Here is a 461,373-nt window from a genome sequence, read left to right as displayed (position 1 = left end):
ATACTTTCCACAAACGCGACGGCGTCAATGCGCCCGGCGCTGTTGCCAAGCCAGGTGCGCACGCGGCCCGGGCCTGCGTTATACGCCGCCGAGGAGAAGATGCGGTTATTGCCGAACTGCTGATAAACATACTGCAGGTAGCTGGTACCGATGTTGATGTTGGTCTCCGGATCCAGCAGCTGTGACGGGCTGCTGTATCCCGGGATGTTAAACATCTTCACCGTGTGCGTCGCGGTTCCCGGCATCACCTGCATCAGGCCGCTGGCCCCGACCGGGGAACGGACTTTCGGGTTCCACGCACTCTCTTGGCGGGCAATGGCCATGGCGTAGCTTTGTGGAATGTCTTTACCGCTGGTGTAGCGCTCGAACAGATCTTTATAGGCCAGCGGGAAACGCTCTTCGAGATGATCCCACAGCTTGCCGGCGATCGTTGCCTGCACGCTCAGATCCCACCAGTGGTTATCAAAGGCATAGCGTGCAAGCTGTGCCTTCTCATCGGTCGTACGGCTGGTCACCAGATTCGCCCATTCGCTACGGGCGGTATTGTCCATGTTCCAGTACATCAGCTCGCGAACGCGCGCCATTTCTGGTCCCTGAGTCAACGTCGGGCTGGCGTTAGCAGGGGCTTTATCAATGCGGAACGTGTACTCCTCACCCAGACGCTGTGCGGCCGCCATCGGGTAGAACCCACGCTGCTGCATCAGCGCATGGAGGATCTCTTTGGCTTCATCGTCACGCCCGCGCTCCATCAGCAGATCCGCCTGCCAGTAACGCCATTCGTCTTTCTCTTTGGCATCCATTGGCAGACGCGCAAGCCAGGTATTCAGCCCCCGGCGATCGCCCGTCCCCAGCGCCATACGCACGCGGCGCTCCACCAGCGATGTGGAGTTCGAACGCATAATCGCATCGTCTCGCCAGCGCGCCTGCTCGTCGGTTACATCGGTGCTCATCAGTCGCCACGCCACAATGTCGCGCAGCTCCTGAGTTTGATCTTCATTGAGCAGCTGCGCCTGCACCAGCTGCGGGATCATCAGCCGCGCATTTTCCACGTCGTCACGCGCCACGCTGGCAAAAGCCACTGCGGCCATCTGGCGGGTAAAATCGGTCGCGCCGGTGCTGCGGGCAAAGGTCAGTACGCTGTTCGGATCGTTCGCCAGGGCGATGACGGCGGTTGAGATCGTCTGATAATCAGACGGCATTTGTCCCGCAAGCGTGGTAACCAGCCGCGTGTTTCCGGCTTTCATCGCCAGGCGAATACGTTCAAGGTACGCCAGCGGATCCTGCTTACCTGACGCACGCCATGCGCCAAAGAGGGAATCACAGGCATTTGGCTGGCTTTTTCCGGTCAACCACAGATCTTTCGCGCCCGCCCAGGCCTCTTCCTGCTGTCCGGTAACCCACTTCGCATAGTAATAGTTACACTGGGCTTCGGTGGTGTTCGGTTTTTCCGGGCTAAACGCCAGCAGCCCACGCCAGTCTTCACGACGTGCCAGTTCGTTCACAAAACGAGACTGCAGCGTCCGCGCGGGCGGCAGCGTCGGGTTCGCCTGAATAAAGTTATTCACGGTGACCGTGGGTTGATTCATGAGATCGTCAGTGATCTGCCGATACTCCAGATACGGATAGAGAGGATACGCTTTTAAGGTCGGCATCAGCGCCTGCACGGTATCCATCTGCTTATTGTCCCACGCCTGTTTAATCTGGGCGTAGCGATTACGTTGTTCATCCAGTGAATCGGCATGCACCGCCTGGCTTGCCGCCATCACGCATACGCTGGCAGCCAGCAGACGCCAGACCACCTGTTTGGCTTTTCCCACAAGCTCTTCCTCATTGTTTTTTCGTCAATTGCAGCGTCTTGCCACGTCAAAGTCTAATTAACTTATGCTAACCAGGCATCCTGCAACGCGCCACGTCGCGGACACTTTTTTACCTTTCTTGCGCGTTTTAACACTCCCGACGTTCCTGGCTGGGATTAGGACGGGAAAAAGGCTACACTTCGAGGCTGATATTCTTTCTCATCACGATAAAAGAGGCGAAGTCCAACGTGGCTCAATTCGTTTATACCATGCATCGTGTCGGCAAAGTTGTCCCGCCGAAACGTCATATTCTTAAAAATATCTCGCTGAGCTTCTTCCCGGGCGCAAAAATCGGTGTTCTGGGTCTCAACGGTGCCGGTAAGTCCACCCTGCTGCGCATCATGGCCGGCATCGATACAGACATCGAAGGTGAAGCCCGTCCGCAGCCTGGCATCAAAATTGGCTACCTGCCGCAGGAGCCTCAGCTCAATCCGGAACACACCGTTCGTGAATCCGTTGAAGAGGCGGTTTCTGACGTCGTTAACGCACTGAAAGGTCTGGATGAAGTGTATGCCAAATACGCTGAACCGGATGCGGACTTCGATAAACTGGCCGCTCAGCAAGGCAAGTTTGAAGAGATTATCCAGGCGCATGACGGCCACAACCTGAACGTGCAGCTCGAGCGCGCCGCTGACGCCCTGCGTCTGCCAGACTGGGATGCGAAAATCGCGAACCTCTCCGGGGGTGAACGCCGCCGCGTGGCGCTGTGCCGTCTGCTGCTGGAAAAGCCAGACATGCTGCTGCTCGACGAACCGACCAACCACCTGGATGCGGAATCCGTGGCATGGCTGGAGCGTTTCCTGCACGATTTCGAAGGCACCGTTGTGGCGATCACCCACGACCGTTACTTCCTCGACAACGTTGCAGGCTGGATCCTGGAGCTTGACCGTGGTGAAGGCATTCCATGGGAAGGCAACTACTCCTCCTGGCTGGAGCAGAAAGACCAGCGTCTGGCGCAGGAAGCCTCTCAGGAAGCCGCGCGTCGTAAGTCTATCGAGAAAGAGCTGGAGTGGGTTCGTCAGGGCGCTAAAGGCCGTCAGTCTAAGGGCAAAGCCCGTCTGGCACGCTTTGAAGAGCTGAACAACACCGAATACCAGAAACGTAACGAGACCAACGAACTGTTTATTCCGCCTGGCGCACGTCTGGGGGATAAAGTGGTTGAAGTCACCAATCTGCGTAAGTCTTATGGCGATCGCCTGCTGATTGACGACCTGACCTTCTCCGTACCGAAAGGTGCCATCGTGGGGATCATCGGTCCGAACGGCGCGGGTAAATCCACCCTGTTCCGCATGATGTCCGGTCAGGAACAGCCAGACAGTGGTTCAATCACTCTGGGTGAAACCGTGAAACTGGCTTCCGTTGACCAGTTCCGTGACGCCATGGATAACAGCAAAACCGTGTGGGAAGAAGTCTCCGGCGGCCTGGATATCATGCGTATCGGTAACACCGAAATGCCAAGCCGCGCTTACGTTGGCCGCTTTAACTTCAAAGGCACCGACCAGGGTAAACGCGTGGGCGAGCTCTCCGGTGGTGAACGTGGTCGTCTGCACCTGGCCAAACTGCTGCAGGTTGGCGGTAACGTGCTGCTGCTCGATGAACCGACCAACGACCTGGACATTGAAACCCTGCGCGCACTGGAAAACGCCCTGCTGGAGTTCCCGGGCTGTGCAATGGTTATCTCGCACGACCGTTGGTTCCTTGACCGTATCGCAACCCACATCCTGGACTACCAGGACGAAGGGAAAGTGGAGTTCTTCGAAGGTAACTTCACCGAATACGAAGAGTACAAGAAACGTACGCTGGGCGCAGATGCGCTGGAGCCGAAACGTATTAAGTACAAACGTATTGCGAAATAAATGTAAAACGGCAACGTCAGTTGCCGTTTTTTTTTGTTTGTTCCTACACCCTGTGAGTGACGCACCGTTCACCCACCCACGTAAAACCGCTTCACCTCATCACACTGCATCGCAAAGTCGATATAACGCATCAGCGCCGGCGAGTTCAGCTTGCGGCTCGGGTAAGCCAGCCACAGATCGTTCCCCTCGACGTTCCACTCCGGCAGCACCTTCACCAGCGCGCCCTTTTCAACCTTATCCTCAAGCAAAAAAGCGGGAAGCAGCGTGATCCCGGCGCCGGCGATGGCACATTCGCGCGCATACACCAGATTATCCGTCAGATGGGCGTTATCCGGCAGATAACGGTAATCCTCACTTTCGCTTTGCAACAGCCACTCAGACCACGCCTTGTGGGTAATACAGCGGTGCTCCACCAGCTGCCGGGGATGCGTCAGCGGCTCCCGGCGCGCCAGGTAAGCCGGTGAAGCCAGCATATAACGCGGGCAATGACCGATCAAACGGCCAATCAGGGAGGAGTCCTGCGGCTTACCGGTACGCAGCGCCACGTCAAAACCTGACTCGACCAGGTCGAGCACGTCGTCAGAAATGGACACGTCAAGCGAAACGTCCGGATAGCGGAGCTGGAACTCCGCATTCAAATGCGCCAGCAGCGTCGCGCCGATCCCGGCCGGGCAGGTGATGCGCAGCCGACCGCTGGGGTTTTCACGCAGCCGCTGAATGGCGTACTCCGCCCGTTCACTTGCCGCCAGCATCTCACGGCAGTGAACCAGATAGTGCTCGCCGGCGAACGTCAGGTTCAGCCTGCGCGTAGTACGATTGAGCAAGCGGATCCCCACCTGCTGCTCAAGCTGGCTGATTCGCTGGCTGACGCTGGATTTCGGCAGCTCAGCTTTCTGCGCCGCCGCGGTAAAGCTGCCCAACTCTGCCACCAGCGCAAACAGCGCCATATCCTGAAGTTGTTTAAACATGATTGTTCATCCTGTACGAACACTTCGTTCTTAATTGTCCATCTTATCACGCGACTGAGCACTTAATAGACTAGTCTCAAAAACACGCTTTCCATAAAGGAGCTCACCATGTCAGTTAAAGCCATTGCCGTTAATCCAGACAGTCCTGCTGATTTCATTGAAATTACCCAACCGATGCCGCAGCCCGGCGAGCACGATCTGCTGGTTGAGGTAAAAGCCGTTTCCATCAACCCGGTCGATACCAAAGTTCACGCGGGCATCGTCAGAAGCGGCCTGACGGAACCACGCGTTCTCGGCTGGGACGCCAGCGGCATTGTGAAAGCCGTGGGTGCAGGCGTTAGCGGTTTTAAACCGGGGGATGAAGTGTGGTACGCGGGCGATATTACCCGCCCGGGCAGCAATACCACCCATCAGCTGATCGATGCGCGCATTGTCGGGCATAAGCCGGTAAGCCTCGGCTGGGCAGCCGCAGCCGCCTTGCCGTTAACCGCCCTCACCGCCTGGGAAGGATTGTTTGAACGGCTGAATATCCAGGATGCCGGCCCGGACAAAACGCTGCTCATTATTGGCGGCGCGGGCGGCGTAGGATCGCTGGCGATCCCGTTTGCGAAACATCGCAGCAACGTGAAGATCGTCGCGACCGCCTCGCGGGAAGATTCTGCTCAGTGGTGTCGCGATCGCGGTGCCGATCACGTGGTGAATTACCGGGACCTGAAAGGTGAACTGGCTAAACAGGGCCTGACGTTTGTGGATTACATTTTCATTCTCAATGATACCGACGGCCACTGGGATGCCGTCAGTGAACTGATCGCACCGCAGGGGCATATCTGCTCCATCGTTGAGAACGCACATCCGTTGAACCAGGATAAGCTGAAATCCAAATCCGCCGCGCTGCACTGGGAGTTTATGTACACCCGCAGCATGTACCAGACCGCCGACATGGCGCGTCAGGGCGAGATCTTAAACGAGGTTGCGAAGCTGGTGGATAACGGCGTGGTGGAAAGCTCACTGAGCGAAACGCTACACGGGCTGAGCGTCGAAAGCATCACCGAAGCGCACCGAAAAGTGCTGGACGGGCATATGCGTGGCAAAGTTGTGGTTGAGTATTGAGGGGGGTGTTCCCCCTCACACCGGCCCTCTCCCTCAGGAGAGGGTTAGGATGGGGGGAATTACCCCTGCTCCCCCATCATCTCTTTCACCAGCTCTACGCAGCGCAGGAAACGGCTGTCGTAATCTGACTCCTCCACATGCACAAACTCCACGTTATTTTCGTGCAGCATGTCGATGAGCATGCTCTGGAACTCTTTTCTGTCGACGGAACTGCCGAGGCTGCGGATCCCGTCAGCAACCCATGGGGTGTTGTTTTCGAGCAAAATCACCAGGTCAAAGCGGTATTCGTCTATCAGCGCCTGCACAAACGGATGCTCGCGTCCCTCGTATTTTTTGCAGAACGCCTGGGTGGTAACGAAATCGGTATCAATGAAGGCCACTTTATTGGCGTATTTCACCGCGAAATCAATGTACTGCGCATGACCCAGCGCGATTTTATCGTAGTCGGAGTACTGCAACGCCATCTCGTCACCGCCCAGATGAGAGAAGACGTAATCACGCCCGTACTCCCACGCACTGGTAGTGTTAAAGATGTTGGCCAGCTTGTTGACCAGCGTCGATTTCCCGCTCGACTCGCCGCCCAGAATCGCAACGGTGCGCACAAAGAACGGTTTTACCTCGGTTGGGATGTAATCCCAGTAGCGGAACGGGTTTTCGCGGATCAGCGCCCCGCTGATGTTCATAAAGGTACGCTTTGGATCGATCAGCACGGTTTCAATGCCCAGATGCTCGCGGAACTGCGGCGCATCGGACTCTTCAGAGGTGTAGATCCAGTTCGGGGTGATCCCCTTTTCGTCCATGAACGCTTTGACGCCATTGCTCCACACATCCCAGCCGTGCGGATACGGCTCCATGCCCTCTTCATTAAAAGCATGAATACGAATGTTTTTCTGGTACTTAAAGGTCTGCAGCAGCCAGCGCAGGCGATCCGGCACGGTTGGCTGCTGCGACATGGCGCTGTCCTCGAACAGCTGACGGTCGCGGGTTTCATCGTAACCCATGATGATATGCAGCTCGTCCACCTGGCTACAGGCACGCTGGATAAGATAGATGTGCCCGGTATGCAGCGGGTAAAACTTGCCAAATACCACGCCGACGTTCTTTTGCATACGCGGGAATTCAAGCCCCAGAAAGCGGTGCAACGCTTCCAGCTTTTGTGCGCTGGGGCTTTTGATTTTGGCGTTCAGCAGTTGGCTCAGGTAGCCTTTGGTCATGCCGCTGGCATCCGCCACCTGCTGCAGCGTGCAGCCTTTCTGGCGGATTGCGGTCTTGATGTAGTCAAATGATGACATAAATTACGGTGCCTCCTGCAAAATCGAATACGTAATTATAAGTCGTCAAAGACATTTAACGCATCTGCGAGTTTCTTCACGCCAAAGACCTGCATCCCTTCCGGGATTTTTTTCGGCACGTTGGCGGCGGGCACAATGGCGCGGCGAAAGCCGTGCTTCGCCGCCTCGGAGATGCGCTCCTGGCCGCTAGGCACCGGGCGTATCTCCCCGGCCAGACCCACTTCACCAAACACCACCAGGTCCTGCGGCAACGGTCTGTCACGCAGGCTGGAGACCATTGCCAGCAGCAGCGCCAGATCCGCACTGGTCTCAGTGACTTTGACCCCGCCGACCACGTTGACGAACACGTCCTGATCCGCCATCTGCAGGCCGCCGTGGCGGTGCAGTACGGCCAACAGGATCGCCAGGCGGTTTTGTTCCAGGCCAACGGCCACACGCCGTGGGTTACCCATCATTGAGTGATCCACCAGCGCCTGAATTTCCACGAGCAGCGGACGCGTCCCTTCCCAGAGCACCATCACCGAGCTACCGGAGGTCACTTCATCGCCCCGGCTGAGGAAGATGGCAGACGGGTTGCTGACTTCACGCAGCCCCTGCTCGGTCATGGCAAACACGCCCAACTCGTTCACCGCACCAAAACGGTTTTTGTGGCTGCGCAACGTACGGAAACGGGAATCGGCATCGCCGTCGAGCATGACGGAGCAGTCGATACAGTGCTCCAGCACTTTCGGCCCCGCCAGCGAGCCATCTTTCGTGACGTGGCCGACCATCACAATCGCCACACCGCGCGTTTTGGCAAAGCGCGTGAGATAGGCGGCGGTTTCACGCACCTGCGCCACGCTCCCCGGTGAAGACTGGATATCCGCCATGTGCATCACCTGAATGGAGTCGATAACCATCAGCTTCGGCTGCTCTTCTTCGGCAATCATGCAGATTTGCTCGATGCTGGTTTCCGAAAGCATGTTGAGGTTGCCGGTTGGCAGGCCCAGACGGTGCGCACGCATCGCCACCTGCTGCAGGGACTCTTCACCGGTGACGTACAGGGTTTTCATCTGTTCGGCGAGCTTGCAGAGCGTTTGCAGCAGCAGTGTTGATTTACCCGCTCCCGGGTTACCACCGATCAGGATCGCACTGCCCGGCACTACTCCCCCGCCGAGCACACGGTCAAACTCTTTGAATCCGGTCGAGAAACGCGGCAGCTCTTCGAGGCTGATATCCGAGAGCTTTTGCACTTTCGCGACACCGGCGTTGCCGGCATAACCGCTCAGGCGTTCATTGCGGGCCACGCTCGGCGAAGCCGCCACACCACGCACTTCGGTGATGGTGTTCCAGGCATGACAGGCGCTACATTGCCCCTGCCAGCGCGGATAATCCGCACCACATTCATTACAGACAAATGCGCGTTTTGGAGCTTTCGCCACGGTTTACCTCGTTATTTCTGATTCACGCTGCCGGAGAGAATGCAGAACACCCCCATCAGGTCAGCATGACGGATGGTGACTTCCGTCTTTTCATTCACTTTAGGCTTGGCATGGTAGGCAATGCCAAGGCCTGCCGCTTTGATCATCGGCAGGTCGTTCGCGCCATCACCGATGGCAACGGTCTGGACGACAGGAATTTCATATTTTTCCGCCAGACGGGTCAGGGTATTGGCTTTGTACTGGGCATCCACGATATCGCCGATCACCTGGCCGGTCAGCTTGCCGTCCATGATTTCCAGCTCATTCGCCACCACGGTGGTCAGGCGCAACGTGTCGCGAAGGTAGTCGGCGAAGAAGGTGAACCCGCCCGAGGCGATAGCCACTTTCCAGCCCAGCGTTTCTAACTTCAGCACCAGCTGCGTCAGCCCCGGCATTAACGGCAGCTCATCACGCACCTGGCGCAGGATGTTCGCGTCCGCCCCTTTCAGGGTCGCCACGCGCTGTCTCAGACTGGCGGTGAAATCCAGCTCGCCGCGCATTGCCCGTTCGGTCACATCGGCCACCAGCTCGCCGCTGCCGGCAAGCCTGGCGATCTCGTCGATGCACTCGATCTGGATGGCGGTGGAATCCATGTCCATCACCAGCAGACCCGGCGTTTTCAGGTGTGGAATTTTGCCGAGAGGCGCCACGTCCAGGCCGGCATCATGCGCCAGGCGGGTCGCGCGCTGCGTCAGGGAACCTGCCAGGCGGATGACCTGATAATCCTCTACGCACCAGGCCGCCACGATGACCATCGCTGCACCCAGTTTGGTTTGATATTGGGTCAGGCGTTGCTTGTCCAGGCCGCGTCCGTACAGCAGCCAGCCGCTACGGCCAGCGTGGTAATCCAGAGGCATCACCTCATCACCACTTAAAGAGAGCGGCAATCCTGGCCATAAAGAGACATCCGTAGGCAGGTCGCACCAGGTAATGTTCGGCATTGAAGCTCCTGTGAATTCGTTCGCGCCGGAAGGTTCCAGAGGGAAAATAACGCATGAGGCTACCTTGTAACCATCACTTCTGGCAACATTAAGCCGTAAATTTTCAGCAGGTGGAATATGGCTCGCGCAAAACTGAAATTCCGACTTCATCGTGCCGTGATTGTCCTGATATGTCTCGCACTCTTGGTCGCGCTGATGCAAGGGGCATCGTGGTTCAGCCAGAATCACCAGCGGCAACGTAACCCGCAGTTTGAGGAACTGGCGCGTACTCTGGCGCGTCAGGTCACGCTCAACATCGCTCCGGCGATGCGCACCGAAACGCCGGACGAGAAGCGCATAGGTCAGATATTACGCCAGTTAACCGAAAACAGCCGCATTCTTGATGCCGGTGTCTACGACGAACAGGGCGACTTGATCGCCCGTGCCGGTGAGCACGTTGACGTCCGTGACAGGCTGGCGCTGGACGGCAAAAAAGCCGGCGGCTATTTCAATCAGCAGATCGTCGAACCCGTGCAGGGGAAAAATGGTCCGCTCGGGTATTTGCGCCTGACGCTCGACACCCACACCCTGCCCACCGAAGCAAAACAGGTGGACAACACCACCAATATTTTGCGCCTGATGCTGCTGCTCTCGTTGGCCATCGGTGTGGTGCTGGCACGCACGCTGCTGCAGGGTAAACGCACCCGCTGGCAGCAATCGCCTTTCCTCCTGACCGCCAGTAAATCGGTGCCCGAAGAGGACGAGGGCGATAAGAAAGAATAGTGATAAAGTAGGCTTACGATTCGGAAAAGGAACTTTGCCATGACGACGTTACGCCTGCTTATCTCTGACTCTCACGATCCCTGGTTCAATCTCGCGGTAGAAGAGTGCATCTTCCGTCAGATGCCAGCCACTCAACGGGTGTTATTTTTATGGCGCAACGCCGATACGGTGGTGATTGGCCGTGCGCAGAATCCCTGGAAAGAGTGTAATACCCGGCGTATGGAAGAGGATAACGTCCGCCTGGCGCGACGCAGCAGCGGCGGCGGCGCGGTATTTCACGACCTCGGCAATACCTGCTTTACCTTTATGGCGGGCAAACCTGAATACGATAAAACCATTTCTACCGCGATTGTGCTTAACGCCCTGACATCGCTGGGCGTGACTGCCGAAGCGTCAGGCCGCAACGATCTGGTCGTCAAAACCCCCGACGGGGATCGCAAAGTCTCCGGCTCCGCCTACCGTGAAACCCAGGACCGGGGATTCCATCACGGTACATTGTTGCTGAACGCCGACCTCAGCCGTCTTGCTAATTACCTTAATCCCGATAAGAAAAAGCTGCAGGCCAAAGGTATCACCTCCGTGCGTGGCCGCGTCGCCAACCTGATCGAATTACTGCCGGGCATCACCCACGAACAGATTTGCGATGCCATCCGCGAAGCGTTTTTCGATCACTACGGCGAGCGGGTCGAAGCCGAAGTGATCTCCCCGGATAACACCCCTGACCTGCCAAACTTTGCGGAAACCTTTGCCCGTCAGAGCAGCTGGGAGTGGAACTTTGGTCAGGCGCCAGCCTTCTCGCACCTGCTGGACGAGCGCTTCACCTGGGGCGGCGTGGAGCTTCATTTTGACGTGGAAAAAGGCCACATTACCCGGGCGCAGGTCTTTACGGACAGCCTGAACCCTGCGCCGCTGGAGGCGCTGGCCAGCCGCTTACAGGGCTGCCTGTATCGTGCCGACACGGTGCAGCTGACATGTGAGGCGTTACGTGGCGAGTTCCCCGATCAGGCAATCGAGCTGGGCGAGCTTTCTGCCTGGCTTTCGCAGGCCGTACGCTAAACCATGTTGCCCGGCGTGCTTCGCCGGGCGAGTGATGTAACCTGTTTACGCGATAACGTCTTATTCTTATTTTTTAAGCAGGCTTCAGGGATCCAGCCTGCCCCATCTTGTTAAAAAATATTATATTATCGTCGGGAAGGGCATTGAATGTTTCCCGGACTTACGAAAACCGCTAATAACTTTCAATAATAAATTGAACAATAAAAGCGGCAATGCGCCCGTAAAATGCGTGAAAATATTCACGCCACCTATGCTTTTATATTTTCATTACAGCCCATTTAGAAATTCTAAATACACCATTCAGAGCAGCCACAATATACTACTGCCCGTGGTTACCCCCATATATAAAACCTATTGATTACATTAATAGTCGACAGCTCTATAATTTCTCTTCGTTAAGGAACAACAATGAAAAAAATTCTTCTTGTCGCGGCCATCGCTGCGGCAACGTCCATGACCGCAGCCCATGCGGCTAACACCGCCGTCATGAAAGTGCAAGGCAAACTGACCAACGCGTCATGTACTCCTACAATGAGCAACGGCGGTGCAGTAGATTATGGCAAAATATCAATGGGCTCACTGAGCGCGACTGAGGATAACCAACTCGGCCAGCGTGATATCACCATGACAATTACCTGTAATTCTGCGACCAAAGTCGGCTGGACAATTTACGATAACCGCAAAGACAGTCTGGCTGACGGGCCGTATATTGAAGTCTATGATTCTGCCGTTGATGGCAGCTCGACATTCAGCCACCAGTACACAAGCGGTTTAGGTTTTACCAAAGAGGGTCAGAAGATTGGCGGATGGGCAGTGTATACCGACCTGCCATATGTCACGGTAGACGGCGCACCTGCTGATGCGATTACCGCGGGAGGCACTAATCTGACTAAATGGGATAAAAATACGACGGGTCGTCTTGTTCTGGATGACTACGAAACCATGTCCGTCGCCAAACCGGGTGAACTCGTGCCGATGGCCTTTACCCAGGCCGTATTCCCAATGAAAGTCTCCATGGCAATCAGAAAAACCGACAGACTGAGCATTACCGAAGATACCGAACTGGATGGTCAGGCGACCATTACGCTGAAATACCTCTAATTAAATTATCGCTCAGGCGATAACGTATCTCTGACGGCGAATTTAATTCGCCGTTTTTTATTCCTTTATTCATACTGCATCCATCATATTATTCACAAGACGTAAATACATACATGATTGTATTTACAGCCCTTAATTAAACTCACAACCGAGTGTAGAATTTCTCATTTCACAAATAACTCTGACCATTAATAGAATTCCCACGCTTGTGAATCAATACGTTAATTACACGCACACAAGAAAATATCCACTTTTTGGTTAAGGAATAACAGTGAAAAAACTTCTTCTCGCCACTCTGATTGCCGTGGCTTCGCACGCTGCGCTCGCCGACTCTACCGTTGTGATGAAGGTGAAAGGCAAAATGAATAATGCGTCCTGTACGCCTGAATTAAGCAATGGCGGTTCTATCGATTTTGGCACCATCGCCCTGGATCAACTTTCTCCTACCCAGACGAATCAGATGGGTCAAAAGGACATGTCGTTAACCATTAACTGCCCTTCAGCGACCAAAGTGGCCTGGAGCATCGCGGACAATAAAGAAGATACCAATGCGGCAAATGACCTGACGTCCAGCCAGTTCTACATCCGCGATGCGGCGGATAACGGAGGTGATGCCTGGGGCGCTGGCACGACCTATGGCGTTGGCACCACGGCTGCGGGCGAAAAGATTGGGGCGTATGCCATCGCAACGCGCGTGAATGAAGTTACCGCCAATGGTCTTCCGGCTCAGGCCATTTATGCCCCGGCGTACGTCAACAGCAATGGCGAATACATGTGGCGTAACCTGAGTACCGGTATTATTGCCAACGGTAACGCAGAAATTATGACGGCGACCACCCCAGGCAAATCTTCTCCGCTGGCGATTACCAACGTCGTCTTCCCGTTTAAAGTCTCGATGGCCATTGTGAATACCGATCGCCTGACCACAACCGATGAAGCTCAACTGAGCGGCGAAACCACCATTACGCTGGTTTATCTCTGATACGTTAAGGTCATATTTTCTTTTCTCCGGCGGGATATCCCGCCGTTTTAAAGCAGAATATAAATCCATTCATATCTGATTGTAATGACTTAATAAAATCTCAATGTGCTCGTTAGAAAATCTAATTATTGCATTCTGTGAATCATTAATAGAATCAGCGGCGCTTGTTATTTAACACATGTATTCATGCAAGCACTTTGCGGACTAAAAATATCTTTTTTAGTCACTCTCTTTCAGGTTAAGGAATAACAATGAAAAAGCTTCTTCTTGCCACCGTGCTATCCATGGCGGCAACAGCCGTTTGCGCAGAACCGACCGCCATGCTCAAAGTACAGGGCTCACTGACCAGCGCAGGCTGCGTGCCGGAAATCAGCAACGGGGGTCTGGCCAACTTCGGTGAAATCGGTCTGGACTCCCTCTCCTCCAGCGTGCCATATCAGGCAGGCCATAAAGATGTCACCCTGACCATCAAGTGCCAGTCCGCCACACGCGTGGGCTGGACGCTTCACGACGATCGCGCGGACTCCAACGCCGGTGCCAGCCTGCCAGCTAACCAGTTCCACGTGGATAACGCTACCGCAAACGGTGGCCAGGCATCTGGCTCCAGCCAACTGAACGGCGTAGGTAAAACCAGCGCCGGCGAGAACATCGGTGCGTATGCCATTTCTACCTACCTGACCTCCGTTACCGCAGACGGCGCGGCGGTACAGCCTATCGCGGCTACCCTGTATACCGGCGGCACGATCAGCAGCAGAAGCTGGATGAACATGTGGACCAGCGGCATCCTCTCCAACGATGGCACCGACGTCATGACCGTTTCCAAAAGCGGCCAGCGTGCACCTTTAGCCTTCATGAGCGCGGCATTCCCGCTGAAGATTGCGCTGGCCGTAGCCCCAAGCGACAAGCTGACCCTGACCGACAAAACCGAGCTTGAAGGCCAGTCAACGATCACCCTGGTTTACCTCTAATCCAGCCCCCTGACGCAAAACTCTCCAGTTACATGGGGAGTTTTTTTCCTGACCAGCGAATGAAACCCACTATGTCTACGATCCACACATCAACACGTTTGATCTGCTCACTGTGCCTCGCCCTTCCGGCTTCGCTTTTTGCCGCCGGAATGGTGCCTGAAACCACCCTGCTGCTGATTGACGAAGCGAACCACGGCGGCGTCATGAGCGTGAAAAACACCGACAGCATTCCCACCCTGCTTTACACCTCCATCCGGGATATCGGGGGCGACCAGGGGGTAAAACTCAACGTCACCCAGCCGGTGGTGCGCCTCGAGCCAGGCCAGGAGCAACAGGTTCGCTTTATTCTTGAAACCGACAAACCGCTTAGCGTTGAACAGTACAAACGCGTGGTGTTCGAAGGTATTCCCCCCAAAAGCATGGATAAAAACGTGAAGGTCGGGATCAACCTGCGTCAGGATTTACCGGTCCTGATCCATCCCAAAGATCTGCCGGTGGTCACCGACGCCTGGAAATTACTGACCTGGTCAGTCACCGGGAAAGAGATCAAGGTGCAAAATCCGTCCGCCTACGTGGTCCGTTTCTCCACCTCTGTCACCTTACTGCCTTCGCATACGGAAGGTCTGGTCAACAAGACGTTTATCCTGCCGGGAGAGACCATGACGGTGCAAACCGACACCCCGGTTAATGGCACCGATAACGCCATTGAGTTCAATCCGGCCAGCCGCTACGGGATTGAAGTTGAGAGCTTTACCGCTTCCCTGACGCGCCAGTAAGACAGGGATGTTTTGGTGATTGAGTTCTCTTTGCGTAATCAGACGCTTCGCGCCGCCATACTGGGGGCTTTGACGTTGCCCGCCCAGTCGGTATCGGCGGCCGGTATGGATTTTAATACCGATATTCTGGCGACCCGCGGTATCAGCACCAACCTCGCCCACTACTTCTCCCAGGCCCAGCGATACCTGCCGGGGCCGCATGCCGTGCAGGTAAAAATTAACGGCGTCGATAAAGGCACGCTTGCGATCCGCGTGGGAGAGGAAGGGCAACTGTGTCTGGATGATGACTTTACCCGTGCGGCAGGTCTTCTTCCGCTGAATATCAATGCAAAAGAGCCCTGCCATAATCTTCTGCAAGATTACCCGACGGCCACCGTCACGCTGCTGCCCAACGCGGAGTCGCTTGAGATTTATGTTCCCGCAGAGGCGATGGACAATGGTTTTTATGCCGCGAAATACTACGCGCACGGCGGTGCGGCGGGCCTTATCAATTACAGTGCGTTCAGCAACTACAACGAGTACGGCAGCGGCGGAAACAGTACCTTTTCCCAGGGCAATATTGGCGCCGGTCTCAACGTGGCGAACTGGACGCTGCGCAGCAACTTTATCCTGACCGACGATAACGGAACCCGCAGCACAGAGAATCTCTATACCTACGCGGAACACGTCTTCGAAGAACGGAAACTTCGCATTCAGGCGGGGCAGATTAACGTCAACTCGGCGCTGTTCAGTGGCGCACAAATTAATGGCGTTCAGTTCCTGCCGGAAACGGGCCTGCAACCGAATATTCCGGCGACGACCATTTCCGGCATCGCCCGCACCAACCAGGCGCGCGTTGACGTTCGTCAGTCCGGGCAGGTTATCTACTCTTCGCTGGTGAATGCCGGTCCGTTTACTCTGACCGATGTCCCGGTGGTGCGTGGCAACGTGGATCTGGACATCAGCGTGGTCGAAACCGACGGTTCCACCACGACGTTTACGGTTCCCTCCTCCTCACTGAACGTGAGCGGGATGACGCGCACCGAAGGGCTCAGCGTCTCGTTGGGTAAAGTTCGCGATACCGGGGATGAACAAGGGTCGCCCTGGGTATTTAATTTTTCTGACGGAACCCGGTTTACGCCCCAGCTCACCGGCGTCACGGCGGGCGTGCTGGCAGAGCAGTATCAGGCCCTCGGGGCGATGCTGGAATGGTCGCCAGCCGAGTACTGGCTGCTTTCTCCCAGCGTTCAGATGAGCCGCGCGCAGTTCTACGATCAACAAAATGGCCGCAAGATAGAATTGCAAAGTCACCTTTCCCTGCCCGAGCAACTCACGCTTGGGGTCAGCGCATCAACCTACAGCACCGGCTACCGGGAGTTAAACGAGGCGATGGACGCTGAATCCCAGCGCTATCAAAGCGCCTGGAATACCAGCCTCAACTGGAACAATGCATGGGTTGGCTCGCTTTCTTTCCAGTACAGCGAGAATGCCGGCGATGAAGAGAGCAGTAGCTCCCGCTACCTGATGGTCTCCTGGGGCAAGAGTCTGGGGCACACGTCGCTCTCAGTGAACTGGCAGCACGCCCTCAGCAGCAGTGAGACGGAGAAGGGCGGCACAAGTGATGGCGACCTGCTCTATCTTAATCTGGTCATTCCGTTTGGCACTGAGCGCATCAGTACCTATATGCGCAGCCAGGGTGAAAAACAGAACCTCGGTATTCAGGACAGCGGATCGTGGGGTCAAAACACCAATTACAACCTCTCGGTCGATCGCGACAATCAGGACAAGACCCAGTCGTTTAACGGCAATGTCAGCACCAACCTGCACTACGCACAGCTGGGCATGGCCGCAGGGCTGAACGACGGGAACCAGCATAATTACAGCACCTCCCTCAGTGGCGGCATCGCCCTGCATGGTCATGGCATTACGTTTGCACCCTACCCGATTAAAGACACCTTTGGCATTGCGCGATTAAGCGAACCGGAAAGCGGTATTCAAATCACCACGCCCGATGGAACCGTCTGGACCGATGCGTGGGGACAAGCCGTGGTGCCGGGTCTGCGCGAGTGGCAAACCTCTCAGATTGTCATTGATGCCAGCTCCCTGCCACAGGGAATGGATTTATCGAACGGGATACAGACCGTTTCCGCAGCTTACGGCTCATTCGCGCAGGTGGATTTCCACGTGCTGAACACGCGTCGTCTAATGCTGGCCGTGAAACGCCCTGACGGGTCATGGCTCGCCAGAGGGCTTAGCGTGGTGGATAAAGACAGCCGTTATATCGTCAGCGTAATGGATAACGGCAGCGTGTTTATTCCCGACGCCACGGATGCGCCCGCCCTGTATGTGGTGGACGACAACATGGCAAAAATTTGCCACATCACGTATTCGCTCAGCGAAGACAAAAATACCGAGTCCTATTACGAAAAAGCAGAAGGAATGTGCCAGTGAAAACCTGTTATTCCCTTTTATTCGCGGCGTTTGCCAGCATGATTTTGCTCTTCTCCGCACGCGCGTCCAGTGAAGAATGTCAGGTTACGTTTTCGCAGCCTGTTGTCTCGTTTGGAAAACTCAAACCGTCGGATATTGCCGCCTCGCAGAAGAACTGGAACCGAATGCCGGCCAAAGAAATTACGGCCAACGTCTTCTGCCCCGAGCCGAGAGTGATGGCCTTGTTTCTGCAGTCCACTGCCGGCGTCAACGGGGGGGTTCTCTTTGGTCAGGACGGGCGACTGGCCATTATTGCCGACAATATGGTGGTTGACGGGCATGCCTGCACGCTGGCGAAAACGACGGACCGTATCGGTTTTACGCCTTCCTCCAGCCCGACGCAACGCGCGTTTATCAAAAATAATGAAGGTCTCGTTGCCCGGCAAAATGCCGCGCCGGTGCGGGGTAAACACATGAGCTTCACCCTTAAGATTGTTCCCGTCATTAATAACAGCCAGCTTCGTCATGTTGCTGACAATACCCTTCTTGAGAGCAATATGGCCTGGGAATTATTAACACAGGAATAACCCCATTCACGCGTCAGGTACCTGCCTGCGTGAAGCGTAGAAAAGCACTACCGTTACCAATACTGGCGGGTTAATACCCCGCAATGTCATGCTTTTTATTTATGTTAAGGATTAACAATGAAAAAATGTTTACTCGTTGTCGCGCTGGCCCTGGCGGCCACATCCGCACACGCGGGCGATACCGCCGTGCTGAAAGTCAAAGCCTCGCTTGCCGGTGCCTCGTGTGTACCGGAGCTGAGCAATAATGGCGTGATCGATTTTGGCAGGATTCATATTGGCGATTTGTCGCAAACCCAGGCTACGCAGCTGGGCGAAAAAGGGGTGATGCTGACGATCAACTGCCCCACGCCAACAAAGGTGGGCTGGAGCATTGCGGATAACCGTACCGATTCCAACGCCAGCACGGGCAGCAGTAACCTGAAGGTGAAAAACGCCAATGCTAACGGCGGTGAACTTCGCGGTGCGATGAGCACCTTTGGGCTGGGCAAAACGCACGATGGTAAAAACATCGGCGCGTACTCCATCTACACCACGCCAGGCGATGTGACGGCGAACGGCAATAACGCTGAGCCTATCCGTACGGCCGTGACCGCGGGAGCGGGCGTGAGCCGCTGGCGGAAGGCCAACGGTGGTACCATCGCCAATAAAGATTTGGGTCTGATGAGCGTTGCACCGGCGGGCAAAAACGACCCAATGGCGGTCACCAGCGTCTCTTTCCCGCTGAACGTGTCGCTGGCGGTCGAGAATCTGAAGAATCTGTCTTTAACGGAAGATACGGAGTTTGACGGTCAGGCGACCATCAGCGTGGTGTATTTGTAACCGGGAAGAGCATGCCGGGCAGCGGACGCCGCCCGGCAGTACAACATTACTCTTTGTCGCCCAGCAGAACGGATTCCAGCGCGATTTTGATCATGTCGTTGAAGGTGGTCTGACGCTCAGCAGCGGTCGTCTGCTCGTGCGTACGGATATGGTCAGACACGGTGCAGATGGTCAGTGCTTTCGCGCCAAACTCAGCCGCGACACCGTAGATTCCTGCCGCTTCCATTTCCACACCCAGGATGCCGTACTTTTCCATCACGTCGAACATCTCGCCGCCGTCTGGTGCATAGAACAGGTCAGCAGAGAACAGGTTACCCACGCGTGCGTCTACGCCCAGCGCTTTTGCGGCATCAACCGCGTTACGCACCATGCCGAAGTCAGCGATGGCGGCAAAGTCATGGTCTTTGAAACGCATACGGTTAACTTTAGAGTCCGTGCACGCGCCCATGCCGATAACCACATCACGCAGCTTAACGTCCATACGTACTGCACCACAGGAGCCTACGCGAATGATTTTCTTCACGCCGAAATCGGTGATCAGCTCTTTGGTGTAGATGGAGCAGGATGGGATACCCATACCGTGACCCATCACGGAGATTTTGCGGCCTTTGTACGTACCGGTGAAGCCCAGCATGCCGCGAACGTTGTTCACTTCACGCACGTCTTCGAGGAAAGTTTCTGCAATGTGCTTCGCGCGCAGCGGGTCGCCCGGCATCAATACGACGTCAGCGAAATCACCCATTTCGGCATTAATGTGAGGAGTTGCCATCTTCAGTTCCTTTTATCGTGTTTTTGCCGGGTGGCGGCGGCGCCTGCCCGGCCTGCATGGTGTTCTCCCTCTCCCGAAGGGAGAGGGGATACGCCCGGATGTGTTTAGAACATGGCCTTGCCATATTCCATGTCGGACGTACCAAAGTATTTCGCAATAGTCTGACCGATATCGGCGAAGGTTTCACGGTGGCCCAGTGAGCCAGGTTTCACTTTCGGGCCGTACACCAGCACAGGAATATGCTCGCGCGTGTGGTCGGTACCGGTCCAGGTTGGGTCGCAGCCGTGGTCGGCGGTCAGGATCAGAATGTCATCTTCACCCACCAGCTCCATCAGCTCCGGCAGACGGCGGTCAAACAGTTCCAGGCCCGCGGCATAACCGGCCACGTCACGACGGTGGCCCCAGGAGGAGTCGAAGTCCACGAAGTTAGTGAAGACGATAGTCTTGTCACCCGCTTCTTTCATCTCTTTGATGGTGGCGTCAAACAGCGCATCCAGACCGGTGGCTTTGACTTTTTTGGTGATACCGCAGTTGGCATAGATGTCTGCAATTTTCCCCACGGACACCACGTGGCCGTCTTTCTCGTCAACCAGCTTCTGCAGTACGGTCGGTGCCGGTGGCTCAACGGCCAGGTCATGACGGTTACCGGTGCGCTGGAAGTTACCCGCTTTATCACCGATAAACGGACGTGCAATCACGCGACCGATGTTATAGCCGCCTTCTGTCAGCTCTTCACGTGCGATTTCGCACAGCTCGTAAAGCTTATCCAGGCCAAAGGTCTCTTCGTGGCAGGCAATCTGGAATACGGAGTCGGCAGAGGTGTAGAAAATCGGCTTACCGGTTTTCATGTGCTCTTCACCGAGTTCGTCCAGAATCACGGTACCGGAAGAGTGACAGTTACCGAGGTAGCCCGGCAGATTGGCACGCTTAACCAGCTTGTCCAGCAGCTCCTGCGGGAAGCTGTTCTCGTGATCGGAGAAGTAACCCCAGTCGAAGAGAACCGGCACGCCGGCGATTTCCCAGTGGCCAGACGGGGTATCTTTACCGGAAGAGAGCTCGTGCGCCCAGGCGTACGCGCCTACCACTTCCGCATTGCCGTCCATACCGGCTGCAATTTTACCGGTAGAACCTTCATGGGCTTTCACCAGACCCAGACGGGTCAGGTTTGGCAGAGTCAGAGGGCCTTTACGACCATTGTCCGCTTCGCCTTTCGCACAGGCTTCAGCGATGTGACCCATGGTATCGGAACCCACGTCACCAAAACGTTCTGCATCTTCGGTTGCGCCGATGCCGAATGAGTCCAGCACCATAATAAATGCACGTTTCATAATTGTTCTCCGTACGTAGTGCTTCAAAAATTATCGATCAGATCAGTATACCGCTATTCGGTGATACGGCGATAGACAGTCGGTGTGCTTTGCGGTGCTTTATCATCAAGCGTAATGGCCGCTTTCACCGCCTTTGCCGCTTCCTGCCAGCTGGCTTCATCTTTCGCGTGGATCACGGCCAGCGGACGTTGACCATCGACGCTGTCACCCAGACGCGCCATATCGGTAAAGCCGACGCTGTAATCAATGGTGTCCGAGGCCTGACGACGACCGCCGCCCATCGACACGACCGCCATGCCGAGCGCGCGCGTATCCATCGCCGAGACAAAGCCTTCGGTATCGGCGTAGACCGCTTTGCTGAGCGTCGCCGTTGGCAGGTATTTCGCGTAGTGTTCCACGAAGTCGGTCGGGCCTTTCTGCGCCGCTACCATGCGGCCGAAGATCTCTGCCGCTTTGCCGTTATCCAGCACTGCCTGAAGTTTGGCGCGTGCATCGGCATCATCGCTGGCGAGCTTGCCGGAGATCAGCATCTCCACGCACAGGGCCATGGTGACATCGAGCAGACGCGGGTTCCGGTATTCACCGGTGAGGAACTGCACGGCTTCACGCACTTCCACGGCGTTGCCTGCGCTGGACGCCAGCACCTGGTTCATGTCCGTCAGCAGGGCGGTAGTACGCACGCCCGCACCGTTGGAGACGCCCACAATGGCTTCTGCCAGCGCCGCGGAAAGCTCATAGGTCGGCATAAAGGCGCCGCTGCCCACTTTCACATCCATGACCAGCGCATCCAGGCCTTCCGCCAGTTTCTTGGCGAGGATAGAGGCGGTAATCAGGGGAATAGAGTCGACGGTCGCGGTGATATCGCGGGTCGCGTAGAAGCGCTTGTCTGCAGGAGCAAGAGAGCTGGTCTGGCCGATAATCGCCACACCAACGTCTTTAATAATGTCGCGGAAGCGATGGTCATCCGGGAAGATATCGAAGCCCGGGATGGCTTCCAGTTTGTCGAGCGTACCGCCGGTATGTCCCAGGCCACGCCCGGAGATCATGGGGATATAACCACCACAGGCCGCCACCATTGGGCCCAGCATCAGCGACGTCACGTCACCAACACCGCCGGTTGAGTGTTTATCCACAATCGGGCCGTTGAGGTTCAGGCTTTTCCAGTCCAGAACGGTTCCTGAATCTCGCATCGCCATGGTCAGCGATACACGCTCAGGCATCGACATATCGTGGAAGAAAATGGTCATCGCCAGAGCAGCAATCTGCCCTTCAGAGATGGTGTTATCACGAATGCCATTGATAAAGAAGCGGATCTCTTCGTCGCTTAATGCATGACCATCACGTTTTTTACGAATAATTTCTTGTGCGAGAAACACGGTAACCCCCGAGAAAACAGGTTAAATGCGGCGGATGGCCCGCCGCAGGATAAAAATTAGTAGCTGCTTGCGCTCTTACCGTCGCCGTGACCCAGCGCTTTCAGCAGGCTCGCCAGCAGGCTGGATGCACCAAAGCGATAGTGACGGGAATCCGCCCACGCCGGACCAAACAGTTCGTCGGCAATCGCCAGGAACTGCTGCGCATCTTCAGCCGTGCGCACGCCGCCCGCAGGTTTGAAGCCTACGGTTTTTTCCACGCCCATATCACGGATCACTTCCATCATGATGCGCGCGCTTTCCGGCGTTGCGTTCACCGGCACTTTACCGGTAGAGGTTTTGATGAAATCTGCACCCGCGTTGATGGAGATTTCAGACGCTTTACGGATCAGCGCTTCTTCTTTCAGCTCACCGGTTTCGATGATCACTTTCAGCAGCACGTTTGCCGCAGCACAAGCGTCTTTACACGCTTTCACCAGGTCAAAACCAACCTGCTCGTTACCGGCGATCAGCGCACGGTACGGGAATACCACGTCCACTTCGTCAGCACCGTACGCGATGGCCGCGCGGGTTTCAGCCAGCGCAATCTCGATGTCGTCATTGCCGTGCGGGAAGTTAGTCACGGTTGCAATGCGTACATCCGGCGTGCCCTGCTCTTTCAGCGTCTTACGGGCAATGGGGATAAAGCGCGGGTAGATACAGACGGCTGCAGTGTTCCCGACGGGCGTTTTCGCCTGATGGCACAGGGCGATGACTTTCTCATTGGTGTCGTCATCATTCAGGGTGGTCAGGTCCATCAGTTTCAACGCGCGCAGGCTGCTTGCAGTTAAATCGGTCATAACATTCTCCAACGGCATCGCCGTATAAATTTCACCTTGCGGTCTGTGACTATTCTAACATCCAGCCGCACTTACACTTCGACATTCATCACAGTTAATGAAAACTGCGTACAAATTTGCATTACTGTAATGAGATGAACTTCAAATTTTACTGCTATCGCTGCTGATTAAAGCAGCGATACCCGGTGTGGGATCAAAAGTCCCCCCGGGATGACTTCCTACAATTCGGTCATCATCCGCAGAACCATAAAGGAAGCGAATATGTCCCACGCCAGCCCTCACGCACTGCAACAACGTTGCCAGCAAATTGTGACAAGCCCGGTATTGACCCCCGAGCAAAAACGTCATTTTCTGGCGCTGGAAGCGGAGAATCACCTTCCCTACCCCGCGCTGCCTCAGGCCGCTCGCACCGCGCTGGAAGAGGGATTTATCTGCGACATGTTCGAAGGCCATGCGCCTTATAAACCGCGCTATGTTCTGCCTGATTACGCCAGATTCCTCGCCAACGGCTCGGCATGGCTGGAACTGGAAGGGGCAAAGGATCTGGATGACGCGCTCTCACTGCTGACCATCCTGTACCACCATGTTCCTTCTGTCACATCGATGCCGGTCTTCCTCGGCCATCTTGATGCATTACTGCAACCGTATGTTAGTATTCTAACACAAGAAGAAATCGATAGCCGAATAAAACGTTTCTGGCGCTATCTCGACAGAACGCTTCCGGATGCGTTTATGCATGCCAATATTGGCCCGGCGGACACGCCCGTTACCCGCGCGATTTTACGCGCTGATGCAGAACTGAAGCAGGTCGCACCGAATCTGACCTTTATTTATGATCCCGATATTACGCCAGATTCGCTGCTGCTCAGGGTGGCCGAAAACCTCTGTGAATGCAGCAAACCCCATATTTCTAACGGCCCGGTGAATGATAAAATTTTCACAAAAGGCCGTTATGGTATCGTGAGTTGTTACAACTCCCTGCCGCTGGCAGGCGGTGGCAGCACGCTGGTGCGCCTGAACCTGAAGGCCATTGCCGAACACAGCGACTCGCCCGAAGACTTTTTTACCCGTACGTTGCCCCACTACTGCCAGCAGCAACTGGCCGTCATCAATGCCCGCTGCGAGTTCCTGTATCAAAAATCCGGCTTCTTTGAGAATAGCTTCCTCGTCAAAGAGGGGCTGATTGATCCCGACCGCTTTGTGCCGATGTTCGGCATGTACGGCCTGGCCGAAGCGGTGAACGTGCTGTGCGAGAAAGCGGGGTCACCGGGCCGTTACGGTAAAGACGACCAGGCCAACGCGCTGGGATATCGCATCAGCGAGCAGCTCGCGGCGTTTGTTGAAAACACACCGGTGAAATACGGCTGGAAACAGCGTGCGATGCTGCATGCCCAGTCCGGAATAAGCTCTGATATCGGTACGACGCCGGGCGCGCGGTTGCCTTACGGGGAGGAGTCGGACCCGATTAGCCACCTGCTGAGCGTGGCGCCACACCACAAGCACTATCACGCCGGGATTAGCGACATCCTGACGCTGGACGAGACGGTAAAACGCAACCCGCAGGCCGTGGTACAACTGTGTCTGGGTGCGTTCAACGCGGGAATGCGGGAGTTCACCGCCAACGTGGCCGGTAACGATCTGGTACGCGTGACCGGATATATGGTGCGGTTGTCCGACCTGGAGAAATACCGTGAAACAGGGTCACGCACTAACACCACCTGGCTTGGAGAAGAAGCCGCCCGACACACCCGCATCCTGGAGCGCCAGCCACGCGTGATAAGCCATGAACAGCAGATGCGCTTTAGTTAGTCAGGTGATCCCCTTCTCCTGCGTGGACGGGCCGGGCAGCCGCCTGGCTCTGTTTCTCCAGGGGTGCAACCTGCGCTGCAAAACCTGCCACAATCCGTGGACCATCGGACGCTGCAACGACTGTGGCGACTGCGTACCGCATTGCCCACACGATGCGCTGAACATACAGGCCGGGCGGGTCTGGTGGCAGGAGAGTCAGTGTCAGCAGTGTGATACCTGCCTGCAGTTGTGCCAGCAGCAGGCAACGCCAATGGCACACCGTTTTAGCGTTGACGAGATCCTCACTCAGCTCTCTAAATCCGCACCCTTTATTGAAGGCATTACCGTGAGCGGCGGTGAAGCGACAACGCAGCTACCGTTCCTGGTGGCGCTCTTCACGGCGATCAAAGCCAATCCCGCCCTGCAACACCTGACGTGCCTGGTGGACAGCAACGGTCTGTTAGGGGAAACCGGCTGGCAAAAACTGCTGCCGGTATTCGACGGGGCAATGGTGGATTTGAAGGCCTGGGGGAACGAACACCATCGCTTCCTGACCGGACGCGAAAATCCGCAGATTAAGCACAGTATCCGCTGGCTGGCACACCATCAGCGGCTGGCGGAACTGCGGTTACTGGTGATCCCGGAGCAATGTGATTATCTGGAGCATCTCAAAGCGCTGACGGCGTTTATCCACGCGCTGGGCAATGTCCCGGTACGCATTAACGCCTTTCATGCTCACGGCGTTTACGGTGAGGCGGCGTCCTGGCGCAGCGCCACGCCAGAAGATATTGAGCCGCTGGCGCGGGCGCTGGAACAACAGCAAATCGTGGTGATCCGACCGGCGCTTTATCTATAACGTAATACCAAATACCGCGCGGGTATTCTCCAGCAGGGCATGCGCAATCACCTCTTCCGGCTCCTCGCGCAGCTCACAGAGCGTGTCAAAGACCCGAGCGGCCTGCTCCGGGCGATTTGGCTGCCCCTGAAAACCGTTGAGCGGCATATCCGGTGCGTCGGTTTCCAGTAATAATGCTTCGAGCGGCAGCAGCGCCATCACATCGCGGGTTTTACTGGCGCGTGGATAGGTGATGGTACCCCCGACGCCAATTTTATAGCCCAGCGCAATAAAGCGCTGCGCCTGCTGCAGGCTCCCTGAAAAGCCGTGCACAACGCCCCTTCGCGGAAGATCGATACGCTTCAGATGCATTGCCAGTTTGTCATGGGTTCGTCGGGAGTGAAGGATCACCGGCAGATCGTAGCGCTTCGCCAGCCGCAGCTGCGCATCAAGGATCGTCTGCTGGCGCGCAAACTGCGGATCGTCGCGATAGAGATCGAGGCCGATCTCACCGATGGCGACAAGTTTGTCGCCAGCCGTCTGCACAATGGCGTCCAGCGCGTCGATATGCTCATCAAGATGGTGTTCAATCACAATGGGATGCAGGCCGAGCGCGGCATACAGCGCCTGGTGCCGCCTTGAGAGATCCAGTACCCGCTCAAAGTATGCCGCTTCAACCGCCGGCACAATTATCGCCTCTACGCCGGCTTGTGCAGCTCGCGTGATGCTTTGCTCTTCATCCCCCGTAAACGGTGGAAAATCAAAATGACAGTGGGTATCGATAAACCGGTACGTCACGCCAGATCCTCATTATCTAACAATGCGTCATTCGCCTGCGGAGCATCCACCAGCGGCATCGCCAGCGCATCATTCGCCACCACTGCCGGTGGGGTAATAATGGCTTTATGACGATGTATAGGCGGTTGTTCAGCCAGCAGTTTGCCTATTGTCGCCAGGAAGTAACGCCCGCACAGACGCCCCGTTTTGTAATCGGTACGCAGCGCAGGAACGCGGCTGCCCAGCGCCATGCTGACCAGCGGTTTAGGCGGATAAATTTCAAATATACGCAGCTTACCCGGCGGTTTTTCAATAAAGCGCTGCATGGCGCCGTAGGTCGTTTCATGCTGCTTCGCGATATTGACCAGATGTTGCAGGCTGCTGTCGCCTAACCAGCGCTCCATGCGTTTAAACCATTGCGGGGTATAGTACATTTGCGACGGGACGGTGCGGATCACCACAATGGTGTTTGCCCCGCGTCGCGCAGCTTCCTGTACCGGCACCGCGTCACTGATGCCGCCGTCCAGATAGCTGATGCCGTCCAGCAGCGCGCCGGAACGATAGAAACCGGGAATGGCGCTGGAGGCGCGAATGATATCCAGCCAGTTCTCTTTTTGAGGAGAGAAATACCCCGGCGTGTAGTCATCACCACGGCTGGCGCACATCCAGAACTCTTTTCCGCTGTCGAACAGGCGCGCCGCCGTATCCATTGCCAGCGGCATCTGGCTTGAGGTCGAATCCAGCAGCCAGTCGAGGTCAATCAGGTTCCCGCCGCGCACAAAGCGCACCGGGTTGAAAAATTCCTTCGCCGTGGTGTAGCGCATGATCACTTTTCGCGCGTAGCCGGGCTGGTTACAGACATAAGCAGAGAGGTTTTGCGCCCCGGCAGAGGTCCCGAAGTACAGGTCAAACGGGTTGAATTGCGCGCGCATAAACTCGTCCAGCACACCGGCCGTAAAAATGCCGCGCTGTCCGCCACCTTCACACACCAGCGCAAGCGGGCCTGCGCGAAACGGCTTTAACGCCAGCGGCGCAATATTGCCGAGCGTAACGGGAATTCGTTGCCCCACCTCTGCTTTCCTGTTTTCATTTTTCTGTTATGACACAGTAGCGCACCCGACCAGCGACTGAAACAAGAAAAAGCCAGTCACGAGGACTGGCTTTTTTTTGTTGAAGGAATATTGCGTTTGCTACGGACGTCGACGACCCGTAAACAGGCTGACCAGGAACAGAATAATACCCACGACGAAGACAATTTTTGCTGCCCATGCCGCTGTACCTGCCAGACCACCAAAGCCCAATGCGGCGGCAATTAACGCGATAACCAGAAATATAATGCCCCAACGAAACATAAGCTTCTCCTTTACCATAGTTAATGTCGGCCGCTAAATGTGAGCGCGCTCAGATCACTCACCGGCGATTTTCCAGAGTCATTTTTATTTCGCCCGCTGACGTTAGCCAGACGGGCGAATGGTGCAGATTTACTTCGTTTTCAGATCGTTTTTAACGCTTTTAACACCATCGATCGCTTTCGCGATGGACTCGGCGCGCTCACTTTGCGCCTGAGAATCGACCGTACCGGAAAGCTGAACCACGCCATCGGTGGTTTCCACTTTCACTTTACGAGATGGCACGATGTCATCTGCTAAAAGTTTAGCTTTGATTTCGCTGGTGGTGGCTGCATCTCCGGCATACCCTTTCACCGACGCGTTTTTGCTGTCCCGAACGTGCAGTTTGTCGCTCACGGACGCTACACCTTCAACACCCTTCGCCACTTTTACCGCCTGTTCGGCCTGGGCCTGGCTTTCTACAAAACCACTCAGGGTGACAACTTTCTTGTCAGTTTTAACGGAAATATCGGTGCTCTTGATAGCTTCATCATCCACCAGTGCGGCTTTCACTTTTGCTGTGATTGAGCTGTCATCCATGAAATTACCGACTTTATTCATAGAGCTATCGATTTTTTGCCCTGCGGTATCGGCGGTGGACTGGGCTTTATCCATAGTGCTGGTTTCAGCCAGAGCAGAACCACTTACCAGGATGCTACCCAGTGTCACAGCCAGCAGAGTTTTAGAAATCTTCAGTCTTGTCATATTCATCGATGTATTCCTGTGTATACCCGTCATTCGGGCGACATACTTCCCTAATTGCTAGTTTTATATATTGCGAATGAACACACGGGCAAAATGGAGAACCCAAAGTCATGCATTGAACAGTTAATTCATCCACGCCCGGTGTTAAACACTGAGTTAAATATAGATCACTCTCACAGTGCCGCTTTCAGATTTGGGTAAAAAACGAGCAAAAGACGCGAAATAATGTTGAATTAAGAACATTCCGCAAGAGATTAATAAGACAGGAAATAAAGAAGAGCACGGCGATTGCCGTGCTCTGAGAGGGGATCAGTGTTCGCGCGTTTTGCGGAACTGGACATCAGGATAACGTTCCTGAGTCAGGTTCAGGTTGACCATGGTTGGAGCGATATACGTCAGGTTATCACCGCCATCCAGCGCCAGCTGCACTTCGTTCTTACGTTTAAATTCTTCGAATTTCTTCACGTCAGAACACTCTACCCAGCGCGCGGTCGCCACGTTAACCGATTCATAGATCGCTTCCACGTTGTACTCACTCTTCAGACGCGCAACGACCACGTCGAACTGCAGCACACCGACAGCGCCCACGATCAGATCGTTGTTAGCGATAGGGCGGAACACCTGGACAGCGCCCTCTTCGGAAAGCTGAACCAGCCCTTTCAGCAGCTGTTTCTGCTTCAGCGGATCGCGCAGGCGAATACGACGGAACAGTTCCGGTGCGAAGTTCGGAATACCGGTGAACTTCATCATTTCACCCTGGGTGAAGGTATCGCCGATCTGAATCGTACCGTGGTTGTGCAGACCGATGATGTCGCCCGGATAGGCTTCTTCAACGTGCGAACGGTCGCCCGCCATAAAGGTCAGCGCGTCGGAGATCACCACATCTTTACCGATACGTACCTGACGCAGCTTCATGCCCTTTTCATACTTACCGGACACCACGCGCATAAAGGCGACGCGGTCACGGTGTTTCGGGTCCATGTTAGCCTGAATTTTAAAGACGAAACCGGTGAACTTCTCTTCTTTCGCTTCCACTTCACGGGTGTCAGTTTTACGTGACATCGGTTGTGGCGCCCACTCCACCAGGCCATCAAGCATATGGTCAACGCCGAAGTTACCCAGCGCGGTACCAAAGAAGACCGGGGTGATTTCACCGCTCAGGAACAGCTCTCTGTCGAATTCGTGAGATGCACCTTGAACCAGCTCCAGCTCGTCACGCAGCTGCGCGGCCAGCTCTTCACCCACAGCCGCATCCAGCTCCGGGTTATCCAGACCTTTTACGATACGGACTTCCTGAATGGTATGGCCTTTACCGGTCTGGTAGAGATAGGTTTCGTCTTTATAAAGGTGGTAGACACCCTTGAACAGCTTGCCGCAGCCAATGGGCCAGGTGATAGGCGCACAGGCAATTTTCAGCTCGTTTTCCACTTCATCCATCAGCTCCATCGGGTCGCGGATGTCACGGTCGAGTTTGTTCATAAAGGTGAGGATCGGCGTATCGCGCAGACGGGTAACTTCCATCAGCTTACGGGTACGATCTTCTACCCCTTTCGCGGCGTCGATGACCATCAGACAGCAGTCCACCGCCGTCAGCGTACGGTAGGTATCTTCCGAGAAGTCTTCGTGCCCTGGGGTATCCAGCAGGTTGACCAGGCAATCATGATACGGGAACTGCATCACGGAGGTGGTAATGGAAATACCACGCTGCTTTTCCATCTCCATCCAGTCAGATTTTGCATGCTGGTTGGAACCACGGCCTTTTACGGTACCCGCAGTCTGAATCGCCTGTCCGAACAGCAACACCTTCTCGGTGATGGTCGTTTTACCGGCATCCGGGTGAGAGATAATGGCAAAAGTACGGCGCCTGGCCACCTCTTGCAGATAAGGAGACAACGTCATAATGAAATCTTCTATATAAGCGCGGCGTCAGGCCGCGCATCATGGGATACGAAAAATGCGGCTATTTTACCCATCAATGGGGGGCAGGCAATCATTGTTTACACAGGAGCTGCTCCAGTTCGTTCAATGACGTGACGGTCCAGGTCGGCTGGATACCTTCCGGCAACGTGCGACCGTGTGCATTCAGCCAGACGGTCGACAGGCCGGCGTTCATCCCGCCACGAATATCCGACTCCGCGGTGTCCCCGACCATCAGCACTCGTTCACGATCGGGATTGCCCGCTTGTTCCAGCGCATAATCAAAAATACGCGGATCCGGCTTAGGTACGCCCACCTCTTCAGAGATCACCAGCGCGTCAAAATGATCGCGCAGGCCCGTACGCTCAAGGCGGATCTGCTGCAGGGCGGTAAACCCGTTGGTAATAATGCCCAGCTTCGCCTTACCCTTCAGGGCGTCCAGCAGGGAAACCGCGCCCGGCAACGGCGCGCAGATATCCGCCATGGCATTAAGGAAGGCATCGTTAAGCGCACCCGGGCTGACGTTTAACCGCTCGGCCCAGACATCAAAGCGCTGGTGCTGCAGCTGTAACGCGGTGATGGCACCGTTCTGGTAATCCACCCACAGCGGTTTGTTTACCGCCTGATAGTCCTGAAAGTCTTCAGCGGTGAAGGTAACGCTATAATCGAGAAACATCCGCTGTAGGCCGCCAAACGAGTCAAACGTAAACAGCGTTTCGTCGGCATCAAAGAAAATCCAGTCCCATTTCATCGTTAGAACCTTATTTTAGTTATCCAAGCGGCAGAGCCATTATGATGGCGTCTTCACGTCCCTCTGCGGTGGGGTAGTAGTTACGGCGGATAGTCGCCTCGTTAAAGCCTAAGCTTTCATAGAGTGCGATGGCGGCGACATTCGACGCGCGCACCTCCAGCCACAGGGTGAAAACGTCACGGGTTTCGAGCTCGCGAATGAGATGCTCAAGCAGTTCTCTTCCCAGCCCCCGGCGCTGATACGCGGGGTCAACCGCGATATTAAACAGCGTCGCTTCGTCCAAAACGACCTGCGTGATGGCAAAAGCGGCCATCGTGCCGTCGACGTCCAGACGGTAATTCAGATACCGCTCGCCCTGATTGCTGGCGAGGGTTTTTTCGCTCCATGGAAAAGCATGGGCGCGCGTTTCAATCGCGTACGCCGCGGTCAGGTCAGGCGTCGTGAGGGAAGAAATCGTGTTCATATTCGCAGATTTGTTGCCATAGCGCGCTGCGCGCTTTTGGGTTGGCTTTCAGTTCGTCCAGCGCTGGCGAGCAGATCTGGCTCCCTTCCAGGGAGACCCCATCGATGTCTCCCATACGCCAGCTGTTGCAGCGGCTGTCGGATGGCAGCATGGTGACCCTGTCTGGCGTAAGCTGTAAAACCTGTTCAGTGGTCAGCTTCAGGCTACGAAGGACATCACCAATAAGGGGTTCATTCAGGGCAGGCAGTTCCTCCGCCACCATCACCAGCCGGACGTGCGCAGGGATGGAGATGGCGATTTCGCCCTTCAACGCCGTCGGGCGACGCAAGGCCCACTGGGTGATGCCCAGTTGCTGCAACTGCCAGTCTCGTCGGGATGTCATAGGGAAAACTCCTGTCTCTCAGGCGCGCAAATATAGCAAATGTGTCGAAACTGCGCCATCTACCTACTATAATCCCCGCCTGAGTTAATTGAGGAACAATTCATGTCTGCATTTACCCCGGCAAGTGAAGTCTTGCTGCGTCACAGTGATGATTTCGAAGAAAGCCGTATTCTGTTTGCCGGAGATATGCAGGATGACCTGCCCGCACGTTTCGACTGTGCTGAAAGCCGTGCCCACACCCAATACTACCACCACTGGCAGGTACTGAGCCGCCAGATGGACGACCGCGCGCGCTTTAGCCTGGTCGCTGAACAGAGCGACATCGCCGACTGCGACACGCTCATCTACTACTGGCCGAAGAACAAGCCAGAAGCCCAGTTCCAGCTGATGAACCTGCTTTCTCTGCTGCCCGTTGGCTGCGATATTTTTGTGGTCGGTGAGAACCGCAGCGGCGTTCGTAGCGCAGAACAGATGCTGGAAGGCTATGCGCAGCTGAATAAAATCGACAGCGCCCGTCGCTGTGGCCTGTATCACGGCCGTCTGGAAAAACAGGCGACCTTTGATGCTGAGAAATTCTGGGATGAGTATCAGCTTGACGGTCTGACCATTAAAACTCTGCCAGGCGTCTTCAGCCGCGACGGTCTGGACGTGGGCAGCCAGCTGCTGCTCTCCACCCTGACGCCACATACGAAAGGCAAAGTGCTGGATGTCGGCTGTGGCGCGGGTGTACTGGCGACCGTACTGGCGAGCCATTCGCCAAAAGTGCGCTTAACCCTGTGCGATGTGAGCGCCCCGGCGGTTGAAGCAAGCCGCGCAACGCTTGCTGCAAACGGCCTGGAAGGCGACGTGTTTGCCAGCAACGTCTTCTCTGACGTGAATGGCCGTTTCGACATGATCATCTCCAACCCGCCATTCCACGATGGTATGGAAACCAGCCTTGAAGCGGCGCAAACGCTGATCCGTGGTGCAGTACGTCATCTGAACAGCGGGGGTGAACTGCGTATTGTGGCTAACGCCTTCTTGCCGTACCCGAAAGTGCTGGATGAAACCTTTGGCTTCCATGAAGTCATCGCCCAGACGGGTCGCTTTAAGGTTTACCGCACCGTGATGACGCGTCAGGCTAAGAAGTAATCCCCTTATCTGGCAGGCCGGATACGCGTAACCGCTATCCGGCAAAACCGGGCGCCACCATCGGCCATTTTTGCAGCAATCAAAACAGCGTGCGCATTTTTCTGTTGACGTAAAGCTGAAAACATCTAGAATGCGCCTCCGTGGTTACGATACTTTTACAGTGTCGATGGTATGCGAAGGTGGCGGAATTGGTAGACGCGCTAGCTTCAGGTGTTAGTGTCCTTACGGACGTGGGGGTTCAAGTCCCCCCCTCGCACCATAAATCACGTTGATATTGCTCGCACTGGGCGAAGGTGGCGGAATTGGTAGACGCGCTAGCTTCAGGTGTTAGTGTTCTTACGGACGTGGGGGTTCAAGTCCCCCCCTCGCACCAACGAGGCGATATCAAAAAAGTAAGATGACTGTGCGAAGGTGGCGGAATTGGTAGACGCGCTAGCTTCAGGTGTTAGTGTCCTTACGGACGTGGGGGTTCAAGTCCCCCCCCTCGCACCAATTATCTTACATCCTTTCTGACGTTCTTCTCGCTTTCCGCTTATTTCAAACTCATCAGTATCACCAGAATTCCACTGACCAGTGCTACGCATGACGGCAGTAACACAAAGTGGCGCAGCTGTTTATGCCAGATCATCCCTGACGTCACTAACAGTCCTGACACAATGAGCGCTTTCCAGACATCAATGGAGAGATCGGCAAACATCAGACCGCCAAGAATCGCCCCCGGCAGTAACACTCCCCAACCACTTCCCAGCGCCCTGTTCAACATGGTTCGACCTTTCACATTGATAATGATAACCAATATCATATGATATCAATTATCATTTGTCAGCACGATTAATCAAAAACTCTCCCCCTTTACCTTTCCTGTAATGACAGGAAATGCCTAAGGTGATAAATTGCTCACCTGTTAACTAGACCTAAAGTTTTTCTGATAATTACTCTTTGAGTTTTTTGCATCTTTCATTGCGAAACAACACCTATTTACCTGTTTTAATTAAATATTAATAAAAACGCACTACTATGACATCACAATCCTGGCGGTCTTTGGTCCACAGTAAATATCAATTATCGTTACGTTTATTTTTATTTTTGAACGCGACCTCAGCTGTGTTCTCGGTAACAAACCCGCTCTATTCTATTCGCCTGTTATCAGTCCCCCTGATTTCTATTTTTGTTATCAGCACCGGGCTGCTCGTCTGGCACTGGAAAAAGAGAACCCGCAAGGTAAATATTCCTGCCGTTTCAGCGATCTTCGGTATTTTATGGGCGTGGCAGGTGGCCTCGAAATTTTCGTTAATTACCCACGATCAGGCGACCTATTTGATCATGGCATTATTAACGGTACTGTTTATTGGTACGCTGGCCTTCGCCAGTAATATCAAAGCATTTACGCTGCACTCCTTCCCCACCTTTATTGTCTGCCTGTGGTTAAGTAATCATGATATATGGCTGAGAATGACCTATTCTTTCGCACTTCCTGTGGTAGCAATTGCGATTCATAACATTTTGCAAAGACGTAACGATCGCTTCGCGCAGGAACTGCTTTCCCGTTTGCTGGAGGAGCGTGAGACCCTCACCGATCTGAGCATGATGGACCCGCTTACCGGCCTTTATAACCGTCGCGGACTGCAAAGCCGGCTGGAGAATCTTCCGGCAGTGGAGAACGGCGAGCACTTTGTCCTGCTGATGGATATCGACCACTTTAAGGCCTACAACGACCACTACGGCCATATGATGGGCGACCAGGCGCTGATCCGGGTCTCTGCTGCCATCCGTGATGCCGTGCGTTCACGCGATATTGTGGCGCGCTTCGGCGGGGAAGAATTTATGGTTCTGCTGACCAATATTTCTCTCGAGCATGCCCGCCAGACGGCAGAGCGGATCCGCCAGAAAGTCTACGATTTAAAAATCCCGCATATGTTCAATGAAAGCGTGGCGACAAACGTCACCATCAGCATTGGAATTGCCATTTTTGAGGATGAAGACGCCGAAGGTGCACTGGAGAAAGCGGACAAAGCCCTCTACGAAGCAAAGCATATGGGGCGCAATAACATCCTGCTGAGCGAAGAGCTTCAGACCGCGTAAGCGCGGCGTCATATAACGAGGACAAAAGTCTTGCCATCGGTATGAGCAATAGTTAGGATTGGCAATCATTATCATTTAGATTTGTATCTATACTATGGCCACTCATACCGCACAAATCGTTGAACCACTTCTCTGGAGAGCCCGCCTCCCCACCGGGAATGTTTCGCTTGCGGATGCCATCAGGGATAAGATCGCTAAAACCCGCGCCCACCTGCTGGACTTTATCAGGCTGGATGAAGCGCACCCGCACCACGCCATGACGCTGGAAGAGTGGCGACAGCCGTCGACACTGCAGTCGTTGCTGGCAACCTATTCCGACCATATCTATCGCAATCAACCGACCCTTACGCGGGAAAACAAACCCCTGCTCTCCCTCTGGGCGCAGTGGTATATCGGGCTGATGGTGCCCCCACTCATGCTGGCGCTGCTCACTCAAGAGGGCATGCTGGAACTCTCCCCGGAATATTTTCATGTCGAGTTCCACGAGACCGGCCGTGCGGCCTGTTTCTGGATTGATCTCCACGAAGACCAGAACGCGGAGCACCTCTCTGCTCAGGAACGTATGGAGCAGCTCATAACTCGCGCCCTGATCCCGGTGGTGGATGCGCTGGAAGAGACGGGGGAAATCAACGGGAAGCTTATCTGGAGCAATACCGGGTATTTAATCCACTGGTATTTGACGGAAATGAAACCTCTGCTCGGTGATGAGAAGGTCGAGGCCCTGCGCCAGTCCTGTTTCTTTGCAAAACAGCTTTCCGATGGTCGCGATAACCCGTTATTCCGCACCGTGGTCCTTCGTGACGGGCTTCTGGTTCGTCGCACCTGCTGCCAGCGTTATCGCCTGCCGGACGTTCAGCAGTGCGGAGATTGTACGCTCAAGTAAGGTCAGGTGTTGCCGGGCCGCATTAACGCTGACCCGGCATCCGTTTCTCACGCTACCTGCTGATTTTCCTCTTCCGCATTACGTTGCGCTTCTTCCGCTTCCTGCTCCAGCAGTTGCTTCTCGTACACTTTAAAGAACGGGAAGTAGATGATGGCCGATACGCACGCCAGGACCACCACCAGAATGGCTGCACGGAAATCCCAGCCCAGCGCCCATGCGGCACCTACCGGTGCAGGTGCCGTCCACGGCACAACGGAGATCACGCGGCCAATCAGATCGAACTTCATCGCCGACCAGGCCAGCACGGCGTTAACCATGGGTGCCAGCAGGAACGGAATAAAGAACACCGGGTTCATGACAATCGGCGTACCGAAAATAACGGGTTCGTTGATGTTAAAGAGGCTTGGCACCACGCTCAGGCGGCCGATAGAACGCAGATGAGCGGAGCGGCTGCGCAGGTAGCAGAACACCAGCCCCATCGTGGCACCTGACCCCCCGATGACGATAAAGAACGTCCAGAACGCTTCCATAAAAATATGCGGCAGCGGCTGGCTGGCGGCCAGCGCGGTCTGGTTAGCGCCCAGGTTGGTCAGCCAGAACATCTGCAACATCCCGGAGACAATCGCGGCACCGTGGATCCCGGCGAACCACAGCAAATGCCCAATCAACACCGCCAGCAGGATTGCCGGCAGGGAGTCTGCGGCGGAAACCAGCGGTTTGAAGACAGACATAATCGCCTGCGGGATCAGCATGCCAAACTCAGACTGAATCACCAGACTCAACGGGTAAAGCGTCAACACCACCACCAGCACCGGGATCAACAGATCAAAGGAGTTTTTGATCATCGGCGGAACCTGGTCCGGCAGACGGATCCCGATGTTATGCGCTTTGAGAAAACGCATCATCTCAACGCAGTAGATAGCCACCAGAATCGCGGTAAAAATACCTGTCCCGCCGAGGCTGTCGACCGGAAGCGTGCCTTTGGTTTTCGGCGCCGCGACCAGCAGAAACGCCATCAGCGACAGCATGGCGCACATAAACGGGTCTAACTGATGCGATTTGACATAGTGTTTGCCAAGGTTATAGGCAATGGCCGCGCAGATATACAGGGACATAACGCCCATCGTCATATCAAACGGCGTGAGGATCTGACCTTCAAATTGCTTCGCCATGTCCAGCCAGGCGCGCGCGAAACCCCAGGTGGTATCAGGCGAAAACGGTGGATACGCGAAGACGAGTAAAAATGAACCCACAATCATGAACGGCATCGCGGAGATAAAGCCATCACGAATAGCCATAACATGACGCTGGGAGGAGATCCGCCCGGCAATCGGGCTGACGTAATTTTCTACAAAACGAAATATCAGATTAAACGCAGCATGGTTGGCAGACATAGCAGATCTCCTTTCAGACGTTTATGACGGGCGCATTCACGCCATACGTTGGTCCATACATCACCTTCACAACCTTGCCGGCGCGTTTACCAGCGGTACTGCTCAGACGGAATGGTTTCATATTTAGCTCTTATTATTGGATACAGGGGACGTTACACAGTCAGTATTAATCTCTCACTCACGGTCTGCAACCGGTTACTGTAACCGGTTTCCGTGAATGTGAAGGCGATCCAGAAATCGACCGTGTGGGATATTTGTTACTGAAGAGATATTTACAGAGCATAAATTCTTATGACAGATTACGCGGGATATTTGTCAGGAGGAAACAATGAGTTTGCAGTCTGTACAGCAGTTTTTTGCCGACAACGCTCCGGATATAGAGGTTATTGAACTTAGCCAGAGTACCGCAACCGTTGCGTTGGCTGCTGCCGCCCATCGTGTTGAGCCGGGACAAATCGCCAAGACGCTGTCGTTGAAGGTTAAAAATGACATCATTCTGGTGGTCGCGAAAGGTGATGCGCGTCTGGATAATAAAAAACTGAAAGACACGTTTGGCGCAAAAGCACGCATGCTCAGTTGTGATGAAGTGGTGACCATCACGGGTCATCCTGTTGGCGGCGTGTGCCCGTTTGGGCTGGAAAATCCGCTCGCGGTTTATTGCGATATTTCACTGAAACAGTATGCTGAAGTGCTGCCGGCCGCGGGTGCAATTCACAGTGCCGTGCGTATTTCACCAGACAGAATGGCAGAACTGACGTCCGCAAAATGGGTAGATGTTTGCATCTGAATGAGGCGCCAGAGCCTGTCTGGCGCACAGATATCAGCTTATAAAAATGTCGGCTGGCTTAATACTGATGTTCGAGGATCCCGGGCCGGAAGATGAGTCAGAATATCTGCCGCATCAAGCAGTCCCACGTCAGAATTGACCCCAAGCTTCACCATCGCATTAAACTTGTGCGCCCGGATGGTCTTAATATTGCGCTCAAGCTGCGCGGCGATTTCAGGAATAGAAAACCCGCAGGACATATACCGCAAAATCGCCCGCTCCGTTGGGCTTAACATCCTGTTTTGACTCTTGTACCAGTGGTTGAGCATATTGTCATTGATGTGCAGCGTTTCACTCAGCAACACCAGCAGTTCCTCCTGCAGGCGGTCGAGCGACACCGATTTACTGACGACACCGTGAAGGCGTGAAGGGGAAAGATGGCTGATTAACCGCGCTTCCATTTCATCTGCCGCCAGGATGATGCGCTGAATATGATTATGCGTAAATGCGAGATCCCGCAGGGATGCCAGGCAGTTTCGACGCTCTTCTCGCGCATCAGAAAGTGAATAGATCAGCGAGAAAAAAGAGACATGAGGAAGAGCCTTCTTAAAGCAGTCAAACTCACTGAACATGTGCAGTTGATAATGGCTGAGCGTGGGCAGCGCAAACAGGTGCTCCAGCCCGACGGCACTCATCGCGCAATTTTCGATGACGGCAATATGTCTTGTTGAACCGGTTTTATCCATTCCTCGAACTCTCCATAGGCTGACATTAAACTCAGCTCTCTCAATCCCTGAGTACTGTTGATCCAGGCGTACAGATCGGCATTACTCCGTAATGACAACCGTCGCATCGCACTGTTTTTCTGTGCACTGATCGTTTTATTGCTCTTCTTGAGCAAAGTGGCAATTTGGTTAATCCCCCAGCCCTTGCCTAACAGACGCAATACCTTGCGTTCAGAGTGGGTGAGCGCAATGACGCGGTCGTCTTCATCATCGTTACAGGCAGGCTCGGGCGTTAATAACGTCTGGCTTATCCGCTCTGCCCGTTCACTGCCTGCACGGATGGCGTTAATTACGCCTTCTATCGGCTCCATATCAGAAAGCAACGTGCTTTCCGGACGCATCAGCAGCTCAACGGCAATAGGATAAAGCGGCCGGGAGACTAAAAAAATCCAGTGAATATCCCGATATTGATTTAATAAACCGTAAAATTCTTCGAGCGTGCCCCGGGGATTCCTGTATTCACCTGAAATATCAGCGATAATGACGTCTGCACGCCGTAACTGCAGCAGAGTTAATTCCTGCAGCGAACGGCAAAACGTTAAATCAAAATCGGCAAAATGGCGTGTCATCACGCCCCCTAACCCGTTTTGCATTACGGGTATTCTGCTAATGACGACGCCATGTTTACCATTCAATGACGACATAGACCCTCCGTGTCCATTTTCATATGATGAGTAACGTTAAAACGCATCAAGGTATAAGTGTATTCGTCCCTGAGTGTAAAACTGATTAATACAAGCAGAAGATGAGATGTGTGCTTCATTTAAGAAATGCCTAAAACAGCGGTAATATCTCACAAAGCACAGATAAATTTAATTATAAAGGCCTTAAAATAATTAAAATATAAACTTAGTAAAACTAAATATAAATATCTTATATTTCCCAATTAATAATTCATCATATTTATGACCCAAAACCGCATCCCGCCGCCAGACAGCCCGCAACTGTTTGCATAAAGCTTGATCTGACCCACAGCTAGAGGCACTGCAGTTTGTGCTAAAAGTAAGCATGACGGGCCAACAGGCAAGCTATTCACCTTCTCTTCAGGACATGACATGCAGGCAGATAGATCAACGCAGCGTGCCATCACGCGGCTCTGTATTCAGTGCGGTCTTTTTCTGCTCCAGCACGGGGCGGAAAGCGCGCTGGTCGAGGAACTCTCCACCCGGTTGGGGCTGGCGCTGGGTATGGATAGCGTTGAGAGCGCCATTTCATCCAATGCTATCGTGTTGACCACCATAAAAGACGGTCAGTGCCTGACCTCCACCCGCAAAAACCACGACCGCGGCATCAATATGCACGTTGTAACCGAGGTCCAGCATATTGTCATTCTTGCTGAGCATAAGCTTCTCGACCTGCACGACATTGAAAAACGGTTCAACCAGATTAAGCCCTTACGTTATCCCCGCTGGCTGGTGGTATTAATGGTCGGGCTGTCCTGCGCCTGTTTTTGTAAGCTCAACAAAGGCGGCTGGGACGGCGCGGTCATCACCTTTTTCGCCAGCAGCATCGCCATGTACGTGCGCCAGCTCCTGACGCACCGCCAACTCCACCCGCAAATTAATTTCTGCCTTACCGCTTTTGTCGCCACCACGGTTTCTGGCCTGCTGCTTCGTCTGCCGCAGTTTGCCAACACGCCGACGATTGCCATGGCGGCCAGCGTGCTTCTGCTGGTGCCCGGCTTCCCGTTGATTAATGCCGTAGCCGATATGTTTAAGGGGCACATCAATACCGGTCTGGCACGCTGGGCGATTGCCAGCCTGCTGACGCTTGCAACCTGCATTGGTGTGGTAATGGCCATGACACTCTGGGGGTTACGCGGATGGGCGTGATCGATTTTCTGCTGGCGCTGGCGCAGGATATGCTGCTGGCCGCGATCCCTGCCGTCGGTTTTGCGATGGTCTTTAACGTTCCGCAACGCGCGTTACCGTGGTGCGCGCTGTTGGGTGCTATTGGTCATGGCTCGCGAATGGTGATGATGACGGCGGGATTAAACATTGAATGGTCAACATTTATGGCCTCAATGCTGGTCGGTAGCATCGGAATTCAGTGGTCGCGCTGGTATCTGGCGCATCCCAAGGTGTTCACCGTCGCCGCCGTTATCCCGATGTTCCCCGGCATATCTGCCTATACGGCCATGATTTCCGCGGTAAAAATCAGCCATTTCGGCTACACCGAACCGCAAATGATCCTCCTTCTGAGCAACTTTCTTAAGGCTTCGTCCATTGTCGGTGCGCTCTCTATCGGACTGTCGATCCCCGGACTGTGGCTGTACCGCAAACGTCCACGGGTTTGAGATTTGTGTTATTACGCTGCCGTGAGGATAATCACTCCCATCCGTTTGGTGACGATAAGGAAAGGATGTGGCTAACCCAGGCAGCGAACTCCCCGAGCACAATGAAGAATCCAGCCTGAAAGAGAAAATCTTTCAGAGCGCTATCACGCTGTTTGCCGAATACGGGTTGAACGGTGCCCGCATGGAACAAATTGCGGAGAAAGCCGGCACCACCAAACGCATGGTTGTTTACCACTTCAAAAACAAAGAGAACCTGTATCTTCTCGTGCTGGAGTATGTTTACACCCAGATCCGTGCCAGTGAACAGGCGCTCAGCCTGGCGGGAATGCCCCCTGTCGAAGCGTTGGTTCATCTGGTTGAAGCCACCTTTGACTACCATGCCGACCACCCTGATTACATCCGCATTATCTGCATGGAAAACATGCAGCGCGGCCGTTTTATGCAGCAGTCCAGCTACCTCCGCCAGGTCAACCGCAGCGCGCTTGATCTGCTGGAAGCGATCCTCCGTCGCGGGAAAGAAAAGCAGTTGTTCAATCAGACGGTTGAAGCCCGCGATCTGCATCGTTTGATCAGCAGTTTCAGCTTCCACTACGTTGCCAACAGCTACACCTTCACCCTGCTGTTTGAAGAGGGTGCGGACGAACAGGCACAGCGCCAGCACTACCGCAAAATGGCCGTTCAGGTGGCGCTCCGCTATACCTGCCCATAAAATAGCTTGCAATTAAATCGCGCACTATCTATATTCATCTCATGAACGCGAAAACGAACGACACGACCGCTGCGCTCCTGCTGGATAACCAGCTCTGCTTTGCTCTCTATTCAGCAAATCTGGCGCTGAACAAGTTGTACCGGCAACTGCTGGCACCGCTGAACCTGACTTACCCGCAATACCTGGTGATGCTGGTGCTGTGGGAGCAGGATGACATTACGGTGTCGGACATCGGTGAACGGTTGTTCCTTGACTCTGCCACGCTGACGCCGCTGTTGAAGCGTCTGGAAAGCGCGGGGCTGATAAACCGCCACCGCTCACGTAAAGACGAGCGTCAGGTCGCCGTCACCCTGAGCGATGCGGGACGTCATCTCCAGCAGCAGGCTTCCGGGATCCCCCATGCAGTGGGATGCGCCGCCCAGTGTGATACTGAGACCATGCTGTCACTTAAGCAGCAGCTGGAACGTTTGCGACAACAGATCCAACGCGCGTAAGGCTATACTTTACGCGTATTTATTTACCCATATATATCGCACGCTATTTAATAGCGCACATTAATGTAAGATGAGGAATCTGCCATGTCTTTAGAAAAAGTTGTCTACACTGCCAAAGCAAAAGCAACCGGGGGCCGTGATGGCCGTGCAACCTCTTCCGACGGCGTACTGGACGTTAAACTCGGCGTGCCAAAAGAGATGGGCGGCATGGGCGGTGACGTCACCAACCCTGAGCAGCTGTTTGCTGCCGGCTACTCTGCCTGCTTCCTGGGTGCCATGAAGTTTGTAGCCGCGCGCGACAAATTTACCCTGCCGAAAGAGGCCTTTATTGAAGGCGAAGTGGGGATTGGGCCGCTGCCAACCGGTTTTGGTATCGAAGCAAAACTGAACATCCACGTTGAAGGTATGGATCCTGCAGAAGCCAAAAAACTGGTCGATGCAGCACACATTGTGTGTCCGTACTCTAACGCGACCCGCGGTAACATCGACGTAACGCTGAACATTATCGCCTGATAACTGCCTGATGGCGTTACGCTTATCAGGCCAGCTGTTGTCGCCCCGGCAGGCATCGCGCCGCCGGGGAAAACCCCTCCTTCCCTTCCCGCTCTCTGTGCTACCATAAGCCCATATCACGCCCGTAGTTATCAGTAGAGTAAGCGTTATGTCCTCCAGAATTCTGACCACCAGCATTGCTGGTATTGATGCCTTTATGCGCGATCCCCGCGGTGTGCTGACCCACGCCGAAGGCGGCACGGTTGCGGTATTTGCTGACAACGCTCCGGCGTTTTATGCCATCACACCGGAACGTCTGGCACAGCTTCTGGAGATTGAAGCGCAGTTGTCCCGTCCGGCGAGCGACGTAACCCTCGATAACCAGTTCTTTGACGAGCCGGTTAACGTCCCCATGGCCGTTCCCATGGGAAAATTTGCCCTGTATGCGGGCTGGCAACCTGATGCTGATTTTCAACGGCAGGCGGCATTGTGGGGCATAGCGTTAACGCAACCGGCTACCCCCGAAGAGCTGGCCGCGTTTACCGCGTGGTGGCAGGCGGAAGGCAAAGTATTCACCCATATTCAGTGGCAACAGAAGCTCGCGCGTCATCTGCAAATTAATCGCGCCAGCAATAACGGCCAGCCAAAACGTGATATCAACGCGTTTTCCGAACCGGATAAACAGATCCCAAATGGATTCCGAGGTGCGAAATGAAGAACGTCGGCGACCTGATGAAACGTCTGCAAAAGATGATGCCAGCCAACGTGAAGCCCGCCTTCACGACGGGTGAAGAACTCCTGGCGTGGCAAAAAGAGCAGGGTAAGATCCGCGCCGCCGCGCTGGCCCGCGAAAACCGGGCGATGAAAATGCAGCGCACCTTTAACCGTTCCGGTATTCGCCCCCTGCACCAGAACTGCTCGTTTGATAACTATAAAATTGAGACCAACGGGCAGATGAATGCACTCGCTGCCGCGCGTCAGTACGTGGATGAATTCGACGGCAATATCGCCAGCTTCATTTTTAGCGGCAAGCCTGGCACGGGGAAAAACCACCTGGCGGCCGCTATCTGTAACGAACTGCTGCTGCGCGGGAAATCGGTGCTGATCATCACCGTGGCCGATATCATGTCCGCCATGAAAGACACCTTCAGCAACCGCGAAACCAGCGAAGAGCAACTGCTTAACGACCTGAGTAATGTCGATTTACTGGTTATTGATGAGATTGGCGTCCAGACCGAATCCCGCTATGAAAAAGTGATCATTAACCAGATTGTCGATCGCCGCTCTTCCTCCAAACGCCCCACCGGCATGCTGACTAACCACAACATCGACGAAATGACCCGCTTGCTGGGCGAACGCGTCATGGATCGCATGAAGCTCGGGAACAGTCTGTATGTCATCTTCGACTGGGAAAGTTACCGCAGCCGTGTCACCGGTAAAGAGTATTAAGATATTTCCAGGAAAGACCGGTGGCCCGGAGGTATATACTGACTCCACTTTCGCCCCAAAACGGACCTTTTTTGAGTAAGCCATTATGAAAAAACAGTTTCTTTTCAGCACCGTATTAGGCGCCCTGCTGGTTACCGGCGCGGCACAGGCCGCATCCTGGCAGGATTCGCTGTCCAGCGCAGCGAGCGAACTGACCAAAGAGAGCAGCAGCACCCAGGGCGGGCTGTCAGCCTCTTCCCTTACCGGCCTGCTGGGTAACAGCACCCAGAGCCTGAGCGCAGGTACAATGAACAACGCCGCGGGAATTCTGGAATATTGCGCGAAGCAAAAACTGGCCTCCGTGACCGACGCGCAAAACGTGAAAAATCAGGTGCTGGGCAAACTCGGTCTGGATACACAGGAGCAGAAACAGGACACCAACTATATGGATGGTATTCAGGGCCTGCTGAATGCGCAAAACGGTCAACAGCTCAACCTGAGCACCATCGGCAACTCCTCGCTGGCGAAACAGGTGAAAACCAAAGCCTGCGATCTGGTGCTGAAACAAGGCGTTAATTTCATCTCCTGATCCCCGCCTGTATTGCCATTACACGCCGCGTTTAAGACGTTATTCTTTTAACGCGGCGTTAAAGCCGTCTTTTTCCTGCCTGCCACCGTCTGAGCGTCCGTATGTCAGGATGCGACCCCCTTCAAAAAAACGATTTTCTAAACCAAATCCTAACAACAGCACACTTTCGTGACACTAAAATTGCAGCTACACGACAACGCAATTACATTGTATAACCCAAAAAATAATCAGTTAGCCAGCTAAGCGCCTGGCGTCATGAGGATAGACTGTTGTCAGAGTTAATGTCCCTTGTCCTTTTTCTGGCCTCTGTCGGCGTTTACGCCTGCAAAGCGGGCCGTAACACCTGGTGGTTTATCGCCACGCTGGTGGTGCTCGGCATTTTTATTATTTTAAACATTACCTTATACGCCAGCGATTACTTTACCGGTGACGGCATTAACGATGCGGTGCTCTACACGCTGACGAATAGCCTGACGGGCGCGGGCGTGGGTAAATACATTCTTCCCGGGCTTGGGCTGATTGCGGCGCTGGTGATTATTTTTGGTGCCCTGGCCTGGGTGCTGCGCCGCCGTCGACATCTTCCGCATCATGGCGGCTACAGCCTGCTGGCACTCTGTCTGGCGCTGGCGTCCGTGGATGCCAGCCCGGCGTTTCATCAGATAACCGAGCTGGTAAAGTCACAGTCGCGCGACGGCGACCCGGATTTCATGGCCTGGTATAAAGAGCCGTCCAAAAAAATAGCCAACCCGAAGCTTAACCTGGTGTATATCTACGGCGAGAGTCTGGAACGCACCTGGTTTGATAACAATGCTTTTCCGAACCTGACGCCGGAGCTGGGCGCGCTGAAAAACGAAAGCCTTGATTTCAGCCACACCGCGCAGCTGCCCGGTACGGATTACACCATCGCCGGGATGGTTGCTTCGCAGTGCGGTATCCCGCTCTTCGCCCCCTTTGAGGGTAATGCCTCGGCCTCAATGTCGAGCTTCTTCCCGCAGAACGTTTGCCTCGGCGATATCCTGAAAAACTCCGGCTACGAAAACTACTTCGTACAGGGGGCCAACCTGCGCTTTGCCGGAAAAGACGTGTTCCTGAAATCCCACGGTTTTGACCATCTGTATGGCTCAGAAGAGTTAAAAACGACCGTTGCCGACCCGCATTACCGCAACGACTGGGGCTTTTACGACGACACGGTACTGGACGAAACCTGGAAAAAGTTCGAGGAACTGTCCCGCGCCGGCAAGCGTTTCTCCCTCTTTGCCCTGACGGTAGATACCCACCATCCGGACGGGTTTGTCTCGCGCACCTGTAAGCGCAAACGCTATGAGATTGACGGCAAAAACAACACGTCGTTCAGCGCGGTAACCTGCAGCCAGGAGCATATCGCCGCTCTGGTCGAGAAAATCAAAGCCTCGCCGTATTTTAAAAACACGGTCATCGTCGTCTCATCTGACCATCTGGCGATGAAAAACAGCGCCTGGGATCAGCTCAGCAAACAGGATCGCAGCAATCTGTTCTTCATTCTGCGCGGCGACCAGCCGCAACAGGATGTGATCGCCACCAAACGCAACTCCATGGATAACGGCGCAACCGTGCTGGACATTCTGGGCGGGGATAACTTTATTGGCCTTGGCCGCAGTACGCTCTCGGGGCAGTCGCTGTCGGAAGTGTTCCTCAACATGAAGGAGAAAATCCTTGCGTGGAAGCCGGACATCATCCGCCTGTGGAACTTCCCGAAAGAGATGAAAGACTTCACCATCGATCAGGATAAAAACACGATTGCCTTCTCCGGCAGCCATTTCCGTCTGCCGCTGCTGCTGCGCGTGTCGGATACGCGCGTCGAACCGCTGCCGGAAAGCGAATACTCTGCGCCGCTGCGTTTCCAGCTGGCCGACTTCGCCCCTCGCGATAATTTTGTCTGGGTCGACAGGTGCTACAAAATGGGCCAGCTCTGGTCCCAGCCACTGGCTCTCTCAACCGACTGGTGCGTTTCTCAGGGACAGCTTGGCGGGGAGCAAACCGTGCAGCATGTCGATAAAGCGCAGTGGAAAGGCAAAACCGCATTCAACGATACGGTCATCGATACCGCGCGCTATCAGCGAAATGTCGACATGCTGAAGATCGTGGATAACGATATTCGCTATAAAGCAGACAGCTTTATCTTCAACGTGGCCGGGGCACCGGAAGAGGTCAAACAGTTCAGCGGCATCTCGCGTCCAGAATCCTGGGGGCGCTGGTCTAATGCGCAGCTGGGCAGTGAAGTGAAGATTGAGTACGCGCATCCTCTGCCTGAAAAATTCGACCTGGTGATCACCGCCCGGGCCTATGGTCCAAACGCGAACCGTCCCATCCCGGTTCGCGTGGGCGATAAAGAGCAAACGCTGACGCTGGGAAATGACGTCACCACCACCACGCTGCATTTTGATAATCCTTCCCGCAGCAATACGCTGGTGATTGTTCCGCCGGACCCGCAGCCGACGAATGAGGGAAATATTCTTGGCCATTCACCGCGCGAGCTCGGCATCGGGATGGTAGAGATTAAAATTGTCAGTAAAGAGAGCTGATCCCTTCTGCGCCCGGCGTTCTGTCGGGCGCTTTATGTAAATATATAATCCTATAAAACCATTAAAAATAAGACATAGACACCATATATCTCTCATTTCTATTTATAAATTCACCAGAAAGAAATCATATCTCAGAATGTGTAACTCCTTACACCCTGAGAGAGTTACCCACTTTTTATCATGCTAACCGGCCATACGTTCGAATCCACCCTGGCACAGCGCAGCGGAGTACGACCAGCGCTACCAGGGGAAAAAACCCTGATGCCGCAGACACTGAATGCCGACTATAAGGTCATCGTTTTAAGCGGCAATGCCTTCTTGTGGCTGGGCCTGAAGACGTTCATCTCGCAGAGTGTGGACCCCTGCCCTGAAATTTTCTGGATTAACGACGTGAGCCCTGAGGGGATCCTGCCCCTGCGGCAACTGATGTTGAATATCCGCGTCAAAAAAGGGTGGCTGGTATTCACCGATGCGTCCCGCGTCAACGATATTAAAATCATTCTGGGGGGTGAGCGTGTCCACGTGGTGGCGGGAAACCTGTCACTCGCGCAACTCAGCCGCTGTTTTCAGAACACGCCGTTCGCAAGCGTAAAAAACGCCACGCTCACCTGCCAGGAGCTTCGGGTTTGCATGCTGTTCCGCAACGGGTTCAGCCCGGTTCGCATCGCGCAGATCCTGAATAAATCCCCGAAAACGATCTATACCCACAAGCGTAACGCGATGAACAAATTTCACTGCCAGAACCTGGCGGAATTCCATCGCAAACTCTTCCTGCTCGACTACCCGGCATCGTGTTTGTCACTGCACGGCTAATCACGTCGGGAAATAAGATCATGCGGCGTCATCTTCCCTGTCTCATTCTCTGGCTGTTGATGCTGGCGCTGCTGTCTCGCTATGCCCTTCCCGCCACGTTGGGATGACGTGGTAATCCGACTGCACGAGTAAATTGCCTTAAATCTTGTCTGGATCAATGTTATCGGTAACAATGGCGCTAAAATAGCCAGCGTGTTATGTCCGACAAGGCACAGCCTTATCTTCTTTTTTGTTATTTTTTCTGTATTACAATAACTTATGAAATACCTGCTTGCTGACGCCATCGTCTATAACGACGAAGACGGTTCTGTTTCTCTTATCAATGCACCCGATCTGGACAGACAAATCCTCACCTGTACCGCCAACGCCATCATGAAGCTGCTGGTTCAGCATCACGGCAACGTCGTCGAACGTGACACCTTTCTGAGTGATGTCTGGGATCAACGTGGGCTCCAGGGGTCCAACAATTCGTTAAATCAATACATCAGTATTGTGCGCAAAATGCTGTCGAGCCTGCTGCCCGACACCCTGTTTATCGTCACCGTACCGAAAACGGGCTTTATGCTCAGTGCTGATATCGCGGTAACGCCCCTGGAGGACGATTTTCCCGTCGTGGAGTCGCTCCCGGCCTCACGACGCATTCAGCCAGAATGGCTATTCTGCGGTGTACTTACGCTGATGGTCGTGGCGCTGTGCATCGGCGCCTGTTTGACGAAACAGGCGCACCAGTACAGTGACACTCATCTGCTCACCCACATTGGCACCTGTCCGGTCTACACCTTCGCCCCGCTGGCAGATGTGTTTCACACTAAGGCCATGGCGCTGGCGCAGACGCTTCAGCGCGAAGGTAATCTGCCCTGCCTGAAAAACTCTATTTTCTATATGCACATCCAGAGAACACTTTTCTATGGCCACGAAGGGCGGCTGGTCCTTTCCCAGTGTTCTCTCACGGACGGTAAAGCCAGCGCCTGCCGAACGCTTTACTTTTACGAGTGGTGATATGAAACAAAAAAAAGTGTGGCTTATTCTGGCGCTCAATCTGTTGCTGATTGGCGTGACGCTGGCGTGGTACGTCTACACGCCTCCGCTGTCCGGAACCTGTGCAGGAAACCTGACATTTTCAGCCCGACATGACGATCATGATTTCTCCTTTGAAGGGGAGGTTACGCTGCGCTTTCAGCCCGACAACACAGGGTACCTTACGCTTAACGGCGACGTGGTTAACGAGCCACATCACTGGGATGTTTCCCGCCAGGAGATGTTCACGTGGCGGCACGTTGAGGGTTCACTCTATGAAATATTCATACAAAGCGTGGCGCGCTTTAGCCATGACACCCTGCCACCGGGGGTCTTTGAAAAGTACGTCGCCGGCCTGACGCCGGGGAACAAAAGACTTCTGAAGATTGAACGCACGCCGGAAGACGCGCTGGTGATCAGCAATTTCTATGCGCCGGTCCTGATTTGTTCAGAATAGGCGCGGCTGGTCGGGGTATACTTTCCGCCATGAACATTCTCTTTCGACCGACGACGCCCAAAGATGTTGCTGCCCTGCCCGCCATCGAGCGCGCGGCAGGCGAGCGTTTTCGGGACGTCCCCGAACTGGCCTGGCTTGCAGACGGCGACGTCATTTGCGCGGAACATCATCTTGATTACGCGAAACGCGGGTTAAGCTGGCTGGCGCTGGCAAACGACCTGCCCGTCGGGTTTATCCTTGCAGAAGCCCATCCGTCATCGCTGTTTATTGTCGAACTCTCGGTTCATCGGGAGTGGCAGGGAAGAGGAATAGGTCGGCGACTTATCGCCTGCGCCGCAGACCATGCCCGCACGCTGGGGCTGACATCGCTGACGCTGACCACCTTTTGCGAGGTGCCGTGGAATGCGCCGTTTTATGCGCGACTCGGGTTTGAAACGGTGACGATGCTAACGCCTGAACTGCGTCAGAAAAGAGAGGAAGAAGCGGCGCACGGTTTCGCGTATGACTCCCGCTGTGCCATGCGCCTGCCTCTGTGATATCGGCCTGCAAAACGCCCCATTACAGGCCGGGTCAGGCGTAGCCGCCCCCCGGCACTGTGGCAGGATTAAAACGTTTCCCAGTTTTCGCCCGCATCGGTGGTCGCGGCTTTACGCGCCATCATAGGGGCTGCAGCGGTTTTCGCTGAGGCCTGCTCGCGGGCTTTCATCTGCTCCTGCTGAATGCGGAACACGGCCACGGCCTGAGTCAGACGGCTCGCCTGCTCTTCCAGTGCCGCTGCCGCCGCGGCAGACTCTTCCACCAGCGAGGCGTTCTGCTGGGTCACGCGATCCATCTCAGCCACCGCCAGACCCACCTGATCGATACCACGGCTCTGCTCATCAGACGCAGAGGCGATTTCGCCCATGATGTCCGTCACGCGGGTTACCGCATTAACGATTTCACCCATGGTTTCGCCGGCGCTTTCTACCAGGGTAGACCCGACTTCCACGCGGCCAACAGAGTCTTCAATCAGGCTCTTGATCTCACGTGCTGCCTGGGCGCTGCGCTGTGCCAGGTTACGGACTTCACCCGCAACAACGGCAAATCCGCGGCCCTGCTCGCCCGCACGTGCCGCTTCTACTGCAGCGTTCAGTGCCAGGATGTTGGTCTGGAACGCGATGCCGTCGATCACGCTGATAATGTCGGCAATTTTCTGCGAACTGCCCGCGATGTCACGCATGGTTTGCACCACGTTATCCACCACTTTACCGCCCTTCTGCGCGGTTTCAGACGCGCTCAGCGCCAGGTTGCTCGCCTGACGGGCGTTCTCGGCGTTCTGCTTAACGGTCGCCGTCAGCTGCTCCATGCTGGCAGCGGTCTCTTCCAGGGATGCGGCCTGCTGTTCCGTACGGGAAGAGAGATCGTTGTTACCCATCGCGATTTCGCTCGCGCCGCTGTAGATGGCATTAGCACCGTTACGCACATCGCCAACGGTACGGACCAGCTCGCCCTGCATATGACGCAGCGAGTCGGCCAGTTCACCCATCTCGTTAGCGCCCTGCACCTCGATGCGCTTCACCAGATCGCCGCTGGCGATATGACGAATGTTGTCGATAAGACGGGTAAGTGGCGAAATCAGCGCCTGCTTGATACCCAGCCACACGGCCACGATCACCACCAGCACCGCAATCAGTACGCTAATCAGCACCCAGATTGCCTGGCTGTAAGAGCTATTGCTGTTTTCCACCGCCATCTGATACAGCTTGTCGTTCTGCTGCAGATAGTTCACGTACTGCTTCTCAAAACCATCCTGATAGCTCTGGGTAGGTTGATCGAAGAAGGCGTTGATTTTGCCCGCGCCCAGCAGCTGGATCAGCTCCGCCAGTGCACCGTGGTAGATATCGTAGTTACGTTTGATCTCCGTCGCGTCGGCGTCGTTTTGACGCGGATCGCGTGGCAGGGCTTCGTATTCAGCCCAGTTTTTTTCTGCCTGTTTCAGAGAAGCCGCCGCAATTTGCATCAGATCGTTCACGGTCGCGCCGCTGCCGATATTGCTCTGATCCATCATGTAGCGAATACCCGCACGGTTCAGGGTATTACGGGTTTGCAGCAGGGCAACCCAGCTGGCGTTCAGCGTGGACTGTTGCTGGCGAATGGTTTGCAGGACGGTGAAATTCTCTTTGTCATGCTTGAGGGCATTGAAGAAAAGACCACCGGATGTGAGTTGTAAAAGGCCAAATATCGCTAATACCAGCATTAAGCTGGTGACAATCTTGATACGGTTTAACATGTTTTCGCTTTCCATCAGACAGATAACAGGATTTTCGGCCTGGAAAGGGAAAACTTTACGAAAATCATCCTTAAATTTGTGGTTTTTACTCTTCTTCGCGCGCTGTGATATGCCGGTTCCCCAGTTCAATAAACTCTTCCAGCAGCGCTGTCAGCTGTTGCATCTTCGCCGGCGTATATTCGGCCTCGATTTGCTGATACGCCTCTTCCACCTGCGCCTGGGCACGCTCGTATAGCCTGTTCCCCTCTTTGGTCAGCGACACGTACAGCTTGCGCTGATCGTTTACGGGCTTAAGGCGCAGCACCAGACCGTCACGCTCCATGCGCGTCAGAATGCCCGTCAGGCTGGGACGCAAGATACAGGTGCGAAACGCCAGATCGTGAAAATCCATCGACGGATGTTCGGCCAGTACGCGCACGATGCGCCACTGCTGCTCGGTCAGGTTATGCCGTTTCACAATCGGGCGGAAGTAAGACATCGCCGCTTCCCGCGCCTGTAACAGGGCGATAGTTAATGAATCATGCATAGCCTCTCCCGGTAATCATTAACACATGAACAATTCAGTTCTGCTGGTTTTACACACAACGCGTTTTACGACAAAAAGTCTAACAGAAACAAGCCTGATTTTTTAACGCAATGATAAATATAGCCTTTAATCTCTTTATGTAAATTTATTGTTATTCATATCACAAATTATTCACTTCTGGTTGCGAAATAAACAGCAAAGGCATACAACCAGATCATTAACATATTAATGAAATCACAGGCCGGACGTCCGGCCTGAGGAGTAAGTGAATGAAAGGTACTGTTTTTGCCGTAGCGCTGAACCACCAGAGCCAGCGCGATGCCTGGCGCGACGCGTTTGAAAAAGCCCCCTACAACACGCCACCAAAAACCGCCGTGTGGTTTATCAAACCGCATAACACCGTGATCCGCACGGGCGACCCCATTCCCTTCCCGCAGGGAGAAACCGTGTTAAGCGGTGCCACGGTTGCGCTGGTTGTGGGCAAAACGGCGCGTAACGTTCCCGTGGACGAGGCGGCGGAGTACATCGCCGGTTACGCGCTTGCCAACGAGGTGAGCCTGCCGGAAGAGAGTTTTTATCGCCCTGCCATCAAGGCCAAATGCCGCGACGGCTTTTGTCCGCTGGGAGAGCTGGCCGCCGTCGACCACGTTGATAACCTGACCATCGTCACCGAAATTAACGGCCGGGAAGCGGACCACTGGAACACCGCTGACCTGCAGCGCAATGCCGCCGAACTGCTGAGCGCCCTGAGCGAATTCGCCACCCTCAGTCCGGGCGATGCCATTCTGCTCGGCACCCCACACTCGCGCGTCCCGCTGCAGCCGGGCGATCGCGTACGCATTCTGGCGAAAGGCTTCCCGTCCCTGGAAAACCCGGTGGTTGATGAACGCGAGGTCGCCCATGCGCAAGGCCCACATCCGCACGCCACGCTGTTCGCGCTTGGTCTGAACTACGCCGATCACGCCAGCGAGCTGGCATTTACGCCGCCAACGGAACCGCTGGTGTTTATCAAAGCCCCCAACACCGTGACCGGCGATAACCAGACCTCGGTCCGCCCGAACAACATTGAGTACATGCACTACGAGGCGGAGCTGGTGGTGGTCATCGGCAAAACGGCGCACAAGGTCAGTGAGCGCGAGGCGATGGACTATGTCGCGGGCTATACCGTCTGCAACGATTACGCCATCCGTGACTACCTGGAAAACTACTACCGCCCGAACCTGCGGGTGAAAAGCCGCGACGGGTTGACCCCCCTCAGCCCGCATATCGTGCCGAAAGAGGCCATTCCCGACCCGCATAACTTAACCCTGCGCACCTTCGTGAACGGTGAATTGCGCCAGCAAGGGACCACTGCCGATCTGATCTTCAGCATCCCGTTCCTGATTGCCTATCTCAGCGAGTTTATGACCCTGCAGCCCGGCGACATGATTGCCACCGGCACGCCAAAGGGTCTGTCTGACGTACAGCCAGGCGACGAAGTGGTCGTGGAAGTGGAGGGCGTGGGCCGCCTGGTGAACCGCATTGTCAGTGAGGAGACTGCAAAATGAAAAAAATAAACCATTGGATTAACGGTAAAAACGTCGCAGGAAGTGATTACTTCCACACCACTAACCCGGCCACCGGAGAGGTGCTGGCGGAGGTCGCGTCCGGCGGTGAAGCTGAAATTCATCAGGCCGTGGCGGCGGCCAAAGAGGCATTCCCGACGTGGGCTAACCTGCCGATGAAAGAGCGCGCACGCCTGATGCGTCGCCTCGGGGATCTTATCGATCAACACGTTCCGGAGATTGCGGCCCTCGAGACCGCCGACACCGGCCTGCCGATCCACCAGACCAAAAACGTGCTTATACCACGCGCGTCGCACAACTTCGCGTTCTTCGCCGAAGTGTGCCAGCAGATGAACGGTAAAACCTACCCGGTCGACGACAAGATGCTCAACTACACCCTGGTGCAGCCGGTGGGGGTCTGCGCGCTGGTGTCGCCGTGGAACGTGCCGTTTATGACCGCCACCTGGAAGGTTGCGCCGTGCCTGGCGCTGGGCAACACCGCGGTGCTGAAGATGTCTGAGCTCTCCCCGCTGACCGCCGACCGTCTGGGCGAGCTGGCGCTGGAGGCCGGTATTCCGGCGGGCGTGCTGAACGTGGTGCAGGGCTATGGCGCAACGGCGGGCGATGCGCTGGTACGTCACCACGACGTGCGCGCCGTCTCCTTTACCGGCGGCACCGCCACCGGGCGCAACATCATGAAAAACGCCGGACTGAAGAAATACTCCATGGAGCTGGGAGGGAAATCTCCGGTGCTGATTTTTGAAGATGCGGATATCGAACGCGCGCTGGATGCCGCCCTGTTCACCATCTTCTCCATCAACGGCGAGCGTTGCACCGCTGGCTCACGCATTTTCATTCAGCAGAGCATCTACCCGGAATTCGTCAGGCGCTTTGCCGAGCGCGCGAACCGTCTGCGCGTGGGTGACCCGACCGATCCGAACACTCAGGTTGGCGCGCTGATCAGCCAGCAGCACTGGGAAAAAGTCTCCGGCTATATCCGTCTTGGCATTGAAGAGGGTGCGACCCTGCTGGCGGGCGGCCCTGACAAACCCACCGATCTCCCTGCTCACCTGAAAAACGGCAACTTCCTGCGCCCGACCGTGCTGGCAGACGTCGACAACCGGATGCGCGTGGCCCAGGAAGAGATCTTCGGGCCGGTTGCCTGCCTGCTGCCGTTTAAGGACGAAGCCGAAGGGTTGCGTCTGGCTAACGACGTGGAGTACGGCCTGGCGTCATACATCTGGACCCAGGACGTCAGCAAAGTGCTGCGCCTGGCGCGCAATATCGAAGCCGGAATGGTGTTTGTAAACACCCAGAACGTGCGCGACCTGCGTCAGCCGTTTGGCGGCGTGAAGGCTTCCGGTACCGGGCGCGAAGGGGGCGAATACAGCTTCGAGGTGTTCGCTGAAATGAAAAACGTCTGCATCTCCATGGGCGACCATCCGATTCCAAAATGGGGGATCTGAGTATGGGCAAGTTAGCGTTAGCGGCAAAAATTACCCACGTTCCATCAATGTACCTCTCTGAGTTACCGGGAAAAAACCACGGCTGCCGCCAGTCCGCCATCGACGGACATAAAGAAATCAGCAAGCGCTGTCGGGAGCTGGGCGTCGACACCATTATTGTGTTCGATACCCACTGGCTGGTGAACAGCGCCTACCACATCAACTGTGCGGATCATTTCTCCGGCATCTACACCAGCAACGAGCTGCCGCATTTTATCCGCGACATGACCTACGACTACGACGGTAACCCGGCGCTCGGCCAGCTTATCGCCGACGAAGCGGTGAAACTCGGTGTACGTGCCAAAGCGCACAACATCCCGAGCCTCAAGCTGGAGTACGGCACGCTGGTACCGATGCGCTACATGAACAGCGATAAGCACTTCAAAGTGATCTCTATCGCCGCGTTCTGCACCGTCCACGACTTCGCCGACAGCCGCAGGCTGGGCGAGGCCATCGTCAGCGCGATTCAGAAATATGACGGCACCGTGGCGGTGCTCGCCAGCGGTTCGCTGTCGCACCGTTTTATCGACGACCAGCGTGCCGAAGAGGGAATGAACAGCTACACCCGCGAGTTCGACCGTCAGATGGACGAACGCGTGGTGAAGCTGTGGCGTGAAGGCAAGTTCAGGGAGTTCTGCAGCATGTTGCCGGAGTATGCCCACTACTGCTACGGCGAGGGCAACATGCACGACACGGTGATGCTGCTGGGGATGCTCGGCTGGGACACATACGACGGCAAGGTGGAGTTCCTCACCGAGCTGTTCCCCAGCTCCGGCACCGGCCAGGTTAACGCCGTTTTCCCCCTGCCCGCGTCCGCGTAAGGAGCCACCATGCCGCACTTTATTGCTGAATGCACTGACAACATCCGCGAGCAGGCGGACCTGCCAGCACTGTTCGCCAAAGTGAACGACGCGCTTGCCGCCACGGGAATCTTCCCACTCGGCGGTATCCGTAGCCGCGCGCACTGGCTGGACACCTGGCAGATGGCCGACGGTAAGCATGATTACGCCTTTGTGCATATGACGCTGAAGATTGGCGCCGGGCGCAGTCTGGAGAGCCGGGAGGCGGTGGGAAAGGCACTGTTTGAGCTGATTAAAACCCACTTCGCCGACCTGATGGCATCGCGCTATCTGGCGCTCTCTTTTGAAATAGACGAGCTGCACCCGACGCTCAATTACAAGCAGAACAACGTGCACGCTTTGTTTAAGTAGCGCCCTTACCGGGCCGACAACGGCTTTGAACGCAAGCCGGGTGAGCAGCACGCCACCCGGCAACAACAGGAAATCGCCATGCTCGATAAACACACCCATACCCTGATCGCCCATCGTCTGCATCAGGCGGAGCAGTCCCGGGAGCAGATCCGCCAGATCTCGCTCGACTACCCGACGATCACCCTTGACGACGCCTACGCCGTACAGCGCGAATGGGTGAGCCTGAAAATCGCCGAAGGTCGCGTGCTGAAAGGCCACAAGATTGGCCTCACCTCCAAAGCGATGCAGGCCAGCTCGCAGATTAGCGAGCCGGACTACGGCGCTCTGCTCGACGACATGTTCTTCCACGACGGCGGCGATATCCCTGCCGACCGCTTTATCGTCCCGCGCATCGAAGTGGAGCTGGCCTTCGTGCTGGCAAAACCCCTGCGCGGCCCAAACTGCACCCTGTTCGATGTCTACAACGCCACGGATTACGTCATCCCCGCGCTGGAGCTGATCGACGCCCGCTGCCACAACATCGATCCCGAGACCCAGCGTCCGCGCAAGGTGTTCGACACCATCTCCGATAACGCCGCCAACGCAGGTGTGATCCTTGGCGGTCGCCCGATTAAGCCCGACGAGCTGGATCTGCGTTGGATCTCCGCGCTGCTCTACCGCAACGGCGTCATTGAAGAGACCGGGGTCGCCGCGGGCGTGCTCAACCACCCGGCCAACGGTGTGGCATGGCTTGCCAATAAACTCGCGCCGTACGACGTTCAGCTGGAGCCTGGCCAAATCATCCTCGGCGGTTCGTTTACCCGCCCGGTGCCGGCCAGCAAGGGCGATACCTTCCACGTGGACTACGGCAAGATGGGCTCCATCAGCTGCCGTTTTGTTTAGGAGACCACCATGGAAAACAGATTCAAAGCGGCGCTCAGCGCCGGAAAACCGCAAATCGGCCTCTGGCTGGGGCTGACCAGCAGTTACAGCGCCGAGCTGCTGGCCGGTGCGGGTTTCGACTGGCTGCTGATCGACGCAGAGCACGCGCCCAATAACGTGCAAACCGTCCTGACCCAGCTGCAGGCGATCGCGCCTTACGCCAGCCAGCCGGTGGTACGCCCGTCGTGGAACGATCCGGTCCAGATCAAACAGCTGCTGGACGTCGGGGCGCAAACCCTGCTGGTGCCGATGGTACAAAACGCCGATGAAGCCCGGCTGGCGGTGCGCGCCACGCGTTATCCACCGGCGGGGATCCGCGGCGTGGGCAGCGCGCTGGCTCGCGCCTCGCGCTGGAACCGCACGCCTGATTACCTGCAGCGCGCTAACGATGCCATGTGCGTGCTGGTGCAGATTGAAACGCGCGAGGCGCTGAAAAATCTGCCGCACATCCTCGACGTGGAAGGCGTGGACGGGGTGTTTATTGGCCCGGCGGATCTGAGCGCCGACATGGGCTTTGCCGGAAATCCGCAGCACCCGGAAGTCCAGGCCGCCATCGAGAAGGCCATTGCGCAGATCCGTGCGGCAGGCAAAGCGCCCGGCATCCTGATGGCTAACGAGCCGCTGGCAAAACGCTACCTCGAGCTTGGCGCGCTGTTTGTCGCCGTCGGGGTCGACACCACCCTGCTTGCACGCAGCGCCGAGGCGCTGGCGGCACGTTTTATCGATATCCCGGTTACGTCAGTAAATAACAATAAATCCGTCTACTAAACGTACGATGTGGAGCGCAACATGACGACCTCTACCCTGCAAACCCATGATAATAAAGCTGTAGAACACCGCGTTATTCAGAAGCTGTTTCGTCGTTTGATCGTGTTTCTCTTTATCCTGTTTGTCTTCTCGTTTCTTGACCGCATTAACATCGGCTTTGCCGGGCTGACGATGGGCAAAGATCTGGGCCTCACCTCGACCATGTTTGGCCTGGCCGCCACCCTGTTTTACGTCACCTACGTGATATGTGGGATCCCCAGCAACATCATGCTGGCGAAGGTCGGCGCCCGGCGCTGGATCGCCGGGATCATGGTGGTGTGGGGCATCGCTTCCACCTGCACCATGTTCGCCACCAGCCCGCACACGCTCTATGTGCTGCGCATGCTGGTGGGCATTGCCGAAGCCGGATTCCTGCCGGGGATCCTCGTCTATCTCACCTGGTGGTTCCCTGCCTACCACCGCGCCCGCGCCAATGCGTTGTTTATGATCGCCATGCCGGTGACCATGATGCTCGGCTCGATCCTCTCCGGTTATATTCTGGCCATGGACGGGCTGTGGAACCTGAAAGGCTGGCAGTGGCTGTTCCTGCTGGAGGGGCTACCGTCCGTGGTGCTCGGCGTAGTGACGTGGTTCTACCTGAACGACACGCCGGATCAGGCCAGCTGGCTGGATGACGACGAAAAGCAGGCGCTTAAAACAATGATCGCCCGCGAGCAGGAGTCGGCCATCGCCCGCCCCGTCACGCCGCGTTCGACGTTGCGCGAAGTGTTTACCCCGGCCGTGCTGCTCTATACCCTGGCCTATTTCTGCCTCACGAACACCCTGAGCGCGATAAATATCTGGACGCCGCAGATCCTGCAGAGCTTCAACACCGGCAGCAGCAACATTGTGATTGGCCTGCTGGCGGCGATCCCGCAGTTTTGCACCATCCTCGGGATGATCTGGTGGAGCCGCCGCTCCGACAGGCTGAAAGAGCGAAAAAAGCACACCATTCTGCCGTACCTCTTTGCGGCGGCAGGATGGTTACTGGCCTCGGCGACCCACCACAGCCTGATCCAGCTGCTTGGCATCATCATGGCCTCAACCGGATCGTTTACCGCCATGGCGATCTTCTGGACCACGCCGGATCGGGTTATTAGCCTGCAGTCGCGGGCGGTCGCACTGGCGGTGATCAATGCCATCGGTAACGTCGGATCCGCCGTCAGCCCGCTGTTGATCGGCATTCTGCGTGACAGCACCGGCAGCTTCAGCTCCGGGTTGTGGTTTGTTGCCGGCTTGCTGGTGGTCGGCGCGCTGGTGCTGACACGTATCCCGATGACGCAGCGGGAGAGCCTTGAGCACGAGCCGGGTATGGCGGCGCAGAAAATCCCGTAAGGAGCGGCTATGTGCCAGAACCCGATCGCGAATATCGACATCAGCAAAGAGTACGACGAAAGTCTGGGAACGGATGATGTTCACTATCAGTCGTTCGCCCGCATGGCGGCCTTTTTTGGCCGCGACATGCAGGCTCACCGTCACGACCAGTATTTTCAGATGCACTTTCTGGATACCGGACAGATCGAACTGCAGCTCGACGATCACCGCTACTCGGTACAGGCTCCGCTGTTTGTGCTCACCCCCCCGTCGGTACCGCACGCGTTTATTACCGAATCCGACAGCGACGGGCACGTTCTGACGGTGCGCGAGGATCTGATCTGGCCGCTGCTGGAAGTGCTCTACCCCGGCACGCGGGAAGCCTTTGGCCTGCCGGGGATCTGCCTGTCGCTGGCCGATAAGCCGGACGAACTGGCGGCGCTGAAGCACTACTGGCCGCTGATTGCCCGGGAATCGACGGCGCAACTGCCCGGGCGCGAACACACGCTGGTTCTGTTAGCCCAGGCGGTGTTCACCCTGCTGCTGCGCAACGCGAAGCTCGACGATCACGCCGCCAGCGGCATGCGCGGCGAGCTGAAACTGTTCCAGCGCTTTACCCAGTTAATTGACGTCCATTTTCATGAGCACTGGACGGTGCCGGAATATGCCAGCGAACTGCACCTGACCGAATCGCGTCTGACCGATATCTGCCGGCGCTTCGCCAACCGCCCGCCGAAGCGGCTGATTTTTGACCGTCAGCTGCGTGAAGCGAGGCGGATGCTGCTCTTCTCCGACAGCGCGGTCAGCGAAATCGCCTGGCAGCTGGGGTTTAAAGACCCGGCATATTTTGCCCGGTTTTTTAATCGGTTAGTGGGGTGTTCGCCGAGCGCGTATCGGGCACAAAAAGTACCGGTGTCGTCTGTCACCCCACCCCAGCCCTGACCCTCCCCCGGGTTCAGGGTGAGGGAAATCACACTCTGCGATCATATGCGAAAAGTACCAGCCGTTGTCCCAATCGTCCCTTCACGTTCACCCCCGCTCAGGCTTCAATTAAACAACAAAAACAAAACATAAATTTAACATCACTGTTCCGATACGAGGTCCCTATGAAGCCTGAAGATTTCCGCGCTGATGCCAAACGTCCGTTAACCGGTGAAGAGTATTTAAAAAGCCTGCAGGATGGCCGTGAGATTTATATCTACGGCGAGCGCGTCAAAGACGTGACCACTCATCCGGCGTTTCGCAATGCGGCAGCCTCCATCGCACAGATGTACGATGCGCTGCACAAGCCTGACATGCAGGACACGCTGTGCTGGGGTACCGATACCGGCAGCGGCGGCTACACCCATAAGTTTTTCCGCGTGGCGAAAAGCGCCGACGACCTGCGTCAACAGCGTGACGCCATCGCCGAGTGGTCGCGCCTGAGCTACGGCTGGATGGGCCGCACCCCGGACTACAAGGCGGCGTTTGGCTGCGCGCTCGGTGCCAATCCGGCGTTCTACGGCCAGTTCGAACAGAACGCCCGCAACTGGTATACCCGTATTCAGGAAACCGGGCTTTACTTCAACCACGCCATCGTTAATCCCCCCATCGACCGTCACAAACCGGCGGACGAAGTAAAAGACGTCTACATCAAGCTGGAAAAAGAGACCGACGCCGGGATCATCGTTAGCGGCGCAAAAGTGGTGGCAACCAACTCGGCGCTGACTCACTACAACATGATCGGTTTTGGCTCCGCGCAGGTGATGGGCGAAAACCCGGACTTCGCGCTGATGTTCGTTGCGCCAATGGACGCCGAAGGCGTGAAGCTGATCTCTCGCGCCTCTTACGAAATGGTGGCAGGTGCGACCGGCTCTCCATACGACTACCCGCTCTCCAGCCGTTTCGACGAAAACGACGCGATCCTGGTGATGGATCATGTGTTGATCCCCTGGGAAAACGTGCTGATCTACCGCGATTTCGATCGCTGCCGTCGCTGGACCATGGAAGGCGGTTTTGCCCGCATGTACCCGCTGCAGGCCTGCGTACGTCTGGCGGTGAAGCTCGATTTCATTACCGCGCTGCTGAAGAAATCGCTGGAGTGTACCGGCACCCTGGAGTTCCGCGGCGTGCAGGCGGATCTCGGGGAAGTGGTGGCCTGGCGCAACATGTTCTGGGCGCTGAGCGACTCCATGTGTTCTGAAGCCACGCCGTGGGTGAATGGCGCGTACCTGCCGGATCACGCGGCGCTGCAGACCTACCGCGTCATGGCCCCGATGGCCTATGCGAAGATCAAGAACATCATCGAGCGTAACGTCACCAGCGGCCTGATCTATCTGCCGTCCAGCGCACGAGACCTGAACAATCCGCAGATCGACCAGTATCTGGCGAAATACGTGCGCGGCTCCAACGGCATGGATCACGTGGAACGCATTAAGATTTTGAAACTGATGTGGGATGCCATCGGCAGCGAGTTTGGTGGTCGTCACGAGCTGTATGAGATCAACTACTCCGGCAGCCAGGACGAAATCCGTCTGCAGTGTCTGCGTCAGGCACAGAGCTCTGGCAACATGGACAAAATGATGGCAATGGTCGACCGCTGCATGTCCGAGTACGACCAGCATGGCTGGACGGTGCCGCACCTGCACAATAATTCCGATATCAACATGCTGGATAAGCTGCTGAAATAACGCAGCGGGAGGTTTCAATGCATACAGAACAACGCCTGCGTTTTCGCGATGCGATGGCCAGCCTGTCGGCGGCGGTTAACGTTGTCACCACCGAGGGCGATGCAGGACGCTGCGGTATCACCGCCACCGCCGTCTGTTCAGTCACGGACACCCCGCCATCGCTGATGGTCTGCATCAATGCCAACAGCGCCATGAACCCGGTTTTCCAGGGTAACGGTAAGCTGTGCGTCAACGTGCTGAACCATGAGCAGGAGATCATGGCCCGCCACTTCGCCGGGATGACCGGCATGGCAATGGACGATCGCTTTGCCCTCTCCTGCTGGCAGAAAGGTCCGCAGGGGCAACCGGTGCTGAAGGGCGCGCTGGCAAGCCTTGAAGGCGAGATTAGCCAGGTGCAAACCATCGGCACCCATCTGGTTTATCTCGTTGAAATTAAAAACATCATTCTGAGCGAAGCGGGACACGGCCTGATCTATTTTAAACGCCGTTTCCACCCCGTCATGATGGAGGCTGAAGCCGCAGTGTGACCCCCTCCTGCGCTGGCCGTTTCCCGGCCAGCGCCAATTTCCACAAAAATTCCTAAGGTTTCCGCTTAATCACGCCGTTATATAGCCATAAGAGAAATTTTCTGTGTCTGAATACTGACAATACATGTCAGTGCGACCCGCATCATTCAGCGCATACCCTAATATACAGGAAGACCTTATGGCTAAATCGACGCGGAGCCGCTCGGCTGAACGTCTGGTCGATATTCTGGTTGAGTTACATTTAAATGGTGTGGTAAACCGCAGTGCGCTCATGGAAAAATTTAAAATTACCGAGCGCACCGTCTACCGGGATTTAAATGCGCTTTCACCTATTGTGGAACATACCGGTAACGGGCTGTATCGTCTGATCCACTCCGCACAATCTCCCGGTGGACAAGGATTACATCACACGATTGCTAACTTCCTGAATGCCGATAGCTTTTTCCCGGAAAGAAATACGGAATTCTGGCAGAAACTTGAAACACGCGTTGACGAAAATCATATTCTTATTCTTGGCAACGACGCAGAGCACACGGTAGAACGTGATATTCGTCGCTATTTATCGAAAATCGAGAAATCGATTAAGAATCGTAATGTATGCCAGATCGTTTATAAGGGTAAAACCCGCCTGATTAATCCCTATAAACTCATTAACAATAAAAATATATGGTATTTACAAGCCACCGAGAATAGCCGGCTAAAATCCTTCTCGTTGAGTCAGATTAGCTGGTTTGATATTCAACAAAAAACCTTCACGCCGGAAGAAAATGCGCTCGGACTGCTGGAAAAAAGCCTTGATCCGTGGGTGTCGGAAGACACTTTCGAAGTGAAAATATTCATTAAAGATACTATTTCACATTACTTTATGCGCCGCGACCTGCTGCCGGAACAAGAGCTTGTCGGTGAGCAGCACAACGGCGTCACGCTGCGCTGTCAGGCGGCACACGAGAACCAGATCCTGCCGCTGCTGTTCTACTGGCTGCCGAACATTCAAATCCTGGAGCCCAACTGGCTAAAAGAGAAGCTGCTTAAAACGCTGGAAAATTATCTGGCGGTAGAGCGCACAGCAGATAACCACGTGATCTCAATCACATAATTTCTCCCGGCGGCGGCGAGACGGAACCACTCGCCGCCCTCTTTGACCGCTCACCTGGCCCTTTCAACCGCTCATTCATTTACCTGTCTTTACACGCGCGTGGTTCTGGCACGATCGCTCCAGCATTAATCAATACCTCCTCATAACGAACCCTGACCCTTTTTCATTACATAAAAAACCAGGTCTTACTATGGATACGAAAAAACTACTGAAGCACGTGCCCTGGGCGTTACTCGGGATCCTCGGCGCTTTTTGTCTGGCGGTTGTCGCACTACGCCGGGGCGAACACGTAAGCGCCCTGTGGATCGTCGTTGCGTCTGTCTCCGTCTATCTTGTTGCTTATCGCTACTACAGCTTATACATCGCGCAGAAGGTCATGAAACTCGACCCGACGCGTGCCACTCCGGCGGTCATTAATAATGACGGCCTCAACTACGTGCCCACCAACCGCTACGTGTTGTTTGGTCACCACTTTGCCGCTATCGCCGGTGCGGGTCCGCTGGTCGGCCCGGTTCTGGCCGCGCAGATGGGCTACCTGCCTGGTACCCTGTGGCTGCTCGCGGGCGTAGTGCTGGCCGGGGCGGTGCAGGACTTTATGGTGCTGTTTATCTCTTCTCGCCGTAACGGCGCCTCTCTGGGTGAGATGGTCAAAGAGGAGATGGGCCGCGTGCCGGGGACCATCGCACTGTTCGGCTGCTTCCTGATTATGATCATCATCCTCGCGGTGCTGGCGTTAATCGTGGTGAAAGCGCTGGCCGAAAGTCCGTGGGGGGTCTTCACCGTCTGCTCTACCGTGCCGATTGCGCTGTTCATGGGTATCTACATGCGCTTTATCCGCCCGGGTCGCGTGGGTGAAGTGTCGGTGATTGGTATTGTGCTGCTGGTTGCATCCATCTACTTCGGTGGCGTGATTGCGCACGACCCGTACTGGGGCCCGGCGCTGACCTTCAAGGACACCACCATCACCTTCGCGCTGATTGGGTATGCGTTTGTCTCCGCTCTGCTGCCGGTCTGGCTGATCCTGGCACCGCGTGACTACCTGGCGACCTTCCTGAAAATCGGCGTTATCGTCGGTCTGGCGATCGGCATCCTGGTAATTAACCCGGATCTGAAAATGCCGGCAGTGACCCAGTACATCGACGGTACCGGTCCTCTGTGGAAAGGTGCGCTGTTCCCGTTCCTGTTTATCACCATCGCCTGCGGTGCGGTCTCTGGCTTCCACGCCCTGATTGCTTCCGGTACCACACCGAAGCTGCTGGCTAACGAAAAAGACGCGCGTCTGATTGGTTACGGCGCAATGCTGATGGAGTCTTTCGTGGCGATCATGGCGCTGGTTGCCGCGTCCATCATCGAACCGGGTCTCTACTTCGCGATGAACACCCCTCCGGCAGGCCTGGGCATTACCATGCCAAACCTGCATGAGATGGGCGGTGATAACGCGGCGCTGATCATGGCGCAGCTGAAAGATGCGAGCGCACATGCTGCCGCAACCGTCAGCTCCTGGGGCTTCGTGATTTCGCCTGAGCAGATCATGCAGACTGCGAAAGACATTGGCGAACCGTCAGTCCTGAACCGCGCCGGTGGCGCACCGACGCTGGCAGTGGGTATCGCACACGTGTTCCACAAAGTGCTGCCGTGGGCGGACATGGGCTTCTGGTACCACTTCGGTATTCTCTTTGAAGCGCTGTTCATCCTCACCGCGCTGGACGCCGGTACCCGTGCGGGACGCTTTATGCTGCAGGACCTGCTGGGTAACTTCGTGCCGTTCCTGAAGAAAACCGACTCTCTGGTGGCGGGTATTCTGGGAACCGCGGGCTGCGTGGGTCTGTGGGGTTACCTGCTGTATCAGGGCGTTGTCGACCCGCTGGGTGGCGTGAAGAGCCTGTGGCCGCTGTTCGGTATCTCTAACCAGATGCTGGCCGCTGTCGCCCTGGTTCTTGGCACCGTTGTACTGGTGAAGATGAAACGCACCAAATACATCTGGGTCACCGTGATCCCTGCGCTGTGGCTGCTGCTCTGCACCACCTGGGCGCTTGGTCTGAAACTGTTCAGCGCCAACCCGCAGCTGGAAGGCTTCTTCTTCATGGCTAACCAGTACAAAGAGAAAATTGCCGCAGGCGGCGCGGACCTCACTGCCCAGCAGATTGCCAACATGAACCACATCGTGGTGAACAACTACACCAACGCAGGTTTGAGCATTCTGTTCCTGGTGGTGGTGTACAGCATCATCTTCTACGGCATCAAAACCTGGCTGAACGTGCGTAACGCCGAGGGTCGTACGGATAAAGAAACCCCGTATGTCCCGGTACCGGAAGGCGGCGTGAAGACCTCTTCACACCACTAATCCGCCCTCGCATCCCTCTCCCTGCGGGAGAGGGTTAGGGTGAAGGGAAACAACGCCCGGCAGCCCCTGCCGGGCTTTTTCTATCTGGAAGGCACAATGTTTGGTAACTTAGGCGAAGCGAAAAAATACCTCGGTCAGGCGGCGAAAATGCTGATTGGCATTCCGGACTATGACAACTACGTTGAGCATATGAAGACCAACCATCCGGATAAACCGTACATGACCTATACCGAATTCTTCCGCGAGCGTCAGGAAGCGCGCTACGGCGGGAGTGGAGAAGGCGGCGTACGCTGCTGCTAAAGGAGAGACCATGACCCCGATTGCCGTCACCCTGCTGACCGGTTTCCTTGGCGCCGGTAAGACCACCCTGCTGCGCCACATTCTGAACGCGCAGCACGGCTTCAAAATCGCCGTGATCGAAAACGAATTCGGCGAAGTCTCGGTCGACGATCAGCTGATTGGCGATCGCGCCACGCAGATCAAAACCCTGACTAACGGCTGCATCTGCTGCACCCGCTCGAATGAATTAGAAGACGCCCTGCTGGATCTGCTCGACAGCCGCGATCGCGGTGAAATCGATTTTGACCGCCTGGTGATTGAATGCACCGGTATGGCCGACCCCGGCCCGATTATTCAGACCTTTTTCGCCCATGAGATCCTCTGCCAGCGCTACCTGCTGGACGGCGTCATTGCGCTGGTCGACGCGGTTCATGCCGACGAACAGATGAACCAGTTCACCCTCGCCCAGTCGCAGGTGGGCTACGCCGATCGCATCCTGCTGACCAAAACCGACGTGGCGGGCGACAGCGAAAAACTGCGCGAGCGCCTGACGCGTATCAACTCGCGGGCGCCGATTTACATCGCGACGCACGGTGATATCGAACTCTCGCAGCTGTTCAACACCAACGGCTTTATGCTGGAAGAGCATGTCACCTCAACGCCGCGCTTCCACTTTATGGCAGATAAGCAAAACGACGTCTCGTCGATTGTGGTCGAGCTGGATTACCCGATGGATATCAGCGATGTCTCCCGCGTCATGGAAAACCTGTTGCTCTCTTTTGCCGACAGGCTGTTGCGCTACAAAGGGATGCTGTGGATTGATGGCGAACCGAACCGCCTGCTGTTCCAGGGCGTACAGCGGCTGTACAGCGCGGACTGGGACAGACCGTGGGGAGATGAAACGCCGCGAAGCGTCATGGTGTTTATTGGGCTACAGCTGCCGGAAGATGAGATCCGGACAGCGTTTGCAGCACTGCGCAAATAACCGTACGAACGCAGCCCTCTCCGCAGTTGAGGAGAGGGCTGGGAGATTATTTCAGCGCGTCGGGCAGCGTCACAATCCACAGTTCGCTTTCTGACGCCGGCTTCGCCAGCGGCTTCACGGCGAGGGTGGTCGCAACCGGTTTATCATCAATCGTGAGCGCACCTTGCGAATTCACCCGATAATCCTTGAGCTTCTTGCCCTCGACCGGATTTTCCATCGCCACCTTCACGCCAAAGTCGTTATCGTTCGCGACCGCCAGCGTGTTGTTGTCAATCAGCGCTAACCCTTCGGCCTTTTCCTGCTGCCAGCCAAGCGCGCGCAAATCCACGACCTGGGTTTTAGCCGCCAGCGAAATACCGCGCTGGGCCAGCGTGTTCTCGTCATCAAACTCCGGGTATTCGCCCGGCTTATCGAAGCGTGTCAGATCGCTCGCCTTGCTGAGGTCCACCTTGTAGATGAGGTTGCGCATGCCATCGTTTTTATCGCTGCCCTGCTCAATCAGCAGCAGCTGCTGGTTATCAAGCGCCACAATGTCACCGATTTTGGCGTCATTGTTTTTGCTGTAGGCTTCGCTGTCGATGGGATAACCGTACATCGCGGTTTTCCCGGTCGCCGGGTCGAAGCTCACCAGGCGGGTAAACAGCGCCTGTTTTTTGCTTTTGCCGTCGATATCCAGCGTGCTTTGCACCGCGGCAATGATACGCCCGTCCGGCATACGGGTCAGGCCTTCAAAGCCCCGGTTTGGTTGACGCCATTTAATAATATTCGGCAAGCCGCCCGCGATGGATTTCTCGCCTTCCGCCGCCTGCGGACCGTGAATCGCCAGGATCTTGCCTTTGCTGTCGACGTTAATCAGGAACGGACCGTATTCGTCACACAGCCAGTAACCGCCTTTACCGTCCGGCGTGATACCTTCCGTATCCAGCCCGCGATTGTCGCCCTTCAGCACCTTTAATGTGTCACTGAACGCCACTTCATTGGTCGAGCCAATCACGCCGCTTTGCAGCGGCAGACCGTTGATCTCGCCTTTATCGTCATGCAGAGGGCGTGCATCGACGGCCTCCGCTTTGCCATTTTGTACGCGAATCGTCATCAGCAGCGGAGCGAAATCGGGCGTGACAAAGATTTTGGCTTCATCTTTCCCCACTTTCGGCGAATCCGCATTCGGACCGCGATCGGTCACGGTCGCAAACGTCAGGGTATCGCCCTGTTTACCGGTAAACAGCAGGCCAGAGCCAATCCCGACCGGGAGCCCCTTCGGGAACGCACCGGCAAACGCGCCGCTGTAGCTCACGCGCGTGCCTTCGGGGAAGCTGACAACATAGTGTTCGGCCGTGGGCTGCGCCGCCAGGCCAGAGAAAGAGAGCGCACAACCGATAAGCACAGGAATAATTTTTCTTTTCATATTGTTAGTATCCAGAAAGTGAAGCCAACAACGTAAAGAACAAACGTGTCAGGAAAATGACACCGCAGAGATACGCGGGCAGGCAATTGCAGGCGCGTGAACCGCCAGAAATGTAAAACTAAACCACGAAGTGTAAAATTTGAAATGTTTCTGGAAATTATTAGAAAGCCAATTAATTCATCTCAAACGGTTATCCTCTGTCTCGTTCAGTGTCTATTTAGTCAAAAAACTAAACCTGTCCTAAACGTCCAGGCAATACATATTGACCCGGCGATAACTAAACATGAAAGCAACATTTCAAAAGCCAGCCATTAACAAAAACAGCATAAAAACACGACCTTAATCACATTTGCAGTCATAAACATCGCTTGTTAAGGTGGCCTCAGATGAAATTAATGACGAGGCATAAAACATGAAAAAATTGAATGTTCTTCTTCTTTCTGCTCTGACCGTCCTGTCGGGTTCCGCACTGGCTATGGGCGGCACGATTGAGCAAGGTAAAAACTTTACTAACCTTAATCTGGAAATGGGTAAATCCTCATCCGGTGTGTACCTTGAAAGCAACTGGCTCAAAAACACCGACGACGGCACGCAAACAGGTGGTGTTGGCGCCGGTTACAACCTGGAAGTGGGCCCGGTGATGCTGAATGCCGGTGCTAAAGCAATCTACCTTGGCCCGAAAAAAGGCGATAACGGTGTGGCATTCCCCATCGGTGGCGGTATTAACGTTGCGCTGACGGACAGCATCCACGTGTTTGGCGAAGGGTATGCCGCACCAGAAGGTCTGAACAACAGCGTGAAAAACTACGTGGAAGCCAACGGCGGTGTGAGCTGGACGCCAATCACGCCTGTGACGCTGAAAGTGGGTTATCGTCACGTAAGCGTTGACGGCAAAGACGGTCGCCCTGGCCACACGCTGATCGACGGCGCATATGTAGGCGGTGGAGTCACCTTCTGATGAAACACCGCATTACCGCGCTTTGCGTTCTGAGCATCACGCTTCTGCTCACCGGTTGCGTCCAGTATAAATGGGTGAAACCGGGAGTCAGTGACGCTGAGATGAATAAAAGGCTCACGGAATGCGAAGCACAGGCCCTGATTGATCTGCCCCCGGACAATGTTGTGACCGGTTCGAGCTCGGAAAAAATGGACAAATCGAAAAAGAAAAAGGATATTTCCACGAGCTACACGGTTGAAGACGCGAATGAATATCGCCGGGATACCTTAGTCGACAGCTGCATGTTCAAAAGCGGCTGGGACAAGATTGAAGTGCAATAACCCCAAAAAAAAACCTGCCGAATGGCAGGTTTTTTATTCGCGGAGTTACTTACGCACCACCACCAGCTTCTGGTTCACAAACTCTTTGATCCCCAGGTCCGACAGTTCGCGTCCGTAACCGGATCGCTTCACGCCGCCAAACGGCAGCTCTGGCGCGGTATCGGTGAGCCAGTTGATATACACCATGCCGGTCTCAATACGCGACGCCATTTTCTTCGCCCGCTCGATATCCTTGCTGAACACCGCGCCGCCCAGACCATAGTGGGAATCGTTCGCCAGTGCGACCGCTTCGTCATCATTTTTCACCACATAGATCTGCGCCACCGGGCCGAAGAACTCCTCAAAGTAGGCCGGGTTGTCGCGCGAGATATGCGTCAGGATGGTCGGCTCAAAGAAGCACCCGTCACGCTGCACCGGTTTGCCACCGTAATGCAGCGTCGCGCCGTTTTTCACCGCCTCGTTGACCTGTGTGGTCAACGTTTTCAGCGCATCCTGAGAGGACAGCGGCCCCAGGGTGGTGCTCTCGTCCAGCGGATCGCCAATCTTCACCTGCTTAAACGCCTCGGTGAATTTCGCGAGGAAGGCATCCGCAATCTTCTCATGCAGGATGAAACGCTTCGCCGCCGTACAGACCTGGCCGGCGTTATTGAGTCGGGCATTCACGCCCGTCTTCACGGCCTTCTCCAGATCGGCATCATCCAGCACCACAAAGACGTCATTACCGCCCAGCTCCAGGGTCGATTTTTTGATGTGCTTCGCCGCCTGCGCCGCGACCACGCTACCCGCTTTTTCGGAACCGGTCAGCGCGGCACCCTGTACACGATCGTCGGCGATGATGTTCGCCACCTGATCCGACGAAATAAACAGGTTGGTCCACGCCCCTTCCGGTGCACCGGCCTCGCGCACCAGATGTGCAAACGTCTCTGCACAGTGCGGCACGATGCTGGCGTGTTTGGCGATCACCGGGTTACCGGCCGCCAGGTTCGGGGCGAGGACACGCATCAGCTGGTAATAAGGGAAGTTCCACGGCTCAACGGCCATCAGCACGCCAATAGGGTGGTGCTCGACCCACGCTTCCCCGAGTTCGGAGTCGTACTTCACCGGGGCGAGGAACCGTTGGGCATTATCCGCGTAGTAGCGGGCGATTTGCGCGCACAGTTTCACTTCACCGCGGCTCTGCTCAATGAGCTTACCCATCTCCTTGCTGGCAATTCTGGCCAGATCCTCCGTACGTTCGTCGATGAGGTCCGCAAGTTTACGCAGTACCGGCAGGCGCTGGTTAATGTCGCCTTTTGCCCACTCCGAATGGTAAAGCGCATCGGCCGCCTTCAGCGCCGCTTCAACATCCGCGTCGGTATGGGAGGGATATTCTTTGATGAGCTGGTTTGTGGCAGGATTTACTGTCTGGTAAGCCATGTCGAATCTCCTTGTTTTACCGCTTAGGGTATTAAGGGTAGACAATATGACTGGCGATGGACGTAAAGTTGGGTATATCCGGAAGGTTCTTAGCGTGGTACTGCAACATGTCGCGCGGGCATGGTATAAAAAACGTTCCTGACAGGAGTCCCCCATGACCGAGACCCGACACATCCGCCAGACCTTTCATCGCGCCTGCGGCCACGAGCTGCGCAGCACGTGGCAGAGCACCCAGGCGTATAAACGTCATTGTCATCCACAGCTCTCCATTGGCGCAATCATGGAAGGCCAGACGTGCTGCACAGTCCATGACAGGGAGTATATCCTGACCCCTGGCGACATCATCGTCATCCCGGCACATGCTCCCCACAGCTGCAACCCGGTGGCGGGGCAGCCACGCAGCTACCATATGCTGTATATCGACACTGACCTTTCGCTGGCACTGCAGGTCATTCGCGACCAAGCGCTGTTTAATCATTATCTTGACGTGGTTGAGAACATGACCGCGGCCTCCCTGAACGCACTGCTTTGCGCCCTTCCCCCCTCTACAGGCCGTACAGATAAGCCCCATTCATTGAGTCAGCAGGTGCAAGAGGCGTTTCTGTCGAACCTCACCGCTCCGCCTTCCCTTGACGACCTTGCCCGGCGATTTTCACTGCGCAAAGAGACATTAATCCGCACCTTTAAACAGGACACCGGCCTGACGCCAGGACGCTTTCTCAGCATCTCTCGCGTGGAATACGCCAAAGCGCGACTGCGTGCGGGGGATGATCTCGCCGATGTCGGTTACCAGAGCGGGTTTGCCGACCAGAGCCATTTCCATAAAACCTTTGTCAGCTACACGGCCGCCACGCCTCGCCAGTACGCGACGGGCCGATCAATATCAGACAATAATCAGGATACGTAACGCCGTAAGGTGATCTCCGTTTTTGCTCTGGAGGTCACGATGGAACTGTTCTTCCCTTCCGCTTTTCTCGCCCTGGCGCTGGCGCATTTTGTAGCCCTGTTAAGCCCCGGTCCGGATTTCTTTTTGCTGGTCGGTTACGCCGCGCGTTACCGGCTGCGCGGCAGTGCCGGGTTGTGCCTCGGTATCGCCGCGGGTAACGCGCTCTATATTGTGCTGGTGATTATCGGCTGGAGCGCCCTGCGCACGTTTTCGTGGCTGTTCACCCTTATCGAATTATCCGGCGCGCTCTACCTGCTCTGGATTGGATCGCGGCTGGCGCGCAGCCGCCCGCAGACGCTTGCGCTCAATGAGACTCATCAGCGGTGCCCCTCATTGCGTAAGCAAATCCTGCTGGGGCTCGGTTCGGCACTGTTAAACCCGAAGAATGCACTTTTTTATCTGGCACTCATGACGGCGCTGTTAGGGCCGGATGTCACGCTGCTTCAGCAATCAACCTGCGGTGTCTGGATGGTAATGGTGGTGCTGGTCTGGGATTTAGCGCTGGTGTCGCTGATGGGCTTGCCCATGGTTCAGCGGACGCTCAGCCGTTCACTCTGGCTGATTGAGCGAACCGCTGGCGTGGTGCTGATGGCGTTTGGTGGGTGGGTCGTGTGGCGTTTTTTGCATTTTCTTCCCGCCTCCCTCTATTCTTAAGCCATGGAAAAAATAGCTGAACTTAAACGCGCCAAGCTGCTGGCGCTGTCGCTGCTGCTGATTGCCGCCGCGGCGTTTATCACCACCCTGTTCCTGCCGCAAACCTTCTGGGTGCGCGGCGTAAAGGCCATTGCCGAGGCGGCGATGGTCGGCGCGCTGGCGGACTGGTTTGCCGTCGTCGCGCTGTTTCGCCGGGTGCCTATCCCGTTTATCTCACGCCATACGGCGATCATTCCGCGCAACAAAGACCGCATTGGCGACAATCTGGGTCAGTTCGTGCAGGAAAAGTTTCTCGATACCCAGTCGCTGGTGGCATTGATCCGCCGCTATGAACCGGCACAGATGATTGGTACCTGGTTCAGCCAGCCCGACAACGCCCGGCGCGTCGGGCTGCATCTGATTCAGGTAATGAGCGGTTTTCTTGAACTGACCGACGACGGACGCATTCAGCGGCTGCTCAAACGGGCGGTGCACAAGGCCATCGACAAGGTCGATTTCACCGAAACCAGCGCGGTGATGCTGGAGAGCATGACCCGGAACAATCGCCATCAGGTGCTGCTGGACGCCATCATCAACCGCCTGATCGCGCTTATCCAGCGTGACAGCACGCGGGACTTTATCGCCGACCAGATTGTGCACTGGCTTAAGACCGAGCATCCGCGCAAGGCCATGGTGCTGCCTACCGAGTGGCTCGGCGATCAGAGTGCGGAGATGGTGTCGAATGCGGTGAATACGCTGCTGGATGATATCAGCCACGACCGCACGCACCAGATCCGCCAGGCGTTTGACCGCGCCACGCTGAAGTTTATCGACAACCTGAAAAACGATCCGGAAATGGCCGCCAAAGCCGATAACATCAAGCACTATCTGAAGAACGACGAGGCGTTTAACCGTTATCTGGGCGAGATGTGGGCCGACCTGCGTCAGTGGCTGAAAGCGGATATGCAAAGCGAGGACTCGCGCGTCAGGCAGCGCATCGCCAACGCCGGACTGTGGTTTGGTGAAACGCTGTCGAACGATGCCAGCCTGCAGGCATCGCTGAACGAGCATCTGGAGCAGGCGGCGCACCGCGTAGCACCGGATTTTGCCGCGTTCCTCACGCGGCATATCAGCGACACGGTCAAGAGCTGGGATGCCAAAGACATGTCGCGCCAGATTGAGCTTAACATCGGCAAAGACCTGCAGTTCATCCGTGTGAACGGCACGCTGGTGGGCGGGACCATTGGCCTGATCCTGTTTTTACTCTCGCAATTGCCTGCCGTGCTCGCGCATTAATTCGCCTCAGGCGGCGCGATCACATAGCGCGTAGGGGCAAAGCGATTGAGGATCATATGCACCAGGAAGACCATTGTCAGGGTCGCCACCAGCGCAAAGGTCACCGAGGTTATGCGATAGAGATCGCTGAACACCAGGTCGCTGTCCGGGTGCATGTTCTGCCCGAACATAATGCCGATGGTGGTGATGCTGGAAAACCCGACCCCGGCGCCGACCTTCTCCATCACGTGCAGCCGCGCGCCAAATGCCAGCCCAAGGCCGATAAGCGGCATCATCAGCAGCATATGGCTGCTGTGATCGTAAAGGATAAGCTGGACGACCAGAATGTAGAGGCAGCCCAGCACCACGCCGACCACGCGCCAGAGGGAACTCATCACCGCGCCGCGATAGTGCATGGGAAACAGAATCAATACCCCGGCCATCAGCGCGGAAAGTGAGTCGCTCAGGTCGCTTATCTGGAAGATGACGAAAATCAGGGTGGCAACGGTCCCGGAAAGCAGCGACTCGTGGCGCACGCGGGCGTCATCTTTTTCAATCAGCGGCGGCGGCTTGCGCGGCTCCACGTCCGGCAGCAGGTAATTCATCAGCGCGCTCAGGCACACCGCCATAACGCTCGCTTCGATATTGGAAAACAGCAACGTATGCCAGTCGGTGGTGGGATAGCTCATAAAGTTGAGCATCACGCTCTGGCAGACCACGCCCATCGAACCAAACAGAAACAGCGGTCCCTTACTCATAAAGCGAAAACGCATGACGTACAGGGCGAACACGACTAACGTCATGATCACCGGCCATTGCGACAGATAGCCGATGATAATGACCATTTCTACGCAGTTAAGCGAGGCGCTAAAGATAAATTGCTTCGCCACGTGACGATTAAAGACCGGTACCAGCGACAGCAGCATGATGGGGTAGACCACGAAAAACACGCCGTAGTGAGTGTTGTAAAAACTCGAAATGCTCAGCGCAATCATGCCGGCAAAGACAATGCGCAGGGTCTGGCGAAAGTCGTTTGCCGTATAGACGATGTTGCCGTGCGGGGTAAACACCCGCGCCAGAGTGTTAATAGACATAGTGCAGCAGGCTCACCAGGTGGATCTGCATCCCGGAGAAGAAGCGCGCAAACGGCCCTTCGCTGTTATAGAGCTGCACGGTGGCACGCGCACCGGTCGGAAGCTGCTTCGGCAGCGCCTCGTCCAGCGCCACGTGGATACGCATACGCTGGGCATCACGAACCCACCGGTTGGAGGTTTCTGGCTCGGACAGCTCGCCGTTCACCGCCTCCTGTCCGGCGAGGATCCCCGCATCGCTGCTGGTCACATGCGCACGGAAGACGTGTCCCGGGAAGGCGTCAAACACCACGGCAGCATCGGTTCCCTGATGGGTATGACGCAGGCTCTTCTCGCGGAAGTCGGCCACGATATCGGCCTGATTATTCACCAGCGCCAGCGCGGCCGAGCCGGAGGAGGCGTAATAGCCCGGGCTGAGCTGCAGGTTACTGACCGTGCCGTCCGCCTGGGCGTAAACCTTCGTCCAGCCAAGATTCAGTTCCGCTTCATCCAGCGCGTTGCGGTATTTTTGCAGGGTGACGTTGCGGTGTTCTTCCCGCTCACCGCGCTGAATGCGCAGGTTACGGATGTTCGCCTGCAGCGAACTGACGGACTGCTCGCTGCTCTGCCAGGTGGTCCGGACTTTATCCAGATCCGCCTGCGACACGTTCTGCAGCGTGCTGAGTTTCTGATAACGATCGTAGGTCACCTTGTCGTTACGCGCGGTCAGCACGGCGGTTTTCAGGCTGGCCTGTGCGGCCGCGATCTGCGCATCCAGCTGTTCGTTAGAAAGTCGCGCCTGCTCCAGCGCGATTTGCGCTGCTTCCACTTTATTGCGAAACGGCGTGTCATCCAGCTCAAACAGCAGGTCGCCTCGCTTCACCTGGCTGTTGTTGTGTACATGGACAGCCGCCACGTAGCCGGAGACGCGCGGAGAAACCGGTGTCACCACGCGCATGACGGTGGAGTCCGGCGTCAGCGGGATCCAGATGTCCGCGACGACAAAGTAGACAAACATCAGCAGGAAAGAGGCAATACTTACCCTTACCCAGCGGGCAAACTTTTGTTCAGGAGTCATTATTTTTCGGTCTTGTTATCTTCTTCGCGGATTTTCCGCAAATTGCAGGCGATTTGATTCAATGTGGCGCTGAAAATATCGAGATGCTCCGGCGCGATGTTTTGCGATACGCGCGCCTGAAATGTCTCGATCACCCGGGAGAGCGTCCTGAGTACGGCGTTCCCCTCCGGCGTCAGCGTGAGTAGCCGGATACGCTTGTCATAAGGCGATACAGTGCGTAACAGGTAACCCTGTTTTTCCAGCTGTGTCAGCGTGCGCATCAGCGGCGGCAGTTCAATACCCTGCACCTCCGCCAGTTCACTCACCGAGACGTTATCCCCAAGCTGTTGAAGCTGCATCATCACCGTCCAGCTCGACTGGGTTAACCCGGTCTCGAGAATGGCGTCGTCAATCACGGCGCGCCACTGACGCACGATCATGGCCATCCGCATCCCCATCGGTCTGCGGCTAAACAGTTCTTCTTCACGCATGGGATATCCTCTCGTAACACGCGGTCAAGATAATAGTTACCAGGGTAAGTATCAAGAAACGAGAGACAAAAGAGCAGGAATTGCGAAAGACGAATGCCCTCTCCCGGTGGGAAAGGGCATCAGACCGCGGAGAATTTAGCGGCTAAAACGTTTTTTAATGGCAACGTTTCCCGACGCGGTGACCACCACGTCCCGATATCCCGCCACCCGCTGGATCCAGCCGTTGCTGTCCAGGTACGCGAGGAGCGCCGCGCCCGCCTCGCCCCCGAGGTGAAACCGCCGCTCGCTCCAGTCAAGACAGGCACAGCAGGCCTTACGGCGCGGATTGGCGCTTAATGAAATACCGAGCGTCAGGAACTGTTCGCGTCCATACACGGTCAGGGCTGACCCGTCCGTCTCCAGCCAGCCCTGCGCCTGCATAAAATCATAGATTTGAACGGCCACCGTCCCTGCCAGATGGTCGTAACAGGTGCGGGCTTCACGCAGGGCTTTCGGGGCGGTGGTTTCCGGCGGGGTGATGCGGCTCCACGACAGCCCCATCATCTGCTCGACCAGTTCCGCCACGTCGTGTCCTGCCAGGCGGTAATAGCGATGCCGCCCCTGTGACAGGCAGGTAATCAGCTTTCCGTCCAGCAGACGGGTCAGGTGCCCGCTGGCAGTGGAGGGGGCGACATCTGCCGCCGCGCTCAGCTCGGTGGCGGTCCATGCCCTGCCATCCATCAGCGCACAGAGCATTTTCACACGCGACGGATCCGCCATGGCGGCGGCCACTGCCGCCATGGCCTGCTCCAGCAGCGCGCTGTTGTCAGGGGGTAAACGGGTCTTAAGCATGGACTGCCCATGGTCTGGTGATCTCTGCCGCCAGCTTATCATTATCCGTCAGCAGAATGAGGTGATTCGCATGGTCGCTGTACTGGGTCAGTACAGACACACCGTGAGCCGCTAACGCCGCGGCAATCTCGCCCAGCTCACCGGGGCGCGCCTGCTGCAGTTTTCTGATCAGCGGTTTACGGACTGATCGGACGTTAAACCCGCCCTCAAGCAGCACGCGACGGGCTTTTTCGCCCTCTTCCACCAGGAAATGGGCCTCGGTACCAAACACGCCGCCGCCCTCCAGCCCCACACCATTACACCCCAGCAGCTGGCCGAATCGCGCCAGTTCCCCTGGCGTAGCGTCGAAAATCACATGAACGTCATACATCCGCATGCCCTCCGGTTTCTGAGGCGTATTCCCGCACCACCTGCGCCACCCGAATGCGGTAGTAGGTAAAGATGGCCTCCCGCCCCTCCCTCTGCGCCGCCTGATGAAAGACGTTCTGCTTCCAGCGGCGGACCGCGTCTTCATCCCGCCACCAGGAGAGGGAGAGAATTTTGCCGTCGGTGGTCAGGCTCTGAAAACGCTCGATATCAATAAACCCGTCGATATCCGCCAGCAGGGGCTTGAGTTCGGCGGCGAGCTGCAGGTAACGCGCCTGGTGGGCAGGCGCGGCCTGGGCTTCAAAAAGGACTGCAATCATGGTTGTCTCTCCGTTGTGAGGGTGCGAAGAGCATGCAGGAAAGAAAATGCGGATGCTTCGGTGAAGGGCGAAGTATTGTCGCCCTCTTCCCGGGAGGGCGACAAACGGTTATCCCAGAATCGACTTCGGCTCCATAAACGCGCGGATCCCCCACTCGCCCATCTCACGCCCCACGCCGGAGTGCCTGAACCCGCCAAACGGCGCTTTAGGCTCATGGGCCAGCGTGTTCACCAGCACGCGGCCCGCGACAATCTGCTGCGCCACGCGACGCGCACGTTCGACACCCCTGCCCAGCACCATCGCACTCAGGCCATACTCGGTGTCGTTGGCAATGGCGACGGCTTCGGCCTCGTCCTGATAAGCGATCACACACAGTACCGGGCCGAAGATCTCTTCCCGGGCAATCGCCATCTGGTTAGTGACGTCAGCAAACAGCGTCGGGCGCACAAACCAGCCGTCCTGCGTGCCTTCCGGACGCCCTTCGCCCCCCACCAGCAGGTTTGCCCCCTCGTCGAGACCTTTACGGATATAGCCCTGCACCCGCAGCCACTGTTTTTCGCTGACCATCGGGCCAATTTCTGTCGCGTTATCCCGCGGATCGCCGGATTTCACGGCCGCGACGGCCTGCGCCAGAGCAGTTTCGATTTCCGCCTTACGCGACTGCGGTACCAGAATGCGCGTTCCGGCCACGCACGCCTGCCCGCTGTTCATAAACCCGGCCTGCACCACCAGCGGGATAGCCTGCGCCAAATCGACATCATCGAGCAGGATCGTCGGCGATTTACCGCCTAACTCCAGCGTCACCCGCTTAACACTCTCCGCCGCGTTGCGCAGTATCGCTTTGCCGGTAACGGTCGAACCGGTAAACGAAATTTTCACCACGTCCGGATGGCGGCTGATGGTCTCACCGACCGTATCGCCCCGTCCGGTGACAATGTTAAACACGCCCGGCGGTAACCCGGCATCGCGCAGCGCCTCGGTGACAATGCGGGTTTGCAGCGCGCTCATCTCGCTCGGTTTAATCACCGCCGTGCAGCCCGCCGCGAGCGCAGCCGCCAGTTTGCCGCAGATAAACCCCGCGTCGCTGTTCCACGGGGTAATAAGCCCGGCGACACCAAGCGGCGTCATCTGCACCGTTGCCGCCCCCGCCGTGGTCACAAACTCAAAGGCTTCCAGCGCCTCGATGGCCTGGGCAATGACATCTGCCGGGTAGCGGGCCATCCACGCCGAGCGCGAGGCTGGCGCGCCGTACTCTTCAATCACCGCGTCCAGCAGCGCGTCATGACGGGCGGCCACGGCGGCATGCATGCGTTTCAGCGCGGCAATACGTTCCTGTCGGGGGGTTTGCGACCACGCCGGAAATGCCGCTTTCGCGGCCGCGATGGCATGCTCAGCGTCTACCTCATCGGCCAGGCGAACCTGGCCAATCACCCGCGCCGTCGCCGGATTGTATAAATCAAAACGTTCAGTGCCGTGCGGGGTAACAAATTCGCCGTTGATAAAGATCTGTTCGATGTTGTGCATATAAACCTCCTCAGGCTGTATGGACACAGTCTGGCACGGCTTCTCCGTTGCGATAATCCACGCTATGCTGCAAGGGTTGTTTCGATTTTCAGGATAATCTATGCATCGTTCGGGTCTGACAGAGCTGGAAGTGGTCATGGCGGTGGTGCGGCGCGGCAGTTTTCGCGGTGCGGCACAGGAGCTGGGCATGTCCGCCACGGCGGTAAGTAACGCTATCGCCGGGCTGGAGAGCCGCCTGGAGACGCGCCTGTTTAACCGCACCACCCGCAGCGTGGCGCTTACCGACGCCGGGCAGCGCTACGTGGCGCGTATTGGCCCGGCCCTGCAGGCGATACGCCAGGCCAGCGAAGAGATCCACAGTGATACCGGCGAACCTGCCGGTACCCTGCGCTTAAACGTACCGAACCATATCGGTGCGCTCTTTCTGGATCAATTGCTGATCGACTTTATGATCCGCTACCCGAAAATGCGCGTCGAGACGCTAAGCGAAGCACGGATGATCGACATCGTCGCAGAAGGTTACGACGCCGGGATCCGTCTTGAAGAATCCGTGCCGCAGGACATGATCGCCGTGCCGCTGACCGGTGAGATCCGCCAGCTTGTCACCGCCACGCCGGATTACTTTGCCCGCCACGGCACGCCGCACACGCCGGAGGATCTGCTCTTACATCAGGGGATCGGTATGCGCATGGCGCACGGTGGGATCTACCGCTGGGAGCTGGCGCGTCGCGGGGAACAGTACGCCCTGGCGGTACCGCCGCGCTTTGCCACGTCCGATCTTTTCGCCTCGATCCGGGCCGTGAAGGCGGGATTAGGGATAGGGTTTTTACCGGAACTGTATATCCGGGAAGAGCTTGAAAGCGGGGAACTGGTGAGCGTGTTAAACGACTGGACGCAGCCGTTTGCCGGGCTGCGTTTGTACTATCCGGGGCATCGCCACGTCCCGCCGGGGTTACGGGCGCTGGTGGCGATGATCCGTGAGCGCGGGGTTATTCGAGGTTAGCTTTGTTCAGCCCGTAAGCCGCGTCCAGCGAGCCCGGCGCCATGCGGGACGTGATCCCCAGACGGTTCCAGGCGTTGATCGCCACAATGGCAAAGTTCAGCTCTGAAATCTCCACGTCCGAGAAGTGCTCCGCCACGCTGCGGTAGAGCGCATCGCTCACGCCATGCACGCTAATTTGCGTCAGCGCTTCGGCGAAGGCCAGCGCCGCTTTCTCACGGGCGCTGAACAGCGGGGACTCGCGCCATGCCGCCAGATGGTACAGGCGCAGCTCGCGTTCTCCGGCGATTTTGGCCTCTTTCGAGTGCATATCCAGGCAGAAGGTACAGCCGTTCAGCTGTGAGACACGAATGTCGATCAGGTGCTTCAGCGCCGGGTCGAGAGAGGTTTTCGCCACTTCCATGCTCAGGTTGGACAGCGCGTTGGCGAGGGCAGGTGTGATCTTATGGTGGTTTACGCGGGTGCTCATTGTCTTTCCTCTTTTTTGTGCGGCATATGTCATGCGATGAGGACAATCTACGCGGATAATGACATAGTAAAAAGATACAAAAACCGTCAAACGAGGTAGGACATGAAACCGGGCTATCACGCTATTTATACCCGCTATCGCGACAACATCACGCGTGGCGTGCTAAAGCCTGGCGACAAAGTCCCCGCCATTCGCGTGCTGGCGGAAGAGCTGAAGGTGGCGCGCAAAACCGTTGAAACCGCTTACGCCATCCTGACGGGCGAAGGGTATCTGGTAAGCCAGGGGGCACGCGGCACGCGGGTCAATCCGGACCTGTTACTGCCCGCGCAGCACGCCCCTGCGGAGCAGACCACCGGCACACTTCCGGCCTCGCTGATCGGCCAGCGCGAACGGGCAGGTTTTCTGCGCCCCGGCATTCCCTCCCTCGACAGCTTTCCCTATAAAAAATGGCTGCTGCTTTCAGGCCAGGCGACGCGCGCCATGCGCCAGGAAGAGATGCTGAATCCGCCCGTGCTGGGCTGGTATCCGCTGCGCCAGGCGATTGCCAGCTACCTTAATATTTCACGCGGGCTCGCCTGCACCGCCGAGCAGGTGCTGATCACCAGCGGCTACAGCGGTAGCCTGCGCCTGATCCTCGATACGCTGGCCAGCCGCAGCGACAAGGTGGTGTTTGAAGATCCGGGCTACTTTATGGGCCAGCAGTTGCTCAAGCGGATCGTGCCGCGCCTGCACACCGTGCCGGTCGATCGCGCCGGGATCGATACGGAATACCTGCTGCGCCACCATCGCGATGCCCGCTTCGCCATCGTCACCCCGTCGCACCAGAGCCCGCTGGCGGTCACCCTCTCTCTGCCGCGTAAACAACAGCTTCTCGACTGGGCGAGTCAGAACGAGGCCTGGATTATTGAGGATGACTACGACGGGGAATTTCACTACACCCGCAAGGTGCTGCCGTCGCTAAAAAGCCTCGACCGGCACGACCGGGTCATTTTTATGGGCACCTTCAGCAAAACCATTATGCCGTCGCTGCGCATGGGCTACGTGGTGATGCCCGCCAGCACCCTCGGGGCGTTTACCGACTGCGCGGACATCGTCACCAGCGGCCAGCCGGTGCTGACGCAAAAGATCCTCACCGCCTTTCTCAACGAAGGCCATTTTTTCCGACATCTTAAGAAGATGCGGGCCCTGTATCAGACCCGGCGGGAGTGGATGATTAAGGCTTTACAGGAGGTGTATGGCGACCTGTTTTTCACCGAGCAAAACGACGGTGGAATGCACATCGTGACATTCCTTTCGAAGGGGAGTTGTGACCGGGAAATCGCGCACTGCTGGCAAGCGCAGCAGCTGCAGGTTAACGCGCTCTCGGAGTGGTATCGCGGCTCCGGCAAGCGTTACGGACTGGTGATGGGCTATAACAACGTGCGCACGTATCAGGAGGCGGTGGCACTCCTTGAAAGGCCAAAACAAGAAACGCTGGAATTACTACTCTGAAATCAGATAGCTATCCACGCCATAAAAGAACGTGATAAAGATACAATCTTGAGCCTTTTTTATATTTCTAAGGAAAAGAAAATGAAAGCCATTCTGGGATTTGACTACTTATTAACGCCACGCGTGCTGGTCTTCTTCTACTGGATCGTCATGCTGGTGATTTTGATTGCCGGCGTGTATTCCATGTTTACCGACCATCTGATCACCGGATTTATCGGGATGATTTTCAGCCTGATCGGCTGTCGCGTGACGTTCGAACTGATCATGGTTGCGTTTAAGAATAACGAATATCTGCGCCGCATCGCTGAAAACACCGCGGTGAAATCAGTCGAATAATCTCTCCGTTGCGCCGGGTAGGGGTTTCTCCTTACCCGGCCAGCGCCGACCCTGCCCGCTTACACATCATAGCGCGACAACCCGACATCCTTGAGCTGCTCGTCACTCATCTTGCTCAGGATGCGACGGGTGCGGTGAATACGGTACCAGTTGCGTAGCGTTTTGCCGATCCAGACAAAAACAATAAACGGACGTTTTGAACGGTTCTCGTAAAATTCCATGATGCTCTCCTCACTGTGCCAGTAGCGTTATCATCGTGGAATTCAGGGCGTACAATACAGATTCAAAAACATCTTTTGTTTAACATACAGATCCGCTAAAACTGTATCTGCATGCCGTTTTTTGCGGCAATCTGTACTGGTTTTACAATCTGTATGGTGAAAACAAAGGATACAGCATGACGCGCTACCAACATCTCGCCAACCTTCTGGCGGAACGCATTCAACAAGGGCTGTATCGCAGCGGTGAACGTCTGCCGTCGGTGCGCGCGCTGAGCCAGGAGCATGGCGTTAGCATCAGCACCATACAGCAGGCCTACCAGATCCTCGAAAATCTGCAGCTGATCACGCCTCAGCCACGCTCCGGCTATTTTGTCTCGCAACGTAAGGCCATGCCGCCCGTACCGGCAATGACGCGTCCGGTGCAGCGTCCGGTAGACGTCACCCAGTGGGATGAAGTGATGATGCTGCTGGATGCCCGTGCCGACAAAGAGATGATCTCCTTTGGCGGCGGCTCGCCGGACGTCAATCAACCGAGCCTGAAACCGCTATGGCGTGAAATGAGCCGCATCGCGCAGCACAACCCGGGCGAGATGCTGAGCTATGACGTGCTCGACGGTCGGCTCGAGCTGCGCGAGCAGATCGCACGGCTGATGCTGGACGGCGGCTCTACCGTGGCCGCGAATGAGATTGTCATCACCAATGGCTGCCACGGCGCGCTGTCGATTGCCCTGCTCTCGATATGCAAACCGGGCGATATTGTGGCCGTGGAATCCCCGTCGTTTCACGGCACCATGCAGATGCTGCGCGGGTTCAACATCAAAGCCATCGAAATTCCCACCGATCCCGAAACCGGGATCAGCATTGAAGCGTTAGAGCTGGCGCTGGAGCAGTGGCCCATTAAAGCGGTGATCCTGGTGCCCAACTGCAATAACCCGCTGGGTTTTATCATGCCGGAAGCGCGGAAGAAGCAGGTGCTGGCTCTCGCCCAGCGGCACGATATCGTGATCGTGGAGGATGATATTTACGGCGAGCTGGCGGCGGAATACCCGCGCCCGCGCACCATTCACTCCATGGACATTGATGGCCGCGTACTCCTGTGCAGCTCGTTTACCAAGACCGTGGCACCGGGCCTGCGCGTCGGCTGGATTGTGCCGGGGCGCTATTACGACCGGGTGATGCACATGAAATACGCTGCAGGCGGCTTTAACGTGCCGGGAACGCAGATGGCGGTGGCGGCGTTTATTCGCGACGGCCATTATCATCGTCACGTTCGCCGTATGCGCCAGATTTATCAGCAGAATATGGAAACCTATACCTGCTGGGTGCGGCAGTATTTCCCGGCGGAGATCTGCGTGACGCGCCCGCAGGGCAGTTTTTTACTGTGGGTGGAGTTACCGGAAAACGTCGACATGGTGTGCGTCAGCAAGCAGCTGTGCCGGCTGAAGATCCAGGCGGCAGCCGGGTCGCTGTTCTCTGCGTCCGGCAAGTACCGCAACTGCCTGCGGATCAACGTTGCGTTACCGCCAACGGAGAAGCATCGCGAGGCGCTGAAGAAGATGGGTGAGGCAATTGTGATTGCGATGGAGGAGTAGTGCGGCCTGATGCCCTCCTCCACCAGGCCGGGCAAGGCGTCACCGCCGCCCGGCACTGTCACCGACTCAAAACGTCCATGAAACGCTGCCAACGATACTGCGTTCCGCGCCGAAATAGCAGTAGGAGAGCGAGTTACACGCCGCCACATAGCGTTTATCGGTCAGATTATTGACGTTCAGCTGCGCGCTCATGCCCGTGAGCCCCACCTTCGACAGGTCATACCCCACCACCATATCCACCAGCGTATACGACGGCAGCGTATGGGTGTTCTGGCGATCGCTGGTAATGCCGTTGACGTAACGAACGCCGGAGCCGACGGTCAGGCCGTCCAGCGGGCCCGTTTTCACGTCGTAGCTGAGCCAGGCACTGGCCATATTCCGCGGCGCATAGACGGCGCGCTTGCCCTCCTCTTCCGGGCTGCTCTTCTTGTAGCGAATGTCGGTATAGGTGTACGCCGCCTGCATGCGCAGGCTGTCGGTCAGTTGACCCACCGCTTCCAGCTCAACGCCCTCGGACTCGATTTCACCGATGGAACGGTACGGATCGGTCGGCTCCTCTTTGGTGGCGATATTCTTCTGGTTGATGCGGAACACCGAGGCGCTGAACTGGCTGTTCATCCCCTCGGGTTCATACTTCACGCCCGCTTCCCACTGCTTGCCTTTCATCGGGTCCAGAATGTTGCCCTGCTCATCGGCGAAGCTGGTCGGCGTAAAGGCCGTGGAGTAGCTGACGTACGGCGCGACACCGTTATCAAACAGATACAGCAACGCCGCGCGGCTGCTGACGTTGTTCTTATCCAGGTCGCTGCGGGTATGGTTAACGTTATCAACGTTCGACACGCTTACCTGGTCATAACGCCCGCCCAGCGTCAGGCGCCAGCGGTCAATGGACATCTGATCCTGCAGGTAGTACCCGGTCTGGCGCAGCTTATGTTTTTCCTTGCTGTACTGGGTGATGTAATCCGGTTTCGCACCGTAAACCGGGTGGAACGCGTCGATGGGCGGGAAACCGCCGTAGTAGCCGGTCACGTTATTGGTACGGTCCTGATAATCCAGGCCGATCAGCACGCGGTGGTTAACTGCCCCGGTATCGAAACTGCCGTCGACCTGGTTATCCAGCGTGATGGCATTCATCTTCTCGTCAGAACCGGAATAGCCGCGGTTGAGTTCGGTATCGTTCAGCCAGCCCGCGGCATATACCTGATTCAGCTCCACTTTGGTGTGCAGATAGCGCAGCTTCTGGCGCACCGTCCAGCCGCTGTCGAACATGTGCTCAATGTTGTAGCCCACCATGTTTTCCCGACGATCGTACTTGTCGTAATCATCCTCACCTTCAAAGAAGGTGTTGGTGATTTTCTTACCGTTATGCGGCACCACGGTGCCGTCATAAGGCAGGCCGGAGTGGCTCCCCCCTTCCGGATCGCGGTGCAGATAGGCCATCAGATCCAGACGCGTGTTATCAGTGATGCGCCAGGTCAGGCTCGGCATCAGCGCGTAGCGCTCTTCCTTCAGCGGATCAAACTGGGAATCGGCATAGCGGGTCATCCCGCTGAGGCGCACCGCCACGCGGTCGTTATCATCAACCGGGCCGGTGACGTCGAACATCGCCCCGCGCTGGTTATTGTTCCCGGCAAATAGCTTAATCTCCCCACCCGGATCGAACGACGGCTTGCGGGAGGTCAGCGCCACGATACCGCCCGGCGATGAACGGCCGTACAGCACGGAGGCCGGGCCACGCACCACCTCGATATTGTCGAGGAACCAGGGATCCACCACCAGCGAGCTGTGAGAGTTGGTGTCTCCCATCATCTTCAGGCCGTCGAGGTAGACGTTATCCAGACTGCCGTCGGAGAAACCGCGCAGCACCATGTAGTCGAAGCGGTTTGACGCGCCAATCTGGTTGCTGTAAACCCCCGGCGTGTAACTCACCGCCTGGCGCACGCTGGTCGCGCCCTGCTCTTCAAACTGCTCACGGGTAACGATAGAGACCGACTGCGGAGTCTCTATATCCGGCGTTTCAAGCTTGGTGGCAGCAGATTGCATCTGCGACGTGACCACAACGGTGTCCGTTTTTTGGGCATCCTGCGCCAGTAAAGGAAAAGCGACGCTACCGGTAACCCATCCCACCAGCAGTGCCAGACGTGACTTAGCAAACATAACCCTCTCCAAAGGTATTTCTTATTGTTAATAAGAATTATTACCTTTTTGAGAGGGCAAACAGCTATGCGCGCCGCCAGGATACGTATGCGCGGTGCTAAACCGCACGGGTTGCGTTCGCGTGAAGAGAAAAAGTAGGTTAGCGGCGTTTGCGCACGTCGCCCGGTGCAATACCGTAATGGCGACGAAACGCGGTAGCGAAATTGGTGGCGTGCTGATAGCCACACATCCACGCCGCCTGCTGCACGCTGTAGCCTTCAAGCAGATAGCGACGCGCCTGCGCGAGCCGACATTCGCGCAGGTAATCGAAAAGGGTACAGCCGTAGCGTTGACGAAACTTGCTGCGCAGGCTGCTCGGGCTCATGGCGGCGAGGGCGGCCAGCTGCGCAAGAGTATGATCCTGCTCCGGAGACTGTTCCAGCCTGCTGCGCACGCGTTCAAGACGCGCATGCTCAGGCCGGCACGGGAAGGATTGCTGGCGCTGCGCCAAACCCTGGCCCAGAAGCTGATACATCAGCCCTTCCAGCAACAGCTGACGGGATAACGCGCTTAGACCCTGCTGCTGAGCATGCTGGATCCCCGCAAGGACAAACTCAGGAACGTGCCAGACCAGAGTGGGCGCATTCAGGCTTTGCCATTCCTGGAGCAGTGACTCAAGCAGGGCCTCACGCCTGGCATCGTGTGGGAATAGACCAAACGAGAGCGTTTTCAGCGTGCTGTCGGCATCGTGACGCGCGCACATTATCTGCTCTTCACTCAGGCGGGAGCTGAAGGCCATGCCGGATCGTACGACATATTCAACGCCATTAAGCGCGATCGTGACGCCCCCTTCCAGCACCACCAGCATATAGAGTGGGCTGCTATGGCGAGAGGTGGTTTCGTAAGGTTGTAAAACGCGAACGTTGGAGTGGGTCAGTGAAATTCCGGATGAAAGCGTCATCTCTTCCACATTCCCCTGCAGCACAGCGCGGTTGTTGACCTGCGCATCTTTTAACTGCGGGAACCGGTAGTCGATGCCGTAGCGCTCACCGAATATCTGAAAATCCTCAACAAAAAACAGGCGTTTCGCTGATCTATTTTCACGCTGGAGCATATGACGGTGCCTGCATCGGGGAAAGGACAAACGAAACAGTACCATTCATTGGTGGTGGCAGCAATCACTGGGCATAAAACGTATTACGCTCCGGTCTGAGCCGGAGCGAAGAAATATATTTCAGTTAAAGAGATATATTTATGCTTGCTGCCACTCAGCAAAAACCTCTTTATGGTTTTTGGTCAGGACAACTTTATTATCATCCACTTTGTCCACCCAGCCGAGCGGTATAAAGTGGTGCTTACCACAGGATTCCGGATCGCTTTTCGCAAGCTTTATACGCTCGCCATCCAGATGGTCCACAACACCGACGTGTGTTCCGCAGCTGGCGACAACCTGAGCGTGATCCATAATTGCGTTTTTATCTACCATAATAATTCTCCCGTTTTGGTTATTTGGCCGTTGCACGGAATTAACTGTAGCGCATAAATTTGGCTTACGGGCGCTTATTAGCATTTTGAAACATCATTGACACAACAGGATATTATGACTACCGCGAGGCATAGCGAAGCATAATGAAAAAATAAGAATAAGATGAATTATTCTCGATGTTTATTTTTTATTTCATAATTACATTATCGCAACCAACGAGGAGGCATTAATGACGATTCATAATATTCGTAATAATCGTACAGAAATTTCACTGGCTCTTGGTGAAGCGGTTTTAGACATTGTGCAAAAAGGCCACGAGCTGTCGCGTGAAAATCTGGCGCAGGCGATGAAAACAAAAGCAGAGAAGGAGCGCGACGATGAGCGGCTCCTGAATTACTGGAAAGCCTGTAATATGCTGGTCTGAACGAGGCGGCGTTTAGCCTGGCTAAACGCCGCCAGCCATTACTCGTCGAAGAACCAGTAGCCCTGGTTAATCAGTCCGGTCAGTTCGTCAATAAACGCCGGATTGTTCAGCGCCTCGCCCAGCTCCGCCTGGCCGAGTTCCGTGTAGCGACACAGCACGTCCGCAGCCTTCGCATCTACCGTTTCCAGCAGTTCGCTGTTGATGAAGACGCTGCCGTTGATATTCAACACGCGCAGACCGCTCAGGCGAGACAGCGTTTCGCCACCCTGCAATGCATCACGCACTTCTTCTGCCGTGTACGGCGGTTCTGCGGTGGCAATATCCAGCTCATGGCGCGGCGTTGAGACAAAGCTACCGAACCATTTCGTGAAATCATCAGGCTTGCTGATCATGTCGATCATCATCTGGCGAATACGATCCAGCTCGTACTGTTCCACGCGTCCTGGATGTTCGCGGCAGGTCAGATCCGGATCGCTGTAGTGCTCGCCGCCCAGATCGTTTTCCAGCGCGTAATCGGCAAAGCTGCTGATCAGATCGCGACCGTTCGGCCCACGGAAACCGACGGAGTAGTTGAGCGCCGTTTCGTGGGTAAAGCCGTCGTGCGGGAAGCCAGGTGGAATGTAGAGGATATCGCCCGGGGCCAGATCTTCGTCGATGATCGGCTCAAACGGATCAACGTGCAGCAGCGCCGGATGCGGGCAGAACTGGCGCATTGGCAGTTTGTCACCCACGCGCCAGCGGCGGCTTCCCATCCCCTGAATGATAAACACATCGTACTGATCGATATGCGGGCCCACGCCGCCGCCAGGGACAGAGAAGGAGATCATCAGGTCATCCAGACGCCAGTCTGGCAAGACGCGGAACGGGCGCACCAGCTCCGCTGCAGGCATGTGCCAGTGGTTCACCGCCTGCGCCAGCAGCGACCAGCCGGTTTCACCCAGGCCATCGAAGTGCTCAAACGGACCATTGCTGGCCTGCCATTTACCGTTGGAATGGCTGACCAGACGGCTATCGACTTCAGGCTCCATGGCCAGCCCTGCCAGTTCGTCCGGGGTAATCGGGTCGACAAAATCAGGGAAGGCATTTTTCAGCACTACGGGTTGTTTCTGCCAGTATTTTTCAAGAAATTCCGGCCAGTTCAGGTTCAGTTGATACGCCATGGGTAGCACCAGTGAGAGGGTAAACAGGCGCGATTATAGGGGAGACGGTCAAGGGGGAACTTGTCATGGGTCAAACGAGAGGAGAAGGCCGGCGCAAACGTCCGGCCCTGAGGGATCAATCCAGCTTCAGATCGTCATAATGCGTAATCAGTTTACCCACAATGCCGTAGTCCAGCGCTTCTGCCGGAGACATCCAGAAGTTGCGGTCGGTGTCTTTTTTCACTTTTTCCAGCGGCTGGCCGGTGGCGTCAGCGATCAGCTTGTTCACGCGATCCAGCATGCGGATGATCTCACGCGCTTCAATCTCAATATCCGTCGCCTGACCACGCACGCCACCCAGCGGCTGGTGGATCATAAAGCGGGTGTTGGGCAGAGAGTAGCGATGTTCTTTTTTCGCCGCCAGGAAGATGGTGATCCCGGCGCTCGCCACCCAGCCGGTGCCGATGATGTGTACGTCCGGACGGATGAACTTGATGAAGTCATGGATGGTATCACCCGCTTCCACGTGGCCACCCTGGCTGTTGATGTACAGCTTGATCGGATCGTTGCTCACGCTTTGCAGCAGGATCAGTTGGGTAATGACTTTTTGCGCCAGTTCCTGGTTGATCTCACCGGAGATAACAATCGAGCGGGACTCGAGCAGTTTTTGCTGCAGCGCGCCCGCGCCGTTTGACCCTTCCGCTTTATCCTTATCGCCTTCTTTCAGTGTGTAGTGCATTGTTATGTCCTCAGCATTTAGCGCTCAAAATCAGAGTGTAGCCTGTTTTACCGGTCAAAGTCCTCAGGCGCACACAATGCGAACATCCTGCGCCGCAAACGCGTCGATAACGTCCTGTTTAATATTCGCGTCCACCACCAGCACATCAATGTCCCGGCTCTTTGCCACGACAAAGCGCGCCACGCCGGGAAGCTTGTCAGCAGTCAACGCCACGATGGTCTGGTTGCTCTGGGCGATCACCGCTTTTTTGAACGCACAGTCGGCAAAATCAAAGCCGGTCAGCCCCATCTCAGGATCCATCGCACAGCCACCGATAAAGGCCTGATCAAAGATAATCCCCTCAAGCTGGCTCGCAGCCGTGGCATCCACCGTCGCGCCGGACGCCCGCTGGATCTGCCCGCCGGTGATGATCACCTCGCACAGCGGATGTTGCAGCAGCGCGGTCGCGATGGCCGGGGAGTTGGTCACCACCGTCACGCTGAGTTCGGCAGGAAGGGCTTTCGCCAGCGCCAGGTTGGTGGTGCCCGTATCCATAAAGATACAGCCACCTGCTTTGATCAGCGTTGCCGCTTTCTGCGCGATTGTGGCTTTTTGTGCACTGTTTTCCTGCTCGCGGCGGCTAAATGTCCCCGCATCCGGCAGCTGAAGTACCGCGCCACCGTAGACCTTTTTACAGAAGCCCTCTTTGCTAAGCTCATGTAAATCACGGCGAATGGTGTGCTCGGAGACCTTCATTTGTGTCGCCAGTTCGGTGCACACCACCCTTCCGCTCTCCTGAAGGATCTGACGGATCAGCGCTTGTCGTTGCTCCGGAAAAGCAGCATAATCGAGCATTGTAAGTCCTTTAAAATAACAAAACCGAGCATCAAAGCGCATAATGTTGCACTGCGCGTGCTCTGTCAATCAGCACTCACCGCGAGGATAACAATGAACATTGCCCATGTTGCACTCTGGACCCGACACCTTGATGCACAGGTACAGTTCTGGGAAACGGTTTTTGGCGGACGCCGTAATGAACGCTATCACAGTAAAAATCGCCCGGGCTTTGCGTCACATTTTATTACCCTGGATGGCGGGCCAACCCTTGAACTGATGACGGTGCCGGACCTGCCCGACGCCCCGGCTCATCCGGAGTTTATTGGCTGGGCACATATCGCCATTCACGTCGGCAGCCAGGCTGAGGTGGACCGTATGGCGGCGCAGGCGCAGTCAAACGGCACCCTGCTCAGCGCCCCCCGCATGACCGGGGATGGGTTTTATGAGGCGGTGATTGCGGACCCGGACGGCAACCGGATTGAGCTCACAGGAGAGTAAAAGACATAACGCCTGCCATGCAGGCGTTAATGTTTAATTCACCGTGGCCGGGCGCGCCAGATTTTCCTCGCCCTCACGTTGCTGCGCTTTCTCGTGCTGACGTTCCGCCAGCAACCGGCAAATCTCCGCATGCTTCTCCTCGGTAAAGGTAAAGCGCGACATAAACCCAAGCCGGATCAGCGAGCCGATGGCGGGCAGCAGACAGATACCAAAGAACAGCCCCGACAGCACGCCGTCACTCTGGGTTTGTGCCTGCGGGACATAGCCGATCATCGTCAGAAATACGCCGATTAACCCACCGCCGACCGCCACCGACATCTTGCCGGTAAAGGTCTGTCCGGAGAAGGTGATCGCCGCACAGCGCTTGTGGGTGTGGTACTCCGCATACTCGATGGTGTCGGCAATCATCGACGAGGTGAGAATGTTGGACATCATCACAAACAGCGTACTCAGGCCAAGCAGGATAAACAGCATCGCCGTCTGTTGATAGCCCACAAACCACATCACCACGCGTACCGCGACATCCAGTCCGCAGAGGATCATAAACAGCTTCCGCTTCTGCATCCTGCGCGTCAGCATCGGGGCGACGAGACACACCACCGCCGCCATAATCCCCATCACGCCGATCGCCATCTGCAGGCTGCCGTCACCCATATTGTTGATAAAGAAGTAGATGTAGAGACCGCCGGCCACGTTATGGAACACGCAGAAGAAGAACGACAGCAGAACGATAAACAGCGGCTTGTTCTGGCGCAGGTTATGGAAAGTGTCACGTATCGTCACCTTTTCCGGACTCGGCGGCACACGCTCCTTAATCTGCATAAAGCCGTTGAGCATCAGCGGCAGGCCGACCAGCATCATCACCAGCGCCGCCATAAAATAGCCTTTGTCGTTGCTGTACTGGGCGAAGAACGCCGCCAGTTTCGGGAAGAAAATGTTGGCGCAGGCGATCCCGGCGTTAACCCCCAGCATGGCCGCCGTCACCGCGCGGGTGCGCTGCCCGGAGTCATTAGTCATCACCGACGACATCGACCAGAACGGGATATCAGAGATGGCGTACAGCGTTCCCCACAGAATGTACGTCACCCCGGCGTAGAGAATTTTGGTGGTCATGTCCGCTTCGATTTTATAGAACGACAGCAGCGTGACGCCGGTAATGAGTAACGGGGCGATCAGCAAAAAGTGGCGAAACTTGCCGAACCGGGTGTTAATGGTGTCCATTATGCTGGCAAATAGCGGGTCGTGAACCGCATCCCACGCGCGGGCAATCAGGAAGATGGTACTCGCCGCCAGCGCCGAAATCCCCAGCACGTCGGTGTAAAAATAGTTAATAAACGAACCCACTAAACCAAAGCTAAAACACTGACCTAATCCATAACCAAAATAAGACCACAACTCGCGAGACGGTATTTTCATTGTCATTGCCATAGTGCGTACCTGGTTGCCCGGCGGCAGACCGCCGGGTCGATATTATTAGCCCTGCGCTTTCGGGGCGATCTTACGGAGCTTCTTCATTAAGGCCATTTCACTGCGCGAGAACGGGATACCGTTCTCCTCAAAGACGTCGTGGAACCAGAGGCGGCAGTAGTCCGTAGACTCCTTCATCACCACCGGCCACGGCAGCCACGTCTGGGTTTTACCGCGCACCAGCCCCCACTGATACGGCGCGACCTTCGCCGTGTACATCAGCGGAAGCTGCTCCTCGAGGGTGCTGCCCACGTGGCGGGCCAGCCATTCGGTGCAGAAGATTGGCCGCCCAAGCGCCTGCAGCTGCTGGATAATCGCGGTCATACGTCCGGTGTTGGTGTAAGCGTGGAAGCTCACCACGTCGGATAGTGCCAGCGCGGTTTGATCCAGCGGATGCTGATAAAACGTCTCGCCCTCCTCTTCCACCGGCAGACGCCACGCGCAGACGGTGAGCGGCTGAGTGGGATCCTCTTCACGCACCCACCGAAACGCCAGCTTCATCAGCTCATGCGCGCAGGTCTCCAGCTTCGCGTCGTATTGCACCTCCTGCGTACCGGTCGCAAAAATGCCGCGGTTGCCCGGCTCGTTATACAGATCCCACAGCAGTACGCGCTCATCGTCGCGGAACTGGCGGATAACGTCGCGGATATAGCGCTCAATCTGCGGCCAGCAGTCGGGATCGCAGACTTTATCGCGCCCCGGGCTCGCTGCCGCCTGGCTGTTGTGCTTGCCCGGCACCGGCGGTTTTTGCGGCCCCAGATACGGTTCATCGCCGGAGAAACCGCAATCGTCCATCAGGGTCAGCATGGTGCTGAACCCGTGGCTGTCGGCCATCGCCAGAAACGCGTCGATGCGCGCCATCAGGCCGTCGCGGTCGTGTTCCCAGACAATAAACGGCAGGTTGATGCGCAGGGTGTTGTAGCCCGCCTCCGCCGCCCAGCCCAGTTCACGATCGATGGTATCGGCATCGAAGGTCTCTTCCTGCCAGATATCGGTCCAGTTCACCGCCGTTGACGGTAAATAGTTAAACCCACACAGCCAGCCTTTTTGCTGATACCACGCCTGTGCCTGCTCCCTGCTCCACTGCTCTTTCATTACGCGTCCTCTTACTGATAATATTTAGCTAATAAATATTAGCTGCGGGATAAATGCGCAATTCATGACGCTCCGAAAAGCGACAGCCTTCACAAAGTTCATGCAGGCGCGAATAAGAAACGTGATCGACGGCGCGTAAGCGAATAGTTAGGGTATGATGCGGTGTCGCGAGAGGGAGAGGACGGATGAAGCGAAAAACAAAAGTCACGATGAACGATATTGCGCGGGCGGCGGGGGTGTCGCAGGCGACGGTATCGCTGGTGCTCAACCAGTCCCGTAACATCAAGCTCAGTGACGAGACCCGCCAGCGGGTGATCGGCGTGGCGACCGAGCTCGGCTACGACCGCCTGCCTGCCATTCACGCCCCGCGCAACCAGGAGGAAATCGCCCTGCTGGTCAGTTCCCTGCAAAGCTTTGATCCGTTTATCGATGCCATCAGCCAGGCGCGGGAAGCCGCATGGCGCAACGAAGCGCTGCTGACGGTGTACGACTACGGTGATGACGTAGAGCTGGCGCTGAACATTATCCGCCAGCTGGAGAAGCGTAACTGCGTGGGGATTATCCTCGCCTCCCCCGTTACCACGCTTGTCGACATGACCGCTTTTCAGGACTGCACCCGCATTCCACTGGTGCTGCTCAATCAGCGCGACCCCGGCTCGCCGCTGCTGCCGTCGTTTATTCCGGACGACTACGCCAACGCCTTCCAGGTGACCAAACACCTGATCGCCTGCGGTGCAACGCGTATCGCTCACATCACCGGAGAGAGCTGGATGGAGGCCTCCCGCCAGCGGCTGGCCGGCTATCAGGCCGCCTTACAGCAGGCCGGTTTAGCCTGTGACGAGAGTCTGGTGCGCCAGACCAACTGGCAGTTCAGCGAATCCTTTACCGCCACCACCTCTCTGCTGGCGCTGGACGAACGCCCGGACGCCATCTTCTGCGCCAGCGACTGGCTGGCGATCGGCTGCTATCAGGCGCTGGCGGTAAACGGCGTGCGCATCCCGCAAGATATGCTGCTGGCAGGCTATGACGACCAGAAGATCTCCGAGCAACTCACCCCACCGCTGACCAGTATCCAGCTCCCCTACAGCGAACTCGGACGGATGGCGGTGGAGTACCTGTGCAATCAGGAAGATGCCGCCACCCATGTGACGCTGGCGGGCAGGCTGAAGGTACGGACATCAAGCCTCGTCTGAGGTGAAGACCATTCCGGCATAGGGTTTCTCCCGGCACGCCGCCAGCCGCGCGGCGAGGCTGCCCACGTGCAGTTCCAGCTTGTGCCCGTCCGGGTCGAGAAAATAGAACGATGCCCCCTCGCTTTTGTTTTGCTTCCAGACGGTAACGCCCGCCTGCTCCAGCTTGTGCGAGAACGGCTCAAAATCTTCCGCCGCAACGGTAAACGCGTAATGGGTATAGTCGCTCTCCTGCGGCGGCACGTAACCGCGCGCCTCGTCATAGGACAGGCAGACCCACAGATCGCCGCAGGTAAGATAGGCCCCGGTATTCCAGCGGGCGTGCAGCGTCAGCCCCAGCAACTCGTGCCAGAAGGTAACGCTTTTTTGCAGGTCGCTGACCGCGAGGGTCAGATGGTTGAGTGATTGCAGCATGACGTGCCCTTTTGTTTTTTGCGCCAGACGTGGTACGGTAACTTCATGAACATAAACCACGCCGTGCTCACCGTAAACCGCTGGTGGCTGCCTTCTTAAAGGCGGCACGGAGTAGTTTTCCCCATTTTCAGATAGCCGCCGAAAGGCGGCTTTCACATTTCTAAGACCCCTTTCGGCACTTGCACATTAAGGAGTCTTTATGAACGTTCAAACCATCCTCACCGGCGACCGCCCAACCGGCCCGCTGCACCTGGGCCATTTCGTCGGTTCGCTGCGCCAGCGCGTGGCGCTTCAGCAGACGCATAACCAGTATGTCTTGATTGCCGATCTGCAGGGGCTGACCGACAACGGCAGCAACCCGCAAAAAATCCGCGACAACATCCCTGAAGTGCTCGCCGACTACCTCGCCGCCGGCATCGACCCGAACCTGACGACACTCTGCCTGCAGTCCGCCCTGCCCGCTCTCGCCGAGCTGACAATGTTGTATATGAACATCGTCACCGTCGCCCGCGTCGAGCGTAACCCGACGGTGAAAAACGAGATTGCGCAGAAAGGCTTTGCCCGCTCGCTGCCGGTCGGTTTTATGGCCTACCCCATCAGCCAGGCGGCGGACATCACTGCGTTCAAAGCCGAGTGCGTCCCCGTCGGCGACGACCAGTTGCCGATGATTGAACAGACCAATGAGATTGTACACAAGATGAACAGCCTGTTGCCTGCCCCGGTGCTGCGCCACTGCAAAGCGATGCTCAGCGACACCGGCCGCCTGCCCGGCATCGACGGCAGCGCCAAGATGTCAAAATCACTGGGCAACACCCTGCACCTTTCTGCCAGTGAAGAGACGATTCACCGTGCGGTCAGCGCCATGTACACCGACCCGAACCACCTGAAGGTGAGCGACCCGGGGCAGATTGAGGGAAACGTGGTGTTTACCTACCTCGACGCGTTTCATCCGGACAAAGCGAAAGTGGCAGCGATGAAGGCGCATTATCAGGCGGGCGGACTGGGTGACCGGGCATGCAAGAACGAGCTGGAGGCGTGCCTGCAGGAGCTGATTGCACCGATGCGGGAACGGAGGGCGATGTACATGCAGGATAAAGGGGAGTTGATGGCGATGCTGAAGCGCGGGACCGAACGGGCGCAAGCGGTGACGCAGGGGACGCTGAAGGAGGTGAAGGTTGGGCTGGGGGTGCCGGTGTTTTGAACTCGCGATTACAGTAGCCTTCTCCTCAGTCGACGCCTGCATCTGTGGCCTTCACAACCAGAACCACCGCACTCTCGCAGCAGTGGCGGCGGTAGTAAGTCTGGAGGGATAGCGTCAGGGGATATCTCTACCGATGCGGCTAGCCGCCCTGCTCAATGGTCTGGACGGCGCTGATATCCAGGATGAGAACTAAAACATGTTCTCACCCTGTTTAGCCCTTTTTCACCTCGTAATCCGGTAGCGAGAATCGAGTGATAAAGGTATTGAGCGCGTTGGTATCAGGTAGCGCGGTCAGCGCCCCTTTGCGCGTTGTCGCGAGGGCACCGCAGGCGCTGGCCTGAGCCATGGACTGGTGGAGTTGTTCAACATTCTGCGGCATCCCGCGATGTGCAATCCAGGCCAGTAACCCTGCGACAAACGCGTCGCCAGCCCCGGTTGTATCAATACTGTTGACGGTATAACCGTCGAAATGAATAACGCTGTCGCGCCACAGCACCATGGCACCTTGCTCACCGTAGGTCACGACTTTGAGTTGCGCGGGCAGAGCATTGAGAGCATTAAGCGCATGGGAAAAATCGTGAGAGCCTGTCATCCAGTGCCATTCTTCTTCCGAGAGTTTAAGAATGTCGGCCTGCGCGGCGAAATGACGCACCGTCTCGAGCATTTCATGCTTATCGGGCCACATTTGCTCTCGTAAATTCACGTCGAAACTCAGTAATCCCCCACGCTGTTTTACATGGTTAATGGCAGTGACGAGCGTATGACGACACGTTTCGGCGACCAGGGCCAGAGAGCAGAAGTGCAGAATATCGTCGCTAAAACCGGGCAGCGCATCGGGTGTTAAAAATTGATCCGCGGAAGGGTTGGTTAAAAAGGTAAATCCACGCTCGCCAGCGCGGCCCAGAGAGACCAATACCGTGCTGGTTCTGTGCTGGTTATCCAACTGCAGACTTTCGGTTGAAACGCCTGCGTCAGACAGCGTTTTCTTCAGAAAATAACCAAAGTCATCCTCACCGACCCGGCCAATAAAACCACTCTGGCAGCCCAGACGCGCAGCGCCAATTGCCACATTGAACGGGGCACCTCCTGCGCAGGCCTGATATTGCATGTCTGAAAGCGGTAGAAGATCCACCACTGCATCGCCAAGAGTCCAGATATTCATGACATTTCCTCAATAATAATTAACTTTTTAAATGCGACCTGCGGGAAGGTCAGTTTTTTAATAGCGCTTAAGCATGAACAGGTACCATGGATTATCCAGGCATACGGGTTAAAAGTTATAATCCAGCATCAGCTTATATTCGGTGGTAACAGCCTCACCGTGGATCACCCAGCTTCCGTCCTGTTTTATCAACGAGCCAGTAACTTCTCCTGACACGGTAAAACGAGAGGTTAACGGATAATTTGCCGATACCTTCAGGAAGCGGTTGCGGGTATTCTGGAAGACTTCGCCATCTTCAGGCTGCGCATTGTATTTCTTATAATGGCCATACCCGCCGCTGAGCGTTGTGGATAATTTCCCCCAGTTGCGCCAGACGCCGACAGACGTGGTCCAGCTTTTTTCGTCAATATCGCCCCACTGCGCCCTGTCTAAAATGGCAGAGGCAAATTGCTGGCGGAACCAGACGCCGGTGGTGTTATTAATAATATATTGCACGCCAGGCTCAATCTGAAATGAACGCACGTCGCGGTCATTTTGCGATCCACCGCTGCGGCGGTGATCGATCTGCTGATACAAATAGTTAAAGAATGAGAAATTGTCCGTAACCCGAAGATCGGTAAAGAACTTAACGCGGCCTTGCCAGCGGTCCTCGATTGAGGCGCTTCCACCCATGACATCCCAGCCATAGCGCAGACGTTTGTAAAAATATTCATGGCCGATGATCAACTGAGTCCACTGGTTTTGGCTGAGGTAAGACTGATCCTCCCACGTCCCGTTATAGTGGGTGGCTCTGCCCTCAGAAAAAGCCAGATACCAACCGGGTAACGCATCGTGTCGCATCACGCCTTGTACAAACGTCAGTGAATCATTCCCGTTGTGGAAATGGCTGTTACGCCAGTTATTGTCTTCAATGGCATATTTCATCTTCAGTTGGCCATGAATGCGGCCACCGGCAGGATTGGAGGAGCGGGCTGAGGTCCACATAACCTCTTCATCCAGATAGGACCACGGGTCCACAGCAACAACCTTTCCCGAGGGGTCCTTCATGATGCTCATGCTCGCATTCGCCAGCGCGGGAAACAGAAGAGCAAAAATAACAGACAGGGCATGATAGTTTTTCATAATAATATCCCGTTAAATCATTTCTTTTATTTTCAACGTCGCGTGAAAATGGTCGTTTTGAGGCAGGCTAATACTCCACGGCTTTTCTTGCATGGAATACATCCGGGTACTGAATGCCGCTTTATTGTTTATATAAAAAACAGCAATTGAGTTTTGAATGAGAACGCGTAACTCAATTTTTTCCCCGATCGGAACATCCACCCAGGATTCCGCGTTAGCCTGATGAATCGACGCGAGCGGCGCGTTGAAAAAATAGACTTTTCCTTTGCTCTTATTGAACACAACGTTCAGCATCGCATCACTGACTCTGTCGTCGGTCAGACCAAAGCTCATCACCATTCCGGCAGAAGGAACATCAATGGTTGCGCTCAACTCACCACGTTCAGGCAAGGCCGGGTACAGCGCCGACTGTAAGGGGCCGAACGACGTGGCCGTTTTAAGCGTTTTAGTGCTCGTTAAGGTGGTCACCGGACCAGGATTCTCACTGATGACCTTCTGAAGCTCCTGGGGCAGGATGCTGTTGAGCTGGCCCTGGTCATCTGCGGTGAGCTCATGAGCAACCAGATTCCCTGCCCAGTCAATATTGCCGCTGTCACGGTTACCGGCTTTCGTCGGGATCCAGCCGAAAACAAACAGGCGATCGTTTTTGAGTACCAGTTTACCCGCGTAAAAACCCGAGCCGTCGACCACATAATTGCCCAGTTTCCGCCACGGCCCCTCCGGATTATCCGCTACCCGGTATTGTGTCAGGCGTAACGGCCATTGGTCGCTAAAGCTGAGATACCAGCGTCCGTTGAAGTAAACCAGTGTCGGGCATTCGAGGTTGGCATTGCTGGTGATGGTGTCGTTATCAAAAAATACGCCGCGATCTTCCCAGTGCGTTAAATCCGTTGAACTGTACCGGGCAATAACCCCACGACCGTTACTGCGCGTAGTAATTAACATCCAGTATTCTTTCTTTTCCTCAACCCAAACGACGTGAGGGTCCCGGAAATCATTACCCCGATAGTTACCGCCGGGTAAAATGGTGTCCTGCGGGTGTTTCACCCAGTGAAGGCGGTCCTTACTGGTCGCGTGCATAATAGACTCAACCGGGAACACATTTTCATTGTGTGCGGTGTACCAGGCATGCCAGGTATCACCGACTTTAATAATCGAACCGGTTCCTAATAACAGTTCAGGATCGTCAACGTCGTTAACGTAGGGGATCACTTCGGAATGGTTCTGATAATCATACAAGTTGGCACTCGACAAGAGATGAAAAGCATGTACCCCCAGATCGCTGCCGCCGCGGACATCATTAAGATAATAAATATCAAATTTGCCATCGTTAAAAACGGGCATGGGGTCGCCCACGAATGAACCGTCAACCCGCGGGAAAAAGCCATTAATATGGGTGATACTTTTATTCTGTAATGTTTCTTTCGAAGGCTGCGACCAGGCAGGGTTATTGCCGAGCGAAAGCGCAAGCAGCGCAAGCAGCGCGACAGATGCCGCAACTATTAATTTTTTCATGCTACACCTGAATGTCAGAAGTTATAATTCACGCCAACCACGGTAAACGGGTTCCATGAGTGACCGGTCGATGTCCAAAGCCCGGTTTCTTTCGTAAATTGTGCTTTGAATTCACCGTATAATCGCACTTCACCAAATACCGGATAACTCAGCGTGCCACCGATAAACTTATACCGACCGTCATAGAAAACTTCGCTGGCATTGCTGGCGTTATCTATTTTGTCCTGGCCAAATCCAACATACAGGGAGGTTAATAATGGATACCAGTTTCGCCAGAGCCCGGCCGTGACTTTCCATTCTTCTTCGACAATATCGCCCCAGCTCTGACGCTCCTGGCGGTTATGATAATAATAGGGTCGCAAATAGAGTCCGAGATCAGGATTCACGCGGTATTGAATGGCTGGCTCAATTTCGAAAATGTACTGCTCCAGATCGCCATTCCCCGGTTCGTTCCCCTGAGGCTGATATTCGCCATACGCATATCCGGCCAGGCTCCATTTGCTGGACAGTCGCAGGTCCTGCCAGACCTTGAACCGGTTTTTCCAGCGTTTCGTTGCCGTTTCGGAGCCGACCATAACTTCCGTACCGATATTCCCTCGCCAGGTTTCGAAAATATGGCCCACAAAAAATTCATTGATGGTATTGGTGCCTTGATAGTCCTGATTACTGAACTGTCCTTTATAACTGTCTTCTCTGGCATTCCAGAAACCGAAATACCAGTTAGGCAATTCATCATGCCTTAAAAAAGCCTGAATGGTGGCGAGCTTAAACTTGCCGCTGTTTTTCTTATTATTGCTCCAGCGAACATCGTCAATTTCTATCTGAGACCCGATGTTTCCATGCAGGCCACCCACTTCCATATTACGACCGATACTGTTCCAGTAAACCGGCGGGTCTTCCTGCCTTAAACGCAACAAACTGACGTCTTCGGGGTTATCCCCTTTAGGACGCTTTTTCACTTCCGCTTTTTTATTCTCCGTTGGTGCCGATAACGTCACGGGCTTTAACGAGGGCATGAGTTCAGGTTTTTGACCTGCAGCAACCGGAGAAGACGAAGCACGAAGGGACGATTGTTCATTGCCGTTATTGGCTGATGATACACTCGTACCGTTGGTGTCTGATTCATCCTGAAAATAGCTTTGATAGTTTCCTGTAACGTCTTCAGCAATGGCAGGAAATGCCGCTAATGTCACCATTAATGCCAGCGTCTGTTTTCCTGGAACAAATATGTTTTTATCTTTCGCGGTAATGCAATTTTGAGGTATTACGCTTTCATCCATTTTGCTCTCTCATTATTCCAGACAATAACATGCCAGCCAAAGACTGGCAGAAATAAAAACTCACCCTGCAAGAAACAGGTCGGAACGGAGAATTATTTATCTAAAGACCAGTATCCCGCATCGTATAATGAGGCCACACCCTGATTTGCAAACAATGAAATATCGCGCTCGCCCGGCTGCGGATAAATACGACTGCTTAAGCAAGCGTCACCATCGTTAACAAAAACTTCCACCGATGAGCGGTCAATAAAAATTCGCAGTGACAGAACGCTGTCCGCTGGTAGCGGAATACTGCGCGTGCCTTCCAGCGAATATTCCGGATAGCGGCGCTCCACCACCAGACGCCCGGCCTGATCGTCGACGTAAATTCTCAGCCCGTCGCCCAACGCGATACCAAACTGTTCAGCCGTCGATGCGCTCAAATCCCATGCCAGCTGAACTTCGACCGCGTCGGCATCTGCCGCGACAAGGACGTTCTGATTGTTCAGGCAGCGGACGGGCGTGGGATAATAGCTGCCACGCAGCGCGGTCACTTCGGCAGCCGGTTTCATTCTCACACGGCCATCGACAAGGCTTAATTCGCGCGGAAGCGAGAGCATTCCGGCCCAGCCATCCTGCTGTTCGGGCATCGGTGATTCCCACATATCCAGCCACCCGATGACAATGCGTCGGCCATCCGGGGTCACGAAACTCTGCGGGGCATAAAAGTCGTGGCCGTGGTCCAGCTCAGTAAATTGTCCGCTGTGGGTGAACGGTTGACCTGGCTGCCAGTCCCCAAGTAAATAGCCACTCTGGAACAGGTTGCGATAGTGATACCCTTCCGCCGCCATGCCCTGCGGCGAGAACATCAGGACACGCTTCTCTCCCAGGGTGAAGAAATCCGGGCATTCCCACATAAAGCCCTTGCCTTCATCAGCCTCGGCGAAAATACCTTCGTCATGCCATTCGCGGAGATCGGTGGAACGGTACAGGCGCACCTGGCCGGTATTTTCCACGCGGGAGCCGACAACCATGTACCAGAACTCACCTTCGCGCCACAACTTCGGATCGCGAAAGTGATGCAGTCCGGGCGGTGTATCAATCACCCTGCCGTGCCGTTCAAAATGGATGCCGTCACGACTGGTCGCCAGACACTGCACCTGGTAGAGGTTGTCGTCTGTGTCCGACGGGCCGTGAAATTTATGTCCGGTGTAGATGAGCGCCAGTGTATCGCCGTCCACCACGGCGGAGCCAGAGAAACAGCCGTCTTTGTCCGCCGGGCCTTCCGGCGCTAGCGCGACGGGCAGATGTTCCCAATGCACCAGATCTTTGCTTCGGGCGTGCCCCCAGTGCATCGGACCCCATTTCGGGGAATAGGGATGGTGTTGATAAAAGGCGTGATACCAGCCGTCAAACCATACCAGGCCATTAGGATCATTCATCCAGCCTGCGCGAGGGGCGAGGTGATAGCGCGGATACCAGCGCGGATTAATCCCGGATTGTGCTTTTTCAAGCACCTGTTCAGCCTGTTCTAATAAGGATGTCATCGTCTTTACTCTCAGTACATTACACAGCGTTTTGCTGCAGAAAAGATGGCTCAGATGAGGATTTAGTTGAGCGCAAAAGGAAAATGGAAATAAACGTGGTGCTGAACACCATGATGCCCATGATCAGATAGGATTGGGCGAAGCCAAATCTCTCATAGCTAAAGCCTGCCAGCGGGGACAAGACGGTGCCAATGATGGAGCTGGTGCAGGCAAATCCCACCAGATAAATGGTGGAGGAGAGACGTTTGTCGAAATTCAGGCTGTTGTATTTAAATATGGCGACTAACAATATTGGCAGTTCGACCGCGTGAAGCAGTTTGGTAATGGAGATAAGCAAGGGGCCTTCCACCAGTCCGGAAGCAATCATGCGCAGCGCCATCACCATTCCTGCGAATATCAGACCATTTTTAGCGCCAATGCGATTAACCAGCCACGGCGCACAAAACATACCCGCGGCCTCGAGAAAGACCTGGAAAGAGTTTAAATAGCCAAACATCTCGTTCCCTTCTCGTAATGTCGGGAACTGTGACGAGAAATAGACCGGGAATTGCTGATCGTATACGCCGTAAATGCAGGTTCCGACCACGAAGAATATCAGCGCCCAGAAGCGCGGCAGAGTCAGCAGACGCAGGGCGTCCTCCAGAGAAACTTTTTTAGCGCCAATTTCGAGTTTCTCCATGCTTGCCGGCGCGGCCACCTTTAAGCGGGCCAGCAGACAGAAGAAGATTAACCCTGAGCATGACGCCACCAGGAAGTTAAGGTCAGGGTTGATATTAAACAGTAACCCGGCAAAAAACGTGGCAACCGCCCAGCCCAGAGACCCCCACATGCGTGCCCGCCCAAACTCAAACGTACTCTGACGCGCAACGCGCTCGGTATAGGACTCCAGAACGCCGATACCGCCATTAAACGTCAGCCCAATAAATAAGCCCCCGAATACGCTGCCCAGCAGAATATTAACGCTCAGCAAGTAGCTAAAAAGCAGATAAGCCGGGCCGGAGAGGATCAACAACGCGGTGATAAACCATAACAAATGTTTGCGCAGACCAAGTCGGTCCTGGATAAAGCCATAACAGACCTGTGCGAAGAGCGCTGAGACGGATAACACGGAAAAAATAATGCCGGTTTCCGATGCCTTTAGCCCCACTTCCTGGTGAAGCCAGATTGAGAGAAGTGAACTTGATGAGGACCAGGTCACAAAGAAAAAGAACAGCAGAGCGCTGAGCAGCATGTAACTTCGAGTAGGCCGTTTTTTCATCTACGTAATCTCGCAAGAAGGATATGCCAAGATGGTAACGTTAACATTTCAGGCGTACACTCGGTTTTGATGTGATACTCGATGTTAATCACAAAAGTTAACGTTAACATTAATGCGTTGAGATCGCGCTCAAACTTTTGAGCGTGACTTGCGTAACCCTGGGTGTCGGTGCCTAGAATAGGACATTCGCATTGGCTCACAACACCTTACCGGGTCGAATGCATTCAGATAATGGAAAGCTATGGCGTCTTTAAAAGATGTGGCCAAACTGGCCAATGTATCGCTCATGACGGTTTCCCGGGTGCTCAATGACCCGAAACGCGTAAAGCCTGAAACCCTGGCCCGGGTGCAGGAGGCGATCCTGCAGTTAAATTACGTGCCTGACCTCTCAGCCCGGCAGGTTCGTCGTGTCGGCTCCCGGAACAAAACCATCGGCGTGCTGGCGCTGGATACCGTCACCACCCCTTTTTCGGTAGAAATCACGCTGTCTATCGAAGAAACCGCACGGGCGTATGGCTGGAACAGCTTCGTGGTGAATATGTTTACCGATGATAACCCTGACGATATTGTCGACCTGCTGCTCGCCCACCGGCCCGGGGGGATCATTTTCACCACCATGGGGCTGCGTGAAGTGAGCATCCCGCCCCGGCTACTGGAGCACCCTTGCGTTCTGGCCAACTGCGAGAACACGGGAGAACCGGTTGCCAGCTATATACCTGACGATGAACAAGGCCAGTATACGGCCGTACAGGCCTTGCTGGCGGCGGGATACAGCCGCCCTCTCTGCCTGCATTTACCTGTCAACCATCTGGCGACGCGTCGCCGCCGTCGGGGGCTGGATCGCGCCTGCCGTGAAGCCGGTATCGATCCTGATACGCTCGAGCACTGCTATATGCAATTCGGCGATGAGCACTACCGGGATATTCCGGAGATGCTGCTGGCGCATATCGTTCAGGGGAAACCGCAATTTGATTCAGTCATCTGTGGTAACGACCGTATTGCCTTCATGGTGTATCAGACGCTATTAACTCAGGGTATCCGAATCCCACAGGATATTGCCGTTCTTGGCTACGATAATCTTGTCGGCATCGGAAATTTGTTTTTACCCCCGCTATCCACGGTCCAGCTGCCGCATTATGAGATTGGGCGCTTAAGTACACTGCACATTATCAATGGCGACACCCACCGGGATAAAGTGCTGGTCGAGAGCCCCTGGCTCAGGCGCGAATCCTGTTGAGCAAGGGAGGCCGCATACCGACGACCTTTTGACAGTCACTAGGGGACATTATGCAAAACGAATTTTACTGGATAAACGAACCTGCCGAATGGCATAGCGAGAACAACACGTTATCGGTCGTGACCGACGACCACACCGATTTCTGGCGCCATACGTGGTACGGATTCGAGCGTTTCTCGGGCCACATCTACGCGACAGACGCGGCAGGTGATTTCACGTTTCAGACAAACATCCGCGCTGATTTCAGCACGCTCTATGACCAGGCGGGGATCATGCTGATGTCGGACGAGCAACACTGGCTCAAGGCCGGGATTGAATACAATGATGGGGCGCCGGCCATTGGCAGCGTACTGACGTTACAGGCCTCCGACTGGGCAACCGGTATCTTCCCGGGTAACCCCCGGGAGTTCTGGCTTCGCCTGACCCGCAAGGGAGACGCGTTGCGGTTACAGTACTCAGCAGACGGGCTGTCGTGGCCTTTGTTGCGTTTATGCCATTTTCCGTTGGGGCCAGTGAAAGTCGGTGTCATGTGCTGCACGCCCGAACGCAGCGGCTTAGCCGTCGAGTTTAGTGATTTCAGTCTCGCTCCGGCCATGGATAAAGCGCTGCACGATCTCAGCTGATTTACATCGCGCCATCCGGTTCTACGATCCGTTGATGGCGCTGCCTGAGCTTCCACCTGGATCACACTTTTCCCACCCGACCATTCCCTTAAAATAAACAGGTGATATTATTCACCCCGTAAATACCTCTCAACTCAACCCGAGGCTTTGATGCTGGAGAATGTCATCATCCGATAATCAGCTCCCCGACCTTTCAGGCCGGACTGATTATCAATGCGCCGAAATCGAATGCGGACACCGCTGTGTGTTTGCACATTTTGCACATGATGATTAAACAGGTTCTTCAGTATGAATTTATCCCGTCAGGAACAACGTACCTTACACGTTCTCGCCAAAGGTGGACGTATTGCGCACGTCCGCGATAGCTCAGGCCGCGTCACCGCCGTTGAATGCTACAGCCGCGAAGGGCTGTTGCTCGCCGACTGCACGCTCGCCGTCTTCAAAAAACTCAAAACCAAAAAGCTGATCAAGTCCGTCAACGGTCAGCCCTACCGCATTAACACGACCGGGCTGAACAGCGTCCGTGCCCAGCCAGATAATCGTTAAGGAGAGGATGATGGATATCCCACGTATTTTTACCGTCAGCGAAAGCGAACACCGCATTCATAACCCGTTCACCCCGGAAAAGTACGCCACGCTGGGCCGCGTGTTACGCATGAAGCCAGGCACGCGCATTCTCGATCTCGGCAGCGGCTCGGGGGAGATGCTCTGCACCTGGGCGCGCGATCACGGCATTACCGGCACCGGCATCGACATGAGCCGACTTTTCACCGAACAAGCAACGCGCCGTGCTGACGAACTCGGCGTCAGCGAGCGCGTGCGCTTTATTCATGACGACGCGGCCGGATACGTCGCAGATGAAAAATGTGATGTGGCGGCCTGCGTTGGCGCCACCTGGATTGCCGGCGGCGTCGCCGGGACAATGGCGCTGCTGGCAAAAAGCCTCCGGCCTGGCGGGATGATACTCATCGGTGAACCCTACTGGCGTCAGGTTCCTGCGAGCGATGAGATCGCCCAGGCCTGCGGCGTCTCGTCCATCGCAGACTTTCTCACCCTGCCCGACCTGGTCGCCTCGTTCGACGCGCAGGGCTATGACCTGGTGGAAATGGTCCTGGCAGATCAGGAAGGCTGGGACAGATACGAAGCGGCGAAATGGATGACCCTGCGTCGCTGGCTGGCGGAAAACCCTGACGATGACTTTGCACAAGAAGTTCGGGCGGAGCTGACAATTGCGCCCAAACGCCACGTCACCTACACACGAGAGTACTTTGGCTGGGGGGTGTTTGCGTTGATTGCCCGATAGCCTGAAACAGGCGGTATAGCCTTAACGACTATACCGCCTTCACGCATCAGGTATTAAGGCGGCTCAGGATAATATGAACGCGGATTCTGTCACGTTTACCCGCGCTTAATCACCGGGATATCGCCCGTATCATTTAACGCCCCTGGAAATGTTTTTAACCACTGAGCAACTTTTTGTTTATTGATATTCACCACACTCATCCCCTCCAGGCATCCCCACAATTCTCTTGTATGCTGCGGCGTGATCACAATACAGTCTTTCATCACCCGGATTTTAACCGGCATACCGCTGATAAACCCTGCCCGGGTTAACCAGTCTCCCCCCAGCGGAAGATATTTATTATCTATCCGGGCATAGAGTTCGCAGCAGGCGGAACTTGCTTCCGGCGTTTCTGCGCGGGGGTGAACAGGCGCGGCACTGGTCTGGTTACCGTGAAGTCGGCGGGTGCTGTTTTTGCGTACCAGCTCGCGGTTTTCAATCATGCCGGTGAAAGCATCTGATTCTGTTTTGCAAACCGTAAACTCTGGCATAAAATTCGGCGCAGCCATTTTCAACTCCTTTTCAGTTGCTTGTGGTTAGCGGTATGGGGGTGTTGCAGCACCTTCATATCGCGTCTCGTTGTAAATAATTCCTGTGAAACTCACTCTGCCGTTCGGCGTTATTTCTGATGCGTATTATACCAGGCTGAATATAAATACAGCGGTTTGGCGTGGGGTAAATTTGGAATTTGCGAGGGGGCTTCAGGAAATAACGGTAGGTATTTTTTAAGTCGAGAAACGACATCGCGTTAACCTGAAATCACCTCAACTCACCTCTTCAATATATTTGTTCATTCGCAAACCTTGCGCTAATGCCGCATCGGTTGCCTCCACACCTTTCTCACATATCTCTCATAAATTCATCAAACCTATAGATTAACGATTTACATCACCCTGATTTTGTTATGTGATCCTGTTACAGGCTTTAGTAACGCCCTGCCCAGCCAACCGTAACAGGACTTCATCGATGGAATTTTATCAGGCCGATCCGACGCTTGAGAACTACTGGCGTGGTGTGATCCTCTTTGGAAGGAACGTCGCATCTTACAAATTTGCGCTGGCGTCAGCGTTGTATGAAGTGGATAAGACGGGCAGCGATTTGATTACGCTCGACCAGCTTGCCGTGCCGTTCAGCCGCTATCTTTGCGAACACCTGAAGCATGCGCCAAAACAGATCACCTCCCGCAGCAGTCAATTTCTGGAAACCTGTCTGAGGTTCAACCGAGGTGAAATCACCCACGCCCAGCTCATTGAAGCGACGGTACGCCTGGGCTTTAATAACGTGATTGATGCCTTTCATTACGTGAACCAGGGCGAGATCGATAAACGTTTTTTCCTTAATGAGCGCAAAACCAACAACGGGATCCGCCTGACGGATAACTTCTTTTTACTGGGAGAACGCCTGCAGTATAAAAACCTCGCCTTTGAAACCAATGCCCGGTGGAACCTGGTGGAACAGGCATGGTCGATGGGGATTTCACGTAATATTGTGGGCGTGGAGTTCGACGAAGATAATCAGCTGTTGTTCACGAAGGTGAACGCGCGGCGCGTAGACATCACCAGCTGTCGCGACAGCCTGAATGGTTACCAGAAAGGACGATGTTTTTACTGCTCTAAACCCATCAGTCTGGTACCGGGAGACGCAGAACTGGCGGACGTCGACCACTTTATTCCCTGGGCTGCCCGCCATGAAGTGAGCAATATTAACGGGGTATGGAACTTAGTGCTGGCCTGTCGGTGCTGTAACCGTGGCGCCGAAGGCAAGTCTGCACGCATTCCCGAGCTCAGGCTCCTACAACGGTTACACACCCGCAATGAGTATTTTATTCAGAGCAAACTGCCGTTACATGAGACGATTGTTCTTCAGACAGGGCAACGCCCTGAAGTACGGAGAAGCTTTCTTCAGCGTAACTGGCAGGCCGCGCTGGACAAACTTATCCATACCTGGAAACCCAACGCGGAAGGCGAGGCTACGTTTTAATGACACTTCACTACTATCAGAACCACGCGCAGGATTTCTTCGATGGCACGGTCAATGTCGATATGACTCCGCTATACGAAGCCTTTACCCAACATCTGGCTCACGGTGCCCGGGTTCTGGATGCGGGCTGCGGTTCAGGCCGGGACGCAAAAGCCTTTCATGAGATGGGTTATCAAGTGGATGCTTTTGATGCCTCTTCCGCGATGGTGGAGCTGGCAAAGCAACATACCGGGTTACCCGTGCAGTTGATGACATTTTCAGAAATCGACGGTAAAGCGCAGTACGATGGGATCTGGTGTTGTGCCTCTTTGTTGCATGTCCCCTCTTCTGAGTTACCTGCGGTGATGCAGAAGCTTGCGGATGCGCTTAAGCCTGGCGGCGTCTGGTACGTGTCCTTTAAGTATGGCAACGGTGAGCGCGTGCAGGGTGAAAGACGGTTTACGGACCTGGATGAAGAGGGATTGCGGAAGTTACTGAGGGCGGTACCGGGAATAGGGATAGCTTCGCTGTGGGCGACTCAGGATAACCGCCCGGACAGGGATGAGACATGGCTGAATGGGGTATTACGAAAAAACGCCTCTTGAACATCAGGCGATGCTAATCGACACGGAGTAAGTTAACTCAGTAATTCATCACTTTGGTCAGCTCAACTTCACCCGTAGCGGCATTGAAGTACAGATAAAAAAATATCCCCTTTTACCTGATCGGGTTTTGACCAGATTTCCTTCTCCCCCAGGCGACGCTTCTCCTTTGTGTATCCCAGCGTTTCGAGATACGTGCGCAACGGTGCAGCTCCGGTAGCCCCTTTAAAGAAGATGCTATTTGAAGGGGCATAGCCATCGCCGGGATGCGCCTCGAAATAGTAGTCGTCCGTGATACGTGGGGCGCTTTCAATATCCTTGTTAGTCAGCGTATGGTAGTGGAAAAATTGAACTGTCCAGAGCATCATAGCTCTGGACATACAATGGGGAAAAATTATCGTAGCTTTTGATAAAAATTATTGCGAACAGTGCGACTAATGTAACTGTTAAGCCCCTGACCAGCCCTTGCAAGCATTTTCATTTGGTCAACCATAACTTGACCTGGGCGAATTGAGTTGTATAAGTACAAAGAGTTATCATGAAATTGTACAGTGATTGAGTCATCCCCCGTCTCAAAACCCACAACTCCTGAATCGCCACCACGATTTTGATACCTTTCCATTTCATATCCTTGTCAAATAGTAGCTTATTGCACTTCAACATTAACCACACAACTTAAATGGTTATGTGACAGATATCTCTAAAAGTAATATGGCGTTAGAAATTTAGTGGCACTCCTGTAGAACCCAAATAATGGGTGAGAGCAAAAAAAATTTTTACTTTCAACCTGTACTCATTGTTTTGCAACAAACAAGAATTCGATTAACTGACAGTTCTCCATCAACGCTGGGGGCTTAACTCTGAAATCTGGCTACAACTTGATACCAGATAAAACTTGGTTAAAATTCATCACGTAGCCTAAATGACAAGCGATGTCACAGCAAAGGAAAAGTCACGATGACTCTTTTAGATAGTGTCGAAGCAGGCAAGCTGACGATCAGTGAATTGATTGATGCGCTGGCGAAAGATAAAAATTACTCAGCTTCCAAGTGGGATCAGCGATACCGTGAATTTACGACCTTGCTACAACAAACCTCAACTTTTTCTGAGCCTGAAACGGATGATTTAGTCAAGAGGCTCTGGTATGAACGTGATAACGGTATTGCCAGTATTCGTCAGGGCGTTCCATCATTAGCAGAATATCAGCAAAGCCTCCCATTGCTTAGAGAACTCACTGAACGTGTTCGTCAGCAACCGAATGAAGCTACCTACCAATATGTAGGCAGTGCGCTGCAGCAGGCCAAAGAGACCGGACAGCTTAAGCGCATGTATTGGAGTTTAAGAAATCGTGTCTTTGCCGCGTTCTCCCCAGAAAACTACACCAGTACTGTGGATGAGAATGCTTTCAATAAAGCAGCAGAATTCCTAAATCAACACTTCCATCTCGATTTGGTACTGACCGGAAATTGGTTACAGAAAAACTATGAATTGAAACAAGCTATACACGCCCAATCTCCTAACACAGATCCTTATTACGTGAATATGGCCATCTGGCATCTCTATGAATTGCTCCGTGAACGCGATAATGAACAAAAGCAGGAGAAAGTAGCTAGCACAACACCCTCAACCTGCAGTGAGCCCATCGGGAACAAGACCATTCCACATTCACCAACTAACGTAATCTTCTTTGGCCCCCCAGGCACAGGCAAGACCTTCACGTTGCAGCAAAAAATGAAAGAGTACACTTCTCATGCTGTTCCTGCTGATCGTGATGCCTGGCTGGATTCTCGCCTTGAATCGTTGAACTGGATGCAGGTTATAACGCTGGTGCTGCTCGATCTTGGGAAACGAGCCAAAGTTCGCCAAATGACGGAACACGAGTGGTTCCAACGCAAAGCGCTGCTAAATGGCCGTAGTAGCAACTTTTCTCAAACTGCCTGGGCGACGTTACAATCCTTCACCATTCCAGGATCAACTACTGTTGCGTACAAAGGTCGTCGTGAACCTGCGATCTTCGACAAAACTGCCGATAGTGAATGGTTTTTGGTCGAATCACAGTTAGAGCAAGTGGATGAGCTACTTACTCTTTACGCAGAATTAAAACAAGGCCCAAAATCTACCGAAGCCATACAGCGTTTTGCAGTGGTTACGTTCCACCAATCTTACGGCTATGAAGAATTTATTGAGGGTATCCGCGCTCGCTCTGACGAGAGTGGCAATATATCTTATCCCATTGAGCCGGGTATTTTTATGCGCCTTTGCCAACGTGCTAATGCCGATCCAGCACATCGCTACGCCATTTTCATTGATGAGATCAATCGCGGAAACATATCCAAGATCTTTGGTGAACTAATCTCACTCATTGAAGTAGACAAGCGTGCGGATATGTCCAATGCAATGAGCCTGCAACTGTCTTATAGCGGTGATCACTTTAGCGTACCCGCCAATGTCGACATCATCGGAGCCATGAATACAGCGGACCGTTCTTTAGCTCTGATGGACACGGCTTTGCGCCGTCGTTTTGACTTTGTCGAGATGATGCCAGATCTCTCTTTACTGAGTGGAGCTAAGGTGAAAGGCATAGAGCTTGAGTCGTTGTTAGAAAAACTCAATAGCCGCATCGAAGCGCTTTACGATCGTGAGCATACACTGGGACATGCATTCTTTATGCCGGTAAAAAATGCACTCGATACCGGTGATGAAGAAGCTGCGTTTAAACAATTGAAGATCGTATTCCAGAAAAAGATCATTCCCCTGTTGCAGGAATACTTTTTCGATGACTGGAACAAGATCAGGCTAGTGCTGGCAGATAACCAGAAACAAGACGACAGCCTGCAATTCGTGATTGAGAAAACCGACGATCTCGATACGCTTTTTGGTAACAACCATGGTTTACGACGCCATGATCAGCAATCGACAGCTTACGAGCTCGAAGCATTTGATCAAGAGGTCTGGAATATGCCACAGGCTTATCGTTCAATTTATCAGCCACAGCAGACCACTCCTGATGAGCAGGCCGTAAACCATGGGTGAAGTTATCTCAGTTTTTGAATATGACCTGCTGGGGAGTGGAAAAGCGGCTTCAGTTGGCGCAAAGCTGGTGCCTCAACAGGTCTTTGATTATTTAGAAACACTTAGCCTAACAAGTGATCAAGGAAGCCAGTTTCTCAAACTCACCTCTCGTTCAGGTTTCAAATTACTGCAGGTGCAAAACTACGCGGGGATGCTTTCTACGCCTCACGGTATCCAACTTGAGATACTGCCCAAGATTGGTAAAAACCTCACGGCTGCGAGTGCGCGAGAAACATTCATTACGATGCTAAGTCACCTGCCTGGGTTTCGACATATTCAAACCCAGCAGACCACTCTTCAGGCACAACGCATGCCTTTGCTCGAGATTTTTATCAGCCAATTTTTACAAAGCGTCAGCCAATTGCTTAAACAAGGTTTACGCTCCGACTATGTGAGCGAGCAAGGTAATCTGGCTTTTATGAAGGGCAAGCTGATGCTCTCCGCACAGCTACGACATAACGCGGTAAATCGCCATAAGTTTTGTGTCGATTATGATGAGTATATGCCTGATTGTGCTGCCAATCGGCTCTTACACTCCACACTGGATAAGTTACTTAGTCTGCAGCTGTCAACAGAGAATCAACGCTGGCTTTACGAACTTCGCTTTGCGTTTGACGGTATTCCGCTTAGCCGGGATATTGAAAGTGATATAAACAGCTTACGCCTCAAGCGCGGTATGGCTCATTACAACGAGCCAATGGCGTGGGCGCAATTGATCCTGAGAGGAATGAGCCCAAGTGCATTGCAGGGAAACACCAAAGCGATATCACTTTTGTTTCCTATGGAAGCGGTATTTGAATCCTTTGTGGCACAGACCCTACCCTACGAATTACCTTCTCACCTAAAAGTTTTTCCTCAAACAGCAACTTATTCTTTGGTAAAGCATGGACTTAAAGATTGCTTTAAGCTTCGCCCAGACTTGCTGATTCAATCTCAGCAACCGATTCAAACCAAAATGGTGATGGATACAAAATGGAAGCAGGTGAATAGCAGCCAGCAAAAAAAATCACTTTATGGACTAACGCAATCCGACTTCTATCAAATGTTTGCCTACGGCCAAAAATACCTTGGCGGAACAGGCGAAATGTACCTGATTTACCCTGCGCATGATGACTTTAGCCAACCCATACAGCAACATTTTGCTTTTTCAGAGACCCTAAAACTATGGGTTGTGCCATACCAGATAACGGCAAAGCGTGGCGAGAGAATGATGTGGGCGAGTGATATGTTAATTACATAGTGACTAAGCCATTTCGAATGGGCCAGTCCAAAACATCGACGCTGTCTCAGACAAAGTGGTTGTGTTGATAGGAATGGGGACAGTAGTCCCTCATTAACCCCGACTCGAAGGCCCTGCCGCTAGCAAGAAGCTCTTATCAAAAGTACAATCAAAACCCTAAAATAGCCCTTTTCGAAAAAGAATTGCTTTTAACAGGACTTATAGTGAATAAACAACAGCTTGCGGCAAAAATCTGGGAATCAGCCAACCAGATGCGTTCTAAAATTGAAGCCAACGAATACAAAGATTACATACTCGGTTTCATCTTCTACAAGTACCTAAGCGACCAGCTAGTGCAGTTTGTCACCAGGAAGGGTATGACGCCCGAAGACATCAAAGCCCTCAATGAAGAAGACGCCGACGCTGTTAAATACGTGCAAGACAATCTGGGCTACTTTATAGCCTACGATAATCTGTTTTCTACATGGATTGATCCAACATCCGAATTTGATGAATCTAACGTGCGTGATGCGCTCTCCGCCTTTAGCCGTTTGATTTCGCCAACATACAAAAAACTTTTTGATGGTATCTTTACCACCTTAGAAACAGGTTTAAGCAAACTGGGTGAAAGCGCTGGCAAACGTACCAAAGCCATCAGCGACTTACTTCATCTGATTAAAAGCATCCCCATGAATGGCAATCAAGGGTATGACGTACTGGGTTATATTTACGAATACCTGATTGAAAAATTTGCTGCCAATGCCGGTAAAAAAGCCGGTGAGTTTTACACACCTCATGAAGTTTCTGTATTGATGTCGAACATCATCGCCCATGAGTTAAAACATAAAGATACCATCAAAATTTATGATCCTACTTCTGGCTCTGGTTCGTTACTAATCAATATCGGTGAGGCATTCGAGAAATACGCGAAAAATAAAGACAGCATCACCTATTACGCTCAAGAGTTAAAAGCCAATACCTACAACCTAACCCGTATGAACCTCATCATGCGCGGTATTAAAGCCAGCAACATTAAAACCCGTAATGGTGACACCCTAGAAGAAGATTGGCCGTATTTTGATGACAGCGATCCTCAAGGCTCATACTACGCCTTGCATGTCGATGCCGTGGTGTCTAACCCGCCTTACTCACAAAACTGGGACCCCAGCTTTAAAGACAGCGATCCGCGCTATTCACGTTTTGGCTTAGCGCCTAAAACCAAAGCAGATTTTGCTTTTTTACTGCACGACCTCTATCACCTAAAGCCCGATGGGATTATGGCTATCGTACTACCTCATGGTGTTCTGTTCCGTGGCGGTGAAGAAGGTGAAATTCGCAAGCAGCTTATTGAACAGAATCATATTGATGCCATTATTGGTTTACCGGCCAATATCTTTTTTGGCACCGGCATTCCTACGGTGATTTTGATACTCAAGCAAAAACGCAAAAATACCGATGTATTGGTGGTCGATGCCTCCAAACACTTTATGAAAGAAGGCAAAAACAACAAACTGCAAGCCAGTGATATCAAGCGCATTACTGATGCGGTGATTAACCGCGAAAATATCGACAAGTTCTCGCAACTGGTGAGCAAACAAACCCTGCGTGACAACGGTTACAACCTCAACATACCGCGCTATGTGGATTCTTCAGCGGCGGCAGAAAGCTGGGATTTACACGCCACCATGCTCGGCGGCATTCCCAACAGCGAAATTGCCGAGCTACATAATTTTTGGCAAGCTTTCCCGCTATTGCGCGGTACTCTGTTTACGCCAAAATCCGCCGCTTACAGTGAGCTGGCCATTGACAAACAAGACGTCAACGCCAGCATCAGTGAGCACCCGCAAGTGTCAGCGTTTATTAGCGCCTACAGCCAGGCCTTCAATGGCTATGATGAGCAGCTAAACACCCAGTTAATACAAAACTGGCAAAACGTACAGCGTAACCAACAAGAAACGGTATTAAGTGCCGAGCTATTTGCTCGTTTAGCGCCCATAGCCTTAATCGACAAATACCTGGCTTACCAGTTTCTGAACAACCAGTGGCAAATCATCAGCGCCGATTTAGAAATGATGCAAACCGAAGGCTTTGCCGCCACCAGACAAGTTGACCCTAATATCGTCATCAAGAAGAAAGACGGTAAAGACACCGAAGTACAAGACGGATGGAAAGGCCACATACTGCCCTTTGATTTAGTGCAACAAACTTACTTAAGTGATGACTTACAGGCTCTGGCAGCTAAAGAAACCCGCCTGGCGGAAATCGGCAGTACGCTTGAAGAAATTTTAGAATCCTTGAGCGAAGAAGAAAAAGAACAAGATACGGTCAAAGAAAGCAAAGACGGCTTTGCCAATGCCGAATTAAGCAAAGCCGCCAAGGCCTTCCTGAAAGAACAAAAAGACAGCAAAGTTAAATTCGCCGAAGACAGCTATGAAGCCAAAATCATTCGCGCGAACAAATTAACCAATGATGAAAAAGCCCTTAAAAAAGCGGTTAAAGACGCCGCCACGGCCCTGCACTTAAAAACCAAAAAAACCATCGAAGAATTAACTGATGAACAAGTGAACAACTTGCTGCACCTTAAATGGATTGCGCCATTAAGCACCGAACTCGCTACTATGCCTAGCACCGTGATTACCCAGCTCACCAACCAAGTACAAGCCCTTGCCGATAAATACGCCGTCACCTATTCGCAAGTGGCCAATGAGATCAAAACCACAGAGCAAGAACTGTCGGAGATGATGGGTGAACTTACAGGTAATGAGTTTGATATGCAGGGTTTGGCTGTACTCACCAGCTTATTGAAGGGTGAATAAGATGAATATGGATAGTAAGGTGCCAGAAATTCGGTTTAACGGGTTTAATGGGGAGTGGGTGTATAAAAAACTGCAAGACCTAGCTGACAAAGGGTTCAGCAATGGTGTATTCAATGATCCTCAAAAAGTAGGAAAAGGGTATCGCCTAATTAATGTTAAAGATATGTACACAGGAGATTCAATTAATATTAACAACCTTTCTCTTGTAGATATTGACGAAAAAGAATTCAAGAATAACAAAGTTGAATATGGCGATATTTTCTTCACAAGATCTTCTTTAGTCAGAGAGGGGATTGCATATTCAAATGTAAACCTGAGTGTTCGAAATGACATCACATTTGATGGTCATTTGATTAGAATGCAGCCCTGCAAGGCTACTACTGATCCTGTTTTTTTGGCTTATTTATTTAAAACATCTTCTGCACGCAAACAGTTTATTCTCGGTGGTAAAACTACAACTATGACCACGATAGGTCAGAGTGATATTGCTGTAGTCGAATTAGCACAGCCAGATAAACCAGAACAAACCCAAATCGGCAGTTACTTCCAAAAGCTAGACGCGCTGCTCAACCAACACCAACAAAAGCATGACAAACTCAGCAGCATTAAAAAAGCCATGCTTGAAAAAGTGTTCCCCAAATCAGGCGAAACCATACCAGAAATCCGCTTTAAAGGGTTTTGCGGGGAGTGGGAGAAGAAGCCATTTGGATCTTGCTTTGTCAACGTACCGAACAATACTCTTTCTAGAGCAGACTTAAACTACAAAACTGGATTGGCCAAAAATATTCACTATGGCGATGTATTAATTAAATTCGGTGAAGTTCTGGATGCAACTAATGAGCTTTTGCCTTTTATTACAAATAATGACGTAGCCAATAAGCTAAAACATGCTGCCTTGCGCGATGGTGATATCATCATTGCAGATGCTGCTGAAGATAACATGGTTGGAAAATGCACCGAACTATTTAATATAAATGAGCAATTGATTCTTTCTGGATTGCACACGATTGCGGTTAGGCCTACGTTGCCTTTTGCTTCTAAATATCTTGGATACTACTTAAATTCATCTTCATTTCATGATCAGCTTTTGTCATTGATGCAAGGTACAAAAGTATTATCAATATCAAAGACTGCAATACAGAACACAAATGTTGGATTTCCAAAGAGTGTGGAAGAACAAGCCGCAATAGGCAACTACTTCCAAAAACTCGACAATTTGATCAACCGACACCAACAACAAATCACCAAACTCAATAACATCAAGCAGGCCTGCTTAAGTAAAATGTTTGTCTAACAGGGAGCTCCACTATGACCACCTTTAAAACCGAAACGCAATTTGAGCAGGCCTTTATTGAGGTACTCACCAACAAAGGTTGGGAGCCGGAGATACTCAAAAACAAAACCGAAGCCGATTTACTGCAAAACTGGGCAAACATTTTGTTTGAAAACAACCGCCAGCGGGATCGCTTAAACGATTTTCCGCTTACCGCGACTGAAATGCAGCAAATTATTGAGCAAATCAAAGAGCTTAAAACCCCGCTCAAGCTCAACGGTTTAATTAACGGAAAAACCGTGGCGATTAAACGCGATAACCCTGCCGATACCTTGCATATGGGCAAAGAAGTCAGCTTAAAAATATACGACCGCCAGGAAATCGCTGCAGGCCAAAGCCGTTACCAAATTGTGCAGCAACCCAAATTTGAACGCAGCAGCCCTTTGCGTAACGACCGACGTGGTGATGTGCTATTACTGATTAACGGGATGCCGGTAATCCATGTAGAGCTAAAGCGCAGCGGCATTCCAGTTAGCCAGGCCGTAAACCAAATTGAAAAATACAGCAAAGAAGGCGTATTTAGCGGCCTGTTTTCGCTCATCCAGGTGTTTGTAGCCATGGAGCCCAACGAGGCCAAATACTTTGCCAACCCAGGGCTAGACGGCAAGTTTAACCCAGACTATCAGTTTAACTGGGCCGATTTTAATAACGAGCCCATGAACCACTGGAAAGACATTGCCTCTACCTTACTTTCCATCCCTATGGCGCACCAATTGATTGGCTTTTATACCGTCGCCGACGATACCGACGGCGTGCTTAAGGTCATGCGCAGTTATCAGTATTACGCCGCCAATGCGATATCTGACAAAGTGGCCAAAACCAACTGGCAACAACTGGGTAGCGCGGCCAATAATCCCGATCGCCTCGGTGGTTATGTGTGGCATACCACGGGTTCGGGTAAAACCATGACTAGCTTTAAATCGGCGCAGTTAATTGCACAATCGAAAGATGCCGATAAAGTGATTTTTTTAATGGACAGGATTGAGCTGGGTACCCAATCTCTGACGGAATATCGCAATTTTGCTAGCGATGGTGAAACCGTTCAAGCTACAGAGAATACTCATGTACTCATTACCAAATTAAAAAGCAGTGCAACTTCCGATACGTTAATTGTTAGCTCCATTCAAAAAATGAGTAATATTTTTGAAGAAGCTGATGATGAGGGAACAGCAAAAAATTCAGCTGATATAGAAAAAATCCGTGCTAAGCGCCTGGTATTTATTATTGATGAAGCACATCGCTCAACGATGAGTGGAGGCAAAGAAAATAAACTAGGCATGCTGGTAAGCATTAAAAAAACATTCCCTAAGGCACTTTTTTTTGGTTTTACCGGCACGCCAATTCATGATGAAAATAAAATCAATAGCAATACTACTGCTGATGTATTTGGTAACGAGTTGCATCGCTATAGCATAGCCGATGGTATACGTGATGGTAACGTTTTGGGCTTTGATCCTTACAAAGTACCTACTTTTAGAGATAGTGATCTTAGGAAAGAAGTTGCATTAGAACAAGCTAAGGCTAATTCGGTTTCTGATGCGATGGCGGATCCCGCTAAAAAGAAAAAGTTTAATCACTTTTTAAATGACGTACCGATGGCTGGCTATAAAGATGCCACAGGCAAATACCATAAAGGCATTGAAGACTATGTACCTAAAAGCCAATATTTAACGGCTACCCACCAGGAAAAAGTCGTCAGTGACATTTTAGATAAATGGGATGTACTCAGCCAAGGCAATAAATTTCACGCAATTTTAGCCACAAATAGCATCGCTGAAGCGATTGACTATTACCGGCGTTTAAAAGCGGCCAAACCTGAGCTAAAAATCTCAGCCTTGTTTGATCCAAATATTGATAACGACGGTAGCGATGACCGAGGCCCAACGTTTAAAGGCGATGGGCTGGATGAAATTATGAGTGACTACAATAAGCGTTATGGCCACGATTTTGATTTTGCCCGCCACGCCGCTTTTAAAAAAGATTTAGCGGCACGCCTTGCTCATAAAAAACCTTACGAACGCATACATACCGAGCCTTCAAAGCAATTAGATTTATTGATTGTCGTGGATCAAATGCTCACTGGTTTTGATTCTAAATGGCTTAATACTTTGTATTTAGACAAGGTAATAAAATATCAAAATATAATTCAAGCGTTCTCACGCACCAATCGCTTGTTTGGTCCCGACAAACCCCACGGCATCATCCGTTATTACCGCTACCCACATACAATGGAGCAGCACATTAATGCTGCGGTAAAACTCTATTCCGGCGATAAGCCTATCGGCTTGTTTGTTGACAAGTTAGAAAGCAATCTTAAAGCCATAAATGAATTAGTAGCTGACATTACCGAGCTGTTTGTTACCGCTGGTGTGGAGAATTTTGAAAAACTGCCAGACGATATAGAAGCCTGTGCCCAATTTGCCAAGTTGTTTAATACCTTTAACCAGCACCTGGAAGCGGCTAAAGTACAAGGCTTCCATTGGGAACAGTCGATCTATTCCTTTACTGAAAATAATGCAGAACATGAAGTAACGCTGGCTATAGACGAACAAACTTACCTGAGTCTGGTCCTGCGCTATAAAGAATTAACAGCCAAAGGTGAGCACGATGGTGCAGGTGGTGGCGATGTGCCTTTTGATATCAGTGGTTATTTAACTGAAATAGATACCGGCAAAATCGATGCCGACTATATGAATAGCCGATTCGATAAATATTTAAAAGAGCTGAACAAACCCCAGGACCCTGCAAGCATTGAATCCACATTAAATGAACTGCACAAGTCGTTTGCAACACTCACCCAAATTGAGCAGAAATACGCCAAACTCTTCTTGCACGACTTGCAGCGCGGCGATGCTCAGCTCGTTGAAGACCATACTTTCAGAGACTACATCAACATCTACAAAAATAACGCTGAAAATGCGCAAATAAACGCAGTTATTAGCGCTCTTGGTGTAGATAAAGAACTACTCATAGCATTAATGGTTGATAGTGTTAATGAGAAAAATCTAAACGATTTTGGTCGCTTCGATGCATTAAAAGAATCGGTAGACAAGGCAAAAGCAAAAATCTATTTTGAAAAACAAGATGGCATAACCATACCTCTATTTAAGCTTAATATACGCATTGAACAGTTTTTAAAACAGTTTATTTTTGCACAAAAAAATGATTTTTTAAGTGACACAGATGTTGTTGGTGATGTGAAGTGATGGACGTCCCTCAGCATGAGGCCCTATCATACTTATGCTGAGGGATCTTTTTCAGAGATTCTGCACATGAACTCGATAAAAGTGAATAGTCCGGTTATACGGAATACTTACAGTAATCTCACCACGCATGAGTTGCGTAAGGGTTATGCAGATAATTGTTTTTTGCCGCATAGACAATAGTATAAATAAAGTCGTCAATGTCTTTCGGAAAATATAATTTAGTTTTTTCATGCGTAATCCACCTCCTAATCAGCCTAAGGGAGCCGTAGCCATTACGTTAATTTTATTATAAAACAAAGATGAAAGTTTCTTAGCCTTCACAGATTGCTCAAGCGATTTACAGCATTGCCCGAGCTGATTTATGAGTCTGTAAATAATAAATTAGCAAACACAATAAGGCATGCCCAACGCATGCCTTATAGAAACTCTTTTTAATCAGCTCGCATTTAATTTAGCAAAATCAAACGGGCTAATCCCTTTCTCGCGATTTGCATCCAGAAAATCCGCCCACCACTGTAGCATCAACTTGCGTTCATCCAGATGCTCTGCTTTATGAATGTAAGCCGCACGTACTAAGTTACGTTCCATATGGCTCATTTGTCGCTCTACAGCATCCCTTGACCACAGCCCTGACTCAATCAGCGAGCTACATGCCATAGTCCTGAAGCCATGCCCACAAACCTCCACCTTAGTGTCATACCCCATAACACGCAGCGCCTTATTCACCGTGTTTTCACTCATCGGTTTACGAGGGTTATGATCGCCAACGAAAACAAAATCACGCTCGCCACTAAACTTGTGAACCTGTTTCAGAATTTCTAATGCCTGGCGAGACAGCGGTACTAAGTGAGGTGTACGCATTTTAGAACCACGTTGCGAATGCTTAACACCTTCTATAGCTTCTCGTTCTGCCGGGATTGTCCACATTGCCCTTTCAAAATCGATCTCTGACCAACGGGCAAAGCGCAACTCACTGGAACGAATAAAAATTAATAACGTTAGCTCAACAGCCAGACGGGTTAAAGGCCGTCCGGTGTAGCTATCAATTCGGTGGAGTAGTTCAGGTAAGCGTTTCAGTTCAAGTGCTGGTCGATGGACACGATTACTGGAAGCAACTGCCCCAGCCATCTCCTGAGCAGGATTGTAATCGATCAAACCGCTTTGCACTGCATAACGCATAATCGCATTGGTACGCTGCTGAAGACGCGAAGCCACTTCAAGACGCCCTGTAGCCTCAACTACTTTGATAGGCACAAGGAGATCGCGCGTACTAAAACTATCAATACTGCGCTTCCCAATTGTTGGGAACAAATTATCTTCCAGGCTCTTCAGCACCCGTCGGCTATGCTCTTCTGACCATTTTTTATTTGCTGCGTGCCACTCTCTGGCAACTGACTCAAAAGTAATAGCTTCTTTCGCCTGTTCTTCTTTCACAGCTCGTTTGTGCTCGCGAGGATCGATTCCAGCAGCAACAAGCCTTCTGGCCTCTTCCCTCTTTTGACGAGCATCAGCCAAGGATGTTTCAGGATAAACCCCAAACGCCATCAGGTGCTGCTTACCACCAAAGCGAAAGCGGAACCGCCAGTATCTAGAGCCGTTGGGGTGAACCAACAAAAACATGCCATCCCCATCGACTAGGGTGTACTCCTTTTCCTGCGGTTTCGCAGAACGCACTTTGATATCTGTCAGAGCCATAAAAGTTATCCTTCCATGTGCCGCTGTGAGTATACAACCATTATCGAACCAGCATATATACTCGGTTCTATACTCACAAGCGACTTGATGTGGGTTGACTCAGATTGACTTCTGTTGAAAGGAAAATCGCGGAAAGCCTTGAGTGGCGCGGATTTCAGGCACAAAAAAAGACGTCCGTTGACGTCTATTGATGTTCCGATGGTGCCGAAGGCCGGACTCGAACCGGCACGTATTTCTACGGTTGATTTTGAATCAACTGCGTCTACCGATTTCGCCACTTCGGCACTGAAGGGGATGCGGAAACGTTGTGGATTATACCTGTCGCGCGCCGCCATGCAAGCGGCGACGCGCTAAACCTACGCTAAGTGCCCAAAAAACCAGCGCCCTGTCATTCTACCTCGGAAACCGCCAGCCGAATCACGCCTGCCGCCTTCTGCTCTGGCAGCGCCAGCACCTTCGCCCACATCTCCTGCACCATGTCGCAGGAGAGCTTCTCTTTGCCCACCGCCTTCTCCGGCATCTGCAGCAGCTGGATGTCCTCGCCGTACTTGTCGGCCAGCGTTTTCATAATCGGGCGGACATCCGTCACCGCGGCTTCGCGTTCTTCCGGGGTCACGGTGTGGCGATTTTTGCCGTAGGCCGCGCGCATCATGTCGGCGTCGGCCTGCATGCGCCGCGTCATCAGGTCTTTATCCAGCATGCGCATCGGGTTGACGCCCCCTTTTACCGCCGGGTAGAGGAAGCGGAAACAGGCGTCGTCGCTCACCTTCTGGATGGCGGCGGTCTGCTCCATGTTGATCGTCATATAGTTCACCACGTTAGCGTCCGGCGCGTTTTGCAGGCGCGACATCTGCAGATGCAGGATCTGCGGCTGGATGGTGTCGATAATCTTCTGCTCCGGCTCGCCGGCTTTTTGCAGGGCCGCCATCTGGTCAAGAATGCGCTGATGAAGCACAGGCTCTTGCTCTTTAATCACCTGCCAGGCGGGCATTGCGTTGAGGGTGGTATCAAGCTGCTGTTCGGGGGTGTGCTGGCGTTGTTTATCGAAGTAGACCCAGAACGCCACGACGGCGGCCAGGAGAGTCACCACGACTATACGGATCCACGTTTTATTCATCTCGCATCCTTTTCTTTTCGCTATGCCGGTTTACACCGGCACGCCGCTGTGAAAGCGAAACTCATTGTCCGGTGTCAAGATAAGTGTGGCTTCAATTTCGCCAAAAAGCTGTATGCGCGGTGAGATATCGTCGTCGCTCACCTGTTGGGCAAGCGTCAGGTAGTCCTGATAGTGGCGCGCTTCCGAGCGCAGCAGCGAGAGATAGAATTTCTGCAGGTCGTCGTCGAGGAACGGGGCCAGCGCGGCGAAACGCTCGCAGGAGCGGGCTTCGATGTAGGCACCGCAGATGAGCTTGTCGATAAGCGTCAGCGGTTCGTGCGTGCGCACCGCTTTCAGCATCCCTTTGGCGTAGCGGCTGGCGGTGATTTTGACGTACGGAATGTCGCGCGCCAGCATCGCCTCGCGCACCTGCCAGAAGTGGTGCAACTCTTCTTTGATCAGCAGCACCATGCTGTCGATAAGCGCCTGGCCCCACGGGTCGTCGGTTTTGGGCATGACGCTTTTGCCAATCTGCTTGTGCAGGGCCACAAAATCCGGTTCCGGGCCTTCGCGGAAGGTGAACGCTTCGTAGGGTTTGAGCCAGTCGAGCAGCGCGTCGGCACCGCTTTCGTCGGCGACGTATTTGCGCACCAGCAGCAGCGCGGTCTGGGCGGCCTTGAGCTCGCACACCATGTGGTCGGTGAGCAGCAGCGGCAGGTTCGCTGGGTCGCGGGCGTGATCAATCCATGCTGGCGGGGTCGGGCACTGGAGGAAGTTAAGAACGGGGGCGAGTATCTGCGGGTAATCCATGGTTCTGCCTTGAAAAAGCGGTGGCACGCGCCACCGCCTGAAACGCTTAGTGACGCACGCCGTCGTCGTCTTCGTCGATGAAATCTTCGTCGTCGCCTTCTTCGCCGTCTTCACCGTTCGGATCTTCGAAGTAGGTTCCCCAGCCGTCGTATTCCACTTCAAACTTCTCGGCCAGGTTCATCAGCTGTTCGACCTGAGCGTCGATCAGCTCTGCTTTCAGCGCGCCTTCGCTCAGAATATCGCAGCAGATGACGGTGTCGCCCTCTTCCACTTCCAGCTCTTCCGGCTCGGTCACTTCGTAACCCAGTTTGAAAGCTTCTACCGCCAGTTTTTCCAGCGCGTCGAAATCGTCAGCAGAGAAATGGTGCTCGATGGTGTACAGCGCGTCCGGATCGCTACCGTCTTCCAGCAGTTCTTCGATAATCAGGCGCGTCTCTTCGCGTTGCTCTTCCAGGTGTTCCGGGTTTGCCATGGCTCATTCCTCTTTAAAGTGCGGCAGATACTTCTATTTTCACACACGGACGGGTTTGCCTCCACCTTTGTTGGAAAGATTTGTGAAACGGGGTTGCAAATGAATAATTAGACATATAAAGTGAATTTTAATTCAATAAGTGGCGTTTGCCATGTGAGGATAAAATGTCTGATCTGTACAAGAAACACTTTCTGAAATTGCTCGATTTTACCCCTGCACAGCTCAATTCCCTGCTGACCCTTGCCGCTCAGCTTAAAGCCGATAAAAAAAAGGGTAAGGAAGTACAAAAGCTTACTGGCAAAAACATCGCGCTCATCTTCGAAAAAGACTCAACCCGTACACGATGCTCTTTCGAAGTTGCCGCATTTGACCAGGGCGCGCGCGTCACGTATTTAGGGCCGAGCGGCAGCCAGATTGGGCATAAAGAATCAATTAAGGACACCGCGCGAGTACTCGGGCGGATGTACGATGGCATTCAGTATCGCGGTCACGGCCAGGACGTGGTCGAAACGCTGGCGCAGTATGCGGGCGTGCCGGTGTGGAACGGGCTGACCAACGAGTTCCACCCGACGCAATTGCTGGCGGACCTGCTGACCATGCAGGAGCACCTGCCTGGCAAAGCGTTTAACGAGATGACGCTGGTTTATGCGGGCGATGCGCGTAACAACATGGGTAACTCGATGCTGGAAGCGGCAGCGTTAACCGGGCTGGATCTGCGTCTGGTGGCACCGAAAGCCTGCTGGCCGGAAGAGCGCCTGGTGGCGGAGTGCAGCGCGCTGGCGGAGAAGAATGGCGGGAAGATCACCCTGACGGAAGAGGTCGCGGCCGGCGTGAAAGGGGCGGACTTCATCTATACCGATGTGTGGGTGTCGATGGGCGAGGCCAAAGAGAAGTGGGCCGAGCGGATTGCCCTGCTGCGCGGGTATCAGGTGAACGCGCAGATGATGGCGCTGACCGGTAACCCGGACGTGAAGTTCCTGCACTGTCTGCCGGCGTTCCATGACGACCAGACCACGCTGGGTAAGCAGATGGCGAAAGAGTTCGATCTGCACGGCGGAATGGAAGTGACGGACGAGGTGTTTGAATCGGCGGCGAGCATTGTGTTTGACCAGGCGGAAAACCGGATGCATACCATTAAGGCGGTGATGGTGGCGACGCTTGGGGAGTGATCCTCTGCGGTCTGGTGCCCTCACCCCGGCCCTCTTCCACCGGGAGAGGGCGTAAACCGGCGCCGCTTCATTGATTTTTCCGCCTGAAAAAGGTACGTTTTCGCCTTAATTCCTGCGTGGACATACCAGCATTATGCCGATTATTCAGTCTGTTGAACGTGCGTTGCAGATCCTCGACCTGTTTAACGAGCAGGCCACCGAGCTTAAGATCACCGACATCAGCAAACTGATGGGGCTGAGCAAAAGTACCCTCCACTCGCTGCTGAAAACCCTGCAGCTTCACGGCTATATCGATCAGAACCCGGAAAACGGTAAATATCGCCTCGGCATGAAGCTGGTGGAGCGCGGTCATTTTGTGGTGGGCTCAATCGATATTCGCCAGAAGGCGAAAGGCTGGCTGACGGAGCTGTCGCAGCGTACCGGGCAGACCACCCATCTGGGGATCCTGGACGGTCGTGAAGGCGTTTATATCGAGAAGATTGAAGGCAAGCTGGCGGCTATCGCCTATTCGCGCATTGGTCGTCGGCTGCCGGTTCACGCCACCGCCATCGGCAAGGTGTTGATTGCCTGGCTTGGCGAGGCCGAGCTGAACACCCTGCTTGAGGGCTATCAGTACATCACCTATACCCCTTCCACCCTTGCCTCCCGCGACGCGTTGCTGGAGGCCCTCGCAAAGACCCGCGAGCAGGGTTACGCCTTCGACCGCGAAGAGAACGAGCAGGGCGTGCGCTGCGTGGCGGTACCGGTGTGGAACCATGAATCCCGCGTGATTGCCGCCCTGAGTCTGTCGACGCTGACGTCGCGGGTGGATGACGCCGAACTGGCCAGCTTCCGCGAGCAGCTTCAGCAGGCCGGGCTCCAGCTCTCACGCGCGCTGGGTTACCCGGCCTGAGCCGCTATTTCGCGGCCGGTTCGTAGGTGAAGTAGTCAAAGTCTGCGTGGCAGCCGTCACCGCTGATGTCTTCGCAGTGCAGGCCGACAAACGCGCCGGTAAAGAAGCCGCGCCCGCCGATGTAGTCATCCGACAGTTTCCACGCTTCATACGTCACCGGCACGGTGTACCACGTGTCACCGTCAAACGAGTAGCTGTAGCGGTAAACCAGGGTGTCGACGTCAACCCGTAACCAGATGCTCTCTGCGCTGTCCGGTACCGGAATCGGCTGTTCATGCAGCGGCCACGACGGCACGTTGTGGTCAAGCTGGATCACTTTGATCGTTCTGCCCTGCTCCTCTTCGTAGTCCACAAAGCAGTAGCTCCAGTTTTTACTGTTGTAGTAGCAGGTCAGCCCGGCGCTCTGCTGGAAGTGAACCGGCGAGAACTGCATGCGCGTCTCTGCCCGGAAGGCGAAGTGTTGCCAGCGGCGTGCCACGGTCGACTGGGTAAAGGTCGAGTTGAGCGAGTCGTTGCCGTATAGCCGCAAATACCCCGGGCGCACGCTCAGCGAGCCGAGGGTGTCGTCGAACGGAATGCGCAGGGTCTGCAGCTCCGGGTCAAGCGTGCTGCCGTCGAAATTCTCCCGCCAGCTGTCCCGGGAGGCGGCGGGCTGCTCCGCTATCTGCGGGCCGGGGACGGTCAGCTGCGCGTGTTTACCGCCGTCAACGTACGGCCAGCCGTCGCGCCATTCGATGCGCGCAATGCCGGTCTCGCGTCCCAGCGGGCAGTAGCCGCGCCCGCCCGAGGCCAGCAGCGGTATGCCCGGCAGGCGCAGCGGTCGGCTGGTGAGGTAGGCCATATACCACTCCCCGGTGTGGGTCTGCAGCAGCGAGCCGTGGCCGCTCTTCTGCAGCGGGTTCTCCGGCAGATGCCAGCTGGTCATCATCGTCACGTCCGGATGCAGCTCGTACGGCCCGTCGAGCGTTTTTGAGCGCAGCACCACTACCGCGTGTTCATAGCTGGTGCCACCTTCGGCGACCATCAGGTAGTACCAGCCCTCTTTACGATAAAGGTGCGCCCCTTCGGTGTAGCAGAGCGGCGTGCCGGTAAACAGGGTTTTGCGCTCGGGCGAAAGGGTACCGGTCTGCGGGTCAAACTCCTGCATCACGATGGTGTTATGCGGGTTACTGTGATGGCGCGGCCCCCACGGCCGGTAGAGGTAGTATTTGCGGCCATCGTCGTCGTGGAACAGCGACGGGTCAAACCCTCCGTTGCCCATCGGGATCGGTTCGCTCCACGGCCCCTCGATGGAGGGCGCAGTGACGAGGAAGTTACGGCCATTTTTCCACGGCGAATCGACAATTTTCACGTCGGTGTACAGTAGCCAGAATTGGCCATCGGCGTAGCTCAGGCACGGTGCCCAGATGCCGCCGGAGTCCGGGTTGCCCTTCATGTCCAGCATCGACACCCTGTCCAGCGGCGTGCTGACCAGCGACCAGTTCTTCATGTCGCGGGAGTGGTAGATGCGCACGCCCGGAAACCATTCAAACGTCGAGGTGGCGATGTAGTAATCCTCCCCCTGACGGCACAGGGACGGGTCCGGGTTAAAGCCGGTGAGGATCGGGTTTGTTATCGTTGTCATGTTGCCTCCTGTTAATGGGATGCGGCTGTCGCAGCGTCGGGCACGGCGTCACCCTGCGTTGCACGGTGCTTAATCAGCTGCTGGCTGATGGCCGCCACGCGGGCGTCGGTGAGTTTGTAAAACGACAGCATGATGAACATGCCCACGTAGAGCACCACCGGCACCACGCAGAACAGAATTTTAATGGTGGTCAGCACTTCGACCGGCTGCACGCTGCTGCTGGCGGAGTAGTTCACATACGCCAGGATCCAGCCCACCACCGCGCCGCCAATCGCCAGACCGATCTTCAGGCTGAACAGGTAGGTGGAGAACACCAGCCCGTCGAGGCGGCGACCGCTGCGGCTCTCCTCGTAATCCACCACGTCAGAGGCCATCAGCCACTGCAGAGGCGTGGTGGTGTTAAAGACGAACAGGAACAGAATGTTAAGGGCGAAAATCAGGGCGATATGTTCGGCCGGGATGAAGAAAATCAGCAGGCTGATCAGGGAGTAGGCCACGATAATCCACTTGAAGGCGGTCACCCGGTCAAAGCGCCCCAGCAGGCGGGATGAGCAAAGCGAACCAAACATGGTGGCGAGGCTGCCGTAAAGCAGAAACTGCGTCGCCATCTCCGGGTGATCCATGACGTACTTCACGAAGTAGAGCGTCGCCCCGCCGCGGACCACGTTGGAGCAGGTCGCCATCATTTTGAACGCACACATAATGCGCCACTGGGTATTGCCGAACAGAAGCTTGAGGTCTTTCGACACCGACGACCCCGGCTGCACCTCAAAGGTGTAGCGCTCTTTGGTGGTGAAGAAGCAGACGTAGAGCAGCACCACGCCACTCAACCCCAGCACGCACATGGCGCCGAAATAGCCGACCTGCTCATCGCCTTGACCAATGATGCTCACCAGCGGCAGCGCAATACCACTGATGGCCAGCGATCCCGCCGCCGCGAGGAAAAAGCGCCAGGACTGCAGCGCGTGGCGCTCTTTCGGGTCAGCGGTGATGACGCCCGGCATGGCGCAGTAAGGGACGTTAACGAAGGTGTAAACCAGGGTCAGCAGAATGTAGGTTATGCAGGCGTAGATGATTTTACCCTGCGCGGAGAAGTCCGGCGTGTAGAAGGTCAGCACGCAGACAATCCCAAACGGGATCGCGCCCCACAGCAGGAACGGGCGGAACTGGCCGTGACGCGTGCGGGTGCGGTCAACCAGCAGCCCCATCAGCGGATCGGTGACGGCATCCAGCACGCGGGAAACTAAAAACAGCGTCCCCATAATGCCCGCCGACAGGCCAAACACGTCGGTATAGAAATAGGCCAGCAGGAACATGGTGGCCTGCCAGACAAAGCCGCAGGCGGTGTCACCCAGCCCGTAGCCAATTTTATCTTTCATGGTTAATTGCATCATTACCCCCAACGGCAGTACGTGGAACAGTGCAAACGCCAGGGTCCTGATTCAGGCAAATAAATGCCCGGTGCATCATCAGGAATACACCCTTATTTCGTGTGCTGAATTCACAACATCGTGTTAATAGAGTGTAATTAGGTGTTCAATTAACCGACAATGGTCATATCTTATTTCTGAATTATGATATTTTGCTTTTGTGACGCCACTCGACATCCTGATATCATTTAAAGACCTTGCTTTTCATGCAATTAGATTATTTACGCAATAATAAAAAACAGACATGCAAAAGCCGTCCACGGAATATTTTCCGTAGACGACAAGAGCCAGAAATATAATTAAAGACCGAGCGCTTTTTTACCGGCGTTAATTACCTCGATGATTTTATCGGTGTCATAAATACACCCTTTCCAGGTGCCGCCGCTCACCGACTGCAGAGCCGCCCACAGGCGGGTATCGTCCGGCAAAAATGCGTGGGCGTGCAGGTCAGGATGCACCGGACGCGACGCCAGCACGCGCGCCCCCTCTTCCGGCGTCAGCGGCTGTTCCGCCGTGCCGATAAAGTTAACGCTGCCCGTTAAGGACAGGCGGTCGACGCTGATCTCAATGATATCGTTGTCGCGCAGCTTGCCGATGGGGCCACCTGCCAGCGCTTCCGGCGACACATGGCCGAAGCACGCCCCGGTTGATACCCCCGAGAAGCGCGCATCGGTGATCAGCGAGACCGTCTTGCCCCACGAGATATGTTTCAGTGCGGAGGTCAGCTGGTAGGTCTCTTCCATGCCGGTGCCGGACGGGCCTCCGCCAATCACCACCATAATATCGCCCTGCTGGATAGCCTCCTGCTTAATGGCCTTGATGGCCTGCGCTTCAGAGACAAACACCCGCACCCGGCCGGTATGGCGGTAAACGCCATCGTCATCCACAACAGACGGGTCGATGGCCGTGGCTTTGATCACCGACCCTTCGGGCGCGATATTGCCGGTCGGGAAGCAGACCGTCGAGGTCAGGCCTTTCGCATGGGCGCGCTCAGGCGGCAGGATCACGTCATCCGGATCGACGCCATCCTGCTCGCGCAGGCACTGACGAAAACGCGCCCGACGCGCTGAGTTTTCCCACCAGTCGAGGTTCTCCCCGACCGTCTGGCCGGTAACGGTCATGGCATCTTCATGCAGCAGCCCCAGCTTGCGCAGATGGAGCATAACCTCCGGCACGCCGCCCGCCAGGAAAGCACGCACCGTCGGGTGGTAGTCCGGGCCGTTTGGCAGCACGCTCACCAGACGCGGAACCTTACGGTTGATGCGTGTCCAGTGCGCCACATCCGGAATGGTGCAGCCCGCCGCATGGGCAATCGCCGGGATGTGCAGCAGCAGGTTGGTGGAGCCGCCAAACGCCGCGTGAAGCACCATGGCGTTTTCAATGGCTTTGTCGGTCAGGATATCGCGGGTCGTGATCCCCCGGTTATCCAGCTCGCTCACCGCCCGCGCAGACTGACGGGCAATCTCCAGCCACACGGCCTGCCCGGACGGGGCGAGCGCGGAGTGCGGCAACGCCAGACCCAGCGCTTCGGCCACCACCTGTGACGTTCCCGCGGTGCCGAGAAACTGACAGCCGCCGCCGGGTGATGCGCAGGCGCGGCACCCCAGCTCGGCGGCTTCCTGCAGCGACAGCTCATGGTTAGCGAAACGCGCACCAATGGTCTGCACTTTTCCGGCATCTTCCCCCACGGTCGGCGGCAGCGTCGCCCCACCCGGCACCAGAATGGTCGGCAGATCATGCATGGAGGCCAGCGCAATCATGGTCGCGGGCAGCCCTTTATCGCAGGTTGCCACGCCGATCACCGCGCGCCGCGTCGGCAGGGAGCGGATCAGACGACGAAACACGATCGCCGCGTCATTACGGTACGGCAGGGAGTCGAACATGCCGTGGGTGCCCTGAGAACGTCCGTCGCACGGATCGCTGACGAAGGCCGCAAACGGGATCCCACCATTACGGGTGATCTCCTTCGCCGCCGCCTGCATCTGCATGCCAATCTCCCAGTGCCCGGTGTGGTAGCCCAGTGCAACAGGTCGCCCGTCCCCGGCGCGAATGCCGCCCTGCGTACCGATAATCAGCACCTCTTTGCCGGTCAGCTTGTTGGCGTCCCAGCCCATACCGGCGTTTTGCGTCATACCAAACAGATTACCGCTGGGGGATTCCATCAGCATTTGCGGCGTCAGCGGCAGCGCCCCCTGCGGCCCTGCCGCATGGGTGATGACGGCATAAAACGCATCGTCCTGGGGGGTAAAAATTTTCTCAATGGTCATCGTCGTCTTCCGGCTCAGCAGAGCTTGAGCTGTTGCAACAGGGTTTTCAGCTGCGCCTTACGCGGTTCATCCAGTGGCGACGCGGGCGGCAGCACGTATGTGGAGATCGGGCGGCCGCACAGCACAATCGCCTCTTTAATGACGTTCACAAACGGCGTATCGAGCTGATACATCTGCGGTATTTGCAGCAGGATCTGGTGGTATTCGGCCGCCTTCGCCACCTCCTGGTCACGCCAGGCCTTCAGCAGATTCACCGACACCTGCGGAGCAAAGTTACCGCTGGCCGAGATCGCGCCATCTCCCCCCAGCAGCAGGGTATTAAACAGATGATCGTCATAGCCGCAGAGCACCGTGAAGTGCGGATGGGCAGATTTGACGGTGTGGATCATGCTGCGCAGATGGGCGACGGAATCGATCGTGTCTTTGATGCCGACAATATTGCTCCGCGAGTCGGCCAGGGTTTTGACCAGCGCCGGAGTCAGATCCTGCCCGGTCAGCGCCGGGAAGTTATACAGCATTACCGGCAGCGTGACGCTGTCTGCCACCTGTTCGAAATAGCGGATCAGATTCGCTTCGGACACTTTCCAGTAGTACGGGTTGATCACCACGATCCCGTCGGCGCCGGCCTGCTGCGCATGCTGGCTCAGTTCAAGGGTTTCCCGGGCGTTGGTGCCACCGGTGCCAATCAGCACCGGCACCCGGCGATCGACATGATCGATAGCAAACCGGGCAATGGTTTTACGCTCTTCGGCGTTTAGCTGGGAGAACTCGCCGCCGCTGCCCAAAAAGAACAGGCCATCGACGCCTGCGGCGATCAGGTCGTCGATCAACGCGGCGGTGCCGTGTTTATCAAGCTGTCCATCGGCGGTAAAGAGGGTGGAGACAGGGGGAATGATTCCCGTGAACAACGCGGTCTGCGGCATGAGATCTCCTTGCTGAATTATTTTGTTCTACATTATAGAACAGCGTTCATTAATTTAACGATCATACTATGACGCAGAAAAAGCGCAGGTAAATGGGAGGCGATGAGGGAGTGCGGAAAATATAAGCTGGATCACATAATGACGGGCTGCGGCCTGATGCTTTCACCCTCTCCCACCGGAAGAGGGAATGTTTCACCCTTCGCTTACGCTAACAGGGCTTACCCCACCAGCATTTTCACCACCACTTTACGCACCTTTGCAGGCGCGCCCACCGCGCAAAGCGGCTTGTGCACTTCGCCTGGATAGAACACCACAAAATCACCTTCACTTAACACCACCGTTTTCTCCTGCCCGCCCTCGGGCAAAAACGCGATGTCTTTATCCGCCAACCAGTCGGTGTCCGGCGTGCCGTGCGGCAGGGTACTGAAGGTCATCCCCTCCTGGCCTTTCATGATTATCTGAATATCCAGATAGCGGGCGTGATACTCAGCGCGGCGCTCGGCAAACGGCTGGGTCATATCTTCAGACACCAGATAAAACAGGCTGTTGCCGTCGATGTCGTGTTTGCCGCAGGGGGTAGCATCGGTAACGTGCGCCTTGACGTACTCGATAGCCTGACGCAGTTCTTCAGGTAGCCAGGACTGCAGATGATGGATGTTGCCAGCGATCATAAATAAACCCTCAATATAAAACAGCGTTTCATTTTAATCTTTTATACGAGAATTCAGACTGTCCTACCACCGCTTTTTCGATGAGTTTTGCGCGAGCGCATGTTTATCGGGAAATGTGTTACTCCACTGTTAATCGCTCACAGGCATTTATGCAGTCTTTATGCATAACCTCAGCCCTCCGCTTTCAGGCCGTGATGCTAACTTACTGATCGTATACGCTTCATAGCAAAACTCTCTGTGACTTCACACTTTATCATTTTGGTAATTTGCTATTAAATCCCATAATTATTTATTGATTTTTCTTAAGTCAAAAATAGTTAATGGATAATAGTGCATAGTCATTCTGCGCGCCGTTTAATTATCATTAAAATCAATACCATAACTAAATATGTCAAAACATTAAATTCTACAAAATAATAACAACTCCAAATAATGCCAACGGATCCTGCTTAGCTATTCACCCGCAAATATAATCAAATTAATCATTATCTGATACGAATCATGCAAATGAAAACAAACTCCTTAATAGCTATTCTCACGTGAGCGACGTCACAATATTCATTATTTAAGCGCCTACTATAAATCTCGAAATCAATTGAGCTTAGCCGCCATGTAAATAAAGACATCACATGGCGCATGCCCTTTTTATTCTGAAAAACAGTTAAAGGAATAATTATGGAAAAGCATTACGTCGGTTCTGAAATTGGTCAATTGCGTAGCGTTATGCTGCACCGCCCAAATTTAAGTCTGAAACGTTTAACGCCATCGAACTGCCAGGAGCTGCTATTCGATGATGTGCTCTCGGTTGAGCGGGCGGGTGAAGAGCATGACATCTTCGCTAACACCCTGCGTGAACAGGGTGTGGAAGTCCTGCTGTTGACCGACCTTCTCACGCAAACGCTTGATATTGCGGAGGCCAAAACCTGGCTGCTGGAGACGCAAATCTCTGACTATCGCCTCGGGCCAACCTTTGCCGGCGACGTGCGCGGCTGGCTGGCAGATATGCCACACCGCGAACTGGCACGCAGATTAAGCGGCGGATTAACCTACGGTGAAATTCCGGCGGCCTTTAAAAATATGGTGGTGGATACCCACACGGCAAATGATTTTATTATGAAGCCACTGCCTAACCATTTATTTACCCGCGATACCTCGTGCTGGATTTATAACGGCGTGTCAATTAACCCGATGGCCAAAGCGGCCCGCCAGCGTGAAACCAATAATCTCCGGGCCATATATCGCTGGCACCCTGCGTTTGCCGATGGCGATTTTATTAAGTATTTCGGCGATGAAAACATTAATTACGACCACGCCACGTTAGAGGGCGGTGACGTATTAGTCATTGGCCGCGGCGCAGTGTTAATCGGCATGTCTGAACGCACCACGCCGCAGGGCGTTGAGTTCCTCGCCAATAGCCTGTTCAAACACCGCCAGGCCGAGCGCGTCATCGCTGTGGAACTGCCAAAACACCGCTCCTGCATGCACCTCGATACCGTCATGACCCACATCGACGTGGACACCTTCTCCGTCTACCCGGAAGTGGTGCGCAAAGACGCTCAGTGCTGGACGCTCACCCCGGACGGCCGCGGTGGCCTGCTGCGCACCCAGGAAACGGATCTGCTGCACGCCATTGAAAAAGCACTCGGCATTAATCAGGTACGCCTGATCACCACCGGCGGCGACGCCTTTGAAGCCGAACGCGAACAGTGGAATGACGCGAATAACGTGCTGACCATCCGCCCGGGCGTGGTGATTGGCTACGAGCGTAATGTCTGGACCAACGAGAAATATGACAAAGCGGGTATCACCGTGCTGCCTATCCCGGGTGACGAACTGGGACGCGGCCGCGGCGGCGCGCGCTGCATGAGCTGCCCACTGGAACGCGACGGAATTTAAAGGAGCCATCATGGAACGAAAACCCACTCTGGTTGTGGCGCTTGGCGGTAACGCATTGCTGAAACGCGGCGAGCCGCTGGAAGCGGAGATCCAGCGCCAGAACATCGAGCTAGCGGCCCGCACCATCGCCGGGCTGACGGAACAGTGGCGCGTGGTACTGGTTCACGGCAACGGGCCGCAGGTTGGGCTGCTGGCGCTGCAAAACAGCGCGTACGACAAAGTCACGCCCTACCCGCTGGACATCCTCGGCGCTGAAAGTCAGGGAATGATCGGCTACATGCTCCAGCAGGCGCTGAAAAACAACCTGCCCCAGCGTGAGGTGAGCGTCCTGCTCACCCAGGTGGAAGTGGACGCCGCCGATCCGGCATTTACTAACCCGACCAAATACATCGGCCCAGTCTACAGCGAAGCCCAGGCAAAAACGCTGCAGGCGGAGAAAGGCTGGGTGTTCAAGGCCGACGGCAGCTATTTCCGCCGGGTGGTTCCCTCTCCACAGCCGAAACGCATCGTTGAGAGCGACGCCATCACGGCACTGATACAGCGCGATCACCTGGTGATCTGCAACGGCGGCGGCGGCGTGCCGGTGGTGGAAAACGCCAATGGGTATCACGGCATTGAAGCAGTGATCGACAAAGACCTCTCTGCCGCCCTGCTGGCGCGCCAGATTGAAGCCGATGCCCTGCTGATCCTGACCGATGCCGACGCGGTGTACCTCGACTGGGGCAAACCAACCCAGCGTCCACTGGCACAGGTCACGCCGGAACTGCTCAGGGGCATGCAGTTTGACGCCGGTTCGATGGGGCCAAAAGTGGCCGCCTGCCGCGAGTTTGTCGAGGCCTGCAACGGCATCGCCGGGATCGGCGCGCTGGCCGACGGGGCAGACATTCTGGCGGGCGAGAAAGGCACGTTGATTCGCCACTGAACCGTATTTTTCCCTCACCTTCCCTCTCTCCCTGTGGGCGAGGGTCGGGGTAAGGGCACCAGACAACACCATTTTAAAAGGGACGACCCAATGACCATCAATCTGAAAAACCGTAACTTCCTCAAACTGCTGGACTACACCCCAGCAGAAATCCAGTACCTGATCGACCTGGCCATCGAGCTCAAAGCCGCCAAAAAAGCCGGACGTGAAAAACAAACCCTGGTCGGGAAAAACATCGCCCTGATTTTTGAAAAAACGTCCACGCGCACCCGCTGTGCCTTTGAAGTCGGTGCTTTTGACCAGGGCGCACAGGTGACCTACCTCGGCCCAAGCGGCTCGCAGATTGGCCACAAGGAGTCGATGAAAGACACCGCCCGCGTGCTGGGGCGGATGTACGACGGCATCGAGTATCGCGGCTACGGCCAGGCCATCGTGGAAGAGCTGGGCGAGTATGCGGGCGTGCCGGTGTGGAACGGCCTGACCGACGAGTTTCACCCCACGCAGATCCTCGCCGACCTGATGACCATGCTGGAGCATGCTCCGGGCAAAACTCTGCCGGATCTGAGCTTTGCCTATCTTGGCGACGCGCGGAACAACATGGGCAACTCCCTGATGGTCGGTGCCGCCAAAATGGGGATGGATATCCGCCTCATCGCACCGAAATCGTTCTGGCCGGAAGCCGGGCTGGTTGAGCAGTGCCGCGCCATCGCCAAAGAGACCGGCGCACGCATCACGCTCACCGACGACGTGGAGGAAGGCGTACACGGTGCCGATTTCCTCTACACCGACGTGTGGGTCTCGATGGGCGAGCCGAAAGAGGCCTGGGCCGAGCGCGTCAGCCTGATGAAGCCTTACCAGATTAACGCCCAGGTGATGAAAGCCACCGGCAACCCGAACGTCAAGTTCATGCACTGCCTGCCGGCGTTCCACAACGAACACACCAAAGTCGGCCGTGAAATCGAGATGGCCTACGGCCTGAAAGGGCTGGAGGTGACGGAAGAGGTCTTCGAATCACCGAACTCAATCGTCTTTGACGAAGCAGAGAACCGCATGCACACCATTAAAGCGGTCATGGTGGCGACACTCGGCGACTAATCACCGCCCGGCGCGCCACGGGGTGCGCCGGGTACAGGAGAACATCATGGGCAAGTTCAAGTTTCCCTCCGCTTACACCATTCTCTTTTTTCTGATTGCCGTTGTGGCGGCACTGAGCTGGGTCGTGCCTGCCGGTCAGTATCAGATGGCAATGAATGAAACCCTCGGTAAAGAAGTGCCGATTGCCGGAACGTACGCGCACGTGGCGGCGCATCCGCAGGGGCTGGTTTCCGTACTGATGGCCCCCATTGCCGGGCTGTACGATCCCGTTTCCGGCCAGGCCGGGGCGATCGACGTCGCGCTGTTTATCCTGATCATCGGGGGATTTCTCGGGATCGTCACCAAAACCGGGGCGATCGACGCCGGGATCGAACGCGTAACCACCCGCCTTCGCGGACGTGAAGAGTGGATGATCCCGATCCTGATGGCGTTGTTCGCGGCTGGCGGCACCATTTACGGCATGGCCGAAGAGTCCCTGCCCTTTTATACCCTGCTGGTCCCGGTAATGCTGGCCGCCCGTTTCGATCCGGTTGTCGCCGCATCCACCGTGCTGCTCGGGGCGGGGATCGGCACGCTCGGCTCCACCATCAACCCGTTTGCCACGGTGATTGCCGCTAACGCCGCCGGGATCCCGTTCACCAACGGTATCGCCCTGCGCGTGGCGCTGCTGGTGATCGGCTGGATCATTTGCGTGGCATGGGTGATGCGCTATGCCCGTAAAGTGCGGCTGGATCCGTCATGCTCCATCGTCGCAGACAAGCAGGAAGAGAACCTCGCCCACTTCCTCGGCAATAAAGGCGAGCAGTCGCTGGAATTTACCCCGGTGCGCAAAATCATTCTGCTGATCTTCGCCCTCGCCTTCGCGGTGATGATCTACGGCGTAGCGGTGCTGGGCTGGTGGATGGCGGAGATCTCGGCGGTATTTTTGGCCAGCGCCATTATCGTCGGGCTGATTGCCCGCATGAGCGAAGAGGAGCTGACCTCGACGTTTATCAACGGCGCGCGAGATTTGCTGGGCGTCGCGCTGATTATCGGCATTGCGCGCGGTATCGTAGTCATTATGGATAAGGGCATGATTACCCACACCATTTTGCACAGCGCGGAAGGGCTGGTCAGCGGGTTGTCCACGGTGGCGTTTATCAACGTGATGTACTGGCTTGAGGTCGTGCTGTCATTTCTTGTGCCTTCTTCGTCCGGCCTGGCCGTTCTGACGATGCCGATCATGGCACCCCTTGCTGATTTCGCTAACGTCAACCGCGACCTGGTGGTTACGGCTTACCAGTCGGCCTCCGGCATCGTTAACCTGGTCACGCCGACCTCAGCGGTTGTGATGGGCGGTCTGGCGATTGCCCGTGTGCCTTACGTGCGTTACCTGAAATGGGTTGCGCCGCTGCTGGCGATCCTGACGGTGGTGATTATGGTGGCGTTAAGCCTGGGTGCCTTGTTGTAATTTGCCGGCTGGCACTGCGCCTGTCCGGCCTACGGACCGGTGCGGTGCCACCGGTTATGTCGGGAACTGATATGGGAAATATGATGGATTACGAAGACTGCTCTCCCAGAGAACAACTGCAGCTAACGGTGTGCCAGCAGCTGATCGCCGAAAAGAGTTATCTCTCCCAGGAAGAAATCCGCCGCGATTTGCAGGAGAGAGGGTTTGACAGCATCAGCCAGTCGACCGTTTCGCGTCTGCTGAAATTGCTCGGTGTCATAAAAATTCGAAATGCCAAAGGGCTAAAGATTTATTCGTTGAATCCTCAGTTGCGCCCTGCCCCCGATGCCGCGCGTACCGTTTCCGAAATGGTGGTGAGCGTGGAGCATAATAGCGAATTTATCCTTGTTCATACCGTGGCCGGATATGGCCGTGCGGTGGCGCGAATTCTGGATTATCACCAGTTACCGGAAATTTTAGGTGTGGTTGCCGGAAGCAGTATCGTCTGGGTCGCTCCCCGGGTGGTGAAGCGTACTGCGCTGGTGCATAAACAAATTAATTATTTACTCAGAACGAATTAATATTCATAAAGAACCGTTTGCATTGAGTAAAGTGTGCATTAAACCCCTTGATCCGAAAATCGAGCTGCGTATAATGCCCGACAATTTGCCGGGAGGAAGCATGGTCAAGCGTGTACGACATAACGTCTTACCGCGTCTGAAATCAGACGCTGGCCTGCCGTTTTTCTTCCCGTTGCACAATCTATTCCCAGAGCCCCTCATTTGAGGGGCTTTTTTTTGCCCGGCGTCAGGAGATAAACATGAATCCGCTTTATCAAAAACACATCATTTCCATAAACGACCTCAGCCGCGAAGAGCTGGAACTGGTTCTGGAAACCGCGGCAAAACTGAAGGCAAATCCGCAACCGGAACTGCTGAAGCACAAGGTGATTGCGAGCTGCTTCTTCGAAGCGTCGACCCGCACTCGCCTCTCCTTCGAAACCTCCATGCACCGCCTCGGCGCGAGCGTGGTGGGTTTTTCAGACAGCAGCAACACCTCGCTGGGTAAAAAAGGCGAAACGCTGGCGGATACCATTTCAGTTATCAGTACCTACGTTGACGCGATTGTGATGCGCCACCCGCAGGAAGGCGCGGCGCGTCTGGCGACCGAATTTTCCGGCGGTATTCCGGTGCTGAACGCCGGAGACGGGGCCAACCAGCATCCGACGCAGACCCTGCTAGATCTGTTCACCATTCAGGAAACGCAGGGCCGTCTGGAAAACCTGAACATCGCCATGGTGGGTGACCTGAAATATGGCCGCACCGTTCATTCGCTGACCCAGGCGCTGGCGAAATTTAACGGCAACCACTTCTTCTTCATCGCGCCGGACGCGCTGGCAATGCCGCAGTACATCCTCGACATGCTGGACGAAAAAGGGATCCCGTGGAGTCTGCATGCCAGCATCGAAGAGGTGATGGGCAACGTCGATATTCTGTATATGACCCGCGTGCAAAAAGAGCGTCTGGATCCGTCTGAATACGCCAACGTGAAAGCACAGTTTGTGCTGCGCGCCAGCGACCTCGACGGCGCACGCGAGAATATGAAGGTGCTGCACCCGCTGCCACGTATCGATGAGATCACCACCGATGTGGATAAAACGCCGCACGCCTGGTACTTCCAGCAGGCCGGAAACGGCATCTTCGCCCGCCAGGCGTTACTGGCACTGGTTCTGAATCGCGAATTGGCTCTGTAAGGGGAAACGACAATGACACACGATAACAAACTCCAGGTTGAAGCCATCAAACGTGGCACCGTGATTGACCACATCCCTGCCCAGATCGGCTTTAAGCTGCTGACGCTGTTCAAGCTGACCGAAACCGACCAGCGCATCACCATCGGCCTGAACCTGCCGTCAGGTGAAATGGGCCGCAAAGACCTGATCAAGATTGAAAACACCTTCCTGACCGACGAGCAGGTTAACCAGCTCTCTCTGTACGCGCCGGATGCCACCGTGAACCGCATCGACGAGTACGAAGTGGTCGGTAAATCCCGTCCCAATCTGCCGGATCGCATTGAAAATGTGCTGGTCTGCCCGAACAGCAACTGCATCAGTCATGCTGAGCCGGTTTCGTCCAGTTTTGCAGTGAAAAAACGTGCCGATGACATCGCACTCAAATGCAAATACTGCGAAAAAGAGTTTTCTCATTATGTGGTGCTGGCCAACTAATTGAGGTTGGTAAAGGATCCCGGCCTCCCTATAATGGCCGGGAACATTTAATCAGCTGTTATTCTGGAGAAATCATGACCAAAGTACTCGCGACGGAAAATGCACCAGCGGCTATCGGCCCATACGTTCAGGGCGTTGATCTGGGTAGCATGATTATTACCTCTGGCCAGATCCCGGTGAACCCAAAAACGGGTGAAGTGCCAGAAGACGTGGCGGCGCAGGCGCGTCAGTCGCTGGAAAACGTACAGGCTATCGTGGAGTCTGCGGGTCTGAAAGTGGGCGACATCGTGAAAACCACTGTATTCGTGAAAGATCTGAACGATTTCGCGACCGTTAACGCCACGTACGAAGCGTTCTTCACTGAGCACAACGCCACTTTCCCTGCACGCTCCTGTGTGGAAGTTGCGCGTCTGCCTAAAGACGTGAAAATTGAAATCGAAGCGATCGCCGTACGTCGCTAAGTTTCAGTCAGGGGCAGCCGACGCTGCCTTTGTGCCCGGCAGGCAACGCGCTACCGGGCGTTTTGCTACTGATTCCGCGTCGCCCGTAGCAGCGTCTCCAGCGGATACACCGCCGCAATCACCACTTCATCCTGTATTTTCGCCGCGTTATCCAGCTCGCCCTGAATAGAGGCAATCTCGTTGTCATCCAGCGTCCCCTGACGCGCCACCAGATCCGTCAGCCGCAGGCCAATCGAGGCCAGCTTATCCACCTCCTGAATAACCGGTTTAATCGCCTTCAGTGCGTAGCTGTTTTCACTTAATGCCAGCGCATCGCTGGTGTTGCTTTGCCAGCGGTTGAAGACGTGGCGCAGCGCATCGGCGCTTTCCGTGTCTTCCGCGTCGCTGACCAGGCGGTCAGCCCATTTGTTCATCTGGCGCACCGTGGCACTTTCGGCGTTGAGCGCATCAGCAAACCGGTTAAGCGGTTCGAACTGATGGTAATTTCCGGCCTGGAACTTAAGGTGCTGACGGGTGTAATACTGCGCCGGCTCGATTGCCTGCGCGAGGATTTGCAGCGGAAGGGTATCGGCGTTATTCGCCAGACGCGTGAACTGTACCTGCTGCTGAGTATGCTGTTGCAGCCCGACCGAGACCGTCGACCAGCTGTCCATCGCCTGCAGGCGGGTGTACATATTGTCGACATCGTTAACGTCCTGCGCGGACCATAACCGCTCCGCCACCGCAAAGGTGCGCGGCCACAGGCGGATATCCAGCACCGGTGCGACCACGTTTTCCGCCCACAGCGCGGCTTCCCCGCCGAGCAGGTTGACCTGATGAGCGGCGTCCGGTACCACCGGCGGGATGCCTTTGGGGATATCGACCAGCCGCTTGCCGCTAATGGGATAGCGGGCATTGCCCACCAGGAAATAGCCGCTCAGCTTATCGTTGTCCACCGACACCACCGGGCGCGTTTCGCCCATCCAGGTATCGACGGTAAACGTCACCTGATTGTCGTCGCGCCACGCAATATCCTGTACCGCACGACGGGATTTCCCGGCGAAATCAATAAATCCACGCCAGCCGGAATCCCCTTTCACCAGGGTGAAGCTCCCCTCCACCGGCTTGCCTTTCAGACGCGGCATGGTGAATGTCCAGCTCTGGGCGCTGTCGGTGTCGCCAATCACATCCTCGCCGTTTAACCCCTGCGGCACAATTTCATTGCGGTAGTGATAGGCGGTGGACTGGGGCTGATCGAGGTAAAAGCCGGTCGAGAGAATGCCTTTATAGCCCTTCTGCGCCACCTGCCCCAGCGCGTCCTGGCCCTGCCAGGACTGGATCAAGATGCTTTTTGGCAGATCAGGATGAGCAATCTCATCCCAGCCCACCATCTGCCGGTGGTGTTTTTCGAGGATATTTTCCAGCTTGCGGTTGAAATAGGCCTGCAGGGCATGGCTGTCTGCCAGTGTGTTGTCGCGCATAAACTGCTGAATGGCGGCGTTCGCTTTCCACTGGGTGTCATCCACTTCATCGCCGCCGATATGCAGATACGGATCGGGGAAGATCGCCGCCAGTTCACTGACCATCGCCTCCGCAAACTGATAGGTCGCCGCTTTTGTCGGATCCAGGACCGGTTTCAGCACGCCCCAGTGGCGTTCCATCACATACGGTCCCGGGCCGCTCATCAGTTCCGGGTAGGCCACGGCAATCGCCGAGGCGTGGCCCGGCATGTCGATCTCCGGCACCACGCGGATGCCGCGTTCGGTGGCATAGCGCACAACGTCGCGCATCTGTTCCGGCGTGTAAAACAGCCCGTCGCTGGCGAGCTGCGTGAGCTTTGGATAGCGTGTCGAGCTGAAGCGCCAGCCCTGATCGTCGGTCAAGTGCCAGTGCAGCACGTTGAGTTTTGCCGCCGCCATACCGTCAATCTGCCGTTTGATATCCGGCAGCGGGATAAAGTGTCGTGCCGAGTCAAGCAGCAGCCCACGCCACGGGAAGCGGGGGGAATCCTCAATAGTGACCCACGGCAGAGAGGTGTTTTCCGCCCCGTTTTGTATCAGCTGCAGCAGGGTTTCCATGGCGCGCAGCGCGCCAAAACGGGTGTTGGCGGTGATATCCACGCCACTGGCATCGACCGTGAGCGTATAGCGCTCATCGCTGTCCGGCAGCGGCTGCGGCTTCACTTTTTTGGTAATGGCAATGCGGATAGTGGGCTTGTCCGGTTTAACGGCCTGCGGCTGTAGCGTCCAGCCGGTTTGCAGGGCGATGCGCTGGCGCAGACGGTTGACCGCGTCGCCGAGGTCGTCTCCGGTAACGCTGACGGAAAGGGTGTTGCTGAGTACCAGTGCGCCCTGCGTCGCGGGACGTTCAACCTTCGCAGGCCAGGGCATCAGGGGAAGGTCGCCTGCCGGAGCGGCAAACGCTGACGCGCCGAGCATCAGCCCGGCGGTTAAGAGACTGTACCGTAACATGAATGTTCCTTATCTGACGGGCCAAATAAAGGCAAAACATTCAGTTAACATGCGCTCATTTTGTCGTCAAGCGAATGCGCTGACGGAGATCACAGGTTGTTGAATTTGGGAGGAAACGTACCCCTCTCCCGTGCCGGGAGAGGGGGGAAATCACTGCCACCCATACCGACGGCTATAGAAGCCTTTGACCATTTGCGTCAGCACCATGTAGCCCGCGAGGATCGCCACCAGCCACGGGAAGTAGCTCAGCGGCAGCGCCTGCAGCTGGAGGTAGCTGGCCAGCGGCGAGAACGGCAGTGCAATGCCGAGCGCCATCACGATACCGGTCATGACAATCAGCGGCCACGCGGCCCGGCTCTGGATGAACGGGATGCGACGCGTACGGATCATATGCACAATCAGCGTTTGCGACAGCAGCCCTACCACGAACCAGCCGGACTGGAACAGCGTCTGGTGTTCCGGCGTGTTGGCATGGAACACAAACCACATCAGGCAGAAGGTCAGAATGTCGAAGATGGAGCTGATCGGGCCAAAGAACAGCATAAAGCGCCCCAGATCGGACGGATTCCAGCGCTGCGGCTTCTGGATCTGCTCGTCGTCCACGTTATCAAACGGGATGGCGACCTGAGAGACATCGTACATCAGGTTCTGGATCAGCAGGTGCAGCGGCAGCATCGGCAGGAACGGCAGAAACGCACTCGCCACCAGCACGCTGAAAACGTTACCGAAGTTGGAACTGGCGGTCATCTTGATGTACTTCAGCATGTTGGCGAAGGTACGACGTCCCTCGATAACGCCCTCCTCCAGCACCATCAGGCTCTTTTCCAGCAGAATGATATCCGCCGCTTCACGGGCAATGTCCACCGCACCGTCTACGGAGATACCAATATCCGCCGCACGCAGGGCGGGCGCATCGTTAATGCCGTCGCCCATAAAGCCCACCACATGCCCTTCGCGACGCAGCAGGGTGACAATGCGCTCCTTGTGCATGGGTGTCAGCCGGGCGAACAGCGTGGTGCGCTGCGCAAGCGTCGCCAGCGCATCATCGGAGAGGTGCTCAATATCACTTCCCACAACGACGTCACCCGCATCCAGCCCCACTTCATGACACACTTTGGCGGCCACCAGCTCGCTGTCGCCGGTAAGGATTTTCACGGTGATGCCGCTGGCCTTTAACGCTTTCAGCGCAGGCGCGGTGGTCTCTTTCGGCGGATCGAGGAATGCGATATAACCCTCGAGGATCAGATCGGATTCGTCGATACGCTGATAGTCCCCTTCGCGTGCAGGCAGGAATTTACTCGCCACCGCCACCACGCGCAGCCCCTGACGGTTCAGGTTATCGGTGACGCGCTTGATACGGCGCAGCATGGTTTCATCCAGCGGCACAATGTCGCCGTTATAGCGCACCTGGGTTGAGACATTGAGGATCTCCTGCAATGCGCCTTTGCAGATCAGCTGATGCACGTCCGGATGCTCGCTCACCACCACCGACATGCGGCGGCGCTCGAAGTCGAACGGGATCTCATCCACTTTCTGCCAGCGCCCGGAAAGCGTGCGGGCAGATTCTTCATCCACGCCTTCGAGCACGGCGACGTCGAGCAGGTTTTTCAGCCCGGTCTGGTAGTGGCTGTTCAGCCAGGCGCTGTGCAGCACGCGATCGCTGGTTTTACCGGCGATATCGGTGTGGTTCTCCAGCACAATTTTGTCCTGGGTCAGCGTGCCGGTTTTATCGGTGCAGAGAATGTCCATCGCGCCAAAGTTTTGAATGGCATCCAGGTGTTTGACGATCACTTTCTGTTTTGACAGTTTGACCGCCCCGCGCGCCAGCGTGGAGGTGACAATCATCGGCAGCATTTCAGGCGTTAACCCCACGGCGACGGAGAGCGCAAACAGCGCCGCTTCCCACCAGTCGCCCTTGGTATAGCCGTTGATCAGCAGCACGATCGGCGTCATCACCATCATAAAGCGGATCAGCAGCATGCTGACGCGGCCAATCCCCTTCTGGAAGGCATTCGGTTCGCTCTCCTGCTCGCTCACGCGCCCGGCCAGCTGTCCAAACCAGGTGTTGCCGCCGGTAGCGATGACCATTGCCTGCGCCGTGCCGCTGACCACCGTAGTGCCCATAAAGCAGAGGGTGTCACACTCGAGCGGGTTCATCTGCTGCGGGTCGCGGGTGCGCGCCACTTTTTCCACCGGCAGAGATTCACCGGTCAGCGAGGCCTGCGCCACGAACAGATCCCGCGCCTGAAGAATACGTAAATCCGCGGGGATCATGTCGCCAGCCGCCAGCTTCACCAGATCGCCCGGCACCAGCTGGTCGATGGGCAGCTCAACCCAGGCGTTCTCCCCGAGATCGTTAATGACGCGCGAGACGGTTGCGGTGTTGCTTACCATCGCTTTCAGGGCGTCTGCCGCGCGGGTAGAACGGGCCTCCTGAATAAAGTTCAGCAGCGTGGAGATCCCCACCATCAGGGCGATAACCCCGGCGGCAAACAGATCTTCGGTGGCATAGGAGATAATGCCAAGCACGGTCAGCAGCAGGTTGAACGGGTTACGGTAGCAGGTCCACAGATGCACCCACCACGGCGCCGGTTTTTGCGCCGGAATTTGGTTATCGCCATGCACGGCACGGATTTTTTCCACTTCCGCCGCGTTCAGCCCCTCCGGATGCCCGCCAAAGGCACGCCAGACTTCGTTTTCATCCATCGCCGCCACGTTCAGGCAGCGTTGGCTCAGGGAAGCAGGGATCGCTGCAGAGGCCATATTTTTGGCATTTGGCAGCGGGTCGCGCTGAACAAGACGATGTGGCAGGTGGCGGCTCAGCATCGCCTGCAGCTGCCGGGTGATATTTTTAAACATAGTCATTCCCCCGCGCCCGCAAACGCGGACACAGTATTTCCTGCAGGCGTGGCAAGGCCGTACCTGACAGGCACTTAATGTTTTAAGCAGGAACGTGCAGGACGTTGCTGCCTCACATACCGGTGAGACAGCACAAAGGCTGGCTTACCGGAAAGAAAGAACGCTCCCGTTCAGGAGAAGCGTGGGATCGGGATCCATGTCACCTCCGGTAAGTAAAAAAGTAGGGTACCGCCGCGCAGTATAAGGATTTAACCGTACCGTTTGCGGTGATTCGGGCGGTATTATACTCCCCCGCAAATAAACCGAACGTAAACCAGACTTTGCCCATAGCGAAAACACGCTATAGCATTAGGCTCTACTGACCACGTTGTCATTGTTACAGGGAATACAGCATGCAGAACCGCCTTACGATAAAAGACATCGCGCGTTTAAGCGGCGTGGGGAAATCCACCGTATCGCGCGTGCTCAACAATGAGAGCGGTGTCAGCGAACGCACCCGCGAGCGCGTCGAGGCGGTAATGAATCAACACGGTTTTTCCCCTTCCCGTTCTGCGCGCGCCATGCGCGGGCAAAGTGACAAAGTGGTTGCCATTATCGTCTCGCGACTGGATTCCCTGTCCGAAAACCTCGCCGTTCAGACCATGCTGCCCGCCTTTTATGAGCAGGGCTACGACCCAATCATGATGGAGAGCCAGTTCTCCACGCAGCTGGTTGAAGAGCATCTGGGTATGCTCCAGCGGCGCAACATTGACGGCGTGGTGCTGTTCGGTTTTACCGGCATCAAAGAGGAGATGCTGAAGCCCTGGCAGGCGTCGATGGTGATGCTGGCGCGCGATGCCCACGGTTTTGCCTCCGTCTGTTACGACGATGAGGGGGCGATTATTACCCTGATGCAGCGTCTGTACGATAAAGGCCATCGCCATATCAGCTACCTCGGCGTACCGCATGCGGACGTTACCACCGGCAAGCGGCGTCACGAGGCCTACCTGACCTTCTGTAAACAGCACAACCTTTCCGCCGTCGCATCTCTGCCGGGTCTGGGAATGAAACAGGGCTACGAGCAGGTCGCCAGCGTGCTGACCCCGCAGACCACGGCGCTGGTGTGCGCCACCGATACCCTGGCGCTGGGCGCGAGTAAATATCTTCAGGAGCAACGCATAGAAGGGCTGCAGATCGCGAGCGTAGGCAGTACGCCGCTGATGAAGTTTCTGCACCCGGAGATTATCACCGTCGATCCAGGCTACGCCGAGTCAGGCAGGCAGGCCGCTGCACAGCTGATCGAGCAAATTAACGGACGTGCTGAGCCGCGTCAGATCGTAATTCCTGCCCACCTTTCATAACCCTCGTTTATCCGTTTATTGTGATCTTCGCCTGATTTCGGGAACGTTCCCATTTTCGTCGTCACGCTGAAGGAGTAGGCTTGCGCTCAGGTCATTACCCCCCTCACCATCGGTCATGAGGTTTCATGATGAGTAAAGTCAAACAAGAAGATATCGACCAGTTGATTGTCCTGGTAGGCGGCCGTGAAAACATCGCGACCGTCAGCCATTGCATTACCCGCCTGCGCTTCGTGCTGAACGATCCGGCCAAAGCCGATCCGAAAGCCATTGAAGCGCTTTCCATGGTCAAAGGCTGCTTTACCAACGCCGGTCAGTTCCAGGTCGTCATCGGTACCGAAGTGGGCGATTACTATCAGGCTCTGCTGGCGACAACCGGGCACAGTTCAGCCGATAAAGAGCAAGCCAAGAAAGCTGCACGCCAGAATATGAAATGGCACGAGCAGTTAATTTCCCACTTCGCGGAGATTTTCTTCCCACTGCTCCCGGCGCTGATCAGCGGCGGTCTGATTCTGGGCTTCCGCAACGTTATCGGTGATGTGCCGATGAGCGACGGCAAAACCCTGGCGCAGATGTACCCGGCGCTGAAAACCGTTTACGACTTCCTGTGGCTGATTGGCGAAGCGATCTTCTTCTATCTGCCGGTCGGGATTTGCTGGTCAGCGGTGCGCAAAATGGGCGGTACGCCGATTCTGGGTATCGTGCTGGGCGTCACACTGGTCTCTCCACAGTTAATGAACGCTTACTTACTTGGTCAGCAGGTGCCTGAGGTGTGGAACTTCGGTCTGTTCACCATTGCGAAAGTGGGCTATCAGGCACAGGTGATCCCAGCCTTGCTGGCCGGTCTGACGCTGGGCTTTATTGAAACGCGCCTGAAACGCATCGTACCGGATTACCTCTATCTGGTGGTGGTGCCGGTCTGCTCCCTTATTCTGGCCGTCTTCCTCGCCCATGCGTTTATCGGTCCGTTTGGCCGCATGATTGGCGACGGCGTTGCCTTCGCGGTACGTCACCTGATGACCGGCAGCTTCGCGCCGATTGGTGCCATGCTGTTTGGCTTCCTGTACGCCCCGCTGGTGATCACCGGCGTGCACCAGACCACGCTGGCGATTGATATGCAGATGATTCAGAGCCTGGGCGGTACGCCGGTCTGGCCTATCATCGCGCTGTCTAACATTGCGCAGGCCTCGGCGGTCACGGGCATTATCCTGGTCAGCCGCAAGCATAACGAGCGTGAGATTTCTGTTCCGGCCGCCATCTCCGCCTACCTCGGCGTCACCGAACCGGCGATGTACGGTATCAACCTGAAATACCGCTTCCCGATGCTGTGCGCGATGATCGGCTCCGGTCTGGCAGGCCTGGTATGCGGTCTGTACGGTGTGATGGCGAACGGGATCGGTGTCGGCGGTCTGCCTGGTATTCTCTCCATCCAGCCCGCTTTCTGGCAGGTGTTTTCCCTGGCGATGGTCATCGCGATTGTCGTTCCAATGGCTCTCACCACCGTGGTTTACCAGCGTAAGTACCGTCAGGGCGCGCTGCAGATTGTTTAACTTCATCTTTCGGGGCGCAGTTGCGCCCCTTCGCATTTGCAGGAACGCATTATGAATACCCTTCCTCACTGGTGGCAGAACGGCGTTATCTACCAGATCTATCCAAAGAGTTTTCAGGACACGACGGGCTGCGGTACCGGCGATTTACGCGGCGTCACGCAGCGGCTGGACTACCTGCAAACCCTCGGCATCGACGCCATCTGGCTGACGCCGTTTTATATTTCCCCGCAGGTAGATAACGGGTACGACGTGGCGAATTACACCGCCATCGACCCGGCCTACGGCACGCTGGATGATTTTGACGAGCTGGTCGCGCAGGCCCATCAACGCGGCATTCGTATCGTGCTGGATATGGTGTTCAATCACACCTCAACGCAGCACGCCTGGTTCCGGGAATCGCTGAATAAAGAGAGCCCGTATCGCCAGTTCTACATCTGGCGCGACGGTACGCCGGAACAACTGCCCAATAACTGGCGCTCCAAATTTGGCGGCAACGCCTGGCGCTGGCACGCCGAGAGCGAGCAGTACTATCTGCACCTGTTCGCCCCCGAGCAGGCGGACCTCAACTGGGAAAACCCGCAGGTGCGCGCCGAACTGAAAAAGGTATGCGAGTTCTGGGCCGACCGTGGCGTGGACGGTTTACGCCTCGATGTGATTAACCTGATTTCTAAAGACCAGGATTTCCCGGATGACGCCGTGGGCGATGGCCGTCGCTTCTATACCGACGGACCGCGCATTCATGAGTATCTTCAGGAGATGAGCCGCGACGTCTTTACTCCGCGAAACCTGATGACGGTAGGCGAGATGTCGTCGACCTCGCTGGAAAACTGTCAGCAATACGCCTCTCTCGACGGGCGCGAGCTGTCGATGACCTTCAACTTCCACCACCTGAAAGTGGATTACCCCGGCGGCGAAAAGTGGACCCTGGCCAGGCCGGACTTCGTGGCGCTGAAAACCCTCTTCCGCCACTGGCAGCAGGGCATGCACAACAAAGCCTGGAACGCGCTGTTCTGGTGTAACCACGATCAGCCGCGCATTGTGTCGCGCTTTGGCGATGAAGGGGAGTACCGTCCCCACGCCGCGAAAATGCTCGGTATGGTGCTGCACGGAATGCAGGGCACCCCGTATATTTATCAGGGCGAAGAGCTGGGTATGACCAACCCGCACTTCAGCCGTATAACCGATTACCGCGACGTTGAAAGCCTTAATATGTTCGCTGAACTGCGGGTCAACGGTCGCGCCCCTGAAGAATTGCTGGCTATTCTGGCGAGTAAATCCCGCGATAATGGCCGCACGCCAATGCAGTGGGATGCCACACACAATGCGGGCTTTACCGAGGGTGAGCCGTGGATTGGCGTTTGCGACAACTACGAGACGGTCAATGCCCGTGCGGCGCTGGACGATACTGATTCGGTGTTTTACACCTACCAGACGCTGATTCGCCTGCGCAAAACCCTGCCGGTGCTGACGTGGGGCGATTATGAAGACCTGCTGCCTGACCACCCTTCCCTGTGGTGCTATCGCCGGCGGTCGCAGGGCCAGACGCTGATGGTGGTGGCAAACCTGAGCCGTGAGCGCCAGCAATGGGTTCCCGCGTCAGTACAGGGAGCCTGGCGGGTCGCACTGAGCAACTATGCGGATGCTCCCCCTCAGCCCGACAACCTGCTGTTGCGCCCGTTTGAAGCCATCTGGTGGATACAGGAATAACCCTCAAGAGATACAGCCAGCTGTATCTCTTTTTTTATGTTTAGCGATACGCTAAATGTACGACGATAACTTTTACTTCACGGTGTGCCAAAATAAGAATAGCCCTGCCATTTAAATAACCTCGGCAGGACATTATGAAAAAGACAATTATTAAAGCAACATGTATTAGCGCATTATTATTAAGTACCCAGGGATGGTGCGGAAATACCTCCGTCGATCTTCGCTTTGGTCATAATACGCGCTCAGACGTAAATGATTCACGTATTAAAGTGATGCATCAGGCTGATAACGGTTTTTACTTCTCCGTCGAAGCGGCGCAAAACCATAACGATACGTTCTTTGGTGATACCGACCGATATAATCCGGACGAAAAAGGGTTAACGGAGGCAGCACAGGAAATCGAAACGCGCTGGCGTTTTGATCTGGGAAATGGGTTCGCCATCGCGCCAGGGATGGTGACCGTCTTTACCGCCAGCAATACGCATTACCGGCCCTTCATCCAGGGTTGGAAAGCATTCGATAACGGCCTGAACCTGTCTGCCCGCTACCGCTATAACACCGTTAACGACGCGCACAGCGACAAACGCCTGGACGGCAGCGGCTACACCCGCCGCGAGTCGCACCAGTTCGACCTGTGGTTCGCGTACAACATCGGGAAATTCGGCATGTCCTATAACCCGCGCTTCCGCTGGCAGGATAATGTCGATCAGGGAACCGGGGATGATACCTACTGGGAGCACACCGTAGCGTTCAACTACAAGCTCGACGACGGCTGGACGCCTTACGTCGAACTGGTGTCGCTGGATAAAACCTACCTCACTCAGGATGGCAATCATGAAAATGATTACGCCATTCGTCTGGGTATCGTGAAACAGCTCTGACGGCCTGCCTACTCCGTATCGTGCTGCAGAAGCCTGCAGCCGATACGATCGACGGCGCTTAACAGGTCCAGCTGCCCCTCTCGCTGGTATAACGAGACGGCATTCATATCAATCGACAACGGCCAGCACAGCGTAGAAAGCCCGGCCAGCGTCGAACCCTGACGGGTAATCGCAATAATCTTTAGCCCTTTACGCAGCGCGTTACGCGCCATTTCAATCAGCGACTGCGTCTCCCCGGATTTACTGATCAACACCAGCGTGCCCTTCGACACCCGGGTCAACTGGTGCATATCATTCAGAATCAGGTGCGGCAGGCTCGCCAGTGACAAAAAACGCGACAGGTAGTTGAGGCTGGTGAGAGACGCCCCGCGTGCATATAAATAGATATGGCTGGAATGGGTCAGTAACCGGGACACGTCCACCACGATATCGTCTGCCTGCGGCCCCATCGCAGGCTCGGCAGGGACAGACGTAAAATGGTCGCGTAAAAACCGATAGCGAAGCTCGGTATAACTTTTATAGCCCATTTTCTTACAGACACGATTAACCGAGGTGGTTGTCGTAAAAGTATCACGCGCAATCTCTTTTGCCGATATATCAGAAATATTGCGTGCGTGGTGCTGAATGTATTCAAATATCAACCGTTCACTTCCCTGAAATGAATTCATTTATTACGTCCTGTTAAAACCTAACAGGATATTAGCAGAATAGCGAAATAGTCTCTGGAAGGCGCTTCACATATTGCAACATAGCGTATGACGATACGTAATTAGTATTAGCAAACCTTAAACACTGTTTTAAGTTCTCTTTATACTTTCGCTATTTTCACACCCAGGGAATTATTACAATGATGAATCAAAAAATTATCGCTGTAACGGCTTGTCCTACAGGGATCGCGCACACGTTTATGGCGGCAAGTAAAATTATTGCATGGGCAAAAGAGCATAATATTGAGGTCAAGGTCGAAACGCAGGGCAGCGACGGCGTAAAAAACAGATTAACGAAACAGGATATTGCCTCCGCCACGGCCATTATTCTTGCAACCGACGTTCCCATTCAGGATGCAGAACGTTTTGAACACGTTCCTCACCTTCAGACCCGCACGCAAGAGCTGATTAAAAATACCGACCGCTACCTGCGTCAGGCGCTGGCCATGCAGAAAAACGTCACCACTGTGGCGGACGAAGACGCCATTCAGCGTTCGGCTTACCAGATTTTTATCGGCCATATCATGGCAGCCATCAGCTATATGTTACCGGTCGTGGTAATGGGCGGCCTGATGATGGCGACGGCCAAAATTACCGGGCAGTTTATTAACATTGAGCATTCGCCATTCAGCGTGCTGGATAAAATGGGCTTTATGACCATCAAGTTCATGTACCCGGTCTTTGCGATGTATCTGGCCTTTTCCATTGCCGGTAAACCGGCGCTGATCCCCGGACTGATCGGCGGCATCATGTCAGATGAGGTCTACAAACGCTTCTTTGATATTGAAGGCTTTATGCCCTCCGGCTTTTTCGGTGCAATTGGCATCGGCTTTTTTGTCGGCTATCTGGTGCGCTGGCTGAATGATGCCATTCACGTCCGACAGCAGCTTACCACCCTTAAAACCATGCTGGTCGTTCCGCTGATCACCGGTATTACGCTGGTGATGGTAATGGAATATCTGATCAACCCGATTTTTGGTTCGCTTAACCAGCTGATGGTGGTCTTTTTTACCTCGGCGGGTGATACCGGACGCGGCTTCTATTCGGCCATGATCGCCGCGGGTACCGCGTTCGATCTCGGCGGCCCGGTCAACAAGGCGGCAGGATCGGTCGCGCTCGGCCTGAACGGCATGAGCGAGACATTTGATTTAACCGCCCGCGAGCTCTCCATCGTGATTCCTTCTATTGGGGTAGGCCTCGCCGCGTTCCTCAATGGGCGTTTTGGCCTGCCGGACGTGTTCAGCCGTGAAGAGAAAACCGTTGGCAGCACTTCGTTATTGCTGGGCTTTATCGGTATTTCAGAAGGCGCTATCCCGTTCATCCTGAAAAACCCACGCCTGATCCCCGTGTTCATGACAGGAGCCGTCGCGGGTGCGCTGGTGGCGATTGCCCTCGGCGTGAAGCAGACGTTGCCCCTGCCGGCTATCTGGGGCTGGCCGCTGGCGACCAATGTGGTCGGGTACCTGGCAAGCGTCTTTATTGGCTCACTGATTTGCGCCCTGGGCGTGCTTTATCTCAGCCCAAAGAACGCCAGATAAGGGGAGCGCAATGAGCCAGATCCACGTTATAGCCCATACCCACTGGGATCAAGAGTGGTATTTCACCCGCCAGGACAGCATGGTGCTGGCGTCGTATAACTTTGCGGAGGTCATCGAGACGCTGGAGCAGGACACGGCCTGGCAGTGCTATCACCTTGACGGGCAGATGGCGGTGGTGGATGACTTTCTCGCCATCAATCCCGATTACCGGCCCCGGCTGGAAAAACTGGTCAGGGAGAAAAGCGTGTTTGTCGGGCCGTGGTTCACCCAGACGGATACCTACAACGTTCACGGCGAATCGATTATCCGCAACCTCAAATACGGCATCTTCGCCGCTCGGGCGCTGGGGCATGCCATGCAGGTCGGTTATCTGCCGGATACCTTTGGGCATAACGCGCAGATGCCCACGATTTTGCAGGGCTGCAATATCGATAATATCGTTTTCTGGCGCGGTGTCGACCACGACACTCAGGCCAAAAACAGCCAGTTTCTCTGGCGCGCGCCGTCAGGTGCAACCATCATCGCCTGTGCAATGGCGCTGGGGTATGGTGCGGCCAAGAACATGCGCGCGGAGGCCAGCCATCTGCACGGCAAGATCTACCCGATGGTGGATCTGCTGCGTTCACGGTCGCAGATTGACGACCTGCTCCTGCCCTGCGGCGGCGATCAGGTCAGCATCGACCCGGCGCTGCCGCATATCCTGCAGGCTGCCAGCGCGCACTCTCCCACGCAGGACCGTTACGTCCTCAGCTCGCTGGAGCAGTACGTCGCACTGCTGCGCACAAAACGGGAACAACTGGCGTTATGGGAAGGTGAGCTGAAATCGCCGCGCTACACCCGCATTCACAAAACGATCGGGTCTGTGCGTTACGATATCAAAAAGAAAAATGCCGACATCGAGCAGTTCATCCTGCGACAGCTGGAGCCCACCATCGCCATGGCGCGTCATCAGGGCATTCCGGTCACGCTCCCGGTCGTGGACACCCTCTGGAAGAAGCTTCTGCGAAGCCATGCCCACGACTCCATGGGTGGCTGCAACAGCGATGCCACAAACCGCGACATTCTTCATCGGCTCGAGCAGACAGAGCAGCTTTGTCACAGCCTGTGGAATCTGGTGGTGAAGTCACTGGCCGCCGCATGCTGTCAGGAGGGTGACCTGCTCATTTTCAACCCGCTGGCCACCCCGACCCGCTGCGTGATCCACACCACCCTGTACAGTCAGGCCGACAATATCACCCTGACGTATCAGGGCCAGCCGCTGCCCTTCGACGTTCTGAAACGCGAGACGTTACCCGGAGGAACGGCCATCTCCCTCACCTGCGAGGGCGAACGCGAAACGCACCTTCCGCCTTATTTCCGCTGGCATGTTGTTCTGCAGACGCCTCTCCTGCCGCCGGTGGGCTATATCACCGTCAACGTAACAGACACGCCGGCTCCGTTTGCCAGGACCTACGCCGCGAAAGGAGAGGCGATAGAGAATACGGTTTATCGACTGACGCTGGAGGCCGGTACGCTGGTGCTTGAAGACAAGCGCAACGCCAGGCGCATCACGTCGTTATTCAGTCTTGAAGACTGCGCGGATGCCGGAGACAACTATGATTTCTCGCCGCTCCCGGGCGATGAACCGACGCGCTGCGCGCATTTCACGCTGATCGACTGCAGCAAAACCCCTCTTTGCCAAACGATGGTGCTTGAGGCGGTCATGTCGCTGCCGCCGGATCTCGCTGGACGCCGGGAAAATATCCGCACGCCGTTATCAATGCGCATAGTGTGCGAATTACGTCACGACGATCCGAACCTGCATGTTGATAGCTCGCTGGTAAACAACCACTGCGATCACCGGCTGCGTTTACTGATCAACAGCGATATTTGCACCCGTCACTCCCTCGCCTCGCAGCCGTTCTCGATAATCGAGCGTAAAACGGGGTACGACGATACTCACTGGCAGGAGCGCTATCGCGAGAAGCCCGTGGATATTGAAACCAGCGAGGGCATCATCGCTATCGCGCAAGCGGGCAAAGCGCTGGTCGTGAATAGCCGCGGCATGAAAGAGTTTCAGGTTATTGGACGCGATCCGGCAGTCATTGCCCTGACCTTATTCAAATCAACCGGCGTACTGGGGCGCAGCGATCTTGACTGGCGACCCGGCCGGGCGTCTGGCATTAACAATACGGTGGTCGACACGCCCGATGCGCAGCTGCTCAAACCGCTGCACTTTTCCTTCACCGTGGCGCTGGCCGATAACGCAGACCATCTGACGCTGCGCCAGCTGGAGAATCAGGCGACGGGTCACCCCTTCACCTATCAACGGCAAACGCTGCATACCCTCGATAACCGGCTTGAGCGTTTTTCGCTGCGCCTGCCCGAACGCACGCTGCCGGCAGAATTTTCGTTATTCGCCTTACCGGAACCGCTCGTTCTTTCTGCCCTGCCTCATGCGCAACGATCGCCTGGCACGATCGCCCGCGTGTTCAACGCCGGGACGCAGCCTGTCCCTGTTCCGGCTGGCCTGGCAGAGCGTCCCCAGCTCAATTATCTGGAAGAACACGTGCCATCGGTGACGACGATCCCCCCTTCTGCGACCTGTGATTTTTTGATTGAGGCTTAACATGAACTTGCTTGAACTCACGCACCCCGAACTGGTGTTTATTAACCCACCCTGCCGCACGCCTGAAGCGCTGATCCGCTGGCTCTCCGAACCGCTTGTCGGGCGAAACGTCATCACCGATAAAGACGCCTTTATCCAGAGCGTCTTACACCGCGAAAGTGAAGGTCCCACCGCGCTGGGCGAAGCGCTGGCCGTTCCGCACGGTAAATCAGACGCGGTGCAGCAGGCGGCGTTTTGCCTGGCGCTTTTTGATGAGCCGGTTATCTGGCCGGGGCTGGAAGGCGATGAAGCGGTCAGGATGGTTTTTCTGCTCGCCATCCCACACGGCGAGGCCGGCAGTACGCATATGCAGCTGCTGACGACGCTGACCAGTTCGCTGGCGGAAGAGCGGGTTCGTAACGCGCTTCTGGCGGCGCGCACCGGCGAAGAAGCGCTGTCCGCGTTGCGCAGAGAAACGCCACAAAACGCGGACGCCGAACCCGAGCGCTCACTTGTTATCCCGCTGATACTGGGGGGTATTGCGGCGGCAGCCTTTCTCCAGGCCGGACTGAACTGGGCATGCGGGGTGAGTTAACCGACTGGCGCTCGGCACATGCTGCTGAGCGCTTGTTTTTGTTGAATAATTAATCAGAATTTTCCCTCTCGTCTTTACAAACGCTGGAGTGCCCGTCGTTTGTACTCTCGTCTTTTTACTTTGTTCTGAATCAAATAAATCGCAAACATGTTTGATGCAAATCACTATATGTAGCACTTAAAATGCACGCCGACCCAACATATTGTATTTATCGTCTACTATTCCAACAACAAGACGGCGACTCAGCTCTCCGGAATTGTGGATAACACGCGTTGGGAACGTGGGAAGTCTCTGGCCTGGCTGACAATACGCCCGGTGAACACTTCTCCACCTCTGTGGATAACCTGTTTTTAAAAATGGAGTGATCATGACACCGCATGTGATGAAACGTGATGGCTGTAAAGTGCCGTTTAAATCAGAGCGCATCCAGGAAGCCATTCTGCGTGCAGCTAAAGCAGCGGGTGTCGATGACGCAGATTACTGCGCCACCGTCGCAGAAGTCGTTAGCAGCCAGATGAACGAACGCAGCCAGGTCGATATCAATGAGATCCAGACCGCGGTTGAAAACCAGCTGATGGCGGGTCCCTACAAGCAGTTAGCCCGCGCCTATATCGAATACCGCCACGATCGGGACGTTCAGCGTGAGAAACGCGGTCGTCTTAATCAGGAGATTCGTGGCCTGGTGGAGCAGACCAACTCCGCCCTGCTGAATGAAAATGCCAACAAAGACAGCAAAGTAATCCCCACCCAGCGCGACCTGCTGGCCGGTATTGTTGCCAAACACTATGCCCGTCAGCACCTGCTGCCGCGCGACGTGGTCTCGGCGCATGAGCGCGGTGAGATCCACTATCACGATCTCGATTACTCGCCCTTCTTCCCGATGTTCAACTGCATGCTCATCGACCTGAAAGGCATGCTGACCCACGGTTTTAAAATGGGTAATGCCGAGATTGAGCCGCCAAAATCGATCTCCACGGCCACTGCGGTCACGGCGCAGATTATCGCTCAGGTCGCCAGCCATATTTACGGCGGCACCACCATTAACCGCATTGATGAAGTACTGGCACCGTTCGTCACGGCAAGCTTCAATAAACACCGTCAAACCGCTGAAGAGTGGCAAATCCCGGACGCCGAGGGCTACGCGCACTCCCGTACCGAAAAAGAGTGCTACGACGCGTTCCAGTCGCTGGAATACGAGGTGAACACCCTGCATACCGCCAACGGTCAGACGCCGTTTGTGACCTTCGGTTTTGGTCTGGGTACCAGCTGGGAATCACGCCTGATTCAGCAATCGATCCTGCGAAACCGTATCTCCGGGCTTGGTAAAAACCGTAAGACAGCGGTGTTCCCGAAACTGGTGTTCGCTATCCGCGACGGCCTGAACCACAAGTTTGGCGATCCTAACTACGACATCAAACAGCTGGCGCTGGAGTGTGCGAGCAAGCGCATGTACCCGGACATCCTGAACTACGACCAGGTGGTCAAAGTGACCGGCTCGTTTAAAACGCCAATGGGCTGCCGCAGCTTCCTCGGCGTGTATGAAGACGAAAACGGCGAACAGGTTCACGACGGCCGTAACAACCTGGGTGTGATCAGCCTCAACCTGCCGCGTATCGCCCTCGAAGCCAAAGGCGACGAAGCGGCCTTCTGGGCGCTGCTGGACGAACGTCTGCAGCTCGCACGTAAGGCCCTCATGACCCGTATCGCGCGTCTGGAAGGGGTGAAAGCCCGCGTTGCGCCCATCCTGTATATGGAAGGGGCCTGCGGCGTGCGCCTGAAGGCGGACGATGACGTGTCGGAGATCTTCAAAAATGGTCGCGCGTCAATTTCTCTGGGCTACATCGGTATTCACGAAACGATCAACGCGCTGTTCGGCAACCAGCACATGTATGACAGCGACGCCCTGCGTGAAAAAGGTGTCGCCATTGTTCAGCGCCTGCGCGATGCGGTTGACCAGTGGAAAGACGAAACCGGCTACGGCTTCAGCCTGTACAGCACCCCGAGTGAAAACCTGTGTGACCGTTTCTGCCGCCTGGATACCGCTGAATTTGGCATTGTCGAAGGGGTAACCGACAAAGGGTACTACACCAACAGCTTCCACCTCGACGTGGAGAAGAAGGTGAACCCTTACGACAAGATCGACTTTGAAGCCGCGTATCCGCCCGTCGCGAACGGTGGCTTCATCTGCTACGGCGAGTATCCGAACATTCAGCACAACCTGAAGGCGCTGGAAGATGTCTGGGATTACAGCTATCAGCACGTGCCGTATTACGGGACCAACACCCCGATTGACGAGTGCTACGAGTGTGGCTTTACCGGTGAGTTTGAGTGCACCAGCAAAGGCTTCACCTGCCCGAAATGCGGTAACCACGATGCGGCTCGCGTCTCGGTGACCCGCCGCGTATGTGGCTATCTCGGGAGTCCCGATGCGCGTCCGTTTAACGCCGGTAAGCAGGAAGAGGTTAAGCGACGCGTGAAGCATTTGGGGAATGGGCAGATCGGTTAAGGCGTCGGGGGTTTCCCCTCACCCTACCCCTCTCCCACCGGGAGAGGGAACCGAACGCGCACCTACGTTTTCCCCCTCTCCCTGTGGGAGAGGGCTGGGGTGAGGGCACCCGCGCACACACACTCTGGACATCTTCTTATGCGATATCATCAATACTACCCCGTCGACATCGTCAACGGCCCCGGCACCCGCTGCACTCTGTTTGTCTCAGGCTGCGTCCATGAATGCCCCGGCTGTTACAACAAAAGCACCTGGCGCCTGAATTCAGGCCTGCCGTTCACCGCAGAGATGGAAGAGCGGATCATCCACGATCTCAACGACACGCGCATTCATCGCCAGGGGATTTCACTCTCCGGTGGCGACCCGCTTCACCCGCAAAACGTGCCGGACATTCTGAAGCTGATAAAACGCATTCGCCGCGAATGTGCAGGCAAGGATATCTGGGTCTGGACGGGTTATAAGCTTGAAGAACTGAATGCTGAACAGAGGGAAGTGGTGGATTTGATTAACGTGCTGGTTGACGGCAAGTTTGTGCAGGATTTAAAAGACCCTGCGCTGATCTGGCGCGGCAGCAGCAACCAGGTTGTGCATCATTTGCGTTGATCGCTAAAGCCGTTTGTTTACGTCATGATAAGCGGCTGATTTCTCTCTCTTACCGATAGCAATAACACATACCGTCACATCGTTGTCATGAACCTGATAGACCAAACGATAACCCTGGGATCTGAGTTTTATCTTGTCGCAATCAGGCAGGCCATGCAGGCGAGCCGATTCAACCCTGGGGTTCACCAACACGTTCGCAAGCTTCTTCTTAAACTGATTTTTTACGGTATCACCCAGCCTGGCCCACTCCTTGAACGCCCTCGGATCAAATACGAGTTCATAAGTCATCCAGCCTAACCTTAATTCCTTTTTGCGGATTAGCCAGCCGCTCCCGGACTGTCTGTATGAGTTCATCTTCACTGTCGCTAACAGTGACCGTTTTCACCGGCATACGCCCCGTCTCCGCAACGTACTGAAACAGTAACCGAACGGCTTCCGTTGGCGTGATATTGAGTTTTTCAAGCACGGCATAAGCCTCGTTTTTGAGTTTGTCATCCAGACGGACGTTCAGCGTGGCCATTATGCCTCCAGTGAAATCGAATGCGTAATGCATTTTAGCATTACATTTGCATTACATCGAATTCTGGATAACGTCTCTCAAAACCGGCTCACACTCTCCATCGCCACCGCTTTAAACCCGGCGAAATCATTGCAACTGCACAGCCGTGACATGGCGCGCTCACGCAGGAAAGTCACGAAAATATCGTAAATCGCCATCGCCTCTTCGTACTCGCGCTTGCTGATGGCGAGCAGGAAAATCACGTGGGCAGTTTCATCCCCCCAGGCAATACCCTGCGGTGCCAGCACGGTGTAAACCACCGTTTTTTGTGCCAGTAGCCCGAGGGAGTGCGGTAGCGCAATGCCGTCGCCCAGCATGGTGCTGACGATGGCCTCTCGCTCCACGACCGAATCCAGAAACTCCGCGCCAACAAACCCCTCTTCTTCGAGCTGCTCGCACAGCTCCCGGAACAGCGTTTGCTGGTCAATCGGCCTGTCGATAATGCGGAAATGGGCGGCATCGAAGTATTTATCCAGCATCCACGGGCGGGTTCGGTCCACCAGCACCAGCTTACCTATCTGCTCAAGCTGGTAGTCCGTCGGGAACGGGGCGATCATCACCACCGGTTTAGACTTTTCGCTCACCCGGGCGGTCGAGATAACAAAGTCTTCGCCGATCGGTTCCGCCAGCTCATACTCGCGCAGCGTGAGCGTGCGGGTCACCTCAATCTGCGGATATTTGCGCTGCAGCACCGCTTCAATCATCCGGACCATCGCATTCCCGGCATCGCAAACTAACAGCACCCGCGGCTGGCGCTGGTAGCCGATGTTGTAGTGGCGCTCCAGCCCGACACCGATATGCAGCACCAGGAAACCGATCTCGTTTTCGCTGATTACATACGGCGTGTATTTCCCCCAGCTCGACACTGCCGCGAGGGTCATATCCCACGCCATCGGGTAGTGCTGCTTGATGTTATCCAGAAGCGGATTCGGGATCATGATTTGATAGCGCACGCGGGTGATCATGGTTTTGATGTGGGTGAGCAGATCCGCATGCAGTTGCTCGTCGCTGAGCAGGTTGTAGTTATAGTGGGTATTGATGTAGCGCAGGATGTAATTGACCAGCGCTTCGTCGTCATCGGCATTGATGGCACTGGGGGCAATCTCCTGGATCTGACGTGCCGCGATGTGAACGCAGAGCCAGCTCTCTTCTGAAGGCGAAAGCGCTTTATCCGCCAGCTGTTGAATGGTCACAGCGATGTCTTTCGCCGCCTCACGAACATTCTCGGCCACATCTTCTGCGTGAAATTCCGGCAGCGGATAGCCCTCGCTGATGCGACGCACCGACACCGCACAGTACAGGCGCAGGAACAGCTCGCCCTCGTCAGTCAGACGAATGTGATGCCGCGTCAGCGCATCGTGCAGCACGGGAACCATCTGCTCCGCCACCCCCGCATTGAGCGCAACGTCGGTCACCAGCGGGTTCAGGCTATCCTGCTGTGCCAGCTCCCAGAGCAGATCGGTGAGACAGGCGCGGGTCGCCATCTCGCTGCCAAACAGCTTCATGCCGTGGCGCGGTCGAGTTTCCAGCGTCAGGTTGTAACGGTGTAACCACTCGCGCACTTCCACCATGTCACTTTGCAGCGTCGCACGGCTGACAAACCACTCATCTGCCAGATCCTCCAGCTTGAGCGAAAACGCGGAGGTAAGAAAACGGACCACCAGATAGTGCACGCGCTCCGGCCCGGTGCGGGGAATGCGCAGCGCGCGCGGGTGTGAGGACTGAAGCTGCTGATAGCGTTCTGCATCGTCAATTTTGAGCTGATAGCCATTGCCGCGGCTGAGAATAAACTGCGCACCGTGGCTCGCCAGCAGCGCGTTCAGGGCGGTGATATCAGCGCGGACGGTTCGCGTGGAGACCGACAGCCGCTGCGCCAGTTCGTCCTGCGGCAGCGTCTCGTTTTGCAACAGATCGAAAAGTTGCGCTAAACGTTGGTTCGGAAATCGCACGGGGTTGTCCTCTTACGGCTTAGGGTGAAATGACCATCTGGGATGGGCTGCCGACCGGGGTATAGTCCGGCTCGGCGCTGAGTTTGCCGTCCTGCGCCACGCGAAAACGGGTAATGTTGTCGCTGCGCTGATTCATGACGTACAGCCAGCGCCCCTGTTTGTCGAGCGTCAGGGTGCGCGGGTAATCACCACGCGTCCACACATCATCCTGATGCGTCAGCGTGCCATCCGCTGTTACGGTAAAGTGCCCGATGCTGTTATGCAAACGGTTAGCCACATACAGCTGTTTGCCATCGGCACTGAGCGCCAGCCCGGCGGCAAAACTGGTGCCTTTATAGCCGTGTGGCAGGGCGGAGAGGGTTTTCCCCTCCTGCAGCCTGCCTCGCGCATCCAGCGTATAGTGCGTGAGCGTGGATGCCTCTTCGTTAATCAGCCATAACGCATCGCCTTTCGGCGTAAAGACGAAATGCCGCGGACCGGCCCCTTTCGAGGAGGCACTGATAAACGGCGGATCGTTCGGGGTCAGCTTGCCTGTTTGATCGTCAAAACGGTACTGGTAGATACGATCCAGGCCCAGATCGGTAGAAAAAACGTATTTCCCGCGCGGATCGGCGGCGATCATGTGCGCATGGGGGCCATTGTGATCGCTAATGGCAAAACTGCCTTCCACCGCCGCCGCCGGTTTCGCCGCGCCCGGCTCTCCCCGATCCTGATGCGTGTCCGTGGCCTCCCCCAGACTGCCGTCTGCATTAACGGGCAGAACAGCAATCGAGCCGCTGACGTAGTTCGCCACCAGCAGGTGGTGACCCTTTGGCGTCAGGGAGAGATAGACCGGCCCCGCCCCGCCGGACGCCACCTGATTAAGCTCGCTCAGTTCACCGTTATCGCCCACGCGCAGCGCCTGCACCACGCCCTGCTCCACTTCGCTCGCCAGATAGAGCGTCTTACCATCCTGCGAGACGGTGAGCTGCGCGGCGTTTGGCAACGTGCTGACCAGCGTTTTATTCGCGAGCGCACCGGTTTGCGGGTCGAGGGTAAAGCGGTACAGCCCCTCGCCGTTGGGGTTGTACGTCCCGACCCAGGCGTACTGCGTCTGGGCGATGGCGGTGGTAGCGAGTAACGAGAGTGAAGCGACGAGCAGATTGCGGGTGTGCATGGTGGCTCCTTTGGTTTTGTGCGGTTTGTGCCCCTCACCCTAACCCTCTCCCCTTTGGGGAGAGGGGACGATTACACCCTCTCCCCAAAGGGGAGAGGGCCGGGGTGAGGGGTAAAGACTACTTAGCCAGCTTCTTCGTCATCTCCAGCAGCGTACGCACATCTTCCGGACGCGTGTCGCCGCTGGCTTTGTCGATAATCGAGCTGTAGATATGCGGAATGATTTTACTCACGCCCGCATCAAGGGCGATCTGCAGGATCGCTTCATAGTTCTCCAGATCGATCCCACCGGTCGGCTCCAGCCAGAAATCGTGACGGGCGCAGGCTTCCGCAACTGCCTGGTATTCGTCCCGACACGCCAGGCCTCCCATCGGGAAGTATTTGATGGAGCTGCCGCCAAAATCTTTCAGCAGGGCAATCGCGGTTTCAACCGGCACAATGCCGTCCGGCGCCGTGCTGCTCAGCGGACCGGTGGAGATTTTCACCTTGCCAACGGTGCCGGTCGGAGAGACCAGACCGTTGACCACGGATTCACTCTGCCCCAGCAACGCACGGCTGGTTGCCACGCCGGTGAACACCTGGTTAACGTGCTGCGGCTGCACCTGACGGGCGATCTCACTGACCATCGCGGACTGGTTCGGATCGCCTGCGCCGAGGCCCACAGAGAGCGCATTATCGATAAGCTGAGCGTAGTCGCGCATATCGGCAACCGCACTGGCGACATCCGGGTAATTTTTGGAGAGCACGCCCACCAGCACGTGGCCTTCCGCCGCCTCGTAAATGGCGCTGGCGTTGGCTTTCGATCCTGCCAGCACGTTCAGGCAGACGCGGTCACGGTAAAAGTTGGGGGTCAGTTTCATGCCTTTTTCTCCTGTCCTAATACTTCACTCATGCGGCGATAAACAATGTTCAGCTGATCGGCATTCACGCTGCGCACGTCCGCTTCGATAATCCCTTCGTTGGCCTTGTAGCCACGGAAATAAATGGCGTACTCGCCCTGCTTCAGCGCGGTCACCAGGTCGCCGGTGCCAACACCGGTGGTAGCCTCATCAAACTTAATCTCGGTACGGGCGATATCGCGACCGGCACTGTCCCAGACCACGCGTGCCGTCACGCCGTTAAGGGTATTAAGCGCGTCAATAAAGGGCGTCATCTTCGCCACCATCTCTTCGCCGCTCTCTTTGGTCGCCGTCAGGTAGTGTTCGATGGCACAGGTAAGGCCGAGGATCCCCTCTTTACCCACTTTCATTGCGCGGCCAATCCCCGCCGTCTGGCGTTTCACCCACTCAACATACTGCGTTTTGCCGATCACCAGCCCGCTGGTTGGCCCTTCAATCGCTTTCGCACCGCTGTAGATAACCAGATCGGCACCGGAGCGGTAGTAAACGTGAAGATCTTCTTCCGCGGCCGCATCCACGATCAGCGGCAGATCGTGCTTACGCGCCACCACCGCCGCCTGCTCTACGCTGAGCATGCTTTTCTGCACGCAGTGGTGAGACTTGATGTAAAGGATGGCCGCGGTACGCGGCGTGATGGCCGCCGCCAGCTGATCGGCGGAGCATTCGTTCGCGTAGCCCGCTTCCACCAGCTTGCCGCCGCCCAGTGCCACCATGGTGCCTACCGGTGCGCCAAAGTTAACGTTATGGCCTTTCGGCAGCACGATTTCGTTGTTCTCAATCGGAGTGACGTGCAGGTTCTCCAGCAGCCAGTCGCTGTCTTTGACCAGCACCGCCGCCACGGACTGGGCGATGCCCGCTGACGCGCAGGAGACCACCGTCGCCCCTTCCACATCCAGCAGCTTCGCGATGTATTCGCCGGTTTTGTTGACCAGATCCTTCATCTCGAAATAGTGATTCATGCCATCCATCGCCGCCTGCACCACGTCCGGGCGCGGCGTGGAGACACCCAGCGCCGTCATACGGCCTGAGGTGTTGATGACTTGCTTTAAGTGATACTTCTCATAAATCGAAGGCATGTTCCGTGCTCCCTTGTTCGGTCATGTAGCCCTTGCCTGCGCGGATGGCGGCAAGCGGCACCAGAATGTGTTCAGCCTGCAGGCTGTCATTTTCAGCATCCACCAGCAGCGTTGGCTGGCGTTTTATCGCGAACAGCGTCAGGTCGGCATCGAGGCCTGGCTGAATACGGCCTTTGTGCGTCAGACGCAGCCCGTCGGCGGCGTTCGCGGTGACGCACTCAATCACCTGCGGCAGCGACATGCCGATGGCGAGAAACTTCGACATCACGCTTGCCAGCGACCCTACCGGGCCGTTAATGCGGTTGCGGCAGTAAATATCCGAGCTGATGGTGTGTGGCAAAATGCCCATCGCAATGGCGCGTCTCGCCACCTCAAAGCTAAAGCTCGCCGTACCGTGTCCGACGTCCAGGCGCACACCGCGTTTCAGGGCGGAGGTGATGGACGCACGCAGTTCACCGGATGGCGTCAGAATGCGGTTCGGCTTGCCGTTGTAGCAGTGGGTGATGATGTCGCCTGAGCTGAGCAGGTCGGCAATTTCATCGAGGTTGGGCGGGTTGTTGCCGATGTGCACCATCAGCGGCAGGTCGCCGTTCTCTGCCTGGATGGCTTTCGCGCGCTCAAGCGGCGTTATGCCGTTTTCGCCGACCACGCTGCTGCTCATGCGCGCTTTCAGGCCAACGATAAAATCCGGGTAGCGCGTAACGGCCTGCTTCACGGCCTTCGCATCAATGTTAGCCATATTGGCCAGTTCGTTCTGGGCAATCAGCCCCACGCGGGAGATGTTCAGTAAGGCATAAACGTCGGTTGAGGCTTTACGGGTGATTTCATAAAAATCGTCCACGTCATCCGCGCCGGTACTGCCGGCATCCACCACCGAGGTCACGCCGGTGGCGATGCCCACGCTGTCCGGTTCGTCGTGATAAATAGGGGAGTTCGGGTAGCAGTGAACGTGGGAGTCAATCCAGCCTGCGCTGACGAACACTTCACCGTTCAACTCAACCGTTTTGCTGGCGGCCGCGGTAATGTCGCCCACCGCCGCGATTTTTCCGTCCTGAATGGCGATATCGGTCAGGGTATCGTCGGTGAGGCGCGCACGGCGCAGGAGTAAATCAAACATGAGGATCTCCTGATAAGGCGGGCGCCGGGGCGCCCGCGGGCATTAAAGGGCGACCGGGAACAGCCAGCCCAGAATCATTGCACCGAGAATGGCGCCACCGGTAATCGGCTTCTGCCAGATATAGAACAACAGCGCACCTACCAGAGAGCCAACGCCAATAGGAATGGAGGCAGTCATGGCGCTGAGGATAATCAACGGCCCGAGGAAACGACCGGAGGCGTTACCGGCCCCCATCATCACGTCCGCCCCGTAGGTGGAGTTGCTCTGATTGATGGTGAACTTACGCGCCAGGATGATGACGTAGCCAATTGCCAGGCCAATCACCAGGCCGGTGATCAGCGCGGCGATAAAGTTGGTCACCGGGAACATGATGCCCGCGCCCAGCAGCAGCGCCGGAACCCCGAGACCCACCCCGGTCTGGATCGCCCCGCCGATATCAAGGATACCGACCAGCGACCCTTCGATAATACGGGCGAACAGGAAGCTCGCACCGAACGCCGCCACCGCGCCGTAAACGCCGGTATCCATCCCCGCTTTCAGCATCGCCACGAAGGCCACTTCGTTGAACGCGCCGATGCCGTAGAGGTAGTACATATGCGTCCCGGCAAAAACACCGGAAGAGAGCAGGCCAACGAAGATCGGGAACGACCAGTCGGCATACCAAAAACCTTTATTCTGTTCCATGTCGAGGCTCCTGTTATTTACCGCTGAGCGCGTTGTGGATCATGTCGAGCCAGTTCGGCACGGTCAGATGGAAGGATTCGATCATCTTCATGTCGAAGCCACGGAAGAAACCGCTCAGCACGAACAGCGCCACGATGGCCGCCATCATCACTTTGGTGACGTGGTTCCATCCGCTCTCTTCAACGCCCTTACCAATCAGGATACCCAGCACCAGACCCGGTACAGCGTTACCCATGATCAGCTGCGCCGCGCCGCCAAAAATGGTGGCCCAGAAGCCCGATTTTTTACCCGCATCGATGGCGGCCAGCCAGAAGATCACCGGCATCACGGTGTTGACCAGCAGGTTTGCCGCAGGCACCAGCACCTTCACGGCGGTTACCTGAAGCGCAGCCGGAACAGAAGAGGCGGTGAGGTTAAGGAAGGTGACGACAATCATGCCGATCACGCCGCAGGCAATCGCCATTTTGCGCGGATCGTGCAGCGTTTCGCCGACGTTACGGTTTTTAATCATCAGTGCTGCAGCACCCCAGTTCGGGATGATGCGGTGGTCAACGTCCTGTGTGAATGCCCCTGCGGCCACGGAAGAGGCCCAGGCGTTAAAGAAGAAGCCTAACCCAAAGGAGAAGTGAGAAGCCGGATCCCCTTCACAGGAGTTCAGTTCCCCCAACGTACGAAACGCGCCCATACCCTGAGTGGTAGGCGCATGAAACATGCGTGCAGCCCCGGCCCCCACACCGACGCCAACCAGGCCGCCAATGATGAGCGATTTTATTAATATAATTAAGAACATCAGTCTGCCCTTTTATGAATAATCAGCGTTGCGTGACGAAATCCACCTGGTCGAGATTGATGGCAGTCACGTTGACGGTCACATCCAGCTCCACGCTGTAGGTGCGTCTTTCCCGGCGCAAAAAGAAGAACAGAAAAGCTTCTTTACGCACCGCTTCTTGCGCCTGAACGACCTGCACATCCTGTGGCTCAATACGCAGTAAGATATGCGGTGAGGCTTTCATCACCGCGGCCTGAACGTGGTTGAGCGCATCAGCAAAGGCGCGCGCTTTAGCGTCGCCTTTTCCCTTCACTCTCACCGTGGTTGTGAACTGTTCTTTCATGCTTATGCGCCGTGTTTCTTCTGCCACGCCTGAACCAGACGCTCGCCCAGCTCTTCTTTATCCATAAAGCCAAAGCCCAGCACATTGCAGCCTTCATTGATGGCGGTGACGCCTTCATCCACTGAACGCATGCCGTATTTGGCTTTGTAGCCATATTTGGTTTGTGCGGTGATGGCACCCGCGCCGCCGCTGCCGCAGAAGGAGATGCCGAAGGTGGCATTTTCCGCTTTCATCACGTCACCGAGCTTCATGTCTGCCGCCACACCCGGCACGACAACCGCACGTCCACCGGCTTTTTCAACGCCTGCCGCCACTTTCTGACCTTTACCCAGGCGATCGCCAATCACGACTGTAATCTGTTCCATGTGTTGCTCCTTAAAGGTTGTCTTTCGCGACTTCGAAGTGAACGGAGAGCAGCCAGGCCTCTTCATCAGGAAGGTTGCCAAACTGCGCGACCACTTCACGGGCAAGCCGCATTGAATCGGGAGAAATTTCGTCGAACAGCTCGGCTTCAACCTCCGGCAGCGGCTCGCCGGTCACGGACCGGTGCGCCATCGCGCGAACGTGGGAGGTGAGCATCTGTTCCTGTACTGCGTTGGGGATGATGTTGTGCCGGGCCAGCAGGGCATACACCTGCGCCAGCATGGTGTTAGCGAGCTGCTCTGTTTGCACCGCCTGATCTCCAACGTCGTTCATTACCGCTCCGTTAATCACTCGTCTTACCCCGTTAATGGCTCTGGAATAAAACTAACGTTGGGGGGGAATTGTTTGTAGCGAGTTGTTTTCCACTTCGAAGTGGAAAGGCGAGCACCGGCAGTGATCTGTGCCACATAAATATGCTGAATATAGATAAATCACTGTATTTACGTGATGAATATCACGTTATCTGACGGCAATTAAGGGGGCGTGGGAGCGAAAAAGATTATGGGCAGGCGTGCAAATATGTGAGGTGGATAAGGTTTTCTTATGCCCGGAAAGCAAACATGCGGGGGCGATTAACCGCCCCCGCACGGGGAAAGCGCGTACCGAGAATTAACGATACTTTTTGTGATAGGTATTACGCGTGGTCACAAACTGGTCGGCTGCCGCCTGGGCTTCCTTCACTTTGCCTTCGTTGGCAAGCTTCAGTGCACCGTCAATCTGACCGACCAGCACGTCAAAGCCGTGGCGGTAGTCTTTCATCTCAGCGCTGTCTGCCGCTTTATTTTCCAGCTTTGGCGGCGTGGATTTCTGCGCGTCCAGTGCCGCTTCACGCATTTTGGTCAATGCGCCTTTCATTTCCGCCGCATTGTCCGTTTTCTGCACCACCTTCAGGTTTTCACTGAGGATGCCCATGTCGTCTTCAAGATCGGCAGCAAACGCAGAAGAACCAAGAACCAGCGTTGACGCTGCGACGATCGCTAACAGGTGTTTACGCATTGCTCACTTCCTTTTTTATTATTAAAACGCCTTTACGGGTATTACTGCCCGGCGATTTTCATCTCCGGTAAGAGGACTGAACCACACTGTATATTGCTACGTGTTTCAATATCGTTACCGACAGTAACAATATTGCGCCACATGTCTTTCAGGTTGCCGGCGATGGTAATTTCGCTTACCGGATACTGAATTTCACCGTTCTCAACCCAGAAGCCCGCTGCGCCCCGCGAATAATCGCCGGTAATGCCGCTTACGCCCTGGCCCATTAACTCGGTGACGACCAGACCGGTGCCCATCTCTTTAAGCATCTGCTCAAAGCTCAGGCCCTGACCCGCGATTCGCCAGTTGTGAATGCCGCCCGCGTGACCGGTGCTTTTCAGCCCCAGCTTGCGCGCGGAGTAGTTGGTCAGCAGCCACTGCGTCAGAATGCCGTCTTTGATGATATCGCGGCGCTCGGTGCGCACACCTTCGCTGTCGAACGGCGTCGAGGCCAGCCCTTTCAGCAGGTGCGGATGCTCTTCAATGGTCAACCATTCCGGCAGGATCTGCTTGCCCAGCGAGTCGAGCAGGAACGTCGATTTACGGTAAACGGAGCCCCCGGCAATCGCCCCCACCAGGTGGCCAAACAGGCCGGTCGCCACTTCATTGGCAAAAATGACCGGGGCTTTCATGGTGGAGAGTTTACGTGGCGACAGACGGGACAGCGTGCGCTGCGCGCATTCTGCGCCAACCCACTCAGGAGACTGCAAATCGCCCAGCGCGCGACCGATGGTGTAGGCGTAATCACGCTCCATATCACCGTTCTCTTCAGCGATAACGCAGCTGGAGAGCGAATGGCGCGTTGAGCAGTAGCCCTGCAGCATCCCGTGGCTGTTACCAAACACTTTGATACCGTAGTGGCTGTTAAAACTTCCGCCTTCGGTATTGGTGATGCGTTTATCGGCCTTCAGAGACGCCTGCTCGGCACGGGCAGCCAGTTCGATCGCTTCGTCCGGCGTCACTTCCGCCGGGTGGAAAAGATCGAGATCCGGGGCATCGAATGCCAGCAGCTCTTTGTCGGCAACGCCGGCGTAAGGATCGGGCGAGGTGTAACGCGCAATATCCAGCGCAGCCTGCACCGTACGGGCAATGGCATCCGGGCTGAGATCGGTCGATGACGCGCTGCCTTTGCGATTCTGGTGATAAACCGTGATCCCCAGGGCGCCATCGCTGTTGAATTCTACATTTTCCACTTCGCCGTAGCGGGTGCTGACGCTGATGCCGGTGGTTTTGCTTACCGCCACTTCGGCGCCATCTGATTTACCTGAAGCGAGCGTCAGCGCGGTGGAGACAGCTTCTTCCAGAATCTTACGCTGCGCTTCAACTTGTGAGGTTACTTTCATCGCAAATGCCATACTGTAAGAGAGAGTTAATTGAAGTCTAACAGAGAACCGTTTTTCAGTGCGCGTCTTAACTGGTAACATTAGCCTCTTTTTTTAAGGAGCCTGACATGACTAAGCAGCCCGAAGACTGGCTCGACGACGTTCCCGGTGATGACATCGAAGACGAAGATGATGAGATCATCTGGGTCAGTAAAAGTGAAATTAAACGTGACGCCGAAGAGTTAAAACAGCTTGGCGCGGAAATGGTAGAACTGGGTAAAAACGCGCTGGATAAACTCCCGCTCGACCAGGATCTGCGCGATGCCATTGAACTGGCACAGAAAATCAAGAAAGAAGGCCGTCGCCGTCAGCTTCAGCTTATCGGTAAAATGCTGCGTCAGCGTGACGTTGAACCGATCCGCCAGGCGCTGGACAAACTGAAAAACCGCCACAACCAGCAGGTTGCGCTGTTCCATAAGCTTGAGCAGATCCGCGATCGTCTGATTGAACAAGGTGATGATGCGGTACCGGAAGTACTGAACCTGTGGCCGGATGCCGATCGCCAGCAGCTGCGTTCGTTGATCCGCAATGCCCAGAAAGAGAAAGAAGCGAACAAGCCGCCGAAGTCTGCACGCCTGATTTTCCAGTATCTGCGTGAGCTGTCTGAAAACGAAGAGTAAGCACAGCATCGCTGAGTGCCCTCAACCCCGCCCCTCTCCCTGTGGGCGAGGGAGAAAAAGCCCGGTAAGCGTGAGCGCTACCGGGCTTTTTTTTACTCTACGACCGCCTGCGCTTTCTTCGCCAGACCGTCCAGCAGCTTCTGATGGATCCCACCAAAACCGCCGTTGCTCATCACCAGAATGTGATCGCCAGGCTGTGCGGCTTTCACCACCATATCCGCCAGCGCATCCACATCCGCACTCCAGTGCGCAGGCTGAATGCAGGCATCGGCCACTTCGGCCACCTGCCACGGAATATGCTGCGGCTGCAGCAGGAAGACTTCATCGGCACGCCCTAAGGATGGCGCAAGATCGTCTTTGCAGATGCCCATTTTCATGGTGTTCGAACGAGGTTCCAGCACGGCCAGAATGCGGGCGGTCCCGCCGACTTTGCCGCGTAAGGCCGCAAGCGTCGCCAGAATGGCGGTCGGGTGATGCGCAAAGTCGTCATACACCGTGACGCCGTGGGCTTCACCGCGCAGCTCCAGACGACGGCGGGCGTTAATGAACGAGCCTAACGCATCCGCCGCATCCGCAGGCTGAACGCCCACATGACGTGCCGCGGCAATCGCCATCAGGCCGTTGTGCATGTTGTGCTCGCCCACCAGGCCCCACTTCACCTCACCCACTTTCTCACCGTCGAGCAGCACTTCCCACTCGGAGGCATCCGCGTTGAGTTTTTTCGCCTGCCAGTGTCCCTGCTCGCCCACCAGCTCCTGCTCGCTCCAGCATCCCATCGCCAGGGTTTGCTTCAGGTTGATGTCGTTTTCCGGCAGGATGATGCGGCCCTGACCGGGAACGATGCGCACCAGATGGTGGAACTGTTTCTGAATCGCTTTCAGATCGTCAAAAATATCGGCGTGATCGAACTCAAGGTTGTTGAGGATCAGCGTCCGCGGGCAGTAGTGCACGAACTTGGAGCGCTTGTCGAAGAACGCGCAGTCATACTCGTCGGCTTCGATCACGAAGAACGGGCTGTCACCCAGACGCGCAGAAACATCGAAATTACCCGGCACACCCCCGATCACAAAACCTGGCTTATAACCACAGGCTTCGAGGATCCAGGTCGCCATTCCGGCGGTCGTGGTTTTGCCATGCGTTCCGGCTACGGCAACGACCCAACGGTCGCGCAGCACGAAATCATGCAGCCACTGCGGGCCAGACATGAACGGAATGTTGCGTTCCAGAACCGCCTCAACGCACGGATTACCGCGGGTCATGGCGTTGCCAATGATCACCAGATCCGGCTCAGGATCCAGCTGGCTGGCATCGTATCCCTGAATCAGAGAGATGCCCTGTTTCTCCAGAAGCGTGCTCATCGGCGGATACACATTGGCGTCCGAACCTGTCACTTCATGGCCCAGAGAGCGCGCCAGCATTGCCAGTCCGCCCATGAAAGTGCCACAAATCCCCAATATATGAATGCGCATACGTCACTATCCTTCTTCAATGTGGCGCACATTTTACTCACATGTCTGCGACAGCGAAACGCATTTCAGGTAAATCCGTATATTGCTGGCGCGATTCACCTCTGCGCTAATATTTGAATGTTTGTTAAGATTGTTGGGCTTTAGTCGTTTTAGTGAACATACAATCGCTCTACTCACAAAGATGCAGGGAAAGTGTTATGAAAACGTTAGGTGAATTTATTGTCGAAAAGCAGCACGAGTTTTCTCATGCTACGGGTGAACTCACTGCTTTGCTGTCGGCAATAAAGCTGGGCGCTAAGATCATCCACCGTGATATCAACAAGGCCGGTCTGGTCGATATCCTGGGTGCCAGCGGTGCCGAGAACGTTCAGGGCGAGGTTCAACAGAAACTCGATCTGTTCGCAAATGAAAAACTGAAAGCTGCACTGCGCGCGCGCGACATCGTGGCGGGTATCGCCTCCGAAGAAGAAGATGAAATTGTCGTTTTCGAAGGGTGTGAACACGCTAAATACGTTGTGCTGATGGATCCGCTGGACGGTTCCTCTAACATCGACGTTAACGTTTCTGTCGGTACCATTTTCTCCATCTACCGCCGCGTCACGCCTGTTGGCACGCCGGTGACAGAGGAAGATTTCCTGCAGCCGGGCAGTAACCAGGTGGCGGCCGGTTACGTCGTTTATGGCTCCTCCACCATGCTGGTGTACACCACGGGCTGCGGCGTTCACGCCTTTACTTACGATCCCTCGCTGGGCGTTTTCTGCCTGAGCCAGGAACGTATGCGCTTCCCGGAGAAGGGCAATACCTACTCCATCAACGAAGGCAACTACATCCGATTCCCGAACGGCGTGAAGAAATACATCAAGTTCTGCCAGGAAGAAGATAAAGCCACTCAGCGCCCGTACACGTCCCGCTATATCGGCTCGCTGGTTGCTGACTTCCACCGCAACCTGCTGAAAGGCGGTATCTACCTCTACCCAAGCACGGCAAGCCACCCTGACGGCAAGCTGCGTCTGCTGTATGAATGCAACCCAATGGCGTTCCTGGCCGAACAGGCTGGCGGCAAGGCGAGCGACGGTAAAGAGCGTATTCTGGACATCGTGCCGGAAAGCCTGCACCAGCGTCGTTCGTTCTTTGTCGGCAACACCCATATGGTTGATGACGTTGAACGTTTTATCCGTGAGTATCCGGACGCATAACCCATAACACGGGGAGCCCTTCAGGCTCCCCGCTTCATTTATATATTTTACCGTATAAGTATTTATAAAAAACACGCTTTAATATTCGGTTTTGCTCCTGCATTATTTCCATAACAGTTTGACAAATATTTCCTGGAGCCTAATCGTCATGAAAAATTATTCCCGTGCTAATACCGGCATTGATTTAAATCTTATCCCTGTTTTTATTGAAGTGGTCCGCTGCGGCAGTATGGCAAAAGCCTCTGTACGTCTGGAGATGTCGCGCCCCGCGGTGAGTCTGGCATTAAAACGCTTTAATCAGCTGTTTGACGAGCCGCTATTTTTCCGCAAAGGGTTATATCTTGAGCCGACTGAAAATGCATTAGCATTAACCCAGTCTCTGGAAATATTAATGGGCGATATTCACGATAATATTGGCGCATTAAATTCAGCGACACATAAAACCCCGACACAGAATGCGCCGGGGCGGGAAAATATTATGCCGCTGTCTGAGCCGTCAGTTTAAATGATGCCATGGCGTCCATCAGCTGACGCGATTGCTCTTCCAGCGAGCGCGTCGCGGCAGAAGATTGCTGGACCAGCTCCGCATTCTGCTGCGCGGTTTCGTCCATCTGATTCACGGCAATATTCACCTGCTCAATGCCGCGACTCTGCTCCTGGGACGCGGTCGCAATCTCGCGCATCAGTTTGGTCATGCGCAGTACTTCTGTTGCGATCTCATCCATCGTTTCGCCAGCCTGCTGCGCCAGCTCGCTGCCTTCGTTTACGTGGGTCTGAGAATCACTGATAAGCGAACGGATCTCTTTTGCTGCGTCAGCGCTGCGGCTGGCGAGGTTTCGCACTTCACCGGCGACAACGGCAAACCCGCGCCCCTGCTCACCCGCGCGCGCCGCTTCCACCGAGGCGTTCAGCGCCAGAATATTGGTCTGGAAGGCAATGCCATCAATGACGCTCAGAATATCGGCGATGCGTGCCGAACTGCCGGCGATATCACGCATTTTTTCAATGACGTAGCAGACCATTTCGCTGCCGTGATCGGCGGTGTCAGACACGGATTTCGCCAACTGGTGCGCCTGCTCGGCGTTGTCTGCATTGAGTTTCACCGTGGCGGTGATCTCTTCCATGCTGGCGGCCGTCTGCTCAAGCGATGTCGCGGTGGATTCCGTGCGCTGGGCAAGATCCATGTTCCCCGCCGTCAGTTCGCGGCTGCCGGTATCAATTTGCGAGCTGGCATCACGTACCCGTAAAACCGAGTTCATCAAAGACTGCCGCATCCCCTCAATGGCCGCGTTCAGGCGGTTAAACTCCTGGCTCGCCGGGTCATTCAGCGTATGGGTTAAATCGCCCGCCGCCACGTTCTCCAGCTGAGCAATGGACGCCGAAAGCGGTTTGAGCAGCATGTGACGCAGTACCAGCCACGCCAGCACAATAATGCCAGCCGTCAGCAGCGCGGCCACCACGATCAGGATCAGTACCCGGTTTTTGCTCGACTGCACGGCCTTCACTTCCGCTTTCCCGCGCGCTTCGCTCCATTTCTGAAAGACCTGCATATCATTATCAAACTGCGCCGCCACCGGGATCAGCGTGTTCTCCAGCAGATCGTAATAGCTGTCTGCGCTCTGATCGTTCAGGGCTTTCAGCATCGGGTCGATCCCCTGCTGGTTATAGGTCGCCAGGCTCGCGGCCACCTTATCCAGCAGTTTTTGTCCCTGCTCATCCGCCACCCCGCCGTCGATCACGCCTTTCAGCGTTTTACGGGCCTGGGCAATCTCCTGATTGATGTTTTTCACCGATTTGGCCGCATCATCCAGCATGCCGATTTCCATCATCCGGACCGCCTGACCCGCTTCATTACGCGCGCGCAGGATCAGGGTATAGCCAGAATTAAGCTGCACCATCTGCTCACCCTGAAGGTGGTTGATGCGCTGGAGTGAAGAAGAACTCTGTGTGAGGGCATAAATGCCAATGCCGCTGACAATCAGCAGCAGAAGGGTCATAACGGCCAGTAAAGAGAGCAAGCCGGTACGAATCGATAGCGTTTTAAGCATGATATTATTTCCGGTAGCGAGATATTTCTGGGCATAAAAAAAGAGTATCGGCCGCTACCGGAAAATGTTTAGACTTTAAGCAAATTCAGCGTGTTATGGCTCTGTTACTGAAGTGTTTACACGGGTAACAGGCGAGCTTTGTCGGTTCTCCCAGAGCACCGTCAGGCCGCGCTGCAGAGCGATAAAAATAAACAACAGAATGCCAATGGCGATCTTGGTCCACCACGAACTGAGCGTGCCGTCAAAGTTGATATAGGTCTGTATCAGCCCCTGGATCGCCACGCCGAACAGCGTCCCCAGCACCGTGCCAACGCCGCCGCTGAGCAACGTGCCGCCAATCACCACCGAGGCGATGGCATCAAGTTCCACCCCGACGCCTGCCAGAGCATAACCCGCCTGGGTATAAATCGAGAAGACGATCCCCGCCAGCGTCGCCAGTCCGGTCGAGAGCATATAGATGCGGATTGTGGTGCTGCGGGTGGAGATCCCCATCAGGTTTGCCGAGGTGGCACTGCCGCCAATGGCATAGACCTGATTACCAAACCGGGTACGGTGGGCAAGGAAGATCCCCACCACCACCACGCCCAGCATCAGCAACCCCATCGCGCTCAGACGACCGCCGCCGGGGATTTTCCACGCCAGGCTGGAGAGCGTGTCGTAGACAGGATGGTTAATCGGAATCGATTCTTCCGAGACCAGGTAGCTCACGCCGCGCAGGAAGAACATGCCGGCAAGGGTGATAATAAAAGCCGGAATTTTCAGCGCGTCGATCAAAAGCCCCATAAAGGCGCCAAACGCGCAGCCCATCACCAGCACCAGCGGGAAGGCCAGCAGCGGTGAGATCCCCCAGAAACCGATCGCTTTTGCGAGGAATACGCCCGTGAAAGCGATCACCGACCCAACCGAGAGATCGATCCCACCGGAGAGGATCACAAAGGTCATGCCAACGGCGATAATGCCTAAAAAGGCGTTATCCGTCAGAATGTTGCAAATCACCCGGGTAGAGGCAAAGCCCGGGAATTGCGTCAGGCAGTAGAGATAACCCAGCACAAACACGCCCAGGGTGATCATTAACGGTAAATTACGTTTTATCATGGCCACGGATCCCTTTAATGATGCTGACAAAGCGCGGCGACTGGACGATCAGCACGCAGAGCACGACCACCGCTTTCACCACCTGGTTGAGTTCCGGCTGAAAACCGGAGAGCAGGATCCCGGTATTCATACCCTGAATAATCAGCGCACCAATCACCGAGAGCAGCAGATTAAACCGCCCGCCCATCAGCGATCCGCCACCGATAACCACCGCCAGGATCGCATCCAGCTCCAGCCATAACCCGGCGTTGTTGGCATCCGCACCACGGATGTCCGCCGCGACGATCACCCCGGCAATGGCGGCGCAAATGCCGCTCAGCACGTAGGTCAGCATAACCATCAGCCGTGTATTAACTCCGGCGTTTCGCGCCGCACGGATGTTAATCCCGACCGCTTCAATGAACATGCCCAGCGCCGTTTTACGGGTAAAGAGCCAGAACACGACTAATGTGACCAGCGCAATAACGATCGGCGTCGGGAAGAAGAACAGCTTACCGCTGCCAAGCCATGCCAGGCCGGGGGAGTTGAAGGTCACAATCTGACCCGAGGTGATAAGCTGTGCCACACCGCGTCCGGCCACCATCAGGATGAGAGTGGCAACAAACGGCTGAATTTTCAGGACCGCCACCAGAATGCCGTTCCATAATCCGGCCAGCACCCCAGTACCTAATGCAGCCAGCAACACCACCGGCAGACTGTGCCCGGCGACGGTCATGGACGCTGCCGTGGCGCCGGCGATGGCCATCACCGCACCGACGGAGAGGTCAATCCCGCCGGTGGCGATCACCAGCGTCATACCAATGGCCAGAAGCGCCACCGGGGCGGCGCGGTTTAAAATGTCTATCGGACTGCCAAACAGCCGGCCATCCTGCACGATAATCTGAAAGAAATGCGGGGCGACCAGGCTATCGATCAGCAGCACCAGCAGCAACGCGATAATTTGCGGCGTGCCGGTAGGCCAGGTGAAGCGGCGCCTGGTTGCACCGGTTTGCGGAAGCGAACGGGGCATCACGATTAACTCCTTACGCCGCGATGGCATTCATGATTGCCGGAACGGACAGTTTATCCAGCGGGATCTCTGCCACCTGCTTACGATCGCGCATGATGATGACGCGATCGGCATACCCCACCAGCTCTTCCAGCTCGGATGAAATAACCAGCAGCGCCAGACCGTCTGCACACAGCGTTTCGATAAGCCGGATAATTTCGGCATGCGCCCCGACGTCGATACCGCGCGTCGGTTCATCGAGGATTAGGAACTGGGGTTTAGTCAGCAGCCAGCGTGACAGCAATACCTTCTGCTGGTTGCCACCGGAGAGAAATTCAATGGGCTGTTCAGCGCTCGGCGTACGTATACCGAGCTGACGGATAAATCGCTCGGCAATGGCGTTTTGTTCTTTCCGCGGGATGGGGCGTAGCCATCCGCGCTGCGCCTGCAGAGCCAGAATGATATTTTCCCGCACCGAGGCGGCGGCAATTATGCCATCGGTTTTCCTGTCTTCCGGGCAGAAGCCCACGCCCAGGCAGGAGGCCTGATGCGGCGATCGCAGGGTCTGCGGTTTACCTTTGATCAGCGCGCTGCCGCTGTCCGCAGGTTTGATCCCGAAGATCACCTCGGCGGTTTCGGTGCGCCCGGAACCCAGCAGGCCCGCCAGCCCGACAATTTCACCGGGCCGTACGTCCAGATTAAAGGGCGAGATCACCCCTTTTTTGCCAAAATCGCTGAAGGCCGCGACCGGTTTATCGCTGAGCAGCGTGCGGCCTGCACGCTGAAGCGCGTTGGTTTCCAGCTCGCGGCCCAGCATCATTTTGACCAGTTCTATCTGCGGCAGCTCGCGGGTTTCGCGGCAGCCGACAAAGCTGCCGTTGCGCAGCACCGTGATGCGATCGCTGACCTCATACACCTGATCGAGGAAGTGGGTGACGAAGATCAGGCTTACCCCCTGATCGCGCAGCTGGCGCATCAGGGTAAAGAGCATTTCGACTTCCTGGGTATCAAGGCTCGCGGTGGGCTCATCGAGGATCAGCACTTTCGCGGAGAGATCGATCGCCCGGCAAATCGCGACAATTTGCTGCATCGCGACGGAAAAACGGTTCAGCGGTTCGCGAACGTCCAGGGAGAAGCCATAGGATTCCATCAGCCTGGTGGCCCGCGCTTCCATCTCTTTGCGTCGCAGCAGGCCGAAGCGTCTTGGCTCACGGCCGATAAACAGGTTATCCGCCACCGACATATTCGGCAGCAGGTTCACTTCCTGGTAAACCGTCCCAATCCCCAGCTGTTGTGCATGGGCGGTGTTTTTTGGCGAAATGGCGTTGCCTTCTAGCCAGATTGTGCCGCGATCGGCATGGTAAACGCCGGTAAGTGCCTTAATCAGCGTCGATTTTCCCGCACCGTTCTCTCCCAGCAGCGCCATAATCTCACCGCGTCGCAGGCTAAAATCAACGTTATCCAGCGCTTTTACACCGGGGAAAAACTTGCTTAAGCCCTCTGTGCGGAGGATTTCCTGGTGTTGTGTGTCGGTCATGTTTCCCCCTCACCCTCGCCCTCTCCCGGTTGGGGAGAGGGAAATGTTCATGCCAGTCTACCCGCCCTTGTACACCCTCTCCCCTCAGGGGAGAGGAGTGGGGTAAGGGGCGAGGGAAAAGGCCTTAGTAGCCCATATTTTTCTTCTTCTCTAACTCTTCTTTCGCGGTGTCAGGCAGGTAGAGCGTCGATTTGGTGATCGTCACTTTTTCAGGCAGGGTGCCGTCTTTCTTGAATTTCTCCAGCGCATCGAATGCCGGGCCGGCCATGTTTGGCGTCAGCTCCACGCTGGCGTTCGCTTCGCCGTCCATCATCGCTTTATAGATATCCGGCACGCCATCGATAGAGCCGGTGAGGATATCTTTGCCCGGCTTCAGCCCCGCTTCTTTGATGGCCTGGATAGCCCCGATCACCATGTCATCGTTGTGGGCGTAAACCATACAAATGTTCTTGCCGTTGTTTTCAGCCTTGATAAAGCTCTCCATGACCTCTTTACCTTTACTGCGGGTAAAGTCGCCGGACTGAGAACGGATAATCTTAATGTTTGGCGCTTTGGCGATGGCTTCCGCGAAGCCTTTCTTACGATCGATGGCCACGCTCGCCCCGACGGTCCCCTGCAACTCAACGACGTTACACGGCTTGCCATCCACCTGTTTCACCAGCCAGTCACCAATTAATTGGCCCTCGAGAACGTTGTTGGCGGTGACGGTGGTCATATAGAGAGATTTGTCTTTTACATCAATGGAACGATCGAGCAAAACAACCGGGATCTCAGCGTCTTTCGCTTCCTTCAGGACCGGCTCCCAGCCAGTGGCCACAACCGGCGCAATAAAGATGGCATCAACGCCCTGGGCGATAAATGACCGCACGGCTTTGATCTGGTTTTCCTGTTTTTGCTGCGCATCGGCGATTTTCAGGGTGATACCGCGTTTCTGGGCCTCGCTTTTCGCAACGTTGGTTTCTGCCGCTCGCCAGCCGGATTCAGAGCCGACCTGGGAAAAACCTACGGTTAAAGGGGCGGCCATCGCCATAGACGACATGGCTGCCGAAACTGCTGTGACAAGAAGTAAGCGCTTCCACATATGAACGTCCTCGTAGGGGTGTTTATTGTTGGTTAAAAGATGTTCTGCGAAATGACTATAGCCAATGAAATATGTAACGAATTGCGTTACATCACACTTCAGAAAAGTGAATAAAACGTTAATCACAAGTTTGTAATCGCTTTCATTTCACCATTAAAAAAGCGGCTGAGTTTATGGATTTTCCTGTCATGGAATCGGTCTGAAAAGTGGGGAGAACGTGGAGAGAAGACGAAAACAGGCGGAGACATTCAGCGCCAGTTGGCTATAATACCTGCCACTTGTTTACCATCCATTTTAAAGGACACAGACATGAGCTTACTCAACGTCCCTGCGGGTAAAGAACTGCCAGAAGACATCTACGTAGTTATCGAAATCCCGGCTAACGCAGATCCTATCAAATACGAAGTGGACAAAGAGAGCGGTGCGCTGTTTGTAGACCGTTTCATGTCTACCGCCATGTTCTACCCATGCAACTACGGTTACATCAACCACACCCTGTCTCTGGACGGTGACCCGGTTGACGTACTGGTCCCAACGCCATACCCACTGCAGCCAGGCGCAGTCATTCGCTGCCGTCCTGTTGGCGTGCTGAAAATGACCGACGAATCTGGTGAAGATGCGAAACTGGTTGCTGTTCCGCACACCAAACTGAGCAAAGAGTACGATCACATCAAAGATGTGAACGACCTGCCAGAACTGCTGAAAGCGCAGATCACTCACTTCTTCGAGCACTACAAAGACCTCGAAAAAGGCAAGTGGGTTAAAGTTGACGGCTGGGAAAACGCAGAAGCAGCGAAAGCGGAAATCATCTCCTCTTTCGAACGCGCTGCGAAGAAGTAATTCTTACCGCTGAATAATAAGGCCCCGCGAGTCGGGGCTTTTTTGTGCCTTGCGTCTGACGCGACACTGGCACGCTAAATACGGCATAGCGGCTACCATTTCAAGGAACCAGCAGAATATATGAGCTTGTGACCCCAGGTTTTGTCCCCGGCAGAGCCGACCTGTTTGAAGAGCTTGCAGGGTATTATGAGAGTGATGGCCTGATATTTACCGATAGAGGTCTTTGATATTATCTAACGCTATTAATAGCCTGCTTTTGCCCTACTCGCTGCGTTAAAACAATTACCGACGAATATGCCCGTTTCGTGTCTGCTTCAGGGCTTTATGAAGACAGGTGTGTCTACCCTTTTTGTTGCAATGCACAGCGGGTAGAGTAAACGGCATACCCTGAGCTCAGGTGCTACTAATATCACCCATAGCTATTTTTTAATTGAGTTGCTGGTCAGCACACTCCTGACCGTCGCGATTGTGGGCGTTTTACATGCTACGTTTCTTTCTTCACAGCATAAAGATGGGCTACATAAAGGCGTTTGACTGTTACGGCAAAGACAGCAAATGGCAGTATCTCTGCATCATGACATTCCAGCTCGCCTGGTTTTTGTTTTATTTATGGATCCCCTACCGCAGCGATTATGCCATTTTGCTGTTTTTACTGTTTTTTATTCCCGTCATTTCAAGCAATACGCGGTGCATCAACTACTACGGCTTTTCACGCGCCCTGTGTCTGATATGGCTGGTTGCTCCGTACATCATGCTTTTTGTTCCGCTGTTTTTGACCCGACGCCGAAGCACAGAAGAGAGCTAACCCCATAAAAAACAACGCCACCTGACGGTGGCGTTGTTTTTTTCAGTACTGGTCTCTGTCTAACCAGTTACCGCTTACAATCCGCTTTAACCCCTCGACCGGACGCTGGTAGACGTACATCCACGCACTTCCATACGGCGTCTGGATCAACTGGCGAGCGTATTCACCGCCCCTGGTGCGCAAGGCATCAAGTTCGGCAAGAGTAGCATTATCAATACGATAAACTTCACCCTGTACTGTTCCTTCCCCAGGAACCGCGCCTGGATAGTGGCCCAGGCTATACAACTGGTAGTTCTCGATATTGTAATTCCCCAGCAGCAGGGCATTGGTCATCCAGTGACTGTTGCCTTGCTTGGTTCGTAAACTGCCGTAGACAAATATTCGCATTGCTAAAACTCAAACTGATAGAGCAGATCAAGTGCCTGGTCTACGCCGGACACTGCTTCCAGATATAGCTTAGGCATAAGGCGATAGCGTAACGTGAGTGTTGCCAGTGAGTCAAAGATCCCCACGCCATATTTTACCTGCAGACCCGGCAGTACATAGCCACTGACCACCACTTGCGAGGAGTCACCCACGCCCTGGGTGTCCAGTGCCAGATTGCTTACGCCGAACGTCTCGCCGATTTTACCCACAACCTGCCCACTTTGTGCAACCCCCAGACCCACTAACATCGAGGTCATCGCCGCACTGTCGCTCTGGCCGCTCTCCAGTCCTTGCCCACGCAGCAGGTAAGACAGGGCTTCCTGTTGCGACATTGCCGGGTCGGAGAAGATCTCCGCCTTCGGCTCATCAGCAGAGCCGGTAACGCGAACACCCGCAATAACGTCGTTTTCGGTGGCTTCCGGGTTACGAATCGCTTCGATATTGAGCAGTGGCTGATCCGGCGGGCCGGAGAACAGCAGCTCACCTTTACGCACAATCAGATCCTGACCATAGGCATGGAAGCGCCCTTCAGGAATATTGATCTGACCGTTCAGACCCAGACCCTGCTTGTCCTGCGCGACTTTCAGATCCCCTGTCAGTCTCGCCTTCAGCCCAAACGCATCCAGACGCACGTTATTGCCGACGTGAACGGTGAGGTTACTGTTGATCGGAATACCGGCGCTCTTCTGCTCAACGGGTTTGAGATTTTCATTGAGCATGACTTCGTCACTGGAGACGCCCACCGCGCTCTCAGGCACCTCGTGCACCACGATGCGTGCCCACGGTACGTCCACGTTGCCGTCCAGCGTGAAGAGGCTTGGGGTGGCTTCAAAGACAATATCCGGGGATACGTCCAGACGTACCATCGGCGGTACGGTGATCCGCACCTTGCTGCCTTTGGCCGCGACACGGGCCCGCCAGTTATCAAGCTGGCTCCAGTCGGCGTCGCCGCTGAGGTTGATTTGCCCCTGCTGGGTACGCACCACCCCGGCGAGGGTCGAGCTCATGCCGTTGAAGTTCATCGCAATCTGGCTTGGCTGCATATCAAACGGCATAAAGTTGCCGTCGATATCCACGCCGTTAAGCTGCATCTGGCCAAACAGCTGCGGGCTTTGCGCATTGCCCGCCAGGCGCAGGTTCGCGCTGAGCATCCCCTCCGCTTTTTCTCCGCGTGAGAAAATCGGGTTGGCCATCGCCAGGTTGAAGTTGCGGATATTAACGTTACCGGCGAGATTACGGCGTCCTTGCGGATCGGTAATCTGCACCTGCCCGTCAAACTGACCGTTATTGGTCAGACGGATAAGCCACCCCAGCTCCGCGCGGTTGTTATGCAGATCGGCACTCAGGTTGAGGGTATCAAACGCCACCGGCAGCGGTGCGTCGTTCACCTCCTGTATCACCTTCACGTTACGACCAGAGAGCGTCACGCTACCCTGCGGCAGCCCCTCTTTGGTCGTGTCCCACGCGACATCGGCTTTCCCGCTAAAGACGCCGCTGGCCTGAGTCGTCTCCGGCATAAACGGTTTTAGCATCGCCAGGTCGAAGCGATTAAGGTTGATCTGCGCACGCCCTTCCGCCCCCGCATCAATGGTCTGCGGCACGCACAGTTCCGCATTCGGGTTGGTCCAGCAGTGCGGTCCGATACTGATCTTTTGTTCAGCGTTGCGGTAGTCCAGCGCGATAGAGCGGGACAGCGCCAGCGGCCCTACCGGGGTGTTGAAGCGGGTATTGTCCAGCGTCCCTTTCCAGCGCGCCTGTTTGCGATCAAAGCTTCCGGTCAGATGAAGCTGACCGGATACCGGCTCGCCCTGCACCTTAAGCTGGAGATCGTGCTGTTTTTCGTTACCTTTGGCATCCAGAGTGACCAGATTAATGTTCACGTCGGGCTGAGAAATGCGCTCCACGCGCAGGTTCAGGTTACCGCCAATCTGATCGGTGGATTTCACATCCCCTTCGACGCGAACCCGCGCAACGGTCAGCGCCTGCCAGCGCAGGTTGCTGGCGGTGATATCGGCCAGCAGCTGCGGAGCCTCTACCGTGCCGCGCACCTTAACTAACCCTTTCGCCGTACCGCCCAACCCTGGCAGGGCGTTATCCAGATTTGGCGCATCAATGGTGGCATCGAGATTAAGATCTTTCACCCCCAGCTCGCCTTTGATATCCGCCGTGTTACGGCCCAGCGCCACGTGCAGACCCGGGATCACCCACTGCAGATAGCTGTTGCCCTTCAGCGAGCCTTCAACGTTGACCTTATTCTGCTTCACGTTACCGGTAAGCTTGATTTCCGGCACGTCCATCTGCCACGTACCGCCATACAGGCTGCCGCGGGTTTTGATCAGGCCGTCCAGTTTTGATGGCCAGTCCGGCACCTCTTTGGCCGTGTTGATCCCCGTCAGCTTCAGCTCGCCGCGCCAGCTGATCGCCTGCTGCCAGTCGAGCAGCGCGGTGAGTTCAGTTTTGCCTTCCAGCGCCGCAACGGTCAGTTTGTCGAGATTCACCTGCTGCTCGTTGCCTTTAGCATCCAGCGTAATCGTCGCAGGCGGAACACCTTGCCCCTTCACCGCCGTGCGGAACGACAGGGTGTAATCGGTCATTTTGCCGCTCAGCTTGAGCTTCAGATCATCGGCCTGGAACTGTTTTTCGCCGGTGAACGGCCAGTAGAGCTGCTTACTGACAACTTCTAGGTTGAGCGGCAGCCCCGCTTCCGCCAGCTGCGTTTGCGCGCGCAGATCCATATCCACCGGGCCGGAGAGGTTAACGCCGACATCCAGTTTATCGCGCAGCGCCCCGCCCACTTTGACTTTCACTTTTTCGCCTTTCAGCGGGTCGATGTTGAGCGAACTGTTCAGGGTGATATCCACCGGCCAGTTGTCGCGCAGCAGGGCATTCCCTGACGCGTTAACCGAGCCCTGGTTGGTGTCGATATCCAGCGCGTCGAGTTTCATGTTGCCGTCGATGCTGCTGACTTTAAGCAGCATGTTGAAGACTGTCAGATCGGTATCGCCGGTGAGACGCAGCTGCTCGCCTTTAAACGCTTCGATATTCAGGTTCAGCGGCAGATGAACGTCCGTCATCTCCGGCAGCACAGGTTTAGAGAAGAGATCTTTCAGCGTTTCGCCCAGCGGTTTCTCTTCCGGCTGTGGGTTCTGGATCTTCGGCTCGACAATTTCTTCCTGCGCCACGTCCGCCACTTTCGGCAGCGCAATCAGCAGCCCCTGAAGGGAGGTTGGCGTCAGAGTGAGGTTTTTCTCCTGCCAGCGCAGGCCGGAGGTGAAATCCATGACGGAGACGGTGGTGTCGTCGATTTTGACATTGACGTTATCCAGCGCCACCCGATAGAGGGCAATCGGATACGGTGTGGAGAGATTCAGCGGGCCGCTATCCTCTTCCTCAACGGGTGCCGATTTCGGCATTTTCTTCGAATCTATCGCCACGTTCACGTCTTTCAGAGACAGATCGTTAACGCACAGCTTGCTGTCCCGCAGGCAGCCCAGCTTCACCGCGAGATGAAATTCCCCCGCGTTTACCGCCACGCCAGGCTGCTCGTAGCGGATGTTTTTCAGACGCAGATCGCGCCAGCCGCCTGTCACCTGGCCAATTTCCAGCCCGGGAACCCAGCGGTTAGCCGCGTTAAACAGCAGATGCAGGCCAGACGTCGTTCCGACCAGAAACGCCACCGTACCGAGCAGCAGTACGATAAAAATCAGCACCCCGAGGCTTATCTTCTTCCATAAACTCATAATTCAGGCCCCAGACCGATGTAAAACTGTAAACCGTGTTCTTCTTTATCACCCACCGGCACGGCGAAATCGAGCTTGATTGGCCCGACGGGAGACTGCCAGCGTACGCCCACGCCCGCGCCGGTTTTAAAGTCGCTGCGGCGGATATCGCTTACCGCTTCGCCGCCGTCGACAAACATCGCGCCCCACCATTTTCCGCTGACGTTGTACTGGTACTCCAGCGAGCCGGTAGCCAGCTTGGAGGCACCAATCAGCTTGCCGTCATCATCTTTCGGCGCGATGGATTTGTATTTGTAACCGCGAATACTGCGGTCGCCACCGGCGAAGAAGCGCAGATCCGGCGGAACTTTGTCGAAGTCGCCGGTTTCAATCCAGCCGAGGTTGCCGCGCATCACGAAGCGGTGTTTGTCATACAGCGTGCGGATCCAGACGTTTTGCGCCTGAATTACCGAGAAATCCACATCGGAACCCCACATGGTGTTGGAGTAATCGATGGAGTAACGCTGGGAATCGCCCCAGGTTGGCATCAGGCCGCCACGCGAGCGGGTACGGCTGATCATCACCCCCGGGTAGAGCAGCATGGTGGTGTTGGTGACATTGGCCTGGGTAAAGTGGTCCAGACTCCAGCGCAGGTTAATGGCGCGCTGCCAGCCGCTGGAGAGGTCCCAGTATCGCGATACCGCAAGCGTGGTGGAATCTGCCTCGGTATCATTCAGGTCGGTACGCTTAAAACCGCCCTGAACAAGGTAATACTGTTCAAGCGGGTTTTTCAGCAGCGGCATTTTGTAGCTGAAATCGAGCTGCTGTTCCGGCGCCGAGATACTGGCGCTGGTGGTCAGGCTGTGGCCGTATGAGTTCATCCACGGCTTTTTCCACGTGGCTTTCACGCGCGGACCGACGTCGGTCGAATAACCAACACCGGTCTCAATGGTGTTCTCGGTGCGCGGCGAAACAACGCCATGCAGCGGCAACACCTTGGTTTTGCGCGATTTATCAAACTCCGGCGCGACAACCACCGAGTTAAACCACCCGGTGGCGGAGAGGCGGCGGTTCAGCTCCGCCAGATCACGCGACTGGTAGTAATCGCCCTTTTTGAAAGGCACGAGGTTTTGCAGATACTCTTCACGAATTTGTGAGCCTTCGAAGGTCACATCGCCGAAACGATAACGTTCGCCGCTGTCATAATCGATATCCCAGAAGGCCTGGTGCCTGTCGAGCGCAATGCCCAGCTGGCTTTTGTCGAACTGGCTGTCAAAGTATCCCTTACGCAGGGAGACGCTCGTCAGCTCTTTTTTGAAATGGTCGTAGTCACCGTGGTTCAGCACGGTACCGTTTTTCGGCCGCGTGCTGAGCAGATCCAGGTAATCCCGGTCCGTACGCGCGCCGCCGCGCAGAATGACGTTAGTGCCGCCGATCAACACCGGCTCACCCGGTGAAACGCGGGCAATAAGCACCTGTCGCCCCTTCTTTGGTGGCGGACGGAGATCGAAATCAATGGTGGGTTCGTAATAACCCAGCGCTTTCAGCCCTTCGCGGATCGCATCATCCACGCGCGCGCGAAAACGCCGGTCCGGCGTCACTTCGTCGCTCTCGATGGTCGACAGCTGCGCACGCACGTTTTTTTCCAGCGCCCCGGATAACCCCTCAACCTGCAAACGGACATTCGCCGCGCTGGCAACCCCGCTTGTCAGCAATAAACTGACCAAACATAACTGGCGGATTTTTGTCACGTTTTCTCCTGAATATCCCTTTTTCCACCCTGGAAGCAAATGAAGTGCCGCTCCGCGGCAAAATACGGCCTGTTAGCCAAAAACCCACATCACGGGTTGAAAACGGGTGTAACACCCAAATATTTCTTATGATTAAATCTAGACTCATTCAGCGCATTTATTGTGTTCAATTAAACGCTTCGTGACAACCTTAACCGAAACATCGCAGCCCGGGAGGCCCCCATCGTGAGTTTATTCGACAAAAAGCATCTTGTTTCACAAGCTGATGCATTACCGGGACGCAACACCCCTATGCCTGTGGCGACCTTACACGCCGTGAATGGCCATTCAATGACAAACGTTCCTGATGGAATGGAAATCGCCCTGTTCGCCATGGGCTGCTTCTGGGGCGTAGAACGCCTCTTCTGGCAACTCCCCGGCGTTTACAGCACCGCGGCGGGCTACACGGGGGGGTATACGCCAAACCCAACCTACCGCGAAGTGTGCTCTGGCGAGACCGGTCATGCCGAAGCCGTACGCGTGGTGTATGACCCTGCCGTCATTAGCTATGAGCAACTTCTGCAGGTGTTCTGGGAAAACCACGACCCGGCCCAGGGCATGCGTCAGGGTAACGACCACGGCACCCAGTACCGTTCGGCTATCTACCCTCTCACTCCTGAGCAGGAGACGGCCGCCCGCGCAAGCCTTGAGCGCTTCCAGAAAGCGATGCACGATGCCGGTGACAACCGCGAGGTCACCACGGAAATCGCCTCTGCCAAACCGTTCTACTATGCGGAAGACGACCACCAGCAGTACCTGCATAAAAACCCGTACGGCTACTGCGGTATCGGGGGTATCGGCGTCTGCCTGCCGCCACAGCTGGCCTGATTACTGGTCTAGCGCCACGCGAGCCGCGTGGCGCGTGGCATTACTGACCGACCCATAATTCATGACTTTTCCCTGCAACAGCAGGTTAAAAACCGGTGCCTGCGGCCTGTTAAGGCGGGTCTGCAGCAGGTGCACGGCCTCAATCCCCAGTTCGCGGCAGGGCACCGTGACCCCCGTGACCGGTTTTTCCAGCCGGTGCGCTAAATTCCAGGCAAAATCGGTGGTAATCAGAGAGATGTCTTCCGGGACGCGCAGCCCGTGGCGGGTTAATGCCCTCACCACACCTTCGGTCATGCTGGTGCTGTTCGGGAAAATCACCTCTGGCCACTGCGCTCTGTCATGACTCAGCAGCCACTCATCCAGCGCCCGCTCGGCTTCGTCTGCGGTAAACCACTCCGTCACGAGTAAATCACGCTGCGGCTCAAAGGCGACGTGAAAATGGCGATACGCCTCTTTAATGCCATCCAGACGAGCGTAAAGCGTATCTCGCCGAAGGCAGGTCAGCGTCAGGACCCGCCGGTGCCCCTGTTCAAAGAGATACTGCATGGCGGTGAAGCCGATCGCCCGGTGATCGGGTGATACCGAATCCAGTACCCGCTCCCGGTCCACGGAATTAATTAAGACGCAGGGTTTATTGAGCGTGCTGGCCAGTTTAAATATGGTGGCATCATCAGTACCAATAATAATTATCGCGTTGATGTTCTTCTGGCTGGCCTTTTCCATAAATAATTTTACATCGGCGTGCTGTTCTTCTAATCCGCAACAGCTGACCCACACATTGTGTGGCGAGCAGGCCTCAGCAATCCCTTTGGTCACCTCAAGATAAAAAATATCGCCGCGCCCCTGAAAGGTTCTTTCCGGAGCAAAAACGGCAATACCGTTAATCAACAGCCGTCCACTGGCCATGGACTCCAGCACGCCCAGCTCTCGTGCGGTGCGAACGATTGCATCCCGGGCTTTATCGCTGGTATATGACTTGCCGCTTAATACCCTCGACACCGTGCTAACGGAATATCCCGTGAGGGCCGCGATCTCCTCCATTTTTAACCTGCCCGGCATAGTGTGACCTCGCTCTCAATCAGTTTTTGCAAATATTTGCAGAAACAGCCTTTTGATTTTAAAACCAAATTTCAGAAAGCCTGGAGATTACTTATTCACCTTGCGAGTATTCTCACAAAAACACATTGTCGCTACGCCTCGCCTTTCCTATTTTCCGGTCATCACTTCTTTTCAACTGAAATTAAGGTGTGACATGGAGAAGGTACGTTTTGGCATTATTGGTATAGGTAATATCGGTACGGTCCACGCACGTTATTTACTCACGGGTACGGTCAATGACGCCTGCCTGACGGCAGTTTGTGACAATGCACCGGAAAAACACCCGGCCATCCGCCAGCTGGTGGGGGCCATTCCCCTGTTCAGTGATGCCCAGGAGATGATCCAGAGCGGGCTTATCGACGCGGTGATTGTCGCCACGCCCCATTACGAACATCCGCGCCTGTCGATGCTGGCGATGCGTAACGGCATTCATACCCTGTGTGAAAAACCGGCAGGCGTTTATACGGCGCAGGTCCAGGAGATGAACGCCTGCGCGCGCGAGTGCGATGTGGTGTTTGGCATCATGTACAACCAGCGACCAAACCCGCTCTACCGGAAGGTTAAAGATCTTATCGACAGCGGCGAGCTGGGCGAGATCCGCCGCTCTAACTGGATAATCACCAACTGGTACCGCTCGCAGAGCTACTACAACTCCGGCGGCTGGCGCGCGACCTGGAAAGGAGAAGGCGGCGGCGTCTTGCTCAACCAGGATCCGCATCAGCTCGATCTCTGGCAGTGGCTGGTGGGCATGCCGGTCCGCCTGCGCGCGTTTTGCCAGTTCGGCAAACATCGTGACATTGAAGTGGAAGACGAGGTCACCGCCTATGCCGAGTATGCCAATGGGGCTACAGGTGTATTTATCACTACCGTGGCAGAAACGCCGGGGACAAATCGCCTGGAGATCGTCGGGGATCGCGGCAAAGTGGTCGTCGAAGAGGGGCGGCTTCGCTACTGGCGGCTACGTGAGTCCGAAACCGACTTTAACGCCCGCTGGCAAAACGGTTTTGGGGAGCCTGAATGCTGGGAGGTCGACATTCCTGTCGCCGCCGAATGCAGCGAACATCATGTCATTACCGCAAACTTCTGCGCCGCCATCCTGCGCGGTGAACCGCTGATTGCGCCGGGCCTGGACGGGATCCACGGCCTGACGCTCTCCAATGCCATGCATTTTTCCACCTGGACTGACGACTGGGTCGAACTGCCGATCAACGAGAAACACTACTTGCGCCTGCTCCAGCAACGCATCAGCACCTCTGTTGCTAAAGAGGCCATAAACGTGACGCTTGATGCCTCAGGCACCTGGTAACTCCGGAGACGACACGATGCTAAATATCGCCATTGTAGGTACAGGTAATATCTCACATAACCATATTCAGGGTTATTTGCAGTTTGGTCAGCGCTGCCGGATTGTCGCGCTGGTGGATATCTACCCGGAAAAAGCGCACGAGAAAAAAACGCGCTATGGCCTGACGCAGGCCCGCGTGTATGAGAGCCATCAGCAGATGCTGGCATCCGAGCCAGATGTCGATATCGTCGATGTCTGCACCCCACCGTATGTCCACGCACAGATCAGCATTGATGCACTGGAGGCCGGGTGCCATGTGCTGTGTGAAAAGCCGATGGCCGCCTCGCTTGAGGAGTGCGACGCAATGATTGCGGCTCAGCAGGCCAGCGGCAAAACGCTCTCCATCATTGCGCAAAATCGCTTTACCGATGCCTTCTGGCGCTTAAAAGCAGCGCTGGATTCCGGCCTTGCGGGCAAAATCTGCCATGCGCAGGTGGATTCGTTCTGGTGGCGCGGCCACTGCTATTACGATCTGTGGTGGCGTGGCACCTGGGAAAAAGAGGGGGGCGGCTGCACGCTCAATCACGCGGTACACCATATCGACGCTATTCAGTGGATGCTCGGGTTTCCATCCGAGGTGGTGGCGATGATGACCAACGTGGCGCATGACAATGCCGAAGTGGAAGACCTCAGCGCCGCAATATTCAAATATCCCAATGGCGCACTTACGCAGCTTACCGCCTCGGTGGTGCATCACGGCGAAGATCAGACGATCGTCATCCAGGGCGATCGCGCGCGCATCTCTGCCCCCTGGCAAGCCTGTGCCAGCGTGAGTGCCGATAACGGTTTTCCTCAGGAAACTCACGATCAGCAGCGGGAAGCACAGCTCAACGCTGTTTTTGCGCAGACGCCGGCACTCGCGTGGACGCTGCATACCGGGCAGATAAACGACCTGCTGCTGAGTATTGAACGCGGCACGGCTCCGCTGGTGGATGGATTACAGGGAAAACGCTCGCTGGAGTTGATTACCGCAATTTATAAATCTGCCATCACCCGCACCGTGGTCTCGCTCCCCATTCCACGTGACGATCCGTTTTACCGTACCGGCGGGATTAACACCCTCGCCCCCCGTTTTCATGAGAAATCCGCAAGCGTGGCCAACTTCAGCGAAGTGGGCGCTATCCCCCTGGGTAAAGATCTGGATCGAGGAATCTGAAGATGAATAAACATGACGGAATGAACTACGCGCCAGTCGGCAAACCTCAGCCCGTTGTCCGGGAAGGTGAATTTGTCTTTGCCGCTGCCGCGCTTGACCACGGGCATATTTATGGAATGTGTAACGGGCTGATTGAAGCCGGCGCCACGCTGAAATGGGTTTACGATCCCGATCCGTCCAGAGTGGATAAATTTATCCAGCAGTATCCGCAGGCCAGAGTGGCAGATTCGCTGGAGGCGATCCTCGCCGATAACGAGGTACGTCTGGTGGCAGGCGCCGCCATCCCCTCTGAACGCTGTGCGCTGGGGCTGAAATCGATGGCTGCGGGGAAGGATTACTTTACCGACAAAGCGCCGCTCACCACCCTTGAACAGCTGGCAGATGCCAAAGCGATGGTTGAAAAAACCGGTAAGAAATACGCGGTTTACTACAGCGAACGTCTGCATGTTGAGAGTGCTGTCTTTGCCGGTCAACTGGTAAAGCAAGGTGCCATCGGCGACGTGGTACAAACGCTGGGGACAGGCCCACACCGTGAAGGCGAAGGAAGGCCAGACTGGTTTTACGATCGGCGATACTTCGGCGGCATCCTGTGTGACATCGGCAGCCATCAGATTGAGCAGTTCCTTTTTTACACCGGCAACCGCGATGCCACCGTGATGGCAAGCCAGGTCCGGAACGTTAAACACCCGCAGCACCCCGCCTTTGAAGATTTTGGTGACGCACTGCTCAAAGGCGAAAACGGCGCCAGCGGCTACTTCCGCTGCGACTGGTTTACCCCGGACGGGCTATCCACATGGGGCGACGGGCGACTGACGCTGCTCGGCACCGAGGGCTACATCGAAATCCGCAAATACGTCGATTTAACCCGCGGCGAGCAGGATGTGGTTTATCTCGTCAATAAAGAGGGGGAGTTCCGTTATCCGGTAGCAGGCCAGGTCGGATTCCCGTTCTTTGGCGAACTGATCCTCGACTGTCTCCATCGGACTGAAAATGCCATGACGCAGGCGCACGCTTTCAAGGCTGCGGAGCTGTGCGTGAAGGCTCAAATGCTCGCCAACGCGGCGGGTTAAGGGGAGCCGGAGATGACTATCCTGAATACCGCTATCATCGGCGGCGGGGCGATTCATGGCTGCCATGTCAATGCCCTGCGCCAGATGCCCAACGTCGCGCTGCGTGCGCTGGTCGACATCGACAGCGTTAAAGGACTGGCGCTGGCGAAAGACTATCAATGCCGTTTTTATCAGGATTACCGGGAAATGCTGCTAGATGATGCCATCGACATGGTACACATCTGTACGCCCCATTTCGAGCATAAAGAGATGATTCTGGCGGCACTCGCCGCCGGGAAGCATGTTTTTTGCGAAAAACCGGTGGGCATGAACACCCGTGAACTCATTGATATCACCCGTGCCGCCGATCGGGCTCAGAGCCTGCTCGGCGTGTGCTATCAGAACCGGCTCAACCCCACCAGCCAGCGTATTCGGCAGGAGTTAGGCCATGGACAGCTGGGGAAAATGCTCAGCATCAGGGCAGTACTCACATGGTCACGCGCGGGCGCTTACTACACGCAAAGCCCCTGGCGCGGCCGGCTGGCGACAGAAGGCGGGAGTCTGCTGATCAACCAGGCAATCCATACGCTCGACCTGATGCAGTGGTTCGGTGAAGGCGTGACGCGAGTGAAAGGCGTGGTGGATAGCGGTGAGCTGGCAGACGTGACCGAAGGCGAAGACAGTGCAATGGCCACGCTACACTTCGCCAACGGCGCCCGCGGCCTGTTTTATGCCAGCAATTGCCACACCACGGACGCCCCTCTCCTGCTGGAGATCCACTGTGAACGCGGCTCGCTGCTGCTCAATAACAACACTCTCTGGCGCGTCACGCCGGGTGAGCGGTTAAAACTGGCAAGCGATGATTCCCCCGACGGCACGGTAAAAAGCTACTGGGGGCTGGGACATCAGCAGGCGATCCACCGGTTTTATACTGCCGTTCATCATCCGGAAAACAGAGACTATATCGATATCCGTACCGCCGGAAAATCACTCACCCTTGTGGAGGCTATTTATCGGTCATCTCAAACAAGACAATGGATAAATATCAACAACCAGAACGTAATTTGAATTCCAGACGTTAATAAAAATACGCCCCGTAAAACGGGCTAATCATTACCCTACACTGGATATTATTATGGTCAAACCAACTGAACGTAGAGTTGGTTATGGCGTGGCGCTTGGCTACGGCATAACCGATCTGTTTGGCGGAGGCGCTTTCGCCATTATCGGCACCTGGCTGTTATTTTTTTACACGACCTATTGCGGGCTGTCTGTTATTGAAGCGGGCTCTATATTTGCTATCGCCCGCGTCATTGATGCGCTGTTAAGCCCGATCATGGGTTATATCACTGATAATTTTGCGGGTACCTGGCTCGGCCGTAAATTTGGCCGTCGCCGTTTCTTTTTATTACTGAGTTCCCCGTTAATGTTTTTGTATGCCCTGCTGTGGCTGACGGATATGGGATACTGGTATTACCTGGGAACCTATCTCTCTATTGAACTGCTGTCGGCGATGGTTCTGGTGCCGTGGGAGACGCTGGCCGCAGAAATGACGAACCGCTACGAAGAGCGCAGCCGACTTTCAGGGGTGCGCATGATCTGCTCTCAGCTTGGGGGGTTTCTTGCCGTTTCCGTCCCCGGCGTCATTATGCAGTTCACCGGGAAAGACAATCCGTTTACCTATACGCTCACCGGACTGATATTTTCCTGCGTTTTTTGCCTTGCGGTGTTTATTACGTGGTACACCACATGGGAAGCGAAAGATGTGCATCAGGAGTCCGATTTTAAGATAGATAACCAGCGCAGCAGCGGGGTAGCCAATCATCTGAAATATCTGGTACTGGACCTCTTTTCGTCCTTTCGCATCCGCGCATTCCGCCTGCATATCATTATTTATATCTTCTCGTTTACTGCGATGGACGTCTTCGGCTCGGTCTTTACCTATTATGTCGTTTATTGTCTGAGCCAGGATGCGGCGGCCGTGTCGGGCTGGCTGAGCATTGCCGCCTTTGCCTCGGTACCAGGCACGTACGGATTTATGCTACTTTTGAACCGGCTGAATATCACGCCGTCCGCGGCGCTGCGCCTCTCTTATGGCTGTATCTTCGCCGTGCTGGTATTCCTGTTTACGGTCTACCTCACCAAAACGCAGGTGCCAACGCTGCTGTTCTCGGGGGTCTTTATCCTGCTCGGTGCCGCCCGCTCTGGTCTTTATTACATCCCGTGGAATATCTACAGTTTCATCCCTGATATCGATGAGATTGTGACGCAGCAGCGCCGCGAAGGGATTTTTGCCGGGGTGATGGTATTGACCCGCAAAAGCACCGTGGCGATTGCCATTATGATCATCGGTCTGGTGCTGCAGGAGTCAGGGTTTGTGAAGGGCAGCGGCGCACAGCCTGAAAGCGCGCTGGGAGCCATTATCGGCCTGCTGATTTTCGCGACGGCGGCCCTTCTGGCCGTGAGCTTCTTCACGACCTACAAATTTAAACTGACCCGCGAGACGCACAAGCTGCTGCTGAAGGAGATTGCGCGCCGCAAGCTGGGCGGAGATTATCGCGACTGCGACGCCAACACCCGGGTGGTGATCAAACAGCTCACCGGCTATGAGTATGACCAGGTGTGGGGAGGGGATGCCACGCGCCGGGCGGCAGGAAACGCCAGTTTATCCGCAGTAAAATAGCCGTACGTACCGGGCAGCGCTTCGCTGTCCGGCCGGTTTTATGCCAAAATGTGACCTCTGGCAGATTTACACGCCTTTACGCTATACTACCCGCTGAAATAATCAGCTCAACGCTACGAGCTGACGTTCTATGTGTCTTCACACAAATGTAATTAACTTCCCTTCCGAGGATCTGGCTGAAGCCGGATAAACTATGTTAAACAGTATTTTAGTGATACTTTGTCTCATTGCCGTCAGTGCATTTTTCTCGATATCCGAGATCTCGCTGGCCGCCTCCCGTAAAATCAAACTGAAACTGCTTGCTGACGAAGGCAACGTTAACGCATCACGCATACTCAAAATGCAGGAAAACCCGGGAATGTTTTTCACCGTGGTGCAGATTGGCCTGAACGCGGTCGCCATCCTGGGCGGTATCGTGGGGGATGCGGCATTTTCACCAGTGTTTCATGGCCTCTTCGCACGCTACTTTTCACCTGAACTCTCCGAGCAACTGAGTTTTATTCTCTCCTTCTCGCTGGTGACTGGCCTGTTCATCCTCTTCGCTGATCTGACCCCGAAACGCATCGGTATGATTGCGCCAGAAGCTGTGGCTTTGCGCATCATCAACCCGATGCGCTTCTGCCTGTTCCTGTTCCGTCCGCTGGTGTGGTTCTTCAACGGCCTGGCCAATAGCATTTTCCGCCTGTTTAAAATTCCAATGGTGCGAAAAGACGATATCACCTCTGATGATATTTATGCGGTCTTCGAAGCGGGTGCCCTGGCGGGCGTGCTGCGCAAGCAGGAGCACGAGTTGATTGAGAACGTGTTTGAGCTGGAATCCCGTACCGTACCGTCATCCATGACCGGACGTGAAAACGTGATTTGGTTCGACCTGCACGAAGACGAGCAGAGCCTGAAGCAAAAGGTGGCCGAGCACCCGCACTCCAAGTTCCTGGTCTGTAATGAAGATATCGACCACATCATCGGTTATGTGGACTCGAAAGACCTGCTGAACCGCGTGCTGGCCAACCAGAGCCTGGCGCTCAACAGCGGCGTTCAGATCCGCAATACCCTGATTGTTCCGGATACCCTCACCCTCTCTGAAGCGCTGGAAAGTTTCAAAACGGCCGGTGAAGATTTTGCCGTTATCATGAACGAATACGCGCTGGTGGTGGGCATCATCACCCTCAACGATGTGATGACCACGCTGATGGGCGACCTGGTTGGCCAGGGGCTGGAAGAGCAGATTGTTCAGCGTGATGAGAACTCATGGCTTATCGACGGCGGTACGCCGATTGACGATGTCATGCGCGTGCTGGATATCGACGAGTTCCCGCAGTCAGGTAATTACGAGACCATTGGCGGCTTTATGATGTTTATGCTGCGAAAAATCCCGAAACGTACCGACTCGGTGAAGTTCTCTGGCTACAAGTTTGAAGTGGTGGATATTGATAACTACCGCATCGACCAGTTGCTGGTGACGCGTATCGATAATAAACCGACCGTGCTGGTGCCGCGGATGCCTGACGCAGAAGAGAAAGTGTCGGCGTAAGGCCCATAAACATCAACGGCTCCCATCGGGAGCCGTTTTTTTATCAACTGCGTTTTTAACTACTGCATAGCACGTTGGTTAAGCCATCTCAGTTTGCAGACGCATAACCTGACGGTTGACTTCAGACATCACAGACAGGTGCTGCTTGTCCTTCACTTTTGGGATAAGGATCTTGCCCTTATCAAACTCAAAAGCGCCAACATCCTTGATATACAACCGTCCACGGAACAGGATCTTCACGTACTTCGCCACCTGAAGCGGGTTGTAGCGTTGGAAAATTTTCATTCTTGTATCTCCTGCGAATCATACGCTCTTGCGGTGCCACAATCGGCCCGACTGTCCTGAGCGCAAATTTTGTTGCCCAAAGACTATAGACCAGAACTACGGTGTTACCCAGTATGCATAAGTTTATTTACCGTTTGATTACAATTATTCAGAATAATCTTTGCAAAGCTTCACTCAGGGCAGTATAAGCCGTCGTTTTTTCATGGATATGTGCGTTCACCCGCAAACTGGCATCGGGATTGCGGGAAAACCACATTGATCGCACTTATGATTAAAAGCGTATGACCAAGTGGTCGGATCACCTGCAAACAATAAGGAAACACCATGACCCTACGAACTATCCTTGCAGCAGCCTGCCTGCTTCTGCCCCTGTGGGCTAGCGCTCACGCGATTGAAAAAGGACAACGAGTACCTCCAGTCGGCATTGCTGACCGGGGAGAATTGATTCTCGACAATGATAAGTTTAGCTACAAAGCGTGGAATAGCGCGCAGCTCGCAGGCAAAGTGAGAGTTGTACAACATATTGCCGGTCGTACATCCGCAAAAGAGAAAAATGCCAACCTGGTGGAAGCGATCAAGGCCGCAAAATTCCCACACGACCGCTACCAGACCACCACGATCGTTAACACTGACGATGCCATTCCTGGCTCCGGAATGTTTGTGCGTTCAAGCCTTGAGAGCAATAAAAAACTCTATCCGTGGTCGCAGTTTATTGTCGACAGCAACGGCGTGACGCGTAAGGCGTGGCAGCTGGAGGAAGAGAGCTCTGCAATCATCGTGCTGGATAAAGACGGCCGCGTGCAGTGGGTGAAAGACGGGGCATTAACCCAGGAAGAGGTGCAGCAGGTTGTCGCCCTGCTGCACAAACTGCTGGCTCAATAAATAGAGACGCGGAAGCCGGGGTTAAGGAAGGATTCGCGCGGGGTGTAGTCCAGCGGCTTACCCTGCCAGTCATGAACATGTGCCCCGGCGGCCGTGGCGACCGCATGCCCTGCCGCGGTATCCCAGACGTTCGTTGGCCCAAAGCGAGGGTAGAGCTGGGCATGGCCTTCCGCCACCAGACAGAATTTCAGTGATGAACCAATCGAGGTCGTCTGGTGTTCACCCAGCTGTTGCAGATATTCCTGCAGTTCGCTGTCGCTGTGCGACCGGCTGATCACCACCAGCGGTGGACGCGCATCGCGCACCTGAATCTGCTTACGCACGCCGCACTCTTCCTTCCACGCCTTACCGTCTGCAGCGCTGTACATGACCTTCATCACCGGCGCGTATACCACCCCAAGCACCGCTTTGCCTTTTTCAATCAGCGCGATGTTGACGGTGAACTCACCGTTACGCTTGATAAACTCTTTGGTGCCGTCGAGGGGGTCCACCAGCCAGTAACGCTGCCAGTGCTGACGCTCGTCCCAGCTCTGCGGCGCTTCTTCTGACAGGACCGGGATATCCGGCGTTAAGGCCTGCAGTCCTTGCAGGATCACCTTGTGAGCCGCGATATCCGCCGCGGTGACCGGAGAGTCATCTGCCTTGCTGACGACCTCCATCGGTTTTGCACCGTCATACACCTGCATGATGGCATCTCCCGCATCCCGTGCGAGCTGACAAATCTTATCTAACATTCTCCACCTCTTTGTTAACGCAGTGGGGTTAACTCTTTGTTTTAGTTATATCGTAATGGGAACAATTCCGCTATCTGTGAAGCAATTCTGGTTTCATGGCGCTTTTTTCTGTCAGGATTCACATTTATGTAAGCAACACGCTATAGATACATATTCTTTTGTGGCCTGGATCGAAAAAAGGACTCCTCTGATGATTAAGTTTAGCGCAACGCTCCTGGCGACGCTGATTGCAGTGAGCGTACAGGCGGCGACGGTAGACCTGCGAATTCTGGAAACTACCGACCTGCACAGTAACATGATGGACTTCGATTACTACAAAGATACCCCGACGGAAAAATTCGGACTGGTACGCACGGCAAGTTTGATCGCTGCCGCCCGCAATGAAGTTAAAAACAGCGTGCTGGTCGACAACGGCGATCTCATTCAGGGTAGCCCGCTCGGGGACTACATGGCCGCGAAGGGGCTGAAGAAAGGCGAGATCCACCCGGTGTATAAAGCGATGAACACCCTGGACTATACCGTCGGCAACCTGGGCAACCACGAATTTAACTACGGCCTGACGTACCTGCACGATGCGCTGGCTGGCGCGAAATTCCCGTACGTTAACGCCAATATCATCGACATTAAGACGCAGAAGCCGCTCTTTACCCCCTATCTGATTAAAGAGACCGAAGTTGTCGATCAGGACGGTAAAAAACAGACGCTTAAAATCGGCTATATCGGCTTTGTGCCGCCGCAAATCATGACCTGGGATAAAGCCAACCTCGACGGTAAAGTGACCGTTAACGATATTACCGAAACTGCGCGCAAATACGTGCCGGAAATGCGCGAAAAAGGCGCAGATCTGGTGGTGGTGGTTGCGCACTCTGGACTCTCCGCCGATCCGTATCAGGCCATGGCGGAAAACTCCGTTTATTATCTCAGTGAAGTCCCGGGCGTCGATGCGATCCTGTTCGGCCACGCCCACGCGGTCTTCCCGGGTAAGGACTTTGCCAACATTAAGGGTGCAGACATCGAGAAAGGGACGCTCAATGGCGTGCCGTCGGTGATGCCGGGCATGTGGGGCGACCACCTTGGTGTGGTGGATCTGGTCCTCAATAACGACGGCGGCGACTGGAAGGTCACTCAGTCAAAAGCAGAGGCGCGCCCGATTTACGACGCTGCGGCTAAAAAATCACTGGCCGCCGAAGATAAAAAACTGGTCGACGTGCTGAAGCATGACCACGACGCCACCCGCGACTTCGTCAGCAAGCCGATCGGTAAATCCGCCGATAACATGTACAGCTACCTGGCGCTGGTGCAGGATGACCCGACTGTCCAGGTGGTTAACATGGCGCAAAAAGCCTATGTCGAACACGTTATTCAGGGCGACCCGGACCTGGCAAAACTGCCGGTGCTGTCGGCCGCGGCACCGTTCAAAGTGGGCGGGCGTAAGAATGACCCGGCAAGCTACGTTGAAGTCGAAAAGGGCCAGCTGACCTTCCGTAACGCCGCCGATCTCTATCTCTATCCGAACACCCTGGTGGTAGTGAAAGCGACGGGTAAAGAGGTGAAGGAATGGCTGGAGTGCTCCGCCGGGCAGTTTAACCAGATTGATCCGAAGAGCAGCAAGCCGCAGTCGCTGATTAACTGGGACGGGTTCCGGACCTATAACTTTGACGTGATTGACGGCGTAGAGTATCAGATTGATGTTACCCAGCCTGCAAAATATGACGGTGAATGCCAGGTCATTAACCCGCAGGCCGAGCGCATCAAAAACCTGACCTTTAAGGGCAAAGCCATCGACCCGAATGCCACCTTCCTGGTGGTAACCAATAACTACCGCGCCTACGGCGGCAAGTTTGCCGGCACGGGAGATAGCCATATTGCCTTTGCCTCACCGGACGAGAACCGCTCGGTGCTGGCGGCATGGATCAGCGCGGAGTCCAAAAAAGCGGGGGGCATTCATCCGGCAGTGGACAACAACTGGCGCCTGGCCCCCATTCACAGCGACACGCCGCTGGACATCCGTTTTGAAACTTCACCGTCCGATAAAGCGGCGGCGTTTATTAACGATAAAGCCCACTATCCGATGAAGAAAGTTGCAACGGATGATATTGGCTTCGCCATTTATCAGGTGGATTTAAGCAAGTAACGCGGTGTGTGCCGGGTAGCGGCTTCGCCTTACCCGGCCTGCCTTTACGCCGCGCGTTCTTCCCGGTTCGCCATCACCTGCGGCGTATGCACTTCTATCCAGTCCGCCAGCGCGGCCACTTTCTCACTCACCTCTGTCCCTAACGGCGTCAGGCTATACTCAACGTGCGGTGGTACAACCGGATACGAGACGCGATTCACAAACCCGTCCTGTTCCAGCGCCTGTAGCGACTGGGCCAGCATCTTTTCGCTGACGCCCCCCATTTTTCGGCGCAGGTCGCTGAAACGGTGGGTTCCCTGCCGCAGGGCCACCAGAATCAGCACGCCCCAGCGGCTGGTGACATGTTTGAGAACCTCTCTGGAAGGACACTGTTCCGCGAAGAGGTTGCCATCGCGCATTTGTTCGCTAAGTGTCGGTATCGTTGTTTTCATACTTACCTTTATGTACGTACTTACTAAAAGTTAGCTATGGTGCTAGTGTGCCACAACACCAGACAAACACGAAGAGGATTCATCATGATCGCAATTACCGGCGCAACCGGCCAGCTTGGCCAGCTCGTTATCGAACAGCTGTTAAACACCGTACCGGCAAACCAGATTGTGGCGATTGTCCGCAATCCGGCAAAAGCTGAAGCCCTGCGCCAGCAGGGAATTACCGTTCGTCAGGGGGATTACGCTGACGAAAGCACAATGACCTCCGCGCTTAAGGGCATAGATAAGCTGCTGCTGATCTCCTCCAGCGAAGTGGGTCAGCGCGCCACCCAACATCAGAACGTCATTAATGCTGCCAAAGCCGTGGGCGTGAAATTCATCGCCTATACCAGCCTGCTGCATGCAGATAAATCGCCGCTGGGTCTGCACGTTGAACACGTCGCGACGGAGAAGGCGCTGGCGGAGTCCGGCATCCCTTACGCCCTGCTGCGTAACGGCTGGTACACCGAAAACTATCTGGCGAGCGCACCGCCCGCGCTGGAGCACGGCGTATTTATTGGCGCGGCCGGTGAAGGCAAAATCGCCTCGGCCACCCGTGCGGATTACGCGGCTGCCGCGGCAAAAGTCATCTCCGGGGACGGCCATGCAGGCAACGTATACGAGCTGGCCGGCGACCACGCCTGGACGCTGAGTGAACTGGCAGCCGAACTCAGCAAACAGAGCGGCAAAAACGTGGCGTATCAGAACATGAGCGAAGCGGATTTTGCCGCGGCGCTGAAGGGCGTTGGCCTGCCTGCCGGGCTGGCGGATATGCTGGCGGACTCCGATGTGGGCGCGTCTAAAGGCGGTCTGTTTGACGACAGCCATACGCTGAGCAAACTGATCGGGCGTCCAACCACACCGCTTTCAGAGAGCATTAAAGCCATCCTGTAAATGTTGCAAAATGGTTATTTTTTGTAGCATCCCCTCGGGTCATCTCTGATAATGGAGAGATGACTCATGAGGAGGTTCACCGTGCAGGGCGTACCGGAACAGTTCATTGATGAGAGAGACAGCGCGCGCTTTCGCCATCTGGCGCATTTGCCGGGCCTGGAGCTTTATCACGCGCATATTTCTGACTACGCCTTTGAGCCTCATACGCATGAAGCCTTCGGCATCGGCACCATTGAAACCGGTGCCGAACGCTTTCGCTATCGCGGTACTCAGCATCTCGCGGCGGAAAAATCCGTCGTGACCATGAACCCGGACGAGATCCACACCGGGGAGTCGGCGACGGATGGCGGCTGGCGCTACCGGATGGTTTACATTGAACCCGATCTGCTGGAAGAGGTAACCGGCCTTCGCCACTGGTGGTTTAGCGACGTAACCCGCCATGACCCGCTGCTCTCACAGCAAATCGGCAGGCTTATCTATGGCCTGTGGCATACGGACGACCCGCTGGCGCAAAAAGGCCTGCTGCTGGATCTGATCGAGACCTTCCAGCCGTTAGCCCGCCACGCGCCGGTTACCCGGGAAGGTGCACACCGGTTCGAACGGGTTCGTGAGTATATGCACGACAACTACATGCACGCCCTGACGCTGGACGAGCTGGCCAACGTGGTCTCACTCAGCCCCTACCATTTTCAGCGCCAGTTCAAGGCGCATTTCCATGTCACTCCGCATCAGATGCTGATGGCTATCCGCCTGTGGCGCGCCAAAGCGTTTCTCACACACGGCATGCCCGCCGCCGAAGTCGCCGCCGCGACCGGGCTGACCGATCAGTCCCATTTGACTCGCGCCTTTACCCGCCGCTATGGCATTACCCCCGTGCGCTACCAGAAACAGGTCGTTAAGCGCTGATGCGCAACCTCATACAATACGCGCGCCCTTCCCCCTCCTACACTGAACGCAGAATAAACCGATGTGGATGGAAAAATGATTAGTGGTGTGTTGTATGCCCTGCTTGCGGGTCTGATGTGGGGACTGATTTTTGTCGGCCCGCTGATCGTGCCGGAGTACCCGGCAATACTGCAGTCGACCGGACGTTATCTGGCACTGGGACTGATTGCTCTCCCGCTGGCGTGGCTCGGTCGTGCACGTTTGCGTCAGCTCGGCCGGCAGGACTGGTTCACCGCGCTGGCGCTGACCATGATGGGCAACCTTATCTATTATGTTTGCCTGGCGAGCGCCATTCAGCGAACCGGGGCACCGGTATCTACCATGATTATCGGCACGCTGCCCGTGGTGATCCCGGTCTTCGCTAACCTGCTTTACAGCCACCGCGACGGGAAACTGGCGTGGTCAAAAATGGTACCAGCGTTGGTGTGTACCGCCGTGGGGCTGGTCTGCGTCAACATTGCCGAGCTGCAGCATGGGCTGGAGAACTTCTCACTGTTGCGTTACGGTTCTGGCATCCTGCTGGCATTCGTTTCCGTGGTGTGCTGGGCGTGGTATGCCCTGCGCAATGCGCGCTGGCTGCGGGAAAACCCGGATAAACACCCGATGATGTGGGCGACGGCTCAGGCGTTGGTCACGCTCCCGGTTTCGCTTATGGGCTATGTGGGGGCCTGTCTCTGGTTAGGCCATCAGCAACCGGATTTCGCTCAACCGTTCGGGCCGAGACCGTGGGTCTTTGTCGGGCTGATGCTGGCGATTGCGGTGCTCTGCTCGTGGGTGGGTGCGCTATGCTGGAATATCGCCAGCCAGAAGCTGCCGACGGTAATTTTAGGGCCGTTGATTGTATTCGAAACGCTGGCCGGGCTGCTTTACACCTTCCTGATGCGCCAGAGCGTACCGCCGCTGTTAACCGCCTGCGGGATTATATTGCTGGTCGTTGGGGTCGTGATGGCGGTGAGAGCAAAGCCGGAAAAACCGATGGTCGTTCCGGCTTCAGAGAGTTAAAACGTTTCCCAGTTCGCTTCAGACGTCGCCGCGACAGGTTTAGCTGCTGGAGTGTAGCTTTTCACCGGCGCGGCGTTGACCACCGGGTTGCGGGTAATTTTAAACACCGCCACCGCTTCGTTCAGGCGTGCCGCCTGATCTTCCAGCGCGGCCGCCGCTGCCGCAGACTCCTCTACCAGCGAGGCGTTCTGCTGGGTCACGCGATCCATCTCGGCCACCGCCTGACCTACCTGATCGATACCGCGGCTCTGCTCGTCAGAGGCAGAGGCAATCTCGCCCATGATGTCGGTCACGCGGGTGACCGCATTCACGATCTCTGCCATCGTCGCCCCGGCTTCGTTTACCAGCTGTGAGCCGGCATTCACGCGCTCGCCGGAATCGTCGATCAGCGCTTTAATCTCTTTTGCCGCCTGAGCGCTACGCTGGGCAAGGGTACGCACCTCACCTGCGACCACCGCAAAGCCACGGCCCTGCTCGCCTGCACGCGCGGCTTCCACCGCCGCGTTCAGCGCCAGGATGTTGGTCTGGAAGGCAATGCCGTCGATTACGTTGGTAATTTGCGCAATTTTGCTGGAACTGGTCGCAATGTCGTCCATGGTGCGCACCACACCCTCCACCACGTTACCGCCCTTCTTCGCGGTTGAGGAGGCATCAAGCGCCAGACGGGAAGCCTGACGTGCGTTATCGGCGTTTTGTTTTACCGTGGCGGTCAGTTGTTCCATGCTGGCAGCCGTCTCTTCCAGAGAGGCAGCCTGCTGCTCGGTACGGGAAGAGAGGTCGTTGCTGCCCGCAGAGATTTCCCCTGCACCGGTGTAAATGGTGTCTGCGCCTTCACGCACCACGCCCACCGTGTTTGCCAGCGAAGTTTGCATCTCCTGAACGTTGCGCGCCAGGATAGCCATTTCATTCTTACCCTCTGCCTGAATCGGCTGGGTCAAATCCCCTGCGGCAATGGCGCGGATATGGCCGATCACATCCTGCAGCGGCAGCAGCAGAACGCGGCGCATCGCAATCCAGCTGGAGACGATCACGGCAATCACCAGCAGCATGACCGCAGAGAGGATCCACAGGATACGTTTATAATCGTTTTCGTTGTCTTTAATCCCTCTGTCCGTGAGGACGGCCTGCGCTTCACGCCATTCACGGTACACGTTCTGCATCGCGGTCTGTTTCTGCTCCGCATTCTGCTTGAACATATCTTCCAGATTGCCCTGGCCCAGCAGGACGTTCATTTGCGTCAGCGTGGCGGAGTAAATGCGGTACTGCTCTTCCAGACGGTTAGCCAGATTCTCGTCCAGACCCGGAGTATTAGGCAAAGCGTAGTATTTATCGTAATGGGACTGCGCATCCGCCAGCAGGTTCTTCGCCGTGTTCACCAGTTCATTCAACTGGCCGCCGTTAATCTGAGACGCCATGCTGCTTTGCAGACGCAGCATGCCGCGGTTCAGGGTCACGCGGGCCTGGTTGAGGCTGATCCATGCATCGGTAAACTCGGCGACATTCTGGCTTGAGAGCTGCGAGACGGTGAAGTTATCTTTGTCGTTTTTCAGCGCGTTGATAAAAATGCCGGCGGAAATGACTTGCATGATGCCGAGCACAAGCAGCACCGAAATAAGAAGGGTAATGACTTTTATACGTTTAAACATGCGTTGCCTTTTTTATATGCAGGTTTGTCTGACGTGGATATATCGGCAGGCACGGCGAGTTGTTTACTGTTTCCCCACGTTAAAAAACTTTCTAAAGTAATTTCCTGCATTCATTCAGCAAGTTAAAAGTCATTATTTTTTTGTGATCTGGTTCTCACTTTGCCCCTTCCCTCTAAAGGGTTATAGCATCGCCTTAAAGATGCATTTAAAATGCACCTTATATTATTGATGACGAGGTAACTGCTATGGCCTTCCGCGACCAACCCCTTGGCGAGCTGGCGCTCTCCATCCCGCGCGCGTCCGCGCTGTTTCGTAAATACGATATGGATTACTGCTGTGGCGGTAAGCAAACCCTGGCACGTGCCGCCTCGCGTAAAGAGCTGGATGTGGGGCTCATTGAAGCGGAGCTGGCGCAACTGGCTGAGCAGCCTATTGAGAAAGACTGGCGCACTGCAGCCCTTGCCGACATCATCGACCATATCATCGTGCGTTTTCACGACCGTCACCGTGAACAGCTGCCTGAACTGATCCTGCAGGCGACAAAAGTGGAGCGCGTTCACGCCGACAAACCTTCCGTACCACGCGGTCTGGCGAAATACCTGACCCTGCTTCACGAAGAGCTTTCCAGCCACATGATGAAAGAGGAGCAAATCCTCTTCCCGATGATCAAACAGGGTATGGGCAGCCAGGCGATGGGGCCCATCAGCGTCATGGAAAGCGAACATGATGATGCAGGCGAACTGCTGGAAGTGATTAAACACACTACCCATAACGTTACACCGCCACCAGAGGCGTGCACCACGTGGAAAGCGATGTACAACGGCATTAACGAGATGATCGACGACCTGATGGAGCACATCAGTCTTGAGAACAACGTCCTGTTCCCGCGTGCCCTCGCAGGTGAATAAAAAAAGCGCCCGAGAGCGCCTTCCTGAGGTTATCATTCGGCCACAGCATCTGTGGCCTTTTTTATTAACGCATGCCTGCCATACGTTTCTTACCGATAAATAACCATCCCAGCCCCAGCGCGATGAACCACAGCGGCGTGACGATTAACGCCTGACGGGTATCGTCTTCCAGCGTCAGCAGAACCAGCACGAAGACGAAGAACGCCATGCACACCCAGCACATCAGCTTGCCCAGCGGCATTTTATAGATCGATTTTTCATGCAGGTGCGGACGCTGTTTGCGGTACACCAGGTAAGAACACAGGATGATGGTCCAGACGAACATGAACAGGATCGCAGAGACCGTGGTGATCATGGTAAACGCACCGATCACACTCGGGTTCACGTAGAGCATCACCACACCGCCCAGCAGGCAGATACAGGAGAAGGTCAGCCCTTTCGCCGGCACCGCACGCTTAGACAGTTTGGCAAACGCGCGTGGCGCAACCCCTTCCTGTGCCAGACCAAACAGCATACGGCTGGTAGAGAACACCCCACTGTTGGCCGAAGAGGCCGCGGAGGTCAGCACCACGAAGTTAATCAGGCTTGCGGCCGCAGGCAGTCCAACCAGTACAAACAACTCAACGAACGGGCTCTTGGTCGGTACAACGGAGCTCCACGGTGTCACGGACATGATGATAATCAGCGCGAACACGTAGAACATAATGATACGAATCGGGATGGAGTTAATCGCGCGCGGCAGGGATTTCTCCGGATCTTTAGTTTCCGCCGCCGTGGTACCGACCAGCTCAATCCCCACAAAGGCAAACACCGCAATCTGGAAACCGGCAAAGAAGCCGCTGATGCCTTTCGGGAACCAGCCGCCGTCATTCCACAGATGCGCGAACGAAGCCTGAACGCCGGTTGGAGACTGGAAGTGCGTCAGTACCATCACCAGGCCGACAACAATCAGGGCGATAATCGCCACGATTTTGATCATCGCAAACCAGAACTCCATCTCACCGAACATTTTAACGGTGGCGAGGTTAAGGCTCAGCAGCAGAACAATCACCGCCAGCGAGGCCACCCAGTCCGATAATCCCGGGAACCAGAACTGCGCGTAGGCCGTGATGGCGACCACATCCGCCATGCCGGTCACCACCCAGCAGAACCAGTAGGTCCAGCCGGTGAAGTAGCCCGCCCAGGGGCCAAGCAGGTCGGAAGCGAAATCGCTAAAGGACTTGTATTCGAGGTTCGAGAGCAGCAATTCACCCATTGCACGCATCACGAAGAAGAGCATAAAACCGATGATCATATAAACGAAAATGATCGACGGCCCGGCAAGACTGATGGTTTTACCTGACCCCATAAACAGCCCGGTACCGATGGCACCCCCGATGGCAATGAGCTGAATATGACGGTTTGTGAGATTGCGCCGTAGCGACTGTTCAGACGACGCCTCTTCGTCGGCGACGACTTTAACCTGATCTACCATGTGATATTTTCCTGTTTATGCCTGTCTGTGTTGTTAAGGCTCTTCTGGCCTTTAAATACGTCAAAAAAATAACGGTCCCATGAAAGGACTCATCGATATTAGGTAAGAATCGGCGGGATGAATACTATGATTTGGATATTATGTTAATAATATGTTTAAAGTGAGTGTCATATCACTCATACAACGCGAAACAGCTCACAAAAATACACGCAACAGTTTCGTTTGCAAGATAAAATGTTGATTCCGTCGTAACTATAGGTTTTATCACTATATTCCTCTCCCCCGAAGGAGAGAGGAAATAAGAAAAGCTGATTACAGAATTTCCAGCAGCTCGACTTCAAACACCAGGGTGCTGAATGGCGGGATGGACGCACCAGCGCCACGCTCGCCGTACGCCAGGTTGTGCGGGATAGTCAGTTCCCATTTGGAACCCACTGGCATCAGGGTCAGCGCTTCGATCCAGCCCGCGATAACGCCGTTAACCGGGAATTCAGCCGGTTCGCCACGTGCTACAGAGCTGTCGAACACCGTACCGTCGATCAGTTTACCGGTGTAGTGCACGCGAACGTGGTCAGTACGCGCCGGGATTGCGCCGTCGCCCTGGTTGATCACGCGGAACTGCAGGCCAGACTCGGTGCTGTTCACGCCTTCACGCTCACGGTTCTCTTCCAGATATTTCACGCCTTCTGCAGCCATCTCTTCGAAACGCGCGCGACGCACGGCGTCAGCACGTTCGTGGATTTCACGCAGCGCACGGTGCACAACATCAACCGGAACTGCCGGGTTGTTGCCTTCCAGCGCATCAGCGATACCCGCCACCAGCGCTTCGGGTAACAGACCTTCCAGGCCGGATTCGCTCAGCTGCTGTCCTACCTGCAAGCCGATACCGTAACTTGCCTGCGCTTCGATAGTGTCAAAAGTCGGGGTGGTCATGGGTTTTCCTTCCATCACATTTAAAGTAGCGGGCAGCATATCAGCCATGCCCTTATGGGTAAAACTTTGTCTGAAGTAAAGGTGACAAACCGCGACGAAACAGAAACAATAGAGAGAACCAGGATTAATCCCGAACGAATGTCACGGATGTCGGGTTTGCTACGCCGTTCAGGCAGTTAGCAAACTATACTTCGGAGCACAGGATAAAAAAGACGCGGAGCAGGAGGAGAGCCATGCCCGGGCGATTTGAACTGAAACCTACCCTGGCGAAAATCTGGCAGGCGCCGGACAATTTTCGCATCATGGACCCGCTGCCGCCTCTGCATCGCAGAGGGATCATCATTGGCGCGCTGATGGTGATCGTGGGTTTCCTGCTTCCTTCCGGTGGCGATGACGCCGACACCGCGACGGTGACCCGCAATGCCCAGCTGGATATTCAGTCGCAAACGCGACCGCAGCCGGACACCCAGCCTGTGCAGACGCAACTGGTCACCCCGTCGAACGATCCGGGACAGGTTGCGCCTGTTGAACCGGAACCCATTCAGGATGAACAGCCACAGGAACAGGCCGCGGCCCCGGCAGAGCCACAGGCTCAGCAGCCAACCGGCATTGAGCAGCAGTGGCGTTCCTATCGCGTAGAGCCGGGTAAAACCCTTGCGCAGCTGTTCCGCGACCACAATCTGCCACCAACCGATGTGTATGCCATGGCGCAGGTGGAAGGCGCGGGCAAGCCGCTCAGTAATTTGCAGAACGGCCAGCTGGTGCAGATACGTCAGAATGCCAGCGGCGTCGTCACCGGGCTCACGATTGATACGGGAAATGGCCAGCAGGTGCTGTTTACCCGCCATCCTGACGGCAGTTTTATCAGAGCACGTTAATGTTCCGGCCGGGTAAGGCGAGTCAGCCTCCCGGCAATGCCCTTCTTAGTGACTCCGCTTATTGACCCACCAGATTCCCGAGCAGACCAGCACCAGCGCAATCGCATATTTGATGTCCAGAATGTTTTCACCGAGGAAAATGGCGGACAGCACCGTCCCGGCAACGGGGATCACAAAGTTGAACGGGGCAATCATACTTACGCGGTTCACTTTCAGCAGCGCGCTCCAGAGGGCGAACGCTACCGAAGAGAGTAACGTCAGATACCCCAGCACCGCGACGGCCGTCATGCTATGCACTTCCAGCGTCCCTCCCGTGAGATAGCCACCCGCCACCAGCGCCGCGCCGCCGATAGCGAGCTGCCAGCCGGTCATCACCGTCGGGTCGACGGTCTGGGAGATGCGTTTTCCGTAAAGCGTGGCGGCAGAAAGGATAAAGGCTGCCAGCACCACAAACCCGTCTCCCTTCCAGACGAAGCTGAATTCGCTTAACCCGCCGTGGAAGTTAACCAGCATCACTCCGGCAAAGCCCAAAATACAGCCAAGCGTTTTGTTATAGCTGAGCTTGTCGTTGTGGTAGATGAAGTGCGCCAGCAACACGCTGAAGAAAGTGCCGGTGGCGTTCATGATCGAGCCGTTCACGCCTGTCGTGTAGGCCAGTCCGATATAAAAGAAGGTGTACTGAATGCTCGTCTGCGTCAGCCCCAGGACGGTCAATTGCCCAAACTGCCCGGGCGTGAACCTGCCGATGGGCTTGCGCTGTGCTAACGCAAAGAGAAGCAGCAGCACACCCGCAAACAGAAAACGGTAACCGGCGAACACGACCTTTGAGGGAATATCATCAGTGGCAATCTGAAAGAGTTCATAGCCGCTTTTTATGGCCGGGTAAGAGCTACCCCAAAGCAGACAGCAGAGCGTGGCGCAGGCATAGGCCACCTTTCGACGGGCAAATACGGGCGTGGGCAGAGCGGTTTCCATGTCGAATCTCATAAATAAAATTGCGTTTCATTTTATTATCAGAGAATGCGCCAGGAATAGCGACCCTACAAGCACTAAAGCGCGAGGCTGGTCCCTTAAAAAAGCAAAACGCCGGCACAAGGCCGGCGCTTCGACGTGAGCAGAGTAAAATTACTCAGCTACAACGTTAACAACCAGTTTAGCGAACACTTCGCTGTGAACCTGGAAGTCCACTTCGTGCTCACCAGTGGTACGCAGAACACCGTTCGGCAGACGAACTTCGCTCTTAGCCACTTTAACGCCAGCTGCAGTTACTGCATCAGCGATATCGCGGGTACCGATGGAACCGAACAGTTTACCTTCGTCGCCAGCTTTGGAAACGATGGTAACAGTGCCCAGTGCGTTGATTGACTCAGCGCGAGCATTAGCAGCCGCCAGAACGTCAGCCAGTTTGGCTTCCAGTTCAGCGCGACGTGCTTCGAAAAACTCTACGTTTTTCTTGGTAGCTGGAACAGCTTTACCCTGTGGAACCAGGAAGTTACGAGCGTAGCCCGCTTTAACGTTTACCTGATCACCCAGGCTGCCCAGGTTTGCTACTTTATCAAGCAGAATAACTTGCATTACCTTATCCTCTTAAAGTCGTATTAATGGACCGTGCCCGATTACTGATGACGATCAGTGTACGGCAGCAGGGACAGGTAGCGAGCGCGTTTGATAGCGCGAGCCAGCTGACGCTGGTATTTTGCACGAGTACCGGTGATACGGCTTGGGACAATCTTACCGCTTTCGGTGATGTAGTTTTTCAGCGTTGCGATATCTTTATAGTCGATCTCTTGAACGCCTTCCGCGGTGAAACGGCAGAACTTGCGACGACGGAAATAACGTGCCATATGGCTAGTCTCCAGAATCTATCAAATCAATCTGCTCGGCATGCAGAACCATTTTGCTCAGGCCGTTCTTTGCCTTGTGGCAAGAAATGAACCCCTGAACGATTACTGCGCTACCGACCGTTAAACTGTGAGTAATGGCCTGGTTTTCGTGTCCGCTAATAATAACGGGCATTTGGCACCACGCCTGCCGGTGAAAGCCGGCTTCCTCTTGCACAGAACGATGCTCAAGCACGAACTGGCAATGCGGAATTCCTGATGGACTGACCTTACGAAGGGGGGTCCTGCACACGGTACCGGACAACACCAGACGGTTGGTCATCAGAAATTACTCTTCAGAATCCCCAGCATCAGAATCATCTGCGGTTTCGTTTGCGAAATCATCGCGACGCTCACGGCGCTCGTCTTTCGCTTTAACCATCGGAGATGCTTCGGTCACTGCGTTTTTGGTACGCATAACCATGCTGCGGATAACGGCATCGTTGAAGCGGAAGGTAGTTTCCAGCTCATCGATCACTTCCTGCGGCGCTTCAACGTTCATCAGAACGTAGTGTGCTTTGTGCAGTTTGTTAATCGGGTAAGCCAGCTGACGGCGGCCCCAGTCTTCCAGACGGTGGATCGTACCTTCTGCACCAGTGATGGCAGCAGAGTAGCGCTCGATCATGCCCGGAACCTGTTCGCTCTGGTCAGGATGGACCATAAAAACGATTTCGTAATGACGCATCGAATTGCTCCTTACGGATTATTCAGCCTCCTGTCTGGGTCAGCCGAGGCCCGGGGAGGCAAGGAACGTGTTAAAGGTCGGCTGAAAAATTGACGCGTCATAATACTTGCGCGCCCCTGGAAACTCAAGCTGATTGCACAAATAATTCGCACAAAGCGTAAAGCTGGTCTAAGTGGGTGATTTAAAATTAATCACATCAGGAAGCGTTGTTTTTTTGAACAACAGCATCAGAAATGGTCACGCATCCCCGCCGGATAAGTGATTACACTTTAATCAGAGACCTTATTTATAAAAGGAGAGCAACCCCCCCTTTCACAGCACGCAGTCGTGGAGCGCATATCATGAAAAAAATCGCATTTGCCGTAATGGCTGCACTTTTGCTCAGTGCAAACGCGATGGCAGCCATCAAGATAGACGGCCGGCAGGCCCAAAACATGGATGATGTGCAGAGCTTAGGCGTAATCTACATCAATCATAATTTCGCCACTGAAAGTGAAGCAGATCAGGCACTCAATCAAGAGACCGATGCTCAGGGTGCACAATATTATCACGTCATACTGATGCGTGAGCCCGGCAGCAACGGCAATATGCACGCCAGTGCAGATATCTACCGATAACGCTTTAACGCTAGCACCAGGAAAGCCAACAAAGAGAACATAGCCATAGTTTAACTTGCCCCCTGCCCGGGGGCTTTTTTTTGCTAATGGCTCTGAAATACCACCGGTTACAACTGTTTTTCGGTATTCCAGAGCACTTATTCACTTCTGCCCGTAATAGGCGTTGGGCCCATGTTTACGCATGAAATGTTTATTCATAAGGTAATCATCAATGCCCTGAAGCTGCGGATTGATGCCGCGGGCGATCCACGCCATTCGCGCCACTTCCTCCATCACCACCGCGTTATGCACGGCATCGTGAGCGTCTTTTCCCCACGAGAATGGACCGTGCTGATACACCACAATACCCGGCGTATGCAGCGGCTCACGCTCAGCCAGCGTGTCGATAATGACGCGACCGGTGTTGAGTTCATACTCCCCTTCCACTTCGGCCTGCGTTAATGCCCGCGTGCAGGGAATATCGCCAAAGAAGTAGTCTGCATGCGTGGTGCCAAGAGCCGGAATGGGCAGCCCTGCCTGCGCCCAGGCCGTGGCATGAGTCGAGTGTGTATGCACAACGCCGCCCAGGGAGGGATAACGCTGATACAGTGCCAGATGGGTGGCGGTATCAGAAGAAGGACGCCACTTTCCGTCAACCACGTTGCCATGGAGATCCACAACCACCATGTCGTCGGCGGTCATGGACTCATAGGGCACACCGCTGGGCTTAATCACGACCCGCCCCTGCTCACGGTCGATGGCGCTGACGTTACCCCAGGTAAACGTCACCAGACCGTAGCGAGGTAGATCCATATTGGCCTCAAAGACCTGCTGCTTAAGCTTATGCATACTCAGCCTCCAGCAACCCAGCCCGCGCCATACGTTCACGGACCCAGGCCCGCGCCTTCGCCACTTCGGCTGCCGGGTCGTCCGACGTTTCACTCCACATCTCAATCAGGTAAGGCCCGCAATACCCTGTCTGTTTGAGCGTCTGGAAGCACCGTTCGAAATCCACCACCCCGGTGCCGAACGGAACATTTTTGAATACACCAGGCCGGGTATCTTTGACATGAACCGCCACGATATGACCAATACCCGCCTGCAGTTCCATCTGCACGTCGTTATCCCAGGCTGACAGATTGCCGATATCAGGGTAGAGCTGGAACCACGGATTATTCAGGTAGTGCGCGTAACCCAGCGCCTTGCTGATGGAGTTCATTAACGGATAATCCATGATCTCCATCGCCAGCGTCACCTGAGCACGGCTTGCCATGTCGACGCTCTCTTTCAGGCCGTCACGAAAACGACGGCGCGTTTCATTGTTGGCGTCCTGATAGTAAACGTCATACCCCGCCAGCTGGATCACACGGATGCCGACATCCTGGGCAAAGCGAATGGCTTTACGCATGATCTCCAGCCCCTGAGCACGCACAGCATCATCTTCACTGCCAAGCGGAAAACGACGGTGGGCGCTGAGGCACAGGGAAGGCACACGTACCCCCGTTTCAGCGATGGCGCTAACCAGTGCCAGACGCTGTTCGCGGCTCCAGTCAAGGCGAGACAGGCGTTCGTCTGTCTCATCCACTGACATTTCGACAAAATCGAAGCCGAGTTGTTTCGCCAGTTGCAGCCGCTCCAGCCAACACTCCCCCGCAGGGAGTGCCTTTTCATAGATGCCGAGCGGGACTTGTTTAGACAACATACCCGCTCCTTAGCCCCAAAGCTGAGCGATTGAGCGTTTGAACTGACGCGCGGCTTCTACCGGAGAGGCGGCATCACGGATGCTACGGCCTGCGATAAAGACATGAATTGGGATACCTTTGAAGAGCGGCAGATCTTCCAGCGCCAGGCCTCCGGTCACGGTCACTTTGAAGCCCATATCGGCCAGACGCTTAATCGCGCTGATATCCGCTTCCCCCCACGCTACCCCAGCGGCCTGCGCATCACGGCTGCGGTGATAAACCACCTGTTGAATGCCCGCGTCACGCCACTCCTGCGCCTGCTCCCAGGTCCAGAACCCGGTCAGCTCAATCTGCACATCACCGTTGAACTCTTTTGCCACATCCAGCGCACCTTTAGCCGTGTTGATATCCGCACAGCAAATAACGGTGACCCAGTCAGCATTGGCTTCAAAACACATACGGGAAAGAATTTTGCCCGCATCGGCAATCTTGGCATCCGCCAGCACGATTTTATGCGGATACAGCGCCTTCAGGTCGCGGACGGCGCGAACGCCTTCGCCCACACACAGAATGGTACCGACTTCGATGATGTCCACTTCTTCCGCAATCAGGCGGGTGGTTTCGTAAGCGTGAGACAGAGTCTGGTTATCCAGCGCGACCTGCAACATTGGTAATGACATTTTCAATTCCCTCTTAAACTGCCGCCGCAGTGGCGTTATCAATTAAATCCAGCACGTCCTGCTCGGTGCGGCAGGCGCGTAAACGGTCGAAGTTGGCCTCATCATCAAACAGATTCACGATCTGCATAATGCCCACCTCCTGGTGAGTGTTGGCATCAACAGCCGCCATGGTGATGAGGATGTCGACCGGGTCGTTATCTTCGTGGTTGAAAGCCAGTGGTGTTTTCAGCGTAACCAGCGCAAAGCCGGTTTTTTTAACGCCCTCTTCCGGACGGCCATGCGGCATCGCCAGCCCTGGTGCAATCACGAAGTAAGGGCCGTGCTCTGCAACACCATCCAGAATGGCCTGGTAATAACGCGGCTCGACAACATCAGCTTTTACCAGCAGATCTACGCTAAGTTTCACCGCCTCCTGCCAGGTGCTGGCGTCGGCCTGTAAAAGGATGGAGCTGTTCTCTGCCAGCGAATCACGTAGTTTCATGTTGCGTCCTTACTTCACATCTTGTGGGAAATGCGCGTTGATCACTTCCAGCAGCTTTGGCCCAAAGTCGGCTGGCGACAGCATGTTGCGCACGCCTACCACATATTTGTTGCCTGTCACGGTGATCTCACCGGCGATGTGGGTAGAGGCGATGATGATGTCCGCGCCGTTCAGTTCACTTTTGTATTCGCCCACTGCGCAGCTGTTCACCGTGTGGTCGATGTTTGACTGGGTTAAAAACTGGTCCACTTTCATCTTCATGATCATGGAACTCCCTTGCCCATTGCCACACACAGCCAGGATACGTACGGTCATAATCGAAACTCCTTAATGAGCAGAAACTTCTGCTGTTTGTTTTTCTGCATCTTCTTCAGCCCGCAGAGAGCGACCAGCGAAGAACATATAAGCCAGAGCAATGAGGATGATGACGGCCATAAAGATCAGGCCAACAGAGGCGAAGCCCTGCATCATCGGAGGTGCCAGAATTGACCAGTCGGCCATGCCCATCCAGGCGCTCATACCGGTGAGCTTGACTGCCCACACACATCCGAAGATTTCCACCATCCCCATCACCAGGCAGATCTTGAGCGCCGCGCGCCAGCCACCAAAGTGGTTCGCAAAGACGCCGATGGTGGCGTTGGAGAAGAACATCGGGATAAAGCCAGGAATGATCAGAATGGAAGAGCCGCAGCCCACCAGGATACCCACCGCAATCAGCTGGCCGATGGTGCCCCACATGAAGCCCCAGACCACCGCGTTTGGCGCGAAGCTGTAGATAGCCGCGCAGTCAATCGCCAGTACCGCACCGGGAATCAGACGCTGAGAGATACCGTTGAAGGCTTCGGACAGCTCGGCAACGAACATACGCACGCCCTGGGTGATAATGAAAATCGCCACCGCGAAGGAGAAACCGGTCTGCAGGATATAGACAGTCCAGTGGGTTTTACCCGCCATCGCCTGTACGACGTCAATGCCAAAGGAGAGCAGAATGGCACCGAAGAAGAGGGTCATCACAATCGCCGTAGAGACGATATTGTCGTGGAAAATATTCAGCCAGCCCGGCAGTTTAAGATCTTCGACGCTCTCTTCTTTTTTACCCAGATACGGCGCGACTTTATAGGCAATCCAGGAGGCAAACTGCTGCTGGTGGCCGATGGAGAAGCCGCAACCGTCGGTGACGTCCTGCGTGGGCTTGTACATCATGTTGGAGGTGATACCCCAGTAGAGCGAGACCAGCACCGCGGTGCAGATAATGGTCGTCCACATTGGGTAGCCAAAGATAAAGAAGGAAACCGCAATCAGCCCTGCCTGCTGGAACATGATATGGCCAGTCAGCATGATGGTGCGAATACCGGTAATGCGGCGCAACAGAACGTAAATGATGTTCAGCGCCAGCGCGAGCAGGACCGCATACCCTACCCAGCTGTAGGCATCGCCCATGCGATCGATGGTGGCCATCATCGAGGCGTAGGTGTCAGAGATGGCGCCGTTGATGCCATAGACTTCCGACATTTTGGCCACCACCGGCTTGAAGGTGCCGGTCAAAATGCCTGAACCCGCCTGCAACAGCATGAAACCGATGATGGTTTTAATGGTGCCTTTAATAATAACGCTGACGCTTTTGCGCAGCAGGATATAGCCAAGGCACGTCACGATGCCCAACAACAGCGGGGCATTAGTCATTACCTGATTAAAGAACACGGTAAAGACGTTGTAGAGGATCTCCATAACTCTCTCCAGAAATGAGAACACGAGGGGCAATCCCTGTGCGGTTGGTGACAACACTCTATTAATCACAAATAATCATCACAAGATTAAATCTGATTATTTGTGACGCATCACGCAAATTATTTCCATGGTGTTAGTAATGATTTTCACTTCGGCATGCCACATAGAATTATTTCCATATAATTCATGCAATTAATGATTAATACGGTAAAAGATAACAAGAAGCGAGAAGAGCGTCCGTGACGTCATGCAGATAAAATTACACATTTTGATCGTTGCAATACGCGTGAAATGGTGCCAGCATTAATCACAACAAATCACCAGTTGATTACTTTTGATTAAACCAGGAGTCAAAACGATGAGTAAAGTGAACACCATTACCCGTGAATCATGGATTCTGAGCACTTTCCCGGAATGGGGTAGCTGGCTGAATGAAGAGATTGAGCAGGAACAGGTTGCTCCTGGTACCTTTGCAATGTGGTGGCTGGGGTGTACGGGGATCTGGCTGAAATCAGAAGGTGGCGCGAATATTTGTGTCGATTTCTGGTGCGGCACCGGCAAACAGAGTCACGGTAACCCGCTGATGAAAAAAGGCCATCAGATGCAACGCATGGCGGGCGTGGAAAAACTTCAGCCAAACCTGCGTACCACACCGTTTGTTCTTGATCCGTTCGCCATTCGCCAGATCGATGCCGTTCTCTCTACGCACGATCATAACGATCATATTGATGTCAACGTGGCGGCAGCGGTCATGCAAAACTGTGCCGATGACGTACCGTTCATCGGGCCGCAAACCTGCGTGGATTTATGGATCGGCTGGGGCGTACCGAAAGAGCGCTGCATCGTCATGAAACCGGGCGATGTGGTCAAAATTAAAGACGTTGAGATCCACGCGCTGGATGCCTTTGACCGCACTGCACTGATTACCCTTCCGGCCGATCAGAAAGCCGCAGGCGTACTGCCAGACGGTATGGACGAACGTGCGGTGAACTACCTGTTTAAAACGCCCGGCGGTTCCCTGTACCACAGCGGTGACTCTCACTACTCAAACTACTATGCAAAGCACGGTAATGAGCATCAGATTGATGTGGCGCTCGGCTCATACGGGGAGAACCCACGCGGCATTACAGACAAAATGACCAGCGCCGATATGCTGCGCATGGCGGAAGCGCTGAACACCAAAGTAGTGATCCCTTTCCACCACGATATCTGGTCAAACTTCCAGGCCGACCCGCAGGAGATACGCGTACTGTGGGAAATGAAAAAAGACCGCCTGAAGTATGGCTTTAAGCCGTTCATCTGGCAGGTAGGAGGCAAGTTCACCTGGCCGCTGGACAAAGACAATCTCGAGTATCACTACCCACGTGGCTTTGATGATTGCTTTACTCTTGAGCCAGACCTGCCGTTCAAGTCATTCCTCTGATTATTAAGGCCCATCGCCAGACCCGAGTGTCTGGCGGTTTCATATTTCTTTTAGTAATTTCACGCTATTTCAAATATCATCTTTTAAAATCAATTCTTATCGGAATAGCTCATGACGGAAGCGCAACGGCATCAAATATTACTGGAACTCCTGGCGCAAACAGGGTTTGTCACCGTTGAGAAAGTGATCGAACGTTTAGGGATTTCCCCGGCAACAGCGCGGCGGGATATTAATAAGCTGGATGAAAGCGGTAAGCTGAAAAAAGTCCGCAACGGTGCGGAAGCGATTAGCCAGCAGCGTCCACGCTGGACGCCGATGAACATTCATCAGGCGCAAAATCATGATGAAAAAGTCCGTATTGCCAGAGCGGCATCGCAGCTGGTGAACCCCGGCGAGAGCGTGGTGATCAACTGCGGCTCCACGGCATTTCTGTTAGGTCGGGAGATGTGCGGAAAGCCGGTACAAATCATCACGAACTACTTGCCGCTCGCCAACTATCTTATCGATCAGGAGCATGAGAGCGTGGTGATCATGGGCGGCCAGTACAACAAGAGCCAGTCCATTACGCTCAGCCCGCAGGACAGCGAAAACAGTCTTTATGCCGGACACTGGATGTTTACCAGTGGCAAAGGCCTGACCGCGGATGGCCTCTACAAAACCGATATGTTGACCGCCATGGCAGAACAAAACATGCTTAACGTGGTGGGCAAGCTCGTTGTGCTGGTCGACAGCAGTAAAGTGGGCGAACGCGCAGGAATGCTGTTCAGCCGTGCTGAACAGATAGACATGGTGATCACCGGCAAAGGTGCTAACCCTGAGATCCTTCAGAAACTGAAAGATCAGGGTGTCAACGTCCTGTGCGTTTAAAGGTGCTGGCGGAAGAAGTCCACCGTGGCGTCCAGCGCCGTTGGCGTAATGCGGTGGCGAACGCCCGCTTCCCACAGGCAGGTCAGGTTGCCATCCAGCCCCTCGTGCTGTAGCGCCTGCTGAAGCCGGAACGTTTCTCCGGGTGGGACCACATCGTCCGCATCACCATGCCATAACAGCAAAGGACGATCGGCCAGACGCGGTAACGCCCGGGTAACCTCCCACTCTGCAAGCGCCGCCTCAACCTCTGTGAGTGCCTGAGGTGGAAAAAGCGTCTTCGCCAGTGAGGTAAAGTAGCCCGAGCCCATCAGACAAGCCACTGACTTCACTTCTGGATGGTGCGTCATGATCCCCAGCGCCGCCATCCCGCCCATCGATGCCCCAGCCACGGCCAGCCGATTATCAGCCACCAGCCCTGCCTGGTAAAGCGCATCGCGCAGCCCGGCAAACTCGGTCAGGCTACCGTGCAAAATGTGCCAGAACTGCCCAAGTCGCGCCTGTTCGTTGCCGGTAAAACGTGCGCCGTGGTCAGGTGCATCCGGCATGACCACACGAAAACCGGCCTGCGCGAGTGCCACCGCAAAATAGCTGTAGACCAGCTTCGATGAGGTAAATCCATGATAAAACACTATAACAGGCAGTGGTTCCTCACGTTTTCCGGCGGGTGTTGCGTGTAATATTTCACGATCACCCAGATGGCGTATTTCAATTTCAATCATTGTCGACCCTGTAATGATGAATGATTCATAATGTTGAGAACTGGGTTACGATTTCACGCTATTTTCATTCGAAAATTACGCCCCAGCTAACACTTCGGGAACATTCCCCCAAAACTAAATTCACAGACAACTACACTATGGCTATCAGGAAACGAGATATGGTTATGCGCAGGTTTGCTGCTTTATTGCTGATGTTACTGCTCAGTGGCTGTAGCGCGCTGCAGGGAACGCCACAACCCGCTCCCCCGGTCGCCGATCACCCGCAGGAAATCCGTCGTAATCAGACGGAAGGATTACAGCGTATGGGTACCGTCTCTGCGCTGGTTCGCGGCTCCCCGGATGACGCGGAAGAAGCAATAAAGGCACAAGCCGTCGCCGCCAAAGCAGATTATTACGTCATCATTATGATCGACGAAACCATCATTACGGGACAGTGGTACTCACAGGCCATTCTGTATCGTCAATGATCGTCTTCATTTGAACGACATTTACACTGCTTTGCGTCCATAGACACTTTCCTGTCCACAATAAACTCCATGCCCGCAACAATGGAAGTGAGTTTATTCGCGAAGGATTGCCCGGCGGATACCGGAGACATGTGAAATGGAGCTGACGATGAAACGAACTCTTGCTTTGACCACACTGTTGCTCTCAGCAGGTCTTGTGAGCACAACCGCGCAGTCAGCTGAATTTGCCAGTGCTGATTGTGTGACTGGCCTGAATGAAATTGGCCAGATCTCCGTGAATAATATTTCGGGGAGCCCGCAGGACGTTGAACGTGTCGTTGCATTAAAGGCCGATGAGCAGGGTGCTTCATGGTATCGCATTATCCAGATGCAGGAAGGTCAGTACATCGATCACTGGCGGGTACAGGCCATTCTCTACGCGTAATCCCCCTCCGATAAAAGCCACTTACTTTTAGTGGCTTTTCGTTTTTGCAAATTTTTTATCTTTTAGCAAACCAATTAAAAACAATTAAATAACATTTTGTTACACTAAACCAGTAAACGTTATCTCTGCTCTGCCGTTGAAAAGCCATACCTTTTCAATGATGAGCAATTTATGATCAACTTTTTCCGTCGTGCAGGTCTGGGTGCAAAGCTGTCGCTGCTTACCGGTGCCAGTGTCGCCATCCTGTTTCTGTTTTTCACTTTTCTGCTCAGCCAAAAAGCCAGCCAGCAGCTTGAAGCCCTCGCGATAGAAGACCTGCATAATCAGTCCACCGGCATGGTCGATATGGTGCAGATGTTTAACACCAGCCTGAGTGAAGAGGTCGAGAGTTATACCCGGCTGTTTACCACCTTTTTGCCCCAGCCACTGAGCGTTGATAACACGCAAACCCAGACGATTAACGGGATTAACGTTCCGCTCCTGAAAGGAGGGGAAACCGGGCTACATGAAAACAATTCCCTTTCAGACGATTTTCTGAGCCGGACAGGGGCAATCTCGACCCTGTTTGTGCGTAGCGGTAACGACTTTGTGCGCGTCGCCACATCGCTGCGCAAAGAGAACGGCGAGCGGGCAATGGGCACCGTTCTGGATACCACCAGCCCGGCCTTTGCCGCCGTCACCCGGGGCGAGGTTTATCGCGGTCTGGCGCTGCTGTTCGGCAAGCGCTATATCACCCAATACCAGCCGGTTAAAAACGCGGACGGCCAGGTCATTGCAATCATCTTTGTTGGTGTGGACATCACTCACTCCTGGAATGTCATGCGCGAGAAAATCCTCAACCGTCGACTGGGCGAGAGCGGTAACTTCTTTGTTCTGGACCGCAGCCACGGCAAAACGCGCGGGCAGTATCTGTTCCACACCAGCGCGGAGGGAAAAGTACCGGAGTGGGATAGCGCTATCCAGCAACAGCTGTTGAGTGATAAATCCGGCACGCTGGAGCGCGTCAGTGCCGATGGTCGCACGCTGACCATGGCGTATACGCCGCTGCCAGGCTGGAACTGGGCCATTGTCGGCGAAGTGGATAAAACGGTACTGCTCTCAAGCGTGACCGCCATGCGCGACCGCTTCCTGCTGGCAGGGGTGGTGCTGTCGTGCTCTTCGCAGGTCTGTTTGTGGTCATTATACGACGCATACTGACACGCCCATTGCGCAATGTGATCCACCTGGCCCGACAGTATGCCGCAGGCGATCTGCGCTCCAGCCTGCCCGTGACCCGCCAGGATGAGGTCGGTCAGCTCATCGATGCCATTAACGGTATCGGAGGGGGACTGCAGAAAATTGTTCTTCAGGTGCGCGAGGCCGCAGCGGAGATCCATATGGGCACCAACGCGCTGGCATCCGATAGCGAAGAAATCTCCGGGCAGATTAACAAGCAGGCCAGCAGTGTAGAAGAGACGTCTGCCAGCATGGAGCAACTGGCCGCGACCGTGCAGCAAAATGCCGCCAACATGGAACAAACGCAGCAGCTGGTAGGCGAAACGTCGCGCGCGGTACACCAGGGCGGTGAGACGGTCACCCACGCTGTCGCTACCATGGATGATATTCGCGAAGCATCAAAGCGAATCGAAGACATCACGCGCGTGATTGAATCCATCGCTTTTCAGACCAACATTCTGGCGCTTAACGCAGCGGTTGAAGCAGCCCGCGCAGGCGAGCACGGAAAAGGTTTTGCGGTGGTGGCGCAGGAAGTACGCGCGCTGGCAGGACGCAGCGCCAACGCGGTGAAGGAGATTGAACAGCTCATCGGTGATACGCTTAGAAAAGTCAGCGAAGGCCATGCGCTGTCTGAACAAACGCGTCTGGCGATGGATTCCATCATCGTGCATATCGATAACATCAACAAGCTGGTCACGGAGATTAACCATGCGTCCCGCGAGCAATCCGCGGGAATAGGCCAGGTTAATCTGGCCATGACCCACATTGGCGAAGCGTCGCACATCAACGCCGACCGCGTCCTACGCAGCGAACAAACCGCACACACGCTGCGTGAGAAAGGCTCACACCTCACCCAACTGGTGAGCCTGTTCCAGCTAAAGAGTTAGCCAACCCTGCCCGTGGCACGCAACAGCAGGTCATTTTGCACCTGCTCGCTCATCAGCGTACCGCCACGGGTATCAAGCATCATGCGGCACCACGCCTGCGCCACGGGTGGCGATGCGTGCCGCAGCATCTGACTTCCGGCCCCCAGCAGGAAAAGCTGTTGCGTGATCTCCCGCCCCTGCGCCTCCTGCGGTTTTCGCAGTTTTTGCTGAAGCTGACGCCAGCTGCGATCGAAGTGCCTGTCCTGCCCTTTTACCTGGGCAAAATCATCCACAAGCAGGTCGAGGATGCCGGATTGCTTCGTCAGTACACGCAGAACGTCCAGGCACATAATATTGCCGGACCCTTCCCAGATGCTGTTCACGGGCATCTCACGGTACAAACGGGGAAGCTCACTCTCCTCGCAGTAGCCTGTGCCGCCGAGCACTTCCATGGCTTCCGCCACAAACGGGATACCCGCTTTGCAGACGCTGTATTTCGCCGCGGGGGTGAAAAGGCGCGCCCAGACGGCCTCCTGAGGATCGGCACGCCTGTCCCACGCCCGGGCCAGACGGAACAACAGTGCCGTCTGGCCCTCCAGCATCAGCGCCATGCGGCTCAGCACATCGCGCATGAGCGGCTGGTCGATAAGGTTTTTACCAAACGTCTGGCGTTGATGCGCATGGTAAAGCGCCACGGATAAAGCCCGACGCATCAGCCCATGGCTGCCCAGCGCGCAGTCAAACCGCGTCAGCCCGCCCATTCGGAGGATCTGGCGTACCCCTTCTCCTTCTTCCCCCAGCAGCCAGCCGGACGCATCCAGGAATTCCGCTTCGCTGCTGGCGTTAGAGCGGTTGCCGAGCTTCTCTTTCAGCCGCTCCAGACGTACAGCATTGCGTTGCCCGTCAGGCAAAAAGCGTGGAACAAAAAAGCAGGACAGCCCCCCTTTCGCCTGGGCCAGCACCAGATGCGCATCGCTTTGCGGCACAGAGAAAAACCATTTATGCCCGATAAGCCGGTAGCTGCCGTCACTGCACTTTTCCGCTTTGGTGGTATTGCTGAGTACGTCCGAGCCGCCCTGTTTTTCTGTCATCCCCATGCCAATCAGCAGGCCACGCTTTTGCGCCCCTGGGGCAAGATGAGGATCGTAACGATCGCTCATTAACGGCGTGATCCAGTCACGGAACGGCTCGGGCAGCGCCTGTTGCAGCAGCGGTGTAGCAGCAAAGGTCATGGTGACAGGGCAAAGCGTGCCCGCTTCTACCTGAGCGTGCAGGACAAAACGTGCAGCTCTGGCGACAAACGCGCCTTTGCGCGCCTCCTCTTCCCACGCCAGGTTATGGACACGGTTGGCGCAAAGCCCCTGCATTAAGAGGTGCCATGCGGGATGAAAGCGAACGTCATCCAGTCGCTCCCCGGTGGCGTCATAGCGTAATAACTCCGGCGGATTAACATTCGCCAGCCTGCCCAGCTCCAGCGATTCCGCGGTTCCTAACTGCTGGCCGATGCTGGCAAGAAGCTCGATATCCCACTCGGCGCCTTCGCGAACAACCGCGTCACGCAGAGCGCAATCAGAGAGGAAAAGGTTGCTGTTTGAGAGCGGTGCAGGTTGATTAAAAACGGTATGGGTCTGCCAGTGCATGCTGTCTCCCTCCTTCAGTGGCAATGAAGATAAGTATGGACAGGCCACGTGCACGCTGCATGGGAGTGAGGTCACACGATGACGATCCCGCTGATATCATTCGTGAAACAGCTCACAGAACATAAGAATAAACTATTTCGCGCATTCGCTTTTGTTGAATAATTTATTCTTACCCCCTTTCAGTGAGGAACGTTATGCAACCGGACGCGCACAAGCGTGCATTAATTGCAGGCTCCATTGGTAACTTTATCGAGTGGTATGAGTTTGCGGTCTATGGTTTTCTGGCAACCGTAATTGCGAAGAACTTCTTCCAGCTTGAGGGGGACGCGGGGCTGACCAGCCTGATCCTTACCTACGCTTCCTTTGCCATCGCCTTCTTCTTCCGCCCGCTGGGCGCGGTGGTGTTTGGCAGAATAGGTGACCGGATAGGCCGAAAACCGACGCTGATTATTGTACTGGTGCTGATGACGCTGGCCACCGCCGCAATCGGTATTGTGCCGGTCTATGCCAGCATCGGTATTGCCGCCCCGCTGATTATCACGCTGCTGCGCATCCTGCAGGGATTGTTCGCCGGTGGTGAGTATGGCGGCGCCGTCTCGCTGATGACGGAGTTTGCCCCACGCGGCAAGCGGGGCCTCTACGGTGCATGGCAGTCATTTACCGTCGCGCTGGGCCTGTTAGCAGGCGCTGGCATTGTCGCACTGCTCTCCGCCCTTCTGACACCGGAAGCCCTGCATGACTGGGGCTGGCGCATCCCGTTCTTCCTGGCATTACCGATGGGCGTGGTGGCGCTGTGGCTGCGGGTGAGTATGGAAGAGACGCCAAGCTTTGTGCAGCAGCAGGAAAAGCCGGTTGCCACTCAGGCTGATACCGTCGCCACGCTCAACGCCATTGTGATGGGCATTGGCCGGGTGATGGTCTGGTCAGCGGCGGGTTATACCTATCTGGTGATTATGCCCACCTATCTGCAGTCGGCGCTGCATACCGGGTTTAATCAGGCGCTGTTGATTGCGGTGATTTCGAACATCGGTTTTGCGCTGACGATTATTCCGTCCGGGATCCTGAGCGACAAAATCGGACGCCGCACGGTGATGATCGTCGCCACCACGTTGCTGCTGCTCCTTGCCCTGCCGCTGCTGAAGGTTTTACAGGCGGAGTCCAGCACGCTGGCCATCAAAGCGCTGGTGGTGCTGATTGCGGGTGGTCTGGTGGGGATGCTGGCAGGCCCCGGGCCGGCGATGCTCTCAGAGATGTTCCCGACGCGCGTACGGTATACCGGGCTTGGGCTGGCTTATTCCCTGTCGAACGCCCTTTTCTCGGGCTGCGCGGGGCTGATTATTACCGGGCTGATTAAAGAGACGGGCAACCTGGATATTCCGGCTTATTACGTCATGGCGACGGCGGTAGTGAGTATCTTCGCGCTGATGACGCTCAGGAAGGATGACCATTTGCGGTCACTGGAGGAGTGAGTTTTTCACCGTCTGGTGACCCTCCCACAGAAAATACGAAAGGCCGTCCTCAGGACGGCCTTGCTGTTTATTCCCCGCGCTGACGTACCGCTTCAAACAGGCAGATACCTGTTGCCACGGAGACGTTCAGAGACGACACGCTGCCCGCCATTGGAATGCTGATCAGCTCATCGCAATGCTCACGGGTCAGACGGCGCATACCTTCGCCCTCGGCACCCATCACCAGTGCCAGACGGCCGGTCATCTTGCTCTGATACAGAGTATGATCCGCTTCACCCGCGGTACCGACGATCCAGATATTCTCTTCCTGCAGCATACGCATGGTGCGCGCCAGGTTGGTGACGCGGATCAGCGGTACGTTTTCTGCTGCGCCACAGGCCACTTTCTTCGCCGTCGCGTTAAGCTGTGCAGAGCGATCCCTCGGCACAATAACCGCATGAACACCTGCCGCATCTGCGCTTCGCAGACATGCGCCAAGGTTGTGCGGGTCGGTCACGCCGTCAAGGATCAGGAAGAATGGATTTTCCAGCCCGGCGATAAGATCCGGCAGATCGTTTTCCTGATACTGACGACCTGGCTTAACGCGGGCAATAATGCCCTGGTGAACGGCACCTTCACTTTTCTCATCCAGGAACTGGCGGTTCGCCAGCTGGATCACGACACCTTGTGCTTCCAGGGCGTGGATCAGCGGCATCAGACGTTTGTCTTCACGCCCTTTCAGAATAAACACTTCCTGAAAACGCTCCGGTGCGCGCTCCAGCAGGGCCTGCACCGCGTGGATGCCGTAAATCATTTCACTCATTGATGGTTCTCGTTCTGTCTTTTCTTTTCCCTCTCTCCGCAGGAGAGAGGGTCAGGTTGAGGGGGGAGAATTACTCCGCCTGCTGTTTCTTCGCTGCGCGCTTTGCCCTGGTGGCAGCCGCGATTTTCTGCGTTTTGGTGGACGGCTTTTTCGCCTTCCGGGCCTCTTTCTTCGCGGCCTTCGGCTTCTGTTTCTTCTCACCGCGGAACGCGCTGTCTGGCTCGAAGTTTACCTTCTTACCCGCCTGACGACGTTTGCCACCGCTGTTGCCGTTGCCCCCTTTTTTCGTCTTTTCACGCGCCGTTTTACCCACATTACGCGGGGCACGCTCGCTGGAGATCAGGCTAAAGTCGATTTTACGGTCGTCCATATTAACGGCTTCGACCTTCACTTCCACGCGATCGCCAAGACGATAGGTCTGGCCGCCAGATTCACCAATCAGGCGCTGCCCGACCTGGTCGAAACGGTAATAGTCGTTATCCAGGCTGGAGACATGCACCAGACCGTCGATAAACAGTTCATCCAGACGGACGAAGAAACCAAAGCCGGTGACGCTGGCAATCACGCCTTTAAAGACGTTACCTACCTGGTCCAGCATAAAGTCACACTTCAGCCAGTCTGCCACGTCGCGCGTCGCTTCATCTGCACGACGTTCGGCCATGGAACAGTGCTGACCGAGTTGCAGCATCTCTTCCATTGAATAATGGTAGCCACCGGTTTCGGTCGTATTACCTTTATGACCCTGCTCCTGCGCCAGCAAATACTTGATCGCGCGGTGCAGGGAAAGGTCCGGATAACGACGGATCGGCGAGGTAAAGTGGGCGTAAGACTGCAGCGCCAGACCGAAGTGACCGCGGTTTTCCGGATCGTAAATCGCCTGCTTCATGGAACGCAGCAGCATGGTCTGCAGCATTTCCGCATCCGGGCGATCGCCAATCGACTCCAGCAATTCAGCGTAATCTCGCGGCTCTGGCTTGTTACCGCCAGGCAGTTCCAGACCCAGTTCAGCCAGCACGGAGCGGAACGCAGTGATGGCTTCGGTCGACGGTTTATCGTGAATACGGAACAGCGCAGGTTCTTTGGCTTTCTCAACGAAACGTGCCGCCGAGATGTTTGCCAGAATCATACACTCTTCAATCAGCTTATGGGCATCGTTACGCTGGGTCTGCTCAATACGTTCTATGCGGCGTTCAGCGTTAAAGATGAACTTCGCCTCTTCGCTCTCAAACGAGATCCCGCCGCGCTCTTCACGCGCCTGATCCAGCGTTTTGTAGAGGTTATGCAGCTCTTCGATGTGTTTCACCAGCGGCGCATACTGCTCACGCAGATCCTGATCGCCCTGCAGCATATGCCAGACCTTGGTGTAGGTCAGGCGCGCATGGGAGCTCATTACCGCTTCGTAGAATTTGTAACCCGTTAAGCGCCCTTTGGTGGAGATGGTCATCTCGCAGACCATGCAAAGGCGGTCAACCTGCGGGTTCAGGGAGCACAGGCCGTTAGACAAGACTTCCGGCAGCATCGGGATTACCTGCGACGGGAAGTAGACCGACGTTCCACGGCTGCGCGCTTCGTTATCCAGCGGAGTATGCGGGCGAACGTAATAGCTTACGTCAGCGATGGCAACCCACAGACGCCAGCCGCCGCCGCGTTTTTTCTCGCAATAAACGGCATCATCGAAGTCGCGGGCATCTTCACCATCAATAGTCACCAGCGGCAGATCGCGCAGATCCACGCGGCCCACCTTGGACTCTTCCGGCACCTCTTCTTTCAGGCCGACAACCTGCTCTTCAACCGCTTTCGGCCAGACGTAAGGAATTTCATGAGTACGCAGCGCCATATCAACGGCCATGCCGGTGCCCATGTTATCGCCTAACACTTCGACGATTTTCCCGACCGCCTTGGTGCGTCGGGTAGGACGCTGGGTGAGTTCAACCACCACCACAAAGCCCATACGGGCGCCCATCACCTCTTCAGGCGGGATCAGGATATCGAAGCTCAGGCGGCTGTCGTCCGGCACCACAAAGCCCACGCCAGCGTCGGTAAAGTAGCGGCCAACAATCTGGCTGGTTTTAGGGACCAGGACACGCACCACGCGCGCTTCGCGGCGACCTTTACGGTCCGCGCCCAGCGGTTGCGCCAGGATCTGGTCACCGTGAATGCACATCTTCATCTGCTCAGAGGAAAGATAAAGATCGTCTTTACGGCCTTCTACGCGCAGGAAGCCATAGCCATCACGGTGGCCGATGACGGTGCCTTTCAGCAGGTCAAGACGTTCGGGAAGCGCATAGCACTGACGGCGGGTAAAGACCAGTTGCCCGTCGCGCTCCATCGCGCGCAGGCGGCGGCGAAGGGCTTCAATTTGCTCTTCACCTTCAATGTTTAATTCAACGGCAAGTTCTTCACGATTGGCGGGTTTTTCGCGTTTTGTTAAGTGTTCAATGATGAACTCGCGGCTGGGGATAGGATTCGCGTATTTTTCGGCTTCGCGTTCCTGGAAAGGATCATGTGACATATCGGTTCCTCCGTTGTCAGCTCCGGTGGAAATTTTCTTCATTCCACCAGCAATAATTTATAAAGTGGTTGATTCTCTTCAACCAAATCGGCCAGCGTGTAGTTATCCAGTTCCTTGAGAAAACTTTGCACGGCCAGAGAAAGTGCCTGTTTAAGGCGACAAGCGGGCGTAATGTGGCAGAACGCGCTGCTGCAGTTCACCAGAGACAATGGCTCCAGTTCACGTACCACATCCCCAACACGAATACTCTGCGCCGGTTTACCGAGACGGATCCCACCATTCTTCCCGCGGACGGCAGCAACGTATCCGGCACGACTAAGTTGATTGATTATTTTGACCATATGATTACGGGACACACCGTATACCTCTGTAACCTCAGAGATACTGGTCATTTTCCCATCGGGTAACGACGCCATGTAAATCAGCGCGCGTAAGCCGTAATCGGTGAAACTTGTTAACTGCACATCAACCTCAGGAAAAAGGGAAAACGCGGATAAACCGCACAGATATTCATTAATGATGATAAACCAGCCAGATAGTAAGCGGCTAATTTATTTGACAGACGGGGCGAAAAAGCGGAGATCGAGGAGCGTTCGCCGGATGGCGCGACGCGTATCCAGCCTGCGGGTTGTCCCGCAGGCCAGCAGTCACGAAGATTATGCGTCGAACGGGTCGCGCAGGATCATCGTTTCAGTACGATCAGGGCCGGTAGAGATAATGTCGATCGGCACTTCGGTCAGTTCTTCAATACGCTTGATGTAATTCAGCGCTGCCTGCGGCAGACCGCTACGCTCTTTCACACCGAACGTCGTTTCAGACCAGCCTGGCATGGTTTCGTAGATTGGCTCGATGCCTTTCCAGTCATCCGCAGCCAGCGGAGTGGTGGTCACTTCGCGACCATCAGGCATACGGTAGCCTACGCAGAGTTTCACCTCTTTCAGACCGTCCAGCACGTCCAGTTTGGTCAGGCAGAAGCCAGACAGGGAGTTAATCTGTACTGCGCGACGCACGGCTACAACGTCCAGCCAGCCGGTACGACGACGACGACCGGTGGTCGCGCCAAACTCGTTACCCTGCTTGCACAGGAACTCGCCGGTTTCATCAAACAGCTCAGTCGGGAATGGACCCGCACCCACGCGAGTGGAGTAAGCTTTGATGATGCCCAGAACGTAATCCACATAACGTGGACCCAGACCAGAACCGGTCGCAACGCCACCCGCGGTGGTGTTAGAGGAGGTGACGTACGGATAGGTACCGTGGTCGATGTCCAGCAGCGTACCCTGCGCACCTTCGAACATGACGAAATCGCCACGCTTGCGCGCCTGGTCCAGCAGATCGGACACATCAACAACCATACCGGTCAGAATGTCAGCAATCGCCATGACGTCATCCAGCACTTTCTGGTAGTCAACAGCGTCAGCTTTATAGAAGTTCACCAGCTGGAAGTTGTGATATTCCATCACTTCTTTCAGTTTTTCAGCGAACGTCTCTTTATCAAACAGATCGCCCACGCGCAGACCGCGACGAGCAACTTTGTCTTCATAAGCCGGGCCGATACCACGACCGGTCGTACCGATCGCTTTCGCACCACGCGCTTTTTCACGCGCTACGTCCAGCGCCACGTGATAATCAAGGATCAGCGGGCAGGCTTCGGAGAGCAGCAGACGCTCGCGAACGGGGATACCACGGTCTTCCAGACCTTTCATCTCTTTCATCAGAGCAGCCGGAGACAGCACAACGCCGTTACCGATGATGCTGGTGACGTTTTCGCGAAGAATGCCTGATGGAATAAGATGGAGGACGGTTTTTTCACCGTTGATTACGAGAGTATGGCCTGCGTTGTGACCGCCCTGGTAGCGTACAACATATTTAGCCCGTTCAGTCAGAAGATCAACAATCTTCCCTTTACCTTCGTCACCCCATTGGGTGCCCAGTACGACGACGTTGTTACCCATTTTTTTCAAAATCACCGTTTGCTTAAAAATGGATTCTACCATCGCTTTTTCAGATATACAGCACTTTTTGACCTCAAAATACGCCAAACCAGATTACTTTTTGATCAGCCAATCGTTTTCCTCAACATGTAGTAGATAACGATGCCGGCAACCACAAGTCCGCCCCCAAATCGGCGCAAAATATTATCCGGCAACTGGCTCAGAGAGGCTATCATCCGACGCCATGCACGCGGATAAAGCATCGGTCCAAGGCCTTCCAGCACCAGAACCAGGGCCAGCGCAAGCCAAATCGTTGAATTCATTTTTAATCCTTATAAAAGAAAACCACCGCTCCGTTGAGAGCGGTGGTTTGAATACTCAAACTGGCCTGAGTTTATCGCGTTGCGTTAGCCGGCGTCTTCATGTAACGGAAGAAATCGCTGTCCGGGCTGAGCACCATCACATCCTGGTTGCTCTGGAAGCTGTTCTCGTAAGCACGCAGGCTACGGATAAAGGCGTAGAAGTCGGGATCCTGGCTGAAGGCATCGGCAAACAGTTTTGCCGCTTCGGCATCCCCTTCACCGCGCAGAATACGGCCCTGACGCTCAGATTCTGCCAGCGTCTTGGTCACTTCGTAATCCGCTGCCGCACGCAGTTTCTCCGCCTCTTCCTGACCTTGTGAACGATGACGACGGGCTACCGCTTCACGCTCGGCGCGCATACGGTTGTAAATCGCCTCGGACACTTCCGCTGGCAGGTTGATCTGCTTGATACGGACATCGACCACTTCGATACCCAGAGCAGCCATACTGTTCGGGTTGATCACCGGCACTTTGCCGTTGGTTTCAGCCTGAACGCGTTCTGCCGCTTTGGCAATGGCATCATCCGCTGCCGGGGTGGTGACTTCGTCTTCGGTTCCTGCAGAACCGGAGTTCAGCGCATCACGCACTTCCAGCGTCAGACGACCACGGGAGTCGGTGACGATGTCTTTCACATCCAGACGACCAATCTCAGAGCGCAGACGGTCAGAGAACTTACGTTTCAACAGCACTTCCGCCTGAGAAACGTCGCCACCGCCCGTTGCCAGGTAGTAGCGGCTGAAATCACTGATACGCCATTTGATGTAGGAATCAACGATCAGGTCTTTCTTCTCTTTGGTCACGAAACGGTCGGCCTGGTTATCCATGGTCTGGATACGGGCGTCGAGCGTTTTCACCGATTCAATCAGTGGCATTTTAAAGTGCAGGCCCGGCTCAAACACCAGCGGCTTGTTCTCGCTGTCGCGCAGAACTTTACCAAAACGCAGGGTAATTCCACGCTCGCCCTCTTTCACCACAAAGATAGAGGTATAAAGCACGACCAATACGATGATGATGATCGCAATAACTGACTTACGCATCCTTATTCCCCCTGACGCTGGTAGTCGTTACGCTGCGCGTTAGCACGGCGTTGGTCCATAATGTCACCATCGTTCGAAGAAGACGTGGTTGTGGCGCTTGAGCTACCGGATGCCGCAGGCGGCAGACGCAGCAGGTTGTTGGCACCACTGGTATCCGCCTTTGCCGCCGGCGCCGAACCGCCTTTCAGCATCTGATCCAACGGCAGTACCATCAGGTTTCCACCTTTGCTGTCGTTAACCAGTACCTTACGCGTATGGCTCAGCACTTTTTCCATGGTCTCAATATAAAGACGTTCACGGGTAATCTCCGGAGCCGCTTTATATTCTGGCAAAATCTTCGCGAAACGCGCCACTTCACCCTGAGCTTCCAGGACGGTCTGAGTTTTATACGCACGCGCTTCTTCAAGAATACGCTGCGCCTGACCGTTAGCACGCGGCTGAACTTCGTTGGTGTACGCTTCCGCTTCACGGATGTACTGTTGTTCGTTTTCACGGGCGGCAATCGCGTCATCAAACGCGGCCTTCACCTCTTCCGGTGGACGAGCAGCCTGGAAGTTGACGTCCAGCAGGGTGATACCCATGTTGTACGGGCGAATGGTCTCTTCCAGCTCACGCTGGGTATCGCTACGAATAACGGTACGACCTTCGGTCAGAATGCGGTCCATGGTGTATTTACCGATCACACCGCGCAGCGCACTGTCTGTGGCCTGGCGCAGACTGTCATCCGCACTGGTCACGCTAAACAGGTAGTGCTGCGGATCGGTGACGCGGTACTGGACGTTCATCTCAACGCGCACAACGTTCTCGTCGGAGGTCAGCATCACGCCGGAGGCCGCCAGTTCACGCACAGACTCCACGTTCACCGCGGTCACGTCGTCAATGAAAGTCGGTTTCCAGTTCAGACCTGGCTCAACCAGATGGCTGAACTTCCCGAAACGGGTGACCACACCGCGTTCCGCTTCTTTAATGGTGTAGAACCCGCTGGCAGCCCAGATGATCACCACGGCAGCGGCAACAATGCCCACCACGCGGCCCCCTAACTGCGGGCGCGGCCCCTGAGTGGAACCTCCACCAGAGCCAGAACCTTTACCTCCGCCAAGGCCACCAAGCTTCTTGCTTAGCTTGCGGAAGATATCATCCAGATCCGGCGGCCCCTGCTCGCGACCACCTTTGTTGCCATTTCCCCCAGAGTTGCCGCCTTGATTATTGCTGCTTCCCCACGGGTCGCGGTCTTGTCCGTTATTACCGGGCTGATTCCACGCCATGTATATGCTCCATATTTGTTATGCAAGGGCGAATTATTCAGGCATCCCCTTTCTGATCAGACGATATAGTCGACCAGCGCAGGTTCTTGTTTACAGAGGCGACGCCAGTCAACGATCGGCAAACGCACCTGCATCCCCACGCTGCCGTCATCCTCCATCCACTCTTTTTCTATCGCCTGAAGCTGATAAAACCGGCTGCGCAGCCTGCCTTCCTGTGGCGGCAATCGCAGCGTGTGCTGGGCTACCTCACCGGAAAGACGTTCTGTCAAAGCCTGGAAAAGCAGTGGCACACCAATACCGGTCTGAGCGGAAAGCCAGACCCGAATCGGTTTGTTCTCTTCATCTCGGTCGATACGCGGCTCAAAATCCTCCAGCATATCGATCTTGTTCATCACCAACAGCGTTGGGATGTCGTCGGCGTCGATCTCGTCGAGCACCACGTTTACCGCGTCGATGTTCTCCTGCAAGCGAACGTCTGCAGCATCAATGACGTGCAGCAGCAGGGTCGCCTGACGCGTCTCCTGCAGGGTGGCTTTAAACGCAGCCACCAGGTCATGCGGCAGGTGACGGATAAACCCTACGGTATCCGCCAGCACCGTTTCACCGACGTCGGCGACGTCAATACGACGCAATGTGGGGTCCAGGGTCGCAAACAGCTGGTCTGCGGCATAAACCTGGGCCTCAGTAATCTGGTTAAACAGGGTGGATTTACCGGCGTTGGTATACCCCACCAGCGACACCGTCGGGATGTCAGCTTTCGATCGCGCCCGACGTCCTTGCTCACGCTGTTTTTCAACGCGTTCCAGACGTGAAAGGATCTGGGTAATACGGCCACGCAACAGACGGCGGTCGGTTTCAAGCTGGGTCTCACCCGGACCGCGCAAACCAATCCCGCCCTTTTGTCTTTCAAGGTGGGTCCAGCCACGCACAAGCCGCGTTGCCAGATGGCGCAACTGCGCCAGCTCAACCTGCAGCTTACCTTCGTGAGTACGCGCACGTTGAGCGAAAATATCTAAAATCAAACCCGTGCGATCGATAACACGGCATTCGCAAAGACGTTCCAGGTTACGTTCCTGAGCCGGAGACAGCGCATGATCAAACAACACGACTGATGCGCCGGTTGCTTTTACGGCATCCGCAATTTCAACTGCTTTACCTTCACCAACAAAATACTTTGGGTGCGGCGCTTTACGGCTACCGGTAATCACCTGCATTGCTTCGACACCGGCGGAAGAGACCAGAGATTCAAACTCCTGGAGGTCTTCCATATCTTTGTCTTGCGTAAAATAGATGTGTACCAGCACCGCCTGCTCACCGGCATCATAACGGTCAAACAAGCGTAAATTCCTCAAAAAAGATCAGCGGGGAACGCAGGATCCCTGGCTCCCCGTGTGGATAACAGCCCGAAACCTTATTCGGTATCTTCGCTGTCCTGCGCAGGAGAAGAAGAACCCTGCGCGCTGCTGCCATGATGGTAGTTACTACCCGTGCCGCCGCCAGTGTTATTGCTGTGATGGGATACCGGACGAGACGGAACAACTGTAGAAATAGCGTGCTTATAGACCATCTGACTGACCGTGTTTTTCAACAGGATCACGAACTGATCGAAAGATTCAATCTGACCTTGCAGCTTAATACCATTCACCAAATAAATAGAAACTGGAACACGTTCCCGACGCAATGCGTTCAGGAACGGATCTTGTAAAGATTGCCCCTTAGCCATTCTATCTTTTCCTTATATGCTTGTTTTGTACTTAGAACCTTGCGATTCTGAAAAATTGCGCACGATACGACTCAATTGTACACATTCAGTGAGCGATATCACCAACAACCTCAATCACTTCGTTTAACGCCTGTTGCGGTTTTTCACTGTCTAACCAGTGAACACCGTCCCAACCGCGCAACCAGGTGATCTGGCGCTTCGCTAACTGTCTCGTGGCGCAAACACCTCGATAAACCATTTCATCATATGAAATCTCGCCTTCAAGATATGACCACATCTGGCGGTATCCCACACAACGAACGGAAGGCATATCCGTATGCAAATCTCCACGGGCAAATAGCGCCCGCACTTCTGCTTCAAAATCTGAAGCTAACATCTGATGAAAACGCTGCTCAATTCGTTGATGGAGCAGTTCACGGCTCGCCGGGGCGATGGCGAACTGATGCACCTGATACGGCAGAGCGTCTCCTGACGTTTGCGTCAGTTCCGTTAAAGTTTTACCCGAAATGAAAAAAACTTCCAGTGCCCGGGAAAGCCTTTGCGGATCATTTGGATGGATCCGTGCTGCGGCAACCGGGTCAATCTCGGCCAGTTGCTTATGCAAAACGTCCCATCCCTGCTCTGCCGCCTGCTGCTCAATTTTTGCTCTTACTTCCGGATCCGCTGATGGCAGAGGTGAAAGCCCCTCCAGCAACGCCTTGAAATAAAGCATGGTTCCGCCAACCAACAGCGGTATACGTCCCGCCGCCGTTATCTCGGCCATCTCGGCTAACGCATCGCGGCGGAAATCCGCTGCGGAGTATGCCTGAGCCGGGTCGAGAATATCCAGCAAACGATGCGGTGCCGCACGCAGTTCGTCTGCGTCAGGCTTCGCCGTGCCGATGTCCATCCCTCGGTAGATAAGGGCAGAATCGACACTAATCAACTCTACAGGCAAAACTTTACGCAACTCAATGGCCAGTGCCGTTTTGCCGGAGGCCGTGGGGCCCATTAAAAAAATCGCCTTTGGCAGGCTCGCCTTGCTTACGTCAATCATGTTTCAGGGCATTCATCGCCGTTTGTAAATCAACAGGTTGTAATAACCCACCTGGCGGTGTCTTCACCAGATGCGGGCAAAGGCGTTCAACCTCCGCCAGCACGCTAATGGCCTGCGCCATACTCCACGGCGCATGTTCGCTTGCCAGATGGCGGGCGATCCACTGCGCGGTGTTGGCGGCATCAAACGACGTTTGCTGCGCCAGGTAGCCTATCAGTTCAGGAATCAAGTTTTGTAAATTTTGTTGGCGTAAGGGTAAAGGCACTGCGCGAATGGTCACATGTTGCGATTCGAGCACCATTTCAATGCCCATCTGCGCCAACAGGGCCTCTGCGCGACGCAGTACCCCTGTTTCCTCAGGGGATATTTTTAGCCGAACGGGGATCAGCAGCGGTTGTGCACAGGCCGCGTTTTCACCCGGCGTAAGCTGCACTTGTTTCAGCCAGCGTTCCGCCACCGGCAATGCCAGAAGCATCACGTGGCCTTCGCGCTCCAGCAGCGCCATATCCGGTGCGATAATCGTCAGAACCCGGCCAAAACTCTGGCTGTGGCCATCCAGCGAAGGCGCTGGCACCGCGACAGGCGCTTTGCGCTCCACCGCGGGGGTTTCCAGCAATTTCCGGTACAACGCTCCCTGCTGTTTTTGATAGCCAGGTTGGGCGTTGGGATAGTTCGCTCCCGTTGGGCGCGGTGTGCTACCCGCAGCAGAGAAATGCGGGGCATCCGGCTCACGCGCCACGGCAGGTTCAGCAAAATGGTTCCGGCCCGCTGCAACACGGTTTTCCGGAAACGCGCGCGGGGCGGGTTCTTCTTTTTCCAGCGGCAGCGTTGGTTCAGCCTGCTGTTGCAATACGCTCAGCACGCCCTGATAGATAAAATCATGCACCAGACGTGACTGGTGGAACCGCACTTCATGCTTGGCAGGATGGACGTTAACGTCCACCTGGTGTGGATCGATTTCTAGATAGAGCACAAACGCCGGTTGCTGATCTGCACCCAGTTTATCTTCACAGGCCTGACGAATGGCGTGGTTGATGAGGCGGTCACGCATCATACGACCGTTCACGTAGCAATACTGGATCTCAGCGAAGGCGGCGCTGCTCGCGTTGGGGTCAGCCACCCAGCCGCGCATGGCCAGATCGCCATGCTGCCACTCAATGGCCAGCGCGTGCTCGAGGAACGGTACGCCGCAGATAGCGCCCAAGCGGCGCTCTTTTAGCCCACCTTCCGCCACAGCGCGGTACTGGCGCATGACTTTGCCGTTATGGCTAAGGTTAATGGTCACGTCAAACCGCGCCAGGGCAATGCGACGAATGATCTCATCGATATGCCCAAACTCGGTTTTTTCGGTACGCATAAACTTGCGTCGGGCGGGGGTGTTATAAAACAGATCCAGCACTTCCAGCGTCGTACCGACCGGGTGCGCCGCTGGTTTAATCGTCACGTCCATATCACGCCCTTCGGCGTACGCCTGCCAGGCTTCCTGCTGTTCAGCGGTACGGGAGGTGAGCGTGAGACGGGAAACGGAGCTGATACTGGCCAGCGCTTCCCCGCGAAAACCGAGGCTGATGATCGCTTCCAGGTCATCAAGAGAGGCAATTTTACTGGTGGCATGACGCGCCAGCGCTAACGCCAGCTCGTCTTTTTTAATTCCACAGCCGTTGTCACGAATGCGAATCAGCTTTGCGCCGCCGCGTTCGATATCAATATCAATGCGGGTGGCCCCCGCATCAAGGCTGTTTTCTACCAGCTCCTTCACCACCGATGCAGGGCGCTCCACCACCTCACCGGCGGCGATTTGGTTCGCGAGCTGCGGCGGTAGAACCTGAATCGGCATGAATTCTCCTTAGTTGGTCGCGGTCATCTCACCTGGCTGCGCTGCGCTGGCCGTCTGGGCGGCACCGCCCTGTGGCGCGGACTGCAGCGGATGCGCATCAAAGTATTTACGCAGACCGTTATAGATCGCTTCGGCAATTTGCTGCTGATAGCTGTCGCTGCCCAGCAGGCGTTCTTCAGCGTTATTACTGATAAAGCCTGTTTCCACCAGAATCGATGGTATATCCGGCGATCGCAGAACGCCCAGGCTCGCATGCTCCGGACGGCGCTTGTGCAATGACCCGATACCCTGCAGCTGATTCAATACATTTGTGGCGACATCATACCCGACGCGCTGGGAATGACCGAATTGTAAATCCAGCACCGCCTGGCTGAGATACGGATCGGCCTGGCTGTTTGCCAGCACATCACCCGCCCCACCTAACAGTTCGGACTGTTTCTCGTGCTCTTCAAGCCAGTTTGCCATTTCACTGTTCGCCCGACGGTTTGACAGCACCCACACTGAGGCTCCCGTGGCGTTACGGTTTGGCGCGGCATCCGCATGAATGGACACCAGGAAATTGGCATTTTGCTTACGTGCCACATCCGAGCGGCCCATCACCGAGATAAAGTAATCGCCGTCGCGCGTCAGCACGCCTTTAAACATAGGATCGTCGTTTAGCAGCGTCCGCAGCTTACGGGCAACCGCGATGGTGACATTTTTCTCCCGCGTACCGCCCGGGCCAATTGCGCCGGGATCCTGACCGCCGTGCCCCGCATCGATGGCGATAATCACTTTATCACCGCTGACCGCGCGACGTGCGCTGGCCGCCGGCCGCGTCACAGTATTGCTGCTGGTAACGCTGGTAATGCGGTCGCTGTCCGTTTTAAACGGATTACGTGCCGGTTCGGATGGGCGCGGGGTATAAACCGGCTCTTCCACGCGTTTCGCCACCACCGGTGGAGGCGGAGGCGGCGGAGGGGCGTCAGCGTTGATGGTAAAGACCACCGTATAATTCGCACCGTTTTGCTGCTTAACCGCTCTGGTTTTACCCTTTTCGGTTAGGTCGACCACCAGACGCAATGACTGGCTATCTTTTGGCGAGCCGGAACGAATGCTTTTAACCAGATTATTGCCGCTGAACTGGAGCGGTAACCCCTGGATAACCCCGGTTTGTTTGATATCCAGCGCCACGCTGTGGCTGTCTGGCTGTGAAAAAGCATATTCCGGATCGCCCATAAAGCTGAACGTGATCCTGGCCTGGCTTTCGCCGTTCGACACCTGAATATCCGACAGGCTTGCCGCCCCGGCCTGCGCGCACAGCAGCACCGTGGCAGCCAATAACCAACCTTTAACGCGACTAATCATCCCGTCATCCCTACGCTTAACCGGCCAGACGCGCCAGTAAGGAACTACCTGATGAGGAAACAGCACTGATGCGTGCCTCACGCCCTTGTGCCTGGTAATCTAAGTGAATTTCGACATCCGGGTCAGGCAACACACCCGCACCTTGTTGCGGCCACTCCACCAGGCAGATGGCATCATTGGCAAAATAATCACGGATCCCCATAAATTCCAGCTCCTCGGGATCCGCAAGGCGGTATAAATCAAAGTGGTACACCATGAGATTTTCAAGGGTGTACGGTTCTACCAGCGTGTAGGTTGGGCTTTTCACATTGCCTTTATGGCCTAACGCCTGCAGAAAACCCCGGCTGAAGGTGGTTTTACCCGCACCTAAATCACCATACAGATAAATGACGGTTGCCCCCTGACAGGCCTGTGCCACGCGTTTGCCAAGATCTAAAGTGGCTTGTTCATCAGGTAAAGAAATCGCTCGATTAGTCATTTTCTACGTCAATCACATCCGGGTTAACAACACGCCGTAGCGTACAAAAAAGATCGGTGGCCAGCATTCCGCGTGTACCGTAACGTGCCGCCAGCTTATCCGCCGCGACACCATGGGCCACGCAGCCAGCGCAGGCTGCATCATAAAGGGGAAGTTTCTGTCCAAGCAATGCGCCAATGATGCCGGAAAGCACATCGCCCATTCCGCCGCTCGCCATGCCCGCATTTCCGGCATCGACAATGCCCAGCGCCTCGTCGCTGGCGACAACGGTTCCTGCCCCTTTCAGAACGGCAACACCTCCGTAACGTTTTACCAGACGCCGGGCAGAAAGTAAGCGATCGCTTTCAATTTCTGCCACGCTGCAGTTAAGCAGGCGCGCGGCTTCGCCGGGGTGCGGCGTCAGAATGCGATTGTGACGCTTATCAGGATTGATTGCCAGAAGGTTCAGCGCGTCGGCATCCCACAGCATCGGTTTACGAAAATTCTCGACCTTCTGCAGGGCCTGTTTCCCCCAGGCCTGCTGCCCAAGCCCCGGGCCAATGACCACGACATCTGCCCATTCGAGACTCTCTTCAAGCGACTGCGGCGTCAATTCATGCACCATCAGCTCCGGACGGGCCGTAATAATTGGCGCACTATTTTCGATGCGCGTCAGCACCCGCACTAAACCGGCACCGCAACGCAATGCCGCTTCCCCCGTCATGCGGATAGCCCCCGCCGTACCGTGGTCACCTCCAATGATCACCAGCCTGCCGTGATCGCCTTTATGGGACGTCGGGCGGCGCGGCGGTAGCCACTGTGCCAGCAGCGAAGCATCAACGCGCGAAACGTGGGTTTCCTGCCCGGCAAGCCAGCTCTCCAGCCCCAGTGCGTTATGGTGCAACGTTCCCGTGACATCCCGCGCTTTACCAGTGAGCAGCCCCGGTTTCAGGGCGATAAAGGCAACGGTGTGCGCGGCCTGAATCACCGCGCCCGGCGTCGTGCCGGTTTGCGCCATCAGGCCAGAAGGTATATCCAGGGCCACCACCGGCGCGCTGTGGGCATTGGCACGTGCAATCAGGGTGGCAACCGGGTCGCGCGGCGCACTGCGTAGTCCGGTGCCCAGCAGGCCATCAATAATCACATCAATCTCTTCCGGCCAGACGATATCGGTGGCATGTATAACACCGCCCGCGTTCAGCCAGGCTTCCCGCGCCGCACTGGCTTCTTCTGGCAGCGGTTTATCGCTCTCCAGCGCCAGCAACGTCACGTGGATCCCGGCGGCAACCGCCAGCCGGGCGACGACATAACCGTCACCGCCGTTATTGCCGTGTCCGCATAAAATCAGCCAGTGCGACGATTCAGGGTAAGCCGTGCGGGCAACGTTAAACGCCGCTTCGCCCGCGCGTTGCATCAGTTCATACAGGGTAATGCCGAGGCTGTCTGCGGCCTCTTTTTCGGCGTGCCGGAGGTCATCCGCATGCCAGATGGAATGTGGTATACTTTCGGGGTTTTTCTTCACAGTATGGTCCGTCATGTCACAGCCCCTCGATCTCAATGAATTAGCGCAAAAAATTAAACAGTGGGGTGCTGAGCTTGGCTTCCAGAAGGTGGGTATCACCGATACCGACCTCTCCGCCAGCGAGCCGAAACTGCAGGCATGGCTGGATAAACAATACCATGGCGAAATGGAGTGGATGGCGCGTCATGGCATGATGCGTGCCCGCCCACACGAGCTGTTGCCCGGTACATTACGCGTCATCAGCGTACGCATGAACTACCTGCCCGCCAACGCGGCGTTTGCTCGCACGTTAAAAAATCCCGCTCTCGGTTACGTCAGCCGGTACGCCCTGGGCCGTGATTACCATAAGCTTCTGCGTAACCGTTTAAAAAAACTTGGGGAAACTATTCAGCAGCACTGTGTGTCGCTGAATTTTAGACCGTTTGTAGACTCTGCGCCTGTTCTTGAGCGCCCGATAGCAGAAAAAGCCGGGCTTGGCTGGACAGGTAAGCACTCACTTATCCTTAGCCGCGACGCCGGATCGTTCTTTTTCCTCGGTGAACTGCTCATAGATTTGCCGCTACCGGTAGATGGTCCGGTAGAGGAAGGTTGCGGGCGCTGCGTGGCCTGCATGACCATTTGCCCGACGGGGGCCATCGTTGAGCCTTATACGGTGGATGCGCGCCGCTGCATCTCCTATCTCACCATTGAACTCGAAGGGGCGATACCGGAAGAATTCCGTCCGCTTATCGGGAACCGTATCTACGGCTGCGATGACTGCCAGCTGATCTGCCCCTGGAATCGTTACTCGCAGCTTACGGATGAAGACGATTTCAGTCCTCGTAAAGCGCTTCATGCGCCTCAGCTTATCGAGCTCTTCGCCTGGAGTGAGGCCTGGTTCCTGAAAGTCACCGAAGGATCCGCCATTCGGCGTATTGGGCATCTGCGCTGGCTACGAAATGTCGCCGTTGCGCTGGGTAATGCGCCCTGGGATGAAGCCAATATTCAGGCGCTCGAAAGTCGCAGAGGTGAGCACCCACTTCTTGATGAACACATAGAGTGGGCGATTGCGCAGCAAATCGAGAAGCGTAATGCCTGTGTTGTCGAGGTGCAGCTGCCGAAGAAACAACGGCTGGTGAGAGTGATTGAAAAAGGGCTTGTTCGGGATGCTTGATATATTCACAGCCTGTGAATAAAAATAAAAACTCAAGCGCCATCGGGGCTGGCAATGAGGTCAAGTGATCTAAATAACATTTTGAAATGAAATTTACTTCATTAAATTCAGTACGTTACGAGGATATTATTCACCCTGCTAATTTTCTTCTGGTCTGTAACTGAGTAGGGCTTCTGTGGATAACTCTGTTCACAAGAGTATTTCAGATGCAATAGAAAACGTCCCCAACGAAGCATTCCGCTGTGGATAATCTGGAGATGATAAGAATTTGGAGCGGGAAACGAGACTCGAACTCGCGACCCCGACCTTGGCAAGGTCGTGCTCTACCAACTGAGCTATTCCCGCTTGGGTGGTCCGTGCTGTGGAAGCACTTTCAAATTTTGGAGCGGGAAACGAGACTCGAACTCGCGACCCCGACCTTGGCAAGGTCGTGCTCTACCAACTGAGCTATTCCCGCTTGGGTGGTCTGTGCTTTAGAAGCACCTTCAAATTTTGGAGCGGGAAACGAGACTCGAACTCGCGACCCCGACCTTGGCAAGGTCGTGCTCTACCAACTGAGCTATTCCCGCAAATTTGCACTGCTTTTGTTGCTGTCGTAACGCGTATTTCTCTGTCGTTACGGGAGGCGCATTATACGAGAAATCCGTTTAGCTGCAACCCCCCTAAAAGCGTTTTTTGTGAAATTCAGTTCAAGTGATGGAATATTCATCGCTTTGCACGTTTTTACACCATTCATGCGTTCTGTAAGCCGGGTAACGCGCAACGCCCCCGGCAACCGCCTGAATTACAGCTTAATAAAGTTCTCGCGATAATACGCCAGTTCGGCCACGGACTCACGGATATCGTCCATGGCCTGATGCGTTCCCTGCTTTTTAAAGCCATCCAGGATTTCCGGTTTCCAGCGACGCGCCAGCTCTTTCAGGGTGCTCACATCCAGATAGCGGTAATGGAAGTAAGACTCCAGCTCCGGCATGTACTTAAACAGAAAACGGCGATCCTGACCGATGCTGTTACCGCAGATAGGTGATTTGCCCGCCGGAACCCACTGTTTCAGAAACTCAAGCGTTGCCAGCTCCGCCTCGCGATCGCCCATGGTGCTAGCCTTAACGCGCTCCACCAGCCCGCTCCCCGTATGGGTGCGCACGTTCCACTCATCCATTAACGCAAGCTGGTCGTCGGACTGATGAACCGCGATAGTCGGCCCTTCCGCCAGAATATTCAGGTTGGCATCGGTCACCAGGGTTGCAATCTCAATAATGCGATCGCGCTCGGGATCCAGCCCGGTCATTTCAAGATCGATCCAAATCAGGTTGTTTTCATCCGCGCTCATGTTATTTTCCACCCTTCTCGCATAACCGGCTGTAGCAGGTTAACTAGTATTAATTAGAGTGTATCATAGAGGTTTTGCCCCTTACGGGCGACCAGGAGCCAGCGCGATTGAGTAAAAATAAACTCTCCAAAGGGCAGCAGCGCCGTGTGAATGCCAATCACCAGCGCCGTCTTAAAACCACTTCGGAGAAGGTCGATTACGACGACAACCTGTTTGGCGAACCGATGGAAGGCATCGTCATCAGCCGTTTCGGTATGCACGCCGACGTGGAATCCGCCAACGGTGAGATTCACCGCTGCAACATCCGCCGGACGATTCGTTCTCTGGTAACCGGCGATCGCGTGGTCTGGCGCCCGGGTAAAGAAGCGGCGGAAGGCGTCACGGTAAAAGGCATCGTTGAGGCGGTCCACGCGCGTACGTCGGTACTGACCCGTCCCGATTTCTACGACGGGGTTAAACCTATCGCAGCCAACATTAACCAGATCGTTATCGTCTCGGCGATTTTGCCCGAACTTTCGCTCAATATTATCGACCGATACCTTGTCGCCTGTGAAACGCTGCAGGTTGAACCGATCATCGTACTCAACAAAATCGATCTGCTCGATGAAGACGGTATGAACTTCGTCAACGAGCAGATGGATATCTACCGTAACATTGGTTATCGCGTTCTGATGGTTTCCAGCTATACCAAAGATGGTCTGAAACCGCTTGAAGAGGCGCTTACCGATCGCATCAGCATCTTTGCGGGACAGTCCGGTGTGGGCAAATCGAGCCTGCTGAACAACCTTCTCGGCCTCCAGCAAGAGATCGTGACCAACGATGTGTCTGATGTTTCTGGCCTGGGCCAGCACACCACAACCGCGTCACGCCTGTATCACTTCCCGCACGGCGGCGATGTCATTGACTCCCCGGGCGTGCGTGAATTCGGTTTGTGGCACCTTGAGCCGGAACAAATCTTCAACGGATTTGTCGAATTCCATGATTATTTAGGTGCTTGCAAATACCGCGACTGTAAACATGACAATGACCCGGGCTGCGCTATCCGTGAAGCGGTCGAGAAAGGCGAAATAGCGGAGACCCGCTTTGAAAACTACCACCGCATTCTCGAGAGCATGGATCAGGTAAAAACGCGTAAAAACTTTTCTGATTCTGATAACTGACAACTAAGCTAAGCATCGCTAAAATCGTCCCCTTTTTTCAGGTTCCGGCGCTTTGCGGCCGGATCAGGAACGACAAAACAATGGCCTGGAGGCTACCTTGTTAAACTCATTTAAACTTTCGCTTCAATACATTCTGCCGAAACTGTGGCTCACTCGCCTGGCGGGCTGGGGCGCGAGCAAACGAGCGGGCTGGCTGACCAAACTGGTCATCGACCTTTTCGTAAAATATTACAAGGTCGACATGAAAGAGGCGCAGAAGCCGGATACCGCTAGCTACCGCACCTTCAACGAGTTTTTCGTCCGCCCACTGCGTGACGACGTGCGCCCGCTGAATACGGACCCTAACGTGCTGGTGATGCCTGCAGACGGCGTGATTAGCCAACTGGGTCACATCGAAGACGACAAAATCCTGCAGGCGAAAGGCCATAACTACAGCCTGGAAGCGTTGCTGGCAGGTAACTACCTGATGGCGGATCTGTTCCGTAACGGGACCTTCGCGACCACCTATCTCTCACCGCGCGACTATCACCGCGTGCACATGCCGTGCAACGGCATCCTGCGTGAAATGATCTACGTTCCGGGCGATCTGTTCTCCGTGAACCACCTCACGGCGCAGAACGTACCTAACCTGTTCGCCCGTAACGAACGCGTCATTTGCCTGTTTGATACTGAATTCGGTCCTATGGCGCAGATTCTGGTGGGCGCGACCATTGTCGGCAGCATTGAAACCGTCTGGGCTGGCACCATCACCCCACCACGTGAAGGCGTGATCAAGCGCTGGACCTGGCCTGCCGGCGAAGAAGAAGGCTCTGTCGCCCTGCTGAAAGGTCAGGAGATGGGTCGCTTCAAGCTGGGCTCAACCGTTATCAACCTGTTTGCACCGGGTAAAGTTAAGCTGGCCGAACAGCTTGAAAGCCTGTCGGTCACCAAACTGGGTCAGCCGCTGGCCGTCTCTACCGAAACCTTCGTAACGCCGGTGGCAGAACCTGCACCGTTGTCCCAAGAAGAGATCGACGCCGAGCACGACGCCAGCCCGCTGGTTGACGACAAAAAAGACGAAGGCTAATAACAGAAGGATCGCTGACGTGCGCCCGATTATCGTTCTACTGATGGCCTGGTGCCTCAGCATGGGGGCGTACGCAGCGACAGCCCCCGACGCAAAACAGATAACCCAGGAACTGGAGCAGGCAAAAGCGGCAAAACCCGCTCAGCCAGAGACCGTTGAGTCGCTCCAGTCAGCCCTGAACGCGCTTGCGGAGCGAAAAGGCTCCCTTGAGCGTGCACAGCAATATCAGCAGGTTATCGACAACTTCCCGAAACTCTCGCAAACGCTGCGCTCGCAGCTCAGTAATCTGCGTGATGAACCGCGCGATATACCGGCGGACATGTCTTCTGATGCGCTGAATCAGGAGATCCTCCAGGTCAGCAGCCAGCTTCTGGAAAAGAGCCGTCTGGCTCAGCAGGAGCAGGAGCGGGCGCGTGAAATTGCCGACTCGCTCAGCCAGCTTCCCCAGCAGCAAACCGATGCCCGCCGCCAGCTTAATGAAGTTGAGCGTCGCGTTGGCACGCAAAGCGGCAACACGCCGCAAGCGCAGGCGCAGAATCTGGGGCTGCAGGCCGAATCTGCTCGCCTCAAAGCCCTTGTCGATGAACTGGAGCTGGCGCAGCTGTCCGCCAATAACCGCCAGGAGCTGTCGCGGATGCGCTCTGAGCTGGCGCAGAAGCAGAGCGAACAGTTGGATGCATATCTGCAGGCCCTGCGTAATCAGCTTAACAGCCAGCGGCAGCGCGAAGCCGAGCGTGCGCTTGAAAGCACCGAACTGCTGGCGGAAAACAGCGCGAACCTGCCCAGCGGCATCGTTGAGCAGTTTAAGGTCAACCGCGAGCTCTCTGCGGCGCTGAACCAACAGGCGCAGCGTATGGATCTGGTAGCCTCGCAACAGCGCCAGGCTACCAATCAAACCCTACAGGTCCGCCAGGCGCTTAACACGTTGCGTGAGCAGTCCCAATGGCTAGGGTCATCAAACCTGCTGGGTGAAGCGTTACGCGCGCAGGTCTCACGCCTGCCGGAAATGCCCAAACCGCAGCAGCTGGATACCGAAATGGCTCAGTTGCGCGTGCAGCGACTGCACTTTGAGGATCTGCTCAACAAACAGCCGCAAATCCGCCAGATCCGTCAGGCTGACGGACAGCCGCTGACCAGCGAGCAGAACCGCATTCTGGAAGCCCAGTTGCGTACCCAGCGTGAACTGCTGAACTCTCTGCTCCAGGGCGGGGATACGCTGATTCTGGAACTGACCAAGCTGAAGGTCTCTAATAGCCAACTGGAAGATGCGCTGAAAGAGGTGAATGAGGCAACGCACCGTTATCTCTTCTGGACCTCCGACGTACGGCCGATGACCTTCTCGTGGCCGATTGAGATTGTTCAGGATCTGCGCCGCCTTATTTCGCTGGATACCTTCAGCCAGCTGGGCCAGGCCAGCGTGATGATGCTCACCAGTAAAGAGACCATTTTCCCGCTGCTGGCCGCGCTGATTCTGGTGGGCTTCAGCATTTACTCGCGCCGGTATTTCACCCGATTCCTGGAGCGCTCCAGCGCCCGGGTGGGGAAAGTTACGCAGGATCACTTCTGGCTGACGTTACGCACCGTCTTCTGGTCGATTCTCGTCGCCTCACCGCTACCGGTCCTGTGGATGACGCTTGGATATGGCCTGCGGGAAGCCTGGCCCTACCCGCTCGCGGTGGCCATTGGCGATGGCGTCACTGCCACGGTGCCACTGCTGTGGGTGGTAATGATTTGCGCCACGTTCGCGCGGCCCAACGGTTTGTTCATCGCTCACTTCGGCTGGCCGCGTAATCGCGTTGCACGCGCCATGCGTTACTACCTGATGAGCATCGGACTGATTGTGCCGCTGATTATGGCGCTGATCATGTTCGATAAACTTAATGACCGGGAATTCTCAGGGTCGCTGGGCCGCCTCTGCTTTATGCTGATATGCGGGGCGCTGGCAATTGTCACGCTCAGCCTGAAACGCGCCGGTATCCCGCTCTATCTGGATAAATCCGGTAACGGCGACAACATGTTCAACCGGCTGCTCTGGAACCTGCTGCTGAGCGCACCGCTGATTGCCATGCTGGCAGCGACGGTGGGTTACCTGGCGACCGCCAAGGCGCTGCTGGCGAGGCTTGAAACCTCGGTGGCGATCTGGTTCCTGCTTCTGGTGGTGTATCACGTGATACGCCGCTGGATGCTGATCCAGCGCCGCCGTCTGGCGTTCGACCGTGCCAAGCACCGACGGGCAGAGATCCTCGCCCAGCGTGCGCGTGGCGAGGAAGAGCCAAACCATGTCAACAGCACAGAAGGCACGACGGAAGCTGACGAAGTCGAGCTGGATCTGGATGCCATCAGTACCCAATCCCTGCGACTGGTACGCTCCATCCTGATGCTGATTGCACTGCTGTCGGTGATCTTCCTGTGGTCGGAAATTCACTCCGCGTTTGGCTTCCTGGAAAACATCTCCCTGTGGGACGTAACGTCCACGGTACAAGGTGTGGAGAGCCTGGAGCCGATTACCTTAGGCGCGGTGTTGATTGCCATTCTGGTGTTGATCATCACCACCCAGCTGGTGCGTAACTTCCCGGCGCTGCTGGAGCTGGCCCTGCTGCAGCATCTCGATTTAACCCCGGGGACGGGATATGCAATTACCACCATCACCAAATATCTGATCATGCTGTTTGGCGGGCTGGTCGGCTTCTCAATGATTGGTATTGAATGGTCGAAACTGCAGTGGCTGGTGGCGGCACTTGGTGTGGGGTTAGGGTTTGGCTTACAGGAGATCTTCGCCAATTTTATCTCTGGCCTGATTATTCTGTTCGAAAAACCGATTCGTATTGGCGATACGGTAACGATCCGCGATTTGACCGGCAGCATCACCAGGATCAACACGCGCGCCACCACCATCAGCGACTGGGACCGTAAAGAGATCATCGTGCCGAACAAGGCGTTTATTACCGAGCAGTTTATCAACTGGTCGCTGTCAGACTCCGTCACGCGTGTGGTGCTGACGGTACCTGCGCCGTCGGATGCCAATAGCGAAGAGGTCACTCAGATCCTCTACACCGCCGCGGAGCGCTGTTCATTTGTGATCGACAACCCGGCGCCGGAAGTGTTCCTGGTGGATTTACAACAGGGGATCCAGATTTTCGAACTGCGTATTTACGCCGCCGAAATGGGACACCGTATGCCACTGCGTCATGAGATCCACCAGCTGATTCTGGCAGGGTTCCGTGAGCACGGCATTGATATGCCGTTCCCACCGTTCCAGATGCGTCTGGAAAGCTTGGACGGGCGTAAAACGGGAAGAACGTTAACGTCAGCGGCGCGCACACGCCCGGCAGGAAGTCTGTAACCCTTCTCCCCTCCCTTCCGGGAGGGGAATGTTTAACCGCTACGCCACTTCCGTCAGCAACGCCACAGAACGTCGGCGGTAATTCTCATAAATCCCCATCGCCAGAAGCGAGAAGAAGACTGGACCGCCCACCATCCACAGTGCGCTACTCCAGTCATTCGCCTCAATCACCGGCTGAATAACGGTAAAGATGTTGGCGAATGCCACTACCAGCACCACCACCGTGGTTGCCAGCAGCGTGGCGGCGCGCGTTTTGAAAATCACAAACGGACGCTCAAGATCCTCCTTCGCCTTAAAGAACGGGAAGGCCAGGCTCAGAAAGAGATAAGGCAGCGTCATCGACACGTTCGCCATCAGGGTCAGCTTGTTATAAAACGCTGACGCGGTATCCCCACCAAACGACACCAGCAAAATGAACACGCAGACCAGCAGGCACTGCATCCACATGGCGTTGGCGGGCATACCTGCGGTATTCAGTTGCGTCATGCGTGCAGGCCACAGCGCTTTTGGCGTGCCCTGAATTATCGCTTTCAACGGAGAGTAAATCAGCGTGAAAAACGCGCCGGTATAGGCAAGGAACATGGACAAGCCGGTGATGCGTGCAAACCAGACGCCCATCGTTGCCGCCGCTTCCGGTGTCAGATTCATCGCTTGTCCCAGCGTCATCCCCAGGCTTTTCATCAGCACATAGGTAATGTTGCCCAGGTTAGTGGTGTTGTTGCTGAGTACCTGCTGCCAGTTGCTGCTGACGCCCCAGAGGAAAATTGCCAGCGAATAGCCAATGGAGATAACTATTGCGGCAAAAATAATGCCTTTCGCAAAGTTCTTTTCCGGGTTCTCGGTCTTGTCGACCAGGCCGCCCACCGCCTCAATACCGCCGTACGCAAAAATGGCAAACACCACAAAGGAGAGCATAGCGAGCCCGGACTGATAGCTCGGGTTGGGCGAGGAAACGAAGTTCACCTCCTGAGCGAAATGTCCGCCGTTCAGGCACAGAATGGCAATGCTGACCAGCAGCAACACCAGGTTCAGGCACATCACCGAGATCCCACCCACGGCGGTAATGCGGGCAATTTTATTGATGCCCTTAGACGCCACCAGCGTTACAACCACCATCCAGCAGACGGCCAGAATCCCGACCACCTGCGTGGAGCGCAGACCGGCCAAAGACCAGACCTGAGTGTGATCGCTGCCGAAAACAAACGTCGAAAACGGTACCCAGACCTTGGCCGCCGTACTGACCATCCAGACCACATACGAGGAGAACCACATAAACGTGCCGATAAACGCGTAGCGCGGGCCGATGCTGTTGTTCATCCAGGAATAGATCCCGCCCTCTTCTTTGCGGTAGGCCGCCCCCATTTCCGCCATCATCAGCGCAAACGGTATGAAGAAAAACAGGGCCGAGACGATGTAGAACGGCGTTGCGCTGTAGCCCATCAGATAGAAAGCCGACGGGCTGTTGGCAAAGCCAAAGACGGAGGTAAAAATCATCAGGATGAGCCCGGTGAGGGTCATCTTTTTAAGTGACTGGGACATAGCGCCATCCAAAGGAAGTTAAACTGCGCGGATGGTAGCAGATGACCAGACTAATATTGTGGCTATTAGGGGCAAATTAAGAAAAAGACCTGCGTACAGAGAATGTGGTAGTTTTTAATGTTGTCGTGCGGAAATGGAAAGGTTAATTGACATCAGAGGTGAGCCGGGTAAGCGACAGTGCTACCCGGCAATACGGTGCGTTATGCGCGATCAACCGTAAACGCGATCACTTCACCCAGCTGTTCTGCACCCAGCGCCAGCATCACCAGACGATCAACGCCCAGCGCCACGCCGGAGCAGTCCGGCAGGCCCGCTTTCAATGCTTCCAGCAGATGGGTATCAATGGGCTGCTGCGGCAGACCACGTGCCGCGCGCTTGCGGTTATCCTGCTCAAAACGCTGCTGCTGTTCGCGTGCGTCGGTCAGTTCGTGGAAGCCGTTCGCCAGCTCGATACCTTTGTAATAGACCTCAAAACGCTCCGCCACGCGGTGATCTTCGGTGCTGATCTGCGCCAGCGAAGCCTGGCTTGCCGGGAAGTGATATACAAACGTCGGCCGGTCTTTGCCAATTTGCGGTTCAACGCCAAAGGTGAAGAGCAGTTGCAGCAGCGTGTCGCGGTCTTCTTCGGTATCTGCCACGTTGCTCAGATCCAGTTTTGCCGCCACTTCGCGCAGCTGCGCTTTATCCGCAGAGAGCGGATCAATTTCCAGGTAACGCTGGAAAACCTGCTGATAAGAGAGCGTTTCCGCTTCTGAGCACTCCAGCACCTGCTGCAGCAGATCGTCCACCTCGTTCATCAGGCGGTACATATCATAATGCGGACGGTACCACTCCAGCATGGTGAATTCCGGATTGTGGTGACGCCCCATCTCTTCATTACGGAAACTGCGGCACAGCTGATAGACCGGGCCACACCCTGCCGCCAGCAGGCGTTTCATGTGGTATTCCGGGCTGGTCATCAGATACAAATTCATGCCCTGTGAGTGGCCAGGACCAACAAAACGGGTTTCAAACGGGACCAGATGAATATCCGTTACCGTTGCCTGACTCATGCACGGGGTTTCCACCTCAAGAACGCCGCGGTCGGCAAAGAAGCGGCGGATCTCCGCCATAATTGCAGCGCGTTTTAGCAGGTTGGGGATGGATGCGCTCGGCTGCCAGGTGGCCGTTTCGCTCATGAGTTTTTCTCCGATTTCAGACAAGGGCACGAAGTCTACTCGTTACCAGGGACGGAGACAAATTTTGCGCAGTAAAAAAGCGCATTTCATTTAGGTAAACAATTGCGCGACGAAATTCATTACTCACCGCGATAAATCGCCGCACAGAACAGCAAAAAAATCGAACACGTCAAATTTCCCTGACATCCACGCGGTTATACTGCTTTACCCATAAAGGAGCAGTGGAAACGCTTTCGCAATCGTCCTTTTGGACGGGTGAACTACCTTTAGTTTATCGCGTTGCGAAATAACAAAAATCTGGAGGAATGTCGTGCAAACTTTTCAAGCCGATCTTGCCGTTATAGGCGCTGGCGGGGCTGGATTACGTGCTGCGATTGCTGCAGCACAAGCTAATCCCAACGCTAAAATCGCATTGATTTCAAAAGTCTATCCGATGCGCAGCCATACGGTTGCCGCAGAAGGAGGATCCGCCGCCGTTGCGCAGGATCATGACAGCTTCGAATACCATTTCCACGACACGGTTGCAGGGGGCGACTGGCTTTGCGAGCAGGATGTCGTTGACTACTTTGTACACCATTGTCCTACGGAGATGACCCAGCTTGAACAGTGGGGATGTCCGTGGAGCCGTCGTCCGGACGGCAGCGTCAACGTTCGCCGCTTCGGCGGGATGAAGATCGAACGTACCTGGTTCGCCGCCGATAAAACCGGCTTCCACATGTTGCACACCCTGTTCCAGACCTCCCTTCAGTTCCCACAGATTCAGCGCTTTGACGAACATTTCGTCCTCGACATTCTGGTTGATGACGGTCAGGCGCGCGGTCTGGTGGCGATGAACATGATGGAAGGCACCCTCGTCCAGATCCGCGCCAACGCGGTGGTCATGGCTACCGGCGGTGCGGGGCGTGTTTACCGCTACAACACCAACGGCGGTATCGTCACCGGTGACGGCATGGGCATGGCGCTCAGCCACGGCGTGCCGCTGCGGGATATGGAGTTCGTGCAGTATCACCCTACTGGTCTGCCGGGCTCCGGCATTCTGATGACGGAAGGTTGCCGTGGTGAAGGCGGGATCCTGGTCAATAAAAATGGCTACCGCTATCTGCAGGATTACGGCATGGGCCCGGAAACCCCGCTCGGCGAGCCGAAAAACAAATACATGGAACTGGGCCCGCGCGACAAAGTATCTCAGGCCTTCTGGCACGAGTGGCGCAAAGGCAACACCATCGCCACGCCACGCGGCGATGTGGTCTACCTCGACCTGCGTCATCTTGGCGAGAAGAAACTGCTGGAACGTCTGCCGTTCATTTGCGAACTGGCAAAAGCCTATGTTGGCGTCGATCCGGTGAAAGAGCCGATTCCGGTACGTCCAACGGCCCACTACACCATGGGCGGTATCGAAACCGATCAGCAGTGCGAAACCCGCATTAAAGGGCTGTTTGCCGTGGGCGAGTGCTCTTCTGTCGGCCTGCACGGTGCCAACCGTCTGGGGTCAAACTCACTGGCGGAGCTGGTGGTCTTTGGCCGCATGGCGGGCGAACGCGCGATGGAACGTGCTGCCACCGCGGGCGAGGCGAACAGCGCGGCGCTGGATGCCCAGGTCGTTGACGTCGAAAAACGGCTGAAAAACCTGGTGAACCAGGAAGGAAATGAAAACTGGTCGAAAATCCGCGACGAGATGGGCCTGTCGATGGAAGAAGGCTGCGGTATCTACCGTACCCCTGAGCTGATGCAAAAAACCGTGGATAAGCTGGCAGAGCTGCAGGAGCGCTTCAAGCGCGTGCGCATTACCGATACCTCCAGCGTGTTCAACACAGACCTGCTCTATACCATTGAGTTGGGTCACGGCCTGAACGTGGCGGAATGTATGGCGCACTCTGCGCTGGCACGTAAAGAGTCACGCGGCGCGCATCAGCGTCTTGATGAAGGCTGCACCGAACGTGATGACGTCAATTTCCTGAAACACACTCTCGCCTGGCGCGATGCGGATGGCACCACCCGTCTGGACTACAGCGACGTGAAAATCACGACGTTGCCACCGGCTAAACGCGTGTATGGCGCAGAAGCAGAAGCCGCCGAGAAGAAGGAGAAGGCGAATGGCTGAGATGCAGAAACTGAAAATTGAAGTGGTGCGCTACAATCCGGAAGTGGACACCGCACCGCACAGCGCATTCTATGAAGTCCCTTATGACGAGCAAACCTCTCTGCTGGATGCGCTCGGCTATATCAAAGATAACCTTGCGCCGGACCTGAGCTACCGCTGGTCGTGCCGTATGGCAATCTGCGGCTCCTGCGGCATGATGGTCAACAAGGTGCCGAAACTGGCCTGTAAAACTTTCCTGCGTGAATACACCAAAGGCATCAAAGTAGAAGCGCTGGGTAACTTCCCGATTGAACGCGATCTGGTGGTCGATATGACCCACTTTATCGAAAGTCTGGAAGCGATTAAGCCGTACATCATCGGCAATCCACGTACGCCGGATCAGGGGACGAACACCCAGACGCCAGCTCAGATGGCGAAATACCATCAGTTCTCCGGCTGCATCAACTGTGGTCTGTGCTACGCCGCGTGTCCACAGTTTGGTCTGAATCCAGAGTTTATTGGCCCGGCGGCCATTACCCTGGCACACCGCTATAACGAGGACAGCCGCGACCACGGTAAAAAAGAACGTATGGCGCAGCTTAACAGCCAGAACGGCGTCTGGAGCTGTACTTTTGTGGGCTACTGCTCCGAAGTCTGTCCGAAGCACGTCGACCCGGCCGCCGCTATTCAGCAGGGTAAAGTGGAAAGCTCGAAAGACTTTCTTATCGCCACCCTGAAACCACGCTAAGGAGTGCATAATGACGACTAAACGCAAAGCCTACGTGCGGCCAATGCCGTCCACCTGGTGGAAGAAACTGCCGTTTTATCGCTTCTATATGCTGCGTGAAGGCACCGCAGTGCCGGCGGTCTGGTTCAGCCTGGAGCTGATGTACGGCGTTTATGCCCTCAAACATGGCCCTGAAACCTGGGCCAGCTTTGTCGGCTTCCTGCAAAACCCCATCATCGTGATCCTGAACCTGATTGTGCTCGCGGCAGCGCTGCTTCATACCAAAACCTGGTTTGAACTGGCGCCAAAAGCGGCGAACATCATCATTAAAGACGAGAAAATGGGGCCAGAGCCGGTCATTAAAGGGCTATGGGGAGTGACGATCCTCGTCACTGTGGTCATTCTGTTTGTCGCACTGTTCTGGTAAGGAGACTACTGTGATTAATCCAAATCCAAAACGTTCTGACGAGCCGGTCTTCTGGGGACTGTTTGGCGCAGGGGGGATGTGGAGCGCCATCATCGCGCCGGTCATCATCCTGCTGGTCGGTATTATGCTGCCACTGGGGCTGTTTCCGGGCGATGCGCTGGGTTACGAGCGAGTACTGGCCTTTGCCAGCAGCTTTATTGGCCGTGTGTTCATCTTCCTGATGATCGTCCTGCCGCTGTGGTGTGGCCTGCACCGTATTCACCACGCGATGCATGACCTGAAAATCCATGTCCCGAGCGGGAAATGGGTGTTCTACGGCCTGGCAACCATCCTGACGGTGGTTACGCTGATTGCCGTGGTTACTATCTGATACATCAGGCCCGCCCCCCGGCGGGCCTGTCATTTCTGCATTTTCCCCACCAGCCACTGCGCAAACTCACGCATTGCAGGGGTTTCTGTCCGTGACTGCAATCGGGTTAACCAGTAACTGCCCAGCTCAATCTGTGTCGCAAACGGCTGAATGATACGTTCACTGTTCAGCAGATGAGTGAACATACCTACAGGCGCAATAGCAATTCCCACGCCGGCCTGCGCGGCTTCCAGCATGGTAACGGATGAATCAAACACCATCACCCGATGCGTTGGTGACGGCGGGAGTTCGCCCGCGGCCTGCATCCACGCCGACCATTCATCGCGTCGGTAGGAGCGCAGCAGCGTAAACTTCAGCATGTCCGCCGGTGCTTGTAGCCCGACGGCAATTTCAGGCGTGCACAGCGGAGCCAGCGGCGCAGAACACAGAAACGTCGCTTCAGTGCCATGCCACGCCCCTCCACCGTAGCGGATCGTGTAATCAAGCCCTTCGGCGGCCGGATCGACGCGGTTATTATGAGTCGAAAGATGCAGATCGATATGCGGATAGCGGCGACGGAAATCATCCAGCTGCGCGAATAACACCCCGGTCGCAAAAGTCCCCACCACGCCAATTTTAAGCTTCTCCAGAGCGCGATGACTGGCAAAGCGATCCAGCATGCCGGCGATACGATCAAACGAATCGTTCAGCACCGGCAGCAGATTCTCGCCCTCTGTCGTCAGCATCAATCCACGCGAAACCCGGACAAACAGCTGACAGTTCAGATGTTGTTCCAGCGTCTTAACGTGCTGACTGATGGCTGAATGGGTGACATTCAGCTCAATGGCAGCATTAGTAAAACTGAGGTGCCTTGCGGCGGCTTCGAAGGCACGAAGCGAATTAAGCGGTAAATAGCTGCGTGTCATCGACCCATCCGTTAGAAAAATTAACAGCTAATGCTAAATTTAACCGTTTGTCAGCCACAGTCAAATCCAACAGACTGGGTATGTCTGACGGGCCCGGACACTCCCTTGACTCGCTATTACGGAAGATAACTGATGATGAAAAAATCCCTGTGCTGCGCCCTGCTGCTCAGCACCTCCTGCGCTGCATTAGCCGCACCTCTGTCAGAAACACAGCTGGCGAAGGTCGTGGAACGTACCGTTACGCCCCTGATGAAAGCGCAGTCTATTCCGGGTATGGCGGTCGCGGTGATCTATCAGGGCCAGCCGCACTACTTCACCTTCGGCAAGGCCGATGTCGCCGCGAACACACCCGTCACTGCACAAACGCTGTTTGAGCTGGGCTCAATCAGCAAAACCTTCACCGGCGTTCTGGGTGGCGATGCTATTGCTCGCGGTGAAATTTCGCTGGGCGATCCGGTGACCAAATATTGGCCTGAGCTGACCGGCAAACAGTGGCAGGGCGTTCGCATGCTGGACCTGGCAACCTATACTGCCGGTGGCCTGCCGTTACAGGTGCCCGATGAGGTTACCGATAATGCCTCGCTGCTGCGTTTTTACCAGTCCTGGCAACCACAGTGGGCGCCAGGCACCACGCGTCTTTATGCGAATGCCAGCATCGGTCTGTTTGGGGCTCTGGCAGTGAAACCTTCTGGCATGCGCTTTGAGCAGGCGATGACGGAGAGGGTCCTGAAGCCGCTTAACCTGAACCATACGTGGATTAACGTTCCGAAGGCAGAAGAACAGCATTACGCCTGGGGTTATCGTGACGGTAAAGCGGTTCACGTTTCGCCGGGCATGCTCGATGCCGAAGCGTATGGCGTGAAAACCAACGTGAAGGATATGGCGAGCTGGGTGGTGGCTAACATGGCCCCCGATGGCGTACAGGATGCCTCACTGAAGCAGGGCATGGTGCTTGCACAGTCTCGCTACTGGCGCACAGGCTCGATGTACCAGGGCCTGGGCTGGGAGATGCTCAACTGGCCGGTAGAAGCCAAAACCGTGGTGGAGGGCAGCGACAACAAGGTAGCGCTTGCGCCGTTGCCCGTGGCAGATGTGAACCCTCCTGCTCCACCGATAAAAGCGTCATGGGTACATAAAACAGGCTCGACGGGCGGATTTGGCAGCTACGTGGCATTTATCCCTGAGAAGGAACTCGGCATTGTTATGCTGGCGAACAAGAGCTACCCGAACCCGGCGCGCGTGGAAGCGGCATACCGTATTCTGAGCGCTCTGCAGTAACATCTTGCCGGGTGATGCTGATGCTCACCCGGCCTGCAAAATTCCCGCATTTTCCTTGCTGTCATCTACACTTAACAAAAAACAGTAAGGAAACTCCTATGCGCATTTTGCCTGTTATCGCCGCAGTGACAGCCGCGTTTTTAGTGGTTGCCTGCAGCTCCCCTACTCCCCCTCCCGGCGTCACCGTTGTCAGCAATTTCGACGCACAACGTTTTCTTGGAACATGGTATGAAATCGCGCGCCTTGACCACCGTTTTGAACGGGGTTTAGAGAAGGTCACGGCAAATTACAGCCCGATGGATGACGGCGGTATTCAGGTTATCAACCGGGGCTATAATCCGGACCGGGAAATGTGGCAGCAGTCGATTGGACAAGCGTACTTTACCGGCGACCCGCGACGGGCCGCGCTCAAAGTCTCCTTCTTCGGCCCGTTCTATGGCGGATATAACGTGATCGCGCTCGACAGAGAGTACCGTCACGCACTGGTCTGCGGGCCGGATCGTAACTATCTGTGGATCCTCTCTCGCACCCCAACCCTTTCACCTGAGATGAAACAGCAGATGCTGGACGTCGCGACCCGGCAAGGGTTTGATGTGTCGAAACTCATCTGGGTAGAACAACCCCATTAATGGGTGCTGAGCTTCAACCCAATAATACCGGCCACAATCAGGGCGAGACTGGCGATACGCGCCAGACTCGCTGACTCCCCCAACAGCAGGATCCCCGTGATGGCTGCCCCCACGGCGCCAATTCCCGTCCAGACGGCATACGCTGTCCCCACCGGTAAAGAACGCATCGCCCACGAGAGCAAAACGATACTCACAATCATCGCGGTAAGGGTAATGACGCTGGGGGTCAGGCGGGTAAAACCGTGGGTGTACTTCAGACCTATCGCCCATACCACTTCGAGCAGGCCAGCAATAACAAGAATGATCCAGGACATTTCAGGCTCCTTAACTTAAATGCAAGTTGGGGCCGTCCCCGATGAAGGAAGCGCTTACGGGTCGTCCCGCAAGGCAAAGATTACACCTCATATTTTGGTTAGCGTGCGATTTTTTTTCAATCCTTTTGTGCTGAACATGTTAAGGCAAGAAATAGCCGCAGTATGCCGCGCAGTTCAGGCATTTATCACTCATCCGACTTCTCTATGATGATGTGCTTTCTGATGGCAGGAAGCCAAACCACTAGCCGACTGCGAATATAATATGTTCAAAATTCTTTTGATTGACCGTTGTCACTTCACCCGCACCGGGTTTGAAGCATGGCTCAATCATTCCGGTTTATTTCCGGAAAACGTCGTTGTGACCGGCCTGAATAATCTTTTCCTCGCCAGAGAGCACATTCTGCAATGGAAACCGACGCTGGTTATTGCTGACCTGCATGGGTTCAGACAGGATGTACATCCCTTTCAGTCCCTCTCATCTTTACTGAACGCCAGCGAAAGAGTGCCCTTTATTTTGCTGCAATCGGGTGAGGATAGTGAAATGACCGCCTGGCTGAAGCAATTCCCGGTCTGGTCATCGCTGTTGAAAAATGCCCGTCTTGAACAACTGGGGACAGTTATTCACGACGCACTCATTTCGCACGCGAACAGTGAAAAGCCAAAGGTAACCGCGCCTTTGCTGACGCGCCAGGAGGAGAAAGTGCTGACGTTGTGGATGGATGGTGCCAGCAATCAAAAGATTGCAGCTCACCTGAGTATTAACGGTAAAACGGTCTATACCTATAAACGAAATATCCGCATGAAATTGCATATGGATACGCGTTATTCACCGTTTTTATCCCTGCAGGAATCAGAAAGCTGACGGTACGAAACCCGTCTGGTTCCGTACCGTTTATTCAATTACTGCTGTGCTTTACTTGCCGCACCAGAGATTGCGCTACCACCTTCAGAAATATCCTGACCAACGCCACGCGTGGTATTACAGGCTGTTAATACTGAAGAAAGTACCAGGACTGAAAAGATCGCTGCAATTGTCTTCTTAACCATAATATCTTCCTTTTATAGCCAAAGTTGTTTTGTGTATAGCAACTTAAGAATAGACAATATCCCGTCGTTTGACGGAAAAGGACGCATTTTTAGGAAAATTAGACGGGGTTAGCTGGCCGCGTGAGAAATGATATGGCCGAGATCCTGGATATCTTCCCCCATTCCACGCGTGGTGTTACAGCCGGAAAGTAATGCGCTGGACAGCGCTAACAGAAGCAGAATTTTAACGGTACGGTTCATCATCCCTGCCTGCAAAAAACAGGCGCAGCGGGCGCTGCGCCTTCAGTCTTGACGTAAATTACTTCACGCGAGATACGTATTCGCCGGAGCGGGTATCTACTTTGATCACTTCACCAGTCTGTACGAACAGTGGAACTTTAACCACTGCACCGGTGGACAGGGTAGCTGGCTTGCCGCCAGTACCTGCGGTATCACCTTTCAGACCTGGGTCGGTTTCAACGATTTCCAGCTCTACGAAGTTTGGTGGGGTAACAGCGATAGGTTGGCCGTTCCACAGGGTCACGATGCACTCAGCCTGGTCCAGCAGCCATTTTTCGCTATCGCCAATCGCTTTAGCATCCGCAGACAGCTGCTCGAACGTTTCGTTGTTCATGAAGTGCCAGAACTCACCGTCGTTGTACAGGTAAGTCAGGTTCATATCGACAACATCAGCGCCTTCAGCGGAGTCAGTAGACTTGAAGGTTTTCTCAACACGGGTACCGGTCAGCAGGCGACGCAGCTTAACGCGCGCGAATGCCTGGCCTTTACCTGGTTTAACGAATTCGCTGGCTTCAACCGCGTACGGTTCGCCGTCCATCATGATTTTAAGACCAGCACGAAAATCGTTGCTATAGTACGTTGCCATAAGGCCCTCTAAATTTGTTAACTGGTAGCTAAGCCACAAAATGGCGCATATTGTAACCCTAAACACCCCGTCCAGAGAAGATTGGTTATCGCAACTTGCCGATGTAATCACCAGTCCTGATGAATTGCTGCGTCTGTTAGACCTCGATCAGCACCCAGAGTTGCTTGCAGGCCGCGAGGCTAAGCGACTTTTTGCCCTGCGTGTTCCTCGCGCGTTTGTTGCCCGTATGGAGAAAGGAAACCCTGACGATCCATTATTAAAACAAACGCTTACTGCGCAGGAAGAGTTTATATCGGCGCCAGGATACAGCACCGATCCTCTGGAAGAGCAGAACAGTGTGGTACCGGGTTTACTGCACAAATATCTCAACCGTGCTCTTCTGCTGGTGAAAGGCGGTTGCGCGGTAAACTGCCGTTATTGTTTCCGTCGCCACTTCCCGTATGCCGAAAATCAGGGTAATAAACGCAACTGGCAGGTCGCCCTGGACTATATCGCCGCCCATCCGGAACTGGATGAGATCATTTTTTCAGGTGGCGATCCGCTGATGGCAAAAGATCATGAACTGGACTGGCTGTTGACCCAGCTTGAAGCCATTCCACACATCAAGCGTTTGCGCATCCACAGCCGTTTACCGATTGTTATTCCGGCACGCATCACGGACGGTCTGGTATCTCGCCTTGAGCAGTCTCGTTTACAGGTTCTGCTGGTGAACCATATCAACCATGCGAATGAAATCGATGAGGCATTCCGTGCGGCGATGGCGCGTCTGCGTAAAGCGGGTGTGACGCTGTTGAACCAGAGCGTGTTGCTGCGCGGTGTGAATGATAATGCCCGGGTTCTGGCGAAGCTCAGTAATGCGTTATTCGATGCGGGCGTGATGCCCTACTACCTGCACGTACTGGATCGTGTGCAAGGCGCGGCGCATTTCATGGTCACGGATGAAGAGGCCCGGCAGATTATGCGCGAACTGTTAACGCTGGTTTCAGGCTATATGGTGCCGAAGCTGGCGCGAGAGATTGGCGGTGAGCCGAGTAAGACGCCGCTGGATTTGCAACTGCGGCAACAATAACGGCAGGTGGCGCTACGCTTATCCGCCCGGTGGGGTTGGGCGCAGCGCCATCAGCAATGTAGATCAGTTAGGGCACTTATAGACCTGGCCATTCATCTGGCTGGCCGTTGGCACGAAGCTGGACAACATCCCTTGCGACGGGCTGCTCACACCGTAAATCACGTTGCCACCCATCTCTGCAGCCTGGTTACGCAGCGCGTTAGCGGCACCGCGCATAGACCCACCTTCTTCACCGTGCTGACCCGACATCCAGTTGCTTTGCTCACCGGTTGCCGTGCCTAAAAACTGGCACTCGTTACCCGGCTTATCTTCAACAAAGCGAACGCCCTGACCTGCAGCAGACAGCTCATTGCTGGAGCTACAACCCGCCAGCAGCAATGCTGCTCCTACGATCCCTGCACAGACTTTTACGCGCATGTTATTCCTCGTTTTCAATAAGCTGGACAGCAGATGTTGTCCGTGTGTAAACCTTATACTAAAAAGATGACCAAAAGAAAAACCCCCGAGCATTTCTGCCCGGGGGTTTTTCTCATTCTAAGCGGTAAAGCGCACGATTACATCATGCCGCCCATACCACCCATGCCGCCCATACCCGCAGCACCTAAGTCAGGTGCGTCGCCTTTAGGCATGTCGGTCACCATGCACTCGGTAGTGATCATCAGACCCGCTACAGAGGCCGCGTACTGCAGTGCAGAACGGGTCACTTTGGTTGGATCCAGGATACCGAAGTCGATCATGTTGCCGTATTCTTCAGTTGCAGCGTTGTAACCGTAGTTACCTTCGCCCGCTTTCACCATGTTCGCAACCACGGATGGCTCTTCACCGGCGTTGGAAACGATCTGACGCAGTGGTGCTTCCATTGCGCGCAGCGCAACTTTGATACCCACGTTCTGATCTTCGTTCTGAGCAGTCAGGCCAGCCAGTTTAGCGGCAACACGCACCAGCGCGACACCACCACCAGCTACCACGCCTTCTTCTACTGCTGCACGGGTCGCGTGCAGAGCATCGTCAACGCGTGCTTTCTTCTCTTTCATTTCAACTTCAGTTGCCGCGCCCACTTTGATTACTGCCACGCCGCCTGCCAGTTTCGCTACGCGCTCCTGCAGTTTTTCACGGTCGTAATCAGAGGTTGCTTCTTCAATCTGCTTACGGATCTGAGCAACACGGCCCTGAATAGCCGCTTCTTCACCCACGCCATCGATGATGGTGGTGGTGTCTTTGTTGATCACAACGCGTTTAGCCTGGCCCAGGTCTTCCAGGGTCGCTTTTTCCAGCTCCATACCGATCTCTTCAGAGATTACGGTACCGCCAGTCAGGGTAGCGATATCCTGCAGCATCGCTTTACGGCGGTCGCCGAAGCCAGGTGCTTTAACCGCAGCCACTTTCACGATGCCACGCATGGTGTTAACCACCAGGGTCGCCAGTGCTTCACCTTCAACGTCTTCAGCAATGATAACCAGCGGCTTGCCTGCTTTCGCAACGGCTTCCAGCACTGGCAGCATTTCACGGATGTTGGAGATTTTCTTGTCAGCCAGCAGGATGAATGGGCTTTCCAGCTCAACAGCGCCCGTTTCTGGCTTGTTGATGAAGTATGGGGACAGGTAACCGCGGTCGAACTGCATACCTTCAACCACGTCCAGTTCGTCTTCCAGACCGGTACCGTCTTCAACGGTGATCACGCCTTCTTTACCGACTTTGTCCATCGCTTCCGCGATCAGTTTACCTACGGTTTCGTCGGAGTTAGCGGAGATAGTACCAACCTGAGCAATCGCTTTAGAGTCGGAGCATGGAACGGACAGCGCTTTCAGCTCTTCAACCGCCGCAGTAACCGCTTTGTCGATACCGCGCTTCAGATCCATTGGGTTCATACCCGCAGCAACGGCTTTCAGACCTTCGGTGATGATAGCCTGTGCCAGTACGGTTGCGGTGGTGGTACCGTCGCCTGCAGCGTCATTCGCTTTAGAGGCAACTTCTTTCACCATCTGCGCACCCATGTTTTCGAACTTGTCTTCCAGCTCGATTTCACGTGCTACAGAAACACCGTCTTTAGTGATGGTTGGCGCGCCGAAGGATTTATCCAGCACTACGTTACGGCCTTTCGGGCCCAGGGTCACTTTAACTGCATCTGCCAGTACGTTTACGCCGCGGAGCATTTTTACACGAGCGTCGTTACCGAATTTTACGTCTTTAGCTGCCATGTTCTTATTTCCTCAAATTCTCGTGCGTAAAATTACGCTTCAACAATTGCCAGAATGTCGCTTTCGGACATGATCAACACTTCTTCATTGTCGATCTTCTCGGATTTCACGCCGTAGCCATCGTTGAAAATTACGATGTCACCAACTTTAACGTCCAGTGGCTGCACAGTTCCGTTTTCCAGAATGCGGCCCTTACCGACAGCGATGATTTCGCCACGCGTTGATTTTGCTGCTGCAGAACCAGTCAGAACGATGCCGCCAGCAGACTTGGTTTCAACTTCTTTACGTTTGACGATCACACGATCATGTAACGGACGAATACTCATTGATAGCTCTCCTTTGAGAAAGTCATTATCAGTTATGGATGACGCCGGTCCGCACGCGGTTTTCCGACTAGTGCCCTGAGAGATGGGGATAGCTTTTTCCCCCTTCAAGGGGCAGACGAAAAAAAATTTGCGAAAGTGTTACCATCGCCTCTCTTTTGATCGTGGCAGGGCGATGTCAATGAGTGGACTAAAACAGGAGTTGGGACTGGCGCAGGGCGTGGGTCTGCTGTCGACCTCCTTGTTAGGTACGGGTGTGTTTGCGGTACCCGCGCTGGCAGCTCTGGTGGCCGGCAATAATAGCCTGTGGGCGTGGCCAGTGCTGATTGTGCTGGTGTTTCCGGTCGCGGTCGTGTTTGCCATCCTCGGACGGCATTTCCCCAGCGCGGGCGGCGTAGCGCACTTTGTCGGTATGGCGTTTGGTCCGCGACTGGAGCGGGTCACCGGCTGGCTGTTTCTTTCTGTTATTCCGGTCGGTCTACCGGCAGCGTTGCATATCGCGACCGGTTTTGGCCAGGCGCTGTTTGGCTGGCATAACGAGCAACTGCTGCTGGCCGAGCTGGGTACGCTGGCCATCGTCTGGTGGGTCGGCTCACGAGGTGCCAGCTCGAGTGCCAACCTGCAAACCGTCGTTGCAATACTGATTGTGGCCCTCATTGTCGCCATCTGGTGGAAAGGGGATATTACGCTGAAGGAGATCCCCTTCCCCGCGGTAAGTGAGGTCAACCATTCGCAGCTGTTCGCTGCGCTATCGGTAATGTTCTGGTGTTTTGTCGGGCTGGAGGCGTTCGCCCATCTGGCCTCTGAGTTTAAACAACCGGAACGGGATTTCCCGCGCGCCCTGATGATTGGCCTGCTGTTAGCAGGTACCGTTTACTGGGCCTGTACCGTGCTGGTACTGCATTTCAACGCGTTCGCCGCGGATAAAGCGGCCGCTGCCTCGCTGCCGGGCATTGTGGTGCAACTGTTTGGTCTGAAAGCGCTGTGGGTCGCCTGTGTTATTGGCTATCTGGCCTGTTTTGCCAGCCTCAATATCTACATCCAGAGCTTTGCGCGTCTGGTGTGGTCGCAGGCGCTTGATAAACCAGAGAGCCGCCTTGCGCGCCTGTCTAAACGTCAGCTGCCGTTGAATGCGCTTAATACCGTGCTGGGCTGCTGCGTCTTGAGTTCGCTATGTATTTACGGGCTGAATATCAATCTTGATGCCCTGATCGTGTACGCCAACGGGATTTTCATCATGATCTACCTGCTGTGCATGCTGGCGGGTTGTCGTCTGCTGAAAGGTCGCTATAAAGCGCTGGCAGTGGTTGGTGGCGTGCTTTGCCTGCTGTTGCTGGCGATGGTGGGGTGGAAAAGCCTGTATGCGATTAGCATGCTGGCGGGGCTGTGGCTGTTTTTACCGAAACGCAGCACCCTGTAAAACAAAGCCCGGTAGCGATTCGCTTACCGGGCCTGGCCTCTTTTACCGATCGTCTTTATGGTCTAAACGGTCGCGCTGATCATCTTTACGCTGATACTCCCCTTCGAAAGTATCCCCCGGCCCTGTACTGAAGCCACCGCCCGGCATACGGCTAAAACGCAGATGCGGCAGTAGCTTCATGGTCAGGTGTTTTTGCACCGGTGGCAGAAGCAGCAGCAGGCCGAGGAAGTCAGTGAAGAACCCCGGCAGGATCAGCAGCAGGCCAGCAATAATCAGCGAGACGCTTTTGATCATCTCTGCGGCCGGGCTTTCGCCTGCGGCCATCTTCTGCTGCATTATCAGGAAATTTTTGAAACCCTGATTACGCACCAGCGACATGCCGATCACCGAAGTGAAAATCACCAGAATCAGCGTTAACAGGACACCCAGTACATGGGCGACCTGGATAAAAATTGAAATCTCGATGTAAACATAGAGAAAGAAAGCAATAAATGGTACCCAGCGCACTGGCATCTCCTGTGTGGCAGGTGCCCTCAGGCCCCTGTCTGAATGTGTTCGCGAAACGCGTCTGTAAGAAATGGTGACGGTTAGCCAAAATTCAATCGGTTTGCACGGATATTTTTTCTGGAAATTTTAAAGCGGTGACTCATTTCACAGATTAATAATTATCATGGAATCGGGTCGATAATAAGTGATCCAGATTACGGCAATTCGCTATCATCAGCATATGATCTCGAACATCTGGCTGATTGAGGGAATAATCGTCGGTCAGAAAATATTCAAAACCACATAAATACTGTGTGTTTAGTACAATCCATCGGCAGCTTGAAAAGAAGGTTCACATGTTAAACAACATTCGTATCGAAGAAGACTTGTTGGGTACCAGGGAAGTTCCAGCGGATGCCTACTATGGTGTTCACACTCTGAGAGCGATTGAAAACTTCTACATCAGCAACAACAAAATCAGCGACATCCCTGAATTTGTACGTGGCATGGTGATGGTGAAAAAAGCCGCAGCACTGGCCAATAAAGAGCTGCAAACCATTCCAAAAAGCGCGGCAAATGCGATTATCGCTGCCTGCGATGAAGTGCTGAACAACGGCAAATGCATGGATCAGTTCCCGGTCGATGTCTATCAGGGCGGCGCGGGTACCTCCGTCAACATGAACACCAATGAAGTACTGGCAAACATCGGCCTGGAGCTGATGGGTCATCAGAAAGGTGAATACCAGTATCTGAATCCGAACGACCACGTTAATAAATGTCAGTCCACTAACGACGCCTACCCAACCGGCTTCCGTATCGCGGTGTATGCCTCCGTGGTGAAACTGGTGGACGCCATTAATCAGCTGGGTGATGGCTTCCAGCGCAAAGCCGTTGAGTTCCAGGACATCCTGAAAATGGGTCGTACCCAGCTGCAGGACGCGGTTCCGATGACCCTCGGTCAGGAATTCCACGCGTTTAACGTGCTGCTTAACGAAGAAACTAAAAACCTGCTGCGCACCTCCGAGCTGCTGCTGGAAGTGAACCTGGGCGCAACCGCCATCGGCACGCGTCTGAATACGCCGGACGGTTACCAGCAGCTGGCGGTACAGAAGCTGGCTGAAGTCTCTAACCTGCCGGTTGTGCCTGCAGAAGATCTGATTGAAGCCACCTCCGACTGCGGCGCGTACGTTATGGTTCACAGCGCCCTGAAACGTCTGGCGGTGAAACTCTCCAAAATCTGTAATGACCTGCGCCTGCTCTCTTCCGGCCCACGCGCTGGCCTGAATGAAATCAACCTGCCAGAGCTGCAGGCCGGTTCGTCCATCATGCCGGCGAAAGTGAACCCGGTAGTGCCAGAAGTGGTGAACCAGGTCTGCTTTAAAGTCATCGGTAACGATACAACCGTGACCATGGCCTCTGAAGCCGGCCAGCTGCAGCTGAACGTCATGGAGCCGGTCATCGGCCAGGCAATGTTTGAATCCATCCACATTCTGACCAACGCCTGCTACAACCTGCTGGAGAAATGCGTTAACGGCATCACCGCGAACAAAGAAGTTTGTGAAGGGTATGTCTACAACTCCATCGGCATCGTCACCTACCTCAACCCGTTCATCGGCCACCATAACGGCGACATCGTCGGTAAGATTTGCGCCGAAACAGGTAAGAGCGTGCGTGAAGTCGTTCTGGAACGTGGACTGTTGACCGAAGCCGAGCTGGACGATATCTTCTCGGCCCAGAACCTGATGCACCCGGCATACAAAGCGAAACGATATACCGATGAAAGCGAACAGTAGCAGTTCAGGCTAGGCTTCCTTAAGGCACGTCACTTGTGACGTGCCTTTTTTCTTTATAGGCGTTACCAAAATACAACAATTCAATATCAACTTGTTAATAAGCAAGGCAGGTCCTTATGTTTGGAGCAGAACTCGTCATCGTCCTGTTGGCGATTTATTTGGGAGCAAGACTCGGGGGTATCGGCATTGGTTTTGCCGGCGGTCTCGGGGTGCTCGTACTTACCCTTATCTTTCAGATTAAACCCGGCGCAATCCCTTTTGACGTTATCGAAATCATCATGGCGGTTATTGCCGCTATCGCAGCCATGCAGGTGGCAGGCGGTATGGACTACCTGGTGAGCCTGGCGGAGCGTATGTTACGCCGCCATCCAAAATACATTACCTTCCTTGCCCCGCTGGTGACGTGGTTTATGACCATTCTCGCCGGTACTGGCCACACCGCCTTCTCCACGCTGCCGGTCATTACCGAAGTGGCGAAAGAGCAGGGCATCCGTCCGTCTCGTCCCCTCTCGATTGCCGTGGTCGCGTCCCAGATTGCGATTACCGCATCACCTATCTCCGCTGCGGTGGTCTTCTTCGCCGGTATCCTTGAGCCTATGGGCGTGAGTTACCTGACGCTGCTGGCCATCTGTATTCCGGTGACGCTGATTGCAGTGATGATCACCGCCGTGCTGTGTAACTTCCTCGGCGCCGAACTGAAAGACGATCCGGTTTATCAGGAGCGTCTGGCAAAAGGTGAAGTGAAACTGCGTGGTAGCCAGGTCTTCGAACTGAAGCCGCATGCAAAACGCTCTGTCTTGCTGTTCCTGATCGGTATCGTTGCGGTCATGTTCTACGCAACCGCCATCAGTGACACCGTGGGTCTGATCCAAAACCCGGTCCTGCCGCGTAACGAAGCGATTGTGGTATTCATGCTGACTATCGCTACGCTGATCAGCATCACCTGTAAAATCGACACCAGCGAAGTGCTCAACGCCAGCACCTTTAAATCCGGTATGAGCGCCTGCGTGTGTGTACTGGGTGTGGCCTGGCTTGGTGATACCTTCGTGAAAGCTCACATCAGCGATATCCAGACCGTTGCGGGCGACCTGCTGCACAACTATCCGTGGCTCCTGGCTGTGGTGCTGTTCTTTGCCGCAACCCTGCTTTACTCTCAGGCGGCCACCACCAAAGCCCTGATGCCTGCGGCACTGATGCTGGGAGTTACCCCGCTGACGGCTATTGCCTCGTTTGCTGCCGTTTCTGCACTGTTCGTTTTACCCACCTACCCAACCCTGCTGGCGGCGGTTGAGATGGATGACACTGGCTCGACTCGCATCGGTAAGTACGTGTTTAACCATGCGTTCCTGATCCCGGGCGTGGTGGCTATCTCGCTGTGCGTGATCCTCGGCTTTATCATTGGCGGCATCGTGCTGTAAACAATGATGGGTTGTAAAAATAGTTAAAAACGGGCCGCTCTGCGGCCCGTTTCATTAATGACCAATAGCCTTGCGTGATATAGTGAAGACTTTCGTGATGAGGAGGTCGACTTGTGAACACGCCTGATGCTGTTGTTGTCCTTTGTACCGCCCCTGATGAAGCCTCTGCCCAGGATCTCGCCGCCAAAGTGCTGGCCGAAAAACTGGCAGCCTGCGTGACGCTCCTTCCTGGCGCCACCTCCCTTTACTACTGGGAAGGTAAACTGGAGCAGGAGTACGAAGTCCAGATGTTGCTCAAAACCAATCTGGCGAACCAGCAGGCACTCCTGGACTGCCTCAAATCTCATCATCCTTATCAAACCCCCGAACTGCTGGTATTGTCAGTGGTCCACGGCGACAACGATTATCTCTCATGGCTCAACGCTTCCTTACGCTGATCCTGCTGCTGTGCAGCACATCAGTTTTTGCCGGGTTATTTGACGCTCCCGGCCGTTCGAACGTTATTTCTGCCGACCAGGCATTTGTTTTCGATTTTCAGCAAGACCAGCATGACCTGAATCTTACCTGGCAGATAAAAGAGGGGTATTACCTCTATCGCAAGCAGGTCAGCATCACGCCTGCTCAGGCAAAGGTAGGCCCACTTCAGATGCCTGCGGGCGAGTGGCATGAGGACGAGTTTTTCGGCAAAAGTGAAATCTATCGCCAGCGGTTAAGCGTGCCCGTGACGGTCAATCAGGCCGATAAAGGCGCCACCGTGACCGTCACGTATCAGGGCTGTGCCGACGCGGGCTTCTGCTATCCGCCGGAAACCAAAGTCATTCCGCTGAGCGAAGTTAAAGCGGCCGCCAGTATGCCTGCTCTTCCCGCAGGGGAGAGCACCGGGGTGAAGGACGACGGTCGCACAGCGCTGCCCTTCTCCGCCTTGTGGGCTTTACTGATTGGTATCGGCATCGCCTTCACGCCGTGCGTGCTGCCCATGTATCCGCTTATCTCCGGGATTGTCCTCGGCGGTAAGCAACGCCTTTCAACCGCACGCGCCCTGCTGCTGGCCTTTATCTACGTGCAGGGTATGGCGTTAACCTACACCGCACTGGGCCTCGTGGTTGCTGCTGCCGGACTGCAGTTCCAGGCTGCACTTCAGCACCCTTATGTGCTGGCTGGCCTGTCGATCGTATTTATTCTGCTGGCGCTGTCGATGTTTGGTTTGTTCACCCTACAGCTGCCGTCCGCGTTGCAGACTCGCTTAACGCTGATGAGTAACCGTCAGCAGGGTGGCTCCCCGGGCGGCGTGTTCGTGATGGGTGCCATCGCCGGGTTGATTTGCTCACCGTGCACTACCGCGCCACTGAGCGCGATCCTGCTGTATATTGCCCAGAGCGGTAACATGTGGCTCGGCGGTGGTACGTTGTATCTCTACGCGCTGGGAATGGGTCTGCCATTGATTCTGGTAACGGTATTTGGCAACCGTCTGCTGCCCAAGAGCGGCCCGTGGATGGAGACGGTGAAAACCGCGTTTGGTTTTGTCATTCTGGCGCTGCCGGTGTTCTTGCTCGAGCGTATTATCGGCGACGTCTGGGGGATGCGCCTGTGGGCAATGCTCGGTGTTGCCTTCTTCTGTTGGGCGTTTATCACAAGCCTGGCAGCGAAAAAGCCGTGGATGCGTCTGGTGCAAATCCTCCTGCTCGCCGCCGCGCTGGTGAGCGTACGGCCACTGCAGGACTGGGCATTTGGCACACCTGCGGGACAAACACAGGCGCATTTGAACTTCATCCAGATAAAGAACGTGGATGAACTCAACAGCGCGCTGGCGCAGGCGAAAGGCAAACCGGTCATGCTGGATCTGTATGCGGACTGGTGTGTCGCCTGTAAAGAATTCGAAAAGTACACGTTTAGCGATCCGCAGGTGCAAAGTGCACTGAAAGAGACGGTTCTGCTCCAGGCGAACGTCACCGCCAACAGTACAGCGGATAAGGCACTGCTGAAGCAACTTAACGTGCTGGGTCTGCCAACCATTCTGTTCTTCAATGAACAGGGCCAGGAGCAGCCCGCACAGCGTGTAACCGGGTTTATGGACGCGACGGCATTCAGCGCGCATTTGCGCAATCGCCAACCGTAAACAACACTTGAAACGGGACAAACCGTTGGGAATAACGGAGGAGATAACCGTGCAACGCGAAGACGTACTGGGACAAGCCCTGCAATTACTTGAGATTCAAGGGATCGCCAGCACCACGCTTGAGATGGTAGCCGACCGTATTGATTATCCTCTGGATGAACTCATGCGCTTCTGGCCGGATAAAGAGGCGCTGCTTTACGATGCCCTGCGTTATCTCAGCCAGCAGGTTGATGTCTGGCGCAGACAGCTGATGTTAAATGCAGAACTGACTGCGGAGCAAAAGCTGCTGGCGCGTTATACCGCCCTGAGCGAATGCGTAAGCAACAACCGTTATCCGGGTTGCCTGTTTATTGCCGCCTGCACCTTCTACCCTGACCCCGGCCATCCTATCCATCAACTGGCGGATCAGCAAAAGCGGGCGGCGCATGATTTCACGCACGAACTGCTGACCACGCTCGAAGTGGATGACCCGGCGATGGTCGCTAAGCAGATGGAGCTGGTACTGGAAGGTTGCCTGAGCCGCATGCTGGTAAACCGCAGCCAGGCCGATGTGGATACAGCACACCGTCTGGCCGAAGATATCCTACGTTTTGCGCAGTGTCGTATGGGTGGTGCGCTGACGTAATCTGTCTGAAGAATTTGACCTGTTCGGCGCGTAAACCGTCAGATTGCCGCAAAGTTAAGCAGTTGAACGGCTTTTCCCGAAATAGTGTTGACGATCAGGCGCGATTGCGGTTTAATGCGCTCCGTTGCCCGGATAGCTCAGTCGGTAGAGCAGGGGATTGAAAATCCCCGTGTCCTTGGTTCGATTCCGAGTCCGGGCACCACTATTTAAAGAACCCAGCCTATGGCTGGGTTTTTGCTTTTCTACGTCTGATAAACTCTCCTATAACCACTCTCTGGTCACATCCTCGTAAACCTGTTCCTGCAGTATTTCATGGCGCTTAAAATGGTCCTGTGCACGCTAAATTCCGTACTGATCTGAAGTGGTTGGGGAATCCTGAAGAGAGATGATGGGGTTTGGGGTTACCGTATCGTGGCTTCGCCTTGTCTGGCGGCACTCTTTGGGGCATTCAGATGTGTATTTCGCGCCCCAAAGCAAAAAACCCCGCACCATACGGTACGGGGTTCTTTTAATTGATGCCTGGCAGTTCCCTACTCTCACATGGGGAGACCCCACACTACCATCGGCGCTACGGCGTTTCACTTCTGAGTTCGGCATGGGGTCAGGTGGGACCACCGCGCTAAAGCCGCCAGGCAAATTCTGTTATCTGTATCAGCTGAAAATCGTCTCTCACCGCCAAAACATCTTCGGCGTTGTAAGGTTAAGCCTCACGGTTCATTAGTATCGGTTAGCTCAACGCATCGCTGCGCTTACACACCCGACCTATCAACGTCGTAGTCTTCAACGTTCCTTCAGGAGACTTAAAGTCTCAGGGAGAACTCATCTCGGGGCAAGTTTCGTGCTTAGATGCTTTCAGCACTTATCTCTTCCGCATTTAGCTACCGGGCAGTGCCATTGGCATGACAACCCGAACACCAGTGATGCGTCCACTCCGGTCCTCTCGTACTAGGAGCAGCCCCCCTCAATTCTCCAGCGCCCACGGCAGATAGGGACCGAACTGTCTCACGACGTTCTAAACCCAGCTCGCGTACCACTTTAAATGGCGAACAGCCATACCCTTGGGACCTACTTCAGCCCCAGGATGTGATGAGCCGACATCGAGGTGCCAAACACCGCCGTCGATATGAACTCTTGGGCGGTATCAGCCTGTTATCCCCGGAGTACCTTTTATCCGTTGAGCGATGGCCCTTCCATTCAGAACCACCGGATCACTATGACCTGCTTTCGCACCTGCTCGAGCCGTCACTCTCGCAGTCAAGCTAGCTTATGCCATTGCACTAACCTCCTGATGTCCGACCAGGATTAGCTAACCTTCGTGCTCCTCCGTTACTCTTTGGGAGGAGACCGCCCCAGTCAAACTACCCACCAGACACTGTCCGCAACCCGGATTACGGGTCTACGTTAGAACACCAGCCATTAAAGGGTGGTATTTCAAGGTTGGCTCCACGCAGACTGGCGTCCACGCTTCAAAGCCTCCCACCTATCCTACACATCAAGGACCAGTGTTCAGTGTCAAGCTATAGTAAAGGTTCACGGGGTCTTTCCGTCTTGCCGCGGGTACACTGCATCTTCACAGCGAGTTCAATTTCACTGAGTCTCGGGTGGAGACAGCCTGGCCATCATTACGCCATTCGTGCAGGTCGGAACTTACCCGACAAGGAATTTCGCTACCTTAGGACCGTTATAGTTACGGCCGCCGTTTACCGGGGCTTCGATCAAGAGCTTCGCGTTGCCGCTAACCCCATCAATTAACCTTCCGGCACCGGGCAGGCGTCACACCGTATACGTCCACTTTCGTGTTTGCACAGTGCTGTGTTTTTAATAAACAGTTGCAGCCAGCTGGTATCTTCGACTGATTTCAGCTCCACCCGCAGGGGCTTCACCTACATATCAGCGTGCCTTCTCCCGAAGTTACGGCACCATTTTGCCTAGTTCCTTCACCCGAGTTCTCTCAAGCGCCTTGGTATTCTCTACCTGACCACCTGTGTCGGTTTGGGGTACGATTTGATGTTACCTGATGCTTAGAGGCTTTTCCTGGAAGCAGGGCATTTGTTACTTCAGCACCGTAGTGCCTCGTCATCACACCTCAGCGTTAATAAACGACCGGATTTACCTAATCGTTCCGCCTACATGCTTAAACCGGGACAACCGTCGCCCGGCTAACATAGCCTTCTCCGTCCCCCCTTCGCAGTAACACCAAGTACAGGAATATTAACCTGTTTCCCATCGACTACGCCTTTCGGCCTCGCCTTAGGGGTCGACTCACCCTGCCCCGATTAACGTTGGACAGGAACCCTTGGTCTTCCGGCGAGCGGGCTTTTCACCCGCTTTATCGTTACTTATGTCAGCATTCGCACTTCTGATACCTCCAGCACCCCTCACAGGACACCTTCAACGGCTTACAGAACGCTCCCCTACCCAACAACACATAGTGTCGCTGCCGCAGCTTCGGTGCATGGTTTAGCCCCGTTACATCTTCCGCGCAGGCCGACTCGACCAGTGAGCTATTACGCTTTCTTTAAATGATGGCTGCTTCTAAGCCAACATCCTGGCTGTCTGTGCCTTCCCACATCGTTTCCCACTTAACCATGACTTTGGGACCTTAGCTGGCGGTCTGGGTTGTTTCCCTCTTCACGACGGACGTTAGCACCCGCCGTGTGTCTCCCGTGATAACATTCTTCGGTATTCGTAGTTTGCATCGGGTTGGTAAGCCGGGATGGCCCCCTAGCCGAAACAGTGCTCTACCCCCGAAGATGAGTTCACGAGGCGCTACCTAAATAGCTTTCGGGGAGAACCAGCTATCTCCCGGTTTGATTGGCCTTTCACCCCCAGCCACAAGTCATCCGCTAATTTTTCAACATTAGTCGGTTCGGTCCTCCAGTTAGTGTTACCCAACCTTCAACCTGCCCATGGCTAGATCACCGGGTTTCGGGTCTATACCCTGCAACTTAACGCCCAGTTAAGACTCGGTTTCCCTTCGGCTCCCCTATACGGTTAACCTTGCTACAGAATATAAGTCGCTGACCCATTATACAAAAGGTACGCAGTCACCCCATAAAAGAGGCTCCCACTGCTTGTACGTACACGGTTTCAGGTTCTTTTTCACTCCCCTCGCCGGGGTTCTTTTCGCCTTTCCCTCACGGTACTGGTTCACTATCGGTCAGTCAGGAGTATTTAGCCTTGGAGGATGGTCCCCCCATATTCAGACAGGATACCACGTGTCCCGCCCTACTCTTCGAGTTCACAACCTGTGTGCTTTCGTGTACGGGACTTTCACCCTGTACCGTGCGACTTTCCAGACGCTTCCACTAACACACAAGCTGATTCAGACTCTGGGCTGCTCCCCGTTCGCTCGCCGCTACTGGGGGAATCTCGGTTGATTTCTTTTCCTCGGGGTACTTAGATGTTTCAGTTCCCCCGGTTCGCCTCGTTAACCTATGTATTCAGTTAACGATAGTGTGACGGATCACACTGGGTTTCCCCATTCGGACATCGCCGGGTCAAAGGTTCATATCACCTCGCCGGCGCTTTTCGCAGATTAGCACGTCCTTCATCGCCTCTGACTGCCAGGGCATCCACCGTGTACGCTTAGTCGCTTAACCTCACAACCCGAAGATGTTTCTTTCGATTCATCACCGGTTTGCGAAAATTTGAGAGACTCGAACACACATAACATGTGTGTCGTTTCAATTTTCAGCTTGATCCAGATTTTTAAAGAGCAAATATCTCAAACGTCACCCGAAGATGAGTTTTGAGATATGTCGGCAGGTGACTTTCACTCACGAACCAGCAAGTGGCGTCCCCTAGGGGATTCGAACCCCTGTTACCGCCGTGAAAGGGCGGTGTCCTGGGCCTCTAGACGAAGGGGACACTGAAGTCTCAATCGCAAGACGCCTTGCTATTTACTTTTCATCAGACAATCTGTGTGGACACTACAAAGGCAGGTTCTTTAAGGTAAGGAGGTGATCCAACCGCAGGTTCCCCTACGGTTACCTTGTTACGACTTCACCCCAGTCATGAATCACAAAGTGGTAAGCGCCCTCCCGAAGGTTAAGCTACCTACTTCTTTTGCAACCCACTCCCATGGTGTGACGGGCGGTGTGTACAAGGCCCGGGAACGTATTCACCGTAGCATTCTGATCTACGATTACTAGCGATTCCGACTTCATGGAGTCGAGTTGCAGACTCCAATCCGGACTACGACGCACTTTATGAGGTCCGCTTGCTCTCGCGAGTTCGCTTCTCTTTGTATGCGCCATTGTAGCACGTGTGTAGCCCTACTCGTAAGGGCCATGATGACTTGACGTCATCCCCACCTTCCTCCAGTTTATCACTGGCAGTCTCCTTTGAGTTCCCGGCCGGACCGCTGGCAACAAAGGATAAGGGTTGCGCTCGTTGCGGGACTTAACCCAACATTTCACAACACGAGCTGACGACAGCCATGCAGCACCTGTCTCAGAGTTCCCGAAGGCACCAAAGCATCTCTGCTAAGTTCTCTGGATGTCAAGAGTAGGTAAGGTTCTTCGCGTTGCATCGAATTAAACCACATGCTCCACCGCTTGTGCGGGCCCCCGTCAATTCATTTGAGTTTTAACCTTGCGGCCGTACTCCCCAGGCGGTCGACTTAACGCGTTAGCTCCGGAAGCCACGCCTCAAGGGCACAACCTCCAAGTCGACATCGTTTACGGCGTGGACTACCAGGGTATCTAATCCTGTTTGCTCCCCACGCTTTCGCACCTGAGCGTCAGTCTTTGTCCAGGGGGCCGCCTTCGCCACCGGTATTCCTCCAGATCTCTACGCATTTCACCGCTACACCTGGAATTCTACCCCCCTCTACAAGACTCTAGCCTGCCAGTTTCGAATGCAGTTCCCAGGTTGAGCCCGGGGATTTCACATCCGACTTGACAGACCGCCTGCGTGCGCTTTACGCCCAGTAATTCCGATTAACGCTTGCACCCTCCGTATTACCGCGGCTGCTGGCACGGAGTTAGCCGGTGCTTCTTCTGCGGGTAACGTCAATTGCTGTGGTTATTAACCACAACACCTTCCTCCCCGCTGAAAGTACTTTACAACCCGAAGGCCTTCTTCATACACGCGGCATGGCTGCATCAGGCTTGCGCCCATTGTGCAATATTCCCCACTGCTGCCTCCCGTAGGAGTCTGGACCGTGTCTCAGTTCCAGTGTGGCTGGTCATCCTCTCAGACCAGCTAGGGATCGTCGCCTAGGTGAGCCGTTACCCCACCTACTAGCTAATCCCATCTGGGCACATCTGATGGCAAGAGGCCCGAAGGTCCCCCTCTTTGGTCTTGCGACGTTATGCGGTATTAGCTACCGTTTCCAGTAGTTATCCCCCTCCATCAGGCAGTTTCCCAGACATTACTCACCCGTCCGCCACTCGTCACCCGAGAGCAAGCTCTCTGTGCTACCGTTCGACTTGCATGTGTTAGGCCTGCCGCCAGCGTTCAATCTGAGCCATGATCAAACTCTTCAATTTAAGTTTGATGCTCGTGAATTAAACTTCGTAATGAATTACGTATGTTCACTCAGAGACTTGGTATTCATTTTTCGTCCGAGGACGTTAAGAATCCATGTCACTTTGAGTGCCCACACAGATTGTCTGATAAATTGTTAAAGAGCAGTTGCGACGCGGCTTACAGCTCACCGTCGCGAGGTGGCGTATATTACGCTTTCCTCTTTCAGAGTCAACCCTGAAGTTCAGGATTTTTTCTCTTCAACCGACCGGGTTAACTGTGAAGTGATTCACATCTGCCGTGTCGATGGAGGCGCATTATAGGGAGTTCTCAGCAGGCCGCAACCTAAAAGTTGCAAAAAGATGACTGACTGCTGTATTCCCCAGCAAAACCCCGCTTTATACCCTTTTACGCACAGACTTATCCACAATTGAGGCGGGATCTCTGTGCGATCCTACGGATTAACAGGCAAGATCAACTATACTAGCGACAAATATTCCCCCACCAGGCCACCCCATGACCACACAACAACTGACGCGTGACTGGCGCCTTCCTACAGCAGGCATCATGTTGCTGGCGATCCTCTTAGCCGGGTTTACCCTGCATACGCACTGGAACACCTTTCTTCAGTGGTGCCTTGCCACGCAAATTACCCTGCACCGTTATCTGGTGATGTACCTGCTCCAGCTTAACAACCACCAGTACAGCGGCGGGTTATGGCTATTAACCGGCGCCTTCTTCTATGGCGTGTTGCACGCCATCGGGCCGGGGCATGGGAAATTCATTGTGACGACCTACCTCACGACAAATAAAGAAAGCGAACGGGCCGCCCGGGTCGTTCCTTTTCTTGGCAGCCTGATGCAGGGCGTCAGCGCCATTCTCTTTGTCTTTATTCTGGCGGTAGGGTTTAACCTCGCATCGGGGGATATCAGTACCAGCCGCTGGTACGTCGAGAAGATAAGCGCGGTGCTCATCGGTGCATTTGGTGTATTTGTCATTTACCAGGCGCTGAAAAGCCTGCGGCCTCGCCGGATGGCTATCTCAGCCATCACGCCCCTTCATCAACATAATGAACACTGTGGTTGTGGTCATCACGGTGTAGGTGCAGACCTGGCGCAAGGCGACTGGAAAACCCGGTTGGGCGTCATACTGGCGATTGGTGCGCGTCCGTGCAGCGGGGCGATCATGATCCTGATGTTTTCAAATGCGCTGGGTATTGTTACCTGGGGGATGGCCGCGGTCATGACCATGTCGCTGGGAACGGCGTTGTCGATTATGGGCCTCTCACTGGCGGTACGTTATGCCCGAGAGCGGACGGTGGCCTGGTTTGGCGGCGGGGCTTCACTCAGCTGGCTGGTTCCGGTCTTTAAAATAGCCGGAGGGATAGTCCTGATCCTGTTCGCGACCGTGCTGTTCCTGACGGTACTCCCCATCAGCGCCAATGGCGATTACATCGCCGCAGGCTGCTAATAAAAGAAAACCCGCCAGCGGCGGGTTTTTTATTACTCGTTGATTCGTGGATGCTGGTCAACCAGGCGGGAGCGTTTTTGCTGCAGCTCTTCAATCTCTGCATCAATATCTTCAATCTTCTGCTCTACATTATCGTAGTGTTCGCGCAGGATCTCTTTCGCTTCCTGGATATCAGACGCCGCAGGCGTGGCCCCTTTAAGAGGACGATTCGCCGTCTCCTTCATGGTAATACCGGTAATCAAACCAATCACCGCGATAACCATCAGGTAATAAGCCGGCATCATCAGGTTCTGCGTACTTTCCACCAGCGAGGCGGCAAGCGTCGGGGTCAGACCGGCAATCAGCACCGAGATGTTAAAGGCAGCCGCCAGCGCACTGTACCGAATGTGTGTCGGGAACATCGCAGGCAGCGTCGACGCCATCACCCCGATAAAGCAGTTAAGGATCACAGCCAGCATCAGCAGACCGGCAAAAATCAGACCCAGCACATTACTGTTAATCAGAATAAAGGCCGGGATTGCCAGGGCAAACAGCGCGACACTCCCCAGAATAATGAACGGTCGACGGCCAAAGCGGTCGCTCAACAGCCCCATAATCGGCTGCACAAACAGCATACCCACCATGATGGCGATGATAATCAGCACACCGTGGTCTTCTGAATAGTGCAGGTTATGCGACAGATAGCTCGGCATGTAGGTCAACAGCATGTAGTAGGTCACGTTCGTGGAGATGACCAGACCAATACAGGTCAGCAGGCTGCGCCAGTGCTTCGTCGCAATCTCTTTAAAGGAGACTTTCGGGCCATCCTGCAGTCCTTCGCGGTCGCCCTGCTCCAGCTTCTCAACGTGCTGCTGGAACGCCGGCGTTTCTTCAAGAGCATGACGCAGGTAAAGACCGATAATCCCTAACGGCAGCGCCAGGAAGAACGGAATACGCCAGCCCCAGGAGAGGAAGTTCTCTTCACCGACGACGGTAGAAATCAGCACCACCACGCCCGCACCCAGGACAAACCCGGCAATCGAGCCGAAGTCCAGCCAGCTTCCCATAAAGCCGCGCTTACGGTCCGGGGAATACTCTGCGACAAAGATAGAGGCACCCGTATACTCACCGCCTACGGAGAAGCCCTGGGCCATCTTACAAAGCAGCAGCAGAATCGGAGCCCAGATGCCGATGCTGGCATAGGACGGTATCAGGCCGATACAGAACGTACTGATCGACATAATGACAATGGTGATAGCAAGGATCTTCTGGCGACCATATTTATCGCCAAGCATACCGAAGAACAGACCACCCAGCGGGCGAATCAGGAAGGGGACGGAGAACGTACCCAGCGCGGCAATCATCTGCAGACTGGGGTCGGCGCCGGGGAAGAACACTTTACCTAACGCATAGGCCACAAAGCCGTAAACACCAAAATCGAACCATTCCATCGCATTACCCAGCGAGGCGGCGGTGATCGCTTTGCGCAGTTTGGCGTCATCAATAATGGTGACGTCGCGAAGCGTGATGGGTTTGATTTTTTTCCTTCTGAGCATAGCTATCCTCGTAGACTCGGCCCTGTCCGTTTCACAGTCCCGTATGTGATCTGTGAACCATGGGATCCGCTCCATGCGAATCGCCTTATTCAAGCGTAGCAGGTTTACTTACATTGACGTTTTACGTCGATACAACCGAACCTGTTGACGCCTGCCTGGGCAGTTAATGACCTTTTTACCCTACCAGCGTTTATATTTGTGATCAACTTCACACATATATTTATGTTACGTCAGCTGGCTGCAGTTTTTGTCAATTAGCGCAAATCTGCACGTTCTCAATCGCCATAAAAACACATCCTCACACACGTCATTATTTCCCGGACAACGGAAAATGAAACCCCATTACTTCACATCAGATTTACATAAATTCTAACCCTCCGACGCGCGTTTAAAACGTTTACGTCAATATGTGATGCAGATAACTAAAACACTGTTTTATTTTCATTGAATCATCATTCCAATGATCGCATGATAATTCCGAATACCACGTTCCCGGTGCTGTGGCACCGCGTTTACCAGGATCGCTTTTTTAGTTTTATTGCATGGGTAATGACACCATCGAACCCAAAGACATTCAATTCATTGAATTTATTGATTTATTTTTTAGTTTTTGCCGCCCGCCATGCGGGATACGATTTGAGGGTTATCTATGAAGATTAAAGCCACGATTGAACGCATACCGGGCGGTATGATGCTGGTTCCGCTTGTACTGGGCGCTATCCTGAATACCCTGGCTCCTGAAACCGGCGCTTATTTTGGCGGGTTCACAAAAGGGATGATTACGGGCACCGTTCCCATTCTGGCCGTCTGGTTCTTTTGTATCGGCGCCTCAATTAATTTACGGGCAACAGGCACCGTATTACGGAAATCCGGCACGCTGGTGATTACGAAAATTGCCGTGGCCTGGGTAGTGGCAATGATCTGTGCGATGTTCATTCCGGAGAATGGAATTCAGACCGGATTCTTCGCCGGATTATCGGTTCTGGCAATTGTCTCTGCGATGGATATGACCAACGGCGGTTTGTATGCCAGTCTGATGAACCAGTACGGCACCAAAGAAGAGTCAGGTGCATTTGTCCTGATGTCTCTGGAGTCCGGTCCGCTGATGACCATGCTGATTCTGGGCTCTGCTGGCCTGGCGTCCTTTGAACCCCACCACTTTATCGGCGCGATCCTGCCCTTCCTGATCGGTTTTGCTCTGGGTAACCTGGATCACGATCTGCGTGATTTCTTCAGCAAAGCCACGCCGGTGCTGATCCCGTTCTTCGGTTTTGCGCTGGGTAACACCATCAACCTGAATGTCATCCTCGATACGGGTCTGCTGGGTATCGTGCTGGGCGTGGCGGTGATCATCATCACCGGTATTCCGCTGATTATTGCCGACCGGGTCATTGGGGGAGGAAACGGAACGGCGGGGATCGCCGCCTCTTCAGCCGCAGGTGCAGCCGTGGCCAACCCGGTAATCATTGCGCAGATTAACCCGGCTTTTGAACCGGTGGCCGCGTCCGCGACGGCACTGGTTGCAGCCAGCGTGATTGTGACCGCGATTCTGGTTCCCATCATCACCGCACTGTATGCAAAACGTGTCGGACATGTTGCTGAGGTTCAGACAGAGCCTAAGCCTGTTGAAACACACCACTAACCGGTGCTCCCCCTCCCGGTGAGAGGGGGATTTCAGCCACCAAAAATCTCTTCCACCATCCCATCCACAAGCCGTTTTGCCGAGCACAACCTCGGCATACCCAGCGCGACAGTGTGCCAGCTTTGCGTCACCGACCAGCTCACCGGATGGTTATCCGCCTGACACCAGTCGCCCAGCCAGCCGAGCATGTCTTTATGATCTATCAATCCCCGCGACGCGGGCGTTGTCAGCCACTGATGGTAGAAATGGCGGGTGGAAGGAGAAGCGTTGATGCCCTGCGCAAGATAGTTTGCCGCCATACTGCGTAAGTTATCCTTGAGCATCGCCGCCACGTCTTCATTCGCCAGGCGACAGGCATCACCAAATGCGCCCCAGCGCAGCTCTTCCAGGACGACATAGCAACGCCCGGCCAGCGACCAGCCATCGTAGTGACCGGCTCGCCAGCGGGTAAAAATTTGTTCACTGTGCTCACCCGCCTGCACCGTCAGCCCTCGCTGGGAGAGCGCCTTCTCTTTATAGGCGGCTCGTTGCGTAAAATGAGCGGAAAGCTCAGCGTACTGCTGAATCAGGCCGGGCGATTGCTGGGCCCGCGGGTTAGTCTGCTGACGCAGCGCAATCAATTTGTCTGCCATCAGCGTCAGCGCAAGGTGCCCGGGGTCAAGCATACCGGCCAGCTTTTCCGCCAGCCCCAGGCGCAGCGCCGCATTTTCATTAAGCATACCCGCCATCGCCCAGGGCCGTAGCCGGGTATGCGTCATGATCTCCTGGGTCAAACGCTCACGAAACTGCAGCTGTTGTGGTCCCGGGTGGGGATGACGCGCCGCGTCTACCCCCTGAACCAGATCGACCATAAATTTTGGATGAATACACTCCAGCGTTCGCCCGGGGCCGTCCAGTAGTTGTGTTGTCATGGTTGTTCTGCCGCGAATAGGGTTTGAATATCATCGCGTAACAGTCGGGTATCTTCCTGTATCCACGTCGCAGTCGTGATACTTTGCTTTAACAGCTGGCTGAGCGCTCGGGTCGAATGCTCATTTTGCTGACGTACTGCGAGGCTATCACGCAAACTTTCCTGTAACCCGGTCAGGCATAACGAAAATTCCGCAAAGAACGTTGCCATCCCCGCCGTAACAGAGACATCGACCTGGGCGGTCAAAGCTTTACGGATTTGTTCACAGAACTGATCGATATGCTGCTTGAATTTTTCATGCAGCTGTTCAATGTCAATGACATAGCGTGTGCGTGCAACAACATAATCTTCCCAGCCCCAGCCCGGGTTATTCAGCCAGCGAGAGACGGTTTCACGCATGCTCGCCGCGCCCGCTGGCTGGCCTGCCGGGCGGTGGTCCTGCGCAATGGCATCGTTAAACAGCGCCCGGGTGTTGAAGTTAAGTTGATGCGCCTGAAACGCCGGGAAGCTTATCCGCGCGCGAAAACCCGCATGGCTGAGTTGTTCTTTAATACGCGTTTCGATTGGCCGCATGGCTTCATTCAGCGAGCGCGCCAGCGTCGACTCCAGTTGATCGAAGCGTAACGCCAGCTCCCGGCCGATCTTCGTCTGCGCATCCAGCATGATCAGCTCGCAGGAGGAGCGGATTTTACTCAGCGCAATTTGCGCCTGTCCTTCATCATCCAATACCAGCTGTTTCAGCGCCTGCGGCTCGTCACGGCGAAGATCCCGCGGTTCGATGCCCGCCAGGTCGAGAACAGAGCGGGCGCTAAACACATGGCTAATTGCCTGCTGGAGTGAAGTATTCTGCGACATCATAAAGTCAGCGGTGGCGTTAAGCGCCTGCTCCACTTCATGCTTCACTTCGTCGCTCACCACGCGTTGACGCGTATGCAGCAGGGCCATGTCCTCTTCCAGGCGCGCAATATTCAATTCCAGCGCCTCAAAAGCGACCGTCAGCCCCTGGTAGCGGAAGTCGAGGTACTCTCGGGCGTTTTGGGCGTAGTTAAGCAGCTTATGCGACGCCGAACGCAGAGCGAAGAGCGATGCATTGGCATAGGCGGCATAAATAAGCTTGCGGATCGGCTGTTCAAATAACGAATCTTCCCACAGCAAATCGGCAGCATGACGAATATGGTCGATGTCGTCCAAATCCTCCGTACGCCAGCGGCGTCCCAGCGCGGCTTCGGCAAAATCCTGAACCCAGCGCTGCTCCTTGTGATCCGGTAGCTGACCGTGGGTAGTCATCTCATAACGGGCGCGGTTCGCCAGATACGCCCACATCGACGAAACGGGATAAATTTGCCCCGGCGAAATATTCCCTTTCATTAAGGTGCCGGAGATCATCGCTTTAACCTGTTCTTCATCGTCGCTGTTACGATCTTTCTGATCGAATTTATTGACCAGCGCATACAGCGGAACCGATTTACCGGCGACTGAAATGGCCTGCCGGACCTCTTGATCGGAAATCGATTTGAGCTGGGTGTAATCCATCACCGCCAACACCGCCGACGCGCGAGATAACTGCTCGCTCAGCATTTTTTGCAGATGCGGTTGCCCGGCCTCATTCGGCCCGGGGGTATCAAGCAGCGTCAGTTGCCCAAGGTGGGCATCCAGACCCGCGAGATGCACAAACTCCACTTCAATCACCGGAATGTGTTCGATGGCCGCATATTCAGAGAACGGAAACTCGACGCCCAACGCCTGTGAGAGCCTCACCAGGTCGTTAAGGCTTTTCAGACAATGAAATATCGGCTGCGCACCAAGGTGATGCTTCTCGAAAGCCTCACCTTTTTCAATTCTTTCCAGCAGCGTAATCATGTCCTTATCAATTTCCAGACGCTGCGCCAGCTTCCCGCGATCGTAATCGCAGAGCTTTTTCTGTAACAGGAGGATTAATTCATCGATAGGAGAGACGTGAGCAAAATGGAGCACCGGCTCTTTCTGACCCGGCGTATGACGGATCAATGTCGGAAGCGCCGTCATCGGGCGGTTGCGGTTCGGCAACACTTCGGTTCCGACAATGGCATTAATGGTGGTCGATTTCCCCGCTTTCATGGTGCCCACAATTGCCAGCACCATTTCCAGACGGGTTATTTTCCGTAATTCATTATTCAGCATAGCCTGCTGGGCTTCGACACCCCGCGCACTAAAATGCAAAGGTAAGACGTTGTTCTTTTCACCCGTAATGGCTGCGGCGGTGCTTTCTAGCTTCGCCGTCGGCATTGATTTCAACGTATCAAGATTTTGCAGGGCGAGCTGTAACAAACGCTCTGCTTCCTGGCTTAATTCAAAAATGGTCTGTGTGTGCATGATAAAAGCCTTTCCTTAACGCAAATTTATTACTTTTATTAAGCCACTGGTTTTAATTATGTTGTTCAGGCTTATATGATCACGTGTGGAAAACATGTTCACCGAAATATAACTGATTGAAGATAATCAGAAATAAATCGCTATCCTTGCATGGCGTGTAAAGCTTCCCCTCTGGCATGACAGCCAAAAGATAAAAGCCTGGCCCATTTTTAAGAAACTTCAGGATATATCATCATTATTTACCCACCTAAAAAGAGAGGTAATGCGTCACCGCCATAAGATATGGATGACGGGGAAGTCAGGAGATAAATAACAATGTGTCGCTTCACCTTATCCGAAATGGAGGTGCGTAGCAATTTGCTGCAATAAAATATTCGATATATTTACTGCCATTTCTTTCCACCGTGTTAATGCCGTAAGCATCGCTTAACTGACTGACAGGAAATGTCACTGGCGACACGCTTTTTGCTTTTTTTTTAAATAGAATATCACCGACAACGGTGTGGATTTGCGTTATACTTGCCCCCTTTTTCGGCACCCAGCCGTCATTTTGCTGGCACTTTCCAGCGTGTTACGCACTTTTTGAGGATACCCTTATGCAACTCCCACACTGCCCGAAATGCAATTCTGAATACACCTATGAAGATAATGGCATGTTCATCTGCCCGGAATGCGCTCACGAATGGAATGACGCCGAGCCGTCGCACGATACTGATACGCTTGTTGTAAAAGATGCGAACGGTAATCTGCTGGCTGTTGGCGACAGCGTCACCGTGATTAAAGATTTGAAGGTTAAAGGCAGCTCTTCCATGCTGAAGATCGGCACTAAAGTGAAGAATATCCGTCTGGTAGAAGGCGACCATAATATTGACTGCAAAATTGACGGCTTTGGCCCGATGAAACTGAAATCAGAGTTTGTGAAAAAGAACTGATTTACCCGCCCGGTGGCGCTTCGCTTACCGGGCTGGCGAGAACTACACTTAACGGGCTCTTCTTACGTGAGGTATAGATTATGCCGTTAAGTCCCTACATCTCTTTCGCCGGTAACTGTGCCGAGGCCTCCGCCTTTTATCAGCACGCCGTCGGCGCAGAGCTCCTCTATAAAATCACCTTCGGTGAAATGCCAAAAGGCGACAGCAGCGAAGAAGGCTGTCCGTCTGGCATGCAGTTTCCGGATTCGGCGATCGCCCACTCGAATGTTCGCATTGCGGGCAGCGATATCATGATGAGTGATGGGCAGCCGCCCGGCAGCAAAGCGCAGTATGCCGGGTTCACGCTGGTGCTGGACACCCAGGACGTGGCGGAAGGCAAACGCTGGTTCGACAATCTGGCCGCGGACGGCCATATCGAAATGGCCTGGCAGGAGACCTTCTGGGCGCACGGTTTCGGTAAAGTCACCGACAAATACGGCGTGCCGTGGATGATTAACGTCGTTAAGCAACAGCAGTGATCTTCTGGCGGTGGGCAGTCTGCCCCCGCCTGTCATCAAACTCCCCTCAACTCTTCAAACTCCCGCAACCGAGACTTAACCCAAATGTCATATTGATGCGCCAGCATGAGGCCACATTTATTGTGAGGCCCAGCATATGCAAACTGTTATCCGCGTCGAGAAACTGAGCAAGACCTTTCATCACAACAAGGCCCTGCATGCCGTTGATCTGACCGTCCAGCAGGGCGAAATGGTGGCGCTCCTGGGGCCATCCGGCTCTGGTAAATCCACCCTTATGCGTCATTTAAGCGGCCTTATCACCTGTGATAAGACCTCAGAAAGCCACGTCGAGCTGCTGGGCAACACCGTGCAGCGTGCAGGACGCCTGGCGCGGGATATCCGCAAAAGCCGCGCCCAGACGGGCTATATCTTCCAGCAGTTCAACCTGGTCAATCGCCTGACGGTACTGGAGAACGTGCTGATTGGCGCGCTCGGCAGCACCCCGTTCTGGCGTACCTGTCTGCGCTGGTTCTCCCCCTATCAAAAGCAGGAAGCGTTGCAGGCGCTGACCCGCGTCGGAATGGCGCATTTCGCCCACCAGCGCGTCTCCACCCTGTCCGGTGGACAGCAGCAGCGCGTGGCTATCGCCCGTGCCCTGATGCAAAAAGCGCAAATCATTCTTGCCGATGAACCCATTGCCTCGCTGGACCCGGAATCGGCTCGCATCGTGATGGAAACCCTGCGCGACATCAACCTAAACGACGGCATCACCGTAGTGGTGACGCTGCACCAGGTGGATTACGCCCTGCGCTATTGCGAGCGCATCGTCGCGTTGCGTCAGGGGCATGTGTTCTTTGATGGCCCAAGCCATCAGTTTGATAACGACCGTTTCGACCATCTCTACCGCAGCATTAACCGCGTCGAAGAGAACGCGCAGGCTGCTTAATTAAAACCGATCCGAGGAAAGTACATGAGCTACAAAGCCGTTGCCGCGCTGGCGTTTACCAGCATGTTCAGCATAAGCACTCTGTTAAGCCCTGCGTACGCCCAGGAGCAGGAAAAAGCGCTGAACTTTGGCATTATTTCGACGGAATCACAGCAGAACCTGAAACCTCAGTGGGAACCGTTCCTGAAAGATATGGAAACCAAACTGGGGATCAAAGTGAACGCCTTCTTCGCCCCGGACTATGCGGGCATCATCCAGGGGATGCGCTTTAACAAAGTCGACATCGCCTGGTACGGTAACCTCTCCGCCATGGAAGCGGTGGATCGCGCGAACGGCCAGGTCTTTGCACAGACCGTTGCCGCAGATGGCTCTCCGGGTTACTGGAGCGTGCTGATCGTCAATAAAGACAGCCCCATCAACAACCTGAACGACATGCTCGCCAAACGTAAAGAGCTGACGTTTGGTAACGGCGATCCCAACTCCACCTCTGGTTTCCTTGTGCCGGGCTATTACGTCTTTGCTAAAAACAACGCCTCTGCCAGCGAATTTAAGCGCACCGTGAACGCCAGCCATGAAACCAACGCGCTGGCCGTGGCCAATAAGCAGGTGGATGTCGCCACGAATAACACCGAGAACCTCGACAAGCTGAAAACCTCGGCACCGGACAAGCTGAAAGCGCTGAAGGTTATCTGGAAATCCCCTCTGATCCCGGGCGACCCCATCGTCTGGCGCAAAAACCTGTCTGAGACCACCAAAGACAAGGTGTACGACTTCTTTATGAATTACGGCAAAACGCCGGAAGAAAAAACGGTTCTGGAACGCCTGGGCTGGGCACCTTTCCGCCCGTCAAGCGACCTGCAGCTGGTCCCGATTCGCCAGCTGGCGCTGTTTAAAGAGATGCAGGGCGTGAAGGACAACAAGGGCCTGAAGGAGGAGGAGAAGAGCAGCAAAGTGGCTGCGATTCAGGCTCAGCTCGAAGACCTTGACCGCCTGACCGCGGCGCTCGGCGCCATGAGCAGCGTGAATAAAGCGGTGCAATAACGCTTACCGCCCTCTCCCGGTGGGAGAGGGCATTCAGACCAAAGGGGCACACATGCAAACCATCACCCTCCCACCGCCGAAACGCAGCTGGTTCTCGCTTTTTAGCTGGGCCATTTTGCTTGCGGTGCTCGTTATCTCCTGGCAGGGCGCGGAAATGGATCCGCTGCTGCTGTTTAAAGATGCCGGCAATATGGCCACTTTTGCCGCCGACTTCTTCCCGCCTGATTTCAGCCAGTGGCAGGATTACCTCAGTGAAATGGCGGTCACTCTGCAAATCGCCGTCTGGGGCACCGTCCTGGCCGTCATCCTTTCTGTTCCGTTCGGCCTGATGAGCGCCGAGAACATCGTTCCGTGGTGGATTTACCAGCCGATGCGTCGCCTGATGGACGCCTGCCGCGCCATCAACGAAATGGTCTTTGCCATGCTGTTCGTGGTGGCCGTCGGCCTGGGTCCGTTCGCCGGGGTGATGGCGCTGTTTATTCATACCACCGGCGTGCTCTCCAAGCTGCTCTCCGAGGCGGTGGAAGCTATCGAGCCGGGCCCGGTCGAAGGGATCCGCGCAACGGGCGCCAACAAAATTGAAGAGATTCTCTTCGGCGTACTGCCCCAGGTGATGCCGCTGCTGATCTCCTACTCCCTGTACCGTTTCGAATCCAACGTTCGTTCCGCCACTGTCGTCGGCATGGTGGGCGCAGGCGGTATTGGCGTCACGCTGTGGGAAGCGATTCGCGGGTTCCAGTTCCAGCAAACCTGCGCCCTGATGGTGCTCATTATCATCACCGTCAGCCTGCTGGATTTTATGTCTCAACGTTTGCGTAAGCACTTCATCTGAGAAGCGAGGCTTTGATTTGTATGCACTTATCCAGACATCCGACCAGTTACCCCACCCGCTGGCAAGAGATAGCGGCAAAGCTCGAGGTGGAACTTCGCACCCACTACCGCTGCGGAGACTACCTGCCTGCCGAGCAGCAGCTTGCCGACCGCTATGAAGTGAACCGACACACGCTGCGCCGCGCCATTGATCAGCTGGTCGAGCGCGGCTGGGTGCAGCGCCGTCAGGGCGTCGGCGTGCTGGTGTTGATGCGCCCGTTTGACTATCCGCTCAATGCGCAGGCGCGTTTTAGCCAGAACCTGCTGGATCAGGGCAGCCACCCGACCAGCGAAAAACTGCTGTCGGTGCTGCGCCCGGCCTCAAGCCACGTCGCGGACGCGCTGGGCATTCAGGAGGGCGACAATGTCATCCACCTGCGTACCCTGCGTCGGGTCAACGGCGTGGCGGTGTGCCAGATAGACCACTACTTCGCCGACCTGGCGCTGTGGCCCGTGCTGCAAAATTTCTCCAGCGGCTCGCTGCATGATTTTCTTCAGGATGCCACGGGCATCGCGCTTAAACGTACCCAGACGCGCATCAGCGCCCGCCGCGCGCAGGCCAAAGAGAGCAAAGTGCTGGAGATCCCCAACATGGCTCCGCTGCTCTGCGTTCGCACCCTCAACCACCGTGACGGCGAGATCGACGCGACGGAATACTCCGTCAGCCTGACCCGCGCCGACATGATCGAATTCACTATGGAGCACTGAATGCATTTCGACACCTCCACCCGCCAGCGCTGGATGGGCGTTCTGGCGCACAGCCAGCCCGCTGCGCTTTCGGACCGCATGCAGGCGCTGAATCTGACGCCGGAATATGACCTCATCCGCGCGCCGGAAATCGGTCTGGTGCAGATCCAGGCGCGTATGGGCGGTACCGGTGAGCGCTTCTTCGCCGGCGATGCCACCCTCACCCGCGCAGTGATCCGCCTGAACAGCGGCACGCTGGGCTACAGCTACGTGCTCGGGCGCGACAAACCACACGCCGAACGCTGCGCGGTGATTGACGCCCTGTTACAGGAACAACCTCATTTCCAGACCCTGATGGAAACCCTTATTGCCCCGCTGGAAGCCGACCGTGCTGCACTGATTGCCGCCCGCCAGGCCCAGATAAACACCAGCCGGGTCGACTTCTTTACGCTCGTTCGCGGAGATAACGCATGACGCTTCAACCCGCTTTTACCCTGGCCGTCCAGGATGCCCAACAAAGTTTTCGTCGCCTGCTGAAAGCCATGAGTGAGCCGGGCGTCATCGTCTCGCTGCATCAGCTCTCTCAGGGCTGGCTGCCGCTGAATCTGGCGACCACCAGCGTACTGCTGACGCTCGCCGACAACGACACCCCGGTGTGGCTCTCTGGCGCGTTATCGAATGATATCGCCAGCCAGAACCTGCGCTTTCACACCAACGCCCCGCTGGTTGAACAGCCCCGGCAGGCGGTGTTTGCCGTGGCCGACGAGCAAATCAGCCACGAGCAGCTTAATGCCCTGAGCGAAGGAAGCGCGGTGGCACCGGAGACCAGCGCCACGCTGATTTTGCAGGTATCAAGCCTGAGCGGTGGCCGCATGCTGCGACTCACGGGGGCGGGTATTGCCGAAGAGCGCATGGTCGCGCCACAGCTGCCGGAGTGCATCATTCATGAACTGACTGAACGCCCGCACCCGTTCCCACTCGGTATTGACCTGATCCTCACCTGCGGAGAACGCCTGCTGGCCATCCCTCGTACCACTCATGTGGAGGTGTGCTGATGTACGTTGCCGTCAAAGGGGGCGAGAAGGCTATCGCCGCCGCCCATGCCTTGCAGGCGCACAGACGACGGGGTGATGACGCGCTTCCCGAGCTCAGCGTCACCCAGATTGAGCAGCAGCTCAATCTGGCCGTCGACCGGGTAATGACTGAAGGCGGCGTCGCTGACCGCGAACTGGCGGCGCTGGCGCTGAAACAGGCCAGCGGCGACAACGTCGAAGCCATCTTCCTGCTGCGCGCTTATCGCACCACGCTGGCGAAACTGGCGGTGAGCGAACCGATCAATACGGCAGAAATGCGTCTGGAACGTCGTATTTCAGCGGTCTATAAAGACATCCCCGGTGGCCAGCTGCTTGGGCCCACCTATGACTACACCCACCGTCTGCTGGATTTCACCCTGCTGGCGAACGGCGAAACGCCCCAGTTGAGCACCTCGGATGCAGAGCAGGTTCCCTCCCCGCACGTTTTTAGCCTGCTGGCGAAACAGGGTCTGGCGAAGGCCGAAGACGATACTGGCGCGCAACCTGACGACATCACCCGCACGCCGCCGGTTTACCCCTGTTCACGCTCGTCGCGCCTGCAGCAACTGATGCGCGGCGACGAGGGGTATTTACTGGCGCTGGCCTACTCCACCCAGCGTGGCTACGGCCGCAACCATCCGTTCGCGGCGGAGATTCGTAGCGGCTTCCTTAACGTCGAGATCGTGCCCGAAGAGCTGGGTTTTGCGGTGAACGTCGGCGAACTGCTCATGACCGAATGCGAAATGGTGAATGGATTTGTCGCTCCCGAGAACGAGGCCCCGCATTTTACCCGCGGTTACGGGCTGGTGTTCGGCATGAGTGAGCGCAAGGCGATGGCGATGGCGCTGGTCGACCGTGCCCTGCAGGCACCGGACTACGGCGAAGCGGTCTCCGGCCCGGCGCAGGACGAGGAGTTCGTGCTGGCCCATGCGGATAACGTCGAGGCCGCGGGCTTCGTTTCCCACCTCAAGCTGCCGCACTACGTCGATTTCCAGGCCGAACTGGAACTGCTGAAACGCCTGCAACGGGAGCGCGCACATGACTAACTTAAGCGGCTACAACTTTGCTTATCTGGATGAACAAACCAAACGCATGATCCGCCGCGCCATTTTGAAAGCGGTGGCTATCCCCGGTTATCAGGTGCCGTTCGGCGGCCGCGAAATGCCCATGCCTTACGGCTGGGGTACCGGCGGCATTCAGCTGACCGCCAGCGTCATCGGCGAGTCGGACGTGCTGAAGGTCATCGACCAGGGGGCTGATGACACCACCAACGCCGTGTCGATTCGCCAGTTCTTTCAACGCGTGACGGGCGTCAATACCACCGAAAAAACCGAAGATGCGACGCTGATCCAGACCCGTCACCGCATTCCGGAAACGCCGCTGACGGAAGATCAGATTTTGATTTTTCAGGTGCCTATTCCGGAGCCCCTGCGCTTTATCGAGCCGCGTGAAACGGAAACCCGCACCATGCACGCCCTGGAAGAGTACGGCGTCATGCAGGTAAAGTTGTATGAGGATATCGCCCGCTTCGGCCATATCGCCACAACCTACGCCTATCCGGTCAAGGTCAATGGACGCTACGTGATGGACCCGTCCCCCATCCCCAAATTCGACAACCCGAAGATGGACATGATGCCTGCCCTGCAGCTGTTTGGTGCCGGGCGTGAAAAACGCATCTACGCCGTACCGCCTTACACCCGCGTGGAGAGTCTCGATTTCGACGACCACCCGTTTACGGTGCAGGAGTGGGACGAGCCGTGCGCCATTTGCGGCTCAAAACACAGCTATCTGGACGAAGTGGTGCTGGATGACACGGGCAAACGGATGTTTGTCTGCTCCGACACCGACTTCTGCCGCCAACAGAGCGAGGCGAAAAGCCAATGAAACCGCTGCTTTCGGTTAACAACCTGACCCACCTTTACGCGCCGGGCAAAGGCTTCAGCGGCGTCTCGTTTGAGCTGTGGCCGGGCGAGGTGCTGGGCATTGTCGGCGAGTCCGGCTCGGGCAAAACCACCCTGCTGAAATCTATCTCTGCACGACTGACGCCGCAAAAGGGCGACATTTTATATGAGGGCCGGTCGCTGTACGGCATGAGCGAGGCCGAACGCCGTCGCCTGCTGCGCACCGAATGGGGCGTGGTGCATCAACATCCCATGGACGGCCTGCGCCGGCAGGTCTCGGCCGGAGGCAATATCGGTGAAAGGCTGATGGCCACCGGCGCACGCCATTACGGCAACATCCGCGCCACGGCACAGCAATGGCTGAGCGATGTGGAGATCCCCACCTCGCGCATTGATGACCTGCCCACCACCTTCTCCGGCGGTATGCAGCAGCGCCTGCAGATTGCCCGCAATCTCGTCACTCACCCTAAGCTGGTGTTTATGGATGAACCCACCGGTGGGCTGGACGTCTCCGTTCAGGCGCGTCTGCTCGACCTGCTGCGCGGCCTGGTGGTGGAACTGAACCTGGCCGTGGTGATTGTCACCCATGATTTAGGCGTTGCCCGCCTGCTGGCGGACCGTCTTCTGGTGATGAAGCAGGGTCAGGTGGTGGAAAGTGGGCTGACCGACCGCGTACTCGACGATCCCCACCATCCGTACACCCAGCTGCTGGTGTCATCGGTATTGCAGAATTAAGAGGCCCCCATGATCCGCGTAGAAAATGTCAGTAAGACCTTTGTGCTCCACCAGCAAAACGGCGTGCGCCTGCCGGTCCTGCACAGCGCCTCTCTGGAGGTTAGCAAGGGTGAATGCGTGGTGTTGCACGGCCATTCCGGCAGCGGCAAATCGACGCTGCTGCGCTCCCTGTACGCCAACTATCTGCCGGACGAAGGCCACATCTATATTCGTCATGGCAATGAATGGGTCGATCTGGTGCAGGCGCCGGCGCGTAAGGTGCTGGACGTGCGCCGCTCGACGATCGGCTGGGTCAGCCAGTTTTTGCGGGTGATCCCACGGATCTCCGCCCTGGACGTGGTCATGCAGCCGCTGCTGGACCTGGGCGTTCCGCGCGAGACCTGCGCCGCGAAAGCCGCCGGCCTGCTCACGCGCCTGAACGTGCCGGAACACCTCTGGCACCTTGCCCCGTCGACCTTTTCCGGTGGCGAGCAGCAGCGGGTGAATATCGCCCGCGGGTTTATCGTCGACTACCCGATTTTACTGCTTGATGAACCCACTGCCTCGCTCGACAGCAAGAACAGCGCGGCGGTGGTTGAACTGATCGAACAGGCCAAAGCACGCGGCGCGGCGATCGTGGGGATCTTCCACGACGACACCGTTCGCTCCCGCGTCGCAGACAGGCTGCACCCAATGGGGACGCTCGCATGATCGTGAATAACGTAAAGCTGGTGCTGGAAAATGAAGTCGTTGATGGCTCGATTGAGATCCAGGCCGGAGAGATCCGCGCCTTTGCGGAAACCCAGAGCCGCGCCCCGGAAGCGATGGACGGTGAAGGGGGCTGGCTGCTGCCGGGCCTTATCGAACTGCACACCGATAATCTGGATAAATTCTTTACCCCGCGTCCGAAAGTCGACTGGCCAGCTCATTCCGCAATGAGCAGCCATGACGCGCTGATGGTCGCCAGCGGCATCACCACCGTGCTGGACGCCGTAGCGATTGGCGACGTGCGCGACGGCGGTGACCGTCTGGAAAACCTCGAGAAGATGATCAACGCCGTGGAAGAGACGCAAAAACGCGGCCTTAACCGCGCCGAGCATCGTTTGCACCTGCGGTGTGAACTCCCGCATCACACCACTCTGCCGCTGTTTGAAAAGCTGGTGGATCGCGAACCGGTCTCACTGGTCTCGTTGATGGACCACTCGCCGGGGCAGCGTCAGTTCGCCAGAATAGAGAAATACCGCGAGTACTATCAGGGAAAATACGCGCTGACCAACGAGGAAATGGCGCGTTATGAAGAGGAACAGCGACAGCTTGCGGCCCAGTGGTCTCAACCAAACCGGCTCTCCATTGCCGCCATGTGTCGGGATCGCAACATTGCCTTAGCCAGCCATGATGATGCGACGCATGAACATGTGCGCGAATCACACCAGCTTGGCAGCGTAATCGCTGAATTTCCCACCACGTTTGAAGCAGCAGAAGCCTCCCGCACCCATGGCATGAACGTCCTGATGGGGGCGCCGAATATCGTTCGCGGCGGCTCACACTCCGGCAACGTGGCGGCAAGCGCGCTCGCGTCGCTAGGTCTGCTGGATATCCTCTCGTCCGACTACTACCCCGCCAGCCTGCTTGACGCCGCCTTCCGGGTCGCGGCTGACGAAAACAATCGCTTTACGCTGCCGCAGGCGATTCGTCTGGTAACGAAAAACCCGGCAACGGCACTCAATCTTCACGATCGTGGAGAGATAGCTGAAGGTAAACGGGCGGATCTGGTGCTGGTTCACCGTAAGGGCGAGCACATCCATATCGACCACGTCTGGCGTCAGGGAAAACGGGTGTTCTGATGGGAAGACTAATCTGGCTAATGGGGCCGTCAGGCTCCGGTAAGGACAGCCTGCTGTCCGCGTTACGGCAGCGGGAACATCCCCAGCTTCTGGTTGCGCACCGCTATATCACCCGTGCGGCGAATGCCGGGAGTGAGAACCATATCGCCCTGAGCGAGCCGGAATTTTTCACGCGCGCCGGGCAAAATCTGCTGGCGCTCAGCTGGCACGCCAACGGTTATTACTACGGGATAGGCATCGAGACAGACCTGTGGCTGCACGCCGGGTTCGACGTGCTGGTCAACGGCTCACGCGCACACCTTCAACAAGCGCGCGCCCGCTATGAAGCAGCGCTGTTGCCGGTCTGTCTGCAGGTCTCGCCTGATGTGCTGCGCAGCCGGTTGCAGAGCCGGGGTCGCGAAAACGCCAAAGAGATCGAGCAGCGGCTTGAACGTGCGGCGCGCTATACCCCATCGAACTGTCATATCCTCAATAACGACGGAAGTTTGCTACAGTCAGTCGATAACTTTTTAACGCTTATCCGTCAGAAGGAGAAACAGCATGCCTGACTGCCAGCTTCGCCCCGCCACTGCCGACGATGCGCAGATTGTTTACGCGCTGATTTGCGAACTCAAGCAGAGTGAGTTTGATCATCAGGCGTTCCACGCCGGGTATCTTGCCAATCTGCAGGACCACAATATGCGCTACCAGCTGGCTGAACTAAACGGCCAGGTGGTGGGCATGATTGGACTGCATATGCAGTTTCACCTGCACCACGCCAGATGGATTGGCGAGATCCAGGAGCTGGTGGTCATGCCACAGGCGCGCGGTCTCAGGGTGGGCAGCCAGCTGTTGGCCTGGGCGGAGAACGTGGCGCGGCAGGCGGGCGCTGAACTGACAGAGCTATCCACCAGCGTGAAGCGCCTGGACGCTCACCGTTTTTATGCGCGTGAAGGGTATACGCAGAGCCATTTTCGTTTCACCAAACTGTTGTAGAGGTGCACGATGAGTCTGACGATTACGTTAACGGGAACCGGTAGTGCTCAGCTGGTGCCGGTGTTTGGCTGCGACTGCGCCGCGTGTCGCCGGGCGCGTCTGCAGGATAACCATCGCCGTCGCCCCTGTAGCGCGGTAGTCAAATTCAACGATGCGGTAACGCTGCTGGACGCCGGTATCCCGCACCTGATGGACGACTGGCCGGCAGGCAGCTTTCAGCAGTTTTTACTGACCCACTACCATATGGATCACGTCCAGGGGCTGTTCCCCCTGCGCTGGGGCGTCGGTGCCCCTGTTCCGGTGTACGGTCCGCCAGACGAGTCGGGGTGTGACGACCTGTTTAAACACCCGGGGATTCTGGATTTCAGCCATACGATAGAGCCGTTTGTGGTGTTTGAACTGCAGGGCCTGCGGGTCACGCCGCTGCCGCTGAATCACTCGAAAATCACCTTTGGCTACCTGCTGGAGTCCGCCCACAGCCGTGTAGCCTGGCTCTCCGACACCGCCGGATTACCCGATAAAACGGTAAAATTCCTGCTCAATAACCGGCCGCAGGCGATGATCATCGACTGCAGCCACGAACCGCGTGACGAAACGCCGCGCAACCATTGCGATCTGAATACGGTTATTGCCTTAAATGAGATCATCGGCTGTCCGCAGGTGATCCTGACCCATATCAGTCATCAGTTCGACGTATGGATGATGGATAACCCGCTACCCGACGGGTTCGAGGCGGGATATGACGGAATGACGTTGTTGCTGGATTAGGTCACTCCCTCTCTAAATGAGAGGGCGAGGCGTATGGATGCTAAACCGCGCGTATCAGCGATCGTAATCGTCTTCTAACCGGCGTTCATCTTCTTCTAACTGACGTCTGTCATCATCCAGCTGGCGTTGACGCTCATCCAGACGGCGACGGCGATCCTCCAGTTGCCTGCGGCGATCGTCATACTGACGGCTGTCGGTCTGGCGGCTGCGATCGTAGCGATCGTCGTCATCATCGCTACTGCGACTGCTGCTGGGGTTATAGGCATCGTTGATCGCCTGCTGAATATTGCCAATGGCTTCATCAATAACATCGGCGTGAGCCAGTTGGCTGGTAAGTGACAGCAGACCAAATAACAGAGCGGTAGAGTAACGTTTCATAAGACCAGACTCGCAGGTGGACTGGCCTTACGGTAATGAACAACAGCTGGCTGGGGTAGCGGAGGAATCTCAAATTACCATCACCTTGCGCAACGCCTGCGCCAGCTGAACACGGGTAAAAGGCTTGCGCAGTAACGCCACGTCCGGCAGTTGCGGGTTATGCGTCGGACGCAGATCCTGGCCGCTGATCAGCAACACCGGAAGCTGCGGATAATGGCTGCGCACATGGTTGATCACCTCGGCGCCGCTGAGGTTGCCGGGCAGCATTAAATCGCTAATAAACATGCCAATATCCGGTGACGCGTCCAGCATCTTCAGGGCCTGTTCGCCGTTGTCCGCTTCTATCGTCAGATAGCCCAGCTGATGCAGCTGCTCGCACAGGGTCTGGCGGACATCGGCTTCATCTTCCAGCACCAGTACCAGACGTTCATTCTCAACGGCAGCCGCGGCGGCCTGGGTCTCATCAGCAGAACGAACAGGCAGCGTCGAGCGTGGCAGATGCAGCCGCACGGTGGTCCCCTGCCCTGGCGCGCTTTCAATCTCCACGCGCCCACCGGACTGGCGTACAAAACCGTAGACCATCGACAGGCCTAATCCGCTACCGCTTCCGGTTTGCTTGGTCGTAAAGAACGGTTCGAAGACCCGGGATTTGACCTCCTGCGACATTCCACTTCCCCGGTCAATAACCTCCAGCGCCACCATATCCTGCCTGCGTCCGTCACTGCGGGTCACGCGCTGATTCCACGTGCGGATCTTAATAACCCCCGTCTGTCCCTCCATCGCATCACGGGCGTTCATCACCAGGTTAATAATGGCGTTTTCCAGCTGGCTAACGTCTATCCACGCCGGCCACGCCGGTGATTGCGCTTCAATTTCCAGCGTCAGGGTGGCCGGCAGCGAGTGGTACATCAACTCCCGCAGGTTCTCGAGCAGCGGTTTCATCTCTACCGCGTGCGGGGTCAGGGATTGCTTGCGGGAAAATGCCAGCAGGCGCTGGGTCAGCACCGCACCACGCTCGGCGGCCTTGAGTGCCCGGGTGATACGCGGGGCGTCCTGTGAGTCAGGATCGGTGAGTTCCAGACTGCCAATGATCACCGCCAGCAGGTTGTTAAAGTCATGCGCCAGACCGCCCGTCAGCTGCCCGACGGCCTTCATCTTCTGGCTGTGCACCAACGCCTCTTCCAGCCCCTGACGCTCGATGCGGTCGATCTCCATCTGCGTGGTTTTTTCTTTCAGCAGGCGGGTGGTGTGGACAAGCGAGGCGGTGTTGCGGGCAAAAACGTTAAACGCTCGCGCCAGCTCACCCAGCTCATCACGGCGCTGCAGTCCGGGGACGGAAACATCCTGTTCGCCGTGGGCAAGGCGCGACATCGCCCGGGAGATGGCCGTCAGGTTGGAGGCCAGATTACGGTAGATATACCAACAGGCGCACCCGGTGATGATCAGCGCCAGCACGGCGAACACACTGATAAATACGCTGATGGAGCGCAGCTCCTGGTGACTCTGGGCAGTGCGCAGCCGGGAGGCCTGCGCCACCTGTTCAACGTACTGATTGATGTCGCTGTTTAATATCGCCACCAGCGCCTTGATGTGGAACATATACCAGCTGATCGCCAGATCGCTCTCCTCCAGCTGCGTCGAGAGCGGAACAAGCTTGTGAAGCTCGGCATTAAAATCGGGCAGGATAGCGTTCACCACGGGCTGCGTCACGCTCCGGGGCAGCGTTGCCGTCACGGCATCCAGCTGCTGAACCGTGGCGCGCGGCGAGGGCGTTTCAATAGCGGCGATGATTAGCCTGTCCATTTCCATAAGCTGTTGCGCATCCGGGACGTTGCTGGCGTAACGGCGGTTGATGTCCTGCAGATGGCGCAAATAGCTCTGGCTTTGATAGAGCGCGCTGAGAAGCGCATTACGCTCCAGATGACGCCGCTGCCCGCGCTCCAGCATGCCCGTCACGCTCTGCTGTAACTCATTACTTCTCTGAATAATTCGCGCCACCAGCGCGGGCTCCTGTTGCGCCAGTGGCGCATCGGCAAGCTGTTCCAGCGAGTGACGCAGCGCCATCTGCGTCTGCTTCAGGCGCTCGGCTTCGCCCTTGTATTCCAGCGCGCCTACAACTTGCGAGAGCCGCACCGCCGCCGTTGCCACATTGGCGGTATCGCGGGCGAGGTTCATGCTGCCGGTCATGTCATCCAGCGTCTGCTGCTGCACCTGTTCCTGGATCTGGCTGGCATGACGAAAGCCGAGCACCGCCACGCCGCTGACCATCAGCGTCACCGCCACCACCAGCAGATTAAAAATCAGCAGGCGACCACGGGCGCTGGCAAAGAAGGGCGGACGGTGTGATGGCATACGGTAAGCTCCGGTGCAATGTGATGCCCTCACCCTGGCCCTCTCCTGCTGAGAGGGAAAAAGCGGGGAATTGTGATGTAAGTTAACTATTCATAACTATGACAAATATGAACGGCTTCTGACATTTTGCATTTACCAACCTGTGATGAAGTGCGGATATCGACATTCAAGGAGATCCGCCATGAGCAGAACCCCGGTACTGGAGATGCGCAACATTGCCAAAACGTTTGGCCATTTCCACGCGCTCAAGGGTGTGGATTTGACGGTATACCCCGGTGAGATCCACGCGCTGATGGGGGAAAACGGCGCAGGAAAGAGTACCCTGATGAAGATCCTCGCGGGGGCCTATACCGCCACCAGCGGCGAGATCCTGATTGACGGACAGCCGTTTCACATCAAAGGGCCAAAGGATGCGCTGGCCGCGGGTATCACCCTCATTTATCAGGAGATGCAGCTTGCCCCCAATCTGACCGTCGCTGAAAACATTTTCCTGGGCAGCGAGCTGTCGCGCGCCGGGCTGGTACAGCGCAAAGAGATGGCCGCACAGGCGCAGGCGGTGATTGACCGTCTGGGCGCGCACTTCAAGGCGACCGACCTGGTAATGAGGCTAACCATCGCCGAGCAGCAGCAGGTTGAAATTGCCCGCGCGCTGCACCGCAACAGCCGCATTCTGGTGATGGATGAACCCACCGCCGCCCTCTCCTCACGTGAAACCCATCGCCTGTTCGAGCTGATACTGCGCCTGCGAGAGGAAGGAATGGCGATTATCTATATCAGCCACCGCATGGCGGAAGTATATGAACTCTCCGATCGCGTCAGCGTTCTGCGTGACGGGCAGTACGTCGGTAGCCTGACGCGCGACAAACTGAACGCCTCTGAGCTGGTGAAGATGATGGTCGGCCGTCCGCTAAGCGATCTGTTTAACAAAGAGCGCGATATCCCGCTCGGCAGCCCGCGTCTTAACGTGCATCACCTTACCGACGGCAAGAAAGTGCTCCCCTGCAGTCTGCAGGTGCGTTCCGGAGAAATTGTCGGCCTGGCAGGTCTGGTGGGCGCCGGACGTTCCGAACTGGCGCAGCTGATCTTCGGCGCGCGCAAAGCCACGGGCGGCATGATTGAAGTCGACGGCGAACCGGTGGTGATCCACTCCCCGCGTGCCGCCATCGACAACGGGATCGGTTTTCTCACCGAGAACCGCAAAGAACAAGGGCTGTTCCTCGAGCTGGCCGCACAGGAGAACATCACCATGGCGACGCTGGAGCGCGACGCCACCTTCGGCATGCTGAACCGCAAAAAAGCGCAGACCATTTCTGACGATGCAATCGCCCTGCTTAACATCCGCGTGCCGCATTCACAGGTCCGCGCGGGTGGCCTGTCCGGGGGCAATCAGCAAAAGCTGCTTATCTCCCGCTGGGTGGCCATCGGCCCACGCATTCTGATTCTGGATGAACCGACGCGCGGCGTCGACGTCGGGGCGAAAAGTGAAATCTACCGCATCATGAACCAGATGGCGCGCAAGGGCGTGGCGATCCTGATGATCTCCAGCGAGCTGCCGGAAATCGTCGGCATGAGCGACCGCGTCTATGTCATGCGTGAAGGCAGCATTGCAGGTGAACTTCACGGAGCAGAAATTTCACAGGAAAACATCATGACGCTGGCGACCGGCGTGAACGACTCTCATCATCAGGCGGTGCAACTATGACAAATTCAACCCATCCGCAGCAGGTGGCGAAGTCCGCCTCTGCCAAAAAAATGCTGATGAGCGATCTGATGCAGACGGTCGGCATTTTGCCCATCTTGATCCTGATTGTGGCGGTATTTGGTTTTATCGCGCCTAACTTCTTTACCGAAAGTAATCTGCTCAATATCACCCGCCAGGCGTCGATCAACATCGTACTGGCCGCAGGGATGACCTTCATCATTCTGACCGGCGGGATCGACCTCTCCGTCGGCTCCATTCTGGGCACCACGGCCGTGGCGGCGATGGTGGTGTCGTTAATACCTGAGTTCGCCATGCTTTCTATTCCGGCAGCGCTCATGCTCGGCCTGGTGCTGGGTTTGTTCAACGGCGCGCTGGTGGCTTTTGCCGGGCTGCCGCCGTTTATCGTGACGCTCGGTACCTATACGGCCCTGCGCGGTGCGGCTTATTTGCTGGCGGACGGTACGACCGTCATTAACTCCAACATTAACTTTGAGTGGATCGGCAATAACTACCTCGGCCCCATTCCGTGGCTGGTGGTGATCGCGCTGGCGGTAATTGTGCTGTGCTGGTTTATTCTGCGCCGCACCACGCTTGGCGTTCACATTTATGCGGTTGGCGGCAACATGCAGGCGGCGCGTCTGACAGGCATTAAGGTCTGGCTGGTGCTGTTGTTTGTGTACGGCATGAGCGGGCTGCTCTCGGGCCTGGGCGGCGTGATGAGTGCCTCGCGTCTCTACAGCGCCAACGGCAACCTGGGCATGGGCTACGAACTGGATGCGATTGCGGCGGTGATCCTCGGCGGTACCAGCTTTGTCGGCGGGATCGGCACGATCACCGGCACGCTGGTGGGGGCGCTGATCATCGCCACGCTTAACAACGGCATGACGCTGATGGGCGTCTCCTACTTCTGGCAACTGGTGATCAAAGGGGCGGTGATCATCATAGCGGTGCTGATCGACAAATACCGTACCCGACACCATCAAAGTGCATAACAACAATACCCTACAAGCGAGGAAGAGAAGATGCGTTTGAAACCGTTAGTGACCGCGCTCTGTGCTGGCGCGCTGCTTGCCGCAACGCCGTTTGCGCAGGCGAAAGATCTGAAGTCCATCGGCGTGACGGTGGGCGACCTGGCCAACCCATTCTTCGTGCAGATCACCAAAGGTGCCGAGCTGGAAGCGCGCAAACTGGCGGGGGATAACGTCAAAGTGACGCTGGTCTCCAGCGGTTACGATCTCGGCCAGCAGGTAGCGCAGATCGACAACTTTATTGCGGCCAAAGTGGACATGATCATCCTTAACGCTGCGGATTCCAAAGGGATCGGCCCGGCGGTTAAACGCGCGAAAGAGGCCGGGATCGTGGTTGTCGCGGTTGACGTCGCGGCGGAAGGGGCGGATGCCACCATCACCTCCGATAACACCCAGGCGGGGGAAATGGCTTGTAAATACATTACTGATCGCCTGAAAGGCAAAGGCAACGTGGTCATCATCAACGGGCCGCCAGTGTCCGCGGTGCAAAACCGCGTCGAAGGCTGCCAGACCGAGTTCAAAAAACATCCGGATATCAAGGTGCTCTCTGATAACCAGAACGCCAAAGGTAGCCGTGAAGGCGGTCTGGAAGTGATGACCTCACTGCTGGCGGCCAATCCGAAGATCGACGGCGTGTTCGCGATTAACGATCCGACGGCGATCGGTGCCGATCTGGCAGCAAAACAGGCCCAACGCAATGAATTCTTTATCGTTGGCGTAGACGGCAGCCCGGACGGCGAGGAAGCGCTTAAGCGTGAAAACTCCCTGTTTGTCGCGACGCCGGCTCAGGATCCTCAGGTAATGGCGGCAAAAGCGGTTGAGATCGGCTATGACATTCTGCAGGGCAAACCTGCGCCTAAAGAGCCTGTGCTGATCCCGGTGACGATGATCGATAAAAAGAACGTCGGATCCTATAAGGGGTGGACAGTGAAGTGATGTAGTGCGGTTTGATGCCCTCACCCTGATCTTCTCTTCGCGGGAGAGTTGGGGTGAGGCCTGACATAGCGTCCAGGGGGCCCCATGAAACGCTCCGAAATCAATGAAATCCTTGGCCACACGCGGCAATTCTTCTCCATGCACGATGTGCATCTCCCTCCCTTTGCCAGTTTTCCGCCGACGAAATGGCAGCAGCTTGACCCGGCCGCCTGGCAGGAAGTGTTTGATCTCAGGCTTGGCTGGGACGTAACGGCATTCGGCGGCGACCATTTTGCCGGACAGGGGCTAACGCTCTTTACCCTGCGCAATGGCTCACCGAACGGCGTGCCCTATGAAAAGTGCTATGCCGAAAAAATCATGCACGTCCGGGATGGTCAGGTGACGCCCATGCATTTTCACTGGCGTAAACGGGAAGACATCATCAACCGTGGCGGCGGAAACCTGATCGTCGAGTTATGGAATGCCGGCGCACATCAAGAACCTGAAAATACCGACGTGACCGTTACCCTCGACGGCTGTCTGCAGACCCACGCGCCCGGCAGTCAGTTACGCCTGCAACCCGGGGACAGCATCTGTCTCACCCCCGGCCTGTACCACAGTTTCTGGGGCGAACGCGGTTTTGGCGACGTACTGGTGGGGGAAGTGTCATCGGTGAATGACGATGAACACGATAACCATTTTTTACAGCCCATTGCCCGCTATAACAATATCGAGGAAGACGAACCGGCGGTGCTGGTGTTGTGCAACGAGTACAACCTGTTTCGGAAATAAGGAGTAAATAATGCCATTGATTTCTCTTGCCGACGGTCTTGAGCACGCCAGGAAACACCGCTACGCGCTCGGCGCGTTTAACGTTCTCGACTCCCATTTTTTGCGCGCGCTGTTTGCTGCCGCGAAACAGGAACGCTCGCCGTTTATCATTAATATTGCGGAAGTCCACTTTAAGTATGTCTCCCTGGAGTCGCTGGTCGAAGCGGTCAGGTTTGAAGCCGCCCGTCATGATATTCCGGTGGTGCTCAACCTCGATCACGGCCTGCATTTCGAGGCGGTGGTACGTGCGCTGCGCGTAGGCTTCAGCTCCGTGATGTTTGATGGCTCCACCCTGAGCTACGAAGAAAACATTCGCCAGACGCGGGAGGTGGTGAAGATGTGCCACGCGGTTGGCGTATCGGTAGAAGCGGAGCTGGGTGCGGTAGGCGGTGACGAAGGTGGCGCGTTGTATGGCCATGCGGATGAAGCGTTGTTTACGGACCCGCTGCGGGCGCGCGAGTTTGTCGATGCCACCGGCATTGATGCGCTGGCGGTCGCCATTGGCAACGCGCACGGTAAATACAAAGGCGAGCCAAAACTCGATTTCCCTCGTCTGGACGCCATTCGCCAGCAGACCGGCCTGCCGTTGGTCTTACACGGCGGCTCCGGCATCAGCGATGCCGATTTTCGTCGCGCCATCGAACTGGGGATCCATAAAATCAACTTTTATACTGGCATGTCACAGGCCGCGCTCTCCGCCGTTGAGCAACGGATGGCAAAACGTCAGCCTCTGTACGATGAATTTGCAGAACTGCTGCTGGGTATAGAAGAGGCGATTACCGATACGGTCGCCGCGCAAATGCGCATCTTTGGCAGCGCGGGGCAGGCATAATGGAACGTAAAGGGATTATCGCCGCCGGCAATATGCTGGTGGATCACGTCCACCAGATTGTGCAATGGCCGGAGCGCGGCTGGCTGGCGGAAATTACCCACAGCGAACGTTCAACCGGCGGTGCGCCGCTGAACGTCCTGCTGACGCTGGCCAAAATGCACGTTGGCCTGCCGCTGCAGGCCGTCGGCCTGATTGGCGAAGATAGCGACGGCGATTACATCCTGGCGATGCTCGACCAGTATCACGTCAACCGCCAGCGGGTGCAGCGCACGACCTTTGCGCCAACCTCTATGTCGCAGGTTATGACCGACCCCAGCGGGCAGCGCACTTTTTTCCACTCCCCGGGCGCCAACCGTCTTCTGGATCTGCCCGCCTTCGACCGCCTCGACGGCGCGATGAAGATTTTCCATCTCGGCTACCTGTTACTGCTCGACAGCCTGGATATGCCCGATGACGAGTACGGCACCCGCAGCGCACGGTTGCTGGCCCAGATGCGCGATCAGGGGTATGAAACATCGCTCGATCTGGTCTCACGAAAGGGTGACCCGCGCTATCAGCCGCTGGTTCTCCCTGCCCTGCGCCATCTTGATTATCTGGTCATCAACGAACTGGAAGCCGGCGAGTTTAGCGGGCTGGAGATGCGCGACGAGAACGATGCCCCGCACATTGCCCATATCGCGGAAGCCGCCTCACAGCTTCTGGCGGCTGGCGTGCGTCAGCGGGTGGTGATCCACTGTCCGGAAGGGGCGTGGGGGTTAACACCGGACGATGAAGGGCGCTGGCTCCCCTCCTGGTTGCTGGAGCGGGAAGAGATTATCGGCAGCGTCGGGGCGGGTGATGCCTTCTGCGCAGGCTTCTTATACGGCTGCCATGAAGCGTTGCCGCTGGTCGAGAGTATTTATCTGGCCCATGCCTGCGCGCGGGCAAGCCTGCTGGCTGCGAACGCCATTGATGGGGCAAAAACGCTGGCCGAGCTGCAACTGTTTATTAAAGAGAATATTTAAGCCGCTTTCTCGCTGTGAGACACATCGGCAGCAAAGACGTAGCCCAGCCCACGGACAGTTTTAATGAGTGCGGGCTGATGCGGGTTGGCTTCTATTTTACGGCGCAGGCGCATGATCAACACATCGATTGTGCGGTCGAACACCTCGGCACTTTCGCTGTGCGTCAGCTCGAGCAGTTGTTCCCGGCTGAGCACCCGCCGGGCGTTCTGGGTGAGCGCCAGCAGCAGACCATATTCTCCCTGGGTCAACGGTACGGGGTTACGCTGCGGATCGCTGAGTTCACAGCGGGAGGTATCCAGCGTCCAGCCATTGAACGTCACGCCCGCCACGCGTGGCACCGGGGTGTCTGCGGCCAGCGCCCCGGTCCGGCGAAGCACGGCTTTAACCCGGGCAACCACCACGCGCGGGTTAAACGGTTTGCCAATATAATCGTCGGCCCCCATCTCCAGCCCCACCACCACGTCTGACTCACTGCCCAGCCCGGTCAGCATCACCACCGGCAGCTCCGGACGTTGCTTTTGCAGGTGCAGTAATACTTGCAGGCCGTTGATATCCGGCAGCATCATATCCAGCAGGACAAGGGCGATGTGTGGCTCATGCTGAACCAGACTCAGCGCGTCCTGGCCGTTATGGCAGACGAGCACGCTAAAGACGTGCTCACTCAGCACATCCTGCAGCAGCTCGCAAACTGCGGTATCGTCATCAACCACCAGAATCGCCGGTTTCATCGCATGCTTCCATCAGGGGATTATGTTAAGTCTGAACTATTCTGCCGTCGGCTCCAGCCAATTTGACTTTTACATGACGGAATTACAACCCATGTCACATCCACTGCCCATTCGACACGTCAATTTTGACGATTGGCTGTTTTTCGTCAGGGTTTTGCCCCTCTGTTGGCCGTAAAGTCTGCTGATACCCACAATAAAAACATGGCATAGAAGCTGCATAGTGGGGCGTAAGCATTGATTAACTGGAGCAGACTGATGAAAAAAGTCGTCACGGTTTGCCCTTATTGTGCCTCGGGTTGCAAGATCAACCTGGTGGTCGATAACGGTAAAATCGTCCGGGCGGAGGCCGCCCAGGGGAAAACCAACCAGGGCACGCTGTGCCTGAAAGGCTACTACGGCTGGGATTTTATTAACGATACCCAAATCCTTACCCCACGCCTGAAAACCCCTATGATCCGCCGCGAGCGCGGTGGCAAGCTGGAAGCCGTCTCCTGGAGCGAGGCGCTGGATTATGTCGCCACGCGCCTGAGCGCCATCAAAGCCAAGTATGGCCCGGATGCGATCCAGACTACCGGCTCTTCACGCGGTACCGGTAATGAAACCAACTATGTAATGCAAAAATTCGCGCGCGCCGTTATTGGTACCAATAACGTCGACTGCTGCGCTCGCGTCTGACACGGCCCATCGGTTGCAGGTCTGCACCAGTCGGTCGGTAACGGCGCTATGAGTAACGCGATCAACGAGATAGATAACACCGATCTCGTGTTTATTTTTGGCTATAACCCGGCGGATTCTCACCCTATCGTCGCGAACCACGTGATTCGCGCCAAACAGAATGGGGCGAAAATCATCGTCTGCGATCCGCGCAAAATTGAAACGGCACGTATTGCGGATATGCACATTGCACTGAAAAACGGCTCGAATATCGCGCTGTTGAATGCGATGGGCCACGTCATTATTGAGGAGAATCTCTACGACCAGGCGTTCGTCGCGACCCGTACGGAAGGGTTTGACGAGTATCGGAAAATTGTCGAAGGCTACACGCCGGAGTCCGTCGAAGCGATAACCGGCGTAAGCGCGCAAGAGATCCGCCAGGCAGCGCGGATGTACGCCGGGGCGAAAACCGCGGCCATTTTGTGGGGCATGGGCGTCACCCAGTTCTATCAGGGCGTGGAAACCGTACGCTCCCTGACAAGCCTCGCGATGCTGACCGGAAATCTGGGCAAACCGCATGTGGGCGTGAACCCGGTACGTGGTCAGAATAACGTGCAGGGTGCGTGTGACATGGGCGCACTGCCGGATACCTATCCGGGCTATCAGTACGTTAAGTTCCCGGAAAATCGTGAGAAATTCGCGAAGGCCTGGGGCGTGGAGAGCCTGCCGGAACATACCGGGTATCGCATCAGCGAGCTGCCGCACCGTGCGGCGCACGGTGAAGTGCGTGCCGCCTACATTATGGGTGAAGATCCGCTGCAGACCGACGCCGAGCTGTCAGCGGTGCGTAAAGGCTTTGAGGATCTCGAACTGGTGATTGTCCAGGATATCTTTATGACCAAAACCGCGGCGGCGGCGGATGTGATTTTACCGTCAACGTCATGGGGCGAGCATGAAGGTGTTTACACGGCGGCAGACCGCGGCTTCCAGCGCTTCTTCAAAGCGGTGGAGCCGAAGTGGGATCTGAAAACCGACTGGCAGATCATCAGCGAAATCGCCACCCGCATGGGTTATCCGATGCACTACAACAACACCCAGGAAATCTGGGACGAGTTACGCAAACTGTGTCCGGACTTCACCGGTGCCACCTATGAGAAAATGGGTGAACTGGGGTATATCCAGTGGCCGTGCCGCGATGAGTCAGAGGCCGATCAGGGCACGTCGTATCTCTTTAAAGAGAAGTTCGACACCCCGAACGGACTGGCGCAGTTCTTCACCTGCGACTGGGTCGCGCCAATCGATAAACTCACCGATGAGTATCCGATGGTGCTCTCTACCGTGCGTGAAGTGGGCCACTACTCCTGTCGTTCGATGACCGGTAACTGCGCTGCGCTGGCGGCACTGGCGGATGAACCGGGCTATGCGCAGATCAACACCGCTGACGCAGAGCGTCTGGGTATTGAAGATGAAGCCCTGATCTGGGTGCACTCGCGTAAAGGACGCATCATTACCCGTGCGCAGGTCAGCGACCGACCTAACAAAGGGGCGGTCTATATGACCTACCAGTGGTGGATTGGTGCCTGCAACGAACTGGTGACAGAGAACTTAAGCCCGATAACCAAAACGCCGGAGTATAAGTACTGCGCCGTACGCGTGGAGCCGATTGCCGACCAGCACGCCGCGGAACAGTATGTGATTGACGAATATAGCAAGCTGAAAGCCAGACTGCGCGAAAGCGCGTTGGGTTAATGCCGTTAATTAATCGATGAATAAAAGGGGTGACTTATTCACCCCTTTTTTATTTCTTAATAAGCTATTTATATTATCAATATATATTGTGCACGCTGCCCCGCAGCAATAATGTCATTAGCACCGAAATAAATACCCGGTTTTGTATTTTAATTCAGTGAGAGAATCTCCCGCGCGAGCGTCTAATGCCCTCTTTCACAAGCATTATTGTGAGACGAAACGCGGCGGACACCGGGAAATGTTCATTCACCTTTACCGCGCCCGTTTTTTTCTTCTGCGACGACGATTATACTGCGCGGCGTGTACCCAGATGATAAGAATCCATGAAATCAATTTTTCTAATGTTGTTATTTTTTACGTCACTCGTTCACGCGGATGAGATTGGCAGCCAGTACAAGCAACAGGCGGAAGCGGGTGACGCCCGCGCTCAGTATTACCTTGCCGATACCTACTTCAGTTCCGGCGACAGCAAGCAGGCCGCGCAGTGGGCAGAGAAAGCAGCAAAAGGGGGCGATGTCGACGCCATGGCGTTGTTATCGCAAATCCAGTTTACACAGGGCGATTACGCGCAGGCCAAAGCGCTGGCGCAGCAGGCCACTATCGCCGGCAGTAAACGCGGCGCAATTATGCTGGCACGCGTGCTGGTCAACACCCAGGCAGGGAAAACCGACTACCCACAGGCCATCGCACTGCTGCAAACGGCAACCGAAGATATCGACAACGACTCCGCGGTGGATGCGCAAATGCTGCTGGGGATGATTTATGCCAACGGCGTTGAGGTGGCGCAGGACGACGTCAAAGCCGCGTCGTGGTTCAAACGCAGCTCCTCCCTTTCGCGTACGGGTTACGCGGAGTACTGGGCCGGAATGCTGTTCCAGCAGGGCGAGAAAGGCTTTATAACGCCGAATAAGCAGAAAGCGCTCTACTGGCTGAACCTGAGCTGTACCGAAGGGTTTGATACGGGATGTGAAGAATTTGACGCGTTGAGTGGGGAGTAAAGCCTCTTACACGGCCCTCTCTTTTGGACAGAGAGGGAATGCGAAAAGGCCGGGTTAACCCCGGCCTTTTTATTTTACTGGTCTGCGGTCTTATCAAAACGACCCAGCACTTCGCGTTCATACGCCAGCGCTTTTTTACGGTCGAATTTGTGCTCCCACTTAGCGATAACCAGCACCGCCAGGGCGTTACCCACCACGTTCAGCGCCGTACGCGCCATGTCGAGGATACGGTCGACACCGGCGATAAACGCCAGACCTTCCAGCGGGATCCCTACGCTGCCCAGGGTCGCCAGCAGGACGACAAAGGAGACGCCAGGTACGCCTGCGATGCCTTTTGAGGTCACCATCAGGGTCAGCACCAGCACAATCTCCTGCCACAGAGACAGGTCAATGCCGTACAGCTGAGCAATAAAGATAGCCGCAATACTCTGGTACAGCGTGGAGCCGTCCAGGTTAAAGGAGTAGCCGGTTGGCACCACAAAGCTGGTAATCGATGCCGGCGCGCCGTAGGCCTCCATCTTCTCGATAATACGCGGCAGTACGCTTTCAGAGCTTGCCGTGGAGTACGCGAGAATCAACTCATCTTTGAGAATACGGATCAGGATCCAGATGCTCAGCCCACACAGGCGCGCCACAATTCCCAGCACCACCAGCGCGAAGAACAGGATGGCGAAGTGAACCAGAATCACCAGCTTCGCCAGCGGCCACAGGGAGGCGAAACCGAAGTTCGCCACGGTTACCGCGATAAGCGCAAACACCCCAACCGGCGCGTAGCGCATCACCATGTGAGTCACTTTGAACATGGTTTCAGAAATTGAGCGGAACACGGTGACCAGCGGTTCACGGTGCGTGGCAGGCAGGGAGGAGAGACCCAGACCAAACAACACCGAGAAGAAGATGATCGGCAGCATCTCGCCCTTCGCCATGGAAGCCACGATGTTGGTCGGCACCAGCGAAAGGATGGTTCCCATCAGGCCATGCGCGTGGCTCTGTACTTCAGCGGTAGTGCTTTGATATTTCGAAATATCCACCGTCGCCAGCTGCGACATATCGATCCCGGATCCTGGCTGGAACACGTTCGCCAGTGTGATGCCCAGAATGATGGCAATCGTCGTGATCACTTCGAAATAAAGAATTGTCTTCGCGCCGATACGGCCTAACTGTTTTGCATCCCCCACACCGGCAATGCCGACGACCAGCGTTGAGATAACAATCGGTACGACAATCATCTTGATCAGATGAATAAAGATATCCCCTGCCGGCGAGAGCAGGTTCGCAATCAGCCACTCGCGGCTGTCGCTGTGATAATGCAGGTAGCTACCCAGCAGGATACCCAGCACAAGGGCTAGCAAGATTTGCCAGGCCAGGCTGACTTTAACGTTTTTCATAGAAACTGACTTCCTCAATGAAGCGCCCTATTCACATAAACTGCATGAATATGGATACATACTGAAAGGGTATGAATTGTGTTGCGTTGGTTTATGGGATTTTTTAACGCGGCGTATGAGTATCATTTGCGCGGCATGTTGCGCAAGCCTTAAAGAACGGCACATTTCGCTGCAAAAAGCGGTCATGACGTGAGTTTGTCACAATTCCCATCAATAACTTTTTGTTATAAAAAGGCTTTTTTAATGGAAATTGTGAATAATCGGCACGGTGAATTATTTTCCTTCAAAGTTTCATTCGCTCATTTTTCATACTCTTCAAACAATGCGTGATCTGTAGCCCAAATAATAAACAAAGCTTGTAAAGCCCCTACTATTAACGTTTTTGCGACATATTATTAACATCTTACAAGGAGAAAAAAAGCCATGAGCCAAGTACATAAACACGACATTCCCGCAAACATTGCGGACCGTTGCCTGATAAACCCGGAGCAGTACCACGAGAAGTATCAGCACTCCGTCTCCAGCCCGGACGTCTTCTGGGGTGAGCAGGGCCATATTCTTGACTGGATTAAACCTTATCAGAAGGTGAAGAACACCTCCTTTGCGCCCGGCAACGTCTCCATTAAATGGTACGAAGACGGCACGCTGAACCTGGCAGCAAACTGTCTTGACCGCCACCTTGCCGAACGCGGTAATGAAACGGCCATTATCTGGGAGGGCGACGACGCCTCTCAAAGCAAACACATTACTTATAAAGAACTGCACCGCGACGTGTGCCGCTTTGCCAACGTTCTGCTGGAAAGGGGCATTAAAAAAGGCGACGTGGTGGCTATCTATATGCCAATGGTGCCTGAAGCGGCGGTAGCCATGCTGGCCTGCGCGCGCATCGGTGCGATTCACTCGGTGATTTTTGGCGGCTTCTCACCGGAAGCGGTCGCCGGACGTATTGTCGATTCCAGCTCGAAACTGGTGATCACGGCCGATGAAGGCGTGCGCGCTGGCCGTGGCATTCCCCTGAAGAAAAACGTCGATGAAGCGCTGAAAAATCCGAACGTGAAAACCGTCAGCAACGTCATCGTCCTCAAGCGTACCGGCGGCAAGATCGACTGGAACGAAGGACGCGACCTGTGGTGGAGCGATCTGATTGAAAAAGCCAGCGACCAGCATCAGCCGGAAGAGATGAACGCGGAAGATCCACTGTTTATTCTTTACACCTCCGGCTCAACCGGCAAACCGAAAGGTGTGCTGCACACCACCGGCGGCTATCTGGTCTATGCCGCTACCACCTTCAAGTACGTATTCGACTACCATCCGGGCGACATTTACTGGTGTACTGCCGACGTGGGCTGGGTCACCGGTCACAGCTACCTGCTTTACGGCCCGCTGGCCTGTGGTGCCACTACGCTGATGTTTGAAGGCGTACCGAACTGGCCAACGCCGGCGCGCATGTGTCAGGTGGTCGATAAACACAAGGTCAATATTCTCTATACCGCCCCAACGGCGATCCGCGCATTAATGGCGGAAGGCGATAAGGCCATTGAAGGCACTGACCGCTCTTCGCTGCGCATCCTCGGTTCCGTTGGCGAGCCCATCAACCCGGAAGCCTGGGAGTGGTACTGGAAGAAAATCGGCAACGAAAAATGTCCGGTAATGGACACCTGGTGGCAGACCGAAACCGGCGGCTTTATGATCACCCCTATGCCGGGTGCAACGCAGTTAAAAGCCGGTTCAGCAACTCAACCGTTCTTCGGCGTACAACCTGCGCTGGTGGATAACGAAGGCAATCCGCTGGACGGGGCCACCGAAGGCAATCTGGTGATCACCGATTCCTGGCCGGGCCAGGCGCGTACCCTGTTCGGCGACCACGAGCGCTTTGAGCAGACCTACTTCTCGACCTTTAAAAACATGTACTTTAGCGGTGACGGCGCCCGGCGTGACGAGGACGGTTATTACTGGATAACCGGGCGCGTGGACGACGTGCTGAACGTCTCCGGCCACCGTCTGGGTACCGCGGAGATTGAATCCGCGCTGGTATCTCATCCGAAGATCGCCGAAGCCGCCGTCGTTGGGATCCCACACAACATTAAAGGCCAGGCGATTTACGCCTACGTCACGCTGAATCATGGCGAAGAGCCGTCACCAGAGCTGTATGCCGAGGTGCGCAACTGGGTACGTAAAGAGATTGGCCCGCTTGCCACGCCGGACGTACTGCACTGGACCGACTCTCTGCCGAAAACCCGCTCAGGCAAAATTATGCGCCGCATATTGCGCAAAATCGCAGCCGGTGACACCAGCAACCTCGGTGATACCTCAACGCTTGCCGATCCTGGCGTGGTGGAAAAACTGCTCGAAGAGAAGCAGTCCATCGCAATGCCATCGTAACGCGATCTCCCCTCTCCCCCCGGGAGAGGGAATAAAAAAACCTCCCCTATAAATACTTCTGGAGACCTCTGATGAATAACGATATTTGTCAGCAGATAGAGAATAGTGCGCACTACAGGGAGCTCGTGGATAAACGGCAACGGTTTGCCTTCTTACTTTCCATCATCATGCTGATTATTTACGTCGGCTTTATTCTGCTGATTGCCTTTGCCCCACACTGGCTCGGTACGCCGCTGCACGCGGGCACCAGCGTCACGCGCGGAATTCCGATTGGGATTGGCGTAATAATCATTTCGTTTGTGCTGACCGGCGTGTACGTCTGGCGCGCCAATGGCGAATTCGATCGTCTTAACAGAGCAGTCCTGGCAGAGGTAAAAGCATCATGAAGAGAGTCCTGACGGCGCTTGCCGCCACACTTCCCTTTGCCGCCAACGCCGCTGATGCCATCACCGGCGAGGTACAGCGCCAGCCAACCAACTGGCAGGCGATTATCATGTTCCTGATTTTCGTGCTGCTGACGCTGTACATCACGTACTGGGCCTCGAAACGCGTGCGCTCCCGTAATGATTACTACACCGCAGGCGGCAACATTACCGGTTTTCAGAACGGGCTGGCGATTGCAGGCGACTTTATGTCCGCCGCCTCCTTCCTCGGTATCTCCGCGCTGGTGTACACCTCCGGCTACGATGGTCTGATTTACTCCCTCGGCTTCCTTGTGGGCTGGCCGATTATTTTGTTCCTGATCGCAGAACGCTTGCGCAACCTGGGCCGCTATACCTTCGCAGACGTGGCCTCCTACCGGCTGAAGCAGGGGCCGATTCGTACCCTCTCCGCCTGCGGCTCGCTGGTGGTGGTCGCGCTGTATCTGATTGCGCAGATGGTCGGCGCGGGTAAATTGATCGAACTGTTGTTCGGCCTGAACTACCACATCGCGGTGGTGCTGGTGGGTGTGCTGATGGTGATGTACGTCCTGTTCGGCGGCATGCTGGCCACGACCTGGGTGCAAATCATCAAAGCGGTCCTGCTGCTGTTCGGCGCCAGCTTTATGGCCTTTATGGTCATGAAACACGTCGGGTTCAGCTTCAATAATCTGTTCACTGAAGCGATGGCGGTACACCCGAAAGGGGAAGCGATCATGAGCCCTGGCGGGCTGGTGAAAGACCCTATTTCTGCGCTTTCGCTCGGTCTGGGTCTGATGTTTGGTACGGCCGGCTTGCCACACATCCTGATGCGTTTCTTCACCGTGAGCGATGCGCGTGAAGCGCGCAAAAGCGTCTTCTACGCCACGGGCTTTATGGGTTACTTCTACATCCTGACCTTTATCATTGGTTTTGGCGCCATCATGCTGGTGGGGGCGAATCCGGCGTTTAAAGACGCGGCGGGCGGGCTGATTGGCGGTAACAACATGGCGGCAGTGCATCTGGCCGACGCGGTAGGCGGTAACCTGTTCCTTGGCTTTATCTCGGCCGTGGCCTTCGCCACCATCCTCGCGGTGGTTGCCGGGCTGACGCTGGCGGGCGCGTCTGCGGTATCGCACGACCTCTATGCCAACGTTATCCGCAAAGGTGCAAGCGAACGTGATGAGCTGAAAGTCTCGAAAATCACCGTGCTGGTGCTGGGCGTGGTCGCTATTCTGCTGGGGATTTTGTTCGAGAAGCAGAACATCGCCTTTATGGTGGGGCTGGCCTTCTCCATTGCGGCAAGCTGTAACTTCCCTATCATCCTGCTCTCCATGTACTGGTCAAAACTGACCACCCGTGGGGCGATGATTGGCGGCTGGCTGGGGCTTTTGACGGCAGTGATTCTGATGGTCCTTGGCCCGACGATTTGGGTACAGATCCTCGGTCACGAAAGCGCTATCTTCCCGTATGAATACCCGGCGCTGTTCTCCATTGCCGTGGCGTTTATTGGTATCTGGGTCTTCTCCGCGACCGATAACTCGCCGGAAGGTAACCTGGAGCGTGAGAAATTCCGCGCCCAGTTTATCCGCTCACAAACGGGTCTGGGCGTCGAGCAAGGCCGCGCGCACTAACCTCGTCTCCCCGGCCTTACTGGCCGGGGAAATCAGAACATCACCCACGCCACCAGCGGTGCAATCAGTACCATCACCACGCCCGAGAGCATCATTACCAGGCTTGCCACCACCCCTTCCTGCTGCCCGAGTTCATACGAACGTGCCGTTCCCGCACCGTGCGATGCCGCGCCAAATCCCGCCCCTTTCGCCATTCCTTCACGGATCGACAGCCGCAAAAAAAGCATGTCGCCAACCGCCATCCCGAAGACGCCCGTCACGACCACAAATAACGCGACCAGATCCGGCTGTCCGCCGAGCGGCTTGGCCGCGGCCAGCGCAAACGGGGTGGTGACCGAACGGACGGCCAGGCTGCGCTGAATTTCATCGGGCAGCGTAAACAGCCGGGCCAGCCAGACGGAACTGCAGACCGCCACCACCGTGGCCGTGATCACGCCAGCGCTGAGCGACATCCAGTGGCGTTTGATGATCGCCAGGTTGTCATACACCGGTACCGCAAAGGCAATGGTCGCAGGCCCCAGTAGCCACAGCAGCCAGTGGGATTCCCCAATGTAGTTCTGCCAGGAGATATGCCCGAAGACCAGCATCAGGACCAGCAGGATCGGCGTGAAGACCAGCGGCATCAGCGGCAGCGCGTGAAAACGGCGATACAGCCGTTTATTGGCAAAGTAGATCGCCAGGGTGGCAATCAGGCACAACACGCTTATCTGGAAGTTAGTCATGCTTTTGCCTGCTGATTTCAAACCGATACACTTTATCAACCACCCAGGCGGTGGCCCCCAGCACCATCAGCGTGCCCAGCGCAATGACCGCGAAGATACGCCAGCCATCTACCCTCAGCAGTTGCGCATAGTTCACCACCGCGACCACGGCAGGCACAAAGAACAGCAGCATCTCCGCCAGCAGCCAGCGCGCGCCGGCGCGTACCCAGTTGAGGGGGATAACGCGGCAGAGGATAAGCGTCAGCATCAGCACCATTCCGACCAGGTTGGCAGGCAGCGGCAGATGCAACCAGTTGACAAGATATTCCGCGAAAACAAACAGTCCCGCATAAAGCAGTACCTGAACCGGTACCTGAAGTCGTTGCACAACGGCAGGCGTAACACGGCTTAACGCCATGGCCATGGGGGTTTTCCTCAAAAATGAGACGAGGCGCCAGTATAGTGAGCGCACGTAATGGACTGAAATGAATTAAAATCATCAAAGGTATAGTTCCGAGGAATAATCATGGACATAAGAACGCTGCGCTATTTTGTCGAAGTGGTTCGTCAGCAAAGTTTTACCCGCGCAGCGGAGAAGTTGTTTGTCACCCAACCCACCATCAGCAAGATGCTGAAAAACCTCGAAGATGAACTGAACTGCACCCTGCTTATCCGCGACGGACGCAAGCTGCTGCTGACCGATACCGGGCGGGTCGTCTTTGAACGTGGGCTGGCGATCCTGGCGGAGTTCCGCCAGCTGGAAGCGGAGCTTGGCGATATCAATCACCTGACAAAAGGGCTGCTGCGCCTCGGCATCCCACCGATGGTTGGGATGATGATGGCCGGCCCCATCAGCCTGTTTCGCCAGCGTTATCCCGGCGTTGAATTGAAAATTTCCGAGTTTGGCGGCTTAACGGTTCAACAGGCGGTCACCAACGGCGAGCTGGATGTCGCCATGACCGCCCTCCCTGTGGAGGAAGAGAGCGGTCTGGCGACGCTGCCGCTCTTTAGCCACCCGCTGTGCGTGCTGGTACCCCGCTCTGGTGACTGGCTGAAGGTCGACACGGTGAAACCCGAACGGCTCGGCGAACACCCGCTGCTGATTTACAACGAAGATTTCGCCCTCAGCCGCCAGCTAATGGCGCTGTTTAATCAACACAACGTGAAGCCGCGCATTGCGGTGCGCAGCGGGCAGTGGGATTTCCTGGCCGCGATGGTGCAGGCTGGCGTCGGCATTGCGATATTGCCGCAGCCGATTTGCGAACGGCTCGATAAAAACACCCTGCGCTGGATCCCGCTGGAAAGCGATTTGCACTGGCAGTTAGGGATGATTTGGCGCGAAGGGGTTTATTTATCGCACAGCGCGCAGGCGTGGCTGAAATGCTGTGAAGGGTTTTGGGTCCCCTGACCCTCTCCGGGCGGAGAGGGTCAGGGTGAGGGCATCAGCCCGCACGGACTACTGATTCTCTATCAGCAAGGCTTCCAGCAAATCCAGATCGTGCAGCAGTTTTTGCAGCGTCTCATTGCTGATTTGCCGCGTGGCGCGCAGATGGTACAGCTCGGCACGCTCTGAGCGCAGCGCCGCCAGACGGAACCGGCGCTCCAGGTTCTCCTCCTGCAGCGAACTTTCCACATCGTTGCGGCCATCGGCACGACGACGCAGGTTACCAATCACGCGCGAACTCACTTCAGTCAGCAGCTGGTTGTCGATGTTCTCTTCCGTGTCCGCCGCAAGACGTTCTTCCATCTTCTGAATGGCCACAATCGCCACTTCGGCGGTCGCCGCGCGGGCAATACGCTCCTCTTTATGCTGCTGAGTCGAGTCACCCGTCTCAATATGCTGCAGCAGAAGAGGCAGCATTATCACGCCGACAAACAGTGAGAACAGAATCACCCCTGCCGCCAGGAACACCAGTTCATAGCGCGCCGGGAAGACATCGCCCGTGGGCAGCAGCAGCGGAATGGACAGCACACCGGCAAGCGTAATCGCCCCGCGAACGCCAGCAAAAGAAGCAATCAGCAGCTCCCGCGTGGTCCACGAGCCGAACTCCATCGGTTTTTTCGTCAGGAAGCGCATGCTGAATTTTTTCATCGTCCACAGCCAGCCGAAACGCACCAGCATCAGCGCCATGTAGATCAGCACGATATCGGTGAACAACATCCACGTTTCGACGTTCGGGTCGGCCTCGGCCGCCACCAGCGAGGATTCCATGATGCCCGGCAACTGCAGGCCCAGGAGCAGGAACACCATCCCGTTAAAGACAAATTCCAGCATTGCCCAGGTGCTGTTTGCACGCAGGCGCATGGCCAGCGGCGCACGGCGCATTACGCCGGAGCGGGTGATGGTCATCCCTGCTGCCACCGCCGCCAGAATGCCCGACACGCCGATATGCTCGGCAATCAGGTAAGAGGCAAACGGCAGAAGGAACAGCAGCACAATCTGTGTCGCCGGTTCATCGCCGCCCCAGCGGCTGAGGAAGCGCAGCGAACGACCATACAGCCAGCTCACCACAAACCCGGCCAGGATACCGCCAATCGCCACCTTGAAGAATTCCAGGGTCGCGCCGCCCACGGTAAAGATCATCGTGCCCATCGCGACGGCCACGGCAAATTTCAGGGCAACCAGGCCAGAGGCGTCATTCATCAGCGCCTCACCCTGTAAAATCCCCATGATTTTCTTCGGAATACGGCCTTCACCGACAATGCCGGACAACGCCACGGCATCGGTTGGTGACAGTACCGCGGCCAGCGCAAAGGCCGGAATTAACGGAATGCCCGGTACCGCCCAGTAGATCAGGAAGCCAATCCCGACCACCGTGACCACCACGAGCGCCAGCGCCAGGCCTAATATCTCTCGCCCGTGCTCAAGGAATTCACGCGTGGGCGTTTTCCAGCCATCGGCAAACAGCAGCGGCGGAATAAACAGCACGAGGAACAGTTCGGGGTCGAACTCCACGTGCAGGCCAAACGTCGGCCACGCCAGCAGCGCGCCGATGGCAATTTGCATTAATGGCAGGGGGACCTGAAAGGGCAGTACGCGTGTGACTACCCCGGATAGCGAGACCACAAGAGTCATGATGAGTATTGTGAAGAAGATTTCCATGCGTTCCCTGTTTGCTGTGTTTCTTAAAAGCCAAACCTAAGGCGTCGTGCCTGTTATTCTATCTTCCCCAGAGTAACGCAAAAGACAACGGGATGAGTCCTGAAAATAAAAACGGGCGGCCTGAGCCACCCGTTTTCGCATCAATGGACAACTTAGATTGCCCAGCCGCCCGCGTAGAACGCCACCAGCGCGACGGCAATCACAACGGTGCCGATGTTCAGCTTGCGCCACTCGCCGGAGACCAGACGCCCAATCACCAGCGACGCGAAACCGATCATGATGCCGGTCACGATATTACAGGTCAGCACGATAAAGACCGCCGTGATGAGGCCTGACATCGCATCCACAAAATCAGCAAAATCGATTTTCGCCACGTTACTCAGCATCAGCAGACCAACGTACATCAGCGCAGGTGCGGTCGCGTAGGCCGGCACCAGGTAGGAGAGCGGAGAGAGGAACAGGATAAGCAGGAACAGCACGCCAACGGTAATGGCCGTCAGGCCAGTTTTACCGCCTGCCGCCGTACCCGCAGCGGACTCGATATAGACCGCAGCCGGAGCCGCGCCCACCAGACCCGAGAAGACGCTGCTCAGGGAGTCGGTGGTCAGCGCTTTGCCGCCATCGATAATCTGACCGTCTTTATCCAGCAGGTTCGCCTGACCCGCGACGGCACGGATGGTACCCGTTGCATCAAACACCGCGGTCATCACCAGCGCCAGCACGCTTGGCAGGATCACCGGGTTCAACGCCCCCATGATATCCAGACTGCCAATCAGAGAGTTGCCTTTGTCATCGCTCAGCGACGGCATGGCGAAAATCCCGGAGAAGTGAACGTTAGGATCGAAAATCAGGCCAACAATGGACACCCCGATAATGGTCAGCAAAATGCCGCCCGGGACTTTCAGTTTTTCCAGACCAATAATCACCGCCAGACCGATCAGGGACATAATGACCGGGAAGCTCGCGAAGTGCCCCAACGCCACCGGCAGACCGTCCAGCGGGTTCTTGATCACCAGGCCGACGCCGTTTGCGGCAATCAGCAGCAGGAACAGCCCGATACCAATGCCGGTGCCATGCGCCACGCCCTGAGGCAGGTTGCGCAAAATCCAGCTACGGATGCCGGTGGCGGAGATAACGGTAAACAGTACACCCATCAGGAACACGGCACCGAGCGCAACCGGTACGCTGATGTGCTGACCCAGAACCAGGCTGAAAGCGGTAAAGGCGGTCAACGAGATTGCACAACCGATCGCCAGCGGCAGGTTCGCCCACAGGCCCATCACGATGGAGCCAACGCCCGCCACGAGACAGGTAGCAACAAAGACAGCAGCCGGCGGGAAGCCCGCTTTACCCAGCATACCCGGAACGACAATGACGGAGTAAACCATCGCCAGAAACGTGGTCAGACCGGCAACGATTTCCTGACGCACGGTGCTGCCGCGAGCCGAAATTTTAAAAATGGCGTCAAGCGAACCGCCAGTACGCGCAGATGGCGTAGACATAGAAAACATCCCCTGAGAGTTTTTATAGAAAGTCCGTAAGCGTGGTGGAGACGCCACTGCCAGCTAAACGTCAAATCCGTGTTTTGCATTTGCGACGAAAGGGGCGTCACAGAAAAAGCAAACGTTTAGCTCCGCGCTTACAAACGGGTGGTCAAATTAAGGCAAACGATTATCTAGCCTAATCCCCGCCCTTTTCAACTGAACTTTATCGTTTTTCGCTAAAATTCCCTTATGACGCTGAAGAAATAAACAGAGGATGCGCAAACGTTATCGTCTGTGCGCAATTTGTTTACATTTCACTCCCCACCCGGAATCGATAACGGACCACCTTGCTCCAGCGTTTTTTGCCAGCCAGGGCTGCTCTCTACTTTTTTCTTCCAGGCCTGGGTATGCGGGAGGTTATCGATGCCACCGCGCGCCAGCAGGGCAAAAATCGGGAAACTCATCTGAATATCCGCCATGCTGAGCGCGTCGCCGGCAAACCAGCTGTTTTCGGCAAGATGCGACTCAATAAAGCGTGCATGGGTTTCAAGCTGGCGGTTGAGATACGCTTTTTGCACTCCCTGCCCCAGCGCTTTACCCAACGTGCGGATACCAAACGGCACGGGCGGCTTACCGAGGCTACTGAAAACCAGCTTCATCAACAGCAGCGGCATTAGCGAACCTTCGGCATAGTGCAACCAGAAGCGGTATTGCACCTTATGCGCAGGATCCAGAGGCTTAAGCCGCGACTCAGGATCGTAGGTTTCCTGAAGATATTCGAGGATGGCCCCCGACTCGGCGAGGATCAGGCCGTTATCTTCAATAACCGGCGATTTGCCCAGCGGGTGCACTTTTTTGAGCGACTCAGGCGCCAGCATGCCCTTTTCGCGCTGGTAATGAACAATCTCATAGGGCAGGGAAAGTTCTTCCAGCGCCCAGATCACACGGTGTGAGCGGGACTGGTTCAGGTGGTGTACCGTGAGCATTGTGTTCTCCTTTTATTCATACTTTTTAACTATAGAAAATCGAACAACACCGCGAAAAAAATTCGCCTAAAAAACGGCCTGACCGACTGGCGAAAAGACGGGTCTTGCATAGAATTAAAGTTTCAGCACAATCCGGAACCTCCCAAACACGCTCGACATGAGGGGTGCTGATGTCGGGGGAAACCCTCCCGTGAACCAGCGGGATAGAGTGAAAGACAAAGACCGGGAAAAACTAAAGCGCCCTTTTGTGGCGCTTTAGTTCTTTATGAGGTGCGGTATGAGGTGCGGTTTTCTGCCGCATCTCAGTCTTCCTCCAGCAACCGCGCCCCTGTCCCCTGCTCACCCAGCCTGTCGCCCGGGTTACGCAACGGACAATCACTGCGCGACAAACAGCCGCAGCCAATACATCCGTCCAGTTCATCACGCAGCGCTACCAGCGTGTGAATGCGTCGATCCAGCTCTTCACGCCACTGAGAGGAAAGCTCTTTCCACTCTTTCGGGCTGAGAGAGTGCCCTTCCGGCAGCACGCCGAACGCATCGCCGATGGTGGCCAGGGGGATTCCGATTCGTTGGGCAATTTTGATAATCGCGACATAACGGAGCACATCACGCGTGTAGCGTCGCTGGTTTCCGGCGTTTCGGATGCTTTTAATTAACCCTTTGCTTTCATAGAAGTGGAGCGCCGACACCGCAACGCCGCTTCGCTTCGCCACTTCGCCGGGGGTTAACAACGCTTTAATTCGCGGCAATCTCTTTTCCATAAAACCTCTTTACCTCAAGTTAACTTGAGGAATTATACTCGCCCGCAGAGAAAACGACGAATCAACCAGGGCAGTTGTATCTACAGAGGGGCAACCTTATGTCGCATCAGCAAATTATTCAGACACTTATTGAATGGATTGATGAACATATCGACCAACCGTTGAACATTGATGTGGTCGCTAAAAAATCCGGCTATTCGAAATGGTATTTACAGAGAATGTTCCGTACCGTTATGCACCAGACGCTGGGTGAGTACATTCGTCAGCGCAGACTGCTGCTGGCGGCGCAGGCCTTACGCTCAACGCAGCGGCCCATTTTTGATATCGCGATGGATCTGGGATATGTGTCGCAACAAACCTTTTCCCGCGTGTTTCGCCGCGAGTTTGACCGCACACCGAGCGACTATCGCCACCAGTTGAATTAATGGCTCTCAATGCAAAGGTTGCTGCTGCCAGGTCATAAACTCCTGGGGCGGCATCGCTTTCGCGAAGTGCCATCCCTGACAGAACTGAACGCCACGCTTCAACAACCAGCTCACCTGCTCTGCCGTTTCCACCCCTTCCGCAATGGTTTTAAGCCGCAGGCTTTGTGCCATCTCAATAATATGCTCGGCGATAAGGTGGCTGGTGCTGTTGGTTGTTAGGGTGTCGATAAAGGATTTGTCGATTTTCAGAATATCGACATTCAGCGAATAAAGGTTGTGCAGATTAGAGTAACCCGTTCCAAAATCATCAATCGCCACTTCGTAACCCGCCTGACGGAACGCCTGAATAACCGGAGTGGTTTTAGGGACATCAATAAAACCGCGCTCCGTGACTTCAATTTTAATTTGCTGCGCACGTACGGCATAGTGTCGGGCCTTGTCCGAAATCATGGCGATCAGCCGTGAAGAGTGGAAATCCGTGGCCGACAGGTTAATCGAAATATAGAGATGCGGATGCGTTGCCAGGAATGTGCCCAGATCGCTGAATACCTCTTCGACAACATAATCCGTAATTCGCTCGCTCATGCCCTCTTTTTCCGCCAGCGGAATAAATTCAGCCGGGCTCATGACCGGCCCGTTAAAGCCAGGCCAGCGTAATAACGCCTCGGCTCCCACGCACTGGTTGTTCTTGATATCAATAATCGGCTGATAGTGGACACAAAGCTGGCGTTTATTAAGCGCTCGCTGCAGTAACCGCCCGGGAGAATTGAGTTCACGATGGGTGCGAGACCACACCAGCAAAATAATTATGCTGCAGATCATCCCCAGCGGTAGCGTCAACGTCGCCTGGTGATAAAGCATTTCATAAAAACGTTTATTCGACGTCGACACGATAGCGGCAATAGGCCGTTTTGGGGATTTGACGACCGTATAAAAACGGTTATCTTTTTGAAATACCGATTCCTTATCCCGAATCATCGAACTTAATAAAGAAACATTCGCGCGCTGACTGACGGAAAAGAATGCATTCGTTACCGTGTCGTATACCCCCCACGAAAGGGAATGATCTGTCGACATTACTTCGCTGTAGGAAAGCGGATTGACCACCACAACATAATTTCCGCGCTGCATATATGTCATTTTATAGCCAGTAAAAAATGGCGTATCGCGATAATAATAGATAGCAACGTCAGGTTTACGTGTGTAATTAGCCGTGGATATCAGATAAGGTTTGGCGGGTGTAAAAACGGTCGAACAAAGAAAATTCTGACCTTCTGCATAAATTAAATCCGCAACAAACAGACGACCCCGAACAACGTTCAACATATATTGGCGATGTTCTGGTGTACAACGCTCACCCTGATATTTTTCAGCCTCGTCGCGGGCCAGATCAACCTGTTGAATTACCAGCTCTGTTTTGTCTAACGCCAGTTCAGCAAAGGTGCGTAGTTGGGCGCTTGTTTCCGACACGGCTCTTATCTGGGCAAACCATAGCGCAAGCATCACCGGCAGCATAACTACCATGATGATCCCTACCACCCTGAGCATCTTGCGCCGCGCGCTACGATTCATTTCCCGCCCTATATCCCTGCATGTTGTACGCCTGTAGTAATGAAGGCCGGATGCTTTGTTTAACAGGTGATTACGTTGCATGAATCATGCGAAGTTAGCAACTGACTTTTAGTATTAAAAATCTTAATTTTCGTTATGACGATAATATTTTCCCGTAAGCTAAACTGTAAGTATTCGTTCCGTTTCAATTAAGGAAAATAATTATCCAGCGGGTACGGGAGGTTTGAAGATAACACAACAGAGGATCGTTGATTAAGCCAAACTTCTGGCAGTGTGAAAAAACAACAACGGCAACATGACATTTTATGCTATTTACTCGCGCGTATTTTGTTTTTTGATTTATAAATAATCAGCAGCCACCACCGTTTTCCCCCGACCCGTACGCTTGGCGTCATATAATGCTTTATCGGCACGCATCAGTAATCCTGAAGTATCGCGTTGGCCCTGGCAAACCTCCACCGCCCCGGCGCTGAATGACAGCACCAGCTTTTTCTCTCCCACCACGAGCGGGTTGGTTTTGAGGGCAGTACGTAGCCTCGCCGAAAAAAGGGCGCCCGCGTTGCCGTCGGTTCGTGCCAGCAGGAGCAAAAACTCCTCGCCGCCCACACGGCCAAGCGCAGCGTTCTCGGGGCTTAACTCACGGATAGCCTGGCAAAAGTGGATAAGCGCCCGATCGCCCACCTGATGCCCCCACCGATCGTTGATCTGTTTGAAAAAATCCAGGTCAAACATGAGCACGCAAAAATGGCTGTCAGCATCCTGCCTGGCATTTGCCGCCAGCGCGGATTCCAGCTGCTGTAAAATGGTTGAACGGTTAAAACACCCGGTAAGATCGTCCGTGGTCGCTTTCACTTCCAGCTGCTGTTCGGCTTTTTTACGTTCGGTAATATCAAGCCCGATATTCAGGACTGAGCTGTCCGGCAGCAGAATGTTTGACCACAAAACCGTCAACGGCGTACCGTCTTTACGCAGTGGATGCCACTCGTACATATCCTTTAGCGGCGAGACATTTACCGACTCCCTGACCCGTCGCCGCTCTTCCGGGTCGGGGTAAAACAGTGAGAGCGGATCGGCATGGGCGCTGATCTCCGCCATTGTCCAGCCAAATACTTTTTCACACTCAGCATTCCACAGCACGCAGCGGTTAAATTTATCGAATGAGTTCATTAAAACAGGCGCTCGTTCAAACAGGGTTTTATATTGGGTCACCACACGCTGCATTTCCTGCGCTGTTTTTTCACGAACGATAATTTCTGAAAAATAGTCTTTTAATTTTTCGACCAGCACCGCAACAATACTTTTCAGGATGGCCAGAGAATATAACGGCTCAGCAAACGCCAGAAAGAAATAGCCGCTGCCTTGTCCGTTATGGGTTGAAAGCTTGCATAACACCCCGCTTTGCAATTGCAAATAGCCAGGATGATGAGCGGAGAATAATGCGCGGCCGATATTCTCTTTCCAGTAGACGACCCGCCACGCACGGTGATGCTTCTCCAGCAGGGTACCGGCAAGAAAATCGGCCACCTCAAATGAGTGACAGGTCACTTCACCGGCACAGACCACGCGCTGCAGCCCGTCAGTATCAACGCTAATCCAGGCCAGGCTTGCCCCGAAGGCCCGGTTGATCGTCTCAAGCATCTCGCCCAGCGAACAATGGGCGTGAAGCTGGGGCATCAGATCTGCCAGCGCATGCAACGCCTGCAGGCTGTCATTAACAATCTCACGTCGTTTTTCTTTCATTTTTTTCGCAGATTATTAAGCGTTAAACCGGACGCAACTTTCTTCAGATTCAAAAATCGGCGAGCCAGAGCAGGATGCTGAATATCAGCACAGCTGGAGTGCGAGACGTTGTGTGTAATTAAAAACGTACAAAGAGAAAAAAACCAATAAAATTCAAAAACCTGAATTATAGAATGCGAGTAAATTTATTTATCCACTCAAGCATAATCCAAAGGGTTGTTGCTGTAAACGTTCTACAGCACACCTCAATTTGCAGAGGATTTGTTATCTCAATGAATTTATTACCTGGAAGCGATAAAAGGGGGTCATTAGCGTGCAAAGATATATTTTCCCCTCAATCCTCGTGCGACGCCTGGCTGTGATAATTCCTGCTTTTTTCACCCGTCTGAGGCTGGCGAATAAATCAACAAATGTGATATAGTTCACACATATTGTGTAACGAGAAACACTGTTTCATTCAGTTCGTCTGCTTTGTTGAGGATGGGTTTTATGGCAACCATTACTACCAGCATGGTTCTCCTGCGCTGGCCTTTGTTAAGTGCGGTGCTGATGTTCCTGGCCAGCACGCTAAATATTCAGTTTCGTAAATCTGACTATGCTGGCCTTGCTGTCATCAGCACCCTGTTGGGGTTGGGCGCAGCATGCTGGTTCGCAACGGGCCTGCTTGGCATCACCCTGCTGGATCTCGCTGCCGTCTGGGAAAATATTAAAGTGGTCATGGTGGAAGCCATGAGCCATACCCCGCCAGACTGGCCGATGGTGATTACCTGATCCCTGAGATGAATAAAAAAACCCAGACCGAGGTCTGGGTTTTTTGTTTTAAACAGTCGGATATCAGAACGGAATATCGTCGTCGAAGTCCATTGGGGGTTCGTTAGACGGTGCTGGCGCGGACTGCTGCTGTGGGCGAGACTGCGCGCCACCGCTGAACTGGTTGCCGCCCTGTGGCTGCTGAGGCTGACCCCAACCGCCCTGCTGCTGCTGACCGCCACCTGCTGGTGCGCCACCGCCCTGACGGCCACCGAGCATCTGCATGGTGCCACCCACGTTGACCACAACTTCCGTGGTGTACTTCTCAGCGCCGGCTTGATCGGTCCATTTGCGGGTACGCAGCTGGCCTTCAATATAAACCTGAGAACCTTTACGCAGATACTCACCAGCCACTTCCGCCAGTTTGCCAAACAGCACAACGCGGTGCCATTCGGTCTGCTCTTTCATCTCACCGGTCGCTTTATCACGCCAGGATTCGGAAGTAGCCAGCGTAATGTTGGCAACTGCGCCACCACTCGGCATGTAGCGTACTTCCGGGTCCTGGCCCAGATTACCGACGAGAATCACCTTGTTTACGCCTCTGCTGGCCATGTTCGTGTCTCCTGAATACGTTTCTTAATAGTGTAAACGCGCGAGTGTACCATTTCCACGCTGCAATTTGCATAGTTGCGTAGTCGGTTCCGAAATCTCTCGCGAACTCGACATTGTTACACAGTGAATCAGAAAATGCATTCCAATACTGTATATTCAAACAGGTCATTTTGTGTCATAATTAGCCGTTTCTGACAGCCGTTTGTCCTTCAAACAAACCAGGCAATCCGTGTTCCAACCGGGAAAGGTGAATGGATAAGATCGAAGTTCGGGGCGCCCGCACCCACAATCTCAAGAATATCAACCTCATAATCCCTCGCGACAAACTCATCGTCGTGACCGGGCTTTCGGGGTCTGGCAAATCCTCACTGGCTTTCGACACTTTATATGCCGAAGGACAGCGTCGTTACGTGGAGTCACTCTCTGCATACGCACGTCAGTTCCTGTCACTGATGGAAAAACCGGATGTAGACCATATTGAAGGGTTATCACCTGCTATCTCCATTGAGCAGAAATCCACCTCGCATAACCCGCGTTCAACGGTTGGTACGATTACCGAAATTCATGACTACCTGCGTCTGCTGTATGCACGCGTGGGTGAACCGCGCTGCCCGGATCACGACGTCCCGCTGGCCGCGCAGACCGTAAGCCAGATGGTGGATAACGTGCTGTCGCAGCCGGAAGGCAAACGCCTGATGCTGCTGGCGCCCATCATTAAAGAGCGTAAGGGCGAGCACACCAAAACACTGGAGAACCTGGCAAGCCAGGGCTATATCCGCGCCCGTATCGACGGCGAAGTGTGTGACCTGTCGGATCCGCCTAAGCTGGAGCTGCAGAAGAAGCACACCATCGAAGTGGTGATTGACCGTTTCAAAGTCCGTGACGATCTGGCGACCCGCCTGGCCGAATCCTTCGAAACCGCGCTGGAACTCTCTGGCGGTACGGCCGTGGTCTCCGATATGGACAACCCGAAAGCGGAAGAGCTGCTCTTCTCCGCCAACTTTGCCTGTCCGATTTGTGGTTACAGCATGCGCGAGCTGGAGCCGCGTCTGTTCTCGTTCAACAACCCGGCGGGCGCCTGTCCGACGTGTGACGGGCTGGGCGTACAGCAATATTTTGACCCGGACCGCGTGATCCAAAATCCGGAGCTGTCGCTGGCTGGCGGTGCGATCCGCGGATGGGATCGCCGCAACTTCTACTATTTCCAGATGCTGAAGTCGCTGGCAGAGCACTACAAATTCGACGTCGAAGCCCCGTGGGCCAGCCTGAACCCGAACGTGCACAAAGTGGTGCTGTTCGGTTCCGGCAAAGAGAACATCGAGTTCAAGTACATGAACGATCGCGGTGATACCTCCGTGCGCCGTCACCCGTTTGAAGGGGTGCTGCACAATATGGAGCGCCGCTACAAAGAGACCGAATCCAGCGCGGTTCGCGAGGAGCTGGCGAAGTTTATCAGCAACCGTTCCTGTGCGACCTGTGAAGGTACGCGTCTGCGCCGTGAAGCTCGCCATGTGTTTGTTGAAAACACGGCGCTGCCGACCATCTCAGACATGAGCATCGGTCACGCGATGGACTTCTTCAACAACCTGAAGCTCTCCGGCCAGCGCGCGAAAATCGCGGAAAAAGTCCTGAAAGAGATCGGCGATCGTCTGAAGTTCCTGGTGAACGTCGGCCTGAATTACCTGACGCTTTCCCGCTCCGCAGAGACCCTCTCCGGTGGCGAAGCTCAGCGTATCCGCCTCGCGAGCCAGATTGGCGCAGGCCTCGTCGGCGTGATGTATGTGCTGGATGAACCCTCAATCGGCCTGCACCAGCGTGACAACGAGCGTCTGCTCGGCACGCTTGTCCACCTGCGTAATCTCGGTAACACGGTGATTGTGGTTGAGCACGATGAAGACGCGATCCGCGCCGCTGACCACGTTATCGATATCGGCCCGGGCGCTGGCGTACACGGCGGCCAGGTGGTCGCGGAAGGAACGCTGAAAGATATTATGGCGGTGCCGGAGTCATTGACCGGCCAGTACATGAGCGGCAAGCGCAAGATTGAAGTGCCGAAACAGCGTGTACCGGCGAACCCGGAAAAAGTGCTGAAGCTGACCGGCGCCCGCGGCAACAACCTGAAAGATGTGACGCTGACGCTGCCGGTTGGGCTGTTTACCTGTATCACCGGCGTATCCGGTTCCGGTAAGTCGACGCTGATCAACGATACGCTGTTCCCGATTGCGCAGACGCAGCTGAACGGCGCGACGCTGGCCGAACCGGCGCCGTACCGTGACATCCAGGGGCTGGAGCATTTCGATAAAGTGATCGATATCGATCAGAGTCCAATCGGGCGGACTCCGCGTTCCAACCCTGCCACCTATACGGGCGTGTTCACACCCGTACGTGAACTGTTTGCAGGTGTGCCGGAAGCGCGTTCACGCGGGTATACGCCAGGACGTTTCAGCTTTAACGTGCGCGGCGGACGCTGTGAAGCGTGCCAGGGCGACGGGGTTATCAAGGTTGAGATGCACTTCCTGCCGGATATTTACGTGCCGTGCGACCAGTGCAAAGGCAAACGCTATAACCGCGAAACGCTGGAGATTAAGTACAAAGGCAAAACCATCCACGAAGTGCTGGATATGACCATCGAAGAGGCGCGTGAGTTCTTTGACGCGGTCCCTGCGCTGGCGCGTAAGCTGCAGACGCTGATGGATGTGGGCCTGACCTATATTCGTCTGGGGCAGTCTGCCACCACGCTGTCTGGCGGTGAAGCACAGCGCGTGAAGCTGGCGCGTGAGCTCTCCAAACGCGGTACCGGCCAGACGCTGTACATTCTCGATGAGCCGACCACCGGTCTGCACTTTGCCGATATCCAGCAGCTGCTTGATGTTCTGCATCAGCTTCGCGATCAGGGCAACACGATTGTGGTCATTGAACACAACCTGGACGTGATTAAAACCGCGGACTGGATTGTCGATCTCGGCCCGGAAGGCGGCAGCGGCGGCGGTGAAATCCTCGTCTCCGGTACGCCAGAGACCGTTGCAGAGTGCGAAGCCTCGCACACCGCGCGCTTCCTCAAACCGTTGCTGTAATTGTCACACGGAGAGTTGCTGTCGGGTCGCTTCCGGCAGCAGCTCTACCGCCTGCTGATAAGACGCGTCCACCAGATAGTAAATTTGCGAACCCGGCAGTGAACCGTCGAGATAAACGGTGCTCCAGTGCGCTTTGTTGAGATGCTTGCTTGGCCGGACGTCATGGTGCTGCTGGCGTAACAGCTCCGCCAGTTCCGGGCTGGTTTTCAGCGACGCCGCCGGGCGACCCTCAACCTCTTTCACCATCGCAAACAGAATATCCCCCACTTTAATCTGCGTGGCTTTCCAGTCGCTGTGAACGCTTTGCTCAGCGCCAGGTTTACTCATGCAGTACTGAAGTAGCTCCGAAATTGTCATCTTTATTCCCCTTGTAGCGTTGCGATAATTTTACGCGAACCACCGTGAATACGATGTTCTCCCAGCCAGATCCCTTGCCACGTTCCCAGCAGTAACCGACCATTGTGCACCGGCAGCATCAGCGATACGCCCAGCAGAGAGGATTTGATATGCGACGGCATGTCATCTGCTCCCTCATAGTCATGTTCATAAGGGGCGTTGTCCGGAACGGTTTTGAGAAAATGCTGCTCCATGTCAGACCGGACGGTGGGATCGCAATTTTCATTAAGCGTGAGAGAGGCTGACGTGTGCTGAAGCAGCAGATGCAGTAACCCCGTCCTGATGCGCGAGAGGTCGCGAATTTGCCCAATGACTTCATCAGTCACCAGATGAAATCCACGAGGTTTCGCGCTTAAGGTCAGGGTCTGTTGATACCACATGTGCTGCTCCGTTATGAAAGATGAATCTTTCTAAGTGTGCAGCAAGAAAGCGAAAGGTAAAACCCACAGCGGCGAGATTTGATTAAAAAAGAGGCAGCCTCGCCGCCCGGCGGTTAATACTCAGAATTAACAATCACTTCTTCGCCAAACTTTCCGGCCATGGGCAACGGTCGATACGTAGAGTTTGAAGCGCGTAATACCCTGATCCCTCTGGCTCCGACGTCATGCGCGGCGGTGATATCGTTATCTGAATCGCCATAAAAGACTTTGATGTTCTTCTGTTCCAGCCATTGGGTTTTGGTGTTTTGGCCGGGTTTGTCGCCGGCAAAAATAACCGGATTCATGCTGGAAGCCGGGATCTGAAAATCATCCTGCAGCGTTTTAGAGACGGTTTCGGTTTTGGTCTGGCTGCGTCCGGTCACAAAGTAAATACTGTCACCGCGTTTAACGTGCATGGCGATAAGCGCGCGCGCCACCTCTTTAGGAATGCTGAACTCGTCCCAGCCGTTATTCATCTTTTCCCAGAACTCGGGGTTCTTCAGATACGCTTCGCTGTCCGGTGAGTAGGTTTTTTTGCCCCGCCAGAATCCCGGGCTGGAAAACAGGACCGTATCGTCGATATCAAATCCTACAGCCATTGGCGGGCGCCCTAACAGGCTATTTTCGATTTGGGCTACGGATACCCAGTGAACAGGTGCTTGCTCGGCAAGCATGGCGGCTGTTGTGCCGGTGTAAAGCGGCGTCGGTGCGGAAGCGCGCGCGACGACGGCACTATTTAGCGAGAACAATAAGCAGGCGGCGCTGAGCGCCAGTGTGATCTTGCGCATGTTTTCCCCTGAATATTCAGTTTGTTATCGTTTTATTTTGAGTGAATGGTCAAAAAACTATCCGACCATAACCCCGGGGGGAGATGAAGGGAAGGAGTTTTTACTTATGAAGCTGAATAAAAAGAAGAAGATCACAAAGCGTGGATGAGGTCTGAAGGCCCGGTAGACGCAGCGCCACCGGGCAAGATTTTTGTGCGTCCTGATGCTCTCACTCGGCCCTCTCCCGCAGGGAGAGAGGGATGATAGTGAGCGCTTACATCACTGCAGCAAACGCCTGCGCAACACGATGAACGTTGCTGGCATTAAGCCCCGCCACGCACATACGGCCGCTGGAAATCAGGTAGACGCCGAACTCTTCACGCAGGCGATCGACCTGAGCCGCGCTGAGGCCGGTGTAGCTGAACATCCCACGCTGCTTAAGCAGATAGTCAAAATTATGCCCTGGGACGGCCTCTTTCAGCACGTCGACCAGCTCCTGACGCATCGTCAGGATGCGCTTGCGCATAGATTCCACTTCGGCGAGCCACGACGCTTTCAGCCGATCGTCACCCAGCACCGTGGCGACCACCTGCGCACCAAAGTTTGGCGGGCTGGAGTAAATGCGGCGCACGGTCGCCTTCAGCTGACCGAGCACTCGCCCGGCCGCTTCAGCGCCCTCACAGACCACTGACAGGCCGCCGACGCGCTCACCGTACAGGGAGAAGATTTTTGAGAAGGAGTTGCTGACCAGCGCAGGCAGTCCGGCGCTGGCAACGGCGCGGATAGCGTAGGCATCTTCTTCCATGCCCGCGCCAAAGCCCTGATAGGCGATGTCGAGGAAGGGGATCAGGTTACGCGTCTTCAGCACGTCGATTACCGCATCCCACTGGGCATTAGTCAGGTCTGCACCGGTCGGGTTATGGCAGCACGGATGCAGCAGAACAATACTGCGCTCCGGCAGCGTATTCAGTTTTTCCAGCAGCGCGTCAACGCGCACGCCGTTGGTTTCGCTGTCAAACCACGGATAGGTCTGCACCGTAAAGCCCGCGCCCTCAAAAATCGCCACGTGGTTTTCCCACGTCGGGTCACTGACCCACACGCCAGAATCCGGGAAGTATTTTTTCAGAAAGTCAGCGCCAACTTTTAATGCGCCCGAGCCACCCAGTGTCTGGATGGTCGCCACCCGTTTTTGTGTCAGCACGGCGTGATCGGCACCAAACAGCAGCGGCGCAATGGTGTTGCGGTAGCTGTTTAACCCTTCCATTGGCAGATAGAGCGAGGCCCCGTGCGGGACGGCGTTAAGACGCGCTTCCGCTTCTGCCACAGCTTGCAGCTGAGGAATAATGCCCTCCTCGTTGTAATACAAACCAATACTGAGGTTGACTTTGTCGCTGCGAGGATCTTCTTTAAAACGCTCCATTAAGGAGAGAATGGGGTCGCCGGCATAGGCGTCAACTTTCTGAAACACGCGATGATTCTCCGGAATTCGATGAGGCAGGGATTTCAACAATAAACCGGATATGACAGAAGATCGAGAGCGATATCAGATCCGTTCCTGCAGATGTCGTCGAATCTGTTCAATGCGTTCAGCAAGCGAACCAGAAACAGGCAGATAGGGGATATTTCTGTCTGTTAACGCGCGGATGTACCATGCCTGTTGTCGCTGGCGGAATGCAGCCCCCTGACGGGTACCATCCTGAACAAAAGGAAACTCATCGCCACAGAGCACCACCAGAGAATATGCACGCCCGGCTAATTCCTCTAGCTCGCGTGGCGCGCTACCAAACTGGTCGAGCATATAAAACAGCGTGGTTAAGGGCGAGGTATCGCAAACCAGGAAGGGAGCCGTGCTGGCCATCGCTTCACGACGCACCTGCTCGCGGGCAATATGCAGCAGATCGTCGCATCCCAGCACGCCATTCTTCTCTTCCCAGTATTCTCGGCCAAACTCGGCGACAAACGGGGCGTTGAGCGTCGTCGCTAGTGCGCGGGAAAGCGTACTTTTCCCTGTCGATTCGCCCCCCAATAAACAAATCCTAAAGACAAAGCTACGGTAGACCTCCGGGGACATCATCGTGCGGTAGCGATGGACGTCAGAACGTATCAGGGTTCCCGAGGGCGCCTCAGGCCCTTTCGGACGCTGGAGGCGGACATGCGTAACCTGCTTGCCAAAACGCTGGCTTAACACCGCCGCAAATCCGTCGCCGTAGTCTTCGGCGGTAAATACGGCCTGTGGCTGGCAGTGAAGTATTTTTTCACACAGCGTTGCCACGTAATGCCGGTGAAGATCGGCATCCGCATCATTATGTGGTGGTGGTTCAAGCGCATGGGTCGCGATGACCTCCGGCGTCAGCACAAGGTGATGACATTGCGGGAAGCGCGCGCTTAACCAGTGAAGGCGCTTGTCGGGGTCATAACCCGGGATTTCCGGACGCGAATAACTGATGATATAGACCGTCTCACACTGGGCCAGCGCAGCATTTATCAGCGCTTCATGCCCCACGTGTAATGGCGCAAATTTGCCCACAACCAGACCGTCGCGATAAGGCTTCACTGGGTGCTAATCTCCTTACGCCACTGATATAAACCGTGCCAGGCATTAAACCAAAACACCAGATATAAACCCGCGGTCAAATGCAGATCTCTCATCGCATATAACGGTACCGCCAGCGTGTTTACAGCCAGCCAGACGTACCAGTTCTCCAGGCGTCGCCCCATTAACATAAACTGTGCAAGCACGCTAAATGTCAAAATAACAGAGTCCACCCAGGGGGCCCAGGCGTTAGTGTAGCGATGCAAGATCAGGCCATAACCCGCGGCCACCAGCAGGGCGCAGGCGAGCAGGATGAAGAAATGTCTGGGCGGGGTACGCCGAACGGGCAATACCTCCCCGCGATGACCTTTGAGCCAGTGCACCCAGCCGGTGATGCTGGTGATGATGAAAAAGAGCTGCAGGGTAACGTCAGCGTAAAGCTGAACCGAATAAAAGACCCAGCCATAAAGCCCACTGCCGATGATGCCTATCCACCACGTGTGAATACTGTTTCTGGCAGCCAGCCAGACCGAGAGGGCATAAGCCAGACAAGCGGCCATTTCGGATGGTGACATTACCCCTCCCTGGAAAGGTCTGTTAGTCGATGTACTTCATCGCAACCCTTGATGTCAGGCGCGTGATAAGTTCGTAAGCACTCACTTTTGTGATTTCAGCGATGCGTTCAACAGGCAAACCCTCACCCCACATCACCACGTCATCACCCGGTTTATCCTGCGCATCTGGCCCGAGGTCAATGCAGATCATGTCCATCGCCACGCGGCCCACGATGTTCGCTTCACGGCCATTGACCAGTACCGGCGTGCCGGACGGCGCGGCGCGGGGATAACCGTCGCCATAGCCCATCGCCACCACGCCAAGGCGTGTGTCGCGCTCGCTGGTCCACGTTCCGCCGTAGCCCACGGGCTCACCCGCTTTGTGATCGCGCACGGCAATCAGGTTAGACACAAGGGACATCACCGGCTGGAAACCAAAATCCGGCCCCCAGGGTCTGTTCTCCAGCGGAGAGACGCCGTAAAGAATAATGCCTGGACGCGCCCAGTCGAAGTGCGACTGCGGCCACAGCAAAATACCGCCAGACGCGGCAATGGAGCGCATTCCTGGCTTGCCTTCGCAGAAAGTATTAAAAATATCCAGCTGCTGCTCGGTCGCGCCACACTCGGGTTCATCGGCACGGGCAAAGTGGCTCACGATATTCACCGGCTGACGGACGTTTTTGCACTGACACAGACGCTGATAAAACGCGTCCGCCTTTTCCGGGCGCACGCCCAGACGGTGCATGCCGGTATCGAGCTTCATCCAGACGGTGACAGGCTCACTCAGCTCGGCGGTTTCCAGCGCCGCGAGTTGTTCTTCGTTATGTACCGCGGTGTGCAGATGCTGGTCAGCAATGGTCGGCAGATCTGCCGCTTCAAAAAAGCCTTCCAGCAGCAAAATCGGTTGAGTGATCCCACCCGCGCGCAGGCGGATGGCTTCTTCAAGACGGGCGACGCCAAAGGCGTCGGCATCGGGGAGCGTTCGCGCGGTCTCAATAAGACCGTGTCCGTAAGCGTTCGCTTTCACGACTGCAACGAGTTTACTGGCGGGAGCCAGTTCACGCAGACGTTGCAGGTTGTGTCGCAGAGCGCGGCGGTTAATGACTACAGTTGCCGCTTGCATTTGAATTCCTTAGAAATTACTCATCATCATATTGAGGACCGGCGTAGTTGTCGAAACGCGACCACTGTCCGTTAAAGGTCAGACGTACCGTACCGATAGGGCCGTTACGTTGTTTACCAATAATAATTTCGGCGATCCCTTTCAGGTCGCTGTTCTCGTGATAAACCTCATCACGGTAGATGAACATGATTAAGTCGGCATCCTGCTCGATGGAGCCCGATTCACGCAGGTCGGAGTTGACCGGGCGCTTATCAGCACGTTGTTCCAGGGAGCGGTTAAGCTGCGACAGCGCCACCACGGGCACATGCAACTCTTTGGCTAACGCCTTGAGCGAGCGGGAAATCTCCGCGATTTCCAGCGTACGGTTGTCGGACAGCGACGGCACGCGCATCAGCTGAAGGTAGTCAATCATGATAAGGCCAATGCCGCCATGTTCACGGGCGATACGGCGCGCACGGGAGCGCACTTCCGTCGGCGTCAGGCCGGAGGAGTCATCGATATAAATATTCCGTTTTTCCAGCAGGATACCCATGGTGCCGGAGATACGCGCCCAGTCCTCATCGTCGAGCTGGCCGGTACGGATACGGGTCTGATCCACGCGCGACAGCGACGCCAGAGAACGCATCATGATCTGTTCTGATGGCATCTCAAGACTGAAGATAAGAACCGGCTTGTCCTGCAACATCGCCGCATTTTCGACGAGGTTCATCGCAAATGTCGTTTTACCCATGGAGGGACGCGCCGCGACGATAATCAAATCCGACGGCTGCAGACCCGCGGTTTTCTTATTGAGATCGTCATAGCCGGTGTTCACGCCGGTGACACCGTCGTGCGGCTGCTGGAACAGTTGCTCAATACGCGCGACGGTAGCATCAAGCACATCAGCGATATTTTTCGGGCCTTCGTCTTTATTTGCCCGGCTTTCCGCGATTTTAAAGACGCGGGACTCGGCCAGATCAAGCAGGTCTTCGCTGGTACGCCCCTGCGGATCAAAACCGGCTTCGGCGATCTCATTCGCCACCGAGATCATCTCACGAACAACTGCACGTTCGCGCACGATATCGGCATAAGCGCTGATATTCGCCGCACTTGGCGTGTTTTTTGACAGTTCCGCCAGGTAAGCAAACCCACCCACGCTGTCCAGTTGCCCCTGACGCTCCAGCGATTCCGCGAGCGTGATAAGGTCAATCGGGCTGCCCGACTCCTGCAGACGTGCCATTTCAGTAAAGATATGACGGTGCGGACGGGTATAGAAATCCTCGGACACCACGCGCTCGGCGACGTCGTCCCAGCGTTCGTTATCCAGCATTAAACCGCCCAACACCGACTGTTCCGCTTCAATCGAGTGCGGCGGGACTTTTAATCCTGCGACCTGGAAATCACGCTCGCGAGGTTCAGTCTGTTTGTTGAAGGGTTTGTTTCCTGCCATAGTGAATGGAGTTACCGAGATAAAGAGTGGGTCGAAAGATTACCATATTTTTCTGACGGAGGGAGCATGGCAACGCGCATTGAATTCCAGAAACATGGTGGGCCAGAAGTGTTAAACGCGGTGGAGTTTACCCCCGCAGCGCCTGGTGAAAACGAAGTTCAGGTTGAAAACAAAGCCATCGGCATTAACTACATCGACACCTATATTCGCGGCGGTCTCTATCCGCCTCCCTCCATGCCAAGCGGACTGGGAACGGAAGCGGCAGGCGTCGTGCTCAAAGTGGGCAGTGCCGTTAAGCATATTAAAGAGGGCGATCGCGTGGTGTACGCGCAATCCGCGCTGGGTGCCTACAGCTCCGTGCACAACGTGCCGGCCGATAAAGCCGCCCTTCTGCCAAATGCCATCTCGTTTGAACAAGCGGCTGCCTCATTCCTGAAAGGACTCACGGTCTATTATCTGCTGCGCAAAACTTATGAGATCAAACCTGACGAGCAGTTCCTGTTTCATGCCGCGGCGGGCGGCGTGGGGCTGATCGCCTGTCAGTGGGCCAAAGCGCTCGGTGCAAAACTTATCGGCACGGTGGGCAGCGCGCAAAAAGCCCAGCGCGCGCTTCAGGCTGGCGCCTGGCAGGTGATTAACTACCGTGAAGAGAGCATTGCTGAGCGCCTCAAAGAGATAACCAACGGCAAAAAGGTGCGCGTGGTTTATGACTCGGTGGGTAAAGATACCTGGGAGGCGTCGCTGGATTGTCTGCAGCGTCGCGGTCTGATGGTGAGCTTCGGCAACGCCTCGGGCGCCGTGACCGGCATTAATCTTGGCATTCTCAACCAGAAAGGGTCGCTGTATGTGACTCGCCCTTCCCTGCAGGGGTATATCACTAACCGGGAAGAGCTGATCGAGGCCAGCAACGAACTCTTTTCGCTGATCGCCAGCGGCGTGATTAAAGTGGATGTGGCGGAGGCGCAGAAATACGCGCTAACCGATGCCAGGCGAGCACATGAGGTGCTGGAGAGCAGAGCGACACAGGGTTCAAGTCTGTTAATTCCCTGACCCCTAAAAAGAAATTGGGCTTCCCGTGGGAAGCCCTTTCTTTTTTTAGTTCGGCTGTATGTAGGGTACAGCTCGATGAATTCTTTAGCGGCATTCATAGTGACAGATTCGATAAGTAAATCCTATTCTGTTCTAAGCAATGCTGCTGGAAAAGTTGCAGGTATGTGACGAACACCTCAATACCTTAGTAACGAAAACGGTTATTGCGCTGATAAGTGGGCAGTTTTGGTGATTTAATCGCCCGTATTACCCACACCACGGCAATGGCCAGCAGCAGCCACGGCAGGAGCTTCAGCGTCAGGGCAAATAATCCCCCGATAAACATGACCACCGTCGCCACGACGATAGCCGCCAGAATCCCGAGCAGGGAAATCCCCGTCATCATCAGCATGACAAAAAAGCCAATCACAAAAAGTAGTTCTAACATGGTGCTCTCCCACGCGTTCCCGAATGATACCGCGATCATTACAAGAATCATGCCAACCATAACCCGCTGTTCTTAAAGAAAAACGCCCCGCACGGGTGTGCGAGGCGTGGTGAATTTGACGATCTTTTAGCGAAAATTATCGCTTATCAGCGACCAGACGTAGCGCGTGTTCCAGCACCTCGATGTCTGCACCGGCTTTGTGCGCGTTCTCGCTAAGGTAGCGACGCCACTGGCGTGCTCCCGGGATCCCCTGGAACAGGCCCAGCATATGACGGGTGATATGACCAAGATACGTCCCGTTACTCAGCTCACGCTCAATGTAGGGATACATGGCGCGTACCACGGCCACCGGGTCGGTATCTGCGCCTTGAACGCCAAAGATTTCCCTGTCGACCGTCGCCAGAATGCCTGGATTTTGATACGCCTCTCGCCCGACCATTACGCCATCCATATGCTCCAGGTGTGTTTTGGCCTCTTCCAGCGACGTAATGCCGCCGTTGATCGACATCGTGAGCTGCGGGAAGTCACGTTTTAGCTGGTACACGCGCGGGTAGTCCAGCGGCGGGATTTCACGGTTCTCTTTCGGGCTAAGTCCGGAGAGCCAGGCTTTACGCGCATGGATGATAAACATCTCGCACTCGCCTTTCCCGGAGACCGTATTGATAAAATCGCAGAGAAATTCGTAGCTGTCCTGGTCGTCAATGCCGATACGGGTCTTGACCGTCACCGGAATGGAAACCACATCGCGCATCGCCTTGATGCAGTCTGCCACCAGCGATGCATTGCCCATCAGACACGCGCCGAACATGCCGTTCTGCACACGATCGGACGGACAGCCAACGTTAAGGTTAATCTCGTCATAGCCGCGCGCTTCTGCAAGCTTCGCACACTGCGCCAGCGCAGCGGGATCGCTACCGCCAAGCTGCAGCGCAACCGGATGCTCTTCTTCGCTGTAGGCCAGATAGTCGCCCTTTCCGTGAATAATTGCTCCGGTGGTCACCATTTCGGTGTACAGCAGCGTATGGCGGGAGAGCTGACGCAGGAAGTAGCGACAGTGTCTGTCCGTCCAGTCGAGCATCGGCGCAATGGAGAAACGGTGTGCAGGGAAAGCAGTCTGTAATTCTGACGACATGGCGAAGTTTTAAGCATCTGGTGAAAAGGGGGCGCTACTATAGCACAAAGAAAAGCCGGAGGCGCAGCGCCTCCGGTGCACTTTAGAAGGTCATGCTCAGCTGGGCGCCTGCGCCCCAGGTCTCGTCTTCACCGTACAGGCCCATCAGGTCGACATGGACCGTGTTAAACGGTGCAAAACCGACACCGCCAGTAAAGACATTGCTGTCGTTACCTTTCATGTCAGCACGGAAACCCGCACGCACCGCCAGCCAGTTCAGCGGCGTCACTTCGGCGCCTACGCCAACATACTGAGAAGTGTCTTCGCTTTTGAAGCCTTTGGTTTCCGTCAGATCGCCATCGGCGGTTAACGTCACCAGATCGTTATGCCAGGCGGCACCCGCGGTAACCAGAGGGCGGATCTGGTAGGTGTCTTTATAGCTCACCACCTCCCCCGTGCGCCCGTTGCGGATGCGAATGTCTTTGGTGTCGATATCGCGTGACATCAGGTTTTGCCCGCTCACGCCGACCGTCCAGTGCTCACCAAAATCGGCCGCGATACCGGCATCAACGTTAAAGCCAGTGTCGTCAGTACGGTAGCGACTGTCGTTCCACTTGTTGCTGTCATAATCGTAAATGGAGGTGGTGTAGTTATAGACCCAGGTCTTTTGCAGTTTTGGAGTCACGCCAACAGACACCGGAACACCGCCAAGCTCGAACTGACGCGCCACCGCGATACCATAGTCGGAGACAATTGCCGCCCGGCCAGACGCCGTTGAGTTGAGGTTTTTCGTGATTTGATCGGTGCCGTTCAGCGCAGCGTCCAGTGCAACGCCGGCAGCCACCGCATCACTGCGTTGAATACCGCGCAGGTAATCAATATCTTGCTGATCAATAGAAGAACTGACGCGTCCGTGGGCATAGCCTTTAGCCATAAAGGCCACGGAAAGGACATCGTTAGGAATACTGACGGCTATCCCCGCACCCGCCGTGGCGCGTGCCGTTTTGCCCTTAAGATAGTCCAGCTCATCGGCGAGATCTTTCGCCGCGCCCTGGAACTGGTTGATGGAACCTAACGGGTTGGTAATGATCTCAATCGGTGTAAGGTTATCAACCACGTCTTTGTAATGGTTGATTTTATCGTTGATGGTATCAATCTCATCCTGAAGATTGTCTTCATCGGTCACCTGCACGCCAGCGGACGGTAAAATGACCGTCACATCGTCGTCCGGTTTCGCCTTCGCCAGTAGCGCAGGGTTGATTAACGCCCCGCTGCCATAGTTTCCGGCCGCGACACCCGTGCCCCCCATGGCGTCGCTACGTGATTCTGTCCAGGTATTGGCTGCTCCCGCCTGATTTGCCATAAACAAGGAGACAGCGATGCTAACCACCGAAAATTTAAAATGTTTTTTCACAGTATGCTCGTCTTATAGTCTGTTATTAAATAACCCCTGTCTGTTATCTCCCAAACAGGAACGAACTATTGCTGTGAATAAGTGCAAAAAGACCCGCTATTTCCTTAAGTTAAATTCCCGCCAGGCCTGTAGTTATTTGTGACGGCCCTCAATATTTATAGAAGAGGAAATTATTTTTTCCCAGGTTTTCCATCGTGCGGTCCAAAAAACTGAGGAGGGTGGTCTACCCAGCGATCGTCGCGCGTGGCGGCGTACTCCGGATTAAGCGGGTAATAGATACGGTTATGCTTCTTGTTGGCCTCACCCACCACCAGGAGCCGTACCTCTTCGTCGGTGTTGTTGATGAAGGTATGACAGACCCCGGTTCCGGCGGGAAAGCCCACGCTGTCGCCAGGTTCAAGTTTCCATAAATATCCGTTAATCCAGGCTTCAGGGTAGCCTTCAAGCACGTAGATAAACTCTTCTTCGTCGCTTTCAGCATGTGGATAAGAGGTCCGTCGGCCTGGCGGTAAACGCTCATGGTGTATACCAATGCGTCCAAGGCCGAGCTTACGCGCCAGCGGTGCGCCAATGGCAAAGCGTTCACTACTGTCGGGATAGGTTGAGTCATCTGCGCCTTCTACGTCGCGCCAGTGTCGAATACAGTCAGGTCTTTTCATCGTTTATTCCCCGGATTGCGTTGCGTCAGGTATAGCACAGCCTGGCGGATCTCGGTGTTTTTAGCAGAACATGATAAAGTGGGGGTTTTCCAGCCTATAACATCCGGGGTGCTAAATGGATAAGTCCACAAAAGAGCTGTTAGCGCAGGCAGAAAAGCTGTGCGTGCAACGCAATGTGCGCCTGACTCCGCAGCGCCTTGAAGTATTACGTTTGATGAGCCTGCAGCAGGGCGCGATCAGCGCGTACGATCTGCTTGATCTGCTGCGCGAAAGCGAGCCACAGGCTAAACCGCCAACGGTGTACCGCGCGCTGGATTTCCTGCTGGAACAGGGCTTTGTGCATAAAGTTGAATCGACAAACAGCTATGTGCTGTGCCATCTGTTCGATCAGCCAACCCATACGTCGGCCATGTTTATCTGCGATCGCTGCGGCAGCGTGAAGGAAGAAGGTGCGGAAGGCGTTGAAGATATTATGCATACACTGGCAGCCAAAATGGGCTTTGCGTTGCGTCATAACGTGATTGAAGCGCACGGCCTGTGCTCAGCCTGCGTAGAGGTAGAAGCCTGTCGACACCAGGATGAGTGCCAGCACGACCATTCGGTACTGGTGAAGAAAAAGCCGCGTTAACGGCAAAAGAAAAGGCGGCCCGAAGCCGCCCTCAGGGGGAGTAAAGGATTACCAGCGATAATCGTTACGGGTTTCCCAGTCTTTCACTTCGTTTTCAGCACGATCTTTCTCGTAGCCGTAACGTTCCTGAATTTTACCCACCAGCTGATCGCGTTTACCTTCGATGATGGTCATATCATCATCCGTCAGCTTACCCCACTGTTCTTTCGCTTTACCTTTGAACTGCTTCCAGTTGCCGCCGATTTCGTCTTTATTCATAATCGTGTCCTCGTGTTAAGCGTCTGTAAGTTTCGTCCGCTTCGTTCTTTTCTGCTGGACGTGATAATTATTGTAGTTAAGGATCCGGCAGTTGTTTTTATATTCGGAATCTTTAACCGTCACGATATATCGTGGCGGGAAGGCAGCCAGGTGTTATTTCGCCAGTGACGATGCCAGATAAAGGCCAACGACAGGCCACGTAACGCGAGGAAAACCGCCAGAGCCAGCCACAAACCGTGGTTGCCCAGATACGGCAGCGTCAGCAACGTCAGACCAAATCCCGCCGCTGCGACCGCCATGCTATTGCGCATCTCCGCACCTCGCGTCGCGCCAATAAACATGCCGTCCAGCAGATAACACCACACGCCCACCACCGGTAAGATTGCCTGCCAGAAGAGATAGTGACTCGCCAGTTCGCGCAGCGATGGGAGGGAGGTAAGTAAGGCAACGATCTGTTCACCCAGACAGGCGTAAATGAGTGCAAACGCCAGCGCCACCAGGCCTGACTGACGACAGGCGGCCCGCCACACCTCGCGGAGCTGGCCGCTTTCGCGTGCGCCATACGCTTGCCCGGAATGGGCTTCAACGGCATAGGCAAAGCCATCCAGCGCATACGCGGTAAAGGTCAGCAGCGTCATCAGGACCGCATTAACCGCGACGATCTCCGGCCCAAGTCGCGCCCCAAAGACCGTCAGCGCGCCAAAGCAGAGCTGAAGCAGTAACGAGCGCAGCATAATGTCGCGGTTGAGCGCCAGCAGCGTGCGGATATTACCGCGCCACGCGGTTTTGAGCATCGCAAGCGAGATACCGCGAAGGGCCAGCACGCGCCAGACCATCCACAGGCCGATGAAAAAGGTACCGTATTCTGCAATTGCCGTCGCCAGCGCGGCGCCCTGCACGTTCATATGCAGACCCATCACCAGCCAGACATCAAGCACGATGTTGAGAAGATTGCCTGCCACCAGCAGAATGACTGGCGCACGGGCATACTGCACGCCGAGTAACCAGCCAAGCAGAACCAGGTTCGCCAGTGATGCGGGCGCGCTGAGCCAGCGAATTTCAAGGAAGCGTCGCGCCTGCTCAAGTACCGCCTCGCTCCCGCCAACGACATGCAGCGCCAGATCAATCAGTGGCGTGCGCAACACCACGATCAGCGCACCCGCGCCCAGGGCAAGGATCAAGGGTTGTACCAGCGCACGCGCCAGACGCAACGGATCTTTTGCGCCGTACGCCTGAGCCGTAAGCCCGGTGGTACTCATGCGCAAAAAGAGCAGCAGCATAAAAAGGAAGCTGGTTGCCGTCGCGCCGATCGCGACGCCGCCCAGATAAACGGGGGAATCCAGATGACCAATAACAGCCGTGTCTACCAGTCCCAGCAGAGGGACGGTGATATTGGAAAAAATCATTGGCAGTGCAAGACGCCACAATGCCTTATCTGATGTCGTCAGCAGTGACATGAAAAATACCGGCAGTGGAGATTGAATCAGGCTACGGCAGGTCCGTAGCCTGTTATGACATGATTACAGCCATTCACCGTTGCGGATAACCCCAACAGCCAGCCCTTCAATAGAGAAGTTATGTTCGCGGAGATCCACCACAATCGGGGAGAACTCGTTGTTTTCAGGCAGTAACTGGACGGTGTTACCCTGCTTTTTCAGACGCTTAACGGTAACTTCATCGTCAATACGCGCGACCACAACTTGCCCGTTGCGCACGTCCTGGGTTTTATGAACTGCGAGCAGATCGCCGTCCAGAATACCGATATCTTTCATCGACATGCCGCTGACGCGCAGCAGGAAATCTGCGCTCGGTTTAAACATGCCTGGGTCAACCTGGTAGTGACCTTCAATATGCTGTTGTGCCAGCAAAGGTTCACCTGCCGCGACACGGCCCACCAGCGGAATGCCTGTCTCTTCTTCCACCAGCAGACGGATGCCACGCGAAGCGCCCGATACAATCTCAATGACGCCTTTACGCGCCAGCGCTTTCAGGTGTTCTTCGGCAGCATTCGGAGAACGGAAACCCAGACGCTGAGCGATCTCCGCACGCGTGGGTGGCATACCCGTCTGGCCGATATGATCCCGGATGAGATCAAACACCTCTTGCTGCCTGGTCGTTAACGCTTTCATTCCGCCCCCTGGGTGTATATACAGTTATGCTGTGAGTATATACAGTCAAAGGCGATTTTGGAACCAAAAACTGCACAAAAAACCAGGGACTTAATTATTTCTCGAGGCTTATCGGAAATGTGACCAAAGCAGCGTGACCCAGGTGATGACCGCAGTGATAATCGCCAGCAATACGGCAGCAGACCCCATGTCTTTCGCCCGGCCGGAGAGCTCATGGAAATCAGAGCCGATACGGTCCACCACGGCCTCAATAGCGCTATTGAGAATTTCCACTATCATCACCAACAGCACGGAGCCGATCAACAAAACGCGGGTAATCGCATCAACATCAAGGAAACAGGCGATAATCACCGCGATGATAGCGGCGACGCCCTCCTGGCGAAACGCGGCTTCATTGACCCACGCGGCACGGAAACCTTTCCATGAATAGCCGGCGGCTTTGATGATTCGGGTTAACCCAGTGGTATTATTGGCCATTAAAAGAACCTTTTAATTAAAATAGCGTCAGTAACAATAGGCGCAGCGTGTTTCGCTGCTGCCTGAAGTATGACGGGTAACAACAGAAATTTTGCGCGCTTTCTGTTATCCTTGCGCCGCAATTGCATTATTAACCAGAGGCTTTACATCGTTTATGTCCGGCTGGCCACGAATTTACTACAAATTACTTAATTTACCATTAAGCGTCCTGGTAAAAAGCAAGTCTATCCCAGCGGAACCCGCGCTGGAATTGGGGCTCGATACGTCACGCCCAATTATGTACGTTTTGCCTTATAACTCGAAGGCAGACCTACTGACGCTTCGCGCCCAGTGTCTGGCGCATGATTTACCTGACCCGCTTGAACCCCTCGAAGTCGACGGCACTCTGCTGCCGCGCTATGTGTTCATTCACGGCGGGCCGCGCGTGTTTACCTATTACACGCCAAAGGAAGAGTCCATCAAGCTTTTCCACGACTATCTCGACCTGCACCGCAGCAATCCGGGTCTGGATGTGCAGATGGTGCCGGTATCGGTGATGTTTGGTCGTCGCCCGGGCAGAGAGAAAGGTGAAGAGAACCCACCGCTGCGCATGCTTAACGGCATTCAGAAATTCTTCGCGGTCTCCTGGCTGGGACGTGACAGCTTCGTGCGTTTCTCCCCGTCCGTTTCGCTGCGCCGTATGGCGGACGAACACGGCACCGACAAGATTATCGCGCAGAAACTGGCGCGCGTGGCGCGTATGCACTTCGCCCGTCAGCGTCTGGCTGCCGTCGGCCCGCGTCTTCCTGCACGTCAGGACCTGTTCAACAAGCTGCTGGCCTCCAAAGCGATTGCCAGGGCCGTTGAAGACGAAGCGCGCAGCAAAAAGATTTCCCATGAGAAAGCACAGCAGAACGCTATTGCGCTGATGGAAGAGATTGCCGCGAACTTCTCTTACGAGATGATTCGTCTTTCCGATCGTATCCTGGGCTTTACGTGGAACCGCCTCTATCAGGGCATCAACGTTCATAACGCCGAGCGCGTACGCCAGCTGGCCCATGATGGCCATGAGATTGTCTATGTCCCCTGCCACCGCAGCCACATGGACTATCTGCTCCTCTCCTATGTGCTCTATCACCAGGGTCTGGTACCGCCGCACATCGCTGCCGGCATTAACCTGAACTTCTGGCCAGCCGGCCCGATTTTCCGCCGCCTGGGGGCGTTCTTTATCCGTCGTACCTTTAAGGGCAACAAGCTCTACTCCACCGTATTCCGTGAATATCTTGGCGAGCTGTTCAGCCGCGGTTATTCCGTTGAATACTTCGTGGAAGGGGGTCGCTCCCGTACCGGTCGTCTGCTCGATCCTAAAACCGGCACGCTGTCGATGACCATTCAGGCGATGCTGCGCGGGGGAACCCGCCCGATCACCCTGGTACCCATCTACATTGGCTACGAGCACGTGATGGAAGTGGGCACCTACGCCAAAGAGCTGCGCGGTGCGACCAAAGAGAAAGAGAGCCTGCCGCAGATGCTGCGCGGCCTGAGCAAGTTACGCAACCTTGGCCAGGGCTACGTCAACTTTGGCGAGCCGATGCCGCTGATGACCTACCTGAACAACCATGTTCCGGAGTGGCGCGAGTCTATCGACCCTATCGAAGCGATTCGCCCGGCCTGGCTGACGCCTACGGTCAACAGCATCGCCTCTGAACTGATGGTGCGCATTAACAACGCCGGTGCGGCAAACGCCATGAACCTGTGCTGTACGGCGCTTCTGGCCTCACGTCAGCGTTCACTGACCCGTGAACAGCTTACGGAGCAGCTGGATTGCTATCTCGACATGATGCGCAACGTGCCGTACTCGGTGGATTCGACCGTACCGGTAAGCACGGCAAGCGAGCTTATCGAGCATGCCCTGCAGATGAACAAGTTTGAAGTCGAAAAGGACACCATCGGCGACATCATCATTCTCCCGCGCGAGCAGGCGGTGCTGATGACTTACTATCGCAACAACATCGCGCATATGCTGATGCTGCCCTCGCTCATGGCGGCCATCATCACCCAGCATCGTCGCATCTCGCGTCAGGAGCTGTTGCGTCATGTTGAAACGCTCTATCCAATGCTGAAAGCGGAGCTGTTCCTGCGCTGGGACAAGGACGAACTGGCGACTGAGCTGGATAAACTGACCGAAGAGCTGCGTCGTCAGGGGCTGATTACCGTCACGAATGACGAGCTGCATATCAATCCGTCACGGTCCCGTACCCTGCAACTGCTGGCGGCGGGCGCGCGTGAAACGCTGCAGCGCTACGCCATCACCTTCTGGTTGCTGAGCGCGAATCCGTCCATTAACCGCGGTACGCTCGAGAAAGAGAGCCGGACGCTGGCACAGCGCCTGTCTGTTCTGCACGGGATTAACGCCCCGGAATTCTTCGACAAAGCGGTCTTCAGCTCTCTGGTGCTGACGCTGCGTGATGAAGGGTTTATCAGTGATACGGGCGATGCCGAGCCGGAAGAGACGCTGAAGGTGTACCAGATGCTGGCCGAACTGATCACGTCTGATGTGCGTTTAACGATTGAAAGTGCGACGCAAGGCGAGTGAAGCGTGCAGCGGTCTGATGACCTGCGATGAAAACAAAAACGGCAGCCTTCTGGCTGCCGTTTTTTTACGAAAAGTAGCTCATCGCCAGCCCTAAAAACAGCACCAGACCGACATAGTTGTTATTCATAAACGCCTTGAAGCAGGCTTCACGCTCACGTTTCGCAATCAGCTTCTGCTGGTAGACAAACAGCATTCCCGCCACCAGCACGGCCCAGTAAAACGCCCAGTTGAGCCCGTTCAGGTAACCCATCGTCACCATTAACGCCAGCACCGCAACCTGCAGGATACCGATGATCAGCTTGTCATGACGTCCGAAGAGGATCGCCGTCGATTTAATGCCAATCTTCAGGTCATCGTCGCGGTCTACCATCGCGTATTGCGTGTCGTATGCCACGGCCCAGAGAATGTTCGCCAGGAACATCAGCCAGCAGCTTAACGGGACGGACTCACTCACCGCCGCAAACGCCATCGGGATCGACCAGCCAAACGCCGCGCCCAGTACCACCTGAGGCAGGTGGGTGTAGCGCTTCATGAACGGATAAACCCAGGCCAGAGCCAGGGCCGCGACTGAAAGCAGAATGGTCATGGTGTTCAGGGTTAACACCAGCAGGAAAGAGAGCAGCACCAGTACGATAAACAGCGTACGGGCCTCTTTTTCGGTCACTTGCCCGCTGGGCAACGGACGATGGGCCGTACGTTTTACGTGCCCGTCGAATTTACGATCCGCATAGTCATTGACCACGCAGCCCGCCGCACGCATCAGCCAGACGCCTGCAATGAACACCCCCAGGATCCACAGCGGCGGTACCCCTGGTGTTGCTACCCATAGCGCCCAAAGGGTCGGCCACAGCAGCAGCAGCGCGCCGATGGGTTTATCTGTACGCATCAAGCGGTGATAAGCCAACAGCTTATTCTGCGTCAGGCTCCACTCCATTTTTTCTTCCTCTCAGTACAACGGCGATGCCGGTAAAAAAAGCTCCGTCAGTATTAACGGTTTACCGCTCAGGCGAAGGCGGGAACGACGCCCCCACAGTTCGGCATCGCGACCAATCTCAATAAAATCCCGGGTAAGCTCGGACGACGTGAAAAGATAACGCCCCAGCGGCGTATTCCCCAGCCGTTGTAGCGCCAGCTCTGGCCCGGAAAGGGTAGACTCGGGAACGACCGTTCGTCCGGCAAGCCATGGCTCACCGTCTGCACAGAGTAAAATTTCGCGCAGCCAGTAGCGTTCTTCCTGCGGCAACAGCGGCAGCTCAGAGGCGATCTCAGCGCAAGAGACAAACCCTTCCTGAACCAGGGTCACCGTAACGGTTTTGCCCTGCTGCTCGAAACGTTTAGTCATGGAATCTTCCAGCAGCAGCCAGTCCAGTTGCTCCGGGTCAAGCGCAGGTATTTGGTCGAAATAGCGCAGCGCACGCAGTTGCGTTAGCGCGGGGTGTGACATGCCAGACTCTCCGATACATAACGTAATGGCATTGTATCGCAGAAAAGCGGATTGAGGGGGGCCAAACGTTATTTAACGATCACGATCGCAACAAGAGCGCAACAGCCCGTTTGACACCAAAAAAAGTGCGCCCACTCAGGCGCACTAAACTACTAACAAATCAGCACTGTGGGGAAACGGTTACCCCTTGCCTTTTACACTGCTGATAAAGGTGGAACGGGCAGTGGTTGAACCTAAACGTTCGGCTTCATCAAGCAGTTTCAGCGCTTTGTCGACATCGCCGCGCTTCACCGCCTGCTTAATGGCGTTATTGAAGTATTCTTCGGTGTCGTTCAGTACCGGCTCGGCTTTCTTCGCCGGAACTGGGGCTGCGGTTGCAGCCGGAGCCGCCGCCGTAGCAACGGGTGCGGCATACACAGGCGCAGCAGTGTTCCCCACCGTGACCGGGCCTGTACCGGATGAACCAAACAGAGGGCCAACCAGTACGCTGGAAGCACTGTTTGTTGAGACTTTCAGCTTCAGCAACCCGTCGGTGACATGACGCGCTAACGGATCCGGGATATCCGGAACAGAGTTACCGGTTCCTTTGGCATAGGCTTTTGCCGGGTCGGTGAGCTTAGTGGTCTGCTGCAAATCTTTGTCCGTGGTGAAGACCAGGACATAAATCTTCTGCTGTCCCAGAGCAGGCGTCAGGCGCATTTTGCCTTCGAGGCGGTCAGCGCTCATGACGCCAGGTTCCTGGTAGCCAAAATAGTCGCTCGGGAAGAAGGCAGATGGCGTCAGGTTTTGGTCCAGAATCAGGACGTTAGGCGCAAATACGCTGGTCTGCTTGCTTACTTCGCTGGTCAGCGTCAGGGTCAGCTCACCAATATTGGCCGGGACGCTGAAAGCGGCAACCGGACCGGCAATCCCCGGCACGTTAAGCTGTTGTCCTGCCGCAGAAAGTTGGGTTGACTGGGTTTTGGATTGGTCAACCGGCGTCCAGGTCAGTTGCTGGAGCGCCGCCGCCGGAATGGCAGGCGCAGCGCTGGTATTTTGTGGCACGAAATTGACATCTGCGAAGGTGATCGCCGGAACACAGGCCAACAGCCCCGCAGAGAGGCACAGCGCGACGAGACTTTTCTTCATTTTCATTGTTATTACCTCTGATAGCGTGAGCACTGCGGTGGCCAGGCAATAGCGCGCAGCACCCTAAGGATAGAGGGGCTTGCGCCCCTCTTTTTAGGTCATTACGTCAGGTCTACCGCATTACCACCAGATTTCCATCTGGGCACCGAAGGTCCACTCGTCGGAGTCGCCACGGCTGAAGGTTTTCGCGGAAGTGTCGCTATACGCTACGCCAGAGGTGTAACCTGCGCCTGAGTCGTTGTTCGCATAGCCCCATTTCTCATCCCACTTCGCGTAGGTTGCGAAGACACGGATAGCCGGGCGAGACCAGATGCTGTCGCCTGCCTGCCATTGCTGTGCCAGGGTGATTTTGTATTGGCTGTTTTTCTCGTCAGTTTTCTGAGACTTAACGTTGTCGTAGCCCACTTCAAGCAGGGTGCTCATGATTGGCGTCCATTTGAACATTGGACGAACGCCGACAGTCCACCACTCTGTACCATTGTTGTTGTCACGATCGATATTCTGGTACATACCGACGTACATCAGGTCCCAACGGTCTGCCAGGGTGATTGCACCGTGGTCCAGCACACGCCACATGGAACCGTCGTTATCAATGCTACCGCCCTGCGGAATACCTTTGCCGTTAGAGGTCATGGAGTCCGTACCGTACTGCAGCACGAACTTATTGAAGCCTTTCAACATGCTCTGGGTGTGTTCAGCGGTGAACAGCCAGCCATCTTTAGAGGCGCCAGGCTGCAGATAGTAGTCGTCAGGAATGTTGGTGTGACCATAGTCAACACCCAGTTCCAGTGTACCACCCGGGTTGGTTTCCAGGCCGGCCAGACGGACGTCGAAGACATCGTTTGGTACTACGTTGTCATAAATACGGTCGCCGTTCGCATCACGATCGGCGAAGGTTGCAGAACCGCCGGACTCAGAAGAACGGGTCGCGGCCAGAGACAGTTTACCGAAGCCCAGATCGATGTTTTCGATACCCGCACCAGGACCAGAGATATCCCAGTAGTAGAAGTCGATCATGTGGACGTCATGACGCTGATAGAAACGCTTACCGGCCCAGATGGTGGAGCCTGGCAGCCATTCAATCAGGTTTTTACCCTGCACGTTTGCTTCACGGAAGGCCGGGCTGGTGGATTCCCAGTCATTCTGCTGAGAAACGGAATACGCAACGTTAGTGTCGAAATAGAAGCTCTTATCGCCCTCTTTCCACACTTCCTGACCCAGTTTCAATTCGGCGTAGGTTTCACATTCGTTACCGAGACGGTATTTACTTTGTGCACCGGTTGCCTGGAAACATTGTTGTTCACCGCCACTCCCGGTCCAGCCAATGCCAGAACGAGCATAACCTTTAAAGTCCACGGCACCCGCGTGTGCAGACAAAATGCCTGCCGTCACGGCGATTGCCAGAGGAAGTTTGCGCAGAGTAATCATCATTCTATCTCCTGAGATCATTGCTTTTCTTTGTAATTGGAATGCTTAAACGCCTGGCTCTTTGTGCAACCGACGACATGCGGTGCCATCCTCACGGAACAGATGGCAACGCTCTGGCGGCAAACCGATAGCGAATGTGGCACCCTCTTCTACCAACACCACGTCATTCTGGCGGTAGACCAGGTTCTGACGGATGGCGGGGATCTGGATATGAATCTGTGTTTCGTGACCAAGTTGTTCGACGACCTGAACGTCACCTTCCAGCGTCACATCGGCGATGTGGCTCGGCAGTAAATGCTCAGGACGAATACCGAGGGACATATTGGCCCCCACCTGTACGTTGGCGCTGTCGACCGGCAGCCACACTTGCTGACGGTTTGGCAGCTCCACCTGTACCTGTTCAATGGCTGTCGCGGTCACTTTGACGGGCAGGAAGTTCATCTTTGGCGAGCCAATAAAGCCCGCAACAAAGCGGTCTGCCGGGTAGTGATAAAGCTCCAGCGGTTTACCCACCTGCGCCACGCGACCGGCGTCCAGCACCACAATTTTGTCGGCCAGCGTCATCGCTTCGACCTGATCGTGGGTGACGTAAATCATCGTGCGGCCAAGACGTTTGTGCAGACGGGAGATTTCAATACGCATCTGGACGCGCAGGGCGGCATCCAGGTTAGAAAGCGGTTCATCGAGCAGGAACACGCGCGGTTCGGCGACCAGCGTACGGCCAATTGCCACACGCTGACGCTGACCACCGGAAAGGGCTTTTGGTTTACGCTCAAGCAGGTGTGCCAGCTGTAACACTTCCGCCACCTGCGTGACGCGCTGGTTAATCACCTCTTTTTTCGCGCCCGCCAGCTTCAGACCGAAGGACATGTTCTCGGCTACGGAAAGGTGGGGATAGAGTGCATAAGACTGGAAAACCATGCCGACGCCACGTTCGGCAGGCGGAATGTCATTCATTCGGGTATCACCAATCAGCAAATCGCCGCTGGTGATGGTTTCAAGACCGGCAATCATACGCAGCAGAGTTGATTTACCGCAGCCAGATGGGCCGACAAATACCACGAATTCACCTTCGTGGATGTCCAGATTGATGTCTTTCGACACCACAACGTCACCCCAGGCTTTCGTTACATTACGCAGCTGTACGCTCGCCATGCCCTTCTCCCTTCGTTACAACCTGTCACCGACAGAAACATTCAAGATAAGTTCACTATGGGGTATCCATTACTTTCGTGAATCCTCCACCCCCCGGCTTTTTTATGGGGGAGGAGGCGGGAGGATGAGAGAGCAGGCTCTGCGACCGCCGCTGGAGGGCTGAGGCGAAATTCGTGAAGCCACCTGCAAAATTCACTGTGTTTTTATGTGCGCCAGCACTCATAACTTAAATTTATGTAACGGAGATCACACAAACGGGGGGTGGGGCGTAGGGGTTGGGAGGATGGAAAGAGGATGTCAAATAAGGAGACTGAGTCACGTTGAACCACCTCAGTGTATCCACGAGCACATCACCAAAAAAGGATGGCAGATATGAAGATCAAGACTGGCGCACGCGTTTTCGCATTGTCCGCCCTTGCAGCAATGATGATTTCCGCACCGGCTCTCGCCAAAATTGAAGAAGGTAAGCTGGTTATCTGGATTAACGGCGATAAAGGCTATAACGGCCTGGCCGAAGTGGGCAAGAAATTCGAGAAAGACACCGGTATCAAAGTTACCATTGAACACCCGGACAAACTGGAAGAGAAATTCCCGCAGGTGGCTGCAACGGGTGACGGTCCGGACATCATCTTCTGGGCACATGACCGTTTCGGTGGCTACGCCCAGTCGGGTCTGCTGGCTGAAGTGACGCCGGACAAAGCTTTCCAGGACAAACTGTACCCGTTCACCTGGGATGCCGTTCGCTATAACGGCAAGATCATCGCTTACCCAATCGCGGTAGAAGCGCTGTCTCTGATTTACAACAAAGATCTGGTACCCAACCCACCGAAAACCTGGGAAGAGATCCCGAAACTGGATAAAGAGCTGAAGGCGAAAGGCAAGAGCGCGCTGATGTTCAACCTGCAGGAACCGTACTTCACCTGGCCGCTGATTGCTGCCGACGGCGGTTACGCGTTCAAATTTGAAAACGGCAAATATGACGTGAAAGACGTGGGCGTGGACAACGCTGGCGCGAAAGCAGGCCTGACCTTCCTGGTTGACCTCATCAAGAACAAACACATGAACGCGGATACCGACTACTCCATCGCAGAAGCGGCGTTCAACAAAGGCGAAACCGCGATGACCATCAACGGTCCGTGGGCCTGGACCAACATCGACAAGAGCAAAATCAACTACGGCGTAACCCTGCTGCCAACCTTTAAAGGCAAGCCGTCTAAACCGTTTGTTGGCGTGCTGAGCGCAGGTATTAACGCTGCCAGCCCGAACAAAGAGCTGGCGAAAGAGTTCCTGGAAAACTACCTGCTGACCGACCAGGGTCTGGATGAAGTGAACAAGGACAAACCGCTGGGCGCGGTTGCGCTGAAATCCTTCCAGGATCAGCTGGCGAAAGACCCACGTATCGCGGCAACCATGGATAACGCCCAGAAAGGCGAAATCATGCCGAACATCCCACAAATGGCAGCGTTCTGGTACGCCACCCGTACCGCCGTCATCAACGCAGCAAGCGGTCGTCAGACGGTTGATGCTGCGCTGAAAGATGCTCAGGGTCGTATCACGAAGTAAGGCTTTTATCCCCTCTCTCCCCTGCGGAGAGAGGGAGAACAAAATGTGTTGTAGAGGAAGAACCCCATGGATGTCATTAAAAAGAAACACTGGTGGCAAAGCTCTGCCCTGAAGTGGTCTGTAATGGGTCTGCTGTGTCTGCTGGTGGGTTACCTTGTTGTTTTAATGTACGTACAAGGGGAATATCTGTTCGCCATCATGACGCTGATTTTAAGCTCTGCTGGCCTGTATATTTTCGCCAACCGTAAAGCCTATGCCTGGCGATATGTTTACCCGGGCGTGGCCGGGATGGGCCTGTTTGTCCTGTTCCCGCTGATTTGTACCATTGCTATCGCGTTCACCAACTACAGCAGCACCAACCAGCTTGCGCAGGAACGCGCCCAACAGGTGCTGATGGACCGCTCTTATCAGGCGGGCAAAACCTTTAACTTCGGCCTGTATCCTGCGGGCAGCGAGTGGAAGTTAGCACTCACTGACGAAGAAACCGGCAAAAATTATGTCTCCGACGCTTTCAAATTTGGCGGCGAGCAGAAGCTGGCCTTAAAAGAGGCTGCGGCCCTGCCGGAAGGCGAACGCGCTAACCTGCGCATCATTACGCAGAACCGTCAGGCACTGACGCAGCTTACCGCCCAACTGCCGGACGAAAGCAAAGTGACCATGAGTTCACTGCGCCAGTTCTCCGGAACACAACCGCTTTATACGCTGGCGGACGACGGCACGCTGACCAACAACCAGAGCGGCGTAAAGTACCGTCCAAACAACGACATTGGTTTCTACCAGTCCATTACGGCTGATGGCAAATGGGGTGATGACAAGCTCAGCCCGGGCTACACCGTGACGATAGGCTGGGACAACTTCACCCGCGTCTTCACCGATGAAGGGATCCAGAAACCGTTCTTCGCCATCTTTGTCTGGACCGTAGTGTTCTCCATACTGACGGTGATCCTGACCGTTGCCGTGGGCATGGTGCTGGCGTGTCTGGTGCAGTGGGAATCTCTGAAAGGGAAAGCCATTTACCGCGTGCTGCTTATTCTGCCGTATGCCGTCCCGTCGTTTATCTCGATTCTGATTTTCAAAGGGCTGTTTAACCAGAGCTTCGGTGAAATCAACATGATGCTGAGCGCGCTGTTCGGCATCAAACCGGCCTGGTTCAGCGACCCAATCACCGCCCGCTCGATGATTATCATCGTGAACACCTGGCTCGGTTATCCGTACATGATGATCCTGTGCATGGGCCTGCTGAAGGCGATTCCGGACGATTTGTACGAAGCCTCGGCAATGGATGGCGCGGGTCCGTTCCAGAATTTCTTTAAGATTACGCTGCCGCTGCTCATTAAGCCGTTGACGCCGCTGATGATTGCCAGCTTTGCCTTCAACTTTAACAACTTCGTGCTGATTCAGCTGTTGACCAACGGTGGGCCTGACCGTCTTGGCACCACCACGCCGGCAGGCTATACCGACCTGCTCGTCAGCTACACCTACCGTATCGCCTTCGAAGGCGGCGGCGGTCAGGACTTCGGTCTGGCGGCAGCGATTGCCACCCTGATCTTCCTGCTGGTTGGCGCTCTGGCGATTGTGAACCTGAAAGCAACACGCATGAAATTCGACTAAGGAGGGCACAGAATATGTCTATGGTCCAACCCAAATCTCAGAAACTGCGCCTCTTCGCGACGCATTTAGGGCTGCTGATTTTTATCGCGGCAATCATGTTCCCGCTGCTGATGGTCATCGCCATCTCCCTGCGTGCCGGTAACTTCGCGACCGGGAGCCTGATCCCGGATGAAATATCCTGGGAGCACTGGAAGTTAGCGCTGGGCTTCAGCGTTGAACACGCGGATGGCCGCGTCACGCCACCGCCGTTCCCGGTGCTGTTATGGCTGTGGAACTCGGTGAAAATTGCCGGGATTACCGCGATTGGAATTGTCGCACTCTCCACGACCTGTGCTTACGCCTTTGCCCGTATGCGTTTCCCGGGTAAGGCCACGCTGCTGAAAGGGATGCTGATTTTCCAGATGTTCCCGGCGGTACTGTCACTGGTGGCGTTGTATGCCTTGTTTGACCGACTGGGCCAGTACGTGCCGTTTATCGGCCTGAATACCCACGGTGGCGTCATCTTCGCCTATCTTGGCGGTATCGCGCTGCATGTGTGGACCATCAAAGGGTATTTCGAAACCATCGACGGCTCGCTGGAAGAAGCGGCGGCGCTGGATGGCGCGACTCCGTGGCAGGCATTCCGTCTGGTGCTTCTGCCGCTGTCGGTGCCGATCCTGGCGGTGGTCTTTATCCTGTCGTTTATCGCAGCCATCACCGAAGTGCCGGTCGCTTCCCTGTTACTGCGTGATGTAAACAGCTATACGCTGGCCGTCGGTATGCAGCAATACCTCAATCCGCAGAACTATTTGTGGGGCGACTTTGCTGCGGCGGCTGTACTTTCCGCCATCCCTATCACCGTCGTGTTCCTGCTGGCGCAGCGCTGGCTGGTGAATGGCCTGACGGCGGGCGGTGTGAAAGGTTAAGTTTCATTTGTTATGCCACTGCAACCCTCAACTTTAGACGTATTGTATTGACCCAACTTGTGACTGTTGTTAGGCGGCCTCCGGGCCGCCATTTTTTTATTCCCGTTTCAGCCGTTTCGAATTGCACAGCCAGAGCGTGATCACCAGCAGCAGGATCGCCGCCGAATAGATCAGTACGTCGAGCGGGGAGGTATGATCCACGATGATCAGCCGCACAATCGCGGTGATCCCGATGTAAACAAAATAGCGTAGCGGGAAGTGAAAGCCCGACTGGAAATACTTCACAATCAGCGCGATAAATTCAAAGTAGAGAAAGTAGACCACCAGGCCTTCCACCAGCTCATATTTGCTGGTTTGTTCAGGGGCGAACAGCACATCCGCCAGATGCACCGTCTCTTTTCCCAAAAAGACGACCAGTATCAGGCCAAGGCTCAGCAGACCGAGGTTCAGCACGGTCTGGAGGATTGTTGAGATAAACTCAACGCGCGGGCGAGTCAGGGATGTCATAGAGCACCTCATTCTCCAGGGCGAGGTTCCTGTATAACGCAAAAATGTGACGGTGATCTATATTTTTTGTTTATATTATGTTCAGCGCTGTGGCATGTTGCACTGTGACACACTTATTTCGACGAAGGGATGATGAAAGTAACCATTCAACGCGCCACCGTGGATGATGCAAAACAGCTGAGTGAAATGGGGTATGCCAGCTACCGGCATCACTTTGGGCATCTATGGGAAAACCAGACGGAGCTTGCCGCCTTTCTTGAGCAGGAATACGCGCCGCAGGCGATAGCAGACAGCCTGCTGCAGCCGGGCACTTACTGGCTCATTGCCAGCGCACAAATGCCAGTCGGATTCGCAAAATTCTCAACCCAGCAGACCATCGAGCCCGAGGGGCTGTCGGGTACGCTCCTGCATAAACTCTATTTATTGCCGGATGCCACGGGACACCGCTACGGCGAGCAACTCCTTGCGGAAGTGATTCGCCAGGCAAAAGCCTGTTCGGAAAATATGCTGTGGCTGGAAGTCCTCGAAAAGAACCCTCGCGCACGCCGGTTTTACGAAGCGCAGGGGCTGAAACATGTCAAAGACACCCTCTTCGTCACTGCGGCGCAAACCAGCACCCTCCATATTATGTCGATGCCAGTCTAAGGAGATGTATGCCAGAGCAACGCCAGACGGCTATTCGTCATGTTGTCTGCGGCGAAAACGTCGTCATTTACGAACCCGCGAATCTTTATGAATGTTCGCTGGGCGATAACGTCTTTATCGGCCCGTTTGTTGAAATCCAGGCTAACTCGCACATCGGTGCTGACAGCAAAATTCAGTCCCATACCTTCATCTGCGAGTACGTCACCGTCGGCGAGCGCTGTTTCATTGGCCATGGGGTGATGTTCGCCAACGATATGTTCCGCGACGGTAAACCCAATGCCGACCGGCGCAGCTGGGGACACATTCGCGTGGGCAACGACGTTTCAATCGGCAGCGGGGCCACCATTCTGGCTGTCTCAATTTGCGATGGGGCGGTGATTGGGGCGGGAAGCGTGGTGACAAAGTCCATCACCGAGAAAGGGGTTTACGCCGGCAACCCGGCGAGGCTGTTGCGGCGTTTGTAAGGTGCCCGGCAGGCGTAACGCTACCGGGCACTCACGCATCATCTGAAGTTGATGTTCTTATCGCTGGTCATGTCGTACAGCTGGAATTTACGTCCCAGCTGCTGACCACCGTCACGCGTCAGCGGCGTCCAGCCAATTGCCGCACGGCTGCGGGTTGGGCCTGACGAGAACAGATCCAGCGGAATGGAGACGTACACGCCTTTGGTGAAGTCCCCTTCCCCGTACTCGTCCGGCGAGACGTTAGTGATCGTGGCATAGCCACCGACCACCACACCGCTGTCGAAGTGTTTAGAGATATCCAGCGTGCCGCCTTTATCCCCCGCCAGATACTGACCAACGCTGGCTTTCACCAGTACGTCCGGGGCAAACGACGGCGTCCAGTAGGCCGTCAGATGGCCGGTTTTAACGCTGTAGTCGGTGAACTTCATCATGTCCTGCGCGCTGCGCCAGTCACGCTGTTTCACGTAGTTGGCATCAAGACCGAACGCCCAGTTACTATCTACCGGACGGTAGAGCACTTCAGCCCCCGCGCCGCCAAACATCGTTTCCAGATAACCGCCGTAAACCTGGCCGTAGAAACCGTTACCAAAGTACTGGAAGTAGTTGGCCTGCAGGTTGTTTACGTAAGCGTCGTTCTGCACATATTCACGTACGCGAGTACGCACGCGCGGCAGCTTCGAGTCGTTCGGCGGGTTGGTATAGTTAAACTTGTCGTAGTTGTTGGCAAGGTTACCGAACAGGCTGCCGGTGGTCAGCAGGTGGTCGGTGACCCACAGATCCGCCGTCGCCATGACGCCCAGCTGATACATGTAGAAGTTTTCTGGCCCACCAACAGACTGGTTCAGCACCGGATCGATATGGAAATCAAAGCGCGACTTATCGATATACCAGCCCTGCTCGGTGGTGTCTGGCACCACTGGCTCAACGCGTTTTTGCACCAGCTCGGTTTCATGCCCAAGCGGTTCGCCTTCCAGATGGCGCTTAAGACTGGCGACATCCGTTTCCGTCGTAACCTGCGGCATGTTCAGACGGTTTTCGGTCACGCGGATCGTGCTGATCCCGTCCGGCAGATCGTTCATGATGATCCGGTTGGCGCGTTCGATCCCTTCCCGCGAGTCGCGGTATTTCACCTGCTCGCCGGTCACGTACAGCGTATCGCCTTTCACCTGAATCTTCGGATCCGCCAGACCGGCGTTGTATTTCAGCAGGGTCAGCTGGTTCGCCACGACGGAGTGCTGCAGAATGGCATCCTGCGGCTCCGGCTGGTAGGCAGGGCGCGCGTTGTCGTTGTAGTGTGGCCGCATATCGTTAAAGTTGGTACGCAGCGTCACGCCAAACATCACGGTATTGCCACGCTCATAGCTGAGGTTAACGTCAGCCCAGTCAGCCACACGGTAAATGGCACCGACGTTAAATTTGCTCTTCTGCTCAATCTTGCCGGCGAAATCCTGTGAATAGTCATTCCCTTCGTATTCCAGTTTCAGGCGCAGCGGCTGCCAGGGCGTCTGGTACTCTACGCCGCCAAACAGCGAGGCCGGGCCGTGGAACATCTGGTCGCCGTTGATGGAGCCCGCTTTCTGATAGCTGTTATCGCGATAGCAATATTTGTCGCTGTAGGAGCAGAACGGGTTTTTCACGTTGCCGCTGGTGCCCAGATACCCCCAGCCGAGACCGAGTGAGAAATCAAACGGTCCCCACGCTTTGCTGGCCACCACGTATTCCGCATCAAACAGACCGGTACCGCCGATATCCCGCGCGCCAACGGAGACCTGCGGCATCCAGTAACTCTCTTCCCACAGACGCAGCTTCACGTCGAACGCTTTATCTTTGTAGGTCTGATCGCCGGAGAAGGACTCGACGCTGCTGTACCGTTTGGTGCGCACATCAGTGTAGCGCAGCGTGGTTTCGAGCCACGGAAACAGCTGCACAGCGGCGGAGTAGTAGCGATACTGATCGTTATCACGGTAGTTGAGGCTGATTTCCCCTTCCCGCGCCATGCGCGCGGTAGGCGTTTGCAGTAAACCGACGCCGCCGAAATCTGACTGAGACGGGCCAATGGGTGCCGGATACGTTTCTGCATGGCAGGCGGCACTCACGCACAACGCCAGCATGCTATAGAGATAGGTTCTTTTCATTATTCCGGTATCCGCTGTTTCAGGGAGTGAAGGATATCGGCGTTCAGCCCGTCATATGCCTTCGTCCAGAAATGGTCGGCAAAACCGACAAAAATGACGCTGCCTGGCATCGGTTCGATATGGCGTTTATTCCAGTAGGCTACCGGTGCTTTTTGCGTTTGGCCGTCCGGGTACACCACCCATGCGTAGCTCTTATCCGCACCGCTCAACAAATTTTGTTCATCGAGATAGCTCGCCACATCGCGACCCGGCATAAACGGCTTGTCACCGGGACTGCTGACAAGCCCGAACACGGTAATGGTAGAAGGCTGAACAGGTAGCCAGAGCGTGTACTCACCTTCCAGTGACGGGTTAGCCGTTTCCGCGACGCGAACGTGGTCCGGATCGAGATTGACCGGCAACCGTCCGGTGACCTTCAGCGCCTTAAGCTGCTGGCGAAGGCTGTTAATGGCCGCCGCGTCGTCACCCTCTTCCTGCTCCGCCAGCCCTGTTAGCCTGGCGAGCAGCGCGTTGTGTTGTTGCTCCGCCACCACCGTCGCCTGTCGTTCACTGATGACCGCACCCGGCCACCAGCTGTTCGCCAGCCTTGGCTGGCCGACGAGATCGATTAAGTGTCCGGCGTTGGTCAATGTTTTAGGCTTCGTATTGTCCTGCGTATAGACTTTCACCGTCCCGGCAGACCATGCGAGCGGCGTAGCAAAGCTTGCGATCAGCGCCACGCGAATAAGTGTTTTCATGATTTCGCGGCCTTGATCAGCGTGGTTTTGACCGGGAAGAATCCGGCACCAAAATACTGTAACGACTGGCGTATCTGGCCATCATCGTCCACCCAGAAGCGGTTATGCCAGGTTGCCTGATCGGTAGTGACCTCTTCATCCAGCACGCGAACCCGGGTTTCGTCGCTGCCCACGTTGACGCTGTCCGTGCCATCCCAGCGGAAGGTGGAGCGGGCGGTGGCATAGCGAACCTGCTTGTGTTCGGTCCAGCCCATCGTGCGGGTCCAGCTTGCCCCGTCGGTTATCTGGTTCGGCGTGTTCAGCGGATCGGCGGCGAGATTGTTGACTTCAAGCAGGTTGTCGCCCCCGAGCAGGGTTTTCACGATACGGCTATGCTGCGTTACGATGGTGGCCTGATCCTGCGTCACCCATTTCTGCTGCCCGTTTTCATCGAAAGCGAGCACCACAAACAGCTGTGGGCCATCGTTGAGCTGCATGTACTGACTGGCATAGGGCATGTTCTGAAGTTCGTCATCGGTCAGATGCACGCCCGGCGTACCGAACATGCTTTCCCACAGTGAATGGCCCAGCCCTTTGGTGGTGGCCGAGCACGCCTGCAAAAGCAGACAAATCAGGATGATCCCAGGTCGCTTCACGACTCTTCTCCGCATTATTGCCGGGTGATGCTGCGCTTACCCGGTCTACAGGTCCCGAAGGCTACTGAAAAGCCAGAATAACCACACCGAAGTGTGGTTATGATTAAAACACCCGTTATTACTGGGTGCTGGTGGTCGTGGTGGTCGTGGTTCCGGTATTGGAGCCATCACCGCCACCGGTTGCCGCCAGGGCGACACCCACGGCTGAACTTACGGTGCTGGCGCTGGACGCGGTAGAAATCCCCGCAGACGCAGACGTCGCAGCCGAACCTGCCGCTTCTCCGACCTGAACCGGAGCCGCATTAACAGATGTCGCCGCAAGCGCAGATATGGCGAAAATGCCATACAGTACTTTCTTCATAAGAATTTCCCTTCATTTAATGAATGGAGATTTGCCCAAAAAGAATTTCAGGCGGATTCGAGTATACACAACTAAAGGAGAGGGTTTGCCGTAGGGGTAAATAGAAGAAGGGTTTTCGGACAATTGGATAAAATGGAAACAAAAGGACGATTAGATAATAATATAACTTATATAAATCAATGAAATAGAATTAGATCCCGTGACGGTAATTATCCGTATTTTCCTAAAATAAACCGCAGCAATTAACAGGTTAACGGCTATTTTCAGATTAAACTCACTACAGGAATTTGAGTTTAATAACAGACATCAGGAATTATCCGATAAAAAAATGCCGGCATTTCGCCGGCACTTTTTCATGACACTTTAATTACGCGCGCCATGCTTTATAACGGTTGATCAGACCATTTGTGGAGCTGTCGTGGCTGTTAATCGCGTTATCGTCACCCAGTTCAGGCAGGATACGGTTTGCCAGCTGTTTACCCAGCTCAACGCCCCACTGATCAAAGGTGAAGATGTTCAGGATAGCGCCCTGAGTGAAGATCTTATGCTCGTACAGGGCAATCAGCGCACCCAGGCTGAACGGCGTAATTTCGCGCAGCAGGATGGAGTTGGTTGGACGGTTGCCTTCGAACACTTTGAACGGCACAACGTGGTCCAGCGTGGCCGGATCTTTACCCTGGTCGCGGTATTCCTGCTCAACCACGTCACGAGACTTACCGAACGCCAGCGCTTCAGTCTGTGCGAAGAAGTTAGACAGCAGCTTCGGATGGTGGTCTGACAGCGGGTTATGGGTAATGGCCGGGGCGATGAAATCGCACGGAACCATTTTGGTGCCCTGGTGGATCAGCTGATAGAACGCATGCTGGCCGTTAGTGCCTGGCTCGCCCCAGATGATTGGGCCAGTCTGGTAATCCACGGCGTTACCGTTACGGTCAACGTATTTACCGTTGGATTCCATGTTGCCCTGCTGGAAGTAGGCCGCAAAACGGTGCATGTACTGGTCGTATGGCAGAATCGCTTCGGTTTCAGCCCCGAAGAAGTTGTTGTACCAGATACCAATCAGCGCCAGCAGCACAGGCAGGTTTTTCTCAGGTGCGGTGGTGGAGAAGTGTTTATCCATCGCATGCGCGCCGGAGAGCAGCTCAACAAAGTTGTCGAAGCCGACGGAGAGGATGATCGACAGGCCGATAGCGGACCACAGAGAGTAACGACCCCCCACCCAGTCCCAGAACTCGAACATGTTCGCAGTGTCGATACCGAACTCGCTAACGGCTTTCCCGTTGGTCGACAGCGCGGCGAAGTGTTTCGCCACGTGCTTGTTGTCGCCTGCGGTTTTCAGGAACCAGTCGCGCGCGCTGTGGGCGTTGGTCATGGTTTCCTGAGTGGTGAAGGTTTTAGACGCGACCAGGAACAGGGTCGTTTCCGGATTCACGTTCTTCAGCACCTCGGCGATGTGGGTACCATCGACGTTAGAAACAAAGTGCATGTTGAGGTGGTTTTTGTATGGGCGCAGCGCTTCGGTGACCATGAATGGGCCAAGGTCAGACCCGCCGATACCGATGTTAACGACATCCGTAATCGGTTTGCCGGTGTAGCCTTTCCAGCTTCCGGAGATGATCGCTTCAGAGAAAGCTTTCATCTTTTCCAGCACTGCGTTCACTTCCGGCATCACATCTTTGCCGTCAACGACAATCGGAGTATTGCTACGGTTACGCAGCGCCACGTGCAGCACGGCACGGTCTTCGGTGCGGTTGATCTTCTCACCGGAGAACATGGATTTGATGGCGTCGGCCAGCTCAGTCTCTTTCGCCAGATCCTGCAGCTTCGCCAGCGTTTCTTCGGTAATGCGGTTTTTGGAGAAATCCACCAGCATCAGGTCATCGAAGGTCGCGGAGAACTTATTGAAACGATCGGCATCTTTCGCGAACAGGTCCGCGATGGTGACGTCTTTCATTTCATCATAATGTTTCTGTAGTGCCTGCCAGGCAGCGGTCTGCGTTGGGTTGATGTTTTTCATTAGCAATACTCTTCTGATTTGAGAATTGTGACTGCGGTCGATTGTAGCGCCTGCAAATAAAAATTGTGATGGTTTTTATGCCATTGCCCTGGCCTGCATCAAACACAGGTGAAAAGACCCGAAAAGTATAGCTGCTGAAACGCCCTTCAGGGGCGGCGAAATGTCGGTCAAAAGGCGGTAAAAAGGAGCATAAAATATGGCCCTGTTATAAGTCCTGTTACTGAGGGGTACCCCCCCATAAAAAATCCGCATAATCCCAGCATTGACAGGACCTCCCCCACATTTTATTTATAGGGCCGTATTTTGCGCCTGCACCTGTTCTCGTTTCATTCTTGTGCCAAGGTCGCTTTATTCATTCCCTGACACGAGGTTGTTATGACGAGTTTTGTGGTCGCCAAATTTGGCGGCACCAGTGTGGCCGATTACGATGCCATGAACCGCAGCGCCGATGTGGTGCTGGCCGATCCGAATACCCGCCTGGTGGTGCTTTCCGCCTCTGCTGGCGTGACGAACCTGCTGGTTTCTCTGTCTGAAGGACTGGAAGCAACCGAACGTTTCGTTAAGCTGGACGCACTGCGCAAAATTCAGTTCAACATCCTTGAACGTCTGCAGAATCCGAACGTGATCCGTGAGGAAGTGGAACGCCTGTTGGAAAATATCACTACCCTGGCTGAAGCCGCCTCTCTGGCGACCTCCACCGCGCTGACCGATGAACTGGTCAGCCACGGCGAGCTGATGTCCACGCTGCTGTTCGTGGAGATCCTCCGCGAGCGTAACGTCCATGCTCAGTGGTTTGACGTGCGTAAAGTCATGCGCACCAGTGATCGCTTTGGCCGTGCCGAGCCGGATGTTGAAATGCTGGCCGAGCTGACCCAGCAGCAGCTGGCTCCGCGCCTGGCAGAAGGGATGGTGATCACTCAGGGCTTTATCGGTAGCGAAGCCAAAGGCCGTACAACAACGCTTGGCCGCGGTGGCAGTGACTATACGGCAGCCCTGCTCGGCGAAGCGCTGCATGCCACCCGTGTGGATATCTGGACTGACGTGCCGGGTATTTACACCACCGACCCGCGCGTGGTCTCTGCGGCGAAACGCATTGATGTGATCGCGTTTGAAGAGGCGGCAGAAATGGCCACCTTCGGCGCGAAAGTATTGCACCCGGCGACGCTGTTGCCGGCCGTGCGCAGCGATATCCCGGTCTTCGTTGGCTCCAGTAAGGATCCCAAAGCAGGCGGTACGCTGGTGTGCAAGAAAACCGAAAACCCGCCATTGTTCCGAGCGCTGGCCCTGCGCCGCCGCCAGACGCTGGTGACGCTGCACAGCCACAATATGCTGCATTCTCGCGGTTTCCTGGCGGAAGTGTTTGGCATCCTCGCGCGCCATAATATCTCCGTGGATTTGATCACCACATCCGAAGTGAGCATCGCGCTGACGCTGGACACCACTGGCTCCACGTCAACCGGCGACACCCTGCTGACGCAGTCGTTGCTGATCGAACTCTCTGAGTTGTGCCGCGTGGAAGTGGAAGAAGATCTGGCGCTGGTTGCTATCATCGGCAACAAGCTGTCGCGTGCCTGCGGCGTGGGCAAAGAGGTCTTCGGCGTACTCGACCCGTTCAGCATTCGTATGATTTGCTACGGCGCCTCCAGCTACAACCTCTGCTTCCTGGTGCCAGCCGATCAGGCCGAGCAGGTCGTGCAAAAACTTCATCAGAATTTGTTTGAATAAAATTCGTTAGCACGATAAACAATACCTATAAGCCGGGCACAGACCCGGCTTTTTTATAACTAAACAACACGACAATACTGCAAGGACTATCTATGTTATCCGCCATCACCCGGCTGTTCCCGTTGTGGGCACTGCTGCTTTCCGTACTCGCGTATTACACTCCCACCCACTTTACGGGCATTGGCCCGTGGGTCACGACGCTGCTGATGCTGATTATGCTCGGCATGGGCGTACACCTGAAAATTGACGACTTCAAACGCGTTCTGTCGCGCCCGGCCCCCGTAGCGGCAGGGATTTTCCTGCACTATCTGGTCATGCCGCTTGCGGCCTGGCTGCTGGCCATGGCCTTTAAAATGCCGCCAGATTTATCCGCCGGTATGGTGTTGGTCGGCAGCGTGGCCAGTGGCACGGCATCCAATGTGATGATTTACCTCGCAAAAGGTGATGTGGCGCTCTCGGTGACCATCTCTTCCGTTTCAACGCTGGTGGGCGTGATTGCCACGCCGCTGTTAACGCGTCTGTATGTGGATGCGCAGATTCAGGTAGACGTCATGGGGATGCTGCTCAGTATTCTGCAGATTGTGGTGATCCCGATTGCGCTGGGCCTGGTGATTCACCATCTGTTCCCACGCGTGGTCAAAGCCGTTGAACCGTACCTGCCTGCCTTCTCGATGGTCTGCATTCTGGCTATCATCAGCGCCGTGGTTGCCGGATCTGCATCGCACATTGCCTCAGTGGGCTTTGTGGTGATCATCGCGGTAGTGTTGCATAACACCCTTGGTCTTTTGGGCGGTTACTGGGGCGGGAAGCTGTTTGGTTTCGACGAATCCACCTGTCGTACGCTGGCAATCGAAGTGGGGATGCAAAACTCGGGGCTGGCCGCAGCTCTGGGCAAGATCTACTTCTCGCCGCTGGCGGCCCTGCCGGGTGCGCTGTTCTCCGTCTGGCATAATCTCTCCGGCTCGCTGCTGGCAGGCTACTGGTCAGGCAAACCCATTAATGAGCCCGCGAAAAAAGATGCAGTGAAACAGGGTTAATTTCCTTCGCTTGCTTTACACTGGAGCCTCCCCTTCAGGAGGCTTCAGCAATGGCTACACCACGTTTGACCCAGAAAGACATGACGGAAGCTGAGCAGCGCGAACTGAAAACGCTCCTCGACCGCGCTCGTATCGCCCATGGCCGCACGCTGACTAACGCCGAAACCAATCAGGTTAAAAAAGAGTACATCGATAAATTGATGGCTCAGCGTGAAACTGAGGCGAAACAAGCCCGCAAGCTGAAAAAAGAGCAGGCTTATAAACCCGATAAAGAAGCGACCTTTTCCTGGTCAGCCAATACCTCACCCCGTGGAAGGCGCTAATTAGCGCCCTTTCTTTTTACGGCCCGGCTGGACGAAGCGTTTGCCCGCAGGCTTGCCGCGGCTTTTCTCTTCTGATGGCGGCGCTTTCACCACCGGACGCTTAATGGCCTGGGTTTTCGGTTTGGCTTTCGTTTTTGGCTTCGCTTCAGACGATGAATTCTCGATGAGCCTGAACAGCTCAATCAGTTCGTCATCCGTTAAATCACGCCACTCGCCCAGTGGAATACCGGCCAGACTCACGTTCATAATGCGCGTACGTTCGAGCTTCACCACGTCATAACCGAAGTGCTCGCACATCCGGCGGATCTGACGGTTTAAGCCCTGCACAAGGGTAATGCGGAAAGCAAACGGCGCCTCTTTCTTCACCTTGCACTTCTTCGTGACGGTCCCCAGAATCGGCACACCTGCGCCCATACCGCGGATAAAGTCGTCCGTGATCGGCTTATTGACCGTGACGATGTACTCTTTCTCGTGGTCGTTACCGGCACGCAGAATTTTGTTCACCAGATCGCCGTGGTTGGTCAGGAAAATCAGCCCCTGTGAGTCTTTATCAAGGCGGCCAATCGGGAAGATACGGCTGCTGTGATTAACGAAATCAACAATGTTGTCCCGCTCGCCGTCTTCCGTGGTACTGACGATGCCAACCGGCTTATTCAACGCGATAAATACCAGGTCTTCCGCATCACGCGGTTCAATGAGCTGACCATTCACTTTGACCACGTCTCCGGGGACGACCTGGTCACCGATGGTGGCGCGTTTGCCGTTGAGGAACACGTTACCCTGTTCAATGTAACGGTCCGCCTCGCGACGTGAGCAGATCCCGCTCTCGCTAATGTATTTGTTTAATCGTGTTGATTGAGTTGGCAGCATAGTTTCTCCTGTAAAGGCGAAATATACCTTAGGTTTGGGCTGGTAAAAAGATTAGCCGACGGTTACCGGGCATCATGCCCGGCGTAAACCTGCTGGTTTTCAGGTTAACCACCTTATAAAGGCGCTTTCAGAGATTAATATTCATCTCGATCGTCGTCTTCATCCGGCTGCTCCATGACGCTATAAGCGACCGCGCAGAATAACGAGTTGAGACGCTTCATGTCCCCTAGCAACCCCAGGTGCAGGGAGCTGGTTTCAATGCTCTGGACGTTCTGCTGGTGCAGTCGTTCAACGTGGGCGTGCGAGTAGCGCCGGTTGAGGATACGGAAGCGATGTTTGTTACGACGCAAGCGGCGTGCGCTCGGTACGTCGCTGGAGAAGAAGACCAGCATTGCCAGCTTCAGGTTGCTCAGCAACTGCTCGTGCAGCGCCTCCAGCTCCTTCAGGCCTTCAACCGAGAAGGCGCGGCGCGCGGCAAGGGATTTGTCAGCAATTTCACTTCCCATACGCTCAACGATATCCGAGGCCTGCTCGAGGTTAAGCGACATTTCGATGATTTCCGCCCAGCGGCGGGACTCTTCCTCTGCCAGTTCATCCTGCGGAATACGCGCCAGGTAGAGCTTGATGGCGGTATAGAGCACGTTGATATCGTCCGCCAGCCTGCGCAGCTCTTTCTCTTCTCGCGGCTCTCCGTGCATGACCTTTTGCAGCCCTTCAAGCATCGTTTCCATGGCATCGCCCATGCGCAGCGTCTCGCGCGCGGCATTAGCCAGCGCCAGCGCCGGGGTATCCAGCGCGGAGGTGTCCAGATGCTTAGGTTTCAGACGCGCATCCAGCTCCGGTTCATCCCGAATAAGCCGTTCGCAGAAGCGGGCCATGGGTTCAGCAAAAGGCACCATCGCCAGACAACGCACCAGGTTGTAAAACACGTGGAAATAGATAACCAGCTCAGCCTTCGGTAACGGGAGATTGTCCATCAGGTTGGCCAGCGGATAGACAAACGGCAGAATAATCAGGCTGCCCACCAGCTTAAACAGCAGGCTTCCGAGCGCCACGCGCCGGGCAGCAGCGTTTGCGGCGCTGTTATTGAGCATCGCCAGCAGGCCAGAGCCAAGGTTGGCCCCGATCACCAGACACAGCGCGACCGGGAAAGAGATCGCCCCCGCGGCGGTTAACGTCGCCGTCAGCAGCACAGCGGCCAGGCTGGAGTAACTGACGATGGCAAATACCGCGCCGATCAACGCATCCAGCATGATGTCTCCGGTCAGCGAGGCAAAGATGACCTGAACGCCGTTGGCCTCGGTGATGGGGGTCACCGCCTGCACAATCAGCTCCAGCGCCAGCAGGATCAACCCAAGGCCAATCCCCACGCGGCCAAGCTGTCCGGCACGCGTCTGCTTACGGCCAAGGAAGAAGATGACACCGATAAAAATCAGCAGCGGCGACAGCCAGGAGAGATCGAAGGTCAGGATACGCGCCATCAGCGCGGTCCCCACGTCAGCGCCCAGCACAATGACCAGCGCGGGTGCCAGCGCCACCAGATCCTGCGCCACAAACGAGGTCACGAGCAGGGTCGTCGCATTACTGCTCTGCACCAGTGCCGTCACGCCGATGCCCGCGCAGAAGGCGAGCGGCTTCTTCTCAACGCTGCTGCTGAGAACGGTGCGTAAGCGCGCGCCAAAGACGCGCATAACGCCGGTACGGACAATATGCGTGCCCCATACCAGCAGTGCTACTGCGGAAAGCAAGTGTAACAGGGTCAGCACGGAAGGTTCTCCTCCTTATCGTTCTACGTTTTTATGATTCAGTATAAGGGTTTAAACGTAAGAAAGAGACAGGGCGCCCAATGAGCGCCCTGTTTGTTGTAAGGAAAAGTGACGTTAGTCAGCGTCGTAGCCTAAATTGGGTGCCAGCCAGCGTTCAACCTCTGAGACACTCATGCCTTTGCGCAGGGCGTAATCTTCAATCTGATCGCGCTGCAGCTGCGCGACGGCGAAGTATTTGCTGTCGGGATGGCTGAAATACCAGCCGGACACCGATGCCCCAGGCCACATGGCGAAAGACTCGGTGAGCTTCATGCCGGTATGGGCTTCTACATCCAGCAATGTCCAGATAGTGCCCTTTTCGGTGTGTTCCGGGCAGGCTGGATAGCCCGGAGCCGGACGAATCCCCTGGTAGTTTTCGCGGATCAGCTCCTCGTTGCTGAGGTTCTCATTGGCCGCGTAGCCCCAGTGAACCTTGCGCACGCGCTCGTGGAGATACTCTGCGAAGGCTTCCGCCAGACGATCGGCGATCGCTTTCACCATGATTTTATTGTAATCATCGTGCTGCGCGTCGAACGCCTCCGCCAGCGCATCTTCCTCAAGACCCCCGGTCACGGCAAACGCCCCGATATAATCCGCTTTCCCGGAAAGCTTCGGTGCAACGAAATCGGCCAGGCAGTAGTTAGCAAAGCCCACTTTCTCGGTTTGCTGGCGCAGATGGCGACTTACTGCCAGCACGTGCGTGCGGGTCTCGTCGCGATAAATTTCGATGTCGTCGCCCACACGGTTCGCCGGGAACAGGCCCACCACGCCGCGCGGGTTGAGGCTTTTTTGCGCACTCAACTGGTCAAGCATTTCGTTGGCGTCGTTGAACAGGCGTTTGGCTTCTTCCCCGACCACCTCATCTTCAAGGATGCGGGGATATTTGCCCGCCAGTGACCAGGTCATGAAGAACGGTGTCCAGTCGATGTAGTTACGCAGCGTCTCGATGCTGGCAGTGACGTCCTGAACGCCCAGACGATGCGCCACAGGGGGCGTATAGCTGGCCCAGTCAAACGCCAGATCGTTATCGCGTGCGGCCTGGAGTGTCACCGGCGGCGTCCGCGGTTTCTTACGGCCATGCTGAATACGCACGGTCTCGTACTCTTTGCGGGTACGCGCGACGAAATCATCACGCTGGGTGGCAGACAACAATGCCGACACGACGCCCACAGTACGCGAGGCGTTTTGCACATAAACCGTCGGGCCACTGTAGTTCTGCTCGATTTTCACCGCCGTGTGCGCTTTGGACGTTGTCGCCCCGCCAATCAGCAGTGGAATGGTAAAGCCCTGACGTTCCATCTCTTTCGCCACGTTCACCATCTCGTCCAGCGACGGGGTAATCAGCCCGGAAAGTCCAATCAGGTCAGCATTCACTTCGCGCGCAGTTTTGAGGATTTTATCCGCCGGCACCATCACGCCAAGATCGATAATCTCGTAGTTATTACACTGCAGTACGACGCCCACAATGTTCTTACCGATGTCATGCACGTCGCCCTTCACGGTGGCGATCACCATTTTACCGTTGCTGGAGCCTTTCTCTTTGCTGGCTTCGATAAAGGGTTCGAGATAGGCCACCGCCTGCTTCATGACGCGTGCGGATTTCACCACCTGCGGCAGGAACATTTTGCCTTCGCCAAACAGATCGCCGACCACGTTCATGCCGTCCATCAACGGCCCTTCGATCACTTCAATCGGGCGCGTCGATTGCTGACGTGCTTCTTCGGTGTCCTGTTCAATAAACTCGGTAATTCCTTTTACGAGTGAGTATTCCAGACGTTTTTTCACGTCCCAGGCACGCCACTCCGCCTGCTGAATGTTTACCGATGCATCGGATTTACTGCCGCGGTATTTCTCGGCCAGATCCAGCATGCGCTCGGTGGCATCATCACGCCGGTTGAGGATCACGTCTTCTACGGCGTCGCGCAGTTCCGCCGGCAGGTCGTCGTAAATGGCCAGCTGTCCGGCGTTAACGATCCCCATGTCCATACCGTTACGGATAGCGTAATAGAGGAACACGGCGTGGATAGCTTCACGCACCGGATCGTTACCGCGGAAGGAGAATGACACGTTCGATACGCCGCCGGAGATCAGCGCATGCGGCAGCTCGCGTTTGATGTCTTCACACGCGCCGATAAAGTCCTGCGCGTAGTTATTGTGCTCTTCAATACCGGTGGCAACCGCGAAAATGTTCGGGTCGAAGATGATGTCTTCCGGCGGGAAGCCCACCTCTTCGGTCAGAATTTTGTATGCGCGGCGGCAAATCTCGATTTTGCGCGCACGGGTATCGGCCTGGCCTATTTCATCGAAGGCCATCACCACCACGGCGGCACCATAACGGCGCACCATCTTCGCGTGGTGGATAAAGGTATCAATGCCTTCTTTCATCGAGATGGAGTTAACAATGCCTTTACCCTGAATACACTTCAGCCCTTTCTCGATGACTTCCCACTTAGAGGAGTCAATCATGATCGGCACCCGGGCAATGTCCGGCTCACCGGCTATCAGGTTGAGGAAGCGCACCATCGCCGCTTCGGCGTCGAGCATCCCCTCATCCATATTGATGTCGATGATCTGGGCACCGCTCTCAACCTGCTGGCGGGCCACGTCCAGCGCTTCACTGTACTTCTCTTCTTTAATCAGCCGTTTGAATTTCGCCGAACCGGTCACGTTAGTCCGCTCCCCGACGTTCACAAACAGGCTGTCGTCACCGATGGTCAACGGCTCAAGGCCGGCCAAACGGCAGGCAACCGGCAGCGTAGGCAGTTGACGCGGCGGCAGACCCGCCACCGCATTGCTCATCGCGGCAATATGCTCTGGCGTGGTACCGCAGCAACCACCGACGATATTCAGAAAACCGGATTCGGCCCACTCGCGGATTTGCGCCGCCATGGTGTCTGCATCCAGATCGTATTCACCAAAGGCGTTCGGCAGGCCGGCGTTCGGGTGTGCGGTGACATAGCATTCAGCGATGCGCGAAAGTTCCTGCACATACTGGCGCAGCTCATCGGGACCCAGCGCGCAGTTCAGGCCGAAAGAGAGCGCTTCAGCGTGACGCAGGGAGTTATAAAAAGCTTCTGTGGTCTGGCCGGAGAGGGTACGACCAGAGGCGTCGGTGATGGTACCGGAAATCATGATCGGCAGGTCGACGCCCAGCGCCTCGAACTCCTCTTTCACCGCGTAAATCGCGGCTTTGGCATTGAGGGTGTCGAATACCGTTTCAATCAGGATCAGATCGGAACCGCCTTCCACCAGCGCTTTGGTCGATTCACGATATGCCGCCACCAGCTGATCAAAGCTGATGTTACGAAAGGCCGGGTCGTTCACATCGGGTGAAATCGACGCGGTACGGTTGGTCGGGCCAAGCACCCCGGCCACGTAGCGCGGTTTGTCCGGCGTACGGGCTGTCCATTCATCAGCGCAGGCGCGGGCCAGCTTTGCCGCGGCAAGGTTTATCTCCGCCGAGAGGGATTCCATCTGGTAATCCGCCATGGCGATGGTTGTCGAGTTAAAGGTGTTGGTTTCGACGATATCCGCACCCGCCTCGAAATACGCGTTGTGGATCGCCGAAATGACCTGCGGTTTGCTGAGCACCAGAAGGTCGTTGTTACCTTTGAGGTCGCATGGCCAGTCGGCGAAACGCTCGCCGCGGAAATCGTCTTCACTCAGACGATAGCTCTGGATCATGGTCCCCATGCCGCCGTCCAGCACCAGAATTCGTTTATTTAACTGCGCACGCAGTTGCTCTACTTTGCTGCTCACACTTGCTCCCGACAACGCTCAACCAGGCCAAAAGGCCAGCAGTCCATACTGGCACAATCTCGCAGGGTGTAAAAGTCACACAGCGGTAACATGAGACATGTTCACTATCACTCATCCGATCAGTCAGGATAACGGTTGCAAAATCACCAAATAAAACGAAAATGATTTCCACGATACAGAAAAAGGAGTTCGTCATGGTCACGACCGTTCCCGCTAAACGCGGCAGAAAACCTGCTGCCACCACCGCCGCCTCTCAGGGCGGACAGGTTCAATCGCTCACGCGCGGTTTGAAGCTGCTGGAATGGATAGCCGAGTCGCACAGCAGCGTGGCCCTGACAGAGCTGGCACAGCAGGCTGGCCTGCCGAACTCAACGACCCATCGACTGTTGACCACGATGCAGCAGCTGGGCTTTGTGCGCCAGGTGGGCGAGCTGGGACACTGGGCGGTGGGCGCACATGCTTTTATCGTCGGCAGCAGCTTCCTGCAGAGCCGCAACCTGCTGGCGATTGTGCACCCTATTCTGCGCAAGCTGATGGAAGATTCCGGCGAGACGGTAAACCTGGCCGTGCTCGACCAGAGCGACCATCAGGCCATTATCATCGACCAGGTACAGTGCACGCAGCTAATGCGTATGTCGGCACCGATTGGCGGCAAGCTGCCGATGCATGCCTCCGGGGCGGGGAAAGCGTTTCTGTCGCAGCTCAGCGAAGAGCAGGTCACCGGGCTGCTGCACCGGAAAGGGCTGCACGCCTACACCCACGCCACGCTGGTCTCACCGGTACATCTGAAAGAAGATCTGGCCCTGACCCGCAAGCGCGGCTATTCGTTTGATGACGAAGAGCATGCGTTAGGCCTGCGCTGCATTGCGGCCTGCATCTTTGACGAGCACCGCGAGCCGTTTGCCGCCATTTCGATCTCCGGACCGATTTCCCGTATGACCGATGACCGCGTCACGGAGTTAGGTGCGCTGGTGATTAAGGCGGCGAAAGAGGTCACGCTGGCATATGGCGGGATTCGATAACATCGGGTGCACCTGAATCCCTCTCCCGTCGGGAGAGGGGGCATTACACCGCATACCGGATACAAAACCGTTGTTTGCGGCGATAGGCATACACATCTTCCACATGCCCATTCTTGATGCGCGTCTGCAGACCCCGCCAGTAGCTGGCACGAAACAGGTCATCATGCATCTCTTCAAACAGTGGCCTGATGCGCGGGTCAGCGCACAGCCAGTGGCGAAACTCCTCAGGAAAGACATCTCCCGGTGAGATGCTGTACCACGGCTCGCCGGACAGTTCATCTTCCGGATAGCGGGGCTGCGGTATATCGCGGAAATTCACCTCAGTCATATAGCAAATTTCATCGTAATCGTAGAACACCACCCGCCCGTGACGGGTGACACCGAAGTTTTTAAACAGCATGTCGCCCGGGAAGATATTCGCGGCGGCAAGCTGACGGATAGCGTTGCCGTATTCTTCTATGGCATCCCGCAGTGCCTGACCTTCGGACTGCTCCAGCCAGATATTGAGTGGGATCATGCGGCGTTCGATATAGAGATGGCTGATGGCAATTTTGTCACCCAGATCGGTGATTTTCGCCGGCGCTTCCTGCAGTAATAACGCCATTAATGCCGGATCGATCTGCTGCTTATCCAGCACAAAGTTCTCGAACTCCTGGGTGTCCGCCATTCGCCCGACGCGATCGTGCTCTTTAACCAGCTGGTAGCAGGCGCGGACGTGAGCAGCGGTCATCTCCTTCTGCGGCGCGAACGTATCTTTGATGACCTTAAACACCCGATCAAAACCCGGCAGGGTAAAGACCAGCATCACCATGCCGCGAATACCGGGGGCTTCGATAAATTGCTCATCTGCCGTGGTGACATAGCGCAGATATTCCCGATAGCTTTCCGTCTTGGCATGTTTCTGACAGCCAATGGCCATGTACAGCTCGGCGGTGGTTTTCCCCGGCAGGATCTCGCGCAACCACTCCACCAGAGCAGCAGGCAGCGGGGCATACACCATAAAGTAGGAGCGGGCGAAACCAAAGACAATGCTGGCCTCGGCGCTGGTCGTCAGGCAGGTATCAACAAACAGTTCACCGTCATCGGTACGATGGATGGGTAACAGAAACGGCACAATGGCCGACGGTGTCATCAGTTTACCGACCAGCCAGGCGGCCTTATTACGGTAAAAAAGCTCATTGGCAACCTGCAAATGGCTTTGCCCGAGCACCTCTTCGCCAAAGGTCTCCTTGAGATGCGCAGAGATATAGCCGATATCACGGGTTTTATTCTCCCAGGGCAAACGCAGCGGCAAATCCGTTAATACGCGATGCAGGAGCTTTTCCCAGCCGCGATCGGGAAAGAAATCCTTCGCCAGCGGACGCGGAATAGTGCGAAAGCGGCGCTCCGGCTGGGAGCTGAAGATAAATAACCGCTCAGGAGATAATGAGCGGTGGTCAAATAACCGGCAATAGACGGAGTTGAAAAAGCTCTCCGCAATCTCGAAGCGCGGGTAATCAGGTAACAGATGGGTGTAATGCTCCTTCACGCGCAGTAAAAACTCCGCGTCAGGGATTTTGCCGTCGGTAATGCAGCGCAACTGCTCCACCACCAGACCCACATGGTGATCGTAAAGGTGGATTCGCTGCTTCATGGCCTGCTGAACCGCATGCCAGTCGGCGTGCTCAAAACGCTGCTGCGCGCCGGATGTGACTTCCAGGAAACGTCCGTACTGGGCATCGAAGCCCTGCAGAATAGTTTGGGCAATCAGTAATTCCAGACCACGCGACATTGTTCATGCTCCCTCACCCCGGCCCCCTCCCGACGGGAGAGGGAGTATGTTCACAGGCCCGGTAGCGTGCTACCGGGCGTTACACGGCTCAGAACTGGGCTTCTTCCGTCGATCCCGTTAAGGCGGTGACGGAGGAGGTGCCCCCCTGGATGATAGTGGTCACGTTATCGAAGTAACCGGTCCCGACCTCCTGCTGATGCGAAACGAAGGTATAGCCCTCTTTACCGGCAGCAAATTCCGGCTGCTGCACCTTCTCAACGTAATGCTTCATGCCTTCACCCTGCGCGTAGGCATGCGCCAGGTCGAACATGTTGAACCACATGCTGTGAATACCAGCCAGCGTGATGAACTGATATTTGTAGCCCATGTCGGACAGCTGCTGCTGGAAGCTGGCGATGGTTTTATCGTCCAGTTTCTTCTGCCAGTTGAAGGACGGCGAGCAGTTATAGGCCAGCAGTTTGCCCGGATATTTGGCGTGGATAGCATCGGCAAAGCGTTTTGCCAGCGCCAGGTCCGGCGTGGAGGTTTCGCACCAGACCAGGTCCGCATACGGTGCATATGCCAGCCCACGGCTGATCGCCTGTTCAATGCCAGCATGGGTACGATAAAACCCTTCGCTAGTGCGTTCACCGGTAATGAACTCGCTGTCGTAAGGATCGCAGTCAGAAGTGATCAGGTCAGCCGCATCCGCATCGGTACGGGCAATCACCAGCGTGGGTACGCCGAGCACGTCAGCCGCCAGACGCGCCGCAACCAGCTTCTGAATCGCTTCCTGGGTTGGGACAAGGACTTTCCCGCCCATGTGTCCGCATTTCTTCACTGACGCGAGCTGGTCTTCGAAGTGAACGGCCGCTGCACCGGCCTCAATCATCGATTTCATCAGCTCAAAGGCGTTCAGCACGCCGCCGAATCCCGCTTCCGCATCCGCGACGATTGGCAGAAAATAATCAATAAAACGCGGATCGTTTGGCTCAATGCCTGCCGCCCACTGGATCTGATCCGCACGGCGGAAGGTGTTGTTGATCCGATCCACCACGGTTGGTACCGAGTTTGCCGGATAGAGCGACTGATCCGGATACATGCTGGAGGCCAGGTTGGCGTCCGCCGCAACCTGCCAGCCGGAAAGATAGATGGCTTCGATGCCGGCTTTCGCCTGCTGCAGGGCCTGGCCGCCAGTCAGCGCGCCGAGGCTATTGATGTAACCTTTTTTGGCACCGCCGTGCAGCAGATCCCACATTTTCGCCGCGCCGCGCTGCGCCAGGGTACATTCCGGATTGACCGAGCCACGCAATTTCACCACCTCTTCCGCGCTATACGGGCGGCGGATGCCTTCCCAGCGAGGTTGGGTCCACTCTTTCTTCAATTCTTCGATTTGTTGGGTACGGGTTTTCATGTGCAGATGCTCCATATTGTTGTGGGGTGAATTACGCCAGGAAGCGGTAGCCCGGCAGGGTCAGGAAGTCGATTAAGTCATCAGATGTGGTGATTTGCTCCATCAGGCGTGCGGCGTCATCAAAACGTCCGCTGCTGAAGCGGTGTTCACCCAGTTCGTCCTGGATCACCCGCATCTCTTCGGCCAGCATCTGACGGAACAGGGATTTGGTCACCGGCTTGCCGTTGCTGAGCGTTTTTTGATGGTGGATCCACTGCCAGATTGAGGTGCGAGAGATTTCGGCGGTAGCGGCATCTTCCATCAGGCCGTAGATCGGCACGCAGCCGTTACCGGAGATCCACGCTTCAATGTACTGGACGGCTACGCGGATATTGGCGCGCATACCCTCTTCCGTACGCTCGCCCGCACACGGTGCCAGCAGGTGTTCTTCAGCCGTTGGGGCATCCTCATCACGCGTCACAAACAGCTGGTTTTTGTTCTCACCGAGTACGCGGTTGAAGACGTCCATTGCCGTATCCGCCAGACCCGGATGCGCGATCCACGTTCCGTCATGGCCATTTCGTGCTTCAAGCTCTTTATCGGCTTTCACCTTATTGAGCACCTGATTGTTACGTTCAGCATCTTTGCTTGGGATAAATGCCGCCATTCCCCCCATCGCAAAGGCCCCACGCTTGTGGCAGGTCTTAATCAACAGGCGTGAGTAGGCACTCAGGAACGGTTTATCCATGGTGACCACCTGGCGATCCGGCAGTACACGATCGGGATGATTTTTCAGGGTTTTGATGTAGCTGAAGATGTAATCCCAGCGTCCACAGTTCAGCCCAACAATATGGTCGCGCAGCGCATGCAGAATTTCGTTCATCTGGAACACGGCAGGCAGCGTTTCAATCAGCAGGGTGGCTTTAATGGTGCCACGCGGCAGGTTGAAACGATCTTCCGTGAAGCTAAACACTTCACTCCACCAGGCCGCTTCCTGCCAGGCCTGTGTTTTCGGCAGATAGAAATAGGGGCCGCTGCCTTTTGCCAGCAGATTCTTGTGGTTGTGGAAGAAATAGAGGGCGAAGTCAAACAGACTGCCCGGAATGGCTTCGCCACGCCAGGTGACATGCTTTTCAGGCAGATGCAGTCCACGTACGCGACAGATCAGAACCGCCGGATTGGGTTTCAGTTGATAGATTTTGCCGGCTTCGTTGGTATAGCTGATGGTGCCATTCACGGCATCGCGCAGATTGATTTGCCCGTCGATAACCTTATGCCAGTCCGGCGCCAGTGAGTCCTCAAAATCTGCCATAAAGACTTTTACGTTCGCGTTCATGGCGTTGATCACCATTTTGCGCTCCACCGGGCCGGTGATTTCGACGCGCCGATCCTGTAAATCATCCGGAATGCCGCGGATTTTCCACTCACCACGGCGAATGGAAGCGGTTTCCGAAATAAACCCAGGCAACTTGCCATCATCAATTTCCTGCTGCTGATGAATGCGTGCCGCCAGCAGCTTATTGCGCGCTGGCGTAAAGCGGGTCACCAGTTCGGTCAGGAATTCGACAGCGTCTGCTGTCAAAATTTGCTGTTCTTGCTCGCCATGCGGCTGGGTAAAGGCCAGTTCATCGACCGTCGTTGCCTGTTGAGTCATTACTCTGCTCCTCATCAAAGATCCAAAATCACGCCCCCGATGCGAACGAAAGATCGTTGTGTAGTTTTCGCTCAGCAGAATTAAGACTATCTATATTTTTTCCAAAATCAAAAACAATTTCCATTTTAATTATTAAATGCACTTAACACATTGATTAATATGAAATTAAAGTTTTATTGTTTGTTGAGTGGTATTTCGGAAATGAAAAAGGCACCCGAAGGTGCCTGATGTGAATAGCTGAAACGCTTTAGGATCGTTTAGTGCAGAAGATTACTCCAGCGTTGGATTCATGTGGCGCAGATCGTATGGTGTGATCTGGTAGACGTAATAGTTGAGCCAGTTCGTAAACAGCAAATTCCCGTGGCTACGCCAGGTGGCTCTCGGTTTGTTCTGTGGATCGTTTTTGGGGAAATAGTTGTACGGAACGTCCGGATTCAGACCGGCTTCAACGTCACGGAAATACTCCGACGCGAGGGTGTTCGGATCGTACTCAGGATGGCCGGTAACAAAGGCAATGCGCTTGTCTTTACTGGCAAACAGGTAAGCATCCCCGTCTTCGGTTTCGGCCAGGATATCGAGATCGGTGTAATCACGAATCAGCTGTGCCGGGAAATCGGCGTAGCGCGAGTGTGGGGCCAGGAAGGAGTCATCGAACCCGCGCGTCAACAGGGCGTGAGGTTGGACAAGGTGGTGCTCGTAAACACCTGAAAGCTTCTCAGTGCGGGTTTGTTTGGGGATCCCATAGAGGATATTCAGGGCGGCTTGCACCGCCCAACAAACAAACAGCGTGGACGTGACGTGATCTTTAGCCCACTCCAGTACCTGTTTGATCTGCGGCCAGTAGGCAACATCATTAAATTCGACCAGGCCCAGCGGTGCACCGGTCACAATCAGCCCGTCGAAGTTTTCGTCGCGAATGTCGTCGAAGTTACAGTAAAAATTATTCAGATGCTCAGAAGGCGTATTTCGCGACTCACGGGCATCAATTCGCAGCAGCTGGATATCAACCTGCAGCGGCGAGTTCGAAAGCAAACGCAGGAACTGGTTCTCTGTTTCGATCTTTTTCGGCATCAGATTGAGAATAAGCACCTTCAGTGGGCGAATTTCCTGACCTGTAGCGCGTGAAGTCGTCATCACAAAGACGTTTTCATCACGTAAGAAATTGACGGCTGGTAGCTCGTCCTGCACCCGAATCGGCATAACCTCATATCCTCACAGCATACGTATAAACGTTTAGACATCCAGACAGCTAACGATACCCAGAAACAGGCTGAATGTCGAGTCTGCAAGCGGAAGGTGAGAAAGTTTCAAGGAGGAAGTAAGAAGCCCAAAAAGCAAAAAACCCCGCACCATACGGTACGGGGTTCTTTTAATTGATGCCTGGCAGTTCCCTACTCTCACATGGGGAGACCCCACACTACCATCGGCGCTACGGCGTTTCACTTCTGAGTTCGGCATGGGGTCAGGTGGGACCACCGCGCTAAAGCCGCCAGGCAAATTCTGTTATCTGTATCAGCTGAAAATCGTCTCTCATCGCCAAAACATCTTCGGCGTTGTAAGGTTAAGCCTCACGGTTCATTAGTATCGGTTAGCTCAACGCATCGCTGCGCTTACACACCCGACCTATCAACGTCGTAGTCTTCAACGTTCCTTCAGGAGACTTAAAGTCTCAGGGAGAACTCATCTCGGGGCAAGTTTCGTGCTTAGATGCTTTCAGCACTTATCTCTTCCGCATTTAGCTACCGGGCAGTGCCATTGGCATGACAACCCGAACACCAGTGATGCGTCCACTCCGGTCCTCTCGTACTAGGAGCAGCCCCCCTCAATTCTCCAGCGCCCACGGCAGATAGGGACCGAACTGTCTCACGACGTTCTAAACCCAGCTCGCGTACCACTTTAAATGGCGAACAGCCATACCCTTGGGACCTACTTCAGCCCCAGGATGTGATGAGCCGACATCGAGGTGCCAAACACCGCCGTCGATATGAACTCTTGGGCGGTATCAGCCTGTTATCCCCGGAGTACCTTTTATCCGTTGAGCGATGGCCCTTCCATTCAGAACCACCGGATCACTATGACCTGCTTTCGCACCTGCTCGAGCCGTCACTCTCGCAGTCAAGCTAGCTTATGCCATTGCACTAACCTCCTGATGTCCGACCAGGATTAGCTAACCTTCGTGCTCCTCCGTTACTCTTTGGGAGGAGACCGCCCCAGTCAAACTACCCACCAGACACTGTCCGCAACCCGGATTACGGGTCTACGTTAGAACACCAGCCATTAAAGGGTGGTATTTCAAGGTTGGCTCCACGCAGACTGGCGTCCACGCTTCAAAGCCTCCCACCTATCCTACACATCAAGGACCAGTGTTCAGTGTCAAGCTATAGTAAAGGTTCACGGGGTCTTTCCGTCTTGCCGCGGGTACACTGCATCTTCACAGCGAGTTCAATTTCACTGAGTCTCGGGTGGAGACAGCCTGGCCATCATTACGCCATTCGTGCAGGTCGGAACTTACCCGACAAGGAATTTCGCTACCTTAGGACCGTTATAGTTACGGCCGCCGTTTACCGGGGCTTCGATCAAGAGCTTCGCGTTACCGCTAACCCCATCAATTAACCTTCCGGCACCGGGCAGGCGTCACACCGTATACGTCCACTTTCGTGTTTGCACAGTGCTGTGTTTTTAATAAACAGTTGCAGCCAGCTGGTATCTTCGACTGATTTCAGCTCCACCCGCAGGGGCTTCACCTACATATCAGCGTGCCTTCTCCCGAAGTTACGGCACCATTTTGCCTAGTTCCTTCACCCGAGTTCTCTCAAGCGCCTTGGTATTCTCTACCTGACCACCTGTGTCGGTTTGGGGTACGATTTGATGTTACCTGATGCTTAGAGGCTTTTCCTGGAAGCAGGGCATTTGTTACTTCAGCACCGTAGTGCCTCGTCATCACACCTCAGCGTTAATAAACGACCGGATTTACCTAATCGTTCCGCCTACATGCTTAAACCGGGACAACCGTCGCCCGGCTAACATAGCCTTCTCCGTCCCCCCTTCGCAGTAACACCAAGTACAGGAATATTAACCTGTTTCCCATCGACTACGCCTTTCGGCCTCGCCTTAGGGGTCGACTCACCCTGCCCCGATTAACGTTGGACAGGAACCCTTGGTCTTCCGGCGAGCGGGCTTTTCACCCGCTTTATCGTTACTTATGTCAGCATTCGCACTTCTGATACCTCCAGCACCCCTCACAGGACACCTTCAACGGCTTACAGAACGCTCCCCTACCCAACAACGCATAAGCGTCGCTGCCGCAGCTTCGGTGCATGGTTTAGCCCCGTTACATCTTCCGCGCAGGCCGACTCGACCAGTGAGCTATTACGCTTTCTTTAAATGATGGCTGCTTCTAAGCCAACATCCTGGCTGTCTGTGCCTTCCCACATCGTTTCCCACTTAACCATGACTTTGGGACCTTAGCTGGCGGTCTGGGTTGTTTCCCTCTTCACGACGGACGTTAGCACCCGCCGTGTGTCTCCCGTGATAACATTCTTCGGTATTCGTAGTTTGCATCGGGTTGGTAAGCCGGGATGGCCCCCTAGCCGAAACAGTGCTCTACCCCCGAAGATGAGTTCACGAGGCGCTACCTAAATAGCTTTCGGGGAGAACCAGCTATCTCCCGGTTTGATTGGCCTTTCACCCCCAGCCACAAGTCATCCGCTAATTTTTCAACATTAGTCGGTTCGGTCCTCCAGTTAGTGTTACCCAACCTTCAACCTGCCCATGGCTAGATCACCGGGTTTCGGGTCTATACCCTGCAACTTAACGCCCAGTTAAGACTCGGTTTCCCTTCGGCTCCCCTATACGGTTAACCTTGCTACAGAATATAAGTCGCTGACCCATTATACAAAAGGTACGCAGTCACCCCATAAAGAGGCTCCCACTGCTTGTACGTACACGGTTTCAGGTTCTTTTTCACTCCCCTCGCCGGGGTTCTTTTCGCCTTTCCCTCACGGTACTGGTTCACTATCGGTCAGTCAGGAGTATTTAGCCTTGGAGGATGGTCCCCCCATATTCAGACAGGATACCACGTGTCCCGCCCTACTCTTCGAGTTCACAGCCTGTGTGCTTTCGTGTACGGGACTTTCACCCTGTACCGTGCGACTTTCCAGACGCTTCCACTAACACACAAGCTGATTCAGACTCTGGGCTGCTCCCCGTTCGCTCGCCGCTACTGGGGGAATCTCGGTTGATTTCTTTTCCTCGGGGTACTTAGATGTTTCAGTTCCCCCGGTTCGCCTCGTTAACCTATGTATTCAGTTAACGATAGTGTGTCGGAACACACTGGGTTTCCCCATTCGGACATCGCCGGGTCAAAGGTTCATATCACCTCGCCGGCGCTTTTCGCAGATTAGCACGTCCTTCATCGCCTCTGACTGCCAGGGCATCCACCGTGTACGCTTAGTCGCTTAACCTCACAACCCGAAGATGTTTCTTTCGATTCACCACCGGTTTGTGAAAATTTGAGAGACTCGAACACACATAACATGTGTGTCGTTTCAATTTTCAGCTTGATCCAGATTTTTAAAGAGCAAAATTTCACAATGCACTTCGCAGTACATTTTGAAATTTATCATTCATCAGACAATCTGTGTGAGCACTACAAAGGCAGGTTCTTTAAGGTAAGGAGGTGATCCAACCGCAGGTTCCCCTACGGTTACCTTGTTACGACTTCACCCCAGTCATGAATCACAAAGTGGTAAGCGCCCTCCCGAAGGTTAAGCTACCTACTTCTTTTGCAACCCACTCCCATGGTGTGACGGGCGGTGTGTACAAGGCCCGGGAACGTATTCACCGTAGCATTCTGATCTACGATTACTAGCGATTCCGACTTCATGGAGTCGAGTTGCAGACTCCAATCCGGACTACGACGCACTTTATGAGGTCCGCTTGCTCTCGCGAGTTCGCTTCTCTTTGTATGCGCCATTGTAGCACGTGTGTAGCCCTACTCGTAAGGGCCATGATGACTTGACGTCATCCCCACCTTCCTCCAGTTTATCACTGGCAGTCTCCTTTGAGTTCCCGGCCGGACCGCTGGCAACAAAGGATAAGGGTTGCGCTCGTTGCGGGACTTAACCCAACATTTCACAACACGAGCTGACGACAGCCATGCAGCACCTGTCTCAGAGTTCCCGAAGGCACCAATCCATCTCTGGAAAGTTCTCTGGATGTCAAGAGTAGGTAAGGTTCTTCGCGTTGCATCGAATTAAACCACATGCTCCACCGCTTGTGCGGGCCCCCGTCAATTCATTTGAGTTTTAACCTTGCGGCCGTACTCCCCAGGCGGTCGACTTAACGCGTTAGCTCCGGAAGCCACGCCTCAAGGGCACAACCTCCAAGTCGACATCGTTTACGGCGTGGACTACCAGGGTATCTAATCCTGTTTGCTCCCCACGCTTTCGCACCTGAGCGTCAGTCTTTGTCCAGGGGGCCGCCTTCGCCACCGGTATTCCTCCAGATCTCTACGCATTTCACCGCTACACCTGGAATTCTACCCCCCTCTACAAGACTCTAGCCTGCCAGTTTCGAATGCAGTTCCCAGGTTGAGCCCGGGGATTTCACATCCGACTTGACAGACCGCCTGCGTGCGCTTTACGCCCAGTAATTCCGATTAACGCTTGCACCCTCCGTATTACCGCGGCTGCTGGCACGGAGTTAGCCGGTGCTTCTTCTGCGGGTAACGTCAATTGCTGCGGTTATTAACCACAACACCTTCCTCCCCGCTGAAAGTACTTTACAACCCGAAGGCCTTCTTCATACACGCGGCATGGCTGCATCAGGCTTGCGCCCATTGTGCAATATTCCCCACTGCTGCCTCCCGTAGGAGTCTGGACCGTGTCTCAGTTCCAGTGTGGCTGGTCATCCTCTCAGACCAGCTAGGGATCGTCGCCTAGGTGAGCCGTTACCCCACCTACTAGCTAATCCCATCTGGGCACATCTGATGGCAAGAGGCCCGAAGGTCCCCCTCTTTGGTCTTGCGACGTTATGCGGTATTAGCTACCGTTTCCAGTAGTTATCCCCCTCCATCAGGCAGTTTCCCAGACATTACTCACCCGTCCGCCACTCGTCACCCGAGAGCAAGCTCTCTGTGCTACCGTTCGACTTGCATGTGTTAGGCCTGCCGCCAGCGTTCAATCTGAGCCATGATCAAACTCTTCAATTTAAGTTTGATGCTCGTGAATTAAACTTCGTAATGAATTACGTATGTTCACTCAGAGACTTGGTATTCATTTAGTGTCCGAAGACATTAAGAATCCATGTCACTTTGAGTGCCCACACAGATTGTCTGATAAATTGTTAAAGAGCAGTTGCGACGCGGCTTGTAGCTCACCGTCGCGAGGTGGCGTATATTACGCTTTCCTCTTTCAGAGTCAACCCTGATGTTCAGGATTTTTTCTCTTCAACCGACCGGGTTATCTGTGAAGTGATTCACATCCGCCGTGTCGATGGAGGCGCATTATAGGGAGTTCTCTGCAGGCCGCAACCGCTAAATGACAGAAAAATGACTGACTGCTGCATTCCCCAGCAAAACCCCGCCTTATACCCTTTTACACACAGACTTATCCACAGAGATACGAAAAAGTGAAAATTCGCGAGCGTTGCGCAAACGTTTTCGTTAAAATGCTCGCGCTTAACAAGGATGCCTCGTCAGGTGTGTTAGATGAGTTTTTCGCTGGAAAATTCATCTAACGCTCTCTGTAATCGTGAAATCCAGGGGATTTACCATGCAACAACGTCGTCCAGTCCGCCGCGCTCTGCTCAGTGTTTCTGATAAAGCCGGTATCGTCGAATTCGCTCAGGCACTTTCTGCACGCGGTGTGGAGCTGCTTTCTACAGGTGGTACCGCTCGCCTGTTAGCAGAGAAAGGTCTGCCGGTAACCGAAGTGTCCGATTACACCGGTTTTCCGGAAATGATGGATGGACGCGTCAAGACCCTGCACCCGAAGGTCCACGGCGGTATTCTTGGTCGTCGCGGCCAGGACGACGGCATTATGGAAAAGCATGATATCGCGCCAATCGACATGGTCGTCGTTAACCTCTACCCGTTCGCGCAGACCGTTGCCCGCGAAGGCTGCTCTCTGGAAGACGCCGTCGAAAATATTGATATCGGCGGCCCAACCATGGTGCGCTCAGCGGCTAAGAACCATAAAGATGTTGCCATCGTGGTGAAGAGCAGCGACTACAACACCATTATTAATGAGATGGATGCCAACGAAGGGTCGCTGACGCTGGAGACGCGTTTCGACCTCGCCATCAAAGCATTCGAGCACACCGCCGCGTACGACAGCATGATCGCCAACTACTTCGGTAGCCTGGTGCCTGCTTATCATGGCGAAAGCACTGAACCTTCCGGCCGCTTCCCGCGTACGCTGAACCTGAACTTCATTAAGAAGCAGGATATGCGTTACGGAGAGAACAGCCACCAGCAGGCTGCCTTCTATATAGAAGAAGAGGTAAAAGAAGCCTCTGTTGCGACCGCACAGCAGGTTCAGGGCAAGGCACTCTCCTACAACAACATCGCTGACACCGATGCAGCGCTCGAGTGCGTGAAAGCGTTCAGTGAACCCGCCTGCGTAATCGTGAAGCACGCGAATCCATGTGGCGTAGCGGTAAGCACCTCCATTCTTGACGCCTATGATCGCGCGTATAAAACCGACCCAACCTCCGCATTCGGCGGCATTATCGCCTTCAACCGCGAGCTGGACGCTGACACAGCACAGGCCATCATCTCCCGTCAGTTTGTCGAAGTGATCATCGCTCCTTCTGCATCCGACGAAGCCCTGAAAATCACCGCGGCAAAACAGAACGTGCGCGTACTGGTGTGTGGCCAGTGGGATGAGCGCGTACCGGGTCTGGACTTCAAACGCGTGAACGGCGGTCTGCTGGTTCAGGATCGCGATCTGGGCATGGTTACCGCGGGCGATCTGCGCGTCGTGACGAAACGCCAGCCTACCGAGCAGGAACTGCGTGACGCGCTGTTCTGCTGGAAGGTTGCGAAGTTCGTGAAATCCAACGCGATTGTCTATGCAAAAGAGAACATGACTATCGGAATAGGCGCAGGCCAGATGAGCCGCGTTTACTCCGCGAAAATTGCCGGTATCAAAGCGGCCGATGAAGGTCTGGAAGTGAAAGGCTCGGCAATGGCTTCTGACGCCTTCTTCCCGTTCCGTGACGGTATCGACGCTGCTGCGGCAGTGGGCATTACCTGTGTTATCCAGCCTGGCGGCTCAATCCGTGACGACGAAGTCATTGCCGCTGCTGACGAACACGGTATTGCGATGATCTTCACCGACATGCGTCACTTCCGCCATTAATCCACGGAGCAGAAAATGAAAGTATTAGTCATTGGTAATGGCGGGCGCGAGCACGCTCTGGCGTGGAAAGCGGCCCAGTCGCCGCAGGTAAAAACCGTCTTTGTGGCACCGGGTAATGCCGGTACTGCGCTGGAACCCACGTTACAGAACGTCGCTATCGGCGTGACCGATATCCCGGCCCTGTTGAGCTTTGCTCAGCAGGAGAAAATCGATCTGACCATCGTGGGTCCGGAAGCGCCGCTGGTGATTGGCGTCGTTGACGCCTTCCGGGCTGCTGGCCTGCAAATCTTCGGCCCAACGGAAGGGGCTGCACAGCTGGAAGGTTCGAAAGCCTTCACCAAAGATTTCCTCGCACGTCATAACATCCCGACGGCGGAATATCAGAATTTCACCGAAGTAGAGCCAGCCCTGGCTTACTTACGTGAAAAAGGTGCGCCTATCGTTATCAAAGCCGACGGTCTGGCCGCCGGTAAAGGCGTTATCGTGGCGATGACGCTCGAGGAAGCCGAAGCCGCGGTTCAGGATATGCTGGCAGGCAACGCCTTTGGCGACGCGGGCCATCGCATCGTGATTGAAGAGTTCCTTGACGGTGAAGAGGCGAGCTTTATCGTGATGGTCGACGGCGAGCATGTTCTGCCGATGGCCACCAGCCAGGATCATAAACGCGTTGGCAATGCAGATACCGGTCCAAACACCGGCGGTATGGGCGCTTACTCCCCTGCCCCTGTGGTCACTGACGAAGTGCATCAGCGCACCATGGACCGCATTATCTGGCCAACCGTCAAAGGCATGGCTGCCGAAGGTAATACTTACACCGGTTTCCTCTATGCAGGCCTGATGATCGACAAGCAGGGCAATCCGAAGGTGATTGAGTTCAACTGCCGCTTCGGCGATCCGGAAACGCAGCCAATCATGCTGCGCATGAAATCTGACCTGGTGGAACTGTGTCTTGCCGCCTGTGAAGGTAAGCTGGATGAGAAAACGTCTGAGTGGGATGAACGTGCTTCTCTGGGCGTGGTGATTGCTGCGGGGGGTTATCCGGGTAATTACAATACCGGTGATGAGATCCACGGTTTACCGCTGGAAGAAGTGGAAGGCGCGAAGGTATTCCACGCCGGCACGAAGCTGTCTGACGACGATCGCGTGCTGACCAATGGCGGCCGTGTACTGTGTGCGACCGCGCTGGGTCACACCGTTGCAGAAGCACAGAAGCGTGCCTATGCGCTGATGGCAGATATTCACTGGAACGGTAGCTTTAGCCGCCAGGATATCGGCTATCGCGCAATTGCGCGTGAGCAGGGCGAGTAATTCTTCAGCCAGCCCCTCTCCCGTCAGGGAGAGGGGACGTCACTCAAAAACTCTTTTCTGTCGGCTGCCAGGTGCAGAAGTCTTCGTTCGCGACCAGCAGCAGTTGAGAACCTTCCGGCGCTTCCAGCCACGCCACACTCACTTCCATTGATGAATGCCGCTGACGGCGCTCAATATGTTCGGTTGCCCAGGCTTCAAGCTCAGGCTTAACGGTTTGCCCTTCGCAGGTTGTTACCGTGCCATTAGCATGCCAGCGCCCCTGGCGCAGCACAACGCGTCCCTGACGCAGCGCATCGCTGGTCTGGCGGATTTGTTCGGCACGATAACGATAGAGTGCGACTTGATCGCTGGAAAGCTGCTGTTTTTGACCGCTGACTTCCCGCTGCATAAAGCTCAGCTCGCCATGGTCATCAAAACGCACTTTCACATGTTCGGGGGTCTTGCTGTAGACATTCAGTTCTATCAGCGACAGGTCATCGCCCTGCCAGCGATACTCCGCGGTCGACGTATTGCCGTTATGCCACGGACTGAAAGCAGAAAGCAGATGCACTTCGCCGCCAGAATCTTTGCGCCAGATCCTTACCGCACCCTGGTTGTCAGCGTAGCCGCTGGCGGTAAACGGTGGCAGAGAGGTGTCGTGGCTACAGGCGGACAGAAACATCACGCCCGCTAGCGCGAAAAGACCACGCCAGACAGACAAAAGGGGCGTTGCCGCCCCTTCGTTAAAACTGTTCACTGCCACGCTTCTTACTTAACAGCGTCTTTCAGTGCTTTACCAGAAACAAATGCCGGCACGTTAGCTGCGGCGATTTTGATTTCTTTACCGGTCTGCGGGTTGCGGCCAGTACGCTCAGCGCGGTGGTTCACTTTGAAGGTACCGAAACCAACCAGTTGTACAGCATCACCTTCTTTCAGAGACTCAGTAATAGCAGCCAGGGTAGATTCCAGAGCAGCTTTAGCCTGCACTTTAGACAGATCAGCCTTGTCCGCAATTACATCAATCAGTTGAGTCTTGTTCATAAGTTATCCTTTCAATGTGTTTATCGCTTGCTAAGCATCGAGTGCGACGAAAATGCCAAAAAAGCACTCTCCTGCATACACGCACCGATAGCCACTTTTTTTCGCCCCCCAAATGTAGACCAGACAAGGGGCGAAAGGGAAGAGTCGAGGAGCGACAAAACGAGCGTTATATCAAGTTTTGTTGTCTCATTGGTTAAAAATTATACCAATATTGCTCTCACCAGCCTCACGTAAGTCCGCACGGAGCCCTTTTATCAGCTCAATATCGCGTTCTTCACACTCTGCCAGCAGGCGGAAAATTTCCCACTGGATATCCCATTCCTGCTCAACCGCGGGGTTCACTCGCAGCTCTTCGTCGGTCATTTCCCGACCTTCCTGGGTCATTTCCAGCATCGCGACGGTCGTAATGGATGCCTTGCTGACTTCGATAGCATGCTCCAGCGTTTCACCGCTCAGACGGGAATGAATCAGTTCGCTTAATGCCACGCAGGCATCAATGGCCGGATAGACACCATACAGGTCGTAGTCATCCGCCGCCGGGATCGCCTCTTCAAGCTTTTCAAGCTGAGAGTCGAAGTTCACCTTAGCGTCTTTGACCGTCAGCGTCTCCCAGATTAAATCCAGGATGCGGCGATAAATCTGCCCTTCACCAAAGCCTGTCTGCTTGCAGAACGCGGCATAGTTGGGATACATGCGCTCGCACAGGCAAGCCATAAAAGTCACGTGCTGCCAGCTTTCCAGCTTCTCAAGGCGCAGATGAATCGGGTTTTGTAGCATGATGAGGTCTCGAATCGAAAATTAGCCGCAGTTTACCTGAATCATCACTGAATTTCTTGCCAACGCGTAAAAGCCGGACGCCCTGACGCTACGGCATCAGCCCAGCGGGTGGGCTCCGGTAAGCGATACCCTTTCATGCAGCGCTGCACCCACGCCAGCGCACTGTCCGTGCTCACCCGATGCCCGGTGGCGATAAACAGGGGGTTACAACGCGCTTTACTGCGCCAGACCCACGCCAGTTGCTCACCCTTATCGATGAGAGGTGCCAGCGCGCCTGGCTCGGCGGAGAGCGGCTCAAACGCACCGCACAGACGTTTTTTAGCCACACCGATGGTGGGGACATCCACCAGCAGCCCAAAATGGCTGGCGACGCCTAAGCGGCGCGGATGAGAGATACCATGGCCGTCGACAAACAGCAGGTTGGGTTTTTGCGAGAGTTGCTCCCACGCTGCCAGCAGCGCGGGATATTCACGGAATGAGAGAAAGCCAGGAATGTACGGCATGGTGGTGGCGATACGCGCCACCTTGTACTCCACCAGTTCCAGCGAGGGATACTTCAGCAGCACCATTGCCGCCCGCGTCACTTCACCTCCCTGCTCAAACCCCACATCTGCTCCGCCAATGTACTGCGGCGGGTCTGTGTCCAGACGATCCTCGCGGATCACGGATGAGGCCAGTTCTATCTGTTGAGCGCGTAATGACGCGAGATCCATAACCACTCCTTACTGATGATAATGTGCAGAAAGTCGGTGCACCGCCTCCACAAACGCGCCAGCGTGTTCTGGCGGTACATCCTGATGAATACCGTGCCCGAGGTTGAACACGTGTCCTTCGCCCTGGCCGAAACCAGCAAGAATGGAGGCCACCTCTTCCTCAATACGGGCAGGCTGAGCATAGAGCATAGACGGGTCCATGTTGCCCTGCAGCGCCACTTTGTCACCCACGCGACGGCGCGCATCGGCAATATCGGTTGTCCAGTCGAGACCCAGCGCGTCACAGCCGGTTGCGGCCATGGCTTCCAGCCACTGCCCGCCGCCTTTGGTGAACAGCGTCACCGGCACCCGGCGACCTTCGTTTTCACGCAGCAGGCCATCGACGATTTTATGCATGTAATACAGCGAGAACTGCTGGTAATCGCGCCCGGTCAGCACGCCGCCCCAGGTATCGAAAATCATCACCGACTGCGCGCCTGCTTTAATCTGCGCGTTAAGATAGAGTGTGACGCTCTTCGCCAGCTTGTCGAGCAGCGTATGCAGCACCTGTGGCTCCGCGTACATCATCTTTTTAATGACGGTAAAGGCTTTGCTGCTGCCACCTTCCACCATATAGGTCGCCAGCGTCCACGGGCTACCTGAGAAGCCAATCAGCGGCACTTCGCCTTTCAGTTCACGGCGAATTGTGCGCACGGCGTTCATCACGTACCCCAGCTCCTGCTCAGGATCCGGTACCGGCAGCTTATCAACGTCGGCTTTGCTTTTGATCGGGGAGGTGAAACGCGGACCTTCACCGGTTTCGAAATAGAGCCCAAGGCCCATGGCATCCGGAATGGTCAGAATGTCCGAAAAGAGAATAGCGGCATCCAGCGGGTAGCGGCGCAGCGGCTGGAGCGTCACTTCGCAGGCCAGCTCGGCATTTTTGCACAGCGACATAAAATCACCCGCCTGCGCACGCGTGGCTTTGTACTCTGGCAGATAGCGCCCCGCCTGGCGCATCATCCACACCGGGGTGACATCAACGGGCTGGCGCAGCAGCGCACGCAGATAACGATCGTTCTTCAGTTCGGTCATTTTGCAGTTCCTTATTGCGTCAGTCCGTGAGTGTAACACTACTCATACTCGGCCCGACACATTGCCACGGTATCTTCTATCAGCCGACGGGCTACCGTTCCCGGCGGGGGTAACAGTGGCAAATCGTCATAACGGTACCAGTTCGCGTCCAGCAGCTCTTTCTGGTCGATAACAATCTCACCGCTATCGTATTCGGCCATAAACGCCGTCATCAGCGACTGTGGGAACGGCCACGGCTGAGACGTTACGTAACGCAGGTTCTTCACCCGGATCCCGCTCTCTTCCATCACTTCACGCGCCACCGCCTGCTCCAGCGTTTCGCCCACTTCAACGAACCCGGCAAGAACAGTATGAATGCCGTTGCGATGGCGGGTATGTTGTGCCAGCAGGATGGAATCGTCACGCCGGATAGCGACGATAATGCACGGCGCAATCTGCGGATAATAGCGTTCACGGCAGTGGCTGCAGAGCATGGCCCACTCGGTTTTACTCGGGTGCATGGTATGCCCGCAGTAGCCGCAGTATTTATGCGATCGGTAAAACTCGGCCAGCTGCACGCCACGGCCTGCCAGCTGGAACAGGCCCACATCGAGATCCAGCACCTGACGAACGGATCCCATGTCCTGGCGGCGAGGCTGCTGGATCAACCACACCGGCTCCCCTTGCCACTCGCCGATCTTCAGCGCAGGCTGACCAACGAGATCGAAACGATCGGCAGTGCCATAGGGTATTTCCCCACCGGGCAGCCATAATTTTTGTTCGTGACTGACAATCCACCAACCCAGATCTGATTTTTCAATAATACGATCCATATCTATTGCACTACCTTCGCTTCACTGACATGTTGTTAGCATTGTGGTTACATTTTGGATAAGCAGAATCAATTCTAAACCTTGCGGAGTCGAACATGTTAAACCAGCTAGAAAGCCTGACTGAGCGCGTTAGAGGAAGTAACAAACTGGTGGATCGCTGGCTACATGTGCGCAAGCATCTACTCGTGGCTTATTACAATCTGGTCGGTATTAAGCCTGGCAAAGAATCGTTTATGCGGCTGAATGAAAAAGCGCTGGATGATTTTTGTCAGAGCCTGGTCGACTACCTGTCCGACGGCCATTTCAATATTTATGAACGCATTATCCGCGAAATGGAAGGCACTAGCCCGTATTTAACGGCATCCAAACTCTACCCGCTGCTGGAAGCCAATACCCAGCAGATCATGAATTACTACGATTCTACCCTCGAGAACGCCATCGATCACGACAACTACCTTGAGTTTCAACAGGCGCTGTCCGATCTCGGCGAAGCGCTGGAAGAGCGATTCTCGCTGGAGGATAAGCTGATCGCCCTCGTGCTGGATAACGATTCTAAGGCCAGCAACGAAGATAACATCGCGCGGCCTGCTTGAGTTCTTAATCGTTAACGAGTAGTTTACAAACATTCGCCCCTCTCAGGAGGGGGTATTACACGAAATCATTCATGCGATAGCGTGAACGATGGCGTGTAAATTTCTTGTCGGAGTGCCCAGTGTGAAAGCACGGGCTGAGACCGTTAATTCGGGATCCGCGGAACCTGATCAGGCTAATACCTGCGAAGGGAACAAGAGTAAAACTGCTGTAGTATCGCCCCCGGGCGATCTCCTCTTGCTTCATCCGTCGTCTGACAAGCCACGTCCTTCACTTTTGGAATGAGCTATGTCTACTACTAAACTGACCCGCCGCGAACAGCGCGCACACGCCCAACACTTCATCGACACCCTGGAAGGCACCGCTTTCCCGAACTCTAAGCGTATTTACATCACCGGCTCTCAGGCGGATATCCGCGTTCCGATGCGCGAAATCCAGCTTAGCCCGACGCTTCTTGGCGGCAGCAAAGAAAACCCGCAGTATGAAGACAACGAAGCCGTGCCAGTCTACGACACGTCTGGCCCGTACGGCGATCCTGATGTGGCCATTAACGTGCAGCAGGGTCTGGCAAAACTGCGCCAGCACTGGATTGACGCGCGTAACGACTGCGAAGAACTGACGGTTCGCAGCTCTGCCTACACCAACGAGCGTCTGGCCGACGACGGCCTGGACGAACTGCGCTTCGCGGGCCTGCTGACGCCGAAACGTGCGAAAGCGGGCAAATGCGTTACCCAGCTGCACTATGCGCGTCAGGGGATCGTCACCCCGGAGATGGAGTTTATCGCCATCCGTGAAAACATGGGCCGTGAGCGCATCCGTAGCGAAGTGCTGCGCCACCAGCATCCGGGCGAAGGTTTCGGTGCCCGCCTGCCGGAAAACATCACCCCGGAGTTTGTGCGCGATGAAGTGGCCGCTGGCCGCGCGATTATCCCCGCCAACATCAATCACCCGGAATCTGAACCGATGATTATCGGCCGTAACTTCCTGGTGAAGGTCAACGCTAATATCGGTAACTCCGCGGTCACCTCCTCCATCGAAGAAGAGGTCGAGAAGCTGGTCTGGTCAACGCGCTGGGGCGCGGACACGGTAATGGATCTCTCCACCGGGCGTTATATCCACGAAACCCGCGAGTGGATCCTGCGTAACAGCCCGGTGCCTATCGGAACGGTGCCGGTCTATCAGGCGCTGGAGAAAGTGAACGGTATCGCTGAAAACCTCACCTGGGAAGCGTTCCGCGACACGCTGCTGGAGCAGGCTGAACAGGGTGTAGACTACTTCACCATCCACGCGGGGGTGCTGCTGCGCTACGTGCCGATGACCGCGAAGCGTCTGACCGGCATTGTCTCGCGCGGGGGCTCAATCATGGCGAAGTGGTGTCTGTCTCATCATCAGGAAAACTTCCTCTACGAACACTTCCGCGAGATCTGCGAAATCTGTGCCGCTTACGACGTCTCGCTGTCGCTGGGCGACGGCCTGCGCCCTGGTTCCATTCGTGATGCCAACGACGAAGCGCAGTTTGCTGAACTGCACACGCTGGGCGAGCTGACCAAAATCGCCTGGGAGTATGACGTGCAGGTGATGATTGAAGGCCCGGGCCATGTCCCCATGCAGATGATCCGCCGCAATATGACGGAAGAACTGGAGCACTGCCATGAAGCACCATTCTATACCCTGGGGCCGTTGACCACCGATATTGCCCCGGGTTACGACCACTTCACCTCCGGAATTGGTGCGGCAATGATCGGCTGGTTCGGTTGCGCCATGCTCTGCTATGTGACGCCAAAAGAGCACCTCGGTCTGCCCAACAAAGAGGACGTGAAGCAGGGGCTTATCACCTACAAAATTGCCGCCCACGCTGCGGACCTGGCGAAAGGCCATCCGGGCGCGCAAATTCGCGATAACGCGATGTCGAAGGCCCGCTTTGAATTCCGCTGGGAAGATCAGTTTAACCTCGCGCTCGACCCGTTTACCGCCCGCGCCTATCACGACGAAACCCTGCCGCAGGAGTCCGGCAAAGTGGCCCATTTCTGCTCCATGTGTGGGCCAAAATTCTGCTCGATGAAGATCAGCCAGGAAGTGCGTGACTACGCCGCCGCGCAAACCATTGAAGTGGGCATGGCGGATATGTCAGAAACCTTCCGCGCGAAAGGCGGCGAAATCTACCTCAAAAAAGAGGAGGCGTAATGTACCAGCCCGATTTCCCACCCGTGCCCTTTCGTTTGGGGCTCTACCCGGTGGTGGACAGCGTGGAGTGGGTTGCCCGCCTGCTGGAGGCAGGTGTACGCACGCTGCAGCTGCGCATCAAAGATAAACGCGATGAGGAGGTGGAGAACGATGTCGCCGCCGCCATCGCGCTGGGGCGTCGGTATCACGCCCGCCTGTTTATCAACGACTACTGGCGACTGGCGATAAAGCACCACGCCTACGGCGTGCATCTGGGTCAGGAGGACCTGGAGACCACAGACCTGAATGCCATCCGGGAAGCCGGTTTGCGCCTGGGTGTCTCGACCCATGACGATATGGAGATTGACGTGGCGCTGGCGGCACGCCCTTCGTACATTGCGCTTGGACACGTCTTCCCGACGCAAACTAAACAGATGCCCTCCGCGCCACAAGGGCTGGCACAGCTGGCGGCTCACGTGAAGCGTCTTGCGCAGTACCCGACCGTGGCCATCGGCGGGATTAGCCTTGAACGCGCGCCGGCCGTGCTGGATACCGGTGTCGGCAGTATCGCCGTCGTCAGTGCCATCACCCAGGCCGCAGACTGGCAGGCCGCCACCCGGCAGCTCTTACAACTGGCAGGAGCAGGCGATGAATGATCGTGACTTTATGCGCTATAGCCGCCAGCTCCTGCTGGAGGATATCGCCATCGACGGGCAGCAAAAGCTGCTCGCCAGCCGGGTTTTGATTGTCGGGCTGGGCGGATTAGGCGCGCCTGCCGCGCTCTATCTGGCCGGTGCAGGCGTGGGCACGCTGGTACTGGCCGATGACGACGAGGTGCATCTTAGCAACCTGCAGCGTCAAATCCTCTTCACCACCGAGGATATCAACCAGCCCAAAGTACACATTACCCGCCAGCGCCTGAACCAGCTGAACCCGGATATTGAGCTCATTGCGTGTCAGGAGCGGCTCAGCGGCGACAATCTGCGCCGAGAAGTCGCCCTGGCCGACGTGGTGCTGGACTGCACCGACAATATGGCAACCCGCCAGGCGATCAACGCCGCCTGTGTCGCAAAAAATACGCCGCTTATCACCGCCAGCGCGGTGGGATTCGGCGGGCAGATGATGGTCCTGACACCGCCGTGGGCGCAGGGCTGCTATCGCTGTCTGTGGCCAGACGATGCTGAGCCAGAGCGTAACTGTCGCACCGCGGGCATTCTTGGCCCGGTTGTGGGGGTGATGGGTACCCTGCAGGCGCTCGAGGCCATCAAGCTGCTCAGCGGAATGGAGACCGAGCGCAACACGTTGCGGTTATTTGACGCCCGCTCCAGCGGATGGCGTCATCTGGCGTTACACCGTGCCAGCCACTGCCCGGTATGCGGAGGCGGCAATGCGCATTCTGTTTAACGATGAGCCGATGAAATGCGAGGACGGGCTCACCGTTGCCGTGCTGCTCGATAAGCTTCGCCAGCTCAAGCCGGGAACGGCGCTGGCGCTCAATCAACAGATCCTGCCGCGCGAGCAGTGGGAACATCAGCAGGTCAGTGAAGGCGACCAGATCCTGCTGTTTCAGGTTATCGCAGGGGGCTGAGATGTTACGTATTGCCGATAAAGTCTTTGATTCACATCTGTTTACCGGAACCGGGAAATTCGCATCACCCCAGCTGATGGTCGATGCCATCCGTGAAAGCGGCAGCCAGCTGGTCACGCTGGCGTTAAAGCGCGTGGATCTGCGCCATCACAGTGATGCCATTCTGGCGCCTTTACTGGAAGCTGGCGTCACGCTACTGCCAAATACTTCCGGCGCGAAAACGGCCGAAGAGGCCATTTTCGCCGCCCAACTGGCGCGTGAAGCGCTCGGCACACGCTGGCTGAAGCTGGAAATTCACCCGGATGCTCGCTGGCTGTTGCCCGACCCGATCGAGACGCTGAAAGCGGCAGAAAAGCTGGTACAACAAGGGTTCATCGTTCTGCCTTACTGCGGTGCCGATCCGGTACTCTGCAAACGTCTGGAAGATGTTGGCTGCGCCGCCGTTATGCCGCTGGGCGCGCCTATTGGCTCCAACCAGGGGCTGGAAACCCGGGCAATGCTGGAGATCATCATTGAGCAGGCCACCGTGCCGGTGGTGGTGGATGCGGGTATTGGTGTACCAAGCCATGCCGCGCAGGCGCTGGAGATGGGGGCGGACGCGGTGCTGGTAAACACGGCCATCGCGGTTGCCGACGATCCGGTCATGATGGCGCGCGCGTTTCGCATGGCGGTGGAGGCTGGCCTGCTGGCACGGCAATCAGGCCCTGGCTCACGCAGTTTTCAGGCGCAGGCCACCAGCCCGCTGACCGGTTTTCTGGAGGCAATCTCATGACCACCTTTACCGACCGCTGGCGGCAGCTTAACTGGGACGACATTGCCCTGCGCATCAACAGCAAAACGCCGGTCGACGTCGAGCGCGCACTGAATGCACGCCATCTGACCCGCGACGATTTAATGGCCCTGCTCTCCCCTGCGGCCAGCGCTTACCTGGAACCGATGGCCCAGCGCGCCCAGCGTCTCACCCGACAGCGCTTTGGCAACACGGTGAGCTTTTACGTCCCGCTCTATCTCTCAAACCTGTGCGCCAATGACTGTACCTACTGCGGCTTCTCCATGAGCAACCGCATTAAGCGTAAGACACTTGATGAGGAGGAGATCGCGCGCGAGTGTGCGGCTATCCGGGAAATGGGCTTCGAGCATCTCCTGCTGGTCACTGGTGAGCACCAGGGCAAAGTCGGAATGGACTATTTCCGCCAGCACCTTCCTGCCATTCGTCGTCAGTTCGCCTCGTTGCAGATGGAAGTGCAGCCCCTGTCGCAGGATGAGTATGCGGAGCTCAAAACGCTCGGACTGGATGGAGTGATGGTCTATCAGGAAACGTACCACGAAGCGACCTACGCCCGGCATCACCTGAAGGGCAAGAAACAGGACTTCTTCTTCCGCCTTGAAACACCGGACAGGCTCGGACGTGCCGGGATCGACAAAATTGGTCTTGGTGCGCTGATTGGGCTTTCCGATAGCTGGCGCGTGGATTGTTATATGGTGGCGGAACATCTGTTGTGGCTTCAGCAGCACTACTGGCAGAGCCGCTACTCCATCTCTTTCCCCCGGCTGCGCCCGTGTGCTGGCGGGATTGAACCGGCCTCACTCATGGACAAGCGCCAGCTGGTACAAACGATCTGCGCGTTTCGCCTGCTTGCCCCGGAGGTTGAATTATCGCTCTCAACACGTGAATCACCGGCGTTCCGCGACCGCGTGATCCCGCTTGCGATAAACAACGTGAGCGCATTTTCCAAAACACAGCCGGGCGGTTATGCCGATGACCACCCTGAACTGGAGCAGTTTGCCCCACATGATGGACGACGTCCGGAAGCGGTCGCCGCGGCCCTGAGCGCGCAGGGGCTGCAGCCGGTCTGGAAAGACTGGGACAGCTGGCTGGGAAGAGCCTCGCAATTACGCTGAAACATACTGCAACTCCGCAGAAATAAAACGAGGCGCCACGGAGAGTCACAACCGGATGATTGTCAGCTATCGTCCGGTTTTTTATTGTCATGTGGTCAGCAACGGACGCTGACCAGGGCGAAAAGCTTCTTCCTCGTTTCGCCCTGCCTCTGACTTATCGTGCACACTGAATTTCTGATTTTATGAGTAATTTCTTAGCCATTCTTAAGATAAATCATCTCGTCTGAAATCGTGTTCCGTATAATTCACAGCTAACCGCAGGACTGCGACTATGCTGAGAGGATATCGGCAGACGAAAAGCATTCACCCTCAGGAATGATGTACAACTCATGGCACTTCACAGCAAAAAACTCTCTTTTACCCGGCCAATAATGGCCAGCTTCGCGGGGATACTGTGCAGTTTTGCACTGATCGCTGTCGTGGTTACGCTTTCGCAACGAAAGGATTTTCTTGAGGATTATCATAAAATTAATGGTAATTTCACGCATAATCTGGCGGTTAACTATACCGAATCAATGTTGCGTGAAAACGACTATATTCTTGGTCGTTCTGCGATGTACTTTTCCCGCAACGAAATACTGAATGAGACGCTGAACATCAACCCGACGCAAGGGTTGCAGATGTTGATGCATTTGCAAAACCTGATGCCGACCGTGTCATCCATCTCGCTGGCCGACACGGAAGGGCATTATTTGCACGTTCCAGAAGCGCCTCCCACGGAAAAGAGTAAAAACGCCGATCCGCGGACTCGCCCGTGGTTTGTCGCCCACGCGGAAGCCAGTATTTTCAGCCATTATACCCACCCTTATATGGACTACTTTACCGGGCATCCAACGGTCACGCTTTATAAGCCATTGATTTCAACAGAAGGCAGACTCAAGGGAACCCTGGCCTTTCATCTTGATTTGGCGTCGATGGGGTATACCCTTCGACAGATGGTGGCCCCTGTACAAGGGGAATTCTTCGTCGTCGAGCGCGACGGAACCGTGGTGCTTCATCCTGACACGGGCGCGCTGTTCAAAAAATACGTGAGCGAAGCGCTGATGGACAAAATGACCAGCGGCGAGGGGCATTTATACGACCGGAAAAGTAAAACCTGGTATTACTACTACTCCTTCACTAACCCGGATTGGTTTGTCATCTACCGGGTCTCTGGCGCGACCCTGACGGATATAACCCGCCACGAAACCACTATCGTTGGTTGGGGATTTGCACTGGCGGCGATTATTATCATTCTCTTCGGTTTGTACCTTCGCCATGCCTCGCGTACCGTGCTGATGCATATTATCAACGCCATCAAAACTGGCGACGTCAGCCAGGCACCGCGTCTGGAAGCGATGCTGAGTCATACCATCCAGTCGAATAAAGAGCGTGAGATGGCATATGTCCGCCAGGCAACCCACGATGCACTAACAGGCTGCAAAAACCGCCGCGCGTTCGATACCGATGTGGAAGAGTTAATGGCGGCTCAACAGCCTTTCGCACTGGCGCTGGTGGACATCGATAACTTCAAATCAATCAACGATACCTGGGGCCACCTTAGCGGCGATATTGTCCTGCGTAACGTGGCGCGTGAAGGGCTCCAGATCATGCAACCGCACCACATCTCGGTGTACCGGTATGGTGGAGAAGAGTTTGCGGTGGTCTTCCAGGCTGCGCAAATTGCTGATGCAATCTCGTTGCTGGAAGCGTGGCGTACCACCATTGAAAAACGCGTCTGGCGCGAAGAAAACCTGCAGGTCACGTTCAGTGCAGGCCTGGGGGAATGGCATTTCGAACCGCTGGAGCAATTTGTCGGGAGCGTGGATAACGCACTTTACAGCGCAAAACAGCAGGGTAAAAACCGCATCCTTCGGACCTCCATCCGTTAATTTCTTCCCTCCCACGCTGTCCGTTTCGACGGGCAGCGTGCGCTTTCATGCAAAATTGTAACCGGTTTCAGAAAATCACCCATTTCTTTGTGATGCCTGACACACAATCGCGGTAAAGCGGTTGTTGAAGCGGTCTGCACGGGATAATTATCAATAAACACATGTAGATCGAGGCTGATTATGAAGAACATCGTTTTATGCTGTGCAGCGGGAATGTCAACCAGCATGCTGGTTCAACGTATGAAAGACGCCGCGCAGAAAAAAGGGGTTGAAGTCACCATTAAAGCCGTTCCGGTTGCGGAGTTTAAAGATAATATCGCGACGGCTGACATCGTATTGCTGGGGCCACAGGTTAAATACGAGCAGGCTAAACTTCAGGCGCAGGCCGATCCGCTGGGTAAAAAGGTCGCGGTGATCGACATGATGGATTACGGCATGATGAAAGGTGATGTCGTCCTGGAAAAAGCGCTTAAATTACTGGAGTGACCCGTGGAAGATTTAGAAACAACGATCATGGAACTGCTGGTCAACGCGGGAGCAGCGCGCAGTGCTGCCCTTACGGCGTTGCAGATGGCCCGTAAAGGTGACTTTGACGAAGCCGAAAAGGCGATGGAAGAGTCGCGTGAATACGTGAAACATGCCCACACCATCCAGACGCAGCTGATTGGTCTTGATGAAGGGACCGGAAAGCTACCGGTTAACCTGATCACCGTCCACTCTCAGGATCACCTGATGAACGCGATGGTCATTCAGGACCTGGCGGGCGATATGATTGAGCTGTATCGTCGGCTACCGCTGATAAACTGAAAAATATGCAGACATAAAAAAACCCGCCGAAGCGGGTTTTTTTATTTGCTGAATCAACGATTACTCGTTGTCAGAACCACCCAGACCTGCGTTCAGCAGCTCTGCCAGGCTCGCGGATGCATCTTCAGCAGTTACCTGCGGTGCAGCTGGCAGTTCGCCTGCAGCACGACGACGCATACGATCCTGATGGTACGCATAACCGGTACCAGCCGGGATCAGACGACCCACGATAACGTTCTCTTTCAGACCGCGCAGTTCATCACGCTTACCTGCTACAGCGGCTTCGGTCAGGACACGCGTGGTCTCCTGGAACGATGCTGCAGAGATGAAGGACTCGGTTGCCAGAGACGCTTTGGTGATACCCAGCAGATCGCGCGAGAAGGTCGCAGCGATTTTGCCGTTCGCTTCCAGATCGCGGTTAGCGATCTTGACGCGTGAGTATTCAACCTGCTCGCCTTCCAGGAACTCAGAGCTGCCCGCGCTATCGATGGTTGCTTTACGCAGCATCTGACGAACGATAACTTCGATGTGTTTATCGTTAATCTTAACGCCCTGCAGACGGTATACGTCCTGTACTTCGTTAACGATGTAACGAGTAACAGCATGCACACCACGCAGACGCAGGATGTCGTGCGGCGCTTCTGGACCGTCGGAAACCACGTCACCACGTTCTACACGTTCACCTTCGAACACGTTGAGCTGACGCCACTTAGGAATCATCTCTTCGTACGGCTCGCTGCCATCTACTGGGGTGATAACCAGACGGCGTTTACCTTTGGTCTCTTTACCGAAGGAGATGATACCGCTGATTTCAGCCAGGATTGCAGGCTCTTTCGGACGACGTGCTTCGAACAGATCCGCAACGCGTGGCAGACCACCGGTGATGTCCTTGGTACCGCCGGATTCCTGAGGAATACGCGCCAGGGTGTCACCAGAACTGATCTGTACGCCATCTTCCAGCTGTACAATCGCTTTACCCGGCAGGAAGTACTGCGCAGGCATATCGGTACCAGGGATCAGAACGTCGTTACCCTGAGCATCAACGATTTTCAGTGCAGGACGCAGATCTTTACCACCGGCAGTACGCTCAGCAGAGTCCAGAACGACCAGAGAAGACAGACCGGTCAGCTCGTCGGTCTGACGAGTAATGGTCTGGCCGTCGATCATGTCAGTGAAGCGGATGAAACCACTTACTTCGGTGATAACCGGCATGGTGTGTGGATCCCAGTTTGCAACGGTTTCACCGCCGGCAACCTGCTCGCCATCACCTTTCGCCATAACAGCACCGTAAGGCACTTTATAGCTCTCTTTGGTACGACCGAATTCGTCGATCAGCTTCAGCTCGGTGTTACGAGAGGTCACAACCAGCTTGCCTGCGGAGTTAACAACAGACTTCGCGTTGCTGAGCTTGATGCTACCTTTGTTTTTCACCTGGATGCTGGATTCAGCAGCCGCACGAGATGCCGCACCACCGATGTGGAACGTACGCATCGTCAGCTGTGTACCCGGTTCACCGATGGACTGTGCCGCGATAACACCGATTGCTTCACCTTTGTTGATGATGTGGCCACGCGCCAGGTCACGACCATAGCAGTGCGCACATACACCGAAATCGGTGTCACAAGATACAACGGAACGAACTTTCACAGAGTCAACAGAGTTCGCTTCCAGCAGGTCACACCACTGTTCGTGCAGCAGCGTGTTGCGTGGAACCAGAATGTCTGCGGTACCCGGCTTCAGAATGTCTTCCGCGGTTACACGACCCAGTACGCGATCGCGCAGCGGCTCTTTAACATCACCACCCTCGATAACCGGGGTCATGGTGATACCTTCGAGGGTGCCACAATCGTCTTCGGTCACAACCAGATCCTGCGCAACGTCAACCAGACGACGCGTCAGATAACCGGAGTTCGCTGTTTTCAGTGCGGTATCCGCCAGACCTTTACGCGCACCGTGAGTAGAGATGAAGTACTGGAGTACGTTCAGACCTTCACGGAAGTTCGCGGTGATTGGCGTTTCGATGATGGAGCCATCTGGCTTCGCCATCAGACCACGCATACCTGCCAGCTGACGAATCTGTGCTGCAGAACCACGCGCACCGGAGTCGGCCATCATGTAAATGCTGTTGAAGGAAACCTGCTGCTCTTCTACGCCGTCACGGTTAATCACGGTTTCGGTTTGCAGGTTATCCATCATCGCTTTGGATACACGATCGTTCGCCGCAGCCCAGATATCGATAACTTTGTTATAGCGTTCGCCCGCGGTAACCAGACCAGACTGGAACTGCTCCTGGATCTCAGCAACTTCGGCTTCCGCTTCAGAGATGATCTCGTGTTTCTTCTCTGGGATAACCATGTCATCGATACCAACAGATGCACCTGAACGCGCTGCATATGCAAAGCCGGTGTACATTGTCTGGTCAGCGAAGATAACTGTCGGCTTCAGACCCAGAATGCGGTAACAGGTGTTCAGCATTTTGGAGATCGCTTTCTTACCCAGCGCCTGGTTGACGATGGAGAAAGGCAGACCTTTCGGTACGATCATCCACAGAATGGCACGGCCAACGGTCGTGTCTTTCAGGCTGGTTTTCGCAACGAATTCGCCGTTAGCATCTTTTTCATATTCAGTGATACGCACTTTGACACGCGCATGCAGAGAGGCCAGGCCAGCGCGATAGATACGCTCAGCTTCTTTAGGGCCAGTCAGCACCATGCCTTCGCCTTTGGCGTTAACACAGTCACGGGTCATGTAGTACAGACCCAATACAACGTCCTGAGAAGGAACGATGATTGGTTCACCGTTCGCTGGAGACAGGATGTTGTTAGTAGACATCATCAGCGCACGCGCTTCGAGCTGGGCTTCCAGCGTCAGCGGTACGTGAACAGCCATCTGGTCACCATCGAAGTCGGCGTTATATGCCGCACAAACCAGCGGGTGCAGCTGGATAGCTTTACCTTCGATCAGTACCGGTTCAAATGCCTGGATACCCAGACGGTGCAGTGTTGGTGCACGGTTCAGCAGTACCGGGTGTTCGCGGATAACTTCGTCCAGGATATCCCAAACGACAGCTTCTTCACGCTCAACCATTTTCTTAGCGGCTTTGATGGTGGTGGCCAGGCCACGCAGTTCCAGCTTGCCGTAGATGAACGGTTTGAACAGCTCCAGTGCCATTTTCTTCGGCAGACCGCACTGATGCAGACGCAGGTATGGACCTACGGTGATAACAGAACGACCGGAGTAGTCAACACGCTTACCGAGCAGGTTCTGACGGAAACGACCCTGTTTACCTTTGATCATATCGGCCAAAGATTTCAGAGGACGTTTGTTAGAACCGGTGATCGCACGACCGCGACGACCGTTATCCAGCAGGGCATCTACCGCTTCCTGCAGCATACGTTTTTCGTTACGTACGATGATGTCCGGCGCAGCCAGATCCAGCAGACGTTTCAGACGGTTGTTACGGTTGATAACGCGACGATACAGATCGTTCAGATCCGACGTTGCGAAACGACCACCATCCAGCGGAACCAGCGGACGCAGATCTGGCGGCAGAACCGGCAGAACGGTCAGGATCATCCACTCTGGTTTGTTACCAGACTGAACGAACGCTTCCAGCAGTTTGATACGCTTGGTCAGCTTTTTACGCTTGGTTTCGGAGTTGGTTTCGTTCAGCTCTTCACGCAGCTGCTCGCACTCTTGCTCCAGGTCCATGCTCTTCAGCAGGGCCTGAATAGCTTCCGCACCCATCTTCGCGTCGAATTCGTCACCGAACTCTTCCAGCGCGTCCAGATACTGTTCTTCGGTCAGAATCTGGTGGCGTTCCAGGTTCGTCATACCGCCTTCGATAACCACATAAGATTCGAAGTACAGAACACGTTCGATATCGCGCAGCGGCATATCCAGCAGCAGGCCGATACGGGACGGCAGAGATTTCAGGAACCAGATGTGCGCAGTTGGAGATGCCAGTTCGATGTGGCCCATGCGCTCACGGCGCACTTTGGTCTGGGTCACTTCAACGCCGCACTTCTCACAGATCACACCACGGTGTTTCAGGCGCTTGTACTTACCGCACAGGCACTCGTAGTCTTTTACTGGCCCGAAAATTCGTGCACAGAAAAGGCCGTCACGCTCAGGCTTGAACGTACGGTAGTTGATGGTTTCCGGCTTTTTAACTTCACCGAAAGACCATGAACGGATCATGTCTGGCGAAGCCAGAGCAATTTTGATCGCATCAAACTCTTCGGTTTTAGTCTGCGCTTTCAGAAACTTTAATAAATCTTTCACGGATTTGCTCCCGTCGGAGTTAGCACAATCTGGTGTCGGGGGTTAGCCCGACACCAGTGACCTGTTTGAGCGAGAATTACTCGTCTTCCAGTTCGATGTTGATACCCAGCGAACGAATCTCTTTCAACAGTACGTTGAAGGACTCTGGCATGCCCGGTTCCATCTGATGATTGCCGTCCACGATGTTTTTATACATCTTGGTACGACCGTTCACGTCATCAGACTTAACGGTGAGCATTTCCTGCAGGGTGTATGCTGCGCCGTATGCTTCCAGCGCCCACACTTCCATCTCCCCGAAGCGCTGACCACCGAACTGCGCCTTACCACCCAGCGGCTGCTGAGTAACCAGGCTGTAAGAACCGGTAGAACGAGCGTGCATCTTGTCGTCGACCAGGTGGTTCAGTTTCAGCATGTACATGTAACCTACGGTTACCGGACGCTCGAACTGTTCACCGGTACGGCCATCAAACAGCGTAATCTGACCAGACGTTGGCAGACCACCCAGTTGCAGCAGCTCTTTGATTTCAGCTTCTTTTGCACCGTCGAATACCGGCGTTGCAATCGGCATACCTTTGCGCAGGTTCTCTGCCAGACGCAGCACTTCTTCATCGCTGAAGGTGCTCAGGTCGACTTTCTGACGAACGTCGGTACCCAGATCGTAGGCACGCTGGATGAATTCGCGCAGTTTCGCGACTTCTTCCTGCTGTTTCAGCATGGCGTTGATCTTATCGCCGATACCTTTCGCAGCCATACCCAGGTGGGTTTCCAGAATCTGACCGATGTTCATACGAGACGGTACGCCCAGTGGGTTCAGTACGATATCTACCGGCGTACCGTTAGCATCGTGCGGCATATCTTCGATCGGGTTGATCTTAGAGATAACACCCTTGTTACCGTGACGACCTGCCATCTTATCACCAGGCTGGATCTGACGTTTAACAGCCAGATACACCTTAACAATCTTCAGCACGCCTGGTGCCAGATCGTCGCCCTGAGTGATTTTACGGCGTTTCGCTTCGAGTTTTTTCTCGAACTCGTGTTTCAGTTCGTCATACTGCTCAGCCAGCTGTTCCAGCTGATTTTGTTTCTCTTCGTCGGTCAGGCCCAGTTCCAGCCAGCGATCGCGTGGCAGTTTGTCGAGCTTCTCAGCTTCAACGCCACCGGCAACCAGCACCGCATAGATACGGCTGAACAGACCCGCTTCGAGGATCTGCAGTTCTTCAGACAGGTCTTTCTTAGCCTGTTTGAGCTGCATCTCTTCGATTTCCAGCGCACGCTTATCTTTTTCAACGCCGTCACGGGTGAAGACCTGAACATCGATAACTGTACCGGAAACACCGTTTGGTACGCGCAGAGAAGAGTCTTTAACGTCAGACGCTTTCTCACCGAAGATAGCACGCAGCAGTTTCTCTTCTGGCGTCAGCTGGGTTTCACCTTTCGGCGTTACCTTACCAACCAGAATGTCGCCGCCGGTCACTTCTGCACCGATGTAAACGATACCGGATTCATCCAGTTTGGAGAGCGCAGCTTCACCCACGTTAGGGATGTCAGCGGTGATCTCTTCTGGCCCCAGCTTGGTGTCACGGGACACACATGCCAGTTCCTGAATGTGGATGGTAGTGAAACGATCTTCCTGAACCACACGCTCGGAGACGAGGATGGAGTCTTCGAAGTTGTAACCGTTCCACGGCATGAACGCTACGCGCATGTTCTGACCGAGCGCCAGTTCACCGAGGTCGGTGGACGGACCGTCTGCCAACACGTCGCCGCGCTCAACGGGCTCACCCAGAGACACACAAGGCATCTGGTTGATACAGGTGTTCTGGTTAGAACGGGTGTATTTGGTCAGGTTATAAATGTCGATACCTGCTTCGCCCGGGTACATCTCGTCTTCGTTAACTTTGATAACGATACGGGAAGCATCCACGTACTGAACAGTACCGCCACGTTTAGCCACCGCAGTAACACCGGAGTCAACGGCAACAGCACGTTCCATACCGGTACCAACCAGCGGCTTATCAGCACGCAGAGTTGGAACGGCCTGACGTTGCATGTTCGCACCCATCAATGCACGGTTGGCGTCATCGTGTTCCAGGAACGGGATCAGGGACGCACCGACGGATACCACCTGCTGGGTGGATACGTCCATGTAGTCAACCTGGTCGCGGCTGAACAAGCTGGATTCGCCTTTGCTACGGCAGGTAACCAGATCTTCTACAAAGTGGCCTTCGTCATCCAGGTTGGAGTTCGCCTGAGCGATAACGTAGTTGCCTTCTTCGATAGCAGACAGGTAGTGAATTTCGTCAGTTACAACACCGTCGGTCACTTTACGGTACGGCGTCTCAAGGAAACCGTATTCGTTAGTCTGTGCGTACACGGACAGGGAGTTGATCAGACCGATGTTTGGACCTTCAGGCGTTTCGATTGGACATACGCGACCGTAGTGAGTCGGGTGTACGTCTCGAACTTCGAAGCCTGCACGTTCACGGGTCAGACCGCCTGGGCCGAGTGCAGAGATACGACGTTTGTGCGTGATCTCAGACAGCGGGTTGTTCTGGTCCATGAACTGAGACAGCTGGCTGGAACCGAAGAACTCTTTCACTGCTGCAGAAATCGGCTTGGCGTTGATCATATCCTGAGGCATCAGGGTATCCAGATCGCCCAGAGACAGACGCTCTTTCACCGCACGCTCAACACGTACCAGGCCAACGCGGAACTGGTTTTCCGCCATTTCGCCTACGGAACGGATACGACGGTTGCCGAGGTGGTCGATATCGTCCACTTCGCCTTTGCCGTTACGGATATCGATGAGCTTCTTCATCACTTCGATGATGTCGTCTTTGCTCAGGATACCGGAACCTTCGATCTCATCACGCAGCAGAGAACGGTTGAACTTCATACGACCAACCGCGGACAGATCGTAGCGGTCTTCGGAGAAGAACAGGTTCTCGAACAGGCTTTCAGCCGCTTCGCGAGTCGGTGGTTCACCAGGGCGCATCATGCGGTAGATTTCTACCAGCGCGCTCAGACGATCGGTCGTTGGATCGACGCGGATAGTCTCAGAGATATAAGGACCGTGGTCCAGATCGTTGGTGAACAGCGTTTCGATGCGTTTGTGGCCAGACTGGCTCAGCTTAGCCAGCAGATCCAGGCTCAGCTCCATGTTCGCCGGGCAGATCAGCTCGCCAGTTGATTCATCAACGTAATCTTTCGCGGCTACTTTTCCAGCAATGTATTCAACCGGAACTTCGATGAGTTTGATATCATCTTTTTCCAGCTGACGGATGTGGCGCGCGGTAATACGGCGGCCTTTTTCCACATACACTTTGCCGTCGGCTTCGATGTCGAACGACGCGGTCTCACCACGCAGACGCTCTGGCACCAGCTCCATCTGCAACTTGTTGTCGCGGATTTCAAAGATTACTTTCTCAAAGAACAGGTCCAGGATCTGTTCAGTGGTGTATTGCAGCGCACGCAAAATGATGGTCGCAGGCAGTTTACGACGACGGTCGATACGGACAAACAGGTTGTCTTTAGGATCGAACTCGAAGTCCAGCCAGGAACCACGGTAAGGAATGATACGCGCGTTATACAGTACTTTACCGGATGAGTGTGTTTTACCTTTATCGCTGTCGAAGAAGACACCCGGGCTACGATGCAGCTGGGAAACGATAACACGCTCAGTACCGTTGATGACGAAAGTACCGTTGTCTGTCATGAGTGGAATTTCACCCATGTAGACTTCTTGTTCTTTAATGTCTTTTACGGTGCCTTCTGGCGCTTCGCGCTCATAGATCACCAGACGCAGTTTTACGCGCAGCGGTGCGGAATAGGTCACGCCACGGATCTGACATTCCTGAACGTCAAACACCGGTTCGCCAAGGCGGTAGCTGACGTACTGCAGCTCGGAGTTACCGCTGTAGCTCTGAATCGGGAACACGGAACGGAAGGCTGCTTCCAGGCCGTACTGCCCTTCAGGATCTTGCTCGATAAACTTCTGGAACGAGTCAAGCTGGATAGAAAGGAGATATGGAATGTCCAGAACTTGTGGACGTTTACCAAAATCCTTACGAATACGTTTTTTCTCGGTATAGGAGTAAACCATAGGGTTCCTCAGCTCGCTGACAAGTCGACCCATCTGTCCGACGAAGGGACAGTTTGTGCAACACCATTTTGTGGACCGGAAAATTGAATACTTTCCGCAATACCTGTTGCTATCACGCTTAAATCATTTCGTCGCGATTTACACAGAGCGCGCACCCTGTCGCAATATATTAAGTCGTCGATAGAAACATGCATTGTCAGGACAACCAGTAGTCAAACAGTGTGAAATGCTACTGATGCCTTACAGCGCAAAAAGGCTGGTGACTAAAAAGTCACCAGCCATCAGCCTAATGACTTAGGCTGCAACCAGAAAAGTTGGCTTATTTAACTTCAACTTCAGCGCCAGCTTCTTCCAGAGATTTTTTCAGTGCTTCTGCGTCGTCTTTGCTCACGCCTTCTTTCAGCGCAGCTGGAGCAGCTTCTACCAGGTCTTTAGCTTCTTTCAGACCCAGGCCAGTTGCGCCACGTACTGCTTTGATAACAGCAACTTTGTTAGCGCCAGCAGCTTTCAGAATTACGTCGAATTCAGTTTTTTCTTCAGCAGCTTCAACCGGGCCAGCAGCTACAGCTACAGCAGCAGCAGCGGAAACACCGAATTTTTCTTCCATTGCAGAGATCAGTTCTACAACGTCCATTACGGACATAGCTGCAACTGCTTCAATGATTTGATCTTTAGTGATAGACATTTAAATTGTTCCTGAAAATCAGAATAAGTTTATACGTAAGCAAATGCTTTATAAAGATAACTGCGATTAAGCAGCTTCTTTTGCATCGCGAACAGCAGCCAGAGTGCGAACCAGTTTGCCAGCCGAAGCTTCTTTCATGGTTGCCATCAGGCGTGCAATTGCTTCTTCGTAGGTCGGCAGGGTTGCCAGGCGATCGATTTGCGATGCCGGGATCAACTCACCTTCAAAGGCTGCAGCTTTGACCTCAAATTTTGCATTCGCTTTCGCGAACTCTTTGAACAGACGAGCAGCAGCGCCCGGGTGTTCCATAGAGTATGCAATAAGGGTCGGACCAACAAACGTGTCTTTCAGGCACTCGAAAGGAGTACCTTCAACTACGCGACGCAGCAGGGTGTTACGAACAACACGCATGTATACGCCAGCTTCACGACCTGCTTTACGCAGTTCAGTCATTTTGTCTACAGTAACGCCACGGGAATCCGCAACTACTGCAGACAGCGCGCCTTTGGCTACTTCGCTGACTTCAGCAACAATCGCTTGTTTGTCTTGAAGATTTAAAGCCATTAGCTTTGCTCCTGGATGTTTGCCGGAACTCATGTTCCGGAACTCACTTCACTCTCCCCAACGGAAAGAGCGTCTTAATACGGTGAGCAGAAACAAGCCAGAGTATCCAAAAATAATCTTAGCGTTCTGTCACCGTCTACGCAGGGCATTAAGTTTCTTGCGAAACACCTGCGGTCTTCGACGGAGGCCTGGATTAGGCCAGGCTCCAACGAACAAATCTTTTAGCCGCTAACTTTTGTTAGCAAACGTGGGGGTAAGATTGTAGACAAAATCACCGCCCACGTAAAGGCATTAGTTTGCAGCAGCGCTCAGGCCAGCCTGGTCAACTGCAACACCTGCACCCATGGTGGTGGAGATGCTAACTTTCTTGATGTACACGCCTTTAGCCTGAGTTGGTTTTGCTTTTTTCAGCGCAACCAGCAGAGCTTCCAGGTTTTCTTTCAGTTTGTCAGCGTCAAAGTCCACTTTACCGATGGTGGTGTGGATGATGCCGTTTTTGTCGTTACGATAACGAACCTGACCTGCTTTAGCGTTCTTAACAGCTTCAGCAACGTTAGGGGTTACAGTACCCACTTTCGGGTTTGGCATCAGGCCGCGTGGACCCAGAACCTGGCCCAGCTGGCCAACAACGCGCATTGCATCTGGAGAAGCAATAACAACGTCAAAGTTCATTTCGCCTTTCTTGATCTGGTCAGCCAGATCTTCCATACCTACCAGTTCAGCGCCGGCAGCTTTAGCCGCTTCAGCGTTTGCACCCTGAGCAAATACAGCTACGCGTACGGAACGGCCAGTACCGTGTGGCAGTACAGTTGCACCACGAACGTTCTGATCAGATTTACGAGCATCGATGCCCAGGTTAACAGCAACGTCAACGCTTTCAACGAACTTAGCGGTAGCCAGTTCTTTCAGCAGAGCGATAGCTTCGTTGATGTCGTACTGTTTGGTCGCATCAACTTTGTCACGGATCACGGACATGCGCTTGGTCAGTTTAGCCATTTCTTAGTCCTCCACTACCAGGCCCATGGAACGTGCAGTACCTTCGATTGAGCGAGTCATCGCTTCAATGTCGGCACCAGTCATGTCGGCAGCTTTGGTCTGCGCGATTTCCTGCAGCTGAGCGCGGGAAATTTTACCCACTTTGTCTTTGTTCGGTTTACCGGAACCAGACTTAATGCCCGCCGCTTTCTTCAGCAGAACTGCTGCTGGAGGGGTTTTGGTAACGAAAGTGAAAGAACGGTCAGCGTATACAGTGATAACAACTGGGATTGGCAGACCTTTTTCCATGGATTCGGTTTTGGCGTTGAACGCTTTACAGAATTCCATGATGTTCACACCCTGCTGACCCAGAGCTGGACCAACTGGTGGACTTGGGTTCGCCATACCTGCTGCAACCTGCAGCTTGACGTAGGCTTGTACTTTCTTAGCCATTCTAAAATCCTCTGATTGGGTGATAACGCCTCAAGGAGGCTCCCCGTGAATAAAATCGTTTTACAGGCCGCAGCCCATAAAAACAAAAGGCGCGAAATTGTATTCCAATCTCGCGCCTTGTGCAACGATTAAATCGTCGCTTTTTTGATCGCTGCTTAGGCTTTTTCGACCTGGGCAAAGTCCAACTCTACCGGGGTCGCACGACCGAAGATAGAAACGGACACTTTCAGGCGGGACTTTTCGTAGTCCACTTCTTCAACCACGCCATTAAAGTCAGCAAACGGACCGTCATTAACACGAACCATTTCACCCGGTTCAAACAGCGTTTTCGGACGCGGCTTATCACCCACCTGCTGCAGGCGGTTCATAATCGCATCAACTTCTTTGTCGCTGATTGGCGCCGGACGGTCAGACGTGCCGCCGATAAAGCCCATCACGCGCGGTACGCTGCGCACCAGGTGCCAGCTCGCGTCGTTCATAACCATCTGAACCAGCACGTAACCCGGGAAGAATTTACGCTCGCTTTTGCGACGTTGGCCGCCACGGATCTCGACCACTTCTTCGGTCGGAACCATAACTTCGCCAAATAACTCTTCCATGTTGTGTAATTTGATATGCTCACGCAGCGACGTTGCTACGCGGCCTTCAAAACCGGAAAACGCCTGAACGACGTACCAGCGCTTTTTGGGGGCTTCAGACATCTCAGAACCTCAGGCCAGTGATAAAGGATACCAGGCGAACCAGAATACCATCCAGTCCCCACAGGATCAGTGACATTACAGCGGTAACCGCCGCTACGATCAGCGTGGTGTGCAATGTTTCCTGGCGAGTCGGCCAAATTACCTTGCGGACTTCGGTACGCGCTTCGCGAGCAAAAGCGACAGTCGCTTTGCCTTTTGTCGTCAACAGCGCGACACCACCCGCTGCAGCAATCAGAATTACCACTGCAAGCGCGCGTAGCGGCAGCATCATGTCACGATAAAGGTAGTTGCCGACAATCGCTACAATCAGCAGCACGGCTACGACTACCCATTTCATCGCTTCCAGGCCGCGCCCGCTCCCTTGAGCTTCGGTATTCGCACTCATAAACCAACCTGTCAGAAGTATTCTACAAACATTTTCACCCCGCGATTGCGAGGCAAACCAAATCGAAATGCTAATTCGCTTTTCGGATTATACGCTCTCTGCAGAGCCTGTCTCAGCAATGATTATGACAAATTTAATCACTGATGAGCCAGGTTCTGATCTGAAAGCGTGCAAAAAGGGCATCAAATGATGCCCTTTTATTGCGCATTGCGTCAATTGTTATCAGCAATTAGCCGAGAACTTTAGCAACCACGCCCGCGCCAACGGTACGGCCACCTTCACGGATTGCGAAACGCAGACCGTCGTCCATCGCGATTGGGTGGATCAGCGTCACAACCATCTTGATGTTGTCGCCTGGCATTACCATCTCAACGCCTTCTGGCAGTTCGATGGTACCGGTCACGTCAGTTGTACGGAAGTAGAACTGTGGACGGTAGCCTTTGAAGAACGGAGTATGACGGCCGCCTTCGTCTTTGGACAGGATATACACTTCAGATTCGAACTTGGTGTGTGGCTTGATTGAGCCTGGCTTAGCCAGTACCTGACCACGTTCGATTTCTTCACGTTTGATACCACGCAGCAGAACACCTACGTTCTCACCAGCACGGCCTTCGTCCAGCAGTTTGCGGAACATTTCAACGCCAGTACAGGTAGACTTAGCAGTCTCTTTGATACCAACGATTTCAACTTCTTCGCCAACTTTGATGATACCGCGCTCAACACGACCGGTAACAACGGTACCACGACCGGAGATGGAGAATACGTCTTCGATTGGCAGCAGGAACGGCTTGTCGATCGCACGCTCTGGTTCTGGGATGTAAGAATCCAGGAAGCCAGCCAGTTCGATGATTTTCGCTTCCCACTCAGCGTCGCCTTCCAGCGCTTTCAGCGCGGAACCACGAACGATTGGAGTGTCGTCGCCTGGGAAATCGTACTGAGACAGCAGTTCACGAACTTCCATCTCTACCAGTTCCAGCAGCTCTTCGTCATCAACCATGTCACATTTGTTCAGGAACACGATGATGTAAGGAACGCCTACCTGACGACCCAGCAGGATGTGCTCACGGGTCTGAGGCATAGGGCCGTCAGTCGCAGCAACAACCAGGATCGCGCCGTCCATCTGCGCAGCACCGGTGATCATGTTTTTAACATAGTCGGCGTGGCCTGGGCAGTCTACGTGTGCGTAGTGGCGAGTCGGGGTGTCATATTCAACGTGAGAGGTGTTGATGGTGATACCACGAGCTTTTTCTTCTGGTGCGTTATCGATCTGGTCGAATGCACGAGCAGAACCACCGTAGGTTTTAGCCAGAACGGTAGTGATTGCAGCGGTCAGCGTTGTTTTACCATGGTCAACGTGGCCGATAGTACCGACGTTAACGTGCGGTTTTGTACGTTCAAACTTTTCTTTAGACATCGATTGTCCCTCTAAGACACGGATAAATCGGTGATATCACCACATCAACCAGGCGAAATGCCTGAATTGTTGAATACAGTAAAATTGAAACAGAGAGAAACGGGAAGGAGAAGTGAAGTGGTGCTGATACCCAGAGTCGAACTGGGGACCTCACCCTTACCAAGGGTGCGCTCTACCAACTGAGCCATATCAGCACGTATTGGAGCGGGCAGCGGGAATCGAACCCGCATCATCAGCTTGGAAGGCTGAGGTAATAGCCATTATACGATGCCCGCATCCTGAAACTCGGCTACCCAGTTCTTTCTGTAACAAAAAAAGAGATTTCTCTCTTTTTAGGTTCGAGCTGATTCAATTTTCAAACCAGCTCCGGCGGCTTAACGCTGCCAGAAAGTGGTGGTGGGGGAAGGATTCGAACCTTCGAAGTCTGTGACGGCAGATTTACAGTCTGCTCCCTTTGGCCGCTCGGGAACCCCACCGAACTTGATGGTGCCGACTACCGGAATCGAACTGGTGACCTACTGATTACAAGTCAGTTGCTCTACCTACTGAGCTAAGTCGGCATCAAGTAGCGCGCATTCTATGGAGACATGCGCAGTCATGCAACTAAAAAATTGCATAAAACGTTCTTTCGCTCACATTTTATTCGAAACCAGGGTTAACCGCTGTAAATTCATCCACTCAAGGTCAAAAATTCAACATCGGCGCCCGATTTACACCACTTATACCGTATCGTGATGGCTCCCGCGTAAAGCATCGCTTCCCCATATTTTTTCTTATTATTCCTGTCATCTGGTGTTAACCTCCTGCCCATTGTCCAAAATTAACTATGTTGAGCCCGGACGCGCTGTGTTGTGCTGGCTCACTGAAGCATGCTTATGAGCAAAAAAGAGCAAACGTTAATGACACCTTATCTTCAGTTTAACCGTAGCCAGTGGGCTGCACTGCGTGACTCCGTCCCGATGACGCTGACGGAAGGCGAAATCGCACGGTTAAAGGGGATAAACGAAGATCTGTCGCTGGAAGAAGTGGCAGAAATCTATTTACCACTCTCGCGCTTGCTTAACTTCTATATCAGCTCCAACCTGCGCCGTCAGGCGGTGCTGGAGCAGTTCCTCGGGACGAACGGCCAACGCATTCCTTATATCATCAGCATTGCAGGCAGCGTGGCCGTCGGTAAAAGTACCACCGCACGCGTATTGCAGGCGTTACTGAGCCGCTGGCCAGAACACCGCAGCGTGGAGCTCATCACCACTGACGGTTTCCTGCACCCGAATGAGGTGTTAAAGGAACGCGGGCTAATGAAGAAGAAGGGCTTCCCGCTCTCTTATGATATGCACCGTCTGGTGAAATTTGTCTCTGACCTGAAATCGGGCGCGCCTAACGTGACGGCTCCGGTCTATTCGCACCTGATCTACGATCGCATCCCGGGTGGAGACAAAACGGTGGTTCAGCCGGATATCCTGATCCTCGAAGGGTTAAACGTCCTGCAAAGCGGGATGGATTATCCTCACGATCCCCATCATGTGTTTGTCTCTGACTTCGTCGATTTCTCTATTTATGTCGATGCGCCGGAAGACCTGCTGCAGAACTGGTATATCAACCGCTTCCTGAAGTTCCGTGAAGGCGCGTTCACCGACCCTGACTCCTATTTCCACCACTACGCCCAGCTTTCTGAAGAAGAAGCCATTAATGTGGCGAGAGGGCTGTGGAATGAGATCAACTACGTGAACCTGAAAGAGAACATCCTGCCCACACGTGAGCGCGCCAGCCTGATCCTCACCAAGAGTGAGAAACACGCTGTCGACCAGATCCGTCTGCGCAAGTAATCACGCAGACATAAAAAAACCGGCTTAGCGCCGGTTTTTTTATTGATGGATTACGCCATCGGCTTTTCGCCATTCTCATCCTGATCGACCGCGAAGCAGGCAACCAGCTGACCGCCATAATCCTTGAGCTGTGGCTGCAACTGGGTGCACGGGCCAAAGCGGCGACTGCAGCGGGCGTTGAATGCACAGCCTGGAGGCGGATTCAGCGGGCTGGGCAATTCACCCGTCAGCTTGATACGCTCACGACGATCGTCAGGGTTCAGACGCGGGGTCGCAGACAGCAGCGCCTGGGTGTACGGGTGACGAGGATGAGTAAAGATCTGCTCTTTTGTCCCCTTCTCCACGCAGCGCCCCAGATACATCACCATCACTTCGTCGGCAATGTGCTCCACAACCGACAGGTCGTGCGAAATAAACACGTACGACAGCCCCATGTCCTGCTGCAGATCCATCATCAGGTTCAACACCTGCGCACGCACAGAAACGTCGAGGGCAGATACCGGCTCATCGGCGATGACCACGTCAGGGTCGAGCATCAAACCACGCGCAATCGCGATACGCTGGCGCTGGCCGCCAGAGAACATATGCGGATAACGATCGTAATGCTCGGTCTTCAGGCCCACTTTCGCCATCATCGCCAGCGCTTTTTCACGACGCTGCTCTTTGTTCAGATTGCTGTTAATCAGCAGGGGCTCTTCCAGAATCTGTCCCACTTTTTTACGCGGATTCAACGATCCGTACGGGTTCTGGAACACAATCTGGATTTTCTGACGGCGCAGTTTCTGCGCCTGCGGATCGTGCTTGAGCAGGTCCTGTCCCTGATAATAGAGTTCACCGCCGGTGGGGACTTCAATCATCGTCAGCAAACGACCCAGCGTCGATTTGCCACAGCCTGACTCACCGACCACCGCCAGCGTTTTGCCGCGTTCAAGGGTAAAGGAGACGCCATCCAGCGCTTTCACCAGGCGTTCAGGCGCAAACAGCCCCTTCTTCACCGGATAGTATTTTTTCAGGTCGATAGCCTGCAACAGCGGTTGTTGCGTGGTGGCCTGTTGCGTACTCATAGTGTTGGCCTCCCGGCATCATCGAGTGGGTAGTGGCATTTCGACTGACGACCGTCAGCAAGCAGATTGAGCTCTGGCTCTTCTGCACGACATTTGTCTGTAGCATACGGACAACGCGGATTAAGCAGGCAGCCCTGCGGTCGGTCATATTTACCCGGTACGACGCCCGGAAGTGATGCCAGGCGTGCTTTGTCCTGGGCAAACTCCGGCAGCGCACGCAAAAGCGCCTGCGTATACGGGTGACGCGGCGCGCGGAAAATATCGTGCGAATGTCCAGTCTCGACCACCTGACCTGCGTACATCACGATAATTTTGTGCGCCGCTTCGGCCACCAGCGCCAGGTCATGCGTAATCAGCACCAGCGCCATGTTCTCTTTCTGCTGCAGTTCCAGCAGCAGCTCGATGATCTGCGCCTGGATAGTCACGTCCAGTGCCGTTGTCGGTTCATCCGCGATCAGCAGTTTTGGCCGACAGGCAATCGCCATGGCGATCATCACACGCTGGCTCATCCCACCGGAGAGCTGGTGCGGGTAAACATCCAGACGCGATGCCGGGTCAGGGATACCGACCTGATTTAGCAGATCGATCGCACGCTGACGCCGGGTCTTCTTATTTCCGCCCTGGTGCACCTTGATGGCTTCCATAATCTGGAATCCCACGGTGTAACAAGGGTTCAGGCTGGTCATTGGGTCCTGGAAGATCATCGCCACTTCCGCACCGACCAGCTGGCGGCGCTGCTTTTCGGAGATACGCTGCAGGTCCTGACCGTTAAACTCCAGACTTTCGGCCATGACGCGGCCGGGATAATCAATCAGCCCCATGATGGCCAGTGAACTGACCGACTTACCGGAACCCGACTCACCCACAATGCCGACCACTTCGCCCTGATTTACGCTGTAGCTGATGCGGTCCACGGCGCGAAACGGAGTGCCTTCGTCACCAAAGTGCACCGATAATTTATCTACATTTAATAACGCCATCTCGTGCCTCTTACTGCTTCAGTTTGGGATCAAGTGCATCACGCAGGCCATCACCCATCAGGTTAAATGCCAGCACCGTCAGCAGGATTGCCAGACCCGGGAAGGTCACAACCCACCAGGCGCTTTGGGCGAACTGCAACACATCGGAGAGCATGGTGCCCCACTCCGGTGTTGGCGGCTGCGCACCCATGCCCAGGAAGCCAAGAGCGGCCATATCAAGAATGGCGTTAGAGAAACCGAGCGACGCCTGAACAATCAGCGGCGCCAGGCAGTTCGGGAAGATGTTGACGAACATTTGACGCATCGCGCCAGCACCCGCCACGCGGGAGGCCGTTACGTAGTCGCGGTTTACTTCCACCAGCACCGCCGCACGTGTGAGTCGCACATAGTGGGGAAGCGCCACGAAGGTTAATGCCAGCGCGGCGTTACTGATCGACGGACCAAAAATCGCCACCAGTACCAGCGCCAACAGCAAGCTGGGCAGCGCCAGCATGATGTCGACGATACGCATGATGATGTTATCGATAATGCCGCCGAAGTAGCCGGCAACCAGACCGAGTACGATCCCCATAACCAGCGACAACACGACCACCAGGCAGCCGACCAGCAGCGACAGACGCGCACCGTACATCAGACGCGACAGCACATCGCGGCCCACGTCATCGGTACCCAGCAGGTGCGACAGGCTACCGCCGTCCTGCCATGCTGGCGGTGCCAGCAACGCATCACGGAACTGATCCGCCGGGTTATACGGTGCAAGCACGTTGGCAAACACCGCAATCAAGATCATGACAGAGACATAAACCAGCCCCACCACCGCGCCTTTGTTGCGCTTGAAGTAGTGCCAGAATTCCTGCAGCGGCGTCATGGGAACCGGTGCAGTAACCACTTTATTTTCAGAAACGTGTGACATGATGGCCCCTTACTTCTTATGACGAATACGCGGGTTCACCACGCCGTAGAGCAAATCGACCAGCAGGTTGACGAGAATAATCATCGTCGCGACCAGCAATACCCCGCCCTGCACTACCGGATAATCACGGCGTTGCAGTGCGTCAATCAGCCAGCGTCCGAGGCCCGGCCAGGAGAAGATGGTTTCGGTCAGGATCGCCCCCGCCAGCAACGTCCCCACCTGCAGACCAATAACGGTCACCACCGGCAGCATGGCGTTACGCAGGGCGTGAACGATAATGACGCGCATACGCGTCAGACCTTTGGCGCGTGCGGTGCGAATGTAATCCTCACCCAACACTTCCAGCATTGAAGAACGGGTCATACGCACGATTACCGCCAGAGGAATGGTGCCGAGCACCATCGCAGGCAGGATCATATGTGCCACCGCATCAATGAAATTACCCTCTTCGCCCCAGATAGCCGTATCGATCAGCATAAAACCGGTCAGAGGATTCGTATCATCCAGGAAGACCATATCACTGACGCGTCCGGAGACCGGCGTCAGGTTTAGCTGCACCGAGACCAGCATGATCAGCATCATGCCCCACCAGAAGATAGGCATGGAGTAACCCGTCAGCGCCAGGCCAACAGCCGTATGGTCGAAAATAGAGCCACGTTTCACGGCAGCCAGGACCCCAACAGGGATACCCACCGCAGTGGCGAAAATCATGGCACAGACACCAAGCTCCAGTGTCGCTTTAAAACGCGGCACGAACTCGTCCCACACCGGAAGACGGCTTTTCAGCGAAATCCCTAAATCACCGTGCAACACGCCCCAGATATAGTTGAGGTATTGCTGCCACAGTGGTTTGTTCAGGCCAAGCTCAGCCAGCAGCTGTGCATGACGTTCAGGTGAAATACCACGCTCGCCCGCCATAATCATTACCGGGTCGCCGGGGATCATATGGACGAAGGCAAAAGTGAGAAGGGTGATACCGATAAACGTGGGGATAACAAGTCCCAGACGTCGGAGGATGAACTGCAACATAACCCGGATTCTCTCTGATGACGTACAACCAGTTGGCGTGACGTCTGTATTGCTCACAAATGTAAATTCCCTCTCTCTTCAGGAGAGGATTAGGGTGAGGGAATGCATGCACGCCCTCACCCCTGCCCTCTCCGTAAAGGAGAGGGAGAACACCCTACTTATTATTCAACAGAGACGTTTTCGAAGTGGTGTTTGCCCAGTGGATCAACCACGTAGCCCTTCACTTCTTTACGCACTGGTTCGTACACGGTGGAGTGAGCCACAATCAGAGCCGGAGCCTGATCGTGCATCACAACCTGAGCCTGTTTGTACAGCTCGATACGTTTGTTGTGATCGTCGGTCGCACGCGCCGGCTGGATCAGGTCTTCAAACGGCTTATAGCACCAGCGAGAGTAGTTAGAACCGTCTTTCGCAGCAGCACAGCTGAACAGGGTAGCGAAGAAGTTGTCCGGATCCCCATTGTCACCGGTCCAGCCCATCATCACCGCCTGATGCTCACCCGCTTTGGCACGCTTCAGATACTCGCCCCACTCGTAGGTCACAATCTTGGCCTGAACGCCCACTTTAGCCCAGTCAGCCTGAACCATTTCAGCCATACGGCGTGCGTTCGGGTTATACGGACGCTGTACTGGCATCGCCCACAGCTCAACGGTAAAGCCTTTCTCCTGGCCTGCTTCTTTCAGCAGCGCTTTCGCTTTCTCAGGATCGTAGGTGTAGTCTTTAACGTCGTCGTTATAGCCCCACATGGTTGGTGGGATCAGGTTCTTGGCGGCAACACCCGCGCCCTGATAGACCGCTTTAATGATCGCTTCTTTATTCACCGCATAGGTCAGCGCCTGACGGACTTTCACGTCATCAAACGGTTTCTTCTCGGTGTTGAAGGAGAGGTAACCCACGTTCAGACCAGCCTGCTCCAGCAGGTTGATGTTTTTATCCTGCTTCATGCGCGCGATGTCAGCCGGGTTCGGGTATGGCATGACCTGGCATTCGTTTTTCTGCAGTTTTGCGTAACGCACAGAAGCATCAGGCGTGATGGAGAAGACCAGACGGTCGATCTGCGGCTTGGTGCCCCAGAAGCCCGGGAAGGCTTTATACAGAATACGGGAATCTTTCTGGTACTGCAGAAGCTGGAACGGACCGGTACCGATTGGGTTCAGGTCCACTTTTTCCGGGGTGCCGGCTTTCAGCATGTTGTCCGCGTACTCTTTAGACAGAATAGAGGCGAAGTCCATGGCCAGGTCAGCCAGGAATGGTGCTTCCGGACGCGTCAGCACGAACTGAACGGTTTTATCGTCCACTTTTTTCACTTCAGCGATCAGGTCCTGCAGGCCCATCCCTTCGAAGTATTCATAGCTGCCGCCAGACACTTTGTGATACGGGTTCTGAGCGTTTTTCTGACGGTCGAAGGAGAACACAACGTCATCGGCGTTAAAATCGCGCGTTGGTTTGAATTCTTTGTTGTCCTGCCACTTCACGCCCTGGCGCAGGTGGAAGGTATAGGTCTTACCGTCTTCGCTGACGTCCCACTTCTCCGCCAGACCTGGGATCACTTCCGTGGTACCGGTTTTGAATTCAACCAGACGGTTATAGATAGGCACAGAGCTTGCGTCGTAAGTCGTACCAGAGGTAAAGAGCTGTGGGTTAAAGCCTTCCGGCGAGCCTTCAGAACAGTAAACCAGGGTTTTTGCCTGTACGCTTGCTGCCACGGTCATAGCCACCAGGCTCAGACCAAGCTTCAGCATCCCTGACTTCTTCAAGGAAATACTCATTATTCTGCTCCAATGTGATGTTTTGCTTTGTTGTGTTACGCCGCCAGACCTTTATTTATTTTTTACCCGGTCCGGTCGGTGATGCCCGAAGGCGTTTAAGGGATGGAGAATCCTTTCAGAAGAGCGTTTGAGTTGCAGCGCAGATCGTCCCTGAAATGCCCCTCATGCCCTACAATCTGTCAACAGAATGTGAAAACGTCAATACAGGTGACGGGGATTTACGCTGAGTGTGAGAAACCGCAAACAAAGATTAAAAAAACTATGTATGCCAGTTTTCAGCAGGGAAATTTATGCTACTCGCTATGTTGCAGCACAATTATCTTCATATTTCGCAACAATCAGTGATTAACTTTTATTCAGATCGGGTAAATTTTCTTGCAGAACGGTGATTATCTGAGCACTAAATACCGCGAACGTTAAAACGCACAGCGAAAAATGCTGAGGTTATCCATAAGCAACGCGAAAAAAGATCAATCTATATATAAAAAAATACAATGGATTATGTCACAAAATCGTTAACAGACAGGAAGAAGGCGGGATAAGGTGCGTTTTGGTGAATCAGGATGAGTAAGCTGCTAATGCAAAAAGGGCTAACCTTGCGGTTAGCCCTTCTTTAAATGTGGTCGGCGAGAGAGGATTCGAACCTCCGACCCACTGGTCCCAAACCAGTTGCGCTACCAAGCTGCGCTACTCGCCGAATGCGGAGCGCATCTTACTGCTGAGGTGCGCCCCCGTCAATCCCTTAAATTAAAAAAGCCCTTCAACTGGCGATATTCTCGCCAGACGCGTTACTGCGCGGCTTTCGCCTTGCTATCAGGGAGTTTGCACCAGTTGTTATTTTCGTTGATACCGCCGTCAGGAGAGGTATAACCCAGGCAACCCAAAATGGTGTCGTACAGCTCAACATGACGACGCGGCACCTTCATGTCTGCCTCTTTTTTCAGGTGGGCAAACATCTTCGCTTTCTCCGGGTCTTCCAGGTACTTGTCCGACATCCACATGATCATCGGTACACGGAATTGCTCAGGCGGTGCCAGCTTGCGCGGCGTACCGTGCAAATGCTCTTTCTCGTTGATTGACTCTCCGTGGTCAGCAGCATAAATAACAATCGCTTTCTTATCACGAAGCTGGTCAATCACCCGGCTCAGGAACGTATCCACATACAGAACCGAGTTATCATAGGCATTGATCAGTTCCTGCTTGCTGCAGTCTTTATTGATACCTACACACTCCGGCTGCCACTTCGCAAAATCACGCGTGTAACGTTGGTAATAGCTGTAATGGGAGCCTTTAGTATGCAGGATAACCAGATGTTTACCCTGCGGATGGCTCTTCAGGGACTGTGACATCTCCTCAAGGAGCAACATGTCATCCACGTTCTTGCCGCGGTTACGTGGTTCGGCGCCAATCTGCTCGCGATACGAGATGTTGTCCGCCAGCGTGTTGGTGTAGAACCACATCTCACTTTGCATCGCGAATAAATCGGAGCTGAAACCGAGCTGCTTCAGTACCGCAAATACGTTCTGCTCTTTCAGGGTACGCTGTGGGTTATCACTGGCACCGCCTTCACGAACAAACATACAACGCAGCGAGAGCTTGGTTGCGGTATCGCAAGAATACCCCCGGTAAGCCACCAGGTTCTTTTCCTGCGCCAGTTTTGGCGTGGTATCCCGGTCATAACCGAGGATGCCCATATGATCCCAGCGCGTCGTTTCACCAATAACAAAGACAACATAGGTATCATCGAGTTGGTTACCCGGCGCTTCGTAACTGAATTTTTTCATTGGGTTGATGAGCGATTTCACATCACTTGATTCATCCGCCTGCGCCCAGGCATAAAGACCCAGCGCTGAAATCCAGTTGGAGGGCAGGTAGGAGTTTGCTACCACGCCGCCATAGCTTGGCATATCCACGCCCGTCGCTTTTTCGATTCGTTTTTGCTGTTTTTCCATCAAGCGGATGGGTGCCCATACCAGCAAGGCCGCCAGGATAACGACGGCGATATTCCTGATTCGCTGCCCACGGGTGCGGAGCTGGCGCAGCAACGTATAGCGGCAGGTATTACTCCAGATAAAGAAGAGCGGGATCAGGCAGGTTAATACCGTCCAGACGATAAACCCTTTTCCAACCACCTCTTTCGAGAGGTCGATATCCGTTGTCATTACCGACGCGACGATGCCGTAGCCAATAACGACATTCATAAAGGTCATGTAATAACTGGCAGCGGCGGAAATAATTACCACCAGTGAGGCCAAAATTTGCCAGGTGCGTCGGCCGAAGAGTGAGAGCAGGCGTAACAGGAAGAATGTGGCGAGAACGGAACCGAACACTTCAATTGCGGCAAAAATTCCATTTCTTACGGTGAGATGTTCTAAATAACCTTCCACTCTTCTGAACAACACCGCGCCATTCAGAAATAAACCGATATAGACAGCCAGCATCAGACACAATCTTTGCTGGGTAAGAGACCTAATGTATTTCATGCAAACAACCCTGGGGAAAGGGGTATAGAGACCCGCTTAATCTCGATGAGAAAGCAGACAGAGTAAGTAAGTGCGTAAGAAACCGTTATCAGAAACGTCTACAAGCGCGTTAAGTAGACCACAGCGGGAGAGAAAAGTGGCAGCAGAGAATGTGATCGGTGCATTTTTTTACAAATTAACACGACCAGGCATACTTTGGACGACCATAAAAAAGAGGCCGTAAAGGCCTCTTAGCGATAATCAGGCATGCGCTTCGTTAAAGACTTCACGCTGCGGCTGGCGAATGGTGGTCGACAAGGCCAGCGAGATTATCAGCAAAGCAAATATCACGCAGAAGGTCACATAGAACCCACCGAACAGCGAGGCGATTAACGAGCCGCAGATACTGCCGATGCCAAAGCCCAGATAGATAACGCCGTAGTTTTTCGCCAGATTGTTCAGGCCGAAGAACTCACTGACCAGCGACGGGAAGACGGTAATCGTGCCGCCGAAATTAAAGGCCACACAGGCAATTGCGGCGAAGAACGTGGCTTCGTTCAGTGGGGCAAACAACAGCGCCGCCATCCCCACCAGCGAGACAACCTGCCCGATGGTAATCACGCGGATACGGGCAATTTTGTCAGACAGAATCCCGAGCACCAGACGGCCAGAGAGGTTGGCAATGGAGATGACGGTGACCGCATTCGCCGCTGTTGCCGCATCCAGTTTCACCATTCCCTGAGCAATATCTTTCGCCACCCCAATCACATACAGACCGCTCATGCAGGCTGTCAGAAACATGACCGCCAGCATCCAGTACTGTGGTTGACGCATAGACTGCGCGAGGGTGAAATCATTCTCCACCACACCGTTAACGGTTTTCACTTCCTGCTGCGGCGCATCTTTCATCAGCGTGGCGCCGAACAGGATCATGACCAGAACGATAGCGCCCCAGATCATGAACGTTTTTTCGAGCCCCACGGAAGCAAGCAGGTGGGAATCAATAAATTTAAAACCGAGGCTCCCCAGGCCATAGGACCCGATGGCAAACGCAGAGATTAAACCTTTACGTTCCGGGAACCACTTGACACAGTTTGACAGAGTCAGCAGATAACCTGCACCGTCGGCAAGTCCTACCAGCACCCCGGCGCTCAGCCACAGCATCATCAGGCTGCTGGAATGCGCCGTCAGGAAAAAGCCCACGCCCAGCAGGATACCGGATGCCATCGTCACCCGCTTCACGCCGAATCGCTCCTGCAATTTTCCCGCGACGGAAGATGAAAGTGCCAGCCCGAGGCTCAGCAAGCCGAAGGAGAACGCCACCTGGCTGACCGGTGCACCAAGCTTATCGGAAAGCGCACTGTTAAACAGGCTCCAGGTATAGACCGACCCCAGCGCAAACTGGGTCACGATGGTGCCAAAAAGCGTTAGCCAGCGCGTACGGTTGTAAGTTGATGTGTTCATGGCAGTTGTCCTGCAAGAGAAAGTAAGGGAATTCGCTGAGGACAACGATAAACAAAACCTTAATATGCCTGGGGTAAAACGGCATGAAATGCAGGAGGAATGGAATGAAATGCCATAAATCGGGAATGAATGACCTTGCCGGGGAATGAAGCGACAGCGTGTTAGTGACTGCTATCGCTACAACCCCCACGGCTATTGTATTGAGGATGTTATCGGCACGTTTAAAAAAGTAACAACCTTAAAAATTAGCGCTCACGCCAAGGGTGTACATAAACTCCTCACCCGTGGTGGTGTATTCCCCTTGTGCTAACGACGCATAGGCCGCCATATGCGTGTTAAACGGAATATCCGTTCCGACGGTTACATCCATCCAGTTGCCGCTTTGTGCCGGTGCCGGCGTCTGTGGCATCCCAAACTGGGATTTCCACTGGTTTTCACCAAACTGCTGGTTATAGCTTATCTGCGCCCACGGGCGAAGCTCGCCGTACTGTGTATCCACGCGCCAGCCGAGCGTGCTGACGTTGGCATGCCAGAGTGGGTCGGTAAGCCCCTGCGTCGTCGCGCTGTCACCAAATTCGTTGATCATCATCGGTGCCGTGCCGTCATAACGCCATGCCATCACCGGACCGGTCGTGATACGCCCTGACACCGGAATGTTCCAGCCCACGCTCATGGCCCCTGCCGGCGTGGAACCCGACGGTAAATTCAGGGCAAGCCCGGGGGCATTTTGTGATGACTGAATCCGCTCGGCGAGAATATCCTCATAACGCGGTTGGTGATCCGCATCCCATGTATAGCGTTCAGCCGTATTACTTTGGGCGTCTGAAACGATATATTCCTGTTGCCAGGCAAATGCTGTATTACAAAAAAACAGACAGGCTGAAATCCCCGCCAGGCCAGAAACAGCATGGCGACCACTGATTTTTTTTATCATCATCAAAGCGACTCCAGAGAGAGCCGAATTCGGCGATATTTGTCATTGTTTAGGAAGAGTTTTGCGGGCATATGGCCCTGTATTAACTATTGTCTTTATAGTAGACACGTCAAGCCTGACAGAATGAAAATTTTGCGATAACCGTTCATTAAGGGAGATAACCGATGCAGCGTTGCGGTTGGGTAAGCCAGGATCAGCTTTATATCGACTATCACGATCGGGAATGGGGCGTACCGGAGACAGAAGGGAAAAAGCTTTTTGAGATGATCTGCCTGGAAGGTCAACAGGCGGGCTTGTCATGGATTACGGTGCTTAAGAAACGGGAAAACTATCGTAATGCCTTCCATCAGTTCGATCCGGTCGCCGTCGCTGCCATGACCGAGGACGATGTGGAACGGCTGGTCCAGGATGCAGGCATCATCCGCCATCGCGGTAAGATCCAGGCCATCATTGGTAACGCGCGCGCTTATCTGGCGATGGAGCAAAACGGAGAACCGTTCTCAGAATTTGTCTGGACGTTTGTGAACAATACGCCGCAAATTACCCAGGCCGCCACGCTCGCGGAAATCCCGGCCTCCACCCCGGCGTCGGATGCGCTCTCTAAAGCGCTGAAAAAACGCGGCTTTAAATTTGTCGGCTCCACCATCTGTTACGCCTTTATGCAGGCCTGTGGCCTGGTCAACGACCACGTTACCGGCTGCGTCTGTCATCCAGGGAGGCACCATGATCCGCAAATGGGAAAGTGATAATGCCGGGCCACTCCTGAGTCTGTGGCTTGAAAGCACCACGGAGGCGCACCCGTTTATCAGCGCGAGCTACTGGAAAGAGAACGAAGGTATGGTGCGGGATGTTTACCTGCCCGCCGCCGAAACCTGGGTATGGGAAGAAAATGGAATGCTGCGCGGCTTTATCAGCGTCATGCAGTCCCAGTTTGTGGGCGCGCTGTTTGTCTCAACTGACTTTATTGGTCGGGGGATTGGGCGTGCGCTGCTGAACCATGTTCAACAGCGCTTCCCGTATTTAAGCCTGGAGGTCTACCAGAAAAATGTCCGGGCGGTGAATTTCTATCATGCACAGGGTTTTCGCATTGAAGACAGCGCCTGGCAGGATGACACTCAGCACCCAACGTGGATCATGAGCTGGCAGGCGGATCAAACGCCGTGAGCGTAAGCTCGGGTCCCTGATATTTCTCGACCCAGGCCAGCGCCGTGTTCCCCGCGCAGCCATTCCCCAGCTTCGAGCTGGGGAGATCTTTGGTCAGAACGTTTACTGCACCGTTTTTACAAATACCGCCTTCGCTCGGCTCCAGGTCTGGCCATGCCCCCTGGTGAATGCAGATAACGCCAGGTTTAATCCCGTCGCTCACCACCGCCCCTGCCAGCACCTGGCCACGCTGATTCCAGACGCGAACCACGTCACCGTCAACGATCCCACGCGCGCGTGCATCTGCGCTGTTCAGGGTCACGGGCTCCCGTCCGGCAACCGCATACCGCTCGCGCAGTGATGAATAGTTAAGCTGGCTGTGCAGGCGATGGGCAGGATGGGCCGATAACACCTGCAGCTGTTCCGGCTGGGCATTACCGTGCCACTCGTCCGGCTCAAGCCACGTTGGATGCGCCGGACAGTCGGCATACTTAAATTGGGCGATACGCTCGCTGTAGATCACAATCTTCCCGCTCTCGGTTTTCAGCGGATGGTTCTCCGGGTCGCGGCGGAAATCGGCGAAGCGAACAAACTGCGCATTCTGTTCGCTCTCCGGCATCTCAATAATCTGGTTCGCTTCCCAGAACTGCGCAAATGGCGGCAGCGTCACGCCCTGCTGGGCCCCGCGCTGACCTGCAATCTGGTAGAACGTCTCCAGCCACTGCAAATCCGTTTTGCCCTCGGTAAAACGCTCGCGCCCCCCCGTTTCCCACAACTCGCTCAGCTCAGCAAACACCTCAAAATCATCACGCGCCTCATCACGCGGCGCCACGACGCGCTTCATCGGTACCATATGCTGATTGCTGTAGTCACCGGTCATGGTGAGGTCGTTACGCTCAAACGAGGTGGTCGCCGGCAGCACAATATCGGCATGTTTGGCTGAGGCGGTCCAGAAGCATTCTGAGATAACCACCAGTTCTGGCTTCTGCCAGGCGCGGATCAGGCGATTCGTGTCCTGGTGATGAGTAAAGTTCGCGCCGCCGGCCCACCAGACAAACCGGATATCCGGAAAGTGGCGATCCAGACCGTTGTGCTGATAAAACCCGCCCGGGTTTTCCAGGGCTTCAACAATGCGCGCCACCGGGATTTTATCCACGGCATCCACACCGCCCTGAACCGAGCCCTGCAGAGAAGCCAGCACTGCTGCTTTGCGGGTCGGGTTGCCGCCATTGGCGAAGTGATAAGAGAGACCAAACCCACCGCCCGGCGTACCAATTTGCCCGAGCATGGCGGCCAGCGTCACGAGCATCCAGTGCTTCTGCTCACCGAACTGCTGGCGCTGCATCCCCCATCCGGACATTAACATCGTGGTGTTTTGGTGGAATAACGCCGCCAGTTCACGCAGTTTGGCCGCAGGAACCCCACAAATCTCTGCCGCCCACTCTGCCGTTTTGGCCATACCGTCTGTATTGCCCGTCAGATAGTCGGCGAAGTTGTCAAAACCGGTGGTACAGCGTGCGAGGAACCCGGTATCGTGCCAGCCGTTCTCCACCAGCGTATGGGCAATGCCCAGCATCATCGCCACGTCGGTGCCCATATGCGGGGCAATCCACTCGGCGCTGTCGCCGAAGAAGTCCATGGTTTCCGAGCGCATCGGGTCAATGCAGATGATGCGCTTGCCGCTTTTACGCAGCGCATCGAAATACGGGATCCCCTGCTCGTCACTGGCATTCCACGCGATTTTCAGGGTGTTGAGCGGGTTGGCACTCCACAGCACCACCACATCGGTGTGCTCCAGCACCAGCGGCCAGCTGGTCTGCTGCTGATACACTTCGTTACCGCCCACCACGTAGGGCATGATCGCCTGCGCTGCGCCGGTGGAGTAATCCCCAAGATGGCCGGTATACCCCCCGGCCAGACTCATATAGCGCTGCAGTAACGTCGAAGCCTTATGCAGCACGCCGTTTGAACGCCAGCCGTAAGATCCGGCAAAAATGGACGACGGGCCATACGTGTCGCGAATACGTTTGTGCTGCGCATGGATCAGCGCCAGCGCGTCATCCCAGCTCACCCGGACAAACTCATCCTGACCACGAATCCCCTGCGGCTTGTCTGGCGACGTCAGAAATCCTTTACGCACCATCGGCCAGCGCACGCGCGTTTTGCTGTGCACCTGATCGCGAACGACGGTCTGTAAAGAGTTGGGATGTTGCGTTGGCAATGCCCCGCGAGACGACAGAACATTTTCGCCATCGGTTTCGACCAGCATCGGCCCCCAGTGGGCGGCGGTCAGAATCGTTTTTGTTGAGGTGCTCAAGCGTGCGCTCCTGGTTGCGTGCAGGTTTTACGGCCTTCTTAGTGAGGCAGTTTATGGTTTGTCACAAATTTCAGAGTTATACCCGGAATTTTCTCCGTATCTGGACGTCATAATCAACTGCCACGCGCGTCGTGGCAAAGAATAAAAAGGATTAAGGAAATAAGATGAAAAAACGCGTATTCGTTATTGCCGCTCTGGTGAGCGGTGCACTGGCTGTTTCTGGCTGCACAACAAACCCTTACACCGGTGAAAGCGAAGCAGGTAAATCCGGCATCGGCGCGGGTCTCGGCTCGCTGGTAGGGGCTGGTGTGGGCGCACTCTCCTCCTCCAAGAAAGACCGCGGCAAAGGCGCGTTAATTGGCGCAGCGGCAGGTGCAGCCCTGGGCGGCGGCGTGGGTTATTACATGGATGTGCAGGAAGCAAAACTGCGCGACAAAATGAAAGGCACCGGCGTGAGCGTGACGCGCAGCGGCGATAACATCATCCTGAATATGCCAAACAACGTCACCTTCGACAGCAGCAGCGCAACGCTGAAACCTGCAGGGGCGAATACCCTGACCGGCGTGGCAATGGTGCTGAAAGAGTACAACAAGACCGCGGTGAATGTGATCGGTTATACCGACAGCACCGGCAGCCAGGATCTGAATATGCGCCTGTCTCAGCAGCGTGCCGATTCTGTGGCCAGCTCGCTGATCACGCAGGGCGTTGCAGCAAACCGCATCCGCACCAGCGGCATGGGCCCTGCAAACCCTATCGCCAGCAACAGCACGGCGGAAGGCAAAGCGCAGAACCGTCGCGTTGAGATTACCTTAAGCCCAATTCAGTAAGGGCTGCCCCCCTCTTCCAGGGGGAGAGGGGGATAAGGGCATCATGCCGCCACGTCGGCATGAACCGCTTGCCATCGCTAATTTTCCCGCTAAGGTGTTCTCACTCACTTCAGGGAATTCAGCGATGAGCAAACCAACACGGGCCACAATCAGCGACGTGGCGAAAGCCGCCAAAACCGGTAAAACCAGCATTTCACGCTACCTCAACGGCGAGAAACACCTGTTGTCCGATGCGTTGCTCGCTCGTATTGAACAGGCCATTGCCGATCTCGACTACCGCCCGAGTCTTATGGCGCGCGGGCTCAAACGGGGTCGTACCCGTCTTATCGGGCTTATCATCGCCGATATCACCAATCCCTACTCCGTTAACGTATTGAGCGGAATTGAAGCCGCCTGTCGCGAAAAGGGCTTTACGCCGCTGGTCTGTAACACCAACAACGAAGTCGATCAGGAGCTGCATTACCTGGATTTGCTGCGCAGCTATCAGGTCGAAGGGATTGTGGTGAATGCCGTGGGCATGCGTGAAGAGGGCTTAAACCGCCTGCAGCAATCCTCCCTGCCGATGGTTCTCATCGACCGCAAAATTCCGGAATTCGCCTGCGATGTCGTCGGGCTGGATAACACTCAGGCGGCGACAACCGCCACTGAGCATCTGATTGAACAGGGCTTTGAAGCCATCCTGTTTCTGAGCGAACCTCTGGGCATGGTCAACACCCGTCGTGAGCGACTGAGCGCGTTTCGTGCCACGCTGGAGCGTTACCCCGGCGTGATTGCCGAGAATGCCGAAACGCCCCTCCACGAAGCCGATCAGCTCGACAATACCCTGCGGCAGTTCCACACCCGCCATCGCGGAATGCGTAAAGCCGTTATTTCTGCCAACGGGGCGCTGACCCTGCAGGTTGCCCGCTCGCTTAAGCGCATTGGCCTGCACTGGGGAAGCGATATCGGTCTGCTGGGGTTCGACGAACTCGAGTGGGCAGAACTGGCTGGCGTCGGGATCACCACCCTCAAACAACCCACCTGGCAGATTGGCTATGCCGCTGTTGAACAAGTGGTTCGTCGTATTGAAGGCACCAGCGATGCCGTTCGCGAGCAGGTATTTTCCGGCGAGTTGATTGTTCGCGGCTCCACCGCCCGTTAATTTTCCCTTGTGATACCGATCATAAATTCAACATCCTGACCTTTTCTTTGGAACCGGTTCCATTTAGCGTAATAGTATTGATGTATTGCGATGGAGTCCGACGATGGGCAGAAAAATCATGGTGGTCACCGCCGCGTATGGCGCGGAACAGGTGCGACAGGCAGGTGGTCAACGGGCAATGCTGCCCGTCATTGCGGGCGCGGGTGCCGACGGCGTCGAGATCCGCCGCGAGTTGTTCAACAGCGAAGAGCTGCTGGCGCTGCCCGCGCTGGGTGAATCCATTGAGTTGCTGGGCCTGCTGGCATGCTACTCCGCCCCTGCGGCCCTGTTTATGCCCGATGGCACCCTCAACCCTGACCTGCCCCGTTATCTCAGCGAAGCCAGTACCCTGAATGCGCTGTGGCTCAAGGTCTCGCTGGGTCATTTCAGCGACACCCAGCCGCTTCACGCCCTGCGTGCCCTGCTCGATGAAAGCGGTATGGCCCTGGTGGTGGAAAACGACCAGACCGACTGCGGCCAGCTTGCGCCGATGCAGCGCTTCAAAGCCGCCTGCCGGGACATGGCGCTGCCCGTCACGCTGACGTTCGACATGGGCAACTGGCTGTGGGTGGGCGACTCCCCGGAAGAAGCCGCGCGCCATCTGGCCTCCGCAGTGAGCTATATCCACGTTAAAGCCGCCGTGCCGCATAAAGAAAATTTCCGCGCCGTGGCGCCGGATCGGGCCGATGCGCGCTGGCTGGATCTGCTTTGTCAGCTGCCCGCCGATGCCCCGCGTGGTATCGAGTTCCCGCTGGAAGGGGCGGATTTAACCGCCGTCACCCGTCATTACGTAAACCTGCTGCGTGAGGAGTAAACCATGCACAAGACGCTGGATGTGATCACTATCGGCGAAGCCATGGCAATGTTTGTCGCCACCGAAACGGGCGACCTGAGTACGGTGGAGCACTTTATCAAACGCGTGGCGGGGGCTGAGCTGAACGTCGCGACCGGCCTGGCGCGCCTGGGTCTGAACGTCGGCTGGATCAGCCGCGTGGGTGATGACAGCTTTGGCCATTTCGTTCTCGATTCGCTGAAAAAAGAGGGCATTGATGCTTCCGGCGTCACCCTCGATGGACGCTTCCCGACCGGTTTCCAGCTTAAATCGAAAGTCGAAAATGGAACCGATCCCATTGTGGAGTATTTCCGTAAAGGGTCTGCGGCGAGCCACCTCTCAGTCGAGGATTACCACGCCCACTATTTCGCCTCCGCACGCCATCTGCATCTGAGCGGCGTGGCGGCTGCGCTTTCTGCCAGCTCGTATGCATTACTGGATCATGCCGCAACTACCATGAAGGCTCAGGGGAAAACGATCTCATTCGATCCTAACCTGCGCCCGGTGCTGTGGAAAAGCGAAGCGGAAATGATCGAGAAGCTGAACCGTCTGGCGTTTCAGGCTGACTGGGTTCTGCCGGGCGTGAAAGAAGGCATGATCCTGACCGGTAAAAACACCCCTGAAGGGATTGCCGATTTTTACCTCAACAAAGGGGTAAAAGCGGTGGTGCTGAAAACCGGCGCCGATGGCGCCTGGTTTAAAACGGCTAACGGCGAGCAAGGCGCAGTCGCGGCCGTGAAGGTCGATAACGTGGTTGATACCGTCGGCGCTGGCGATGGTTTTGCCGTGGGAGTCATTAGTGCCCTGCTGGAAGGCAAACCGCTGCAGCAGGCCGTCGCCCGGGGCAATAAAATTGGCTCGCTGGCAATCCAGGTGCAGGGCGACAGTGAAGGATTACCGACCCGCGCGCAGCTGAACGAATAAATTCCGTTTCCCTCCCCCTCTCCTCAGGTAGGTCAGGGGGAAACAAAACAAACCACCGTGTACCCTACATACAACGGCGGTACAAACCTCAACAACAGAGGCAAGCCTATGAACAGTTCGACCAATGCAGTAAAACGCTGGTGGTACATCATGCCAATCGTGTTTATCACGTACAGCCTGGCGTACCTTGATCGTGCCAACTTCAGTTTCGCGTCCGCGGCAGGGATCACCGAAGACCTGGGGATCACCAAAGGTATCTCTTCGTTGCTGGGTGCCCTTTTCTTCCTGGGCTACTTCTTCTTCCAGATCCCCGGCGCTATCTATGCGGAGCGTCGCAGCGTCCGCAAATTGATTTTCGTTTGCCTGATCCTGTGGGGTGCCTGCGCCTCACTGACCGGCGTGGTGAATAATATTCCAGCGCTGGCGGCCATTCGCTTTATTCTTGGGGTCGTTGAGGCAGCGGTAATGCCCGCGATGCTGATTTATATCAGCAACTGGTTTACCAAATCCGAACGCTCACGAGCCAATACTTTCCTGATCCTCGGTAACCCGGTCACCGTGCTGTGGATGTCGGTGGTTTCTGGCTACCTGATCCAGTCCTTCGGCTGGCGCGAAATGTTCATTATCGAAGGGGTGCCGGCGGTTATCTGGGCATTCTGCTGGTGGATGCTGGTAAAAGACAAACCTGCACAGGCGAAATGGCTCTCCGAAGATGAAAAAGCCGCTCTGCAGGCGCAGCTGGATAAAGAACAGCAAGGCCTGAAAGCGGTGCGTAACTACGGTGAAGCATTCCGCTCGCGTAACGTGATTCTGCTCTGCGCCCAGTATTTCACCTGGAGCATTGGCGTGTACGGTTTCGTACTGTGGCTGCCATCGATTCTCCGCAATGCCGGTGAAAACCTTGGCATGGTGGAAGTGGGCTGGCTGTCATCCGTGCCTTACCTCGCAGCCACAATCGCCATGATCATTGCGTCATGGGCATCGGACAAAATGCAGAACCGTAAGCTGTTTGTCTGGCCGCTGCTGCTGATCGCTGCCTTTGCCTTCATTGGTTCCTGGGCCGTCGGCGCGAACCATTTCTGGGTCTCTTACACCCTGCTTGTGATTGCGGGTGCGGCAATGTACGCCCCTTATGGACCGTTCTTTGCGATCATCCCGGAGATGCTGCCGCGTAACGTCGCAGGCGGCGCGATGGCACTGATTAACAGTATGGGAGCGCTGGGCTCGTTCTGCGGCTCCTGGTTTGTGGGTTACCTGAACGGAGCAACCGGCAGCCCGTCCGCATCGTACATATTTATGGGGGTAGCGCTTTTCGCCTCCGTGTGGCTTACTCTGATTGTTAAGCCTGCTAATAATCAACAATTACCTGTCGGCGCACGCCACGCCTGAATCCTTAAAAATCAACGGAGATTAGCATGAAGCCGTCCGTCATTTTGTATAAAGCACTGCCGGAAGATCTGCAGAAACGCCTTGAGGAACACTTCACCGTTACCCAGGTGAAGAACCTCAGCCCGGAAACCGTGGCGCAGCACGCCGATGCGTTCGCCAGCGCCGAAGGTTTGCTGGGTTCAAGCGAAAAAGTGGACGTCGCCCTGCTGGAGAAAATGCCGAAGCTTCGTGCTACCTCTACCGTTTCCGTGGGCTATGACAACTTCGACGTGGATGCCCTTAACGCCCGCAAGATCCTGTTGATGCATACGCCACATGCGCTGACGGAGACCGTGGCCGACACGCTGATGGCGCTGGTCCTCAGCACGGCGCGTCGTGTGGTCGAAGTGGCCGATCGCGTCAAAGCTGGCGAATGGACAAAAAGCATTGGTCCGGACTGGTTTGGGGTGGATGTTCATGGCAAAACGCTGGGCATCGTTGGCATGGGCCGTATTGGCCTGGCCCTGGCGCAGCGCGCACATTTTGGTTTTAACATGCCGATTCTGTATAACGCGCGTCGTCATCACAGTGAAGCCGAAGAACGTTTTAACGCCCGCTACTGCGAACTGGATACGCTGCTGCAGGAAGCCGATTTTGTCTGTCTGATCCTGCCGCTGACGGACGAAACCCGTCATCTTATCGGTAAAGAGGCGTTTGAAAAAATGAAGAAAACGGCCATTTTCATCAACGCGGGTCGTGGCCCGGTGGTGGATGAGAAGGCGTTGATTGAGGCTCTGCAACAGGGTGAGATCCACGCTGCCGGTCTTGACGTGTTTGAACAGGAACCGCTGCCGGTGGACTCCCCGTTGCTTTCATTGCCCAACGTGGTGGCCCTGCCCCACATCGGCTCAGCAACCCATGAAACACGCTATAACATGGCTGCAACCGCGGTAGACAACCTGATCGCTGCCCTCAGCGGAAAGGTGGAAATCAACTGCGTTAACCCGCAGGTTCAGCGATAGAAATGAAAAAACCCGCCAGAAGGCGGGTTTTTAAAATTTGTGCTACTGGGTTGGAAGCTTACAGGCTTACAACGTTACCAGCTGCTGGGCCTTTAGCGCCGCTTTCGATGGTGAAGGAAACTTTCTGACCTTCATCCAGAGATTTGTAGCCTTCGTTCTGGATAGCAGAGAAGTGTACGAACACGTCTTTAGAGCCATCGTCAGGAGTGATGAAGCCGAAACCTTTATCAGCGTTGAACCATTTTACCAGACCAGTCATTTTAGCAGACATAGAATTACCTTAATTAACAAATATATTGTGCCTTCCGGCTTGATGGATTGTGTTACAGATTTTTAAGCGATGAAGGAAGGGTCACTACGAAGGGTATCTATGGATAACAATCTGGACTGCTTTACTAAACTGCTTTAGGTCTGTGTAACAAACCGACCTGTATAGTTATACCGATGTGGTAGAAGAATAACAAGCGTTATTTTCGCCTGGAATAAAAAACCCCGCCTGAGGCGGGGTTTTCCGATTTATTCTGTGGCAGCGACCGCTGCACTCCACGCCTGACTAAAGGCCTGGTGCTGGGAGGCCAGTGGCCCAATCAGCGCATTATACTGGCTTGCCTGCTGCGATGTCGGGAACTGAATACCGTTGGCCACAAAGCTCACCTGAGTGCCCTGCTGGGAGATGAAGTCCCCCACCTGAACCAGCTGCTGCGTGAAAATTTGCGCGGCCGGGATCAGCGGTTGCATCGCTTCAGAAGGTTTCGACACCACTTTCTCATACACTTTGTCGAAGACCGGTTTGAGATCGTCGCCCTGCTTCAGCGCGGAACGTGACGCGTCCGCCTGCATTTTCGCATTCTGCAGCTGTTGGCTCAGCACGCCGAGCGCACCGTTGGACTGGCGCAGCGGTTCACGTTGCGTCATGTAATCCTGCGGGACGCGAATAGCGTTCACGCTATCCACAACCGGACGGATACCGGAATCCATCGCCTGACTCACCTGCTGTGAATAACCATAAAGAATGGCGTAATCAGACACGAAGGGGCCAAACTGTTTTTTCTGATCCGCAGTCAGCGTCGGCAACCGTTCACCGCTGCGCATCACCGTATTCTGTAGAAAATCGATAAACGCTTTGCGCTGATCGCCTTCTTTATCAAAACACCCACTCAGGCTAACAACCATCAACAACGCCGCAATAGGCGCAAACCAGCGAGAGCAGGACTTTCCTGTCGCCATTTCATTACTCCTTTCACCCAAAAAAGCGCACACCGGCACATGCGTGCCCGACGCTGACAAGGATAGTCCAGGTCAGCCCTGCAAGATACTCTTTTCATGCAAAACGGCTATTGCCGTTTTATTTCTTACTATTTACAAAAAAATACCTGGCGAAGCCGACATAAGCGTAATCAGGTAATTAGTCTCACCCTGGCAACGGCTGAAACGCATAAAGCGATCGTTACCGCACGATTAATCACATCCGTGACGATCCGTCGTTTGTATTAGGGACTATTCTTAACAGGCTCTCTGATGTTCTTGATCCCGGTATGTGATTTAAGAGGAGTCCTCAATGGAATATAAAGATCCTGAGCTTGAGCTGCTGAGCAGCCTGGAACAGATTATTTTTAAAGATGTACCGCAGACGTTAACCCTGCAACAAAGATCCAATCCCTTTAAAGAATATGAGCAATTGCGCAAAGGGACTGGATTAAAAACTGAAGAATTCGCCAGAGCGATGGGTGTCAGCGTGGCTATGGTGCAGGAGTGGGAGTCAAAACGCGAAAAACCCACCCCAACCGAGCTAAAGCTGATGCGCCTGATTCAGGCCAACCCTGCACTCAGCAAGCATATAGCATGATGCAGTAAAGTGAGTTACCGCCCCCGCCTTTGCGGGGGCTTGTGTTTTAAAGGGGGGCACACCGCCAACCCGCCTCTTCCCAGACCAGTTCATGCGTCAATGCTAACCCCCGCAAAAAAGCCTCATCGTGAGAAACCACCAGCAATGCCCCGGGGAAACCGGCCAGTGCGGCTTCAATCGCCTCGACCGAGGCCAGATCCAGATGGTTGGTCGGTTCATCCAGCAGTAAAAGCTGCGTAGCGTCCTCACGCCACAAGACACAGGCCAGAGCAGCCTTGAGACGTTCCCCGCCGCTCAGCTCAGCCAGCGGAAGCGCCACTTTGTCAGCGCCCAGCTGAAGCTGCGCTAAACGGGTTCGCAGCACACCCTCTTCCAGAGGTGTATGACTCAGATTGAGATGCGCCATCACCGACTGCGAAAGATCGAGCTGCGACAGATGTTGATCGAGATAAGCGCAGTTTACCGATACCTTACACGTTCCTGAGAGCGGAGCCACTTCGCCGAGAATGGCTTTTAAAAGCGTCGATTTACCGCAGCCGTTTGGTCCTTTTAGCGCCACGCGCATCGGTCCGTCCATCCGCCAGTTGGTCGGCGGGAGAGTGACGTGTGGCAGCACCAGCCCCTCCATCACCAGCACCTGTTTCCCCTCAGCAATCTGGCTTCCAGGCAACGTGAACATCACCGGATTCTCCTCTTCAACTCGCTCCCGGGCCTTGTTCACCGCGGCATTCAGCGCTTCATGTTGATCACCATGCTGTTTTTTCCAGGTGCCAATGCGCTCTTTGGCGGCCATTTTGTATCTGACCCGCTCGAACGAGGCGATATTAAGGTTATCGACCGTACGTAACGTCTTCGCCGAACGCCGCTGGCTTTCGTCATGCTCTTTTTGCATCCGTGCGCGGGTGCGTTTGCGCTCTGTTGCCGCATGTTCCAGTGCCGCACGGGCTGCCTGCTGTTCGGCGTCCCGCTGATGCGTATAGTCGTCGTAACTGCCACCGTAGTGGCGAAGACCCGAGGCGCTCAGTTCAAGAATACGCGGTACCTTCGCCAGCAGTTCACGGTCGTGGGAGGCCACCAGCACGCCCCCCTGATAACGGGCGAGCTGGTCGTAGAACCACTCACGTCCCTGCCGGTCGAGATGGTTGGTGGGTTCGTCCAGCAGCAGATAATCCGCATCAGCCGTAAACGCGCCACAGAGCAACGCGCGAATGCGCTCGCCGCCGCTGAGTTCCATGGCTGATTTATCCGGGTCAAATGGTGGAAGTTTTGCATGGAGAAACGCCTCGCTCAGGCGTTCTGCTACATCCCAGTGTCCGTCGAGTAGCGCCAAATCATCGGGCTGGTAGTCACCGCTGTCGATGCGCTTACGCGCCGCAAAAATCGCCTCATACCCCAGCAGCTCAGCAAGTGTGGTTCGCGGGGAGATATCGGGCTGTTGGGCCACATAAGCGTGCGTTGCAAAACGTTCGATATGACCGCTGGCAGGTTCATCACACCCCGCCAGCAAACGTAGCAGACGTGTTTTACCGCTGCCGTTGCGGCCAACCAGCGCGCACAGTGACGGCGCCAGAGAAAGATTCAGCGGACCAAAAAGGGTATCGCCCGTCGCAAACTGACAGGTCACCTGATGCAAAATAAAAGAAGGGGATTGCGCAAAATGAGCCATAAGCACTCCTGAATGAAATCAAAACATCCCCTGCCGACGCGGTCGCGTTTAGCAAGGATCGAAATTCATCAGTCGTGTTTGTTCATTTTCGGGATGCGCTCCTGAGGGAGAAATATAACGAGAAACAGGATAACGGTAATTTGCTGACCATTTCAAGGTGAATTTTTAGGCGATTGCACTGCGCTTACCTGGCTCACAAAAAACGAGACATAAAAAAACCCGCCGAAGCGGGTTTTTTCTCATCTGCTGGCCCGTCACCGGGCACATGCACGTTACTGCAGCAGCGAAATATCCGCCACGCGCAGGAACAGCTCACGCAGTTTTTCGAGCATAGAGAGACGGTTGATACGCAGCTCTTTATCTTCCACGTTCACCATCACTTTCTCGAAGAAGGCATCGATGACATCACGCAGTTCCGCCAGCTCCACCAGGGCTTCCTGGTAGCGGCCTTCGGCGAAATACGGCTCCAGCTTGTCACGCAGTACCACAACCTGCATCGCCAGGGCGATCTCTTCTGGCTCTTTCAGCGTCGCAGCGTTGACACGCTCGTTCAGCGTTTCGTCGGATTTCGCCAGAATGTTAGAGACACGCTTGTTAGCCGCGGCCAGTGCAGATGCCGCTTCCAGCGTACGGAAGTGGGAAACCGCCTTCATACGCGCATCGAAATCTGCCGGACGGGTTGGACGACGTGCCAGTACCGCCTGAATCGTATCGACGGTGTAACCTTCGTCCTGATACCACGCACGGAAGCGACCAAGCATAAAGTCGATCACATCATCAACCACGTTGGCGTTGGTCAGCTTATCACCGTACAGACGTACCGCTTCTTCAGTCAGGGTCTGCAGATCCAGGTTCAGGTTCTTTTCAACGATGATACGCAGCACGCCCAGGGCAGCACGACGCAGCGCAAACGGGTCTTTGTCGCCTTTTGGATGCTGGCCGATGCCAAAGATACCTGCAAGGGTGTCCATCTTATCGGCAATCGCGACCGCACAAGCCACCGGATTAGACGGCAGCGCGTCACCCGCAAAGCGCGGCTGATACTGCTCGTTCAGGGCCACGGCCACATCTTCCGCTTCACCGTCGTGACGCGCGTAGTGCATCCCCATCACACCCTGGGTGTCGGTAAATTCGAACACCATGTTGGTCATCAGGTCACACTTGGACAGTAAACCCGCGCGCGTTGCGTGGTTCACATCCGCACCGATTTCACGTGCGATCCAGCCAGACAGCTCCGCAATACGGTCAGTCTTGTCGCGCAGCGTACCCAGCTGTTGCTGGAACAGCACGGTCTGCAGACGTGGCAGGTGATCTTCCAGACGCTTTTTACGGTCGGTGTTGAAGAAGAACTCGGCATCCGCCAGACGTGGACGCACCACTTTCTCGTTACCGGAGATAATCTGGATCGGATCTTTTGATTCAATGTTCGCCACGAAGATGAAGTTTGGCAGCAGCTTGCCGTCGTTGGCGTAAACCGGGAAGTACTTCTGGTCACCCTTCATGGTGTACACCAGCGCTTCAGCCGGCACGGCCAGGAATTTCTCTTCGAACTTTGCGGTCAGTACCACTGGCCATTCAACCAGAGAGGTCACTTCTTCCAGCAGACTGTCGCTCAGATCCGCTTTACCGCCAATCTTACGCGCCGCGTCTTCCGCATCCGCCTTGATTTTGGCTTTACGCTGTTCGTAGTCAGCAATAACTTTACCGCGCTCCAGCAGGATCTGCGGATACTGGTCAGCATTGTCGATGGTGAACTCAGGCTCGCCCATGAAGCGGTGCCCACGGATCACGCGATCGGACGCCACACCCAGGATGGTAGCCGGAATAACAGTATCGCCCAGCAGCAGCGTCACGGTGTGCACAGGACGCACGAAGTGCACGTCGCTTGCGCCCCAGCGCATCAGTTTTGGAATCGGCAGCCTGGCCAGCGACGTGGCAATCATGTCAGGCAGCAGCGCTTGCGCACTTTCACCTTTAACATGTGCACGGTACAGCAGCCACTCGCCTTTATCGGTAGTCAGACGCTCAGCCTGATCGACAGTGATACCACAACCACGCGCCCAGCCTTCAGCCGCTTTGCTTGGCTTGCCTTCAGCATCAAACGCCTGAGCAATCGCCGGGCCACGTTTTTCAACTTCACGATCCGGCTGAGACGCCGCCAGGTTCGCCACTTTCAGCGCCAGACGACGCGGAGCAGCAAACCATTCAATTTTACCGTGTGCCAGGCCAGCGTTATCCAGCTCAGCAGTCACGTTCGCAGCAAAAGATTCAGCCAGGCTGCGCAGGGCTTTTGGTGGCAGCTCTTCGGTGCCAATTTCCACCAGGAAAGTTTTCTCAGACATGGCCGCCTCTTATTTGTTTCGGTTGCACATCGGGAAGCCAAGGGCTTCACGGGACGCATAGTACGCTTCTGCAACGGCTTTGGTCAGGGTACGAATACGCAGAATGTAGCGCTGACGTTCAGTCACGGAGATGGCTTTGCGGGCGTCCAGCAGGTTGAAGCTGTGGGCGGCCTTCAGAATACGCTCGTAAGCAGGCAGCGGCAGCGGAGACTCCAGCGCCAGCAACTGCTGCGCTTCTTTCTCGTACTGCTCGAAGCAGGTGAACAGGAAGTCCACATCCGCGTATTCGAAGTTATAAGTGGATTGCTCCACTTCGTTCTGATGGAACACGTCGCCGTAGGTGGTTTTACCCAGCGGGCCGTCGCTCCAGACCAGGTCGTAAACGCTGTCTACGCCCTGAATATACATGGCCAGACGTTCCAGACCGTAGGTGATTTCGCCGGTAATCGGTTTACATTCCAGACCGCCAACCTGCTGGAAGTAAGTGAACTGCGTCACTTCCATACCGTTCAGCCACACTTCCCAACCCAGACCCCAGGCACCCAGCGTTGGGTTCTCCCAGTTATCTTCCACGAAACGGATATCGTGAATGGTTGGATCCATACCCAGCTCTTTCAGTGACCCGAGGTACAGTTCCTGAATGTTGTCTGGCGATGGCTTAATCACCACCTGGAACTGATAGTAATGCTGCAGACGGTTCGGGTTTTCGCCGTAACGGCCATCGGTCGGACGACGTGAAGGTTGCACATAAGCAGTCGCCATTGGCTCCGGCCCCAACGCGCGTAAGCTGGTCATTGGGTGTGAAGTGCCTGCGCCTACTTCCATGTCCAAAGGTTGAACAATGGTACAGCCCTGACGAGCCCAGTAATCCTGTAAGGTCAGGATCAGGCCCTGGAAGGTCTTGGTATCAAACTTTTGCATAGTATGTCGTGCTGGATACGTGTGGTTTTAAATGGAAGGGACCAGTATACCCGCTGCCTGCAAGATATACAGTACGAAACGGGTTTGTTTAGGGAAAATTGGGGAAATAAGCCACCACGCCAGGCAGCCGCTGGCGTCTGGCTGTTGATTATGCGAGCGGCTTAGCGCATGGAGAGATGTAAAAACTGACCGTCTGCGTCAAACGAACAGACAAAGCCCTCTTTACGGGACGTATGGCCTTTCAGCTCATAACTCCCCTGAAATCGCTCAAATCCGGTGACATCAATGTTCTGCGCATCCGAGTTATAGCGGCGCGCAGCCTGATCCTTACAGAACTGCTCCATATTCAGGGAGCGTTCCGGGCTGATTTTTCCCTGCTGTGCTTTTTGCACGGGTGCAGAGGGTGGCGTACTGCATCCTGCCAGGATAAACAGCAGAAAGAGTGACGCCGCACGCTTCATCATCATTTTTATTACCGCCCTGTTCAGTGGCTGTTATTTTTAGTAGCAAAGCTTTTATAGATTATGCCCTGGCATTCTGCGAACCTCGCGGCTTTCAAACAAGGCTGCTCAATAAAACTCAGAATTTTCCAGAGAGAGGCTTCAATACAATCGCAGTCACACTGAATTTACAAGGGATGATGAGGAACTGATGTCGTCAAAAATTAGCTGGATTGATAATCTGCGAGGAATAGCGTGTCTGATGGTGGTCATGATCCACACGACGACCTGGTATGTCACCAATGCGCACAGTATCAGCCCTGTTAACTGGGATATAGCCAATATTCTTAACTCCGCGTCGCGGGTCAGTGTGCCGTTGTTCTTTATGATTTCCGGCTTTCTCTTTTTTGGCGAGCGTAGCGCACAACCGCGGCATTTTATCCGCATCGCCGCCTGCCTGGGCTTCTACAGCGCCGTGGCCTTGCTCTATATCACCCTGTTCACCTCGATTAACTCCGGACTATCTCTCAAATACCTTCTGCAAAAACCCGTCTTCTACCATCTGTGGTTTTTCTTCGCCATTATCGTTATCTATCTGGTTTCCCCACTGATTCAGGTGAAAACCGTGAGCGGGAAAATGCTGCTGGCGCTGATGGTGGTCATTGGCATCATAGCCAACCCGAATACGGTCTCGCAGAAAATTGATGGTTTTGAATGGTTACCGGTCAATCTCTATATCAACGGCGATACCTTTTACTACGTGCTCTACGGCATGCTGGGGCGAGCTATCGGGATGATGGACACCCAAAAACGCGGCATGAACGGGCTATGTGCAGCGCTGTTTATCATCGGCGTGATCGTGATTTCGCGTGGGACGCTGCATGAACTGCAATGGCGCGGCAATTTTGCCGATACCTGGTACCTGTATTGCGGCCCGATGGTCTTCATCTGTGCCGTATCCCTGCTTACGCTCGCCAAAAACACCCTGAACGCACGTCCCCTTCCGGTGCTGAGCGTTATCTCCCGGCACTCGCTCGGTATATACGGTTTTCACGCGCTGGTGATCCACGCCCTGAGAACGAGAGGGGTCGAGTTCAAAAGCTGGCCGGTGCTGGATATCCTGTGGATTTTCACCGTCACGCTGATGGCGAGCCTGCTGCTGTCAATGCTGCTGCAGAAGGTCGACACCCGCCGCTTCGTCAGTTAACGCTGCGCTGTCGGGCACGATGATACTGGCGCGGGGAGGAAAACCCCGCGGCCAGTGAGGCCTGTTCCACGCCACGCCCTTGCAACAGCCACTGTGCAGCCACCGCCAGACGCAACTGCTCCAGATAGTCGCGAACGCTTATCCCTAAATGCGTCTGAAAAAGCCGCGTTAAATGGCGCGGGCTGACATGCGCCAGAGCGGCAATCTCGGGTAAAACCCAGGCTTTGTGCGGCTCGGTGGTAAGCGCATCCTGCGCACGATGAATGGCCGGGTGAAGATGATTGCGGTAGCGTAACCATGGCGACAGCTGGGGATCGTCCCCGGAGCGACGAAACCAGACCACCATTTCGCGCGCCACGGCCAGCGCTTTTTCTGCGCCACACAGACGGTTAATCATATGCAGCGCCAGGTCGATGCCCGAGGTGATGCCGGCGCTGGTCCAGATATTCTCATCCTGCACGAAGATCCGGTTTTCTTTGATGATTGCCGTCGGAGCCGCCGTACGCAAACGGCTTATAACGTCATGATGCGTTGTGCACTGCCGGTGGTTCAGCAAGCCCGATTTTGCCGCCAGCAACGCCCCTGAACAGACACACATGACGGTGATATCCTGACGATGAATTTTTGGCTGCAGGCGCATTAACCAGTGCTGGATCAGCTGCGCCTGCGGCGTTGAAAACTGAAAGCGGGAGTCGCTTACCCCCGGCAGTACCAGCAAACTGCCCTCAGGCAGGCTTTCCGGCAGCGGCTGAATACCGCCCATCATCAGACCAATCGACGTCGGAACCTCTGCCTGCGGACCAATGTAATGCAGGCGAAACGCGTCCCCGGCCAGCACAAAGGTCTCTGCCGGACCCGTCATGTCTAATGACAGCACCCCGGGCAACATCACAAACCAGACGTCGATGCTCATTACAGTGACTCCAGCGTCTCCGCAACCGTTTTAATGTCGGCAAACCGCCCGGCCAGTACCGTCTCGGTACGATGGCGCAGTTCCTCTGCGCTCAGGGTTATCCCCTTGTGCGTCATTGGAAACGTGAGCGTTGCCTCGCTAACAAAGGTCACAGCATAGCCCAGATCGGATGCCACCCGCGCAGTGGTTTCACAGCATTGTTCCGTGCGAATGCCGCACACGATGAGCTGATTAATGTCTCGCTCACGCAGCCAGCGGTCAAGCCCGGTATCCGTGAACGCATTATGGACGTGTTTCTGGAAGACCACGTCCGGCTGATGACGTAAAAAGGCCATCGGTTTGACATAGCCGCTTTGCAGTGTGAACGGACCGTCTTCATCTACATGGAAAATATCAACGACAGGAATGCCACGCGCCTGGCAGCCCTCAATCAGCCCCAGCATCGCCTGCTGAAAGGCAGGAATTTCGTCCTCCTGCCAGTAATGACGATGATGAAAAGACTGCTGAGTATCGATGTTGATTAATGCAGTACGTGACATGTTGAATCTCCTCGCCAGTGGGTATGACACCATACTGGCAAGGAAATGAAGGCCCGCACAGACCAAAAAAGGACAACCTCGTGCCTCTGACAGACAACCGTATTTACGACATCAGCGGCAGCAGCTGTTGGTAGATTTTGCGAAAGACCTCGCGTCTTTGCGCATAACGCGCATGACGTGCCGCGTCAGGCAGATGCGCCTGTTCCAGTTGAAGCTGCGGTAACAGCTGAGAAAGCGGCGTTTCCGGGTTCATGGCAATCTGTGCCAGTCGCGCTGCACCGAGCGCAGGCCCCACATCACCACCGGTACGAAAATCGAGCTGCAGTCCGCTGATATCAGACAGCATCTGGCGCCAGTAGCTGCTACGCGCACCGCCGCCAATCAGGGTGATACTCGCCGGCGTCACACCGCAGTCATGTACCACGTCCATTCCGTCCGCCAGGGCATATCCCACGCCTTCCAGAACGGCACGAGCCAGTTCCGCCGGGCCATGCTGATGGGTTAACCCAAAGAATACCCCTTTCGCTTCCGGGTTGTTATGCGGCGTGCGCTCGCCGGAAAGATAGGGTAAAAACCAGACGGTACCCGCACTTTCATCCGCCTGCTGTGCAGCAGCAATCAGTGCCGGAACATCAGCCATCCCGGTCAGTTTCGCGGCCCAGTCAAGGCAAGAGGCGGCGCTCAACATAACCGACATCAGATGCCATTTTCCCGGCAGCGCATGGCAGAAACTGTGAACGGCACTTTCAGGATTACTGCGATAACCCTCGCTGACCGCAAAATAGACGCCAGACGTTCCCAGCGAAAGCATCGCCTGCCCGGCTTCCACCATCCCGACCCCCACGGCACCCGCCGCGTTGTCACCGCCACCGGCCACCACCGGGACAGCAGGCATATTCCAGCGTTCTGCGACGGCAGGCTGTAAGGTACCCGTTATCTCACTGCCCTCATAGAGCGCTGGCATATGTTCGCGAGTCAGGTGGCAGGCATCGAGCATGGCCTCGCTCCAGTCACGTTTGGCCACGTCGAGCCACATCGTGCCGGCAGCGTCGGACATGTCGCTGGCGAAATCACCCGTCATGCGAAAACGCAGATAATCTTTTGGCAGTAAAACTTTCGCCACCTGACGGAAAATTTCCGGCTCATGGCGGTGTATCCACAGTAACTTTGGTGCGGTAAAACCGGGCATCATCAGGTTGCCGGTAATACTGCGGGAGGTGGGTACTCGCTCTTCAAGGAGTGCGCACTCTTCTGCACAGCGACCATCGTTCCAGAGAATGGCCGGTCGCAGAACGTGATGCTGACTGTCCAGTAACGTCGCGCCGTGCATTTGCCCGGCAATGCCGAGGGCTTTGACGTCACGCAGACTGTGCTGTTCACCTAGCGCTTTGATTGCACGATCCGTTGCCAGCCACCACTGCTCCGGATCCTGTTCCGACCATAGCGGATGCGGACGTGAGACCTGCAGCTTTTCTGTCTGCGTTGTTAACACGTCGCCCTGCTCGCTTAACAGGATGGCTTTCACACCCGATGTGCCAAGATCAATCCCGATATACATTCGGTGACTCCTTTAACAGAAATGCCCGGTGGCGCGACGCTTACCGGGCTTACGTTATTATCTACTCGCTGTTATTTATCGAACAGGTAGTGATTAACCAGGTTTTCCAGCAGCTCCTGATGCCCGCTCTGATGCTGCGGTGCCAGTTGATGTTGTTCAGCGTACTTCGCGACGTCCGCAAGCGATAACTGGCCTTTCAAAATTTGCTGACCCAGCTCACTGTTCCAGCCGCTATAACGCTTCGCGACACGTTTATCCAGTTCACCGTCTTCAATCATACGGGCGGCGACTTTCAGCGCCAGCGCCATGGTATCCATTGCGCCAATATGGCCGTAGAACAGGTCGTATTTGTCGGTGCTCTGACGGCGCACTTTGGCATCGAAGTTCAGCCCGCCGGTGGTGAAACCACCCGCTTTGATAATTTCATACATCACCAGCGCATTCTCTTCCACGCTGTTCGGGAACTGGTCGGTATCCCAACCCAGTTGCGCATCGCCGCGGTTAGCATCAACAGAACCGAAGATACCCAGCGCAATAGCAGACGCAATCTCGTGATGGAAAGAGTGGCCGGCCAGCGTGGCATGGTTGGCTTCAATGTTAACTTTGATCTCTTTTTCCAGGCCGAACTGTTTCAGGAAGCCGTACACGGTAGCAACGTCGTAGTCGTACTGGTGCTTAGTAGGTTCCTGAGGCTTCGGTTCGATCAGCAGCGTACCGCGGAAACCGATTTTGTGTTTATGGTCGACCACCATCTGCATAAAGCGGCCAATCTGCTCGCGCTCCTGACGCAGGTCGGTGTTGAGCAGGGTTTCATAGCCTTCACGACCGCCCCACAGCACATAGTTTTCGCCGCCCAGCTGATGCGTGGCGTTCATTGCGGTAACCACCTGCGTTGCCGCCCAGCTAAACACTTCCGGATCCGGATTGGTTGCCGCACCCGCGCCATAGCGTGGGTTGGTAAAGCAGTTGGCCGTGCCCCACAGCAGCTTCACGCCGCTTTGCTGCTGTTTAGCCGCCAGCACATCCACCATCTGCGCGAAATTGTTCAGGTACTCTTTCAGTGAGGCGCCTTCCGGCGACACATCCACGTCATGGAAGCAGTAGTACGGCACGTTCAGTTTGTGGAAGAATTCAAAGGCGACATCGGCTTTACGCTTCGCCAGCTCGATGGCCTCACCCGGCTGCTGCCATGGACGGTCAAAGGAACCCACGCCGAACATATCGGCTCCGTTCCAGCAGAAGGTATGCCAGTAACAGGCGGCAAAGCGCAAATGATCTTCCATGCGCTTACCCAGCACCAGCTCATCCGGGTTGTAGTGACGAAATGCTAAAGGATTGGTTGTTTTCGGGCCTTCGTAACGAACACGATCGAGTTGGTCGAAATAAGCTTGCATATTGAGCTCCATAATCAGGGTATGCGGCGAGTCGTTGATACAGGAGTAATAGTGAATAGACATTTTGGCTTGCTCAATTACGTTATTTCACACTGCTATTGAGAGAATGCACAACTGTGCGCTGGCTCGCAAAATAATGTGCAGGCAAACTATTTTTCGGTCCCTCTTCCATAATCAAATGTAATTAAGACGTTACGTATTTTAAAATTCGATCGCGGTCATAAATTCAGAAATAAACCAAATATCATAATGCGAAGATAAAAATCTGTAATTGCCAGCCCGCCTTTCCCCGTTAAAAATTTGCTGCGTCCCAGCAGTGAATGTTTCTTTTATCTCAGCAACACATACCCCTACAAAAAGGCCCTATAATTATGAAGATAAAGAACCTGTCCCTTACTCTCTGCACTACGCTCCTCCTTGCAAGCTTTGCCGGACATGCCAAGGAAGTCAAAATTGGCATGGCGATTGACGATCTGCGTCTTGAACGCTGGCAGAAAGATCGTGATATTTTTGTGAAAAAAGCGGAATCACTTGGCGCGAATGTGTTTGTGCAATCCGCGAA

At 55.1% G+C, this 461,373-nt stretch carries 416 protein-coding genes, 14 tRNA genes, 6 rRNA genes, 4 pseudogenes and 1 riboswitch (2 of these 441 only partly in view); of the genes and pseudogenes, 207 read left to right on the top strand and 233 right to left on the bottom strand.

The features are described 5' to 3' along the window. Positions 1-1,817, bottom strand: partial view of a murein transglycosylase gene (gene sltY, locus ACMGG3_RS21450; RefSeq protein WP_414149450.1) — the 5' portion only. 121 nt of this gene lie to the left of the window's left edge; 1,817 of the gene's 1,938 nt are visible here — the first part of the coding sequence; its start codon is at positions 1,815-1,817; the stop codon falls past the left edge of the window. A 227-nt stretch (positions 1,818-2,044) separates the two neighbouring features. Here sltY and ettA point away from each other — a divergent pair, with 227 nt between their 5' ends. Further along, positions 2,045-3,712 (top strand): energy-dependent translational throttle protein EttA, encoded by a 1,668-nt coding sequence (gene ettA, locus ACMGG3_RS21445; RefSeq protein ID WP_014168546.1) that lies wholly within the window; start codon positions 2,045-2,047, stop codon positions 3,710-3,712. Positions 3,713-3,780: 68 nt separating this feature from the next. Here ettA and ACMGG3_RS21440 read toward each other — a convergent pair whose 3' ends face one another. Further along, positions 3,781-4,680: a LysR family transcriptional regulator gene (locus ACMGG3_RS21440; protein WP_414149449.1), complete on the bottom strand. Its 900-nt coding sequence runs from the start codon at positions 4,678-4,680 to the stop codon at positions 3,781-3,783. A 108-nt stretch (positions 4,681-4,788) separates the two neighbouring features. On the opposite strand from ACMGG3_RS21440, the gene ACMGG3_RS21435 reads away from it, so the two are divergent. Next, the gene (locus ACMGG3_RS21435) at positions 4,789-5,790 is read left to right on the top strand and encodes a zinc-binding alcohol dehydrogenase family protein (protein ID WP_020885270.1); all 1,002 of its coding nucleotides are present in this window, start codon (positions 4,789-4,791) and stop codon (positions 5,788-5,790) included. A gap of 59 nt (positions 5,791-5,849) precedes the next feature. Here ACMGG3_RS21435 and nadR read toward each other — a convergent pair whose 3' ends face one another. The 3 genes from nadR to serB are packed head-to-tail and all read right to left on the bottom strand — an operon-like array spanning position 5,850 to position 9,483. Further along, positions 5,850-7,082 carry a multifunctional transcriptional regulator/nicotinamide-nucleotide adenylyltransferase/ribosylnicotinamide kinase NadR gene (gene nadR / locus ACMGG3_RS21430; RefSeq protein ID WP_014168543.1) on the bottom strand — a complete coding sequence of 411 codons (1,233 nt, stop codon included), beginning with the start codon at positions 7,080-7,082 and terminating at the stop codon, positions 5,850-5,852. Between the two features lie 35 nt (positions 7,083-7,117). Further along, positions 7,118-8,503, bottom strand: a complete 1,386-nt coding sequence (radA, locus tag ACMGG3_RS21425) for a DNA repair protein RadA (protein ID WP_014168542.1) — start codon at positions 8,501-8,503, stop codon at positions 7,118-7,120. 11 nt (positions 8,504-8,514) lie between these two features. Further along, a complete protein-coding gene (serB, locus tag ACMGG3_RS21420) occupies positions 8,515-9,483 on the bottom strand; it encodes a phosphoserine phosphatase (RefSeq protein WP_020885272.1) in 969 nt (322 codons plus the stop codon). A gap of 117 nt (positions 9,484-9,600) precedes the next feature. On the opposite strand from serB, the gene ACMGG3_RS21415 reads away from it, so the two are divergent. The 9 genes from ACMGG3_RS21415 to ACMGG3_RS21375 all read left to right on the top strand — a co-directional run bounded on the left by ACMGG3_RS21415 (position 9,601) and on the right by ACMGG3_RS21375 (position 18,943). Beyond that, a complete protein-coding gene (locus ACMGG3_RS21415; protein ID WP_020885273.1) occupies positions 9,601-10,245 on the top strand; it encodes a YtjB family periplasmic protein in 645 nt (214 codons plus the stop codon). Positions 10,246-10,284: 39 nt separating this feature from the next. Continuing rightward, complete coding sequence (gene lplA / locus ACMGG3_RS21410) at positions 10,285-11,301, top strand: lipoate--protein ligase LplA (RefSeq protein WP_414149448.1); 1,017 nt, start codon at positions 10,285-10,287, stop codon at positions 11,299-11,301. A 408-nt stretch (positions 11,302-11,709) separates the two neighbouring features. Then, positions 11,710-12,402, top strand: coding sequence for a DUF1120 domain-containing protein (locus ACMGG3_RS21405; RefSeq protein WP_014168537.1), 693 nt, complete (start codon positions 11,710-11,712; stop codon positions 12,400-12,402). A 271-nt stretch (positions 12,403-12,673) separates the two neighbouring features. Then, positions 12,674-13,384 (top strand): DUF1120 domain-containing protein, encoded by a 711-nt coding sequence (locus tag ACMGG3_RS21400; protein WP_014168535.1) that lies wholly within the window; start codon positions 12,674-12,676, stop codon positions 13,382-13,384. 251 nt (positions 13,385-13,635) lie between these two features. Further along, entirely contained in the window at positions 13,636-14,352 is a 717-nt protein-coding gene (locus ACMGG3_RS21395) for a DUF1120 domain-containing protein (protein WP_014168534.1), read from the top strand. Positions 14,353-14,423: 71 nt separating this feature from the next. Further along, positions 14,424-15,128: a fimbria/pilus chaperone family protein gene (locus ACMGG3_RS21390; protein WP_414149447.1), complete on the top strand. Its 705-nt coding sequence runs from the start codon at positions 14,424-14,426 to the stop codon at positions 15,126-15,128. Positions 15,129-15,143: 15 nt separating this feature from the next. Next, the gene (locus ACMGG3_RS21385; RefSeq protein WP_337275843.1) at positions 15,144-17,558 is read left to right on the top strand and encodes a fimbrial biogenesis usher protein; all 2,415 of its coding nucleotides are present in this window, start codon (positions 15,144-15,146) and stop codon (positions 17,556-17,558) included. After that, positions 17,555-18,124, top strand: coding sequence for a hypothetical protein (locus tag ACMGG3_RS21380; RefSeq protein ID WP_127350138.1), 570 nt, complete (start codon positions 17,555-17,557; stop codon positions 18,122-18,124). The genes ACMGG3_RS21385 and ACMGG3_RS21380 overlap by 4 nt, the downstream gene beginning before the upstream one ends. Positions 18,125-18,241: 117 nt before the next feature. Further along, on the top strand, positions 18,242-18,943 hold the full coding sequence (locus tag ACMGG3_RS21375; RefSeq protein WP_337275844.1) for a DUF1120 domain-containing protein: 702 nt from the start codon (positions 18,242-18,244) through the stop codon (positions 18,941-18,943). Between the two features lie 46 nt (positions 18,944-18,989). Here ACMGG3_RS21375 and deoD read toward each other — a convergent pair whose 3' ends face one another. From deoD to deoC, 4 genes are all read right to left on the bottom strand, one after another. Next, positions 18,990-19,712, bottom strand: coding sequence for a purine-nucleoside phosphorylase (gene deoD / locus ACMGG3_RS21370; RefSeq protein WP_013095492.1), 723 nt, complete (start codon positions 19,710-19,712; stop codon positions 18,990-18,992). A gap of 104 nt (positions 19,713-19,816) precedes the next feature. After that, complete coding sequence (gene deoB / locus ACMGG3_RS21365; protein ID WP_020885280.1) at positions 19,817-21,040, bottom strand: phosphopentomutase; 1,224 nt, start codon at positions 21,038-21,040, stop codon at positions 19,817-19,819. 53 nt (positions 21,041-21,093) lie between these two features. Continuing rightward, complete coding sequence (gene deoA, locus ACMGG3_RS21360; RefSeq protein ID WP_014168528.1) at positions 21,094-22,416, bottom strand: thymidine phosphorylase; 1,323 nt, start codon at positions 22,414-22,416, stop codon at positions 21,094-21,096. A gap of 56 nt (positions 22,417-22,472) precedes the next feature. Next, the gene (gene deoC / locus ACMGG3_RS21355) at positions 22,473-23,252 is read right to left on the bottom strand and encodes a deoxyribose-phosphate aldolase (protein ID WP_020885282.1); all 780 of its coding nucleotides are present in this window, start codon (positions 23,250-23,252) and stop codon (positions 22,473-22,475) included. Between the two features lie 261 nt (positions 23,253-23,513). Between deoC and ACMGG3_RS21350 the strand changes: the two genes are divergently transcribed. Together ACMGG3_RS21350 and ACMGG3_RS21345 are read left to right on the top strand one after the other, a co-directional pair. Beyond that, positions 23,514-25,061: a YjjI family glycine radical enzyme gene (locus ACMGG3_RS21350; RefSeq protein ID WP_414149446.1), complete on the top strand. Its 1,548-nt coding sequence runs from the start codon at positions 23,514-23,516 to the stop codon at positions 25,059-25,061. After that, positions 25,036-25,896: a YjjW family glycine radical enzyme activase gene (locus ACMGG3_RS21345; protein WP_414149445.1), complete on the top strand. Its 861-nt coding sequence runs from the start codon at positions 25,036-25,038 to the stop codon at positions 25,894-25,896. The genes ACMGG3_RS21350 and ACMGG3_RS21345 overlap by 26 nt, the downstream gene beginning before the upstream one ends. Here the strand turns inward: ACMGG3_RS21345 and ACMGG3_RS21340 are convergent. The 8 genes from ACMGG3_RS21340 to ACMGG3_RS21305 form a co-directional block, all read right to left on the bottom strand. Continuing rightward, on the bottom strand, positions 25,891-26,673 hold the full coding sequence (locus tag ACMGG3_RS21340) for a TatD family hydrolase (RefSeq protein ID WP_414149444.1): 783 nt from the start codon (positions 26,671-26,673) through the stop codon (positions 25,891-25,893). The two genes, ACMGG3_RS21345 and ACMGG3_RS21340, sit on opposite strands and share 6 nt — an antisense overlap. Continuing rightward, the gene (locus ACMGG3_RS21335; protein ID WP_020885286.1) at positions 26,670-27,722 is read right to left on the bottom strand and encodes a patatin family protein; all 1,053 of its coding nucleotides are present in this window, start codon (positions 27,720-27,722) and stop codon (positions 26,670-26,672) included. Before ACMGG3_RS21335 ends, ACMGG3_RS21340 begins: the two co-directional genes overlap by 4 nt. 120 nt (positions 27,723-27,842) lie before the next feature. Then, positions 27,843-28,004: a DUF1328 domain-containing protein gene (locus tag ACMGG3_RS21330; RefSeq protein WP_003856556.1), complete on the bottom strand. Its 162-nt coding sequence runs from the start codon at positions 28,002-28,004 to the stop codon at positions 27,843-27,845. Positions 28,005-28,133: 129 nt separating this feature from the next. Next, the gene (osmY, locus tag ACMGG3_RS21325; RefSeq protein ID WP_020885287.1) at positions 28,134-28,751 is read right to left on the bottom strand and encodes a molecular chaperone OsmY; all 618 of its coding nucleotides are present in this window, start codon (positions 28,749-28,751) and stop codon (positions 28,134-28,136) included. Positions 28,752-29,054: 303 nt separating this feature from the next. Next, complete coding sequence (gene prfC / locus ACMGG3_RS21320; RefSeq protein ID WP_014168520.1) at positions 29,055-30,644, bottom strand: peptide chain release factor 3; 1,590 nt, start codon at positions 30,642-30,644, stop codon at positions 29,055-29,057. A 91-nt stretch (positions 30,645-30,735) separates the two neighbouring features. Further along, positions 30,736-31,413, bottom strand: a complete 678-nt coding sequence (gene yjjG, locus ACMGG3_RS21315) for a pyrimidine 5'-nucleotidase (RefSeq protein WP_014168519.1) — start codon at positions 31,411-31,413, stop codon at positions 30,736-30,738. Between the two features lie 19 nt (positions 31,414-31,432). Beyond that, entirely contained in the window at positions 31,433-31,876 is a 444-nt protein-coding gene (gene rimI / locus ACMGG3_RS21310; protein WP_020885288.1) for a ribosomal protein S18-alanine N-acetyltransferase, read from the bottom strand. After that, a complete protein-coding gene (locus ACMGG3_RS21305; RefSeq protein ID WP_414149443.1) occupies positions 31,845-32,258 on the bottom strand; it encodes a DNA polymerase III subunit psi in 414 nt (137 codons plus the stop codon). Before ACMGG3_RS21305 ends, rimI begins: the two co-directional genes overlap by 32 nt. 102 nt (positions 32,259-32,360) lie before the next feature. Between ACMGG3_RS21305 and rsmC the strand changes: the two genes are divergently transcribed. From rsmC to ACMGG3_RS21285, 4 genes are all read left to right on the top strand, one after another. After that, entirely contained in the window at positions 32,361-33,389 is a 1,029-nt protein-coding gene (gene rsmC, locus ACMGG3_RS21300) for a 16S rRNA (guanine(1207)-N(2))-methyltransferase RsmC (protein ID WP_014168516.1), read from the top strand. 173 nt (positions 33,390-33,562) lie between these two features. Continuing rightward, a tRNA-Leu gene (locus tag ACMGG3_RS21295) sits at positions 33,563-33,648 on the top strand. 28 nt (positions 33,649-33,676) lie between these two features. After that, positions 33,677-33,762: transfer RNA gene (locus ACMGG3_RS21290), tRNA-Leu, on the top strand. Between the two features lie 32 nt (positions 33,763-33,794). Then, positions 33,795-33,881 (top strand) — tRNA-Leu (locus ACMGG3_RS21285). Between the two features lie 40 nt (positions 33,882-33,921). Here the strand turns inward: ACMGG3_RS21285 and ACMGG3_RS21280 are convergent. Continuing rightward, entirely contained in the window at positions 33,922-34,191 is a 270-nt protein-coding gene (locus ACMGG3_RS21280) for a DUF1435 domain-containing protein (protein ID WP_059306528.1), read from the bottom strand. A 215-nt stretch (positions 34,192-34,406) separates the two neighbouring features. Here ACMGG3_RS21280 and ACMGG3_RS21275 point away from each other — a divergent pair, with 215 nt between their 5' ends. Together ACMGG3_RS21275 and fhuF are read left to right on the top strand one after the other, a co-directional pair. Then, complete coding sequence (locus ACMGG3_RS21275; RefSeq protein ID WP_025205608.1) at positions 34,407-35,471, top strand: GGDEF domain-containing protein; 1,065 nt, start codon at positions 34,407-34,409, stop codon at positions 35,469-35,471. A 94-nt stretch (positions 35,472-35,565) separates the two neighbouring features. Further along, positions 35,566-36,354 carry a siderophore-iron reductase FhuF gene (fhuF, locus tag ACMGG3_RS21270; RefSeq protein WP_014168513.1) on the top strand — a complete coding sequence of 263 codons (789 nt, stop codon included), beginning with the start codon at positions 35,566-35,568 and terminating at the stop codon, positions 36,352-36,354. Positions 36,355-36,401: 47 nt separating this feature from the next. Here the strand turns inward: fhuF and ACMGG3_RS21265 are convergent, their stop codons facing one another. Then, positions 36,402-37,748: a PTS sugar transporter subunit IIC gene (locus ACMGG3_RS21265; protein ID WP_025205610.1), complete on the bottom strand. Its 1,347-nt coding sequence runs from the start codon at positions 37,746-37,748 to the stop codon at positions 36,402-36,404. A gap of 328 nt (positions 37,749-38,076) precedes the next feature. Between ACMGG3_RS21265 and ACMGG3_RS21260 the strand changes: the two genes are divergently transcribed. Beyond that, complete coding sequence (locus tag ACMGG3_RS21260; protein WP_032679578.1) at positions 38,077-38,535, top strand: YbaK/EbsC family protein; 459 nt, start codon at positions 38,077-38,079, stop codon at positions 38,533-38,535. Between the two features lie 38 nt (positions 38,536-38,573). On the opposite strand, the gene bglJ is transcribed toward ACMGG3_RS21260, so the two are convergent. Next, positions 38,574-39,209, bottom strand: a complete 636-nt coding sequence (gene bglJ, locus ACMGG3_RS21255; protein WP_032670772.1) for a DNA-binding transcriptional activator BglJ — start codon at positions 39,207-39,209, stop codon at positions 38,574-38,576. Continuing rightward, the gene (locus ACMGG3_RS21250; RefSeq protein ID WP_414149442.1) at positions 39,206-39,943 is read right to left on the bottom strand and encodes a LuxR C-terminal-related transcriptional regulator; all 738 of its coding nucleotides are present in this window, start codon (positions 39,941-39,943) and stop codon (positions 39,206-39,208) included. The genes bglJ and ACMGG3_RS21250 overlap by 4 nt, the downstream gene beginning before the upstream one ends. A 411-nt stretch (positions 39,944-40,354) precedes the next feature. Here ACMGG3_RS21250 and ACMGG3_RS21245 point away from each other — a divergent pair, with 411 nt between their 5' ends. From ACMGG3_RS21245 to ACMGG3_RS21185, 13 genes are all read left to right on the top strand, one after another. Further along, positions 40,355-41,131 carry a threonine/serine ThrE exporter family protein gene (locus ACMGG3_RS21245; protein WP_414149441.1) on the top strand — a complete coding sequence of 259 codons (777 nt, stop codon included), beginning with the start codon at positions 40,355-40,357 and terminating at the stop codon, positions 41,129-41,131. Then, positions 41,122-41,595, top strand: coding sequence for a threonine/serine exporter (locus tag ACMGG3_RS21240; protein WP_414149440.1), 474 nt, complete (start codon positions 41,122-41,124; stop codon positions 41,593-41,595). The genes ACMGG3_RS21245 and ACMGG3_RS21240 overlap by 10 nt, the downstream gene beginning before the upstream one ends. A gap of 67 nt (positions 41,596-41,662) precedes the next feature. Then, positions 41,663-42,304 carry a TetR family transcriptional regulator gene (locus ACMGG3_RS21235; RefSeq protein WP_020885296.1) on the top strand — a complete coding sequence of 214 codons (642 nt, stop codon included), beginning with the start codon at positions 41,663-41,665 and terminating at the stop codon, positions 42,302-42,304. Positions 42,305-42,345: 41 nt separating this feature from the next. Then, positions 42,346-42,798, top strand: a complete 453-nt coding sequence (locus ACMGG3_RS21230; protein ID WP_014168505.1) for a MarR family winged helix-turn-helix transcriptional regulator — start codon at positions 42,346-42,348, stop codon at positions 42,796-42,798. Between the two features lie 84 nt (positions 42,799-42,882). Continuing rightward, positions 42,883-43,311, top strand: a complete 429-nt coding sequence (locus tag ACMGG3_RS21225; protein WP_006174091.1) for an organic hydroperoxide resistance protein — start codon at positions 42,883-42,885, stop codon at positions 43,309-43,311. A gap of 148 nt (positions 43,312-43,459) precedes the next feature. Further along, a complete protein-coding gene (gene dnaT / locus ACMGG3_RS21220) occupies positions 43,460-44,005 on the top strand; it encodes a primosomal protein DnaT (protein ID WP_025205613.1) in 546 nt (181 codons plus the stop codon). Continuing rightward, on the top strand, positions 44,002-44,739 hold the full coding sequence (gene dnaC / locus ACMGG3_RS21215; RefSeq protein ID WP_014168503.1) for a DNA replication protein DnaC: 738 nt from the start codon (positions 44,002-44,004) through the stop codon (positions 44,737-44,739). Before dnaT ends, dnaC begins: the two co-directional genes overlap by 4 nt. Positions 44,740-44,824: 85 nt before the next feature. Next, positions 44,825-45,307: a DUF2501 domain-containing protein gene (locus ACMGG3_RS21210; RefSeq protein WP_020885299.1), complete on the top strand. Its 483-nt coding sequence runs from the start codon at positions 44,825-44,827 to the stop codon at positions 45,305-45,307. Between the two features lie 269 nt (positions 45,308-45,576). Beyond that, entirely contained in the window at positions 45,577-47,868 is a 2,292-nt protein-coding gene (gene opgB, locus ACMGG3_RS21205; RefSeq protein ID WP_014168500.1) for a phosphatidylglycerol--membrane-oligosaccharide glycerophosphotransferase, read from the top strand. A 261-nt stretch (positions 47,869-48,129) separates the two neighbouring features. Further along, positions 48,130-48,681, top strand: coding sequence for a helix-turn-helix transcriptional regulator (locus ACMGG3_RS21200; RefSeq protein ID WP_025205614.1), 552 nt, complete (start codon positions 48,130-48,132; stop codon positions 48,679-48,681). Between the two features lie 258 nt (positions 48,682-48,939). After that, complete coding sequence (locus tag ACMGG3_RS21195; RefSeq protein WP_279256637.1) at positions 48,940-49,680, top strand: winged helix-turn-helix domain-containing protein; 741 nt, start codon at positions 48,940-48,942, stop codon at positions 49,678-49,680. A gap of 1 nt (position 49,681) precedes the next feature. Beyond that, the gene (locus ACMGG3_RS21190; RefSeq protein ID WP_020885303.1) at positions 49,682-50,155 is read left to right on the top strand and encodes a hypothetical protein; all 474 of its coding nucleotides are present in this window, start codon (positions 49,682-49,684) and stop codon (positions 50,153-50,155) included. Between the two features lie 29 nt (positions 50,156-50,184). After that, complete coding sequence (locus ACMGG3_RS21185) at positions 50,185-50,691, top strand: GNAT family N-acetyltransferase (RefSeq protein ID WP_025205617.1); 507 nt, start codon at positions 50,185-50,187, stop codon at positions 50,689-50,691. Positions 50,692-50,759: 68 nt separating this feature from the next. Here the strand turns inward: ACMGG3_RS21185 and tsr are convergent, their stop codons facing one another. Both tsr and hpaR read right to left on the bottom strand, forming a co-directional pair. Next, the gene (gene tsr / locus ACMGG3_RS21180; protein ID WP_032682055.1) at positions 50,760-52,424 is read right to left on the bottom strand and encodes a methyl-accepting chemotaxis protein; all 1,665 of its coding nucleotides are present in this window, start codon (positions 52,422-52,424) and stop codon (positions 50,760-50,762) included. An 85-nt stretch (positions 52,425-52,509) separates the two neighbouring features. Further along, complete coding sequence (gene hpaR, locus ACMGG3_RS21175) at positions 52,510-52,950, bottom strand: homoprotocatechuate degradation operon regulator HpaR (RefSeq protein WP_014168494.1); 441 nt, start codon at positions 52,948-52,950, stop codon at positions 52,510-52,512. 269 nt (positions 52,951-53,219) lie between these two features. On the opposite strand from hpaR, the gene hpaG reads away from it, so the two are divergent. The 14 genes from hpaG to yjiA all read left to right on the top strand — a co-directional run bounded on the left by hpaG (position 53,220) and on the right by yjiA (position 68,152). Beyond that, positions 53,220-54,497: a 4-hydroxyphenylacetate degradation bifunctional isomerase/decarboxylase gene (hpaG, locus tag ACMGG3_RS21170; protein WP_025205621.1), complete on the top strand. Its 1,278-nt coding sequence runs from the start codon at positions 53,220-53,222 to the stop codon at positions 54,495-54,497. Beyond that, entirely contained in the window at positions 54,494-55,960 is a 1,467-nt protein-coding gene (hpaE, locus tag ACMGG3_RS21165; protein ID WP_014168491.1) for a 5-carboxymethyl-2-hydroxymuconate semialdehyde dehydrogenase, read from the top strand. The genes hpaG and hpaE overlap by 4 nt, the downstream gene beginning before the upstream one ends. Before the next feature lie 2 nt (positions 55,961-55,962). Beyond that, positions 55,963-56,820 (top strand): 3,4-dihydroxyphenylacetate 2,3-dioxygenase, encoded by an 858-nt coding sequence (gene hpaD / locus ACMGG3_RS21160; protein WP_020885307.1) that lies wholly within the window; start codon positions 55,963-55,965, stop codon positions 56,818-56,820. Positions 56,821-56,829: 9 nt separating this feature from the next. After that, complete coding sequence (locus ACMGG3_RS21155) at positions 56,830-57,210, top strand: 5-carboxymethyl-2-hydroxymuconate Delta-isomerase (protein ID WP_020885308.1); 381 nt, start codon at positions 56,830-56,832, stop codon at positions 57,208-57,210. Positions 57,211-57,288: 78 nt separating this feature from the next. Then, positions 57,289-58,092, top strand: a complete 804-nt coding sequence (gene hpaH / locus ACMGG3_RS21150) for a 2-oxo-hept-4-ene-1,7-dioate hydratase (RefSeq protein WP_020885309.1) — start codon at positions 57,289-57,291, stop codon at positions 58,090-58,092. Between the two features lie 9 nt (positions 58,093-58,101). After that, the gene (gene hpaI, locus ACMGG3_RS21145; protein ID WP_032681713.1) at positions 58,102-58,899 is read left to right on the top strand and encodes a 4-hydroxy-2-oxoheptanedioate aldolase; all 798 of its coding nucleotides are present in this window, start codon (positions 58,102-58,104) and stop codon (positions 58,897-58,899) included. 21 nt (positions 58,900-58,920) lie between these two features. Further along, complete coding sequence (gene hpaX, locus ACMGG3_RS21140; RefSeq protein WP_020885310.1) at positions 58,921-60,273, top strand: 4-hydroxyphenylacetate permease; 1,353 nt, start codon at positions 58,921-58,923, stop codon at positions 60,271-60,273. A 9-nt stretch (positions 60,274-60,282) separates the two neighbouring features. Continuing rightward, positions 60,283-61,194, top strand: a complete 912-nt coding sequence (gene hpaA / locus ACMGG3_RS21135) for a 4-hydroxyphenylacetate catabolism regulatory protein HpaA (protein WP_032681716.1) — start codon at positions 60,283-60,285, stop codon at positions 61,192-61,194. Positions 61,195-61,358: 164 nt separating this feature from the next. After that, a complete protein-coding gene (gene hpaB / locus ACMGG3_RS21130) occupies positions 61,359-62,921 on the top strand; it encodes a 4-hydroxyphenylacetate 3-monooxygenase, oxygenase component (protein WP_014168483.1) in 1,563 nt (520 codons plus the stop codon). 17 nt (positions 62,922-62,938) lie between these two features. Continuing rightward, positions 62,939-63,448: a 4-hydroxyphenylacetate 3-monooxygenase reductase subunit gene (locus tag ACMGG3_RS21125; protein WP_020885312.1), complete on the top strand. Its 510-nt coding sequence runs from the start codon at positions 62,939-62,941 to the stop codon at positions 63,446-63,448. A 178-nt stretch (positions 63,449-63,626) separates the two neighbouring features. After that, positions 63,627-64,544: a helix-turn-helix transcriptional regulator gene (locus tag ACMGG3_RS21120; RefSeq protein ID WP_063156969.1), complete on the top strand. Its 918-nt coding sequence runs from the start codon at positions 63,627-63,629 to the stop codon at positions 64,542-64,544. A 190-nt stretch (positions 64,545-64,734) separates the two neighbouring features. Then, on the top strand, positions 64,735-66,888 hold the full coding sequence (locus ACMGG3_RS21115; protein WP_020885314.1) for a carbon starvation CstA family protein: 2,154 nt from the start codon (positions 64,735-64,737) through the stop codon (positions 66,886-66,888). 96 nt (positions 66,889-66,984) lie between these two features. Continuing rightward, positions 66,985-67,188 (top strand): YbdD/YjiX family protein, encoded by a 204-nt coding sequence (locus ACMGG3_RS21110; protein ID WP_003856610.1) that lies wholly within the window; start codon positions 66,985-66,987, stop codon positions 67,186-67,188. 10 nt (positions 67,189-67,198) lie between these two features. Next, positions 67,199-68,152 (top strand): GTPase, encoded by a 954-nt coding sequence (gene yjiA / locus ACMGG3_RS21105; RefSeq protein WP_414149439.1) that lies wholly within the window; start codon positions 67,199-67,201, stop codon positions 68,150-68,152. A gap of 46 nt (positions 68,153-68,198) precedes the next feature. On the opposite strand, the gene ACMGG3_RS21100 is transcribed toward yjiA, so the two are convergent. Then, positions 68,199-69,557 carry an esterase-like activity of phytase family protein gene (locus ACMGG3_RS21100; protein ID WP_279256632.1) on the bottom strand — a complete coding sequence of 453 codons (1,359 nt, stop codon included), beginning with the start codon at positions 69,555-69,557 and terminating at the stop codon, positions 68,199-68,201. 412 nt (positions 69,558-69,969) lie between these two features. Here ACMGG3_RS21100 and ACMGG3_RS21095 point away from each other — a divergent pair, with 412 nt between their 5' ends. Next, positions 69,970-70,515: a YfaZ family outer membrane protein gene (locus ACMGG3_RS21095; RefSeq protein ID WP_014168475.1), complete on the top strand. Its 546-nt coding sequence runs from the start codon at positions 69,970-69,972 to the stop codon at positions 70,513-70,515. Continuing rightward, entirely contained in the window at positions 70,515-70,835 is a 321-nt protein-coding gene (locus ACMGG3_RS21090; protein WP_032679568.1) for a hypothetical protein, read from the top strand. Before ACMGG3_RS21095 ends, ACMGG3_RS21090 begins: the two co-directional genes overlap by 1 nt. A gap of 45 nt (positions 70,836-70,880) precedes the next feature. On the opposite strand, the gene ACMGG3_RS21085 is transcribed toward ACMGG3_RS21090, so the two are convergent. After that, complete coding sequence (locus tag ACMGG3_RS21085; RefSeq protein ID WP_041162414.1) at positions 70,881-72,251, bottom strand: NAD-dependent succinate-semialdehyde dehydrogenase; 1,371 nt, start codon at positions 72,249-72,251, stop codon at positions 70,881-70,883. A gap of 154 nt (positions 72,252-72,405) precedes the next feature. Here ACMGG3_RS21085 and ACMGG3_RS21080 point away from each other — a divergent pair, with 154 nt between their 5' ends. The 3 genes from ACMGG3_RS21080 to ACMGG3_RS21070 are packed head-to-tail and all read left to right on the top strand — an operon-like array spanning position 72,406 to position 75,126. Then, positions 72,406-73,158 (top strand): AraC family transcriptional regulator, encoded by a 753-nt coding sequence (locus tag ACMGG3_RS21080; RefSeq protein ID WP_014168471.1) that lies wholly within the window; start codon positions 72,406-72,408, stop codon positions 73,156-73,158. Between the two features lie 39 nt (positions 73,159-73,197). Next, on the top strand, positions 73,198-73,851 hold the full coding sequence (locus tag ACMGG3_RS21075; RefSeq protein WP_044857851.1) for a LysE family translocator: 654 nt from the start codon (positions 73,198-73,200) through the stop codon (positions 73,849-73,851). Positions 73,852-73,854: 3 nt separating this feature from the next. After that, entirely contained in the window at positions 73,855-75,126 is a 1,272-nt protein-coding gene (locus tag ACMGG3_RS21070) for a DUF445 domain-containing protein (RefSeq protein ID WP_014168469.1), read from the top strand. Here the strand turns inward: ACMGG3_RS21070 and ACMGG3_RS21065 are convergent. The 7 genes from ACMGG3_RS21065 to ACMGG3_RS21035 all read right to left on the bottom strand — a co-directional run bounded on the left by ACMGG3_RS21065 (position 75,123) and on the right by ACMGG3_RS21035 (position 80,764). Further along, on the bottom strand, positions 75,123-76,199 hold the full coding sequence (locus tag ACMGG3_RS21065; RefSeq protein WP_025205646.1) for a DUF2955 domain-containing protein: 1,077 nt from the start codon (positions 76,197-76,199) through the stop codon (positions 75,123-75,125). The genes ACMGG3_RS21070 and ACMGG3_RS21065 overlap by 4 nt on opposite strands. Next, positions 76,189-77,256, bottom strand: a complete 1,068-nt coding sequence (locus tag ACMGG3_RS21060) for an HlyD family secretion protein (protein WP_086533213.1) — start codon at positions 77,254-77,256, stop codon at positions 76,189-76,191. Before ACMGG3_RS21060 ends, ACMGG3_RS21065 begins: the two co-directional genes overlap by 11 nt. After that, entirely contained in the window at positions 77,253-77,723 is a 471-nt protein-coding gene (locus tag ACMGG3_RS21055) for a MarR family winged helix-turn-helix transcriptional regulator (RefSeq protein ID WP_025205651.1), read from the bottom strand. The genes ACMGG3_RS21060 and ACMGG3_RS21055 overlap by 4 nt, the downstream gene beginning before the upstream one ends. Positions 77,724-77,858: 135 nt before the next feature. Next, the gene (locus ACMGG3_RS21050; protein WP_040018547.1) at positions 77,859-78,554 is read right to left on the bottom strand and encodes an ArsR/SmtB family transcription factor; all 696 of its coding nucleotides are present in this window, start codon (positions 78,552-78,554) and stop codon (positions 77,859-77,861) included. Next, positions 78,547-78,924, bottom strand: a complete 378-nt coding sequence (locus ACMGG3_RS21045) for an amino acid-binding protein (RefSeq protein ID WP_108647519.1) — start codon at positions 78,922-78,924, stop codon at positions 78,547-78,549. Before ACMGG3_RS21045 ends, ACMGG3_RS21050 begins: the two co-directional genes overlap by 8 nt. Next, entirely contained in the window at positions 78,917-79,240 is a 324-nt protein-coding gene (locus tag ACMGG3_RS21040; RefSeq protein WP_025205658.1) for an antibiotic biosynthesis monooxygenase family protein, read from the bottom strand. Before ACMGG3_RS21040 ends, ACMGG3_RS21045 begins: the two co-directional genes overlap by 8 nt. Positions 79,241-79,348: 108 nt before the next feature. Further along, a complete protein-coding gene (locus ACMGG3_RS21035; RefSeq protein WP_414149438.1) occupies positions 79,349-80,764 on the bottom strand; it encodes an aldehyde dehydrogenase family protein in 1,416 nt (471 codons plus the stop codon). Positions 80,765-80,864: 100 nt separating this feature from the next. Between ACMGG3_RS21035 and ACMGG3_RS21030 the strand changes: the two genes are divergently transcribed. Then, positions 80,865-81,767: a LysR family transcriptional regulator gene (locus tag ACMGG3_RS21030; RefSeq protein ID WP_068795246.1), complete on the top strand. Its 903-nt coding sequence runs from the start codon at positions 80,865-80,867 to the stop codon at positions 81,765-81,767. Here ACMGG3_RS21030 and ACMGG3_RS21025 read toward each other — a convergent pair. Next, entirely contained in the window at positions 81,754-82,233 is a 480-nt protein-coding gene (locus ACMGG3_RS21025; protein WP_032679560.1) for a carboxymuconolactone decarboxylase family protein, read from the bottom strand. The genes ACMGG3_RS21030 and ACMGG3_RS21025 overlap by 14 nt on opposite strands. Positions 82,234-82,335: 102 nt before the next feature. Between ACMGG3_RS21025 and ACMGG3_RS21020 the strand changes: the two genes are divergently transcribed. Next, the gene (locus ACMGG3_RS21020) at positions 82,336-83,724 is read left to right on the top strand and encodes a PLP-dependent aminotransferase family protein (protein WP_414149437.1); all 1,389 of its coding nucleotides are present in this window, start codon (positions 82,336-82,338) and stop codon (positions 83,722-83,724) included. Between the two features lie 81 nt (positions 83,725-83,805). Then, positions 83,806-84,060, top strand: coding sequence for a DUF4282 domain-containing protein (locus ACMGG3_RS21015; protein WP_020885330.1), 255 nt, complete (start codon positions 83,806-83,808; stop codon positions 84,058-84,060). Positions 84,061-84,119: 59 nt separating this feature from the next. Here ACMGG3_RS21015 and ACMGG3_RS21010 read toward each other — a convergent pair whose 3' ends face one another. Continuing rightward, the gene (locus ACMGG3_RS21010; protein ID WP_014168457.1) at positions 84,120-84,281 is read right to left on the bottom strand and encodes a DUF1127 domain-containing protein; all 162 of its coding nucleotides are present in this window, start codon (positions 84,279-84,281) and stop codon (positions 84,120-84,122) included. 176 nt (positions 84,282-84,457) lie between these two features. Here ACMGG3_RS21010 and ACMGG3_RS21005 point away from each other — a divergent pair, with 176 nt between their 5' ends. After that, positions 84,458-85,873 (top strand): PLP-dependent aminotransferase family protein, encoded by a 1,416-nt coding sequence (locus tag ACMGG3_RS21005; RefSeq protein WP_014168456.1) that lies wholly within the window; start codon positions 84,458-84,460, stop codon positions 85,871-85,873. A gap of 66 nt (positions 85,874-85,939) precedes the next feature. Here the strand turns inward: ACMGG3_RS21005 and foxA are convergent, their stop codons facing one another. The 3 genes from foxA to ACMGG3_RS20990 all read right to left on the bottom strand — a co-directional run bounded on the left by foxA (position 85,940) and on the right by ACMGG3_RS20990 (position 89,495). Continuing rightward, the gene (foxA, locus tag ACMGG3_RS21000) at positions 85,940-88,048 is read right to left on the bottom strand and encodes a ferrioxamine B receptor FoxA (protein WP_108647525.1); all 2,109 of its coding nucleotides are present in this window, start codon (positions 88,046-88,048) and stop codon (positions 85,940-85,942) included. Between the two features lie 121 nt (positions 88,049-88,169). After that, a complete protein-coding gene (locus tag ACMGG3_RS20995) occupies positions 88,170-89,123 on the bottom strand; it encodes an AraC family transcriptional regulator (RefSeq protein WP_252068496.1) in 954 nt (317 codons plus the stop codon). Positions 89,124-89,261: 138 nt separating this feature from the next. Continuing rightward, positions 89,262-89,495: a DUF2171 domain-containing protein gene (locus ACMGG3_RS20990; protein WP_047356928.1), complete on the bottom strand. Its 234-nt coding sequence runs from the start codon at positions 89,493-89,495 to the stop codon at positions 89,262-89,264. Positions 89,496-89,724: 229 nt separating this feature from the next. Between ACMGG3_RS20990 and ACMGG3_RS20985 the strand changes: the two genes are divergently transcribed. Further along, positions 89,725-89,919, top strand: a complete 195-nt coding sequence (locus ACMGG3_RS20985; protein ID WP_014168453.1) for a DUF2767 family protein — start codon at positions 89,725-89,727, stop codon at positions 89,917-89,919. 38 nt (positions 89,920-89,957) lie between these two features. On the opposite strand, the gene ACMGG3_RS20980 is transcribed toward ACMGG3_RS20985, so the two are convergent. From ACMGG3_RS20980 to ACMGG3_RS20970, 3 genes are all read right to left on the bottom strand, one after another. Continuing rightward, positions 89,958-91,079 (bottom strand): cupin domain-containing protein, encoded by a 1,122-nt coding sequence (locus ACMGG3_RS20980; RefSeq protein WP_040018535.1) that lies wholly within the window; start codon positions 91,077-91,079, stop codon positions 89,958-89,960. Between the two features lie 115 nt (positions 91,080-91,194). After that, positions 91,195-91,797, bottom strand: coding sequence for an ATP-dependent Clp protease proteolytic subunit (locus ACMGG3_RS20975; RefSeq protein WP_014168451.1), 603 nt, complete (start codon positions 91,795-91,797; stop codon positions 91,195-91,197). A 63-nt stretch (positions 91,798-91,860) separates the two neighbouring features. Beyond that, complete coding sequence (locus ACMGG3_RS20970) at positions 91,861-92,631, bottom strand: DeoR/GlpR family DNA-binding transcription regulator (RefSeq protein ID WP_414149436.1); 771 nt, start codon at positions 92,629-92,631, stop codon at positions 91,861-91,863. Between the two features lie 93 nt (positions 92,632-92,724). Between ACMGG3_RS20970 and ACMGG3_RS20965 the strand changes: the two genes are divergently transcribed. Then, entirely contained in the window at positions 92,725-93,111 is a 387-nt protein-coding gene (locus ACMGG3_RS20965) for a VOC family protein (protein WP_063156972.1), read from the top strand. Positions 93,112-93,144: 33 nt separating this feature from the next. Here the strand turns inward: ACMGG3_RS20965 and ACMGG3_RS20960 are convergent, their stop codons facing one another. Together ACMGG3_RS20960 and ACMGG3_RS20955 are read right to left on the bottom strand one after the other, a co-directional pair. Continuing rightward, positions 93,145-94,539: an MFS transporter gene (locus ACMGG3_RS20960; protein WP_020885339.1), complete on the bottom strand. Its 1,395-nt coding sequence runs from the start codon at positions 94,537-94,539 to the stop codon at positions 93,145-93,147. 45 nt (positions 94,540-94,584) lie between these two features. Beyond that, positions 94,585-95,673, bottom strand: a complete 1,089-nt coding sequence (locus ACMGG3_RS20955) for a cellulase family glycosylhydrolase (RefSeq protein ID WP_078774317.1) — start codon at positions 95,671-95,673, stop codon at positions 94,585-94,587. A 185-nt stretch (positions 95,674-95,858) separates the two neighbouring features. Here ACMGG3_RS20955 and ACMGG3_RS20950 point away from each other — a divergent pair, with 185 nt between their 5' ends. Next, a complete protein-coding gene (locus ACMGG3_RS20950; RefSeq protein WP_414149435.1) occupies positions 95,859-96,866 on the top strand; it encodes a LacI family DNA-binding transcriptional regulator in 1,008 nt (335 codons plus the stop codon). On the opposite strand, the gene ACMGG3_RS20945 is transcribed toward ACMGG3_RS20950, so the two are convergent. Beyond that, positions 96,852-97,277 carry a fosfomycin resistance glutathione transferase FosA2 gene (locus tag ACMGG3_RS20945; RefSeq protein ID WP_025205684.1) on the bottom strand — a complete coding sequence of 142 codons (426 nt, stop codon included), beginning with the start codon at positions 97,275-97,277 and terminating at the stop codon, positions 96,852-96,854. The genes ACMGG3_RS20950 and ACMGG3_RS20945 overlap by 15 nt on opposite strands. 199 nt (positions 97,278-97,476) lie before the next feature. Between ACMGG3_RS20945 and trpS the strand changes: the two genes are divergently transcribed. Further along, positions 97,477-98,478 carry a tryptophan--tRNA ligase gene (trpS, locus tag ACMGG3_RS20940; RefSeq protein ID WP_032679552.1) on the top strand — a complete coding sequence of 334 codons (1,002 nt, stop codon included), beginning with the start codon at positions 97,477-97,479 and terminating at the stop codon, positions 98,476-98,478. Positions 98,479-98,689: 211 nt separating this feature from the next. Here the strand turns inward: trpS and ACMGG3_RS20935 are convergent, their stop codons facing one another. The 6 genes from ACMGG3_RS20935 to ACMGG3_RS20910 all read right to left on the bottom strand — a co-directional run bounded on the left by ACMGG3_RS20935 (position 98,690) and on the right by ACMGG3_RS20910 (position 106,341). Next, positions 98,690-99,640, bottom strand: coding sequence for an aminoimidazole riboside kinase (locus ACMGG3_RS20935; RefSeq protein WP_414149434.1), 951 nt, complete (start codon positions 99,638-99,640; stop codon positions 98,690-98,692). A 108-nt stretch (positions 99,641-99,748) separates the two neighbouring features. Continuing rightward, the gene (locus tag ACMGG3_RS20930; protein ID WP_414149433.1) at positions 99,749-100,762 is read right to left on the bottom strand and encodes an OmpG porin family protein; all 1,014 of its coding nucleotides are present in this window, start codon (positions 100,760-100,762) and stop codon (positions 99,749-99,751) included. A 12-nt stretch (positions 100,763-100,774) separates the two neighbouring features. Then, positions 100,775-102,277 (bottom strand): family 43 glycosylhydrolase, encoded by a 1,503-nt coding sequence (locus ACMGG3_RS20925; protein WP_414149432.1) that lies wholly within the window; start codon positions 102,275-102,277, stop codon positions 100,775-100,777. Between the two features lie 14 nt (positions 102,278-102,291). Beyond that, entirely contained in the window at positions 102,292-103,557 is a 1,266-nt protein-coding gene (locus ACMGG3_RS20920; protein WP_414149431.1) for an OmpG porin family protein, read from the bottom strand. Between the two features lie 92 nt (positions 103,558-103,649). Next, positions 103,650-105,083: a glycoside hydrolase family 32 protein gene (locus tag ACMGG3_RS20915; protein WP_414149430.1), complete on the bottom strand. Its 1,434-nt coding sequence runs from the start codon at positions 105,081-105,083 to the stop codon at positions 103,650-103,652. A gap of 19 nt (positions 105,084-105,102) precedes the next feature. Further along, positions 105,103-106,341, bottom strand: coding sequence for an MFS transporter (locus ACMGG3_RS20910; protein WP_149376262.1), 1,239 nt, complete (start codon positions 106,339-106,341; stop codon positions 105,103-105,105). 241 nt (positions 106,342-106,582) lie between these two features. Between ACMGG3_RS20910 and ACMGG3_RS20905 the strand changes: the two genes are divergently transcribed. From ACMGG3_RS20905 to ACMGG3_RS20890, 4 genes are all read left to right on the top strand, one after another. Further along, entirely contained in the window at positions 106,583-107,578 is a 996-nt protein-coding gene (locus ACMGG3_RS20905) for a LacI family DNA-binding transcriptional regulator (protein ID WP_414149429.1), read from the top strand. Positions 107,579-107,628: 50 nt separating this feature from the next. Next, complete coding sequence (locus ACMGG3_RS20900) at positions 107,629-108,201, top strand: DUF1349 domain-containing protein (RefSeq protein ID WP_032681752.1); 573 nt, start codon at positions 107,629-107,631, stop codon at positions 108,199-108,201. Between the two features lie 288 nt (positions 108,202-108,489). Further along, on the top strand, positions 108,490-108,747 hold the full coding sequence (locus ACMGG3_RS20895) for a YjhX family toxin (protein WP_014168433.1): 258 nt from the start codon (positions 108,490-108,492) through the stop codon (positions 108,745-108,747). A 10-nt stretch (positions 108,748-108,757) separates the two neighbouring features. After that, on the top strand, positions 108,758-109,504 hold the full coding sequence (locus tag ACMGG3_RS20890; protein WP_262105272.1) for an SAM-dependent methyltransferase: 747 nt from the start codon (positions 108,758-108,760) through the stop codon (positions 109,502-109,504). A gap of 95 nt (positions 109,505-109,599) precedes the next feature. On the opposite strand, the gene ACMGG3_RS20885 is transcribed toward ACMGG3_RS20890, so the two are convergent. Beyond that, positions 109,600-110,052: a SymE family type I addiction module toxin gene (locus ACMGG3_RS20885; protein WP_074147066.1), complete on the bottom strand. Its 453-nt coding sequence runs from the start codon at positions 110,050-110,052 to the stop codon at positions 109,600-109,602. 457 nt (positions 110,053-110,509) lie between these two features. Between ACMGG3_RS20885 and ACMGG3_RS20880 the strand changes: the two genes are divergently transcribed. Together ACMGG3_RS20880 and ACMGG3_RS20875 are read left to right on the top strand one after the other, a co-directional pair. Beyond that, entirely contained in the window at positions 110,510-111,523 is a 1,014-nt protein-coding gene (locus ACMGG3_RS20880) for an HNH endonuclease (protein WP_414149428.1), read from the top strand. Further along, entirely contained in the window at positions 111,523-112,107 is a 585-nt protein-coding gene (locus ACMGG3_RS20875) for a class I SAM-dependent methyltransferase (RefSeq protein ID WP_414149427.1), read from the top strand. Before ACMGG3_RS20880 ends, ACMGG3_RS20875 begins: the two co-directional genes overlap by 1 nt. 68 nt (positions 112,108-112,175) lie before the next feature. On the opposite strand, the gene ACMGG3_RS20870 is transcribed toward ACMGG3_RS20875, so the two are convergent. Continuing rightward, on the bottom strand, positions 112,176-112,472 hold the full coding sequence (locus tag ACMGG3_RS20870) for a hypothetical protein (RefSeq protein ID WP_414149426.1): 297 nt from the start codon (positions 112,470-112,472) through the stop codon (positions 112,176-112,178). 589 nt (positions 112,473-113,061) lie between these two features. On the opposite strand from ACMGG3_RS20870, the gene ACMGG3_RS20865 reads away from it, so the two are divergent. From ACMGG3_RS20865 to ACMGG3_RS20845, 5 genes are all read left to right on the top strand, one after another. Then, positions 113,062-115,137, top strand: coding sequence for an AAA family ATPase (locus ACMGG3_RS20865; RefSeq protein ID WP_414149425.1), 2,076 nt, complete (start codon positions 113,062-113,064; stop codon positions 115,135-115,137). Then, entirely contained in the window at positions 115,130-116,416 is a 1,287-nt protein-coding gene (locus ACMGG3_RS20860) for an McrC family protein (RefSeq protein ID WP_414149424.1), read from the top strand. The genes ACMGG3_RS20865 and ACMGG3_RS20860 overlap by 8 nt, the downstream gene beginning before the upstream one ends. Before the next feature lie 203 nt (positions 116,417-116,619). Continuing rightward, on the top strand, positions 116,620-119,211 hold the full coding sequence (locus ACMGG3_RS20855; RefSeq protein ID WP_414149423.1) for a type I restriction-modification system subunit M: 2,592 nt from the start codon (positions 116,620-116,622) through the stop codon (positions 119,209-119,211). A 1-nt stretch (position 119,212) separates the two neighbouring features. Beyond that, a complete protein-coding gene (locus tag ACMGG3_RS20850) occupies positions 119,213-120,505 on the top strand; it encodes a restriction endonuclease subunit S (RefSeq protein WP_414149422.1) in 1,293 nt (430 codons plus the stop codon). A gap of 14 nt (positions 120,506-120,519) precedes the next feature. Continuing rightward, positions 120,520-123,750 (top strand): type I restriction endonuclease subunit R, encoded by a 3,231-nt coding sequence (locus ACMGG3_RS20845; RefSeq protein WP_414149421.1) that lies wholly within the window; start codon positions 120,520-120,522, stop codon positions 123,748-123,750. Between the two features lie 435 nt (positions 123,751-124,185). On the opposite strand, the gene ACMGG3_RS20840 is transcribed toward ACMGG3_RS20845, so the two are convergent. From ACMGG3_RS20840 to rraB, 5 genes are all read right to left on the bottom strand, one after another. Continuing rightward, complete coding sequence (locus ACMGG3_RS20840; protein WP_313048865.1) at positions 124,186-125,445, bottom strand: tyrosine-type recombinase/integrase; 1,260 nt, start codon at positions 125,443-125,445, stop codon at positions 124,186-124,188. Between the two features lie 199 nt (positions 125,446-125,644). Then, a tRNA-Leu gene (locus ACMGG3_RS20835) sits at positions 125,645-125,729 on the bottom strand. Between the two features lie 104 nt (positions 125,730-125,833). Next, on the bottom strand, positions 125,834-126,562 hold the full coding sequence (locus tag ACMGG3_RS20830; protein WP_020885380.1) for a hypothetical protein: 729 nt from the start codon (positions 126,560-126,562) through the stop codon (positions 125,834-125,836). Between the two features lie 30 nt (positions 126,563-126,592). Then, the gene (gene miaE, locus ACMGG3_RS20825; RefSeq protein ID WP_063214247.1) at positions 126,593-127,351 is read right to left on the bottom strand and encodes a tRNA isopentenyl-2-thiomethyl-A-37 hydroxylase MiaE; all 759 of its coding nucleotides are present in this window, start codon (positions 127,349-127,351) and stop codon (positions 126,593-126,595) included. Between the two features lie 46 nt (positions 127,352-127,397). Next, positions 127,398-127,823: a ribonuclease E inhibitor RraB gene (rraB, locus tag ACMGG3_RS20820; protein ID WP_014168417.1), complete on the bottom strand. Its 426-nt coding sequence runs from the start codon at positions 127,821-127,823 to the stop codon at positions 127,398-127,400. 120 nt (positions 127,824-127,943) lie between these two features. Between rraB and argL the strand changes: the two genes are divergently transcribed. The 3 genes from argL (at position 127,944) to xynR (ending at position 129,884) form a co-directional block, all read left to right on the top strand. After that, positions 127,944-128,018 carry a putative translational regulatory protein ArgL gene (argL, locus tag ACMGG3_RS20815; RefSeq protein ID WP_223399268.1) on the top strand — a complete coding sequence of 25 codons (75 nt, stop codon included), beginning with the start codon at positions 127,944-127,946 and terminating at the stop codon, positions 128,016-128,018. Further along, positions 127,988-128,992, top strand: coding sequence for an ornithine carbamoyltransferase (argF, locus tag ACMGG3_RS20810; protein ID WP_032679528.1), 1,005 nt, complete (start codon positions 127,988-127,990; stop codon positions 128,990-128,992). The genes argL and argF (ACMGG3_RS20810) overlap by 31 nt, the downstream gene beginning before the upstream one ends. 133 nt (positions 128,993-129,125) lie before the next feature. Further along, positions 129,126-129,884, top strand: coding sequence for a DNA-binding transcriptional repressor XynR (xynR, locus tag ACMGG3_RS20805; RefSeq protein ID WP_150343809.1), 759 nt, complete (start codon positions 129,126-129,128; stop codon positions 129,882-129,884). Positions 129,885-129,888: 4 nt separating this feature from the next. Here the strand turns inward: xynR and ACMGG3_RS20800 are convergent, their stop codons facing one another. The 5 genes from ACMGG3_RS20800 to ACMGG3_RS20780 all read right to left on the bottom strand — a co-directional run bounded on the left by ACMGG3_RS20800 (position 129,889) and on the right by ACMGG3_RS20780 (position 136,799). After that, complete coding sequence (locus ACMGG3_RS20800; RefSeq protein ID WP_414149420.1) at positions 129,889-131,508, bottom strand: glycoside hydrolase family 43 protein; 1,620 nt, start codon at positions 131,506-131,508, stop codon at positions 129,889-129,891. An 11-nt stretch (positions 131,509-131,519) separates the two neighbouring features. Next, a complete protein-coding gene (locus ACMGG3_RS20795) occupies positions 131,520-132,902 on the bottom strand; it encodes an MFS transporter (protein ID WP_251884412.1) in 1,383 nt (460 codons plus the stop codon). A 335-nt stretch (positions 132,903-133,237) separates the two neighbouring features. Further along, positions 133,238-135,205, bottom strand: coding sequence for a xylonate dehydratase YagF (gene yagF / locus ACMGG3_RS20790; RefSeq protein ID WP_025205737.1), 1,968 nt, complete (start codon positions 135,203-135,205; stop codon positions 133,238-133,240). 14 nt (positions 135,206-135,219) lie between these two features. Continuing rightward, positions 135,220-136,128 carry a 2-keto-3-deoxygluconate aldolase gene (gene yagE / locus ACMGG3_RS20785; protein WP_059306323.1) on the bottom strand — a complete coding sequence of 303 codons (909 nt, stop codon included), beginning with the start codon at positions 136,126-136,128 and terminating at the stop codon, positions 135,220-135,222. A gap of 218 nt (positions 136,129-136,346) precedes the next feature. Next, on the bottom strand, positions 136,347-136,799 hold the full coding sequence (locus tag ACMGG3_RS20780; protein WP_014168409.1) for a YhcH/YjgK/YiaL family protein: 453 nt from the start codon (positions 136,797-136,799) through the stop codon (positions 136,347-136,349). 675 nt (positions 136,800-137,474) lie between these two features. Here ACMGG3_RS20780 and arcA point away from each other — a divergent pair. From arcA to ACMGG3_RS20755, 5 genes are all read left to right on the top strand, one after another. Beyond that, a complete protein-coding gene (gene arcA, locus ACMGG3_RS20775) occupies positions 137,475-138,695 on the top strand; it encodes an arginine deiminase (RefSeq protein WP_020885388.1) in 1,221 nt (406 codons plus the stop codon). Between the two features lie 10 nt (positions 138,696-138,705). Further along, positions 138,706-139,617, top strand: coding sequence for a carbamate kinase (gene arcC, locus ACMGG3_RS20770; protein WP_014168407.1), 912 nt, complete (start codon positions 138,706-138,708; stop codon positions 139,615-139,617). A gap of 90 nt (positions 139,618-139,707) precedes the next feature. Continuing rightward, positions 139,708-140,712: an ornithine carbamoyltransferase gene (argF, locus tag ACMGG3_RS20765; RefSeq protein WP_044857995.1), complete on the top strand. Its 1,005-nt coding sequence runs from the start codon at positions 139,708-139,710 to the stop codon at positions 140,710-140,712. 46 nt (positions 140,713-140,758) lie between these two features. After that, the gene (locus ACMGG3_RS20760; protein ID WP_020885390.1) at positions 140,759-142,162 is read left to right on the top strand and encodes a YfcC family protein; all 1,404 of its coding nucleotides are present in this window, start codon (positions 140,759-140,761) and stop codon (positions 142,160-142,162) included. Between the two features lie 80 nt (positions 142,163-142,242). Beyond that, a complete protein-coding gene (locus tag ACMGG3_RS20755) occupies positions 142,243-142,722 on the top strand; it encodes an arginine repressor (protein ID WP_025205741.1) in 480 nt (159 codons plus the stop codon). A 3-nt stretch (positions 142,723-142,725) separates the two neighbouring features. Here ACMGG3_RS20755 and ACMGG3_RS20750 read toward each other — a convergent pair. Further along, positions 142,726-142,843 (bottom strand): annotated as a pseudogene (locus ACMGG3_RS20750) (hypothetical protein). Between ACMGG3_RS20750 and ACMGG3_RS20745 the strand changes: the two are divergent. The 4 genes from ACMGG3_RS20745 (at position 142,823) to ridA (ending at position 144,829) form a co-directional block, all read left to right on the top strand. After that, positions 142,823-142,927 carry a pyrBI operon leader peptide gene (locus tag ACMGG3_RS20745; RefSeq protein WP_168769597.1) on the top strand — a complete coding sequence of 35 codons (105 nt, stop codon included), beginning with the start codon at positions 142,823-142,825 and terminating at the stop codon, positions 142,925-142,927. The pseudogene ACMGG3_RS20750 and the gene ACMGG3_RS20745 overlap by 21 nt on opposite strands. Before the next feature lie 34 nt (positions 142,928-142,961). Next, on the top strand, positions 142,962-143,894 hold the full coding sequence (gene pyrB / locus ACMGG3_RS20740) for an aspartate carbamoyltransferase (protein WP_014168402.1): 933 nt from the start codon (positions 142,962-142,964) through the stop codon (positions 143,892-143,894). 12 nt (positions 143,895-143,906) lie between these two features. Then, positions 143,907-144,368 (top strand): aspartate carbamoyltransferase regulatory subunit, encoded by a 462-nt coding sequence (pyrI, locus tag ACMGG3_RS20735; protein ID WP_025205744.1) that lies wholly within the window; start codon positions 143,907-143,909, stop codon positions 144,366-144,368. Between the two features lie 74 nt (positions 144,369-144,442). After that, on the top strand, positions 144,443-144,829 hold the full coding sequence (gene ridA / locus ACMGG3_RS20730) for a 2-iminobutanoate/2-iminopropanoate deaminase (RefSeq protein ID WP_014168399.1): 387 nt from the start codon (positions 144,443-144,445) through the stop codon (positions 144,827-144,829). 65 nt (positions 144,830-144,894) lie between these two features. Here the strand turns inward: ridA and ACMGG3_RS20725 are convergent, their stop codons facing one another. Both ACMGG3_RS20725 and mgtA read right to left on the bottom strand, forming a co-directional pair. Continuing rightward, positions 144,895-147,279: a beta-N-acetylhexosaminidase gene (locus tag ACMGG3_RS20725; RefSeq protein WP_414149419.1), complete on the bottom strand. Its 2,385-nt coding sequence runs from the start codon at positions 147,277-147,279 to the stop codon at positions 144,895-144,897. Positions 147,280-147,429: 150 nt separating this feature from the next. Continuing rightward, the gene (mgtA, locus tag ACMGG3_RS20720) at positions 147,430-150,138 is read right to left on the bottom strand and encodes a magnesium-translocating P-type ATPase (protein WP_050737609.1); all 2,709 of its coding nucleotides are present in this window, start codon (positions 150,136-150,138) and stop codon (positions 147,430-147,432) included. Between the two features lie 392 nt (positions 150,139-150,530). On the opposite strand from mgtA, the gene treR reads away from it, so the two are divergent. The 4 genes from treR (at position 150,531) to ACMGG3_RS20700 (ending at position 155,613) form a co-directional block, all read left to right on the top strand. Further along, complete coding sequence (treR, locus tag ACMGG3_RS20715) at positions 150,531-151,478, top strand: trehalose operon repressor TreR (RefSeq protein WP_014168396.1); 948 nt, start codon at positions 150,531-150,533, stop codon at positions 151,476-151,478. A gap of 128 nt (positions 151,479-151,606) precedes the next feature. Then, the gene (treB, locus tag ACMGG3_RS20710; RefSeq protein ID WP_025205752.1) at positions 151,607-153,025 is read left to right on the top strand and encodes a PTS trehalose transporter subunit IIBC; all 1,419 of its coding nucleotides are present in this window, start codon (positions 151,607-151,609) and stop codon (positions 153,023-153,025) included. 51 nt (positions 153,026-153,076) lie between these two features. Further along, entirely contained in the window at positions 153,077-154,732 is a 1,656-nt protein-coding gene (treC, locus tag ACMGG3_RS20705) for an alpha,alpha-phosphotrehalase (RefSeq protein WP_414149418.1), read from the top strand. Between the two features lie 134 nt (positions 154,733-154,866). Next, entirely contained in the window at positions 154,867-155,613 is a 747-nt protein-coding gene (locus ACMGG3_RS20700) for an oligogalacturonate-specific porin KdgM family protein (RefSeq protein WP_025205757.1), read from the top strand. 8 nt (positions 155,614-155,621) lie between these two features. Here ACMGG3_RS20700 and ACMGG3_RS20695 read toward each other — a convergent pair whose 3' ends face one another. Next, entirely contained in the window at positions 155,622-156,281 is a 660-nt protein-coding gene (locus ACMGG3_RS20695) for a MurR/RpiR family transcriptional regulator (protein ID WP_014168392.1), read from the bottom strand. Positions 156,282-156,460: 179 nt separating this feature from the next. On the opposite strand from ACMGG3_RS20695, the gene ACMGG3_RS20690 reads away from it, so the two are divergent. From ACMGG3_RS20690 to nrdG, 5 genes are all read left to right on the top strand, one after another. After that, complete coding sequence (locus ACMGG3_RS20690) at positions 156,461-157,858, top strand: PTS fructose transporter subunit IIC (protein ID WP_414149417.1); 1,398 nt, start codon at positions 156,461-156,463, stop codon at positions 157,856-157,858. Positions 157,859-157,868: 10 nt separating this feature from the next. Next, complete coding sequence (locus tag ACMGG3_RS20685; RefSeq protein WP_414149416.1) at positions 157,869-160,466, top strand: alpha-mannosidase; 2,598 nt, start codon at positions 157,869-157,871, stop codon at positions 160,464-160,466. A 1-nt stretch (position 160,467) separates the two neighbouring features. After that, entirely contained in the window at positions 160,468-161,040 is a 573-nt protein-coding gene (locus tag ACMGG3_RS20680; RefSeq protein ID WP_214580783.1) for a PTS sugar transporter subunit IIA, read from the top strand. A 367-nt stretch (positions 161,041-161,407) separates the two neighbouring features. Continuing rightward, the gene (nrdD, locus tag ACMGG3_RS20675; RefSeq protein WP_020885401.1) at positions 161,408-163,546 is read left to right on the top strand and encodes an anaerobic ribonucleoside-triphosphate reductase; all 2,139 of its coding nucleotides are present in this window, start codon (positions 161,408-161,410) and stop codon (positions 163,544-163,546) included. A 138-nt stretch (positions 163,547-163,684) separates the two neighbouring features. Further along, positions 163,685-164,149 carry an anaerobic ribonucleoside-triphosphate reductase-activating protein gene (gene nrdG / locus ACMGG3_RS20670; RefSeq protein WP_059306428.1) on the top strand — a complete coding sequence of 155 codons (465 nt, stop codon included), beginning with the start codon at positions 163,685-163,687 and terminating at the stop codon, positions 164,147-164,149. 3 nt (positions 164,150-164,152) lie between these two features. On the opposite strand, the gene ACMGG3_RS20665 is transcribed toward nrdG, so the two are convergent. The 14 genes from ACMGG3_RS20665 to pmbA form a co-directional block, all read right to left on the bottom strand. Then, the gene (locus ACMGG3_RS20665) at positions 164,153-164,437 is read right to left on the bottom strand and encodes a type II toxin-antitoxin system RelE/ParE family toxin (protein WP_324285159.1); all 285 of its coding nucleotides are present in this window, start codon (positions 164,435-164,437) and stop codon (positions 164,153-164,155) included. Continuing rightward, positions 164,427-164,669, bottom strand: coding sequence for a type II toxin-antitoxin system RelB/DinJ family antitoxin (locus tag ACMGG3_RS20660; RefSeq protein WP_020885404.1), 243 nt, complete (start codon positions 164,667-164,669; stop codon positions 164,427-164,429). The genes ACMGG3_RS20665 and ACMGG3_RS20660 overlap by 11 nt, the downstream gene beginning before the upstream one ends. A gap of 77 nt (positions 164,670-164,746) precedes the next feature. After that, the gene (locus tag ACMGG3_RS20655) at positions 164,747-166,657 is read right to left on the bottom strand and encodes a BglG family transcription antiterminator (protein ID WP_414149415.1); all 1,911 of its coding nucleotides are present in this window, start codon (positions 166,655-166,657) and stop codon (positions 164,747-164,749) included. Positions 166,658-166,676: 19 nt separating this feature from the next. After that, on the bottom strand, positions 166,677-167,813 hold the full coding sequence (locus ACMGG3_RS20650; RefSeq protein WP_025205775.1) for a lactonase family protein: 1,137 nt from the start codon (positions 167,811-167,813) through the stop codon (positions 166,677-166,679). A 118-nt stretch (positions 167,814-167,931) separates the two neighbouring features. Then, the gene (gene dagF / locus ACMGG3_RS20645) at positions 167,932-168,672 is read right to left on the bottom strand and encodes a 2-dehydro-3-deoxy-phosphogluconate aldolase (protein WP_014168382.1); all 741 of its coding nucleotides are present in this window, start codon (positions 168,670-168,672) and stop codon (positions 167,932-167,934) included. Further along, positions 168,669-169,787 carry a DgaE family pyridoxal phosphate-dependent ammonia lyase gene (locus ACMGG3_RS20640; protein WP_014168381.1) on the bottom strand — a complete coding sequence of 373 codons (1,119 nt, stop codon included), beginning with the start codon at positions 169,785-169,787 and terminating at the stop codon, positions 168,669-168,671. The genes dagF and ACMGG3_RS20640 overlap by 4 nt, the downstream gene beginning before the upstream one ends. Beyond that, the gene (locus ACMGG3_RS20635) at positions 169,771-170,904 is read right to left on the bottom strand and encodes an amidohydrolase/deacetylase family metallohydrolase (protein WP_414149414.1); all 1,134 of its coding nucleotides are present in this window, start codon (positions 170,902-170,904) and stop codon (positions 169,771-169,773) included. The genes ACMGG3_RS20640 and ACMGG3_RS20635 overlap by 17 nt, the downstream gene beginning before the upstream one ends. A 42-nt stretch (positions 170,905-170,946) precedes the next feature. Next, positions 170,947-171,588, bottom strand: a complete 642-nt coding sequence (locus ACMGG3_RS20630; RefSeq protein ID WP_014882285.1) for a DUF4310 family protein — start codon at positions 171,586-171,588, stop codon at positions 170,947-170,949. Between the two features lie 13 nt (positions 171,589-171,601). Beyond that, the gene (locus ACMGG3_RS20625; protein WP_014168378.1) at positions 171,602-172,378 is read right to left on the bottom strand and encodes a DUF4311 domain-containing protein; all 777 of its coding nucleotides are present in this window, start codon (positions 172,376-172,378) and stop codon (positions 171,602-171,604) included. A 22-nt stretch (positions 172,379-172,400) separates the two neighbouring features. Continuing rightward, positions 172,401-172,700: a DUF4312 family protein gene (locus tag ACMGG3_RS20620; protein WP_006810338.1), complete on the bottom strand. Its 300-nt coding sequence runs from the start codon at positions 172,698-172,700 to the stop codon at positions 172,401-172,403. A gap of 2 nt (positions 172,701-172,702) precedes the next feature. Continuing rightward, positions 172,703-173,065: an SFCGS family glycine-rich protein gene (locus ACMGG3_RS20615; protein WP_003830384.1), complete on the bottom strand. Its 363-nt coding sequence runs from the start codon at positions 173,063-173,065 to the stop codon at positions 172,703-172,705. A gap of 10 nt (positions 173,066-173,075) precedes the next feature. Continuing rightward, positions 173,076-173,414: a glycine dehydrogenase gene (locus ACMGG3_RS20610; RefSeq protein ID WP_014168376.1), complete on the bottom strand. Its 339-nt coding sequence runs from the start codon at positions 173,412-173,414 to the stop codon at positions 173,076-173,078. Positions 173,415-173,732: 318 nt separating this feature from the next. Next, the gene (cybC, locus tag ACMGG3_RS20605) at positions 173,733-174,119 is read right to left on the bottom strand and encodes a cytochrome b562 (protein WP_014168375.1); all 387 of its coding nucleotides are present in this window, start codon (positions 174,117-174,119) and stop codon (positions 173,733-173,735) included. A 41-nt stretch (positions 174,120-174,160) separates the two neighbouring features. Then, positions 174,161-175,513 carry a metalloprotease PmbA gene (pmbA, locus tag ACMGG3_RS20600; RefSeq protein ID WP_020882904.1) on the bottom strand — a complete coding sequence of 451 codons (1,353 nt, stop codon included), beginning with the start codon at positions 175,511-175,513 and terminating at the stop codon, positions 174,161-174,163. A gap of 95 nt (positions 175,514-175,608) precedes the next feature. Here pmbA and yjgA point away from each other — a divergent pair, with 95 nt between their 5' ends. After that, a complete protein-coding gene (yjgA, locus tag ACMGG3_RS20595) occupies positions 175,609-176,160 on the top strand; it encodes a ribosome biogenesis factor YjgA (protein ID WP_014168373.1) in 552 nt (183 codons plus the stop codon). A 92-nt stretch (positions 176,161-176,252) separates the two neighbouring features. Here yjgA and mpl read toward each other — a convergent pair whose 3' ends face one another. Next, positions 176,253-177,629 (bottom strand): UDP-N-acetylmuramate:L-alanyl-gamma-D-glutamyl-meso-diaminopimelate ligase, encoded by a 1,377-nt coding sequence (gene mpl, locus ACMGG3_RS20590; protein WP_014168372.1) that lies wholly within the window; start codon positions 177,627-177,629, stop codon positions 176,253-176,255. Between the two features lie 197 nt (positions 177,630-177,826). On the opposite strand from mpl, the gene fbp reads away from it, so the two are divergent. Together fbp and ACMGG3_RS20580 are read left to right on the top strand one after the other, a co-directional pair. Beyond that, positions 177,827-178,825, top strand: a complete 999-nt coding sequence (gene fbp / locus ACMGG3_RS20585; RefSeq protein WP_020882906.1) for a class 1 fructose-bisphosphatase — start codon at positions 177,827-177,829, stop codon at positions 178,823-178,825. Between the two features lie 148 nt (positions 178,826-178,973). Further along, positions 178,974-179,330: a helix-turn-helix domain-containing protein gene (locus tag ACMGG3_RS20580; RefSeq protein ID WP_025205788.1), complete on the top strand. Its 357-nt coding sequence runs from the start codon at positions 178,974-178,976 to the stop codon at positions 179,328-179,330. Here the strand turns inward: ACMGG3_RS20580 and ACMGG3_RS20575 are convergent. The 5 genes from ACMGG3_RS20575 to ytfQ all read right to left on the bottom strand — a co-directional run bounded on the left by ACMGG3_RS20575 (position 179,302) and on the right by ytfQ (position 185,574). Continuing rightward, positions 179,302-180,873: a methyl-accepting chemotaxis protein gene (locus ACMGG3_RS20575; protein ID WP_414149413.1), complete on the bottom strand. Its 1,572-nt coding sequence runs from the start codon at positions 180,871-180,873 to the stop codon at positions 179,302-179,304. The genes ACMGG3_RS20580 and ACMGG3_RS20575 overlap by 29 nt on opposite strands. Before the next feature lie 93 nt (positions 180,874-180,966). Continuing rightward, positions 180,967-181,968, bottom strand: a complete 1,002-nt coding sequence (yjfF, locus tag ACMGG3_RS20570; protein ID WP_020882909.1) for a galactofuranose ABC transporter, permease protein YjfF — start codon at positions 181,966-181,968, stop codon at positions 180,967-180,969. Beyond that, on the bottom strand, positions 181,955-182,980 hold the full coding sequence (gene ytfT, locus ACMGG3_RS20565) for a galactofuranose ABC transporter, ATP-binding protein YtfT (protein ID WP_025205793.1): 1,026 nt from the start codon (positions 182,978-182,980) through the stop codon (positions 181,955-181,957). The genes yjfF and ytfT overlap by 14 nt, the downstream gene beginning before the upstream one ends. A gap of 10 nt (positions 182,981-182,990) precedes the next feature. Continuing rightward, positions 182,991-184,493 (bottom strand): galactofuranose ABC transporter, ATP-binding protein YtfR, encoded by a 1,503-nt coding sequence (ytfR, locus tag ACMGG3_RS20560; RefSeq protein ID WP_020882911.1) that lies wholly within the window; start codon positions 184,491-184,493, stop codon positions 182,991-182,993. A 124-nt stretch (positions 184,494-184,617) separates the two neighbouring features. Further along, positions 184,618-185,574, bottom strand: coding sequence for a galactofuranose ABC transporter substrate-binding protein YtfQ (ytfQ, locus tag ACMGG3_RS20555; protein ID WP_020882912.1), 957 nt, complete (start codon positions 185,572-185,574; stop codon positions 184,618-184,620). Positions 185,575-185,883: 309 nt separating this feature from the next. On the opposite strand from ytfQ, the gene ppa reads away from it, so the two are divergent. Next, a complete protein-coding gene (gene ppa, locus ACMGG3_RS20550) occupies positions 185,884-186,414 on the top strand; it encodes an inorganic diphosphatase (protein WP_020882913.1) in 531 nt (176 codons plus the stop codon). A gap of 511 nt (positions 186,415-186,925) precedes the next feature. Beyond that, positions 186,926-187,219, top strand: a complete 294-nt coding sequence (locus tag ACMGG3_RS20545; protein ID WP_032669643.1) for a hypothetical protein — start codon at positions 186,926-186,928, stop codon at positions 187,217-187,219. A 42-nt stretch (positions 187,220-187,261) separates the two neighbouring features. Here ACMGG3_RS20545 and ACMGG3_RS20540 read toward each other — a convergent pair whose 3' ends face one another. From ACMGG3_RS20540 to tamA, 3 genes are read right to left on the bottom strand one after another with little or no spacing between them, the layout of a single operon-like run. Then, positions 187,262-187,606 (bottom strand): gamma-glutamylcyclotransferase, encoded by a 345-nt coding sequence (locus tag ACMGG3_RS20540; RefSeq protein WP_014168360.1) that lies wholly within the window; start codon positions 187,604-187,606, stop codon positions 187,262-187,264. A 2-nt stretch (positions 187,607-187,608) separates the two neighbouring features. After that, the gene (tamB, locus tag ACMGG3_RS20535) at positions 187,609-191,385 is read right to left on the bottom strand and encodes an autotransporter assembly complex protein TamB (protein WP_047355604.1); all 3,777 of its coding nucleotides are present in this window, start codon (positions 191,383-191,385) and stop codon (positions 187,609-187,611) included. Next, positions 191,382-193,115: an autotransporter assembly complex protein TamA gene (tamA, locus tag ACMGG3_RS20530; protein WP_020882918.1), complete on the bottom strand. Its 1,734-nt coding sequence runs from the start codon at positions 193,113-193,115 to the stop codon at positions 191,382-191,384. The genes tamB and tamA overlap by 4 nt, the downstream gene beginning before the upstream one ends. A 225-nt stretch (positions 193,116-193,340) precedes the next feature. Here tamA and msrA point away from each other — a divergent pair, with 225 nt between their 5' ends. After that, positions 193,341-193,982 (top strand): peptide-methionine (S)-S-oxide reductase MsrA, encoded by a 642-nt coding sequence (gene msrA, locus ACMGG3_RS20525; protein ID WP_020882919.1) that lies wholly within the window; start codon positions 193,341-193,343, stop codon positions 193,980-193,982. Here the strand turns inward: msrA and ACMGG3_RS20520 are convergent, their stop codons facing one another. Continuing rightward, a complete protein-coding gene (locus tag ACMGG3_RS20520; protein ID WP_014168356.1) occupies positions 193,983-195,041 on the bottom strand; it encodes a LacI family DNA-binding transcriptional regulator in 1,059 nt (352 codons plus the stop codon). A gap of 193 nt (positions 195,042-195,234) precedes the next feature. On the opposite strand from ACMGG3_RS20520, the gene ACMGG3_RS20515 reads away from it, so the two are divergent. The 6 genes from ACMGG3_RS20515 to ACMGG3_RS20490 all read left to right on the top strand — a co-directional run bounded on the left by ACMGG3_RS20515 (position 195,235) and on the right by ACMGG3_RS20490 (position 202,844). After that, positions 195,235-196,386: a Gfo/Idh/MocA family protein gene (locus ACMGG3_RS20515; protein WP_414149412.1), complete on the top strand. Its 1,152-nt coding sequence runs from the start codon at positions 195,235-195,237 to the stop codon at positions 196,384-196,386. Positions 196,387-196,402: 16 nt separating this feature from the next. Continuing rightward, positions 196,403-197,581: a Gfo/Idh/MocA family protein gene (locus ACMGG3_RS20510; protein WP_414149411.1), complete on the top strand. Its 1,179-nt coding sequence runs from the start codon at positions 196,403-196,405 to the stop codon at positions 197,579-197,581. A 2-nt stretch (positions 197,582-197,583) separates the two neighbouring features. Continuing rightward, on the top strand, positions 197,584-198,651 hold the full coding sequence (locus ACMGG3_RS20505; protein WP_063157025.1) for a Gfo/Idh/MocA family protein: 1,068 nt from the start codon (positions 197,584-197,586) through the stop codon (positions 198,649-198,651). Positions 198,652-198,663: 12 nt separating this feature from the next. Further along, positions 198,664-199,698, top strand: coding sequence for a Gfo/Idh/MocA family protein (locus ACMGG3_RS20500; RefSeq protein ID WP_063157026.1), 1,035 nt, complete (start codon positions 198,664-198,666; stop codon positions 199,696-199,698). A 67-nt stretch (positions 199,699-199,765) separates the two neighbouring features. Further along, entirely contained in the window at positions 199,766-201,313 is a 1,548-nt protein-coding gene (locus ACMGG3_RS20495; protein ID WP_014168350.1) for an MFS transporter, read from the top strand. A 193-nt stretch (positions 201,314-201,506) separates the two neighbouring features. Then, positions 201,507-202,844, top strand: a complete 1,338-nt coding sequence (locus tag ACMGG3_RS20490) for a hemolysin family protein (protein WP_014168349.1) — start codon at positions 201,507-201,509, stop codon at positions 202,842-202,844. 78 nt (positions 202,845-202,922) lie between these two features. Here the strand turns inward: ACMGG3_RS20490 and ACMGG3_RS20485 are convergent, their stop codons facing one another. Next, a complete protein-coding gene (locus tag ACMGG3_RS20485; RefSeq protein WP_003856054.1) occupies positions 202,923-203,129 on the bottom strand; it encodes a DUF1107 domain-containing protein in 207 nt (68 codons plus the stop codon). A gap of 324 nt (positions 203,130-203,453) precedes the next feature. Between ACMGG3_RS20485 and ACMGG3_RS20480 the strand changes: the two genes are divergently transcribed. Then, positions 203,454-204,011, top strand: coding sequence for a YtfJ family protein (locus tag ACMGG3_RS20480; protein WP_014168347.1), 558 nt, complete (start codon positions 203,454-203,456; stop codon positions 204,009-204,011). Here ACMGG3_RS20480 and cysQ read toward each other — a convergent pair. Then, positions 204,005-204,745 carry a 3'(2'),5'-bisphosphate nucleotidase CysQ gene (gene cysQ / locus ACMGG3_RS20475; RefSeq protein ID WP_014168346.1) on the bottom strand — a complete coding sequence of 247 codons (741 nt, stop codon included), beginning with the start codon at positions 204,743-204,745 and terminating at the stop codon, positions 204,005-204,007. The two genes, ACMGG3_RS20480 and cysQ, sit on opposite strands and share 7 nt — an antisense overlap. Positions 204,746-204,935: 190 nt before the next feature. Between cysQ and ACMGG3_RS20470 the strand changes: the two genes are divergently transcribed. Beyond that, a complete protein-coding gene (locus ACMGG3_RS20470) occupies positions 204,936-206,879 on the top strand; it encodes a bifunctional 2',3'-cyclic-nucleotide 2'-phosphodiesterase/3'-nucleotidase (protein ID WP_414149410.1) in 1,944 nt (647 codons plus the stop codon). Between the two features lie 44 nt (positions 206,880-206,923). Here the strand turns inward: ACMGG3_RS20470 and ACMGG3_RS20465 are convergent, their stop codons facing one another. After that, positions 206,924-207,310, bottom strand: coding sequence for a winged helix-turn-helix transcriptional regulator (locus ACMGG3_RS20465; RefSeq protein ID WP_014168344.1), 387 nt, complete (start codon positions 207,308-207,310; stop codon positions 206,924-206,926). A gap of 84 nt (positions 207,311-207,394) precedes the next feature. Here ACMGG3_RS20465 and ACMGG3_RS20460 point away from each other — a divergent pair, with 84 nt between their 5' ends. The 3 genes from ACMGG3_RS20460 to ACMGG3_RS20450 all read left to right on the top strand — a co-directional run bounded on the left by ACMGG3_RS20460 (position 207,395) and on the right by ACMGG3_RS20450 (position 210,190). Next, a complete protein-coding gene (locus ACMGG3_RS20460) occupies positions 207,395-208,243 on the top strand; it encodes an SDR family oxidoreductase (RefSeq protein WP_414149409.1) in 849 nt (282 codons plus the stop codon). Positions 208,244-208,324: 81 nt separating this feature from the next. Next, positions 208,325-209,149: an AraC family ligand binding domain-containing protein gene (locus ACMGG3_RS20455; protein WP_414149926.1), complete on the top strand. Its 825-nt coding sequence runs from the start codon at positions 208,325-208,327 to the stop codon at positions 209,147-209,149. Between the two features lie 75 nt (positions 209,150-209,224). Beyond that, positions 209,225-210,190: a DMT family transporter gene (locus ACMGG3_RS20450; protein ID WP_032679428.1), complete on the top strand. Its 966-nt coding sequence runs from the start codon at positions 209,225-209,227 to the stop codon at positions 210,188-210,190. Here the strand turns inward: ACMGG3_RS20450 and ACMGG3_RS20445 are convergent. Next, the gene (locus ACMGG3_RS20445; RefSeq protein ID WP_414149408.1) at positions 210,187-211,836 is read right to left on the bottom strand and encodes a methyl-accepting chemotaxis protein; all 1,650 of its coding nucleotides are present in this window, start codon (positions 211,834-211,836) and stop codon (positions 210,187-210,189) included. The two genes, ACMGG3_RS20450 and ACMGG3_RS20445, sit on opposite strands and share 4 nt — an antisense overlap. A 245-nt stretch (positions 211,837-212,081) precedes the next feature. On the opposite strand from ACMGG3_RS20445, the gene ytfE reads away from it, so the two are divergent. Next, complete coding sequence (gene ytfE, locus ACMGG3_RS20440; RefSeq protein WP_014168339.1) at positions 212,082-212,744, top strand: iron-sulfur cluster repair protein YtfE; 663 nt, start codon at positions 212,082-212,084, stop codon at positions 212,742-212,744. A 64-nt stretch (positions 212,745-212,808) separates the two neighbouring features. On the opposite strand, the gene cycA is transcribed toward ytfE, so the two are convergent. Both cycA and fklB read right to left on the bottom strand, forming a co-directional pair. Further along, a complete protein-coding gene (cycA, locus tag ACMGG3_RS20435; protein WP_014168338.1) occupies positions 212,809-214,218 on the bottom strand; it encodes a D-serine/D-alanine/glycine transporter in 1,410 nt (469 codons plus the stop codon). A 312-nt stretch (positions 214,219-214,530) separates the two neighbouring features. Further along, the gene (fklB, locus tag ACMGG3_RS20430) at positions 214,531-215,151 is read right to left on the bottom strand and encodes an FKBP-type peptidyl-prolyl cis-trans isomerase (protein ID WP_025205816.1); all 621 of its coding nucleotides are present in this window, start codon (positions 215,149-215,151) and stop codon (positions 214,531-214,533) included. Positions 215,152-215,384: 233 nt separating this feature from the next. Here fklB and ACMGG3_RS20425 point away from each other — a divergent pair, with 233 nt between their 5' ends. Continuing rightward, the gene (locus ACMGG3_RS20425; RefSeq protein WP_414149407.1) at positions 215,385-216,029 is read left to right on the top strand and encodes a LysM-like peptidoglycan-binding domain-containing protein; all 645 of its coding nucleotides are present in this window, start codon (positions 215,385-215,387) and stop codon (positions 216,027-216,029) included. A gap of 45 nt (positions 216,030-216,074) precedes the next feature. On the opposite strand, the gene ACMGG3_RS20420 is transcribed toward ACMGG3_RS20425, so the two are convergent. The 5 genes from ACMGG3_RS20420 to rpsF all read right to left on the bottom strand — a co-directional run bounded on the left by ACMGG3_RS20420 (position 216,075) and on the right by rpsF (position 218,594). Next, positions 216,075-217,004: a DMT family transporter gene (locus tag ACMGG3_RS20420; protein WP_025205818.1), complete on the bottom strand. Its 930-nt coding sequence runs from the start codon at positions 217,002-217,004 to the stop codon at positions 216,075-216,077. 150 nt (positions 217,005-217,154) lie between these two features. After that, complete coding sequence (rplI, locus tag ACMGG3_RS20415; protein ID WP_014168334.1) at positions 217,155-217,604, bottom strand: 50S ribosomal protein L9; 450 nt, start codon at positions 217,602-217,604, stop codon at positions 217,155-217,157. A 41-nt stretch (positions 217,605-217,645) separates the two neighbouring features. Then, complete coding sequence (gene rpsR / locus ACMGG3_RS20410) at positions 217,646-217,873, bottom strand: 30S ribosomal protein S18 (RefSeq protein WP_000135199.1); 228 nt, start codon at positions 217,871-217,873, stop codon at positions 217,646-217,648. Between the two features lie 4 nt (positions 217,874-217,877). Continuing rightward, positions 217,878-218,192 carry a primosomal replication protein N gene (gene priB, locus ACMGG3_RS20405; protein ID WP_003856035.1) on the bottom strand — a complete coding sequence of 105 codons (315 nt, stop codon included), beginning with the start codon at positions 218,190-218,192 and terminating at the stop codon, positions 217,878-217,880. A 6-nt stretch (positions 218,193-218,198) separates the two neighbouring features. Then, on the bottom strand, positions 218,199-218,594 hold the full coding sequence (gene rpsF, locus ACMGG3_RS20400; protein ID WP_014068637.1) for a 30S ribosomal protein S6: 396 nt from the start codon (positions 218,592-218,594) through the stop codon (positions 218,199-218,201). A gap of 341 nt (positions 218,595-218,935) precedes the next feature. Between rpsF and yjfY the strand changes: the two genes are divergently transcribed. Then, positions 218,936-219,211, top strand: coding sequence for a DUF1471 family protein YjfY (gene yjfY, locus ACMGG3_RS20395; protein WP_025206244.1), 276 nt, complete (start codon positions 218,936-218,938; stop codon positions 219,209-219,211). Positions 219,212-219,352: 141 nt separating this feature from the next. Here yjfY and ACMGG3_RS20390 read toward each other — a convergent pair whose 3' ends face one another. From ACMGG3_RS20390 to ulaA, 6 genes are read right to left on the bottom strand one after another with little or no spacing between them, the layout of a single operon-like run. Further along, positions 219,353-220,039 carry an L-ribulose-5-phosphate 4-epimerase gene (locus tag ACMGG3_RS20390; protein WP_032679424.1) on the bottom strand — a complete coding sequence of 229 codons (687 nt, stop codon included), beginning with the start codon at positions 220,037-220,039 and terminating at the stop codon, positions 219,353-219,355. Beyond that, on the bottom strand, positions 220,032-220,892 hold the full coding sequence (locus tag ACMGG3_RS20385; RefSeq protein WP_047743161.1) for an L-ribulose-5-phosphate 3-epimerase: 861 nt from the start codon (positions 220,890-220,892) through the stop codon (positions 220,032-220,034). The genes ACMGG3_RS20390 and ACMGG3_RS20385 overlap by 8 nt, the downstream gene beginning before the upstream one ends. Before the next feature lie 9 nt (positions 220,893-220,901). Next, positions 220,902-221,552 carry a 3-keto-L-gulonate-6-phosphate decarboxylase UlaD gene (ulaD, locus tag ACMGG3_RS20380; RefSeq protein WP_008502901.1) on the bottom strand — a complete coding sequence of 217 codons (651 nt, stop codon included), beginning with the start codon at positions 221,550-221,552 and terminating at the stop codon, positions 220,902-220,904. A 13-nt stretch (positions 221,553-221,565) separates the two neighbouring features. Next, a complete protein-coding gene (gene ulaC, locus ACMGG3_RS20375; protein ID WP_014168330.1) occupies positions 221,566-222,033 on the bottom strand; it encodes a PTS ascorbate transporter subunit IIA in 468 nt (155 codons plus the stop codon). A gap of 9 nt (positions 222,034-222,042) precedes the next feature. After that, positions 222,043-222,348 (bottom strand): PTS ascorbate transporter subunit IIB, encoded by a 306-nt coding sequence (gene ulaB, locus ACMGG3_RS20370; protein WP_014168329.1) that lies wholly within the window; start codon positions 222,346-222,348, stop codon positions 222,043-222,045. Between the two features lie 12 nt (positions 222,349-222,360). Further along, the gene (gene ulaA, locus ACMGG3_RS20365) at positions 222,361-223,761 is read right to left on the bottom strand and encodes a PTS ascorbate transporter subunit IIC (protein WP_025206247.1); all 1,401 of its coding nucleotides are present in this window, start codon (positions 223,759-223,761) and stop codon (positions 222,361-222,363) included. A gap of 358 nt (positions 223,762-224,119) precedes the next feature. Here ulaA and ulaG point away from each other — a divergent pair, with 358 nt between their 5' ends. Further along, positions 224,120-225,184, top strand: a complete 1,065-nt coding sequence (gene ulaG / locus ACMGG3_RS20360; RefSeq protein ID WP_020882936.1) for an L-ascorbate 6-phosphate lactonase — start codon at positions 224,120-224,122, stop codon at positions 225,182-225,184. Between the two features lie 111 nt (positions 225,185-225,295). Next, positions 225,296-226,051, top strand: a complete 756-nt coding sequence (gene ulaR, locus ACMGG3_RS20355) for an HTH-type transcriptional regulator UlaR (protein WP_014168326.1) — start codon at positions 225,296-225,298, stop codon at positions 226,049-226,051. Here ulaR and yjfP read toward each other — a convergent pair. After that, positions 226,048-226,770, bottom strand: a complete 723-nt coding sequence (gene yjfP / locus ACMGG3_RS20350; RefSeq protein WP_025206248.1) for an esterase — start codon at positions 226,768-226,770, stop codon at positions 226,048-226,050. The genes ulaR and yjfP overlap by 4 nt on opposite strands. Before the next feature lie 137 nt (positions 226,771-226,907). Here yjfP and bsmA point away from each other — a divergent pair, with 137 nt between their 5' ends. The 3 genes and pseudogenes from bsmA to ACMGG3_RS20335 all read left to right on the top strand — a co-directional run bounded on the left by bsmA (position 226,908) and on the right by ACMGG3_RS20335 (position 229,763). Then, positions 226,908-227,237: a biofilm peroxide resistance protein BsmA gene (gene bsmA, locus ACMGG3_RS20345; protein ID WP_025206249.1), complete on the top strand. Its 330-nt coding sequence runs from the start codon at positions 226,908-226,910 to the stop codon at positions 227,235-227,237. A 148-nt stretch (positions 227,238-227,385) separates the two neighbouring features. Continuing rightward, a complete protein-coding gene (gene yjfN, locus ACMGG3_RS20340) occupies positions 227,386-227,661 on the top strand; it encodes a DUF1471 family protease activator YjfN (RefSeq protein WP_414149406.1) in 276 nt (91 codons plus the stop codon). Positions 227,662-227,832: 171 nt separating this feature from the next. Further along, a pseudogene (locus tag ACMGG3_RS20335) lies at positions 227,833-229,763 on the top strand (methyl-accepting chemotaxis protein). Here ACMGG3_RS20335 and ACMGG3_RS20330 read toward each other — a convergent pair. Then, a complete protein-coding gene (locus tag ACMGG3_RS20330; protein WP_414149405.1) occupies positions 229,760-231,382 on the bottom strand; it encodes an isovaleryl-CoA dehydrogenase in 1,623 nt (540 codons plus the stop codon). The pseudogene ACMGG3_RS20335 and the gene ACMGG3_RS20330 sit on opposite strands and share 4 nt — an antisense overlap. Before the next feature lie 194 nt (positions 231,383-231,576). Here ACMGG3_RS20330 and ACMGG3_RS20325 point away from each other — a divergent pair, with 194 nt between their 5' ends. After that, positions 231,577-232,851 (top strand): MFS transporter, encoded by a 1,275-nt coding sequence (locus ACMGG3_RS20325; protein ID WP_078774362.1) that lies wholly within the window; start codon positions 231,577-231,579, stop codon positions 232,849-232,851. Positions 232,852-232,918: 67 nt separating this feature from the next. Here the strand turns inward: ACMGG3_RS20325 and rlmB are convergent, their stop codons facing one another. The 14 genes from rlmB to nnr all read right to left on the bottom strand — a co-directional run bounded on the left by rlmB (position 232,919) and on the right by nnr (position 248,700). Continuing rightward, on the bottom strand, positions 232,919-233,653 hold the full coding sequence (rlmB, locus tag ACMGG3_RS20320) for a 23S rRNA (guanosine(2251)-2'-O)-methyltransferase RlmB (protein ID WP_014168319.1): 735 nt from the start codon (positions 233,651-233,653) through the stop codon (positions 232,919-232,921). Positions 233,654-233,723: 70 nt separating this feature from the next. After that, positions 233,724-236,165, bottom strand: coding sequence for a ribonuclease R (gene rnr / locus ACMGG3_RS20315; protein WP_032679418.1), 2,442 nt, complete (start codon positions 236,163-236,165; stop codon positions 233,724-233,726). A 38-nt stretch (positions 236,166-236,203) separates the two neighbouring features. Continuing rightward, positions 236,204-236,629, bottom strand: coding sequence for a nitric oxide-sensing transcriptional repressor NsrR (gene nsrR, locus ACMGG3_RS20310; RefSeq protein WP_014168317.1), 426 nt, complete (start codon positions 236,627-236,629; stop codon positions 236,204-236,206). 192 nt (positions 236,630-236,821) lie between these two features. Beyond that, complete coding sequence (locus ACMGG3_RS20305) at positions 236,822-238,120, bottom strand: adenylosuccinate synthase (RefSeq protein ID WP_025206256.1); 1,299 nt, start codon at positions 238,118-238,120, stop codon at positions 236,822-236,824. 104 nt (positions 238,121-238,224) lie between these two features. Beyond that, positions 238,225-238,422, bottom strand: a complete 198-nt coding sequence (locus ACMGG3_RS20300; RefSeq protein WP_014168315.1) for a DUF2065 domain-containing protein — start codon at positions 238,420-238,422, stop codon at positions 238,225-238,227. 71 nt (positions 238,423-238,493) lie between these two features. After that, positions 238,494-239,498: a protease modulator HflC gene (gene hflC, locus ACMGG3_RS20295; protein WP_014168314.1), complete on the bottom strand. Its 1,005-nt coding sequence runs from the start codon at positions 239,496-239,498 to the stop codon at positions 238,494-238,496. A 2-nt stretch (positions 239,499-239,500) separates the two neighbouring features. Next, positions 239,501-240,763 carry an FtsH protease activity modulator HflK gene (gene hflK / locus ACMGG3_RS20290; RefSeq protein WP_414149404.1) on the bottom strand — a complete coding sequence of 421 codons (1,263 nt, stop codon included), beginning with the start codon at positions 240,761-240,763 and terminating at the stop codon, positions 239,501-239,503. A 56-nt stretch (positions 240,764-240,819) separates the two neighbouring features. Further along, positions 240,820-242,100: a ribosome rescue GTPase HflX gene (hflX, locus tag ACMGG3_RS20285; protein ID WP_020882944.1), complete on the bottom strand. Its 1,281-nt coding sequence runs from the start codon at positions 242,098-242,100 to the stop codon at positions 240,820-240,822. A gap of 74 nt (positions 242,101-242,174) precedes the next feature. Further along, positions 242,175-242,486, bottom strand: a complete 312-nt coding sequence (gene hfq / locus ACMGG3_RS20280; protein ID WP_014168311.1) for an RNA chaperone Hfq — start codon at positions 242,484-242,486, stop codon at positions 242,175-242,177. A gap of 85 nt (positions 242,487-242,571) precedes the next feature. Beyond that, complete coding sequence (gene miaA / locus ACMGG3_RS20275) at positions 242,572-243,522, bottom strand: tRNA (adenosine(37)-N6)-dimethylallyltransferase MiaA (RefSeq protein WP_014168310.1); 951 nt, start codon at positions 243,520-243,522, stop codon at positions 242,572-242,574. Then, positions 243,515-245,359 carry a DNA mismatch repair endonuclease MutL gene (gene mutL, locus ACMGG3_RS20270; protein WP_414149403.1) on the bottom strand — a complete coding sequence of 615 codons (1,845 nt, stop codon included), beginning with the start codon at positions 245,357-245,359 and terminating at the stop codon, positions 243,515-243,517. The genes miaA and mutL overlap by 8 nt, the downstream gene beginning before the upstream one ends. A 9-nt stretch (positions 245,360-245,368) precedes the next feature. Continuing rightward, positions 245,369-246,706 (bottom strand): N-acetylmuramoyl-L-alanine amidase AmiB, encoded by a 1,338-nt coding sequence (gene amiB, locus ACMGG3_RS20265; protein ID WP_014168308.1) that lies wholly within the window; start codon positions 246,704-246,706, stop codon positions 245,369-245,371. Between the two features lie 16 nt (positions 246,707-246,722). After that, positions 246,723-247,184 carry a tRNA (adenosine(37)-N6)-threonylcarbamoyltransferase complex ATPase subunit type 1 TsaE gene (gene tsaE, locus ACMGG3_RS20260; RefSeq protein ID WP_020882947.1) on the bottom strand — a complete coding sequence of 154 codons (462 nt, stop codon included), beginning with the start codon at positions 247,182-247,184 and terminating at the stop codon, positions 246,723-246,725. Continuing rightward, positions 247,177-248,700: a bifunctional ADP-dependent NAD(P)H-hydrate dehydratase/NAD(P)H-hydrate epimerase gene (gene nnr, locus ACMGG3_RS20255; RefSeq protein ID WP_025206258.1), complete on the bottom strand. Its 1,524-nt coding sequence runs from the start codon at positions 248,698-248,700 to the stop codon at positions 247,177-247,179. The genes tsaE and nnr overlap by 8 nt, the downstream gene beginning before the upstream one ends. Here nnr and queG point away from each other — a divergent pair. Further along, the gene (gene queG / locus ACMGG3_RS20250) at positions 248,699-249,838 is read left to right on the top strand and encodes a tRNA epoxyqueuosine(34) reductase QueG (protein WP_020882949.1); all 1,140 of its coding nucleotides are present in this window, start codon (positions 248,699-248,701) and stop codon (positions 249,836-249,838) included. The two genes, nnr and queG, sit on opposite strands and share 2 nt — an antisense overlap. Before the next feature lie 269 nt (positions 249,839-250,107). Here queG and ACMGG3_RS20245 read toward each other — a convergent pair. The 4 genes from ACMGG3_RS20245 to orn all read right to left on the bottom strand — a co-directional run bounded on the left by ACMGG3_RS20245 (position 250,108) and on the right by orn (position 251,168). Continuing rightward, a tRNA-Gly gene (locus ACMGG3_RS20245) sits at positions 250,108-250,183 on the bottom strand. Positions 250,184-250,219: 36 nt separating this feature from the next. Continuing rightward, a tRNA-Gly gene (locus ACMGG3_RS20240) sits at positions 250,220-250,295 on the bottom strand. Positions 250,296-250,331: 36 nt separating this feature from the next. Beyond that, positions 250,332-250,407: transfer RNA gene (locus tag ACMGG3_RS20235), tRNA-Gly, on the bottom strand. Positions 250,408-250,622: 215 nt separating this feature from the next. Beyond that, entirely contained in the window at positions 250,623-251,168 is a 546-nt protein-coding gene (gene orn, locus ACMGG3_RS20230) for an oligoribonuclease (protein WP_013095280.1), read from the bottom strand. 107 nt (positions 251,169-251,275) lie between these two features. Here orn and rsgA point away from each other — a divergent pair, with 107 nt between their 5' ends. From rsgA to mscM, 3 genes are all read left to right on the top strand, one after another. Continuing rightward, entirely contained in the window at positions 251,276-252,328 is a 1,053-nt protein-coding gene (gene rsgA, locus ACMGG3_RS20225; protein WP_020882951.1) for a small ribosomal subunit biogenesis GTPase RsgA, read from the top strand. A gap of 97 nt (positions 252,329-252,425) precedes the next feature. After that, positions 252,426-253,394 carry an archaetidylserine decarboxylase gene (gene asd, locus ACMGG3_RS20220; RefSeq protein ID WP_020882952.1) on the top strand — a complete coding sequence of 323 codons (969 nt, stop codon included), beginning with the start codon at positions 252,426-252,428 and terminating at the stop codon, positions 253,392-253,394. 19 nt (positions 253,395-253,413) lie between these two features. Further along, on the top strand, positions 253,414-256,737 hold the full coding sequence (mscM, locus tag ACMGG3_RS20215; RefSeq protein ID WP_025206261.1) for a miniconductance mechanosensitive channel MscM: 3,324 nt from the start codon (positions 253,414-253,416) through the stop codon (positions 256,735-256,737). A 39-nt stretch (positions 256,738-256,776) separates the two neighbouring features. Here the strand turns inward: mscM and yjeM are convergent, their stop codons facing one another. Beyond that, complete coding sequence (yjeM, locus tag ACMGG3_RS20210; protein WP_414149402.1) at positions 256,777-258,276, bottom strand: glutamate/gamma-aminobutyrate family transporter YjeM; 1,500 nt, start codon at positions 258,274-258,276, stop codon at positions 256,777-256,779. Between the two features lie 200 nt (positions 258,277-258,476). Beyond that, a complete protein-coding gene (gene epmA, locus ACMGG3_RS20205) occupies positions 258,477-259,454 on the bottom strand; it encodes an elongation factor P--(R)-beta-lysine ligase (protein ID WP_020882955.1) in 978 nt (325 codons plus the stop codon). Between the two features lie 310 nt (positions 259,455-259,764). On the opposite strand from epmA, the gene frdA reads away from it, so the two are divergent. The 4 genes from frdA to frdD are packed head-to-tail and all read left to right on the top strand — an operon-like array spanning position 259,765 to position 263,058. Further along, positions 259,765-261,555, top strand: a complete 1,791-nt coding sequence (gene frdA, locus ACMGG3_RS20200; protein WP_025206263.1) for a fumarate reductase (quinol) flavoprotein subunit — start codon at positions 259,765-259,767, stop codon at positions 261,553-261,555. Then, positions 261,548-262,282, top strand: a complete 735-nt coding sequence (gene frdB / locus ACMGG3_RS20195; protein WP_020882957.1) for a fumarate reductase iron-sulfur protein — start codon at positions 261,548-261,550, stop codon at positions 262,280-262,282. The genes frdA and frdB overlap by 8 nt, the downstream gene beginning before the upstream one ends. Before the next feature lie 10 nt (positions 262,283-262,292). Beyond that, complete coding sequence (gene frdC / locus ACMGG3_RS20190) at positions 262,293-262,688, top strand: fumarate reductase subunit FrdC (protein WP_014168296.1); 396 nt, start codon at positions 262,293-262,295, stop codon at positions 262,686-262,688. Between the two features lie 10 nt (positions 262,689-262,698). After that, positions 262,699-263,058, top strand: a complete 360-nt coding sequence (frdD, locus tag ACMGG3_RS20185) for a fumarate reductase subunit FrdD (RefSeq protein ID WP_020882959.1) — start codon at positions 262,699-262,701, stop codon at positions 263,056-263,058. 29 nt (positions 263,059-263,087) lie between these two features. On the opposite strand, the gene ampR is transcribed toward frdD, so the two are convergent. Beyond that, a complete protein-coding gene (ampR, locus tag ACMGG3_RS20180; protein ID WP_020882960.1) occupies positions 263,088-263,963 on the bottom strand; it encodes a LysR family transcriptional regulator AmpR in 876 nt (291 codons plus the stop codon). Between the two features lie 132 nt (positions 263,964-264,095). Here ampR and blaACT point away from each other — a divergent pair, with 132 nt between their 5' ends. Further along, on the top strand, positions 264,096-265,241 hold the full coding sequence (gene blaACT / locus ACMGG3_RS20175) for an ACT family cephalosporin-hydrolyzing class C beta-lactamase (RefSeq protein WP_414149401.1): 1,146 nt from the start codon (positions 264,096-264,098) through the stop codon (positions 265,239-265,241). Between the two features lie 98 nt (positions 265,242-265,339). Then, the gene (locus ACMGG3_RS20170; RefSeq protein ID WP_014168292.1) at positions 265,340-265,870 is read left to right on the top strand and encodes a lipocalin family protein; all 531 of its coding nucleotides are present in this window, start codon (positions 265,340-265,342) and stop codon (positions 265,868-265,870) included. Here the strand turns inward: ACMGG3_RS20170 and sugE are convergent. Further along, positions 265,867-266,184, bottom strand: coding sequence for a quaternary ammonium compound efflux SMR transporter SugE (gene sugE, locus ACMGG3_RS20165; RefSeq protein ID WP_032681885.1), 318 nt, complete (start codon positions 266,182-266,184; stop codon positions 265,867-265,869). The genes ACMGG3_RS20170 and sugE overlap by 4 nt on opposite strands. A gap of 262 nt (positions 266,185-266,446) precedes the next feature. Between sugE and ACMGG3_RS20160 the strand changes: the two genes are divergently transcribed. After that, complete coding sequence (locus ACMGG3_RS20160; RefSeq protein ID WP_151712046.1) at positions 266,447-267,046, top strand: LuxR C-terminal-related transcriptional regulator; 600 nt, start codon at positions 266,447-266,449, stop codon at positions 267,044-267,046. Positions 267,047-267,084: 38 nt separating this feature from the next. Here ACMGG3_RS20160 and ecnB read toward each other — a convergent pair whose 3' ends face one another. The 3 genes from ecnB to efp form a co-directional block, all read right to left on the bottom strand. Beyond that, entirely contained in the window at positions 267,085-267,231 is a 147-nt protein-coding gene (gene ecnB, locus ACMGG3_RS20155; protein WP_014168289.1) for a lipoprotein toxin entericidin B, read from the bottom strand. Positions 267,232-267,339: 108 nt separating this feature from the next. Next, positions 267,340-267,471, bottom strand: coding sequence for an entericidin A/B family lipoprotein (locus ACMGG3_RS20150; RefSeq protein ID WP_025206267.1), 132 nt, complete (start codon positions 267,469-267,471; stop codon positions 267,340-267,342). A gap of 58 nt (positions 267,472-267,529) precedes the next feature. Further along, positions 267,530-268,096 carry an elongation factor P gene (efp, locus tag ACMGG3_RS20145; protein WP_014882207.1) on the bottom strand — a complete coding sequence of 189 codons (567 nt, stop codon included), beginning with the start codon at positions 268,094-268,096 and terminating at the stop codon, positions 267,530-267,532. A 40-nt stretch (positions 268,097-268,136) separates the two neighbouring features. On the opposite strand from efp, the gene epmB reads away from it, so the two are divergent. Further along, positions 268,137-269,165: an EF-P beta-lysylation protein EpmB gene (gene epmB, locus ACMGG3_RS20140; RefSeq protein ID WP_410398419.1), complete on the top strand. Its 1,029-nt coding sequence runs from the start codon at positions 268,137-268,139 to the stop codon at positions 269,163-269,165. Between the two features lie 63 nt (positions 269,166-269,228). On the opposite strand, the gene ACMGG3_RS20135 is transcribed toward epmB, so the two are convergent. From ACMGG3_RS20135 to ACMGG3_RS20125, 3 genes are all read right to left on the bottom strand, one after another. Then, a complete protein-coding gene (locus tag ACMGG3_RS20135; protein ID WP_020882965.1) occupies positions 269,229-269,582 on the bottom strand; it encodes a DUF4156 domain-containing protein in 354 nt (117 codons plus the stop codon). 137 nt (positions 269,583-269,719) lie between these two features. Beyond that, on the bottom strand, positions 269,720-271,363 hold the full coding sequence (gene groL, locus ACMGG3_RS20130) for a chaperonin GroEL (RefSeq protein WP_014168284.1): 1,644 nt from the start codon (positions 271,361-271,363) through the stop codon (positions 269,720-269,722). Positions 271,364-271,395: 32 nt separating this feature from the next. Further along, entirely contained in the window at positions 271,396-271,689 is a 294-nt protein-coding gene (locus ACMGG3_RS20125) for a co-chaperone GroES (protein ID WP_003855929.1), read from the bottom strand. A 178-nt stretch (positions 271,690-271,867) separates the two neighbouring features. Here ACMGG3_RS20125 and yjeH point away from each other — a divergent pair, with 178 nt between their 5' ends. After that, on the top strand, positions 271,868-273,106 hold the full coding sequence (gene yjeH / locus ACMGG3_RS20120) for an L-methionine/branched-chain amino acid transporter (RefSeq protein WP_333178850.1): 1,239 nt from the start codon (positions 271,868-271,870) through the stop codon (positions 273,104-273,106). A gap of 42 nt (positions 273,107-273,148) precedes the next feature. Here the strand turns inward: yjeH and ACMGG3_RS20115 are convergent, their stop codons facing one another. After that, positions 273,149-273,613, bottom strand: a complete 465-nt coding sequence (locus ACMGG3_RS20115) for an FxsA family protein (RefSeq protein WP_047743126.1) — start codon at positions 273,611-273,613, stop codon at positions 273,149-273,151. A gap of 335 nt (positions 273,614-273,948) precedes the next feature. On the opposite strand from ACMGG3_RS20115, the gene aspA reads away from it, so the two are divergent. From aspA to ACMGG3_RS20085, 6 genes are all read left to right on the top strand, one after another. Then, positions 273,949-275,385 carry an aspartate ammonia-lyase gene (gene aspA / locus ACMGG3_RS20110; protein WP_020882968.1) on the top strand — a complete coding sequence of 479 codons (1,437 nt, stop codon included), beginning with the start codon at positions 273,949-273,951 and terminating at the stop codon, positions 275,383-275,385. 116 nt (positions 275,386-275,501) lie between these two features. Further along, positions 275,502-276,803: an anaerobic C4-dicarboxylate transporter gene (locus ACMGG3_RS20105; RefSeq protein ID WP_006178930.1), complete on the top strand. Its 1,302-nt coding sequence runs from the start codon at positions 275,502-275,504 to the stop codon at positions 276,801-276,803. Positions 276,804-276,916: 113 nt separating this feature from the next. Further along, positions 276,917-277,240 carry a divalent cation tolerance protein CutA gene (gene cutA / locus ACMGG3_RS20100; protein ID WP_044857998.1) on the top strand — a complete coding sequence of 108 codons (324 nt, stop codon included), beginning with the start codon at positions 276,917-276,919 and terminating at the stop codon, positions 277,238-277,240. Continuing rightward, positions 277,216-278,919, top strand: a complete 1,704-nt coding sequence (locus tag ACMGG3_RS20095) for a protein-disulfide reductase DsbD (protein WP_262105246.1) — start codon at positions 277,216-277,218, stop codon at positions 278,917-278,919. Before cutA ends, ACMGG3_RS20095 begins: the two co-directional genes overlap by 25 nt. Positions 278,920-278,968: 49 nt before the next feature. Beyond that, positions 278,969-279,544, top strand: a complete 576-nt coding sequence (locus ACMGG3_RS20090; RefSeq protein WP_041162383.1) for a transcriptional regulator — start codon at positions 278,969-278,971, stop codon at positions 279,542-279,544. A gap of 126 nt (positions 279,545-279,670) precedes the next feature. Beyond that, positions 279,671-279,746 (top strand) — tRNA-Phe (locus tag ACMGG3_RS20085). 315 nt (positions 279,747-280,061) lie between these two features. Here ACMGG3_RS20085 and rrf (ACMGG3_RS20080) read toward each other — a convergent pair. From rrf (ACMGG3_RS20080) to ACMGG3_RS20065, 4 genes are all read right to left on the bottom strand, one after another. Next, positions 280,062-280,177: ribosomal RNA gene (gene rrf / locus ACMGG3_RS20080) — 5S ribosomal RNA — on the bottom strand. A 63-nt stretch (positions 280,178-280,240) separates the two neighbouring features. Then, a 23S ribosomal RNA gene (locus ACMGG3_RS20075) occupies positions 280,241-283,146 on the bottom strand. Positions 283,147-283,338: 192 nt separating this feature from the next. Next, positions 283,339-283,414 (bottom strand) — tRNA-Glu (locus tag ACMGG3_RS20070). Positions 283,415-283,499: 85 nt separating this feature from the next. Next, positions 283,500-285,039, bottom strand: a 16S ribosomal RNA gene (locus tag ACMGG3_RS20065). Together the 16S, 23S and 5S rRNA genes with 1 tRNA gene alongside form the textbook arrangement of a ribosomal RNA operon. Before the next feature lie 493 nt (positions 285,040-285,532). Here ACMGG3_RS20065 and ACMGG3_RS20060 point away from each other — a divergent pair. Then, complete coding sequence (locus ACMGG3_RS20060; protein WP_025206367.1) at positions 285,533-286,486, top strand: nickel/cobalt transporter; 954 nt, start codon at positions 285,533-285,535, stop codon at positions 286,484-286,486. A gap of 32 nt (positions 286,487-286,518) precedes the next feature. On the opposite strand, the gene proP is transcribed toward ACMGG3_RS20060, so the two are convergent. After that, positions 286,519-288,021, bottom strand: coding sequence for a glycine betaine/L-proline transporter ProP (gene proP, locus ACMGG3_RS20055; protein ID WP_020882807.1), 1,503 nt, complete (start codon positions 288,019-288,021; stop codon positions 286,519-286,521). 649 nt (positions 288,022-288,670) lie between these two features. On the opposite strand from proP, the gene kdgT reads away from it, so the two are divergent. Continuing rightward, positions 288,671-289,663, top strand: coding sequence for a 2-keto-3-deoxygluconate transporter (kdgT, locus tag ACMGG3_RS20050; protein ID WP_014168273.1), 993 nt, complete (start codon positions 288,671-288,673; stop codon positions 289,661-289,663). 32 nt (positions 289,664-289,695) lie between these two features. On the opposite strand, the gene ACMGG3_RS20045 is transcribed toward kdgT, so the two are convergent. Both ACMGG3_RS20045 and crfC read right to left on the bottom strand, forming a co-directional pair. Continuing rightward, positions 289,696-290,574 carry a diguanylate cyclase regulator RdcB family protein gene (locus ACMGG3_RS20045; RefSeq protein ID WP_414149400.1) on the bottom strand — a complete coding sequence of 293 codons (879 nt, stop codon included), beginning with the start codon at positions 290,572-290,574 and terminating at the stop codon, positions 289,696-289,698. Then, the gene (crfC, locus tag ACMGG3_RS20040; RefSeq protein ID WP_020882809.1) at positions 290,571-292,925 is read right to left on the bottom strand and encodes a clamp-binding protein CrfC; all 2,355 of its coding nucleotides are present in this window, start codon (positions 292,923-292,925) and stop codon (positions 290,571-290,573) included. The genes ACMGG3_RS20045 and crfC overlap by 4 nt, the downstream gene beginning before the upstream one ends. A gap of 596 nt (positions 292,926-293,521) precedes the next feature. Between crfC and ACMGG3_RS20035 the strand changes: the two genes are divergently transcribed. From ACMGG3_RS20035 to phnP, 16 genes are all read left to right on the top strand, one after another. Beyond that, positions 293,522-293,857: a zinc ribbon domain-containing protein YjdM gene (locus ACMGG3_RS20035; RefSeq protein WP_414149399.1), complete on the top strand. Its 336-nt coding sequence runs from the start codon at positions 293,522-293,524 to the stop codon at positions 293,855-293,857. Positions 293,858-293,937: 80 nt separating this feature from the next. Further along, the gene (gene yjdN, locus ACMGG3_RS20030; protein WP_068795437.1) at positions 293,938-294,375 is read left to right on the top strand and encodes a VOC family metalloprotein YjdN; all 438 of its coding nucleotides are present in this window, start codon (positions 293,938-293,940) and stop codon (positions 294,373-294,375) included. Positions 294,376-294,511: 136 nt separating this feature from the next. Next, complete coding sequence (gene phnC, locus ACMGG3_RS20025) at positions 294,512-295,300, top strand: phosphonate ABC transporter ATP-binding protein (protein ID WP_414149398.1); 789 nt, start codon at positions 294,512-294,514, stop codon at positions 295,298-295,300. 24 nt (positions 295,301-295,324) lie between these two features. Continuing rightward, positions 295,325-296,341 carry a phosphonate ABC transporter substrate-binding protein gene (phnD, locus tag ACMGG3_RS20020; RefSeq protein WP_014168267.1) on the top strand — a complete coding sequence of 339 codons (1,017 nt, stop codon included), beginning with the start codon at positions 295,325-295,327 and terminating at the stop codon, positions 296,339-296,341. Between the two features lie 52 nt (positions 296,342-296,393). Beyond that, positions 296,394-297,173, top strand: a complete 780-nt coding sequence (gene phnE, locus ACMGG3_RS20015) for a phosphonate ABC transporter, permease protein PhnE (RefSeq protein ID WP_044857801.1) — start codon at positions 296,394-296,396, stop codon at positions 297,171-297,173. Positions 297,174-297,193: 20 nt separating this feature from the next. Further along, positions 297,194-297,919 (top strand): phosphonate metabolism transcriptional regulator PhnF, encoded by a 726-nt coding sequence (gene phnF / locus ACMGG3_RS20010; protein WP_020882813.1) that lies wholly within the window; start codon positions 297,194-297,196, stop codon positions 297,917-297,919. Beyond that, positions 297,920-298,372: a phosphonate C-P lyase system protein PhnG gene (gene phnG / locus ACMGG3_RS20005; protein WP_020882814.1), complete on the top strand. Its 453-nt coding sequence runs from the start codon at positions 297,920-297,922 to the stop codon at positions 298,370-298,372. Continuing rightward, positions 298,369-298,953 carry a phosphonate C-P lyase system protein PhnH gene (gene phnH, locus ACMGG3_RS20000; protein WP_014168263.1) on the top strand — a complete coding sequence of 195 codons (585 nt, stop codon included), beginning with the start codon at positions 298,369-298,371 and terminating at the stop codon, positions 298,951-298,953. Before phnG ends, phnH begins: the two co-directional genes overlap by 4 nt. Continuing rightward, on the top strand, positions 298,953-300,017 hold the full coding sequence (locus tag ACMGG3_RS19995) for a carbon-phosphorus lyase complex subunit PhnI (protein ID WP_025206371.1): 1,065 nt from the start codon (positions 298,953-298,955) through the stop codon (positions 300,015-300,017). Before phnH ends, ACMGG3_RS19995 begins: the two co-directional genes overlap by 1 nt. Further along, positions 300,010-300,855 carry an alpha-D-ribose 1-methylphosphonate 5-phosphate C-P-lyase PhnJ gene (gene phnJ, locus ACMGG3_RS19990; RefSeq protein WP_014168261.1) on the top strand — a complete coding sequence of 282 codons (846 nt, stop codon included), beginning with the start codon at positions 300,010-300,012 and terminating at the stop codon, positions 300,853-300,855. The genes ACMGG3_RS19995 and phnJ overlap by 8 nt, the downstream gene beginning before the upstream one ends. After that, positions 300,852-301,607 (top strand): phosphonate C-P lyase system protein PhnK, encoded by a 756-nt coding sequence (gene phnK / locus ACMGG3_RS19985; RefSeq protein ID WP_014168260.1) that lies wholly within the window; start codon positions 300,852-300,854, stop codon positions 301,605-301,607. The genes phnJ and phnK overlap by 4 nt, the downstream gene beginning before the upstream one ends. Positions 301,608-301,616: 9 nt before the next feature. Further along, a complete protein-coding gene (gene phnL, locus ACMGG3_RS19980) occupies positions 301,617-302,297 on the top strand; it encodes a phosphonate C-P lyase system protein PhnL (protein ID WP_020882817.1) in 681 nt (226 codons plus the stop codon). After that, positions 302,294-303,430: an alpha-D-ribose 1-methylphosphonate 5-triphosphate diphosphatase gene (gene phnM, locus ACMGG3_RS19975; protein ID WP_014168258.1), complete on the top strand. Its 1,137-nt coding sequence runs from the start codon at positions 302,294-302,296 to the stop codon at positions 303,428-303,430. Before phnL ends, phnM begins: the two co-directional genes overlap by 4 nt. After that, positions 303,427-303,978 carry a ribose 1,5-bisphosphokinase gene (phnN, locus tag ACMGG3_RS19970; protein ID WP_040018699.1) on the top strand — a complete coding sequence of 184 codons (552 nt, stop codon included), beginning with the start codon at positions 303,427-303,429 and terminating at the stop codon, positions 303,976-303,978. The genes phnM and phnN overlap by 4 nt, the downstream gene beginning before the upstream one ends. Then, positions 303,971-304,405, top strand: a complete 435-nt coding sequence (phnO, locus tag ACMGG3_RS19965) for an aminoalkylphosphonate N-acetyltransferase (RefSeq protein ID WP_014168256.1) — start codon at positions 303,971-303,973, stop codon at positions 304,403-304,405. The genes phnN and phnO overlap by 8 nt, the downstream gene beginning before the upstream one ends. Before the next feature lie 9 nt (positions 304,406-304,414). Then, positions 304,415-305,173 carry a phosphonate metabolism protein PhnP gene (phnP, locus tag ACMGG3_RS19960; protein ID WP_414149397.1) on the top strand — a complete coding sequence of 253 codons (759 nt, stop codon included), beginning with the start codon at positions 304,415-304,417 and terminating at the stop codon, positions 305,171-305,173. A gap of 54 nt (positions 305,174-305,227) precedes the next feature. Here phnP and yjdP read toward each other — a convergent pair whose 3' ends face one another. Together yjdP and ACMGG3_RS19950 are read right to left on the bottom strand one after the other, a co-directional pair. Next, positions 305,228-305,551, bottom strand: coding sequence for a DDRRRQL repeat protein YjdP (yjdP, locus tag ACMGG3_RS19955; RefSeq protein ID WP_014168254.1), 324 nt, complete (start codon positions 305,549-305,551; stop codon positions 305,228-305,230). A gap of 69 nt (positions 305,552-305,620) precedes the next feature. Continuing rightward, positions 305,621-307,903: an ATP-binding protein gene (locus ACMGG3_RS19950; RefSeq protein WP_414149396.1), complete on the bottom strand. Its 2,283-nt coding sequence runs from the start codon at positions 307,901-307,903 to the stop codon at positions 305,621-305,623. A gap of 181 nt (positions 307,904-308,084) precedes the next feature. Here ACMGG3_RS19950 and ACMGG3_RS19945 point away from each other — a divergent pair, with 181 nt between their 5' ends. The 6 genes from ACMGG3_RS19945 to ACMGG3_RS19920 all read left to right on the top strand — a co-directional run bounded on the left by ACMGG3_RS19945 (position 308,085) and on the right by ACMGG3_RS19920 (position 314,215). Then, on the top strand, positions 308,085-309,605 hold the full coding sequence (locus ACMGG3_RS19945; RefSeq protein WP_020882824.1) for a sugar ABC transporter ATP-binding protein: 1,521 nt from the start codon (positions 308,085-308,087) through the stop codon (positions 309,603-309,605). Next, a complete protein-coding gene (locus ACMGG3_RS19940; RefSeq protein ID WP_014168244.1) occupies positions 309,602-310,597 on the top strand; it encodes an ABC transporter permease subunit in 996 nt (331 codons plus the stop codon). Before ACMGG3_RS19945 ends, ACMGG3_RS19940 begins: the two co-directional genes overlap by 4 nt. 30 nt (positions 310,598-310,627) lie before the next feature. Beyond that, complete coding sequence (locus ACMGG3_RS19935; RefSeq protein ID WP_014168243.1) at positions 310,628-311,569, top strand: ABC transporter substrate-binding protein; 942 nt, start codon at positions 310,628-310,630, stop codon at positions 311,567-311,569. Positions 311,570-311,653: 84 nt separating this feature from the next. Next, entirely contained in the window at positions 311,654-312,340 is a 687-nt protein-coding gene (locus ACMGG3_RS19930; RefSeq protein WP_333098046.1) for a D-lyxose/D-mannose family sugar isomerase, read from the top strand. A gap of 10 nt (positions 312,341-312,350) precedes the next feature. After that, on the top strand, positions 312,351-313,211 hold the full coding sequence (locus ACMGG3_RS19925) for a ketose 1,6-bisphosphate aldolase (RefSeq protein WP_025206378.1): 861 nt from the start codon (positions 312,351-312,353) through the stop codon (positions 313,209-313,211). Further along, on the top strand, positions 313,208-314,215 hold the full coding sequence (locus ACMGG3_RS19920; RefSeq protein WP_414149925.1) for a carbohydrate kinase family protein: 1,008 nt from the start codon (positions 313,208-313,210) through the stop codon (positions 314,213-314,215). Before ACMGG3_RS19925 ends, ACMGG3_RS19920 begins: the two co-directional genes overlap by 4 nt. Here the strand turns inward: ACMGG3_RS19920 and ACMGG3_RS19915 are convergent. Further along, positions 314,212-314,943, bottom strand: a complete 732-nt coding sequence (locus tag ACMGG3_RS19915; protein WP_014168239.1) for a response regulator — start codon at positions 314,941-314,943, stop codon at positions 314,212-314,214. The genes ACMGG3_RS19920 and ACMGG3_RS19915 overlap by 4 nt on opposite strands. Positions 314,944-315,198: 255 nt before the next feature. Here ACMGG3_RS19915 and fdhF point away from each other — a divergent pair, with 255 nt between their 5' ends. Together fdhF and ACMGG3_RS19905 are read left to right on the top strand one after the other, a co-directional pair. Then, entirely contained in the window at positions 315,199-317,346 is a 2,148-nt protein-coding gene (gene fdhF / locus ACMGG3_RS19910; RefSeq protein ID WP_078774721.1) for a formate dehydrogenase subunit alpha, read from the top strand. 323 nt (positions 317,347-317,669) lie between these two features. Further along, positions 317,670-318,344, top strand: a complete 675-nt coding sequence (locus tag ACMGG3_RS19905; RefSeq protein ID WP_014168236.1) for a tetratricopeptide repeat protein — start codon at positions 317,670-317,672, stop codon at positions 318,342-318,344. A 74-nt stretch (positions 318,345-318,418) separates the two neighbouring features. Here the strand turns inward: ACMGG3_RS19905 and gltP are convergent, their stop codons facing one another. Next, positions 318,419-319,732: a glutamate/aspartate:proton symporter GltP gene (gene gltP / locus ACMGG3_RS19900; protein ID WP_013095082.1), complete on the bottom strand. Its 1,314-nt coding sequence runs from the start codon at positions 319,730-319,732 to the stop codon at positions 318,419-318,421. 423 nt (positions 319,733-320,155) lie between these two features. On the opposite strand from gltP, the gene acs reads away from it, so the two are divergent. The 3 genes from acs (at position 320,156) to actP (ending at position 324,146) form a co-directional block, all read left to right on the top strand. Continuing rightward, positions 320,156-322,114, top strand: coding sequence for an acetate--CoA ligase (acs, locus tag ACMGG3_RS19895; protein WP_414149395.1), 1,959 nt, complete (start codon positions 320,156-320,158; stop codon positions 322,112-322,114). Between the two features lie 71 nt (positions 322,115-322,185). Beyond that, a complete protein-coding gene (locus ACMGG3_RS19890) occupies positions 322,186-322,500 on the top strand; it encodes a DUF485 domain-containing protein (protein WP_014168233.1) in 315 nt (104 codons plus the stop codon). Beyond that, a complete protein-coding gene (gene actP, locus ACMGG3_RS19885) occupies positions 322,497-324,146 on the top strand; it encodes a cation/acetate symporter ActP (protein WP_014168232.1) in 1,650 nt (549 codons plus the stop codon). Before ACMGG3_RS19890 ends, actP begins: the two co-directional genes overlap by 4 nt. Before the next feature lie 32 nt (positions 324,147-324,178). Here actP and ACMGG3_RS19880 read toward each other — a convergent pair whose 3' ends face one another. Beyond that, positions 324,179-324,868 carry an LrgB family protein gene (locus tag ACMGG3_RS19880; protein ID WP_023310063.1) on the bottom strand — a complete coding sequence of 230 codons (690 nt, stop codon included), beginning with the start codon at positions 324,866-324,868 and terminating at the stop codon, positions 324,179-324,181. After that, the gene (locus ACMGG3_RS19875) at positions 324,861-325,271 is read right to left on the bottom strand and encodes a CidA/LrgA family protein (RefSeq protein WP_414149394.1); all 411 of its coding nucleotides are present in this window, start codon (positions 325,269-325,271) and stop codon (positions 324,861-324,863) included. Before ACMGG3_RS19875 ends, ACMGG3_RS19880 begins: the two co-directional genes overlap by 8 nt. A gap of 102 nt (positions 325,272-325,373) precedes the next feature. On the opposite strand from ACMGG3_RS19875, the gene ACMGG3_RS19870 reads away from it, so the two are divergent. Beyond that, positions 325,374-326,255, top strand: a complete 882-nt coding sequence (locus tag ACMGG3_RS19870; RefSeq protein ID WP_025206385.1) for a LysR family transcriptional regulator — start codon at positions 325,374-325,376, stop codon at positions 326,253-326,255. Between the two features lie 48 nt (positions 326,256-326,303). Here ACMGG3_RS19870 and ACMGG3_RS19865 read toward each other — a convergent pair whose 3' ends face one another. From ACMGG3_RS19865 to soxR, 4 genes are all read right to left on the bottom strand, one after another. Beyond that, a complete protein-coding gene (locus tag ACMGG3_RS19865; RefSeq protein WP_014168228.1) occupies positions 326,304-327,950 on the bottom strand; it encodes a Na+/H+ antiporter in 1,647 nt (548 codons plus the stop codon). A 152-nt stretch (positions 327,951-328,102) separates the two neighbouring features. Then, positions 328,103-329,452 (bottom strand): guanine/hypoxanthine transporter GhxP, encoded by a 1,350-nt coding sequence (gene ghxP / locus ACMGG3_RS19860; RefSeq protein WP_020882835.1) that lies wholly within the window; start codon positions 329,450-329,452, stop codon positions 328,103-328,105. Positions 329,453-329,748: 296 nt separating this feature from the next. Continuing rightward, the gene (locus ACMGG3_RS19855; RefSeq protein ID WP_148576926.1) at positions 329,749-330,420 is read right to left on the bottom strand and encodes a glutathione S-transferase family protein; all 672 of its coding nucleotides are present in this window, start codon (positions 330,418-330,420) and stop codon (positions 329,749-329,751) included. A gap of 302 nt (positions 330,421-330,722) precedes the next feature. Then, positions 330,723-331,181 carry a redox-sensitive transcriptional activator SoxR gene (gene soxR, locus ACMGG3_RS19850; protein ID WP_014168225.1) on the bottom strand — a complete coding sequence of 153 codons (459 nt, stop codon included), beginning with the start codon at positions 331,179-331,181 and terminating at the stop codon, positions 330,723-330,725. Positions 331,182-331,279: 98 nt separating this feature from the next. Between soxR and soxS the strand changes: the two genes are divergently transcribed. Further along, positions 331,280-331,606, top strand: coding sequence for a superoxide response transcriptional regulator SoxS (soxS, locus tag ACMGG3_RS19845; RefSeq protein WP_013095071.1), 327 nt, complete (start codon positions 331,280-331,282; stop codon positions 331,604-331,606). Positions 331,607-331,612: 6 nt separating this feature from the next. Here the strand turns inward: soxS and ACMGG3_RS19840 are convergent, their stop codons facing one another. Next, positions 331,613-333,178 carry an EAL domain-containing protein gene (locus ACMGG3_RS19840; protein ID WP_063858548.1) on the bottom strand — a complete coding sequence of 522 codons (1,566 nt, stop codon included), beginning with the start codon at positions 333,176-333,178 and terminating at the stop codon, positions 331,613-331,615. Between the two features lie 339 nt (positions 333,179-333,517). Continuing rightward, positions 333,518-334,918, bottom strand: coding sequence for a sensor domain-containing diguanylate cyclase (locus ACMGG3_RS19835; RefSeq protein ID WP_032681915.1), 1,401 nt, complete (start codon positions 334,916-334,918; stop codon positions 333,518-333,520). Between the two features lie 489 nt (positions 334,919-335,407). Here ACMGG3_RS19835 and ACMGG3_RS19830 point away from each other — a divergent pair, with 489 nt between their 5' ends. Next, positions 335,408-335,689: a YjcB family protein gene (locus ACMGG3_RS19830; protein ID WP_020882839.1), complete on the top strand. Its 282-nt coding sequence runs from the start codon at positions 335,408-335,410 to the stop codon at positions 335,687-335,689. A 63-nt stretch (positions 335,690-335,752) separates the two neighbouring features. Here ACMGG3_RS19830 and ssb1 read toward each other — a convergent pair whose 3' ends face one another. Continuing rightward, positions 335,753-336,280 (bottom strand): single-stranded DNA-binding protein SSB1, encoded by a 528-nt coding sequence (gene ssb1 / locus ACMGG3_RS19825; RefSeq protein WP_020882840.1) that lies wholly within the window; start codon positions 336,278-336,280, stop codon positions 335,753-335,755. Between the two features lie 251 nt (positions 336,281-336,531). Between ssb1 and uvrA the strand changes: the two genes are divergently transcribed. Then, the gene (gene uvrA / locus ACMGG3_RS19820; protein WP_014168220.1) at positions 336,532-339,354 is read left to right on the top strand and encodes an excinuclease ABC subunit UvrA; all 2,823 of its coding nucleotides are present in this window, start codon (positions 336,532-336,534) and stop codon (positions 339,352-339,354) included. A 3-nt stretch (positions 339,355-339,357) separates the two neighbouring features. Here uvrA and ACMGG3_RS19815 read toward each other — a convergent pair whose 3' ends face one another. The 8 genes from ACMGG3_RS19815 to dnaB form a co-directional block, all read right to left on the bottom strand. Continuing rightward, the gene (locus ACMGG3_RS19815; protein ID WP_014168219.1) at positions 339,358-339,711 is read right to left on the bottom strand and encodes an MmcQ/YjbR family DNA-binding protein; all 354 of its coding nucleotides are present in this window, start codon (positions 339,709-339,711) and stop codon (positions 339,358-339,360) included. A gap of 2 nt (positions 339,712-339,713) precedes the next feature. After that, on the bottom strand, positions 339,714-340,130 hold the full coding sequence (locus tag ACMGG3_RS19810; RefSeq protein ID WP_014168218.1) for a secondary thiamine-phosphate synthase enzyme YjbQ: 417 nt from the start codon (positions 340,128-340,130) through the stop codon (positions 339,714-339,716). 113 nt (positions 340,131-340,243) lie between these two features. Continuing rightward, on the bottom strand, positions 340,244-340,957 hold the full coding sequence (aphA, locus tag ACMGG3_RS19805) for an acid phosphatase AphA (RefSeq protein WP_014168217.1): 714 nt from the start codon (positions 340,955-340,957) through the stop codon (positions 340,244-340,246). A 253-nt stretch (positions 340,958-341,210) separates the two neighbouring features. After that, the gene (tyrB, locus tag ACMGG3_RS19800; protein ID WP_182268123.1) at positions 341,211-342,404 is read right to left on the bottom strand and encodes an aromatic amino acid transaminase; all 1,194 of its coding nucleotides are present in this window, start codon (positions 342,402-342,404) and stop codon (positions 341,211-341,213) included. 75 nt (positions 342,405-342,479) lie between these two features. After that, entirely contained in the window at positions 342,480-343,490 is a 1,011-nt protein-coding gene (locus ACMGG3_RS19795; protein WP_182268122.1) for an AAA family ATPase, read from the bottom strand. Then, positions 343,487-344,044, bottom strand: coding sequence for a nicotinamide riboside transporter PnuC (gene pnuC, locus ACMGG3_RS19790; RefSeq protein WP_063215457.1), 558 nt, complete (start codon positions 344,042-344,044; stop codon positions 343,487-343,489). The genes ACMGG3_RS19795 and pnuC overlap by 4 nt, the downstream gene beginning before the upstream one ends. A 22-nt stretch (positions 344,045-344,066) precedes the next feature. Then, a complete protein-coding gene (alr, locus tag ACMGG3_RS19785; RefSeq protein WP_014168212.1) occupies positions 344,067-345,146 on the bottom strand; it encodes an alanine racemase in 1,080 nt (359 codons plus the stop codon). A gap of 16 nt (positions 345,147-345,162) precedes the next feature. Then, the gene (dnaB, locus tag ACMGG3_RS19780; RefSeq protein WP_008503375.1) at positions 345,163-346,575 is read right to left on the bottom strand and encodes a replicative DNA helicase; all 1,413 of its coding nucleotides are present in this window, start codon (positions 346,573-346,575) and stop codon (positions 345,163-345,165) included. Between the two features lie 66 nt (positions 346,576-346,641). Here dnaB and ACMGG3_RS19775 point away from each other — a divergent pair, with 66 nt between their 5' ends. Further along, positions 346,642-347,625 (top strand): quinone oxidoreductase, encoded by a 984-nt coding sequence (locus tag ACMGG3_RS19775; RefSeq protein WP_014168211.1) that lies wholly within the window; start codon positions 346,642-346,644, stop codon positions 347,623-347,625. Positions 347,626-347,809: 184 nt separating this feature from the next. Here the strand turns inward: ACMGG3_RS19775 and pspG are convergent, their stop codons facing one another. The 4 genes from pspG to ACMGG3_RS19755 form a co-directional block, all read right to left on the bottom strand. Further along, positions 347,810-348,052: an envelope stress response protein PspG gene (gene pspG, locus ACMGG3_RS19770; RefSeq protein WP_020882842.1), complete on the bottom strand. Its 243-nt coding sequence runs from the start codon at positions 348,050-348,052 to the stop codon at positions 347,810-347,812. A gap of 136 nt (positions 348,053-348,188) precedes the next feature. Next, positions 348,189-349,184, bottom strand: coding sequence for a tRNA dihydrouridine(20/20a) synthase DusA (dusA, locus tag ACMGG3_RS19765; RefSeq protein WP_049022166.1), 996 nt, complete (start codon positions 349,182-349,184; stop codon positions 348,189-348,191). A gap of 82 nt (positions 349,185-349,266) precedes the next feature. Further along, the gene (gene traF, locus ACMGG3_RS19760) at positions 349,267-350,526 is read right to left on the bottom strand and encodes a conjugal transfer protein TraF (protein WP_153853120.1); all 1,260 of its coding nucleotides are present in this window, start codon (positions 350,524-350,526) and stop codon (positions 349,267-349,269) included. Positions 350,527-350,747: 221 nt separating this feature from the next. Beyond that, on the bottom strand, positions 350,748-351,236 hold the full coding sequence (locus ACMGG3_RS19755; protein ID WP_014168207.1) for a cupin domain-containing protein: 489 nt from the start codon (positions 351,234-351,236) through the stop codon (positions 350,748-350,750). A gap of 115 nt (positions 351,237-351,351) precedes the next feature. On the opposite strand from ACMGG3_RS19755, the gene zur reads away from it, so the two are divergent. Then, on the top strand, positions 351,352-351,864 hold the full coding sequence (gene zur, locus ACMGG3_RS19750) for a zinc uptake transcriptional repressor Zur (RefSeq protein WP_014168206.1): 513 nt from the start codon (positions 351,352-351,354) through the stop codon (positions 351,862-351,864). Between the two features lie 48 nt (positions 351,865-351,912). Here zur and ACMGG3_RS19745 read toward each other — a convergent pair whose 3' ends face one another. The 4 genes from ACMGG3_RS19745 to ACMGG3_RS19730 form a co-directional block, all read right to left on the bottom strand. Beyond that, complete coding sequence (locus tag ACMGG3_RS19745; protein ID WP_014168205.1) at positions 351,913-352,122, bottom strand: CsbD family protein; 210 nt, start codon at positions 352,120-352,122, stop codon at positions 351,913-351,915. Between the two features lie 119 nt (positions 352,123-352,241). Further along, a complete protein-coding gene (dinF, locus tag ACMGG3_RS19740; protein WP_014168204.1) occupies positions 352,242-353,579 on the bottom strand; it encodes an MATE family efflux transporter DinF in 1,338 nt (445 codons plus the stop codon). Positions 353,580-353,642: 63 nt separating this feature from the next. Beyond that, positions 353,643-354,251, bottom strand: coding sequence for a transcriptional repressor LexA (gene lexA / locus ACMGG3_RS19735; RefSeq protein WP_014168203.1), 609 nt, complete (start codon positions 354,249-354,251; stop codon positions 353,643-353,645). A 108-nt stretch (positions 354,252-354,359) separates the two neighbouring features. After that, complete coding sequence (locus tag ACMGG3_RS19730) at positions 354,360-354,728, bottom strand: diacylglycerol kinase (protein ID WP_014168202.1); 369 nt, start codon at positions 354,726-354,728, stop codon at positions 354,360-354,362. A gap of 154 nt (positions 354,729-354,882) precedes the next feature. Between ACMGG3_RS19730 and plsB the strand changes: the two genes are divergently transcribed. Next, entirely contained in the window at positions 354,883-357,303 is a 2,421-nt protein-coding gene (gene plsB, locus ACMGG3_RS19725; protein WP_020882845.1) for a glycerol-3-phosphate 1-O-acyltransferase PlsB, read from the top strand. A 64-nt stretch (positions 357,304-357,367) separates the two neighbouring features. Here the strand turns inward: plsB and ubiA are convergent, their stop codons facing one another. From ubiA to malK, 5 genes are all read right to left on the bottom strand, one after another. After that, positions 357,368-358,237: a 4-hydroxybenzoate octaprenyltransferase gene (ubiA, locus tag ACMGG3_RS19720; protein ID WP_025206398.1), complete on the bottom strand. Its 870-nt coding sequence runs from the start codon at positions 358,235-358,237 to the stop codon at positions 357,368-357,370. Positions 358,238-358,249: 12 nt separating this feature from the next. Continuing rightward, entirely contained in the window at positions 358,250-358,747 is a 498-nt protein-coding gene (gene ubiC / locus ACMGG3_RS19715) for a chorismate lyase (protein ID WP_014168199.1), read from the bottom strand. A gap of 180 nt (positions 358,748-358,927) precedes the next feature. After that, on the bottom strand, positions 358,928-359,881 hold the full coding sequence (gene malM, locus ACMGG3_RS19710; RefSeq protein ID WP_020882847.1) for a maltose operon protein MalM: 954 nt from the start codon (positions 359,879-359,881) through the stop codon (positions 358,928-358,930). Between the two features lie 114 nt (positions 359,882-359,995). Beyond that, a complete protein-coding gene (locus ACMGG3_RS19705) occupies positions 359,996-361,306 on the bottom strand; it encodes a maltoporin (RefSeq protein ID WP_020882848.1) in 1,311 nt (436 codons plus the stop codon). A gap of 42 nt (positions 361,307-361,348) precedes the next feature. After that, positions 361,349-362,458: a maltose/maltodextrin ABC transporter ATP-binding protein MalK gene (malK, locus tag ACMGG3_RS19700; protein ID WP_014168196.1), complete on the bottom strand. Its 1,110-nt coding sequence runs from the start codon at positions 362,456-362,458 to the stop codon at positions 361,349-361,351. 372 nt (positions 362,459-362,830) lie between these two features. Between malK and malE the strand changes: the two genes are divergently transcribed. The 3 genes from malE to malG all read left to right on the top strand — a co-directional run bounded on the left by malE (position 362,831) and on the right by malG (position 366,537). Further along, complete coding sequence (gene malE / locus ACMGG3_RS19695) at positions 362,831-364,021, top strand: maltose/maltodextrin ABC transporter substrate-binding protein MalE (protein ID WP_020882849.1); 1,191 nt, start codon at positions 362,831-362,833, stop codon at positions 364,019-364,021. A gap of 66 nt (positions 364,022-364,087) precedes the next feature. Then, entirely contained in the window at positions 364,088-365,632 is a 1,545-nt protein-coding gene (gene malF, locus ACMGG3_RS19690; RefSeq protein ID WP_020882850.1) for a maltose ABC transporter permease MalF, read from the top strand. A gap of 14 nt (positions 365,633-365,646) precedes the next feature. Next, entirely contained in the window at positions 365,647-366,537 is an 891-nt protein-coding gene (gene malG, locus ACMGG3_RS19685; RefSeq protein WP_014168193.1) for a maltose ABC transporter permease MalG, read from the top strand. A gap of 96 nt (positions 366,538-366,633) precedes the next feature. Here the strand turns inward: malG and psiE are convergent, their stop codons facing one another. After that, positions 366,634-367,044, bottom strand: coding sequence for a phosphate-starvation-inducible protein PsiE (psiE, locus tag ACMGG3_RS19680; RefSeq protein WP_020882851.1), 411 nt, complete (start codon positions 367,042-367,044; stop codon positions 366,634-366,636). 129 nt (positions 367,045-367,173) lie between these two features. On the opposite strand from psiE, the gene ACMGG3_RS19675 reads away from it, so the two are divergent. Further along, positions 367,174-367,689 (top strand): N-acetyltransferase family protein, encoded by a 516-nt coding sequence (locus tag ACMGG3_RS19675; RefSeq protein WP_414149393.1) that lies wholly within the window; start codon positions 367,174-367,176, stop codon positions 367,687-367,689. A gap of 8 nt (positions 367,690-367,697) precedes the next feature. After that, entirely contained in the window at positions 367,698-368,153 is a 456-nt protein-coding gene (locus tag ACMGG3_RS19670) for an acyltransferase (protein WP_014168190.1), read from the top strand. Between the two features lie 38 nt (positions 368,154-368,191). Here the strand turns inward: ACMGG3_RS19670 and ACMGG3_RS19665 are convergent, their stop codons facing one another. The 5 genes from ACMGG3_RS19665 to pgi all read right to left on the bottom strand — a co-directional run bounded on the left by ACMGG3_RS19665 (position 368,192) and on the right by pgi (position 374,038). After that, the gene (locus tag ACMGG3_RS19665; RefSeq protein WP_014168189.1) at positions 368,192-370,288 is read right to left on the bottom strand and encodes a YjbH domain-containing protein; all 2,097 of its coding nucleotides are present in this window, start codon (positions 370,286-370,288) and stop codon (positions 368,192-368,194) included. Next, a complete protein-coding gene (locus ACMGG3_RS19660; protein ID WP_032679376.1) occupies positions 370,288-371,025 on the bottom strand; it encodes a capsule biosynthesis GfcC D2 domain-containing protein in 738 nt (245 codons plus the stop codon). Before ACMGG3_RS19660 ends, ACMGG3_RS19665 begins: the two co-directional genes overlap by 1 nt. Beyond that, positions 371,022-371,660, bottom strand: coding sequence for a YjbF family lipoprotein (locus ACMGG3_RS19655; protein ID WP_414149392.1), 639 nt, complete (start codon positions 371,658-371,660; stop codon positions 371,022-371,024). Before ACMGG3_RS19655 ends, ACMGG3_RS19660 begins: the two co-directional genes overlap by 4 nt. A 118-nt stretch (positions 371,661-371,778) precedes the next feature. Next, complete coding sequence (gene yjbE, locus ACMGG3_RS19650) at positions 371,779-372,021, bottom strand: exopolysaccharide production protein YjbE (protein ID WP_014168186.1); 243 nt, start codon at positions 372,019-372,021, stop codon at positions 371,779-371,781. Between the two features lie 367 nt (positions 372,022-372,388). Further along, the gene (pgi, locus tag ACMGG3_RS19645; protein ID WP_025206404.1) at positions 372,389-374,038 is read right to left on the bottom strand and encodes a glucose-6-phosphate isomerase; all 1,650 of its coding nucleotides are present in this window, start codon (positions 374,036-374,038) and stop codon (positions 372,389-372,391) included. A 375-nt stretch (positions 374,039-374,413) separates the two neighbouring features. Here pgi and lysC point away from each other — a divergent pair, with 375 nt between their 5' ends. The 3 genes from lysC (at position 374,414) to ACMGG3_RS19630 (ending at position 377,123) form a co-directional block, all read left to right on the top strand. Further along, positions 374,414-375,763 (top strand): lysine-sensitive aspartokinase 3, encoded by a 1,350-nt coding sequence (gene lysC, locus ACMGG3_RS19640; RefSeq protein WP_014168184.1) that lies wholly within the window; start codon positions 374,414-374,416, stop codon positions 375,761-375,763. A gap of 92 nt (positions 375,764-375,855) precedes the next feature. Beyond that, on the top strand, positions 375,856-376,800 hold the full coding sequence (gene panS, locus ACMGG3_RS19635) for a ketopantoate/pantoate/pantothenate transporter PanS (RefSeq protein ID WP_014168183.1): 945 nt from the start codon (positions 375,856-375,858) through the stop codon (positions 376,798-376,800). Between the two features lie 50 nt (positions 376,801-376,850). Further along, on the top strand, positions 376,851-377,123 hold the full coding sequence (locus ACMGG3_RS19630) for a DUF3811 domain-containing protein (RefSeq protein WP_014168182.1): 273 nt from the start codon (positions 376,851-376,853) through the stop codon (positions 377,121-377,123). Here ACMGG3_RS19630 and rluF read toward each other — a convergent pair whose 3' ends face one another. The 3 genes from rluF to metH form a co-directional block, all read right to left on the bottom strand. After that, complete coding sequence (rluF, locus tag ACMGG3_RS19625; protein WP_371006779.1) at positions 377,124-377,993, bottom strand: 23S rRNA pseudouridine(2604) synthase RluF; 870 nt, start codon at positions 377,991-377,993, stop codon at positions 377,124-377,126. A 134-nt stretch (positions 377,994-378,127) separates the two neighbouring features. Further along, entirely contained in the window at positions 378,128-379,759 is a 1,632-nt protein-coding gene (locus ACMGG3_RS19620) for a Na/Pi cotransporter family protein (protein ID WP_020882860.1), read from the bottom strand. A 114-nt stretch (positions 379,760-379,873) separates the two neighbouring features. After that, a complete protein-coding gene (metH, locus tag ACMGG3_RS19615; RefSeq protein ID WP_324285132.1) occupies positions 379,874-383,557 on the bottom strand; it encodes a methionine synthase in 3,684 nt (1,227 codons plus the stop codon). A gap of 194 nt (positions 383,558-383,751) precedes the next feature. On the opposite strand from metH, the gene iclR reads away from it, so the two are divergent. Next, entirely contained in the window at positions 383,752-384,579 is an 828-nt protein-coding gene (iclR, locus tag ACMGG3_RS19610; protein ID WP_020882862.1) for a glyoxylate bypass operon transcriptional repressor IclR, read from the top strand. Positions 384,580-384,622: 43 nt separating this feature from the next. Here the strand turns inward: iclR and aceK are convergent, their stop codons facing one another. The 7 genes from aceK to ACMGG3_RS19575 all read right to left on the bottom strand — a co-directional run bounded on the left by aceK (position 384,623) and on the right by ACMGG3_RS19575 (position 395,587). Then, positions 384,623-386,350 (bottom strand): bifunctional isocitrate dehydrogenase kinase/phosphatase, encoded by a 1,728-nt coding sequence (gene aceK / locus ACMGG3_RS19605; RefSeq protein WP_020882863.1) that lies wholly within the window; start codon positions 386,348-386,350, stop codon positions 384,623-384,625. Between the two features lie 88 nt (positions 386,351-386,438). Beyond that, a complete protein-coding gene (aceA, locus tag ACMGG3_RS19600) occupies positions 386,439-387,743 on the bottom strand; it encodes an isocitrate lyase (RefSeq protein ID WP_020882864.1) in 1,305 nt (434 codons plus the stop codon). A gap of 31 nt (positions 387,744-387,774) precedes the next feature. Continuing rightward, positions 387,775-389,376, bottom strand: coding sequence for a malate synthase A (aceB, locus tag ACMGG3_RS19595; RefSeq protein WP_414149391.1), 1,602 nt, complete (start codon positions 389,374-389,376; stop codon positions 387,775-387,777). Positions 389,377-389,646: 270 nt separating this feature from the next. Then, positions 389,647-390,576 (bottom strand): homoserine O-acetyltransferase MetA, encoded by a 930-nt coding sequence (gene metA, locus ACMGG3_RS19590; RefSeq protein WP_014168174.1) that lies wholly within the window; start codon positions 390,574-390,576, stop codon positions 389,647-389,649. A gap of 178 nt (positions 390,577-390,754) precedes the next feature. After that, a 5S ribosomal RNA gene (gene rrf / locus ACMGG3_RS19585) occupies positions 390,755-390,870 on the bottom strand. A 63-nt stretch (positions 390,871-390,933) separates the two neighbouring features. Then, positions 390,934-393,839, bottom strand: a 23S ribosomal RNA gene (locus ACMGG3_RS19580). 208 nt (positions 393,840-394,047) lie between these two features. After that, positions 394,048-395,587: ribosomal RNA gene (locus ACMGG3_RS19575) — 16S ribosomal RNA — on the bottom strand. 562 nt (positions 395,588-396,149) lie between these two features. On the opposite strand from ACMGG3_RS19575, the gene purH reads away from it, so the two are divergent. Both purH and purD read left to right on the top strand, forming a co-directional pair. Continuing rightward, the gene (gene purH, locus ACMGG3_RS19570; protein ID WP_047954909.1) at positions 396,150-397,739 is read left to right on the top strand and encodes a bifunctional phosphoribosylaminoimidazolecarboxamide formyltransferase/IMP cyclohydrolase; all 1,590 of its coding nucleotides are present in this window, start codon (positions 396,150-396,152) and stop codon (positions 397,737-397,739) included. 15 nt (positions 397,740-397,754) lie between these two features. After that, positions 397,755-399,047, top strand: coding sequence for a phosphoribosylamine--glycine ligase (purD, locus tag ACMGG3_RS19565; RefSeq protein ID WP_020882989.1), 1,293 nt, complete (start codon positions 397,755-397,757; stop codon positions 399,045-399,047). 43 nt (positions 399,048-399,090) lie between these two features. Here purD and ACMGG3_RS19560 read toward each other — a convergent pair whose 3' ends face one another. The 5 genes from ACMGG3_RS19560 to hemE form a co-directional block, all read right to left on the bottom strand. Further along, positions 399,091-399,783 (bottom strand): DUF1481 domain-containing protein, encoded by a 693-nt coding sequence (locus tag ACMGG3_RS19560; protein WP_025206411.1) that lies wholly within the window; start codon positions 399,781-399,783, stop codon positions 399,091-399,093. Between the two features lie 11 nt (positions 399,784-399,794). After that, positions 399,795-400,067, bottom strand: a complete 273-nt coding sequence (hupA, locus tag ACMGG3_RS19555) for a nucleoid-associated protein HU-alpha (RefSeq protein WP_002445246.1) — start codon at positions 400,065-400,067, stop codon at positions 399,795-399,797. A gap of 186 nt (positions 400,068-400,253) precedes the next feature. After that, a complete protein-coding gene (locus ACMGG3_RS19550) occupies positions 400,254-400,844 on the bottom strand; it encodes a YjaG family protein (protein WP_014168169.1) in 591 nt (196 codons plus the stop codon). Positions 400,845-400,888: 44 nt separating this feature from the next. After that, positions 400,889-401,557, bottom strand: a complete 669-nt coding sequence (gene nfi, locus ACMGG3_RS19545; protein ID WP_041162373.1) for a deoxyribonuclease V — start codon at positions 401,555-401,557, stop codon at positions 400,889-400,891. Between the two features lie 9 nt (positions 401,558-401,566). Next, positions 401,567-402,631 (bottom strand): uroporphyrinogen decarboxylase, encoded by a 1,065-nt coding sequence (gene hemE, locus ACMGG3_RS19540; RefSeq protein ID WP_108647624.1) that lies wholly within the window; start codon positions 402,629-402,631, stop codon positions 401,567-401,569. A 1-nt stretch (position 402,632) separates the two neighbouring features. On the opposite strand from hemE, the pseudogene ACMGG3_RS19535 reads away from it, so the two are divergent. Further along, positions 402,633-402,722: pseudogene (locus tag ACMGG3_RS19535) on the top strand (hypothetical protein); the annotation flags it as partial. On the opposite strand, the pseudogene nudC reads toward ACMGG3_RS19535, so the two are convergent. After that, a pseudogene (gene nudC, locus ACMGG3_RS19530) lies at positions 402,691-403,443 on the bottom strand (NAD(+) diphosphatase); the annotation flags it as partial. The pseudogenes ACMGG3_RS19535 and nudC overlap by 32 nt on opposite strands. A gap of 95 nt (positions 403,444-403,538) precedes the next feature. On the opposite strand from nudC, the gene ACMGG3_RS19525 reads away from it, so the two are divergent. From ACMGG3_RS19525 to ACMGG3_RS19480, 10 genes are all read left to right on the top strand, one after another. After that, complete coding sequence (locus ACMGG3_RS19525; RefSeq protein ID WP_014168165.1) at positions 403,539-404,036, top strand: Rsd/AlgQ family anti-sigma factor; 498 nt, start codon at positions 403,539-403,541, stop codon at positions 404,034-404,036. Between the two features lie 98 nt (positions 404,037-404,134). Further along, a riboswitch (TPP riboswitch) is annotated at positions 404,135-404,244 on the top strand. 78 nt (positions 404,245-404,322) lie between these two features. Then, on the top strand, positions 404,323-406,218 hold the full coding sequence (gene thiC, locus ACMGG3_RS19520) for a phosphomethylpyrimidine synthase ThiC (protein WP_414149390.1): 1,896 nt from the start codon (positions 404,323-404,325) through the stop codon (positions 406,216-406,218). Continuing rightward, positions 406,218-406,853: a thiamine phosphate synthase gene (gene thiE / locus ACMGG3_RS19515; RefSeq protein WP_414149389.1), complete on the top strand. Its 636-nt coding sequence runs from the start codon at positions 406,218-406,220 to the stop codon at positions 406,851-406,853. The genes thiC and thiE overlap by 1 nt, the downstream gene beginning before the upstream one ends. Beyond that, positions 406,846-407,601, top strand: coding sequence for a thiazole biosynthesis adenylyltransferase ThiF (thiF, locus tag ACMGG3_RS19510; RefSeq protein WP_333180175.1), 756 nt, complete (start codon positions 406,846-406,848; stop codon positions 407,599-407,601). The genes thiE and thiF overlap by 8 nt, the downstream gene beginning before the upstream one ends. After that, positions 407,585-407,785 (top strand): sulfur carrier protein ThiS, encoded by a 201-nt coding sequence (gene thiS / locus ACMGG3_RS19505; protein WP_014168161.1) that lies wholly within the window; start codon positions 407,585-407,587, stop codon positions 407,783-407,785. Before thiF ends, thiS begins: the two co-directional genes overlap by 17 nt. Position 407,786: 1 nt before the next feature. After that, positions 407,787-408,557 carry a thiazole synthase gene (gene thiG, locus ACMGG3_RS19500; protein WP_014168160.1) on the top strand — a complete coding sequence of 257 codons (771 nt, stop codon included), beginning with the start codon at positions 407,787-407,789 and terminating at the stop codon, positions 408,555-408,557. Beyond that, positions 408,554-409,687, top strand: a complete 1,134-nt coding sequence (thiH, locus tag ACMGG3_RS19495; protein WP_414149388.1) for a 2-iminoacetate synthase ThiH — start codon at positions 408,554-408,556, stop codon at positions 409,685-409,687. Before thiG ends, thiH begins: the two co-directional genes overlap by 4 nt. A gap of 329 nt (positions 409,688-410,016) precedes the next feature. Then, positions 410,017-411,558 (top strand): diguanylate cyclase domain-containing protein, encoded by a 1,542-nt coding sequence (locus tag ACMGG3_RS19490; protein WP_414149387.1) that lies wholly within the window; start codon positions 410,017-410,019, stop codon positions 411,556-411,558. A gap of 180 nt (positions 411,559-411,738) precedes the next feature. Continuing rightward, on the top strand, positions 411,739-412,044 hold the full coding sequence (locus tag ACMGG3_RS19485) for a PTS sugar transporter subunit IIB (protein ID WP_014068453.1): 306 nt from the start codon (positions 411,739-411,741) through the stop codon (positions 412,042-412,044). Between the two features lie 3 nt (positions 412,045-412,047). Next, on the top strand, positions 412,048-412,365 hold the full coding sequence (locus ACMGG3_RS19480; RefSeq protein WP_014168157.1) for a PTS lactose/cellobiose transporter subunit IIA: 318 nt from the start codon (positions 412,048-412,050) through the stop codon (positions 412,363-412,365). A gap of 60 nt (positions 412,366-412,425) precedes the next feature. Here ACMGG3_RS19480 and rpoC read toward each other — a convergent pair whose 3' ends face one another. From rpoC to ACMGG3_RS19415, 13 genes are all read right to left on the bottom strand, one after another. Continuing rightward, complete coding sequence (gene rpoC, locus ACMGG3_RS19475; protein ID WP_014168156.1) at positions 412,426-416,649, bottom strand: DNA-directed RNA polymerase subunit beta'; 4,224 nt, start codon at positions 416,647-416,649, stop codon at positions 412,426-412,428. A gap of 76 nt (positions 416,650-416,725) precedes the next feature. Further along, positions 416,726-420,754 carry a DNA-directed RNA polymerase subunit beta gene (gene rpoB / locus ACMGG3_RS19470; protein WP_020882980.1) on the bottom strand — a complete coding sequence of 1,343 codons (4,029 nt, stop codon included), beginning with the start codon at positions 420,752-420,754 and terminating at the stop codon, positions 416,726-416,728. Positions 420,755-421,073: 319 nt separating this feature from the next. Next, positions 421,074-421,439, bottom strand: coding sequence for a 50S ribosomal protein L7/L12 (gene rplL, locus ACMGG3_RS19465; RefSeq protein ID WP_014168154.1), 366 nt, complete (start codon positions 421,437-421,439; stop codon positions 421,074-421,076). A gap of 66 nt (positions 421,440-421,505) precedes the next feature. Then, positions 421,506-422,003: a 50S ribosomal protein L10 gene (gene rplJ, locus ACMGG3_RS19460; protein ID WP_004097644.1), complete on the bottom strand. Its 498-nt coding sequence runs from the start codon at positions 422,001-422,003 to the stop codon at positions 421,506-421,508. A gap of 291 nt (positions 422,004-422,294) precedes the next feature. Then, positions 422,295-422,999 carry a 50S ribosomal protein L1 gene (gene rplA, locus ACMGG3_RS19455; protein ID WP_006810530.1) on the bottom strand — a complete coding sequence of 235 codons (705 nt, stop codon included), beginning with the start codon at positions 422,997-422,999 and terminating at the stop codon, positions 422,295-422,297. Positions 423,000-423,002: 3 nt separating this feature from the next. Continuing rightward, complete coding sequence (rplK, locus tag ACMGG3_RS19450) at positions 423,003-423,431, bottom strand: 50S ribosomal protein L11 (protein ID WP_008808007.1); 429 nt, start codon at positions 423,429-423,431, stop codon at positions 423,003-423,005. 155 nt (positions 423,432-423,586) lie between these two features. Continuing rightward, positions 423,587-424,132 carry a transcription termination/antitermination protein NusG gene (gene nusG / locus ACMGG3_RS19445; RefSeq protein ID WP_003862341.1) on the bottom strand — a complete coding sequence of 182 codons (546 nt, stop codon included), beginning with the start codon at positions 424,130-424,132 and terminating at the stop codon, positions 423,587-423,589. A gap of 1 nt (position 424,133) precedes the next feature. Continuing rightward, positions 424,134-424,517, bottom strand: coding sequence for a preprotein translocase subunit SecE (gene secE / locus ACMGG3_RS19440; RefSeq protein ID WP_003862342.1), 384 nt, complete (start codon positions 424,515-424,517; stop codon positions 424,134-424,136). 229 nt (positions 424,518-424,746) lie between these two features. Beyond that, positions 424,747-425,931, bottom strand: a complete 1,185-nt coding sequence (tuf, locus tag ACMGG3_RS19435; RefSeq protein WP_014830236.1) for an elongation factor Tu — start codon at positions 425,929-425,931, stop codon at positions 424,747-424,749. A 118-nt stretch (positions 425,932-426,049) separates the two neighbouring features. Further along, positions 426,050-426,125, bottom strand: a tRNA-Thr gene (locus ACMGG3_RS19430). A gap of 6 nt (positions 426,126-426,131) precedes the next feature. Next, positions 426,132-426,206, bottom strand: a tRNA-Gly gene (locus tag ACMGG3_RS19425). A gap of 116 nt (positions 426,207-426,322) precedes the next feature. Further along, positions 426,323-426,407 (bottom strand) — tRNA-Tyr (locus ACMGG3_RS19420). 8 nt (positions 426,408-426,415) lie between these two features. Then, a tRNA-Thr gene (locus tag ACMGG3_RS19415) sits at positions 426,416-426,491 on the bottom strand. Between the two features lie 315 nt (positions 426,492-426,806). Here ACMGG3_RS19415 and coaA point away from each other — a divergent pair. Beyond that, on the top strand, positions 426,807-427,757 hold the full coding sequence (gene coaA / locus ACMGG3_RS19410; protein WP_025206418.1) for a type I pantothenate kinase: 951 nt from the start codon (positions 426,807-426,809) through the stop codon (positions 427,755-427,757). Positions 427,758-427,807: 50 nt separating this feature from the next. On the opposite strand, the gene dppF is transcribed toward coaA, so the two are convergent. The 9 genes from dppF to ACMGG3_RS19365 all read right to left on the bottom strand — a co-directional run bounded on the left by dppF (position 427,808) and on the right by ACMGG3_RS19365 (position 438,375). After that, positions 427,808-428,821: a dipeptide ABC transporter ATP-binding subunit DppF gene (dppF, locus tag ACMGG3_RS19405; protein ID WP_020882631.1), complete on the bottom strand. Its 1,014-nt coding sequence runs from the start codon at positions 428,819-428,821 to the stop codon at positions 427,808-427,810. Further along, positions 428,818-429,801, bottom strand: a complete 984-nt coding sequence (dppD, locus tag ACMGG3_RS19400; RefSeq protein WP_014168148.1) for a dipeptide ABC transporter ATP-binding protein — start codon at positions 429,799-429,801, stop codon at positions 428,818-428,820. The genes dppF and dppD overlap by 4 nt, the downstream gene beginning before the upstream one ends. A gap of 10 nt (positions 429,802-429,811) precedes the next feature. Then, positions 429,812-430,714 (bottom strand): dipeptide ABC transporter permease DppC, encoded by a 903-nt coding sequence (gene dppC / locus ACMGG3_RS19395; RefSeq protein WP_014168147.1) that lies wholly within the window; start codon positions 430,712-430,714, stop codon positions 429,812-429,814. A gap of 9 nt (positions 430,715-430,723) precedes the next feature. After that, positions 430,724-431,743, bottom strand: a complete 1,020-nt coding sequence (gene dppB / locus ACMGG3_RS19390) for a dipeptide ABC transporter permease DppB (protein ID WP_020882632.1) — start codon at positions 431,741-431,743, stop codon at positions 430,724-430,726. A 161-nt stretch (positions 431,744-431,904) separates the two neighbouring features. Beyond that, a complete protein-coding gene (gene dppA, locus ACMGG3_RS19385; RefSeq protein ID WP_014168145.1) occupies positions 431,905-433,512 on the bottom strand; it encodes a dipeptide ABC transporter periplasmic-binding protein DppA in 1,608 nt (535 codons plus the stop codon). Positions 433,513-434,132: 620 nt separating this feature from the next. Then, positions 434,133-434,209: transfer RNA gene (locus ACMGG3_RS19380), tRNA-Pro, on the bottom strand. Between the two features lie 91 nt (positions 434,210-434,300). Continuing rightward, entirely contained in the window at positions 434,301-435,995 is a 1,695-nt protein-coding gene (gene eptB / locus ACMGG3_RS19375; RefSeq protein WP_014168144.1) for a kdo(2)-lipid A phosphoethanolamine 7''-transferase, read from the bottom strand. 240 nt (positions 435,996-436,235) lie between these two features. Further along, complete coding sequence (locus ACMGG3_RS19370) at positions 436,236-437,438, bottom strand: MFS transporter (RefSeq protein WP_040018427.1); 1,203 nt, start codon at positions 437,436-437,438, stop codon at positions 436,236-436,238. A gap of 238 nt (positions 437,439-437,676) precedes the next feature. After that, positions 437,677-438,375 carry an autotransporter domain-containing protein gene (locus ACMGG3_RS19365; RefSeq protein ID WP_148576876.1) on the bottom strand — a complete coding sequence of 233 codons (699 nt, stop codon included), beginning with the start codon at positions 438,373-438,375 and terminating at the stop codon, positions 437,677-437,679. Between the two features lie 161 nt (positions 438,376-438,536). Between ACMGG3_RS19365 and tag the strand changes: the two genes are divergently transcribed. Both tag and ACMGG3_RS19355 read left to right on the top strand, forming a co-directional pair. After that, on the top strand, positions 438,537-439,118 hold the full coding sequence (gene tag, locus ACMGG3_RS19360; protein ID WP_014168140.1) for a DNA-3-methyladenine glycosylase I: 582 nt from the start codon (positions 438,537-438,539) through the stop codon (positions 439,116-439,118). Beyond that, entirely contained in the window at positions 439,096-439,536 is a 441-nt protein-coding gene (locus ACMGG3_RS19355; protein ID WP_014168139.1) for an N-acetyltransferase, read from the top strand. The genes tag and ACMGG3_RS19355 overlap by 23 nt, the downstream gene beginning before the upstream one ends. Here ACMGG3_RS19355 and ACMGG3_RS19350 read toward each other — a convergent pair. Further along, positions 439,505-441,784, bottom strand: a complete 2,280-nt coding sequence (locus ACMGG3_RS19350; RefSeq protein ID WP_414149924.1) for a molybdopterin guanine dinucleotide-containing S/N-oxide reductase — start codon at positions 441,782-441,784, stop codon at positions 439,505-439,507. The two genes, ACMGG3_RS19355 and ACMGG3_RS19350, sit on opposite strands and share 32 nt — an antisense overlap. A 212-nt stretch (positions 441,785-441,996) precedes the next feature. On the opposite strand from ACMGG3_RS19350, the gene ACMGG3_RS19345 reads away from it, so the two are divergent. From ACMGG3_RS19345 to ghrB, 6 genes are all read left to right on the top strand, one after another. Beyond that, positions 441,997-442,659, top strand: a complete 663-nt coding sequence (locus tag ACMGG3_RS19345) for an OmpA family lipoprotein (RefSeq protein ID WP_014168137.1) — start codon at positions 441,997-441,999, stop codon at positions 442,657-442,659. A gap of 124 nt (positions 442,660-442,783) precedes the next feature. After that, the gene (locus ACMGG3_RS19340; RefSeq protein ID WP_032679356.1) at positions 442,784-443,800 is read left to right on the top strand and encodes a LacI family DNA-binding transcriptional regulator; all 1,017 of its coding nucleotides are present in this window, start codon (positions 442,784-442,786) and stop codon (positions 443,798-443,800) included. A gap of 103 nt (positions 443,801-443,903) precedes the next feature. Then, positions 443,904-444,653 (top strand): sugar phosphate isomerase/epimerase family protein, encoded by a 750-nt coding sequence (locus ACMGG3_RS19335; protein WP_032679355.1) that lies wholly within the window; start codon positions 443,904-443,906, stop codon positions 444,651-444,653. 3 nt (positions 444,654-444,656) lie between these two features. Further along, positions 444,657-445,595: a sugar kinase gene (locus ACMGG3_RS19330; RefSeq protein ID WP_414149386.1), complete on the top strand. Its 939-nt coding sequence runs from the start codon at positions 444,657-444,659 to the stop codon at positions 445,593-445,595. A gap of 108 nt (positions 445,596-445,703) precedes the next feature. Then, the gene (locus tag ACMGG3_RS19325; RefSeq protein ID WP_020882640.1) at positions 445,704-446,984 is read left to right on the top strand and encodes an MFS transporter; all 1,281 of its coding nucleotides are present in this window, start codon (positions 445,704-445,706) and stop codon (positions 446,982-446,984) included. A 26-nt stretch (positions 446,985-447,010) separates the two neighbouring features. Further along, on the top strand, positions 447,011-447,985 hold the full coding sequence (gene ghrB, locus ACMGG3_RS19320) for a glyoxylate/hydroxypyruvate reductase GhrB (protein WP_014168132.1): 975 nt from the start codon (positions 447,011-447,013) through the stop codon (positions 447,983-447,985). A gap of 58 nt (positions 447,986-448,043) precedes the next feature. Here ghrB and cspA read toward each other — a convergent pair whose 3' ends face one another. Continuing rightward, positions 448,044-448,256, bottom strand: coding sequence for an RNA chaperone/antiterminator CspA (gene cspA, locus ACMGG3_RS19315; RefSeq protein ID WP_014168131.1), 213 nt, complete (start codon positions 448,254-448,256; stop codon positions 448,044-448,046). Positions 448,257-448,501: 245 nt separating this feature from the next. Next, positions 448,502-449,212 carry a DUF3053 domain-containing protein gene (locus tag ACMGG3_RS19310; RefSeq protein WP_020882641.1) on the bottom strand — a complete coding sequence of 237 codons (711 nt, stop codon included), beginning with the start codon at positions 449,210-449,212 and terminating at the stop codon, positions 448,502-448,504. 331 nt (positions 449,213-449,543) lie between these two features. Here ACMGG3_RS19310 and ACMGG3_RS19305 point away from each other — a divergent pair, with 331 nt between their 5' ends. Further along, on the top strand, positions 449,544-449,831 hold the full coding sequence (locus tag ACMGG3_RS19305) for an HTH-type transcriptional regulator (protein WP_014168128.1): 288 nt from the start codon (positions 449,544-449,546) through the stop codon (positions 449,829-449,831). Between the two features lie 46 nt (positions 449,832-449,877). Here ACMGG3_RS19305 and ACMGG3_RS19300 read toward each other — a convergent pair whose 3' ends face one another. From ACMGG3_RS19300 to ACMGG3_RS19285, 4 genes are all read right to left on the bottom strand, one after another. Further along, positions 449,878-451,497: an ABC-F family ATP-binding cassette domain-containing protein gene (locus ACMGG3_RS19300; RefSeq protein WP_221709602.1), complete on the bottom strand. Its 1,620-nt coding sequence runs from the start codon at positions 451,495-451,497 to the stop codon at positions 449,878-449,880. Between the two features lie 272 nt (positions 451,498-451,769). After that, positions 451,770-453,839 carry a glycine--tRNA ligase subunit beta gene (glyS, locus tag ACMGG3_RS19295; RefSeq protein ID WP_014168126.1) on the bottom strand — a complete coding sequence of 690 codons (2,070 nt, stop codon included), beginning with the start codon at positions 453,837-453,839 and terminating at the stop codon, positions 451,770-451,772. A gap of 9 nt (positions 453,840-453,848) precedes the next feature. Beyond that, positions 453,849-454,760, bottom strand: a complete 912-nt coding sequence (glyQ, locus tag ACMGG3_RS19290; protein ID WP_014168125.1) for a glycine--tRNA ligase subunit alpha — start codon at positions 454,758-454,760, stop codon at positions 453,849-453,851. 161 nt (positions 454,761-454,921) lie between these two features. Beyond that, a complete protein-coding gene (locus ACMGG3_RS19285; protein ID WP_014168124.1) occupies positions 454,922-455,227 on the bottom strand; it encodes a YsaB family lipoprotein in 306 nt (101 codons plus the stop codon). Between the two features lie 184 nt (positions 455,228-455,411). Here ACMGG3_RS19285 and ACMGG3_RS19280 point away from each other — a divergent pair, with 184 nt between their 5' ends. Then, entirely contained in the window at positions 455,412-456,407 is a 996-nt protein-coding gene (locus ACMGG3_RS19280; RefSeq protein WP_223398562.1) for an acyltransferase, read from the top strand. On the opposite strand, the gene ACMGG3_RS19275 is transcribed toward ACMGG3_RS19280, so the two are convergent. The 4 genes from ACMGG3_RS19275 to xylA form a co-directional block, all read right to left on the bottom strand. Further along, positions 456,400-457,320, bottom strand: a complete 921-nt coding sequence (locus ACMGG3_RS19275; RefSeq protein ID WP_414149385.1) for a GlxA family transcriptional regulator — start codon at positions 457,318-457,320, stop codon at positions 456,400-456,402. The two genes, ACMGG3_RS19280 and ACMGG3_RS19275, sit on opposite strands and share 8 nt — an antisense overlap. After that, positions 457,320-457,859, bottom strand: a complete 540-nt coding sequence (locus ACMGG3_RS19270) for an isochorismatase family protein (protein ID WP_020882645.1) — start codon at positions 457,857-457,859, stop codon at positions 457,320-457,322. Before ACMGG3_RS19270 ends, ACMGG3_RS19275 begins: the two co-directional genes overlap by 1 nt. 103 nt (positions 457,860-457,962) lie before the next feature. After that, on the bottom strand, positions 457,963-459,417 hold the full coding sequence (gene xylB / locus ACMGG3_RS19265) for a xylulokinase (protein WP_078775042.1): 1,455 nt from the start codon (positions 459,415-459,417) through the stop codon (positions 457,963-457,965). Positions 459,418-459,488: 71 nt separating this feature from the next. Next, positions 459,489-460,811, bottom strand: a complete 1,323-nt coding sequence (gene xylA, locus ACMGG3_RS19260) for a xylose isomerase (protein ID WP_086462926.1) — start codon at positions 460,809-460,811, stop codon at positions 459,489-459,491. A 371-nt stretch (positions 460,812-461,182) separates the two neighbouring features. Between xylA and xylF the strand changes: the two genes are divergently transcribed. After that, a protein-coding gene (gene xylF, locus ACMGG3_RS19255) for a D-xylose ABC transporter substrate-binding protein (protein ID WP_020882647.1) crosses the window boundary here: on the top strand, positions 461,183-461,373 show its beginning. The gene runs 802 nt beyond the window's last position; only the first 191 of its 993 coding nucleotides appear in the window; its start codon is at positions 461,183-461,185; its stop codon lies beyond the right edge, outside the window.

Origin of the sequence: Enterobacter sp. BNK-18 (assembly GCF_047456135.1) — a bacterium.
In the GTDB taxonomy this organism is placed as follows: domain Bacteria; phylum Pseudomonadota; class Gammaproteobacteria; order Enterobacterales; family Enterobacteriaceae; genus Enterobacter; species Enterobacter ludwigii.
This window is presented reverse-complemented; position numbering and strand designations above follow the sequence as displayed.

What these genes read in the sequence shown, in the direction of transcription:
- cycA (WP_014168338.1), bottom strand. Translation starts at nt 214,218, where the DNA reads ATGGTAGATCAGGTTAAAGTCGTCGCCGACGAAGAGGCGTCGTCTGAA.
- ACMGG3_RS21190 (WP_020885303.1), top strand. Translation starts at nt 49,682, where the DNA reads ATGAAACAAAAAAAAGTGTGGCTTATTCTGGCGCTCAATCTGTTGCTG.
- ACMGG3_RS20105 (WP_006178930.1), top strand. Translation starts at nt 275,502, where the DNA reads ATGTTTGGAGCAGAACTCGTCATCGTCCTGTTGGCGATTTATTTGGGA.
- yjeM (WP_414149402.1), bottom strand. Translation starts at nt 258,276, where the DNA reads ATGTCCCAGTCACTTAAAAAGATGACCCTCACCGGGCTCATCCTGATG.
- ACMGG3_RS19275 (WP_414149385.1), bottom strand. Translation starts at nt 457,320, where the DNA reads ATGAGCATCGACGTCTGGTTTGTGATGTTGCCCGGGGTGCTGTCATTA.
- ACMGG3_RS20615 (WP_003830384.1), bottom strand. Translation starts at nt 173,065, where the DNA reads ATGGAACAGATTACAGTCGTGATTGGCGATCGCCTGGGTAAAGGTCAG.
- ACMGG3_RS20850 (WP_414149422.1), top strand. Translation starts at nt 119,213, where the DNA reads ATGAATATGGATAGTAAGGTGCCAGAAATTCGGTTTAACGGGTTTAAT.
- osmY (WP_020885287.1), bottom strand. Translation starts at nt 28,751, where the DNA reads ATGAATATGACAAGACTGAAGATTTCTAAAACTCTGCTGGCTGTGACA.
- ACMGG3_RS19815 (WP_014168219.1), bottom strand. Translation starts at nt 339,711, where the DNA reads ATGACAATTTCGGAGCTACTTCAGTACTGCATGAGTAAACCTGGCGCT.
- yjgA (WP_014168373.1), top strand. Translation starts at nt 175,609, where the DNA reads ATGACTAAGCAGCCCGAAGACTGGCTCGACGACGTTCCCGGTGATGAC.
- ACMGG3_RS20390 (WP_032679424.1), bottom strand. Translation starts at nt 220,039, where the DNA reads ATGCATAAGCTTAAGCAGCAGGTCTTTGAGGCCAATATGGATCTACCT.
- ACMGG3_RS19880 (WP_023310063.1), bottom strand. Translation starts at nt 324,868, where the DNA reads ATGACTAACTTCCAGATAAGCGTGTTGTGCCTGATTGCCACCCTGGCG.
- ACMGG3_RS19755 (WP_014168207.1), bottom strand. Translation starts at nt 351,236, where the DNA reads ATGAAAAGACCTGACTGTATTCGACACTGGCGCGACGTAGAAGGCGCA.
- ACMGG3_RS20305 (WP_025206256.1), bottom strand. Translation starts at nt 238,120, where the DNA reads ATGGGTAACAACGTCGTCGTACTGGGCACCCAATGGGGTGACGAAGGT.
- acs (WP_414149395.1), top strand. Translation starts at nt 320,156, where the DNA reads ATGAGCCAAGTACATAAACACGACATTCCCGCAAACATTGCGGACCGT.
- deoC (WP_020885282.1), bottom strand. Translation starts at nt 23,252, where the DNA reads ATGACCGATTTAACTGCAAGCAGCCTGCGCGCGTTGAAACTGATGGAC.
- yjfF (WP_020882909.1), bottom strand. Translation starts at nt 181,968, where the DNA reads ATGATAAAACGTAATTTACCGTTAATGATCACCCTGGGCGTGTTTGTG.
- ACMGG3_RS21040 (WP_025205658.1), bottom strand. Translation starts at nt 79,240, where the DNA reads ATGATTGCAGTCCTTTTTGAAGCCCAGGCCGCGCCTGCCCACCAGGCG.
- ACMGG3_RS21330 (WP_003856556.1), bottom strand. Translation starts at nt 28,004, where the DNA reads ATGTTTCGTTGGGGCATTATATTTCTGGTTATCGCGTTAATTGCCGCC.
- pmbA (WP_020882904.1), bottom strand. Translation starts at nt 175,513, where the DNA reads ATGGCATTTGCGATGAAAGTAACCTCACAAGTTGAAGCGCAGCGTAAG.
- ACMGG3_RS19810 (WP_014168218.1), bottom strand. Translation starts at nt 340,130, where the DNA reads ATGTGGTATCAACAGACCCTGACCTTAAGCGCGAAACCTCGTGGATTT.
- thiC (WP_414149390.1), top strand. Translation starts at nt 404,323, where the DNA reads ATGTCTACTACTAAACTGACCCGCCGCGAACAGCGCGCACACGCCCAA.
- ACMGG3_RS21350 (WP_414149446.1), top strand. Translation starts at nt 23,514, where the DNA reads ATGTCCCACGCCAGCCCTCACGCACTGCAACAACGTTGCCAGCAAATT.
- fhuF (WP_014168513.1), top strand. Translation starts at nt 35,566, where the DNA reads ATGGCCACTCATACCGCACAAATCGTTGAACCACTTCTCTGGAGAGCC.
- yjfY (WP_025206244.1), top strand. Translation starts at nt 218,936, where the DNA reads ATGAAAAAAATCGCATTTGCCGTAATGGCTGCACTTTTGCTCAGTGCA.
- ytfR (WP_020882911.1), bottom strand. Translation starts at nt 184,493, where the DNA reads ATGACCGACACACAACACCAGGAAATCCTCCGCACAGAGGGCTTAAGC.
- ulaR (WP_014168326.1), top strand. Translation starts at nt 225,296, where the DNA reads ATGACGGAAGCGCAACGGCATCAAATATTACTGGAACTCCTGGCGCAA.
- ACMGG3_RS20520 (WP_014168356.1), bottom strand. Translation starts at nt 195,041, where the DNA reads ATGCCGGGCAGGTTAAAAATGGAGGAGATCGCGGCCCTCACGGGATAT.
- ACMGG3_RS21245 (WP_414149441.1), top strand. Translation starts at nt 40,355, where the DNA reads ATGCAGGCAGATAGATCAACGCAGCGTGCCATCACGCGGCTCTGTATT.
- yjiA (WP_414149439.1), top strand. Translation starts at nt 67,199, where the DNA reads ATGACCCCGATTGCCGTCACCCTGCTGACCGGTTTCCTTGGCGCCGGT.
- hpaB (WP_014168483.1), top strand. Translation starts at nt 61,359, where the DNA reads ATGAAGCCTGAAGATTTCCGCGCTGATGCCAAACGTCCGTTAACCGGT.
- argF (WP_044857995.1), top strand. Translation starts at nt 139,708, where the DNA reads ATGACCATCAATCTGAAAAACCGTAACTTCCTCAAACTGCTGGACTAC.
- ACMGG3_RS20930 (WP_414149433.1), bottom strand. Translation starts at nt 100,762, where the DNA reads ATGAAAAACTATCATGCCCTGTCTGTTATTTTTGCTCTTCTGTTTCCC.
- phnG (WP_020882814.1), top strand. Translation starts at nt 297,920, where the DNA reads ATGCATTTCGACACCTCCACCCGCCAGCGCTGGATGGGCGTTCTGGCG.
- ACMGG3_RS20515 (WP_414149412.1), top strand. Translation starts at nt 195,235, where the DNA reads ATGGAGAAGGTACGTTTTGGCATTATTGGTATAGGTAATATCGGTACG.
- rlmB (WP_014168319.1), bottom strand. Translation starts at nt 233,653, where the DNA reads ATGAGTGAAATGATTTACGGCATCCACGCGGTGCAGGCCCTGCTGGAG.
- priB (WP_003856035.1), bottom strand. Translation starts at nt 218,192, where the DNA reads ATGACCAACCGTCTGGTGTTGTCCGGTACCGTGTGCAGGACCCCCCTT.
- cysQ (WP_014168346.1), bottom strand. Translation starts at nt 204,745, where the DNA reads ATGTTAGATAAGATTTGTCAGCTCGCACGGGATGCGGGAGATGCCATC.
- pspG (WP_020882842.1), bottom strand. Translation starts at nt 348,052, where the DNA reads ATGTTAGAACTACTTTTTGTGATTGGCTTTTTTGTCATGCTGATGATG.
- ACMGG3_RS19935 (WP_014168243.1), top strand. Translation starts at nt 310,628, where the DNA reads ATGCGTTTGAAACCGTTAGTGACCGCGCTCTGTGCTGGCGCGCTGCTT.
- ACMGG3_RS19335 (WP_032679355.1), top strand. Translation starts at nt 443,904, where the DNA reads ATGGGCAGAAAAATCATGGTGGTCACCGCCGCGTATGGCGCGGAACAG.
- ubiA (WP_025206398.1), bottom strand. Translation starts at nt 358,237, where the DNA reads ATGGAGTGGAGCCTGACGCAGAATAAGCTGTTGGCTTATCACCGCTTG.
- trpS (WP_032679552.1), top strand. Translation starts at nt 97,477, where the DNA reads ATGAACGTTCAAACCATCCTCACCGGCGACCGCCCAACCGGCCCGCTG.
- dnaC (WP_014168503.1), top strand. Translation starts at nt 44,002, where the DNA reads ATGAAGAACGTCGGCGACCTGATGAAACGTCTGCAAAAGATGATGCCA.
- ACMGG3_RS21185 (WP_025205617.1), top strand. Translation starts at nt 50,185, where the DNA reads ATGAACATTCTCTTTCGACCGACGACGCCCAAAGATGTTGCTGCCCTG.
- ACMGG3_RS21260 (WP_032679578.1), top strand. Translation starts at nt 38,077, where the DNA reads ATGAGTTTGCAGTCTGTACAGCAGTTTTTTGCCGACAACGCTCCGGAT.
- ACMGG3_RS20860 (WP_414149424.1), top strand. Translation starts at nt 115,130, where the DNA reads ATGGGTGAAGTTATCTCAGTTTTTGAATATGACCTGCTGGGGAGTGGA.
- ACMGG3_RS20885 (WP_074147066.1), bottom strand. Translation starts at nt 110,052, where the DNA reads ATGGCTGCGCCGAATTTTATGCCAGAGTTTACGGTTTGCAAAACAGAA.
- treC (WP_414149418.1), top strand. Translation starts at nt 153,077, where the DNA reads ATGAATACCCTTCCTCACTGGTGGCAGAACGGCGTTATCTACCAGATC.
- ACMGG3_RS21035 (WP_414149438.1), bottom strand. Translation starts at nt 80,764, where the DNA reads ATGCACAACATCGAACAGATCTTTATCAACGGCGAATTTGTTACCCCG.
- alr (WP_014168212.1), bottom strand. Translation starts at nt 345,146, where the DNA reads ATGCAAGCGGCAACTGTAGTCATTAACCGCCGCGCTCTGCGACACAAC.
- ACMGG3_RS19950 (WP_414149396.1), bottom strand. Translation starts at nt 307,903, where the DNA reads ATGCCATCACACCGTCCGCCCTTCTTTGCCAGCGCCCGTGGTCGCCTG.
- rimI (WP_020885288.1), bottom strand. Translation starts at nt 31,876, where the DNA reads ATGAACACGATTTCTTCCCTCACGACGCCTGACCTGACCGCGGCGTAC.
- ACMGG3_RS19490 (WP_414149387.1), top strand. Translation starts at nt 410,017, where the DNA reads ATGGCACTTCACAGCAAAAAACTCTCTTTTACCCGGCCAATAATGGCC.
- kdgT (WP_014168273.1), top strand. Translation starts at nt 288,671, where the DNA reads ATGAAGATTAAAGCCACGATTGAACGCATACCGGGCGGTATGATGCTG.
- ACMGG3_RS20945 (WP_025205684.1), bottom strand. Translation starts at nt 97,277, where the DNA reads ATGCTGCAATCACTCAACCATCTGACCCTCGCGGTCAGCGACCTGCAA.
- ACMGG3_RS20840 (WP_313048865.1), bottom strand. Translation starts at nt 125,445, where the DNA reads ATGGCTCTGACAGATATCAAAGTGCGTTCTGCGAAACCGCAGGAAAAG.
- ACMGG3_RS20870 (WP_414149426.1), bottom strand. Translation starts at nt 112,472, where the DNA reads ATGATGCTCTGGACAGTTCAATTTTTCCACTACCATACGCTGACTAAC.
- ACMGG3_RS20865 (WP_414149425.1), top strand. Translation starts at nt 113,062, where the DNA reads ATGACTCTTTTAGATAGTGTCGAAGCAGGCAAGCTGACGATCAGTGAA.
- dppB (WP_020882632.1), bottom strand. Translation starts at nt 431,743, where the DNA reads ATGTTGCAGTTCATCCTCCGACGTCTGGGACTTGTTATCCCCACGTTT.
- bglJ (WP_032670772.1), bottom strand. Translation starts at nt 39,209, where the DNA reads ATGAGTGCCGTCGGGCTGGAGCACCTGTTTGCGCTGCCCACGCTCAGC.
- ACMGG3_RS20890 (WP_262105272.1), top strand. Translation starts at nt 108,758, where the DNA reads ATGGATATCCCACGTATTTTTACCGTCAGCGAAAGCGAACACCGCATT.
- rsmC (WP_014168516.1), top strand. Translation starts at nt 32,361, where the DNA reads ATGTCTGCATTTACCCCGGCAAGTGAAGTCTTGCTGCGTCACAGTGAT.
- dusA (WP_049022166.1), bottom strand. Translation starts at nt 349,184, where the DNA reads ATGTCGTCAGAATTACAGACTGCTTTCCCTGCACACCGTTTCTCCATT.
- amiB (WP_014168308.1), bottom strand. Translation starts at nt 246,706, where the DNA reads ATGATTAGTCGCGTTAAAGGTTGGTTATTGGCTGCCACGGTGCTGCTG.
- purD (WP_020882989.1), top strand. Translation starts at nt 397,755, where the DNA reads ATGAAAGTATTAGTCATTGGTAATGGCGGGCGCGAGCACGCTCTGGCG.
- hpaH (WP_020885309.1), top strand. Translation starts at nt 57,289, where the DNA reads ATGCTCGATAAACACACCCATACCCTGATCGCCCATCGTCTGCATCAG.
- nfi (WP_041162373.1), bottom strand. Translation starts at nt 401,557, where the DNA reads ATGGATCTCGCGTCATTACGCGCTCAACAGATAGAACTGGCCTCATCC.
- ACMGG3_RS21230 (WP_014168505.1), top strand. Translation starts at nt 42,346, where the DNA reads ATGAACGCGAAAACGAACGACACGACCGCTGCGCTCCTGCTGGATAAC.
- malK (WP_014168196.1), bottom strand. Translation starts at nt 362,458, where the DNA reads ATGGCGAGCGTACAGCTGCGTAATGTAACGAAAGCCTGGGGTGACGTT.
- ACMGG3_RS19550 (WP_014168169.1), bottom strand. Translation starts at nt 400,844, where the DNA reads ATGCTACAAAACCCGATTCATCTGCGCCTTGAGAAGCTGGAAAGCTGG.
- ACMGG3_RS20700 (WP_025205757.1), top strand. Translation starts at nt 154,867, where the DNA reads ATGAAAAAGACAATTATTAAAGCAACATGTATTAGCGCATTATTATTA.
- serB (WP_020885272.1), bottom strand. Translation starts at nt 9,483, where the DNA reads ATGCCGAACATTACCTGGTGCGACCTGCCTACGGATGTCTCTTTATGG.
- ACMGG3_RS20045 (WP_414149400.1), bottom strand. Translation starts at nt 290,574, where the DNA reads ATGACAACACAACTACTGGACGGCCCCGGGCGAACGCTGGAGTGTATT.
- phnE (WP_044857801.1), top strand. Translation starts at nt 296,394, where the DNA reads ATGCAAACCATCACCCTCCCACCGCCGAAACGCAGCTGGTTCTCGCTT.
- ACMGG3_RS20640 (WP_014168381.1), bottom strand. Translation starts at nt 169,787, where the DNA reads ATGCCTTCGATTTATGAGAAGTATCACTTAAAGCAAGTCATCAACACC.
- ACMGG3_RS19365 (WP_148576876.1), bottom strand. Translation starts at nt 438,375, where the DNA reads ATGATGATAAAAAAAATCAGTGGTCGCCATGCTGTTTCTGGCCTGGCG.
- ACMGG3_RS21015 (WP_020885330.1), top strand. Translation starts at nt 83,806, where the DNA reads ATGAAAGCCATTCTGGGATTTGACTACTTATTAACGCCACGCGTGCTG.
- ACMGG3_RS19945 (WP_020882824.1), top strand. Translation starts at nt 308,085, where the DNA reads ATGAGCAGAACCCCGGTACTGGAGATGCGCAACATTGCCAAAACGTTT.
- ACMGG3_RS20695 (WP_014168392.1), bottom strand. Translation starts at nt 156,281, where the DNA reads ATGAATTCATTTCAGGGAAGTGAACGGTTGATATTTGAATACATTCAG.
- rpsF (WP_014068637.1), bottom strand. Translation starts at nt 218,594, where the DNA reads ATGCGTCATTACGAAATCGTTTTTATGGTCCATCCTGACCAGAGCGAA.
- phnM (WP_014168258.1), top strand. Translation starts at nt 302,294, where the DNA reads ATGATCGTGAATAACGTAAAGCTGGTGCTGGAAAATGAAGTCGTTGAT.
- ACMGG3_RS20935 (WP_414149434.1), bottom strand. Translation starts at nt 99,640, where the DNA reads ATGAATATCTGGACTCTTGGCGATGCAGTGGTGGATCTTCTACCGCTT.
- ACMGG3_RS19705 (WP_020882848.1), bottom strand. Translation starts at nt 361,306, where the DNA reads ATGATGATTACTCTGCGCAAACTTCCTCTGGCAATCGCCGTGACGGCA.
- malF (WP_020882850.1), top strand. Translation starts at nt 364,088, where the DNA reads ATGGATGTCATTAAAAAGAAACACTGGTGGCAAAGCTCTGCCCTGAAG.
- ACMGG3_RS20170 (WP_014168292.1), top strand. Translation starts at nt 265,340, where the DNA reads ATGCGCATTTTGCCTGTTATCGCCGCAGTGACAGCCGCGTTTTTAGTG.
- ACMGG3_RS20920 (WP_414149431.1), bottom strand. Translation starts at nt 103,557, where the DNA reads ATGGATGAAAGCGTAATACCTCAAAATTGCATTACCGCGAAAGATAAA.
- ACMGG3_RS19730 (WP_014168202.1), bottom strand. Translation starts at nt 354,728, where the DNA reads ATGGCCAATAATACCACTGGGTTAACCCGAATCATCAAAGCCGCCGGC.
- ACMGG3_RS19285 (WP_014168124.1), bottom strand. Translation starts at nt 455,227, where the DNA reads ATGATGATGAAGCGTGCGGCGTCACTCTTTCTGCTGTTTATCCTGGCA.
- ACMGG3_RS19280 (WP_223398562.1), top strand. Translation starts at nt 455,412, where the DNA reads ATGTCGTCAAAAATTAGCTGGATTGATAATCTGCGAGGAATAGCGTGT.
- ACMGG3_RS19355 (WP_014168139.1), top strand. Translation starts at nt 439,096, where the DNA reads ATGATCCGCAAATGGGAAAGTGATAATGCCGGGCCACTCCTGAGTCTG.
- cybC (WP_014168375.1), bottom strand. Translation starts at nt 174,119, where the DNA reads ATGCGTAAACACCTGTTAGCGATCGTCGCAGCGTCAACGCTGGTTCTT.
- ACMGG3_RS20060 (WP_025206367.1), top strand. Translation starts at nt 285,533, where the DNA reads ATGACCACACAACAACTGACGCGTGACTGGCGCCTTCCTACAGCAGGC.
- ACMGG3_RS21050 (WP_040018547.1), bottom strand. Translation starts at nt 78,554, where the DNA reads ATGCTTAAGACCCGTTTACCCCCTGACAACAGCGCGCTGCTGGAGCAG.
- ACMGG3_RS21345 (WP_414149445.1), top strand. Translation starts at nt 25,036, where the DNA reads ATGAACAGCAGATGCGCTTTAGTTAGTCAGGTGATCCCCTTCTCCTGC.
- ACMGG3_RS19930 (WP_333098046.1), top strand. Translation starts at nt 311,654, where the DNA reads ATGAAACGCTCCGAAATCAATGAAATCCTTGGCCACACGCGGCAATTC.
- xynR (WP_150343809.1), top strand. Translation starts at nt 129,126, where the DNA reads ATGCCGATTATTCAGTCTGTTGAACGTGCGTTGCAGATCCTCGACCTG.
- malG (WP_014168193.1), top strand. Translation starts at nt 365,647, where the DNA reads ATGTCTATGGTCCAACCCAAATCTCAGAAACTGCGCCTCTTCGCGACG.
- phnC (WP_414149398.1), top strand. Translation starts at nt 294,512, where the DNA reads ATGCAAACTGTTATCCGCGTCGAGAAACTGAGCAAGACCTTTCATCAC.
- ACMGG3_RS20575 (WP_414149413.1), bottom strand. Translation starts at nt 180,873, where the DNA reads ATGCTTAAAACGCTATCGATTCGTACCGGCTTGCTCTCTTTACTGGCC.
- mutL (WP_414149403.1), bottom strand. Translation starts at nt 245,359, where the DNA reads ATGCCGATTCAGGTTCTACCGCCGCAGCTCGCGAACCAAATCGCCGCC.
- rnr (WP_032679418.1), bottom strand. Translation starts at nt 236,165, where the DNA reads ATGTCACATGATCCTTTCCAGGAACGCGAAGCCGAAAAATACGCGAAT.
- hpaR (WP_014168494.1), bottom strand. Translation starts at nt 52,950, where the DNA reads ATGCATGATTCATTAACTATCGCCCTGTTACAGGCGCGGGAAGCGGCG.
- ACMGG3_RS19855 (WP_148576926.1), bottom strand. Translation starts at nt 330,420, where the DNA reads ATGCTCACGGTACACCACCTGAACCAGTCCCGCTCACACCGTGTGATC.
- arcC (WP_014168407.1), top strand. Translation starts at nt 138,706, where the DNA reads ATGGAACGAAAACCCACTCTGGTTGTGGCGCTTGGCGGTAACGCATTG.
- phnF (WP_020882813.1), top strand. Translation starts at nt 297,194, where the DNA reads ATGCACTTATCCAGACATCCGACCAGTTACCCCACCCGCTGGCAAGAG.
- yjjG (WP_014168519.1), bottom strand. Translation starts at nt 31,413, where the DNA reads ATGAAATGGGACTGGATTTTCTTTGATGCCGACGAAACGCTGTTTACG.
- hpaD (WP_020885307.1), top strand. Translation starts at nt 55,963, where the DNA reads ATGGGCAAGTTAGCGTTAGCGGCAAAAATTACCCACGTTCCATCAATG.
- yagF (WP_025205737.1), bottom strand. Translation starts at nt 135,205, where the DNA reads ATGACCATTGAGAAAATTTTTACCCCCCAGGACGATGCGTTTTATGCC.
- ACMGG3_RS20465 (WP_014168344.1), bottom strand. Translation starts at nt 207,310, where the DNA reads ATGAAAACAACGATACCGACACTTAGCGAACAAATGCGCGATGGCAAC.
- frdB (WP_020882957.1), top strand. Translation starts at nt 261,548, where the DNA reads ATGGCTGAGATGCAGAAACTGAAAATTGAAGTGGTGCGCTACAATCCG.
- lexA (WP_014168203.1), bottom strand. Translation starts at nt 354,251, where the DNA reads ATGAAAGCGTTAACGACCAGGCAGCAAGAGGTGTTTGATCTCATCCGG.
- ACMGG3_RS20880 (WP_414149428.1), top strand. Translation starts at nt 110,510, where the DNA reads ATGGAATTTTATCAGGCCGATCCGACGCTTGAGAACTACTGGCGTGGT.
- ACMGG3_RS19305 (WP_014168128.1), top strand. Translation starts at nt 449,544, where the DNA reads ATGGAATATAAAGATCCTGAGCTTGAGCTGCTGAGCAGCCTGGAACAG.
- ridA (WP_014168399.1), top strand. Translation starts at nt 144,443, where the DNA reads ATGACCAAAGTACTCGCGACGGAAAATGCACCAGCGGCTATCGGCCCA.
- coaA (WP_025206418.1), top strand. Translation starts at nt 426,807, where the DNA reads ATGAGCAAAAAAGAGCAAACGTTAATGACACCTTATCTTCAGTTTAAC.
- pyrB (WP_014168402.1), top strand. Translation starts at nt 142,962, where the DNA reads ATGAATCCGCTTTATCAAAAACACATCATTTCCATAAACGACCTCAGC.
- ACMGG3_RS19835 (WP_032681915.1), bottom strand. Translation starts at nt 334,918, where the DNA reads ATGAAAGAAAAACGACGTGAGATTGTTAATGACAGCCTGCAGGCGTTG.
- ulaB (WP_014168329.1), bottom strand. Translation starts at nt 222,348, where the DNA reads ATGACCGTACGTATCCTGGCTGTGTGTGGCAATGGGCAAGGGAGTTCC.
- ACMGG3_RS20985 (WP_014168453.1), top strand. Translation starts at nt 89,725, where the DNA reads ATGACGATTCATAATATTCGTAATAATCGTACAGAAATTTCACTGGCT.
- miaA (WP_014168310.1), bottom strand. Translation starts at nt 243,522, where the DNA reads ATGATTGACGTAAGCAAGGCGAGCCTGCCAAAGGCGATTTTTTTAATG.
- ACMGG3_RS20755 (WP_025205741.1), top strand. Translation starts at nt 142,243, where the DNA reads ATGATGGATTACGAAGACTGCTCTCCCAGAGAACAACTGCAGCTAACG.
- ACMGG3_RS21095 (WP_014168475.1), top strand. Translation starts at nt 69,970, where the DNA reads ATGAAAAAATTGAATGTTCTTCTTCTTTCTGCTCTGACCGTCCTGTCG.
- ACMGG3_RS20875 (WP_414149427.1), top strand. Translation starts at nt 111,523, where the DNA reads ATGACACTTCACTACTATCAGAACCACGCGCAGGATTTCTTCGATGGC.
- rplL (WP_014168154.1), bottom strand. Translation starts at nt 421,439, where the DNA reads ATGTCTATCACTAAAGATCAAATCATTGAAGCAGTTGCAGCTATGTCC.
- ACMGG3_RS19925 (WP_025206378.1), top strand. Translation starts at nt 312,351, where the DNA reads ATGCCATTGATTTCTCTTGCCGACGGTCTTGAGCACGCCAGGAAACAC.
- ACMGG3_RS20500 (WP_063157026.1), top strand. Translation starts at nt 198,664, where the DNA reads ATGACTATCCTGAATACCGCTATCATCGGCGGCGGGGCGATTCATGGC.
- psiE (WP_020882851.1), bottom strand. Translation starts at nt 367,044, where the DNA reads ATGACATCCCTGACTCGCCCGCGCGTTGAGTTTATCTCAACAATCCTC.
- treB (WP_025205752.1), top strand. Translation starts at nt 151,607, where the DNA reads ATGAGTAAAGTCAAACAAGAAGATATCGACCAGTTGATTGTCCTGGTA.
- ACMGG3_RS21435 (WP_020885270.1), top strand. Translation starts at nt 4,789, where the DNA reads ATGTCAGTTAAAGCCATTGCCGTTAATCCAGACAGTCCTGCTGATTTC.
- hpaE (WP_014168491.1), top strand. Translation starts at nt 54,494, where the DNA reads ATGAAAAAAATAAACCATTGGATTAACGGTAAAAACGTCGCAGGAAGT.
- ACMGG3_RS19340 (WP_032679356.1), top strand. Translation starts at nt 442,784, where the DNA reads ATGAGCAAACCAACACGGGCCACAATCAGCGACGTGGCGAAAGCCGCC.
- ACMGG3_RS20725 (WP_414149419.1), bottom strand. Translation starts at nt 147,279, where the DNA reads ATGTTACGGTACAGTCTCTTAACCGCCGGGCTGATGCTCGGCGCGTCA.
- ACMGG3_RS19310 (WP_020882641.1), bottom strand. Translation starts at nt 449,212, where the DNA reads ATGGCGACAGGAAAGTCCTGCTCTCGCTGGTTTGCGCCTATTGCGGCG.
- bsmA (WP_025206249.1), top strand. Translation starts at nt 226,908, where the DNA reads ATGGCTATCAGGAAACGAGATATGGTTATGCGCAGGTTTGCTGCTTTA.
- ACMGG3_RS21225 (WP_006174091.1), top strand. Translation starts at nt 42,883, where the DNA reads ATGTCTTTAGAAAAAGTTGTCTACACTGCCAAAGCAAAAGCAACCGGG.
- epmA (WP_020882955.1), bottom strand. Translation starts at nt 259,454, where the DNA reads ATGAGCGAAACGGCCACCTGGCAGCCGAGCGCATCCATCCCCAACCTG.
- dnaT (WP_025205613.1), top strand. Translation starts at nt 43,460, where the DNA reads ATGTCCTCCAGAATTCTGACCACCAGCATTGCTGGTATTGATGCCTTT.
- actP (WP_014168232.1), top strand. Translation starts at nt 322,497, where the DNA reads ATGAAGAGAGTCCTGACGGCGCTTGCCGCCACACTTCCCTTTGCCGCC.
- ACMGG3_RS21305 (WP_414149443.1), bottom strand. Translation starts at nt 32,258, where the DNA reads ATGACATCCCGACGAGACTGGCAGTTGCAGCAACTGGGCATCACCCAG.
- ACMGG3_RS19325 (WP_020882640.1), top strand. Translation starts at nt 445,704, where the DNA reads ATGAACAGTTCGACCAATGCAGTAAAACGCTGGTGGTACATCATGCCA.
- ampR (WP_020882960.1), bottom strand. Translation starts at nt 263,963, where the DNA reads ATGACACGCAGCTATTTACCGCTTAATTCGCTTCGTGCCTTCGAAGCC.
- treR (WP_014168396.1), top strand. Translation starts at nt 150,531, where the DNA reads ATGCAGAACCGCCTTACGATAAAAGACATCGCGCGTTTAAGCGGCGTG.
- dinF (WP_014168204.1), bottom strand. Translation starts at nt 353,579, where the DNA reads ATGTCACTGCTGACGACATCAGATAAGGCATTGTGGCGTCTTGCACTG.
- ACMGG3_RS21280 (WP_059306528.1), bottom strand. Translation starts at nt 34,191, where the DNA reads ATGATATTGGTTATCATTATCAATGTGAAAGGTCGAACCATGTTGAAC.
- malE (WP_020882849.1), top strand. Translation starts at nt 362,831, where the DNA reads ATGAAGATCAAGACTGGCGCACGCGTTTTCGCATTGTCCGCCCTTGCA.
- rplI (WP_014168334.1), bottom strand. Translation starts at nt 217,604, where the DNA reads ATGCAAGTTATTCTGCTTGATAAAGTAGCAAACCTGGGCAGCCTGGGT.
- ACMGG3_RS20895 (WP_014168433.1), top strand. Translation starts at nt 108,490, where the DNA reads ATGAATTTATCCCGTCAGGAACAACGTACCTTACACGTTCTCGCCAAA.
- thiE (WP_414149389.1), top strand. Translation starts at nt 406,218, where the DNA reads ATGTACCAGCCCGATTTCCCACCCGTGCCCTTTCGTTTGGGGCTCTAC.
- ACMGG3_RS20760 (WP_020885390.1), top strand. Translation starts at nt 140,759, where the DNA reads ATGGGCAAGTTCAAGTTTCCCTCCGCTTACACCATTCTCTTTTTTCTG.
- soxS (WP_013095071.1), top strand. Translation starts at nt 331,280, where the DNA reads ATGTCGCATCAGCAAATTATTCAGACACTTATTGAATGGATTGATGAA.
- ACMGG3_RS21120 (WP_063156969.1), top strand. Translation starts at nt 63,627, where the DNA reads ATGGCTAAATCGACGCGGAGCCGCTCGGCTGAACGTCTGGTCGATATT.
- dnaB (WP_008503375.1), bottom strand. Translation starts at nt 346,575, where the DNA reads ATGGCAGGAAACAAACCCTTCAACAAACAGACTGAACCTCGCGAGCGT.
- metA (WP_014168174.1), bottom strand. Translation starts at nt 390,576, where the DNA reads ATGCCGATTCGGGTGCAGGACGAGCTACCAGCCGTCAATTTCTTACGT.
- ACMGG3_RS20960 (WP_020885339.1), bottom strand. Translation starts at nt 94,539, where the DNA reads ATGGCAATGACAATGAAAATACCGTCTCGCGAGTTGTGGTCTTATTTT.
- yjeH (WP_333178850.1), top strand. Translation starts at nt 271,868, where the DNA reads ATGAGTGGACTAAAACAGGAGTTGGGACTGGCGCAGGGCGTGGGTCTG.
- ACMGG3_RS21375 (WP_337275844.1), top strand. Translation starts at nt 18,242, where the DNA reads ATGAAAAAATGTTTACTCGTTGTCGCGCTGGCCCTGGCGGCCACATCC.
- phnD (WP_014168267.1), top strand. Translation starts at nt 295,325, where the DNA reads ATGAGCTACAAAGCCGTTGCCGCGCTGGCGTTTACCAGCATGTTCAGC.
- rraB (WP_014168417.1), bottom strand. Translation starts at nt 127,823, where the DNA reads ATGGCAAACCCGGAACACCTGGAAGAGCAACGCGAAGAGACGCGCCTG.
- ubiC (WP_014168199.1), bottom strand. Translation starts at nt 358,747, where the DNA reads ATGTCACACCCCGCGCTAACGCAACTGCGTGCGCTGCGCTATTTCGAC.
- ssb1 (WP_020882840.1), bottom strand. Translation starts at nt 336,280, where the DNA reads ATGGCCAGCAGAGGCGTAAACAAGGTGATTCTCGTCGGTAATCTGGGC.
- malM (WP_020882847.1), bottom strand. Translation starts at nt 359,881, where the DNA reads ATGAAAATGAAGAAAAGTCTCGTCGCGCTGTGCCTCTCTGCGGGGCTG.
- cspA (WP_014168131.1), bottom strand. Translation starts at nt 448,256, where the DNA reads ATGTCTGCTAAAATGACTGGTCTGGTAAAATGGTTCAACGCTGATAAA.
- ACMGG3_RS21250 (WP_414149442.1), bottom strand. Translation starts at nt 39,943, where the DNA reads ATGTCGTCATTGAATGGTAAACATGGCGTCGTCATTAGCAGAATACCC.
- ACMGG3_RS19525 (WP_014168165.1), top strand. Translation starts at nt 403,539, where the DNA reads ATGTTAAACCAGCTAGAAAGCCTGACTGAGCGCGTTAGAGGAAGTAAC.
- ACMGG3_RS21110 (WP_003856610.1), top strand. Translation starts at nt 66,985, where the DNA reads ATGTTTGGTAACTTAGGCGAAGCGAAAAAATACCTCGGTCAGGCGGCG.
- ACMGG3_RS20900 (WP_032681752.1), top strand. Translation starts at nt 107,629, where the DNA reads ATGCAAAACGAATTTTACTGGATAAACGAACCTGCCGAATGGCATAGC.
- hpaX (WP_020885310.1), top strand. Translation starts at nt 58,921, where the DNA reads ATGACGACCTCTACCCTGCAAACCCATGATAATAAAGCTGTAGAACAC.
- crfC (WP_020882809.1), bottom strand. Translation starts at nt 292,925, where the DNA reads ATGCACACACAGACCATTTTTGAATTAAGCCAGGAAGCAGAGCGTTTG.
- proP (WP_020882807.1), bottom strand. Translation starts at nt 288,021, where the DNA reads ATGCTCAGAAGGAAAAAAATCAAACCCATCACGCTTCGCGACGTCACC.
- ACMGG3_RS20910 (WP_149376262.1), bottom strand. Translation starts at nt 106,341, where the DNA reads ATGAAAAAACGGCCTACTCGAAGTTACATGCTGCTCAGCGCTCTGCTG.
- glyS (WP_014168126.1), bottom strand. Translation starts at nt 453,839, where the DNA reads ATGTCTGAGAAAACTTTCCTGGTGGAAATTGGCACCGAAGAGCTGCCA.
- ACMGG3_RS21200 (WP_025205614.1), top strand. Translation starts at nt 48,130, where the DNA reads ATGCCGCAGACACTGAATGCCGACTATAAGGTCATCGTTTTAAGCGGC.
- ACMGG3_RS20095 (WP_262105246.1), top strand. Translation starts at nt 277,216, where the DNA reads ATGGCTCAACGCTTCCTTACGCTGATCCTGCTGCTGTGCAGCACATCA.
- ACMGG3_RS19660 (WP_032679376.1), bottom strand. Translation starts at nt 371,025, where the DNA reads ATGAAAACACTTATTCGCGTGGCGCTGATCGCAAGCTTTGCTACGCCG.
- tamB (WP_047355604.1), bottom strand. Translation starts at nt 191,385, where the DNA reads ATGAGTTTATGGAAGAAGATAAGCCTCGGGGTGCTGATTTTTATCGTA.
- ACMGG3_RS21010 (WP_014168457.1), bottom strand. Translation starts at nt 84,281, where the DNA reads ATGGAATTTTACGAGAACCGTTCAAAACGTCCGTTTATTGTTTTTGTC.
- ACMGG3_RS21195 (WP_279256637.1), top strand. Translation starts at nt 48,940, where the DNA reads ATGAAATACCTGCTTGCTGACGCCATCGTCTATAACGACGAAGACGGT.
- ACMGG3_RS19830 (WP_020882839.1), top strand. Translation starts at nt 335,408, where the DNA reads ATGGCAACCATTACTACCAGCATGGTTCTCCTGCGCTGGCCTTTGTTA.
- ACMGG3_RS20540 (WP_014168360.1), bottom strand. Translation starts at nt 187,606, where the DNA reads ATGCGAATATTTGTCTACGGCAGTTTACGAACCAAGCAAGGCAACAGT.
- ACMGG3_RS20635 (WP_414149414.1), bottom strand. Translation starts at nt 170,904, where the DNA reads ATGTTTGATTTACTCCTGCGCCGTGCGCGCCTCACCGACGATACCCTG.
- ACMGG3_RS20160 (WP_151712046.1), top strand. Translation starts at nt 266,447, where the DNA reads ATGTTCAAAATTCTTTTGATTGACCGTTGTCACTTCACCCGCACCGGG.
- ACMGG3_RS21075 (WP_044857851.1), top strand. Translation starts at nt 73,198, where the DNA reads ATGGAACTGTTCTTCCCTTCCGCTTTTCTCGCCCTGGCGCTGGCGCAT.
- ACMGG3_RS21275 (WP_025205608.1), top strand. Translation starts at nt 34,407, where the DNA reads ATGACATCACAATCCTGGCGGTCTTTGGTCCACAGTAAATATCAATTA.
- aceA (WP_020882864.1), bottom strand. Translation starts at nt 387,743, where the DNA reads ATGAAAACCCGTACCCAACAAATCGAAGAATTGAAGAAAGAGTGGACC.
- yjfP (WP_025206248.1), bottom strand. Translation starts at nt 226,770, where the DNA reads ATGATTGAAATTGAAATACGCCATCTGGGTGATCGTGAAATATTACAC.
- ACMGG3_RS21125 (WP_020885312.1), top strand. Translation starts at nt 62,939, where the DNA reads ATGCATACAGAACAACGCCTGCGTTTTCGCGATGCGATGGCCAGCCTG.
- ACMGG3_RS20665 (WP_324285159.1), bottom strand. Translation starts at nt 164,437, where the DNA reads ATGACTTATGAACTCGTATTTGATCCGAGGGCGTTCAAGGAGTGGGCC.
- nadR (WP_014168543.1), bottom strand. Translation starts at nt 7,082, where the DNA reads ATGTCATCATTTGACTACATCAAGACCGCAATCCGCCAGAAAGGCTGC.
- phnH (WP_014168263.1), top strand. Translation starts at nt 298,369, where the DNA reads ATGACGCTTCAACCCGCTTTTACCCTGGCCGTCCAGGATGCCCAACAA.
- ACMGG3_RS20685 (WP_414149416.1), top strand. Translation starts at nt 157,869, where the DNA reads ATGAGCCAGATCCACGTTATAGCCCATACCCACTGGGATCAAGAGTGG.
- nnr (WP_025206258.1), bottom strand. Translation starts at nt 248,700, where the DNA reads ATGACGGACCATACTGTGAAGAAAAACCCCGAAAGTATACCACATTCC.
- ACMGG3_RS21025 (WP_032679560.1), bottom strand. Translation starts at nt 82,233, where the DNA reads ATGAGCACCCGCGTAAACCACCATAAGATCACACCTGCCCTCGCCAAC.
- ACMGG3_RS20625 (WP_014168378.1), bottom strand. Translation starts at nt 172,378, where the DNA reads ATGTTCTTAATTATATTAATAAAATCGCTCATCATTGGCGGCCTGGTT.
- glyQ (WP_014168125.1), bottom strand. Translation starts at nt 454,760, where the DNA reads ATGCAAAAGTTTGATACCAAGACCTTCCAGGGCCTGATCCTGACCTTA.
- pnuC (WP_063215457.1), bottom strand. Translation starts at nt 344,044, where the DNA reads ATGTCACCATCCGAAATGGCCGCTTGTCTGGCTTATGCCCTCTCGGTC.
- yjbE (WP_014168186.1), bottom strand. Translation starts at nt 372,021, where the DNA reads ATGAAGAAAGTACTGTATGGCATTTTCGCCATATCTGCGCTTGCGGCG.
- ACMGG3_RS20460 (WP_414149409.1), top strand. Translation starts at nt 207,395, where the DNA reads ATGATCGCAATTACCGGCGCAACCGGCCAGCTTGGCCAGCTCGTTATC.
- ACMGG3_RS21390 (WP_414149447.1), top strand. Translation starts at nt 14,424, where the DNA reads ATGTCTACGATCCACACATCAACACGTTTGATCTGCTCACTGTGCCTC.
- ACMGG3_RS20680 (WP_214580783.1), top strand. Translation starts at nt 160,468, where the DNA reads ATGAACTTGCTTGAACTCACGCACCCCGAACTGGTGTTTATTAACCCA.
- ACMGG3_RS21020 (WP_414149437.1), top strand. Translation starts at nt 82,336, where the DNA reads ATGAAACCGGGCTATCACGCTATTTATACCCGCTATCGCGACAACATC.
- plsB (WP_020882845.1), top strand. Translation starts at nt 354,883, where the DNA reads ATGTCCGGCTGGCCACGAATTTACTACAAATTACTTAATTTACCATTA.
- ACMGG3_RS19270 (WP_020882645.1), bottom strand. Translation starts at nt 457,859, where the DNA reads ATGTCACGTACTGCATTAATCAACATCGATACTCAGCAGTCTTTTCAT.
- dppA (WP_014168145.1), bottom strand. Translation starts at nt 433,512, where the DNA reads ATGAGTATTTCCTTGAAGAAGTCAGGGATGCTGAAGCTTGGTCTGAGC.
- ACMGG3_RS20420 (WP_025205818.1), bottom strand. Translation starts at nt 217,004, where the DNA reads ATGGAAACCGCTCTGCCCACGCCCGTATTTGCCCGTCGAAAGGTGGCC.
- ACMGG3_RS20970 (WP_414149436.1), bottom strand. Translation starts at nt 92,631, where the DNA reads ATGCTCGATTATGCTGCTTTTCCGGAGCAACGACAAGCGCTGATCCGT.
- ACMGG3_RS21100 (WP_279256632.1), bottom strand. Translation starts at nt 69,557, where the DNA reads ATGAAAAGAAAAATTATTCCTGTGCTTATCGGTTGTGCGCTCTCTTTC.
- phnJ (WP_014168261.1), top strand. Translation starts at nt 300,010, where the DNA reads ATGACTAACTTAAGCGGCTACAACTTTGCTTATCTGGATGAACAAACC.
- ACMGG3_RS19745 (WP_014168205.1), bottom strand. Translation starts at nt 352,122, where the DNA reads ATGAATAAAGACGAAATCGGCGGCAACTGGAAGCAGTTCAAAGGTAAA.
- ACMGG3_RS20495 (WP_014168350.1), top strand. Translation starts at nt 199,766, where the DNA reads ATGGTCAAACCAACTGAACGTAGAGTTGGTTATGGCGTGGCGCTTGGC.
- nrdG (WP_059306428.1), top strand. Translation starts at nt 163,685, where the DNA reads ATGCGATATCATCAATACTACCCCGTCGACATCGTCAACGGCCCCGGC.
- efp (WP_014882207.1), bottom strand. Translation starts at nt 268,096, where the DNA reads ATGGCAACGTACTATAGCAACGATTTTCGTGCTGGTCTTAAAATCATG.
- fbp (WP_020882906.1), top strand. Translation starts at nt 177,827, where the DNA reads ATGAAAACGTTAGGTGAATTTATTGTCGAAAAGCAGCACGAGTTTTCT.
- ACMGG3_RS20965 (WP_063156972.1), top strand. Translation starts at nt 92,725, where the DNA reads ATGAACATTGCCCATGTTGCACTCTGGACCCGACACCTTGATGCACAG.
- rplK (WP_008808007.1), bottom strand. Translation starts at nt 423,431, where the DNA reads ATGGCTAAGAAAGTACAAGCCTACGTCAAGCTGCAGGTTGCAGCAGGT.
- deoB (WP_020885280.1), bottom strand. Translation starts at nt 21,040, where the DNA reads ATGAAACGTGCATTTATTATGGTGCTGGACTCATTCGGCATCGGCGCA.
- ACMGG3_RS20800 (WP_414149420.1), bottom strand. Translation starts at nt 131,508, where the DNA reads ATGACAACGATAACAAACCCGATCCTCACCGGCTTTAACCCGGACCCG.
- ACMGG3_RS19630 (WP_014168182.1), top strand. Translation starts at nt 376,851, where the DNA reads ATGGCTACACCACGTTTGACCCAGAAAGACATGACGGAAGCTGAGCAG.
- ACMGG3_RS21115 (WP_020885314.1), top strand. Translation starts at nt 64,735, where the DNA reads ATGGATACGAAAAAACTACTGAAGCACGTGCCCTGGGCGTTACTCGGG.
- ACMGG3_RS20845 (WP_414149421.1), top strand. Translation starts at nt 120,520, where the DNA reads ATGACCACCTTTAAAACCGAAACGCAATTTGAGCAGGCCTTTATTGAG.
- ACMGG3_RS20780 (WP_014168409.1), bottom strand. Translation starts at nt 136,799, where the DNA reads ATGATCGCTGGCAACATCCATCATCTGCAGTCCTGGCTACCTGAAGAA.
- hemE (WP_108647624.1), bottom strand. Translation starts at nt 402,631, where the DNA reads ATGACCGAACTGAAGAACGATCGTTATCTGCGTGCGCTGCTGCGCCAG.
- hflK (WP_414149404.1), bottom strand. Translation starts at nt 240,763, where the DNA reads ATGGCGTGGAATCAGCCCGGTAATAACGGACAAGACCGCGACCCGTGG.
- ACMGG3_RS21065 (WP_025205646.1), bottom strand. Translation starts at nt 76,199, where the DNA reads ATGTCTATTAACACTCTGGCGCGGGTGTTTACCCCGCACGGCAACATC.
- ACMGG3_RS20445 (WP_414149408.1), bottom strand. Translation starts at nt 211,836, where the DNA reads ATGTTTAAACGTATAAAAGTCATTACCCTTCTTATTTCGGTGCTGCTT.
- ACMGG3_RS21395 (WP_014168534.1), top strand. Translation starts at nt 13,636, where the DNA reads ATGAAAAAGCTTCTTCTTGCCACCGTGCTATCCATGGCGGCAACAGCC.
- ACMGG3_RS21090 (WP_032679568.1), top strand. Translation starts at nt 70,515, where the DNA reads ATGAAACACCGCATTACCGCGCTTTGCGTTCTGAGCATCACGCTTCTG.
- ACMGG3_RS19345 (WP_014168137.1), top strand. Translation starts at nt 441,997, where the DNA reads ATGAAAAAACGCGTATTCGTTATTGCCGCTCTGGTGAGCGGTGCACTG.
- ACMGG3_RS20490 (WP_014168349.1), top strand. Translation starts at nt 201,507, where the DNA reads ATGTTAAACAGTATTTTAGTGATACTTTGTCTCATTGCCGTCAGTGCA.
- ACMGG3_RS21405 (WP_014168537.1), top strand. Translation starts at nt 11,710, where the DNA reads ATGAAAAAAATTCTTCTTGTCGCGGCCATCGCTGCGGCAACGTCCATG.
- ACMGG3_RS19995 (WP_025206371.1), top strand. Translation starts at nt 298,953, where the DNA reads ATGTACGTTGCCGTCAAAGGGGGCGAGAAGGCTATCGCCGCCGCCCAT.
- ACMGG3_RS20485 (WP_003856054.1), bottom strand. Translation starts at nt 203,129, where the DNA reads ATGAAAATTTTCCAACGCTACAACCCGCTTCAGGTGGCGAAGTACGTG.
- phnO (WP_014168256.1), top strand. Translation starts at nt 303,971, where the DNA reads ATGCCTGACTGCCAGCTTCGCCCCGCCACTGCCGACGATGCGCAGATT.
- ACMGG3_RS20690 (WP_414149417.1), top strand. Translation starts at nt 156,461, where the DNA reads ATGATGAATCAAAAAATTATCGCTGTAACGGCTTGTCCTACAGGGATC.
- ghxP (WP_020882835.1), bottom strand. Translation starts at nt 329,452, where the DNA reads ATGTCTACGCCATCTGCGCGTACTGGCGGTTCGCTTGACGCCATTTTT.
- ACMGG3_RS19940 (WP_014168244.1), top strand. Translation starts at nt 309,602, where the DNA reads ATGACAAATTCAACCCATCCGCAGCAGGTGGCGAAGTCCGCCTCTGCC.
- ACMGG3_RS21155 (WP_020885308.1), top strand. Translation starts at nt 56,830, where the DNA reads ATGCCGCACTTTATTGCTGAATGCACTGACAACATCCGCGAGCAGGCG.
- ulaD (WP_008502901.1), bottom strand. Translation starts at nt 221,552, where the DNA reads ATGTCATTACCAATGTTGCAGGTCGCGCTGGATAACCAGACTCTGTCT.
- ACMGG3_RS20425 (WP_414149407.1), top strand. Translation starts at nt 215,385, where the DNA reads ATGCCCGGGCGATTTGAACTGAAACCTACCCTGGCGAAAATCTGGCAG.
- ACMGG3_RS20995 (WP_252068496.1), bottom strand. Translation starts at nt 89,123, where the DNA reads ATGCTCCAGCGTGAAAATAGATCAGCGAAACGCCTGTTTTTTGTTGAG.
- ACMGG3_RS21005 (WP_014168456.1), top strand. Translation starts at nt 84,458, where the DNA reads ATGACGCGCTACCAACATCTCGCCAACCTTCTGGCGGAACGCATTCAA.
- ACMGG3_RS21055 (WP_025205651.1), bottom strand. Translation starts at nt 77,723, where the DNA reads ATGCGTGAAGAAGAACTGTTTAGCCGCAGACCGATGGGGATGCGGATG.
- phnK (WP_014168260.1), top strand. Translation starts at nt 300,852, where the DNA reads ATGAAACCGCTGCTTTCGGTTAACAACCTGACCCACCTTTACGCGCCG.
- ACMGG3_RS21070 (WP_014168469.1), top strand. Translation starts at nt 73,855, where the DNA reads ATGGAAAAAATAGCTGAACTTAAACGCGCCAAGCTGCTGGCGCTGTCG.
- tsr (WP_032682055.1), bottom strand. Translation starts at nt 52,424, where the DNA reads ATGTTAAACCGTATCAAGATTGTCACCAGCTTAATGCTGGTATTAGCG.
- traF (WP_153853120.1), bottom strand. Translation starts at nt 350,526, where the DNA reads ATGGCAAATCAGGCGGGAGCAGCCAATACCTGGACAGAATCACGTAGC.
- eptB (WP_014168144.1), bottom strand. Translation starts at nt 435,995, where the DNA reads ATGAAATACATTAGGTCTCTTACCCAGCAAAGATTGTGTCTGATGCTG.
- yjfN (WP_414149406.1), top strand. Translation starts at nt 227,386, where the DNA reads ATGAAACGAACTCTTGCTTTGACCACACTGTTGCTCTCAGCAGGTCTT.
- xylB (WP_078775042.1), bottom strand. Translation starts at nt 459,417, where the DNA reads ATGTATATCGGGATTGATCTTGGCACATCGGGTGTGAAAGCCATCCTG.
- deoD (WP_013095492.1), bottom strand. Translation starts at nt 19,712, where the DNA reads ATGGCAACTCCTCACATTAATGCCGAAATGGGTGATTTCGCTGACGTC.
- ACMGG3_RS21045 (WP_108647519.1), bottom strand. Translation starts at nt 78,924, where the DNA reads ATGTATGACGTTCATGTGATTTTCGACGCTACGCCAGGGGAACTGGCG.
- rpoB (WP_020882980.1), bottom strand. Translation starts at nt 420,754, where the DNA reads ATGGTTTACTCCTATACCGAGAAAAAACGTATTCGTAAGGATTTTGGT.
- ACMGG3_RS19485 (WP_014068453.1), top strand. Translation starts at nt 411,739, where the DNA reads ATGAAGAACATCGTTTTATGCTGTGCAGCGGGAATGTCAACCAGCATG.
- ACMGG3_RS19370 (WP_040018427.1), bottom strand. Translation starts at nt 437,438, where the DNA reads ATGAACACATCAACTTACAACCGTACGCGCTGGCTAACGCTTTTTGGC.
- ACMGG3_RS19915 (WP_014168239.1), bottom strand. Translation starts at nt 314,943, where the DNA reads ATGAAACCGGCGATTCTGGTGGTTGATGACGATACCGCAGTTTGCGAG.
- ACMGG3_RS19865 (WP_014168228.1), bottom strand. Translation starts at nt 327,950, where the DNA reads ATGGAAATCTTCTTCACAATACTCATCATGACTCTTGTGGTCTCGCTA.
- iclR (WP_020882862.1), top strand. Translation starts at nt 383,752, where the DNA reads ATGGTCACGACCGTTCCCGCTAAACGCGGCAGAAAACCTGCTGCCACC.
- ACMGG3_RS20385 (WP_047743161.1), bottom strand. Translation starts at nt 220,892, where the DNA reads ATGTTGTCTAAACAAGTCCCGCTCGGCATCTATGAAAAGGCACTCCCT.
- miaE (WP_063214247.1), bottom strand. Translation starts at nt 127,351, where the DNA reads ATGGATTACCCGCAGATACTCGCCCCCGTTCTTAACTTCCTCCAGTGC.
- ACMGG3_RS20630 (WP_014882285.1), bottom strand. Translation starts at nt 171,588, where the DNA reads ATGGAACAGAATAAAGGTTTTTGGTATGCCGACTGGTCGTTCCCGATC.
- frdC (WP_014168296.1), top strand. Translation starts at nt 262,293, where the DNA reads ATGACGACTAAACGCAAAGCCTACGTGCGGCCAATGCCGTCCACCTGG.
- dppD (WP_014168148.1), bottom strand. Translation starts at nt 429,801, where the DNA reads ATGGCGTTATTAAATGTAGATAAATTATCGGTGCACTTTGGTGACGAA.
- ACMGG3_RS20745 (WP_168769597.1), top strand. Translation starts at nt 142,823, where the DNA reads ATGGTCAAGCGTGTACGACATAACGTCTTACCGCGTCTGAAATCAGAC.
- ACMGG3_RS20580 (WP_025205788.1), top strand. Translation starts at nt 178,974, where the DNA reads ATGAAAAATTATTCCCGTGCTAATACCGGCATTGATTTAAATCTTATC.
- ACMGG3_RS20650 (WP_025205775.1), bottom strand. Translation starts at nt 167,813, where the DNA reads ATGCACACCCGCAATCTGCTCGTCGCTTCACTCTCGTTACTCGCTACC.
- ACMGG3_RS20980 (WP_040018535.1), bottom strand. Translation starts at nt 91,079, where the DNA reads ATGGCGTATCAACTGAACCTGAACTGGCCGGAATTTCTTGAAAAATAC.
- tag (WP_014168140.1), top strand. Translation starts at nt 438,537, where the DNA reads ATGCAGCGTTGCGGTTGGGTAAGCCAGGATCAGCTTTATATCGACTAT.
- ACMGG3_RS20325 (WP_078774362.1), top strand. Translation starts at nt 231,577, where the DNA reads ATGCAACCGGACGCGCACAAGCGTGCATTAATTGCAGGCTCCATTGGT.
- ulaA (WP_025206247.1), bottom strand. Translation starts at nt 223,761, where the DNA reads ATGGAGATCCTCTACAACGTCTTTACCGTGTTCTTTAATCAGGTAATG.
- phnP (WP_414149397.1), top strand. Translation starts at nt 304,415, where the DNA reads ATGAGTCTGACGATTACGTTAACGGGAACCGGTAGTGCTCAGCTGGTG.
- ACMGG3_RS20955 (WP_078774317.1), bottom strand. Translation starts at nt 95,673, where the DNA reads ATGAAAGAGCAGTGGAGCAGGGAGCAGGCACAGGCGTGGTATCAGCAA.
- ACMGG3_RS20620 (WP_006810338.1), bottom strand. Translation starts at nt 172,700, where the DNA reads ATGAAAGAACAGTTCACAACCACGGTGAGAGTGAAGGGAAAAGGCGAC.
- thiF (WP_333180175.1), top strand. Translation starts at nt 406,846, where the DNA reads ATGAATGATCGTGACTTTATGCGCTATAGCCGCCAGCTCCTGCTGGAG.
- queG (WP_020882949.1), top strand. Translation starts at nt 248,699, where the DNA reads ATGTCACAGCCCCTCGATCTCAATGAATTAGCGCAAAAAATTAAACAG.
- ACMGG3_RS20660 (WP_020885404.1), bottom strand. Translation starts at nt 164,669, where the DNA reads ATGGCCACGCTGAACGTCCGTCTGGATGACAAACTCAAAAACGAGGCT.
- ulaC (WP_014168330.1), bottom strand. Translation starts at nt 222,033, where the DNA reads ATGAAACTACGTGATTCGCTGGCAGAGAACAGCTCCATCCTTTTACAG.
- ACMGG3_RS20505 (WP_063157025.1), top strand. Translation starts at nt 197,584, where the DNA reads ATGAATAAACATGACGGAATGAACTACGCGCCAGTCGGCAAACCTCAG.
- yagE (WP_059306323.1), bottom strand. Translation starts at nt 136,128, where the DNA reads ATGCCGCAGACCGCGTTGTTCACGGGAATCATTCCCCCTGTCTCCACC.
- hpaI (WP_032681713.1), top strand. Translation starts at nt 58,102, where the DNA reads ATGGAAAACAGATTCAAAGCGGCGCTCAGCGCCGGAAAACCGCAAATC.
- ACMGG3_RS20330 (WP_414149405.1), bottom strand. Translation starts at nt 231,382, where the DNA reads ATGCACTGGCAGACCCATACCGTTTTTAATCAACCTGCACCGCTCTCA.
- aceB (WP_414149391.1), bottom strand. Translation starts at nt 389,376, where the DNA reads ATGACTCAACAGGCAACGACGGTCGATGAACTGGCCTTTACCCAGCCG.
- rplA (WP_006810530.1), bottom strand. Translation starts at nt 422,999, where the DNA reads ATGGCTAAACTGACCAAGCGCATGTCCGTGATCCGTGACAAAGTTGAT.
- phnL (WP_020882817.1), top strand. Translation starts at nt 301,617, where the DNA reads ATGATCCGCGTAGAAAATGTCAGTAAGACCTTTGTGCTCCACCAGCAA.
- ACMGG3_RS20470 (WP_414149410.1), top strand. Translation starts at nt 204,936, where the DNA reads ATGATTAAGTTTAGCGCAACGCTCCTGGCGACGCTGATTGCAGTGAGC.
- ACMGG3_RS20925 (WP_414149432.1), bottom strand. Translation starts at nt 102,277, where the DNA reads ATGAAAAAATTAATAGTTGCGGCATCTGTCGCGCTGCTTGCGCTGCTT.
- ACMGG3_RS19840 (WP_063858548.1), bottom strand. Translation starts at nt 333,178, where the DNA reads ATGAATCGTAGCGCGCGGCGCAAGATGCTCAGGGTGGTAGGGATCATC.
- ACMGG3_RS20975 (WP_014168451.1), bottom strand. Translation starts at nt 91,797, where the DNA reads ATGCACTACACACTGAAAGAAGGCGATAAGGATAAAGCGGAAGGGTCA.
- groL (WP_014168284.1), bottom strand. Translation starts at nt 271,363, where the DNA reads ATGGCAGCTAAAGACGTAAAATTCGGTAACGACGCTCGTGTAAAAATG.
- ACMGG3_RS20545 (WP_032669643.1), top strand. Translation starts at nt 186,926, where the DNA reads ATGGGCTACATAAAGGCGTTTGACTGTTACGGCAAAGACAGCAAATGG.
- blaACT (WP_414149401.1), top strand. Translation starts at nt 264,096, where the DNA reads ATGATGAAAAAATCCCTGTGCTGCGCCCTGCTGCTCAGCACCTCCTGC.
- ACMGG3_RS20135 (WP_020882965.1), bottom strand. Translation starts at nt 269,582, where the DNA reads ATGCGCGTAAAAGTCTGTGCAGGGATCGTAGGAGCAGCATTGCTGCTG.
- ACMGG3_RS20830 (WP_020885380.1), bottom strand. Translation starts at nt 126,562, where the DNA reads ATGAATAAAACGTGGATCCGTATAGTCGTGGTGACTCTCCTGGCCGCC.
- ACMGG3_RS19775 (WP_014168211.1), top strand. Translation starts at nt 346,642, where the DNA reads ATGGCAACGCGCATTGAATTCCAGAAACATGGTGGGCCAGAAGTGTTA.
- ACMGG3_RS20795 (WP_251884412.1), bottom strand. Translation starts at nt 132,902, where the DNA reads ATGATGCAATTAACCATGAAAGATAAAATTGGCTACGGGCTGGGTGAC.
- purH (WP_047954909.1), top strand. Translation starts at nt 396,150, where the DNA reads ATGCAACAACGTCGTCCAGTCCGCCGCGCTCTGCTCAGTGTTTCTGAT.
- tuf (WP_014830236.1), bottom strand. Translation starts at nt 425,931, where the DNA reads ATGTCTAAAGAAAAGTTTGAACGTACAAAACCGCACGTTAACGTCGGT.
- lplA (WP_414149448.1), top strand. Translation starts at nt 10,285, where the DNA reads ATGACGACGTTACGCCTGCTTATCTCTGACTCTCACGATCCCTGGTTC.
- thiH (WP_414149388.1), top strand. Translation starts at nt 408,554, where the DNA reads ATGACCACCTTTACCGACCGCTGGCGGCAGCTTAACTGGGACGACATT.
- ACMGG3_RS21080 (WP_014168471.1), top strand. Translation starts at nt 72,406, where the DNA reads ATGACCGAGACCCGACACATCCGCCAGACCTTTCATCGCGCCTGCGGC.
- ACMGG3_RS21085 (WP_041162414.1), bottom strand. Translation starts at nt 72,251, where the DNA reads ATGGCTTACCAGACAGTAAATCCTGCCACAAACCAGCTCATCAAAGAA.
- thiG (WP_014168160.1), top strand. Translation starts at nt 407,787, where the DNA reads ATGTTACGTATTGCCGATAAAGTCTTTGATTCACATCTGTTTACCGGA.
- ACMGG3_RS20450 (WP_032679428.1), top strand. Translation starts at nt 209,225, where the DNA reads ATGATTAGTGGTGTGTTGTATGCCCTGCTTGCGGGTCTGATGTGGGGA.
- panS (WP_014168183.1), top strand. Translation starts at nt 375,856, where the DNA reads ATGTTATCCGCCATCACCCGGCTGTTCCCGTTGTGGGCACTGCTGCTT.
- zur (WP_014168206.1), top strand. Translation starts at nt 351,352, where the DNA reads ATGGATAAGTCCACAAAAGAGCTGTTAGCGCAGGCAGAAAAGCTGTGC.
- fklB (WP_025205816.1), bottom strand. Translation starts at nt 215,151, where the DNA reads ATGACCACCCCGACTTTTGACACTATCGAAGCGCAGGCAAGTTACGGT.
- yjdN (WP_068795437.1), top strand. Translation starts at nt 293,938, where the DNA reads ATGCCGTTAAGTCCCTACATCTCTTTCGCCGGTAACTGTGCCGAGGCC.
- ACMGG3_RS19350 (WP_414149924.1), bottom strand. Translation starts at nt 441,784, where the DNA reads ATGCTGGTCGAAACCGATGGCGAAAATGTTCTGTCGTCTCGCGGGGCA.
- ACMGG3_RS19330 (WP_414149386.1), top strand. Translation starts at nt 444,657, where the DNA reads ATGCACAAGACGCTGGATGTGATCACTATCGGCGAAGCCATGGCAATG.
- arcA (WP_020885388.1), top strand. Translation starts at nt 137,475, where the DNA reads ATGGAAAAGCATTACGTCGGTTCTGAAATTGGTCAATTGCGTAGCGTT.
- ACMGG3_RS19870 (WP_025206385.1), top strand. Translation starts at nt 325,374, where the DNA reads ATGGACATAAGAACGCTGCGCTATTTTGTCGAAGTGGTTCGTCAGCAA.
- prfC (WP_014168520.1), bottom strand. Translation starts at nt 30,644, where the DNA reads ATGACGTTGTCTCCTTATCTGCAAGAGGTGGCCAGGCGCCGTACTTTT.
- tsaE (WP_020882947.1), bottom strand. Translation starts at nt 247,184, where the DNA reads ATGACTAATCGAGCGATTTCTTTACCTGATGAACAAGCCACTTTAGAT.
- hpaA (WP_032681716.1), top strand. Translation starts at nt 60,283, where the DNA reads ATGTGCCAGAACCCGATCGCGAATATCGACATCAGCAAAGAGTACGAC.
- ACMGG3_RS20300 (WP_014168315.1), bottom strand. Translation starts at nt 238,422, where the DNA reads ATGAATTCAACGATTTGGCTTGCGCTGGCCCTGGTTCTGGTGCTGGAA.
- ACMGG3_RS20150 (WP_025206267.1), bottom strand. Translation starts at nt 267,471, where the DNA reads ATGAACCGTACCGTTAAAATTCTGCTTCTGTTAGCGCTGTCCAGCGCA.
- ulaG (WP_020882936.1), top strand. Translation starts at nt 224,120, where the DNA reads ATGAGTAAAGTGAACACCATTACCCGTGAATCATGGATTCTGAGCACT.
- ACMGG3_RS19875 (WP_414149394.1), bottom strand. Translation starts at nt 325,271, where the DNA reads ATGGCCATGGCGTTAAGCCGTGTTACGCCTGCCGTTGTGCAACGACTT.
- thiS (WP_014168161.1), top strand. Translation starts at nt 407,585, where the DNA reads ATGCGCATTCTGTTTAACGATGAGCCGATGAAATGCGAGGACGGGCTC.
- nusG (WP_003862341.1), bottom strand. Translation starts at nt 424,132, where the DNA reads ATGTCTGAAGCCCCCAAAAAGCGCTGGTACGTCGTTCAGGCGTTTTCC.
- pyrI (WP_025205744.1), top strand. Translation starts at nt 143,907, where the DNA reads ATGACACACGATAACAAACTCCAGGTTGAAGCCATCAAACGTGGCACC.
- lysC (WP_014168184.1), top strand. Translation starts at nt 374,414, where the DNA reads ATGACGAGTTTTGTGGTCGCCAAATTTGGCGGCACCAGTGTGGCCGAT.
- secE (WP_003862342.1), bottom strand. Translation starts at nt 424,517, where the DNA reads ATGAGTGCGAATACCGAAGCTCAAGGGAGCGGGCGCGGCCTGGAAGCG.
- rplJ (WP_004097644.1), bottom strand. Translation starts at nt 422,003, where the DNA reads ATGGCTTTAAATCTTCAAGACAAACAAGCGATTGTTGCTGAAGTCAGC.
- ACMGG3_RS21210 (WP_020885299.1), top strand. Translation starts at nt 44,825, where the DNA reads ATGAAAAAACAGTTTCTTTTCAGCACCGTATTAGGCGCCCTGCTGGTT.
- ACMGG3_RS21030 (WP_068795246.1), top strand. Translation starts at nt 80,865, where the DNA reads ATGCATCGTTCGGGTCTGACAGAGCTGGAAGTGGTCATGGCGGTGGTG.
- aceK (WP_020882863.1), bottom strand. Translation starts at nt 386,350, where the DNA reads ATGTCGCGTGGTCTGGAATTACTGATTGCCCAAACTATTCTGCAGGGC.
- ACMGG3_RS19890 (WP_014168233.1), top strand. Translation starts at nt 322,186, where the DNA reads ATGAATAACGATATTTGTCAGCAGATAGAGAATAGTGCGCACTACAGG.
- hpaG (WP_025205621.1), top strand. Translation starts at nt 53,220, where the DNA reads ATGAAAGGTACTGTTTTTGCCGTAGCGCTGAACCACCAGAGCCAGCGC.
- ACMGG3_RS20510 (WP_414149411.1), top strand. Translation starts at nt 196,403, where the DNA reads ATGCTAAATATCGCCATTGTAGGTACAGGTAATATCTCACATAACCAT.
- ACMGG3_RS20950 (WP_414149435.1), top strand. Translation starts at nt 95,859, where the DNA reads ATGAAGCGAAAAACAAAAGTCACGATGAACGATATTGCGCGGGCGGCG.
- ACMGG3_RS21415 (WP_020885273.1), top strand. Translation starts at nt 9,601, where the DNA reads ATGGCTCGCGCAAAACTGAAATTCCGACTTCATCGTGCCGTGATTGTC.
- ACMGG3_RS19675 (WP_414149393.1), top strand. Translation starts at nt 367,174, where the DNA reads ATGATGAAAGTAACCATTCAACGCGCCACCGTGGATGATGCAAAACAG.
- ACMGG3_RS21440 (WP_414149449.1), bottom strand. Translation starts at nt 4,680, where the DNA reads ATGTTTAAACAACTTCAGGATATGGCGCTGTTTGCGCTGGTGGCAGAG.
- nrdD (WP_020885401.1), top strand. Translation starts at nt 161,408, where the DNA reads ATGACACCGCATGTGATGAAACGTGATGGCTGTAAAGTGCCGTTTAAA.
- mgtA (WP_050737609.1), bottom strand. Translation starts at nt 150,138, where the DNA reads ATGTTTAAAAATATCACCCGGCAGCTGCAGGCGATGCTGAGCCGCCAC.
- ytfE (WP_014168339.1), top strand. Translation starts at nt 212,082, where the DNA reads ATGGCCTTCCGCGACCAACCCCTTGGCGAGCTGGCGCTCTCCATCCCG.
- hflC (WP_014168314.1), bottom strand. Translation starts at nt 239,498, where the DNA reads ATGCGTAAGTCAGTTATTGCGATCATCATCATCGTATTGGTCGTGCTT.
- aphA (WP_014168217.1), bottom strand. Translation starts at nt 340,957, where the DNA reads ATGCGCAAGATCACACTGGCGCTCAGCGCCGCCTGCTTATTGTTCTCG.
- xylA (WP_086462926.1), bottom strand. Translation starts at nt 460,811, where the DNA reads ATGCAAGCTTATTTCGACCAACTCGATCGTGTTCGTTACGAAGGCCCG.
- ACMGG3_RS20915 (WP_414149430.1), bottom strand. Translation starts at nt 105,083, where the DNA reads ATGACATCCTTATTAGAACAGGCTGAACAGGTGCTTGAAAAAGCACAA.
- ACMGG3_RS20125 (WP_003855929.1), bottom strand. Translation starts at nt 271,689, where the DNA reads ATGAGTATTCGTCCGTTACATGATCGTGTGATCGTCAAACGTAAAGAA.
- ytfQ (WP_020882912.1), bottom strand. Translation starts at nt 185,574, where the DNA reads ATGTGGAAGCGCTTACTTCTTGTCACAGCAGTTTCGGCAGCCATGTCG.
- mpl (WP_014168372.1), bottom strand. Translation starts at nt 177,629, where the DNA reads ATGCGCATTCATATATTGGGGATTTGTGGCACTTTCATGGGCGGACTG.
- pgi (WP_025206404.1), bottom strand. Translation starts at nt 374,038, where the DNA reads ATGAAAAACATCAACCCAACGCAGACCGCTGCCTGGCAGGCACTACAG.
- dagF (WP_014168382.1), bottom strand. Translation starts at nt 168,672, where the DNA reads ATGAAACTGACCCCCAACTTTTACCGTGACCGCGTCTGCCTGAACGTG.
- rpsR (WP_000135199.1), bottom strand. Translation starts at nt 217,873, where the DNA reads ATGGCACGTTATTTCCGTCGTCGCAAGTTCTGCCGTTTCACCGCGGAA.
- soxR (WP_014168225.1), bottom strand. Translation starts at nt 331,181, where the DNA reads ATGGAAAAGAGATTGCCGCGAATTAAAGCGTTGTTAACCCCCGGCGAA.
- ACMGG3_RS21265 (WP_025205610.1), bottom strand. Translation starts at nt 37,748, where the DNA reads ATGTCTGCCAACCATGCTGCGTTTAATCTGATATTTCGTTTTGTAGAA.
- ecnB (WP_014168289.1), bottom strand. Translation starts at nt 267,231, where the DNA reads ATGGTTAAGAAGACAATTGCAGCGATCTTTTCAGTCCTGGTACTTTCT.
- hfq (WP_014168311.1), bottom strand. Translation starts at nt 242,486, where the DNA reads ATGGCTAAGGGGCAATCTTTACAAGATCCGTTCCTGAACGCATTGCGT.
- ghrB (WP_014168132.1), top strand. Translation starts at nt 447,011, where the DNA reads ATGAAGCCGTCCGTCATTTTGTATAAAGCACTGCCGGAAGATCTGCAG.
- gltP (WP_013095082.1), bottom strand. Translation starts at nt 319,732, where the DNA reads ATGAAAAACGTTAAAGTCAGCCTGGCCTGGCAAATCTTGCTAGCCCTT.
- ACMGG3_RS19300 (WP_221709602.1), bottom strand. Translation starts at nt 451,497, where the DNA reads ATGGCTCATTTTGCGCAATCCCCTTCTTTTATTTTGCATCAGGTGACC.
- ACMGG3_RS19905 (WP_014168236.1), top strand. Translation starts at nt 317,670, where the DNA reads ATGAAATCAATTTTTCTAATGTTGTTATTTTTTACGTCACTCGTTCAC.
- ACMGG3_RS19670 (WP_014168190.1), top strand. Translation starts at nt 367,698, where the DNA reads ATGCCAGAGCAACGCCAGACGGCTATTCGTCATGTTGTCTGCGGCGAA.
- argF (WP_032679528.1), top strand. Translation starts at nt 127,988, where the DNA reads ATGTCTGATCTGTACAAGAAACACTTTCTGAAATTGCTCGATTTTACC.
- ppa (WP_020882913.1), top strand. Translation starts at nt 185,884, where the DNA reads ATGAGCTTACTCAACGTCCCTGCGGGTAAAGAACTGCCAGAAGACATC.
- hupA (WP_002445246.1), bottom strand. Translation starts at nt 400,067, where the DNA reads ATGAACAAGACTCAACTGATTGATGTAATTGCGGACAAGGCTGATCTG.
- orn (WP_013095280.1), bottom strand. Translation starts at nt 251,168, where the DNA reads ATGAGCGCGGATGAAAACAACCTGATTTGGATCGATCTTGAAATGACC.
- aspA (WP_020882968.1), top strand. Translation starts at nt 273,949, where the DNA reads ATGTTAAACAACATTCGTATCGAAGAAGACTTGTTGGGTACCAGGGAA.
- uvrA (WP_014168220.1), top strand. Translation starts at nt 336,532, where the DNA reads ATGGATAAGATCGAAGTTCGGGGCGCCCGCACCCACAATCTCAAGAAT.
- ACMGG3_RS19665 (WP_014168189.1), bottom strand. Translation starts at nt 370,288, where the DNA reads ATGAAAAGAACCTATCTCTATAGCATGCTGGCGTTGTGCGTGAGTGCC.
- ACMGG3_RS20990 (WP_047356928.1), bottom strand. Translation starts at nt 89,495, where the DNA reads ATGGTAGATAAAAACGCAATTATGGATCACGCTCAGGTTGTCGCCAGC.
- ACMGG3_RS21240 (WP_414149440.1), top strand. Translation starts at nt 41,122, where the DNA reads ATGGGCGTGATCGATTTTCTGCTGGCGCTGGCGCAGGATATGCTGCTG.
- rluF (WP_371006779.1), bottom strand. Translation starts at nt 377,993, where the DNA reads ATGCTGCCAACTCAATCAACACGATTAAACAAATACATTAGCGAGAGC.
- yjdP (WP_014168254.1), bottom strand. Translation starts at nt 305,551, where the DNA reads ATGAAACGTTACTCTACCGCTCTGTTATTTGGTCTGCTGTCACTTACC.
- dppC (WP_014168147.1), bottom strand. Translation starts at nt 430,714, where the DNA reads ATGTCACACGTTTCTGAAAATAAAGTGGTTACTGCACCGGTTCCCATG.
- epmB (WP_410398419.1), top strand. Translation starts at nt 268,137, where the DNA reads ATGGCGCATATTGTAACCCTAAACACCCCGTCCAGAGAAGATTGGTTA.
- ACMGG3_RS20035 (WP_414149399.1), top strand. Translation starts at nt 293,522, where the DNA reads ATGCAACTCCCACACTGCCCGAAATGCAATTCTGAATACACCTATGAA.
- ACMGG3_RS20905 (WP_414149429.1), top strand. Translation starts at nt 106,583, where the DNA reads ATGGCGTCTTTAAAAGATGTGGCCAAACTGGCCAATGTATCGCTCATG.
- dppF (WP_020882631.1), bottom strand. Translation starts at nt 428,821, where the DNA reads ATGAGTACGCAACAGGCCACCACGCAACAACCGCTGTTGCAGGCTATC.
- ACMGG3_RS20480 (WP_014168347.1), top strand. Translation starts at nt 203,454, where the DNA reads ATGACCCTACGAACTATCCTTGCAGCAGCCTGCCTGCTTCTGCCCCTG.
- sugE (WP_032681885.1), bottom strand. Translation starts at nt 266,184, where the DNA reads ATGTCCTGGATCATTCTTGTTATTGCTGGCCTGCTCGAAGTGGTATGG.